This is a genomic window from Rubrivivax gelatinosus IL144, from assembly GCF_000284255.1.
GTDB classification, from domain to species: domain Bacteria; phylum Pseudomonadota; class Gammaproteobacteria; order Burkholderiales; family Burkholderiaceae_C; genus Rubrivivax; species Rubrivivax gelatinosus_A.
On record NC_017075.1, the window covers coordinates 3687965 to 4139143 of the forward strand.

The following is a 451179-nucleotide window of genomic DNA, read 5'->3' on the forward strand; positions in this document are numbered from 1 at the left end:
CCGTCGCCCACCTGCTGGCGCTGTTCCCGGAGAGCTTCTCCGCCGCCTCGCCGGCGCTGCACGAGGTGCGTGGCCTGCTCGCCTGGGCGCGCTGGGACTTCCCGGCGATGCTGCAGGCCATGCGCGCCGCCGAACGCGGCTGGACCGAACGCGGCGAGGCCGACCGCGCGCGCGCCGCGGTCGCGCACCAGTCGCTGGCGCTGAACGCGCTCGGCCGCCACGTCGAGAGCGCGGCGCGGCTGGGGCCGCTGCGGCGCGAAGCGATGTCGCGCGACACACGCGTCGTGGTGCTCGTCGCCTGCACCTGGCACGCGCTGGACCTGGGTTCGCTGCACCGGCTGGGGCCGCTGCTCGACGAGCTGGTCGCGCTGCTGGAGAGCTGCGACGACGCCTCGCTCTGGTACCGCGCCCACCCGCTGCCGCGGCTCAACGGCCTGCCCGGCACCGAGGCCGCGCTGCAGCGCTACGTGCGCGGCGCGCTGCGCGTCGCCGCCGACCGGCCGCTGCCGCTGCGCGCGCTGGCGCGTGTGCAGGCCGGCTGGCACCACGCCTGGCAGCGCGGCGACCTCGACGCCGCCGAGAGCGAACTCGCCGCGGTGCTGGAAGACTGCCGCTGGCTCGGCGAGCCGGCCAACGTCGCCGGCAGCGCGCAGCTGCTGGCGGCTTTCGTGCACGCTCTGCGCGGCGAACGCGGGCCGGCGCTGGCCGCTGCCGAGCGCATGGTCGACGAACACCCCACGGCGCGCGGCCCGGCCTCGCTGTGGGTGCAGCGGCTGCACGCGGCGCGGGTCGCCGCACGCTTCGACGACCGCGAACGCCTCGCGCGCCACCTCGACTGGCTGCAGGGCCATCCGTCGGCCGACGGCTTCGCCGCCGCCGCCCAGGCGAGCCAGATCGAGGCCCTGGCCGGCCACGCCGAGCGGCTGCTGGGCCGGCGCGACGCGGCTGTCGCCTGCTGGAGCCGCGCGCTCGAATGCGAAGAGGCCGTCGACCGCCTGGGCCACGCCGTCGAGGTGCGGCTGTACCGCGCCGCGGCGCTGCTGGCCCAGGGCCGGCGCGAATCGGCCGCCGCCGAGGTCACGACCGCGGTGCGCCGCGTGGCCGGTGGTGCAGGCGTCGGCGCGGCGCTCTTCGCCCGCCCGGCGATCGAGGCCCTCGCCGCGGCCGACTGGGCCGGCACCCTGTCCGACGAAGCCCTCAGCGTGCTCGGCGGCTGGCTGGGCCGCGCCTTCGCAGCGCCGGCCGCCGCACCGGCCGCGCTGCCCGGCGGCCTCAGCGGCCGCGAATGGGAGGTGCTGGAACGCATCGCCGCCGGCGACAGCAACAAGCTGATCGCCCGCGCGCTGGACCTGAGCCCGCACACCGTCAAGCGCCACGTCGCCAACATCCTCGACAAGCTGGGCGCCGCCTCGCGCGGCCAGGCGGCGGCCTGGTACGCCGTGCAGCGCGGCTGACCCGCCGCCGATGGCCCGTCGTGGCCATCACGATGGCTCCTGCGGGCGATGGCGGCGCGGGGGCCGATCTCCAGACTTCGGTTCCACGCCGGCCGCAGGGCGCCGGCGACAAAGAGGAACCCCGATGCACACCGTCTCCGCCCTGCCGGGCAACACCTACGCCGCCGCCGCCGCGCCGGCACCGCGCTTCGACATCTACGTCTTCATCCACAAGGCGCTGCGCGAGTTCATGCACCACACCGTCGCCGCCGTCGGCGCGATGGACGTCGACGACGCCGGCGAACGTGCCGACGTCTGCGACCAGGTCGAACTGCTGCTGGCCACGCTGCGCGGCCACGTGCAACACGAGAACGATTTCATCCACACCGCGATCGAGGCGCGCCGCGCCGGCGGCGCCGCCGAGACCGCCGGCGACCACGTCGAGCACCTGGAGGCCATCGCCAACCTCGAGGACGAGACGCACGCGCTGCGTTGCGCCGCGCCGGCGCAGCGCACGATGCTGGCGCTGCGGCTGTACCGGCACCTGGCCGCCTTCGTCGGCGAGAACCTGCTGCACATGCAGGTCGAGGAGACGCGCAACAACGCCTCGCTGTGGGCGCTGTACCGCGACGACGAGCTGGTCGAGCTGCACGGCCGGCTGATGGCGACGATCCCGCCGCAGGAGATGGCGATGACGGTGCGCTGGCTGGCGGTGGCGCTCAGCGTGCCCGAGCTGGCGATTCTCTTCGCGGACCTGCGCGCCAAGGCGCCGCCGCCCGCGGTCGAGGCCCTGCTGGGCGTGGTGCGCGAGCAGGTGTCGGCACCGCGCTGGGCGCGGCTGGCGCAGGCGATCGGGCGCCAGCCCTGATCAGTCGGCCGCGGCGGTGCCGCCGAGCTGGCGCACGACCCGCTGCGGGAACGGGATCTCCACGCCTTCGGCGTTCAGCGTGCGCAGCACGGCCAGGTTGACCGCCGAGCGCACGTTGCCGGTGCCGTTGTGCGGGTCCTCGATCCAGAAGCCGATCGTCAGCTCCAGGCCGTCGGCGGCGAAGGCCGACAGCGTGACGCCCGGTGCCGGCTGCTGCAGCACGCGCGGCACCGCGGCCACCACCGCAGCCAGCTTGGGCATCAGCGCCTCGACGTCGGTGTCGTAGCCGACCTGCACGACGGTGCTCAGCGCCACGCGCGCGTCGGCCAGCGAGGAGTTCTCGACGCGCTGCACGATCATCATCTCGTTGGGCACGATGGACTCGCGGCCGTCGAGCGCGCGGATCACCGTGTAGCGCGTGTTGATGTCGGTGATGCGGCCGGCGAAACCGTCGACGGTGACCATGTCGCCGATGCGCACGCTGCGCTCGGCCAGGATGACGAAGCCGCTGACGTAGTTGGCCGCCAGCTTCTGCAGGCCGAAACCCAGGCCGACGCCGATCGCGCCGCCGAGCACGCTGAGCGCCGTGAGGTCGATGCCGGCCGCCGACAGCGCCATCATCAGGCCGACGAACAGCAGCACCGAGCGCAGCAGGTTCGACGCCATCTTGCGCACCGACAGGTTGTCGCCCGCGCCCTTGAGCAGGCGCTGCTCGAGCACCTGCGAGATCCACAGCGTCAGCACCAGCACGATCGAGGTGTTGAACACCGCCTCGATGACGCTGCCCACCGACAGCCGCACGCTGCCGACCTTCCACTGGATCTGGTAGAGCTCGGCCATCAGCAGCGGCAGCACGCCGGTGATCCACAGCACCGCGCCGATCCAGGCGACCCAGGAGACGCTGCGCTCGACGACACGCATCACGCCCGACTGCGGGAAGGCCTGCTGCAGCACGCGCACCGTCAGCCGGATCAGCAGCAGCGACAGCAGCACCGGCACCGCGAGCTGGAACACCGCGCGCGGCACCGCGTCGCCGAGGATCCACTCGCCGGCGACGGCGAAACACAGCGCCAGCAGCGGGAACAGCACGCCGTCGACGCCGCGGTTGCCGAGCCAGATCGAGCCCTTGTGCTCGATGCGCGCGGCGATCTGCCGCACCAGCGCCCAGGCCAGCGCCAGGCACAGCGCGACGATGCCCAGCTCGATGAGCGCGCCCGGCGCCCGCAGCGAATCGAGGATCTGGCCGAGGCGCTCGACCGTCGTAGCGCGCACCATCAGACGTCGGCCAGCACCCGGATGTGAGCGGCCACGCTGCGCGCCAGCGCGCTCAGGTTGTAGCCGCCTTCGAGCACCGAGACGACGCGGCCCTGCGCGCAGCGGTCGGCGACCTCGACGACCTGGCGCGTGATCCACTCGAAATCGGCCTCGACCAGGCCGAGCTGGCCCATGTCGTCCTCGCGGTGGGCGTCGAAGCCCGCGGAAATGAAGACCATCTGCGGCGAGAACTCCTCCAGCCGCGGCATCCACATCGCCATCAGCGTCTCGCGCAGCTCGCCGCCGCGCGTGTACGGCGGGATCGGCACGTTGACCATGTTCTCGCCCTTGGGCACCGCACCGCTGTACGGGTACAGCGGGTGCTGGAAGAAGCTGCACATCAGGATGCGCTCGTCGCCGGCGACGATGTCCTCGGTGCCGTTGCCGTGGTGCACGTCGAAGTCGATGATCGCCACGCGCTTCAAGCCACGCACGTCGAGCGCGTGGCGCGCCGCGATGGCGACGTTGTTGAAGAAGCAGAAACCCATCGTCTCGTCGCGCGTCGCGTGGTGGCCCGGCGGGCGCACGGCGCAGAAGGCGTTGCGCGCACGGCCGTCGAGCACGTCGTCGGTGGCGGCGACGCAGGCCCCGGCGGCGCGCAGCGCGGCGCGCCAGGTGTCGGGGCAGGCGAAGGTGTCGGGGTCCAGCGCGCGCGCCTGGCCGCTTTCCTGGATCTGCACAAGCGCGTCCTGCAGCTGGAGGACGTAGCCGGCGCTGTGCGCCCGTTCGATCTGCTCCAGCGTGGCTTGCGGCGCGTCGCGGAAATCGAGCGCCACGTCCAGCCCGGTGGCCAGCAGATGGTCGGAGATCGCGTCCAGCCGCTGCGGACACTCGGGGTGCCCCGGCCCCATGTCGTGCAATCGGCACTCCGCATGGCTGTAGAACGCGGTCGTCATGGGTCGTCGTTATGGTTTCGGGGTATGGTCCCGCGCATGGATTCGATCCTTGCGCGCCAGATCTCCAGGCTGGTCGACCAGATTAGCACGATCATCGTCGGCAAACGCCCGCAGATCGAAGACAGCGTGGCCTGCCTGCTGGCCGGCGGCCATCTGCTGATCGAGGACGTGCCCGGCGTCGGCAAGACCACGCTGGCGCATGCGCTGGCGGTGTCGCTGGGGCTCTCCTTCTCGCGCGCGCAGTTCACCGCCGACCTGATGCCCGGCGACCTGGTCGGCGTCAGCGTCTTCGACCGCCAGCGCGACGCCTTCGTCTTCCACCCCGGCCCGGTGTTCGCGCAGGTGCTGCTGGCCGACGAGATCAACCGCGCCGGGCCCAAGACCCAGAGCGCGCTGCTCGAGGCGATGGAAGAGCACCAGGTCTCGATCGACGGCGAGACGCATGCGCTGCCGCAGCCCTTCTTCGTCATCGCGACGCAGAACCCCAGCGACCAGCTCGGCACCTACCCGCTGCCCGAGAGCCAGCTCGACCGTTTCCTGCTGCGCATCACGCTGGGCTACCCCGACCGCGCCAGCGAACGTGCGCTGCTCTCAGGCGAGGACCGGCGCGAACTGGCGACGCGGCTGGCGCCGGTGATGGGCCCGGCCGAACTGCTCGCCGCGCAGCAGGCGGTGCAGCGCATCAAGGCCAGCGAGCCGCTGCTCGACTACCTGCAGGCGCTGATCGCGGCCACGCGTTCCGGGCGCTGGTTCGTGCAGGGCCTGTCGCCGCGCGCCGGCATCGCGGTACTGCGCGTGGCGCGCGCGCGGGCGCTGATGGCCGGGCGCGACTGGGTCGCGCCGGAAGACCTGCAGGCGCTGCTGCCGCAGGCCATCGCCCACCGCGTGCAGCCGGTGCCGGGCGCCGGGCGCGGCGCCGTCGAGCAGGTGCGCGCGCTGGTCGAGGCGACTCCGGTTCCGTGATCGCCGCCCCGCGTGCCGCCTTCGAGCGCTGGCTCGAGCGCCGGCTGCCGGCCGCCGACAGCTGGGCGCTGACCCAGCGCAGCGTCTACATCCTGCCGACACGCGCCGGCCTGGCCTTCGCCGCGACGCTGCTGGCGATGCTGCTGGCCTCGGTCAACTACCAGCTCAACCTGGGCTACGTGCTGACCTTCCTGCTCGCCGGCGCGGGCGTCGTCTCGATGCACCAGACGCACGGCACGCTGCGCGGCCTGGTGCTGCACCTGAAGCCGCCGCGCCCCGGCCACGCCGGCGAGGCCGCGACGGTGGAGATCGTGCTCACCAACCCCGGCCGGCGCACGCGCCACGGCATCGCGCTGCGCTGGCGCCAGCGCGTCGGCAGCGGCGGCTTCGCCTGGTGCGACGTCGCCGCCGGCGCCCAGAGCACGGTGCAGCTGGCCTTCGTGCCGCCGCAGCGCGGCTGGCATGCGCTGCCGACGGTCGTCGCCGAGACCGTGTTCCCGCTCGGCCTGTTCCGCGCCTGGACGGTCTGGCGGCCGGCCTCGCGCGTGCTCGCCTGGCCGCGGCCGGAGACGCCGACGCCGCCGCTGCCGGCCGCGGCCGCGAAGCCCGGCGAGCCCCGCGCGGCGGCCACCGAGCAGGCCGGCGACGAGTTCGACGGCGTGCGCCACTACCGCCGCGGCGACAGCCTGCGCCACATCGTCTGGAAGAAGGTCGCGCAGACCGGCGAGCTGATCAGCCGCGACGCCCGCGGCGAGGGCCGGCGCGAACTCTGGCTGGACTGGGCCGACACCGGCGGCGACGTCGAACGCCGGCTCGCGCGCCTGGCCGCCTGGGTGCTGGCCTGCGAACGTGCCGACCGGCCCTGGGGCCTGCGCCTGCCGGGCCATGAACTGGCGCCGGGCCGCGGCGACGAACGCCGCCGCGCCGCGCTGGATCTGCTGGCGACCTGGCCCGGATGAAGCCCGCGGCCCGGATGACGCGCGAGGCGCGCGACACGCTGTTCCTGCTGGCCGTCATCGGCTGGACGCTGCTGCCGCACGCCGGCCACGTGCCCGTCTGGTGCAGCGGGCTGGCCGCCGCCATCCTGGGCTGGCGCGCCTGGCTGGCCGTCGGCAACCGGCCGCTGCCGGGGCGCTGGGTGCTGGTCGCGCTGCTGCTGGCCGCCGGCGGACTCACCTTCTGGAGCGAACGCACGCTGCTGGGCAAGGAGGCCGGCGTCACGCTGATCGTCGTGCTGATGACGCTGAAGACGCTGGAGCTGCGCGCGCGGCGCGACGCGCTCGTCGTCTTCTTCCTCGGCTTCTTCGTCGTGCTGACGAACTTCCTCTATTCGCAAAGCCTGCTGGTCGCGGCCTCGATGCTGCTGTCGGTCTGGGGGCTGCTGGCGGCGCTGGTGCTGGCGCACATGCCGGTGGGCCGGCCGCCGCTGGCCGCCGCCGGCACGCTGGCCGCACGCGCGGCGCTGCTGGGCGCGCCGGTGATGGTCGTGCTCTTCCTGCTGTTCCCGCGTTTCGGCCCGCTCTGGGGCGTGCCCGAAGACGCCGCCGGGCGCACCGGGCTGTCGGGCACGATGCGCCTGGGCGGCGTCGCCAGCGTCGCCAACGACGAAACCATCGCGCTGCGCGTGCGTTTCGACGGCGCGCCGCCGCCGCCCGAGGCGATGTACTTCCGCGGCCCGGTGCTGGGCCGCTTCGACGGTGTCGACTGGACCCGTTTGCCCGACGTGCCGGCCGGCGCGCGCGTGCAGGTGCTGGGCACGCCGCGGCACTACGAGATGACGCTGGAGCCCAGCCGGCTGGCGATGCTGCCGCTGCTGGAGCTGACGCCGGCCACCGCCGGCCCGCAGCTCGACGGCTGGAGCCTGCGCCTGCGCCAGGACCTGCAGTGGCAGCTCGACCGCCCGCTGTCCGACCGCATCCGCCTGCAGGCCTCGGCCTGGACCGATTACCGCCACGGCCCGCGCCGCACGACGCCGGAACTCGACGACTGGCGCCGCCTGCCGCCGGGCTACAACCCGCGCACGCTGGCCTGGGCGCAGGCGCTGCAGGCGCGGCCCGAGCTCGCCGGCGCCGACGCACGCACGCTGGCCGCGGCGCTGCTGCGCCACGTCGCCGACGGCGGCTACGGCTACACGCTGGAGCCCGGCGCCTACGGCCGCGACGCAATCGACGAGTTCTGGCTGGACCGCAAGCTGGGCTTTTGCGAGCACTTCGCCGCCGCCTTCGTCGTCGCGATGCGCGCGATGGGCGTGCCGGCGCGCATCGTCACCGGCTACCAGGGCACCGACCCGGCACCGGTGGACGGCTGGTGGATCGTGCGCCAGAGCAACGCCCACGCCTGGGCCGAATACTGGCAGCCGGGCGTGGGCTGGCAACGTGCCGATCCGACCGCCGCCGTCGCGCCCGAGCGTGTGCAGCGCGGCCGCAGCCTGCCGCCGACGCCGGGCCTCGTCGCCGGCACGATCGGCGCGGTCAACCCGGCGCTCGCGGCGCGGCTGCGCGAAGCCTGGGAGACGATCAACAACCGCTGGAACCAGGCTGTGCTGAACTACTCGCGCCAGCGCCAGTTCGACCTGCTGCGTGCGCTAGGCGTCGAGTCGCCCGACTGGGAGGACCTGGCACGCGCGCTGATCGTGCTCGCGGCGCTGGCCTCGGCCACCGGGGCCGGCTGGGCGCTCTGGGACCGCCACCGGCAGGACCCCTGGCAGCGCCTGCAGGCGCGTGTGCAGCGCGCGCTGGCGGCACGCGGCGTCGAGGTCGGCCCGCAGCACGCACCGCGCGCGCGCGCCGAACGCGTGCGCGCCGCGCTGGGCGCGGCAGGCGAGCCGCTGGCCGTGGAACTGGAGGCGCTGGACCGGCTGCGCTACGGCGAGGGCCTGGAGCGGCCGGCACGGCGCTGGTGGCCGGGCTTCGCGAAGGCCCTGCGCCAGGTGGGCCGCCCATAATCGGCCGATGCCCGCCCCGAAGTCCGCCCTCGCGAGCATCGCGCTGATCGTCCTGGCCCTGGCCGCACCGTCCGTGGTGCACGCCGCCGACAAGCCCGCCCGCAAAGCCACCGCCGCGAAACACGCCGCGGCGAAGAAGAAACCCAAGGCCAAGGCCGTGGCCGCCGCGCCGCTCTACGGCGAACGCGAGGACCTGCGCCGCTTCGCCGCCGAGGTCGCCGAGCGCCGCGGCCTGGACGCCGACTGGGTGGCCGCCCAGCTCGCCCAGGCGCGCCGGCTGGACAGCGTGCAGCGCCTGGTGATGCCGCCGCCGGCCGGCACGGCCAAGGACTGGGCGGCCTACCGCGCGCGTTTCGTCGAACCGCGGCGCATCGCAGCCGGACTGGCCTTCTGGCAGGACCACGAGGACGCGCTGGCGCGCGCCCAGGCGCGCTGGGGCGTGCCGCCGGAGATCGTCGTCGGCATCATCGGCGTCGAGACCTTCTACGGCCGCATCACCGGGCGCTATCGCATCGTCGACGCGCTGGCGACGCTGGCCTTCGACTTCCCGACCGGCCGCAGCGACCGCAGCCCCTTCTTCCGCCGCGAGCTGGAGGAGTTCCTGGTCTGGAGCGAGCGCGAGGGCCGCGACCCGCAGGAGGTGCGCGGCTCCTTCGCCGGCGCCATCGGCCTGCCGCAGTTCATGCCCAGCAACCTGAACCGGCTGGCCGTCGACTTCGACGGCGACGGCCACGTCGACCTGGGCGGCAACGGCGTCGACGCGGTCGGCAGCGTCGCCAACTTCCTGTCGGCGCACGGCTGGCAGCCGGGGCAGGCGACGACGCACGCAGTGGCGCCGCCGGTGGACACCGCGGCGCGCGCGCGGCTGCTGGCGCCGGACATCGAACCCAGCTTCACGCCGGCCGAGTTCGCCGCCGCCGGCGCCGAGCTCGACGCCGCCGGCCGTGCCGAGGCCGGCAAGCTGGCGCTGGTGGAGCTGCAGAACGGCGCCGCGGCGCCGAGCTACGTCGCCGGCACGGCCAACTTCCGCGTGCTGACGCGCTACAACGCCTCGGCCTATTACGCGATGGCGGTCATCACGCTCGGCGACGCGGTGGCGCAGGCGCGTGCCGCGACGCGCGCCGCGGCGGCCGCCGACCCGGCGGCCAGCAGCGCGTCGGCGCCGCGCTGAATCAGGCCGCCACCGGCACCAGGAAGTCGCGCCCGATGCCGGCGCCGAGGTCGTTGACGCGGTCCAGGAACTGCGTCAGGTAGGCGTGCAGCCCGGTGGCCAGGATCTCGTCGATGCGGCCGTACTGCAGGTCGGCCTGCAGCCGCCCGGCGCGGCGCAGGGTCTCGGCGCTCTGCTGGTTGGCCACCGGCTTCAGGTTGGCGACGACCTCGTTCATGCAGGCGGCCAGCGAACGCGGCATGTCCGGCCGCAGGATCAGCAGCTCGGCGACGAGTTCCGGGCGGATCACGTTGCGGTAGACCTTGCGGTAGATCTCGAAGCCGGAGACCGAACGCAGGATCGCGCTCCAGTGATAGAAGTCGACCTCCTGGGTCTCCTTGACGTTGCCGTTGCCGAAGTACTCCGACGACAGCGCGTGGAACTTCACGTCGAGCAGCCGCGCGGTGTTGTCGGCGCGTTCGAGGAAGGTGCCGACCCGCAGGAAGTGCATCGCCTCGTCCTGCAGCATCGTGCCGACGGTGACGCCGCGCGACAGGTGCGAGCGGTACTTGACCCACTCGAAGACCATGCCGGGGTCGCGCTCGAAACGGCCTTCCTTCAGCAGGCGGTTGAACTCCAGCCAGGTCTGGTTCTGCGTCTCCCAGACCTCGGTGGTCAGCGCGCCGCGCACCGCACGCGCGTTCTCGCGCGCCGCGCGCAGGCAGCACAGGATGCTCGACGGGTTGGTCTCGTCGCGCACCATGAAGTCCATGACGTTGCGCGGCGTCAGCTCGCTGTACTTGCGCTGGAAGCTCCAGCTCAGCTCGCTGATCGACAGCAGCCCCTGCCAGCCCTGCTCCGCCATGTCCGCCGACTGCGGCAGCAGCGAGGTCTGGTAGTTGACGTCCAGCATGCGGGCGGTGTTTTCGGCCCGCTCCATGTAACGGGCCATCCAGAACAGATGATCCGCAGTCCTAGACAGCATGGTGGTCCTCCATCAGGCCGAAAACCCCGCCGCGCGCTGCCGCGCGCCGCGGTATTTTGGCTTCGCCGCAGGCGCTTCGCGCCTGAACGGCGCGCTCCATGTAGCGGGCCATCCAGAACAGGTGGTCGGCGGTTCTCGACAGCATCGTGCTCCCTCCTGCGTGTCAGTCTTCGAGGACCCAGGTGTCTTTGGTGCCGCCGCCCTGCGACGAGTTGACGACCAGCGAGCCCTGCTTCAGCGCCACGCGCGTCAGCCCGCCGGGCACCATCTGCACCGTCTTGCCCGACAGCACGAAGGGCCGCAGGTCGATGTGGCGCGGCGCGATGCCCTGCTCGACGTAGGTCGGGCAGGTCGACAGCGCCAGCGTCGGCTGGGCGATGTAGTTCGACGGGTTGGCCAGCAGCTGCTGGCGGAAGGCCTCGATCTCGGCCTTGCTGGCGGCCGGGCCGACGAGCATGCCGTAGCCGCCAGCGCCGTGCACCTCCTTGACGACCAGCTCGCCCAGGTTCGCCAGCACGTGGTCCAGGTCGCCCGGCTCGCGGCAGACCCAGGTCGGCACGTTGTGCAGGATCGGTTTTTCGCCGAGGTAGAACTCGATCATCTTCGGCACGTAGGGATAGACGCTCTTGTCGTCGGCGATGCCGGTGCCGATGGCGTTGGCCAGCGTCACGTTGCCGGCGCGGTAGACGTCCAGCAGCCCGGCGCAGCCCAGCGTCGAGTCGGGACGGAAGGCACGCGGGTCGAGGAAGTCGTCGTCGACGCGGCGGTAGATGACGTCCACGCGCTTGGGGCCCTGCGTCGTGCGCATGTAGACGAAGCCGTCGCGCACGAAGAGGTCCTGGCCTTCGACCAGCTCGACGCCCATCTGCTGGGCGAGGAAGGCGTGCTCGAAGTAGGCGCTGTTGTACATGCCGGGCGTCAGCACGACGACGGTCGGATCGTCGGCGGCGGTGGGCCGCACCTCGCGCAGCGTCTCCAGCAGCAGGTCGGGGTAGTGCGCGACCGGCTCGATGCGGTGGCTGGCGAACAGCTCGGGGAACAGCCGCATCATCATCTTGCGGTTCTCGAGCATGTAGCTGACGCCGCTGGGCACGCGCAGGTTGTCCTCCAGCACGTAGTAGCAACCGCTGCCGTCGGGCTGCGCGGCACGCACGATGTCGATGCCGGCGATCAGCGAATAGACCTGGCCGGGCACGTCCACGCCCATCATCTCGGGGCGGAACTGGCTGTTGCGCAGGATGAGGTCGGCCGGCACGACGCCGGCCTTCAGGATCTCCTGCTCGTGGTAGACGTCGTGCAGGAAGCGGTTCAGCGCGGTGACGCGCTGGGCGAGGCCGGCTTCGAGCTCGCGCCACTCGGCGCCGGGGATCACGCGCGGGATGACGTCGAAGGGGATCAGGCGCTCGGTGCCGGCGCCGTCCTCGTCCTTGGCGCCGTAGACGGCGAAGGTGATGCCGACGCGGCGGAAGATCATCTCCGCCTCGCTGCGTGCCGACTGCATCGCGTCGGCCGGCTGCTGGCGCAGCCAGCGTTCGTAGGTCCGGTAGTGGGACCGCACGGCGCCTTCGGCGGCGCTCATCTCGTCGAAGCTGGGCTTCATCGTCGGAATCGCTCCTCTTCAACCGGGGTTAGCAACAACCGGACCCACCACCCGTGTCGTGACGCCGACGGCCAGCGTGTGCTGTCCTCCGCCGCGGATCACGCCACGCAGCGGCGTCACGTCGCCGAAGTCGCGGCCGACGGCGACACGCACGTGGCCGCTGCCGGGCACCAGGTCGTTGGTCGGGTCCAGGTCCAGCCAGTCGCCGTCGACACCCGGCGTGTCGGGGCACCAGGCCTGGACCCAGGCGTGCGAGGCGTCGGCGCCGACCATCGCCGCGCCGTCCTCGGGGCCGCGCGTCAGCAGGTAGCCGCTGACATAACGCGCCGGCAGGCCGTGCATGCGCAAGGCGCCGGCCAGCAGGTGGGCGAAGTCCTGGCAGACGCCGCGGCGCTGCGCGAAGGCCTGGGCCAGCGGCGTGTCGACCTCGGTGCTGCGGCTCTCGTACTCGAACTCGCGGTGCAGCCGGCGCATCAGTTCGATCGCCAGCTCGGCGACCGGCCGGCCCGGCGCACACGAGGGCGCGGCCCAGGCGCGCAGCGGCTCCAGCCGCGGCACGTAGGGCGAAGGCAGCACGAACTCCACCGCCGGCTCGAACGGCGCACGCGCGACGTAGCGCAGCCGCGCCGCCAACGCATCCCAGGCCGGCGAACGCGCCGCCTGCAGCGCGCCGAAACGCGCCGCGACCCGCACCCGGCTCGTCGCGCGCACGAGCAGCGCACGGTGCGGGCGCAGCAGCGTGAAGTGGCTCTGCCGGTTGCCGAAGGCGTCGCCGTCGTCGCGGCGCTGCTGCGGCCCGGGCTCGACCTCCAGCTCGTGCGCCAGCAGGCGCTGGCCGGCGTCGTCCAGCGGCCGCAGATGCGCCAGGTGGTGCGCCAGCGTCACCGGCGCGGCGTAGTCGTAGCGTGTCTCGTGGACGACCTCGAGCTCGGTCACACGCGTTGGTCCTGTCCGTGCGCCAGCGTGAAGAAACGCGTGCCGACGTCGTCGGCCAGCGCCATCGCCGCCGCGCGCAGCGACACCGACAGCGCCAGCAGGCGCTCGACGATCGCCGCGTCGCTGGCGCCGCGCAGCGACTCCAGCGTCAGCCCGACACCGTCGGCCGGCAGCCGCGCCAGCAGCGTCTCGACGCCGGCATCGTCCAGCGGCAGCTTGCGCAGCTCGGTGCGCAGCCGGCGCAGCACGCCGGCGTAGCCGCGCGGGTTGGAGTCGTCGAAGACCAGCAGGTCGGCCAGCGCCAGCAGGTCTTCGTGGCGCTGGTAGCGCGCGCGGAAGGTGATCGCGCTGTCGAACAGCTCCAGCAGCAGGTCGACGCCGGCGGCGCTGGCCAGCGCGCCGGCCTGCAGCAGCGCTTCCAGCCGCGAGGTCAGGCCGATCAGGCGCTCCAGCAGCCGGCCGACGGCCAGCAGCCGCCAGCCGTGATCGCGTGTCATGCGGTCGGTCTGCACGCCGGTCACCGCGGCCAGGCGCAGCGCCAGGCGGTCGAGCGCCGGCAGCACCTCGGGCAGCGGCGGCGGGCGCGTCGGGCCGCCGGTGAAGCTGGCCTGGAAGGCCTCGCGCATCGAGCGGATCAGCCCCCATTGTTCGGAGGACAGGCGCTCGCGCAGCGCCTGCGAAGCCTGCTCCAGCGCGCGCAGGTTGAAGGCCACGCTCCAGGCGCCTTCGGCGTCGCCCAGCGCGCCCAGCAGCGCACGCTCGAAACGCGAGGCCGACTGCTCCAGCGTCGGCACGCCCGGCGGCGTCAGGCCGCCGCTCACGGCCATCGCCGACAGCGCACGCTGCACCGCGAGGTCGGCGTCGCTCTCGGCGTCGATCTGCAGCAGCGTCGCACGCGCCAGGCGCACCAGCTGCTCGGTGCGCTCGGTGTAGCGGCCGAGCCAGAACAGGTTCTCGCCGGTGCGGCTGGACACCGGCCGGCGCCGCGCGGCGATGTCGTCGACCTCCAGCCGGCGCGGCAGCATCGAGAAGGTGTCGACCGGGCCGTCGGTCAGCACCCAGGTGTCCAGGCTGGAGCCGCCGCGCTGCATCGACACCGAGGCGTCCTCGCGGCGCGAGACACGCGTCATGCCGCCGGGCAGCACGTGCCAGCGGCCGCCGCCTTCGGCGATCGCGTAGACACGCACCATCGCCGGGCGCGGGTTCAGCGCGCCGCCGCCCCAGATCGGCGCACGCGAGAAACGCAGCCGGCCCTGGATCGTCCAGGCGTCGGGGTCTTCGTCGACACGCAGCTGGTGCGCCTCGTGCACCTGCGACGTGCGCCCGGCGCGCGGGAAGGTGCTGCGCACGAACTTGCCGTCGAGCTTGTCGCGCACGTCGCGCCAGGCGGCGGCTTCGCCGCACCACCAGGTCGGCAGCGCCGGCATGCGCAGCGGCTCGCCGGTCAGGCGCTCGCAGATGCCGGGCAGGAAGCCCTGCACCGCCGGCGATTCGAGGAAGGCGCTGCCCAGCGCGTTGGCCATCACGACGCTGCCGGCGCGTGCGGCCTGCAGCAGCCCGGGCACGCCCAGCGTCGAGTCGGGGCGCAGTTCCAGCGGGTCGCACCAGTCGTCGTCCAGGCGGCGCAGCAGCGCGTGCACCGGCTCCAGGCCTTCGACGGTCTTCAGGAAGACCCGCTCGTCGCGCACCGTCAGGTCGCCGCCTTCGACCAGCGGCAGGCCAAGGTAGCGCGCGAGGTAGGCGTGTTCGTAATAGGTCTCGCTGTAAGGCCCCGGCGTCAGCAGCGCGACACGCGGCGTGGCGCCGCCGGCGACTTCGTGCGCCGCGGCCTCCACCGTGTCGAGCAGGCGCCGGTAGCTGGCCGCCAGATGCTGCACACGCAGCTCGCGGAAGGCGTCGGGGAACTGGCGCGAGACCAGCAGCCGGTTGTGCAGCACGTAGCCCAGGCCCGAAGGCCCTTGCGTGCGCTGGGCGACGACCCACCAGCGGCCGTCGGGGCCGCGCGCGAGGTCGAAGGCGACGATGTGCAGGCGCAGGCCGCCCGGCACACGCGCGCCGATCATCGGCCGCAGGTAGCCCGGATGGCGCAGCGCCAGCGCCGGCGGCAGCAGGCCTTCGGCGAGCAGGCGGCGTGCGCCGTAGAGGTCGTCGAGCACACGCTCCAGAAGCGCCGCGCGCTGCGTCACGCCGGCCTCGATCTCGGCCCAGTCGGCGGGCTCGATCAACAGCGGCAGCAGCTCCAGCGACCAGGGCCGCATCGGCGCGCCCTGGTCGTCGAAGACGTTGTGCGTGACGCCGTCCAGGCGGATCTGCTGCGCGATCTGCAGCAGGCGCCGGTCGAGGTCGGCGGCCAGGTCGGCGCCGGCGGGCTCGGGCATCCAGTCGGCGAACTGCCGCCAGGCCGGCCGCACGCTGCCGTCGCCGGCACGCAGTTCGTCCCAGACGCCGGGCTCGGCCGGCAGGGCACGCTCGACGAACAGGCCGAGCGCACCGCCGGCGGCGGCGTCGGGGTCGAATGGCAGCGTGCTCTGCGAGGCGTTCACCGGCGCGATCCTGCCACGGCGTTCAGCCGCGGCGCAGGTCCAGCGTGAACGGGAACTCCAGGCTGGGCGCCGCCGGCTCGACCTTCAGCGTGCCGGGCGTGTGGCCGAAGCGGAAGAAACGCGCCAGGCGCCGGCTCTCGGCCTCGTAGGCGTTGACCGGGAAGGTCTCGTAGTTGCGCCCGCCCGGGTGCGCGACGTGGTAGCGGCAGCCGCCCAGCGAGCGCTCCAGCCAGCGGTCGACGAGGTCCACCGTCAGCGGCGCATGCTGCGGGATCGTCGGGTGCAGCGCCGACGGCGGCGCCCAGGCGCGGTAGCGCACGCCGCAGACGTACTCGCCGCTGCGCCCGGTGGGCTGCAGCGGCGCCGCGCGGCCGTTGACGGTGACGACGTGGCGGTTGTCGTTGAGGCCAGTGACCTTCAGCTCCAGCCGCTCCAGCGACGAGTCGACGTAGCGCACCGTGCCGCCGACCGCGCCCTCCTCGCCCATCACGTGCCAGGGTTCGAGCGCGGTGCGCAGCGTCAGGTTGACGCCCAGCGCCGCGACCTCGCCGATCAGCGGGAAGCGGAACTCGAAGTGCGGCGCGAACCAGGCGGCGTCGAAATCGAAGCCGGCGCGGTTCAGCTCGGCGATGACGTCGTCGAAGTCCAGCTGAACGAAGGTCGGCAGCAGGAAACGGTCGTGCAGCGCGGTGCCCCAGCGCGTCAGCCGCGTCGCGCCGCGGCCGGTGTAGGGCTCGCGCCAGAACCAGGCGACGAGCGCACGCAGCAGCAGCTGCTGCGCCAGGCTCATGCGCGCATGCGGCGGCATCTCGAAGGCACGCAGCTCCAGCAGCCCCAGGCGGCCGGTCGGGCCGTCGGGCGAATACAGCTTGTCGATGCAGAACTCGCTGCGGTGGGTGTTGCCGGTGACGTCGATCAGCAGGTTGCGCAAGCTGCGGTCGACGAGCCACGGCGGCACTTCGCCGCCTTCTTCGGCGATGCGGCGCTCCAGCTCGGCCAGCGCGATCTCCAGCTCGTAGACCTGGTCGTTGCGTGCCTCGTCGATGCGCGGCGCCTGGCTGGTCGGGCCGATGAACAGGCCGCTGAACAGGTAGCTGAGGCTGGGGTGGTTGTGCCAGTAGGCCAGCAGGCTGGCCAGCAGGTCGGGCCGGCGCAGAAAGGGGCTGTCGGCCGGCGTCGCGCCGCCGAGCACGAAGTGGTTGCCGCCGCCGGTGCCGGTGTGGCGGCCGTCGAGCATGAACTTCTCGGTCGACAGCCGCGTGCGGTGCGCGGCGTCGTAGAGGAACTCGGTGTGCTCGACGAGCTCGGCCCAGTCGCGTGCCGGGTGGATGTTGACCTCGATGACGCCGGGGTCGGGCGTCACCGCCAGCGTCTTCAGGCGCGCGTCGCGCGGCGGCGGGTAGCCTTCGAGCACGATCTTGACGCCCAGCTCGGCGCAGGTCGCTTCGACCGCGGCCAGCAGGTCCAGGTAGTCCTCCAGGTGCTGCAGCGGCGGCATGAAGACGTAGAGCACGCCGCTCTGGCCACCATGCTCGGCCTCGGCCCTGGGGCCGTTGGCGCGCTGCGGGTCGCGCACCTCGACACACAGCGCGGTGCGCGTGATCCAGCCGGCCGACTCGCGGCGCTCGGGGCGGCTGTCCAGCGGGCGATCGGGCGCCGGCACCGGCAGGTGCGGCACCTGGGCGACGAAGCCGGTGTCGACCGGGCCGCCGTCGAGCGCGCGCCAGGCGACCGCGCCGCCTTCGGCGAAACCGCCGCCTTCGCGGTGCGCGTCCCAGCCGCGCGGCTGGGCGCGCACGCTGGCCGGCACCGGCAGCGGCGCCTGCGGCGCGAACGGGTCGGGCGCGAACGAGGCCGGCTGGTCGCCGGCCTCCGCCCAGGGCAGCGAATCGAGCGGCAGGCGCCAGCCCATCGGCGAGTCGCCGGGGATGAGGTACAGGCGCTCGTCGCGCAGGAACCACGGGCCGCTGATCCATTCCGGCCCCGCGGCGCCGGCGAACCACTCGCGGCGCAACGGCAAGGCGTAGCCGGTGACGGCGTCCAGCCCGGCGCTGAAGACACGGCGCAGGCGTGCACGCTCCAGCTCGTCGTCCAGGCGCGAGTCGAAGGGGTCGACGTTGGTCGGCAGCCGGCGCTCGCGCCAGAGGTAGTACCAGGCGTCTTCGTGGCCGGGCATCAGCCACTTCGGGTCCAGGCCCAGCCGGCGCGCCAGCGCGGCGCCGAAACGTTCGGCGTCGGCCACCGTATAGGCGTGCGTGTCGCGTTCGTCGGCGAACAGCGAGGCGTCGTGCCAGCAGGGCTGGCCGTCGGCGCGCCAGGCGATCGTCAGCGCCCAGCGCGGCAGCTGCTCGCCGGGATACCACTTGCCCTGGCCGAAGTGCAGGAAACCGCCTTCGCCGTAGTGCGCGCGCAGCCGGTGCACGAGTTCGGTCGCCAGGCCGCGTTTGGTGGGGCCCAGCGCGTCGGTGTTCCATTCGGCACCGTCGCGGTCGTCGACCGAGACGAAGGTCGGTTCGCCGCCCATCGTCAATCGCACGTCGCCGCTTTCGAGTTCGCGGTCCACCGCCTCGCCGAGCGCCAGCACGTCCTGCCACTGGTCCTCGGTGTAGGGCTTGGTGACACGCGGCGACTCGTGCACGCGCGTGACCTGCATCGTGTGGCCGAACTCGACCTCGCAGGGGTCGACCGCGCCCGAGACCGGCGCCGCGGTCGAGGGTTCGGGCGTGCAGGCCACCGGGATGTGGCCTTCGCCGGCCAGCAGGCCCGAGGTCGGGTCCAGGCCGATCCAGCCGGCGCCCGGCAGGTAGACCTCGCACCAGGCGTGCAGGTCGGTGAAGTCGGTCTCGGCGCCGCTCGGGCCGTCGAGCGACTTCACGTCGGGCTTCAGCTGGATCAGGTAGCCGGAGACGAAACGCGCCGCCAGGCCGCAGTGGCGCAGCGCCTGCACCAGCAGCCAGCCGGTGTCGCGGCAGGAGCCGGACTTCTTCGCCAGCGTCTCCTCGGGCGTCTGCACGCCGGGCTCCAGGCGGATCAGGTAGCCGATGTCGCGCTGCAGCCGGCGGTTGATCTCGACCAAGAAGTCGATCGTGCGCACGCGTTCGCGCGGGATGCTGGCGACGAACTCGGCGAACAGCGGCGTCGCCTCGTCGCGCGCCAGGTAGGGCGCGAGGTCGTGTGCCAGCTCGGGCGCGTAGGCGAACGGGAAGTTCTCGGCCTCGGGTTCGAGGAAGAAGTCGAACGGGTTGTAGACCGACATCTCGGCCACCAGGTCGACGGTAACCTTGAACTCGGTCGTCTTCTCCGGGAACACCAGCCGCGCCAGGTGGTTGGCGAACGGGTCCTGCTGCCAGTTGACGAAGTGCTCGCCGGGCTCGATGCGCAGCGAGTACGAGACGATGGGCGTGCGGCAGTGCGGCGCCGGGCGCAGACGCACGACCTGCGGCGAGAGCCCGACGCGGCGGTCGTAGCGGTAGTGCGTGACGTGGTTCAGCGCGACGTGGATGGACACGGACGGAGCTCCTGCGGCGGGATGCCACGGTGTTGCAAGTGCCGGGCCACGGGACGCAGCGCGGGCTGCGGCGATGATGCCAGCGCGCCGGTGACGCTCAGCCCAGCGCCGCTTCGAGTTCGGCCCGCAGCTCGGCCACCGCGTCGTCCCAGCGACCGACGGCCGGGCGGCGGAAGAGCCGCATCACGCCCGGGTACCAGGGCGTGTCGGCGCGGCCTTCGAGCCAGCGCCAGTCGACGTTGAAGTCGGGCAGCAGCAACGCGCAGGGCGTGCCCAGCGCGCCGGCCAGGTGCGCGACGGCGGTGTCGACGCTGACGACGAGGTCCAGGTTCTCGACGAGGGCCGCGGTGTCGGCCAGGTCGGCGACGGCGGGCATCGGGTTCAGCAGCTCGAACGGCGGCGCGGCGGCCTCGTCTTCGCCGGCACCCTTCTGCAGGCTGACGAGCTGCACGCCGGGCAGCGCAGCCAGCGGCGCCAGCGTGGCCAGCGAGGGCAGCGAACGCCAGGCGTCGGTCTCGAAGCCGGCGCTGCCGCGCCAGACCAGACCGATGCGGCGGCGGCCGCCGGCGTCGCCGAGCACGGCGCGCCAGTGTGCGACCAAGGCCGGGTCGGGCCGCAGGTAGGGCAGCATCGCCGGCACCTTGTCGACCCGCGTGCCGAAGTGCAGCGGCAGGCTCATCGGCGGCGCCCAGAGGTCCCAGTCGCCCGGCGCGACCTCCGCCGACAGCGGCACGACCTCGTCGACGCCGTCGGCGCCGGCGAACAGCCGCGCCAGCGGCGGATAGGCGAGCACGCCGACACGCCCGGCGCCGGCGGCCTTGGCGATGGCGGCATAACGCACGAACTGGATCATGTCGCCCAGGCCGGCCTCGACGCCGATCAGCAGCGAACGCCCGGCCAGCGGCTCGCCGCCCCAGCGCGGCATCGGCAGCCGGGCGGCCAGCGCGGCGTACCAGCCGCGGCGCTCGAACAGCGGCCAGCCTTCGTCCCAGCGGCCCTGGCGCAGCAGCAGCGTCGCCAGGTTCAGCGTCGCGTCGGCGTGGCCGGGGTCGAGTTCGAGCGCACGGCGGTGGCAGCCCTCGGCCAGGCGGGCGACGCCGCCCAGGGCATGCAGCAGGCCGAGGTGCGTCCAGGCGGCGGGCGACTGCGGGTCCAGCGCCACCGCGCGCGTCAGCGCAGCTTCGGCGTCGAGCCGGCGCCGGCGCATCAGCTGCAGCGTGCCCAGCAAGCCCCAGATCGGCGCGGCCTGCGGCGCGATCGCCAGCGCTTCGCGGTAGGCAGCTTCGGCCTCGTCGGGCCGGCCGGCGCGTTCGAGCGCCAGCCCCAGGTTGGCGTGGGCCTCGGCCAGCAGCGGCTGCAGCACGATCGCCTCGCGCAGCGCGGTCTCCGCGGCGGCCAGGTCGCCGCGCGCGAGCGCATCGGTGCCTTGGGCGAACAGCGACTCGGCGGTGGCGGACACGGTGCAGGCAGGATCAGGGCGGCGACGGCCGATGATGCCAGTAGCGGCGCGAGCGCTCACGTTCGCACTGCGCCTGGCCGTCGGCGGCCAGCGTCCAGGCGCCGCAGGCGTCGCTGCGCACGAGTTCGATGCCGCGCCCGACGAAGCGCGCGCTCACCTCCGGCGCAGGATGGCCGAAGCGGTTCAGGTAGCCGGCTTGCACGACGGCGACGCGCGGAGAGACCGCGTCGATGAAGCCGTCGCTCGATGAACTGCGGCTGCCGTGGTGCGGCACGACCAGCACCTCGGCCGTCAGCGACGCGCCGGCGGCGACCAGCGCCAGCTCCTGTGCCGCCGGCAGGTCGCCGGGCAGCAGCACACTGACGGTGGCACCGCGCACACGCAGAACGCAGCTCGTCGCGTTGGACGCCGCGTCGGCGATCACCATGCCGGCCGGCGGGTGCAGGATCTCGAAGTCGACGCCGTCCCAGGTCCAGCGCTCGCCGGCCGTGCAGCGCCGGTGCGGCACGGCACCGAGCAGCGGGTGGCCGTCGGGCAAGGAGCCGACGAGCTCGCCGACCGGCAGCGCCGCCAGCAGCGCGGCGGCACCGCCGACGTGGTCGCTGTCGCGGTGACTGAGCATCAGCACATCGATGCGGCGCTCGCCGCGCGCACGCAGCAGCGGCACGAGCACACGCGAGCCGGCATCGGCCTCGGGCCCCCAGCGCGGGCCGGCGTCGAAGACCAGCAGATGGCGCGCGGTGCGCAAGAGCAGCGCGCTGCCCTGGCCGACGTCGGCGGCGACGAGTTCGAAACGCCCCTCGGCCGGCCGCGGCACCGGCGGCGCCAGCAGCGGCAGCATCAGCGGCACGGCCAGCCAGCGCAGCCGCCAGGGCAGCGGCAGCACCGCGAGCAGGCCGCCCAGCAGCCCGCAGGCGACCGCCCAGGGCGGCGCCGCGGCCGCCGTCCACGAGGCCCCCGGCCACGCCGCCATCGCCGCCAGCAGCGCACGCAGCGCGTCGACCAGCAGCGCCGCCAGGCTCCACAGCGGCGGCAGCAGCACGCCGGCCAGCGCCAGCGGCGTGACGACCAGCGTCACCAGCGGGATCGCGACCAGGTTGGCAGCGAAACCGACCGCCGAGAGCTGCTGGAAGAACAGCATCGACAGCGGCGCCAGGCCGACGGTCGCCACCGCCTGGGTGCGCAGCCCGCCGCGCGCGGCCTGGCGCAGCGCGGCCCAGCGGCGCTGCCAGGGGCGCGGATCGTCGACCGCCGCCGGCCTTGCGGTGTGAGCCGGTTCGGACACCGCCAGCAGCGCCACCGCGACGAAGGACAGCCAGAAGCCCGGCTGCAGCGGCGCCCAGGGGTCGAGCATCACGACGGCCAGCGCCGCGGCCAGCAGCACCGCCGGCAGCGGCCAGCGCCGGCCCAGGCTGCGCAGCACGACGACGGTGGCCAGCATGCCGACCGTGCGCTGCGCCGGCACGCCCCAGCCGGCGGCCAGCGCGTAGGCCGCAGCGCAGGCCAGCCCGCCCCAGCGCGCCGCCTGCGGCGCCGGCAGCACGAGCAGGCCGCGTCCGCTGAGCCGCCACAGCCGCCCCAGCAGCGCGCCGGCCAGCCAGGCGAACATCGTCACGTGCAATCCGGAGATGCTCATCAGATGGGCGACGCCGGTCAGGCGGAAGACGTCCCAGTCCTCGCGATCGATGGCGGCCTGGTCGCCGATCGCCAACGCCGCCAGCACGCCGGCGGCGGCGGGGTCGGCGACCTGCCGGAAGATCGCGTCGCGCACCCGCTGGCGCCAGCGCTCCAGCGGCGCGGCGGCGTCCACCGCCAGCCGCTGCGGCGGCGGCGAGCCGCGCACGCTGCCGGTGGCGCCGACGCCCTGGAGGAACCAGGCCAGCTCGGCGTCGAAGCCGTGCGGGTTGAGCACGCCGTGCGGCGGCTTGAGCTTCACGCCCCAGTGCCAGCGTTCGCCGACCTGCGGCAGCGGCGGGCGCGCGTCGCCGTCGGCGTACCAGCCGAGCACGATGCGCGGCGGGACCGTGACCGACCGGCCGTCGGGCGTGGCGGCGCGCTCGGTGTCGACGACGAAACGCACGCCGCCGGCGTGCACCGCCGGCAGGCGCACGACGACGCCGGTCAGCACGAGTTCGGCGCCGGCGAGCGGCGGCGCCAGGCGCTCGTCGAGCCGCCGGGCGGCACGCCAGTCGGTGGCGGCGAACGCCAGGGCCGCGGCAGCGAGCGCCCAGCCGGCGTGGCGCCAGCCCGGCCGCCGGCAGCGCCAGGCGAGCATCAGGACGACGGCCGCGGCGGCCGCCAGCAGCGCCCGGTGGGCCTCGGAGGCCAGCGCCGCCTGCTGCAGCTGCGCCAGCGTGCCGGCCAGCCAGCCGGCTGCCGGCGCCCACCACCCTCGTGCCGCAGGCTCGTCACGGCCCATATCGGCCCAGTGTAGGATGGCCCGTTCCCACGACGGGCACCCCCGAAGGCGTGCCCTCCGAGCCCACCATGAGCATTCAAGACCGCCTCAACCAGCTGGGCATCACGCTGCCCGCCGTCGCCGTGCCTGCCGCCGCCTACGTGCCTTTCGTGCAGACCGGCAAGCTCGTCTTCATCTCCGGCCACATCGCCAAGCGCGACGCCAAGCCCTGGGTCGGCCAGCTCGGCCTGACGATGACGACCGCCGAAGGCCAGTCCGCGGCGCGCGCCATCGCCATCGACCTGCTGGGCACGCTGGCCGTCGCCGCCAACGGGCTCGAGAACGTGGCCCGCATCGTCAAGGTGATGAGCCTGGTGAACAGCACCCCGACCTACACCGAGCAGCACCTGGTGACCAACGGCGCCAGCGAGCTCTTCGTCGAGGTCTTCGGCGCCGAGATCGGCGCCCATGCACGCAGCGCCTTCGGCGTCGCCCAGATCCCGCTGGGCGCCTGCGTCGAGATCGAGCTCATCGCCGAGCTGAAGTGATCCCCCCCGTAGCGCCTGCGGCGCTCCCCCCCGGGGGGGCAACGCCAGCGGCCCGGCAGAGCCGGTTCCGCGGCGTTTGCTTGACGCGCTCGCGAATCCATTCATGGTCGACCGCGGGGAGCCAGCTATGAAGCGCGCCGATCTGGTGCTGGGCGCGATCGCACTCGGCGGCCCCGCGGCCGTCGGGGCGGCGTACTACACCCAGCACGCCTGGAACATGCAGCCCTGCCCCTGGTGCGTGCTGCAGCGCCTGATCTTCCTGGCGCTGGCCGCCGCGGCGGCGCTGGCGCTGGTCTGGCACTCGCCGTTGGGCCGGCGCATCGGGGCGCTGCTGGTGCTGGGCTTCGCCGGCTGCGGCATCGGCGCGGCGCTGTGGCAGCACTTCGTCGCCGCCAGCCAGGCCTCCTGCGACCTGTCGCTGGCCGAGAAGATCATCGGCGCGCTCGGGCTGGACGCACGCTACCCCGACCTCTTCATGGCGATGACCAGCTGCGCCGACGCAGCGACCAAGCTCTTCGGTCTGCCTTACGAGTTCTGGAGCCTGGCGATGTTCACGCTGTCGGCGCTGGGCGCCATCACCGTGATGGCGCAGCCGAAGCGCTGAGGCAGGACGTGCGAGGCCGGCAGGCCTCGCGCGCCCGAACCGCGATCGTCGTCTTCAGGCCTTGCGGCGGCGCAGGCCGGCGCCGGCGGCGCCCAGCGCCAGCAGCGCTAGCGCGGCGGTGCCGGGTTCCGGCACGTTGGAGCCGCTGCCGCCGCCGCTGTCCTTCAGCGACACCAGCAGAAGGTCCTGCACGCCCCTGGCGCTGAGCGCGTAGACGTCGTAGATCGAATCGGTCAGCTTCGACGCCCCGGTCAGGATGATGTTCGCGCCGCGGGCGTAGGCGTTGTTGTTGTCGGTGGCGAAGGCGCCCTTGGTGACGCTCAGATCGGTGTCGTAGACGACGTTCCAGATCGCCAGCTGCAGCGCGCCGACCATGCCCCAGCCGTTCAGGCCGCCGGAATAACCGTCCGGGTTCAGCTTCGCGTAGGTCATCACCCGGCCGAGCAGGTCGGCCTTCGCGGCGCCGAAGTAGCTCGTGCCGGAGACGATGTCGTACTGGTAGGTCTTGCCGAAGGAGACGGCCTCGGACAGCTGGATGCAGTAGGTGACGAAGTCGTCGGTCGAGAACGCGCCGGCGTTGCTCAGCGTGCCGGCGAACGCGCCGGCGCGGCCGTCGTACATCGACGTGTGCACGGTCGGCGAGCGGTCGTAGGCAAAGCCGTCGAGCGTCACGGTGGCGGCCTGGGCACTGCCGCAGGCGGCGGCGAAAGCGACGGCGCCGAGGGTGGCGCGGAGAGCAGCTTGGAACATCGTCGAGTCCTTGGGGATGGAGCTTCCCGTTAGGGATTGACGATACTTTTGCTTACGAGCGGCGGCATCCCCGCGCTCCGGGGACCCGCGTCCGGAAACGGCGTCACGGCGTGACGAAGGTCACGCCGGCCACCCTCCCCGCCCCCTCAGGCTGCGGGGGTGCGCAGCGCCGCGACCTTCTGGAAGCCGTCCAGCTTGCGGCCCTTGCGCGCGCGTTTGCCGATGCAGCTGGTGAAGGCGCTGTTGCGGATCTCCTCGTCGCGCGCCTTGCCGCCGCGGCCGCTGCCGACGACCAGCACCGACTGCGCGCAGGCCGCCACCGCGACCAGCGGCGTCGCCGCGTCGACGTCCATCAGCGTCAGGCCGCGGCCGCCGTTGGGCTGGTGCTTGAGTTCGTCGAGCGGATAGACCAGCAGCCGGCCGTCGGCCGCCAGGCAGGCGGCGTTGACCTGGCCGGCGGCCACGGCCCAGGGCTCGAGCGGACGTTCGCCGGCTTCCAGCGTCAGGAAGCTCTTGCCGGCGCGCTGGCGGCCGTGCAGGTCGCCGGCCTTGGCCAGCAGGCCGAAGCCGCCGCTGTTGGCCAGCAGCAGCGTCGTGTCGGCAGCGCCGGCCCAGTAGTGGGCGATGGCGGTGCCGGCTTCGAGCTCGATCAGCGTCGTGATCGGCACGCCGTCGCCGCGGCCGCCCGGCAGCGCCGAGACGGCGACGCTGTAGACCCGGCCACGGTCGCCGAAGACCAGCAGCGTGTCGACGCTGCGACAGGCGAAGGTGGCGTAGAGCGCGTCGCCGGCCTTGAAGCCCAGCGTCGAACGCTCCACCTCGTGGCCTTTCAGCGCCCGCACCCAGCCCTTCTGGCTGACGACCACCGTCACCGGCTCGTCGACGACGCGGATCTCGGCGACCGCGCGGCGCTCTTCCTGGATCAGCGTGCGGCGCTCGTCGCCGAAGGCCTTGGCGTCGGCCTCGATCTCGCGGATCAGCGTGCGCTTGAGCACCGCCGGGCTGCCCAGGATCTCCTCGAGCTTGGCCTGCTGCTCGCGCAGGTCCTTCAGCTCCTGCTCGATCTTGATCGCCTCCAGCCGCGCCAGCTGGCGCAGCCGCAGGTCGAGGATGTCGTCGGCCTGGCGCTCGCTGAGATTGAAGCGCGCGATCAGCGCCGCGCGCGGCTCGTCGCTCTCGCGGATGATGCGGATCACCTCGTCGATGTTCAGCAGCACCAGCTGCCGGCCTTCGAGCACGTGGATGCGCTCCAGCACCTTGGCCAGGCGATGGCGCGTGCGCCGCTGCACCGTCTGCTGGCGGAAGCCGATCCACTCCTCCAGCATCTGGCGCAGGCTCTTCTGCGTCGGCCGGCCGTCGGCGCCGACCATCGTCAGGTTGACCGGCGAGTTGCACTCCAGGCTGGTGTTGGCCAAGAGCGTCGTGATCAGGTCCTGCTGCGAGACGGTGCGGCTCTTGGGCTCGAAGACCAGGCGCACCGGCGCGTCCTTGCTGGACTCGTCGCGCACCGCGTCCAGCACCGACAGCACGGTCTGCTTGAGCTGCTGCTGCTCCTGCGTCAGCGCCTTCTTGCCGGGGCGCAGCTTGGGGTTGGTCAGCTCCTCGATCTCCTCGAGCACACGCTGGGCGCTGGTGCCCGGCGGCAGCTCGTTGACGACGAGCTGCCACTGGCCGCGCGCCAGGTCCTCGATCGTCCAGCGCGCGCGCACCTTCAGGCTGCCGCGGCCGCCGGCGTAGGCGGCGCGGATCTCGGCGGCGCTGCTGATGATCTGGCCGCCGCCGGGGAAGTCGGGGCCGGGCAGCGTGGCGTAGAGCGCCTCGTCGGCCAGCGCCGGGTCGCGGATCAGCTCGACCGCGGCGGCCGCGACCTCGCGCAGGTTGTGGCTGGGGATCTCGGTGGCCAGGCCGACGGCGATGCCCGAGGCGCCGTTGAGCAGCACGAAAGGCAGGCGCGCCGGCAGCTGGCGCGGCTCCTCGGTCGAGCCGTCGTAGTTGGGCTGGAAGTCGACCGTGCCTTCGTCGATCTCCTCGAGCAGCAGGCGCGCGATCGGCGCCAGCCGAGCTTCGGTGTAGCGCATCGCCGCGGCGCCGTCGCCGTCGCGGCTGCCGAAGTTGCCCTGGCCGTCGACCAGCGGGTAGCGCTGGCTGAAGTCCTGGGCCATGCGCACCATCGCGTCGTAGGCCGCGGTGTCGCCGTGCGGGTGGTAGCGGCCGAGCACGTCGCCGACGACGCGTGCGCTCTTCACCGGCTTGGCGCCGACGTTGCCGTTGTAGCCCAGCCCCATGCGGTGCATCGCGTAGAGGATGCGCCGCTGCACCGGCTTCTGGCCGTCGCAGACGTCGGGCAGCGCGCGGCCCTTGACGACCGACAGCGCGTACTCGAGGTAGGCGCGTTCGGCGTAGTCGGCCAGCGTGATGGTGTCGGCGGGTTCGGCCGCCGTGAAGTCGAAGAGATCTCGCATGCAGTGCGGGCGGCGCTCGCGGCCGCTCGGCTTCGAAAGGCGGCGATTCTCGCAAACGCCGCCGGGTGGCGCCGGCGCGGCGCCGATCAGCCCAGCGCCAGCCGCGTCGCGCGCGCCGTCTGGCTGCGCTGCAGCAGCGCCCAGTACAGCTCGAGCACCAGGTGCACGTGGGCGCGGGTCTCGGCCAGCCGCGGCAGGCCGCCGGCGCGGCGCACCGTGCCTTCGCCGGCGTTCCAGGCGGCCAGCGCGAGATCGATGCGGCCGTAGCGCCGCGTCAGGTCGGCGAGCATGCGCGCGCCGGTGTGGATGTTGGTGCGCGCGTCGCGCAGGCGTTCGGCCGCGGGCTGGCGGCGCTCGGCCGGCGTCGCGTAGCGGTCGCCGGTGACGGCGGTGATCTGCATCAGCCCGATCGCGCCGCGCGGCGACACGGCGTCACGGCGGAAGCCCGACTCGACGGCGATGATGGCCGTCAGCAGTTCGGCGTCGACACCGTGCGTGCGCGCCGCCTCGCGCACCCAGGGCACCAGCGCCTTGACCTCCGGCGCGATCTCCATCCAGGTCAGCAGCGCATCGGCACCGTCGCGTTTGCCCGGCACACGCGGGCCGCTGGCGGCTTCGTCGGCATGCACCAGGCGGTAGCGCGCATCGACGGCCCGCGGCGCGAAGTGCGCGACGCCGTAGGCATCGACGAAGCCCCAGAGTTCGGCGTGGGCGGCCGGGCCCCAGGCCAGCATCAAGGACAGGGCGACGGGGCGCAGATGAAGAAGACGGGAGCCGGGACGGGACACGATCGCCCCATCGTAGGCCGGCCGGTACGCCGCGATCGTGCGAACACCGCCGTGTCGACGGTGCAGTTCGGCGCCGTGCAAAAGAAAACCGCCGGACATGGCCGGCGGTTCTGGAACTCAGCCCTCGCGCGTGAAATCGCGCTCGGGCCTGAGCCTGGCGCGAGAGGCCTTCCGGCCTCTCACGTCCCGGCTCAGTTGCCGCAGCCCATCGCGGTGATGCGGTCGATCGCGGCCTTGGCCTGCACGAGGCCGGCGCCGGTCTTGTCGTCACGGCCGGCGTCGCCGATGTCCAGCGCGCTGTTGATCAGCGTCGTGCGGATCTGCTGCGCCGTGCAGCTCGGGAAGTAGCTCCACACCAGGCCGGCGACGGCCGAGACGTGCGGCGTGGCCATCGAGGTGCCGTTGAACGACGCGTACTTGGCCGGATCCGGCTCGATCGCGACGTAGGTCGAGGTGCCGAGCTGGCCCATCAGCGTGGCGCCGTCGGCCTGGGTGATGCCGACCGACGGGATCGTCGTGACGGTGTCGCCCATCGTGCCGGCCAGTTCGCCGCTGGTGTTGTTGTAGATGACCGCGCCGATGCCGCCGCTGGTCTGGCAGTTGACGACCTTGTCGGCGAACGAGATGTTGCCGCGCGAGATCAGGCAGATCTTGCCGGTCATCGAGCCGGCCACCGGCGCGTCGCCGAAGCCGAAGTCGGCCAGCGGGCCGGTGGCGCCCTTGACCGGCGCGCCTTCCATCGACAGCGACGGCACGGTGGCGCCGCCGACCTTCAGCACGCCCATCGTCAGCACGTTGGGCGGCACGGTCGAGACGACGGCCACGCCCGGGCCGGCGATGTCGACGGTCGAGTTGTATTGCGAGAACGAGGCCCAGGCCTTGTTCTCGTCGACCGCGGCCACCGACATCACGTTGTCGAAGCCCGCCGGGTAGGACACGGCCGTCGTGCCGTCGTTGCCGGCGGCGGCGACGAACAGGATGCCCTTCTTGGCCAGGCGGTCGATGGCGCGCTTCTCGGTCTTGCTGGCGCTGTTGGCACCCAGCGACATCGAGATGATGTTGGCCTTGGCACGGCCGCAGGCGTTCATGGCCTTGGTGATCGTCGACGAGCTGGCGCTGCCGGTCGAATCGAACACCTTGCTGATGTACAGCGAGACCTGCTTCTTGCCGTTGACGCCGACGACGCCCAGGCCGTTGTCCAGCGCGGCGATGGTGCCGGCGACGTGCGTGCCGTGCGCGTTCTCGTCGGTGTTCCAGCTGCCGGAGCCGGAGAAGTTCTGGCCCGCGAGCTTGTTGCCCGCCAGGTCTTCGTGCGTCGCGTCGATGCCGGAGTCGACGATGCAGATCTTCGGCGTCCACTTCGGCGTGCCGGTGACCTGGTCGGCCTGCACCAGCGTGATGCCGTAGGGCACGGTCTGGGTGGAGGCCGCCGCGGCGGCGACCTTGCGGCTCTTGATCGAGTTGCTGCGCGTGCCCAGGATGTGGTGGACGACGTCTTCCTCGACGTAGTCCACGCCGGCCAGCGCCTTCAGCTTGGCGAGCTTGGCCTTGGGCACGCTGATGGCGATCGCGTTGTCGTCCGACAGATCGTCACGCACCTTGCCGCCGAGCGCGACGAGGCCGTTGCGGATCTTGGCGGCGGCACCGGCCTTGTACGCGACGATGACGCGCACGCTGCCCGAGTCGGCACTGGCCGCGGCCATGGCCGCGCTGCACACGAACGCCGAGACAGCCAGCACGACGGCGGTGCGCAGCGGCTTGAAAACCTGGGTCATGGATTCACTCCGGCAAAGAAAAGCCACAAACAGATGAAGTAAATGACTTTTCCGGCCGGTGCCGGGAGCGTCAACCCCCGATCCCGGCGTCCGGGGAACGCTCGATGGCGCCGGATCAGACGTCGATCTCGACCGCGTCGGCGCGCAGTTCCATCAGATCTCGTCGCGCCTGCGCCTCGCCCTTGCCCATCAGCCGCGTGAAGAGCTCGACGGTGGCGTCGAAACCCGGCGCGCCGAAGGCCACCGGCAGCAGTCGGCGCGTCTCGGGGTTCAGCGTCGTGTCCCAGAGCTGCTCGGCGTTCATCTCGCCCAGGCCCTTGAAGCGGCTGATGGTCCAGGAACCTTCGCGTGCGCCTTCCTTGCGCAGCTTGTCCAGCGCCGCCTCGAGCTCGCCGTCGTCCAGCGCATAGAGCTTGGCCGCCGGGCGCTTGCCGCGCGCCGGGGCGTCGATGCGGTACAGCGGCGGCCGCGCGACGTAGACGTGACCGCGTTCGATCAGCTTCGGGAAGTGGCGGAAGAACAGCGTCAGCAGCAGCACCTGGATGTGCGAGCCGTCGACGTCGGCGTCCGACAGGATGCAGACCTTGCCGTAGCGCAGCCCGGACAGGTCGGGCTCGTCGGCCGGGCCGTGCGGGTCGACGCCCAGCGCTACCGAGATGTCGTGGATCTCGTTGTTCTTGAACAGCAGGTCGCGCTCGACCTCCCAGGCGTTGAGCACCTTGCCGCGCAGCGGCAGGATGGCCTGGGTCTCCTTGTCGCGGCCCATCTTGGCGCTGCCGCCGGCGGAGTCGCCTTCGACGAGGAAGACCTCGTTCAAGCTCAGGTCGCGGCTCTCGCAGTCGGTCAGCTTGCCGGGCAGCACGGCGACGCCCGAGCCCTTCTTCTTCTCGACCTTCTGGCCGGCACGCTGGCGAGTCTGCGCCTGGCGGATCACCAGTTCCGCGAGCTTCTTGCCGAACTCGACGTGCTGGTTGAGCCAGATCTCCAGCGCCGGGCGCACGAAGCTGGCGACGAGCTTCAGCGCGTCGCGGCTGTTCAGCCGCTCCTTGATCTGGCCCTGGAACTGCGGGTCCAGCACCTTGGCCGAGAGCACGAAGCTGGCGCGCGAGAACACGTCCTCGGGCATCAGCTTGACGCCCTTGGGCATCAGCGCGTGCAGCTCGATGAAACCCTTGACCGCCTGGAACAGGCCGTCCTTCAGGCCCGACTCGTGCGTGCCGCCGGCCACCGTCGGGATCAGGTTGACGTAGCTCTCGCGCAGCGTCGTGCCTTCGTCGGTGAAGGCCACGCACCAGGCCGCGCCCTCGCCTTCGGCGAAGCTCTCGGTCTCGTTGGCGGCGGCGTACTGCGCGCCCTCGAACAGCGGGATCAGCGGCTCGGCGGCCAGGCTCTGCATCAGGTAGTCGCGCAGGCCCGACTCGTAGCGCCAGGTCTGGGTCTCGCCGCTCTTCTCGGTCGTCAGCGTGACGGTCACGCCGGGCATCAGCACGGCCTTGCTGCGCAGCAGGTGCAGCAGCTCGCCGCGCGGCAGCTCGGGGCTCTCGAAATACTTGGCGTCGGGCCAGACGCGCACCCGCGTGCCGTGGCGGCGCTCGCCGGACGTCGCCTTGCGCACCACCAGCGGCTCGACGACGTCGCCGCCGTTGCCGAAGGCCAGCGTCGCGCACTGGCCTTCGCGCCAGACCGTCACTTCCAGCCGCGTCGCCAGCGCGTTGGTCACGCTGACGCCGACGCCGTGCAGGCCGCCGGAGAAGCTGTAGGCGCCGCCCGAGCCCTTGTCGAACTTGCCGCCGGCGTGCAGCCGCGTGTAGACGATCTCCAGCACCGGCACCTGCTCCTCGGGGTGCAGGCCGAAGGGGATGCCGCGGCCGTCGTCCTCGACGGCCACCGAGCCGTCGGCGTGCAGCGTCACCGCGATGCGCTTGCCGAACCCCGCCAGCGCCTCGTCGGCGGCGTTGTCGATGACTTCCTGGACGACGTGCAGCGGGTTGTCCGTGCGCGTGTACATGCCCGGCCGCTGCTTGACGGGCTCCAGGCCCTTGAGCACGCGGATCGAGGCTTCGGCGTAACTGCCCTGCTTGATTGCCATGGGCGCGGATTCTAGGGAGCGGCCCGCGGCCGCCCCGGCGCGGGGGCGATCAGCGGTAGCGCGCGATGTTCAGCGGCCGCACGTCGATCTCGGGCTGTCGGCCCGAGACGATGTCGGCGATGACGCGCCCGGTGCCGGCGGCCATCGTCCAGCCCAGCGTGCCGTGGCCGGTGGCCAGCAGCAGGTCGCGCACCGGCGTCTCGCCGACGATCGGCGTGCCGTCGGGCGTCATCGGGCGCAGACCGCACCAGAACTCGGCGCGCGAGACGTCGCCGCCGCGCGGGAACAGGTCGGTGACGACGTGCTCCAGCGTGCGCCGGCGGCCGCCGCGCAGCGTCAGGTCGAAGCCGCCGAGCTCGGCCGTGCCGCCGACGCGGATGCGGTCGCCCAGGCGCGTGACCGCCACCTTGTGCGTCTCGTCCATGATCGTCGACTCCGGCGCGCCGGCGGTGTCGGTGATCGGCACCGTGATCGAGTAGCCCTTGACCGGGTAGATCGGCAGGCTGAGGCCCAGCGGCTTCATCCACTGCGGCGAGAAGCTGCCGAGCGCGACGACGACGCGGTCGGCGGTCAGCGTGCCGGCCGTCGTGCGCACCGCCGAGACGCGGCCGCCGCTGACTTCGACACCCTGCACCGTCGTGTCGAAGCGGAAGCGCACGCCCAGCGCACGCGCCATCTCGGCCAGGCGGTTGGTGAACTTGAAGCAGTCGCCGGTCTCGTCGTTGGGCAGGCGCAGCGCACCGACGAACTTGTCCTTCGTCAGCGCCAGCGCCGGCTCGACCTTGACGAAACCCTCGCGGTCCAGCACCTCGAAGGGCACGCCGTACTGGCGCAGCACCTCGACGTCGCCGCCGATGCCGTCGAGCTGCTTCTGGGTGCGAAACAGCTGCAGCGTGCCCTGGGCGCGGTCGTCGTACTCGATGCCGGTCTCGGCGCGCAGCGCCTTCAGGCAGTCGCGGCTGTACTCGGCGATCGGCACCATGCGGCTCTTGTTGAGCGCATAGGCGCGGGCGTTGCAGTTGGCCAGCATCGCCATGCCCCAGCGCCACATCTTCGGGTCGAGCAGCGCGCTGACGACCAGCGGCGAGTGCTGCATCAGCATCCACTTGATGGCCTTCACCGGCACGCCCGGGCCGGCCCAGGGCGAGGAGTAGCCCGGCGAGATCTCGCCGGCGTTGCCGAAGCTCGTTTCCAGCGCCGGGCCGCTCTGGCGGTCGACGACCTCGACCTCGTGCCCCGACTTCGCGAGGTAGTAAGCCACCGAGGTGCCGATGACACCGCTGCCGAGGACCAGGACCTTCATTCGTCGCTGCCGTTGCCGTTGAAGTGGCGCACTGTACCCAGCGCCAAGGCGTCGGTTTCACCATAGTTTTCCCGACATCGCCAAACAACTCGCCATTCAAAGCACGATGCACCGAATCGCCTACAACTGAACCGCCGAAGTGCACGAAGGAACCACGGCGGAGCACGCTCCCCGCCGCGCCGACCGCGACGCCGACATGCCCGGGGCGCTTTGGATACATTGCGCCCCCATGACCACCGCCACGACCGCCCCGCGCCTGTCGATGACGCAGGTGCTGCTCTGCGGCGCCGCCATCGTCACCCTCAGCATGGGCATCCGCCACGGCTTCGGCCTGTGGCTGCAGCCGATCACGATGGACCGCGGCTGGACCCGCGAGACCTTCGCCTTCGCGCTGGCGGTGCAGAACCTGGCCTGGGGCCTGGCCGGGCCGGTGGCCGGCATGCTGGCCGACCGCTGGGGCGCCTTCCGCGTGCTGATCGTCGGCGCGGTGCTCTACGCGCTGGGCCTCGTGTCGATGGCGCTGGCGACCTCGGGGCTGGCTTTCACCGGCGGCGCCGGGCTGCTGATCGGCATCGCGCAGTCGGGCACGACCTACGCGGTGATCTACGGCGTCATCGCGCGCAACGTCGCGCCCGAGAAGCGCTCCTGGGCGATGGGTGTGGCCGCCGCCGCGGGCTCGTTCGGTCAGTTCCTGATGGTGCCGGTGGAGAACTGGCTGATCGGCGGCGTCGGCTGGCAGAACGCGCTGTTCCTGCTCGGCTGCGCGGCGCTGGCCATCGTGCCGCTGGCCTTCGGCCTGAAGGAGCCGGCCGGCGCCGGCGTGCACACCGGCCCGGCGCAGAGCGTCGGCGCGGCGCTGCGCGAGGCGCTGGGCTACCGCAGCTTCCTGCTGCTGACCGCCGGCTACTTCGTCTGCGGCTTCCAGGTCGTGTTCATCGGCGTGCACATGCCGGCCTACCTGAAGGACCAGGGCCTGGGCCCCGAGGTCGCGACCACCGCGCTGGCGCTGATCGGCCTGTTCAACGTCTTCGGCACCTACGCCGCCGGCGTGCTGGGCCAGAAGCTCGCCAAGCGCCACATCCTGGCGGTGATCTACCTGCTGCGCGCCATCGTCATCACGGTCTTCGTGCTGTCGCCGATCACGACCTGGGGCGTGTACCTGTTCGCCGCGACGATGGGCGTGCTGTGGCTGTCGACGGTGCCGCCGACCAACGCCATCGTGGCCCAGATCTTCGGCGTGCGTTACATGTCGATGCTCGGTGGCATCGTCTTCCTCAGCCACCAGGTCGGCTCCTTCCTCGGCGTCTGGCTGGGCGGCCGGCTCTACGACGCGACCGGCAGCTACCAGATCGTCTGGTGGATCGCGGTGGCGCTGGGCGTGTTCGCGGCGATCGTCAACCTGCCGGTGCGCGAGACGGCGATCCCGCGCGAGGCGCGCCCGGTGGCGGCATGAAGCTCGGCCGCGTGCTCGCCTGGCTGGTGGCGATCGTCGTGCTCGCCGCGGTCTTCCTCGCCTACCGCCAGCCCGACACGGTGGTCGACTTCGCGACCCGGCTCTGGTCCTGCTTCTGATGCCCGCGAGCGCGCCGCCGTCGGACTGGCTGCAACGCTGGGCGCAGTTGCTGCCCGCCGGGGCCCGCGTGCTGGACCTCGCCTGCGGCAGCGGCCGCCACATTCGCTGGCTGGCAGCTCGCGGTTGCGTGGTCACCGGCGTCGACCGCGACGTGCAGGCGCTGGCGCCGCTGTCGGCCATCGCCGAGACCGTCGTCGCCGACCTCGAGGCCGGCCCCTGGCCGCTGCCCGGGCGGCGCTTCGACGCCGTGCTGGTGACGAACTACCTCTGGCGGCCGCTGTGGCCGGCGCTGCGCGCGGCGCTCGCCGACGGCGGCGTGCTGATCTACGAAACCTTCGCCCAGGGCCAGGAAGCCTACGGCCGGCCGTCGCGGCCGGAGTTCCTGCTGGCGCCCGGCGAACTGCTGTCTGCCACCGCAGGCCTGCACGTGCTGGCCTATGAAGACGGCCTGCTCGACGGGCCGCTGCGGCGCGTGCAACGAATCGTCGCCATCGCGCCGCCCAGCGGCGCGCTCGCCCTCGCCGGAGCGTGCCCGTCTGGCAGCTAAAATCCGGCATTTACCGCGGCTACGGCTTAAGCGCATGAAGGCAATTGTTGGCAGCATCGTCGCGCTCGTCACGCCGATGCACCCGGACGGCAGCGTCGACTACGACGCCCTGGGCCGGCTCATCGACTGGCACATCGCCGAAGGCACCGACTGCATCGGCGTCGTCGGCACCACCGGCGAATCGGCGACGCTCACGGTGCCCGAGCACTGCGAGGTGATCCGCTTCTCGGTCGAACGCGCCCAGGGCCGCGTGCCCATCATGGCCGGCGCCGGCGGCAACTCGACCGCCGAGGCGATCGAGCTGACGCGCTTCGCCAAGGAGGTCGGCGCCGACTGCACGCTGCAGGTCGTGCCCTACTACAACAAACCGTCGCAGGAAGGCATCTACCGCCACTTCCGCGCGATCGCCGAAGCGGTCGACCTGCCGGTGATGCTCTACAACGTGCCCGGCCGCACGGTCGCGGACATGCTGCCCGAGACCACGCTGCGCGTGGCCCAGGTGCCCGGCATCTTCGGCATCAAGGAAGCCACCGGCAACATCGAGCGCGCGGCCTGGCTGATCAAGCACGCGCCCGAAGGCTTCTCCATCTATTCCGGCGACGACGGCACCGCCGTCGCGCTGATGCTGCTGGGCGGCAAGGGCAACGTCAGCGTCACCGCCAACGTCGCGCCCCGGCTGATGCACGAGATGTGCATTGCGGCCGTCGAAGGCGACGCGCGCCGCGCGACGGCGATCCACCTGCAGCTGCTGGAACTGCACCGCGCGCTGTTCTGCGAATCCAACCCGGCGCCCACCAAGTGGGCGCTGCACCGGCTCGGCCGCTGCGGCAACGTGCTGCGGCTGCCGCTGCTGCCCGTCACCGAGGCCGGCCAGGCCACGGTCGACGCCGCGCTCGCCGCCAGCGGCGTGCTCTGATCCGTCCATCACCCCGATACGCGCGGCCCCGTCGGGCCGCGCCGGAGACTGCCACCGTGAATCGTTTTCCCGTCGTTCCCGCAGCCCGGACCACCGCGCTCGCCCTTGCCGTCGCGCTGGCCGGCTGCTCGTCGATCGGCGACATGCTCTCGGGCGACAAGGTGGACTACCGCAGCACCAAGGTGCGCGAGCAGCCGCTGGACGTGCCGCCCGACCTGACCCAGCTCTCCAAGGACAGCCGCTACCAGAGCCAGGGCGGCGTCGTCAGCGCCGCCAACTCGACCGGCGTGCCCTCGGCCATCGGCGCGCCCGTGGCGGGCGGGCCGGCCGTGGCGCCGACCGCTCGCGGCGACACGCACATCGAGCGCCTGGGCAACGAACGCTGGCTGGTCGTGCCGATCGCGCCGGAACAGCTGTGGCCGCAGCTCAAGGCCTTCTGGCAGGAGCGCGGCTTCGTCGTCGCCAGCGAAGACCCGCAGACCGGGATCATGGAGACCGACTGGGCCGAGAACCAGGCCAAGCTGCCGCACGACTTCATCCGCAGCACGATCGGCAAGGTGTTCGGCAACCTGTACGACACCGGCGAACGCGACCGCTTCCGCATCCGTGTCGAGCGCACCGCCACCGGCAGCGAGGTCTACATCGCACACCGCGGGCTGGAAGAGGTCTACGTCGGCGAGCGCAAGGAATCGACCGAATGGCGCCCGCGCGCCAGCGACCCCGATCTCGAAGCCGAGATGCTGGCCCGCCTGATGGTCAAGCTGGGCACGCCGGAGACGCAGGCGCGTGCCGCCATCGCCAACCCGGTGGTGCCGCAATCGCGCGCCCACCTCGTCGACGGCACGCCGGCGACGCTGGAGATCGCCGAAGGCTTCGACCGCGCGTGGCGCCGTGTCGGCCTGGTGCTCGACCGCACCGGCTTCACCGTCGAGGACCGCGACCGCAGCGCCGGCCTGTACTTCGTGCGCTACATCGACCCGAAGGACATCGGCAAGGAAGAACCGGGCTTCTTCTCCAAGCTCTTCGGCAGCAAGGACGCGCCCAAGGGCCCGCAGCGCTACCGCGTGCTGGTCAAGGGCAGCGGCGACAAGACGACGGTCACCGTGCAGCCGGCCAGCGGCACCGGCTCGGCCGGCGAAGCCGGCGACCGCATCGCCAGCATCCTGGCCACCGAACTGCACTGAGCCGCTCCCGGCACGAAAGAAAGGCCGCCCTCGGGCGGCCTTTTTGTTGCCCGCGCGTCGGCCGCGCGGGCATGAAAAAGCCGCCCGAAGGCGGCTTGTGAGCGTTCGAGTCGCTCGGTCTCGCGATTATTGCGAGGCGGCTTCCGAAGCCGGGGCAGCGGCTTCCGACGCGGCTTCGGCCGGGGCCGAGGCAGCTTCCGAAGCAGCCGGAGCCGGTTCAGCGGCCGGCGGCGGCGGCGGGGGGGTTTCTTCCTTCTTGCCGCAGGCGGCCAGCGCCATCGCGGCGACCAGCGAAGCCAGAACGATCGACTTGTTCATGCGTGTGTCCTCAGGGAATTGTGGGTCGACGGAACCTCAAGGGATGGGGGGTGACCCGACCCGGATCTCGAAACCCACCACCCCCGAAGACAAGGACGGCTTTCCTGCCTCTCCCATGCCTAGCCCAAAAGTATAGCGCCGAATAGGTGCATTCCCCTACAGGCCCAGAGGACGCAGGAAAAAAGCGGGTTGCGCACGCTCAAGACGACCGTCGAGCGCGTCGCGCCAGCGCTGCGCTTCGACGGCGTCGCGGCCGGCACGGCCACGCCAATGTTCGGCGTCGCGCAGGTGCACGAAGACGTCGCCGTCGTCGACCAGGACACGCGGCAGCTCGGCCTCGTCGCCCTCGGCCGGCGCCCAGCCCTCGACCGCGTGCGCCCAGGGCGTGCGCCAGGCGACGAAACGCGGATGGCGGCGCGGCAGCACGCTCCAGTCGGCGGCCAGCAGCAGCAGGCGGCGCTGCGGCAGCTTGAGCCAGGGCAGCAGGCGCTCGTGCAGCGAGGCGTCGTCCAGCGGCCATTCGGCGAAGTCGGGGTCCGCGCAGACGATGCGGCGCGCGCCGCGCGCGATCGCCGCGTCGAAGGCGCCCAGGACGGCGCCCTGGAACGCGGCGCGCGAGTCGAGCAAGGCCGAGCCGGCGTTCATTGCCCGCCGCGGCGCACCCAGCCGCTCTCGATCCAGCCGGCGACCGTCTCGCGTGCGCCTTCGCTCAAGCCGGAGCAGTCGCGCGCCGACAGCGCGCGCGTGTCGGCCAGGCGGCGCATCAGGCGCGCATCGCGGCCGCCGGCGACGAAGGACTCGCCGTTGAGGAAGACGTGGCGCTCGTCGTAGAGCATGCGGCTCTTGGGATCGAGCGCGACGCCGGCGGCCAGGGCCTCGTCGCCCTCGGCGTGCTCGCCCTCGAACCAGACGCGCGGCTTGGGCTCGCTGAGGATCTCGCCGAGCGCGCGGTCGAGCGCGCCGCGGCGCGACAGCAGGCGCTCGACGGCGCGGCCGGCGAACTCGCGCAGGCCCGGCGGGATCTCGCCCGGCGCGGCGGTGGCCGGCTGGCGCGGGTCGCGATACAGCGCGCCGTCGCCCAGTTCGTCGTCTTCGGCCAGGCGCTGCAGCAGCTCGCGCGCGAGGCCGGTCTGCAGCGGCACGCGGAACCCCGCCGACGCCGTCATGCACTCGCCTTCGGCGATGCCGTCGTGGCCCCAGCGCGGCGGCAGGTAGAGCATGTCGCCGGGCTCGAGCACCCATTCCTCGGCCGGCTCGAAGTTCTGCAGCAGCCGCACCGGCATGTCGGGCACCAGCGTCTCGTCAGCCACCGGGCCGATGCGCCAGCGGCGACGGCCGTGCACCTGGATCAGGAACACATCGTAGGAATCGAGGTGCGGGCCGACGCCGCCGCCGTCGCTGGCCCAGGACAGCATCAGGTCGTCCAGCCGCGCCTCGGGGATGAAGGCAAAGCGGCGCAGCAGCTCGTGCGCGGCGGGAACGTGCAGGTCCAGGCCCTGCACCAGCAGCGTCCAGCCGGGGCGCGAGGCCGGCGGCAGCGTGCGGCGCGCGAACGGCCCCTGGCGCAGCGACCAGCGGCTGCCGTCACGCTGCACCAGGCGCGACTCGACGTCTTCGCTGCCGGCCAGGTCGAACAGCGCGGCGCGCGCCAGCGGCGGCGTCACGCCCGGCAGCGCCTGGCGCACGAGCAAGGGCTTCTTCTGCCAGTGGCGCCGCATGAAGGCCTGCGGCGAGAGCCCGCCCAGCAGGGCGGTCGGTGCGTTGAGATCCATGCCCCATTGTCTCGCGGGCGCTGTGCGATCATCGCCCGATGAACATCGCAGCTCCCTGCGTCGTGAGCCTCACCTGGCTGCTGACCGACGCACAGAACCACGCCATCGACGAACTGAAGGAACCGGTCGAGTTCTTCTACGGTGGTGACGACCTGCTCGCCCCGGTCGAGGAAGCGCTGGCCGGCCACGTCGAAGGCGACGAGGTGCGCGTGCAGCTCGAGCCCGAACAGGCTTTCGGCGACTACAAGAGCGAACTCGTCTGCTTCGAGGACCGCAAGCTCTTCCCCGAGGGCCTGGAGCCCGGCATGGCCTTCGAAGGCCTGCCGCCGGGCGCGGCGACGCCGGACATGCCGGCCGACACGATCTACGTCGTCACCGAGATCTACCCGTCGCACGTCGTGCTCGACGGCAACCATCCGCTGGCCGGCATGGCGCTGCGGCTGACGATCCGCGTGCGCACGGTGCGCGAAGCGAGCGAAGAGGAGATCGAGGCCAGCAGCGTCGGCAACAACGCCTTCACGGTGCTGGACGCGGCGGCACCGGAGCAGCCGCTGCACTGACGGGCTGGAGCCCGGCGCTTCGAAGACGGCGGCCTGCGGGCCGCCGTCGGCGTTTCAGCGTGTGCCGGTCGAGCCGAAGCCGCCCGCGCCGCGCTCCGACGCGTCGAAGTCCTCGACGACGCGGAAAGTCGCCTGCACCACCGGCACGACGACGAGCTGGGCGATGCGCTCGAAGGGCTGCAGCGTGTAGGCCGCGCTGCCGCGGTTCCAGACGCTGACCATCAGCGGGCCCTGGTAGTCGCTGTCGATCAGGCCGACGAGGTTGCCGAGCACGATGCCGTGTTTGTGGCCCAGGCCCGAGCGCGGCAGGATCACCGCCGCCAGCGACGGGTCGGCGACGTGGATGGCGATGCCGGTGGACACCAGCGCGCTGGCGCCGGGCGCCAGCTCCAGCGGCGCGTCCAGGCAGGCGCGCAGGTCCAGGCCGGCGCTGCCGGGCGTCGCGTAGCGGGGCAGCTGGTCCGCCATGCGCGGGTCCAGCACCTTCAGGTCGATCGTCGTCATCAGGTCGGGAATCGGGTGATGCGGGAGGCGATCTCGCGCACGAGATCGCGCGCCAGGCTCAGCTTGTCGCCGTGGGGCAGCTCGCGTTCGCCGGCGGCGTCGACGAGCAGCAGCGTGTTGTCGTCGCGGCCGAAGGTCGCGGGCCCCAGGTTGCCGACGATCAGCGGCACGCCCTTGCGCTGCAGCTTCTCGCGTGCGTGGCGCACGAGGTCGTGGCTCTCGGCGGCGAAGCCGACGCACCACGGCCGCGTCTGCGCAGGCAGGCGCGCGACGGCAGCCAGGATGTCGGGGTTCTCGGCCAGCTCGAAGGTCGGCGCGACCTTCTTGCCGTCCTTCTTGATCTTTTGCTCGTTGAACTGCGAGGGCCGCCAGTCGGCCACCGCCGCGGTGGCGACGAAGACGTCGTGCGTCGGCGCCTGGGGCAGCACCGCGTCGTGCATCTGCTGGGCGCTGCAGACGTCGATGCGGCGCACGCCCAGCGGCGTCGGCAGGTGCACCGGGCCGGCGACCAGCGTCACCTCGGCGCCGGCCTCGGCGGCCGCACGCGCGACGGCAAAACCCATCTTGCCGCTCGAATGGTTGGTGATGCCGCGCACCGGGTCGATGGCCTCGAAGGTCGGCCCGGCAGTGATCAGCACGCGCCGGCCGGCCAGCACCTTGGGCTGGAAGTGCGCGACGAGCGCGTCGCGCAGCTCGACGGCCTCGAGCATGCGGCCGTCGCCGGTCTCGCCGCAGGCCTGGGAGCCGCTGGCGGGCCCGAGCACCGTGGCGCCGTCGGCAGCCACCTGGGCGACGTTGCGCTGCGTCGCCGGATGGGCCCACATCTCGCGGTTCATCGCCGGGGCGACGAACAGCGGCACACGTTCGGCCGGCCGCGCCAGGCAGGCCAGCGCCAGCAGCTCGCCGGCGCGGCCCTGGGCGAGCTGGGCGATGAAGTCGGCGCTCGCCGGCGCGACGACGATCGCGTCGGCCTCGCGCGAGAGCTCGATGTGGGCCATCGAGTTGGCCGGGCGCGCGTCCCACTGGCTGGTGAACACCGGGCGGCCCGACAGCGCCTGCATCGTCACCGGGGTGATGAACTGCAGCGCGGCCTCGGTCATCACCACCTGCACGGTGGCGCCGGCGCGCACCAGCTCGCGCGTCAGTTCGGCGGCCTTGTAGCAGGCGACACCGCCGGTCAGGCCGAGCAGGACGTGGCGGCCGAGGAGGTCTTGGCGATCGGACATGGGGCGGGACTGTAAGCGCGAGCCGGCTTCAGGCCGCCGCACCATGGCATTTCTTGTATTTCAGGCCGCTGCCGCAGGGGCAAGGGTCGTTGCGGCCGGGCGTCTTCTCGACGCGCCGGGTCTCGGGCTTGGGCGCATGGTCCACCCACCACATGCGCAGGTCCTGCACGGCATAGCAGGCTTCGTCGATCAGGCGGTCGCGGTCGGCGCCTTCGTCGCCGTAGACGGCCTGGATGTGTTCGATCAGCTCCTCGCTGCCTTCGGCCAGGCGCAGCGCGTGCACCTGGGCCAGCAGCTCCTCGAACGCGGCCATCGAGTCTTCGCCGGCGTCGGCGCGCCAGTCGGCGCTGAAGGCTTGCAGCGCGGCGAAGAAACCGTCGGCCCATTCGGCGCCGGTCACGAGGCCCGCGGCCTCCTCGGGCTTCAGGCCGTCGACCTCGACGGCTTCCTGGCGGCCGGCTTCGTCCCAGACGTACATCAGCGGCGCCAGGCGCAGCGCGTCGGGGTCCTCGTCGATGGACTCGGCGTCGAGCTGCACCGCCAGCGCCGCGGCGCGCGTGGCGAGCGCCTGCTCGGCGGCGGCTTGGTCCTCGGGGTCGGCGAAAGCGCGTTCGTAGGCCTCGCCGGCCATCGCCGGCAGCCACTGCGCGATCGGCAGCGGCTTCGGGCCGGCGGCAAGCGCCGCGAGGAAGCCGTCGCACCATTCGGCGGACAGGCGGCCGTCGAAGCCGCCCAGGCGCTGGCAGACGGTGCTGAAGGCCTCGATCTCGGCCTCGGTGTTCTGGCGTGCGGGTTTCATCGTGTGCTGCCGGCCGCGGCCGGCGTGTTCAGCCGGCGGCCGGCGGCAGCCGCGGCGGGTTCGGGTGAAAGCGGGCCATCGCCAGCACGTCCACGTACTGGCCGTCGCGCAGGCCGTAGGCGCGCAGCCGCCCTTCGACCTCGAAGCCGAAGCGACGGTACAGCGCGATCGCGCGTTCGTTGTCGACGAAGACCGTGAGCTCGATGCGCAGCAGCTGCGCCCAGCGGTCGGCCCAGTCGCACAGCGCGGCCATCAGCGCGCGGCCGACGCCCTGCCCCTGGGCCTCGGACGCCACCGAGATGCCGAGCATCGCGACGTGGCGGCGGCGCAGCTGCGGCTGCGGATGCAGGCCGGCCGTGCCGACGACGACGCCGTCGCGTTCGGCCACCAGCAGCAGGTCGGGCTTGCCCGGCGCGAGGCTGTCGGCGAGGCGGTTGCGCCACAGGTCCTCGCTCGGATACGGCACCTGCAGCGTCCCGGGCAGGACCTGCGGATCGGCCAGGATGCGCGCGTAGGCGGCCGCGTCGTGCACGGTCGCCCGGCGCAGCAGCAGCGTCGGGGAAGCGTCCATCGCCACCTCGCGCTGCCCGGCGCCTCAGGCGCGCTCGCCGACCCAGCCGGCCACCGAGGCCAGCGCCTGGGGCAGCGCGGCGGCGTCGGTGCCGCCGGCCATCGCCAGGTCGGGCTTGCCGCCGCCCTTGCCGCCGACCTGGCCGGCGACGAAGTTGACCAGCTCGCCGGCCTTGAGCTTGCCGCCGGCCACGAGGTCGGCGGTGACGCCCGCGGCGAGCTGCACCTTGGCGCCGTCGACGGCGGCCAGCACGATGGCCGCGCTCTTCAACTTGTCCTTGAGCTTGTCCATCGTCTCGCGCAGCGCCTTGGCGTCGGCACCGGCCAGCGTCGCCGCCAGCACCTTGATGCCCTTGACGTCGACGGCGCTGGCCAGCAGCTCGTCGCCCTGGGCCGAGGCCAGCCGGCCCTTCAGCGCGGTGATCTCCTTCTCCAGCGCACGCAGCTGCTCGAGCACCGCGTCTACACGCGCCGGCACCTCGGCCGGCGTCACCTTCAGCGTCGCGGCGACGCCGCCCAGCGAGCCTTCGAGCTGCTGCAGATAGGCCAGCGCGTTGTCGCCGGTGACGGCCTCGACACGGCGGATGCCGGCGGCGACGCCGCCTTCGGCGACGATCTTGAACAGGCCGATGTCGCCGGTGCGCTGCACGTGCGTGCCGCCGCAGAGCTCGCGGCTGCCGCCGATTTCGAGCACGCGCACGGTCTCGCCGTACTTCTCGCCGAACAGCATCATCGCGCCGAGCTTCTGCGCCTCGTCGATGGCCATCGTGCGCGCGGCCGTCGCGTGGTTCTGCAGGATCTCGGCGTTGACCAGCGCCTCGACCTCGGCGATCTGGGCCTCGGTCACCGGCGCGTTGTGGGCGAAGTCGAAGCGCGTGCGCTCCGGCGTCACCAGCGAGCCCTTCTGCTGGACATGGCCGCCCAGCACCTCGCGCAGGGCCTTGTGCATCAGGTGGGTGGCGCTGTGGTTGCGGATGGTCTTGGCGCGCAGCTCGGCGTCGACACGCGCGACCAGCTCGTCGCCGATCTCGATCTCGCCTTCGACGATGCGCGCCTGGTGGCCGTGCACCTGGGCCTGGATCTTCACCGTGTCCTCGACGACCAGGCGGGCGCGGCCGTTGCGCAGCTCGCCGCGGTCGCCGACCTGGCCGCCGCTCTCGGCGTAGAACGGCGTGTGGTCGAGCACGACGACGACGTCGTCGCCGGCCTTGGCCTTCGTCACCGGCGTGCCGTCGACGTAGATCGCGGTGACCTTGGCGTGTTCGCAGACCAGGTGCTCGTAGCCGTGGAAGGTGGTGGCCTCGCCGTCGTAGGCCAGGCCCTGGGCCATCTTGAACTTGGCCTTGCTGCGCGCCTGCTCGCGCTGGCGCTGCATCGCGGCGTCGAAGCCGGCGGCGTCGACGCTGACGCCACGCTCGCGGCAGACGTCGGCCGTCAGGTCCAGCGGGAAACCGAAGGTGTCGTGCAGCTTGAAGGCGGTCTCGCCGTCGATGACGGTGGCGCCGCTGGCCAGCGCGCCTTCGAGGATCTCCATGCCGTGGGCGATGGTCTGGAAGAAACGCTCTTCCTCGGCCTTCAGCACTTCGGTGATGCGCAGCTTGTCGCGGCGCAGCTCGGGGTAGGCCTCGCCCATCTCGGTGGCCAGCGCCTCGACCAGCGTGTGGAAGAAGGGCTTGCGCGCGCCGAGCTTGTAGCCGTGGCGGATCGCGCGGCGGGCGATGCGGCGCAGCACGTAGCCGCGGCCTTCGTTGCCGGGGATGATGCCGTCGGCCACCGTGAAGGCGCAGGCGCGGATGTGGTCGGCGATGACCTTCAGGCTGGGACTCTCGGCGTCGACCTCGCTGCCGCCGGCGGCCTCGACGGCCGACTTGGCCGCCGCCAGCAGGTTCACGAACAGGTCGATCTCGTAGTTGCTGTGCACGTGCTGCAGCACCGCGGCCAGGCGCTCGAGACCCATGCCGGTGTCGACGCTGGGCTTGGGCAGCCGGTGCATCACGCCGTCTTCGGTGCGGTTGAACTGCATGAAGACGTTGTTCCAGATCTCGATGTAGCGGTCGCCGTCCTGCTCGGGGCTGCCCGGAGGGCCGCCGGCGACGTCCGGGCCGTGGTCGTAGAAGATCTCCGAGCACGGGCCGCAGGGGCCGGTGTCGCCCATCATCCAGAAGTTGTCGCTGGCGTAGCGCGCGCCCTTGTTGTCGCCGATGCGCACGATGCGCTCGGCCGGCAGGCCGATGACGTTCGCCCAGATGTCGTAGGCCTCGTCGTCCTCGGCGTAGACCGTCGCCCAGAGCTTGTCCTTCGGGAGCTTGAAGTGCTCGGTCAGCAGTTCCCAGGCGAAGCTGATCGCGTCCTTCTTGAAGTAGTCGCCGAAGCTGAAGTTGCCCAGCATCTCGAAGAAGGTGTGGTGGCGCGCGGTGTAGCCGACGTTCTCCAGGTCGTTGTGCTTGCCGCCGGCGCGGATGCACTTCTGGCTGGTCGTCGCACGCGTGTACGGCCGCTTGTCGAAGCCGAGGAACACGTCCTTGAACTGGTTCATCCCGGCGTTGGTGAACAGCAGCGTCGGGTCGTCGCCCGGCACGACCGGCGAGCTCGGAACGATCGTGTGTCCCTTCGATTCGAAGAACTTCAGGAACGTGGAGCGGATCTCGGAGGCTTTCATACCGCGGATTCTAAGGTTGGGGCTTCGTCCAGAATGGGCTCCAAGGAGGTCCGTGATGGCAGACAACACGCGTTCCGTGGGGCTGGTGGCCGCGCTCGTCGTGGCGGCGGGGCTGGCCGCGGGGGGTTACGGCGTCGGCAAGGGGCTGGAGCGCTTCCGCGCCGCCGACCGTTCGGTGACGGTCAAGGGGCTGGCCGAGAAGGACGTCGAGGCCGATTACGCGGCCTGGCCGCTGGGGTTCCGCCGCGGCGGCGCCGACTTCGGCGCGGTGCAGCGCCAGCTCGCCGAGGACCGCGACCGCGTCGTCGCCTTCCTCAAGGCCCAGGGCTTCACCGAAGCCGAGATCGAGGTCCGCCCGCTGCAGGTGCAGGACCTGTGGGCGCGCGAATACGGCGGCAACAACCAGCCGCTGCGTTTCCAGGGCACCGGCCAGGTGCTGGTGAAGTCGGCGCGGCCGAAGTCCGTGGAGGCCGCGGCGCTGGCCGTCGACCCGCTGATCCAGGCCGGCGTGCAGCTCGGCGGCGGCAACGGCCCCGCCGGCCCGCACTACCAGCTGCGCGGCTTCAACGAGGCCAAGGCGCCGCTGCTGGCCGAAGCCACGCGCAACGCGCGCGATCAGGCCGAGAAGTTCGCCGCCGAAGCCGGCGCGACGCTGGGCCGGCTGCGCAACGCCAACCAGGGCGTGATCCAGATCGGCGCGGCCGGCGGCGAAGGCTTCGACGACGGCAGCGCACGCGTCAAGCGGCTGCGCGTCGTCAGCACCTTCGAGTACACGCTGGACTGAGCGGCCTCAGTCGCCCGCCGCCGAGCGCAGGCGGGCGTCGATCTGCTCGCCGAGGAAGCGCCACAGCCGCTCGTCGTTGCTGAAGGCGACGTTGAAGCGCATCCAGCCGGTGGGCCGGCGGTCGACGAGGAACAGCTCGCCCGGGCCGAGCATGATGCCGTGCGCCGCCGCGGCACGCGACAGCTCGGCGCCGTCGAGCAGGTCGGGGTGCCGCGCCCAGAGGTAGAGCCCGGCCTTGGGTTCGCTGAAGAGCTCGAAGCCCAGCTGCAGCAGGCGCTGGCCGACGACGCCGTGCGCCGCCGCCAGCCGGTCGCGCAGCGACTTCAGGTGCTTGCGCCAGCGGCCTTCGACCAGCGCGCCGAAAGCCAGGCGCTCGGTGAGGTCGGAGCTGGTGAGCCCGGCGATCATCTTCAGCCCGGCCAGGTCGCGCAGCAGGTCCTCGCCGCCGAGCAGGAAGCCGACGCGGATGTTCGGCGAGATCGTCTTCGAGTAGCTGCCGACGTGGATCACGCGGCGCAGCTGGTCGAGGCTGGCCAGCGAGGGCCGCGGCTCGGGGTCGAGGTCGGCGTAGATGTCGTTCTCGACGATCGTCAGCCCGTGGGCCTCGGCCAGCTGCAGCACGCGGTGCAACTGGGCCAGCGGCGCGATCGAGTTCGTCGGGCTCTGCAGCCGCGGCTGGGTGAAGAAGGCCTTCGGCGCGTGCGCGGCGATCGCCGCCTCCAGCGCCGGCAGGTCGTAGCCGCCGGGCGTGCGCGGCACCGGCACCAGGCGCACCCCGAGGATGCGCAGCATGTACATCAGGTTCGGGTAGCCGGGGTCGTCGACCAGCGCGGCGTCGCCGGGCTTCAGCAGGTGGCGCGCGGCCAGGTCCAGCGCCTGGCTGGAGCCCTGGGTCAGCAGCACGTTCTGCGCGCCGGCGACGATCTGGCGCTCGGCCATGGTCTCGGCCAGCATCACGCGCAGCGCCAGATGGCCGTGCGGAAGGCCGTAGCCGCCGAGTTCGGCGCCGTCGCTGGCCAGCTGGCGCAGGCTGCGGCGCACGCCGTCCTCGAACAGCCAGTCGTTGGGCAGCCAGCCGCAGCCGGCTTTCACCACCAGGGTGCGGCTCTCGAAGATCTGCTGCAGGTACCAGCGGTGGTCGAAGCTGAGGTCGGTGCTCGGCCCTTCCAGCGGCGCGGCGTCGGCACGGCGCTTGACGAAGAAGCCTTCGTTGGAGCGCGACACCAGCCAGCCCTGGGCCACGAGCCGGTCGTAGGCCTCGACGACGGTGAAGACGCTGACCGAGTGCATCGCCGCGAAGGCGCGGATCGACGGCAGCTTGGCGCCGGGTTTGAGCACCTGCTCGGCGATCAGGCGACGGAAGCCCTCGACGATCTGCGTGACCAGCGGCGTGGACGACTCGGGTTGGATCGCGAACATGGGGCAGCGGCGCACCGTATCGGGGAATCCCTGTACAGGACGGGCGGCCTGCACAGTCCGCCGGAATGCGGCGCGGGTATGTACATGGTATCGCGGCGACTTGCCACCTAAATTGGCAGCAGTCCACACCCCGAGAGGCCTGCCATGTCACGCGAAACCCCGACCACCAACACCGCTCTGATGGCCCGCCGCCAGGCCGCCGTGCCGCGTGGCGTCGGGCAGGCGCACCCGGTGTTCATCGCCCGCGGCGCCAACGCCGAGATCTGGGACGTCGAAGGGCGGCGCTACATCGACTTCGCCGGCGGCATCGCGGTGCTCAACACCGGCCACTGCCACCCGGCGGTGATCGACGCGGTGCGCGAGCAGCTCGAGCTCTACACCCACACCTGCTTCCAGGTCGTCGCCTACGAGCCCTATGTCGAACTGGCCGAGCGCCTGAACGCGCTGGCCCCGGGCCAGGCGCCGAAGAAGACGCTGTTCCTGACCACCGGCGCCGAGGCGGTGGAGAACGCGGTGAAGATCGCGCGTTCGTACACCAGGCGCGGCGGCATCATCGCCTTCACCGGCGGCTACCATGGCCGCACGCTGATGACGCTGGGCCTGACCGGCAAGGTCGCGCCGTACAAGAGCGGTTTCGGCCCGTTCCCGGCCGAGGTCTTCCACGCCGCGTTCCCGAACCCGCTGCACGGCGTCAGCGTCGAGGACGCGCTGGCCTCGGTGCGCACGATCCTGAAGAACGACATCGAACCCGACCGTGTCGCCGCGTTCATCGTCGAGCCGGTGCAGGGCGAAGGCGGCTTCTACGTCGCGCCGCCGGAATTCATCGCCGGGCTGAAGGCGATCGCCGACGAACACGGCATCCTGCTGATCGCCGACGAGGTGCAGACCGGCGCCGGCCGCACCGGCACCTGGTACGCCTGCGAGCAGTGGCCGGTGGCGCCGGACCTGATCACCACCGCCAAGTCGCTGGCCGGCGGTTTCCCGCTGTCGGCCGTCACCGGCCGCGCCGACGTGATGGACGCGCCCGGCCCCGGCGGTCTGGGCGGCACCTACGCCGGCTCGCCGATCGCCTGCGCCGCGGCGCTGGCGGTACTGAAGGCTTTCGAGGACCAGAAGCTGCTGGAGCGCTCGCGCACGATGGGCCAGCGCCTGGTCAAGGGCCTGAAGGAGATCGCCGCCGGGGAGCCGGCGATCGGCGACGTGCGCGGCCTGGGCGCGATGGTCGCGATCGAGCTCTTCGAAGGCGGCGACCCGCATCGCCCGGCCGCCGACCTGACGCGCCGCGTCGTCGCCGAGGCCGCGGCGCGCGGGCTGATCCTGCTGTCCTGCGGCAGCTACGGCAACGTCGTGCGCATCCTGGTGCCGCTGACGGCCAGCGACGCGCTGCTCGACGAAGGCCTGGCGATCATCGCCGACAGCTTCGCCGCGCTGCGCTGAGCCCGGACCCACGATGTCGACCGCCACCGTGGCCCACTTCCCGAGCGGCTCCGCCACCCGACCGGCGCAGAGCACCCCGCTGGTGCGCTTCGCCGGGGTGCAGAAGACCTACGACGGCGTGCACCTCGTGGTGCGCGGCCTGGACCTGGACATCCGCCGCGGCGAGTTCCTGACGCTGCTGGGCCCCTCGGGCAGCGGCAAGACGACGACGCTGATGATGCTGGCCGGCTTCGAGTCGCCGACCGCCGGCGAGATCCAGCTCGACGGCAAGCCGATCACGCGCACGCCGCCGCACAAGCGCAACTTCGGCATGGTGTTCCAGAACTACGCGCTGTTCCCGCACATGACGGTGGGCGACAACGTCGCCTACCCGCTGAGCGTGCGCAGGGTGCCGTCGGCCGAACGCGCCAAACGCGTCGCGCAGGCGCTGGACATGGTGCGCCTGGGCGGCATGGCCGGGCGCTACCCCGGCCAGCTCTCGGGCGGCCAGCAGCAGCGTGTGGCGCTGGCGCGCGCGCTCGTGTTCAACCCGCAGCTGGTGCTGATGGACGAGCCGCTGGGCGCGCTGGACAAGCAGCTGCGCGAGCACATGCAGATCGAGCTGAAGGAACTGCACCGCCAGCTCGGCGTGAGCTTCGTCTACGTCACCCACGACCAGGGCGAGGCGCTGACGATGAGCGACCGCGTCGCGGTCTTCAACGACGGCGACATCCAGCAGCTCGCGCCGGTGACCGAGATGTACGAGACGCCGGTCAACCGCTTCGTCGCCGGTTTCATCGGCGACAGCACCGACTTCAAGGGCACGGTGCGTGCCACCGAAGGCGGCCGCTGCGGCATCGTGCTGGCCGACGGCCGCGTCGTCACCGGCCTGAACGTCAACGGCGCCGTGGTCGGCGACAGCGTGCAGGCCAGCATCCGCCCCGAACGCATCGTGCTGCACCGCGACTTGGCGGCCGCCGGCCACCCCAACCGGCTGCAGGCGCGCGTCATCGACCTCATCTACTTCGGCGACCACTTGCGCGCGCTGTGCGAGCCGGGCACCGGCCAGCCCGAGGCCGTCGTCAAGCTGCCGCTGGGCGGCCAGCCGCCGCAGCCCGGCGACGAGGTCGTGCTCGAGCTGCCGAGCGAGCTGACGCGCATCTACCTCTGATCCTTCCCCGTTCCCTTCCCCCACCCCGGAGACCGCCCGAACCATGAAGAAGATCGCCCTCGTCGCCGCCCTCGCGCTGGCCCTGCCGGCCTTCGCGCAGCAGATCACCGTCGTGAACTTCGGCGGCGCCAACGCCAACGCGCAGAAGAAGGCCTTCTACGAGCCCTTCGAGAAGAAGGGCAACAAGCTGGTCACCGTCGAATACAACGGCGAGCAGGCCAAGGTGAAGGCCATGGTCGAGGCCAAGAACGTCACCTGGGACCTGGTGGAAGTCGAGTCGCCCGACGTCGCGCGCGGCTGCGACGAAGGCCTGTTCGAGCCCCTGGACTGGAGCAAGGTCGGGCCCAAGAGCGACTTCGTGCCGGCGGCCGTCACCGAGTGCGGCGTCGGCATCTTCGTCTGGTCGACGGTGATGGCCTACGACGGCGACAAGCTGAAGACCGCGCCGACGACCTGGGCCGATTTCTGGGACACGAAGAAGTTCCCGGGCAAACGCGGCCTGCGCAAGGGCGCGCGCTACAACCTCGAGTTCGCGCTGATGGCCGACGGCGTCAAGCCAGCCGAGGTCTACAAGGTGCTGGCGACCAAGGAAGGCGCCGACCGCGCGTTCAAGAAGCTCGCCGAGCTGAAGCCGGCGATCCAGTGGTGGGAAGCCGGCGCGCAGCCGCCGCAGTTCCTGGTCGCCGGCGACGTCGTGATGAGCACCGCGTTCAACGGCCGCATCGACGCCGCCAACCGCGAAGGCCGCAAGCTGAAGATCACCTGGACCGGCGGCATCTACGACCTGGACTACTGGGTGATCCCCAAGGGCGCACCGAACAAGGCCAAGGCCATGGAGTTCATCGCCTTCGCCAGCAGCCCCGAGCAGCAGGCCCAGTACGCGAAGAACATCGCCTACGGCCCGACCAACAATAAGGCCCTGGCCAAGCTCGACGCCAAGACGCTGGCCGACCTGCCCACCGCGCCGGCCAACGCCAAGGACGCGCTGCAGTTCAACGTCAAGTTCTGGGCCGACCAGGGCGAAGCCCTCGAGAAGCGCTTCGCCTCCTGGGCGGCTCAATGACGGCACCGCGATGAGCGCCACCCTCGCCTTGCCCGCCACCCCCGGCGCGTCGCTGGCGCGCCAGCTCGCGCGCGCCAACCGGCGGCGCAAGCTGGGGGCGTTCGCGCTGACGCTGCCGCTGCTGCTGTTCCTGCTGCTGACCTTCCTGGTGCCGATCGCCGCGCTGCTGCTGCGGGCGGTCGAGAACCCGGAGGTCGCGGGCGCGCTGCCGCGCACCGTGGCGGCGCTGGACGAGTGGGACCGCCAGAGCGAACCCGGCCCCGGCGCCTTCGCGGCGCTGGCGGCCGACCTCGCCGCCCTGCCCGACCGCGCCGACGCCGGCGCGCTGGCGCGGCGGCTCAACACCGAGGCCGCCGGCGCGCGTTCGCTGGTGCTCTCGACCTACAAGGCGCTGCCGCTGGACGGCGCGACGACGCCCGAGGCCGTCAAGGCGCGGCTGCTGGAACTGGACGCGCGCTGGTCCGAGCCGGTGTACTGGCAGGCGATCGCCAAGAACGGTTCGCGCTGGACGCCCGACTACCTGCTCGCCGCCGTCGACCTGCGCCGCGACGCGCACGGCAGCATCGAGCGCATGCCCGAGGAGCAGCGCGCCTTCGGCCGCATCCTGCTGCGCACCTTCGAAATCAGCGCCCTGGTCACGGTCTGGGCGCTGCTCGCCGCCTACCCGCTGGCCTACTGGCTGGCGACGCTGCCGCCGCGGCGCGCCAACCTGCTGATGATCCTGGTGCTGGTGCCGTTCTGGACCTCGGTGCTGGTGCGCGTGGCCGCCTGGATCGTGCTGCTGCAGAACGAGGGCCTGGTCAACGGCGCGATCACCGGCCTGGGCCTGTGGAGCGAGCCGCTGCCGCTGCTGTTCAACCGCACCGGCGTCGTCATCGCGATGGTGCACATCCTGCTGCCGTTCATGATCCTGCCGCTGTACAGCGTGATGAAGAGCGTGCCGCCGACCTATCTGCGCGCCGCGGTGTCGCTGGGCAGCAGCCCGCTGGCGGCCTTCTTCCGCGTCTACGTGCCGCAGACCTACCCGGGCATCGGCGCCGGCGCGCTGCTCGTCTTCATCCTCGCGATCGGCTACTACGTGACGCCGGCGCTGCTCGGCGGCGCCGACGACCAGATGCTGAGCTACTACGTCGCCCACTACACCAACGTCGACATCAACTGGGGCATGGCCTGCGCGCTGGGCGCCCTGCTGCTGACGGCGACGCTGCTGCTCTACGGCGTGTACCGCCAGGTCGTGCGCAGCGAACTGAGCCTGGGGTGAAACGATGAGACTCGCCCTGCCCCAGTTCCCCGCCTACGCGACGCCGCTGGACAAGGCCGGCTGGTGGGCGCTGCGCCTGGCCGGCGTCGGCACGCTGCTGTTCCTGCTGCTGCCGATCCTGGCGATCGTGCCGCTGTCCTTCAGCGACAGCTCCTTCCTCGTCTACCCGATCCAGGGCTGGTCGCTGAAGTGGTACCGCAACCTGTTCGAGTCCTCGGAATGGACACGTGCGGCGCGCAACAGCTTCATCGTCGCGCCCGGCGCCACGGTGCTGGCGACGGTGCTGGGCACGATGGCCGCGGTCGGCCTGTCGCGCGCCGACTTTCCGTTCAAGGGCACGCTGATGAGCCTGCTGATCGCGCCGATGGTCGTGCCCATCGTCGTCGTCGGCGTCGGCACCTACCTGTTCTTCGCCAGGCTCGGCCTCAACGACAGCTACCTCGGGCTGATCGTCGTGCACGCCGCGCTCGGCGCGCCCTTCGTGCTGACGACGGTGCTGGCGACGCTGCAGGGTTTCAACCACAACCTGGTGCGCGCCAGCCTGGGGCTGGGCGCCGGGCCGCTCGAGACCTTCCTGCGCGTCACGCTGCCGGTCATCGCGCCGGGCGTGATCTCGGGCGCGCTGTTCGCGTTCGCGACCTCGTTCGACGAGGTCGTCGTGACGCTGTTCCTGGCCGGCCCCGAGCAGGTGACGCTGCCGCGGCAGATGTTCACCGGCATCCGCGAGAACATCTCGCCGACGATCGCCGCGGTGGCGACGCTGCTGATCCTGTTCACGACCTCGCTGCTGCTGGCGCTGGAGTGGATCCGCGGCCGGCGCACCTCCTGACACGAAGGGCTGTGCGCGGGCGATCAAAATGCCCGCCAAGAGCCGCGGAGCGCCCGGCGCTCCGACCCGACCCCGAAACCTGCTGAGGAACACGACATGACGTCCCCGCTGGCGCAACTGAAGGACCCCTCGCTGCTGAAGAGCGGCGGCCTCGTCGACGGCGAATGGATCGCCGGCAGCACGAGCTTCGCCGTGCACGACCCGGCCACCGGCGCCGAGCTGGCGCAGGTCGCCAACCTCGGCGCGACCGACTGCGCCGCCGCCATCGCCGCCGCCGAACGCGCCTGGCCCGTCTGGCGCGCCAAGACCGCCAAGGAACGCGGCGCGGTGCTGATGCGCTGGTTCGCGCTGCTGCACCAGAACGCCGACGACCTGGCGCGGCTGATGACCGCCGAACAGGGCAAGCCGCTGGCCGAAGCGCGTGGCGAAGTGACCTACGGCGCCAGCTTCATCGAGTGGTTCGCCGAGGAGGCGCGCCGCGTCTACGGCGAGACCATCCCGACCACCGACGGCAACAAGCGCTATCTGGTGATCCGCCAGCCGGTCGGCGTCTGCGCGGCGATCACGCCCTGGAACTTCCCCATCGCGATGATCACGCGCAAGGTCGCGCCGGCGCTGGCCGCCGGCTGCCCGGTGATCGTCAAGCCGGCCGAGCAGACGCCGCTGTCGGCGCTGGCCGTGGCCGAGCTGGCGCAGCGCGCCGGCATGCCCGCCGGCGTCTTCAACGTGCTGCCGGCCGACGCCGCGAACTCGATCGAGATCGGCAACGTGCTGTGCTCCAGCGACGTCGTGCGCCACCTGTCCTTCACCGGCAGCACCGAGGTCGGCCGCATCCTGATGAAGCAGTGCGCGCCGACGATCAAGAAGCTGTCGCTGGAACTCGGCGGCAACGCGCCGTTCATCGTCTTCGACGACGCCGACCTGGACAGCGCCGTCGAAGGCGCGCTGGTCAGCAAGTACCGCAACGCCGGCCAGACCTGCGTCTGCGCCAACCGCCTGTACGCCCAGGCCGGCATCCACGACGCCTTCGTCGAGAAGCTGGCGGCGCGTGCGCGCCAGATCGCCGTCGGCAACGGTTTCGACGCCGGCGTGCAGCTGGGGCCGCTGATCGACGATCAGGCGATGGCCAAGGTCGAGGCCCATGTCGCCGACGCGCTGGCGCAGGGCGCGCGCTTGGTGACCGGCGGCGAACGTGTCGGCGACCGCTTCTATGCGCCGACGGTGCTGGCCGACGTGACGCCGGCGATGCGCTGCTCGAAGGAAGAGACCTTCGGCCCGATCGCGCCGGTCATCAGGTTCGAGACCGAGGCCGAGGCCGTCGAGCTGGCCAACGCCACCGAGTTCGGCCTGGCGAGCTATTTCTACAGCCGCGACATCGGCCGCATCTGGCGCGTCTCGGAGGCGCTGGAGTACGGCATGGTGGGCGTCAACACCGGCCTGATCTCGACCGCCGAGGTGCCGTTCGGCGGCGTCAAGCAGTCGGGCCTGGGCCGCGAAGGCGCGCGCCAGGGCATCGACGACTATCTCGAGAGCAAGTACGTCTGCCTGGGCGACATCCTGAAGTAAGGCTTCAGGCTTCCTCGTCGTTGGCCGCCGCGGCCGGGCCGCGGTCGGCCGGCAGCGCCGCGTCGCGGCCCACCGGCGTGAACTGCAGCGCCGTGCCCAGCGCGCGGCGCAGCAGCGCCTCGGCGCTCTTGCCGTGCTCGGGGTACGAAGCCAGCCCGGCATGCGGCAGCAGGCGCTGCGCGCGCCCGGCGACGCTGAAGGGCTGCGAGAGGATCGCCGCCAGCTTGTCCATCACGCGCTCGCCGTCGGCCGGCGAGTCGATCCAGGCCAGCAGCACGGCGAAGGCGTCGTGGCCGATCGAGGCGACGACGTCGCTGGCGCGGAGCGCCGCGCGCAGCCGCACCGCGGCCTTGCGGCGCAGCACGTCGGCCGACTCCTGGCCCAGGGTCTCGGCGACCGCGGCCAGGCCGTCGACGCGCAGCACGATCATCGCCATCGGCGCCGGCTCGCGCTCGCGCAGCGCCAGCAGGTGGGTCATGTGCTCCAGCAGCTGGGCGTGGTTGGGCAGCCCGGTCGGCAGATCGGTCGAATAGCCCTTGCGCGCGGCGGCCTGTTCGCGCCGGCGCTCGATCGCCAGGCGCAGCGCCCGCGGCGCGTCGGCCGCATCGGCGACCACGTCCTGGACGCCATACTGCAGCAGCGCCACCGCATCGGCCGGGCGCGCCGAGGGCGCGACGACCACGACCGCGGTGTCCAGCACCGCCTGCGCCAGCGCCGGCCAGTCCGCCAGCGCCGCCGGCGACGCGCTGAACAGCAGCAGTGCGTCGTGCGCGGCTTCACGCAGCCGCGCGGCCACGTCGTCGAGCGAGCCGCAGCCCTCGACCACGAACGAGCCGTAGTCGGAGCCGACGAGGTCGGGGGCGTTCTCGCCCAGGCACAGCACACGGAAGACTGGATCCATCACGCATCTCGTCGTCGGAAGGAGCCGCCTGTCGCCTGCGCGACCGCCGCGGCGGCGGCCCCCGGGAACGCGGGGCCGCTCGCGCGGGGCGGCGTCGGCCCCACTGTACCCGCGGCCGGCGGCCGACCCGCAGGCTTTGACGAGCCGGTCCCCGGAGTCCAGGAGAACCCTTGTGGCGACGGTGCGACGCTGGTGTTTGCCGCGATGTCGGCCCACATGACGTTTACGTAACGTGTTTGAGGTTCCGCTGTCCCGAGGGTCGGTCCGTTGCCGGCCAAAGCTCACAACGAAGTGCAAACCAGGAGACACACTTGACTCGGAAACTCCACGGCCTGACGGCCGTCGCCCTGGCCGCCGCGGCGGCATTCGCCGGCAGCGCCGTGCAGGCGCAGGACGGCAGCGTGCAGGTCTACGGCACGCTGGACCTGAGCGCCGACCGGATCGACAAGTCCGAAGGCAACGTCACCGGCACCGTGCAAGGGCTGGCCGGCCCGAACTCGGTCGTCTCGCCCGAGCAGAAGCAGACCCGTCTGGCGCCGAGCATGACGCGCCAGTCGCACCTGGGCCTGCGCGGCACCGAGCCGCTGGGCGGCGGCTGGGAGGCCAAGTTCACGCTCGAAGGCTCGGTCATCGCCGACAACGGCACGATGGGCAACGACGGCCGCATGTGGGGCCGCCAGGCCTGGGTCGCGCTGACCACGCCGGGCGGCGAGATCCGCCTGGGCCGCCAGGTCTCGCCGATGCTGGCCGCCTATTTCCTCGGCACGCTCGACGGCATCGGCGGCACCGACCTGTTCGCCACCGGCGTCGCGCTGAACAACCTGCAGACCTACCAGGACAACGTCATCAGCTACGGCCTGCGCCAGGGCGCCTGGGCCGGCCGGGTCTCGTACTCGCCGAATGCCGGCGCCGCCGCGCGCATCAGCCCGGTGCGCTCGACCGCGACCACGACGCCGACCGGCACGGTGCCCTCGTCGGGCTCGGCGCCGCAGCTCGGCCAGATTCTCGGCGGCCTGACCGCCGGCGCCGAGAGCGGTGACGGCCGCGGCAAGACCTGGGGCGCGATGCTCGCCTACCTGGGCGACGACCTGAAGGCCGTGGCCGCCTTCAACCGCAACGACCTGTCGAACGTGCAGCTCGGCCTGCCGTTCCGCGTGACGCCGTTGACGCCCGACGGCTTCCTGCCGCTGTTCAACACCGACAGCTTCACGAGCTACATGCTGGCCGCAAAGTACAAGTTCGCCTTCGGCACCGAGCTCGGCGGCAGCTTCTACCAGGGCCAGCTGAAGGAGACCGGCGACACCGACCCGAAGATGCGCGTGCTGGCGATCGCGGCCAAGCACACGATCGGCTCGCTGGACCTGATCGGCCAGGTGATGCAGGCGAAGTTCACCAACTTCACCAAGGGCAAGGACACCGGCTTCATGCTCGGCGCCGACTACAACCTGTCCAAGCGCACCGCGATCTTCGCGCGCGCCGGCCAGGTCAAGGACGACCGCGGCAACATCTCCAACGCCAACCCGGCGCTCGGCGGCGCCGGCCTGGCCGGCGGCCCGGTCGCGCTGCTGGTGCCGCTGGGTTCGACCGAGGTGCCGCTGTTCTCGGGCGCCGGCATGAACATCGACGCCAAGACGAAGATGATCGGCGCCGGCATCCGCCACTCGTTCTGAGAGGCCGCCTCCCGACCGCAACGCCCCGGCCCGCCGGGGCGTTTTTCATCCTGCGGCGGACAAAGAAAAAGCGCCTGTCCGGGGGACAGGCGCTTCGTCGTGTTCTGGAGCGGGTGAAGGGAATCGAACCCTCGTATGAAGCTTGGGAAGCTGCCGTTCTACCATTGAACTACACCCGCGCTGGGGCGGCATTCTAGCGTCGCCGCGAGCCTGCGGTGCGATGTCCCCGGCCGGAGGCCGCCGGCGCTCGCTACACTGCGCGCCCTCATGGACGACAACCCTTCTCCGCAACGCCCGATCCGCAGCTACGTGCTGCGTGGCGGCCGCATGGGCACCGGCCAGCAGCGTGCGCTGGCCGAACTCGGGCCGCGCTACGTGCTGCCCTACACGGCGCAGCCGATGGACTTCGCCGCCACGTTCGGCCGCGCCGCACCGGTGGTGCTGGAGATCGGCTTCGGCATGGGCGACGCGACGGCCCAGGTGGCGGCCGCGGCGCCCGAACGCGACCTGATCGGCGTCGAGGTGCACGAAGCGGGCGTCGGCGCGCTGCTGCGCCACATCGGCGAACGCGGCCTGGAGAACGTGCGCATCGTTCGCCACGACGCCGTCGAGGTGCTGCGCGAGATGATCGCCCCGGCCTCGCTGGCCGGCGTGCACGTCTGGTTCCCCGACCCCTGGCACAAGAAGCGGCACCACAAGCGCCGGCTGATCCAGCCGGCCTTCGTCGAGCTCGTCGCCAGCCGGCTTGCGCCGGGCGGCTACCTGCACTGCGCCACCGACTGGCAGCCTTACGCCGAGCAGATGCTGGAAGTACTGTCGGCCAGCACGCTGGCCAACACCGCCGCGGCTTACGCCGAACGTCCGGCCTGGCGGCCGCTGACGAAGTTCGAGGCCCGCGGCCTGCGCCTGGGCCACGGCGTCTGGGATCTGGTCTTCACTCGGCCCAGGTGACGGCGCCCGTCCAGGCGGTCAGCAGCACCAGGCCGCCGAAGACGATGCGATACCAGGCGAAGACCGTGAAGTCGTGCGTCGACACGTAGCGGATCAGCCAGCGGATGCACAACAGCGCGCTGAAGAAGGCGAAGGCCGAGCCGACGAGGAACAGCGGCGCGTCGCCCCAGTGCAGCGCGTCGCGCTGCTTGAGCACCGAGTAGGCGCCGGCGCCGACCAGCGTCGGGATGCCGAGGTAGAAGCTGAACTCGGTGGCGCAGCGGCGCGAGAAGCCGAACAGCATCGAGCCGATGATCGTCGAGCCCGAACGGCTGGTGCCGGGGATCAGCGCCAGGCACTGCACGAGGCCGACCTTCAGCGCGTCCAGCGGCGTCATGTCGTCGACGCTCTCGACGCGCGCCCGGCGCACGCCTTCGAGGTCACGCTCGCCGAAGGCCCGGCGATGCCGGCGCTCGACGAGCAGGATGATGATGCCGCCGACGATGAAGGCGGTGGCCACCGGCACCGGGTGGAACAGGTGCGCCTTGACCATCTTGCCGAAGGCCAGCCCCAGCACGACGGCCGGGATGAAGGCGATCAGCACGTTGAGCGCGAAGCGCCGCGCCACCGGGTCGTGGCCGATGCCGCTGACCGTGCGCCCCAGGCGCTGGCGGTACTCCCAGACGACGGCCAGCATCGCGCCGGTCTGGATCGCGATCTCGAAGACCTTGGCGGTCTCGCCGGTGAAGTCCAGCAGCGAGCCGGCGAGGATCAGGTGTCCGGTGGAGGAAATCGGCAGGAACTCGGTGAGCCCTTCGACGAGGCCCATGATCGCGGCCTTGGCCAGCAGCATCAGATCCAAACCCATCCCCCCGGTGCGGCAAAGCCGCGGATCATAGAGGCGCCGGCTGACGCCACGAAGTCACTTCGGGGCGTCGGTGAAGCGCACGACCAGCGCGTCGGTCTCGATCTCGATGCGTTCGGGCGTCAGGCCGGCACGGCGCAGGCGCTCGGCACGTTCGGGCGGCAGGCGCCAGACCACCAGGCCCTCGAGCGCACGCTCGGCGGCCAGGCCCGCCAGGCGCTCGGCCGGCAAGGGCGCGCGGCCACCGTGAGAGTCCAGCTCCAGGCGCTGGACGCGCACGTCGGCCAGGCGCAGGGTCTGGTCGGCCGCGGCCCAGCGCAGCACGGCGTCGAAGTCCAGGCGGCCGTCGGCGCGGGCGTCGAAGACCCGCTCGCGCGCACTCAGCTCGACGCTGGCGGCGATGCGCTGGCGCTCGGGCAGCAGACCCAGGCGCGGCGCGGAGACCTCGAGGTCGATGACCTCGAGCACGCGCCGGCGCAGCGGGAACTCGCGCGCCGCCATGCGCTGGAGTTCGGCGGCGTCGATGCGCAGCGTGCGGCCCGCACCCAGGCCGGTGCAGCCCGGCAACACGGCCACCGCGGCGGCGGCGAGAACCAGGCCGCGGCGCGTGGCGACGAAACGGCGATGCATGCGAGGATTTTAGGAACGGCCGCTTGCAGACCCGGGCCCCGGCTGGGTAAAGTGTGTTAATGACCAACAAGTCATTAGATGTCGACGCCCGCCCGCGTCGCCAGCGCCGCAAACAGGAGCGTCCGCAGGAACTGCTCGACGCCGCGCTGGAGCTGTTCGTGCAGAAAGGCTACGCGGCGACGCACTCCGAGGAGGTCGCGCGTCGCGCCGGCGTCTCCAAGGGCACGCTCTACCTCTACTACCCGAGCAAGGAAGAGCTGTTCAAGGCGGTCGTGCGTTCGAACCTGTCGAACCTGATCGCCGAAGGCGCCGATCTCGCCGACCACTACGAGGGGCCGACACGCGAGCTGCTGATGGACATCGCGCGCATCTGGTGGGAGCGCATCGGCAGCCGCCCGGCCGCCGGCCTGCACCGCGTGCTGCTGGCCGAGCTGCAGCACGTGCCCGAACTGCAGCGCTTCTATGCCGAAGAGGTGGTGGCGCCGGCCGACGCGCTGTTCAAGAAGGCGCTGCAGCGCGGCATCGAGCGCGGCGAGTTCCGCACGATGCCGATCGAGGAAGCCTGCTACGCGCTGATCGCGCCGCTGCTGTTTCGCGCGCTCGACGGCGGCACGCTGTGGGCGCCGCCGCCGCGCCCGATCGAGGAGCTGCTGGAGCTGCAGTTCGACATCCTGCTGCGCGGCATCGAGCGGCGCGACGGTGCCGCGCCGGTGCCAATTCCCGGCTCGGCGCACCCGCCGAACGCCGCCTAGAATCCGGACAGCCCGGACTTTGATACCCTACACGGTATATAGCGATGAACACCGAACTCGCCCGCTTCAACATGATCGAGCAGCAGATCCGTCCGTGGGAAGTGCTCGACGAGAACGTGCTGTCGCTGCTGGCGACGGTCAAGCGCGAGGATTTCGTGCCGCCGGCGCTGAAGTCGCTGGCTTTCGCCGACCTGCAGGTGCCGCTGATCACCGACGAGCCCAACGGCCCGGTGATGCTGGAGCCCAAGATCCAGGCCAAGCTGCTGCAGGATCTGCAGGTGCAGCGCCACGAGAAGGTGCTCGAGATCGGCACCGGCTCGGGTTTCATGGCCGCTCTGCTGGCGCACCGCGCGCAGCAGGTGTGGACGCTGGAATGCCGCCCCGCGCTGGTCGCCCAGGCGCGCGAGAACCTGCGCCGGGCCAGCGTGACGACGGCGCGCGTCGTCGAGGTGACGCCCGAGGAAGGCGCACGCGGCCTGCCCGCCGAAGCGCCGTTCGACGCCATCGTGCTGTCGGGCTCGGTCGCCGAGGTGCCGCGCGCGCTGCTCGAACAACTCAAGGTCGGCGGCCGCCTGGCGGCGATCGTCGGCGAACTGCCGATCATGCAGGCGCGCATCTACACCCGCGTCGGCCCCGAGGCCTGGTCCGAGGTCGACCTGTTCGAGACCGTCGCGCCGCGGCTGCAGGGCTTCGCCGAACGCTCGCGTTTCGCGTTCTGATCCCGGGGATGAGCTCCGGCCGGCCTGCCGTCCATCGCCGCTGGCGGCACGTCGGCCCCCTTTCCGCCGCCGCCCGTCGCATGACGGCGGCGCCGGCGACACGACGGCGCTAGAAACGCGGCTTGCCCGCCGATACACGAAGAACCGAGGGAACCCGCTCCATGCGTCCGTTGCGCCCGATCCTCTCCCGCCTGGCCCTGGCCAGCGCCGTTGCGCTGGCGCTGCCGACCGCCGTGCACGCGCAAAGCCTGTCCGAGCTGTACCAGGCCGCCCGCGCCTACGACGCGACCTATCTCGCCGCCCGCGCCCAGGCCGAGTCGGCCGAGTACCAGGTGGCGCAGACCCGGGCGCTGAACCGCCCGGTCGCGGCGCTGAACGCCAGCGCGACCGGCAGCGACTACCGCCCCGACCGCGTCGAGCGCGGCACCTACAACACCGCCAAGGCGTCTATCGACGCCAGCATGCCGATCTTCAACCGCGCCAATTCGGTGGCCATCGAGCAGGCCGAACGTTCGCTGGCCTCGTCGCAGGCGGCATTCGAAGCCGCCGAGCAGGACCTGATCGTGCGTGTCGCGCAGGCCTATTTCGACGTGCTCGCCGCCCAGGACGCGCTGGGCACGACGCGCGCGAGCAAGACCGCGATCACCGAGCAGCTGGCCTCGGCCAAGCGCAACTTCGAGGTCGGCACCGCGACGATCACCGACACGCGTGAAGCCCAGGCCCGCTACGACCTCGTGCTGGCCGAGGAGATCGCCGCCGAGAACCTGCTGCGCACGCGCCGCACCGCGCTGGACACGCTGGTCGGCCGCCTCGGCACCGACCCCAAGCCGCTGGCCGCGCCGGTGGTGCTGCCCGAACCCAAGCCGTCCGATCCCGAGCAGCTGATCCGCAGCGCCGAAGGCAACCACCCGGCGATCCGCCGCGCCCAGGTCGCCTACGACATCGCCCACCTGGAGATCGACCGCGCCCGTGCCGGCCACCTGCCGACGCTGGACCTCGTCGCCTCGGCCGAGCGCCAGCGTGTGGGCGGCAGCTCGGTGGCCATCGCCAGCTCCAGCGGCAGCACCAACGCCTACACGATGGGCGTGCAGTTCAAGCTGCCGCTGTACACCGGCAACGCGACGCAGAACCGGGTGCGCGAAACCCTGCTGCTCGAAGAGAGCGCGCGCAACGACCTCGAATCGGCGCGCCGCAACGTCGCGCTGAACGCGCGCACCGCGCTGTTCGCGGTGCAGTCCGGCATCGCCCAGGTCAAGGCCTACGAGGCCGCCGAAGCCTCGAGCAAGCTGTCGCTGGACGCGACGCAGCTCGGTTATCGCGTCGGCGTGCGCGTCAACCTCGACGTGCTCAACGCCCAGACCCAGCTCTACGCGACCCAGCGCGACCTGGCGCGGGCGCGTTACGACGTGCTGGTCAACACGCTGAAGCTGCGCCAGGCGGTCGGCGAACTCGGCGCGACCGACGTCGAGTCGGTCAACGCGCTGCTGGCGCGCTAAAGGCCCGCCGGCAGCAGCTCGACGATCGCGCGCGCCATGCGTTCGGCGGCGCCGCGGTGCTGGGCCGAGAAGGCCAGCGCCGCCGCCACGCGCTCGCCGCGCGCCGCGTCCAGGGCCAGCGCCACCGCACGCCCGACGCCGTCGTCGATGTCGGCCGCACGCAGCGCGGCGCCGGCGGCCAGCGACATCTCGGCGGCCTGCTCGAAGTTGAAGGTGTAAGGCCCCATCACCAGCGGGCAGCCGCAGGCCGCGGCCTCGATCAGGTTCTGCCCGCCCAAGGGCGCGAAGCTGCCGCCCAGCAGCGCCGAGTCGGCGGCGGCGTAATACAGCGGCATCTCGCCGATCGAGTCGCCGAGCCAGACCTCGGCGGCGGCCGCGTCGGCCGGCGGCGTCTCGCCCCAGGCGCTGCGGCGTAGCACCGACAGCCCGGCCGCAGCCGCCATCTGCGCCACGGCGTCGAAACGCTGCGGATGGCGCGGCACCAGCAGCAGCAGCGGCCGGGGCGCGGCAAGCCGCTTCCAGGCCGCCAGCAGCGGCTCTTCCTCGCCTTCGCGCGTCGACGCGGCCAGCACCACCGGCCGGCCCAGCGCGGCACGCCAGGCGCGGCCACGTTCGACCAGCACCGGGTTCGGCGAGACGTCGAACTTCAGGTTGCCCATCACCTGCGGCGACGGCGCGCCGCTGGCTTGGAGCCGCCGGGCGTCGTCGGCGGTCTGCGCCAGCACGCGCGAGAAGCTCGCCGCCGCCGGGCGCAGCAGCGCCTGCAGGCGCTGGCCCTTGGCGAAGCTGCGTTCGGACAGGCGCGCGTTGGCCAGCACCATCGGCACGCCGGCTTCGTGCGCGGCGTCGAGCAGGTTGGGCCAGATCTCGGTTTCCATCAGCACGCCGACCGCCGGCTTGTGGCGGCGCAGGAACCGCCGCACCGCGCCCGGCGTGTCGTAAGGCAGCCAGACCTGGGCGTCGCCGGGCTGCAGCAGCGCCGCGCCGGCTTCGCGGCCGGTGGCAGTGCCGTGCGTCAGCAGCAGGCCGCGGCCCGGAGCCAGGCGGCGCAGCGCTTGCAGCAGCGGCTCGCTGGCGCGCGTCTCGCCCAGCGAGACGGCGTGCACCCAGATGCGGCCCTGGCGGCCGTCGCCGCCGCCGGTGGCGAAACGTTCGTGCCAGGCGCTGCGGTACGGCGGCTCGTCGCGGCCGCGCCACCACAGCTTGCCCATGTACAGCGGCGCGGCCAGGCGCAGGCCGGTCGAGTAGACCCAGCGGGCGAAAGCGCCGTCGGCAGCCATGTCGGGTTTCGCGGCGGGTGCCAGGCCCGCCATGCGCTCAATGCGCGGCGGCCTCCACGCGGGCGTCGGCCTTCACGGCGCGCAGCGCGGCCATGAAGTCGCCCTGGATGCGCTCCAGCGCTTCGGGCGTGTGGCCCTCGAAACGCCGCACCAGCACCGGCGTCGTGTTCGACGCGCGGATCAGGCCGAAGCCGTCGGCGAAGTCGATGCGCAGGCCGTCGACGGTGCCGACGTCGCCGCCGGCCAGCGCCAGGCGGCCGTCGGCGGCGCGTGCCAGCAGCTCGGCGACGACGCGGTGGTTCTCGCCTTCGGCGCAGGGCACGTTGAGTTCGGGCGTGCTGAAGCTGGTCGGCAGCGCGTCGAGGAAGGCGCTCGGGTCGGCCTCGCGCGACAGGATCTCGAGCAGCCGCGCCGCGGTGTACATCGCGTCGTCGAAGCCGTACCAGCGTTCGCTGAAGAACAGGTGGCCGCTCATCTCGCCGGCGAAGGGCGCGCCCGACTCCTTGAGCTTGGCCTTGATCAGCGAATGCCCGGTCTTCCACAGCACCGGCACGCCGCCGGCGGCGCGGATCGCCTCGGGCAGGCGCTGCGAGCACTTGACGTCGAAGATGATCTCGGCGCCCGGGCGGCGCGCGAGGATGTCGCGTGCGAACAGCATCACCTGGCGGTCGGGATAGATGATGTTGCCGCCGGCGGTGACCACGCCCAGGCGGTCGCCGTCGCCGTCGAAAGCCAGGCCCAGCTCGGCGCCGGTGGCATGCACGACCTTGATCAGGTCGGCCAGGTTCTCGGGCTTGGACGGGTCCGGGTGGTGGTTGGGGAAGTCGCCGTCGACCTTGCTGTACAGGTCGATGACCTCGCAGCCCAGGGCCTTCAGGATCCCCGGCGCGCTGGCGCCGGGGATGCCGTTGCCCGAGTCGACGACGATCTTCATCGGCCGCGCGAGCTGACAGTCGGAGACGATGCGCCCGGTGTACTCGGGCAGGATGTCCATCGCCGCGCTGCGGCCCGGGGCCTGCGCGTAGTCCTCGGCCTCGATGCGGCGCTTCAGGCGCTGGATGTCCTCGCCGTAGATGGCCCGGCCGCCGAGCACCATCTTGAAGCCGTTGTAGTCCTTCGGGTTGTGGCTGCCGGTGACCTGGATGCCCGAGCGGCAGCCGTGTTCGCCGCGCGTCGCGGCGACGTAGTAGAGCATCGGCGTGGTCACGGCGCCGAGGTCGACGACGTCCAGCCCGGTCGAGACCAGGCCGCGCACCAGCGCCGCCGCCAGGCCCGGGCCCGAGAGCCGGCCGTCGCGGCCGACGGCCACGGCGCGCTCGCCGGCGGCCAGCGCTTCGGTGCCGAAGGCCCGCCCGAGGTGTTCGGCGAAGGTCTCGTCGATCGTCTTGCCGACGATGCCGCGAATGTCGTATGCCTTGAACACCGAGGAATGGACTTGCATGGAGGGCGGGCCGGAGGCCGGGTTGAAGTCGCGGGCGATTGTAGGCAGCCGCAGGTGACACGCGGTTGCGCCGCGTCGCCCGGGCGCTCAGAACGGGAAGAGCAGCGGCAGCAGCGCCACGCAGACCACGCCGACGATCACCGTGAACGGCACGCCGATCTTGACGAAGTCGGCGAAGCGGTAGCGCCCCGGCCCGAGCACCAGCGTGTTGACCGGCGAGGACACCGGCGTCATGAAGGCCGCCGACGCGGCCAGCGCGACCATCATCGCGAAGGGCTCGGGCGCGCAGCCCAGGCGATCGGCCAGGCCCAGGCCGATCGGCGCCATCAGCACCGCGGTCGCGGTGTTCGACACGAAGAGCCCGACCACCGCCGTCAGCACGAACAGCCCCGCCAGCGCGGCGCGCGGCGAGGCCTCGCCGGTGGCCGCGAGCATCGCGCCGACCAGCCAGTCGATGCCGCCGGTCTTCTGCAGCGCGACGGCGAACGGCAGCATGCCGACGATCAGCATCAGGCTCTGCCAGTGGATCGAGCGGTAGGCCGACTCGGCGTCGATGCAGCGCACCGCGCCCATCGCCAGGCAGCCCAACAGCGCCGCGACGACGTTGGGCACCAGCCCCGAGACCATCAGCGCGACGGTGGCCGCCAGCACCGCCAGCGCCAGCGGCGCACGCGACGCGGCCGGGGCGACGTCGTCGAACTCCGCGGGCAGCGTCAGCACGACGAAGTCGCGCGCCGCGCCGGCCAGGCCGCGGATGTCCTTCCAGGCGCCGGCCACGAGCAGCGTGTCGCCCATCTTCAGCTTCGCATGCAGCGGGTCCTCGTCGACCAGGCGGCCGCCGCGGCGCAGGCCGATGACGTTGATGCCGCGCTGCGAACGCATGCGCAGCTCGAGGATGGACTGGCCGATGACCGCCGCGCCCGGCGGCACCAGCAGCTCGGCCAGGCCGATCTCGCGCGACAGGCGCGAGAAATAGTCGCGGCGGAACGGCAGTTCGGTGAAGCCCATCTGCTCGGCCAGGCGCTGCGCCTGGGCGCGGCCGTCGGGCGCGGCGAAGTCGGCCAGCAGCACGTCGCCGGGCAGGATCTGCTGGTGCGCCGAGGTGTCGACCACCGTCGGCCCGAGACCACGCTCGCGTTCGATGGCGATGACGTTGGCGCCGTGGCGCGCGCGCAGCTCCAGCTCGCCCAGCGTGCGGCCGACCACCGGCGAAGCCGCCGGCACGCGAAAGCGCCGCGTCCGGTCGAGCAGGCCGTAGTCGGAGGCCAGGTCGCGCAGCCGGCGGCGGCGGCCTTCGGCCACGCTCAGCGGCGCCTCGCGCGCGACCAGCCAGCGTCGGGCCACCAGCATGTAGCCGATGCCCAGCACCAGCAGCACCAGCCCCATCGGCGTGAAGTCGAAGAAGCCGAAGCCGGCATGGCCGCGGCGCTGCAGCTCGGCCTGCACGACGAGGTTGGGCGGCGTGCCGACCAGCGTCAGCATGCCGCTCAGCAGCCCGGCGAAGGCCAGCGGCATCATCAGCCGGCCCGGCGCGCTGCCGACACGTGCCGCCACGCGCAGCGCCACCGGCACGAAGATCGCCACCACCGCGGTCGAGCTCATCACCGACCCCAGCCCGGCAGTCGCGGCCATCAGCAGCGCCAGCAGCCGCGCCTCGCGCCCGCCGGCACGCTCCACCAGCCAGTCGCCGACCCGCTGCGCGACGCCGGCGCGTGCCAGCGCCTCGCCGATGACGAAGAACAGCGCGATCAGGATCACGCCCGGCTCGCTGAAGCCCGACAGCGCCTCGGCGAGCGTCAGCGTGCCGCCCAGCACCAGCAGCGTCAGCGCCGCCAACGCGACGACGTCCATGCGCGGGCGGTTGAGCACGAAGCAGACGACGCAGCCGCCAAGCAGCGCCAGCACCCAGAGGGTTTCGGGATTCATCGAAGGAACGCCCCGGGTGGGCGTGCGCGCAAAAGCGCGCGATCTTCTCCTGCGCCGGGCGCGGCACGCGCGTGTCCCCAGACCGGCCTAGGAAATGGGCGCCCGGAGGGACATGTCCGGAAACGGCGAGTCCGCGCCGGGCCGCCACCTATCATGGGCCGCATGTTCCCCGATGCCGACGCCGCCTACCTCGCGCTCGCCGCCCGCGACGCGCGTTTCGACGGCCGCTTCTTCGTCGGCGTCACCAGCACCGGCATCTACTGCCGCCCGGTGTGCCGCGTGCGCACGCCGCGGCGCGAGAACTGCCGCTTCTTCGCCAGCCCGGCGCAGGCCGAGGCCGCCGCCTTCCGCCCCTGCCTGAAGTGCCGCCCCGAGATCGCGCCCGGGCTGTCGGCGATGGACTCGTCGGACGCGCTGGCCGACTGCGCCGCGCGCGCAATCGAAGCCGCGGTGCAGGCCGGCGAGCCGGTGGCGCTGCCGGCGCTGGCCGCGCGCCTGGGCGTGGGCGAGCGCCATCTGCGCCGCATCTTCGCCGCCGCGCACGGTGTCGCGCCGCGTGAATACCTCGCCACCCAGCGCCTGCTGCTGGCCAAGCAGCTGCTGACCGACACGACGATGCCGGTGGCCCAGGTCGCGCTGGCCAGCGGCTTCGAGAGCCTGCGCCGTTTCAACGCCGCCTTCCTGGAGCGTTACCGCCTGGCGCCCACCGCGCTGCGGCGCGCGCGCGGCAACGCCCCGGCCGACCCCGTGCTGCGCCTGGCCTGGCGGCCGCCCTACGACGTCCAGACGATGCTGGGCTTTGCTGCGCGCCGCGCGCTGGCCGGCGTCGAGCAGGTCGAGGGCCTGGCCTGGCGGCGCACGCTGGCCTGGCCGCATCGCGGCGCCGTGCTCGACGGCTGGATCGAGGCGCGTTTCGTGCCCGAGCGCCACGAAGTGCATCTGCGCAGCGCGCCGTCGCTGGCGCCGGTGCTGGGCGCCGTGCTGCGCCGCGTGCGCGAGGCACTGGACCTGGACGCCGACCCGGCGCCGATCGCCGCGGCCCTGGCCGCCGGCGGCCTGGCGGCCGAGGGTCAGCGCCTGCCGGGCGCTTTCGACGGCTTCGAGACCGCGGTGCGCATCGTGCTCGGCCAGCAGGTCACGGTGGCCGCCGCCGGCACGCTGGCGGCGCGCCTGGTGCGGCGCTACGGCCGCCCGGTCGAGACGCCGTTCGCGGCGCTGACGCACGCCTTCCCCGACGCGGCGACGCTGGCCGCCGCCGACCCCGAGGAACTCGGCCGCCTGGGCATCGTGCGCCAGCGCGTGCGCGCGCTGCAGGCGCTGGCCGCGGCGGTGGCCGAGGGTTCGCTGAAGCTCGAACGCGGCGCAGCACTGGCGCCGACGCTGGCGACGCTGGCCGCCCTGCCCGGCTTCGGCCCCTGGACCCTGCAGCTCGTCGCGCTGCGCGTGCTCGGCTGGCCCGACGCCTGGCCCGCCGGCGACGCCGGCCTCGCCGGCGCGCTGGGCACGCGCGACCCGCGTGAACACGAACGTGCCGCCGAGGCCTGGCGGCCCTGGCGCGCCTATGCCGCGATGGCGCTCTGGCGCCCTGGAGACACCCGATGAGACACCCCCGACTCCAGGCGCAATCGCGCCTGGACACGCCGCTGGGCCCGGTAACGCTGGCCGCCAGCGCCACCGGCCTGGCCGGCCTGTGGTTCGACGCCCAGCGCCACCACCCCGGCCCGCTGGAGCTGCCGCTCGACCCGGCGCACCCGCTGCTCGCCCAGGCCGCCGCCGAGTTGGCGGCCTACTTCCGCGGCGAGGCCACCGGCTTCTCGGTGCCGCTGGACGCCGAGGGCACGCCGTTCCAGCGTGCCGTCTGGGACCAGCTGCGCGCCATCGCCGCCGGCACGACGACGAGCTACGGCGAGATCGCGCGCCGCGTCGGCCGGCCCAGCGCGGTGCGCGCCGTCGGCGCCGCGGTCGGCCGCAACCCGGTGTCCATCGTCGTGCCCTGCCACCGCGTGATCGGCGGCGGCGGCGCGCTGACCGGCTACGCCGGCGGGCTGGACCGCAAGCAGGCTCTGCTGGCGCTGGAGCACGGGGCCGCGCGGTGACGCGGCGCGACCTGGGCGAGCTGTTCCTGCTCGCGTCGCTGTGGGGCGGCTCCTTCCTCTTCATGCGCCTGGGCGCGGCCGACTTCGGCCCGGCGGCGCTGGTCTTCGTGCGGGTCGCCGGGGCGGCGCTGATGCTCGTGCCGCTGGTGCTGCTGCGCGGCGAAGGCGCGGCGCTGGCCCGCCACTGGCGGCCGATCGCCGTCGTCGGGCTGCTGAACTCGGCGCTGCCCTTCGCCTGCTACATGGTCGCGGCGCTGGTGCTGAGCGCCGGGCTGTCGTCGATCTTCAACGCGACGACGCCACTGTGGGCGGCGCTGATCGCCTGGGCCTGGCTCGGCGACCGGCCGACCCGGCCGCGCCTGCTGGGGCTGGCGATCGGTTTCGCCGGCGTGCTCGCCGTGGGCCTGCACAACGCCAGCTTCAAACCCGGCGAACACGGCGTCAGCCCGGCCGCCGGCATCGTGCTGTGCCTGGTGGCGACGCTGTGTTATGGCCTCGCCGCCAGCTACACCAAGAAGCGCCTGGCCGGCGTGCCGCCGATGGCGGTGGCCGGCGGCAGCCAGCTCGCCGCGGCGGTGTTCACGCTGGGCCCGGCGCTGTGGTGGTGGCCGGCGCAGACGCCGGGTGCGGCGGCTTGGGGCGGCGCGGCGGTGCTGGCCTTCGCCTGCACCGGCTTTGCCTACTGGCTGTTCTTCCGCCTGATCGCCCACGCCGGGCCGGCCAACGCGGTGTCGGTGACCTTTCTGGTGCCGGCCTTCGCGGTGCTCTGGGGCTGGCTGTTCCTCGGCGAACGGCTGTCGGTGGCCACAGTGGCCGGCTGCGCCGTCGTGCTGCTGGGCACGGCGCTGGCGACCGGGGTGCTGCCGCGGCGGCGGGCTTGAATTCGGCGGCGCACGCCCCAGCTTCGGAGCATGCCCACCGAAACCGTCCGCCTCCCCGCCCGGCTGCATGCGCTGGCCGCGATGGCCGCGCTGCTCGAACGCCTGGAACGCCAGCCGCGTTCGGCCAGCGCCGAGCAGTTCCGCGGTGTCGTGCAGCAGATCCGCGAGCTGCTCGTCCAGGCCGAAGGCGACGAGTCGCTGCCGGCGCTGCTGGCCATCGCCCCGGCGACCGCCGAGCTCTACGAGAACCTGCACTACGAGCACGCGGGGCTGTGCCGCTCGCCGCTGGAAGACGCGCTGAACGCCGAACTCGCGGCTTCGGCGGCGATCACCGCGGCCCGCGGCCGCTGAAGCCGCCCCCGGCCGCACCAAGGCCGGGGCCGGGCGCGGACAATGGCGGGTTGCCCCGACATCGCCCGCATGGCCGACCTGCACCTCGACGACCTCGAAGCCGCCATCAACTGGTGGCGTGAACGTTCCCCCTCGCCCGACGGCGTGACCGCCTGCGCCGAGGTGCGTGCGCTGGCCGAGGTCTACGCGCCGCTGGTGCGCGAGCGCCGCAGCACGATAGACGAGGACACGCTGCCGCCGGCCGCCCGCGCCGCCTGGCTGGCCTGGTACGCCAGCACGCCCGACGCGCCCTGCATCGCGATCTGCTCGACGACGCAGGGCGACGCGGTCTGCAAAGGCTGCGGCCGGACCTTCGACGAGATCCAGCACTGGCCGGTCCTGACGCCGGCCGAAAAACGCGCCGTCTGGCGCCGCATCACCGCCGAAGGCACGGCCTGGCGCTTCAACCGTTATGCCGAACGCGCGGCGCGGGGGGTGAGTTGAGCGCGCTGGGGCCGTCGGCCGGGCGCGACGAGCCGGTTCCCGAACCCTTCCCCGCACCGCCCCCGGGCCGCGCCGCACGCCTGGCCGACAGCGGCCGGCGCATCGCCAAGCTGGCCTGGCCGGTGTTCGTCGGCCAGCTCTCGGTGCTGGCCTTCAGCACGGTGGACACGCTGCTGGTGGCGCGCCACTCGGCCGCCGACCTGGCGGCGCTGGCCGTCGGCAGCGCCGCCTACATCACGACCTTCGTCGGCTTCATGGGCGTGGTGATGGCGCTGGCGCCGATCGTCGGCCAGCTCTTCGGCGCCGGCCGCCCGGCCGACGCCGGGCGCCAGCTGCACCAGGCGGTGTGGATCGCGCTCGTGTTCTCGGCCATCGGCTGCGCGCTGCTGCTGTTCCCGACGCCCTTCCTGGCGCTGGCCAAGGCGACGCCCGAGCAGGCCGACAAGGTGCGCGGCTATCTCGCGGCGCTGGCGGTGGCGCTACCGGCCTCGCTGCTGTTCACCGCCTACCGGGCGTTCAACGTCGCGGTGTCGAGGCCCAAGGCGGTGATGGCGCTGCAGCTCGGCGCGCTGGCCTTCAAGGTCCCGTTGTCGACGGCGCTGGTGTTCGGCGTGCCGGCGCTCGGCCTGCCGTCGCTGGGCGTGCTGGGCTGCGGCATCGCCACCGCGGTGGCGATGTGGGCGCAGACGCTCGGCGCCTTCGTGCTGCTGCGCCGCGACCCGTTCTACGCCGGCTTCCAGCTGCGCGGCCGCGGGCTGGATGCGCCCGACCGCCCGGCGATCGGCGCCCAGCTGCGGCTGGGGCTGCCTTCGGGGGCGGCGGTGCTGGTCGAGGTCTCGGGCTTCACCTTCATGGCGATCTTCATCGCCCGGCTGGGCGAGACGCCGGTGGCCGGGCACCAGATCGCGGCCAACCTGGTGTCGCTGCTGTTCATGCTGCCGCTGGCCATCGCCAACGGCGCCTCGACGCTGGTCGCGCAGCGCATCGGCGCCCGCGACCTGCCGGCCGCGCGCCGGCTGGGCTGGCACGGCGTGATCATCGGCGCCGGGCTGGCGGTGTTCAACGGCGGCGCGCTGTACCTGCTGCGCGAGCCGGTGATCGGGCTGTACACGCGCGACCTGGCGGTGGCCGCCGCGGCGCTGCCGCTGCTGGCCTTCGTCGCCCTGTTCCACGTCGCCGACGCGACGCAGACCGTAGCCGCCTTCGTGCTGCGCGCCTGGCGCATCGCCACCGTGCCGCTGGTCATCAACGCCACCGCGCTGTGGGGCGTGGGCCTGGCCGGCGGCTACCTGCTGGCCTTCGACCCGCTGGGCGTGGTGCCGGCCGCGCTGCACGGCGCACGCGGCTTCTGGATCGCGTCGACCGCCGGGCTGGTGCTGACCGCCGCGGCCTTGTCGGGCTTTCTCGCCTGGACGCTGCGGCGGCAGCGCCGCGCCGCCGCCTGAATCAGGCCGTACGCGGCAGCGACAGCGTGAAGCAGCTGCCGCCGCCTTCGCGCGGCGTGCAGCGCACGCTGCCGCCGTGGCGCTCGGCGATCTGGCGCACCAGCGCCAGCCCGAGGCCGACGCCGCCTTCACGTTCGGCGTGGCCGGGCAGGCGGAAGAAGGGCTCGAAGATGCGCTCGCGGTAGGCCTCGGGCACGCCGGGGCCGCGGTCGGCGACCCGCACCTCGACGCGGTCGCCGACGGCCAGCACCTGGGCCTCGACCTCGGCGCCGCCGTAGCGGCGCGCGTTCTCCAGCAGGTTGCGGATCGCGCGGCGCAGCAGGCGCTCGTCGCCGGCCACGCGCAGGTCCTCGCCGTGGGCCGAGGCCTGCACGCGCGCGGCCTCCTCGGCGGCCACGGGCAGCAGGTCCACCGGGTCGCGGCGGTCGATCGTCATCGCCGCGTCCAGGCGGCTGGCCAGCAACACCTCCTCGACCAGCGCGTCGAGCTCGGCGATGTTGGTGTCGATCTCGCGGCGCAGCGCCTCGCGCTGCTCGGGCGACGCGTCGTCGGCCATCGACACCGCCATCTTCAGCCGCGCCAGCGGCGAACGCAGCTCGTGGCTGGCGTTGGCCAGCAGGCTCTGGTGCGAACGCAGCAGGGCCTCGATGCGCGCCGCGGCCTGGTTGAAGCTGGCGCCCAGCGCCGCGACCTCGTCGCGGCCGTCTTCGGCGACACGCTGCTGCAGGTCGCCGGCGCCGAAAGCCTCGACGCCGCGTTTGAGCGCCTCCAGCCGGCGCGTCAGCCGGCGCACGACCGGATACGCCCCGCCGGTCACCGCGGCGAACAGCACGACCAGCAGCGCCGCCAGCCCCAGGCCGTCGAAAGCCGGGCCGGGCGGCAGCCAGGGGCTGCGCGGCGGCAGGCCGCCGAAGCGCTGGCCCCCCTCGCCGACCGGGCCGGCGTCCAGCGGACCGCCCGGCCCCGCGGGGCCGCCGCCCTCGCCCTGCTCGCCGTCGGGCCGCGGCAGCGCGCCGCGCATCAGCTGCGGCCGCAGCACCCACAGCGTGCGGCCGTCGTTCAGCCGGATCGGGTAGGCGCGCCCGGCCCCCGGGCCGGTGCCCTGGCGGCGCACGAAGGACTCGGACGCGCCGAGCCGGCGGCCGTGCGCGTCGTCCAGCGCCATCGGCAGGCGCAGGCGCTCGGACCACTCGCGCAGCGCCTCGGCCTGCACCTCGGCCGGCGCGTCGGCGCGCGGCAGCGAGCGCTGCAGCAGCTCGCCCCAGGCGGCGACGCGCTCCTGCAGCGTGCTCTGGGCACGCGCACGCTCCTGCTCGAGGTGGTTCTGCAGCAGCCACACCGACACCAGCGCGAACAGCGCCAGCGCCGCCACCACCGTCAGGTAGATGCGGATGTACAGCGATCGCATCTCAGCTCCGCCCGGCCGCAACGACGCTCATTCGGCGTCCTGCTTCTTCGCGAACACGTAGCCCGCGCCGCGCACGGTCAGCACGCGCTTGGGGTTCTTCGGGTCGTCCTCGATGAGCGCGCGGATGCGCGAGACGTGCACGTCGATGCTGCGGTCGAAGGCCTCCAGCGGATGGCCCTTGAGCGCATCCATGATCTGGTCGCGCGACAGCACCCGGCCCGGGCTCTGCGCCAGCACGACGAGCAGGTCGAACTGGTGGCTGGTCAGGTCGCAGGGCTGACCGTCCAGGCGTGCCTGGCGCGCGCCGAGGTCGACCTCGAGGCGGCCGAAGCGCAGCACCTCGTCGCCGGTCGGCTCGGGCGCGGCGCGGCGCAGCAGCGCCTTCACGCGCGCCAGCAGCTCGCGCGGCTCGAAGGGCTTGGGCAGGTAGTCGTCGGCACCGAGCTCCAGGCCGACGATGCGGTCCATCGGCTCGCCGCGCGCCGTCAGCATCAGCAGCGGCAGGCGGCGCGTGCGCGGGTCCGAGCGCAGCTCGCGCGTCAGGTCCAGGCCGTCGCCGTCGGGCAGCATCAGGTCCAGCAGCAGCGCGTCGTAGCCGCGCAGCCGCAGCTGCTCGCGGCCGGCCGCCAGCGAGCCCGCGGTGTCGACCTCGAAACCGTTGCGGCGCAGGTAGTCGCCGACCATCGTGGTCAGGCGCGAGTCGTCGTCGATCAGCAGCAGTCGGCTCGTCACGGGGGCACTCTCAAACGAAAAGAGCCCCGGGGCGGGGGCCCCGGGGCGAAGGCTTCATGTCAAAGCCACAGGAGGAAAAGGATAACGACGGCAGGGTCCGGTGTCAGCGTCGCGGGTGATCGCCGGGGCCGCGGCGGGCGTCCAGGGCCTCGCGGCGGGCCTTCATCTCCGCGGCGATCTTCTGGCGCTGCTCGGGCGTCAGCACGCGGCTGACGTCGAGCATCGCCTGGGTCATGCGCCGGCTGCTCTTGTCGTGCTCGGCCAGCATCTTCTGGCGCAGCGCCTCGACGGCCTTGGCGTCGACGCTGGGCTGGGCGAAGAGCTCGGCCATCTGCTCGGCCAGGCGGCGGTGTTCGTCGCGCTGCTCGCGCAGGTCGTCCTGGGCGTCGCCGACGATCTCGCGGATCTGCTTGCGCTGCGCCTTGCTTGCGTCGACGTCGTCGAGCAGGCGCGGCAGCATGAACGGATGGCCCAGCCAGGGCATCGCGTCGGCACGGCCGGCCACCGGGCCGCCCATCGGCATGCCGGGGTGAGCCGGCATCGCGTGCGCCGGCGGCGGCGGCGGAGCAGCGGGCGCGTCGGCGGCGACGACGGCCAGGCTCGTCGCGGCGAGCATGGCGGCGGTGGCAAGGCTGCGGAAGGAGGGCGGGAACGGCAGGCGGTTCGTGAGCTTCATCGCGGCACCAGGTGACTGGGGGACGGTATGGCGCTCACTGTGCCGGCAGCCGGTGTCGGCGCCGTGCCAGCCGGGTCAAGAACTTTGTCGGCCCGGCGACGGCCTCAGGGCCGGGCGGGCTGCACGCCGACCAGGCGTCGTTCGAGGCGGAAACCCGGCGTCGCGCTGCTGATGTCCAGGCGGACCAGCAGCCCGCTGGCGCGGTCGACGACGATCGCGCCCTCCAGCCGCGAGCTGACCTCGCCGTTCTGCGCCTCGCCGAAGAGCTCGATGACGGCGACGTCGAAGCTGCGCCCGGCGATCTTCTGCTGGCCGGTGGCGACGACCTGGCCGCGCACCAGCGCCCGCGCGTACGGGTCGCCGGCGATGCGCAGCTCGCCGTTGAGCACGTCGCCCAGCGCGAGCCCCGGGCGGAACAGGCGCTGCCACTCGAGCTGGCCGGCCGGCGCGGCGACGACGTTGCCCAGACGGTCCTGGCGCCAGGGCGTCGGCGCGGCGTCGACGCGGAACTCGAAGGCGTCGCGGCGCAGCGAGAGCACCTGCAGCGTCCACTCGCCGGAGACGGCACGCGTGGCGCTGCGCTCCTCGTAGACCAGGCGGTCGCCCGGGGCGATCGGCAGCGCGGCGAGGTGCTCGGGCGTGAGCTCCATCGTCTGCGGGCAGCCGCGTTCGCCGGAGGCGGCCTTCAGCGCCTCGTAGCGGCCCTTGAGCTGGGCCAGCTCCTGCGCCTCATGGCCGTTCGGGCGCAGCGCGAACAGCGCCGGCCAGAAGATGCTGACGCTGACGCCCAGCGCGACGATGTTGCGCCCGGCGATGTCGTCGACGGTGTAGGCGAGATCGGCCGCGCGCTGCTGCACGGCGTCGGTCTCGTCGGCCAGACGGCCGCAGTCCCAGACGGCGAACTCCGCCGGGTCGGCCGCCAGCGGGCGCACGTCGCCGGAACGCATGGCGCATCCGGCGACGGCAAGACCGACGAGGCAGGTGGCGAAGCGGCTCGGCAAGCGCATCATGAAGCCGGGTATTGTGCCCGCCCGGGACGTCGCCGCAAGCCGCAAGCCCGCGCGACGGCCTCAGGAGCCCGAGGCTGCGGGGGCCGGCGCCGGCGCGGCGTGGCCACCGCGGCGTTCGGCCAGGCGCTTCTTGGCCGCCTCGCGCTGCTCCGGCGTCATGTTCTCCCAGCGCTGGCGCATCTTCTCGCGCGCCTGCGCCTGCTGCTCGGGGGTCATCGACTCCCACTTCTGCTTCATCGCCTCGCGGCGATCGGGGTTCGCCGCCTGCGCGAAGGCGGTGGCGGACAGCGTGGCGGCGACAGCCAGCGCGAGGGCCGGCACGAACTTGTTCATCGGGCACTCCTTGGATGACGGTGGCAGCGGCGCCGCCTGCGACTCCAATGCGGCAAGCGGCGGCGCCGTTGACGACAGCATGCCTCGCCGCTGCAAAGAAACGTGTCCGGGGCGCTAGCATGGGGTCAAACACCACCGTCGCGACGCCCCGTGCCCCGCAAGCTCGTGTCCCTCCTCGTGCTGGCCCTGGCCTGCGGCGGCGCCGCGGCCGGCGACTGCACGCTGGTCTTCGGCCAGGGCCGCGGTGTCGCCGCAGCCGACGCCGCGGAAGTCGAGCGCTGGGACGGCGTGAACTTCGCGTTCAACCGGCGTGTCGCCGAGGTGCTGGGCGAACGCGGCGAGGCCGTCGTGCCGCTGGTCGCACGCGCGGCCGACGACGACGTCCCGGCCACCGTGCGTGCGGTGCTCTCGCGCGCCGCGGCCGACGGCTGCGCGCGCATCGTCGAGACCACGCTCTTCGCCGACGCCGAAGCCGGCGTGCTGGTGGCCCGGCTGCGCGAGTACCCGCTGGCGCACGACGCCGCCGGCGCCTTGCGCATCCAGCCGCCGCGCCTGACCGTCGAGCGCCAGTTCGACCTGTCGCCGACGACGCTGGACCGGGTGCGCCCGGCGGTGCTGGGCGCGACGATGGCCGCCGAACTGGCCGAACAGCGCGCCGCCGCGGCCGGGCGATGAGCACCGCCGAACTGGACGACGCGGCGCAGGCGCGCATCGTCGAACGCCTGCACGCCCTGCTGGCCGCCGCCGGCCCGGTGCAGGCCTTCGAGACCCACGCCTCGCGGGTGCTGGTCACCACGCAGCACGCCTACAAGTTCAAGAAGCCGATCGCGCCGGGCTTCCTGGACTACTCGACGCGCGAACTCAGGCGCCACTTCTGCGAAGCCGAGCTGCGGCTGAACCGGCGCCTGGCGCCGGCGCTGTACGAGAAGGTGCTGCCGCTGGCCGGCCCGCGCGAGGCGCCGCAGTTGGGCGGCGACGGCGAGCCGCTGGACTGGGTGCTGCAGATGCGCGCCTTCGACCAGGCGGGCCTGTGGGACCGGCTGGCCGCCAGCGGGGCGCTCGGCGCGGCGCAGATCGACGCCCTGGTCGGCGTCGTCGCGCCCTTCCACGCCGCGGCGGCCGTCGCGCCGGCCGACGGCGAACTGGGCAGCCCGGCGCAGGTGCGCGCGCCGATGGTCGAGAACCTGGACGTGCTGCAGCCGCTGCTGGCCGAGGGCCCGGCGGCGCCCGCGCTGGCCCGGCTGCGCGCCTGGGAGACGCGGCGTTTTGCCGCGCTGGCGCCGGTGTTCGCCGCGCGCCTGGCCGCCGGCCGCGTGCGCGAGTGCCACGGCGACCTGCACCTGGGCAACGTCGTCGAGATCGGCGGCCGCACGACGGTCTTCGACTGCATCGAGTTCAACGAAGGTTTCCGCTGGATCGACGTGGCCAGCGAGATCGCCTTCATGGCGATGGACCTGCACGCGCACGCGCTGCCGGCGCTGGCCCACCGCTTCGTCGACGGCTGGATGGCCGCCACCGGCGACTACGAGGCGGCACGCGTGCTGCGCTACTACGAGGCCCACCGCGCGCTGGTGCGCGCCAAGGTGGCGGCGCTGCGCGCCGCGCAGCCCGGCGCGCCGGCCGCCGCGGCCGCGGAGGCCGGGCGTTATGTCGCGCTGGCCGAAGCGGCGACGCGCACGCGCGCTCCGGTGCTCTTCGTCACGCGCGGCGTCTCGGGCAGCGGCAAGACGACGCTGACGCAGGCCCTGGTCGAGCGCGGCGCGCTGCGCGTGCGCGCCGACCTGGAGAGAAAGCGCCTGTTCGGCCTGGCGCCGCTGCAGCGCTCCGACGCGGCGCTGGCGGCGCGGCTGTACGGCCCCGAGGCCGGCACCGCGACCTACGCCCGGCTGCTGGCCGCCGCCGGCGCCGTGCTCGACGGCGGCTGGCCCGTGGTGCTGGACGCGACCTTTCTGCACCGCAGCGCGCGCGAGGCGGCGCGGCAGTTCGCCGCCGCCCGCGGCGCCCGCTTCGTGCTGCTGGACTGCGTCGCCGACGAGGCGACGCTGCGCCGGCGTGTCGCCGAACGCAGCCGGCGCGGCGACGACGCGTCCGACGCCGACCTCGCGGTGCTCGAAGCCCAGTTGCGAGCCGGCGACCCGCTGGGCGCCGACGAGGCCGCCGCGGCGGTGCCGATCGGCGCCGGGGCCCTGCCCGACTGGGACGCGCTGCTGGCCGGTTCGTGAGCTTCATGACGGATTCGGCGTCGGCGTGAGGGCCGGCGCGCGGCCGCTTGCCGCGCATCAACCTGCGGCCCGGCCCGAGTCGCGAGGATCGCGCCCGGCACGGCCGCAGCCCAGACGGCCGGCCGCTCCCGCGATGTGCGCCCTGCGAATCACCGACCCCTTCGACCCCGAGCCCGCCGCGCCGCCGGTGCCGCAACTGGCCTGGCCGCAGCGCCATGCGCCGGCCGCCGAGTCGTCGCGCGCGGAGAACCCGGCCGGCGCAGCCGAGCCCCACGGCGACCGAAGCTGGCGCCGCTATGCCCGGCCGGCGCCGCAGCGCGCCTGAGGCGCTCCTTGGGCGCTCCTTGAGCGCTCCTTAGGCGCCGCTTGAGGCGGCGCATTGACACCGCCGCGGCCGGGGCAGAGCATGGCCTGCAACCCCCTACCCGTCACCCCGGGGCGGGCGGCCCGCCACCCGGGGCAGGAGCGCACGATGAAGAGCATCCTCGTCCACCTCGACGCCTCCCCGCGCTCGGCCCGGCGCCTGGCGCTGGCGCACCGGCTGGCGCGCGAACACGGTGCCGAGCTGACCGTCGTCTTCGCGGTGCTGCCGGCGATGCTCGCCGTGCCTTTCGCCGCCGCCGAAGGCGCTTACGCCGCGGCGACGCTGCTGGAAGAGACCGACCGCGACCTGCGCCTGCGCGCCCGCGAGATGTTCGAACGCGAGGCCGTCGCCGGCGTGCCGATGCACTGGGTCGAGATCCGCCACGACACGCTGGAAGTGGCGATGACCGAACACGCGCTGTTCGCCGACCTGCTGGTGCTCGGCCAGCACGACGCCGACGACCGCGAGACCGGCCCGGTGCCGCGCGGCCTGGTCGCTTCGCTGGTGCACGACAGCGGCAAGCCGGCGCTGGTCGTGCCGGCGACGGGCGAGGTGGCGATGCCCGGCCGGCGCGTGCTGATCGCCTGGAAGCCGACGCCCGAGGCGGCGCGTGCGGTGGCCGCCGCGCGGCCCTGGCTGCTGGCCGCCGACGAGGTGCACCTCGCCTGCTCGCTGGCCCGCCGCGACGACGAGCGCACCGGCACCGCGGCGCTGGAGCGCTGGCTGCGGCGCAGCGGCGTCACGGCGCCGATCCGCAGCCACGGCCTGGCCGGCACCGGCATCGGCGAGGCGCTGCTGTCGCTGGCCGCCGACACCGACGCCGACCTGCTGGTGATGGGCTGCTACGGCCACAGCCGCGCACGCGAGCTGGTGCTGGGCGGCGTCACGCGCACCGTGCTGCGCACGATGACGCTGCCGGTGCTGATGGCGCACTGAGCCGGTTCTGGAGAGCGCACTCTAGGAAAAGCGCGCCGTCCTGGGGTGTCCTCTCTAGGCACAGCGCCGAGACTGGGTGGTGTGAGGAACTCCACACACCATTCACGGAGGCCGGACATGTCCACCCAAGACCTTGCAAGCGTCACGCTGAAGACGATCGAGAACTACCGCACTGCGGCCGAGAAGACGGTCGCGGCCTACCGCTTCGGCGGCCACCGCCTCGTCGGCCTGGTCGACGTCGCCATCGAGAAGGGCGTCTACGCGCGCACCGCACGCTTCGCGCCGCGCACCACCGACAAGATGAACGCGCTGCGCGGCACCGTCGCCGGCACCGTCGACAAGAGCATCGACGAAGTTGCCGACCGCGCCGCCAAGCTCGTCGACCTGGGCGGCGACACCGCCGCCGCGCAGATCACGAAGATGGCCGACCTGGCGGCCGGCGTCGACAACACGATGCTCGCCAACGGCCTGCACACCGCGGCCAAGGTGACGCTGCCGGGCGCGATGATCGCGCTGAAGCTGTCGACGACCGTCGTGCGCGGCGCCGAACGCCTGGTCGATGCGGCCGGCGCGCCGAAGAAGGCGCGCAAGCCGGCGACCCGCGCGGCCGTCGGCAAGAAGCGCACGAAGGCCGTGGCCGAAGCCGTGAAGCCGGCGGCACGCCGCGTGCGCAAGGCCGCCGCCCCGGTGGTCGAAGCCGTCGTCGAAGCGGTGCCGGCGAAGAAGCCGCGCCGCGCCCGCCCGGCCAAGCCGGCGGCCGAAGCGCCCGCCGCCTGAACACGCCGCGGCCCGGCGCCGCGACATCCCCAGGGGCCTCAGGGCCCCTTTTTCATGCCGGTACGGCGCCAAAGATTGCACAGACGGAGAACGAAAAAATCACTTCTCGTCTGCAAAATTGATATCATTACTAGCGAGTCGAGCTTCTACGCCGACTCACCGGTCTGACGGCGCCGCGCACCTGCGCGGCGGACTTCGCCGGTCGGGGTGCCTCCGACATCCCGACCGGCTTTTCTTTTTCCGCCGCGCCGCCGCAGTGGCGGCGCCCCCGTCAGGGCATGACCTCGACGTACTGGTAGACCTCGCTGTCCAGCAGCACGCGCCGCTGCGGCAGCGGCAGTTGCTCGAACCAGGCGGTGACGTCGTGGCGGTCGATCTCGCGGCCAAGGTGACGCACGAGTTCGCAGATCGGGTCGGTGACCTTGCTGCGCCAGTCGCCGTCCTCGCGCACGTAGCCGAGGTACAGGTTCTTCATGCAGTTGCCGCGGCACCAGCTCTGCGCTTCGCAGGTATGGCAGGGCATCTTCGGGTCGGGCTGCAGCGGGCTGCGGCGCAGCCAGTTGCCGACAACGTCGCCGGTCTGCATCTCCGGCAGGTGCATCAGGTCGGGGCAGGCGAAGATGCGGCCGTCGGGCATCACGTTGAGGATGTGCGTCGACACGCGGCAGGCCGTGCCGCCGCCGCACTGCTCGATGGCGCGCGACGGGAACAGCTTGTTGCGCACCGCGCCCATCAGCGGGATGAAGGGGTAGACGCGATCGGTGTCGGCGAAGAAGCGCTCGACCAGCTTCGTCAGCACCGCCTTGCGGCGCTCGACCGACTGGCCGGCGTAGGCGTCGCCGGCGACGAACTGGAAGTAGACGAAGTCGAAGGCCTTCGTCAGCTGGTCCAGCTCCTCGAAGCTGATGTTCTCGTCGGACCAGGTCACGCGCGCGGTCAGCGTGCCGCCCAGGCTGTCGCGCACGACGCCGACGTTGCGCAGGATCTGCTTGTAGATGCCCTTGCCGCGGTAGCCGTCGGTCACTTCCTGGCCGCCGTCGATCGACACGAGCACGTTGGACAGGCGCTGCAGCACGTGGTGGCTGAGGTCGTCGAGCAGCGTGCCGTTGGTCTGCAGCTGGAAGCGGAACAGCGGGTGGCGCTGCATCACGGCCTCGATGAAGGGCCGGTTCAGCGTCGGCTCGCCGCCGTAGAACGTGACGTAGACCTCCTTGCCGGCGAGCTGCTGGGCGATGAACGCGTCGAGCTGGTCCATCGTGTAGGCCACGTGGCCCTGCGAATCGCGCACGTCGCCTTCGGCGATCGAGCAGTAGCTGCACTTCAGGTTGCAGCGCAGCGTGGTCAGCAGCTGCAGCTCGACACGCTGGCCGACGATGGCCGGCTGGGAGTCGGTGGCGGCAGTGCCGGCTCGCGGATGGAGGACGATGGCTTGTTCGGACATGATCGGGTCGGTCGACTCCTCGGGAAATCGATTCGGTTGGGAGCGCGTGGAGCGCGAGGGGTGAAGCCGGGGCCGGGCCGCGCGGCGGGGGCGCAGTGTCCCCGCCCCCGGTTCACGCGTCCCGCCGTCAGATCAAGGTTGCGGCAGATCAAGCGGCGCCCGGGCCTGCGATTGCATGGCCGGCGGCAGCCGCCCGGCTCCCTCGGAACGCCGGGCGGCGTTAGTCTTGGCACCCGGCGGCCCCGTCACGGCCGCGAGCGGACGCCCGATGGAGATCGACCTGCGCGACGAGTGGCTGGAGAACACCACCTTCGACGAACTCGCCGTCGGCCAGAGCGCGACGATGCGGCGCGCCCTGACCGACGCGGACATCGCCGGCTTCGCGGCGATCTCCGGTGACCTGAATCCCACCCACCTGGACGACCGCTTCGCGCGCGAGGAAGGCCTGGCCGGCCGCACCGCGCACGGCATGTGGAGCGGCGCGCTGGTGTCGACCGTGCTCGGCACCGTCTTCCCCGGCCCGGGCACACGCTACGTCTCGCAGCGCATGGACTTCCACGGCACGGCACGCGCCGGCGACGTGCTGGAGGTGCGAGTCGCGGTGCGCGCCAAGGACGCCGCCAGCGGCCGCGTGACGCTGGACTGCAGCGTGCGCCGCCAGGACGGCACGCTGCTGATGGACGGGCTGGCCATCGTCGAGGCGCCGCGACACAAGGAGCGCGTGCGCAAGGCCACCGGGCTGCGCTGGCACGTCTTCGACGCCGCCGCCGGCGTGCGCTCGCTGATCGAGCAGGCCGCGCGCCACGCCGGGCTGCGCTGCGCCGTCGTGCACCCCTGCGACGCCGAGTCGCTGCGCGGCGCGCTCGACGCCGCGCACCACGGGCTGTTCACGCCGGTGCTGGTGGCGCCGCGCGAGCGCCTGGTCGCCACGGCCGAAGCCGCCGGGCTGGACCTCGCCGGCGTCGAAATCGAGGACGTGCGCCACAGCCACGCCGCCGCCGAACGCGCCGCCGAGATGGCCGCCGAAGGCGCGGTGCAGGCGCTGATGAAGGGCAGCCTGCACACCGACGAGGTGATGAAGGCCGTGCTCTCGCGCGCCGAACTGCGCACCGAACGCCGCATCTCGCACGTCTTCCGCTTCGACGCGCCGGCGTACCACAAGCCGCTGCTCGTCACCGACGCGGCGATGAACATCGCGCCGACGCTCAACGAGAAGGCGCACATCGTGCAGAACGCGATCGACCTGGCGCGGGTGCTCGGCGTCGATCTGCCCAAGGTGGCGATCCTGGCGGCGGTCGAAGGCGTCAACCCGAAGATGGCCTGCACGCTGGACGCCGCGGCGCTGTGCAAGATGGCCGACCGCGGCCAGATCCGCGGCGGCATCGTCGACGGCCCGCTGGCCTTCGACAACGCGATCTCGGCCGAGGCCGCGCGCACCAAGGGCATCGTCTCGCCGGTGGCCGGCGACCCCGACATCCTGATGGTGCCCGACCTGGTGTCCGGGAACATCCTCGCCAAGCAGCTGGAATACCTGGGTGGCGCGGTCGGCAGCGGCATCGTGCTCGGCGCGCGTGTGCCGATCGCGCTGACCAGCCGCGCCGACGGCGCCACCGCACGCCTGGCCTCGGCGGCGCTGGCGGTGCTGGTGGCGCAGGCTGGCACGAGCTGACCCCGATCGCCAAAATAGGGAAAGGCAATCGAAAGACATTCGGCAATTGATTAGATTCATGCCTCGTCACCCAGACGTGATCCTAGGAGATTGCCGATGTCCACCGAAGCCCGCTGCCCCTTCCATGCCGAACACGGCGCCCGCACCACGACGCAGGCACGCACCAACGCCGACTGGTGGCCCAAGCGGCTGAACCTGAAGATCCTGCACCAGCACTCGGCGAAGTCCGACCCGATGGGCGCGGGCTTCGACTACGCCGCCGAGTTCCGGAAGCTCGACTACGCCGCCGTCAAACACGACCTGCAGGCGCTGATGACCGACTCGCAGGACTGGTGGCCGGCCGACTGGGGCCACTACGGCGGGCTGATGATCCGCATGGCCTGGCACAGCGCCGGCACCTACCGCGTCGCCGACGGCCGCGGCGGCGGCGGCCACGGCAACCAGCGTTTCGCCCCGCTGAACAGCTGGCCCGACAACGGCAACCTGGACAAGGCGCGGCGCCTGCTCTGGCCGATCAAGAAGAAGTACGGCAACAAGCTGAGCTGGGCCGACCTGATGATCCTGGCCGGCAACGTCGCGCTGGAATCGATGGGCTTCAAGACCTTCGGCTTCGGCGGCGGCCGCCCCGACATCTGGGAACCCGAGGAAGACGTCAACTGGGGCGCCGAGACCGAATGGCTGGCCACCAGCGACCAGCCCAACAGCCGCTACAGCCGCTACAGCGGCGAGCGTGAACTCGCCAACCCGCTGGCCGCGGTGCAGATGGGCCTGATCTACGTGAACCCGGAAGGCCCGGACGGCAAGCCCGACCCGGTGGCCTCGGGCCGCGACGTGCGCGAGACCTTCGCCCGCATGGCGATGAACGACGAAGAGACCGTCGCGCTGGTCGCCGGCGGCCACACCTTCGGCAAGGCGCACGGCGCCGGCGACACGCGCCAGGTCGGCCCCGAGCCCGAGGCCGCGGCCTTCGAGGAGATGGGCCTGGGCTGGAAGAACGCCTTCGGCAGCGGCAAGGGCGTGCACACCATCACCAGCGGCATCGAAGGCGCCTGGAAGCCCAACCCGACGCGCTGGGACATGGGCTACTTCGACATGCTCTTCGGCTACGAGTGGGAACTGGTCAAGAGCCCGGCCGGTGCCTGGCAGTGGCTCGCCAAGGACGTCAAGCCCGAGCACCTGATCCCCGACGCCCACGACCCGAGCCGCAAGCACCGGCCGATGATGACGACGGCCGACCTGTCGCTGCGCTTCGACCCGATCTACGAGCCGATCTCGCGCCGATTCCACCAGAACCCGGAACTCTTCGCCGACGCCTTCGCGCGCGCCTGGTTCAAGCTGACGCACCGCGACATGGGGCCGCGTTCGCGTTACCTGGGCCCGGAAGTGCCGGCCGAAGAACTGATCTGGCAGGACCCGGTGCCCGCCGTCGACCACGCGCTGGTCGACGCCGCCGACGTCGAGCAACTGAAGGCCGAGGTGCTGGCCTCGGGGCTGACGATCGCCGAACTGGTGAAGACCGCCTGGGCCTCGGCCTCGAGCTTCCGCGGCTCGGACAAACGTGGCGGCGCCAACGGCGCACGCATCCGCCTGGCGCCGCAGAAGGACTGGGCCGTCAACGAGACGGCCGAGCTGGCGCGGGTGCTCGAGGTGCTGGAAGGCGTGCGCGGGCGCTTCAACGCCGCGCAGACCGGCGGAAAGCGGATCTCGATCGCCGACCTGATCGTGCTCGCCGGCGGCGCCGCCGTCGAGGAGGCCGCGCGCCGCGCCGGGCATCCGGTGACGGTGGCCTTCGCGCCGGGCCGCACGGACGCCAGCCAGGAGCAGACCGACGTCGAGTCCTTCGCGGCGATGGAGCCGCGTGCCGACGGCTTCCGCAACTTCCAGCGCGCCGACAGCCAGGCGCCGGCCGAGGAACTGCTGCTCGACCGCGCCCAGCTGCTGACGCTGACGGCGCCGGAGATGACGGTGCTCGTCGGCGGCCTGCGCGTGCTGGGCGCCAACACCGGCCGCAGCACGCACGGCCAGCTGACGCAGCGCCCGGGCACGCTGTCGACCGACTTCTTCGTCAACCTGCTGGACATGGGCACGAAGTGGGGCCCGGCGGCCGAACCCGGCGTCTACGAAGGCCGCGACCGCGCCAGCGGCGCGCTGAAGTGGACGGCCACGCGGGCCGATCTGGTCTTCGGCTCGAACTCCGAGCTGCGCGCGCTGCTGGAGGTCTACGCCAGCGACGACAACGCCGGCAAGTTCGTGCAGGACTTCGCCGCCGCCTGGACCAAGGTGATGAACCTCGACCGCTTCGACCTCGCCGCCTGAGCGAAGGCCGGATCCGGCCGAGCACGACGGGCCCCGCGGGGCCCGTTTTTCTTGGCGAGACTCAGCGCAGCCAGAAGTCCACCGGCTGCAGCGGCGGCGGGATGTGCTCGTCGCCCAGGCTCTCGCGCAGGCCGATCTCGATCGTGCGGCAGATCGCGTCCAGCGGCAGGTCGTTGTAGCCGTGGCCGAAGGGGTTCTCGATCTCGTCGCCGACGGCGTCCAGGCCGAAGAAGGTGTAGGCGACGAAGGCCACGACCAGCGGCGTGACGAAGCCCAGCGCGTCGATCAGGCCGAAAGGCAGCAGGAAGCAGTAGAGGTAGGCCGTGCGGTGCAGCAGCAGCGAGTAGGCGAACGGGATCGGCGTGCCCTTGATGCGCTCGCAGCCGGCGAAGGCGGCGGCGAAGGCGGCCAGCGTCTGGTCCATCTCGCAGGCGACGATGGAGTCGATGGCGCCGTCGTCCAGGCCGCGGCGCAGGTCGTCGCCCAGGCGCTGCAGCAGGTACTCCGGGCCGTTGGACGCGGCCTGCAGCCCGGCCCATTCGGCCGGGGTCAGGTAGCGCGCGAGTTCGAGCTCGGGCCGGGTGTCGCGCAGATGGTGGCGCAGCGCATGCGCCAGCGCGACGGTGCGCCAGACGATGCGCACGCGCAGGTCCCCAAGCCCCAGCGCGGCCTGCGCCGGCACCGCGCCGCGCACCAGGCAGCGCGCCTGGCGCGCCAGGCTGCGGCTGCGGTGCACGACGTCGCCCCAGAGCTTGCGCGCCTCCCAGTAGCGGTCGTAGGCGGCGCTGTTGCGAAAGCCCAGGAAGATCGCCAGCGCGATGCCGATCAGCGAGAACGGGATCGTCGTGACGTTGATCTTGTGGTGCAGCAGCTCGCCGTGCAGCAGCGTGACGACGACCGCGGTCAGCGTCGTGCCGGTGAGCGGCACCAGGATGCGGTTGAGGATCGAGCCGCGCAGCACGAAGAACAGGCGCGGGCCGACCGGGCGTTCGCGGATGATCATGCGGGCGTCGGAGAGCGGATCGGCAGGCCCGGCGAGCGGGCCAGAAAGAAAAATCCCTCACGGCCGGAGGCGGTGAGGGACTGTTCTGGCGGAAAGGGAGGGATTCGAACCCTCGTCACGGTAGAAACCGTGAACCGGATTTCGAGTCCGGCGCATTCGACCACTCTGCCACCTTTCCTGGTATTCGCGTGGTCTCGCTGGGGTCAGCGAAGCCGCGCATTCTAGCGCAGGATTTCGGCGCCGCCTAGATAAGGCCGCAAAGCCGCCGGCACACGGATCGAACCGTCGGCCTGCTGATGGTTTTCCAGCACCGCCACCAGCGCGCGCCCGACCGCCAGGCCCGAGCCGTTGAGTGTGTGCACGAACTCGGTCTTGCCCTGCGCGTTGCGGAAGCGCGCCTGCATGCGCCGCGCCTGGAAGGCCTCGCAGTTGCTGCACGAGCTGATCTCGCGGTAGGTGCCCTGCGCCGGCAGCCAGACCTCCAGGTCGTAGGTCTTGGCCGAGCCGAAGCCCATGTCGCCGGTGCACAGCGTGATCACACGGTACGGCAGCTCCAGCTTCTGCAGGATGGCCTCGGCATGGCCGACCATCTGCTCCAGCGCGGCGTCGCTGTCTTCGGGGCGCACGATCTGCACCATCTCGACCTTGTCGAACTGGTGCTGGCGGATCATGCCGCGCGTGTCGCGCCCGGCGCTGCCGGCTTCCGAGCGGAAGCAGGGGCTGTGCGCCGTCAGCTTGATCGGCAGCGCCGCGGCGTCGAGGATCTGCTCGCGCACGGTGTTCGTCAGCGGGATCTCCGAGGTCGAGATCAGATACTGCTCGCGCTGCTCCTCGTCACCGCCGCGCAGCACCCAGAACATGTCCTCCTTGAACTTGGGCAGCTGCCCGGTGCCTTCGAGCACCTCGCGGTTGACGATGTACGGCGTCCAGCACTCGGTGTAGCCGTGCTCCTGGGTCTGCGTGTCCAGCATGAACTGGGCGAGCGCGCGGTGCAGGCGCGCGGCCGGGCCGCGCAGGAAGGTGAAGCGCGAGCCGGCGAGCTTGGCGCCGGTGTCGAAGTCCAGGCCCAGCGCCTGGCCGACGTCGACGTGGTCCTTGGGCGTGAACTCGAACGTGCGCGGCGTGCCCCAGCGGCGCACCTCGACGTTGCCGCTCTCGTCGGCACCGACCGGCACGCTGTCCTGCGGCAGGTTCGGAATCGACATCAGCATCTGCTGCAGCTCGGCCTGGATGGCTTCCAGGCGCTCGGCGCCGGCCTTCTGCTCGTCGCCGATGCCGCCGACCTCGGCCATCAGCGCCGAGGCGTCCTCGCCGCGGCCCTTGGCCTGGCCGATCTGCTTGGACAGCTGGTTGCGCCGCGACTGCAGCTCCTCGGTGCGCGTCTGGATGCGCTTGCGTTCGGCTTCGAGCGCGGTGAAGCGTTCGACGTCGAGGAAAGGTTGCGGCGCACGGCGCTTTTCGAGACGGGCGACGACGCTCGCGAGGTCGCGGCGCAGCAGGGTGATGTCGAGCATGGGTCCTCCGGAGAGGGTGATTCTAGAAAGGCGAACGGCGCCGTCGAGGGCGCCGTCGTCGAAGGTGGCGGCGGCGGCGTTCAGCCGGAGGCGGACTCCGTCTCGGCCATGCTGCGGTCGCCCAGGCCGCGCGGCAGCGGGAAACGCACCGCTTCCTTGACGCCGTCCATGTTGCGCACGCTGAGCACGCCCAGCTCGCGCAGCCGGGCGATGACCTGCTGCACCAGGATGTCCGGCGCCGAGGCGCCGGCGGTCAGGCCGACGCGGCGGCGGCCTTCGAACCACTCGGGCAACAGATCGTCGGCGCTGTCGACCATGTGCGCCGGCGTGCCCAGGCGCTCGGCCAGCTCGCGCAGGCGGTTGCTGTTGCTGCTGGTCGGGCTGCCGACGACGATGACGACGTCGACCGCCGGGGCCATCACCTTGACGGCGTCCTGGCGGTTCTGCGTCGCGTAGCAGATGTCCTGCTTCTTGGGCTCGCGCACGTGCGGGAAGCGCTGCTTCACGGCGGCCAGGATCTCGGCGGCGTCGTCCACCGACAGCGTGGTCTGGGTGACGACGGCCAGCTTGTCGCCGCGCGGCTGCACGTGCTGCACGTCCTCGGCGTCCTCGACGAGGTAGATGCCTTCGGAGAGCTGGCCCATCGTGCCCTCGACCTCGGGGTGCCCCTTGTGGCCGATCATGATGAACTCGTAGCCCTCGCGCGCCAGCTTGGCGACCTCGACGTGGACCTTGGTCACCAGCGGGCAGGTGGCGTCGAAGACCTTGAAGCCGCGGCGCTCGGCCTCCTCGCGCACCGCCTGGCTGACGCCGTGGGCGCTGAAGACCAGCGTCGCGCCACGCGGCACCTCGGCCAGTTCCTCGATGAAGATCGCACCCTTGGCGCGCAGGTCGTTGACGACGTAGGTGTTGTGCACGATCTCGTGGCGCACGTAGATCGGCGCACCGAACTTGGCGAGCGCACGCTCCACGATCTCGATCGCGCGGTCGACGCCGGCGCAGAAGCCGCGCGGTTCGGCCAGGACCAGTTCCTCGATCGCCGCCATCACAGCACTCCCAGGATGCGCACCTCGAAGTGCACGGACTGGCCGGCCAACGGGTGGTTGAAGTCGAACAGCAGCCAGTCCTCGCCGACCTCGCGCACCATGCCGGCGTAGCTGCCCTGGCCGTCGGGGGTCGGGAACTGGACGACGTCGCCGACGGTGTAGACGGTGTCCTCGTCGCCCAGCTCGCGCATCAGCGACATCTTCACGCGCTGCATCAGCTGCGGGTTGCGCTCGCCGAAGGCGGCGCCCGGCGGCAGCTCGAAACGCGCCTCGGCGCCGTCTTCCAGGCCCAGCAGCGCCTGTTCCAGCCCCGGCGACAAGTCGCCCGCGCCCAGCGTCAGCGTGGCGGGCGTGCCGCCGAAGGTGTTGACGATGTCGCCGCCGTCAGGCCCGGCAAGCCGGTAGTGCAAGGTCAGGAAGGAGCCGGGCTGGACGGTGGTCACTGGGGGTACGTCGCTGACGATAGACTGGTTGCGGCCATTGTAAGAGCCGCCCCATGCCCCTCCTGAAGGACCTTCCCGTCGACCAGCGCCCGCGCGAGAAGCTGCTCGCCCGCGGCGCCGGCGCGCTCGCCGACGGCGAACTGCTGGCGCTGCTGCTGCGCACCGGGCCGGCCGGCGACGGCGTTTTCGAGCTCGCGCAGCGCGTGCTCGCGGCCTGCGGCGGCGTCGCCGGGCTGCTGGCCGCGACACCCGCCACCCTCGTAGGCATCAAGGGTCTGGGCCCCGCCAAGCAGGCCGAACTGCTGGCGGTGATGGAGCTGGCGCGGCGTGCGCTCGCCGCCCCGCTGCGGGCCGCGCCGGTGTTCGATTCGCCGGACAAGGTCAAGGACTACGTCGCGCTGCGGCTGGCCGGACGCGAGCAGGAGGTCTTCGCCGTGCTCTTTCTCGACAGCCAGCACCGCCTCATCTCGATGGAGGACATGTTCCAGGGCACGCTGTCGCAGACCAGCGTCTACCCGCGCGAAGTGGCGCGACGCGCGCTGGCGCTCAACGCCGGCGCGGTGATCCTGGCGCACAACCATCCGTCGGGTGTCGCCGAGCCCTCGCGCGCCGACGAGTTCCTGACGCAGACGCTGCGCCAGTCGCTGCAACTGCTGGAGGTGCGCGTGCTGGACCACCTCGTCGTCGGCCGCGGCCAGGTGGTGTCGATGGCCGAGCGGGGGCTGGTGTGAAAATCTCCAGCCTGAAGGAACTGCAGGCGCTGCGCGAGGCGATCGCGCGGCGCGAACGCGAAGCCGCCGAACGCGCCGAGCGCGAGCGCCGCGAGGCGGCCGAAGCCGAGGCCGCGCGGCGCGTCTTCGCCCACGCCGTCGGCCCGGTGCACGCGCTGCGGCCGCACGGCCGGGCCCACGTGCACCGCGCCCGCCCGGCACCGCTGCCGCGCCAGCGCGAGGCCGACGAGCGCGAGGCGCTGCGCGCGACGCTGTCCGACGAGGTCGACGTCGAGTCGCTGCTGCTGACCGACGACGGCCTGTCCTTCCGCCGCTTCGGCGTCGGCCCGGACGTCGTCACTAAGCTGCGCCGCGGCCACTGGGCGATCCAGGCCGAGGTCGACCTGCACGGCCTGCGCCGCGACGAGGCGCGCGACGCGCTGGTGCGCTTCGTACGCGAGGCGCTGCAGCGCGGCCAGCGCTGCGTGCGCGTGGTGCACGGCAAGGGCCACGGCTCGCCGGGACGCAAGCCGGTGCTCAAGGTCAAGGCCCAGCGCTGGCTGGCGCAGTGCGAGGAAGTCATCGCCTTCGCCCAGGCCACCGGGCCGCAGGGCGGCGCCGGGGCGCTGATCGTGCTGCTGGGCTGAGGCGGCGCGATGGGCGAGATCACCGCCTTGCTGCACCGTGCGCGCGACGGCGAACGCGCCGCGCTGGACGCCCTCTTCGAACGCCTGTATCCCGAGCTGCGCCGGCTGGCGCGCGCCCGGCTGGCCGGCTCGCGCCGCGGGCCGGAGATGGGCACGACGGTGCTGGTGCACGAGTGCTACCTGAAGCTCGTCGCCACCGGCGAGCTGGCCGCCGGCGAACGCGCGCACTTCATGGCTTACGCGGCGCACGTGATGCGCTCGGTGATCGTCGACGCGGTGCGCGCCGCGCAGCGCGAGCGACGCGGCGGCGACGCCGTGCACGTCACGCTGGACACCGCGCTGCACGACAGCGTGCCAGCGCCGGAACACGAGATCCTCGACGTCGACGCCGCGCTGGCCGAACTGGCGCGGCTGGACCCGCGCCTGGTGCAGGTCGTCGAGATGCGCTACTTCGGCGGCCTGAAGGAGACCGAGATCGCCGCCGCGCTCGGCGTCACCGAGCGCACCGTGCGCCGCGACTGGGACAAGGCGCGGCTGCTGCTGGCCAGCGCGCTGCGCGGCTGACCCCCTGAACGCGTGGCCCGCCCGGATGTCCGGTCCGGCGGGGCGGCGACGTATTCCCTGTCGAGGCCGGCGTCGCGCGCGGCCGTCGACCGGGGGGACGACGATGGAATGGGCGTGCAAGGCGCTGCTGACCGCCGCGGCGGTGGCCGCGGTGATGCTGGCCGCGGGACGCATGGACCGCCGCCTGGCCGGCCTGCTGGCCGGGCTGCCGGTGGTCAGCGCGCCGGCACTGCTGTGGCTGGCGCACGAGCAGGGGGCGATGTTCGCGGCCGGCACCGCCGCCGGCAGCGTCGCGGCCTGCGCGGCGTCGGCGCTGTATGCGCGGGTCGCCGTCGCGCTGCTGGCGCGGCGCGGCGCGGTGCTCGCCCTGCTCGGCGCGCTGGCGGCCAGCGCGCTGGTGGTGGCGCTGCTGCACGGGCTGCAGACGCGGCCGCTGGCGGTGCTGGCGGCCTGCGCGCTGGTCTGCGCCCTGCTGCGGCCCACGCTGCGCCTGGACGCACCGGCCGGCGCGGTGCGCCCGCTGCGCGGCGAGCCCTGGCTCAGCGCCGGCCTGTCGGGGCTGGTGGCCGCTGCGGTGTCGCAGAGCCCGGCGACGCTGGGCGCTTACGGCGCCGGGCTGCTGGCCTCGCTGCCGGTCATCACCAGCTTCGCGCTGTGGCATCTGCACCGCGGCGGCACCACAGCCGACCAGCATCGCTTCCTGCTCGGCTATCTGCACGGCACCTGGGGCAAGGCGGTGTTCGCCACGGTCTTCGCGCTCGCCGCCCCCCTCTGGGGCAGCGGCTGGGCGCTGACCCTGGCCGCGGCCGGCGGCGTCGCGGCGATGGCGGTGGTGCTCGGCACCCCGACGCGCCGACCGCGCCCGCGACGTGGGGATGCCGGCGACGGCGCGCCCGCCCCTACGATCCTGCGGTGCCCCGACCCTCCGCCGACATGACGCCGCTGGCCGCCCTGTCCGCCGACTGGCCGACGCTGGACCGGCTGCTCGACGAGGCGCTGGCGCTCGCCGCGCCGCAGCGCGCCGTCTGGCTCGAGCGCCTGGACGGCGAGGCCGCGCCCTTGCGCGAGACGCTGCGCCGCCTGCTCGCGCTGCACCACGAGGCCGAGACCGAGGACTTCCTCGCCACGCTGCCGGCGCTGGACCTGCGGCCCGAGGTCGGCGTCGACCACGAACCCGGGCCCGGCGACCGGGTCGGCCCGTGGCGGCTCGTCGGCCTGCTCGGCGAAGGCGGCATGGGCAGCGTCTGGCGCGCCGAACGGGCCGACGGCGCCTACCGGCGCGAGGTGGCGCTGAAGCTGCCGCGCATCGGCTGGGGGCGCGGCCTGGCCGAGCGGCTGGCGCGCGAACGCGACATCCTCGCCTCGCTGGAGCACCGCCACATCGCCCGGCTCTACGACGCCGGCGTCGACGCGCTGGGCCGGCCCTGGCTGGCGCTGGAGATCGTGCAGGGCGAGCCGATCGACGCCTGGTGCGCGGCGCGCGGCAGCAGCCTGCACGAGCGCCTGGCGCTGCTGGCGCAGGCCTGCGACGCGGTGGCCTACGCCCATTCGCGCCTGGTGATCCACCGCGACCTCAAACCCGCCAACATCCTCGTCACCGCCGACGGCGAGGTGCGGCTGCTGGACTTCGGCATCGCCCGGCTGCTCGACCCCGGCGGCGACGGCGCCGACACCGAGGTCGGCCAGCGCGCGCTGACGCCCGACTACGCCAGCCCCGAGCAGGTGCTGGCGCGGCCGCTGGGCACGGCCAGCGACGTCTACGGCCTGGGCGTCGTCGGCTTCGAGCTGTGCACCGGCCAGCGCCCGCACCGGCGCCCCCGGAGCGCGGCCGAACTCGCGCGCGCCGTCGCCGACGAAGAGCTGCCGCTGGCCAGCCGCGTCGCGGCGGACCCGCAGCGTGCGAAGGCGCTGCGCGGCGATCTCGACGCGGTGCTGGCCACCGCGCTGGCCCGCGAGCCGGCGCGGCGCTACGCCAGCGCCGGCGCCCTGGCCGAGGACCTGCGCCGCTGGCAGGTCGGCGAAGCCGTGTCGGCGCGGGTGCCGCCACGCGCCGAGCGCCTGCGCCGCCTGCTGCGCCGGCACCGCACGCCGGTGGCGGCGGCGGCACTCGCCGCGACGGCGCTGCTCGCCGGCTCGGCCGTCGCGCTGGTGCAGGCGCGCCGGGCGCAGGAGCTGGCCCGTGCCGCGACCGCCGCCAGCGCCGAGGCCCGCCAGGCCGCCGAGCGCGCGACCGCGGTGCAGGACTTCCTGGTCGGCATCTTCAACGCCAGCTCGGCGCGCCAGGACGACCCGCAGAAGGCGCGCCAGGTCAGCGCGCGCGAGCTGCTCGACCTGGGCGCGCAGCGCCTGGACGAGGCCCTGGCCGACCAGCCCGCGGCGCGCCAGCAGCTGGCCGGCACGCTGAGCGCGCTGTACGCCGAGCTCGACCTCGACGAACGCAGCCTGCCGCTGGCCGAACGCGCCGAGCAGGAGGCGGCACGGCTGTACGGCAGCGGCTCCGAGCCGCATCTGCAGGCGCTGGCGCGGCTGCTGGGGCGCAGCCACGAGAGCGGCAAGGTGGCGCCGGCCGCCGCACGCGCGCTGTCCGAACGCGCGCTGGCGGTGGCCGAAGCGGCCAGCACGCCCTCGGCCGGGCGCAGCGCGCTGTGGCAGTCGCTGGCGATGGTGCGCGAGGCGAGCGACCTGCGGGACGCCGAGGCGCTCGCACGGCGCGCGCTGGCCGACGCCCAGGCCGCGCACGACGAGGACCAGATCGCCGCCGCGATGGGCGTGCTCGGCACCGTGCTGTACCGCCAGCAGCGCCCGGCCGAGGCCGAGCCGCTGCTGGCCGAGAGCATCCGCCGCGCGCGCCGCGAAGCCACCGCATGGGACCTGGGCGTGCGCCGCGCCTACCTGGCCGAGGTGCAGGCCCAGCGCCTGCGTTACGGCGCCGCCGTGCAGACGCTGCAGACGGCGCTGGACGAGGCCCGGCGCCGCTACGGCGAGGACCATCTCGACACCCAGCAGCTGCGCCTGCGGCTGGGCTCGCTGGCGGCGGCGACCGGCCGTTTCGATGCCGCGCTGCCCTTGCTGGAAGAAGCGCGGCGGCGCTGGGCGGCACAGGGCGAGGCGCGCCGGCTGCAGACGAGCCTGGTGCTCTTCGAGCTGGGCACCGTGCTGCGCGAGCAAGGCCGCCTCGCCGAGGCCGAACGGCGGCTGAACGAAGCGCTGACGCTGCGCCAGCTGCTGCGCCCGGACAGCGTGGCCGCCGAGAACGTGCGCCAGGACCTGGCGCTGACGCTGGCGATGCAGGGCCGCGGCGATGCGGCCAGGCGCCTGCTCGACGAGGTCGACTCGCGCCTGGGCGACGGTCGCGCCGCGCCGGCGCTGGCCGAACGCCAGCGCCTGATGCGTGCCCGCATCGAAGGCCTTCAAGGCCACGCCGCGGCCGCGCGCACGCTGCTGGCGCCCTTGCGCGACACCGGCCTGGAGCGCCCGCCGGCGCGCGGGCTGGAACTGCAGGCCGCGTTCCAGCTCACGGCGCTGGACCTCGCGCAAGACGACGGCGCGACCGCGGCGCGCCGCCTGGGCGGCCTGGCCGCGGCGCTCACCGGCGCCGGCCTGTGGGAGACGGCGCCCGGCCTCGCGGCGCGCTGGCATCTGCTGTGCGCGCGCCTGGCGCACGCCGGCGGGCCGGTGCTGGCCGCCGATGCGGCGGATCACGAGAACCAGGCGCAGCGCCTGCTGGCGGGGAACCAGTCGGCCGAGAGCACGCTGTCGCGCGAGTTGAAGGCGGTGCGCGCCCTGCCCGTCGGCCCGGCGGCCGGCCCGGCGCCGGCCTGCGCGCGGCGCTGAATCAGCCGCCCTGGTTGCGCATCCAGTCGGCGGTGCCGAACAGCGACTCGGCGAGCTTGTCGGCCAGCGCCGGCTCGATCTCGCGCTCGGCCAGCGCCTGGATCATGCAGGCCATCCACTGGTCGCGCTCGGCGATGCCGATCGCATACGGCAGGTGGCGGGCGCGCAGCCGCGGGTGGCCGAAACGCTGCACGTAGTGGTCGGGGCCGCCCAGCCAGCCGCAGAGGAACCAGAACAGCTTGTCGCGCGAGCCGTCCAGGCTCTGCGGATGCAGCGCGCGCAGGCCGGCGTAGGCCGGTTCGAGCTCCATCAGGTCGTAGAAGCGGTCGACCAGCGCACGCACGCCGGTCTCGCCGTCCAGGCGCTCGAACGGCGTCGGGGCCGTGGCCTCGCTCACCTGACGCCGTCGGTGGAAGCCAGCAGCCGCGTCGCGACGCCGACCATCGCGATGGCGGCCGGCGCACCGGGCAGGCTTTCGAGCAGCAGCTGGCGGCGCAGCACGGCTTCGCGCACCGAGGGATCGGCCGGCAGTTCGCCGAGCAGGTCCAGGCGCACCGGGCCGTCCAGCGAGGGCACGACGTAGCGGTCGACGACGGCCTGCAGCTGCTGGCGCACGGCACGGCCTTCGCCGGGGCGGCGGGCCTGGTTGACCAGCACGTGCATCTGGCGCCGGCCCTGGGTGGTCGCCAGGACCTTGATCGTCGCGTAGGCGTCGGTGAGCGAGGTCGGCTCGGGCGTCGCGACGACGAACACGTCGTCGGCCAGAGAGACGGCGTAGAGCACGACGTCGGAGATGCCGGCGCCGGTGTCCAGGATGACGTGGTCGAAACGCGGCGCGACCTCGGAGATCACGCGCTGCAGCTGGTCGCGCACTTCGGGCGTCATGCGCGAGTACTCGACCATGCCCGAGCCGGCGAGCAGCACCGTGAAGCCGCCCGGCGCCGGCAACAGCGCGTCCTCGAGCGAGCACTTGCCGGTGAAGACGTCGTGCAGCGTCAGCTTGGGATACAGGTTGAGCACGACGTCCAGGTTCGCCAGCCCCAGGTCGGCGTCGAGCACGAGCACGCGCCGGCCCTGGCGGGCGAGTGCGGCGGCCAGATTGGCGGCGACGAAGGTCTTGCCGACCCCGCCCTTGCCGCTGGTGATCGCGCTGATGCGCGCACGCGGCCGCGCGGCGCGCGGGGCGTCGTCTCGGGAGCTTGGCACGGCGGCCGGCGGGATACCGTCGGTCATATGAAGTCCTGGAAGCTCGTGGAGTCGAACAACAGTCGCTTTTCCTCGTGGCTGACGTGCGAGTCCGCCGTCGGCTCGAGAAGCACGCGGTTGCGGCCGGCGGCCTTGGCCGCGTAGAGCTGCAGGTCGGCACGTTCCAGCCACAGCGCCGGCGTGGAACGCACCCATTGCGGCGCGAACGCACCGCCGACACTGATGCTGACGGCCAGTTCGCGGCCGTTGGCACAGGGTACGCGCAGGCGCTCGACCTGCTGGCGGATCCTTTCGGCCACGGTCTGGCCGAAAGTGTGCGGACAGTTGGGCAGGATGATCGCGAACTCCTCGCCACCCACACGGGCGACCAGGTCCATCGGCCTCACGCTGTCGGCGAGCACGCCGGCGACGGCGCGGATGACCTCGTCTCCGGCGGCGTGGCCGAAGCGATCGTTGACGAGCTTGAAGTGGTCGATGTCGGCGACCAGCATCAACGCCGGCTCGCCGCTGCGTGCGACGCGATCGATCTCGCGTTCGAGCGCGAGCTGGAAGGCGCGGCGGTTGGACAGGCCGGTCAGCGCGTCACGGCTGGACAGTTCGACGAGCGCGTCGATCAGCTGCTGCATCCAGGCGGTGCTGCCGCGCTCGCCGTGCGGCTCCGGCACGCCGGAATGGGCGAGCAACTGCAGCGCCTGGTCCAGGCGCAGCGGCAGGGTCTCGTCGGCGGGAATCGGGTGACAGGGACGATCCACGGGATGCGGTCTTGGGGCGCCGATCGGTCCGACACCCCCGGGAAAGCACCAGTCTAGCCGGGGTTACGCCCCTCGCAAATGGGATCTGAGAGGAAAACGCCTCACAACTCCAGCCCACGGCAACGGCGCGTGACGCGACACTGGCGGCCGGAATCATCATCCTCGGCTTGGCGCTGCGTGCCCGGCCCCGTCCCGCCATGAACGCTGCCCTGCCCGTGCTGGCCAATGTTGCCGAACAGGAGTTCACGCTCTCGGCGGCCGACTTCGAACGCATCCGCCAGCTGATCTACCAGCGCGCCGGCATCAGCCTGCACGCGGGCAAGCAGGCGATGGTCTACAGCCGGCTGTCGCGCCGGCTGCGCGAGACCGGCTACCGCGACTTCTCGAGTTATCTGCAGGCGCTCGAACGCGGCGGCTCCGACCAGGAGTGGCAGGAGTTCATCAACTGCCTGACCACCAACCTGACGGCCTTCTTCCGCGAGGAGCACCACTTCCACGCACTGGTGGAGGACCTGCGTGCGCGCGCCTCCAAGCCGATCCGCATCTGGTGCAACGCCGCGTCGACCGGCGAGGAACCGTACTCGCTGGCGATGACCGTGGCCGAGACGCTGGGCGCCTCGGCGCAGGTGAAGATCCTGTGCAGCGACATCGACACCAAGGTGCTGGCCACCGCCAGCCGCGGCGTCTACGGCGCCGACGCGCGCGGCCTGTCGCCCGAGCGGCTCAAGCGCCACTTCATGCGCGGCACGGCCAAGAACGAAGGCTTCATCCGGGTCAAACCCGAGCTGTCGCGGCTGATCGAGTTCCGTACCTTCAACCTGATGAGCACGAGCTGGTCGGCGCTGGGCGACCCGTTCGACATCGTGTTCTGCCGCAACGTGATGATCTATTTCGACAACCCGACGCAGCGCAAGGTGCTCGAGCGCACGCACGCGGCGATGAAGCCCGGCGGCCTGCTCTACGTCGGCCACTCGGAGAACTTCACCGACTCGCGCGATCTGTTCAGATTGCGCGGAAAAACGATCTACGAGCGTGTCTGAGTCGACCTGCGAGATTGTCCTGACTCAAGAACGTATCCGAACCGGACGATAAGACGACCATGTCAATCGCCTCCCTGTCCGCGGCGCCTGCCGCGCGTGCGCCCTCCGGGCCCTCGCGCCTGGAGCGTCTGAAGAGCGCATCGCGTCGCCCGGGCGAGGCCTCGTTCTTCTTCTACGACTCGCACTTCCGCAACGAAGCGGTGAAGGTGCTGCCCGGCGAGTTCTTCGTGCACGACGAGGACATCCTCATCATGACGACGCTGGGCTCGTGCATCGCCGCCTGCCTGTGGGACCGCGAGAAGAAGATCGGTGGCATGAACCACTTCATGCTGCCCGACGCCGGCGGCTCGGCCGACTGCGGCCGCTACGGCTCGTTCGCGATGGAACTGCTGATCAACGAGATGATCAAGCGCGGCGCCACGCGTTCGACGATGGAAGCCAAGGTCTTCGGCGGCGGCGCGGTCATCAGCGGCATGAACAGCATCAACGTCGGCGAGCGCAACACGACCTTCGTGATGGACTATCTGCGCACCGAGCGCATCACGGTGGTCAGCAAGGACGTGCTGGACATCTATCCGCGCAAAGTGTGTTTCCTGCCGCACAGCGGCAAGGCGATGGTCAAGAAACTGGCTTCGGCCAACACCGAGGCCCTGGTGGCGCAGGAACGCGCCGCCGCGACCCAGCGCGTTCCCGCCGGCAGCAGCGGCGGCAGCGTCGACCTGTTCTGAACTCGGCGCCACGGACGCAGGAGAACAAGAGGATGAGCAAGACCCGCGTCGTCGTCGTCGACGATTCCGCTCTCGTACGCGGCCTGCTGGCCGAGATCATCAACCGCCAGCCGGACATGACCTGCATCGGCGCCGCCGCCGACCCGCTGGTGGCGCGCGAGATGATCCGCAACCTGAACCCCGACGTCATCACGCTGGACGTCGAGATGCCGCGCATGGACGGCATCGACTTCCTGTCGCGCCTGATGCGGCTGCGGCCGATGCCGGTGGTGATGGTCTCGACGCTGACCGAACGCGGCGCCGAGGTGACGATGAAGGCGCTGGAACTGGGCGCCGTCGACTTCGTCGCCAAGCCCAAGATCGGCGTCGCCGACGGCCTGCGCCAGCTGGGCGACGACATCACCGAGAAGATCCGCGCCGCGACCAAGGCCCGCGTGCACCGCCTGGCGCCGGCTCCGGCCGCCGCCGGCGGCGGCGCCGCCAAGCCGGTGTCGGTGAGCCCGCTGGGCCGGCTGTCGACCGAGAAGATCATCTTCATCGGCGCCTCCACCGGCGGCACCGAAGCGACGCGCGAAGGCATCACCCAGCTGCCGCCGGACTCGCCGGCGGTGATGATCACCCAGCACATGCCGCCGGGCTTCACGAAGAGCTACGCCGCGCGGCTGAACGGGCTGGCGCGCATCCGCGTCGCCGAGGCCGTGGACGGCGAGCGCGTGCTGCCGGGCCACGCCTACATCGCCCCGGGCGGCCTGCATTTGTCGGTGGAGCGTTCGGGCGCCAACTACATCGCCCGCGTGCGCGACGGCGACCCGGTGAACCGCCACAAGCCCTCGGTCGAGGTGCTGTTCCAGTCGGCGGCGCGGGTGGTCGGCCAGAACGCGCTGGGCGTGATGCTCACCGGCATGGGCGCCGACGGCGCGCGCGCGATGCGCGAGATGCGCGACGCCGGCAGCTGGAACGTGGCCCAGGACGAAGCGACCTGCGTCGTCTTCGGCATGCCGCGCGAAGCGATCGCCCACGGCGCGGCGCACGAGGTGCTGCCGCTGCAGCGCATCGCCCCGGCGCTGATCGAGCGCCTGCGCAGCACCGCCGGCCTGGCCACCACGCGGGTCTGACCCCGGGAATGCGGGCCGCACGCCGGCCCGGAGCTTGCTGACCCCGCAGCCACGGGCCTGCAGCGGCACGCCTTCATGCGTGCGACTAGCATCGGCGGCGGATCAGCAGCGAGGAACGAATTTGGACGCGTCGTGGGTGAATGCCGTGGCCGGCTTCGGAGTCGGCACTATCGTCGGCATCACCGGCGTCGGCGGCGGGGCGCTGATGACGCCGATCCTGGTGCTGCTGTTCGGCGTCGCGCCGGCTTCGGCGATCGGCACCGACCTCTGGTTCGCCGCGATCACCAAGTCGGTCGGCGGCTTCGTGCACCACTCCAAGGGCACCGTCGACCGCGAGGTGCTCAAGCTGCTGTGCCTGGGCAGCCTGCCGACCTCGATCGCGACGCTGGCCTGGCTGCACCTGACCAACGCCTCGCAGCTCAAGAGCGCTCTGCTGATGGACGCTCTGGGCGCAGTGCTGCTGCTGACCGCGGTGGCGATGCTGTTCAAGAAGCGCGTGCAGGCCGTGGGCCTGAAGCTGCGCACCGTGTCGCCGGTCGACTTCAAGCGCTGGCAGCCGGCGCTGACGGTGCTGGCCGGCGCCATCCTCGGCCTGCTGGTGACGCTGACCTCGATCGGCGCCGGCGCGCTCGGCGCGGTGATGCTGGTCTACCTGTACCCGTTCCGGATGACGCCGTCACGGCTGGTGGGCACCGACATCGTGCACGCGATCCCGCTGACCATCGTCGCCGGCACCGGCCACTTGATGCTGGGCAACGTCGACCTGCTGCTGCTGGGCACGCTGCTGATCGGTTCGATCCCCGGAATCATCCTCGGCTCGCATCTGGGCACCCGCCTGCCCGAAGGCGTGCTGCGGCCGGCGATCGCGACGCTGCTCGTCGTCGCCGGCGCCAAGCTCATCCACTGAGCGCCGGGCCGCTCAGGCGGCCAGGAACAGCTGCTGCAGGTCGGACAGGAAGTCGAAGCCGCGTGCGGTGGGCACCAGGCGCGCGCCCTGGCGTTCCAGCAGGCCACGCTCCAGCGCCTTCGTCAGCCCCGGCTCCAGCGTCGTCGGCGACAGGCCGGTGCGTTCGGCGAACAGGCCCAGCTCGAAGCCCTCGCGCAGGCGCAAGGCGTTGAGCATGAACTCGAACGGCAGCTCGGCCGCGCCGACCTCGTGCTCGTTGGACACCGCGTGGCCGGCCAGCGCCTGCTCGACGTAGGCTTGCGGCTCGCGCCAGCGCACCTGGCGCACGACTCGTTCGGCGAACGACAGCTTGCCGTGCGCGCCGGCGCCCAGGCCCAGGTAGTCGCCGAAGTGCCAGTAGTTCTGGTTGTGCACGCAGCGGTGCCCGGGCCGCGCGAAGGCCGAGACCTCGTAGCGCGCCAGCCCGCCGGCGGCGGTGCGTTCGGCGATCAGGTCCAGCATGTCGCTGGCCAGGTCGTCGTCGGGCAGGCCTTCGGGCGGACGCGAGGCGAAGCGTGTGTTCGGCTCCAGGCTCAGGTGGTAGATCGACAGATGCGGCGGCGAGAACGACAACGCCGTGGCCAGGTCGCGCGCCAGCGCCGCCAGGTCCTGGCCGGGCAGCGCGTACATCAGGTCGAGGTTGAAGGTGTCGAAGGCACGCGCCGCCTCCTCGAGCGCGGCCCGCGCCTGGGCGCCGTCGTGCACGCGGCCGATGGCGGCCAGCGCGGCGTCGTCGAAGCTCTGCACGCCGACCGACAGCCGCGTGACGCCGGCGGCGCGGAAGGCGGCGAAACGCTCGCGCTCGAAGGTGCCGGGGTTGGCTTCCAGCGTGATCTCGCAGCCGGGCTCCAGCGGCAGGCGCGCCCGCACGGCGGCCAGCAGCCGGTCGACCTGCCCGGGCTCCAGCAGGCTGGGCGTGCCGCCGCCGATGAAGACGCTGATCACCGGCCGGCCCCAGATGAGCGGCAGCGAGGCTTCGAGGTCGGCGACCAGTGCGTCGACATACCGCGCTTGCAGCGCCGCGTCGGGCCGGCCGCCGCCCAGTTCGTGCGAGTTGAAGTCGCAGTACGGGCACTTGCGCAGGCACCAGGGCACGTGCAGGTACAGCGACAGCGGCGGCAGCGCGTCCAGACGCACGGCGCCGGGTTTCAGCCAGCGCAGCGTCGCTTCGGCGCGGGGCTCAGCCAAGGTGCCAGGCGTTGCGCATCAACGCCGTCATCTGCGCCGCGGCACGGGCGCGGTGGCTGTGCGCGTTCTTCGTCGCGGCGTCGAGCTCGGCCGCCGTCGCGCCGAGTTCGGGCACGTAGACCAGCGGGTCGTAGCCGAAGCCGCCGCTGCCGCGGCGTTCGGCCAGCAGTTCGGCGTTCCAGCGTCCGGCGGCGACCAGCGGCTCGGGGTCGTCGGCGTGGCGCAGCGCGACGATGACGCTGACGAAAGCCACGCGGCGGTCGGCGACGCCGGCCATGCGCTCCAGCAGCAGCGCATTGTTGGCCGCGTCCTGCGCGGCGCGGCGCGCCTCGCGGTCGGCCAGAGCGGCGGCCTCGGCCGGCAGCGCTGCGTAGTGCGCCGAGATCACGCCCGGCGCGCCGCCGAGCGCGTCGACGCACAGCCCGGAGTCGTCGGCGATCGCCGCGCCGCCGACGGCGCGAGCGGCATGGCGCGCCTTGGCCAGCGCGTTCTCGACGAAGGTGTGGTGCGGCTCGTCGGCTTCCGAGACGCCGAGTTCGCCCTGCGGCACCAGCTCGATCGGCAGCGTGCCGAACAGCGCCCGCAGTTCCTTGAGCTTCTTCGCGTTGTTGGAGGCCAGCACGAGACGCATCGCCGCGCTCCCGTCAGGCGGCCAGCGCCGCGCGCTGGGCGGCCGCCAGCTCGGTGATGCCCTTGCCGGCCAGCGCCAGCAGCGCGTCCATCTCGGCGCGCGTGAACGGCACGCCTTCGGCCGTGCCCTGGATCTCGACGAAGCCGCCGGAGCCGGTCATCACGACGTTCATGTCGGTGTCGCAGGCCGAGTCCTCGATGTATTCGAGGTCCAGCAGCGGCGTGCCTTCGACGATGCCGACCGAGATCGCGGCGACCTGGTCGCGGATCGGCGTCGCGGCGATCTTGCCTTGGCCGAGCAGCCAGTTCACCGCGTCCTGCGCGGCGACGAAGGCGCCGGTGATCGCCGCGGTGCGCGTGCCGCCGTCGGCCTGCAGCACGTCGCAGTCGATCAGGATGCTGCGTTCGCCCAGGGCAGCGAGGTCGAAGACGCTGCGCAGCGAGCGCCCGATCAGGCGCTGGATCTCCTGCGTGCGACCGCTCTGCTTGCCGCGTGCGGCCTCGCGGTCGCCACGCGTGTGCGTGGCGCGCGGCAGCATGCCGTACTCGGCCGTCACCCAACCCTCGCCGCTGCCGCGCTTGTGCGGCGGCACCTTCTCCTCGACCGAGGCGGTGCACAACACCTGCGTGTCGCCGAAGCAGACCAGCACCGAGCCTTCGGCGTGCTTGGTGAAGTGGCGGGTGATCGTGACGGGCCGCAGCGCATCGTGCGCACGGCCGCTGGAGCGGACGAAGGTCATGGCGGGAGGATGGGAGACGAAGCCCTCATTGTCGCCGCCCCGCTCCATCCTCCACGTTCATCGAACTGGAACCCCTCCTGAGGGGGCTCGGGGAGCCAACGCCAAACTGGAGCCCCCTCGCGGAGGGGGCCGGGGGAGCCCAAGGGACAGCGTCAGCTATCCGGCGCTCATCGCTTCTGCGATGAGCGCCGGATAGCCTCGTTGATCTCGCGTATCGAGCGCTCGATCTCCGCTTCGTCCAGCTCGTCCGCCGGCTCGCCGGCCATGCTGGCCTGGATGGTGGACGCGAAGACCTCGTCGCCCAGCGACAGCGTCGAGACCCCGGTCGTCTCGCCGTCCTCGGCGCACTCCCACTCGACGGCGATCGCGGTGACGTTGTCGCTGCGCGCGCCGCCCAGGCGCAGCGCCTGCTCGACGAGTTCGGGCACGGCGTCGGAGATCGGCCGGTGCGCGAGCTGCTCGGTGATGACGGCGTCGCTGAGGTGGCCCCACAGGCCGTCGGAGCACAGCAGGATGCGGTCGCCGGTCTGCAGGAGCAGCGGCCCGGTGGTGTCGACCACCGGCTTGCCGGGGCTGCCCAGGCAGGTGAACAGCACGTTGCGGTTCATGCGCTCGCCCATCGGCACGACCTGGGCCAGCGTGTCCTGCAGTTCCGAATACGAGTGGTCGCGGGTGCGCGCGATCAGCTTGTCGCCGCGCACCAGGTACAGCCGCGAGTCGCCGCAGTGCGCCCAGTAGGCCGAGTTGCCCTGCAGCACGCAGGCGACGACCGTGGTGCGCGGCGTGTCGCCGAGCGAGCGTTCGCTGGCATAACGCAGCAACTGGTGGTGCGCGGCGAGGATCGCGTCGTGCAGCACGCGCATCGGCTCGCGCAGCGAGGGCCGCGCCTCGCGCTGGAAGATCGCCGCCAGCGTCTGCAGCGCCAGCTGCGCCGCGACCTCGCCTTCCGGGTGCCCGCCCATGCCGTCGGCCAGCGCGAAGAGCCCCGCGTCCCGCGTGTAGCAATAGCCCATGCGGTCTTCGTTCTTCTCGCGGCCGCCTTTGCGGCTGACCTGGTAGACGGCGAAGCGCATCGTGCGTCAGGCCTTCTGGCCGGTCTTGATGGTCTCGATCTGCAGCTTCAGGCGTTCGCTGAAGGAGAGCTTGGTGTAGCGGCGCTCGGTCTCGCGCGAGAGCTCCTTCTGCAGCGCGAACACGCTCTGCGGGCGCGACAGCGGGTCCAGCGACATGCACCACTCGGTGACCTCGATGAGGTTGTCCGAGTAGACGTTGCGCAGCCGCGAGAGCGACAGCGCCAGGCGGTCCTTCTCCAGGCGCTGCGGCGCGTCGTTGGGCGGGTAGCCCTGCATGCAGGCGTAGATGCAGGCGCCGATGGCGTAGATGTCGGTCCAGGGGCCCAGCGAGCCGTCACGGCGGTACATCTCCGGCGCGGCAAAACCGGGCGTGTACATCGGCCGGATGAAGTTGCCTTCCTTGGACAGCACCTCGCGCGCGGCGCCGAAGTCCAGCAGCACCGCCTTGTTGTCGTTGGTGATGAAGACGTTGGCCGGCTTGATGTCCAGGTGCAGCATCTTGTGCTGGTGCACGATGCGCAGGCCGCGCAGGATCTCGTCGAAGAGGCTGCGGATCGTGCTCTCGCGGAACACCTTGTCGCGCTTGAGGTCGCGCGCGGTGACGATGAAGTCCTGCAGCGTGTCGCCCTGCAGGTAGTTCATCACCATGTAGACGGTCTCGTTCTCGCGGAAGAAGTTCAGCACCGAGACGACGCTCGGGTGGCTGATCTGCGCGAGCGAACGGCCTTCTTCGAAGAAGCTCTTCAGACCGAGGCGATACAGCGGCTGCTTGTCGGGCTTGACGCGCGGCGTCAGCTCACCCGGCGAGCGCTCGGCCAGCGACGACGGCAGGTATTCCTTGATCGCGACGAGCTGCTTGTCCTGGCCCTCGGCGAGGTAGACGACGCCGAAGCCACCAGCCGCCAGCTTCTTGACGATCTGGTAGCCCCCCACCACGGTGCCCGAAGGCAGTGGAGCGGGTTTGGGCTTTGACATAATCGCCGGCTTTTCGAGGGGTGGAATCGATGGCGGTTTATAGCATGACGGGGTATGCCAACGCCGCTTCGGCCCCGGCTGCCGAGGGGGGCGCGAACTCCTCCGTGACCGTGGAGGCACGCTCGGTCAACGGGCGCTTCCTGGACCTCGCGTTCCGCATGCCCGACGACCTGCGCGGGCTGGAACCGGCGCTGCGCGACCTGCTCGGCGCGGCCTTCCGGCGCGGCAAGATCGAGGTGCGCATCTCGACCCAGCGCGACGCCGATTCGGCCTGGCCCAACCCCAACCCCGAACAGCTCAACCGCCTGCTGCGCCTGGAGAGCTCGGTGCAGGGCTGGCTGCCGCAGGCGCGAGGCCTGTCGGTCAACGAGGTGCTGCAGTGGTGCCGCAACGGCGCCGGCGGCGAACGCCTGGACGAAGCGGCGCTGGAAGCCGCGCGCCAGTGCGTCGAAGGCCTGAAGGACGCCCGCGCCCGCGAAGGCAAGCGCCTGGTGGCGATGCTGATGGACCGCCTGGGCAAGCTGCGCGAACTGGCCGACAAGGCCGAGCCGCTGGTGCCGCAGGTGGTGCAGCGCCAGCAGCAGCGTTTCCTGGAGCGCTGGAACGAGGCGCTGGCCGGCGCCAACGCGGGCAACAGCGTGCCGGCCGCGACGCTGCAGGAGCGCGCGCTGGCCGAAGCGGCGGCCTTCGCGATCCGCATCGACGTCGCCGAAGAGCTGACCCGGCTGCGCTCGCACCTCGACGAGATCGAGCGCCTGCTCAAGAAGGGCGGCGAACTCGGCAAGCGCCTGGACTTCCTGATCCAAGAACTGCAGCGCGAAGCGAACACGCTGGGCTCCAAGTCGCCGGCGATCGAGCTGACGGCCATCTCGGTGGAGATGAAGGTGCTCGTGGAGCAGATGCGCGAGCAGGTGCAAAACATCGAGTAAGCCGCAGCCGCAGCCGCAGCCGCGGCCGCCCGCTACACCCCCGCCTGCCGCCGCAATTCCTCGCGCCAGAGCCGGTAACCCTCGTCGCTCGGATGCAGCCCGTCCGCCGCGTTCAGCCGCTTCGGCTGCTGGGCGAACGGGTCGTCGCGGCGCTCCTTGAACAGGTCGACGTAGGTGGCGTCGTGCCGCGTGGCCGCGCTGCGCACGACGCGGTGCAGCTCGCGCGAGCGCTGGGTCATCCACCACGACCACGGCGGAAAGAAGAACGGCGCGTTGCCGACGTTGCCCGAGGGCATGACGATGACGCGCGGCGCCAGCACGCGGGCCCGGCCCAGCGCCTCGTCGACCGACGAGCGCAAGCTCTCGGCGCCGGTCAGCCGCACGACGTCGTTGCCGCCGGCCAGCAGCAGCACGGTGTCGAAGCGCTCGCTGCCGCCGAGCTGGCCGACGACGTCGCCGAACTTCGCGCCGTCCCGCGCCCGGTTGACGATCGCCCAGTCGGCATGCTCCGCGGCGATCAGCCCCGCCAGCGAGGCCCGCGGCGAACTCGCTCCGGTGCCCACCGCGGTGCTGTCGCCGACGATCAGCAGACGATGCGCAGGCGCCTCGGGCGAGGCCTGGAACGGCTCGCTCTCACGGGCCAGGTCGGCCGAGGCCTGGATGCGCGACGCGGCGCAGCCGGCTCCGAGCAGCAGGCCCAGCGCGGCCACGGCCAGCGCGACACGCAGCGGGCGTGGCGAGGTGTGAGGTGGGCGGGGGGATCGCATGCGCGCGCCACCCGGGCATTCGGCGTGCCCGGGGCGGAGCGCCCTACTCCACCGCCTCCGAATACGCCTTCGGCCACACCGGCGCCGGCCGGTCGCAGCACTCCTGCCAGCCGCGCCCGCGCGGCGTGTGGCCGATGCCGGGGTTGAAGGTGTTGGTCGGGTCCAGCCGGCGGTAGTGGTCCACCAGCGCCGGCTTGGCGACGTAGAGGTGGCCCACGTTGTGCTCGGCCGGGTACTCGGCGCGGCGCGCGTCCAGCAGTTCCCACATGCGGTGCTCCATCGCCACCGGGTCGACGCCCGGCTTGACGATGTAGTCCTGGTGGAAGACGTGGCAGAAGAAGTGGCCGTAGTAGAGCTTGTGCACGACGTCGCGCTCGATCTCGTCGGGCAGTTGCTCCACCCAGGCGCGGTCGTTGCGGCGCAGCGCGACGTCCAGCGCGACGATGTCGCCAACCTGGCCGCGGTGCGCCTCGCGGTAGCGGATCGCCGCGCCGGCGATCGCGAAGCGGTGCAGAAAGGCCTTGCGCCCTTCCTCGGCGTCGCATTCGAACCAGGCGCCGGTGGTGCTGGCCTCGAACTGGCGCTGCAGGTACTCGCGCGTCGCCTCGGCCTGGTCGTTGGAGACGCGGATCAGGAGGTGGTGCTCGTAGCGGTCGCGCCACGCGCGCATGCGTGCCGGCAGATGGCTGGGCAGCCGGTCGGTGATCGCCTGCACCACGCGGTCGGTCACGCCGCGGCAGCCGAAACGCTCGAAGAAGCCGTCGATGCGGCTCTTCAGCGCGAAGGCCTTGGGCACACGCGCGGTGCCGAAGCGGTCGATCAGCAGGAAGGTGTCCTTGCCGTAGCGCTCGCCGATGTCGAAGGCCGTGCGGTGGATGTACTCGCCGGCGATCGGCAGCCGCGGCAGCGCGGTCAGCAGGTGGCGGCGCACGGCGGTCAGCTCGTCGGGCTCGTTTGTGCCGAGGTAGAAGACGGTGCTGGCTTCTTTCGGGAAGGTGTCCAGCCGCACCGCGAACAGGCAGAGTTTGCCGGCCGAACCCGAGGCCTCGAACAGCCGCGACGGGTCGGCGTTGAAGCGTGCCGGCGTGTCGGCGTCGACGGCGCGCACGTGCTCGGCATAACGCGGATCCGACGCAGCGCGGCCGCTGTCGTGGACGATGTCGGCCTCGCCGTACTCGCCGCGCTCCAGCCGCGTCAGGATCTCTTCGGGCGTGTCGCCGAGCGCGATGCCCAGGTGGTTGACCAGCTCCACGCGGCCGTCGTCGGCCACGCGCGCGTACAGCGCCAGCTCGGTGTAGGCCGGCCCTCGGCGCACCAGCGCGCCACCCGAGTTGTTGCAGATGCCGCCCAGCACCGAGGCGCCGATGCACGACGAGCCGATCACCGAATGCGGCTCGCGGCCCAGCGGCGCCAGCTGGCGCTCCAGCTGGTCCAGCGTCGCGCCGGGCAGGCAGACGACCTGCTCGCCGCCGGCGATGACCTGCACGCCGGTGATGCGCAGCGTGTTGACGAGCACGATCTCGCGGTCGTAGCCGCTGCCGTCGGGCGTCGAGCCGCCGGTCAGCCCGGTGTTGGCGGCCTGCATGATGACGATGCGCCCGGCCGCCACCGTCGCCTGCAGCACGCGCCACAGCTCCAGCAGGCTGCCGGGCCGCACGACGGCCAGCACCGGGCCTTCGCCGGTGCGGTGGCCCTTGCGGAAGCGGCGTGTGGCCTGGTCGTCGGTGAGCACGTGAGCGCCACCGACGGCGGCGCGCAGCTGCTCCAGCAGAGCGTCGCGGGAGCTCATGCGTCGCGCACCAGCAGGTCGGGGCCGATGTCGGCGACGCGTGCGACGCTGGTCAGCGTCATCGCCACGCGCATCTCCTTTTCCATCAGCGCCAGCAGGTGGCGCACGCCGGCTTCGCCGGCGGCGGCCAGCGCGTAGATGTAGGCGCGGCCGATCATCGTCGCGTCGGCGCCCAGCGCCAGCATGCGCACCACGTCCAGGCCGTTGCGCACGCCCGAGTCGGCGACGATCTTGATCTGGCCCTTCACCGCGTCGGCGATCGCCGGCAGCGCCCGCGCCGAGGACAGCACGCCGTCGAGCTGCCGCCCGCCGTGGTTGGAGACGATGATGCCGTCGGCGCCGAAACGCACCGCGTCCTTGGCGTCCTCGGGGTCGAGGATGCCCTTGATCAGCATCGGCCCGCGCCAGAACTCGCGGATCCACTCCAGGTCCTTCCACGAGATCGACGGGTCGAAGTTGGCGCCCAGGTAGCCCATGTAGTCCTGCAGCCCGACCTGCTGGCCGCGGTAGGTGGAGATGTTGCCCAGGTCGTGCGGCTTGCCCATCAGGCCCACGTCCCAGGCCCAGCGCGGGTGCGTCAGGCCCTGCCAGTAGCGGCGCAGCGGCGCGTTCGGGCCGCTCATGCCCGAGTGCATGTCGCGGTAGCGTGCGCCGGGCACCGGCATGTCGACGGTGAACACCAGCGCCGAGCAGCCGGCGGCCTGGGCGCGTTCGAGCGCGTTGCGCATGAAGCCGCGGTCCTTCAGCACGTAGAGCTGGAACCACATCGGCCGCTTGATCTGGGGCGCCACCTCCTCGATCGCGCAGACCGAGACGCTGGACATCGTGAACGGGATGCCCTGGGCTTCGGCGGCGCGGGCCGCCTGCACCTCGCCGCGGCGCGCGTACATGCCGGTGAGGCCGACCGGGGCCAGCGTCACGGGGATGGAGAGCTTCTCGCCGAAGAGCTCGATGGACGTGTCGAGCTGACTCATGTCCTTGAGCACACGCTGGCGCAGCGCGACCTCGGCCAGGTCGTCGACGTTGCGGCGCAGCGTCTGCTCGGCGTAGGCGCCGCCGTCGATGTAATGGAACAGGAAGGGCGGCAGCCGCCGGCGGGCCGCCTCGCGGTAATCCGCGGTGGAGGAGATGATCATCGTCAGGGAATCGGAGAAGTCTGGGAAGGCGGCAGCAGCGGCGCGACGGCATCGGCCGGCAGGCGCAGCAGCCGCTCGCGGCGGGCGTGGTCCTCGGCTTCGCGCTGGATCGTCTGGCGCACGTGCTCGAGGTGCTCGACCATGCTGGTGCGCGCACGCGGCGCGTCGCCTTCGACGATGGCCAGCATCACCGCCTGGTGTTCGGCGCTCAGCCGACGCAGCGTCTCGGGCGCGCTGAAGCGGAACATGTCTTCGCGGTTGCGCGTCACCGTCGACAGCACGACGCTGAACAGGCCGTGCATCAGCTGCTTGAGCACGAGGTTGTGCGAAGCCTCGGCGATGGCGAGATGGAACTGGGCGTCCGAACGTGCCGCCAGCTCGGTGTGGCCGCTCTGCTGGTGCTCGATCATCACGTCGAAGGCGCGGCGGATGCGGTCCTTGTCCTCGGCGGTGGCGCGCTGCGCCGCCAGCTCGGCGGTGGCCGTCTCCAGCGCATGGCGCGTCTCGATGACGTCGAAGCGGTAGCCGGGGTCGGTGTCGAGCAGGTTCACCAGCGGCGCCACCGCCTCCTGCAGCCAGTCGGCGCGGGCCGTGGACTGCAGGTAGGTGCCGTCGCCCTGGCGCGCGCTGAGCACGCCCTGGCTGACGAGCTTCTGGATCGCCTCGCGCAGCGAGCTGCGCGAGACGCCCAGCTCGGCGGCCAGCGCACGCTCGGCCGGCAGGCGCTGGCCGGGTTGCAGGCTTCGCGCCTGCACCAGGGCCAGCAGTTTCTCGACGACGTGGTCGACCAGTCTCATCGCGGTGTCCGGGAGTTCAGTGACCCGGAATCATCCACGGCAGCAGGTAGGCCTGGATCGTCGTCATCGTGCCGATGATCGCGGCGAAGACCAGGCTGTGCTTGACGGTGAAGCGGAACAGGTCCGACTCGCGCCCGGCCAGGCCGACCGCGGCGCAGGCGATGGCGATCGACTGCGGCGAGATCATCTTGCCGGTGACGCCGCCGGTGGTGTTGGCGGCGACGGTCAGCACCTGCGGCAGGCCGAGCTGCTGCGCGGTGGTGGCCTGCAGCGCCGCGAACAAGGCGTTGGCCGAGGTGTCCGAGCCGGTCAGGAAGACGCCGATCCAGCCCAGGAAGGGCGAGAAGAAGGTGAAGGCGTGGCCGGTGTGCGCCAGCGCCAGCGCCAGCGTCGCCGACAGGCCCGAGTAGTTGGCGACGAAGGCGAAGGCCAGCACCATGCCGATCGAGTAGATCGGGATCATCAGCTCCTTCAGCGTCTCGCCCAGCGTCACCGCCGCCTTGGCCGGCGCCAGGCGCGAGAACAGGATCGTCAGCAGCGCGGCGAAGAGGATCGCGGTGCCGGTGGCCGACAGCCAGTTGAAGCTGTAGACCGCGGCATAGGGCGTGGCCGCGGTCACCACCGGCGGCATCTTCTCGACCAGCTTGTCCAGCAGCGGCACCGGGATGCTGACCACGGTGGAGGCCAGCGGGCCGCCGGCGGCGAACAGCGCCTTGAAGGGCTTGACGCTCCACACCGTCACCATCGCGGTGAGGATGATGAACGGCGACCAGGCCATGACGATCTTGCCCAGCGACAGCGTCGCCGCGGGCGGCGGCGGCGCCACCGGCTTGCCGGCGGCGTCGTCGTGCTCGAAGCGGAAGATGCGCTTGGGCTGCCAGACCTTCAGGAAGGCCGTCAGCGCGACCATCGAGACGATCGCCGAGGTGATGTCCGGCAGCTCGGGGCCGACGAAGTTGGCGGTCAGGAACTGCACGACAGCGAACGAGCCGCCGCCGACCAGCACCGCCGGCCAGGTCTCCTTGATGCCGCGCCAGCCGTCCATGATGGCCATCAGCCAGAACAGCACGATCATCGTCATGAACGGCAGCTGGCGGCCGGCCATCTGGCCGATCGCGAAGGCGTCGACACCCGACACCTGGCCGGCGACGATGACCGGGATGCCCATCGCGCCGAAGGCCACCGGCGCGGTGTTGGCGATCAGGCACAGGCCCGCGGCGTACAGCGGCTTGAAACCCAGGCCGACCAGCAGCGCCGCGGTGATCGCCACCGGCGCGCCGAAGCCGGCCGCGCCTTCGAGGAAGGCGCCGAAGCAGAAGCCGACCAGGATCAGCTGCAGCCGCTGATCAGGCGTCACCGACAGGATCGACGAGCGGATGACGTCGAAGTGCCCGGTCTTCACCGAGATCTTGTAGAGGAAGACCGCGGCCACGATGATCCAGGCGATCGGCCACAGGCCGTAGAAGAAGCCGTAGGCCCCCGAGGCCAGCGCCGCCGACAGCGGCATGCGATAGAACAGCAGCGCCACGCCCAGCGCCAGCAGCACGGTGATCGTGCCGGCCTGGTAGCCCTTGAGGCGCAGCTTCGTCAGCGCGATGAAGAAGAAGATGATCGGAATCAGCGCGATCAGCGCCGACAGCCAGACGTTGCCGGCGGGGTCGTAGTTCTGTTGCCAGATGGGTTGCATGGCCGTGTGACGAGCGGTCGGAAGGACCCAGGGGGACGACATGGGCCGCGAACGGCCCGGCTTGGTCTCAGTCGCCGCTGACGCCCCCGCTGCACGCGCGAGACGGGCTCCAGGAAGCACGCAGCACGGGTCTCGCGACCGTCACGCCGGCTGGCTCCGCAAGGCTGACTTCAACACTTCACGGGCGCCGATTTCGACCGGAGTCGAATCCGAATTGGTCCGACCAATTGACGAGAGGCGCCCGGAAGCGGAGCGGATTCTGCGGATTTTCCCGAGCAATTGACTCAGGGTATTCCTGTACCGACCCCGTAACCACCGGGTGACGCCGGGGAAACGCCAGCCGTGGCCCGCTCAAATTGGTCCGACCATTAACCTCAGCCCTGATCACCCCCGGAAGGCGCTGTGCGCAGCCCCTCGACCGGCACGTAGAACTCGCCGCCGGCGGCCTTGAACTCGGCGCTCTTGTCGGCCAGGCCACGCTTCAGCGCCTCGCTCTCGTCCAGCCCCTGGGCCTGGGCGTACTCGCGCAGCTCGCGCGTGATCTTCATGCTGCAGAAACGCGGCCCGCACATCGAGCAGAAGTGCGCTTCCTTCGACGAGTCCTTGGGCAGGGTCTCGTCGTGGAAGGCTTCGGCGGTCTGCGGGTCCAGGCCCAGCGCGAACTGGTCGCGCCAGCGGAACTCGAAACGCGCCTTGCTCATCGCGTCGTCGTGGGCGCGTGCGCCGGGGTGGCCCTTGGCGATGTCGGCGGCGTGCGCGGCGATGCGGTAGGCGACGATGCCCTGGCGCACGTCGTCGCGGTCGGGCAGGCCCAGGTGCTCCTTGGGCGTCACGTAGCAGAGCATCGCCGTGCCCATCCAGCCGATCATCGCCGCGCCGATCGCGCTGGCGATGTGGTCGTAGCCCGGGGCGATGTCCACCGTCAGCGGCCCCAGCGTGTAGAACGGCGCTTCGTGGCAGTGGCGCAGCTGCTCGTCCATGTTGGCCCGCACCAGGTGCATCGGCACGTGGCCGGGGCCTTCGATCATCGTCTGCACCTCGTGCCGCCACGTGACCTGGGTCAGCTCGCCCAGCGTGCGCAGCTCGGCGAACTGGGCCTCGTCGTTGGCGTCGGCGGCCGAGCCCGGGCGCAGGCCGTCGCCGAGCGAGAAGGCGACGTCGTAGGCCTTCATGATTTCGCAGATCTCCTCGAAGTGCGTGTAGAGGAAGTTCTCCTGGTGATGGGCGACGCACCACTTGGCGAGGATCGAGCCGCCGCGCGAGACGATGCCGGTGCGCCGCCCTGCGGTCAGCGGCACGAAGGGCAGGCGCAGCCCGGCGTGCAAGGTGAAGTAGTCGACGCCCTGCTCCGCCTGCTCGATCAGCGTGTCGCGCAGCAGCGGCCAGCTCAGGTCCTCGGCGACGCCGCCGACCTTCTCCAGCGCCTGGTAGATCGGCACCGTGCCCACCGGCACCGGCGAGTTGCGCACGATCCAGTCGCGCGTGGTGTGGATGTGGCGGCCGGTCGACAGGTCCATCACCGTGTCGGCGCCCCAGCGGATCGCCCAGACCAGCTTCTCGACCTCTTCCTCGATCGACGAGGTCACCGGCGAGTTGCCGATGTTGGCGTTGACCTTCACGCGGAAGTTGCGGCCGATGATCATCGGCTCGATCTCCGGGTGGTTGACGTTGGCCGGGATCACCGCGCGGCCGCGCGCCACCTCGTCGCGCACGAACTCGGGCGTGATCGTTTCCGGGATGCAGGCGCCCAGCGGGTTGCCGCGCAGCCGGGCCTCGCGCGCGGCGTCGCCGAGGTACTCGCGCATCCACTCGCGGCGGCCGTTCTCGCGCAGCGCGACGTACTCCATCTCCGGCGTGACGATGCCGCGGCGCGCGTAGTGCATCTGCGTCACGCTGGCGCCGGCCGCAGCGCGGCGCGGGCGGCGCTGCAGGGCGGCGGCCTGGCGGCGCAGTTCGTCCAGGCGGGCATCGGCGGCGTCGCCGTGGCGGCCGCCGTCGTCCTGCGCAGCGGGCGGGCGGCCGTCGTAGGCCACGGTGTCGGCGCGGGCGTCCAGCCAGGCGGCGCGCAGCGGCGGCAGGCCCTGACGAACGTCGAGCGCCACCGCCGGGTCGGTGTAGGGGCCGGAGGTGTCGTAGAGCGTGACGGTCTCGCCGTTGCTCAGCGCGATCTCGCGCATCGCCACCTGCACCGCGGGCGAAGCGCCGGGCACGTGGACCTTGCGGGACTGGGGAAAGGGTTCGCGGCTCAGGGACAGCCGCTGCTGCAGTTCGCCGGGAGCGTTCATCGGGCAATCTCCATCTCGGTTGGATGAATGCCCCGCCATCGGCGCCGGGGGACCAGCGCGTGCGCCCGCCCCAAAAGGACGGACCCACGCGCCTCGGCGCTGCAGCTCTTCTTACGCTGGGACTAACCAGATCAAGTTCGCGGTTCCGGCGGTCAGGTCCGCCATCTCAGCACGCCATACGTGCACCCCGGAGCAGGGCCGAGTGTAGCCCCGCGCCGCCGCGTCACTCGCGCGGCCCGATGCTGACCTCGGCGTTGATCAGCGCGCCCATCGCCAGCACCAGGTTGTCGCAGCGCACCTGGCCGTCGACCCGCGCGCTGGCGCCGACGTTCAGCTCGCGGCACTGCAGGCGGCCGTCGAAGTGGCCGTCCAGGGTGGCGCGATCGCAGGCCATCTGGCCGCGGATCGAGCCTTCGGCGCCCAGCGTCACCTGCGGCGCCTCGACGGTGCCTTCGATGTCGCCCTGGAAGTGCAGCGGCCCGGGCGAGCCGATGTAGCCGCGCACCAGCACCCCGGGGCCCAGCACCGACGGCCGCGCGTCCTCGGGGCGAGCGGACTTGCGGCGCACCGCGTCGTCGAGCACCGGCAGCACCGCACCGGGCGCCGGCGCGGCCGGCGGCGTCTCGGAATCCGCGGCGTCGCCGCGCTCGGACTTCGGCTTATTGAACAGCATGGCTCACCCGGAAGACTTTGAGGGGGTCGATCGGCCGCGAGCCGCGGCGGACCTCGAAGTGAACGTGCTCGCCGGTCGACGAGCCGGTACTGCCCATGACACCCAGGACCGCGCCGATCGGCACGCTGGCACCGGCCTCGACCTGGATCTGCGACAGGTGCGCGTACCAGCTCTCGAAACCCAGCGCGTGACCGACGATGACGAGGTTGCCGTAACCCGAGCGCCAGCCGGCGAACAGCACCTCGCCGGCGGCCGCGGCACGCACGCGCTTGTCGCCCGCGGTGACGAAGTCCACGCCCTGGTGCGTATCCAGCCGCCGCGAGATCGGGTGCAGGCGCAGGCCGAAGTCGGAGGTCATGCGCGGGTCGGCCAGCGGCGGCGCCGCCGGCAGGTCCGACAACAGCTTGCGCAGGCCGGCGTTGGCCAGCAGCACGTCCTGCTGCGGCGCCGAGATGAAACGCTCGAGCTCGGCCTGGACCTCGCTGTCCAGTGCCGCGCCGACGCCCGGCTCGGGCGCCGCGTCGGTCAGCCGGCGCAGCGCCGACGCCACCTCGGTGGGCCCGGCGCCCAGCGCACGCAGCGAGTCGCCGATGCGGCCGTTCTCGGCCGCCGCCAGCCGCGCGGTGACCGCGACGTAGGCGCGGAAGGCCTCGTCGCGGCGCTTGAGCCGCTGCACCATCTCGCGCATGCGCTCGGGCGTCATCGACTCGAGGTCGGCGACCTCGAAGGTCTCGGCACCCAGCTTCTGCAGCGTCGCGACGGTCTGCGACAGCGAGTCGCGCTCGCTCTCGCTGCTCTGCAGCCGCAGCACCAGCGCCGCGAAGCAGAGCACCGCGACGAGGGTGGCCAGCGCCAGCCACAGCGCCAGCGTCTTGAAGCGTGCGATGGTGCTTTCGATCGCGTCGCGGCGCAGCTCGATGTAGCGCACGCCGCGGTCGTCGGTGACGATGACGGAGGCGACGCCGGTGTCCGGCAGGCTGCGCCGGACGTCGTCCAGCCAGCGGATCGGCGTCTCAGACAGCGCCTTGATCCGCATCGCCGGGCTCGACTGCAGGGGCCGGGGCGGGCGGCGGCGCGGCGGTGTCGGAACGCCGCAGATGGCCGTCGATGCGGGCGCCGCCTTCGATCTGGATCGTCTGGTAGGTCACCGTGCCGGTGACGACCGCGGTCGAGCGGATGACGATCTGCTCGCGTGCGACGATGGTCTCGCCGACCTCGCCGCGGATGTCGACGTTGCGCGCGCTGAGGCTGCCCTCGACGCGCCCGGTCTTGCCGACGGCGATGTCGTCGGCTTCGATCTCCCCCTTCACGGTACCGAAGACCTGGACGCGGCCGGCCGCGTTGATCTTGCCGCTGATCGTGACGCCTTCGCCCAGCGTCAGGGTGCCGGCAGTGACTTGTTGTTCGCTCATGCTCGATTCAGGCTGAGGTCGCACCACGGACCGGGCCCGGCCGCCGGACGCCCGCTCGGGCGTTCGCGGGGCAGACCCCCACACCACACTGCATCAGCACGATCGTGGCGAATCGCGCTTCATGCCGCCAGACATGATCCTAACTGATAGAAATGCTTTTACTGCTTTTTGAAACAGCTTCGGCGGCGATTCGTGCACGCTGCGCGGGGACACCCAACTTCTGGACACACGCCCCACGCGGCAAGGACGAAACAATTCTGCATGACGCAAAGCACGCCACGCCATCCGTCGCGCGCCCGATGGCGCCCTGCCGCGACAGCGGTTCTCGCTTCGATCTTGGGGCTTGCGGGATGCCAGACAACGCCCCCTAACGCGCCGTCGCCGTCGTCGCGTGTCGCGCCGCCCAGCACGCCGGCGCTGGTCGTGGAGCGCCAATGGCTGCAGAGCTGGTTCGACGGCACCCCGGTCGTCATCGCCCAGCAAGGCAGCGGGCCGGTCGCGGTGAACGTGCCGCTGGAGTTCTCGTTCGACGCCGGCAAACGCGGCGTCAAGCCGCCGCTGGCGGCGGTGCTGGACAAGCTCGCCGAGGCGCTGCGGCGCCAGCCGCAGATGACGCTGGCGCTCGCCGCGCCGGGCGACGCCGGCGGCGACGAGACGCTGGCCGCCCAGCGAGCCGCCGCGCTGCGCAGCTATCTGCTGGGCCGCGGCGCGAGCTCGGCGCAACTCGGGGCGCCGCAGGCGGCGGCGGGGCGCGCCGTCCGGCTGCGGCTGGAGGCGCGCTGACGGCGCCTCCCGGGCTTCAGAAGAAGCCCAGCGCGTGCGGCGAGTAGCTCACCAGCAGGTTCTTGGTCTGCTGGTAGTGGTCGAGCATCATCTTGTGCGTCTCGCGCCCGATGCCCGATTCCTTGTAGCCGCCGAAGGTCGCGTGCGCCGGGTAGGCGTGGTAGCAGTTGGTCCAGACGCGGCCGGCCTTGATCGCGCGGCCGGCGCGGTAGGCGGCGGTGCCGTCGCGGCTCCAGACACCGGCGCCCAGGCCGTAAGGCGTGTCGTTGGCGATGTCCAGCGCCTCCTGCTCGGTCTTGAAGGTCGTCACCGCCAGCACCGGGCCGAAGATCTCCTCGCGGAACACGCGCATGCCGTTGTGGCCCTTGAACAGCGTCGGCTGGATGTAGTAGCCGCCCGACAGCTCGCCGCCGAGGTCGGCACGGCCGCCGCCGATCAGGCATTCGGCGCCTTCCTGGCGGCCGATCTCGAGATAGCCGAGGATCTTGTCCATCTGCATCGCCGAGGCCTGCGCGCCCATCATCGTCTCGGTGTCCAGCGGGCTGCCCTGCTTGATCTGCTTCACGCGTTCCAGCGCGCGCGCCATGAACTTGTCGTAGATCTTCTCGTGGATCAGCGCGCGCGACGGGCAGGTGCAGACCTCGCCCTGGTTGAAGGCGAACAGCACCAGGCCTTCGATCGCCTTGTTGAAGAACTCGTCGTCGGCGTCGGCGACGTCCTCGAAGAAGATGTTCGGGCTCTTGCCGCCGAGCTCCAGCGTCGCCGGGATCAGGTTGCCGGCCGCCGCCTGGGCGATGACGCGGCCGGTGGCGGTGCTGCCGGTGAAGGCGATCTTGGCGATGCGCTTGCTCGACGCCAGCGGCATGCCGGCTTCGCGGCCATAGCCGTTGACGATGTTCAGCACGCCCGGCGGCAGCAGATCGGCGATCAGCTCGGCGAAGACCATGATGCTGACCGGCGTCGATTCGGCGGGCTTCAGCACCACGCAGTTGCCCGCGCCCAGCGCCGGCGCCAGCTTCCAGGCGGCCATCAGCAGCGGGAAGTTCCACGGGATGATCTGGCCGACGACGCCCAGCGGCTCGTGGAAGTGGTAGGCGATGGTGTGCTCGTCGATCTCGCTGATCGAGCCTTCCTGCGAACGCAGGCAGCCGGCGAAGTAGCGGAAGTGGTCGACGGCCAGCGGCACGTCGGCGGCCAGCGTCTCGCGCATCGGCTTGCCGTTGTCCACCGTCTCGGCGTAGGCCAGCAGCTCGAGGTTCTGCTCGATGCGATCGGCGATCTTCAGCAGGATGTTCGAGCGATCGGCCGGCGGCGTGCGGCCCCAGGCATCGGCCGCGGCGTGCGCGGCGTCGAGCGCACGCTCGACGTCGGCGGCGCCGGAGCGCGCGGCACGCGTGTAGGGCTTGCCGGTGATCGGCGTGATGACGTCGAAGTACTGGCCGTCGGCCGGCGGCACGAACTTGCCGCCGATGAAGTTGTCGTACTGGGCCTTGAACTGGACCTTGGCGCCAGGCGTGTTGGGCAGTGCGTACAGCATCGTTGTCTCCTTGGGTTGTCGTGCTCGCGTCGTCCGGTGCGAAGCGGGGCGCCGGATCGCGCGTCGCCGGCCTTCGCACGGCGCGTGCCAGCCGGGTTTCGCGCCCGAAGGCCGCCGCTTCTGCCCGAACCGCCACCATTTCGTGCGAAAACCGCCCCAGGCTGCGCAAGGCCGCGGCACAGCTGTCCCGTTTCGTGACAGCCGGCGCCGCACCCCGGGTCGATCCGCTACGCGGCGCGGAAGGCATGCGCTAGGCTGATCCACGCACCGACACGAGCGCCCGTCAGAGGCCCCGCTGGAGACAAGACGATGCCCAGTTCCCTGCTCGCCGCGCGCACGCCGCCGGCCCGGCTGCGCGAAGCGCGCCGCCGCCTGCTCGACACCGGCGACCTCGCCGACGACGCGCTGGCGCCGGCGCTGACGCGCAGCTGGCGCCGCAGCCGCGACTTCGGCCTCGCGCCCACCGGGCGCTTCGCCGGCGCGCCGCACGCCTCGTCGGCGCAGCTCGCGCGTGCGCTGGACCATCAGCACGAGTTCGTCGCCCACGCGCGGCCGGTGATGGAGTTCCTGTTCGACCAGACGCGCGACACCGACAGCATGGTCATCCTCGCCGACGCCCAGGGCATGGTGCTGCACGCGCTGGGCGACGCCGGCTTCGTCGACCGCGCCCAGCGGGTCGCGCTGCGCCCCGGCGCGAGCTGGCACGAGCAGTGGCGCGGCACCAATGCCATCGGCACCGCGATCGCCGAAGCCGCGCCGGTCGTCGTGCACGGCAGCGAGCACTACCTGGAGCGCAACGCCTTCCTGACCTGCACCGCGGCGCCGATCGCCGACCCGGCCGGCCGGCTGCTGGGCGTGCTCGACATCTCGGGCGACCACCGCGGCTACCACCGCCACACGCTGGCGCTGGTGCGTTCGGCGGCGCGCATCATCGAGCACCGCCTGTTCGACACGCGCCACGCCGCCGGCCTGCGGCTGCGGCTGCACGCCCAGCCCGAGGGCCTGGGCACCGTCACCGAAGGGCTGCTGGCGCTGTCCGAGGACGGCTGGATCGTCGGTGCCAACGGCGTCGCGCTGGCGATGCTGGGGCTGCCGCCGGGTTCGATCGGCGCGCTGACGCTGGAACGCGTGCTGCCGCTGGACATCGCCACGCTGGCCGCCTGGAGCCGCGGCAGCGCCGCGCATGCGCTGAAGCGCGCCGACGGCAGCACGTTGTGGCTGCGTGTCGAAGGCGGCCGCAGTCTCGGCGTGCGCCCGGCCGCGCCGGCGGCGCCGGCCGTCGCCGACGCGCTGGCGCGGCTGGACACCGGCGACAGCGCGATGCAGGCCGCGATCGGCCGCGCCCGGCGCGTGCTCGACAAGCCGATCGCGCTGCTGCTGCAGGGCGAGTCGGGCGTCGGCAAGGAGCTGTTCGCGCGCGCGGTGCACCGCAGCAGCGCGCGCCGCGACGCGCCCTTCGTCGCCGTCAACTGCGCCGCGCTGCCCGAGACGCTGATCGAGGCCGAGCTCTTCGGCTACCGCCCCGGCGCCTTCACCGGCGCGGCGCGCGACGGCGCGCCGGGGCGCATCCGCGAGGCCCACGGCGGCACGCTGTTCCTCGACGAGATCGGCGACATGCCCTCGGCGCTGCAGACGCGGCTGCTGCGCGTGCTGCAGGAGCGCGAGGTCGTGCCGCTGGGCGGCGGCCGCGCCCAGGCGGTGGACTTCCGCCTGATCTGCGCCACCCACCGCAACCTGCGCGAGGCGATCGACGCCGGGCGCTTCCGCGAGGACCTGTACTACCGGCTCAACGGCCTGGCGCTGCAGCTGCCGCCGCTGCGCCAGCGCGGCGACCAGGCGGCGCTGGTCGCCGGCATGCTGCGCGAGCTGCTGCCCGGACGTGACGTTCGGCTGGCACCCGAGGTCGCGCACGCCTTCGCCCGCCACCGCTGGCCGGGCAACCTGCGCCAGCTGCACAACGCGCTGGCCACCGCCTGCGCGCTGCTCGACGAGCACGAAGACGAGATCGGCTGGGGCCACTTGAGCGACGACCTCGCCGAAGACCTGCGCGAACGCCCGGCGCCGGCGGCGCCGGTGGCCGACGCGGTCGACCTGCGTGCGCAGTCCGAACGCACGGTGCGCCAGGTGATCGAGGCCTGCGCCGGCAACCTGTCGGAGGCCGCGCGCCGGCTGGGCATCAGCCGCAACACGCTGTACCGCAAGCTGCGCGAGCTGCGGCTGCGCTGAAGGAGCCCGAAGCCACCGCCGGTAGAATCCGGCGATGGAAACGCCCGGCAACCTCTTCGTCGTCGCCGCGCCCAGCGGCGCCGGCAAATCCAGCCTCGTCAAGGCCCTGCTCGAGCTCGACTCGCACCTGTCGGTGTCGATCTCGCACACCACGCGCAAGCCGCGCGGCCAGGAGCAGAACGGGCGCGAGTACTGGTTCGTCCCCGAGCCCGAGTTCCGCTCGATGATCGAGCGCGGCGATTTCTTCGAGTGGGCGCAGGTGCACGGCAATCTCTACGGCACCTCGCGCAAGGCGATCGAGGAGCGGCTGATGCGCGGCGAGGACGTCGTGCTCGAGATCGACTACCAGGGCGCGCTGCAGATCAAGAAGCTCTTCGCCTACGCGGTGCTGATCTTCATCCTGCCGCCGAGCTGGGACGAACTGCGCCAGCGCCTGCTGCGCCGCGGCGAGGACGGCGCCGAGGTCATCGAGGTGCGCATGCAGAACGCACGCGACGAGGTGGCCCAGGCCCGCCACTTCGACTACGTTATAATCAACCAGTTGTTCGAGACGGCGCTCTTCGACCTCAAGACGGTCGTGCACTCGCAGCGCCTCAAGTACGTGACGCAGTGCCGCAACCGTTCCCAGGTCTTCGCCGCACTCGACCTGCTCTGACTCGACCCCTCTCTCTCCACGGAAAGCTCCGCACATGGCCCGCATCACCGTCGAAGACTGCCTGCACAAGATCCCGAACCGCTTCCAACTCGTGCTGGCGGCCACGTACCGCGCGCGGATGCTGAGCCAGGGCCACGCACCGAAGATCGAGACCAAGAACAAGCCCGGCGTGACCGCGCTGCGCGAGATCGCCGCCGGCGAAGTCGGCCTGGAGATGCTGCGCAAGGTTCCGGTCTGATCGCCGCGACCCACGGACAAAGGCACCTTCGGGTGCCTTTTTTCATGCCTGGACACGGCGCAGAGCTTCCGAGTGCCCGGGCAACACGCGCTTACCTCCGGGGGGGCGACGGCCACCGGAGCGAGGGATGACGCTGCGCCGGCCCCGGCGCACAGGATGCATCAACGCCGTCATCGGAGCCTACGATGCAAACCTCCCGCATGCTCGCCGCCGTGGCGCTGGGCGCCTGCTCGCTGCAGGCCCAGGCGCTGTCCTCGGTTTTCGAAGGCACGATCTCGACGACCGACGAGGTCGTGCTGCTGGATCTGACGCTGCCCGAGGCCACGACCGAGCTCTGGCTGTGGACCGACTCGTTCGACAACGGGGCGAACTTCGACCCGATGGTCGGCATCTGGCGCGCGTTCGGCAGCGACTGGCAACTGATCGATTTCAACGACGATCGGGCCAACCTGGCCCCCCGCAGACGTATTTCGACTCGGGGCTCGTGGTCGACCAACTGGCTGCCGGCACCTACAAGCTCAGCATCTCGCGCTTCTCGAACTTTCCGGTCGGATCGCTGCTGAGCCAGGGTTTCGAAGAGACGAGCGGGGTCCCGCTGCTCTCGGGCAACTTCTACTCGCTGCACGTCAGCGACGTCGCCGTCTCGCCGGTGCCGGAACCCGCGGTCTGGGCCTTGATGCTCGGCGGCCTGACGCTGATGTCCACGGGTGCACGCCGGCGCCGCAGGCCGGCCGGTTGACCCTCTTTCGAACGCCGCGCCGCCGACGATCAAACGGCGTGGCCTTCCTCGGGGATTGGGTGCCCCGATCGGGTAGATTACCCCGATGGGGATCCGATCTTTGGCTGCCGAATTGCTGCCTGCCGCGCTGCAGGGGCGTTCGCGCACGCCTGAACCCGAGCAGACGCCCGCCGAGGCGGCCTCGTTCGCCGGCCTGACCGACAAGCTCGCCTACCTGTCCAAGGGCGACCTGAAGCTCGTGCGCGAGGCCTACAAGTTCGCCGACGAGGCGCACCTGGGCCAGTTCCGTGCCAGCGGCCTGCCGTACATCACGCACCCGCTGGCCGTCGCCGGCCTGTGCGCCGACTGGCGGCTGGACGTGCAGGCCGTGATGGCCGCGCTGCTGCACGACACGATCGAGGACCAGGGCGTCACGAAGACCGAGCTGATCGAGCGTTTCGGCGCGCCGACCGCCGACTTGGTCGACGGCCTCACCAAGCTCGACAAGCTGCAGTTCAGCACGCGCGAGGAGAGCCAGGCCGAGTCCTTCCGCAAGATGCTGCTGGCGATGGCGCGCGACGTGCGCGTCATCCTCGTCAAGCTCGCCGACCGTCTGCACAACATGCGCATGATGGACGCGATGGCGGCGAACAAACGCTCGCGCATCGCCCGCGAGACGCTGGAGATCTACGCCCCGATCGCCCACCGCCTGGGCCTGAACCAGACCTACCGCGAGCTGCAGGAGCTGTCGTTCCAGTACCTGCATCCCTGGCGCCACGGCGCGCTGGCCAAGGCCATCAAACGCGCGCGCGGCTACCGCCGCGACATCGTCGAGCGCGTGCAGCGCGACGTCGAACGCGCCTTCGGCGCGCAGAAGATGAAGGTCGAGGTCACCGGCCGCGAGAAGACCGTCTACTCGATCTACCGCAAGATGCGCGAGAAGCACGCCGGCTTCGCGCAGGTCAACGACATCTTCGGCTTTCGCATCGTCGTCGCGACGCTGCCCGAGTGTTATCTGGCGATCGGCGTGCTGCACCAGCTCTACAAGCCGGTGCCCGGGCGCTTCAAGGACTACATCGCGATCCCCAAGGCCAACGGCTATCAGTCGCTGCACACGACGCTGGTCAGCCCGCTGGGCACCGCCGTCGAGTTCCAGGTCCGCACCGACGAGATGCACGCGGTGGCCGAACGCGGCATCGCCGCGCACTGGATCTACAAGACCAACGGCAAGAGCGATTCGCAGGAAGCGCAGCGCATGGGCGCGCTGTGGCTGCAGAGCCTGATCGACATCCAGGACGAGACGCGCGACTCGGCGGAGTTCCTCGAACACGTCAAGATCGACCTCTACCCCGACGCGGTCTACGTCTTCACGCCGCGCAGCAAGATCCTCGCGCTGCCGCGCGGCGCGACGCCGGTGGACTTCGCCTACGCGATCCACTCCGACGTCGGCGACCACGTCGTCGCCGCCAAGGTCAACGGCGAGCCGGTGGCGCTGCACACCGAGCTGCGCAGCGGCGACGTCGTCGAAGTCATCACCGCGCCGGGCGCGCGCCCCAGCCCGGGCTGGCTGCACATGGTGCGCACCGGGCGCGCACGCTCGAAGATCCGCCACTACCTGAAGAACCTCGAGGCCGAGGAATCGCAGTCGCTGGGCGAGAAGCTGCTCGGCCAGGCGCTGCGCGCCGAAGGCCTGCAGGCGCCGTCGTCCGACCCCGACGACGCCGACGCCGCGGCCGTGTGGCAGCAGCTCACGCGCTGGAGCGGCAACCGCAACCGCGGCGAACTGCTCACCGACATCGGCCTGGGCAAGAAGATCGCGACCATCGTCGCCAAGCGTCTGGCCGGCCTGCTGGCCGAACGCGGCATCCGCCCCGACGCGGTGATGCTGACGATGGGCCGCTACGCCAGCGACGACACCACGCCGACGCAGGGCGTGGTCTTCGTCGACGGCAGCGAAGGCGCGTCGGTGCAGATGGCGCACTGCTGCCGCCCGATCCCCGGCGACCAGATCGCCGGCTACCTGGGCCGCGGCGAAGGCCTGGTCGTGCACACCAGCGAATGCCAGGTCGGCCGCCGGCTGTTCGAGCGCGACAGCGAACGCTGGATGCGCGTCGAATGGGCCGAGGAGCTGACGCGCAGCTTCCCGACGACGGTCGTCGCGCTGGTCCACAACGGCAAGGGCGTGCTGGCACAGATCGCCTCGGCGGTGGCCGCGGCCGAAGCCGACATCACCCACCTCGACATGGACCAGGAGCCGGCCGCCGAAACGACCGAGCTGCGCCTGCTGGTCAGCGTGCGCGACCGCGTGCACCTGGCCGAGGTGCTGCGCACGCTGCGGCGCGCACCGGCGGTGCTGCGCGTCTGGCGCTACAAGCCCGGTCAGGCCTGAGGCGTCGCGCCCGGCGGCGCCGGGTAGCGCACTTCGATCACCTCGATCGTCTCCAGGCCGCCGGGCGTCATCAGCTGCACCTCGTCGCCTTCGCGCGCCTTCAGCAGCGCGCGCGCGATCGGCGCCACCCAGCTGACCTCGCCCTTCAGGTTGTCGGCCTCGTCGATGCCCTTGATCGTGATCGTGCGCTCCTCGCCCTTCGCGTTGGCGTAGGTGACGGTGGCGCCGAAGAAGACCTGGTCGCTGCCGTGGTGCGCCGACGGATCGGCGACCTCGGCGATGTCCAGGCGCTTGGTCAGGAAGCGGATGCGGCGGTCGATCTCGCGCAGCCGCTTCTTGCCGTAGAGGTAGTCGCCGTTCTCGCTGCGGTCGCCGTTCTTGGCCGCCCAGGAGACGGTCTCGACGATCTTCGGCCGCTCGACGTCGAGCAGCGACATCAGCTCCTCGCGCAACATGCGATAGCCCTGCGGCGTCATGTAGTTGCGCGTGCCGGCCGGCAGCGGCGGCAGGCCGGGCAGATCGTCGTCGCCGTCGTCGGCGGCGTCGTTTTCCTTGGTGAAGGCCTTGTTCATCGGCTCGTCGGCCGGCGCGGCGCCGGCAGCCTCAGCGCACCGGCACCCAGGCCTGCAGGCGCGGCAGCATCGCGCGGTACGGCGCCAGCAGCAGCGCGGCCATCAGCCACTTGATGCCCAGGTCGCCGGTGGCGAGCTGCAGCCAGGGCACGTCGGTGCCGGCGAAAGCGAGGAAGAAGAACACCGAGGTGTCGATGACCGAGGCGATGGCCGAGCCGATCAGCGGCGCCTTCCACCAGCTCTGCTGGCGCCAGCGGTTGAAGACCGCGATGTCCATCAGCTGCGAGAAGATGAAGGCGCAGCCCGAGGCCACCGCGATGCGCCACGGCGCCAGCACCGCCGACACCGCCACGGCGATCGCGAAGCCGATCCAGGCCACGCGCCGCGCCTCGGAGACGCCGACCGCGCGGTTGGTCAGGTCGCAGACCAGGAACACCAGCGGATAGCTGAACGCGCCCCAGGTCAGCCAGTCGCCGGCCGGGAACTGCACGAGCACGTTGGACAGGACGATGACGCAGGCCATGGCCGCGATCGGGCGCGACAGGCTGGCAAGCGGGAGACGGTTCATGGGCACGATCCTCGAGACAACCCCGTATTGTCGCCGCTAGGGATGGGCCGTGTGCGCGGCCGCTCGATAGCCTGCCCTTCTTTCGATGTGAACGATGGAGGGATCCATGGCCCAACGTGCACTGTGCGTCGGCATCAACCAGTTCCGGCGCTACCCGCAGTTCCAGCTCAACGGCTGCGTCCACGACGCCCAGGACATGGCGGCGCTGCTCACCGGCACGCTGGGCTGGCGCAAGAGCGAGATCACGCTGCTGCTGGACAAGAAGGCGACGAAGGCGGCGATCCTCGCCAGGCTGGCCAAGTTCGTCGACCAGGCCAAGGCCGGCAAGCTGCAGCGCATCGTCTTCAGCTGGTCCTCGCATGGCACCCAGGTCGCCGACACCAGCGGCGACGAGCCCGACGGCGTCGACGAGGCCTTCGTGCCCTACGACGTCGCCGAGAAGGACGGCGACTGGGACCCGGAGCACATCATCGTCGACGACGAGCTGCACGACCTGTTCGCCGCGCTGCCGCCGGCCGTCGAGCTGGAGGTCTTCCTCGACACCTGCCACAGCGGCACCGGGCTGCGCGGCGCCGAGTTCTCGCTGCACGCGCCGCGGCCGCGTTTCGTCGCCCCGCCCAGCCGCCAGGGCACGCTGCGCCAGCGCGAGGCCACCGGCTTCGTGCTCGGCCGCGACGCCGAGCAGCCCGGTGAGCACCACGTGCTGTGGACCGGCTGCAAGGCCAACCAGACCAGCGCCGACGCGTACTTCGACGGCCGCTACAACGGCGCCTTCACCTACTACCTCGTCAAGGCGACGAAAGACGGCGGCGGCCGGCGCACGCGCGACGAGGTGCTGCAGGCCATGCGTCAGGCGATGAAGGGCAAGTTCAGCCAGGTGCCGCAGCTGGAGACGCGCGCCACCAACCGCGCCGCCGCCGTCGCGCATTGAGGCCGGCGAGCCGCTAGAGTCGGCGGCGATGACCGACCGCCGCACCCCCGCCCTCGCCGTCGCCGCCCTCGTGCTGATCGCCCTGCTCGCCTGGTCGGGCTGGCAGCCCTACGAACGAGAGACCTGGGTGCTGGAGACCGTGCCGGTGATGGTCGTGCTGCCGCTGCTGGCCGCCACCCACCGCCGCTATCCGCTGACGACGCTGCTCTACGCGCTGGTCTTCGTGCACTGCACGGTGCTGATGCTGGGCGGCGCCTACACCTACGCGCGTGTGCCGCTGGGCTTCCAGATCCAGGAATGGTTGCAGCTGTCGCGCAACCCGTACGACAAGATCGGCCACTTCATGCAGGGCTTCGTGCCGGCGATCGCGGCACGCGAGATCCTGCTGCGCGGCGGCGTGGTGCGCGGCCGGCGCATGCTGGCCTTTCTCGTCGGCTGCGTGGTGCTGGCGATCAGCGCCAGCTACGAGCTGATCGAATGGGGCGTCGCGCTGGCCATCGGCCAGGACGCCGACGCCTTCCTCGGCACCCAGGGCGATCCCTGGGACACGCAGTCGGACATGTTCATGGCCCTGGTCGGCGCAGTCTGCGCGCTGACGCTGCTGTCGCGCCGGCACGACGCCGAAATCGCGCGCCTGCCCGCCGCCGGCTGAGCGCCGCCGGCCAGCGGCAACTCACTGGCCGGCAGCACTGGCGAAGCGGCAGCGCCGCTGCCAGCCCCAGCGTTCCAGCTTTAGGCAGCGCGCCAAAAGCGCTGAAAAACGCTGTTTCAAATCAATGACTTGGAACGGCCGATCGGGGGTTTCCCTAGATCAAGGAAAAGCGGGCACGCATCGTGGGTGTGAGCTAGGTCAAAGACCGAACCCACGCGAGGAGCCCGATCCGATGGAGACCTTCTACGAAGTCATGCGCCGCCAGGGCATCTCGCGGCGCAGCTTCCTCAAGTACTGCTCGCTGACGGCCACCTCGCTCGGGCTCGCGCCGTCCTTCGTGCCGCAGATCGCGCACGCGATGGAGACCAAGCCGCGCACCCCGGTGCTCTGGCTGCACGGCCTGGAATGCACCTGCTGCAGCGAGAGCTTCATCCGCAGCGCGCACCCGCTGGCCAAGGACGCCGTGCTGTCGATGATCTCGCTGGACTACGACGACACGCTGATGGCCGCCGCCGGCCACCAGGCCGAGGCCATCCTCGACGAGATCATGGCCAAGTACAAGGGCAACTACATCCTGGCCGTCGAGGGCAACCCGCCGCTCAACGAGGACGGGATGTTCTGCATCCAGTCGGGCAAGCCCTTCCTGGAGAAGCTCAAGCGTGTCGCCGCCGACTGCAAGGCCGTCATCGCCTGGGGCTCCTGCGCCTCCTGGGGCTGCGTGCAGGCCGCCAAGCCGAATCCGACGCAGGCCACGCCGATCCACAAGGTGATCACCGACAAGCCGATCATCAAGGTGCCCGGCTGCCCGCCGATCGCCGAGGTGATGACCGGCGTCATCACCTACATGCTGACCTTCGACCGCATCCCCGAGCTCGACCGCCAGGGCCGGCCGAAGATGTTCTACAGCCAGCGCATCCACGACAAGTGCTACCGCCGGCCGCACTTCGACGCCGGCCAGTTCGTCGAGAGCTTCGACGACGAGAACGCGCGCAAGGGCTTCTGCCTCTACAAGGTCGGCTGCAAGGGCCCGACGACCTACAACGCCTGCTCCACGGTGATGTGGAACGAAGGCACGAGCTTCCCGATCAAGGCCGGCCACGGCTGCATCGGCTGCTCCGAGGACGGCTTCTGGGACAAGGGCTCGTTCTACGACCGCCTGACCAACATCCACCAGTTCGGCATCGAGGCCAACGCCGACAAGGTCGGCGGCACCGCGGCCGGCGTCGTCGGTGCGGCCATCGCCGCGCACGCCGCCGCCTCGGTGATCAAGCGCCTGTCGCACGACCCGGACGCCGCCGCGCGTGCCGAGTCGCGCAGCTGACCCCACACCCGAACGAGAACACCGGAGCACCCATGGGCGCCATCGAAACCCAAGGCTTCAAGCTCGACGACAGCGGCCGCCGCATCGTCGTCGACCCCGTCACCCGCATCGAAGGGCACATGCGCTGCGAGGTGAACGTCGACTCGAACAACGTCATCCGCAACGCCGTTTCCACCGGCACGATGTGGCGCGGGCTGGAGGTCATCCTCAAGGGCCGCGACCCGCGCGACGCCTGGGCCTTCGTCGAGCGCATCTGCGGCGTCTGCACCGGCTGCCACGCGCTGACCAGCGTGCGTGCCGTCGAGGACGCGCTGGGCATCAAGATCCCGAAGAACGCGCACCTCATCCGCGAGATGATGGCCAAGACGCTGCAGGTGCACGACCACGCGGTGCACTTCTACCACCTGCACGCGCTGGACTGGGTGGACGTCGTCTCGGCGCTGAAGGCCGACCCGAAGAAGACCAGTGAGCTGCAGCACCTGGTGTCGCCCTCGCATCCGCTGTCCTCGCCGGGCTACTTCCGCGACGTGCAGAACCGGCTGAAGAAGTTCGTCGAGAGCGGCCAGCTCGGCCCCTTCATGAACGGCTACTGGGGCAGCAAGGCCTACGTGCTGCCGCCCGAGGCCAACCTGATGGCCGTCACCCACTACCTGGAGGCGCTGGACCTGCAGAAGGAATGGGTGAAGGTGCACGCCATCTTCGGCGGCAAGAACCCGCACCCGAACTACCTCGTCGGCGGCGTGCCCTGCGCGATCAACCTCGACGGCAACGGCGCCGCCGGGGCGCCGATCAACATGGAGCGGCTGAACTTCGTCAAGGCTCGCATCGACGAGATGATCGAGTTCAACAAGAACGTCTACCTGCCCGACGTGCTGGCCATCGGCACGATCTACAAGCAGGCGGGCTGGCTGCACGGCGGCGGCCTCTCGGCGCTGAACGTCGCCGACTACGGCACTTACGACAAGGTGGCCTACGACCACGCGACGCACCAGCTGCCCGGCGGCGTCATCCTCAACGGCAACTGGGACGAGATCCACGCCATCGACCCGCGCGACCCCGAGCAGGTGCAGGAGTTCGTCGCCCACAGCTGGTACCAGTACGCCGACGAGAGCAAGGGCCTGCACCCCTGGGACGGCGTCACCGAGCCGAAGTTCGAGCTCGGCGCCAAGACCAAGGGCACGCGCACCGCGATCGAGAACATCGACGAGAGCGCCAAGTACTCGTGGATCAAGTCGCCGCGCTGGCGCGGCCACGCCGTCGAGGTCGGCCCGCTGTCGCGCTACATCCTCGGCTACGCCCATGCGCTCAAGGGCAACAAGTACTGCCAGCGCGTCAAGGAGCAGGTGGACTTCGCCGCCGAGGCGATCAACCACGCCATCCCCAAGGCCCTGGGCCTGCCGGAAACGCAGTACACCCTGAAGCAGCTGCTGCCGACGACCATCGGCCGCACGCTGGCGCGCTGCCTCGAAGGCCAGTACTGCGGCGAGATGATGCTCGCCGACTACCACGAGCTGGTGGCCAACATCCGCGCCGGCGACACCGCCACCGCCAACGTCGAGAAGTGGGACCCGGCGACCTGGCCCAAGGAGGCCAAGGGCGTCGGCACCGTCGCCGCGCCGCGCGGCATGCTGGGCCACTGGATCCGCATCAAGGACGGCAAGATCGAGAACTACCAGTGCGTCGTGCCGACCACCTGGAACGGCAGCCCGCGCGACGCCAAGGGCCAGATCGGCGCCTTCGAGGCCAGCCTGCTGGGCACGCCGATGGTCAACCCGGAACAGCCGGTCGAGATCCTGCGCACGCTGCACTCCTTCGACCCCTGCCTGGCCTGCTCGACCCACGTGATGAGCGAAGACGGCCGCGAACTGACGACCGTGAAGGTGCGCTGAAAGCGCCGCGCCCGACCTGGAAGGACAACCCGATGAAGAAGCTCGTCCCCGCCGTCCTGCTCGCCGCCGCCGCGGCGCCCGCGTTCGCCCACCCGGGCCACGACACCACGACGCTGACCGCCGGCCTCGTGCACCCGCTGGGTCTGGACCACCTGCTGGCGATGGTCGCCGTCGGCCTCTGGTCGGCCGCGGCCTTCAGCGGCGTGCGCCGCCTCGCCGGCCCGGCGCTGTTCATGACCGCGCTGCTGGCCGGCGCCGTCGCCGGTGCCGCCGGCTGGGGCCATGCGCTCGTGGAACCGGCGATCGCCGCCAGCGTCGTCGTGCTCGGCGTGATGCTGGCCTTCGCGCGCCGCCTGCCGGCCGCCGCCGGCCTGGTGCTGGTCGCCGTCGCCGGCTCGCTGCACGGCCTGGCGCACGGCGCCGAGCTGCCGGCCGCCGGCGGCTTCGCCGCTTACGCCGCCGGTTTCCTGGCCGCCACCGCGCTGCTGCACGGCGCGGGCCTGGCCGCCGCGCCGCGCCTGCTGGCGCTGCCGGCCGTCGTCTGGCGGGCCCTGTCCGGCGGCGTCGCGCTGGCCGGGCTGATGCTGCTCGCCCGCGCCTGAACCGACAGCCAGAAGAACCGAGGAGACCGAGCATGGACATCGAATCCGGCGTCACCCGCCTGAGCCCCAGCGACGCGGAAGAAGTCGCGCAGCGCGCGGTCGTCCGGCGTGCGGTCTACGTCTACGAGGCGCCTATCCGCGCCTGGCACTGGATCAACGCGCTGGCGGTCTTCGTGCTGATGGCCACCGGCTACCTGATCGGCAAGCCGCTGCCCTCGGTCGGCGGCGAGGCCAGCGCAAGCTACGTGATGGGCTACATCCGCTTCGCGCACTTCGCCGCAGCCTACGTGTTCGCGGTCGGTTTCCTCGGCCGCCTGTACTGGGCCTTCGCCGGCAACCACCACTCGCACGAGCTGTTCACGCTGCCGCTGTTCAAGCGCGGCTACTGGCGCGGCGTGATGGGCATGGTGCGCTGGTACCTGTTCATCGACCCGCGCCCGGGCCAGTACGTCGGCCACAACCCGCTGGCGCGCCTGGGCATGGTCACCGGCTTCCTGGCGATCACGGTCTTCATGTTCGTCACCGGCTTCGCGCTCTACAGCGAAGGCCTGGGCCGCGGCTCCTGGGCCGACGTCATGTTCGGCTGGGTGATCCCGCTGTTCGGCCAGTCGCAGGACGTGCACACCTGGCACCGGCTGGGCATGTGGGGCATGGTGATCTTCGTGCTGATGCACGTCTACGCCGCGATCCGCGAAGACATCATGGGCCGCCAGAGCATGGTCAGCACGATGATCTCCGGCTTCCGCACCTTCAAAGACTGATGGCCCCCCCCCGAAGCGCCTTCGGCGCTCCCCCCCAGGGGGGCGACGCCAGCGGCCCGGCAGAGCCGGTTCCGCGGCGTCCGCTTGACGCATTAGCAGCCCGCTCGTTGTTGTCGCCCGCCGGCGTGCCGACGCGTGCGCCGGTGCATCCGGGGCGCTTCCTGCAGCGCCAGGTGCTGGGGCCGCTGGCGATGTCGCAGTCGCAGGCGGCACGGGTGCTCGGCGTCTCGCGCCGGCGCCTGCACGAGCTGGTGCAGGGCCAGCGTGCGATGTCTGCCGACACCGCGATCCGCTGCGCGCTCGCCTTCGGGCTGCCGGCCAGCCACTGGCTGGCGCTGCAGTCGCGCTACGACAGCTTCCACGCCTGGAAGCAGCTGCGCCGCGGCCAGGCCGCGCGCTGAACTCCCTTCGACGAGACGACGCCCCATGGATTCACTCATGCCTGAAAGCGCCTGCCACCCCTCGGGTGACAGCTCCGAGACCATCGTCGTGCTCGGCATCGGCAACGTGCTCTGGGCCGACGAAGGCTTCGGCGTGCGCTGCGTCGAGGCGCTGGACGCACGCTGGACCTTCGCCCCGCACGTCAGCCTGGTCGACGGCGGCACCCAGGGCCTGTACCTCGTGCACTACGTGCAGCAGGCGACACGGCTCCTGATCTTCGACGCCATCGACTACGGCCTCGAGCCCGGCACGCTGAAGCTGATCGAGAACGAGGACGTGCCGCGTTTCATGGGCGCCAAGAAGATGAGCCTGCACCAGACCGGCTTCCAGGAGGTGCTGTCGCTGGCGACGCTGACCGGCCGCTACCCGCAGTCGGTGCTGCTGATCGGCTGCCAGCCCGAGGAGCTGGAGGACTACGGCGGCAGCCTGCGCCCGCGCATCAAGCTGGCGCTCGAAGACGCGCTGGCGCTCGGCGTCGACACGCTGCGCCTGTGGGGCGCCGACCCGAAACCGCGGCTGGCGCCGCCCTCGGACGACGACGCCGTCAGCCAGGCGACGATCGCGCTGGCCGCCTACGAGGCCGGCCGCCCGTCCGAAGACGAGGCCTGCCGCGTCGGCGACGCGCGTTTCATGCCGGAGGCCGGCTGATGTGCCTCGGTGTGGCTATGCAGGTGCTGTCGGTGACGCCGGGCCGCGCGATCGTCGCCGGCCGCGGCCGCACGCAGCCGGTCGAGACCGCGCTGGTCGGCGAGGTCGCGCCCGGCGACTGGCTGCTCGTATTCCTGGACAGCGCGCGCGAGCGCATCGACGCCGCACGCGCCGCCGAGGTCGACGCGACGCTGGACCTGCTCGAACAGGCCCTGGGCGGCGGCCACGCCGACGCCGCCGCCGGCTTCGTGCTGCCGTCGGCGATGGACGCCGGCCAGCTCGCCGCCCTGACCGGCGGCGCTTCCCCCACCCCTCCCAGCGCCGACGGCGCCGACACCCGATGAGCCACTCCTCCCCTGCCGACGGCGCCGCGCCGCTCGTCGCCCGCCTCGTCGAGCGCCACGGCGCGACCTGGGTCGGTGCCGACTCGGTCGATGCCTTCCTCGCCGGCGACGGCGACCGCGTGCTGTTCTTCCACGGCGACCCGGTGCGTTTCCCCGAAGGCGTCGACGTCGCCGTCGTGCTGCCCGAGCTGCAAGCGGCCTTCCCCGGCCGCTTCACCGTCGGCGTCACGACGCGCGCCGACGAAGACCGCCTGGCGGCGCGTTTCGGCGCCCAGCGCTGGCCCTCGCTCGTCTTCCTGCGCGACGGCCGCTACGTGACGACGATCGCCGGCATGCTGGACTGGACCGACTTCGTCGCGCGCGTCGCCGCCGCGCTGGCGATGCCGACGAGCCGCGCGCCGATCGTGCTGGCCGCCGCCGACGCCGGCCCCGGTTGCCATTGAAAGCCGCTCGATGAACGCCCCGATCAGCCCCCGCCCCTTCCCGATCCCGCTCGTGGCCGCCGGCCCCGGCAGCCACGAGGACGACGGCCTGGACTACCTGGAGATGCCGCAGGGCATGGCCACCTACCAGGCGCCGCGCCTGCCCGAGCCCGAGCAGCTGGGCGGCCACGACGCCGCCGTCGCCGTGCTGCGCCAGGCGCTGGCCGCGGTGCAGGCCTGCACCCGCGGCGAGACGCCGGCGCCGGTGTCGCTGGCCGGCCTGTCGCCCGACGACCTGGCGCTGGTGCACCAGGTGCTCGGCGAAGGCGAGGTCAGCGCCCAGGTGCTGGGCGACGACGGCCGGCCGCAGGTGCAGGTGCAGGAATCGGTCTTCGCCGGCGTCTGGCGCGTCGTCGAGCTGCTGGCCGACGGCCAGGTCGCCGACACAATCGAATGCGGCCCGGTGCCCGCCGTGCTGCTGCGCGCGGCGCAGGAAGACGGCCACAGCCCGGCCGCCGAAGCGATGGCGCCGCCGCCGGGCGTGATGAACGCGCCGGCCATCCTCACCGAGCTCGCCGAACAGCGCCACCAGTGGCGCGCCGGGCAGCCGGCGCACGTCGTCAACCTGACGCTGCTGCCGCTGTCGCCCGAGGACATCGGCTTCATGGACCACCAGATCGGCACCGGCCGCGTCGTCGTGCTGTCGCGCGGCTACGGCAACTGTCGCATCACCGACACGCGGGTGCCCAACACCTGGCGCGTCGTCTACTACAACTCGCAGGACAAGGTGATCCTGAACTCGGTCGAGGTCTGTGCGATCCCCGAGGTCGTTTGCGCCGCGCCCGAAGACCTGGCCGACTCGGCCGAGCGCCTGGACGAGGTGCTGCAGTGGGTGGCGCAGGGATGAACACCGAGGCGCGTTTCGAGGGCAGCTACCTCGGCGACCGCAGCCGCCTGCCGGCCGGCGCGCGGCTGGAATGCAAGATCTGCTGGTGGGTCTACGACCCGGCCGAAGGCGACGCCACCTGGCAGATCCCGCCCGGCGTGCCCTTCGCCGAGCTGCCGGCGCACTGGCGCTGCCCGCAGTGCGACGGCGACGCCGAGCAGTTCATGGTGCTGGCCGACGACGGAGCGGCCGGGTGACACCGATGGCGCGTGTGCCCGCGCTCGAAGCCGCGTTCGGCGAGATCGCGGCGACACGCATGCGCGGCCTGCCCTTCCTGAACCCGCGGCTGGCGGTGCAGGCCGTCGGCTTCGCGCCGCACACGGGAGAGGACGGCGAAGCCGCCGTCGGCGTGCTGCTGACGCCCTGGTTCATGAACCTCGTGCGGCTGCCGGCCGGCGCGGCGCTGGCCGTCGGTGCCAAGGCCGATCGCGAGTTCGGCGGCCGGGTCTTCGAGTTCATCGGCGCGCATGAACCCCGCTGTGGCGGCTACGAAGCCTGCTCGCTGTTCTCGCCGGTCACGGAGTTCGCCGACCAGGCCGCGGCGGTGGCAACCGCACGCGAGCTGCTGACGCTGCTGCGGCCGGCCGCGGTGCCGCCCCCGCCGGCGCGCGAGCCGGTGCCGTCGCGGCGCGGTTTCCTCTTCGGGCGCGGCGCATGACGGTCGATCTCGCCGGCCACGTCGAGCTGCGCCCCGGGCGCCGGCCGGCGGTGGTCAGCACGCGCGCCGAACTCGCGCCGCGGCTCTTGAACGGCGTGGCGGTGCAGGAGGCGCCGCGCCGCGCCGCCGCGCTGTTCACGCTGTGCGCCCCGGCGCATGCGCTGGCCGCGCACGAGGCGATCGGCGCCGCCGGGGCTGGCGAGGCGCTGGCGCCGGCGACGGTCTCGCTGTTCGGCTCCACGGTACGCGAGCACCTGCTGCGCCTGTGCCACGACTGGCCGCGCCGCCACGCCCCCGCGGCCGCGCTGGACCTCGCCGCGCTGGCCGCCGCGGCGCCGCTGTGGGCGCCGGGCGACGACGCCGGCCGCGGCGCCTTGCTGGCCGGCTGGCTGCGGCGCTGGCTGGACCTGCCGGCCGGGTGGTTCACTCAGGGCGTCGACGCCGACGCGGTGGCCGACTGGTGCCGCAGCGCCGCTTCGCCGACGGCGCTGGCGCTGCGCACGATGCACGCGCGCGCCACCACGCTGGCGACGCCGGCCGTCGCGCCGCTGGCGCTGGCCGCGCTGCCCGAGATCGGCCGCCGCCTCGGCGACGAAGCCGGCTGGGCGCTGCGCCCGCGGCTGGACGCCGGCGTGCCCGACACGGGGCCCTGGTCGCGCGCCGCCGATGGCGCCGCGGCGCCGCGCCACGCCTGGGACCGCATCGCTTCGCGCCTGGTCGACCTCGTGCGCCTGGCCGCCGATCCCGCGCGCCTGGCGCACGGCGCCCTGTCGCCGGCGCCCGGCGTCGGCCTGGCCTGGGCCGAGACCGCACGCGGGCTGCTGGTGCACCGCGTGCGCGTCGAGCGCGACGCCGCCGGCTGGCGCGTCGCCGACTACCGCGTGCTTGCGCCGACCGAATGGAACTTCCACCCCGAGGGCGTGCTGGCGCGCACGCTGCAGGCACTGGCGCCCGATGACGCCGGTGGGGCCGAACTGCTGGCCGACGCCTTCGACCCCTGCGTGCCGGTACGCTGCCGGCCGATGAACGAGGAAACCGCCGATGCATGAGATGAGCCTGGCCGGCGGCATCGTGCGCATCGTCGAGGACTGCGCCGAACGCGAGGCTTTCGAACGTGTCACCGTGCTGCGCCTGTCGGCGCCGGCGCTGGCCGGAGTCGAGGTGCGTGCGCTGCGTTTCGCGCTCGAAGCGATGGCGCCGGGCACCAGGCTGGCCGGCGCACGCATCGAGATCGACGAGCCGCCCGGCCAGGCCTGGTGCCTGGACTGCGGCACCGGCGTCGAGATCGCCGCACGCGGCGACGCCTGCCCGCTGTGCGGCGGCTACAAGCTGCAAGTCACCGGAGGCACCGAGTTGAAGGTCGTGGACCTCATCGTGGCCTGAACCAACGAAGGAGAGACGGATGTGTGTCGTGTGTGGCTGCTCGGGCGAGCATCCTGAAGGCCGGACGGCCGCCGCCGCGCCGAACGGCGACCTGGACTTCGGCGCCAACGCCGCGCGTGTCTCGGTGCCGGGGCTGAGCGCCGAACGTGCGATCAAGCTGGAAGCCGACGTGCTCGGCGCCAACGACCGCGTCGCGGCGCAGAACCGCGCGCACTTCGTCGCCCACGGCGTCACGGCGCTGAACCTGGTGTCCAGCCCGGGCTCGGGCAAGACGACGCTGCTGTGCGCGACGATCGAGGCGCTGCGCCGCCGCGCGCCCGGCGTCGAGCTCGCGGTCATCGAAGGCGACCAGCAGACCTCGAACGACGCCGACCGCATCCGCGCCACCGGCGCGCCGGCGGTGCAGGTCAACACCGGCAAGGGCTGCCACCTCGACGCACCGATGGTCGCCGCGGCCTTCGAGCGACTGCCGCTGCACCACCATCACGACCATCACGAGCACGGTCACCACCATCACGACGACGATCACGGCCACGCCCACGCCGAGCGCCTGCTGTTCATCGAGAACGTCGGCAACCTCGTCTGCCCGGCGCTGTGGGACCTGGGCGAAGCGGCCAAGGTGGCGATCCTCTCGGTCACCGAAGGCGAGGACAAGCCGCTGAAGTACCCCGACATGTTCGCCGCCGCGCGGCTGATGGTGCTCAACAAGATCGACCTGCTGCCGCACCTTGACTTCGATGTGCAGCGCTGCATCGATTACGCGCGCCGCGTGAACCCGGCGATCGAGGTGCTGCAGGTCTCGGCGCGCAGCGGCGAAGGGCTGGACGCCTGGCTGTCCTGGCTGCTGCACCTGGCGCCGCAGCCGGCGCTGCCGGCCGCGGCCGACGGCGAGACGGCGCTGAAGGAACGCATCGCGGCGCTGGAAGCCCAGGTGCGCGCGCTGGGCGGGCAGCCGGGATGAGCTGCGTCCTGGCCACAGGGGCGTTCCTGAAGAACGTCGCCGGGCTCTCGGTCGACGGCCGCTTCACGGCCTCGGCGATGCACGGCGACCTGGGCACGCCCGAGGCCTGCGTGGCGCTCGAGAACTCGGTCAGTGCGCTGCTGGACGGCGTGCACGGCCGCATCGACGCCGTCGCGCACGACCTGCACCCCGACTTCCACAGCACGCGCCTCGCGCTGGCACTGGCCGCCGAACTGGGCGTGCCGGCGATCGGCGTGCAGCACCACGTCGCGCACGTCGCCGCGGTGATGGCCGAACACGGCCTGGACGCGCCGGTGATCGGTCTCGCGCTCGACGGTTTCGGCCTCGGCGACGACGGCGGCGCCTGGGGCGGCGAAGTGCTGTTGCTGGACGGCGCGCGCCACCGCCTCCTCGGCCGGCTGCTGCCGCTGGCCCTGCCCGGCGGCGACCGCGCGGCGCAGGAGCCCTGGCGCATGGCCGCCGCGGCGCTGCATGCGCTGGGCCGGGGCGCCGAGATCGAAGAGCGCCTGGGCCCGGTCGTCGGCGAGACCGCCGCACGCGCCGTTTTCGGCCTGCTCAAACGCGGCCTGAACTGCCCGCCGACGACGAGCGCCGGCCGCTGGTTCGACGCCGCCGCCGGGCTGCTGGGCGTGTCGGTGCGCCAGGCGCACGAAGCCGAGGCCGCGATCGCGCTCGAAGGCCTGGCCGCCGTCTACGGCGACGACGGCGAGACCGTCGCTGCCGTCGTCAAGGATGGCGTGGTCGACCTGCGCCCGGTCGCCGCGCGCCTGGTCGAGCTCGGCGCCGAAGGCCAGGCCGCACGCGGCGCGGCGCTGTTCCACCGCGCGCTGGCCGACGGCCTGGTCGAGGCCGCCGCCGCGGCCTGCGCCGCCCACGGCGTGCGCCGTGTCGCGCTGGCCGGCGGCTGCTTCTTCAACCGCGTGCTGTCGGCCCGGATCCACGCCGGGCTGGCCGCACGCGACCTCGAACCGCTGCGCCCCGCCGCGCTCGCCGACTGCGGCGACGCCGGCCTGGCGCGTGGCCAGTGCCGCATCGCCGAACACCGGCTGGCCGAACTCCCGGAGACCGCCTGATGTGCCTCGCCCTGCCCGCCCTCGTCGTCGAACGCCGTGACGGCGACGAGGCCCTCGTCGAGCTCGGCGGCGTGCGCAAGAGCGTCTCGCTGGCGCTGGTGCCCGCCGCCGCCGTCGGCGACTACGTCGTCGTGCACGTCGGTTTCGCGATCGGCCTGCTCGACCCCGAGGAAGCCGCACGCACACTGGCGCTGTTCGCCGAAGCCGCGGAGGCCGCCCGATGAAATACGTCGACGAGTTCCGCGACGGCGACACCGCGCGCCACCTGGCCGAACGCATCGCCGCCGAGGCCGACCCGGCGCGGCGCTACGCCTTCATGGAGTTCTGCGGCGGCCACACGCACGCCATCGCACGCTACGGCGTCGCGTCGCTGCTGCCGGCCAACGTGCGCATGATCCACGGCCCCGGCTGCCCGGTCTGCGTGCTGCCGATCGGCCGTGTCGACCAGGCGATCGCGCTGGCGCTGCAGCACGGCGCCATCGTCTGCACCTACGGCGACACGATGCGTGTGCCGGCCTCCGGCGGTCTGTCGCTGTTGAAGGCCAAGGCGCGCGGCGGCGACATCCGCATGGTCTATTCGGCCGCCGACGCGCTGAAAGTGGCGCGCCAGAACCCGGCGCGCGAGGTCGTGTTCTTCGCCATCGGCTTCGAGACGACGACGCCGCCGACGGCGCTGGTGCTGCGACAGGCCGCGGCCGAGGACCTGGCCAACTTCAGCGTGCTCTGCTGCCACGTGCTGACGCCGGCGGCGATCACCCACGTGCTGAACTCGCCCGAGGTCGCGCAATGGGGCACGGTGCCGCTGGACGGCTTCGTCGGCCCGGCGCACGTCAGCATCGTCATCGGCTCGGCGCCCTACGAGCCCTTCGCCGCGGCCTACCGCAAGCCGGTGGTCATCGCCGGCTTCGAGCCGCTGGACATGATGCAGGCCATCCTGATGCTGGTGCGCCAGGTCAACGACGGCCGAGCCGAGGTCGAGAACGAGTTCGTGCGCGCCGTCGGCCGCGAAGGCAACGCCGCGGCGATCGCGGCGATGGCCGAGGTCTTCGAGCATCGCGAGTCCTTCGAGTGGCGCGGCCTGGGCACGGTGCCCGACAGCGCGCTGCGACTGCGCCCGGCCTACGCACGTTTCGACGCCGAGCAGCGCTTCTCGTTGACCTACCAGCCGGTGCCCGACCACAAACGCTGCGAATGCGGCGCCATCCTGCGCGGCGTGAAGACGCCGTCGGACTGCTCGCTGTTCGGCACCGTCTGCACGCCCGACAACCCGATGGGCTCGTGCATGGTGTCCTCGGAAGGCGCATGCGCCGCGCACTACGCCTACGGCCGTTTCAAGGACATCCCCGTCGTCGCCGCATGAAGACCGACTACCAACGCCCGATCGACTGGCGCCAGGGCCGCGTCGACCTCAACCACGGCGCCGGCGGGCGTGCCGCCGCGCAACTCGTCGACGAACTTTTCGCACGCGCCTTCGACAACGAATGGCTGCGCCAGGGCGACGACGGCGCGGCGCTGCCGGCGCCGCCGCCCGGTCACCGCCTGGTGATGGCAACCGACGGCCACGTCATCTCGCCGCTGTTCTTCCCCGGTGGCGACATCGGCGGCCTGGCGGTGCACGGCACCGTCAACGACGTCGCGATGCTGGGCGCCACGCCGCTGTACCTGGCGGCCAGCTTCATCCTCGAAGAAGGTTTTGCGCTCGCCGAGCTGAAGACCATCGTCGAGTCGATGGCCGCCGCGGCGCGCGAAGCCGGCGTCGCCATCGTCACCGGCGACACCAAGGTCGTCGAACGCGGCAAGGGCGACGGCGTCTTCATCACGACGACCGGCGTCGGCGCCCTGCCGCCCGGGCGCGCGATCGGCGGCGCCAACGCGCGGCCGGGCGACGTGGTGCTGCTGTCGGGCACGATCGGCGAACACGGCGTCGCGGTGCTGTCGCAGCGCGAGTCGCTGGAGTTCGAGACGCGCATCGTCTCCGACACCGCGGCGCTGAACGGCCTGGTCGCGGCGATGCTGGCCGCGGTGCCCGAAGGCGCGGTGCGCACGCTGCGCGACCCGACACGCGGCGGCGTCGCGACGACGCTCAACGAGATCGCGCGCCAGTCGGGTGTCGGCCTGCACCTGGACGAAGCGGCGATCCCGATGCAGGCGCAGGTGGCCGCGGCCTGCGAGCTGCTGGGGCTGGACCCGCTGTACGTCGCCAACGAAGGCAAGCTGCTGGCCGTCGCCGCGTCCGAGCACGCCGAGGCGCTGCTGGCGGCGATGCGCGCCCACCCGCGCGGCCGCGACGCCGCGATCATCGGCCGCGTCGTCGCCGACGAACGCCGCTTCGTGCAGATGACGACGCGGCTGGGCGGGCGGCGCATCGTCGACTGGCTGTCGGGCGAACAGCTGCCGCGCATCTGCTGATCGGCATCGACGCCACGTTGGCCGGCCGCAGCTCCCGCGACCGCGGGGATGGCGGCCGTCTCATCGTTCCATGACGGTACGACACGGCATTTGACGGCGTGAGTGACCGCTAGCATCGGTTCGTCCCGCGTCCGACGGCGGACATCGCACCCCAGCCGGCCGGTGGCGGCTCGCCACCGAGCAGACCCACCGTCAGAAGGATGCCGATGTTCACCACTCCGTCGCGCGCATGGACGCGCCTGTTCTGCTGCGTGGCCGCCGCCGCGGCCCTGAGCGCCTGCGGTGGTGGCGGTGGTGGTGCCAGCGACGGCGATCTGGAGGTCACGTTCAGCTACCAGAACGCCGACCAGAGCTTCCCGGTGATGACCGCACCGAAGTTGACGCCGGTGCTGCAGGGTCTGAAAGGCAACACCCCGCACTGCAGCCTGAGGCCCGAGAGCACGCTGCCCGACGGCGTCACCCTCGGCGAAGACTGCCGGCTTCGGGGCATCGCGACGACGACCGGGGTCTACAACGGCTGGGTGGACCTGAGCGTCAGCGGCCACGCAGGCACGGCTTCCGCGCTCTACGTCTTCTCGATCACTGCACCATTTATCGCGCCGACAGGCGCGGGCCCGCAGCTCACGCTCGAAGTCGGCGTCCCGCTGGACGCGGCCTCGCCGACGGCGCGGGTCGCGCAGATCTTTGGCTACGCCGACGGGGTCCCCGGCGACCGCCATTCTCTGAACCTGACCCAAGGCAGCCTGCCGCCCGGCATGGCGCTGCGGCTCGACGAGCAGGGCAACGTGCTGCTGAGCGGAACCCCGACCCAGACCAGCCGCTACGACCTGGTGATGCGCTACACGCTGGAGCGCAGCGGGCGCTCGTTCCCGTCGACGCTGGAGTTCAGCGTCCAGGTCGACGCGAAGCCGCTGGCGCTGCACTACGACGGCTGCTGTCAGGCCTTCACCGGCGTGCCGATGAGCTTCACGCCGACGACCGACATCGTCGTCGGCGACGGCCAGACGCTGCGTTTCTCGCTCGGCGGCGCTGGCGCTCTGCCGGCAGGCCTTCAGCTCGACCCGGCGACTGGCACGATCTTCGGCACGCCGCAGACCGGCGGACGCGATAGCCTCGTCGGCTTCAGCGTCGTGGCGCAGGTGCTGCAGGACGGCGGCGTCGTCGCCCAGGTGGAGCGTTTCCTGGCGTTCTGGCCGGTCGGCGTCTTCGGCACCTACCCGGTGTCCTCGCAAGGCACGACGGCCTACTACGACGAAGTGCCGAACTCGCCGCCGTATCGGGTGACGTACCGGCTGAGCGCCGGCGTGCCGTTCACGATCGCGCCCGGGCCGATGTATGCCGCCCGCGACGGCGACGACTACCGCTTCCGCCTCATCGGCTCGAGCGCCCAGAGCTCCGTCCCGGCCTGGCTCACGATCGATCCCGTCACCGGCGTGATCTCCGGCACGCGGCCAGACGCCACGGGCTCGGCGCTCTTCATGGTCGAGCTGACGCTGACGCGTGGCGGCGCCAGCTATCGGGTGAACCAGTCCTGGGCCATCGACTGAGCCGGCGGCCACTCGCCCGAGCACGGCGCTCGGCTGCGGAAAACGCGTAAAGCGCCACGCCCGCATCGCGGCTAGCATGGCCCCTGGCCGCCGAACCGGGCGGATGACCGCCCGCCGATGAACGCCCCCGACTCCGATTTCGCCGCGGCCCGCGCCCTGGGTTCCGCCGGCCGTGAACTGCCCTGGGTGCTGGTCGTCGACGACGAGCAGCGCTCGCAGGAGGCGATGCGGCGCACGCTGGACGAGGAGTTCCGCGTGCTCACCGCGCCCGACGCCGAAGCCGCACGCGGCATGCTCGAGCGCCACGCGATCCAGGTCGTGCTCTGCGACCAGCGCATGCCGGGGCTGACCGGCGTCGAGTTCTTCAAGCAGATCCGCGAGACCTGGCCCGACGTCGTGCGCATCCTCGTGTCGGGCTACACCGACAGCCACGACATCATCGCCGGCGTCAACGAGGCGGGCATCTTCCAGTACGTGCTCAAGCCCTGGACGCCCGACCATCTGCTGGGCACCGTGCGCAGCGCCGTCGAGGCCAGCCGGCTGCAGCACGGCCTGCAGCGCCTGGAACTCGACCTGCGCGCCGGCCCGCGTGCGCTGCAGCAGCGCCGCGACGCCACGCTGCGCGAGGTGCGCCGCGCCTACGACTTCGACCGCATCGTGCGCGCCCCGGGCAGCCCGCTGGACGGCGTCTGCGCGATGGCCGAACGTGTCGCACGCTACGACCTGTCGGCGCTGATCCTCGGCGAGTCGGGCACCGGCAAGGAGCTGCTGGCGCGGGCGATCCACTGCGCCTCGCCGCGCATGGCCGGGCCTTTCGTCGTCGTCAACTGCGGCGCCGTGCCCGACACGCTGCTGGAGACCGAGCTCTTCGGCCACAAGCGCGGCTCGTTCACCGGCGCCGTCGAAGACCGCATCGGCCTGTTCCAGCAGGCCGACGGCGGCACGATCTTCCTCGACGAGGTCGGCGACACCTCGGCGGCGTTCCAGGTCAAGCTGCTGCGTGTGCTGCAGGAAGGCGAGGTGCGGCCGGTGGGCTCGTCGCGCACGCTGCCGGTGGACGTGCGCGTAATCGCCGCGACCCACCGCGACCTCGAAGCCGCGGTGCGCGCCGGCAGCTTCCGCGAGGACCTGTACTACCGCATCGCCGGCGTCTCGCTGGAAGTGCCGCCGCTGCGCGAGCGCCCGGGCGACGTCATCGCCATCGCCGAGCAGTTGCTGGCCGACGTCTCGGCCGAGCTCGGCCGCCCGGCCAGCGGCCTGGACGACGACTGCCGCGCCGTGCTGATGGGCTACCCCTGGCCGGGCAACGTGCGCGAGCTGCGCAACGAGCTGGCGCGCGCCTTGGCGCTCAGCGACGAGCTGCGCCTGCCGGCGCGGGCGCTGTCGCGCCGGCTGCTGCAGGGCCAGACCGGCGCCGCGGCGTCGACCACCGCCGCCGCGCTGCCGGCCGCCGGGCGGCTGCAGGACCGGCTCGACGCCGTCGAGGCGATGATCCTGCGCGAGACCATGCTGCGCCTGCAGTGGAACAAGACCCAGGCCGCCGCCGAGTTGGGCCTGTCGCGCATGGGCCTGCGCGCCAAGCTGCAGCGCTTCGGCCTGGAGTCGCCGCCGTGAACGCGCCGCTGGACGTGCTCTGGCTGCAGAGCGGCGGCTGCGGCGGCTGCAGCATGTCGCTGCTGTGCGCCGACACGCCCGACTTCCCGGCGCTGCTGGCCGACGCCGGCCTGCGCCTGCTGTGGCACCCCTCGCTGTCGCGCGCCAGCGGCGACGAGGTCACGGCGCTGCTCGACGAGATCGCCAACGGCCGCCGGCCGCTGGACGTGCTGGTCGTCGAAGGCGCGCTGCTGCGCGGCCCCAACGGCAGCGGGCGCTTCCACCTGCTGGCCGGCACCGGCGTGCCGATGATCTCCTGGGTGCGCCGGCTGGCCGCGCAGGCGCGCCACGTCGTCGCGGTCGGCAGCTGCGCCGCCTGGGGCGGCGTGACCGCCGGCGGCGCCAACCCCACCGAAGCCTGCGGCCTGCAGTACGAGGACGAACTGGCCGGCGGCCTGCTCGGCGCCGGGTTCCGCGCCGCCGGCGGGCTGCCGGTGGTCAACATCGCCGGCTGCCCGACACACCCGGGCTGGGTGCTGGAGACGCTGATGGCGCTGGCCGACGGCTCGCTGGCCGCCGCCGACCTCGACGCGCTGCAGCGCCCGCGTTTCTACGCCGACCAGCTGGTGCACCACGGCTGCACGCGCAACGAGTACTACGAGTTCAAGGCCAGCGCCGAACGGCCGTCCGACCTGGGCTGCATGATGGAACACCTGGGCTGCAAAGGCACTCAGGCGCACGCCGACTGCAACACCCGGCTGTGGAACGGCGAAGGTTCGTGCACACGCGGCGGCTACGCCTGCATCAGCTGCACCGAACCCGGTTTCCAGGAGCCGGGCCACGCCTTCGACAGCACGCCCAAGCTGGCCGGCATCCCGATCGGGCTGCCGACCGACATGCCCAAGGCCTGGTTCGTCGCGCTGTCCTCGCTGGCCAAGAGCGCGACGCCGCGGCGCGTGAAGCAGAACGCGGTGGCCGACCACGTCGTCGTGCCGCCGGCGATCCGGCGCACGCGCAAGTGAGGCCGCCGGCCAGAATCGCCGCATGAGTCGTTTGATCGTCGGCCCCTTCAACCGCGTGGAGGGCGACCTGGAAGTGCGGCTGGACGTCGCCGACGGCCGCGTCGCCTCGGCCGAGGTGGTGTCGCCGATGTACCGCGGTTTCGAACAGATGCTGGTCGGCCGCCCGGCGATGGACGCGCTGGTCGTCGTGCCGCGCATCTGCGGCATCTGCTCGGTGTCGCAGTCGGTCGCCGCGGCCCGGGCGCTGGCCGCGGCGGCCGGCGTGACGCCGCCGCCCAACGGCGTGCACACCACCAACCTGATGCTGGGCACCGAGAACGCGGCCGACCACCTGTCGCACTTCTATCTGTTCTTCATGCCCGACTTCACCCGGCCGGCCTACGCCGCTCGGCCGTGGTTCGCCGAAGCCGAACGGCGTTTCGCCGCGCTCGCCGGCGTGCAGGCACGCAAGGCGCTGGCCGCGCGCCAGCGCTGGTTCGAGCTGCTGGGCACGCTGGGCGGCAAGTGGCCGCACACGCAGAGCATCCAGCCGGGCGGCAGCTCGCGTGCGATCGAAGCCGCCGAACGCCTGCGGCTGCTGGCGCGCGTGCGCGAGTTCCGCGCCTTCCTGGAGCAGGAACTCGTCGGTGCGCCGCTGGAAGAGCTGCTGGCGCTGCACGACGAGGCGGCGCTGGAGCGCTGGCGTGCCGCGGCGCCGGGGCGTGGCGACTTGCGGCTCTGGCTGGACATCGCGGCTGACCTCGGCCTGGCGACGCTGGGCCCCGGCCCCGGCCGGCTGCTGGGCTACGGCGGCTTCGTGCAGCCCGACGGCGGCCACGCCTTCCCGCCCGGCGTCTGGGAGGACGGCCGCATCGTGCCGCTGGACCTGGCGACGATCACCGAGGACGCGACCCACGCCTGGCTGGCCGACGCGCCCGAAGGCGCGCTGCATCCCAGCGTCGGCCTGACGCGCCCCGACGCCGACAAACCCGGCGGCTACACCTGGAACAAGGCGCCGCGCCTGGCCGGCCGGGTCGTCGAGACCGGCGCGCTGGCGCGGCAGCTGCTGGCCGGCCAGCCGCTGGTGACGGACTTCGTCGCGCGCCACGGCTGCGGCGTCGCGGCGCGTGTGCTGGCGAGGCTGGTCGAGCTGGCGCGGCTGCCGGGGCTGATGGAGCAGGCGCTGGCGGCGATCGTGCCGCGCGAGCCGTTCCACGTCGCGACGCGGCTGCCCGACGAAGCCGAAGGCTGCGGTCTCACCGAAGCCGCACGCGGCGCGCTCGGCCACTGGCTGCGGCTGGAGCGCGGGCGCATCGCCAGCTGGCAGATCGTCGCGCCGACGAGCTGGAACTTCTCGCCGCGCGACGCGGCCGGCGTGCCCGGCGCGCTGGAAGCGGCGCTGGTCGGCGCGCCGGTCTCAGCCGGCGAGACGACGCCGGTCGCGGTTCAGCACGTCGTGCGTTCGTTCGATCCGTGCATGGTCTGCACGGTCCATTGAACAGGAAGGCTCAGGCCGCGGCCGCGCTGCCCTGCACCGCCTTCGCGTGCCAGTCGCGCAGCTGCTGCAGGCGCACGCCTTCGAGGCTGGGCAGGTCGCCGACGGTGCCGGGGATCGTCGCGGTGCCGGTGTAGCGGCTGCGCACCAGCAGCACCGGCACGCCGGCGGCCGCCGCGGCTTCGACGCCCATGCGCGAATCCTCGACCGCCAGGCATTCGTGCGGTTCCAGGCGCATGCGCTCCAGCACCCAGCGGTAGATGTCCGGTGCCGGTTTCTTGTTCGGCACCGCGTCGCCGGCGCCGACGATCTCGAACAGCCGGTGGCCGCGGCCGCCCAGCGTGACGTCGATCAGCTGGGTGACGTTGGCCGGCGTCGTCGTCGTCGCGATCGCCTGGCGCAAGCCGGCGGCCTGGGCGTCGTCGAGCAGGCGAGAGACGCCCGGGCGCAGCCCGACCGCGCGGCGCGCCAGCAGGTCGACGTAGATCGCGGTCTTGCGTTCGTGCAGCCGAGCCATGCGCGCGGCGGCTTCGGGCGCGGCGGCGGCCTGCGGGTCCACGCGTTCGAGCCAGGCCATCAGCCGCTCCTTGCCGCCGGTGACCTTGAGCAGGTCGCCGTAGAGCTCGCTGTCCCAGCGCCAGCGCAGGCCGGCTTCCTTGAACGCGAGGTTGAAGGCGACCCGGTGCCCATGGTCTTCGGTTTCGGCCAGAGTGCCGTCGACGTCCCAGAGCAGCGCCTTCAAGGTCATGGTGGTTTCCCCGTTCGCGTCAGCCGCGCCCACGACCCAACCGGGAGGCCTGCCCGGCGCAGCCGAAGGCCTCGAAGCGGTCCCGGCAGATGTCGCGCGCGGCCGCGGTTGCAGCCTTCAAAAACGCGCGAGGATCGAACTCTTCCGGTTTTTCCGCCATGACTTTTCTCATGGCACCGGTCATCGCGAGCCGGATGTCGGTGTCGATGTTGATCTTGCGCACACCATGGCGGATGCCGCGCACGATTTCTTCGACCGGCACGCCGTAGGTCTCGCGGATCGCGCCGCCGTGCTGGCGGATGATCGCCAGCCACTCCTGCGGCACGCTGGAGCTGCCGTGCATCACGAGGTGGGTGTTCGGGATCTTCGCGTGGATCGCGGCGATGCGGTCGATGGCCAGGATGTCGCCGGTGGGCTGGCGGGTGAACTTGTAGGCGCCGTGGCTGGTGCCGATGGCGATCGCCAGCGCGTCGACGCCGGTGCGCGCGACGAAGTCGGCGGCCTGCTCGGGGTCGGTCAGCAGCTGGGCGTGGTCGAGCGTGCCTTCGGCGCCGACACCGTCTTCCTCGCCGGCGGTGCCGGTCTCCAGCGAGCCCAGGCAGCCGAGTTCGCCTTCGACGCTGACGCCGACGGCACGCGCGATCTCGACGACGCGGCGCGTGACCTCGACGTTGTAGTCGTAGCTGGCCGGCGTCTTCTGGTCCTCGCGCAGCGAGCCGTCCATCATCACGCTGGTGAAGCCCGAGCGGATGGCCTGCACGCAGACCGCCGGCGAGGCGCCGTGGTCCTGGTGCAGGCAGATCGGCGTCGCCGGGTACTGCTCGACGGCGGCCTCGACCAGCTTGCGCAGGAAAGGCTCGCCGGCGTATTTGCGCGCCCCGGCACTGGCCTGCAGGATCACCGGCGCGTCGCAGGCCTGGGCGGCCTGCAGGATCGCCTGGATCTGCTCCATGTTGTTGACGTTGAAGGCCGGCACGCCGTAGTCGTGTTCGGCGGCGTGGTCGAGCAGCGGGCGCAGCGCGATGAGAGGCATGGCAACTCCTGCGTCACGGACGGACGTGACGTCTTCGTGTGGGAACGGGAACGGCGCCGCGGCCGGCGCCGGGCGGGATCAGTGGATCGGACGCCGGGCTTCGCCGCCGGCGAGCGAACGCGGGTCGAACTCGGCCAGCGAGCCGACGAAGGCATCGGGACGGTCGGCGCCGGCGAACTCGCCGGCCGGGTAGCCGTGGCCCACGATCCAGGCACGCAGGCCGGCGGCGCGCGCGGTGCGCACGTCGGTGACCGAGTCGCCGAGCAGCGCGGCCTCCTCGGCCGGCACGTCCAGCGCGGCCAGCGCGTGGCCGGCGACCGCCGGGTCGGGCTTGCGCACCGTCAGCGAGTCGCCGGCGACGAGCAGGTCGAACAGGTCGGCGATGTCGTGGCGCGCCAGCAGGCGGTGGGCGAAGGCGGCTTCCTTGTTGGTCAGCACCGCCAGGCGCACGCCGTCGCCGGCCAGGCGCTGCAGCAGCTCGCGCGCGCCGGGGAACAGCGTGCTGTGCAGCCCGCAGACCTCGCTGTAGACCAGCGAGAAGTGCTGCCACACGGCTTCGTCCACCGGCCCGCCGAAGGCCTTCTCCACGAGCGCGCGCGCGCCGTCGCCGATCCAGCCGCGCACCGTCTCCTCGTCCACCGTCTCGCGCTGCCAGGCGCGCAAGGTGGCGTTGAGCGCCAGCGCCAGCTCGGGCGCGGTGTCGACGAGGGTGCCGTCGAGGTCGATCAGCAGGGCGCGCAGCATCGTGGTCTCCTTCGGGAGGAAGGTCAGCCGAGGAGGCCGCGCACGGCCTCGGCGACACGTTCGGCGGTGATGCCGAAGTACTGGTAGAGCGTCGGCGCCGGCGCCGATTCGCCGAAGCTGGCGATGCCGACGACCGCACCGCGGCGGCCGACGTACTTGCGCCAGAAGTCCGGGTGCGCGGCCTCGACCGCCACCGCCGGCAGCTCCGGCGGCAGCACGGCGTCGACGTAGGCCGCGTCCTGGCGGTCGAAGACCGAGCTGCTGGGCATCGACACGACCCGCACCGGGATGCCCTCGGCGGCCAGCGCCGCCTGCGCCTGCAAGGCCAGGTGCAGCTCGGAGCCGGTGCCGATGATCACCGCGCGCGCGCCTTCGGCGTCGGCCAGCACGTAGCCGCCGCGCGCGATGTCGGCCGCACGTTCGGCGCCGGCCAGCGGCGGCAGGTTCTGGCGCGACAGCGCCAGCGCGCTGGGGCCGTCGTGGCGCGCGATCGCGCTGGCCCAGGCGACGGCGGTCTCGGCGGTGTCGGCCGGGCGCCAGACGTCCAGGTTCGGGATCAGGCGCAGCGAGGGCACGTGCTCGACGCTCTGGTGCGTCGGGCCGTCTTCGCCCAGGCCGATCGAGTCGTGGGTGAAGACGTGGATCACACGCTGCTTCATCAGCGCGGCCATGCGCACCGCGTTGCGGCTGTAGTCGCTGAAGGTCAGGAAGGTGCCGCCGTAGGGGATGAAGCCGCCGTGCAGCGCCATGCCGTTGAGCGCGGCGGCCATGCCGAACTCGCGCACGCCCCAGCTCAGGTGGTTGCCCGGCCGGTCACGGCCGGCGACGACGCAGCCCTTGAAGTTGGTCAGGTTGGAGCCGGTCAAGTCGGCCGAGCCGCCGAAAAGCTCGGGCAGGCCCGGGGCCAGCGCGTCCAGCGCGAGCTGGCTGGCCTTGCGCGTGGCGACGGTGCCGGCCGACGCGGCCAGCCTGGCGACGGCTTCGGCGGTGCGTTCGGCGTGGCCGGCCGGCAGGACGCCCGCCATGCGGCGCTCGAACTCGGCGGCGAGTTGCGGGTGCTCGGCGCGGTAGGCGGCGAAACGTGCCGTCCAGTCGGCGTGCGTCGCGGCGCCGCGTTCACGCTGGTCCCAGGCGGCGCGCAGCTCGTCGGGGATCTCGAACGGACCCCAGGGCCAGTCCAGCGCCTGGCGCATCGCCGCGACCTCGGCGGCGCCCAGCGGCGCGCCGTGCACGTCGTGGCCGCCGGCCTTGTTCGGCGCGCCCTTGCCGATCGTCGTCTTGCAGACGATCAGCGTCGGCTTACCGTCGGCGGCGTCGCCCTGGGCGCGCGCCGCGGTCATCGCGGCGTCGAGCGCGGCAGCGTCGTGGCCGTCTATCGGGCCGATGACGTTCCAGCCGTAGGCGCGGAAACGCGCCGGCGTGTCGTCGGTGAACCAGCCGTCGACGTGACCGTCGATCGAGATGCCGTTGTCGTCGTAGAGCGCGACCAGCTTGGACAGGCGCAGCGTGCCGGCCAGCGAGCAGGCCTCGTGGCTGATGCCTTCCATCAGGCAGCCGTCGCCGTGGAAGACCCAGGTGCGGTGGTCGACGACGGTGTGGCCCGGGCGGTTGAACTCGGCGGCCAGCAGCTTCTCGGCCAGCGCCATGCCGACGGCGTTGGCCAGGCCCTGGCCCAGCGGGCCGGTCGTCGTCTCGACGCCCGGCGTGATGCCGACCTCGGGGTGGCCGGCAGTCTTGCTGTGCAGCTGGCGGAAGCGCTTCAGCTCGTCGAGCGGGAGCTCGTAGCCGCTGAGGTGCAGCAGGCCGTAGATCAGCATCGAGGCGTGGCCGTTGCTGAGCACGAAACGGTCGCGGTCGGCCCAGGCGGGTGCGGCCGGGTCGTGGCGCAGGTGGCGCGTCCACAGCACGGTGGCCATCTCGGCCATGCCCATCGGCGCGCCGGGGTGGCCGCTCTTGGCGGCCTCGACGGCGTCGACGGCCAGCACGCGCAGCGCGTCGGCCAGGCGGGTGGTGGTGGGCGCGCTCATCACAGGGCCCCCAGCGCGCGCTTGCGCCGTTCCATCATGCGCCAGATGAAGGGCGTGAAGATCAGCTGCATCGCCAGTTCCATCTTGCCGCCGGGCACGACGATGGTGTTCGCACGCGACATCCACGAGTCGTTGATCATGTTCAGCAGGTAGGGGAAGTCGATGCCCTTCGGGTTGGCGAAGCGGATCACGCACAGGCTCTCGTCGGGCTGCGGGATGTCGCGCGCGATGAAGGGGTTGGAGGTGTCGACGACCGGCACACGCTGGAAGTTCACGTGGGTGTGCGTGAACTGCGGGACGATGTAGTGCACGTAGTCCGGCATGCGGCGCAGGATGGTGTCGGTCACCGCCTCGGTCGAATAGCCGCGCACGTTCTTGTCGCGGTAGAGCTTCTGGATCCACTCCAGGTTGATCACCGGGACGACGCCGATCAGCAGGTCGGGGTAGCGCGCGATGTCGACCTCGGGCGTCACGACGGCGCCGTGCAGGCCTTCGTAGAACATCAGGTCCGTGCCGGCCTCGATGTCTTCCCAGGGCGTGAAGGTGCCGGGCTCCTGGCCGTAGGGCGCGGCCTCGACCGGGTCGTGCAGGTACTTGCGGCTGCGGCCGATGCCGGTTTCGCCGTAGCTGCGGAACAGCTGTTCCAGCTCGGGGAAGAGGTTGTTCTCGGGGCCGAAGTGGCTGAAGTGCTTGTTGCCGACTTTCTCGGCTTCCAGCATCTTGAGCCGCATCTCGTTGCGGTCGTAGCGGTGGAAGCTGTCGCCTTCGACGATGGCGGCCTTGATGTTCTCGCGGCGGAAGATGTTGCTGAACGTGCGCGTCACCGACGTGGTGCCGGCACCCGACGATCCGGTGATCGCGATGATGGGGTGGCGTTCGGACATGCTTGTCTTTCTCTTCAGTCTCTGAACAGGCTGCGTTCGGCGAACAGCGGGTTGCACGGTTCGCGCTCGGCGGGTTCGTGGTGGTAGCGCTCGATGCGCTCCACTTCGTTCTTGGAGCCGAACACCAGGCCGATGCGCTGGTGCAGCGAGCTCGGCTTGACGCCCAGCACCGGCTGCCGGCCGGTGGAGGCGCGGCCGCCGGCCTGCTCCATCACGAAGCCGATCGGGTTGGCCTCGTAGAGCAGGCGCAGGCGGCCGCTCTTGCTCGGGTCCTTGGTGTCGCGCGGGTACATGAAGACGCCGCCGCGCATCAGGATGCGGTGCGCCTCGGCGACCATGCTGGCGATCCAGCGCATGTTGAAGTCGCGCCCGCGCGGGCCGGTCTTGCCGGCCAGGCATTCGTCGACGTAGCGCTTGACCGGCGGCTCCCAGAAGCGGCTGTTGGAGCTGTTGATCGCGAACTCGTGCGTGTCCGCCGGCACGCGCAGGTTCGGGTGCGTCAGCACGAACTCGCCGAGGTTGTGGTTCAGCGTGAAGCCGACGACGCCGTTGCCGACGGTCAGCACCAGCATCGTCACCGGGCCGTAGATCGCGTAGCCGGCGGCCACCTGCTCGGTGCCGGGCTGCAGGAAGTCGTCGACGGTGACCTCGCGGCCCGAGTCGAGCACCGCCTGCGGCGCACGCAGGATCGAGAAGATGCTGCCGACCGAGACGTTGACGTCGATGTTGCTGGAGCCGTCCAGCGGGTCGAAGGTCAGCAGGTACTTGCCGCGCGGGTAGTTGCCCGGAATCTGGTGCGGCGTCTCCATCTCCTCGGAGGCCATGCCGGCGAGATGACCGTTCCACTCGTTCATGCGCAGGAAGATCTCGTTGGACAGCACGTCCAGCGGCTTCTGCACCTCGCCCTGCACGTTGACGGCGCCACCCGCGGCCGTGACCTCCGGCGCCAGCGAATCGCCCAGCACGCCGAAGGAGACGATGCGGCCGATGGCCTTGCAGGCCAGCGAGATGTCGAGGATCAGCGCGTTGAGGTCGCCGCTGGCGTTCGGGAAGCGGCGACGCTCCTCGATCAGGTAGCGGGTCAGCGTCCAGCGTTGGGACAAGGGCATGGTGGGCTTTCTGACGGGAGAGTAGGAAAGCAGGTCTAGCGCTCGGCGGTCTGGAACAGACGGCTGGCGAGGATGTCCTCCGGGGCCAGCGTCGTCAGGTCGGCTTCGGTGAGCGCGCGGTCGCGCTCGGCGAACAGCCTCGAGGCCTGGCGCAGGCGCATGCGGTCGAGCGCGTTGCGCACGCTGCGCGCGTTGGCGAAGTTGGGCTGCGCCAGGCGCAGCTCCAGGTATTCGGCGAAGGCCTCGCGCGTGCCCGGGCCGAAGCGGTAGTTCATGCCGCTGGTCATGCGGTCGGCGATCTGCAGCAGTTCCTCGCCCGAATAGTCCGGGAAGTCGAGGTGGTGCGCGATGCGCGAGCTCATGCCGGGGTTGGACTTGAAGAAGGTGTCCATGCGGTCCTTGTAGCCTGCGAGGATCACGACGAGGTCGTCGCGCTGGTTCTCCATCACCTGCAGCAGGATCTCGATGGCTTCCTGGCCGTAGTCGCGTTCGTTCTCGGGGCGGTACAGGTAGTAGGCCTCGTCGATGAACAGCACGCCGCCCATCGCCTTCTTCAGCACTTCCTTGGTCTTGGGCGCGGTGTGGCCGATGTACTGGCCGACGAGGTCGTCGCGCGTCACGGCGACGAGGTGGCCCTTTCGCACGTAGCCCAGGCGGTGGAGGATCTCGGCCATGCGCAGCGCCACCGTCGTCTTGCCGGTGCCGGGGTTGCCGGTGAAGCACATGTGCAGGCTGGGCATTTGCGCCGCCAGGCCCAGGTTCAGCCGCAGCTTGTCGATGACCAGCAGTGCGGCGATGTCGCGGATGCGCTGCTTGACCGGCGCCAGGCCGACGAGGTCGTGCTCGAGCTCGTCCATCACCGCCTCGACCTGGCTTTGCGCCAGCACCTCGCCGACGGTGCGCGGCACCGGCTTGGCCTCGTCCTGCGCCGGCGCGGCCGGCGCGCTGATCGCGGCGCCGGGGATCGAATACAGCGGCGCGCCCATCAGACGAACTCCTTCTGGTCGCGGCGCGCCAGCTCGGCGCGCATCGCGGCGATGACCGCGGCGTAGTCCGGCTGGCTGAAGATCGCGCTGCCGGCGACGAAGGTGTCGGCCCCGGCATCGGCCACGCGCCGGATGTTGTCGACCTTGATGCCGCCGTCGACTTCCAGCCGGATGTCGCGGCCGCTGGCGTCGATGATCTGGCGCGCCTTCTCGATCTTGCGCAGCGCGCTGTCGATGAACGACTGCCCGCCGAAGCCCGGGTTGACGCTCATGATCAGCACCAGATCGACCTTGTCGATCACCCACTCCAGCACATCCAGCGGCTCGGCGGGGTTGAACACCAGGCCCGCCTGGCAGCCTTCGGCCTTGATCAGCTGCAGCGTGCGGTCGACGTGCGTGCTGGCGTCGGGATGGAAGCTCACGAGATCCGCGCCGGCCTTGGCGAAGGCCGTGGCCAGCGCGTCCACCGGCTGCACCATCAGGTGCACGTCGATCGGCGCCTCGGTGTGCCGGCGCAATGCCTGGCAGACCATCGGCCCGAAAGTCAGGTTTGGGACGTAATGGTTGTCCATCACGTCGAAGTGGATCCAGTCGGCGCCGGCGGCGACCACCGCTCGCACCTCCTCGCCCAAGCGGGCGAAGTCGGCCGACAGGATCGAGGGTGCGATGCGGTACACGGCGCCTCCGGGGTCAGTAGCGTTGCGCTTCCGGCTTGTCGGTCGCGTAGCTGTGGACCGTGTAGCGCATCGAGCGGCCGTTGACCTCCTGGCGCACGACGCCGAAGCCGGGCTCGGTCGGCGGCCGGTTGACGAGGAAGCTCATCGCGATCGACTCGATGCCCCGGGTCGAATCGAAGGCCATCAGGCGGATGTAGTGGTTGGGGAAGGTCTTGCGGCAGGCGTTCAGCTCCATCAGCACGCCGGCGGCGTCCTGCAGGTCGAACATCGGCATGCCGTACATCTCCCAGTACGTATTGCGCGGGTGCGGGTCATCGGTGTATTCGATGCTCCAGGCGTAGCCCTTCTTCAGGCCGTACTCGATCTGCAGCGTGATCTCCTCGTCGGTCAGGTCCGGGAGGAAGCTGAACTGGCCTTGCGTGAGCCGGCCGGTGGGGTTGGTCATCATGGTGCGGGTGCTCCTTCGGGCGGCGTCAGGCAGAGGTGGCCGGGGTGACGGCGTAGTCGGACTGGTCGGTGCTGGCGTAGTTGAACGACACGTCCTTCCAGGTGTCCAGCGCCTGCTTTAGCGGAGTGCAGAACTGAGCCGCCTTCTGCAGGATCTCGGGGCCTTCGTTCTTGATGTCGCGGCCTTCGTTGCGCGCCTTGACCATCGCTTCGAGCGCGACGCGGTTGGCGACCGCACCGGCCTGGATGCCCGCCGGGTGGCCGATGGTGCCGCCGCCGAACTGCAGGATCACGTCGTCGCCGAACAGGTCGATCAGCTGGTGCATCTGGCCGGCGTGGATGCCGCCCGAGGCCACCGGCATGACCTTGCGCAGGTCGGCCCAGTCCTGGTCGAAGAACAGGCCGCGCGGCAGGTCCTGCTTGGTGTAGGCGTCGCGGCAGACGTTGTAGTAGCCCTGCACGGTCAGCGGGTCGCCTTCGAGCTTGCCGACCGCGGTGCCGGTGTGCAGGTGGTCGACACCCGCCAGGCGCAGCCACTTGGCCATCACACGGAAGCTGACGCCGTGGTTCTTCTGGCGCGTGTAGGTGCCGTGGCCGGCGCGGTGCATGTGAACGATCATGTCGTTCTTGCGCGCCCAGTTGGCGATCGACTGGATGGCGCTCCAGCCGATGATCAGGTCGACCATGATCACGACGCTGCCCAGTTCCTTGGCGAACTCGGCACGCTCGTAGATGTCTTCCATCGTCGCGCCGGTGACGTTCAAGTACGAGCCCTTGACCTCGCCGGTCGCGGCGCTGGCCTTGTTGACGCCGTCCATCACGTAGAGGAAGCGGTCACGCCAGTGCATGAAGGGCTGCGAGTTGATGTTCTCGTCGTCCTTCATGAAGTCCAGGCCGCCCTTCAGGCCTTCGTAGATCACGCGGCCGTAGTTGCGGCCCGACAGGCCCAGCTTGGGCTTGGTCGTCGCACCCAGCAGCGGGCGGCCGAACTTGTCCAGGCGCTCGCGCTCGACGATCAGGCCGGTCGGCGGGCCCTTGAAGGTCTTGACGTAGGCCACCGGGATCTGGATGTCCTCCAGCCGCGCGGCCTTCAGCGGCTTGAAGCTGAAGACGTTGCCGATCAGGCTCGCGGTCATGTTCGCGATCGAGCCTTCTTCGAACAGGATCAGGTCGTAGGCCACCCAGGCGAAGTACTCGCCGGGCCGGCCCGGCACCGGCTCGACCTTGTAGGCCTTGGCGCGGTAGCTGTCGCAGGCGGTCAGGCGGTCGGTCCAGACCACGGTCCAGGTCGCGGTGCTGGACTCGCCGGCCACGGCGGCGGCGGCTTCGATCGGGTCCACGCCTTCCTGCGGCGTGATGCGGAACAGGCAGACCACGTCGGTGGCCTTGGGCACGTAGTCGCTGTCCCAGTAGCCCATCTGACGGTACTTCAGGACGCCGGCGCTGTAGCGCTGCTTCTTGTCCAGGATCTGGTCGCCGGTGGCGCCGGGTTCATGCGGCTTGTTCATGCGGGTGGTCTCCGAACGGGGTGTAGGCAGACTCTAAGAACCTGAACGAATAAAGAACAGTTAGACTTTCCAAACTGTTCCTTAAGTGAAACCTTAATTGAACGTCACCTTCCGCCAGCTGAGGGTCTTCGTCGAGGTCGCACGCCAGGGCAGCGTGCAAGGCGCGGCCGAGGTGCTGCACCTGACGCCGCCCGCGGTCTCGCTGCAGATCAAGGAAATCGAGTCGCAGGTCGGCCACAGGCTGTTCGAGCGAACGCACCGCCGCATGTCGCTGTCGACCGCCGGCGAGTACTTCCTGGTCTACGCGCGCCGCCTGCTGGGCACGCTGAAGGAAGCCGAGGACGCGATGGCGCGTTTCGCCCGGCTGGAGAGCGGCCGGCTGACGATCGGCATGGTCAGCAGCGCCAAGTACTTCCTGCCGCAGCTGCTGGCCAAGTTCCACACCGAGCACCCGGCGATCGACGTGCGCCTGCGCCTGGGCAACCGCGAGGCGCTGGTGGCGATGATGGCGGCCAACGAGGTCGACCTCTGCGTGATGGGCCGTCCGCCGGTGGACTTCGCCAGCCGCGCCGAGCCCTTCGCCAAACACCCGCACGTGCTGGTCACCGCGCCGGACCACCGCTTCGCGCACGCCGAGAGCGTGCCCGCCTCGGCGCTGGCCAACGAGCCCTTCATCGTGCGCGAGCCGGCTTCGGGCACGCGCACCGCACTGCAGGAGTACCTGGACCAGTTCCGCCTGAAGCCGACCTTCGTGATGGAGATGCCCAGCAACGAGGCCATCAAACAGGCGGTGATGGCCGGCATGGGCGTGAGCCTGCTGTCGCTGCACACGATCGGCCTGGAATGGTCGGCCGGGCTGATCGCCGCGCCGCACGTCGAAGGCCTGCCGCTGATGCGGCGCTGGAACATCGTCAACACCGCGGCCAAGCAGCTGTCGCCGGCCGCCGAGGCCTTCCGCTACTTCATACTCGACCGCGGCGAGGCCCATCTGGCGGCGATGTTCAGCCGCGCGGACCAGTAGCCCGCCGCCGCCATGTCGCCGACGCCCCGCCCCCGCCCCGACCTGCCCGCCGACAGCGCCGCCCGCCCCGAAGGGCTGGACGAGTCGGCCTGGGTCGACGTGATCCACAAGATGGACGAGGTGTACTCGCAGCTGATCGCCGACGAGGTGGCGCTGGAGGAGAAGAACGCCGCGCTGGAGCAGAGCCAGCAGTTCATCTTCGGCCTGCTGGCCTCGATGAGCGACGTGCTGGTGGCCTGCAACCGCGCCGGCGAGATCGAGGAGACCAACCCGGCGCTGTGCGCGCTGGTCGGCCGGAGCGACGACGCGCTGCGCGGCACGCCGGTGGCCACGCTGCTGGCCGACGACGGCGAGCGCCGGCGCATGGACGAGCTCGTCGCCCAGTCGCGCCGCGCGCCGGCCAGCGCCGAGCTGCAGCTGCTCGACGCCGCCGGCCAGCGCGTGCCGGTGGACTTCAACTGCTCGGAGCGCCTGGACGCCGCCGGCCGGCTGCTGGGCCACGTCTTCGTCGGCCGGCCGATGGGCGAGCTGAAACGCGCCTATCACGAGCTGCGCCAGACCCACGAGGCGCTGAAGCAGACGCAGCAGCAGCTGCTGCACTCCGAGAAGATGGCTTCGCTCGGGCGCCTGGTGGCCGGCGTCGCGCACGAGCTGAACAACCCGATCAGCTTCGTGCTCGGCAACATGGCCGCGCTGCGGCGTTATGCCGAACGCCTGCAGCAGTACCTGGACACGGTGCACGCCCAGCCGCAGCCGGCGGCGGTGCAGGCCGCGCGCGAGCGCCTGCGCATCGAGCCGCTGCTGGCCGACCTGCCCTCGCTGATCGACGGCATGGCCGAAGGCGCGCAGCGCACCGCCGACATCGTCGCCGGGCTGCGCCGCTTCTCGGTCGTCGACCGCGAGGAACGCACGCGTGTCGGCCTGGCCGGCGTCGTCGAACGGGCGATCCACTGGGTGCGCAAAGGCACGGCGCCCGACTTCGACGTTCGCTTCACGCCGCCGCCGGGCGACCCGGCGGTGCTGGGCAGCCCGGGCCAGCTGCTGCAGGTGGCGATGAACCTGATCCAGAACGCCGCCGACGCCTGCGCCGGGCTGCCGGGGCGGCATCTGCAGATCACGATCGCCCCGGCCCACGACGGCCGCGCCTGGGCCATCGCCTTCGCCGACGACGGCCCGGGCATCGCGCCCGAGCACCTGTCGCGCATCTTCGACCCCTTCTTCACCACCAAGGCCGTCGGCAAGGGCACCGGGCTGGGGCTGTCGATCAGCTACGGCATCGTCGAGCGCCATGGCGGCACGCTGAGCGCGACGAGCACGCCGGGCACCGGCGCGTGTTTCGTCGTGACGCTGCCGCAGCCGGTCTAGGGCGAATCGACGCGCGCAGCCCGCGGCTGCTCGAGCACCAGATCGGTCAGCGGCTCGGCGACGCAGGGCAGCACCCAGCCGTCGCGGCGCTCGTCGGCGTCCAGCCCCGGCCAGGCGATCGTGTGGCGCACCTCGCCTTCGAGCACCCGGCAGCGGCACTCGCGGCAGGTCCCGTTGCGGCACGAACTGGGGAGACGCACCCCGGCCGCCAGCGCTGCGGCCAGCAGCGTGAGGCCAGCTGGCACAACGATTGCCAGTCCGGCCGGCACGACGAGAACACGGCGGTGAAGCGTCATCGCCGGATGCTAACCACGCTCCGTCGCCCCTAGCCGAGCATCGAAATCCGCGCCATCCCCCCTAAGTTGGCCGGCGCCTACTTCGGAGAGAGGATGCAGGCATGCGGGATTTCGAGTCTTCGACCTTGTGGCGCATCAGCGCCTTCCAGCGCCAGCGCGACGCGCACGGGCCGCTGCCGTTCTCGCGCGGCGAAGGGCCCTCGCTGCTGTCGACGACGCTGCTGGCCGACCTGCGCCGGCTCGAGCTGGACCCGGCCGCCGGCGACGCGCTGGAGGTGGTCGCCGCCTGCGTGCGCCACCGCGAGGCGGCGCTGGTCTGCCTGGAGTGCCCGCCCTGGGTCTGGCCGCTGACGCTGTTCCCGCAGCAGCAGCTCTACCACGCGCCGCGCGACCTGCCCGAGATGCAGCCGCCGCCGCGGCTCGCGGTGCTGCGCGTGCTGGGCGTCGAACGCCCGGGCATTCGCACGCCCGGGCACTGGCTGCAGGAACGCGGCGCGCCGGGCGCCGGGCGCTACCGGCCGATCGAGCCGCTGCTGTGGCGGCTGGCGATGGAAGGCCCGCGGCGGCGGCCGCTGAGCGAGATCGGCGGCCGCGCCGCCTACCGGCTGGCCGCCGGGGCGCTGGAGACCCTGCCCGAGGCCGGCGGCGCGCTGCGCATGGTGATCTCGCGGCTGAAGCAGGAGACGGCGGCGCTGAAGTCGATCGCCGTCTGGCCCGGCATGAGCCTGGAACGCGCCAGCCGGCTGCTGAACGCGCTGTACCTCGTCGGCGCGCTGCGCGTCTCGCGCAGCCACCCGGCGGCGCGCGACGAACCGCTGCCGCGCTGGTGGCAGCCCTGAATCAGGCCGCGTCGCGGATCGCTTCGGGCTGGCCCAGCAGTTCGTCGATCAGGCGGTCCTTCTCGGCCCACTGCTGTTCGACCCAGGCCGTCAGGCGGCGGCGGTAGCTGCGGTCGAGCATGTGGTCGGCCTGCTCGACGAGTTCGGTCGGGATCTCGAGCTCGCGCACGCGCACGGCGATGTCGCCGACGCGGCCGCAGAGCAGGTCCCAGAAGGTCGGTGCGCCGCTGCGGTAGACGATGGTCACGTCCAGCAGCGCCTGGAACTGCTCGCCCATCGTCGCCAGCGCGACGCCCAGGCTGCCGATCTTGGGCTTGAGCAGGTGGCGGTAGGGGCTGCCCATCTCGTCGTGCTTGGCCTGCGTGTAGCGCGTGCCTTCGAAGAAGCTGATCACCGAGGTCGGGATGCGCTTGAACTTCTCGCAGGCTTCGCGCGCCGACTTCAGGTCGGACTCGCGCGAGTTGCGGCCCTTGCCGCGCTTCAAGAACGGGAAGTCCAGCGCCCACCAGGCCAGGCCGATGACCGGCACCCAGATCAGCTCGGCCTTCAGGAAGAACTTCAGGAACGGGATGCGGCCGTGGAACACACGCTGCAGCACCAGGATGTCGACCCAGCTCTGGTGGTTGCACGACACCAGGTACCAGCCGCGGCGGTCCAGGCCGTCGACGCCCTGCACGTCCCAGCGCGCCCGCGAGGACGCGGCGATCCAGGCGTTGTTGTTGCCGACCCAGCGGCCGGCCAGCGCATTGAGCAGGCGGTCGCAGGCCTGGCGGACCGGGCCGCCGCGGAAGACCAGCTTCAGCAGCGCCGGCGGCATCATCAGCGAGAAGACAGCGACGGTGTTCAGGCCGACGGCCAGGGCGTTGAAGACGCCACGCAGGGAAGACATCGCTGGGATTACCCCGGGGGGAGAGTGACGGGAACCCGCGATTGTCGGGGCAGACACCCGCCCGCGCATGACCGGTCGCAAGTCGCGGGGCGTGACGATCGGCTTCAGCCGGCGTCCACACGCTGCTTCAGCAGCGGCAGCACGCGCCGGAACGCCGGGTCGCGGCAGTCGTGCAGCCACTCGAAGGCGACCATTTCCACCGAGACGATCACCGCGCCGGCCTGGCGCAAGCGCGCCATCGCCAGCACCTTGTCCTCGGCCGCGCGCGAGCCGCAGGCCGGCTCGACGACGAAGACCTCGTAACCCGCACGGCACAGCCCGAGCGCGGTCTGCAGCAGGCAGACGTGGGCCTCGCAGCCGGCGACGACGATCTGCCGCGGCGCGCGCGGCAGCGCCCGCAGCGCCTCGACCAGGCCGTCGGCGCAGGCGTCGAAGTGCGTCTTGGCCAGCGTCGTGTCGCACAGCGCGCGCAGCGCCTCGTCGTTGGGGCCCAGCTTCGCCGGGTTCTGCTCGGTGCCCAGCACCGGCACGGCGAGTTCGCGCGCGATCTCGGCCAGACGCTGCGCCCAGGCCAGCACATGCGCGCCGTCGTCGATCGCTGGCATCAGCCGGCCCTGGTAGTCGACGAGCACCAGCGCCGAAGACGCGCGGTCCATCGCTTGCATCGGGGAACCTCCGGTCACGGGGGAATCGGTCGGCGGTGGCCGCCGCCGCGGCGATCATACGGAGTGCCCACCCGCCTCCGGAGCGCCCGCGATGCCCGATCCCGCCACGACCCCGGCCGAAACCGCCCTGATCACCGGCGCCTCCTCGGGCATCGGCGAAGCGCTGGCGCGCCGGCTGGCTTATGAAGGTTTCGCGCTGGTGCTGGTCGCGCGGCGCCAGGCCCGGCTGGACGAACTCGCCGCCGGCCTGCGCAGCGAGCATGGCGTGCGGGTCGATGCGATCGCCGCCGACCTGTCGGCGCCGGGTGCGGCCGAGGCGCTGGCGGCCACGCTGGCGCGCAAGCGTCGCCGCATCGACCTGCTGATCAACAACGCCGGCGTGCTGGAGCACGGCCAGTTCATCGACACGCCGACGGCACGCCATCGCGAACTGGTGGCGCTGAACATCGGCGCGCTGATGGAGATGCTGTCGGCCTTCGTGCCGGCGATGGTGTCGCGCGGCCGCGGGCGCGTGCTCAACGTCGCGTCGACCGCGGCTTTCCAGCCGGTGCCGGGCCTGGCGACCTACGCCGCGACCAAGGCTTTCGTGCTGTCGCTGACCGAGTCGCTGGCCGAAGAGCTGCGCGGCAGCGGCGTCACCGCCACGGCGCTGTGCCCCGGCATCACCGCGACCTCGATGCTGGAGACCGCCGCCGCGCGCAACCCGCGGCTGGCCCGGCTGCCGCAGGCCCTGGTCGGCGACGCCGACGCGGTGGCCGCCGAAGCGGTGCGCGCCTGCCTCGCGGGCGACGTCGTCTGCGTGCCGGGCTGGATCAACCGCGCGACGACGATGGCCGTTGGCGCGACCCCGCGCGCCTTGATGCGGCGCATCGCCGGCGTGCTCGGCCGGGCGACGCTGTGAGGCGAAAACGCGGCCCGCGAAAAAAGTGCTTGCAAGTTTTCGCAACCGCGCTATAGTAGCGGGCTCGGTCAGCAATCAAACGCAAGTCGATTGCAGACCACTGGAGTGGTAGTTCAGTTGGTTAGAATACCGGCCTGTCACGCCGGGGGTCGCGGGTTCGAGCCCCGTCCACTCCGCCAACGATTCGAGCCCCAGAGGGAAACCTCTGGGGCTTTTGTCGTTCTGGCGCGCGCATTTCGCCCGGCTCTTGGGCGCCCCTCCCAATCGCTGCCTTGGGATCACAAGTCGGCGAAGCGCGGCAGCAAGTCCTGGTCGACCAGCCGAATCTCGATGGCGTTGGCGATCCTGACGTGCTCGGGGTTCTCGTCCGAGAACGGCTCGTCAGTGACGCTGACGATGATCGTGCCGAGTTGCTTGTCTCTGCCCTTCCCGCAGTCGCCCAGGACGGGCACGAGAGCACGAGCCTCCGGCACCTGCCGAGGGTTCAGCACTCGGGGCAGGTAGAGCATCCAACTCGCTCCGAGCCTGTCTTCAAACACCTTGTGGTCGCTGTACCAGAAGGGCCCGAACGTCGCGGCGTTCGGATGCCAGATCGATACCGCCTTCTTCAGCCAGGAGACGGGTGTCTGCCAATCCGTCACCTCTGGCTCGAGCCTCAGCGAAAACTCGATGGCATCCGGCCGCCCCACGGCATTCGCCCGAGACGAGAGGGTGGCATTTTCGGATGCCGATTCGGCGCCGTTCCACAAGGAGATCGCGCGGAAATCGAGGACACCCTGGCTTCGCTGTTCCAGTACCGTCAACGCCGAAGCGGTCGGGCCATCGGCATTGAATGCCTCGTACAACAGCGCATCCGCCCTGTCCCTGTCCGAGGAAATCAGCCAACGCCGGAAGAGAGGAGAAAAGTCCTCGACGGCACGTGAGAACTCATACAACTCCTGCAGTTGAGTCGGCACGTCGATCAAGGCCGGCTGCGCTCGGCGGAGGAACAACTCCATTGCGGGGGTCGATTTCATGGCAGAAACACCACCTCAAGATCAGGGTACGCGGCCTTGATGACTCGCGAGAAGTAACGGTAGCTGATCGGCTCCATGAAATGCCATCGAAGCTGGACAGGAGGACGCGGACGAGCGGCCGTTGCCTGGCGGTAAGCCTCCGCGATGAGAGTTTCCGCCCCAGCGGCCCACCAGCCGCGAACCTGCCTGAACTCATCGAAAAACTGGTCATACCTCGCCTTGGCTTCCTTCAACAGACATCGAGCTGAATCGAAACCATCGAAGTTGACGCCGCCGAAAAGCCACTCGGTAATGAAACCGGGGCCTGCAGACATGCCCCCGATGCGCGCCTGGTAAGCAATCGAGATCTCCGACCAACCCACCGTCGAGCGGTTGAACGGCTCACCTCGGTCCGGCGCGCAGTCGGGACACTTCTCGCGGGACTGCGTGAGCGCATCGCCGCGTGCGACCGGCGTGGATGACACCCCGTCCGCTTGCTCCCGGCGCTTTCGCGCCTGCTCCTTCGCCATCTCGCCGGCCGCGTCACCAACGACCACCACACCGAGTGCCGCCAGCACCCGGACCCCACGGCTTCGATCAGCGGAATCGCCAAGGCCGCCATCACCCCCCTCCGTCGAGCTTGTGCTTCATGACGGCGTCGAGGTCGTCGAGCCGCTGTTCCGGCGTCGCGCCGGGCTTTCGCAGGTAGCGGTCGACCAGCGGATCGTCGTGGATGCGGGGCGCATCCGCCGCCAGGACCATCAGCCTCACGATGTGCGGCGTGCTGTTGAAGCCTGCCCGGGCGGCGTAGTCGTAGGCCTGCTGCATGCGCACCAGGATCGTCTGGCGGCCCGGGTGCTCCTGGGCGTCAGGCCGGTTGGCCAGGAACCCGTCGCACACGGCTGCGACGAAGCGCTTTGCTTCGTCCCTGTTCAAAGCCAGCCACTGCAGCTCAGTGAGCTTCAGCACGATGCCTCCCGATCACGACGCGCCGCCCTTCGTGCAGCAGGTGCCACTCATGGACGTGGCCGAAGAGCTCTCCGTGCTGTCGGGCGTCGAGCGTTTGCGCGAGGTCGACCAGCACCCGCGGGTCCCAGAAACGGAGCAGAGCTCGGCGTCCGTCCGGCAGACCCAGGTCGAGCCGCAGTTGCGGCAACTGCCCCAAACCTTCGAGGTCCTGCGCCGCGATCAGCCAGCTCAGCGCCGGCCCATCGTGCTCGAGCCTGAGGAGGTCACGGACCATGCCGTCAGCCACGAGGCCGGTATCACCAGCCAAGGGCCAGCGTGAGCCAGCGCGGCGTCCGGCGTGCCGTCGAACAGCGCGAACAGCCCCGGTCCGGGCCGCAGCCGCTTGCAGAAATGGCTCTGGTACTGCACGCCGTCGACGAGCGCATACAGCCGCAATGCCGGCCAGGTTTCGTGCAGCGACTGCCACCGGACTCGCACGTCGGACATCGTCAGTCCCGGATGACGATGGCACTGCCGAAGTGCGCTGCCTTGCGCAGGCAATCGAGGCAGATGCCCGAGTCGGTGGGCGCCGCCAGCTCGGATGCCACGGCCAAGGCCTCGGCATGGCCCGCAGCGTCGCCCCGCGAGGACTCGTCGGCCCAGGTGGTCGTCGCTTGGTTGGAGAGGAGGCGGGCGCCACAGTCCGTGGTGTCCAGATGGCGGGCGTAGCCGCGCCCTGCGGCGTCCAACACGTCCGGCGCTCCCGAGCGGATCGCGAACACGTCTTTGCACCGGGGGCAAACCACCCGATCGCCGACCCGCGCCATCGCCTTGCCGTGCACGACGCTGCCGAGGTCGGCGTTGATGACCGTGCCACCGTGGCTGGTCTTGTCGCCCAGGACGATGAAGGGCCTTGTCATGCGTGGCCCCGCCCGGGCCGGCTCGCACTGCGCCAGAAAACGGACTCGCCCATCGGTTGACCTCGTCGGATAAGGAGAGATGCGATTCGCAACGAGCTCCGCGCACTCGCAAGGCATCGGCAGGCTCGCGCCAGGACATTGCACGTTGGGTGCGGCGCGTCCCGCAATGCCCCAAGAGCGGCCTCCCTCCACGGGGCGAGGCGGGTGGCCGCGCGTCGTGTCATGACGTGGACGGGGAACGCCGCCCTGGGCACTTCCGACAGCCCCGCGCTTGACCTTGCCATCATGGCAAGGTCGACGATGGCTCCGGTCCACAATGCCGATCGGAGCCGACGATGAGCACCGCCACCCCCACCCGAGACGCCGAGCCGCTGACCCTGCAGGTTACCGGCATGAGCTGCGCGTCCTGCGTCGCGCGTGTCGAACGCACGCTGAAGAAGGTGCCCGGCGTGCACGAGGCCAGCGTCAACCTGGCGACCGAGCATGCCGCGGTGCGCGCCGAACGCGGCGTCGGCGCCCAGGTGCTGGCCGATGCGGTGCGGCGCGCGGGCTTCGGCGTCGCCACGGTCGAGACGCGGCTGAAGGTCGAGGGCATGACTTGCGCGTCGTGCAGCGGCCGGGTCGAACGTGCACTGTCGCGGCTGCCCGGCGTGATCTCGGCCAGCGTCAACCTGGCGACCGAGACCGCGACAGTGCAGGCGCTGTCGACGCTGCCGGTGCCGGCGCTGGTGGCGGCGGTCGAAAAAGCCGGCTACGGCGCCCGCCCCGCCGACGAAGGGCGGCCTGCCGCCGCGCCGCGCTGGCCCGAGTGGGCCCCGGCGGCCGCCAGCGCGGCGCTGACGCTGCCGCTGGTGGCGCCGATGGTCGCGGCGCTGGCCGGGCGCGACGCGATGCTGCCCGGGCTCTGGCAGCTGCTGCTGGCCAGCGTCGTGCAGTTCGTCTTCGGCGCGCGCTTCTACCGCGCCGGCTGGAAGGCGCTGCGTGCCGGCAGCGGCAACATGGATCTGCTGGTCGCGCTCGGCACCTCGGCCGCCTGGGGGCTGTCGACCTGGCTGCTGGCCACGCACGGCGGCGGGCACGCCATGCCGCACCTGTATTACGAAGCCTCGGCCGCGGTCATCACGCTGGTGCTGCTGGGCAAGTGGCTGGAGACACGCGCCAAGCGCCAGACCGGCGAGGCGATCCGCGCGCTGCAGGCGCTGCGCCCGGCGACGGCGCGCGTGCGCCGCGACGGTGTCGAGCAGGACGTCCCGGTCGAGGCGGTTCGTGTCGGCGAGCTCGTCGTCGTACGCCCGGGCGAACGCCTGCCGGTCGACGGCGAGATCGTCGAAGGCCGCAGCCATCTCGACGAATCGCTGATCACCGGCGAGAGCCTGCCGGTGGCGCGCGGCCCCGGCGAACGTGCGACCGGCGGCTCGGTCAATGCCGACGGCCTGCTGGTCCTGAAGACGCTGGCCGTCGGCACCGAGACGACGCTGGCGCGCATCATCCGCCTCGTCGAGTCGGCGCAGGCGGCCAAGGCGCCGATCCAGCGCCAGGTCGACCGCGTCAGCGCGGTCTTCGTACCGGTCGTGCTGGGCCTGGCGACGCTGACCTTCGCCGGCTGGTCGCTGGCCGGTGCCGGCGTGGAGACGGCGCTGATCAACGCCGTCGCGGTGCTGGTCATCGCCTGCCCGTGTGCACTGGGCCTGGCGACGCCGACCGCGATCATGGTCGGCACCGGCGTCGCCGCGCGCCACGGCATCCTGATCCGCGACGCCGAGGCGCTGGAGACCGCGCACGCCGTGCAGGTCGTCGCCTTCGACAAGACCGGCACGCTGACCGAAGGCCGGCCGGCGCTGGCGGCCATCGAACCGGCGCCCGGTGTCGACACGGCCGACGTGCTGCGTGCTGCCGCGGCCTTGCAGCAGGCCAGCGAACACCCGCTGGCGCGTGCCGTGATGGAACGCGCCGCGGCCGACGGCCTGCAGCCGCCGCCGGTGCAGGACGCGCGCGCCCAGCCCGGCCGCGGCGTCGAAGGCCGGGTCGACGGCGCCGAACTGCGGCTGGGCAGCACACGCTGGATGACCGAACTGGGCCTCGAGGCGGGAGCGCTGTCGCCCTCCGCCACGGCGCACGAGCAAGCCGGCCGCAGCGTCTCGTGGCTGGCACGCACGGCCGCCGACGGCCACCTCGAAGCGCTGGCGCTGCTGGCCTTCGGCGACATCGTGAAGCCCGCGGCGCACGACGCCGTCGCGCGGCTCAAGGCCGCCGGGCTGCGCACCGTGATGCTGACCGGCGACAACCGCGGCAGCGCCGAAGCCGTGGCCACCGCGCTCGGCATCGACGAGGTGCGCGCCGAGGTGCTGCCGGGTGACAAGGCCGCCGCCGTGCAGGCGCTGCGCGCTGGCGGCCTGCGCGTCGCGATGGTCGGCGACGGCCTCAACGACGCGCCGGCGCTGGCCGCCGCCGACGTCGGCATCGCGATGGCCACCGGCACCGACGTCGCGATGGAGACCGCGGCCGTGACGCTGATGCGTGGCGACCCGCGCCTGGTGGCCGACGCGATCGACATCTCGCGCCGCACGACGGCCAAGATCCGCCAGGGCCTGTTCTGGGCCTTCGCCTACAACGTGCTCGGCATCCCGCTGGCGGCCTTCGGCCTGCTGAGCCCGGTGGTCGCCGGTGCGGCGATGGCGGCGTCCAGCGTCAGCGTCGTCACCAACGCCTTGCTGCTGCGCCGCTGGCGGCCGGCCGGAGAGTCGCGATGAACATCGGCGAAGCGTCGGCAGCCTCGGGCGTCAGCGCCAAGATGATCCGCCACTACGAACGCATCGGCCTGCTGCCCGAGGCGGCGCGCAGCGCGGCCGGCTACCGGCGTTACGACGAACGCGACGTGCACACGCTGCGTTTCGTGCGCCACGCACGCGACCTCGGCTTCCCGCTGGAGCGCATTCGCGAACTGATCGGCCTGTGGCACGACCGCGAGCGCCCCAGCCGCCAGGTCAAGGCGCTGGCGCGCGAACACCTGGCGGCGATCGACGCCAAGCTCGCCGAGCTGCAGGCGGTGAAGGCGACACTCGAACGCCTGGTGCAGTGCTGCCACGGCGACGAGCGGCCGGATTGCCCGATCCTCGACAGCCTGGCCGGCGAGCGCCCGGCCGCCTGAGCCGGCACGGTGCTACGCTCGCCGCCATGAAGGCCTTGCGCGTCTGGATGTTCGTGCTGCTGGCCGCGCTGCTGCCGCTGCGCGGCTGGGCCGCGTCCGGGCTGCCGACGCCGGCATCGCCGTGCGCACCGGCTGCGATGTCGCACGACATGATGGCCATGGCCGATGAAGCGCCGGCCGATCCTTGCTGCAGCGATGCGCAAGGCGACGGCTGCGGCCACGACGCCGGCACGCTGTGCGCCGCGCACTGCGCCGCGGTGCCGCTGGCCGGCACCGCCGCGGCGCTCGTCGTCGCCACGCCCGGGCCGGCAGCCGCCGTCTTCCCGCCGGCGCCCGCACCGCGCGACGGCCACGTGCCCGACGGCCTGGAACGACCTCCAAGAGCGGCCTGAGGCCGCCACGGGCCCTGCCCGTCCCGCTCGTCCACGCCGCGCGTGGACCCCGCACGATCTCTTGGAGTCCCTCTTGAAGAACCGAATCCTCCAGCCGGCGCTGCTGTGCGCCGCCGCCCTTTTCGCCATGGCCGCCCAGGCCGACGCCGGCCACGAACACGGCGGCGCCCATGCCACCGCCCACGCCCACGACGCCGACACCCCGTACGGCCGCCCCGGCGACGCCGCCAGGGCCCAGCGCACGGTGCGCATCGTGATGAGCGACACGATGCGTTTCGACCCGGCGACGATCACCGTGCGCCGTGGCGAGACGGTGCGTTTCGTCGCCGCCAACGGCGGCCGCGTCGAGCACGAGTTCGTGCTCGGCAGCGCCGCCTCGCTGAAGGCCCATGCCGAAGAAATGCGCGCGATGCCCGACATGCAGCACGCCGACCCCGGCGCGGTGCGCGTCGCCGCCGGCGCCAGCGGCGAAATCGTCTGGCAGTTCACGAAGGCCGGCAGCTTCGAGTTCGCCTGCCTGATCCCCGGCCACTTCGAGGCCGGCATGGTCGGCAAGGTGGTGGTGCGATGAAGCGGCGCGAACTGTTCGTGGCGGCGCTGGCGGCCGCCGTGCCGGCGCTGGCCTCGGCCGCGGCGCCGGCGCTGCCGCCGGTGCAGGTCTGGAAGAGCCCGACCTGCGGCTGCTGCGGCGCCTGGGTGACGCACATGCGCCAGGCCGGCTTCGCCGTCGAGGTGCACGAGGTGCAGGACATCGACGCCTCGCGCCGCCAGCTCGGCATGCCCGCGGTCTACGGCAGCTGCCACACGGCGCGCGTCGGCGGCTACCTGCTCGAAGGCCACGTGCCGGCCGCCGAGGTCAAGCGCCTGCTGGCGATGAAGCCGCTGGCGGTCGGCCTGGCGGTGCCGGGCATGCCGGCCGGTTCGCCGGGCATGGAGATGGGCGCGCAGCGCGATGCCTACGAGGTGCTGCTGGTCGAAAAAGGCGGCGCAGCGCGCGTGTTCGCCCGCTACAACGGCGCCTGATCGGGTGGCGCGGCGGCGGCGAAGCCTTCGCGCCGCCGCCGCTTCGGTGGTGTAATCGCCAAAAGTCCAAGCGCCTCCGCGACCGACCGATGAACGATTCGCCGCTGCCTGTCCGCGAAACTGCCGGCCCCGACGCGCCGGCCGGAACGCCGCTGCGCGCCGTCCGTCGCCGGCCTGGCTGACGCCGATGGACAGGCCGGCCTCGTACGAACTGGCGCTGCTGGAGTTCCTCTATCGAGCGCCGGTCGCGATGCTGCAGACCGATGCAGACGGCCGCGTCCAGCTTCTGACACCGCGCGCCGCGCAGCTGCTGCTGCCGCTGGCCGGCGCAGACCGGCTGGACAACCTGTTCGACGTGCTGGAGCCGACGCTGCCGTCGCTGCGCGCCGAGGTCACCGCGTTCGACGCCCCGCACGGCACGGTCTTCGAAGGCCGCCGCGTGACGCTGCGCCTGCCCGGCACGCCGCCGCGCGACCAGGTGCTGGCTCTGGGCCTGCTGAAGATCGACGAAGACCGCCTGGCCGCCTGGCTGGTCGACGTGACCAGCGACGAGCACGAGCGGCTCGCGCTCGCCGAACACCTGGCCCTGGCCACCGAAGCCGCCGGCATCGGCACTTTCGAGCTGCGTTTCGACGGCGCGGCGCCGCTGCACTTCAACGCCCAGAGCTTCCGCCTGTTCGGCCATCCGGACCTTGGCGACGCACGCGCCGTGGTGCGCGAGACGATGTCGTCGGCGGAGATCCGCCGCCTGGCGGCCTGGCTGGAGCCCTTGCGCGACGGCCGGGAGTCGGAGACGGTCGAGTTCGGCATCCAGCTGCCCGATGGCCAGCCCCGGCGCCTGGCGGCCAAGGGGCGGCTGCGGCGCGGCTGTGCCGGTGGCGGCAAGGCCGTGGTCGGCGTCATCTGGGACGTCACCGGCCAACGCCAGGCCGAGGCCGCCGACGAAGCGCGACGTGTCGCCGAGCGCGCCAGCCGCGCCAAGAGCGAGTTCCTGTCGCGGCTGGGGCACGAGATCCGCACGCCGCTCAACGCCATCGTCGGCTTCGCGCAGATGCTGCAGCGCGGCGCGGTCGTGCCGCTGGCGCCCGAGCATCGCCAGGCCGTGGCTCACATCGCCGACGCCGGGCGCCACCTCGAACGCCTGATCGCCGACCTCACCGACCTGTCGCTGATCGAGGCAGGCACGGTGCGGCTGAACAGCACCGCGATCGACCTGCGCTCGGTCGTCGACGAGGTCCTGCACGAGGCCCAGAGCACGGCCTCGGCACGCCGCGTGCAACTGCGCTGCGAGCTGCCCGACGGCCGGCTGCAGGTGCTGGCCGACGGCACACGGCTGCGCCAGGTGCTCGCCAACCTGGTGTCCAACGCGATCAAGTACAACCGGCTCGACGGCGAGGTCGCCGTCGCCGTGCGGCTCGAAGCCGGCCACTGGCGCATCGCCGTCGCCGACACCGGGCTGGGCATGTCCGAGGCCCAGCGGGCGGCGCTGTTCGAACCGTTCAACCGGCTGGGGCGCGAAGCCAGCGGCATCCCCGGCACCGGGATCGGCCTGGTGCTGACGCGCGAACTGGTCGAGGCAATGGGCGGCACGCTGGAAGTCGACAGCGAACCGGGCCGCGGCAGCGAGTTCTGGTTCGCCCTGCCCGCCGCCGCCGGCGCCGTGGCGCCGCCTGCGCCGCCCCGGGCCCTGGTCTCGCGTCCCGACTTGCGCGGGCGCGTGCTGGCCGTCGAGGACAACCCGGTCAACGCGGTGCTGCTGCAGAGCTTCTTCGCCTGGCGGCCGGGAGTCGAGCTGGTGATCGCGGTGAGTGCCGCCGAGGCCTTGGCGCTGGCCCGCGAGACGCCGCCCGACCTGCTGCTGCTGGACCTGTTCCTGCCGGACCGGCCCGGGCTGGACCTGCTGCGCGAACTGCGCGACAGCGAAGGGCTGTCGACGCCGTGCATCGTCGTCTCCGCCAGCGCGATGCCGGCCGACGTCGAGGCCGCGCGCGACGCCGGCATCGACCTGTACCTCACCAAGCCGCTGGACGTCGACCGGCTGCTGCACGCGGTCGACACGCTGCTGGGCGCGATCGCCTGATTCAGCCGATCGTGTCGATGCGGCGATGCAGCGCCGCCAGCACCGCCGGCAGCGGTGCGCCGGCCGGCGGCTGCGGCAGCACCTCGCCGTCGAACTGCTGCTCGTAGGCGCCGCGCCAGACACGCGCGCGCCAGCGCATGACGCCGGCACCGGCCGGGGCGGCTTCGCCTTCGTAGCAGTACTCGTCGGTCGTCAGGGCATGTATATGGCGGCCCTGGAATCGGGTGAGATTGTCCACGCGGCCCCAGGGGCAAGCGTCATGCCGGGCACCCGGTTTGCCGCCCCGGCGCACACCCAATCCTCGGCCCCCGCGGCCGCACGCCGCGATGGCTTCCACGCCCCGTCCACCGGTCTTCACCGGCACCCTGGTCCTGCTGGTCGGCATCGTGCTGCTCGGCGGCGGCGGCTGGTTGCTGGTGCTGGGCGGCTCGCCTTATTACGCCGTCGTCGGCGCCGGGCTGCTGCTGACCGGCGTGCTGCTGATGCGCGGCCAGGCGGCGGCGCTGGGTGTCTACGCGCTCGTCGTCGCCGGCACGCTGGCCTGGTCGCTCTGGGAGGTCGGGCTGGACTGGTGGCCGCTGGCGGCGCGCGGCGACGTGCTCTTCGTGCTCGGGCTCTGGCTGCTGATGCCCTGGGTGCAGCGCGGCCTGTCGGGCGAGGACGACTGGCGACGGCGAGCACGCCCGCGTGTGCCGGCGGCGCTGCTCGGCCTGGCGCTCGTCGCCTTCGCGCTGGTGGCGCTGGCCTCGGCGGTGCACGACCCGCACACGCTGGCCGGCAACGCCCCGCCGGCGCTGTCGCGCAGCAGCGTCGAGCGCTCGGTGCCCGATGGCGAATGGCACGCCTGGGGACGCACCAACGCCGGCCGGCGCTACTCGCCGCTGACCCAGCTGACGCCCGAGAACGTCTCGCGCCTGAGCGTGGCCTGGCATTACCGCACCGGCGAACAGCGCGGCCGCCCGGGCGAACCGGTGGAGACGACCTACGAGGTGACGCCGCTGAAGATCGGCAACCGGCTGCTGCTGTGCACGCCGTTCCAGACCGTCATCGCCCTCGACGCCACCACCGGCAGCGCGCTGTGGCGGCGCCAGATGCCGATCGCCAACCCGGGCAAGCTGGCGCTTCAGCACCAGACCTGCCGCGGCCTGTCGTACCGTCCGCCGCCCGAGGGCCGCGCGGCCGGCGACTTCTGCGCCGCGCGACTGTTCATGCCGACGATCGACGGCCGCGTGCACGCGCTGGACCTGGCCAGCGGCCGGCCCTGCGAGAGCTTCGGCAGCGGTGGCTCGATCGACCTCTGGGACCGCATGCCCGAGCGCCGGCCGGGCGCGTACTACTCGACCTCGCCGGTGGCGGTGGCCGGCAACCGCCTGATCGTCGGCGGCACGGTGCTGGACAACGTCTCGGTGCACGAGACCTCGGGCGTGATCCGCGCCTTCGACGCCGAGACCGGCGCCTTGCTGTGGAACTGGGACCCGGGCCGGCCGGACGTCACCACGCCGCTGCCGCCCGGCGAGACCTACACGCCGAGTTCGCCGAACAGCTGGTCGGTGGCCGCGGTCGACGAGACCATGGGCCTGGTCTTCCTGCCGATGGGCAACCAGCCGCCCGACCAGTGGGGCGCCCAACGGGGCCCGGCCACCGAACGCTTCTCGTCGTCGGTGGTGGCGCTGGAACTGGCCACCGGCAAGCTCAGCTGGGTGTTCCAGACCGTGCACCACGACCTCTGGGACTACGACGTGCCGGCCCAGCCCAGCCTGCTGGAACTGCAGGTCGGCCGCGAGACGGTGCCGGCGCTGGTGCAGCCGACCAAACAAGGCGAGCTCTTCGTGCTCGACCGGCGCAGCGGCCGGCCCTTGCTGCCGGTGAGCGAGCAGCGTGCGCCGCAGGGCGCGGCGCCGGGCGACCGCACGGCCCCGACCCAGCCGGTGTCGGCGCTGTCGTTGGCGCCACCGCCGCTCGCCGAACACGACATGTGGGGCGCGACGATGTTCGACCAGCTCGCCTGCCGCATCGCCTTCAAGCGCCTGCGCTACGAAGGCCGCTTCACGCCGCCGTCGCTGCAGGGCACGCTGGTCTACCCCGGCAACTTCGGCGTCTTCAACTGGGGCGGCATCGCCGTCGACCCGGTGCGCCAGACCGCGTTCACGACGCCGACCTACCTGGCCTTCGTCTCGCGCCTGGTGCCGCGGCCCGACGACCATTCGCTCGTCGTTCAACAATCGGCCCGCCCGCAGGACAGCCTGCCCGCGCTGAACGAGAACTTCGGCGCCCCGTACGCGGTGCAGCTGTCGGCCTTCACCTCGCCGCTGGGCATCCCCTGCCAGGCACCGCCCTGGGGCTATGTCGCCGGCGTCGACCTGGTCAGCGGCCAGCGCATCTGGCAGCACCCCAACGGCACGGTGGAAGACCTCGCGCCGGTGCCGCTGCCGTTGCGCATGGGCGTGCCCAACCTCGGCGGGCCCATCCTCACCGCCGGCAGCCTGGCCTTTCTGTCGGGCACGCTGGACGACTACGTTCGCGCCTACGACGCCGCCACCGGCGAGGAGATCTGGCGCTCGCGCCTGCCGGCGGGCGGCCAGGCGACGCCGATGAGCTACCTCGGCGAGGACGGCCGGCAGTACCTCGTCGTCGTCGCCGGTGGCCACGGCTCCTTGGGCACACGCGCCGGCGACCACGTGATCGCCTACGCGCTGCCACGCTGAGTCAGCGCCGCGCAGGCACGCGGCGCGGCACCGGCTGGCTGCGGTCACCCGGCAGCAACTGCTGCGGCAACTGGGCGAAGGTCCAGCTCGGCCCGTCACGCGAGATCAGCCAGACCAGATCGAAACGTTCGTCCGGCCAGCGGCGCGGCACGTCCGGGCGTTGCAGCAGTTCGTCGGCCAGCACCGGCAAGGCCTCGTGGCGCCAGCAGACCAGCACCGGCCCTTCGAGCGCGCGCAGCGCGGCGGCCACCTGCGCCGGATCGTCCTCGGTCGACCAGCGTTCGTCCACCGTGACGCCGAGCGCCTGCGCCAGCGGCGTGACGGTGGCATAGGGGCGCACCGAAGCGCCGGGCGGCGTGCTCCGCGCCGCGATGACGTGCTGCGGGCGCCGGATCGCCGGCAGCCAGGGTGCGGCGAAGAAACGCACCAGCGCGCCGGCGCGCTGCCAGCCGACGACCGACAGCGAGGCCGGGTCGGCCGTACCGTCGGCGGCGACGCCGGTTTCGGCTTCACGCGGGTTCTCGGCGTGGCGGATCAGCATGATCAGGGGCGAATCGGTCATCGTCGGGCGGCAGCGGCAGAATGGTCCGGAACCGGGCAAGCGCGATGCCGCGACGACAGATGAACGAGATACGGGTCGGACTGATCGGCTGGGGCAGCGCCGCCGCCACCTTCCACGCGCCGCTGCTGCGCGCGACGCCGGGGCTGCGGCTGGCGGCCGTGGCGACACGCTCGCCGGACGCCGCGCGGGCATCGGTGCACGCGGCCTGCGGGGCGGACGTCGCCGTCGTCACGCCGCAGACGCTGATCGCCGATCCGTCGCTGGCGCTGGTCGTCGTCGCGACGCCGAACGACAGCCACCACGCGCTGGCCGATGCCGCGCTGGCGGCCGGGCATCACGTCGTCGTCGACAAGCCGTTCACGCTGGCGCTCGGCCAGGCGCAGGCGCTGGCCGAGCGTGCCGCGGCGCTGGGGCGGCAGCTCTGCGTCTTCCACAACCGACGCTGGGACGGCGACTTCATGACGCTGCGCGCCTTGCTCGCGGACGGCGTGATCGGCCGCCCGGTCGAGTTCGTCTCTCACTTCGACCGCTTCCGCCCGCAGGTGCGTGAGCGCTGGCGCGAGCGTGCCGGCCCGGGTGCGGGGCTGTGGTTCGACCTCGGGCCGCATCTGCTGGACCAGGCGCTGCAGCTCTTCGGCATGCCGGCGGCGATCGATCTGGATCAGGCTCGCCAGCGCGACGGCGCGCAGGTCGACGACTGGTTCTGCTGCCGCTTGCGCTGGGACCACGGCCCCTTCGGGGGACTGCGGGCGCGGCTCCAGGCCGGCATGCTGGCGGCGAAGCCGGGGCCGAGGTTCCTGGTGCACGGGACCGAGGGCAGCCTCGCGATCGAAGGCCTGGACCCGCAGGAGGCAGCGCTCAAGCAGGGAGACGATCCCGCTGCCGCCGGCTGGTGCCACGACGACACGCGCTGCGCCAGGCTGTGGCGCGGGGCCGACGATGTCCAGACGCTGCCGCTGCAGGCCGGTGCCTACCCGCTCTTCTACGCCGCCGTGCGCGACGCAGTACAGGGCGGCAGCGCGCTGCCGGTGGCGCTGGACGAAGCCTTGGCGGTACAGCGGCTGCTCGACGCCGGGCTGGAAAGCGCGGCCCGCGGCCAGCCGCAGCACCTGGCCTGAACGGGGATCGGCGTGGCGTAGCATCGCCCGCCACGAGGACCACGATGTCGACGAGCCCTGAGCACCTGCTGATCATCGACCCGCAGAACGACTTCTGCGACCTGCCGGCTGCGTGGTGCGGCCGCGATCCGGCGAGCGGCGCCACGTTGTCCCCCGCACTGCCGGTGGCCGGTGCGCACGAGGACATGCTCCGGCTGGCCGACTACATCGACCACCACGCCGAGCGCATCGACGCGATCACCGTGACGCTCGATTCACACCACCGCATCGACGTCGCGCATCCGCCGTTCTGGCGCCGTGCCGACGGTGGCGACGTCGCCGCATTCACCGCGATCAGCGCCCAGCAGCTGCGCGACGGCGTCTACCTGCCGCGCGACCCCGAAGCGCTGCCGCGTGTGCTGGCCTATCTGGAGGCGCTGGATGCCCGCGGGCGCTACGCGCTGATGGTCTGGCCCGAGCACTGCCGCATCGGCAGCTGGGGCCATCTGGTCCATCCTGCCGTGCAGGCGGCCTGCGAACGCTGGGAGGCCCGGCGTCTGCGCCCGGTGCACTACGTGTTCAAAGGCGACAACCCGTGGACCGAGCACTACAGCGCGTTCGAGGCCGAGGTGCCGGATCCGGACGACGCCGGCACGCGCCTGAACACCGCACTGCTCGACCGGCTCGACCGGGCCGCTGCGCTCGTCGTCGCCGGCGAGGCCGGCAGCCACTGCGTCCGCGCGAGCGTCGAGGACCTGGTCGAACACCTGCCCGGCGCGCGCCCCGAACGCATCGTGCTGCTCACCGACTGCATGAGCCCGGTGGCCGGGTTCGAAGCGCAGCAGGCCGATTTCTTACATCGCATGTCAGCACGCGGCGTGGCGCTGCAGACCAGCACCGACCGCCGAGGCCCGACGTGACCCCTGTTTTCACCAGCCTGCTCGAGACCGATCTCTACAAGTTCTCGATGTGGCAGGCGATGCTGCATCGCCATCCGGCCACCCAGACGCAGTACCGATTCCTCTGCCGCAACCAGACCGCTTTCCCGCTGGCCGAACTGGCCAGCGAGGTCGAGCGCGAGGTCGAGGCGCTCTGCACGCTGTCCTTCCGCCCCGACGAGCTGGCCTATCTGCGCACGCTGCGCTACCTCAGCTCGGACTTCATCGACTTCCTGCGCATCTTCCGCTTCCAGCGGGACTTCATCCGCATCGGCAGCGACGGCCCGAACCTGGCGATCAGCGTCGACGGTCCGCAGGTCCACGTGATGGCCTTCGAGATCTTCGTGCTGGCCATCGTCAACGAGCTGTACTTCCGCCGTGTCGCCGGGCCGGACGCGTTGGTGGAAGGGCGGCAACGGCTGGCCGCCAAGATCGAGCGCCTGCGTGAGTTCGCGGCAGAGCCGCCGCGGCGGCACCCGTTCCGTTTTTTCGATTTCGGCCTGCGCCGGCGTTTCTCCGGGGCCTGGCATCGCGAGGTGCTGGCGACGCTGAAACAGGAGTTGCCGGAGTTCTTCACCGGAACGTCCAACGTGCTGTTGGCGCGGGAACTCGATCTGGTGCCGATCGGCACGATGGCGCACGAGTATCTGCAGACCTTCCAGGGCCTGGGGGTGCGCCTGCGCGACCACCAGAAGGCGGCGCTCGAGTCCTGGGTCCAGGAGTACCGGGGCGACCTCGGCACGGCGCTCACCGACGTGGTCGGCATGGACGCCTTCCTGTCCGACTTCGACCTCTATTTCGCCAAGCTCTTCGATGGGCTGCGCCACGATTCGGGCGACCCGTACGTCTGGGGAGAAAAAGCGCTGGCGCACTACGCCAAGCTCCGCATCGACCCGGCGAGCAAACGCCTGGTGTTTTCCGACGCGCTGGACATTGACCGCTGCCTGAACCTGTACCGGCACTTCGCCGATCGCACCCAGTGCGGTTTCGGCATCGGCACGCACCTGACCAACGACACCGGGCTGCGCACGCTGAACATCGTGATGAAACTCGTCAGCGTCAACGGCCAGCCGGTGGCCAAGATCTCCGACGCACCGGGCAAGACGATGTGCGACGACCCGGGCTTCCTGGCCTATCTGCGCCAGGTGTTCGGGATGCACAGCCACTGAACTGCTGCAAGCGGCCGCGATAGGCGAGTCCTGAGGGGCGCGCCTTGCGCGCTGCTGGGTTTCCAGCTGCTTGCGGTTAGCCGCCCTTGGGAGCACGGCAGCCGTGCACGACTTGCCGTCCGGAGCGATAGTCCGAAATCGATCGCAAAATACAAAAAGGCCCGGTTCGTGAGAACCGGGCCTTCGAATAAATAGCCTGACGATGTCCTACTTTCACACGGGAACCCGCACTATCATCGGCGCAAAGGCGTTTCACTTTCCTGTTCGGGATGGGAAGGAGTGGGACCACCTCGCTATGGTCATCAGGCTTGACTTGTCGCCTCGCTGCTTCTTGCTGGGCAGCTAGGCCAATTCATAGAGCTTTGAAAATCAGCTTGTTCGATTGCGCTACTGGCATAACCCGTTTGACTCACCGTCAAAGTTATAGGGTCAAGCCGCACGAGCAATTAGTACCGGTTAGCTCAACGCATTACTGCGCTTCCACACCCGGCCTATCAACGTCCTGGTCTCGAACGACTCTTCAGGGGGCTCAAGGCCCCGGCAAGACTCATCTTGGAACGAGTTTCCCGCTTAGATGCTTTCAGCGGTTATCTCTTCCGCACTTAGCTACTCGGCAATGCCACTGGCGTGACAACCGATACACCAGAGGTGCGTCCACTCCGGTCCTCTCGTACTAGGAGCAGGCTTCCTCAATCTTGCAGCGCCCACGGAAGATAGGGACCAAACTGTCTCACGACGTTTTAAACCCAGCTCACGTACCTCTTTAAATGGCGAACAGCCATACCCTTGGGACCGGCTACAGCCCCAGGATGAGATGAGCCGACATCGAGGTGCCAAACACCGCCGTCGATATGAACTCTTGGGCGGTATCAGCCTGTTATCCCCAGAGTACCTTTTATCCGTTGAGCGATGGCCCTTCCATACAGAACCACCGGATCACTTAGTCCTACTTTCGTACCTGCTCGACTTGTCAGTCTCGCAGTCAAGCACGCTTATGCCTATGCACTATTAGCACGATTTCCGACCGTGCCTAGCGTACCTTCGAACTCCTCCGTTACGCTTTGGGAGGAGACCGCCCCAGTCAAACTGCCTACCATACACTGTCCCCAACCCGGATAACGGGCCAAGGTTAGAACCTCAAACACACCAGGGTGGTATTTCAACGTCGGCTCCACGATACCTAGCGGCACCGCTTCAAAGCCTCCCACCTATCCTACACAGATCTGTTCAAAGTCCAATGTAAAGCTACAGTAAAGGTTCATGGGGTCTTTCCGTCTTTCCGCGGGGAGATTGCATCATCACAAACATTTCAACTTCGCTGAGTCTCTGGAGGAGACAGTGTGGCCATCGTTACGCCATTCGTGCAGGTCGGAACTTACCCGACAAGGAATTTCGCTACCTTAGGACCGTTATAGTTACGGCCGCCGTTTACTGGGACTTCAATCAAGAGCTTGCACCCCATCATTTAATCTTCCAGCACCGGGCAGGCGTCACACCCTATACGTCGACTTTCGTCTTTGCAGAGTGCTGTGTTTTTAATAAACAGTCGCAGCCACCGATTCTCTGCGGCCTCATTGGGCTCCCCAAGTAAATGGTTCACCTACTAAAGGCACACCTTCTTCCGAAGTTACGGTGTCAATTTGCCGAGTTCCTTCTCCAGAGTTCTCTCAAGCGCCTTAGAATACTCATCTCGCGCACCAGTGTCGGTTTGCGGTACGGTCGTCTATAGCTGAAGCTTAGTGGCTTTTCCTGGAAGCAGGGTATCACTCGCTTCGGCGGCAAGCCGCCTCGTTATCACCCCTCATCTAAGACCCCCGGATTTGCCTAAGGGCCACGACTACAGGCTTGAACCGGGACATCCAACACCCGGCCGAGCTAACCTTCTCCGTCCCCACATCGCACTATAGATCGGTACAGGAATATTGACCTGTTTCCCATCAGCTACGCATCTCTGCCTCGCCTTAGGGGCCGACTCACCCTACGCCGATGAACGTTGCGTAGGAAACCTTGCGCTTTCGGCGAGGGGGCTTTTCACCCCCTTTAACGCTACTCATGTCAGCATTCGCACTTCCGATACCTCCAGCAGACCTCACGATCCACCTTCGCAGGCGTACGGAACGCTCTCCTACCACTTGCACTTGCGTGCAAATCCGCAGCTTCGGTAACTGGCTTAGCCCCGTTACATCTTCCGCGCAGGACGACTCGATCAGTGAGCTATTACGCTTTCTTTAAATGGTGGCTGCTTCTAAGCCAACATCCTGACTGTTTTAGCCTTCCCACTTCGTTTCCCACTTAGCCAATTTTGGGGACCTTAGCTGGCGGTCTGGGTTGTTTCCCTCTTGTGTCCGGACGTTAGCACCCGGTGCACTGTCTCCCAAGCTGTACTCATCGGTATTCGGAGTTTGCAATGGTTTGGTAAGTCGCCATGACCCCCTAGCCATAACAGTGCTCTACCCCCGACGGTAATACTTGAGGCACTACCTAAATAGTTTTCGGAGAGAACCAGCTATCTCCAAGTTTGTTTAGCCTTTCACCCCTATCCACAGCTCATCCGCTAGTTTTGCAACACTAGTCGGTTCGGACCTCCAGCAGGTGTTACCCTACCTTCATCCTGGCCATGGATAGATCACTTGGTTTCGGGTCTACACCCAGCGACTAGACGCCCTATTCGGACTCGGTTTCCCTTCGCCTTCCCTATTCGGTTAAGCTTGCCACTGAATGTAAGTCGCTGACCCATTATACAAAAGGTACGCCGTCACCCTTGCGGGCTCCGACTTTTTGTATGCATGCGGTTTCAGGATCTATTTCACTCCCCTCCCGGGGTTCTTTTCGCCTTTCCCTCACGGTACTAGTTCGCTATCGGTCGATTACGAGTATTTAGCCTTGGAGGATGGTCCCCCCATGTTCAGACAGGGTTTCACGTGCCCCGCCCTACTTGTCGTACGCTTAGTTCCACAGAAGACTTTTCTCATACAGGGCTATCACCTGCTATGGCCGGACTTTCCAGACCGTTCTGATAAATCGACTGCTAAAACGTACAGGCTCCTCCGATTTCGCTCGCCACTACTTTCGGAATCTCGGTTGATGTCTTTTCCTCGAGCTACTGAGATGTTTCAGTTCACCCGGTTCGCTTCGCCACCCTATGTATTCAGATGACGATACCCTTGCGGGTGGGTTTCCCCATTCGGAAATCCCCGGATCAAAGCTTGCTTGCCAGCTCCCCGAGGCTTATCGCAGACTGCCACGTCCTTCATCGCCTGTAATCGCCAAGGCATCCACCACATGCACTTAGTCACTTGACCCTATAACTTTGACGCCGAAGCTCTCGCTTCAGACATCCGGTCAATGACAGATTTGAGTATTCACGCGTTATGCCGAACTTCAATTCTCGCGAATCAAAGTTTGTATTGACGCAATCAAACTGTCGCTGATGGCACGGCGCATCCCGAAAGATGCTTTCCATCAGCAACGCTGATTTTCGACTCTATGAATTGTTAAAGAACGACAGCCGATCTAAACGATCGAACCGCAAAACACTCAGACAAGTGCTTTGCGCTTCAAACGCTACGTGGGATTCTTGGTGGAGGTGAACGGGATCGAACCGATGACCCCCTGCTTGCAAAGCAGGTGCTCTCCCAGCTGAGCTACACCCCCAAGATGATGGTGGGTCTGGTTGGATTCGAACCAACGACCCCCGCCTTATCAAGACGGTGCTCTAACCGACTGAGCTACAGACCCGCACGCTCGGGAAAGTCTGTCGTCAACAACAGCCGATAAGTGTGAGCGCTTGAACTTGAGTGCTTTTTTCCAGAAAGGAGGTGATCCAGCCGCACCTTCCGATACGGCTACCTTGTTACGACTTCACCCCAGTCACGAACCCTGCCGTGGTAATCGCCCTCCTTGCGGTTAGGCTAACTACTTCTGGCAGAACCCGCTCCCATGGTGTGACGGGCGGTGTGTACAAGACCCGGGAACGTATTCACCGCGGCAAGCTGATCCGCGATTACTAGCGATTCCGACTTCACGCAGTCGAGTTGCAGACTGCGATCCGGACTACGACCGGTTTTCTGGGATTGGCTCCCCCTCGCGGGTTGGCAGCCCTCTGTACCGGCCATTGTATGACGTGTGTAGCCCTACCCATAAGGGCCATGATGACCTGACGTCATCCCCACCTTCCTCCGGTTTGTCACCGGCAGTCTCATTAGAGTGCCCTTACGTAGCAACTAATGACAAGGGTTGCGCTCGTTGCGGGACTTAACCCAACATCTCACGACACGAGCTGACGACGGCCATGCAGCACCTGTGTCCAGGTTCTCTTTCGAGCACTCCCACATCTCTGCAGGATCCCTGGCATGTCAAGGGTAGGTAAGGTTTTTCGCGTTGCGTCGAATTAAACCACATCATCCACCGCTTGTGCGGGTCCCCGTCAATTCCTTTGAGTTTCAACCTTGCGGCCGTACTCCCCAGGCGGTCAACTTCACGCGTTAGCTACGTTACTGAGAAGAAACCCTCCCAACAACCAGTTGACATCGTTTAGGGCGTGGACTACCAGGGTATCTAATCCTGTTTGCTCCCCACGCTTTCGTGCATGAGCGTCAGTGCAGGCCCAGGGGATTGCCTTCGCCATCGGTGTTCCTCCGCATATCTACGCATTTCACTGCTACACGCGGAATTCCATCCCCCTCTGCCGCACTCAAGCTATGCAGTCACAAATGCAGTTCCCAGGTTAAGCCCGGGGATTTCACATCTGTCTTACATAACCGCCTGCGCACGCTTTACGCCCAGTAATTCCGATTAACGCTTGCACCCTACGTATTACCGCGGCTGCTGGCACGTAGTTAGCCGGTGCTTATTCTTCAGGTACCGTCATCCTCCCGAGGTATTAACCCAGAAGATTTCTTCCCTGACAAAAGCGGTTTACAACCCGAAGGCCTTCTTCCCGCACGCGGCATGGCTGGATCAGGCTTGCGCCCATTGTCCAAAATTCCCCACTGCTGCCTCCCGTAGGAGTCTGGGCCGTGTCTCAGTCCCAGTGTGGCTGGTCGTCCTCTCAGACCAGCTACAGATCGTAGGCTTGGTAGGCCTTTACCCCACCAACTACCTAATCTGACATCGGCCGCTCCAATAGCGCGAGGCCTTTCGGTCCCCCGCTTTCACCCATAGGTCGTATGCGGTATTAATCCGGCTTTCGCCGGGCTATCCCCCACTACTGGGCACGTTCCGATGCATTACTCACCCGTTCGCCACTCGTCAGCACCTTGCGGCCTGTTACCGTTCGACTTGCATGTGTAAGGCATGCCGCCAGCGTTCAATCTGAGCCAGGATCAAACTCTTCAGTTCGATCTTGAATTTGCTCAATAGGAATTGAAGTGAACTTCACTTCAGTTTCCATGAGCGTTTAAAGTCACTAGGACCTCGAAGTCTTGCGACTTCTTGGCACTCGCCTTCAAACGCCCACGCTTATCGGCTGTATGTTGTTAAAGAACTTCGCCGCTTTCGCGGCGTCGCTGATCGTTACCAGCGTATATCTACAGAGACGGAAAGACCCGGTTCGCAAGAACCGGGTCTTCGAATAAATAGCCTGACGATGTCCTACTTTCACACGGGAACCCGCACTATCATCGGCGCAAAGGCGTTTCACTTTCCTGTTCGGGATGGGAAGGAGTGGGACCACCTCGCTATGGTCATCAGGCTTGACTTGTCGCCTCGCTGCTTCTTGCTGGGCAGCTAGGCCAATTCATAGAGCTTTGAAAATCAGCTTGTTCGATTGCGCTACTGGCATAACCCGTTTGACTCACCGTCAAAGTTATAGGGTCAAGCCGCACGAGCAATTAGTACCGGTTAGCTCAACGCATTACTGCGCTTCCACACCCGGCCTATCAACGTCCTGGTCTCGAACGACTCTTCAGGGGGCTCAAGGCCCCGGCAAGACTCATCTTGGAACGAGTTTCCCGCTTAGATGCTTTCAGCGGTTATCTCTTCCGCACTTAGCTACTCGGCAATGCCACTGGCGTGACAACCGATACACCAGAGGTGCGTCCACTCCGGTCCTCTCGTACTAGGAGCAGGCTTCCTCAATCTTGCAGCGCCCACGGAAGATAGGGACCAAACTGTCTCACGACGTTTTAAACCCAGCTCACGTACCTCTTTAAATGGCGAACAGCCATACCCTTGGGACCGGCTACAGCCCCAGGATGAGATGAGCCGACATCGAGGTGCCAAACACCGCCGTCGATATGAACTCTTGGGCGGTATCAGCCTGTTATCCCCAGAGTACCTTTTATCCGTTGAGCGATGGCCCTTCCATACAGAACCACCGGATCACTTAGTCCTACTTTCGTACCTGCTCGACTTGTCAGTCTCGCAGTCAAGCACGCTTATGCCTATGCACTATTAGCACGATTTCCGACCGTGCCTAGCGTACCTTCGAACTCCTCCGTTACGCTTTGGGAGGAGACCGCCCCAGTCAAACTGCCTACCATACACTGTCCCCAACCCGGATAACGGGCCAAGGTTAGAACCTCAAACACACCAGGGTGGTATTTCAACGTCGGCTCCACGATACCTAGCGGCACCGCTTCAAAGCCTCCCACCTATCCTACACAGATCTGTTCAAAGTCCAATGTAAAGCTACAGTAAAGGTTCATGGGGTCTTTCCGTCTTTCCGCGGGGAGATTGCATCATCACAAACATTTCAACTTCGCTGAGTCTCTGGAGGAGACAGTGTGGCCATCGTTACGCCATTCGTGCAGGTCGGAACTTACCCGACAAGGAATTTCGCTACCTTAGGACCGTTATAGTTACGGCCGCCGTTTACTGGGACTTCAATCAAGAGCTTGCACCCCATCATTTAATCTTCCAGCACCGGGCAGGCGTCACACCCTATACGTCGACTTTCGTCTTTGCAGAGTGCTGTGTTTTTAATAAACAGTCGCAGCCACCGATTCTCTGCGGCCTCATTGGGCTCCCCAAGTAAATGGTTCACCTACTAAAGGCACACCTTCTTCCGAAGTTACGGTGTCAATTTGCCGAGTTCCTTCTCCAGAGTTCTCTCAAGCGCCTTAGAATACTCATCTCGCGCACCAGTGTCGGTTTGCGGTACGGTCGTCTATAGCTGAAGCTTAGTGGCTTTTCCTGGAAGCAGGGTATCACTCGCTTCGGCGGCAAGCCGCCTCGTTATCACCCCTCATCTAAGACCCCCGGATTTGCCTAAGGGCCACGACTACAGGCTTGAACCGGGACATCCAACACCCGGCCGAGCTAACCTTCTCCGTCCCCACATCGCACTATAGATCGGTACAGGAATATTGACCTGTTTCCCATCAGCTACGCATCTCTGCCTCGCCTTAGGGGCCGACTCACCCTACGCCGATGAACGTTGCGTAGGAAACCTTGCGCTTTCGGCGAGGGGGCTTTTCACCCCCTTTAACGCTACTCATGTCAGCATTCGCACTTCCGATACCTCCAGCAGACCTCACGATCCACCTTCGCAGGCGTACGGAACGCTCTCCTACCACTTGCACTTGCGTGCAAATCCGCAGCTTCGGTAACTGGCTTAGCCCCGTTACATCTTCCGCGCAGGACGACTCGATCAGTGAGCTATTACGCTTTCTTTAAATGGTGGCTGCTTCTAAGCCAACATCCTGACTGTTTTAGCCTTCCCACTTCGTTTCCCACTTAGCCAATTTTGGGGACCTTAGCTGGCGGTCTGGGTTGTTTCCCTCTTGTGTCCGGACGTTAGCACCCGGTGCACTGTCTCCCAAGCTGTACTCATCGGTATTCGGAGTTTGCAATGGTTTGGTAAGTCGCCATGACCCCCTAGCCATAACAGTGCTCTACCCCCGACGGTAATACTTGAGGCACTACCTAAATAGTTTTCGGAGAGAACCAGCTATCTCCAAGTTTGTTTAGCCTTTCACCCCTATCCACAGCTCATCCGCTAGTTTTGCAACACTAGTCGGTTCGGACCTCCAGCAGGTGTTACCCTACCTTCATCCTGGCCATGGATAGATCACTTGGTTTCGGGTCTACACCCAGCGACTAGACGCCCTATTCGGACTCGGTTTCCCTTCGCCTTCCCTATTCGGTTAAGCTTGCCACTGAATGTAAGTCGCTGACCCATTATACAAAAGGTACGCCGTCACCCTTGCGGGCTCCGACTTTTTGTATGCATGCGGTTTCAGGATCTATTTCACTCCCCTCCCGGGGTTCTTTTCGCCTTTCCCTCACGGTACTAGTTCGCTATCGGTCGATTACGAGTATTTAGCCTTGGAGGATGGTCCCCCCATGTTCAGACAGGGTTTCACGTGCCCCGCCCTACTTGTCGTACGCTTAGTTCCACAGAAGACTTTTCTCATACAGGGCTATCACCTGCTATGGCCGGACTTTCCAGACCGTTCTGATAAATCGACTGCTAAAACGTACAGGCTCCTCCGATTTCGCTCGCCACTACTTTCGGAATCTCGGTTGATGTCTTTTCCTCGAGCTACTGAGATGTTTCAGTTCACCCGGTTCGCTTCGCCACCCTATGTATTCAGATGACGATACCCTTGCGGGTGGGTTTCCCCATTCGGAAATCCCCGGATCAAAGCTTGCTTGCCAGCTCCCCGAGGCTTATCGCAGACTGCCACGTCCTTCATCGCCTGTAATCGCCAAGGCATCCACCACATGCACTTAGTCACTTGACCCTATAACTTTGACGCCGAAGCTCTCGCTTCAGACATCCGGTCAATGACAGATTTGAGTATTCACGCGTTATGCCGAACTTCAATTCTCGCGAATCAAAGTTTGTATTGACGCAATCAAACTGTCGCTGATGGCACGGCGCATCCCGAAAGATGCTTTCCATCAGCAACGCTGATTTTCGACTCTATGAATTGTTAAAGAACGACAGCCGATCTAAACGATCGAACCGCAAAACACTCAGACAAGTGCTTTGCGCTTCAAACGCTACGTGGGATTCTTGGTGGAGGTGAACGGGATCGAACCGATGACCCCCTGCTTGCAAAGCAGGTGCTCTCCCAGCTGAGCTACACCCCCAAGATGATGGTGGGTCTGGTTGGATTCGAACCAACGACCCCCGCCTTATCAAGACGGTGCTCTAACCGACTGAGCTACAGACCCGCACGCTCGGGAAAGTCTGTCGTCAACAACAGCCGATAAGTGTGAGCGCTTGAACTTGAGTGCTTTTTTCCAGAAAGGAGGTGATCCAGCCGCACCTTCCGATACGGCTACCTTGTTACGACTTCACCCCAGTCACGAACCCTGCCGTGGTAATCGCCCTCCTTGCGGTTAGGCTAACTACTTCTGGCAGAACCCGCTCCCATGGTGTGACGGGCGGTGTGTACAAGACCCGGGAACGTATTCACCGCGGCAAGCTGATCCGCGATTACTAGCGATTCCGACTTCACGCAGTCGAGTTGCAGACTGCGATCCGGACTACGACCGGTTTTCTGGGATTGGCTCCCCCTCGCGGGTTGGCAGCCCTCTGTACCGGCCATTGTATGACGTGTGTAGCCCTACCCATAAGGGCCATGATGACCTGACGTCATCCCCACCTTCCTCCGGTTTGTCACCGGCAGTCTCATTAGAGTGCCCTTACGTAGCAACTAATGACAAGGGTTGCGCTCGTTGCGGGACTTAACCCAACATCTCACGACACGAGCTGACGACGGCCATGCAGCACCTGTGTCCAGGTTCTCTTTCGAGCACTCCCACATCTCTGCAGGATCCCTGGCATGTCAAGGGTAGGTAAGGTTTTTCGCGTTGCGTCGAATTAAACCACATCATCCACCGCTTGTGCGGGTCCCCGTCAATTCCTTTGAGTTTCAACCTTGCGGCCGTACTCCCCAGGCGGTCAACTTCACGCGTTAGCTACGTTACTGAGAAGAAACCCTCCCAACAACCAGTTGACATCGTTTAGGGCGTGGACTACCAGGGTATCTAATCCTGTTTGCTCCCCACGCTTTCGTGCATGAGCGTCAGTGCAGGCCCAGGGGATTGCCTTCGCCATCGGTGTTCCTCCGCATATCTACGCATTTCACTGCTACACGCGGAATTCCATCCCCCTCTGCCGCACTCAAGCTATGCAGTCACAAATGCAGTTCCCAGGTTAAGCCCGGGGATTTCACATCTGTCTTACATAACCGCCTGCGCACGCTTTACGCCCAGTAATTCCGATTAACGCTTGCACCCTACGTATTACCGCGGCTGCTGGCACGTAGTTAGCCGGTGCTTATTCTTCAGGTACCGTCATCCTCCCGAGGTATTAACCCAGAAGATTTCTTCCCTGACAAAAGCGGTTTACAACCCGAAGGCCTTCTTCCCGCACGCGGCATGGCTGGATCAGGCTTGCGCCCATTGTCCAAAATTCCCCACTGCTGCCTCCCGTAGGAGTCTGGGCCGTGTCTCAGTCCCAGTGTGGCTGGTCGTCCTCTCAGACCAGCTACAGATCGTAGGCTTGGTAGGCCTTTACCCCACCAACTACCTAATCTGACATCGGCCGCTCCAATAGCGCGAGGCCTTTCGGTCCCCCGCTTTCACCCATAGGTCGTATGCGGTATTAATCCGGCTTTCGCCGGGCTATCCCCCACTACTGGGCACGTTCCGATGCATTACTCACCCGTTCGCCACTCGTCAGCACCTTGCGGCCTGTTACCGTTCGACTTGCATGTGTAAGGCATGCCGCCAGCGTTCAATCTGAGCCAGGATCAAACTCTTCAGTTCGATCTTGAATTTGCTCAATAGGAATTGAAGTGAACTTCACTTCAGTTTCCATGAGCGTTTAAAGTCACTAGGACCTCGAAGTCTTGCGACTTCTTGGCACTCGCCTTCAAACGCCCACGCTTATCGGCTGTATGTTGTTAAAGAACTTCGCCGCTTTCGCGGCGTCGCTGATTGGTTATCAGCGAAGACCGAGATTCTGACATTTTTTAAAAACTCTGTCAAGCACTCGGCTTTTCTGCTTTTCGCTGAAACCCTTTCGGGATTTCTCGGCAACCGCTTCTTTCGAAGCACCGCCGTCGATCAGCAGAGCCTGCGACTGTAGCACGGGTTCCAAACGGCTTGCAAGAGGGGTGATGGAAGAAGTTCGAAGAACGTGCTTCCAGAGACCCGCCATCTGGTGTGGGGCCTAGGTGGACCGCCGCTCACAGTGCCGTTCGGGAGGCTTGCGAGCCAAGGCGACAAACGCGTCCCCTCTCTGTCCGTGAAGACGTGCGCCTTGGGGACGCCCGTTGAACGTCCAGCCTCCGGGCGGCCCTAGATCAGCGCTGCGGCCATCAAGGGGTGCGCTCGGCCAGTCATCACCAAGCCAGCCTCAGCCTCAGCCTCAGCCGTAGTACGCGCGGGATCGAGCCGGCGGGCTTGCGGACGCTGTGCCGGGACTCCGCCGTTTACCGCTGCGCTTGTTCCGCTCGCTTCGATTCCAAGGTGAACGGAACGATTCTGCTTATGGAGCAGTGCCCATCGTCGATGACACGTCGCCAGCCCGAACGCCGGCCTGCCGAGCCATTAGCCGCTGATTAGGAAGACCGGCCTCGGCCCAGGGCCAGCCTTTCCAGAGGATCAGTCCAGGCGCGGCAAGGCCAGGAAGAACCGGGCCATCTCCGCAGACGCATCCGGACCGTTGGCCTCGGTGTACGAGCCCGACAGGTCGCCGCCCGACCAGGCGTGCCCCGCCCCATGGAGCGACCAGAACTCGATCCGGGGCGTGCCGGCAGGCTCCCGATAGGTGGTACGGGTGTAGCGGCGGCCACCGGCAGCGGTGCCCTCCTCGATCACGGTCTGGAGTTGCGGGCCGCCGGCCTGCGCCTGATGCGCTTCGACGGTCTGCCTGACGATCTCCTGAGCGTTGGTCTCGCGGACCGTGTGGTCGCGGTCGCCGTGGAAGACGATGGTGGGCACCGCTCTCTTCGCCGCCCCGGACACCGCCGCGGCACCGACGCGCGGGGACGCCGCGCGGGACAGCCCACCGCGGCCGCCCTTCATCGCGGCCATCGCGCTCGGGATGTCGTGGGCGCTGGCATACGGCAAACCGGAATGCACGCCGACACCCGCGAACAGCTCCGGGTAGCTCTCGCCCAGGACGACCGCCATCGCGCCGCCGGCGGACAGCCCGGCGACGTAGATGCGGCCCGGGTCGACGTCGTGGCGCTGCGCCACCTCGCGCACGATGCCTGCGATCAGCGAAGGCTCGCCGGCGTCGCGCCGCTGGTCCTGGGCCTGGAACCAGTTCCAGCAGCGCGACGGGTTCGCCTGCGCCGCCTGCTCGGGGTAGACGACGATGAAGCCGTGCTCGTCGGCCAGGCGGTTCATGCGTGTGCCGGCGGCGAAGTCCTCGGGCGTCTGCGTGCAGCCGTGCATCATCACGAGCATCGGCCGCGGAGCGGATGCGGCCGCGGCAGGCAGGTGAACGCGGTAGGCACGCACGCCGGCCGCGTTGCGGTATTCGTGCGACAGCCAGCCTCCGGCCGCTGGCGGCAGCGTGGCGGCGGCCGTCTCGCCGTCGACGACACGCGCCGGCACGTCGATCACCTCCCCGCCCGACGCCGGCGGCACCGCCAGGGCCCGACGGATGGTGTCGCTCACCTCGCGCATCGGGCCGCTCGTGGTGTCGAGGCGGGCGCCGGCGAGCGCGCGTTCGATCGTGTCGTGGATCGCCTGCGCGTCGTAGGGCGGGATGCGCGTGAACGGGTACTGCATGAGTTCTTTCGTGGGGTGGAAGAGCGGATCAGCGGGTGCGGTCCGCGAGAGCCTGGCGCACGGCCGGGCTGGCCTGGAAAGCGCCCAGCACCTGGATGGACTCGATCGCGGCACGCGCCAGTTCGGGCGTGACGTCCTTGGCGATGCGCACCAGGCCGACGACCTGGACCTGCAGCCGTTCGCCGCGCGCGACGGCTTGTTCAAGCTCGGTGCGGCCGAGCTGCTGCAGGCCCAGCGTCAGCGTGCGCCGGGCGACGGTCTGGCGCAGAACCTCGGCGTGCAGGGCCAACTGGTTGCGCACCGCGGTGCGCACCAGGTCCGAGCGGTTGGAATAGAAGCCTTCCTGGACCAGCAGGTCGACCTGGCCGAGATCGACGACACCGAGGTTGACGGTCATCTTCTCGGTCTCGCCGGCACGCTGGCGCGTGTCCCAGACACTGTTTCGGAGCTCCACGCCATCCTCCTGGATTCCAATTGGAATCTCAGTGGAACACGCTGCCGATGCCCCCGGGCGCGCAAGGCCGTCCGTCGGACGTGGTGCGGCGAGCAGCTCGCGGCCTGGAGACCCGGCGCCACGGCTCGGCGCCGCAGGCTTCAGCCAGGCGCGGCGTGAGGCAGCAGCCGGTCGTACTCCTTCTTGACGACGCCGTAGCACTCGCAGGTGCGGGCTTCGAGCCCGGGCCGGTCCAGCACCGTGATGCGGCCGCGCGCGTAGCGGATCAGGCCGGCGGCCTGGAGCCGGCCCGCGGCCTCGGTGACGCCTTCGCGGCGCACGCCGAGCATGTTGCCGATCAGCTCCTGCGTCATCACCAGTTCGTTGCCTGGCAGGCGGTCCAGGCTCAGCAGCAGCCAGCGGCACAGTTGCTGGTCCAACGAGTGGTGGCGGTTGCACACCGCCGTCTGCGCCATCTGGGTGATCAGCGCCTGGGTGTAGCGCAGCAGCAGGTGCATCGCCGGGCCGGCGCGCTGGAACTCCTCCTGCAGCGCCGGCGCCGGCAGCCGGAAGCCCTGCCCGGCGCTCTGCACCACGGCGCGGCTGGGCGTGCTGCCGCCGCCCATGAACAGCGTGACGCCGACCAGGCCCTCCAAGCCGACGACGGCGATCTCGGCGGTGCCGCCATCAGCCAGCACGTACAGCAGCGACACCAGGGCCGAGGTGGGGAAGTAGACGTGCTCCAGCGCTCCGCCGGACTCGTGCAGCACCTTGCCCAGCGGCAGGTCCACCGGCTCCAGCAGCGCTTGCCAGCGCCCCCATTCGGCATCGGGCAAGGCCGCCAGCAGGCGGTTGGTGCGGGGGTCGTTCGGGGATGGCATTCAGCCTTTCCTGTCACAGGGCCCGGCCGACGGTACCGCGAACACCCCGCGGCGTACAGCGCGGCGCCGCTGCGTGGGCCAGCGCACCGACAGCCTGGCGGCGTGCCGGCCATGCTCGGCATCCCCAACCCCACCGCGAGGCACACGATGACCAAGAGCCGGCACGGCAACAAGGAAACGAAGAAGCCCAAGCAGGTGCGGGCCGCGGCGCCACCGCCGGCCGCCACCACGCCACCGTCTGCACCCGCCGCACCGCCACCGCGCCAGCGCAAGTGAGCATGGGAATGGCGGCCGCCTGCGGGCCAGGCCGCGCACGAGGCGCCCGGCCGCGTCGCCCGACTCAGCGTGGCAGGCAGCGATGCGGCTGCGCCCCGGCGGCCGGGCCGCGGCCGTCGGCCGCACGCGCCGTGGGGCCCGAGGTGGACAAGGCCTCGCGGCAATGGTGTGGAGCGACCGCGCCGTCTCCGGTGCAGCAGCGATGCGGCTGCGCCCCGGCGGCCGGGCCGCGGCCGTCGGCCGCACGCGCCGTGGGGCCCGAGGTGGACAAGGCCTCGCGGCAATGGTGTGGAGCGACCGCGCCGTCTCCGGTGCAGGCGCGCGCGCTGATGCGCGGGGCTTCGGCCCGCACGCGGCCGAACAGCGTGGCGAACGCCACGTCGGCGGCGTCGCGCCCGGTGCCCAGGCGCACGAAGCCCATCGGGATGCCGGTGCCCGAAGGGTCGAACAGGTACCAGCGGTCGCCGAGATAGACCTCGGCATAGGCATGGAAGTCCGGCGGCCCGAGGGTCGCGGCGGCGCCGAAGTCGGTGCCCGAGACGATGCGCGCCGGCATGTTCAGCGCCCGGCACAGCGCGATCATCAGATGCGCGAAGTCGCGGCACACGCCGACGCGTTCGATCAAGGTGTCCACCGCCGAGGTCGTCGAGTCGCTCGAGTTGGACAGAAAGCGCACCTGGGCCTGCACCCAGTGCTGCACCGCCAGCACCCGGCTGTAGCCGGGCACCAGGCTGCCGAACTCGTGCGCCGCCAGCGCGAGCAGACGGTCGGACTGGCAATAGCGGCTGGGATACAGGTAGGGCATCACCTCCAGCGGCAACTCGCGCACCGGCACTTCCTCGAGGCTGTCGGGCTCGGCGAGGTGGTGGTGGATGTCGACCAGCGCTTCGTAGTTCACGCGCAACTCGCCCGGGCCGGCGTGCACGCGCACGAAGCGCGAGGCGGTCGCCGGGTCGGTGGCCTGCGCCGGCTCGACGGCCTGGCTGAGCTGCAGGCGCTCGCGCGCGACGCTCTGGCAGGCCGTCTGCGCCGCCTGGATGTTGAAGACGAAGTCGGCGCCGGCCGGGTCGTCGATCTCATAGCCGAGCTCGACCGCCAGTTCGAGGCGGATCACACCGGGGTCAGCGTCCAGCGGCCACGGCGGAAGCGGCGCAGCATCGCCACCGGCGCCTGCGGGCCCGGCGGCGCCGGGACGGCGGCCTCGGCGCGCTCGGGGGCCGCGGACGGACGGGCGACCGGGTCTTTCGGCGGACGCGGGTTGGGGCTGGGACGGTAAGGCATCAGATGGGTCTCCTGCGGCTCGCGGCACCGCGACCCACGCGGCCTGCCGGACCCGACCTCGCAGCCTGGGGCAGGCGGCGTGCCGGGTCTGTGCGCTGGCGCACGCTCAGGCCGGCCGCGGCGCTTCGTCGCGCTCGTCGGCCAGCACCAGCTGGAAGCCCGGCGACAGCGGATCGGGCGCCAGCTGCGCCGTCACCGGCCGCTGTGGTGCGTGGCGCGGCGCCAGCATCAGCGGGCAGGCGGTGCGCCGCGGGCCGACGCCCAGCCGCGCGATCGCCGCACGCAGACGCTGCAGCGAATCGCCGGCGACGAAGCCGCCCAGCGGCAGGCCGACGGCCTGCGTGCGATCCAGGCCGAGCATGCGCGCGGCGGTTTCGTTGAGTTCCAGCACGAGCAGCCGCTCGTCCAGCCGCAAGCAGCCCACCGGCAGGCGGTCGTAGCGCTCGCCCTGCCGGCGCAGCGTTTCCTCCAGCTCGTTGCGCGCCTCACGCAGCTCCTGGGCCTGCAGGTCCAGCTCGACCTGGTGCACCTGCAGCTCGTGCAGCAGCGCCAGCGCCTGCGCCGCGGTGGCCGGCGACGAGGCGAGGCCGTGCAGCACGGTGAGCGCCTGGGATGCGGCCACAGCTTCGTCATGCGAGGCGGCATCGGGCACGCGGTCGGCGGCGCGCCGGCGCAGTTCGCTCAGCCGTACGAGGTCGACCGCCGGGGGCGGCACAGGGATCGGCTGGGACATGGGGAACCTCCGGCGCCGGAGCGCTGATGCCCCACTCTACGCCTTGCGCAGCCGGGCCTCGAGTTCCTTGGCGACGGTGATGTCGACGAAGGTGATCACCACGCCCTGGATGACGTTGGCCAGGGTGCGGTACGGCATGATGCGCACGTTGTACCAATGGCCGTCGCGGGTGGCGATCTGCTTCTCGCTGAAGGCCAGCGTGCGCAGCGTCTCCTTCACGTCGGCGTGCAGCTCCGGATAGAGCAGCGTGCTGGCCAGCTCGCTCAAGGGCCGGCCGATGTCGCTCTCGCGCAGGTGGATGACCCGCGCGATCTGCTCGGTGTAGCGGCGCACGTTGCCGTCGTTGTCGAGGAACAGCGTCGCGATGTCGGTGCTGTTGAGCAGGTTCTGCATGTCGCTCTGCGCCAGCGCCAGGTCGTCGAGCTTGGATTGCAGCTCGCCGTTGATCGTCTGCAGCTCCTCGATCATCGACTGCGCCTCCTCCTTGGAGGTCATCAGCTCCTCGTTGGCGGCCTGCAGTTCCTCGTTCGTCGACTGCAGTTCCTCGTTGGCCGCCTGCAGTTCCTCCTGCGAGACGCGCATCGCGTGGCGCAGCGCCTGCATCTCCTGGCGCGAGCGCAGCAGTTCCTCGGCCACCGCCGGGTCCGGCGTTTCCGAGGGCCGGGCGCGGCGACGCCTGCGCGGCGTGGCCGACGGCACGTCGCGGAAGACGATCATCGCCAGGCCCTCGAGCGACTTGGGCCGCAGCACGGCCTGCACGGTGACGTCCACCAGCGCCACGCCTTCGTCGTCCAGCGGCAGGCCGCGCAGCTCCAGCGTGGTCTTGGCCTGCAGCGCCTGGCGCAGTGCCACGCCCAGCTCGGTGCGCAGCGAGGGCTGCGCCATCACGTGCACGTTCCAGTTGGCCTTGCCCGCGGCCGGCTCCAGGTAGCGCCCGGTGCGGCCGCTGATGTAGAGGATGTCGCCGGCTTCGTTGACCAGCACCGCCGGCGGCGCGAAGGTCTGCAGCAGCAGCTGGTCGGCGAGCGGCTGGAGGTTGGCCGGCGAGGCATCGAGTGGCGGCAGGGTGGTCTCCCAGGAGGTGGCACGGGCCGCCGGCCGCCGCGCGGTCGGGAAGACCACGGGGCCGGGGCTGCTGCCATTGTCGCCGCGGCGGTACAGCCGGGACTTGGGCTCCAGCGGCCGGAACAGCGCCGGCACGCGGCCCACGGTCTCCGAGCTGCCCAGCAGCAGCACGCCGCCAGGGCGCATCGCGAAATGCAGCAGCGGGATCAGCCGCTTCTGCAGCGCGGCGTCGAAGTAGATCAGCAGGTTGCGGCAGGACACGAGGTCCAGCCGCGTGAACGGCGGGTCCTGCGTCAGGTCGTGCTGGGCGAACAGCACGCGGTCGCGCAGGCGCTGGTCGACGCGGTAGCCGCCGCCGGGACGCTCGGCGAAGAAGCGCGCCAGCCGCTGCGGCCCGAGGTCGCGTGCGGCTGCCGCCGGGTAGCAGCCGGTGCGCGCCGCCGCGATGGCGTCGGCGTTGAGGTCGGTGGCGAAGACCTGCAGCTCGCAGCGCGCGTCCGCCGGCAGCGTCTCGACGACCTCGGTGAAGGCCATCGCCAGCGTGTAGGCCTCCTCGCCGGTCGAGCAGCCCGCCACCCAGGCGCGCAAGGGCCCGCCCTGCGCCGCCTGCCGGGCGATCAGCTCGGGCAGCACGCGCTGCTGCAGCACCTGCCAGACCTCCGGGTCGCGGAAGAAGGCGGTGACGCCGATCAGCAGTTCCTTGAACAGCAGGTCCAGTTCCTGGACGTTGGCGCGCAGGAACTCGGCATAGGCCGCCATCGAGGCCAGGCCGTGCACGGCGACGCGCCGCGCCACGCGCCGCGTCAGCGTGTTCGACTTGTACTGCGTCAGGTCGTGCCGGGTGTGCTCGCGCAGCAGCGCGAGGATGCGGCGCAGCGCCGCGTGGTCCGCGACCGGCTCGCCCCCCGGCGCCGGGCCGCCCGCGGCGGCGACGATGCGCGCCGGCATCTCGGCCGGCAGCGCGACGATGTCCACGCCGCCGGTGGCGATCGCGCTCTTGGGCATGGCGTCGAAGGACGCCGACTCGGGCGTTTGCGCCAGCGTCAGACCGCCTTGCGCCTGGATCGCCTGCAGGCCCTGCGCGCCGTCGGAGCCCATGCCCGAGAGCACGACGCCGACCGCACGCGCGCCGAAGGCCTGGGCCAGCGAGCGCAGCAGCGCGTCGATCGGCCAGCGGTGGCCACGCGGCTCGGCCGGCCGGGCGACGCGCAGCGCGCCGGCGTTCACGGTGAGTTCGGCATCGGGCGGGATGACGTAGACGGTGTCGGCCTCGATGCGCTGGCCGTCGACGGCCAGCAGCACCGGCATCGGGCAGGCCCGCGCCAGGAGCTCGTGCAGCAGCGTTTCGCGCGTCGGGTCCAGGTGCTGGACGACGAGATAGGCCAGGCCGCTGTCGGCGGGCACGGCCGCCAGGAACTGCTCCAGCGGCTCCAGGCCGCCGGCCGAAGCGCCCAGGCCGACGACGCCCAGGTCGCGCGGCTTGTGGGACGGGGAAAGAGACGGTGCGTCGGCCATGAGCCCAGTATGAGTGCTGTCACGACGGCGGCGCCGCGCAAGGTGCGCAGGCGCACAGACGCAGCGCGCTGACGCCGGCCACGATGGTCGTCTTAGCCCGAAAGCCTGCCGCCGCAGCGCGTCGAAAGCCCGCCATGTACAGCCGAACGACCACCGTGTGCCGCGCCCCGCAACCTGCCGCGACGCCCCGACGACGACCGTCGGGGCCCCCGCCCCCGAGCGCTGCGGACCCGCGGCAGGTCCGCCCGGACGGTTGCTGGCTCTACGACCCGCGGGCCGGGCGCTTCCTCTATCTGGACCCGGCGTTCCGCATGCGCTGGGTCTCGCGCGCGCCGTCCCCGCGCGCCCTGCCGCAACGCTGGCTGGGCAGGGCGCGTGCCAGCGACCGCGCCGCGCTGCGGACTGCCCTGCGCGGCCTGGCCCATGGCGCCCCCGGCACGATCGAGTACCGGGGTGTCGACGGCCACGGCAGCAGCCGCTGGATCGCCGAAGACACGCAGCTGGCAGGCCGGTCGATCAGTAGCCTGCACGGGCCGCACGGCGGTTCGGGCGACATCGCCGGATGCCGGCGCACGGTGCGTGAGCTGCAGGAGACGAACCGACGCAAGGACGAGTTCCTGGCCGTCCTGATGCACGAGTTGCGCACGCCGCTGCAGTCGCTGCGCGCGGCCAGCGATGCCCTCGCAGACAGCGGTTCGGCGCAGGCTGCGGTCATCGCGCGTCAGGTGCAGCATCTGAGTCGGCTCGTCGACGACCTCGGCGAGTCCACCCGCCTGACCCACCGCAAGGCGCATCTGCGGCTGCAGAACGTCGGTCTGTGCAGCCTGCTGCGGGACGCCATCGGCGATCTGGACGCCGAAGCCGAGGCCCGACGGCAGACGCTGGAGCTGATCGCGCCGCCGGCGGAATGCTGGGTGCTCGCCGATCCGGCACGGCTGACGCAGGTGTTCAACAACCTTCTGCACAACGCCGCCAAGTTCAGCGCCGCGGACGGCCGCGTGCGCGTGACGGTCGAGCCCGCCGAGGCGTCGCAGGAGGTCACGGTGTCGGTGTGCGACGAAGGCATCGGCATCGCCGCCGAGGCACTCGGCTCGGTGTTCGAGCTGTTTGCGCAGGACGGCGCGGCGACGGCACGCGTGCGCGAGGGCCTGGGCATCGGCCTGGCAGTGGTGCGCGGTCTCGTGGAACTGCACGGCGGCCGTGTCGTCGCGCACAGCGAGGGCCCGGGGACCGGCAGCCGCTTCGAGGTGACGCTCCCGCTCGTCGCGGCGCCGGCCGAGGCGGCGGCGGCACGGCGCATCCTCGTCGTCGAGGACAACGCCGACGTCGCCGCCGGCCTGCAGCAACTGCTGGAGCAGGAAGGCCACGCGGTGGCGGTGGCGCCCGACGGTCGCAGCGCGCTGCAGCAGTCGGCCCGCTGGCGGCCGGACACCGTGATCCTGGACCTCGAACTGCCCGACCTCGACGGACGCGAGGTGGCACGTGGCATTCGGCGGGGGGCGGCCAGACCGCGTCCGCGCCTCATCGCGCTGTCAGGCTCGGGCGAGTTGGACCCCAGGGCGATGCGGGCGGCCGGTTTCGATCACTGCCTGATCAAGCCGGCCGGCCTGGCCGAACTGACGGCGGCGATCTGTGCCTAGCCCCTGCGCCGGGACAAAGAAAAACGGGCTAGCTCTTTCGAGCTAACCCGTTTATCTAGAACTAAGTTCTGGTGCGGCTGGCAGGAATCGAACCCACGACCCCTTGGTTCGTAGCCAAGTACTCTATCCAGCTGAGCTACAGCCGCCAAGAAAGAAACTATAGCACGTTTTTTCGTTTAGTCCAGCCCCGCAGCGAAATTTTCGCAATCTCGTGCGCGATCCTCGTCGGACTCCTCGCGCGCCAGGCGTGCCAGCAGGCGCCAGCAGCGACGACGCACCAGGCTCGACAGCGCCGGAGCGGCGGCCGCCAGCTCCAGCAGACGGCGCGCCTTGCCCCAGAGCTGGCGCTCGGCGTAGGCCATGCCGACGGCCGCGACGACGGCCGGCTCGTGTGCATGGCTGGACGCGGTCTCTTCGAGGCGCGGCAGCCAGTCGCTGCCGATGCCGGCGACGCAGTCCATCAGCGCCAGTGCCAGCTCCTCGCGCTCTTCGCGAGACAGCTCGCCGGCGCGTTCCCAGAACGGGCGGAGCCAGTCGCGCCCCACCTCGCACGCCCCGAGCACCGCCGCACGCCGCGCTGCGCGCGCGACGACCATCGGATCGCGCCGGTCCGCCGGATCGAGCTCGTCCCACAACAGACGCAGCTGCTGCAGGTCGTGAACCGTCTCCAGCGCCTCGAAGGCCAGCGAGCGCAGCAGCCCCTGCGCGGCGACCGGGGAGAAGCCCTGGTGCTTGGCCAGCAGGCGGGCCGTGTGCAGCGCCTCGAGCGGGCGCCGTGCCTGGCGGCAGGCCTGCAGCTTCAGGCGCAGGGCCTGCGTGCGGCGGGCGACGCCCGGCGGCAGCTCGGCCAGCAGTTCCAGCGCCTTGGACGCGTCGCGATCGTCGAGCGCCCATTCGGCGGCCAGAAGACGCGCGCCGTCGTCGGCGCTGCGGCCGCTGCCGACGCCGCCCTTGCGGCCCGCGCTCGGCAGGCGCTTGAGCAGTTCGTCGCGCCGCGTGCGGTCCTGCAGGCGATGCAGGCTGCCGGCCGCCAGCAGATGCGCCAGCACCGAGAACTCGGCATCGGACGTGAGTCCGTTGGAGTCCTGCTGGATCGCGATGGCGCGCGTCGCCGCCTTGTGCGCGCGGCTGTAGCGGGCGCTGAAGTACTCGGACAGCGCCTCGCGCAGCGCCGCCTGGGCGGCGCGCTCGCGGCGCAGCGCACGCCACTCGCCGGCGCGCTTGGGCAGCGTGACCAGCGCGTTGATCGCCTGCACCGCCGAGGTGATCGCGAAGGCGCCGGCGACGACGATCAGCACGAACAGGTTCAGCGACAGGTCGGTGCGCCAGCCGCGCCAGTAGATCGTGACGATGCCGTCGTTGCTGCCCAGCGTGGTCGCGGCGACGACCGCCACCACGCACAGCAGGATCAACCAGATGACGATGCGCATCGCGGCCGCCCCGCCTCAGCGTCCGGCCGACACCGTGGCGATGGCCGCCAGGGTGGCGTCGGGACGCGGCACGGTGGCCACGCGCGCCTGCGACTGCACCTGGCGCACCAGCTCGATGGCCGTGGTCACGCGCCGCGACTGCGGGTCGAAGTAGCGGTCCAGCACCGACAGCGCGTCGCGCAGATCGGACTGCGCGGTGTCGAACTGGCGCGACATCAGCGCCAGCCGTGCGTTCAGCAGACGCAGCTTCAGGTTCTCGCGCAGGAACCAGGCCTGCTCGGGCGCCACCAGCATCGCCTCGGGCTGCTCGATGCGCGTCACGCGCACCAGCGAGCGCACTTCCTGCCAGACGGCGCCGGCGACGAGCTTCCAGCGTTCACTCCACGGCACCGAGGCGTCACCGACGTCGACCGACGAGGCCGAAGAAGCCGGAGCCGCCTGAGCCGCCGCAGCAGCGGCCGGCTTGGACGCCGCGCCGCGGCGGCGTTCGACCGACGCCAGCAGCGGCAGTTCGTCGACCGCACGCACCGCCTCGTCCAGGCGGATCGCCAGCAGCGCCAGGTCGGCGACGCCGGCGGCGCGCGTGCGGTCCAGATCCTGGGCCAGCGCACGGCGCACGCGCTCCAGGCGCGGCTCCTTGTAGCGCGCCAGGCGCTCGTCGGCCTGCTTCAGCGTGATGAGCAGCGGCTCGGCGCTGCCGGTGATCGCCGTCTGCTGCATCGCGACGCGCAGCGAGTTCTCGACGTCGGCGAGCACGTTCTCGTCGCGCGAACGCGCGATCGACTGGATGACTTCCTCGAACTGGCTGCGCTGGATCGTCGACTCGGCGACCCGCGCTTCGAGCACCGCGAGCTTGGCCGCCGCGTCGCGCGCGACGTCCTGCGCGGCCCGTGCGGCGACGCGCGCCTCGGCGGCTTCGGCACCGGCGTCCTGCTGGCGCTTGACGAGTTCGGTCTCCAGCGCCTTGACGCGCTGCTGGGTGTTCCAGGCCAGCACGCCGGCGGCGGTGGCGGCGGCCGCGAGCACGGCGGCGCCGGTCGCGATCCAGCGCGCCGGCAACAGCGGCGCGGCGGCGACAGCGGGGGGGGCCGCGGGCACCGGCGACGGGGCCGGGGGCGCGGGCTCTGGCAGCGGGGGCGAGACGGGCTCGGTCACAGAGACGCCGATTCTATCGGCGGGTCGCGACGGGCCCATTCGGCCACCACCTCGACCGAGGGCGGCAGCTCGGCGACCTCGGCAAAACCGAGCGCCCGTGCCGCAGCCGCGATGCGCGGATGCGAGGCCACGGCCCGCGAGCGCGACCAGTCGGCGCCGGGCGCGAGCGCCCGCAGATGGCCCACCGCTTCGCTGCTGCTGAAATGCCACAGGTGCTCGCCCGGGAAGGCGAGCGAGGCCTCGAGCAGCGCGCGGCCGGCTTCGTCGGGCTGCGGTGGCCGGCGGCGGTAGGCGGCGACGAACTCGACGAAGGCGCCGCGCCCGCGCAGCGTCTCGGCCAGCCATTCGCGGCCGTCCTCGCCACGCACGACGAGCACGCGGCGGCCGGCCCAGTCGCGGTCGCAGAGCTGCGCCCACAGCGCTTCGGAATCGAAGGCCCGGGCATCGGCTGCCGGCTCGACGACGCGCTCGCCGACGCCGGCCTCGCGCAGCGCCGCCGACGAGCCCGGGCCGACCGAGCCGGCCAGCGTCGTCGCCGGCCACTCGCAGCCGGCGGGCCGCAGCGCGAAGAAATGGGCCACGGCGTTGGGGCTGACGAACATCACCAGCGCGTAATCGGCCAGCGACTGCCAGGCCGCACGCAGCGGCGCCGGGTCCTCGGCGGGTTCGATGCCGATCAGCGGCAGGGCCGCGGCGTCGGCCCCGAGGGCTTGCAGGCGCGCCACCCAGGCGGCCGCCTGATCCGCCGGCCGGGTGACGATGATGCGCACCGTCAGCAGGCCGGCAGGTAGTCGCCGGCGCCGGCTTCGCGCAGCAGCGCGGCGGCGTGTTCGCCCAGCGCACGCGCGCTGGCCTCGTCGGTCGGCGTGCCGGTGACCCGCACCTTGATCAGCGGGCGCGTCAGCTCGGTGCTGTGGCCCAGCGCGGCGTCGATCGTCAGCACGCCGTCGTTCCAGTGACCGAACGCGGCCAGCGGCATCGAGCAGCTGCCGCCCAGCGAACGCGAGACGGCGCGCTCGGCGTGGCAGGCGAGGAAGGTCGGCTGGTGGATGGTCTGCGCCAGCAGTTCGCGCAGGCGGGCGTCGTCCTCGCGGATCTCGATGCCCAGCGCGCCCTGGCCGGCGGCCGGGATCATCAGCGCGGTGTCGAACAGCGAGCGGATGCGCGCGCCCAGGCCCAGGCGCTTCAGGCCCGCGGCGGCTAGCACGATGGCGTCGTAGCCGCCTTCGTCGAGCTTGCGCAAACGCGTGTCGAGGTTGCCGCGCAGCGGCTCGATCTTCAGGTCGGGGCGGTGCGCCAGCAGCTGCACGACGCGGCGCAGGCTGGAGGTGCCGACGCAGGCGCCCTGCGGCAGCGCGTCGAGGTTCTCGTACTTGTTGGACACCCAGGCGTCGCGCGGGTCCTCGCGCTCCCAGATCGCGGCCAGCGCGAAGCCGGACGGCAGGTCCATCGGCACGTCCTTCAGCGAGTGCACGGCGAGATGGGCGCGGCCTTCTTCGAGCGCGGTCTCGAGCTCCTTCACGAACAGGCCCTTGCCGCCGACCTTGGACAGCGCGCGGTCGAGGATCTGGTCGCCCTTGGTGGTCATGCCCAGCAGTTCGACGGCGAGGCCGAAGCGAGCGGTCAGCACGTCGCGGACGTGTTCGGCCTGCCAGAGGGCCAGGCGGCTTTCGCGGGTGGCGATGATGGTGTTGGAGCTCATACCTCAATTATCGACAACGCGCAGGACATGCCAGAATCGGTAATCCGGTTACGCCTTCTGGGAGCCCCGATGCCGCGACGCCCCTCGACCGCCGCCGCCCCGCGCAAGACCTCGCCGCACCAGAGTGCAGCCGATGCCGCGGAGAAGAACCGTCCTCTCGTCGAGGATATCCGGTTACTTGGCCGCATCCTCGGCGACGTCATCCGCGAGCAGGAAGGCACCGAAGCCTACGAGCTGATCGAGCGTGTGCGCCAGCTCTCGGTGGCCTACAGGCTCAAGGCCGACGCCTCGGCCGGTCGCGTGCTCGACCGGCTGCTGAAGAACCTGTCGGCCGACCAGACGGTCAGCGTCATCCGCGCCTTCAGCTACTTCTCGCACCTGGCCAACATCGCCGAGGACCGCCACCACGTGCGCCGCCGCCGCGTGCACGAGCGCGAGGGCCATTTGCAGGAAGGCTCGCTGGCGATGGCCATCGACCGGCTGCACGCCGCCGACCACCACAACGCCGACATCGCGCGCATGCTCGACGGCGCCTACCTCTCGCCGGTGCTGACCGCCCACCCGACCGAGGTGCAGCGAAAGAGCATCCTGGACGCCGAGCGCGCCGTCGCCGAGCTGATCGGCCAGCGCGACGAGCAGCTCACCGAGGACCAGCGGCGCGAGAACGAGGAGCTGCTGCGCGCCCGCGTCACCCAGCTCTGGCAGACGCGCATGCTGCGCACCGCCAAGCTGACCGTCGCCGACGAGATCGAGAACGCGCTCGGCTACTACCCCAGCACCTTTCTGCGCGAGATCCCGCGCCTGTACCGCGAGCTCGAACGCGCCCTGCCCGGCCATCCGGTGGCGCCCTTCCTGCGCATGGGCCACTGGATCGGCGGCGACCGCGACGGCAACCCCAACGTCGACGCCTCGACGATGCGCCGCGCGCTCGCCCGCCAGGGCGAGACCGCGCTGCGCTTCTATCTCGACGAGGTGCACGCGCTGGGCGTCGAGCTGTCCACGAGCGCGATGCTGGCGCCGGTGACGCCGGCGATGCAGGCCCTGGCCGAACGTTCGCCCGACCGCAGCGTGCACCGCGAGGACGAGCCCTACCGGCGCGCGCTGATCGGCCTGTACGCCCGCCTGGCGGCGACGCTGCAGGCGCTGACCGGCGCCGCCGCGCCGCGCACCGCGGTGGCGCCGCAGCCGCCGTATGCCGACGCCGCCGAGTTCCTCGCCGACCTGCGCATCATCGAAGCCTCGCTGCGCCACCACCACGCCCAGGCGCTGATCGCGCCGCGGCTGGCGCCGCTGATGCGCGCGGTGCAGGTCTTCGGCTTCCACCTCGCGACGCTGGACCTGCGCCAGAGCAGCGACAAGCACGAGGCCGTCGTTGCCGAGCTGCTGCGCGTCGCGCGGCTGGAGCCGGACTACGCGGCGCTGGACGAACCGGCGCGGCGCGCGCTGCTGCTGCGCCTGCTCGACGACGCGCGGCCGCTGCGCGTGCGCGGCGCCGAGTATTCGGCGCTGGCGACCAGCGAGCTGGAGGTCTTCGAGACCGCGCGCGAAGGCCGCGAGCGCTACGGCCGCGAGGCGCTGCGCCACTACATCATCTCGCACACCGAGGACGTCTCCGACCTGTTCGAGGTGCTGCTGCTGCAGAAGGAAGCCGGGCTGCTGCGCGGCACGCTGGACCGCGACGCGACGGCCGACCTGATCGTCGTGCCGCTGTTCGAGACCATCGGCGATCTGCGCCAGGCCGCGGCCATCATGCGCGCCTACTACGCGCTGCCGGGCATCACGGCGATGGTCGTGCGCAGCGGCGCCGAGCAGGACGTGATGCTGGGCTACAGCGACAGCAACAAGGACGGCGGCTTCTTCACCAGCAACTGGGAGCTCTACCGCACCGAGGTCGCGCTGGGCGAGTTCTTCGCCACGCTGCACCGCGAGCACGGCATCCGCATGCGCCTGTTCCACGGCCGCGGCGGCACCGTCGGCCGCGGCGGCGGCCCCAGCTACCAGGCCATCCTGGCGCAGCCGCCGGGCACGGTGAACGGCCAGATCCGCCTCACCGAGCAGGGCGAGGTCATCGGCTCCAAGTACGCCAACCCCGAGATCGGCCGGCGCAACCTGGAGACCCTGGTCGCGGCGACGCTGGAAGCGACGCTGCTGCACCCGACCAAGAGCGCGCCCAAGACCTTCCTCGACGCCGCGGCGCGGCTCAGCGACGCCAGCTTCGCCGCCTACCGGGCGTTGGTCTACGAGACCCCGGGTTTCGTCGACTGGTTCTTCGCCGCGACGCCGATCCGCGAGATCGCCGAGCTGAACATCGGCTCGCGCCCGGCCTCGCGCAAGGCGACGCGTGCGATCGAGGACCTGCGCGCCATCCCCTGGAGCTTCTCCTGGGGCCAGTGCCGGCTGGCGCTGCCGGGCTGGTACGGCTTCGGTTCGGCGGTCGAGGCCTTCCTCGGCGACGAGACGACGCAGCCGGCGCGGCTGGAGCTGCTGCAGCGCATGTACCGCCAGTGGCCGTTCTTCCGCACGCTGCTGTCCAACCTGGACATGGTGCTGGCCAAGACCGACCTGCGCATCGCCGCGCGTTACGTCGAGCTGGTCGAGGACAAGCGTGCCGCCAAGCGGGTCTTCACGACGATCCGCGCCGAGTGGGAGCGCGTCGGGCGCGCGCTCGAGCAGATCACCGGCGAAGCCTCGCGCCTGCAGTCCAACCCGACGCTGGCGCGTTCGATCGAGCACCGCTTCCCCTACCTGGACCCGCTGAACCACCTGCAGGTCGAGCTGATGCGGCGCTTCCGCCAGCGCAAGCCCGACGCCGCGGCCGACGATCCGGCGGTCGCCCGGCTGCAGCGCGGCATCCACATCTCGATCAACGGCGTCGCGGCCGGGCTGCGCAACACCGGCTGAGCCGGCTTCAGCTTTCGCCCAGCGCCTCGCGCACCGCGGCGAGCTGGCGGCGCGACACCGCCAGCCATTCGTCGCCGGGCGCGATGCGCACCGCCCAGCCTTCGTCGTCGTCGCGCGGCTCCAGCGCGCGTACGGCGGCGCGCGCGACGATGGCGTTGCGGTGGATGCGCAGGAAACCCGCGCCCAGGCGCTGCTCCAGCTCGGCAAGGGTCTCGTCCAGCGAGATCGTCTCGGCCAGCGTGCGCAGCAGCACCGCCTTGGCCTCGGCGCGCAGGTACAGCACCTCGGCCAGAGGCACGCGCCGCAGCCGGCCGCGTTCGCTGACGACGAGCAATGGCCCGCTGGCGGGCGGCGGCGCCCGGCGCGCGGCGACACGCGCCAGCGCCGCCTGCAGCCGCTCCAGCCGCACCGGCTTGGTCAGGTAGTCGACGGCCTCGACGTCGAAGGCTTCGAGCGCGTGCTCGCCGTGGGCGCTGACGAAGACCACCGCGGGCCGGCGCGGCAGCTCGTGCAGCGCGGCGGCCAGCGCCAGCCCGCCGCGGCCGGGCATGCGCACGTCCAGCAGCAGCAGGTCCGGCGGCTCGCGGAGCACCAGGGCCATCGCCTGCTCGGCACTGCCGGCCTCGCCGGCGATGACCAGCGCCGGCTGCGTCACCGCGCCCAGCAGCGTGCGCAGCCGCAGCCGGGCCAGCGGTTCGTCGTCGACGATCAGCACGGACAGCGGCGCGGCCATCGTCAGTCCTGCAGCGGCAGCACGAGCCGGGCGTGGAACTCGCGCCCCTCGCGCCAGACCTCGAAATCGGCGGCCACGTCGTGCAGCAGGCGCAGGCGCTCGCGCACGTTGTCCAGCGCCATGCCGTGGCCGGGCGCCGACGGCCGCTCGGGCACGGTGTTGCTGACCGTGACCACCGCCTGGCCGCGGCGCTGGCTGGTCACGATGCGGATGTGCCCGCCTTCGGCCGCCGGCTCGACGCCGTGGCGCACCGCGTTCTCGACCAGCGGCTGCAGCACCAGCGGCGGCACACGCGCCGCGCCGGCGCCGGCGTCGAGCTCCCAGTCGACGCTGATGCGCTCGCCGTAACGCGCCTGCTCGATGGCGAGATAGGCGCGCGCCAGCTCGATCTCCTCGGCCAGCGCCACCGACTCGCCGACCTCGGCCAGCGCGACGCGGAACAGTTCGGCCAGGTCTTCCAGCACCCGTTCGGCGCGCGCCGGGTCGACGCGCACCAGCGCCAGCGCGGTGTTCAGCGCGTTGAACAGGAAATGCGGGCGGATGCGCGACTGCAGCTCGACCAGGCGCGCGCTGGTGTCGGCCGGCACGGCGCTGCGCGCTCGCAGGTCCAGCCACAGCCACAGCAGCGCGGCGAAGCCGGCGCCGGCCAGCGCGATGCCGGCCAGCCGCAGGCCGCCGGCGGTGTCGGCCAGTCCGATGCCGACCAGCGGCGCCCAGGCGACGAGCGCGCAGAAGGCGCCGCCCAGCAGCACGGCGCCGGCGCGTGCGCCCGGCGACAGCCGCGCCAGCAGCCGGCGCGACGAACACAGCATCACCAGCCACAGCAGCGTGCCGGTGGCGCCGGCGAAGGCCGAGGCCGCGGCGCGCGCCAGCCAGTCGGCGGCGTCGCCGGCCTGGGCCAGCGCGGCGACGCTCAGCACCGCCAGCACCAGCAGCCCGGCACGCAGCGCCAGCGCCGGGTGGCAGACGTCGAAGGCAGCGGCGACGCGGGCCTCGTCGCGCGCACGCTCGTCGGCCAGGCGCTCGAAGCGGCTCGGCGCGAACGGCAGGCTGCGCCCGGCGGGCCAGGTGTCGTGCCAGACACCCTGGGCCGGCGCGCCGTCGCGGGAGGAGTCGGCGTCGTCCATCGGCGCCCGATAATACGGAGTCCCGCCGCGCTCGCGGCTGCCAGCCTCCCCCCGCATGTCAGCGAATCCTCTCGACAACAAGTCCCAGGCCTGGTCGGCACTCTTCAGCGAGCCGATGAGCGAGCTGGTCAAGCGCTACACCGCCAGCGTCGACTTCGACCAGCGCCTGTGGCGCGCCGACATCCAGGGCAGCCTGGCGCACGCCGAGATGCTGGCCGCGCAAGGCATCATCGCCGCCGCCGACCTGGACGCCATCCGCCGCGGCATGGCGCAGATCGTCGAGGAGATCGAGGGCGGCCGCTTCGAGTGGAAGCTGGAACTGGAAGACGTGCACCTGAACGTCGAGGCGCGGCTGACGCAACTCGTCGGCGACGCCGGCAAACGATTGCACACCGGCCGCAGCCGCAACGACCAGGTCGCGACCGACGTGCGCCTGTGGCTGCGCGACGAGATCGACGGCCTGGCCACGCTGTTCGTCGAGCTGCAGCGCGCGCTGGTCGAGCTGGCCGCGGGCCACACCGAGACCGTGATGCCGGGCTTCACCCACATGCAGGTGGCGCAGCCGGTCAGCTTCGCCCACCACCTGCTGGCCTACGTCGAGATGTTCGCGCGCGACGCCGAACGCCTGGCCGACGTGCGCAAACGCACCAACCGCCTGCCGCTGGGCGCCGCGGCGCTGGCCGGCACCAGCTACCCGCTGGATCGCGAGCGCGTCGCGCGCACGCTGGGCTTCGACGGCGTCTGCCAGAACAGCCTGGACGCGGTCAGCGACCGCGACTTCGCGCTCGAGTTCTGCGCCTTCGCCTCGATCGCGATGGTGCACGTCTCGCGCCTGTCCGAGGAACTGGTGCTATGGATGAGCCAGAACTTCGGCTTCATCGACCTGGCCGACCGCTATTGCACCGGCTCGTCGATCATGCCGCAGAAGCGCAACCCCGACGTCGCCGAGCTGGCGCGGGGAAAAAGCGGTCGCGTCGTCGGCCACCTGATGGGGCTGATCACGCTGATGAAGGGCCAGCCGCTCACCTACAACAAGGACAACCAGGAAGACAAGGAACCGCTGTTCGACACCGTCGACACGCTGCGCGACACCTTGCGCATCCTGGCCGAGATGGTCGGCGGCATCCGCGTCAAGCCCGAAGCGTTGGAACGCGCGGCGCGCCGCGGCTACGCCACCGCCACCGACCTCGCCGACTACCTCGTCAAGAAGGGCCTGCCGTTCCGCGACGCGCACGAGGTCGTCGCCCACGCGGTGAAGGTGGCGCTGGGGCGCGGCGTCGACCTGTCGGAGCTGACGCTGGCCGAGCTGCAGGGCTTCAACGCCGCCGTCGGCGAAGACGTCTTCGAGGTGCTGACGCTGGCCGGCTCGCTGAACGCGCGCAACGTCGTCGGCGGCACCGCCCCGGCCCAGGTGCGCGCGCAGATCGAACGCCACCGCGCCCGCCTGGGCGCCTGACCGGCGCGGCGCCGCAGCGCCGATGAGCCCGCGCACGCGCTGGATCGCGCATCTCGACATGGACGCGTTCTACGCGTCGGTCGAGATGCTGCGCTACCCCGAGCTGCGCGGCCAGCCGGTGGTCGTCGGCGGCGGCCGGCGCCACCAGCCCGAGACGCTGCCCGACGGCAGCCGCAAGTTCGCGACGCTGGCCGGCTACGCCGGACGCGGCGTCGTCACCACCGCCACCTACGCCGCACGCGACTACGGCGTGCACTCGGGCATGGGGCTGATGAAAGCCGCCCAGCGCTGCCCGCAGGCGGTGCTGCTGCCCACCGACTTCGACGAATACCGGCGCTACTCGCGGCTGTTCAAGGCTGCGGTCGCCGAGATCGCCCCGGTCATCGAGGACCGCGGCATCGACGAGATCTACATCGACCTCACCGAGGTGCCCGGGGCCCAGGACGCGGTCGGCCACGACCCGGCCGGCGGCGTGCGCGCGGTGGCCCAGGAGATCCGCAACAACGTGCGGCGCACGACCGGCCTCGTCTGCTCGATCGGCGTCACGCCGAACAAGCTGCTGGCCAAGATCGCCTCCGAGCTGGACAAGCCCGACGGCCTGAGCGTCGTCACCGCCGCCGAGCTGCCGACACGCATCTGGCCGCTGCCGGTGCGGCGCATCAACGGCATCGGCCCGAAAGCCGGCGCCAGGCTGGCGGCGCTGGGCGTGGCGACGATCGGCGACCTGGCGATGCGCGAACGCGCCTGGCTGCAGGAGCATTTCGGCCGCAGCTACGGCGCCTGGCTGCACGAGGCCGCGCACGGCCAGGACGACCGGCCGGTGGTGACGCACAGCGAGCCGGTATCGGTGAGCCGCGAGACCACCTTCGAGCGCGACCTGCACGCGGTGCAGGACCGGGCGCAGCTCACCGCGGTCTTCACCCACCTAGCCGAACGGGTCGCCGCCGACCTGCAGCGCAAGGGCTACGCCGCGCGCACCATCGGCATCAAGCTGCGCTACGACGATTTCCGCACCGTGACGCGCGACCTGACGCTGCCCGGGCCGGTGGTCGACGCCGCCGCCATCCGCCGCGCCGCCGGTCAATGCCTCAAGCGCGTGGACCTGTCGCGCCGGCTGCGGCTGCTGGGCGTGCGCGCCGGCACGTTGGTGCGCGCCGAAAGCGCCGCCGCGACGGCCCCCGGCCGTCGCGCGAGAGCCACGGATCGGCGCGCCGCCGCCGAGGCCGAACCGGAGCTGCCGTTCCTCGTCGCCGCCCCTGGACCGGAGGGCCCGGAACGTGGTGAAGATCCCGATCGACACCCCCCGGAAAAGTCGGATTAGCCGCACGGACGCTTGAGGCAACGCAAAAATTCGATACAAACGCGCCCCTAGTCTGGGTCCGTCATCAAGAGAAAGCGTCGCTGCCATGTCCACCCTCGCCTGGTCCGAATCGCTGGCGCTGCACCAGCCCCAGATGGACGCGACGCATCACGAGTTCGTCGACCTGCTGCTCGGCCTGGAAGCGGCGCTGGATGCCGACGACGGCTCGCTCGACCCGGCGCTCGACGCGGTGATCGAACACACCGAGGCCCACTTCGCCCAGGAAGAGCACTGGATGCTGGGCATGGGCTTCGCGCCGCAGAACTGCCACTCCTACCAGCACGCCCAGGTGCTGAAGGCGATGCACGAGGTGCAGGACCGGCTGCGCCACGACGCCGACGTCGCGATCGTTCGCCAGCTCGCCGAGGAACTGGTCGAGTGGTTCCCGGCGCACTCGCGCTCGATGGACGCCAGCCTCGCGCAGTGCATGGCCTCGATGGGCTACGTGCCGGCCGACCCGGCGCTGGCCCCGCCGCCGCAGCGCCTGCAGCAAGCCGCCGTCTACGCCTCCTGAGCCGGCGCCCGGCACGCCGGGCAGCGCGGCGTCGCCGCGTCCCTCGTTAGCATAGTCTGCGAGGAGAGCGCCGATGCCCGTCATCACCCACATCGAAGACCTGCGCGTGCTCGCGAAGAAGCGCGTGCCGCGCATGTTCTACGACTACGCCGACTCCGGTTCCTGGACCGAGAGCACCTACCGCGCCAACGAACAGGACTTCCAGGCGATCAAGCTGCGCCAGCGCGTGGCCGTCGACATGGACGGCCGCAGCACCGCGACGACGATGGTCGGCGTGCCGGTGGCGATGCCGGTGGCGATCGCGCCGACCGGCCTGACCGGCATGCAGCACGCCGACGGCGAGATCCTGGCCGCGCGCGCCGCCGAACGTTTCGGCATCCCGTTCACGCTGTCGACGATGAGCATCTGCTCGATCGAGGACGTCGCCGCGCACACGAAGGCGCCGTTCTGGTTCCAGCTCTACGTGATGCGCGACCGCGACTTCATCGAGCGGCTCATCGACCGCGCCAAGGCCGCCGGCTGCGGCGCGCTGGTGCTGACGCTGGACCTGCAGATCCTCGGCCAGCGCCACAAGGACCTGAAGAACGGCCTGTCGGCACCGCCCAAGCTGACGCTGCCCAACCTGCTGAACCTGGCGACCAAGCCGCGCTGGTGCCTGGGCATGCTGGGCACGCAGCGACGCGGCTTCGGCAACATCGTCGGCCACGTGCGCGGCGTCGCCGACATGAGCAGCCTGGGCGCCTGGACGGCGCAGCAGTTCGACCCGCGGCTGAACTGGAACGACGTCGAGTGGATCAAGAAACGCTGGGGCGGCAAGCTGATCCTCAAAGGCATCCAGGACGTCGAGGACGCGCGCCTGGCCGTCGAGACCGGCGCCGACGCGCTGATCGTCAGCAACCACGGCGGCCGCCAGCTCGACGGCGCCGAGTCCAGCATCCGCGCGCTGCCGGCGATCGCCGCCGAGGTCGGCTCGCGCATCGAGGTCCACATGGATGGCGGCATCCGCTCGGGCCAGGACGTGCTGAAGGCGGTGGCGCTGGGCGCACGCGGCACCTACATCGGCCGCGCCTTCCTCTACGGCCTCGGCGCGATGGGCGAAGCCGGCGTCAGCAAGGCGCTGGAGATCATCCACAAGGAACTCGACCTGACGATGGCCTTCTGCGGCCGCAAGCGCATCGCCGACGTCGGCCCGGACATCCTGCTGCCGGGCACCGCGCCGTCCTGCTGAGACCGCACGGTCGTTGCATTTGCAACGCCGTTCGACGCTTTCCAGACTGATCCGGCTCAGGTCGATCGGATAGACTGGGGTTTACCCTGAGTCAAGATCAAGATCGCCCGGAGTCCCGCATGAACGTGAGCCAGATGTCCCGCATCAAGCGCTGGCAGCTCGAGCACCGCCGCGAAGCGCCGCTCGAGTACCACGCCTGGGACATGATGCTGACGCTGTGGGTGCTGGGCTGGATGGGCGTCGCGCCGGCGCTGCTGCTGCACTGGACCTGGATGGTCGCGCTGTGCGTGCCGGCGTTCTTCGCGCCCTCGATGTACGTGCGGCTGCGCGAGCGCCTGCACGACAGCGGCCGGCTGCGCTGCGACTGGCTGCCGGCGCTGGCCTGAATCAGGTCTTGGGCAGCGTGACGCCGACCTGCCCCTGGTACTTGCCGCCGCGGTCGCGGTAGCTGGTCTCGCAGACCTCGTCGCTCTCGAAGAACAGCACCTGGGCGCAGCCCTCGCCGGCGTAGATCTTGGCCGGCAGCGGCGTCGTGTTGCTGAACTCCAGCGTCACGTAGCCTTCCCACTCGGGCTCGAACGGCGTCACGTTGACGATGATGCCGCAGCGCGCGTAGGTGCTCTTGCCCAGGCAGATCGTCAGCACGTTGCGCGGGATGCGGAAGTACTCGACGGTGCGCGCCAGCGCGAAGCTGTTGGGCGGGATGATGCAGACGTCGGCCTCGATGTCGACGAAGCTCTTCTCGTCGAAGTTCTTCGGGTCGACGACCGTGCTGTGCACGTTGGTGAAGACCTTGAACTCGGGCGCGCAGCGGATGTCGTAGCCGTAGCTGCTGGTGCCGTAGCTGACGATGCGCTGGCCGTCCGCCGACTGCCGCACCTGGCCCGGCTCGAACGGCTCGATCATGCCGTGCTGCTCGGCCATGCGGCGGATCCACTTGTCGCTCTTGATGCTCACTTCAAACCTCGGGACGGCCCGGCCGCGTCGAAAAGGCGCGATTGTGCGTGAAATGCCGCCACCGGCACGTGGGTCAACTCAAGCCGCGTGGCAGCTTTGCCGATCTGCGGGCTAACATGGCTCGCGTAGGAGACGCTGTCCGATGTCAAGCCCGTTTCGCCCCGCGATCGATCTGCTGGCCCAGTACGCCCGCTACCACCGGGACGAACGCAACATCGCGACGCACGTCGTCGGGGTGCCGCTGATCGTCTTCTCCATCGGCGTGCTGCTCGGCCGGCACGGCGTGCGCCTGGGCGGCCACGAACTCGCGGCGTCCTGGCTGCTGTTCGCCCCGGCGGCGCTCTGGTACCTGACCCGCGGCGAGTTCGCGCTCGGGCTCGCCGTCTCGGCGGCGATCGCCGCGCTGCTGGCGCTGGCCCAGCCGCTGGCCGACGCCGGCACGCTGACCTGGCTGGTGCTGGGCGCCGGCGGCTTCTTCGTCGGCTGGACGATCCAGTTCCTCGGCCACTACTACGAAGGCCGCAAGCCGGCCTTCGGCGACGACCTCGTCGGCCTGCTCGTCGGGCCGATGTTCGTGGCGATGGAAGTGCTGGCGATGGCCGGCTGGTTCAAGCCGCTGGTCGCACGCGTCGAGAGCCGCGTCGGCCCGACCTTCGTGCGCGACCTGGCGCATCCGGCCACCTGAGCTGCCGCGCTCAGGCGCCCAGCAGCTCGCGCAGCACCACCGCCGCCTGTTCGGCCTGCGCGGCGCTGACGTCCAGGTGCGTCACCGCCCGCACGGTGCGCGGGCCGAAGGCGACGATCAGCACGCCGCGTTCACGCGCCCGGGCGACCAGCGTCGCGGCATCCGGCGCGCCGGGCGCGAGTCGGAAGACGACGATGTTCGTCTGCACCGTCGCCAGGTCGAGCTCGACACCGGGACAGCCGGCCAGCGCCTCGCCGAGGCGGCGGGCGTGGTGGTGGTCCTCGGCCAGGCGCTCGCGGTGGCGGTCCAGCGCGTGCAGCGCGGCGGCGGCGAAGATGCCGTTCTGGCGCATCGCGCCACCCAGCATGCGGCGGTGGCGGTCGGCGGCGGCGATCAGCGCGCGCGGCCCGGCCAGCAGCGAGCCGCCCGGTGCGCCCAGGCCCTTGGAGAACGCGACGCCGACCAGGTCGAACGGCGCCGCCAGTTCGGCCTCGGGCCGGCCGCTGGCGACCGCGGCGTTCCACAGCCGCGCGCCGTCGAGATAGGTCTTCAGGCCGCGCTCGCGGGCGCGCGCGCAGACGCGTTCGACGACGGCCTGCGGCACGACGACGCCGCCGGCGCGGTTGTGCGTGTTCTCGATCTGCAGCAGCGTGGTCGGCGGAAACACCGGCAAGCCGCTGGGCTTGATCGCCGCGTCCAGCTCGTCGACGTCGAAGACGCCGCCCGAGCCGACCTCGACGATCTGCACGCCGGCGTTGGCCGCCGAGCCGCCGGCCTCGTGCCAGGCGGCATGGCATTCGCGCGCCGCGACGACCTCGTCGCCCGGGCGCGTCAGCACACGCAGCGCGACCTGGTTGGCCATCGTGCCCGAGGGCAGCCAGATCGCCGCTTCCTTGCCCAGCAGCTCGGCGCAGCGGCGCTGCAGCGCGTTCGTCGTCGGGTCCTCGCCGTACTGGTCGTCGCCGACCTCGGCGGCGGCCATCGCGGCGCGCATCGCCGCGGTCGGGCGGGTGACGGTGTCGGAACGCAGGTCGATGAGGCTCATTCGGTCCAGTCCTTCCAGATGTCGCGGGCGGCGGCCTTGGCCGCGCGCGTGGACGGCGCGCGCGCCGGCGTGCCCAGCGCGATCCAGCCGACCAGCGTCTCGCCCGGGCCGCAGAACGCGGCCTGCAGGCCGGCGTCGCGTACCTTGGCGCCCGACAGCATCTTGCCGCCGAAACCCAGCGCATGCGCCGCGTTGAGGTAGTTGGCCAGCGCGCCGCCGACCGCGACCCACTGCTCGTGCGCCGGCACCTGCGGGTGGCCCAGGTCCAGCCGCGCCAGCACGACCACCGTCACCGGCGGGCGTACGGCGCGCTCGGCGTCCATCGCGACGCCGGCCTCGTCCTTGCCGGCGCGGCGCGCCGCGTCGGCGAAGGCGGCGCCCAGGCGCTCGCGCGCGGCGCCGCGCACGACGACGAAGCGGTAGGGCACGAGTTCGCCGTGATCCGGCGCATGCAGCGCGGCTTCGGCCATCAGATCGAGCGCGGCATCGTCCGGGCCGGGCTCCACGAGGTGCTTGGCGCCGAGCGAATGGCGGCTCAGCAGCAGGTGCAACGAGGTGTTCATCGGCGCGAGCGTACGCGATGCGTGAATTCCGACCGGCGGCACCGCTGGCCCGAAATCTCTTTGATCTCGGATAAGTTTAGGAACATTGTTTTTATCAATTTCAGCATCGCGCTCCCGATACCCGGCCTGAGGCCGCATGGCGCGGCCGGCAGAGGTTGAGATGTCCCTGTTCCGCAGACTGTCCATCGGCGCCCGCATGGCCGCCGGTTTTGCCGCCGTCGTCGCGCTCGCCGTCGGCATGGCGCTGTTCGCCCGTGCCGAGCTCGGCCACGCCAGCGACGAGCTGACGCTGGTCGTCAGCGACCGGATGGTCAAGGTCCAGCAGCTGCTGAAGCTGAAGGACAACGCCCAGCTCGGCGCGCAGGCGGTGCGCAACGCGGTGCTGCTGGACGAGCGCCAAGCCTCGGCCGCCGAGAAGGCGCGCATCGAATCGATGTCGGTGAGCAACGTCGAGACGCTGCAGGCACTGGACCGCTCGATCCAGATCGGCCGCGCACGCGAGATGCTGGCGGAACTGAACGCCGCCCGCGCGCCGTATCTCGACACGATGAAGCGCGTGCTCGCGCTGGCGCTGGAGAACCACGACGACGAGGCGCGCGACCTGCTGATGGGCACGCTGACGCCGCAGCAGCAGCGCTACTTCGACGCCATCGACGCGCTCGTCGCCTTCCAGCGCACGCTGATGGTCGACGGCGCCGAGGCGGTGCGCGAGGAGGCGGCCAGGACCGGCTTGCTGATGTTCGCGCTGGCCGGCCTGGCCGCGCTGCTCGGCGGGCTGATCGCCTGGGGCGTCGGGCGCTCGGTCGTGCGGCCGCTGAAGGCGGCGGTGGCGGTGGCCGAGACCGTCGCCGAGGGCGACCTGCGCTCGCACATCGACACCCAAGGAAGCGACGAGACGGCGCAGCTGCTGAAGGCGCTGCAGCGCATGAACGACAACCTCGCCGACCTCATCGGCAACGTGCGCAGCGGCTGCGAGAGCATCGCCGCCGGTTCCAGCCAGATCGCCGGCGGCACCGCCGACCTGAGCCGGCGCACCGAGTCGCAGGCCAGCAGCCTGCAGCAGACCGCGGCGTCGATGGAGGAACTGGCCAGCACCGTGGCCCAGAACGCCGCGACGGCGCAGCAGGCCAGCCAGGCGGCGGCGACCGCCGGCAGCACCGCCAGCCGCGGCGGCGAGGCCGTGGCGCGGGCGGTCAGCACGATGGAAGAGGTGGCGGCCAGCTCGCGCCGCATCGCCGACATCATCGGCACCATCGACGGCATCGCCTTCCAGACCAACATCCTGGCGCTCAACGCCGCGGTCGAGGCCGCGCGCGCCGGCGAGCAGGGCCGCGGTTTCGCGGTCGTGGCCGGCGAGGTACGCAGCCTGGCCCAGCGCTGCGCCCAGGCCGCACGCGAGATCAAGAGCCTGATCGGCGCCAGCGTCGAGACCGTCGACTCAGGCGTGCGCCTGGTCGGCGAGGCCGGCGGCACGATGCAGGAAGTCGTCGCCGAGGTGCAGAACGTCGCCCGGCTGATGAGCCAGATCAGCGCCGCCAGCGCCGAACAGAACCAGGGCATCGACCAGGTCAACGACGCCGTCACCGACCTGGACCGCACGACGCAGGAGAACTCGGCGCTGGTCGAGGAGAGCGCCGCGGCCACCGACAGCCTGCGCCAGCAGGCCAGCCGGCTGGTCGAGGTGGCGGGACGGTTCAGGCTGGCCACCCATTGAGCGCTCGAGCTGTGACATATGACCGCAGGCACGGGTTTACCCTCGATGCTTTGATCGACCTCAGTTACGTTTTCATTGTTTCGCTCACTTTCTTCGACCCCAGGCCGTTAGTTCGGGCGTTCGCCGTCGTCGCGGCAAGTGGGAGAACAAGAAATGAAGGGGTTCAAGGACTGGTCGATCGGCAGCCGTCTGGCGCTGGGCTTCGCGCTGGTGGGCGTGCTGGCGGTCGGGATGGCGCTGTTCGCGCGCCATGAGCTGAGCGTCGCCAACCAGGCGCTGACCAGCGTCGTCGACGAGCGCATGCTCAACATCAAGAAGCTGAACCTGCTGAAGCACAACGCCATGGCCGGCGCTCAGGCGCTGCGTGATGCACTGCTCCAGCACGAAGACCTCGCCGCGGCGATCGCCGATCTCGAGCGCCTGTCCGGCATGGCCAAGCAGAACGCCGAGACGCTGAGCTCGCTGGACGCGAAGATCGTCGGCCATGACCGCGCGCTCTTCGACGCGCTGACCGCGGCACGCAACCCTTACATGGAGACGCTGAACAAGGTCGCCGAGCTGACCCGCGCGGGACAGCCCGAGCCGGCGCGGGCGCTGCTTCGCGGCGAGCTCGCGGCACGCCAGAAGAGCTACTTCGCGGCACTCGACGCCCTCGTCGACTACCAGCGCCAGCAGATGACCGACGGCGCCCAGGCGGTGCGCGAGCAGACCGCCCGTGACGGCTGGGTGATGCTGGGTCTGGCCGGGCTGGGCGCACTGCTCGGCGGTGCCGTGGCCGTGGTCGTCGGCCGCTCGGTCGTCATGCCGCTGCGCGAGGCGGTGGCCTTTGCCGAGACGGTCGCCTCGGGCGACCTCAGCAGCCGCATTGCCGCCCGCCGCGGCGACGAGACCGGCCAGCTGCTGGCCGCGCTGCAGCGCATGAACGACAACCTCGCCGGCCTGGTGGGCCACGTGCGCGAGGGCTGCGAGAGCATCGCTTCCGGCTCCACGCAGATCGCCGGCGGCACCGCCGACCTGAGCCGGCGCACCGAGTCGCAGGCCAGCAGCCTGCAGCAGACCGCCGCGTCGATGGAGCAGCTCGCCGGCACCGTGGCGCAGAACGCCGCCACGGCGCGCCAGGCCAGCGAAGCCGCGGCCACCGCCGGCAGCACCGCCGGGCGCGGCGGCGAAGCCATCGAACGCGCGGTGCGCACGATGGAAGACGTGAGCACCAGCTCGCGCCGCATCGCCGAGATCATCAGCGTCATCGACGGCATCGCCTTCCAGACCAACATCCTGGCGCTCAACGCCGCGGTCGAAGCCGCGCGCGCCGGCGAGCAAGGCCGCGGCTTCGCCGTCGTGGCCGGCGAGGTGCGCAGCCTGGCCCAGCGCTGCGCCCAGGCCGCACGCGAGATCAAGAGCCTGATCGGCGCCAGCGTCGAGACCGTCGACGCCGGCGTGCGCCTGGTCGGCGAGGCCGGCGACGCGATGCACGAGGTCGTCGCCGAGGTCCAGAACGTTGCCCGGCTGATGGCCCAGATCAGCGCCGCCAGCGCCGAGCAGACGCAGGGCATCGGCCAAGTCAACGACGCCGTCTCCGACCTCGACCGCTCGACGCAGGAGAACTCCGCGCTGGTCGAGGAGAACGCCGCCGCCACCGACAGCCTGCGCCAGCAGGCCGGCCGGCTGGTGGAAGTCGCCGGCCGATTCAAGCTCGCCGTCGGCTGAGTGCGCCGGTGCCTGACGGCGACTCCCTAGAATTAGGGAGTTTCACCGTCAGGTCACAAAATCATGTTCGAGGCATCGCCCCGCGGCGGCCGCTGGCTCGCCGTCTGGTGGCCGCTTGCCGCCACCGTCGCAGCCATCCTGTTCTGGCTGCTGCTCAGTCCCGAGAACCTGCGCTGGCTGAAGGCCGAGAACGGCCCGATCGAGGGCACGAACGCGGCGCTCTACTTCGTCTGCGCGCTCGTGTTCCTGCTCTCGCGCCGCATCGAGCCGCTCACCCGGCTGGCGCTGGCGGTGCTCTTCTGCGGCTTCGGCGCGCGCGAGATGGACTGGCACAAGGCCTTCACCGGCAAGAGCGTGCTGAAGGTCAGCTACTACCTCGGCGACGCGCCGTGGCAGCAGCGGCTGGTGGCGCTGGCGGCCGTGGCCGCGGTGGCGCTGGCGCTGCTGACGCTGCTGCTGCGCCAGGCCGGGCCGCTGCTGCACTACTGGCAGCGGCGTGACCCGGTGGCCACCAGCGTCGTCGTCTTCGCCGTGACGATGGCCGTCAGCAAGGTCATCGACCGCATCGAGAACCTGCTCGCCGAGTCCTGGGGCATCGTGTTCTCGCCCGAGACCGGGCTGCTGATCGGCTCGCTGGAGGAGACGATCGAGCTGTCGCTGCCGCTGATCGCGCTGGTCGCCTGGCTGCAGTACCGCGCGATGCGGCGCTGACGCGCGCTCAGGCGCGCACGGCGACCTGCTCCCAGGCCTCCAGCACCAGCGGGTGCAGCGCCGCCGTGTCGCCGCTGCCGATCAGCGCCCCGAGCTGCTCGCGCATGCGCGGCTCCCAGAACTTGCGGATGTGGCCGGCGACGCCGTCCACCGCCTCGGCGTGCTCGGGCATCGCCGCGAAGAACGCGGCGATGCGGTTGGCCATCTGGACGAGCTGTTCGCTGTTCATCGTCGTCTCCCCTGCCCTCACTTGGCCGCCGCGGCGGCGGTCTCGCGCTCGGCGTGGGCGCGCAGCTGCGCTTCGTTGAAGCTGCGGTAACGGCGCTGCCACTCGCTGGGCTGCGTCACCTTGGTCACCTCGACCGCCGTCACCTTGTACTCGGGGCAGTTGGTCGCCCAGTCGGAGCTGTCGGTGGTGATGACGTTGGCGCCCGACTCGGGGAAGTGGAAGGTGGTGTAGACCACGCCCGGCGCCACGCGCTCGGTGACCCGCGCGCGCAGCACGGTCTCGCCGGCGCGGCTGGTGATGCCGACCCAGTCGCCGTCGACGACGCCGCGAAGCTCGGCATCGCTGGGGTGCAGTTCCAGCCGGTCCTCGTCGTGCCAGGCGGTGTTGGCCGTGCGCCGCGTCTGCGCGCCGACGTTGTACTGGCTGAGCACGCGCCCGGTGGTCAGCAGCAGCGGGAAGCGCCGGTTGGCGCGTTCGTCGCTCGGCTGGTAGGCGGTGATGACGAAACGCCCCTTGCCGCGCACGAAGCCGCCGACGTGCATCACCGAGGTGCCGGCTTCGTCGGTGCCGGCGTGGCAAGGCCACTGCACGCTGCCCAGGCGCTCGATCTTCTCGTAGCTGACGCCGGCAAAACTCGGCGTCAGCGCCGCGATCTCCTGCATCACCGCCTCGGGGTGGGCGTAGTCCATCGGGTAGCCCAGCGCCTGGGCCAGCCGCACCGTCACCTCCCAGTCGGCCAGGCCGGCCAACGGCGGCATCACGCGGCGCACGCGGCTGACGCGCCGTTCGGCGTTGGTGAAGGTGCCGTCCTTCTCGAGGAAGCTCGAGCCGGGCAGGAAGACGTGGGCGTACTTGGCCGTCTCGTTGAGGAAGATGTCCTGCACGACCAGGCACTCCAGCGCCTCGAGCGCAGCGCCGACGTGCTGGGTGTTGGGGTCGGACTGCACGATGTCCTCGCCCTGCACGTACAGGCCCTTGAAGCTGCCGCCGAGCGCGGCGTCGAACATGTTCGGGATGCGCAGCCCCGGCTCCGGGTCCAGCGTCACGCCCCAGGCGGCGTCGAACTCGGCGCGCACCGTGCTGTCGCTGATGTGGCGGTAGCCCGGCAGCTCGTGCGGGAAGCTGCCCATGTCGCAGGAGCCCTGCACGTTGTTCTGGCCACGCAGCGGGTTGACGCCGACCCCTTCGCGGCCGACGTTGCCGGTGGCCATCGCCAGGTTGGCGATCGCCATCACCGCGGTCGAGCCTTGCGCGTGTTCGGTGACGCCGAGGCCGTAATAGATCGCGGCGTTGAGCCCGCGTGTCGCGTACAGCCGCGCGGCGCCACGCACCGCGGCCGCCGGCACGCCGCTGACGGCTTCCAGCGCCTCGGGCGAGTTCTCCGGCCGGGCGACGAAGTCGCGCCACTGGCCGAAGCTGCGCGCATCGCAGCGCTCGGCGACGAAGGCCTCGTCGACCAGGCCTTCGGTGACGATGACGTGGGCCAGCGCGTCGAGCACGGCGACGTTGGTGCCGGGTTTGAGCTGCAGATGGTGTTCGGCCTTGACGTGCGGCGAGGCGACGAGGTCGATGCGCCGCGGGTCGACGACGATCAGCTTGGCGCCCTGGCGCAGCCGGCGCTTCAGCCGCGAGGCGAAGACCGGGTGCGCGTCGCTGGGGTTGGCGCCGATGACGAGCACGACGTCCGAATGCGCGACCGACTTGAAGGTCTGGGTGCCGGCCGAGGTGCCGAAGGTCTGGCCCAGACCGTAGCCGGTGGGCGAATGGCAAACGCGCGCGCAGGTGTCGACGTTGTTGTTGCCGAAGGCCGCGCGCACCAGCTTCTGCACGAGGTAGGCCTCCTCGTTGGTGCAGCGCGAGGAGGTGATGCCGCCGACCGCGCCGCGGCCGTGTTCGGTCTGCAGGCGGCGGAACTCGCCGGCGGCGTAGGCGATGGCCTCGTCCCAGCTGACCTCGCGCCAGGGGTCGGTGATCTTCGCGCGGATCATCGGCTTGGTGACGCGGTCCTTGTGCGTCGCGTAGCCCCAGGCGAAGCGGCCCTTGACGCAGGCGTGGCCCTCGTTGGCGCGGCCGTCCTTCCACGGCGTCATGCGCACGACGCGGTTGCCCTGCATCTCGGCCTTGAAGCCGCAGCCGACGCCGCAGTAGGCGCAGGTCGTCACCACCGCGTGCTCGGGCAGGCCCATCTCGATGACGCTCTTTTCCTGCAGCGTCGCGGTCGGGCAGGCCTGCACGCAGGCGCCGCAGCTGACGCATTCGCTTTCGAGGAAAGGCTCGTCCATGCCGGCGGCCACGCGCGAGGCGAACCCGCGGCCGGAGATCGTCAGCGCGAAGGTGCCCTGCACTTCCTCGCAGGCGCGCACGCAGCGGTTGCAGACGATGCACTTGCTCGGGTCGTAGGCGAAGTACGGGTTGGACTCGTCCTTGGCCGCCTTCAGGTGGTTGGCACCGTCCCAGCCGTAGCGCACCTGGCGCAGGCCGACGACACCGGCCTGGGTCTGCAGCTCGCAGTCGCCGTTGGCGGCGCAGGTCAGGCAGTCCAGCGGGTGGTCGCTGATGTAGAGCTCCATGACGCCGCGGCGCAGCTCGGCGAGCTTCGGCGTCTGGGTGCGCACGTTCATGCCGGCCTCGGCCGGCGTCGTGCACGAGGACGGGTAGCCGCGGCGGCCGTCGATCTCGCAGATGCACAGCCGGCACGAGCCGAAGGCTTCCAGGCCTTCGGTCGCGCACAGGCGCGGGATCTCGATGCCGGCTTCGGAGGCGGCGCGCATCACCGAGGTGCCCGCGGGCACGCTGACGGCGCGGCCGTCGATGGTCAGCGTGACGGTGGTGGCGCTGTCGCGCGCCGGGGTGCCGCGGTCGGGTGTCTCGATCGTGTTCATCGCCGGAAATCCTCCGGGTAGTGGTTCAGGGCCGACAGCACGGGCAGCGGCGTCATGCTGCCCATCGCGCACAGGCTGGCGTGTTTCATCGTGTCGCACAGGTCGCGCAGCAGCGATTCCTGGCGCTCGTCGCCGGCGAGCAGCTTGTCGATGACCTCGACGCCGCGCGTCGAGCCGATGCGGCAGGGCGTGCACTTGCCGCAGCTCTCCTGGGCGCAGAAGGCCATCGCGTAGCGCGCCAGGCGCGCCATGTCGGCCGTGTCGTCGTGCACGACCAGGCCGCCGTGGCCCAGCACCGCGCCGACGACGGCATAAGCCTCGTAGTCCAGCGGCACGTCCCAGTGTTCCTCGGGCACGTAGCTGCCCAGCGGGCCACCGACCTGCACCGCCTTGACCGGCCGGCCGCTGGCGGTGCCGCCGCCGAAGTCGAACAGCAGCTCGCGCAGCGTGACGCCGAAGGCGCGTTCGACGAGGCCGGGGAAACGCAGGTTGCCGGCGAGCTGGAACGGCATCGTGCCGGTCGAGCGGCCGACGCCGAAGTCGCGGTAGTAGGCCGGGCCTTCGGCGAGGATCGTCGGCACCGCGGCCAGCGTCAGCAGGTTGTTGATGACCGTCGGCCGGCCGAACAGCCCGGCAATCGCCGGCAGCGGCGGCTTGGCGCGCACGACGCCGCGCCGGCCTTCCAGGCTCTCCAGCATCGCCGTCTCTTCGCCGCAGACGTAGCTGCCGGCGCCCATGCGCACTTCCATGTCGAAGCCGTCGAGCCAGCCGGCGGCGCGTGCGACCTCGATCGCGCGGCCGAAGATCTCGACCGAACGCGGGTACTCCGAACGCACGTAGACGTAGCCGCGCGAGGCGCCGACGGCGCGCGCGGCGATGGCCATGCCTTCGATCAGCAGGAAGGGGTCGCCTTCGAGCAGCATGCGGTCGGCGTAGGTGCCCGAGTCGCCTTCGTCGCCGTTGCAGACCACGTACTTCAGCTCGCCCGCCGCCTGGGCCACGGTGCGCCACTTGATGCCGGCCGGGAAGGCGGCGCCGCCGCGGCCGCGCAGGCCGCTGTCGACGATGGCCTGGATGATGGCCTCGGGCGCCATCGCACGCGCGGCGCGCAGCCCGGCGCCGCCGCCGTGGGCCTCGTAGTCGGCGATCGACAGCGGCCGCGTCAGCCCGGCGCGTGCGAAGGTCAGGCGCTGCTGGCGCTGCAGATAGGGCAGCGTGTCCATCGGCCCCAGCGCTTTCGGATGGTCGGGCGTGCCGGCGACGATGGCCGCGACGTCGGCCGGCGTGCAGGGGCCGTAGCCGACGCGGCCTTCGGCGCTGTCGACCTCGACCAGCGGCTCCAGCCAGAACAGCCCGCGCGAGCTGGTGCGCCAGACCTCGGCACCGGCGGCTTCGGCCGCACGCGCGACGGCGTCGGCGCCGACGGCCAGCGCGCCGCTGTCTTCGGGGACGTAGAGGCGGCGGTTCAACCCAGCACCTCGTCGAGCTTCTCGGGCGTCAGCCGGCCCAGCGGCTCCTCGCCCAGCATCGCCGCCGGCGACGAGGCGCACAGCCCCAGGCAGTAGACCGCCTCGACCTGGCAGCCGCCGTGCGCCTGGGCGTGGTCCCAGAGCCGGTCGGCGCCCATCGCCTGGCAGGACTCGGCGCGGCAGACCTGCAGCACCGGCGCCGTCGGCTTCTCGGTGCGGAAGTGGTGGTAGTAGCTGACGACGCCGTGGACCTCGGCGCGCGACAGGTTCAGCGCCTGCGCGATCTGCGGCAGCGCCTCGCGCGGGATGTAGCCCAGCGTGTGCTGGAGTTCGTGCAGGATCGGCAGCAGCGGGCCTTCCTGACCCTGGTGGCGCGCGATCGTGGAGGAAACAATGTCCTGGGTCATGCGCCATGATCTGGCGCAAATTCAGGCCGCGTCCAATCGAAAACACGAACCGCGCGATTCGCCCGCCGAATCGATGGCCGAGGCGATCGCCGCTTCACGAGGGAGAACGGCGAAACGCGCCGATCGCGGCCCGTGCACGACCTAGGGAAAGTCCCGAGTCCGGCGATGCCCGCCGGCGGGGCTCAGGCCGAGGCCCGGCGCAGCCGCGCGGCGGCTTCGAGCGTGCCGCTGTGGCCGCGCACGTGCTCCAGCCAGACGAGGTCGCGCGCCAGCTCCAGCGCCGCCTCCAGCGCGCGCGAGCGCCGCACGCCGCCGGCGACCATCAGGCCGATCGGCGTCAGCACCTCGGGCGCGACCAGCGGCCGCGCCTCCAGTTCGCCGTGTGCGGTCAGCGTGCTGACCAGCGCGCCGGGCAGCACCGCGGCGACGCCGCCGGCCTGCACCGCGACCAGGAGCGCGAGCACCGAGTTGGTCTCGATCGCCGGCTTCGGCATGCGGCCGAGTTCGCGGAACACGCCGTCGAGGATGGCGCGGTTGTGCATCTCCGGCGACAGCAGCGCCAGCGGCTGCGTCGCCGCCTCGGCCCAGGGCATCGGCGAGCCGAAGCCCATCACCATGCCGGTGCGCGGCGCTCGCTGCAGCAGGTAGTAGCGCTCGACGTACTGCGGCACCGTCTCCAGCCGCGCCGGGGCGCGTTCGACATAGCCCAGGCCGAGGTCGATGGCCAGCGTCTCCAGGCCGAGCTCGATCTCCTGCGAGGCCAGCGAGCGGATCTGCGTCTGCACGCCCGGGTGGCGCTCGAACAGCTTGACCGCCAGGCGCGAGGCCACCGGCAGCGCGGTGGGCACGGCGCCGATCACCAGCCGTCCCTGCGCCCCGCCGGCGCCGGCACGCAGATCCTGCTGCAGCAGCTCCTGCTCGTGCAGCAGCCGGTGCGCGGTGGCCAGCACACGTTCGCCTTCGGGCGTCAGGCCTTCGTACTGGCGGCCGCGGCGCACGATCGCGACCTCGAAATGCTGCTCCAGCGCGCGCAGCGCGTTCGACAGCGCCGGCTGCGTGATGTGGCAGGCCGCGGCGGCACGGCCGAAGTGGCGGTGCTGCTCCAGCGAAACGAGGTAGCGATAGGCGTCCAGCAGGTTCATCGGCGGGCGGGCGCGCTCAGTGGAAGAAACGCGCGACGCTGAGGCCCGTACGGTACACGCCCCAGGCCAGCGGCAGGCCCACGGCCGCCCAGGCCAGCAGCACCCACACGACCGGGCTGCGGTGAAAGCTCATCGTGCCCGGGCCGCTCTCGGCGGCCTGGGCGCGGTCCTGCGCCAGCCGGCGTTCGGCGGCGAGTTCGGCCTCGCCCATGAAGTGCTTGGGGTTCACCGGCCGCACCAGCAGGTTGCAGACCAGGCCGACGAGCAGCATGCCGGCGAGGATGACCATGGTCTGGTTGTAGACCTGCTCGCGCGGCAGGCCCTGCGCCAGCTGCCAGTCGCGCATGTAGTTGACGACCACCGGCCCGAGGATGCCGGCGGTGGCCCAGGCGGTCAGCAGCCGGCCGTGGATGGCGCCGACCATCTGCGTGCCGAACAGGTCGGCCAGATAGGCCGGCACGGTGGCGAAGCCGCCGCCGTACATGCTGAGGATGACGCAGAAAGCGGCGACGAAGAGCAGCAGGCTGCCGGCGCCGGCGCTGTAGGGCACGCTGAGGTAGAGCGCCGCGCCGAGCACGAAGAACACGACGTAGGTCGCCTTGCGGCCGATGCGGTCCGAGAGGCTCGCCCAGAAGAAGCGCCCGCCGATGTTGAACAGCGACAAGAGCGCGGTGAAGCCGGCGGCGACGCCGGCGATCGCCGCCAGCTGCGCCGTGTCCAGCTCGCCGAAGCGTGCCTCGACGCCGACCAGACGGCCGCCGAACACCTCCTGCAGCATCGGGCTGGCCATGCCGATGACGCCGATGCCGGCCGAGACGTTCATGCACAGCACCATCCACACCAGCCAGAACTGCGGGATGCGCCAGACGCGGCGCGCGTGCACATGGCCGTGGGTGACCATCGCCGCCGTGCCCGGCTGGGCCTTGGGCGGCGGCTGCCAGCCGGCCGGAGCCCAGTCGGACGCCGGGATGCGGTAGGCCAGCGCACCGCCCATCATGAAGACGAAATAGATCGCGGCCATGACGACGAAGGTCGCGGCGACGCCGACGTCGGTGGGCGTGGCGAAGGCCTTCATCAGCTCGGCGGCCAGCGGCGAGCCGATCATCGCGCCGCCGCCGAAGCCCATGATCGCCATGCCGGTGGCCATGCCGCGGCGGTCGGGGAACCACTTGATCAGCGTGCTGACCGGCGAGATGTAGCCCAGCCCCAGGCCGATGCCGCCGATGACGCCCGAGCCGAGCAGCATCAGCCAGAACTGGTGCCAGTGCACGCCGGCCGCCGACAGCAGCATGCCGCCGCACCAGCACAGCGCGCTGACGACGCCCGCCTTGCGCGGGCCGACACGTTCCAGCCAGCCGCCCCACAGCGCCGCCGAGCTGCCCAGCAGCACGAAGAACAGCGTGTACATCCAGCCCAGCGTGCTGATCTTCCAGTCGCAGTGGCTGACGAACAGCTCCTGCCAGAAGCCGACCTCGGGCCCGCAGACCAGCGGCTGGGTGACGCCGATCGCCTTGGACAGCGGCAGCCAGAAGACCGAGAAGCCGTAGGCCATGCCGATGCACAGATGGATGGCCAGCGCCGCCGGCGGCACCAGCCAGCGGTTGAAGCCCGGGGGCGCGACGGTGCGCTGCTTGTCCAGCCAGCCGCGGCCGGCGTTCAGGGAGTCGGTCGACATCGGGGAACGGGGAAAGCAAGGCGCGCGCCTCGGCACGCGGGACGGCCCGGCCGGCGGCCGGGCGGCGGACGACGCGCCCCTGGGGAACCGGCCGGGGCGGACCGGGACGGATCAGGTGTTCTTGGACACCGTGATCGTCGGGAACTTGGCCGAGAAGTCCTTGGCCTTCTGCGCGACACGCACCGCGACGTGGCGGGCCATCTGCTTGTACAGGCCGGCGAGTTCGCCGTCGGGCTCGGCGACGACCGTCGGGCGGCCGCCGTCGGCCTGCTCGCGGATCGACATCGCCAGCGGCAGCGCGCCGAGGTAGTCGACGCCGTACTGCGCCGCCATGCGCTTGCCGCCTTCGGCGCCGAAGATGTGTTCGGTGTGGCCGCAGTTCGGGCAGCAGTAGACGGCCATGTTCTCGACGATGCCCAGGATCGGCACGCCGACCTTCTCGAACATCGTCAGGCCCTTCTTGGCGTCGAGCAGCGCGATGTCCTGCGGCGTCGTGACGATCACCGCGCCGGTGACCGGCACACGCTGCGCCAGCGTCAGCGCGATGTCGCCGGTGCCCGGGGGCATGTCGACGACGAGGTAGTCCAGGTCCTTCCAGTTGGTCTGGCGCAGCAGCTGCTCCAGTGCCTGGGTGGCCATCGGGCCGCGCCAGATCATCGCCTGGTCGGGGTCGACGAGAAAGCCGATCGACATCACCTGGATGCCGTGGCCGATCAGCGGGTCCATGGTCTTGCCGTCGACGCTGGCCGGCTGGCCGTCGGCCACGCCCAGCATCGTCGGCTGGCTGGGGCCGTAGATGTCGGCGTCGAGGATGCCGACCGAAGCGCCTTCGGCGGCCAGCGCCAGCGCCAGGTTGACGCTGGTGGTGCTCTTGCCGACGCCGCCCTTGCCCGAGGCCACCGCGATGACGTTCTTCACGCCCGGCAGCAGCTGCACGCCGCGCTGCACGGCGTGGGCGACGATCTTCGTCGACACCGCGGCCTGGGCGCGTTCGACGCCCGGCACGCTGCGCGCCGCCGCCTCCAGCGCCGCCGTCAGCCCTGCGACCTGGCTCTTCGCCGGGTAGCCGAGCTCGGCGTCGAAGGCGACCTCGCCACCGGCGATGCGCAGGTTGCGGATCTGTTTCGTCGAGACCAGGTCGCGGCCGGTGTTCGGGTCGACGACGGTCTTCAGCGCTTCGAGCAGCGCGGCTTCGGTGACGGTGGCCATGGCGGGGGGCAGGCGGGAGGGCTGGGAGGACAAAGGCGCGGCAGTCTAGCGCCCGCGGCGCATCCGCGCGGCCGGCGCGGGCAAGCGGCGGGCCGGCGGCCGGGCCGGTCCTTAGAATTCCCGTTTTGCCTGCCCCCAGCGCGCGCCCACCGGCACGCCCGCTCCCGATGACCCGCAAGCTCTTCGTCACCACCGCGCTGCCCTACGCCAACGGCCCGTTCCACATCGGCCACGTGATGGAGTACATCCAGGCCGACATCTGGGTGCGCCTGCAGCGCATGCGCGGCGCCGAGGTGCGCTTCGTCTGCGCCGACGACGCCCACGGCGCGCCGATCATGATCGCCGCCGAGAAGGCCGGGAAGACGCCGCAGCAGTTCGTCGCCGACATCGCCGCCGGCCGCAAGCAGTACCTCGACGGTTTCCACATCCAGTTCGACAACTGGCACTCGACCGACGGCCCGGAGAACCACGAGCTCGCGCAATCGATCTACCTCGCGCTGAAGGCCAACGACCTGATCGAGGTGCGCACGATCGAGCAGTTCTTCGACCCGGACAAGGGCATGTTCCTGCCCGACCGCTTCATCAAGGGCGAGTGCCCGAAGTGCGGCGCCAAGGACCAGTACGGCGACAACTGCGAGGTCTGCGGCGCCGTCTACGCGCCGACCGACCTGAAGAACCCGTATTCGGCGCTGTCCGGCGCGACGCCGGTGCTCAGGACCAGCGAGCACTTCTTCTTCAAGCTGTCGGACCCGCGCTGCGTCGAGTACCTGGAGAGCTGGACCCAGGACGGCCGCCTGCAACCCGAGGTCGCGAACAAGGTGCGCGAGTGGTTCGGCCGCGACGAGGCCGGCCAGGTCAGCCTGGGCGACTGGGACATCAGCCGCGACGCGCCCTACTTCGGCATCGAGATCCCCGGCGCGCCGGGCAAGTACTTCTACGTCTGGCTGGACGCCCCGGTGGGCTACCTGGCCTCGCTGAAGAACTGGTTCGTGAAGAACGTGCCGGGCGATGCCGGCGCCGCCTTCGACGCCTACCTCGCCCAGCCCGAGCTGGAGCAGGTGCACTTCATCGGCAAGGACATCGTCACCTTCCACACGCTGTTCTGGCCGGCGATGCTGAAGTTCAGCGGCCGCAAGACGCCCGACCGCGTCTACGTGCACGGCCACCTGACGGTCAGCGGCGAGAAGATGAGCAAGAGCCGCGGCACCGGCATCAGCCCGCTGCGCTACCTGGAGCTCGGCATGGACGCCGAGTGGCTGCGCTACTACATCGCCGCCAAGCTCAACGCCCGTGTCGAGGACCTGGACTTCAACCCCGAGGACTTCGTCGCCCGCGTCAACAGCGATCTGGTCGGCAAGTACGTCAACATCGCCAGCCGCGCCGCCGGTTTCCTGGCCAAGCGCTTCGGCGGCCGCCTGTCGGCCGACGTCGGCGTCGAGGGCCGCGCGCTGCTCGACGGCCTGCGCGCCCACGCCGGCGTCGTGCTCGAGCACTACGAGACGCGCGAGTACGGCAAGGCGCTGCGCGAGGTGATGCTGCTGGCCGACCGCGTCAACGAGTACGTCGACCAGAACAAGCCCTGGGAGCTGGCCAAGCAGGATGGCGCCGAGGCGAGGCTGCACGACGTCTGCACGGTCTGCATCGAGGCCTTCCGCCTGCTGACGCTGTACCTGAAGCCGGTGCTGCCGGCGACCGCCGCACGTGTCGAGGCCTTCCTCGGCATCGCGCCGCTGGCCTGGGACGACGCCGGCCGCGCGCTGGGCGGCCACACGATCGGCGCCTTCAGCCATCTGCTGCAGCGGGTCGACCCGAAGAAGCTCGACGCGCTGTTCGAGCCGCCGCCGGCCCCGGCCGCGCCGGTGCCCGGCGGCGAGCCGCTGGCCGCCGAGATCGCCATCGACGACTTCGTCAAGGTCGACCTGCGCATCGCGCGCATCGTCGCCGCCGAGGCGGTGGAAGGCAGCACCAAGCTGCTGCGCCTGACGCTGGACGTCGGCGAGGGCCGCATGCGCAACGTCTTCAGCGGCATCGCCGCGGCCTACAAGCCCGAGCAGCTGGCCGGCAAGCTGACGGTGGTCGTCGCCAACCTGGCGCCGCGCAAGATGAAGTTCGGCGTCAGCGAAGGCATGGTGCTGGCCGCCAGCCACGCCGACGAGAAGGCCCAGCCGGGCGTCTTCGTGCTCGAACCCTGGCCCGGCGCGCAGCCGGGCATGCGCATCCGCTGATCAGGCCAGCGGCAGGCGCACGCTGAAGCAGGAGCCGCGGTCGGGCTCGGATTCGAGCTCGATCGCGCCACCGTGCGCCTCGACGATCTGGCGCGCCAGCGCCAGGCCCAGGCCGGTGCCGTCGTAGCGCCGGCGCAGGTTCAGGCGGCGGAAGGGCTGGAACAGCTTGTCCTGGTCGGCCGGCGCAATGCCGATGCCGTTGTCGACGATGCTGATCCAGGCGACGCCGGCGTCGACGTCGGCGCTGACGCGCACCCGCGGCGTGCGCTCCGGCGGCACGAACTTCAGCGCGTTGGACAGCAGGTTCTGGAACAGCAGCGACAGCAGCGCCCGGTTGCCGTGCACCGTCGGCAAGTCGGCGACGTGCACGTCGGCACCGCGCTCGCGGATGCTCGCGGCCAGCGCCAGCAGCACCTCGTCGAGCAGCGGCCCCAGCGCCACCGGCTGCGTCGCCGGCGGTTCGCCGCGCTGCATGCGCACGTACTGCAGCACGTCGTCGAGCAGCGTGCGCATGCGCCGCGTCGCCTGCAGCATCAGGCCGAGGTAGCGCCGGCCGGGCTCGCTCAGGTGCTCGGCCTCGTCGTGTTCGAGCAGGCTGCCGAACTGCACGACGGTGTTCAGCGGCTCGCGCAGGTCGTGCGAGGCGATGCGCACGAACTGCTCCAGCCCGTCGTTGGCGCGGCGCAGCTCCTGCGAACGGGCCTCCAGGCGCTCGCGGGCGTCGTGCAGGTCGGCCTGGGCCGCCGCCAGCAACTGCGGCGGCACCAGCGCCGCGGCATACGCCAGGTAGACGTAGACCGTCTGCCAGGCCGCCAGCCGCGGCGGCGGCACGAAGACCCCGGTGCCCAAGGCCAGCGCGACCGTCAGCGACACCACCAGCGTCAGCGCCAGCAGCGCGGTGAACGACAGCACGAAGGCGCCCAGCAGCAGCGGCAGCGTCAGGTAGATGAACGGGAACGGCACCTGCGCCAGCGCCAGCAGCGTCAGGCCCACCGACAGCGGCAGCAGCACGACGAGCCGCGTGTCGTCCCAGCCGGCGGTCAGCGTCGCCGGGCCGTCGCGGCAGACGATGAACGCCAGCGGCAGCACCGACATCGCGCCGATCACGCTGCCTTCGTACCAGGGCAGCCAGACGCCTTCGACTGCGTCCAGCCCCTGCGGCGCCAGCATCGCCGTGCCGAGCGTCGCGCCGGCGAGCTGCGGCAGCAGCCCGCCGACGACCAGCAGCGTCGCCAGCGCCGGGGCCGAGCGCAGGCCGCGCTCGGGCAGGCGGGCACGCTGCACGCCCCAGGCACCCAGCGCCATCTCCAGCAGGTTGGGAGGCACGAAGCTCAGCGCCATCAGCGGCGCGTCGCCCTGCAGCAGGTTGGCCACGGCGTTGGCCGCGCCGGCCGCGGCCAGCAGCAGCGGCCAGCGCCGCCGCGGCTGGTGGGCCAGCGCCGCGACGCCGATCGCGTTGGCGAACCAGATGGTCGCGATGCTGCCGGGCTGGCGCGCGATGACCATCGACACCGTCGCCGAGACCAGCACCGCCAGCGCCAGCCAGGCGGCCAGACCCCAGGGCGAATCGCCTTCGCTCGCCGCCGATGACGGCTCGCGGCCGTTCACGGCTGGGGCGGGCGGCCGCGGGGCCGCGGCCGTGCCGGCTTGACACGCACGCGCCGCGCGTAGAGCACGATGCCGACCAGCGCCGCGAAGAAGACCAGCAGCACGCCCAGGCGCGTGGCCAGCGGCGCGCGGGCCGCCATCTCGTCGGACTGCAGCGGCTCCAGCCAGCGCCGCAGGACCGCCGCACGCTCGGGTTCGGGCACGGCGACGATGCCGGCGTCGAGGATGGCGCGCAGCTCGGGCCAGTCCGAGCGCACCGCGAAGCTGAGTTCGTAGTCGAAGCCGACCTCGCCGGCACTGGCCAGCCCGGCGAGCGAGTGCCGGCGGGCGACGAAGGCCGCGCTGGCGGCATCGACGACCGCGGCGTCGGCGCGGCCGTCGAGGACCGAACGCAGCGCCTGCAGGTCGTCGCTGACCGCCAGCCAGGCGACGCCGGGATACGAGCTGCGCACGAAGGGCTCGACGGCGTAGCCGGCGCCGACGGCGACCGGACGCCCCCGCATCGACGCCAGCGTCTTGCCCGCCTGGCCCTCGCGCACGACGAGCAGCGCCGGCACCTTGACGTAAGGCCGGGTGAACAGCAGGAAGGCCGAACGTTCGGGATTGGGCCGCAGCGAGGTCAGCAGGTCGGCCTCGCGCCGGCGCGCGCGCTCGAGCTGCTGCGACAGCGGCTGCGGAGGCAGCCAGCGCAGCTCGACGCCGGTGCGCTTTTGCACCAGCTGCAGCATTTCCACCGACAGGCCGGCGACGCGGCCGTCGTCCTCCACGTAGACGAAGGGGCCGTAGTCGCGTTCGGGCGCGGCGCGCAGCGTGCCGTGTTCGTTGAGCCAGGCCTGCTGCGCCGCGGTGATGACCGGCTGGGCCGCCGCCGCCAGCGGCAGCAGCAGCGCGGCCACCCAGGCCCGGAGCGCCGCGGCGCTCAAGCCGGCACCTGCCGGCGCAGCTGCACCGCCGCCGCGATGTCCAGCGGCTTGGTGACGTAGCCGGCGACGCAGCCGTAGCCCAGCGCACGTTCGCGGTCGGCCGGGTCGGCCGAAGAGCTGAGCATGACGATCGCCGAGCCGTTGCGCTGGGCGCGCGACAGCGCCTGGTAGGCGTCGAGGAACTCGAAGCCGTTCATGCCGGGCATGTTGATGTCCAGCAGGATCAGCTCGACGTGCGTGCCGCCGCCGCGAAGATGGTCCAGCGCGGCGCTGGCTTCCTCGAAGGCGATGACCTCGAAGTCCTCGCCGGCACGCTCCAGCACGATCCGCGTAAACAGCAGATCGGCTTCGCTGTCGTCGACGAGCATCACTCGACACACCACGGTCACCTCCCCTTCGCGGCGCCGGGTCGAGGTGCCCGGCGTCCTATCGTCGGCGCGAAGTGCGGAAATTGCACCTCAACCCGGACAAACCGGCAAGCCTGATGCCCGGGTGAATCAGGGCTGGTGGCATGATGTGCGTCATGCACCCAGCCGACGCCACGCCCGCCGACTCCCCGGTCGCGCTGCCGTCGCGCCGTCGGCGCTTCATCGCGCGCATGCATCACAGCGGCCCTCCGGGACCGGGATCCGTCCCCGTTCCTCGTTTCCCGGAGTCCGCATGTCCCCTTCCCGACTACACCGCTTCCGTCCGCGCCTGCTCGACGCGCTGACGACTTACGACCGACGCCGCTTCGCGGCCGACCTCGGCGCCGGCATCACCGTCGGCATCGTTGCCCTGCCGCTGGCGATGGCCTTCGCGATCGCCTCCGGCGTCAAGCCCGAGCAGGGCCTGTTCACGGCGATCATCGCCGGTTTCCTGATCGCCGCGCTCGGCGGCTCGCAGGTCCAGATCGGCGGCCCGGCCGGGGCCTTCATCGTCATCGTCTACGGCATCGTCGAGCGCTACGGCCTGGCGAACCTGCTGATCGCGACCTCGCTGGCCGGGGTGCTGATGTTCGTGATGGGGCTGTTCAAGCTCGGCGCGCTGGTGCGCTACGTGCCGGTGCCCATCGTCATCGGCTTCACCAACGGCATCGCGGTGCTGATCGGGCTGTCGCAGGTGAAGGACTTCCTCGGCCTGGAGACGCCCAAGCTGCCGGCCGACTTCTTCTCGCAGATCGCGGTGCTGGCGCGGCACGCGCACACGCTGAACCCGGCTGCGCTGGCGCTGGCCGCGGCGAGCCTGGCGATCGTCGTGCTCTGGCCCAAGTCCTACAAGATGCCGACGGCGCCCAGTGGCCTGCTGGCGCGGCTGCGGCGGCTGTCGGCGCACCTGCCGGGCACGATCGTCGCGCTGGTCGTGGCCACCGTCGCCACGGTGCTGCTGGACCTGCCGGTCGAGACCATCGGCAGCCGCTTCGGCGGCATCCCGCAGGCGCTGCCGGCCTTCGACCTGCCCGAGTTCAGCTGGACCACCGTCAAGCAGCTGCTGATCCCGACGGTGACGATCGCGCTGCTCGGCGCGATCGAGTCGCTGCTCTGCGCCCGCGTGGCCGACAACATGGCGCCGATCGCGCGCCACGACCCGAACCAGGAGCTGATGGCCCAGGGCGTGGCGAACTTCGTCACGCCGCTGTTCGGCGGCATCCCGGCCACCGGCACGATCGCGCGCACCGTGACCAACGTGCGTGCCGGCGCGCAGACGCCGGTGGCCGGCATCGTGCACGCCGCCACCGTGCTCGCCGTCGTGCTGCTGGCCGCGCCGCTGGCGCTGCACGTGCCGCTGGCGGCACTCGCCGGCATCCTGGCCTTCGTCGCCTGGAACATGGGCGAGTGGCGCGAGTTCGTTCGCCTGCGCCACTTCAGCGTCCAGTACCGCACGATCCTCGTCGGCACCTTCGCGCTGACGGTGATCTTCGACCTCACGGTCGCCGTCGAGGTCGGGCTGATCCTGGCCTGCGTGTTCTTCATCTACCGCATGAGCACGCTGTTCCGCGCCGAGCCGGTGGCCGACACGAGCGCGCCCGACGGCGTGAAGGTCGTCGAGGTCTTCGGCGCGCTGTTCTTCGGCGCCGTCGGCAAGATCGAGGCGCTGACGGCGCAGCCGCCGGGCACGCGCGCGCTGGTGCTGGACATGCACCGGCTGATCTCGATGGACACCTCGGGCCTGGAGGCGCTGGCGCAGCTGCACCGCGAACTGGAGCGCCGCGGCGTGCGCCTGGTGCTGGCCGCCGTCAACGAGCAGCCGCGTTCGCTGATCCGGCGCGCCGGCTTCGAAGACGAGATCGGCGCCGCCAACGTCACGGCGACGCTGGCCGAGGCCTACGCGGCGGCGCTGGCACCGGCGCCGACGGTGTCCGAGGCCGGCTGATCAGTCGTCGCCGGGATCGCCGTGCTCGTCGTCGCGGCGGTCCATGACGAGGGCGTAGATCCAGACGATGGCCAGGTAGACGATCGGCGCGCCCTGGGCCGCGACCCAGAAGCCGAACGGCGAGCCGAAGACGCTGAAGTCGAGTTCGCGCGCAAAGAACGCGACGACGAAGGTGACGACGAACCAGGCCGCCAGCAGCGCGCCGGTCAGGCGCCGGTTGCGCCGCCAGTCGCGGCGCCGGCGCTCGGCGCGGCGGCGCTGCGGGCTGTGGTTCATCGCCAGAAGCGCCGGACCTCGTCCAGCGGCGCCAGCGCGGCGGCGGCTTCGGCGCGCACGGCGTCCTCGCGCCCGGTGAGCCAGCCCAGCGCGAACGCCAGCCCGGGGTCCGACGGATCGGCGGCGGCCCGCGCGGCCAGCGTGGCGCGGGCGACGGCGTGGTCGTTGGCCTGGCCGAGGCCGTCGAGCGCCACGCGCAGCGCCTTCAGCGCTTGGCGGGCACGCCGCGGGCGCAGCGCCGGTTGCAGGAACTCGATCGCGTAGCGCAGGCGCTTGAGCCGCTTGCGCAGCCGGTGGCGCTGCTCGGTGTCCAGCCGGGCGAAGCGGCGGGCGTCGCGGCGCGCCTCGCGCCAGTCGGCCGCCAGGCGCGCCGCGGCGGCACGCTCCAGATGGCCGCCCGGCGTCTGCAGCGCCACCAGCGCCAGCGCCATCGTGCGCAGCATCAGCCGGGTGTAGCCCGGGGCAGCGACGACGGCGGCCGGCAGCGGGGCGTCGTCGGCGCCGGGCAAGGCCAGCGGCGGCGCGCCGGCCTCGGCCAGCGGCGCCAGCAGCGCGGCGGCGACCTCGGCGTCGCGGCTGGCGCCCAGCGCGGCGAAGGGCGCGGCCAGCGCCTCGTCGAGCGCCAGCGCGGCGGCCTCGTCGGGCGACCAGGCGGCGAAGACCTTCAGCGCGCTGCGCAGCCGGCGCAGGCCGACGCGCAGCTGGTGCAGCGTCTCGGCCTCGCCGGTGGCCGAGGCGATCTCGGCGCCGTTGGGCAGCACCTGGCGCAGCGCCGAATGCAGCATCGCGCCGAACGCCTGCGCCGTGCCGGCCGCGCTTGGCAGCTCGGGCGCCGTGGCGCGCACCGCCGGCACACGCTCCAGGCCGCGCGCCAGGCGCGTGCCGCGTTCGGCCTTGGTGCGAACGTCCAGCCACAGGCCGTGGCGCGCCACCCACTGCTCGGCCAGCGCCAGCAGCGCCGCCGGCGGGCCGGACAGCAGCTCGAACTCGATCTCGCAGACCGCGGCGCTGCGTTCGCCGGCGACGATGCGACCTTCGTCGAGCGCGATCTCGATCACCGCGCCGCCGGAACGCACGCGGCGCAGCTGGCGCACGATCTCGGTGCGGTAACGCTCGATCAGCGGCGCGCCGTCGGCCAGCAGCCGGGCCAGCGCGTCGCCGGCCGGGGTGCCGGCGTGGCGCGCCGGGTCCAGCACCGGGGCGGCAGCGGTGTCGGGCAGCTCGACCTCGTGCTCCAGGCGGTCCATCAGGCCGTCGCCGCGGCCCTTGAGCGTCTGCACCCAGCGCGTGCCCTCGCGCCGCAGACGCAGCGCGAAGCCGGCGCGCGCCAGGCGCTCGTCGGCGGTGTCGGCGTAGGCGGCGGCCAGCGGCAGCACACGCGCGGTCTTCGTCGCGACGGCGCGCTGCACCCGGTCGCGCGCAGCGGCCGGAATCTGGAACTTCAGCTCGATTTCCCTCATGCCTGTCCTTGGGGCGAAGCGGGCGCGCGGGCGGCCCGGCCGGTAAACTCGTGAGTCGCCCGAATTGTCGCTTCCGCGCCGCTTATGCCCCCGTTCTTCCGCAAGCCCTACACCTCCGACGTCACCGACTTCATCGCCAAGCTGAAGGAACAGCGTCCGTCGCTCGAAGACGAACAGCGCGCCGGCCGCGCGCTGCTGTGGGACAAGGCGGTCGACCGCGAGGCGCTGCAGGCCTGGCGCCAGGCGCGCGTGCCGCAGCAGCCCTACGTCTACCAGCCCAAGGGCCGCTGAAGCGCCCTTGGACTCGCCCGCCCTGCCCGAGGCGCTGCCGACCGCGGAAGCGGCAGCCGAACCGGCCGCACAGGACGTCGTGGACCAGGTCGCCGTCGCCCGCCTGTACGGCGAGCCGCTGTTCAGGCTGCCGCAGGACCTCTACATCCCGCCGGATGCGCTGGAGGTCTTCCTCGAGGCCTTCGAAGGCCCGCTGGACCTGCTGCTCTACCTGATCCGCAAGCAGAACTTCAACATCCTCGACATCCCGCTGGCTGACGTCACGCGCCAGTACCTGGACTACGTCGAGCAGCTGCGGCGGCGCAATCTCGAGCTCGCCAGCGAGTACCTGCTGATGGCGGCGATGCTCATCGAGATCAAGTCGCGCATGCTGCTGCCGCCCAAGAAGAACCCGGACGGCAGCGAACCCGAGGACCCGCGCGCCGAGCTCGTGCGCCGGCTCATCGAGTACGAGCAGATCAAGCTCGCCGCCGCGCGCCTGGACGCGCTGCCGGTGATGGGCCGCGACTTCCTGCGCGCCCAGGTCTACGTCGAACAGTCGCTGGCGCCGCGTTTCCCCGACGTCGACCCCGACGACCTGCGCGCCGCCTGGGCCGACATCCTCAAGCGCGCCCGGCTCAACCAGCACCACACGATCTCGCGCGAGCAGCTCTCGGTGCGCGAGTTCATGACCGTCGTGCTGCGCCGGCTGCAGGGGCGGCGCTTCGTCGAGTTCCAGGAGCTGTTCGACGTGGCACGCGGCGCGCCGGTGCTGGTCGTCACCTTCATCGCGATGCTGGAGCTGGCGCGCGAGCACCTCGTCGAGGTGACCCAGGCCGAGGCCTTCGCGCCGATCTACGTGCGCCTGGCCTACCAGCCGGCCTGATCAGACCTTCTCGGTCTGCTCGGGCAGGGCCGCGCCCTGGCGCAGCGGCAGCGACAGCGAGAACACCGAGCCGCGGCCGGGCCGCGAGCAGACGCGCACCTCGCTGCCGATCAGCACGCCCAGCCGGCGCACGATGGCCAGCCCCAGGCCGAGGCCGCGCCGCTGAAGCGCCGGGACCATGCCGCGCACCTGGAAGAACTCGTCGAACACGCGCGGCAGGTGCTGCGCGTCGATGCCGACGCCGGTGTCCCAGACCTGCAGCAGCAGCCGCCCGCCGCGGCGGCGGCAGGCGACCAGCACGCCGCCGTGCTCGGTGTAGCGGATCGCGTTGCCGAGCAGGTTGTGCAGCACGCGCTCGACCAGCACCGGGTCGGCGAAGGCCGCGTGCTGCGCGCCGTGGAAACGCAGCACCAGGCGCTTGTGTTCGGCCAGCGGCTCGAAGTGCAGGCGCAGCCGGGCGAACAGGGGCTGCATCGCCAGCGGCCGCGGGCGCGGCTCGATGCCGCCGGAGTCCAGCCGCGTCAGGTCCAGCAGCTCGCCGAACAGCTCGTCGAGCGCACGCACCGAGGCGTCGACGCCCTGCACCAGCGCCGCGACCTCGGGCTCGTGCGGGCGCTGCTGCAAGGCCTCGACGTACAGCGACATCGCGTGCAGCGGCTGGCGCAGGTCGTGACTGGCAGCGGCGAAGAACTGGGTCTTGGCGCGCGACGCCGCCTCGGCCGCGCGCCGCGCCGCCTCGGCTTCGGCCTTCTCGACCCGCAGCTGGCCGGCCAGCTCGTCGGTGCGGGCCTTGAGCCGGATCGCCTCGTGCAGCGCGCTGCCGTGGGCGCGCGCCATCACCCAGGTGACGACGAACAGGCTGGCGACGACGGCCGCCAGTTCCAGATGGCCGTCGAGCGAGTCGTCGCTGGCCACACGCAGCACGGTGGCACCGAGCACCAGCCCGTTGTAGGCCAGGAACAGGCCGCGCTGCGAGGCCAGGAGCTGCACCGACGCCAGGCAGAAGCTGTAGAGCACGAGCAGCAGCACCGTCGTGTGCGCCAAGGGCCCGCGGCCCCAGAACAGCCAGACCGCGGCGGCCCAGAGCGCGCCGTGCACCAGCACCAGCAGGCCCCAGCTGCGGCGCCAGGCGTGCAGGCGCTGCTCGTCGGCCGGGCCGCGCCGTGTCCAGCGCAGGTAGTGCAGCAGGCGCAGCGCCCAGACGATGGAGAAGGCGCCGACCCAGGCGAGCAGCACGCGGCGGGAGGAGTACCCGCCGAAGGCCATCAGCACCAGGCCCAGGCCGAAGGCGTCGCCGACCAGCATCGCCGGCGCCTGGCGGTACAGCGCCCGCAAGGCGTCGGCCGGCGATCCGGCGGGCAGAGACTGCGGCGCCCCGGACCGGGGACAGGCCGCGGGAGCGAGCGTCACGGCCGCGGCGGCGTCCAGCCGTTCTGACGCTGCATCATCTGGCTGACCGCCAGCACGGCCTGCGTGCGCGTGCTGACGCCCAGCGCGCGCAGCACCGCGGCGACGTGGTCCTTGACGGTTTCCACCGACAGGTCGAGTTCGCGCGCGATCAGCTTGTTCGGCAGGCCCTTGAGCAGCAGGCCCAGCACCTCGCCCTGGCGCGGCGTCAGGCCGATGCGCGCCAGCGACGGCGCCTCCTGGTGCGGCTCGGGCTGGGCGCGTTCGCCCAGCGGTGCGTCGGGCACCATGTACAGCGCGCTGGGCACGGTCTCGGCGGGGTCGGCCGGCGGCCGCGCGTCCAGGCCGAGCATGTTGGGCGGCACGTACAGGCCGCCGGACATCACCATGCGCAGCGCCTCGCACAGCGCCTTGTTCGAGGTGCGCTTGGGCACGAAGCCCATCGCGCCGAGATCGATCGCGCGGATGACGTCGCTGGCGCGGTCGGACGCCGAGACGACGACCACCGGCAGCTCGGGGTAGGCGGCGCGGAACTCGGCCAGCACCTGGAAGCCGTCGGCGTCGCCCAGCGCCAGGTCGAGCAGCACGAGGTCGTGGGCGGCGTCGAGCTTCAGGGCCTCGCGGGCGGCTTCGGCGCTGGCCACACCGAGCACGGCGACGTCGTCGCCCATGCCGCGGATGACCGCCTGAAGGGCCGAGAGGATCAGCGGATGGTCGTCGACCAGCAGGACTTTCATGGTCCCTCCCCACGCCGTCGCGGATGCGTTCGGGGGATTCTGGGCTCGACCTCCTCGCGCCGGTTCACCCCCCGTTTGGGGAACGTCGTCCGGGAGAACGACGCGGCCTCAGCGCGTGATCCACTCCAGCAGCGGCGCCCATTGCGCGAGGTCGCGCTCGACACGGCCGGGCGCGACGTCCCACAGCGTCAGCCCGCGCGCGGCCAGCTGCACGTAGTTCTGCGTGTCGCGCAGCGAGGCGAGCACCGGCACCGGCAGCGTGCGCAGGTACTGCTGCAGCTGCTCGTGGGCCAGCGTGTGCTCGCGCACGCGCATCGCCACCAGGCCGATCGCCAGATCGGCGCCGCGCTTGTGCTCGCGCAGCGCCTGCACGAAGGCGTGCGTGGCCTGGATGTCGAACAGGCTCGCCTGCAGCGGGATCAGCATGCGGTCGGCAATCTTCAGCACCGCGTCCAGGCGCTTGCCGTGCAGGCCGGCCGGCGTGTCCAGCACGACGTGCGTCGTGCCCTTGGGCGGGCGCACGATCTCGCCCGGCTCGACGTCCCAGCCGCGGATCGGCGGCAGCGCCGCCGGGCGCTGCGCCAGCCACTGGCGCGCGGACTGCTGCCGGTCGACGTCGCCCAGCATCACGGCGCAACCGTGCGCGGCCAGGCAGCCGGCGACGTTGGTCGCCAGCGTGCTCTTGCCGACGCCGCCCTTGGGGTTGGCGATGACGATGACCGGCATCCGGAGGTCTCCTGCTCGCTTCAGACGCGGGCGATGGTAGCGGCCCCGGCGCCGGGGCCGCCATTCAGTGCAGCCCGTCCCAGAGCAGCTTGATGCCGGTGAGCAGCATGCCCAGCTCGAACAGCCGGTAGAAGGCCGCCGGCGACACGCGCTGGGCCAGCTTCAGCCCCAGCCAGACGCCCAGCGGCGCGAACGGCACCAGCACCGCCGAGGTGACGAGGTTGCGCACGTCGATCAGCCCGAGCCAGGCGTACGGGATCCACTTCGCCATGTTGACGACCGCGAACACCACCGCCAGCGTCGCCGTGAAGACGATGGGCTTCAACTTCAGCGGCAGCACGTAGAAGCCCATCGGCGGCCCGCCGGCGTGGGCGACGAAGCTGGTGAAGCCCGAGACCACGCCGTAGACGAAGCCCAGCCAGCGCGGCGGCGGCGGCGCGTCGGCCTTGGCCGGGAAGAACTTGCGCATCGCCAGGAACACCAGCGTCAGCGCGCCGACGACGCCGGACACCGCCGCCGCCGACAGCCAGCCGAAGAGCAGCGTGCCGATGACGATGCCGACCAGGCTGGCCGGCACCAGCAGCCGCACCAGCGTGCGGTCGCACTGGCGCACCAGCGCGGCCAGGCCGAGCACGTCCATCACGACGAGCAGCGGCAGCATGATCGCCGCGGCCTGCGGCACCGGCACCGCCAGCGCCATCAGCGGCACGCCCAGGGCGCCGAAGCCGGCGCCGAAACCGCTCTTGGAGATGCCGACGAGCAGCACCGCCGGGATCGCCACGGCGTAGAACCAGGGGTCGGTGATCACCGAGCCCCCGGCCAGCGACGCGAACATCAGACCAGGCGGCAGGCCTCGGCGAAGGAGAGCCGCGGCAGGCGCGGGTGGACCTTCGTCGGGTCACCGTGGCCCAGCGTGCAGATGAAGTTGGTGCGTACCGCGGTGCCGGCCCAGTACTCGGCGTCGGCCTTGGCGGTGTCGAAGCCGCTCATCGGGCCGCAGTCCAGGCCGAGCGCGCGCGCCGCGAGGATCAGGTAGGCGCCCTGCAGCGAGGAGTTGCGCAGCGCGGTCTCGGCGATCAGCGTCTCGTTGCCGGCGAACCAGGCGCGTGCGTCGGCGTGCGGGAAGAGCTGCGGCAGCTTGTCGTGGAACGCCAGGTCCATGCCGATGATCGCCGTCACCGGCGCTTCCAGCACCTTCTGGCGGTTGCCGGGGCTGACGATCTCGGCCAGGCGTGCACGCGCCTCGGGCGTGCGCACGAAGACGAAACGCGCGGGGCCGCCGTTGACGGCGGTCGGGCCCCACTTCAGCAGTTCGTAGAGCTGTTCGAGCGTGGCGTCGGCCACGGGCTCCGGGCGGTAGCCGTTCTGGGTACGCGCCGCGGTGAAGAGTTGTTCGGTGGTGATGTTCATCGACGTATCGGAAACCGGGTCAAGGGCGCCCGGCGACAATGCGACGATGTTCCAACCGAATCAGGCCGACGTCAGGCGCTTCTTCTGCGGTGCTTATGCGAAATTCCGCGAAGGCGCTCCGGTCGATGCGATGGAGGCGATCGCGACACGCTGGATCGCCGAGCACCCCGAGTATCACGCCGAACTCGCCGACGTGACGGCTGCCCTGGCGGCCGACTACGCCATAGACGCCGGGCGCACCAACCCGTTCCTGCATCTGTCAATGCACCTTTCGATCGAGGAGCAGTGCAGCATCGACCAGCCGACCGGCATCCGCCAGGCCGTCGCGCTGCTGGCGGCACGGCGCAACTCGCTGCACGCCGCGCACCACGAGGTCATGGACTGCCTGGGCGAGATGCTCTGGACCTCGCAGAGGAGCGGCCTGCCGCCCGACGGCCAGGCCTATCTCGAAGCCGTTCGCCGCCGCGCGACCACCTGAGGCGGCCGCGCGGGCCGGGTCACTTCACCGTGACCCAGGAGTACTCGAACCAGTTGTCGGCGCGGTGCACGACCTCGACGTTCGTGCGCTCGGCCCAGGGGATCACCTGGCGGTGCAGCGGGATCAGGTGCACCTGCTGCGTGTACTCGCGCAAGGCGGCCTTGACCAGGTCCTCGCGCTTCTTCGGGTCGGCTTCCGCACTGGAGGCCTTGGCGAGTTCCTCGAACTTGTCGTTCTTCACGCGGCCGTAGTTGAAGGCGCCGACGCCCTTCTCGCCAGGCGCACGCATCACCGGCGTGATCGCGACCTCGGCGTCGGTGATCGCGCCGCCCCAGCCGAGCATGTACAGGCTGGTGTCGTACTTCTCCAGCTTGGGGAAGTAGACCGCACGCGGCATCGCGTTGACGCGCAGCTTGACGCCGATCTTGGCCCACATCTGCGCCAGCGCGAGGCAGATCTCCTCGTCGTTGACGTAGCGGTTGTTCGGGCAGTCCAGCGTCACCTCGAAGCCGTTGGCGTAGCCGGCCTCGGCCAGCAGCGCACGCGCACGGGCCAGGTCGAAGGGCAGCCGGGCCTCGAGCGCCGGGTCGTTGTAGGCGCCCAGCGGCGACGGCGTGATGCCGCCGGTGGGCAGGCTCTGGCCGTTCATCAGCTTGGTCTTCAGCGTCTCGATGTCGATCGCCTGGTACAGCGCGCGGCGCACGCGAACGTCCTTGAACGGGTTCTTGCCCTTGACGCTGGAGTACAGCAGCTCGTCGCGCGACTGGTCCATGCCGATGAACAGCACGCGGTTCTCCGGGCCGTCGACGATCTTCACGCCCGCGGTCGAGCGCAGCCGCGGCACGTCGCGCGGCGCCGGGTCGAGCACGAAGTCGATCTCGCCGGAGACCAGCGCCGCCAGCCGCGTCGCGTCGTTGGCGACCGGCGTATAGACGACCTGCTGCACGTTGCCTTCGAAGCGCCCCCACCAGTTCGGGTTGCGCTTGTAGACCGTCTTGATGCCCGGCGCGCGGCTCACGACCATGTACGGGCCGGTGCCGTTGGCGTTGAAGGAGGCGTAGCTCTCCTCCTTGTTCTTGAAGTCCAGCGGCTTGGCGACCTTGTTTTTCTCGGACCACGACTTGCTCATGATCCACAGCGGCGCCGCGATGTGCTGCAGGAAGATCGGGTTGACCTGCTGCAGCCGGAACTCCACCGTCAGCGGGTCGATCGCCACCGGCGTGCCGACCGCGTTGGCGTAGACGCTGATCTGCGAGGTCGGCTCCTTGGCGCGGTTCATCGAGAACACGACGTCGTCGGCGGTGAACGGCGAGCCGTCGTGGAACCTGACGTTGGGCCGCAGCTTGAAGCGCCAGGTCAGCGGCCCGGTCTGCTTCCACTCGGTGGCCAGCGCCGGCACCAGGCCGAGCTGGCGGTCGCGCCCGACCAGGCCTTCGTAGACCTGGCCGTTCATCGAGTTGGTCAGCATCTCGTTCTGCGAGTGCGGGTCCAGGGTCTGCAGGTCGCCCTGGCTGGCCCAGCGCAGCGTCTGGGCGCCGGCACTGCCGGCGGCCAGGCCGGCGGCGAGCACGGCGCACGTGATCCACGATCTCATCGTCTCTCCCGGTGAGTGGCAAAGCGGTCGCAGGGGGGCGCGCCGTGCGCGCCCGGGGAGGCTCAGGCGGCATCGAAGCCTTCTTCGGCCAGCGCGGCGGCGAAGGTCTCGGCCGGCTGCGAGGACTCGATGCGCACGAGGTGCGTCGGCAGGTCGATGGCCACGCGCGCGGCGGCGTCGATGCGCTGCACCGTCTCGGTGACGGTCTTCACGCAATGGCCGCAGGTCATCGTCGGCAGGGTGAGTTCGATCATGGGGGCGAGCCTCCTGGAGCTGTTGTCGCCCCGAAGGGTAACGCGAGCGGCAGGCCGCCGGCGCGCGGGGTCAACGCCGGGCGCGGGCGAGCTCGGGCGGCAGCCAGAGCTCGTCGAGCGAGCGGCCGGCCCAGTTCTGCGCCGGCTCGCGGCCGACGATGCGGTCGTTGGCGGACTGCGCCAGATCCAGCCGCTGCGGCGGGATCGGCATCGACGACTTGGTCGAGTAGAAGAGGTTGATCACCGGCGCCGCCGGCTTTCCGGCGTTCTGCTCGACGACGATGCCGATGCGGCCGGACTCCATGCGCACCAGCGAGCCGGTCGGGTAGATGCCGACGCTGCGCACGAAGGCGGCGAGGATGGTCTCGTCGAAGTGGCCCTTCCACGAGACCATGCGGGCGATCGACTCGGCCGGGTCCCAGCCCGACTTGTACGGACGGTTGGAGGTGACGGCGTCGTAGACGTCGCAGACCGCGCCCATGCGCGCCAGCCGGGTCAGCGACTCGCCGGAGCGCTTGTGCGGGTAACCGGTGCCGTCGACGCGCTCGTGGTGGTGCAGGCAGACCTCGAGCGCATCCTCGCTGGCGCCGCGCGCCTCCTGCAGCAGGTCGTGGCCGCGCTCGGGGTGCGAGCGCATGACGTCGAACTCCTGGTCGGTCAGCTTGCCGGGCTTGTTCAGCACGTCCGACGGCATCAGCGCCTTGCCGATGTCGTGCAGCAGCCCGGCCAGGCCCAGGCGGCGGCATTCGGCGTCGGTGGCGCCGAGCTGGCGGCCGAGCGCGACCATCAGCGCGCAGACCGCCACCGAATGCATGTAGGTGTAGTCGTCGTGGGTCTTCAGCCGCGCCAGGCTGACCAGCGCGCCGGGGTTGCGGAACACCGACTCGGTGACCTCCTCGACCAGCGGCATGCAGGCCTCGCCGTCGATCGCGCGGCCAAGCCGGGCGTCGCTGAACATCGAGACGACGGCCTCGCGGCCTCGTTTGCAGACCGAGGCCGCGGCCTGCAGCTCCTCGGCCATCGAGGTGGAGGCCGGGCGCGGCGCCGGGGCGGGCGTGGGCGCCGTCGTTACCGGCGGCGCGGGTGCACGCGGGCGCACGTCGAGCGCCGGTGCCGGCACGTCGAGGCCGAGTTCGGTGTCGATCCAGCACTCGCGCACGCCGCTGTCTTGCACCTGGGCCAGCGTCTTCGCATCCTCGATGACGAATCGGGTGCGCCAGAACGGATGGTCCATCCACGAACCTTCGAAGGCGTGGAGGTGCATTCCCAGACGGAGTTCGGTGACCGGAATCTTCTTCAGCATGGACGCAGGCAGAACGCTCTCCGCGCCGAATCGATGACGGCCGGCGTCGGACGTTTGCATGATGCGTCAGAACACATCGCGCTCCGGCGAAATCAAGGCCGGGAGCGCCGCGCAAATCAGCGGAAACGGGATTCGGGCACGGTGCGCACGTCGCCCGGCAGCGACGCGACGTAGTCGGCGATCGTCTGCAGCTCGGCCACCGTGAACGGCTTGACCTGGGCGCTCATGATCGGGTTGGCGCGGCCGATCTGCGGATGGCGCTCGGTGCCGTAGGCACGCAGCGCGGCCAGCAGGTAGTCGCGGTGCTGGCCGGCGAGCTTGGGATAGGCCGGCGCGATCGGGCGGTTGAAGTCGGCGCCGTGGCAGGAACTGCAGGCACCGCGCTCGAGCAGCGGCGCCACCGCGGCCGGTGCCGCAGCGGCCGTGGCCGCCGCAGCCGCCGGAGCCAGACCGGCGTAGAACGCCGCGAGGTCGGCGATGTCGCGGTCGTTCAGCGAAGCGGCCACGGCGCGCATCGTCGGATGCTTGCGCTCGCCCTTGCGGTAGGCCGTCAGCGCGGCGACGAGGTAGTCGGGGTTCTGGCCGGCGATCTTCGGCACCTTGTGCACCAGCGGAAAGCTGGCCTGGTAGCCGGGGATGTTGTGGCAGCCCATGCACATCGCGGCCTTGGCCCGGCCGGCCGACGCGTCCTGCGCCTGCACCGCAGACGCCATGCCGGCGAGCGCCAGCAGCACGGTCGCAGCCTTGATCATGATCAAGCCTCGTGGTGTGATGGCGCAGTATAGGCGCCGCGTATACTGGCCCGTTCCCCCCTCCAATTCCCTCGCGGACACGATGAAATTCCAGGGTTCGGACCAGTACGTCGCGACGCAGGACCTGATGCTCGCCGTCAACGCCGCCGTGACGCTGCAGCGGCCGCTGCTGGTCAAGGGCGAGCCCGGCACCGGCAAGACGATGCTCGCCGAGGAGGTGGCCCGCGCGCTGGGCCTGCCGCTGCTGCAGTGGCACGTGAAGAGCACGACCAAGGCGCAGCAGGGCCTGTACGAGTACGACGCCGTCAGCCGGCTGCGCGACAGCCAGCTCGCCGGCGAGGAAGAGTCGGCGCGCGTGCGCGACATCCGCAACTACATCGTCAAGGGCGTGCTCTGGCAGGCCTTCACCTCGGAGACGCCGGTGGCGCTGTTGATCGACGAGATCGACAAGGCCGACATCGAGTTCCCGAACGACCTGCTGCGCGAACTCGACCGCATGGAGTTCCACGTCTACGAGACGCGCGAGCTGGTGCGCGCGAAGCACCGGCCGCTGGTCTTCATCACCTCGAACAACGAGAAGGAGCTGCCCGACGCCTTCCTGCGCCGCTGCTTCTTCCACTACATCAAGTTCCCGGACGCCGAGACGATGAAGCGCATCGTCGAGGTGCACTTCCCCGACCTCAAGCGCGAGCTGCTGGCCGCGGCGCTGAAGACCTTCTACGACGTGCGCAACCTGCCCGGCCTGAAGAAGAAGCCGTCGACCAGCGAGCTGCTGGACTGGCTGAAGCTGCTCGTCGCCGAGGACATCCCGCCCGAGGCGCTGCACAGCCGCGACGAACAGGTGGCCGTGCCGCCGCTCGTCGGCGCGCTGCTGAAGAACGAGCAGGACGTCTCGCTGTTCGAGAAGCTGGTCTTCATGCAGCGCCACAACCGCTGAGCCCGACGCCCCCGATGAGCTGGCCCGATCCCGTCACGCTGCGCGGCCGGCTCGCCGCGCTCGTCCCGCTGCAGCCCGAACACGCCCCGGCCCTGGCCGACGCCGCCCGCGACGGCGAACTCTGGAAGCTCTGGTACACCGCGGTGCCCGCGCCCGAGCGCATGGCCGCCGAGATCGAGCGCCGCCTGGGCCTGCAGGCCTCCGGCAGCATGCTGCCCTTCGCCGTCTTCGACGCCGCCGGCCGCGCCGTCGGCATGACGAGCTACATGCACGTCGACGCCGTGAACCGCCGTGTCGAGATCGGCAGCACCTGGACCGCGCGCTCGGCGCAGCGCACCGGGCTCAACACCGAGTGCAAGAAGATGCTGCTCACGCACGCGTTCGAGCGCCTGGACTGCATCGCCGTCGAGTTCCGCACCCACCGCCTGAACACGCAGAGCCGGCGCGCCATCGAACGCCTGGGCGCCCAGCTCGACGGCATCCTGCGTGCGCACCAGCGCAGCGCCGACGGTTCGCTGCGCGACACCGCGGTCTACAGCATCACGGCGGCCGAATGGCCGACGATCCGCACCCACCTCGAATGGCTGCTCGCCAAACCCCGATGAAGACCAAGCCGATCACCGTCGACGATCTCTGGAAGCTCGAGCGCATCGGCGCGCCCAGCCTCTCGCCCGACGGCGCGCAGGCCGTCGCCACGGTCACGCGCTACTCGATGGAGGACAACAAGTCCGCCAGCTCGCTGTGGCTGTTCTCGACGCTGGGCGGCGCCGCGCGGGCGCTCACCGCCTGCGGCGAGAAGGACGGCCAGCCGCAGTGGAGCCCCAAGGGCGAGCTGGTCGCCTTCGTCGCCAAGCGCGAGCAGCAGGGCCAGAAGGACGAGACGGCGCAGCTCTACGTCATCGCGCCCGACGGAGGCGAAGCGCGCCGCGCGGCGACGGTGACCACCGGCGTCGAGGCCTTCCGCTGGTGCCCCGACGGCCGCCGGCTGCTGTTCGTCTCCTGGGTCTGGCCGGATGCCAAGGGCACCAAGGAGCAGGCCAAGCGCGCCAAGGCCTTCAAGGAACGCAAGGAGACCGGCTACGCCACCGGCGAAGCCCAGTACCGCTTCTGGGACCACCATCTGCCGCAGGACCGCGTGCCGCACCTGCACCTGCTGGAGCTGGGCCGTGACGCTGGCGACGCCAAGCTGCGCGACCTGTTCGAAGGCACGCCTTACGAACTGCGCCGCCACGACCCGGACGCCGACTGCTTCGACGTCTCGCCGGACGGCAAGCGCGTGGTCTTCGCCTTCGACCCGGCGCCCGAGAAGCGCATCGACAACCGCTTCGCGCTGGCCGAGATCGAGCTGAAGACCGGCCGCGTCAGCGTCATCGTGCAGGACGCCGACTGGGACTGCTCGGCGCCGCGCTACAGCCCCGAGGGCGACCGCGTCGCCTTCATCGCCAGCCACCAGGGCCGCAAGCACACGATGCCCGGCCAGGTCGCCGTCTGGTACCGCGACGAAGCGCGCTGGGAGGTGCTGTCCGAGGCCTGGGACCACGACGTGCAGGCGCCGCTGGCCTGGGAGGAAGACGGCCAGGCGCTCTTGCTGCGCGCCGAGCAGCGCGGCCGCCAGCACCTGTGGCGCTTCGACCTGCCCGACCGCCGCGCCGAGGTCGTCGTCGAAGGCGGCACGGTGCAGGCCTTCGACAAGGCCGCCGGCACGCTGGTGACGCTGGCCGACAGCGCCACCCACCCGGCGCGGCTGCAGGCCTGCCTGCCGGGCGAGGCGCCGCGGCGCATCGAGACGATCAACGACGCGCTGCTGGCACGCCTGCAGAGCGGCCGCGTCGAGGAGGTCTGGATCAAGGGCGCCGCCAGCGTCGAGGGCGGCGAGCCCGACGACGTGCAGATGTGGCTGGTCTACCCGCCGGGCTTCGACCCGAAGAAGAAGACGCCGATCCTGCACCTGATCCACGGCGGCCCGCACACCGCCTTCGGCGACGCCTGGCACTACCGCTGGAACACCCAGGTCTTCGCCGCCCAGGGCTATGTCGTCGCCTGCGTCAACTACCACGGCTCGTCGAGCTTCGGCACCGCCTTCCTCGACAGCATCACCCACCGCTGGGGCCAGCTCGAGACGATCGACGTCGAGGCCGCCACCGACTGGCTGCTGAAGAAGCCCTGGGCCGACAAGCGCCGCGTCTTCGCCTCGGGCGGCAGCTACGGCGGCTTCATGGTCGCCTGGATGAACGGCCACGTGCCGGCCGGGCGTTACGCCGCCTACGTCTGCCACGCCGGCTGCTTCGACTGGACGGCGATGTTCGCCGACGATGCCTACAGCTGGCACGCCAAGGAGCTGGGCGCCTGGTACTGGGACGACATGGCGCGCGTGCACGCGCAGAGCCCGCACGCCGCCGCCGGCGCGATGACGACGCCGACGCTGGTGATCCACGGCGCACTCGACTACCGCGTGCCCGACGCCCAGGGCCTGGCCTACTACAACACGCTGAAGGCCCGCGGCGTCGACGCCCGGCTGCTCTGGTACCCCGACGAGAACCACTGGGTGCTCAAGCCGCGCAACTCGAAGCAGTGGTACGGCGAGTTCTTCGGCTGGCTGGCTCGCCACGATCCGGGCCCGGCCAAGACGCGCAAGCGCTGAGCGTTTCGTCACGCCGGCCGCGCGCGCCGGCGCGACAATCCGGGCACTGGCCGCCTCCCGCCGATGCTGATCGACTTCTTCTACACGCTGCGCGCCGCCAAGCTGCCGGTCTCGGTAAAGGAGTTCCTCACCCTGCTGGAGGCGCTCCAGGCCGGCGTCGTCGACGGCTCGGTCGACGACTTCTATTACCTCGCCCGCGCGACGCTGGTGAAGGACGAGGCGCACTACGACAAGTTCGACCGCGCTTTCGGCGCCTACTTCAAGGGCGTCGAGCTGCTGACCGACTTCACGCGCGAGGTGCCGCTGGACTGGCTGCGCAAGACGCTGGAGCTGGAGCTGACACCCGAGCAGAAGGCGGCCATCGAGAAGCTGGGCTGGGACGAGCTGATGGAGACGCTGAAGAAGCGTTTCGAGGAGCAGAACGAGCGCCACGAAGGCGGCAGCAGGTGGATCGGCACCGGCGGCACCAGCCCGTTCGGCGCCTGGGGCCACAACCCGCAGGGCGTGCGCATCGGCCAGGACAAGGGGCGCAACCGCAACGCGGTCAAGGTCTGGGACCAGCGCGCCTACCAGGACTACGACGACGCCCGCGAGCTCGGCACGCGCACGATCAAGGTCGCGCTGCGCCGGCTGCGGCGCTTCGCGCGCGAAGGCGCGGCCGAGGAGCTGGACCTGGACGCGACGATCCACGGCACCGCCGCCAACGCCGGGCTGCTGGACATCCGCATGGTCCCCGAGCGCCACAACCGCGTGAAGGTGCTGCTGCTGATGGATGTCGGCGGCACGATGGACGAACACGTTCATCGCGTGGAGGAGCTGTTCAGCGCCGCCAAGAGCGAGTTCAAGCACCTCGAGTTCTATTACTTCCACAACTGCGTCTACGACTTCGTCTGGAAGAACAACCGGCGCCGCTATTCAGAAAAGACGCCCACTTGGGACCTGATCCGCACCTACAACAAGGACTACAAGCTGGTCTTCGTCGGCGACGCGACGATGAGCCCGTACGAGATCCTGCAGCCCGGCGGCAGCGTCGAATACAACAACGAGGAACCCGGCGCCGAATGGCTGCGCCGGCTGACCGAAGCCTTCCCCCGGTTCGCGTGGATCAACCCCGAGCCGCAGGGCGTCTGGGCCTATCGTCAGAGCATCTCGATCGTGCAGCAGCTGATGAACCAGCGCATGTTCCCGCTGACCCTCTCCGGACTCGAAGGCGCGATGCGGCTGCTGAGCAAATGAAGCGTGTGCTGACGGGCCTCGTCGCGGCACTGGCCGCGGGGGCCGCCCTGGCGGCTGGCGAACCCGAAGCGGCGCCGCCCCCCGACGCTGCGGCATCGGCCGCCGAAGCGCCGGCCGCGCCGCCGGCCAGCGTCGAGGTCGACGCGCCTGCAGCGCTGAAGGCGCTGCTCGAGCAGCACCTGGACATCGCGCGCGTGGCGACGCTGGCGCCGGGCAGCACGCTGGACGACAGCGAATGGGCGCGCCTGATCGACGGCGCGCCGGCACAGGTGCGCGAGCTGCTGCAGACCGAGGGCTATTTCGACCCGACGGTGATCATGGTGCGCTCGGTCGGCAACGTCGGCGAACGCCACGTGCGGCTGGAGCTGCAACCCGGCCCGCGCACCCGCGTCGAGCGCGTGACGATCGAGGTCGAAGGGGCGCTGGGCAGCGCCGCCGAGGCCGGCGACAAACAGGCCCGCGACACGGTGGCCGACCTGCGCCGCGCCTGGGCGCTGCCGGCCGGCGAGGCCTTCCGCAACCCCGACTGGACGGCCGCCAAGGCCGCGGCGCTGGCGCGGCTGCGTGCCGCCGGTTATGCCGGCGCCAGCTGGAAAGCCACCGCCGCCGAAGTCGAGACCGCCGACCACGCCGCACGCCTGTTCCTGGTGGCCGACAGCGGGCCGCTGTTCCGCTTCGGCGAGCTGGTCGTCGACGGCCTCGTCGTGCACGAGCGCGAGACCGTCGAGCATCTGGCGGCCTTGCAGCCCGGCGCGCCGCTGACCGAGGCCGTGCTGCTGGACTACCAGGAACGGCTGCAGAAGGCCGGGCTCTTCGACAGCGCCGCCGTCACGCTGGACCCGGACGTCGCGCAGGCCGACCACGCCCGCGTGCTGGTGCACGTGAAGGAGGCGCCGCTGCAGGTCTACACCTTCGGCATCGGCGTCAGCGCCAACACCGGGCCGCGGGCCTCGCTGGAGCACGCCTACCGGCGCGTCTTCGGCTACCCGCTGACGGCCAGCAACACCTTCTCGCTGGCGCAGAAGAAGCAGACCTGGACCGGCGAAGTCAGCACCCACCCGGGCGAGAACCTGTATCGCGAGCTGGTCGGCGGCGCCGTCGACCGCGAGGAAGGCAAAGAGGACGTCGTGCTGTCGCAGCGGCTGCGCCTGGGCCGCACCAAGGACACGCAGCGCCTGGAGCGGCTTTACTTCGTCGAGGCCGAGCGTTCGGCGCGCTGGACGAACACCGGCGAGCACATCCACACCAACACGATCGCCTACTCGATCAACCACCACGGCGTCTGGCGCGAGCTCGACAGCGTCGTGCTGCCGACCGAAGGCTTCTCGGTGTCGCTGCAGACCGGCCTGGGCCATGCCCACGGCAGTGCCGGCGAGACCGGCCCGTTCTCGCGCCTGTACGGCCGCTTCACCGGCTATCTGCCGATCGGCAAGACCTGGTACGGCAGCGCGCGGGTGGAACTGGGCCAGGTCGTCAAACGCGACGCCGTCGCGGTGCCGGATTCGCAGCTCTTCCGTGCCGGCGGCGACGACTCGGTGCGCGGTTACGCCTATCGCAGCCTGACGCCGACGGTCAACGGCGCCGAGTCGGGCGGCACCTCGCTGTTCACCACCAGCCTGGAGCTGGCCCGGCCGCTCTCGGCGTCCATGCCCTCGGTCTGGGGCGCGGTCTTCGTCGACGCCGGGCGCGCGGCCAACGGCTTCACGAGCCTGAACCCGGCGATCGGCACCGGCATCGGCGTGCGCTGGCGCAGCCCGGTGGGGCCGCTGAAGGTGGACCTGGCGTGGGGCGAGGAGACGCGGTCCGTTCGTTTGCACTTCAGTGTCGGGATCGCGTATTGATGCCCCCAAGCTCGCTATCGCTCGCTACCCCCCGAGGGGGCCGTCCGCCAGCGGACCGGCAAAGCCGGTCCGCGGCGGGAAGCTTGATCGCGTGGTGCTTGCTCGTTTGCACGGGCTCGCTGACCGCCACCTTTGCGCCGGGTTCACGGGATGACTGAGCAGGGTCGGGAGACGCCGCAGGAAGCGCCGGTGCCCGTGCGGCGGCGGCGCTGGTGGCCTTGGCTGATCGCGGTGCCGGTGGTGCTGGCGGCCGGGGCGGTGGGCGGTGTCTGGGGGCTGCTGCACAGCGACGCGGGCACGCGCTGGCTGGGCACGCGGCTGCCGTTCGTCACGGCGGAGGGCACGCGCGGGGCGCTGTTCGACGAGGTGTTCGAGGCCGACAAGGTCGTCGTGCGCTGGGACCAGGGGCGGCAGTCGGTGACGGTGACCGGGTTCCGCGGCGAAGGGCTGCGCTGGTCGTGGCGGCCGCATGCACGCGCCTGGTTCGGCATCGACGCGACCAAGGCCGTGGCGCGCGAGGTCATCGTCGACACCGGGCCGCCCAGCGGCCACGGCGCGCACCTGCCCTCGGGCATCGGCATCCCGCTGCAGATCCGCGCCGAGCGCGCCGAACTCGAGACGCTGGACGTCGACGGCTTCCAGCTGCACCGGCTGCGCGCCCGGGCCTGGGTCGGCGAGCCCAACCTGCTGTACCGCGTCGAAGACGCCGAACTCGACTGGGGCAAAGCCCGCCTGGCCGGCCACGCGCAGCTCGGCTTCGACGTCCCGTTCGCGCTCGGCGGCCAAGCCGAGGCGCGGCCGATCGACGCCGACACGCCGCTGGACGCGACGATCCGCGCCAGCGGCACGCTGGATCGCATCGTGCTGGCCGGCACGCTGCGTGGCACGCCGCAGCCGGGCAAGGCGACGCCGTCGGCCGAGGTGTCGACGACGCTGCTGCCCTTCGCGCCCTGGGTGCTGGCGCAGCTGGACGCGAAGACCACGGCGCTGGACCTCGGCGCCTTCGTTGCCGGCGCGCCCGAAACGCGGCTCAGCGGCCACGCCAAGCTGGACGCGCCGCCGGCCGGCGAGCGCCCGATGCTGGCCGACGTCGCGCTGGACAACGCCCTGCCCGGCCGCTGGGATGCCGGTCGGCTGCCGCTGTCGCGCATCGAAGCCGACCTGCAGGGGTCGAGCAAGAGCCGGCGCCAGGTCGACATCCGCCGCCTGGCGCTGCAGTTCGCCGGCGACGGCCGCCCGGCCGGACGCTGGAGCGCCCACGGCCGCTGGGACGGCCCGGCGCTGACGCTGGAGTCGGCGCTGGACGCCGTGACGCCGCAGCGCCTGGACCGCCGCGCGCCGGCGATGACGCTGTCCGGCCCGGTGACGCTGGAGCTCGGCGGCCTGCCGTCGCCGGACGACTGGACCGGCCCGCGCCCGGCGTCTTCCGCTGCGCTGCGCGCGACGCTGGACGGACGTGTCGAGGGCGCCGCCCAGGCGGTGCACCTGCGCCTGGACGGCCGCGCCGCGCCCGACCAAGTCGAGCTGAAGGAGTTCGACGCCAGCGCCGGCGCCGCCGTCGCCCGGCTGACGCTGGACGCGCGACGCGGCGACGCCGGCTGGCAGCTCGCCACGCGCGGCACCCTGGCCGGGTTCGACCCGCTGCCCTGGTGGCCGGGTGAACCCGGTTCGGCCTGGCGCCAGGGCCCGCACCGCGTCAGCGGCGGCTGGGAGCTCGACCTGGCGCTGCCGCCCGAACCGCGCAGCCTGCCGCTGCCGGCGCTGCTGCAGCGCACCGCCGGCCACGGCACGCTGAAAGTCGACGACTCGATGCTGGCCGGCGTGCCGCTGACGCTGGACCTGGCGCTCGAACAATCGGGCGGCCGTGGCGGCAGCAGCCGCGTGCGCCTGGAAGCCGCCGCCGCCGGCAACAAGCTCGTCGCCAGCGGCCAGGGCCGGCCGTCGGCCAACGGCGCCGACGACCGCTGGACGCTGAACCTGGACGCCGGCACGCTGGCCGCGCTGGCGCCGCTGGTGCGCCTGCTGCCCGACGGCGCCGGCTGGGCGCCGCAAGGCGGCAGCGCGCGGGGCGAGCTGAGCGCCAGCGGGCGCTGGCCCGACCTGCAGACCCAGGGCCATCTGGAGCTGCGCCAGTTCGGCTCGCGTGAACTCGAGGTCGCCGCCGCCAGCGCCGACTGGCGGCTGTCCACCGGCGGGCTGGCGCAGCAGCCGCTGGAGCTGCAGGCCGACGTCTCCGGGCTGCGCTGGGGACGCCAGAGCGCGCGCCAGCTGCGCGCCGAGCTGCACGGCACCTGGCAGGAACACCATCTGCTGGTCGCCGGCGCCTTGCCGCTGGCGCCGCCACCGCTGCTGGAGCGCTGGTTCGGCCTGCGCTCGATGTCCGGCACGCGTGCCCAGTTGCAGGCCACCGGCGCCTGGACCGCCGCCCCTGGCGGCGGCGGGCGCTGGGCCGGGCGCATCGAACGCCTGGGCATCGGCGCCTGGGACGGCGGCGCCATCGCGCCGCCGGGCAGCGACTGGCGCACAGACTGGGTCGACGCCCGCGATCTCGGCGCCGAGTTGCAGTTCGGCCGCGGCGGCACGCTCGAACGCCTGCAGGCCGCACCCGGGCGCATCCGCTTCGCCCGCGCCGTCGACCTGCGCTGGGACGCCGTGCAGGCCGACTGGGCCGGCAGCGCCGCGCCGCGTTTCGCGCTGCGCATGGACGTCGACCCGGTGGCCGTGGCACCGCTGCTCGAACGCGTGCAGCCGACGATGGGCTGGGGCGGCGACCTGCGCGCCGGCGCGCACGTCGACATCCGCGCCGGCGACCGCTTCGACGCCGAGGTCGTCGTCGAGCGCCACGACGGCGACCTCGACATCACCGACGAGAACACGACCCAGTCGCTGGGGCTGAGCGCGGCGCGCCTGGCGCTGTCGGCGCACGACGGCCAGTGGCGCTTCAGCCAGGCGCTGGCCGGCAGCAACATCGGCCGCATGGCGGCCTCGCTGGGCGTGCGCACCAGCAGCGCCAGCCGCTGGCCCGAGCCCGAGGCGCCGCTGGACGGCACGCTGGAGCTGGAAGTCGCCAACCTCGGCGTCTGGGCGGCCTGGGTGCCGCCGGGCTGGAGGCTGTCGGGGCGGCTGCACACCAACGCCGCGATCGGCGGCAAGTTCGGCGCGCCCGAGTACACCGGCATGATCGAAGGCCGCGACCTCGGCGTGCGCAACCTGCTGCAGGGCGTCAACGTCGGCCCGGGCACGGTGGCGATCCGCCTCGAAGGCACCGACGCACGCATCGAGACCTTGCGCTTCAAGGGCGGCGACGGCCAGCTCGAACTGAGCGGCGGCGCGACCTTCGGCGCCACGCCCAACGCCCAGCTCAAGGCCGTCGCCGAACGCTTCCGCGTGCTCGGCCGCATCGACCGCCAGCTCGTCGCCAGCGGCAACGCCACGCTGGCGCTGGACGCGCAGAAGTTCGCGCTGAACGGCCGCGTCGTGGTCGACGAAGGCCTGTTCGACGCGACCCGCGCCGACGCGCCCTCGCTGGACGCCGACGTCACGGTGCGCCGCCCCGGCGAGGCGCCGCCGCCCGAGGACGACGCCGCCGTGCCGCACGCCCGGCGCGACGTCGACATCGCGCTGGACGTCGACCTCGGCCACAAGCTGCGCGTGCGCGGGCGCGGCCTGGACACCGAGCTGCGCGGCCAGCTGCGGCTGACGACGCCGGGCGGCAAACCCGCCGTCAACGGCAGCGTCAGCACCGAGAACGGCACCTACGCCGCCTACGCCCAGAAGCTGGAGATCGACCGCGGCATCCTGGCCTTCACCGGTGCGATGGACAACCCGCGGCTGGACATCCTGGCGCTGCGGCCGAACATCGACGTGCAGGTCGGCGTGCTGATCAGCGGCACGGCGCAGAGCCCGCGTGCGCGGCTGTATTCCGAGACCGAGATGACCGACACCGACCGGCTGTCCTGGCTGGTGCTGGGCCGCGCCTCCGACGGCCTGGGCCGCGCCGACGCCGCGCTGCTGCAGCGTGCCGCCGTCGCGCTGATGGCCGGCGAAGGCGAGGCGCCGACCGACACGCTGATGCGCAACCTCGGCATCGACGAACTGAGCGTGCACCAGAGCGAAACGACCAGCGCCACCACCGGCGCCGAAGTGCGCGACACCGTCATCTCGCTGGGCAAGCAGCTCTCGCGGCGCTGGTACGTCGGCTACGAACGCGGCGTCAACGCCACCACCGGCACCTGGCAGCTCGTCTACCGCATCGCCCAGCGCTTCACGCTGCGGGCGCAGAGCGGCGCCGACAACGCGCTCGACCTGATCTGGGTCTGGCGTCTGGACGACGAACAGCTGCCCGGCACCCGGCCGCTGATCGGCGCCGGCCGCCGCCTCGGCCAGGCCACCGGGCTGGTGCCGTCGGCCGCCTCCGCACCGTCGTCGCCCGCGGCCTCCGCGCCGCGCTGAACCCGGCGGCCGGCGATGGCAGAATCGCCCCCGCCGCGCCGCCGTAGTTCAATGGATAGAACGGGGACCTCCTAAGTCTCAGATGCAGGTTCGATTCCTGCCGGGGGCGCCAGCCGATGGCGGTGCACGCCGTCGAACAGCTCGGCCCGCCAGCTGGCATCGATCCACGACAGCTCGATGCGCGCCTTGTCCGGCAGCCGCCACCAGTAGATCCACTGGCCACGATCGCAGTCGATGCTGTCGGTGGGCCGGCCGATCGCGTGCTCGATGCGCTCCAGCGTCCAGCCGTCCAGCGGCTGGGTCTCGAAGAAGTGGCGCAGCAGGTCAGGCGGCGCACGCGGCGGCATGTGGTCGACGATGACGCCCTGGGCGTCGCACTCCAGGTACATCGGGTCTTCGGGCGCGTCCCAGGTGTAGCGTGTTCGGCCCGACGACCCGCCCGATATCGATGCCGCGCGCCGCAGCGGCTCCGGCAGGTCGACGTAGCGCAGCCCGCGGTAGTAGCCGTTGGCTTCCATCAGCTGGCGGCGCGTGCGCCGCGCCGGCCGCTCGATCCGGTCGGAGATCCCGACGACACACGCACCGATGGCCAGGACGCCGAGGGCCAGTCCGGCCAACATCATTACCGCGGCCAGGATGTAGGCGATCAGCGTCGCCAGGGAGATCAGGCAGCTCATCGCCTCGATTGGCGCGCGGCGACGCGGGCGCCGCCATCGCTCCGGCGGCCGCCCCCGCTTTCAGGGGACGACATCCCCCGGCGGGCCGGGACAGCGCGGCTCGGCCAGTGGAGCCGCCCGGCACCCGCCCCACAATCCGGCCCCGGGGAGGAAGACGACGATGCGATACGGGATCACGGCCTTCGTGGCGTTGCTGGCCGGCGCCGCATCGGCCCAGACCGTCTACCGCTGCGAAGGCCCGGGCGGCCAGGCGGTGTTCCAGCAGCAGCCCTGCGCCAACGGCGGCCGCGCCGTCGACGCCAGGCCGGCGAACTCGCCGATGTCGAGCGACCCCGACGTCGCGCGCCGCCTGGCGCGCGAGCGCGAGGGCACGATGACCGAGGACGAGATGTTCCAGCGCTACGGCCAGCCGGCGCTGACCAACACCGACCGCTTCGGCAACAGCGTCTCGCGCCAGCACATTTACCGTTATGCCGACGGCAGCTCGCGCTACATCTACACGCGCGACGGCATCGTCGTCGGCATGCAGGAGCGCCCGGCCGAAGCGCCGGGCCCCGGCAGGGCAGTCGGCCCCGGCTCCGGCTCCGAGCCCTGCTACAGCGAGCAGCAGATCCGCGCCGAACGGGTGTCGGCGAGCTCGATCACCTTGAGCGAGCGCCAGCGCCAGGAGCGCGAACGCCGCATCAGCGAGATGGAACGCTGCCGGCGCTGAGACGCGCCGTCGGCCCCGTGAGACCACGATCCGGCGAGCGGCCTACGGCCCCGAAATGCCGCACGAAGCGCCGCCCGCCGGCGTCTTCGAAGACCAGCGAGACCGGGATGACGTCGCCGTCGCGCACCTGCCAGCGCAGGCCGACGAGGCGCAGCGCGGCGCCACCGGGTTGCAGCCGCGTCGTGCGCCCGGCGGCCAGCCTCAGCACGCCGCCCGGGGCGGCGACCTGCACCTCGGCAGCCCAGGGCGAGCGCGCGCCGACCAGGCGCAGCGGCTCGTCGGCGGTGATCGCCACGTAAGCCTCGGTCGCCGTTTCCGCCGGGCCGCTGCTGCGCGCCCAGCCGTCAACGAGCCGCACGACGGGCGGCTCGGCGGCGGACGCGGCCGTGACCATCACCAGGGCGGCCGTCGCGGCCAGGGTCTTCAGGGTCGTCATCGTCGGCCCGATGCTGCGCAGGCGCCGGCGGGCGCGCTTGATGCGCCGCAGCCGGGGCCGGGCGCTTCAGCCGGCCTTAAGCCGAGACCGGGAAAGCCCTGCCCGCCTCGCCGCCGCCGTGTCGTCCTTTGGACAGACGCCGCCGCCCGCGCGCCGCAGACTGCGGCCCGATGTCCTCCTCCCGCTGCCTCGTCGTCGGCGCCGGCCCCGCCGGGCTGGCCACCACGCTCGGCCTGCTCGACGCCGGCCATGCCGTCACGCTGCTCGAACGCGCCGCCGCGCCCGGCGGCCTGGGGCTGCACGCCTTCGGCGGCATGGCGCTCTGCGGCACGCCGCTGCAGCGCCGCGCCGGCATCCCCGACAGCCCGGCGGTGGCGCTGGCCGACTGGCTGTCCTTCGCCGGTTTCGGGCCCGAGGACGAATGGCCGCGGCGCTGGGCCGAGCACTATGTCGAACGCTGCGTGCCCGAGGTCTACGAGGCGCTGCGCGCACGCCGCCTGCGTTTCATCCCGGCGGTGCAGTGGGTCGAACGCGGCTGGACGACGCCCGGCAACAGCCTGCCGCGTTACCACGTGCTCTGGGGCACCGCGCGCCACCTCGTGAACAGCCAGCTCGTGGCACTGCGCGCACACCGCCACGCGGCGCGGCTGGACTGGCGGCTGCAGCACCGCGTCGACGACTTCGAACACGCCGACGGCCGCATCAGCGGCGTGCGCGGCGTCGACGAGACCAACGGCCGCGAGTTCAGCCTGGCCGCCGACGCGGTCATCGTCGCCGCCGGCGGCCTGACCGGCGACCTGGCGCGCGTGCGTTCGTTGTGGTCGGCGGGCCCGGCGCCGGCCGAGCTGCTGAACGGCTCGCACCCGCACGCCGACGGCCGGCTGCACGACGCCGCCGCGCGCCACGGCGCGCGCCTCACGCACCTGGACCGCATGTGGCACTACGCCGCCGGCGTCGCCCACCCGAACCCGCAGTTCGACGGCCACGGGCTGAGCCTGATCCCGACCCGCTCGGCGCTGTGGCTGGGCCCGGACGGCCGGCGCATCGGCCCCGAGCCTTTCGTCACCGGCTACGACACCGCGGCGATGGTCGAACGCGTCGCGCGCGAAGCCTGGCCCTGGACCTGGCAGCTGCTGAACCGCCGCATCGCCGACAAGGAGCTCGCTGCCTCGGGCGCCGAGCACAACCCGCAGATCCGCGAGCGCCGCGTGCTCGGCTTCGCGCGCCAGCTGCTGCGTGGCCAGCCCGAGCTGGTCGACGAGCTGCTCGCCCGCTGCCCCGACGTCGTGCAAGGCGCGACGCTGGGCGAACTGGCGCAGCGCATGAATGCGCTGACCGGCGACGAGCGCATCGACGCCGCGACGCTGCAGGCCCAGATCGCGCCTTACGACGCCCAGATCGCACGCGGCCCGGCACTGCACGACGACGACCAGCTGCGCCGCATCGAACACCTGCGGCGCTGGCGCGGCGACCGCGTGCGCACCTGCCGCTACCAGCGCATCCTCGACCCCGCCGCCGGGCCGCTGATCGCCATCCGCTGCCGGCTGCTGACACGCAAGTCGATGGGCGGGCTGCAGACCGATCTGGCCAGCCGGGTGCTGGACACCAGAGGCACGCCGATCGCCGGGCTGTACGCGGTCGGCGAGGCCGCGGGTTTCGGCGGCGGCAACGCCAGCGGGCGCAAGTCGCTCGAAGGCACCTTCCTGCCCGGCTGCCTGCTGACCGCCAACGCCGCCGTGCGCCACCTCGGCGCCTGACCCCAGGAGAGCACGATGAAAAAGACCGCCGCCGAACTGGTGCGCCACGCGCTGGAGCAGCTGGGCGTGCGCCACACCTTCGGCATCCCCGGCGTGCACAACACCGAGACCTACGACGCGCTCGCGGGCTCGGCCATCGTCACGCCGATCCGCGTCACGCACGAAGGCAACGCCGCCTTCATGGCCGACGCGGTGAGCCGCACCAACGACCACGTCGGCGCGCTGCTGATCGTGCCGGCCGCCGGCACCGCGCTGGCGATGGCCGGCATCGGCGAGGCGTATCTGGACGGCATTCCGATGCTGGTGATCTCCGGCGGCACGCACGGCGGCCACGGTTTCCGCTACCAGCTGCACGAGCTGGACCAACTCGCCTGGGTGAAGCCGGTGACCAAGGGCGCCTGGCGCATCACGCGCCACCGCGACGTCGTGCCGACGCTGTACGAAGCCTGGCGCACCGCGACCCGTGGCGAGCCCGGCCCGGTCTTCGTCGAGATCCCGGTCGACCTGCAGATGCTGCCCGGCGAGGTCGACGAACTGCCGGCCTTCGTGCCCGACGCACCGCCGGCCGCACCCGACGACGCGCTGATCGAACGCGCCGCGCGCGCGCTGCTGGCCGCCGAACGCCCCGGGCTCTTCGTCGGCTGGGGCGCGGTCGATGCGGGTGACGCGGTGGCGCGCATAGCCGAGGCGCTGGGCGCGCCGGTGGCGACGACGCTGCAAGGGCTGAGCGCCTTCCCCGGCACGCACCGGCTGCACGCCGGCATGGGCATCGGCCCGGCGGCGGTGCCGGCGGCCGAGCAGGCGTTTGCCGACTGCGACGTGCTGCTGGCCGTCGGCACCCGTTTCGGCGAGATCGCCACCGGCAGCTACGGCCTGCGCGCGACCTGGAAGCTCGTGCACGTCGACATCAACCCGGAAGTCTTCGGCGCCAACTACCCGGCCGAGATCACGATCGAAGGCGACGCGCGCCAGGTGCTGCCGGCGCTGGCGGCGAAGATCGCCGCGCTGGGCGCCGAGGGTGCGGCCACGCGTGCGGCACGCGCCGAGGCCATGGCCAGCCGCATCGCCGCCGCCAAGCAGGCCTACCGCGCCGAATGGCTGGCGCACGACGGCGGCGGGCGCGTCAACCCGCAGCGCTTCTTCGACGCCTTGCGCGCCACGCTGCCCGACGACGGCTTCGTCGTCACCGACGACGGCAACCACACCTTCCTGACCGCCGAACTCTTCCAGAGCCGGCGCGCGCGCCACCTCGTCACGCCGACCGACTTCAACTGCATGGGCTACGGCGTGCCGGCGGCGGTGGCGATCCAGCTGACGCACCCGCGCCAGCCGGTGGTCGCCGTCGTCGGCGACGGCGCCTTGCTGATGACCGGCATCGAGCTCAGCACCGCCGCCGAACACGGCCTGGGCGTCGTCGTCTGCGTCTTCAACGACGGCGAGCTGTCGCAGATCTCGCAGGCCCAGCAACTGCCCTACAACCGCAAGGCCTGCACCGTGCTGCCCGAGATCCGCATCGAAGGCATCGCGATGGCCGCGGGCGCCGCCTACCTGCGCATGGACTCCGACGCCGACATCGAGCGTGTGCTGCAGGCCGCGCGCGAGCAGGCTGCCGCCGGCCGGCCGGTGGTCGTCGACGTGCACGTCGACTACTCGAAGCAGACCCGATTCACGCGCGGCATCGTCAAGACCAACCTAGCGCGCATGAGTGTCGGCAACAAGCTGCGCCTGGTGGCGCGTGCCGCCTGGCGGCGCGTCGTCGCGCCGGCCTGATCAGCGCACCGCGAGCATACGCCCGGGGTCGACGATCTCGATCGTCGCGCGGCCGCGGCGGATGGCGCCGGCCGCTTCCAGCTCCTTCAGCGCCTGGTTCACCGTCTGACGCGACAGCGCCAGCATCTGGCCCAGCTGCTCCTGCGAGACCTCGAGCACACGCTTGCTGCGTCCTTCCCAGGCACCGTAGCCGCCGGCCATCGCCGCCAGCCGGCGCGCCAGCCGCGGCGTCGGCGGCAACAGCGCCAGTTCCTCGACGGCGGCGAAGGTCAGCCGCAGCTTGTTCGTCAGCAGCCGGCCGAAGCTCTGCCAGTGCTGCGGGCGCGCGGCCAGCAGCCGCGCGAGATCGGCCTGGGCGACGCGCAGCAGCAGGCAGTCGCTCTCGGCCCAGGCGTCGTGGGTGCGCGGCGCGCCGTCGAACAGTGCGATCTCGCCGAACCACTGCGGCGGCTCCAGCATCGCCAGCAGCGACTCGCGTGCGCCCTCGCCCACCGCGCCGATGCGCACGACGCCGCGCACCACCGCGTACAGCCCGTCGGGCGCGTCGCCGCGTGCGAACAGCCGCGTGCCGGCGTCCAGCACCAGCACCCGGGCGTGCGCCAAAAGGTGGTCGGCCAGGTCGTCGGGCAGCGCGGCGAACCAGGCCCCGGCGCGCAGCGTCGGCGCCCAGTCGGCGGCGGTGGTGGGCTCGGACATGGTCGGCGCACGGTACACGAGGCGGCACGCGGCACCGGGCGCGTGGGCGACATCCGGGACAATCGCCGCACCGCCTCCGCCCCGAGCCCGATGTCCGACACCGCTGCCCCGCTGGGACTCGTCGCCGCCCTGAAACGCGAGCTGCGCGACCTGCTGGCCGCGATGCCCGACGCACGGCTGCGCACGATCGGCGGCCGCGAGTTCTGGCACGGCACGCTCGAAGGCCACGAGGTCGTCGCGGTGCAGTCGCGTGTCGGCAAGGTGGCCGCGGCGGCGACGACCGCGGCGCTGATCTCGCACTACCGCGTCGGCGCCGTCGTGCTGACCGGCATCGCCGGCGGGCTGGCGCCCGGTGTCGCGGTCGGCGACGTCGTCGTCTCGGCCGAGCTGCTGCAGCACGACCTGGACGGCTCGCCCTTCTTCCCGCGCTGGGAGGTGCCGCTGACCGGCGTCTCGCGTTTCCCGGCCGACGCGGTGCTCGCCGAACGCGCCGCCGCCGCCGCACGCGCCGCGCTGGCCGACCCGCTGGCGCTGTTCGGCGAGGCGCTGGTGCAGGAGTTCTCGCTGCACGCGCCGACGGTGCACACCGGGCTCATCGTCAGCGGCGACCGTTTCGTGCGCACCCGCGAAGACCGCGACACGCTCTGCGCCGCCTTGCCCGACGCGCTGGCCGTCGAGATGGAAGGCGCGGCCGTCGCCCAGGTCTGCCACGAATGGGGCCTGCCCTTCGTCGCGATCCGCGCGATCTCCGACCGCGCCGACGAGGCCGCGCACGGCGACTTCTCGCGCTTTCTGTCCGCCGTCTGCGCGCACTACGGCGCGGCGGTGGTGAGGCGGCTGCTGGCCGAGATGCCCCGGACGCTCAGGGCGCCAGCCTAGACGGCGAGACCCGCCCGAACAGCAGCACGTCTTCGTAGACGCCGCCGATCTCGAGGTGGCGCACCATGCAGCCTTCGGGCCGCAGGCCGGCTTTCTGCATCACGCGCGCCGAAGCCGGGTTGCGCGCCAGGCAGCGGCCGGCGATACGCGTCAGCCCCAGTTCGTTCTCGGCGAAATCGAGCAGCGCACGCGTCGCTTCGGTGGCGAGGCCCTGGCCCCAGTAATCGTGGCCGATCCAGTAGCCGACCTCGGCGTGCGCATGCGCGGCGCTGACGTTGAGCAGCGCGATCGCGCCGACCAGCGCGGCGTCGCGCCGGCGTTCGATCGCGTAGGTGATCTCGCGGCCGGCCAGCCAGCCGACCGGATGCGTCGCGATCCAGGCCTCGGCGGCGCCGTCGGGATAGGGGTGCGGGATCGCCAGCGTCGTCTCGGCGACGCGGCGGTCGCCGGCCAGGCGCTGCACCTCGGGCGCGTCGGCGGCGACGAAAGGCCGCAGCCGCAGCTGGCGGGCCTCGATGACGGGCTGGGGCGGCATCGGCAGGTTCATCGCGGGGCTCCCGGTTCGGCGTCGAGCGCATGGCCGATCTCGCGCACCAGCGTGTCGACCATCGCCTTCGTGACGGTCAGCGGCGGCATGAAACGCAGGCTGGCGCCGCGCTGGCCGACGACCTGGCCGCGCTCGAACAGCCGGCGCGCGACGCGCTGCGCCAGCGCCTCGTCGGCCAGTTGCAGCGCCAGCATCAGGCCGCGGCCGCGCACCTCCAGCACCTGCTGCGGCCGGTGCTGCCGCAGCGCGGCCAGCCGGGCGGCAAAGTGTTCGCCGACGGCCGCTCCACGCGCCACCCAGTCGCCGGCTTCCAGCGCCTCGATCACCGCATTGGCCGCGGCGCAGCCGCCGGGGTCGTTCTGGTGCGACTGGGCATAACGCAGCGGTTGCGCGTCGAGCGCCGCCGCCACCTCGGCGTCGACCGTCAGCGCGCTGACCGGGTAGCCGTTGCCCAGCGCCTTGCCGCAGGCCACGAGCTGCGGCAGCAGGCCGTAGTGCTGGTAGCCGAACCAGCGCCCGGTGCGGCCGAAACCGGTCGTCACCTCGTTGCAGACGAGCCGGGCGCCGGCGCGGCGTGCGGCCTCGACGGCGCGCGCGACGAAGTCCTCGTGCGGGAAACGCACCACCTCCAGCGACGCGCCGCCGACCTCCAGCACCAGTGCCGCCGCCTCGTGCCAGGGCACGGCGTCGACGGCGGCGAGGTCGTCGCAGCGCAGGTCGATGCGCTGGTCGTTGTCGGCCGCCAGGCGGCCGTAGCCGAAGGCCGACAGATAGCTGCTGTCCAGGCGCACGAAGCGCCGCCGGCCCGACAGCTGCATCGCGATCTGCAGCCCCAGGTTGACGGCCTCCGAGCCCGAAGACAGGAAGACGCTGCGCGCTCCCGGCAGGCCGTGCAGCCGCGCCAGCTGCGCGGCCAGCGTCTCGGCCTCGGCGCTGCGGAAGGCGTAGCCCTGGTGCATCACCGTCGTCAGCGAACGCCGGATCGCCCGGTTCACCGCCGGATGCGCATGGCCCAGGTTGGCGGCCCAGACGCCGGACTCGAAATCGACGTAACGCCGCCCCTGCGCATCGACGAGGCGGCAGCCGCGGGCGCGCGCCAGCACCCGCTCGGGCTGGCCGTACAGCGGCAGGATGCCGTGGGCGTGGTCGGCGGGCTCGGAGATCATCGGGCTATTCTCCCGCCCGCACGAATGCCGAACTTGATGGATCCCAGCGCTCTCGCCCACGCCGCCGACCTGATCGACCAGGCCGACGCGGTGATCGTCGCCGCCGGCGCCGGCATCGGCGTCGATTCGGGCCTGCCCGACTTCCGCGGCGACGCCGGCTTCTGGACCGCCTACCCGGCGCTGGGCGCCGCCGGGCTGCACTTCACCGAGATCGCCTGCCCCGACAGCTTCGAGCGCGACCCGGCGCTGGCCTGGGGCTTCTACGGCCACCGGCTGGATCTGTACCGGCGCACCGTGCCGCACGCCGGCTTCGCGATCCTGGAACGCTGGATGGCGCGTGCCCCGGCCGGCGGCTTCGTCTTCACGAGCAACGTCGACGGCCAGTTCCAGCGCGCCGGCATCGCTGGCGAACGTGTCGCCGAATGCCACGGCTCGATCCACTGGCTGCAGTGCACGCGCCCTTGCAGCGACACGTTGTGGCCGGCCGACGATCTGGCCGTCGACGTCGACACCGCCGCCTGCCGCTGGCGCGGCGAGCTGCCGCGCTGCCCGCGCTGCGGCGCACTGGCGCGGCCCAACATCCTGATGTTCGGCGACGCGCAGTGGCTGGCGGCGCGCACCGAGGCCCATATCGGCACGCTGATGCAGTGGCTGAATAGCGTGCGCCGCCCGGTCGTCGTCGAGATCGGCGCCGGCACCGCGGTGCCCTCGGTGCGGCGCTTCGGCCAGCATCTGCTGCACGCCCACGACGCCCGGCTGCTGCGGCTGAACCCGCGAGAGCCCGCGGTGCCCAGCCCGCTGCACGTCGGCCTGGCCTGCGGCGCGCTCGAAGGGCTGGCGGCGATCCACGCCACGCTGGCCGCCGGCTGAGCATGGACTGGTTCAGCCGCCTGACCGGCTTCGCCGAGCCCGCCGCCGACGAGCTGCGACAGCGCCTGCACTGGCGCGACGGCCGGCTGCACGCGCCCGAAGCCGGCCGCAGCTGGGCCGTCGGCGAGCTGGAACTCGTCACGCTTGGCACGCTGCGTGAACGCGCCGAGGCCTTGCCGCCGGCGCCGCCACCCCGCTGCCGCGTCGTGCAGGGCGACGTGCGTGCACTGCACCGCGACCCGGCGCTGGCCGGCGCGCTGTTCCAGGTGGCGTCGCAGTTCAACCTGCTGGAGATGATCGGCCCGGACGTCACGCCCGACGAAGGCGTCACGCGCTACGAACACGACCGCACGCAAGGCCCGGCCTGCGCGATGGCCTGTGGCGCGGCGACCATCGTGCGCCACTACTTCGTGCCGGTCGACGGCCGCCCCGGCCAGACCGCCACGCGCCAGCTCGACACGCTGGCCGGCCTGGGCGAGGCGCTGGCGGCGGCCACCGGCCGGCCGCGCGAGTCGCTCTGGGCGATGCGCAACGGCTACGCGCTGCCCAGCGCCGACGGCCTGGCCGCGATCGACGCCCATCTGGCCGAACTGGACGAGCCCGGGCTCGACGCGCTGCGCACGCGGCTGGCGATCGGCGTGCACCGCGAGGTCGAGGTGACCGACGTCGCCGCGCCGCCGGGGCCGGTGGTGTCGCAGGCTTTCTGCTCGGCGCTGCCGGTCGCCTACTCGCGCCACCGCGGCGCGCGCTGGGCACGTTTCGCGACGCTGGTGCTCGAAGCGGCCTACGAGGCGACGCTCTGGGAGGCGCGCCTGGCCGCCGCCGCCGGCAAACCGCCGCTGGTGCTGCTGACGCAGCTGGGCGGCGGCGCCTTCGGCAACGACGAGGCCTGGATCACTGCGGCGATGCGCCGCGCCTTCGCCTCGCCCGCCGCAGCCGGGCTGGAGCTGCGCCTGGTCAGCTACGGACCGCCGTCGAAGGCGCTGCTGGATCTGGCGGACGAGGTCGGCTGAAGCTCAGCTGACGACCAGATCGAGTTCCTTGCCGATCGCCGAGAAGGCGCGCCCGATCGTGTCGATCTTGGTCGCGTGCGACAGGTCCAGCAGGCGCGTCACCTCCTGTGGGCGCACACCCATCGCACGCGCCAGCTCGGCGGGGCGCAGCTGCTGCCGGCACAGTTCGTTGAGCAGCGCCACCTTGGCCACCACCGACAAAGGCAGCGTGACCCCGTCTTCGCCCTCCTGCAGCGCGCTGGGCGGCGGCACCGGGCGCTGGTCCTCGAAGTAGAAGTCCATCGCGGTCAGCAAGGCATCGGCGGCCGCCTGCTGCGCTTCGGCCAGCGTGTCGCCTTGGGTGATCGCCTCCGGGATATCGCGAAAGGTGACGACGTAACCGCCGTCGGCGTCAGGGCTGAAGAGTGCGGGGTACTTCGACATGGGGGCCCCCAATGTAAACAATATTGTTTACATCAACAAGCTCCGCCGGAGCTAACCCACGGCTGAAGCTTCAGGCCGAGGCCATCGCCGAACACGCCTCGGCGCAGCGCCGGCAGGCGTCGGCGCAGCGGCGGCAGTGGTCGTGGTCGTGGCGCTCGCATTCGGCAGCGCAGCGGCGGCAGACGTCGGCACACAGCGCGGCGGCCGGGGCCAGGTAGTCGCTGCCGCGCATCAGGTAGGCCGCCACCAGGCGGCAGGCGGCGGCGCAGTCGAGGTCCAGCGCGATGCAGCGCGCCATCAGCGCGACGTCGCGCTCCTTCAGGCAGGCGGCGGTGCAACGTTCGCAGGCCTCGATGCAGGCGAGGCAGACGTCGAGGCCATAACGGCCGGAGTCGGGGGACATGGGCGGCTTTCGGCCCGCGGCGGCGGGCTGGGGTGGAGGGCAGGCGCCAGGCGCGCAGGGCCGTCCCCGGGCAAACGCCGCGCCCCGCCGGTGGCGGGCACGCCGGCCGCGATCAGGCTGGCGGCCGCAGGCGGTCGAAGACCTGTTCCTGCTCGCCCGGCGGCAGCTCGTCGCAGCGTGCGCCGGCCAGCGGGTCTTCGCCCGCCCACCAGGCGGCGGCCGGGCCGGGGTGGTCCAGCGCCGTGACCAGCGCCTCGTTGAACTCGTAGACGCCCCAGGCCAGCCCGGCGTCGCGCAGCGAGGACTGCAGCGCACCTTGCACCAGCGCCCGCACCTGGCGGTGGCCGGCGCTGGCCGGCACCTCGCTGCGGCGGCCGGCGGCGGCTTCGGCGCAAGCGCGCGCGTCGGTCGACGCGTGGCCGCGGCAGGCCAGCGGGCGCACCGGGTAGATGACGCAGACGCCTTGCGCCAGGAAGGGGCAGCGCACCGGCTCGGCGACACGTTCGGCTTCGCTGCGGCGGTGCGTCCTGGCTTCGGCGGCACGCAAGGCGCCGACGAGGTCGATGCCGCGGTCGGCCAGCGGCGGCGCCACGCGGGCGAGGAAGTGCGCGGCCAGCAGCACCTCGGGCATGGTCGCGACGACGCGCAGATGGCAGCAGGTCGCACAGGCCTTGCGGCAGGCGACCGGCGGCTCGTCGGCGCAGCGCAGACGCACGTTGCCGTCGAAGGTGTCGAGCGCCTGCGCCATCAGGCGCTCGACGCCGGCGGTGCTGCCGCGGCCCGCGGCCAGCGTGGCGGCCAGGGCACGGTGCAGCGCGCGGTAGAAGTCCAGGTCGTCGCCGGCGGGCAGATCGGCGTGGGCGGCGGAGGCGGTGTCGACGGTCATCGGCAGGTCTCGGCGCCGGCGGCGCGGCGGAGTCGGCACCTTAACCATGGCGCACGACGCCGGCTTTGCATCGGCGCAAGATCGCCGTGCCACTGGACGAAAATACAGCCGTGACCGACACGCCCGACGCCACCCCCGCCTACACCGTGCCGGTGCGCGCGCTGTGTGCGTTCGCGGCCAAGACCGGCGACCTGGACCTGCGCTTCACGCCAGCGCCCAGCGCCGCCGAAGGCGTGGCCGGCCACCGCCGCGTCGCCGCGCGCCGCGGCCCCGGGCACGAGAGCGAGGTCGCGCTGGAAGGCCGCTGGCAGCAGCTGCGCGTGCGCGGCCGCGCCGACGGCGTCGACCTGGGCCGGGCGCTGGTCGAGGAGGTCAAGACGCACCGCGGCCCGGTCGATCGCATCCCCGAGCACCACCGCGCGCTGCACCGCGCCCAGGCGCGGGTCTACGCCGCGCTGCTGGCCGCCGCGCACGCGCTGCCGCGTGTGACGGTGCGCGTGCTCTACTGGGACGTCGACCGCGAGAGCGAGACCACCTTCGACGAGACGCTGACCGCGGCCGAGCTGCAGGCCCACTTCGAGGCGCTGTGCAGCCGCTTCGCCGCCTGGGCCGACGCCGAGATCGCGCACCGCGCCGCACGCGACGCCGCGCTCGCGGCGCTGGCCTGGCCGCACGACGCTTTCCGCGCCGGCCAGCGTGAACTGGCGACCGCGGTCTACAACGCCGCGCGCGCCGGCCGGCCGCTGCTGGCCCAGGCGCCCACCGGCATCGGCAAGACGATGGCGACGTTGTTCCCGACGCTGAAGGCCCTGCCCGGCCAGCGCCTGGACCGCGTCTTCTTCCTCGCCGCCAAGACGCCCGGCCGGCGCCTGGCGCTGGACGCGCTGGCCGCGCTGCGCGCCGGCGGCGCACGCCCGCTGCGTGTGCTGCAGCTCGTCGCGCGCGACAAGGCCTGCGCCGAACCCGGCCGCGCCTGCCACGGCGACGACTGCCGGCTGGCGCGCGGCTTCTACGACCGCCTGCCGGCGGCGCGCCAGGCGGCGCTGGGCGCGCTGGAGCACGACCCCGAGGCGCTGCCCGCCGTCGCCGCCGACCACGCCGTCTGCCCCTACTACCTGGCGCAGGAGATGGCGCGCTGGGCCGACGTCGTCGTCGGCGACTTCAACTACGTCTTCGACTCCGGCGCGCTGCTGCACGCCTTGCTGCAGGAGAACGGCTGGCGCGCGGTGGCGCTGGTCGACGAGGCGCACAACCTCGTCTCGCGGGCACGCGAGATGTACAGCGCGACGCTGGACGCCGCCGCCGTGCGCGCCGCCAAACGCAACGCGCCGGCCGCGCTGAAGCGCCCCGTCGAACGCGTGGCGCGTGCGCTGGGCGCGCTGGCGAAAGCCGGCGACGCGCCGTTCGAGGTCGCCGACGCCGCGCCCGACAAGCTGCTCGACGCGCTGCGCAACTACATCTCGGCGGCCAGCGAGCTGGCGGTGCAGCAGCCCACCGCGCTGGCCGGCGACGCGCTGCAGCTGCACTTCGACGCGCTGCGTTTCGCCGAACTGGCCGAGCTGCTGGACCCGGCGACCAGCCAGTTCGACCTGACGCGCCGCCCCAGCGCGCGCGGCCATCCCGAGGCCGTGGCCTGCGTGCGCTGCGTCGTGCCGGCGCCGTTCATCAAGCCGCGTTTCGAGGCCCTGCACACCGCGGTGCTGTTCTCGGCGACGCTGGCGCCGGCGCCCTACCAGCGCGACCTGCTCGGCCTGGGCGAAGGCGCGGCCTGGCTGGACTGCGAGTCGCCGTTCGACGCCGCGCAGCTGGCGGTGCGCATCGCGCCGCTGTCCACGCGTTATGCCGACCGCGAGGCTTCGCTGGCGCCGCTGGCGGCGCTAATCGCGCGCCAGTACGCCGAGATGCCGGGCAACTACCTCGCCTTCTTCAGCAGCTTCGACTACCTGGAACGCACCGCCACCGCGCTGCAGGCCGCCGCGCCCGAGCTGCCGCTGCGCTGCCAGCAGCGTCGCATGGACGAAGCCGAACGCCGCGCCTTCATCGATTCCTTCGCCGAAGGCGGGCGCCAGGTCGGCCTGGCGGTGCTGGGCGGCGCCTTCGGCGAAGGCATCGACCTGCCGGGCTCGCGCCTCGTGGGCGCCTTCGTCGCGACGCTGGGCCTGCCGCCGGTGGACGCCGTGCAGGAGGCGATGAAAGCGCGGCTGGAAGCGCGCTTCGGCGCCGGCTGGGCCTACACCTACCTCGTGCCCGGGCTGCAGAAGGTGGTGCAGGCCGCCGGGCGCGTGATCCGCACACCGGAGGACCGCGGCGTGCTGCACCTCGTCGACGACCGTTTCGGCCGCGCCGAGGTCCGGGCGCTGCTGCCCGGGTGGTGGCGGGTGCGGCGGGGCGGCTGAGACAACAGGACGTCGTGCAGGCGCGAACGCCGGGCCGGCCGTTGCTGGTGATCCCGGCGTCGGGCACCTGAGCCAACCACGGCGATGCGCCTATCGCCCAAAACCGATATTGTCACGATATCTGCACGTCGCCGTCTGGCAACGCCCGCGCAACGGCGGCCACCGCCTGAGCTAGGAAAGCGCGTAGCTTGCTTCGCCGAGAGCGCGGCCGCTGTCGCTGTCGCTGCCGATCACGCCCGATCGGGTCGTCGCCGGGCCTGTCGTCGGCCACTTCTTCGACAACCTGCTGCCCGACGACGAGCGCATCCGGCGGCGCATCGGGGCCCGTTTTCGTGTCGGCTCGACCGAAGCGTTCGAGCTGCTCCAGGCGATCGGGCGCGACTGCGTCGGCGCCGGTCGCTCAGGTCGAGCCGGCGATCGCGGCCGTCGAGGCGGAGTTGCAGGCAGGCTTCCCGCCACGCACCGCCGACTCCATCTTCGCCGGCCTGCGGCAGCAGGTCGTGGCCTGGGAACGAGGGCTGGCCGAGGTCGGCTGAACCTCGGGCGCCGGCCGCCGATGCTCAGCGGATGAACGCGTCGTACCCGGTCTTCAGGATCAGCGCCGCGACGACGACGATGAACACGTGGCGCACGAAGCCGGCGCCGTGTTTGAGCGCAAGCCGCGAGCCGATCAGGCTGCCGGCGACGTTGGCCACCGCCATCGTCAGGCCGATGTGCCACCAGACGTGGCCCTTGGCGGCGAAGAGGCCGATCGCGGCCAGGTTCGTCGCCACGTTCAGCAGCTTGGCCGAGGCCGAGGCGTTGAGGAAGTCGTAGCCCAGGAGGCGCACGAACAGGAAGATGAAGAAGCTGCCGGTGCCCGGGCCGAAGAAGCCGTCGTAGAAGCCGATGACCAGGCCGATGGCCGAGGCGCCGGCGATCTCGGCGCTGCGCGAGGCGATCGGCGCGTGGTGCTGGCCCAGGTCCTTGCGCGCCACGGTGTAGAGCAGCACGGCCAGCAGGATCAGCGGCAGCGCCTTGCGCAGGAAAGCCGGGTCGACCAGCGTCACCGCCCAGGCGCCGAGCAGCCCGCCGACGAGCGCCGCGCCCGCCGCCGGCCCGAGTACCGCCCAGCGCAGGTCCACACGCCGCGCGTACTGCCAGCAGGCGAACGAGGTGCCCCAGACCGACGCACTCTTGTTGGTGCCGAACAGCGTGGCCGCCGGCGCCTGCGGGTAGGCGGCGAACAGCGCCGGCACGAGGATCAGCCCGCCGCCGCCGACGATGGAGTCGACGAGGCCGGCGAAGAACGAAGCGAAGGTGACGAGAGCGAGGTCCATCGGGAAGCGGCGGCCCCGCAGGCGGGGCGAACAGTCGGATCGAAGAGGCGCGGCCGCGCGCGCCGGCCGTCGGGCGACGGCGGGCGCGCATTGTCTCAGGGCGCCACAGGGGACAATCGGCACGATGGACACGACCGACTTCGCCCTGCGCGGCGACTACATCACGCTGGACGCGCTGCTCAAGGCCACCGGCTGGGCTTCCAGCGGCGGCGACGCCAAGGCCGCCATCGCCGACGGCCGCGCCGTGGTCAACGGCGAAGCCGAAACGCGCCGCGGGCGCAAGCTGCGCGCCGGCGACGTCGTCGAGTTCGACGGCCACCGCGCGGCGATCCAGGCCGCCGCCTGAAGGAGCCGCCGATGGCGCTGGACCTCACCGCCCTGCTGGCCGAGCCGCTGCCCGCCACGACCAAAGGCCTGGCCGCCCGCGCGGTGGGCCGGCCGCTGGCCGATCTCGGCTCGCTGCGCCTGACGCTGACGGGCGGCGAGCTGCCGTGGCCGGTGGCCGTGCTGAAAGACTCGGCACTGGCGCACAACAGCGCCTGGATGCGCGACTTCTGCGCCCGCGCCGGCGTCAGCCTCTGCCCGCACGGCAAGACGACGATGGCGCCGCAGCTCTTCGAGCGCCAGCTCGCCGACGGCGCCTGGGGCCTGACCGCCGCCACCGCGGCCCACGTGCGCAGCTACCGCCGCTTCGGCGTGCCGCGCGTGCTGCTGGCCAACCAGCTGGTCGGCGCGGCCAACGTCGACCTCGTGCTGGCCGAACTGGCCGCCGACCCGGGTTTCGACTGCTACACGCTGGTCGACTCCGAAGCCGCGCTGGCCGAGCTGCTGGCCGGGCTGGCGCGCCGGCCGATCGGCCGGCCGCTGCAGGTGCTGCTGGAACTGGGCGCGCCGGGCGCACGCACCGGCGTGCGCGGGCGCGACGCCGCGCTGGCGCTGGGCCGTGCGATCCGCGCCGCCGCGCCGGCCGTCGTGCTGCGCGGCATCGAAGCCTACGAAGGCGTCGTGCCGGGCGACGGCGAAGCCGCAGTCGAACTGGCGGCGCTGATGCTGATCGAGCGGATCGGCGACACCGCCGCGGCCGGCGTCGCCGAGGGCTGGTTCGCGCCCGGCGAGCTGATCGTCTCGGCCGGCGGCTCGCAGTTCTTCGACCTGGCGGCCCAGGTGCTGGCGGCGGTGGCCGCGCGCCCCGGCGGCCCGGCGGTGCGCCCGGTGCTGCGCAGCGGCTGCTACCTGTCGCACGATGCGCTGCACTACGAACGTATGCAGGCCCGGCTGCGCCAGCGCGCCGGCGCGGCCTGGGGCCGCGGCCCGGGGCTGCGCAACGCGCTGGAGGTCTGGACCGTCGTGCAGTCGGTGCCCGAACCCGGCCGCGCGATCTGCGCCGCCGGCAAACGCGACCTGTCGCACGACCTGATGCTGCCGCAGCCGGTGGGATGGTGGCCGGCCGGCGAAGCGGCGCCGCGGTCGGTTCCCTCGGGGATCAAGACCGTGGCGCTGTCGGATCAGCACGCCTGGGTGGACGCGGCCGACGGCGCGATGCCCTGGCGCGTCGGCGACCTGGTCGGTTTCGGCGTCGGCCATCCGTGCACGACCTTCGACCGCTGGGGGCTGCTCTACACGGTCGACGACGGGTATCGGGTGACGGGCGGGGTGAGGACGTTCTTCTGAACTTCCTCGGCACCGAGGCGGATCCACGGCGACACCGATGCCTCGGTTGAGAGATTCGTTGGAGTGAGCCGATGCCGATCGAAACCGCACGCTTGAATCTGCTGACGCCGGAGAAAGTGTCCGCCGAGGCGGTGCAGCGCTACTTCGTCGCCAACCGGGCGTTCCTGGCTCACTGGGAGCCGAGACGGCCGGACGATTACTACGATCTGCCGACGATTTCGAAGATGGTCGAGACGCAGCAGGAACAGTTCCGCGCGCGCACCGGCGTCAACTTCTACCTCACGCGGCAGGGGAGCGCGGAGGTCATCGGCACCATCGGGTTCTCGAACATCGTCTACGGCTGCTTCCTGTCGTGCTTCCTGGGTTATCGCTCGAGCCAGGGCAACGAGGGCCAGGGACTGATGCAGGAAGCGCTGAGGGCGGCGATCCAGTGGGTATTCGACTCAATCGCGCTGCATCGCATCGAAGCGAACGTGATGCCGCGAAATCTGGCGTCGAAGCGGGTGCTGGAACGGCTCGGTTTCGAGCTGGAAGGCAGTAGCCGGAGATATCTGAAGATCAACGACGTCTGGGAAGATCATCAGCATTACGTGCTGTTGAACGAGGGCGTCGAGTAGCGGGGTTCCCAGGGCAGAATCAAACAGGCGCCTGCGCGGCACCGTCGACAAGGTCCAGGCGCAAAGTACGGAGGATCCGTGAGCGATTTCGAAGCCAAGCGTGAGACAGCACTTCGCCTTCTCAAGGCGACAGGAATCACCGAATCCAACTACCGCCCGCCGCTTCTGCGCCTCTTGTGGCGCCTGGGGTTTCAGGTTCGTCCACCGCACTTCGCCAGTTTCGGCGCCACGGCCGTATTCGCCGGTTCGTTTTTCGCCATCGGCTGGGGAGCCCTGATGTGGCTGCTGGTGTGGCACAGCGCAGGCATGCCCCCGATGGCCGCCTTGGGTTCGAGCGCCATCGCGGGTGTCGTCTTCGGTCTGGTGATGAGCGCGTACTACGCCTACGGTCGCAAGAAGCACCGCTTGCCGGACTGGGACAGCCTTGGCATCACCAGACTCCGGCAGACAGCCAATACCCACAGCGGCTGAAGCCGCCGGAGCCGCCCTTAGCCCTTCTGGACTTCGTTGACGGCTGTACCGCCGCGCGTGCCACCGCAGTAGCGTGCCGCGGTCACCGGGTGGCCGCGGCAGGAGGCAGGGGCGGCTCGCTCGGCATGGCTGCCCTCCCCTCGAAGGCGGGTTACGGGCTTGGCGGGGGCAGTCGGGCGGCTCAGAATCATCTGTAACGGACGCCGCTTTGGGCCTCATTTTTACGCCTGCGGAACAGCCGGCTCGACGACGGAAACTCAAATACAGCAAAGACTTGAGTCGCTAGTCGAGCGCCTGTTACGCGAGCGTTGGGCGTGATAAACAGCATCGCACGCCGCATACAACACGTTAGGTTCCACAGTCATCGCGAGGAGACACGTGAGCACGCAGAAGACAGTTTGGGCGGACTGCAGAGAGTGCTGCAGAAGTACTCGCCATGAGATCCTGTGCAGCCACACCGAGGAGAGTGATCCAGAGGGGTATCACGAATCACACTCTTGGCAAGTGATCCGATGCCTTGGGTGCCACACCTGCGGCTTCAGGCTTCGACACGATGACTATGAGATGGTGATGGAAGAGGAGGATGGCAAACTAATCCACGACATCACGATCACGCAGCATCCTAGCGTATTGTCCGACCACAAGGCGTTGCGTGAGACATACCTCCTTCCGCCGCTTATCCAGAAGGTATACAAGCAGACGCTCAAGGCCCTGAGCGATAGCTCCTTCGTTCTTGCAGGCATTGGTCTCCGCGCCTGCATCGAGGCAGTGTGCAATGAACTGAAGGTGTCAGGCACCAACCTTGAACGCAGAATCGATCAGTTGTTCAAGGCGGGGCATGTCTCGAACGGAGACAAGCGTCGCCTGCACGCGATCCGATTCCTTGGCAACGACGCAGCACATGAAATCAAGGAACCCAAAGACTCAGACATTCGGGTGGCACTGGACATTGTTGAGCACCTACTGAATTCCGTCTTTCTTCTCGAGAATAAGGCCAAGGTACTAGACACCGTAGCCGAGAACTACGACGACTTCCTAAAGCTTCTGAACAACTGCGCATTGCACTTCAATCAGGCTGCAGCGGTCAGCCTCGCAAGCCTACTTGGCCGAAAGCGTCGGTTGGTAAGCCAAGGCTTTGATGACTTCGAACAGAAGGCCAAGCAAGACGTGGCTGACGGAAAGATCCCTTACCTGAAGCTCGGCCAGGTCTCGAACGCCGGGGGCAAGGATGTCCAATTGTACGAATTTGACCCCGCAAAGGCGAAGCCGGATGATGATGACATTCCGTTCTAACGCTGCGGTGGAACCTAACCCCTCATTCGAGCCGACGCGCTACGGCAGCCAATGCCTGGCCGCTCCAGGCCAAGGTGTTCATCGCCCTTGCGCGGCCAGTCATCGTCTGCCTCCGCGCGCGCCTCAACTCGATTGGACCTTGCACCCCGCCCCAATCGGCTATGGCATCAGTTGCTCGCTCTCGTCTATCAATTCGCTTCTTCGGCGAGGAACTTGTTCCCGCCGAACTGACAGCCATGCTCGGCGCGACGCCCACGACCCAGTACCGCAAAGGTGACGAGCGAACTTCAGCGTCGGGCAAGGTCTACGCGCGCAAGTACGGCGCGTGGATCATTGCGACTGGAAATATGACGCCGGAGGCGATCGACGACCAGCTTGCGGAACTCTTCTGTCAGTTGACTCAGGATCTTTCGGTCTGGTCATTGCTTACCACTCGGTACGACGCCGACGTCTTCTGCGGCCTTTTCATGGAAGAGAGCAACGAGGGCTTCTCCTTGAAACTTTCGACGCTTCTGGCGCTCGCGAGCCGAGGCCTTGAGATCGGCTTCGACATCTACGATCCATGCGACGAAGAAGATGGCCATTCGCCCACCCCGCAAGGCGAGATCTAACCCCTCGGTCGAGGCGAGGCCCAACGGCAAGCCCCCGCCCGCATCCAACTTGTGCGTATCATCCTTCCTGCGGACGGCTCGCCTTGCCATCTCGCCCGCCTCCGCTTGAAGGTTGAGGCTGTAGCAAAACCCTGTTTTGCAGCCCCAAACACAAAACGGCGCCTCTTCAGGCGCCGTTTCTGTTGGCGAAGCCGTTCCCTCCGATCGAGCTGCCGAAATCGACTCCGAGCCCCGTTATCGCGGCGGTCGCCGCCCGTGAGCCCGGAGAAGGGCCTCGCTTCGGGCCTTCACCCCGTCCCGTACCCCGCCTTGGCCAGCTTCTCGATGTTGTGCACCAGGCAGAAGAGCTTGAACTGGGCGTCGACCTTGGTCTGCCCGCGCAGCGTGAAGCGCCGCAGCCCCTTGTTGTGGCGCAGGTTGGCGAAGACCGGCTCCACCGTGCCCATGCGCCGGTCGTACAGCTCGCGCCCGGCCTCGCTGTCGATGAGCGCGCGCATGCGCTGGGTGTACGGGTGCGCGCTGCCGGTATTGGCCTGGAAGAACGCCACCTGCCGCGCTGCGGTCGTCTCGGGTTTCCTCAGACACTGGCCGCGCAGCGCACACGGCCCGCACTGCGCGGCCTGGAAGCGGTAGCGCAGCGAGACATAGCCCCGCTGCATCGCCTCGTGGCCGCCTTGCACCGTGTGGCCGACCGGGCAGGTACAGCAGCGCCGCAGCGCATCGTGCCGGAAGTCCTCGGGCCCGAAGAGTACGGTCTTGCCCGGCTTGCGCGTCTTGTCGTGCAGCGGGTCGGGCCCCGCGCGGTGCTTGGCCTGGTCGGCCAGCCGCGGGTCGCGCTGGCGGCGCTGGTTGTCGGCGATGACGGCGTCGACGCCCATCTCGGCCAGCGCCTTCAGGTTGCTCTCCGAGTGGTAGCCCGCGTCGGCGGTGACGACGGTGTCCTCGCTCATGTGCGCCTGCACCGCGCGCACCGCCGGCAGCAGCAGCGCCTGCTCCGAGCCCGTGCCGTGGGCCTGCGCGTCGACGATGACCTGGTGCTCGGCGTCCACCGTCGCCACGCCGCAGTAGCCCTGGATGACGCCCTTGTCGGTGGCCATCTTGGCCGAGTCGTTGTCGGTGACGTTGCTCTTGCGCACGGCGCCTCGGGCGCCGGTCTTGTCGTGGCGGTGCTCGGCCAGGAAGCGCGTGATGCGCTGGGCCTCGTGCGCCAGCGTCTCGATGTGGCGTTGCTCGCGCACCGGCAGCGTCGGCTCCGGGGCGCCGTCCGCGGCCTGATGGCGGCGCAGCATCGCCTGCGCTGCGTCCAGCATCTTGGCCGCGCGCTGGGCCAGTTCCGAGCGCGTGCCGCTGTGGCGCTTGCTGGCGTTGCCGGGCAGCTTGACGCCGTCGATGGCAAACATCTGCCGGCCGATGAGCCCTTGCGCGTCGCAGACCAGCAGCACGCGCTGAAAGACCTCGGCAATGGGCTCGGCCAGGCGCGAGACGAAACGCGCGATGGTCGTGAAGTGCGGCGCATCGGTGCCGCACAGCGCGATGAAGGTGACGTGGCGCTCGCAGGCCGAGGCGATGGCGCGGCTGGAGACCAGGCCGCGGGAATAACCCAGCAATACGACCTTGAGCAGCACGGCCGGCGAAACCGCAGGCGCTCCGGTCTCGTCGTTGCGATAGAAGGCGTCGAACGCGTCCAGCGGCACCGCGCCGGAGTCGACCAGATGATTGAGCGCGAACTCGAAGGAGCCGGGCAGCAACTGCTCGGCCAGCACCACCGGCAGGAAACACGGCTGGTTGTCGACGGGGCGGTAACGGGCCATCGCGGTGACGGTCGGGAGGATGACGGCAGAGCTTGCAAGCCTCATGCCCCGTCGATAGGCTGCGGCGAACACAGGACGCCGAGGGGGCGCATGAAGGAACGGATCAACAGCGCTGGTGCGGCATGCCGTGCCGGTCGGACCGGCAGCCGCCGCGGTCGAGTTTTTCTACAGCTTCGTTAGCCGCAATATCGTAACGCTCGTTCGCATCGCAATCCTGATTGCCGTCTCCGCAACTGGATTCTCCGCCATTGGCGCAGAGTGCACACCGCAGCAAGAAATTGCCGCCGAAAGGACTGTTTCGACGTTACGCAACTGGAAAGACGTGCATTCAGCCTTTGTCCGTTTTCGTCGCTGCGACGATGGCGCTATTGGGGAAGGCTTTTCCGATTCCGTCTCCATTCTATTTGCCGAGCACTGGGACCAACTCGGCGCACTTCTGAGACTCGCTGCACGGGACCGCTCTTTCCGGCAGTTCGTTCTTCGCCATCTAGACGAAACAGTCCCCGCCGATCGCTGGTCCGCAATTGAGGAAAACGCAAAGAGTCGATGCCCATCGAACGCACGCTTTCTTTGCAGGAGCATTCTGTCCCGTGGCCGAGAAATCGCGACCAACCCCGCGGTCAACATGGACCTGGCGCCTAAGGCCTCGCAAGGACGGCTACCTTCACGTTAGCCCCCTCAGGAACAACAGCGTGCCGAGGCGTGACCCGGCGACAGCCCCCCGCCGGTCCTGCAGCCAATGCCGTCGTTCATCCAAGCGGTCCCCAACGGCGACATCGAGCCCGACTCTCTCATCAGTCCCGCCCCGTCATGGACTGGAAGCTGATCCACCACGGCCCCCCGAACGCAATCCTTGCTGATCGCCGACACGGATCTGTGGTCCCGGCCGTGGAAGACACGAGGCGAAGAGGCTCTGGTGGTCGATGATCCGGTGACAGGCCGCCAGCGCCTGACGCCGTACTTCGTCGAGCCCCACGGCAAGGCCCACGAGTTCGCGGCGACCGAAACTGCGCCGGGCATCTGGTTGATCTATCGGCCGACCGGCCACCGCCACCGATGGCTCGCCCTGCGGCTGGCCGGGTACGTCTTCGGCTTCGCCGGGACGTTCATCTTCGTGCACGGGTTCGAGACGTCGCCGAAAGCGGCGCTGATCGGCGGTGTTCTGCTCGGCCTGGCAGTGGCTGCCGATCGGTATGCGGCGGCCCGCCTGAACGGCGCCAACGCATCAAATCGTTGATCGACAGGCCGTAAGTCCCCGAGCCAGCCGGTTCAGGCCTTCAACCCCCGCAATTCCGCACTCTTCGCCCCCAGCGCCCCCCGATCCGGCTTGCCCGCCGCCGTGACCGGCAGCGCATCGACCCAGACCACCGCCCGCGGCCGCTTGTGGCGTGCCAGGTGCGCGGCCAGGTGGGCGACGATCGTCGCGTCGGGCGGCGGCGTGCCGTCGGCCACCAGCGCCGCGGCGACGGTCTGGCCCCAGGTTTCGTCGGGCACGCCGAAGACCGCCGCGGCGGCGATGCCGGGCAGCGCTTCCAGCACGCGCTCCACCTCGGCCGGGTAGACGTTCTCGCCGCCGGTGACGATCAGGTCGTGGCGGCGGCCGAAGAGTTCGACATGGCCGTCGGCGTGGATGCGGCCGTGGTCGCCGGTGTCGAACCAGGCCTCGGGGTCCAGCGCCGGCTCGCCCAGGTAGCCGTGCATGCGCATCGCGCCACGCACCTGCAGGTGCTCGCCGTCGGCACGCAGTTCGGCGCCGGGCAGCACGGTGCCGCAGCCCCAGGGTTCGGCGTCGAAACGCGCCTCGTACGGCGTGGCGACGATCTGCGAGCAGGTCTCGGTGCAGCCGTAGGTCACGACGACCGGCAGCCGCGCCGCACGCGAGCGGGCAAAGAGCCGCGGCGACGCCGCCGAGCCGCCCAGCAGCAGCGTGCGGAAATACGGCGGCGCCACCCAGCCCGGGTGCGCGTCCAGCGTCAGCGCCAGCATCGTCGGCACCAGCGAGGCCAGCGTGATGCGTTCGTGTTCGATCAAGCCCGGCAGCCGCGCGGCGTCGAAACGCGGCGCCAGCACCAGCGTCGCGCGGGCCGCCAGGCAGCGCGTCAGGATCGACAGCCCGCCGACCCGCGCCAGCGGCATCGCCAGCAGCCAGCGGTCGCCGGCCTGCCAGCCGACGTTGGCCGCGTGCGCAGCGGCCGACGCGCGGAAGGCGGCGCGTGTCAGCACCGCGCCGCGCGAGCGGCCGGTGGTGCCCGAGGTGAAGATCACCGCCGCGGCGTCGGCCGGCAAGGCGCCGGCGGCTTCGCAGGCGGCGATCTCGGCCGCGTGTTCGGCGGCCGTGGCACGCGGGTGCAGCAGCAGCGCCGGCACGCCGGCTTCCAGCAAGGCCAGCAGTTCGACGACGGTGGCCAGCGCGTTGTGGCCGACCACCGGCACGGCCTCGTGCCGGCCGCTCAGCGCGGCGAAACGCGGCTCGGCGGCGGCGGCCAGTTCGGCCCAGGTCCAGGTGCGGCCGTCCTCGGCGACGACGGCCGGCGCGGCGCCGGCCTCGTGTGCCGCGGCGCGGACGGACAGCGCGCCGTCGTCGCCGCCGCTCACGGCAGGCGCGGGAACTTGCGGAAGTCCGGCTTGCGCTTTTCCAGGAAGGCGTTCTTGCCTTCCTTGCCTTCTTCGGAGAGGTAGTACAGCAGCGTGGCGTTGCCAGCCAGCTCCTGCAGCCCGGCCTGGCCGTCGCAGTCGGCGTTCAGCGCCGCCTTCAGGCAGCGCAGCGCGATCGGGCTGTTGGCCAGCATCTCGCGGCACCACTGCACGGTCTCTGCTTCCAGCCGCTCGTAAGGCACGACGCAGTTGACGAGGCCCATGTCCAGCGCCTCCTGCGCGCCGTACTGGCGGCACAGGAACCAGATCTCGCGCGCCTTCTTCTGGCCGACGATGCGCGCCATGTAGCTGGCGCCGTAGCCGCCGTCGAAGCTGCCGACACGCGGGCCGGTCTGGCCGAAACGTGCGTTGTCGGCGGCGATCGTCAGGTCGCAGATCATGTGCAGCACGTGGCCGCCGCCGATCGCGTAACCGGCGACCATCGCCACGACGGGCTTGGGCAGCGTGCGGATCTGGCGCTGCAGGTCCAGCACGTTCAGGCGCGGCACGCCGTCGCCGCCGACATATCCGCCGTGGCCGCGCACACGCTGGTCGCCGCCCGAGCAGAAGGCGTCCTTGCCGGCGCCGGTGAGGATGATGACGCCGACGTTCTCGTCGTCGCGCGCATCGGCGAAAGCGCGTTCCATCTCCTGCACCGTCTCCGGGCGGAAGGCGTTGCGCACCTCGGGGCGGTTGATCGTGATCTTGGCGATGCCCTCTTCGCTCTTTTCGTAGACGATGTCGCCATAGCCGGCGACGGCGGTCCAGGCGGGGACGGGCGGCAGTTCGGTCGTGCTCATGCGCTCTCGGAGTCGGACGAAAGCGCCGACTCTAGCTTGAGCAAGGTCATGCGCGCCCCGGGTTGGCGCAAACCGGAGGCAGGACGCTCAGACCTCTGTGTCGGCTTCCCGTCGGAGCGCAGCCTCGATCTCCGACCGACGGGCGTGCTCGCCTTCGATGCGGTGCCGCAGCATCAGCGGCTCGAAGTGCTGCGGCGCCTCGTCGCAGGCGAGGTTCTGCGACTTCATCTGCGAGATTCCAGGTGAACGGGTTCACCTATGAGTTTCGGCACTCCTTTGCGACTCCCTTTGCGAGATTTGAAGCTGGATCCTGGAGGACCGAGGGGGCCTCAGCCAGCAGCTTCAGTCCCGCGCCGTCGACACCAGCACGTCGCTGCTGCCTTCGGCCAGCACGTGGCGCGTCGTGCTGCCCAGCAGCAGGTCGACGCCGGCGGCGCGGCCGTGTTTGCCGAGCACGACGAGGTCGCAGCCGAGTTCGGCTTCCTGCTCGACGATGCGCAGCGAGGCGTCGCCTTCGACGACTCGTGCCGTCCACTGCGCGGCGCGCAGCCCGCAGGCTTCGGCCAGGGCGTGCACGCGGCGCGTGGCCTCCAGCCGGGCGGCTTCGCGGTAACGCTCGACGGTGGCTTCGTCGACGTCGGCGTAGCGCAGCTTCTCGCCAAAGGGCACCTCGTAGGCGGCCAGCAGCACCAGCTGCGCATGCGGCGCGACGCGGTGCGCCAGCGCCAGCGCCGGTGCCGACCAGGGCGAGAAGTCGACCGCGACCAGCGCCCGCCGGTAAGCCTCGTGCGGCGCCTGGCGCACGACGAGCAGCGGGCGGGCGCTGCGCCGCATCAGCCGCTCGGCGGTGCTGCCCAGCACCAGCCGGCGCAGAAAGCCGTTGCCGCGGGCGCCCAGCACCAGCAGGCCGGCGTCGCGTGCTTCGGCTTCGCGCAGGATCTCGTCGAGCACCGGGCCGGTGGCACAGACGGCGGCCGGCTCGACGCGGCGCCTCGCCTTCAGCTCGGCCACCTGGGCAGCCAGCGCGGCGTCGGCTTCGTCGCGCATCGCCTGCACCGGCGCGGTGTCGCTGCCCAGCCAGGCACGCAGCGCCTCCAGCGCGTCGCCGGGCAGCACGTGCACCAGCGCCAGCGGCGCGCCGGTCTCGTGCGCCAGGCGGGCGGCACGTTCGGCGGCCTGGCGGGCCTGCGGCGAGAAGTCGGTGGCGGCGATCACGGGGGCGGTCGGGTGCATGCGCGCGTCCTCGGCAACGTCCCGCTCAAGGCGGCGGGGCCGGGTCCATTCTGGGAAGACAGGCCGCGATTCCGCCGCCGGTGGGGGCTTGGCCCTGCGTCGCATCAACGCCGCGCGGGTTTCACGCAAAATCACGGAACTTCTCGCAAGTCCTTGAATCACCGGCGTTTTTCGGCGTCGACCGCGGGCTGCGGGCGTTTCGCCCCTAGACTCGGGCTCCGATGTCCCTCCTGATCCTGCTCGTATTGCCGCTCGTCGGCAGCGCGGTGGCCGCGCTGTTGCCGACGAACGCGCGCAACCTCGATTCGGTCTGGGCCGCGCTGGTCGCTCTGGCCGTCGCGCTGCCGCTGGCGCTGCTGTATCCCGAAGTCGCCGCCGGCGGCGTGGTCGTCGAACGCCTCGCCTGGCTGCCCAGCCTGGGGCTGGACCTCGTCGTGCGCCTGGACGGCTTCGCCTGGATGTTCGCGATGCTGGTCGCGGGCATGGGACTGCTGGTCATCCTCTACGCGCGCTACTACCTCTCGGCCGAGGACCCGGCGGCACGTTTCTATTCGCTGCTGCTGGGCTTCATGGGCGCGATGCTGGGTGTCGTCGTCTCGGGCAACCTGCTGCAGATGGTGGTGTTCTGGGAGCTGACCAGCGTCTTCTCCTTCCTGCTGATCGGCTACTGGACGCACCGCCGCGACGCCCGCCGCGGCGCGCGCATGGCCTTCACCGTCACCGCCACCGGCGGGCTTGCGCTGCTGGCCGGCGTGCTGCTGCTGGGCCACGTGGTCGGCAGCTACGAGCTCGACGAGGTGCTGGCCGCCGGCGACGTCGTGCGCCAGCACGCGCTGTACCCCTGGATCCTGGTGCTGGTGCTGGCCGGGGCGCTGACCAAGAGCGCGCAGTTCCCGTTCCACTTCTGGCTGCCGCACGCGATGGCGGCGCCGACGCCGGTGTCGGCCTATCTGCACTCGGCGACGATGGTCAAGGCCGGCGTCTTCCTGCTGGCGCGGATGTGGCCGGTGCTGTCGGGCACCGAACCCTGGTTCTGGATCGTCGGCGGCGCCGGGCTGGCGACGCTGCTGCTGGGCGCCTGGGCGGCAATGTTCCAGAACGACCTGAAGGCGCTGCTGGCCTATTCGACGATCAGCCACCTGGGGCTGATCACGCTGCTGCTCGGGCTGGACAGCCCGGTGGCGGCGGTCGCGGCGGTGTTCCACATGATGAACCACGCGACCTTCAAGGCCTCGCTGTTCATGTCGGTGGGCATCATCGACCACGAGACCGGCACACGCGACATGCGCCGCCTGGACGGCCTGTACCGCTGCATGCCGGTGACCGGCACGCTGGCCATCGTGGCCTGCGCGGCGATGGCCGGGGTGCCGCTGCTCAACGGCTTCCTGTCCAAGGAGATGTTCTTCGCCGAGACGGTGTTCGTCGGCGCCAACCCGGCGGTGCGCATCGGCCTGCCGGTGGCGGCGACGCTGGCCGGCATCTTCGCCGTCGTCTATTCGCTGCGTTTCGGCCACGACGTGTTCTTCGGCCCCGAGCCGCGCGACCTGCCGCGCGAGCCGCACGAGCCGGTGCGCTGGATGCGCGTGCCGGTGGAGCTGCTGGTCGCCGCCTGCATCGCGGTCGGCACGCTGCCGGCGCTGGTCATCGGCCCGCTGCTGGAAACGGCCGCACGCCCGGTCGTCGGCGGCACGCTGCCCCCATACAGCCTGGCGATCTGGCACGGCCTGAACACGCCGCTGGTCATGAGCGCGGTGGCGCTGGCCGGCGGGCTGATCATTTATCTGTCCTATGCCGAGGCCTTCAAACGCCGGCCGCGGCGCGGCGCGCCGCTGGTCGGGCGCTACGACGGCCGCGTGGTCTTCGAACGCACGCTGGCCTGGACGACGGGGCTGGCGCGCAATGCGCTGCGCGTGGCCGGCACGCGCCGGATGCAGCCGCAGTTGCTGGCGATGGTCGGCGCCGCCGGGCTTACCGGGCTGGCGTCGGCGCTGGTCGTGCCGCTGGAATGGGGCGACCGCGCGCGCATCCCGGCAGCGCCGGGCTTCGTGCTGTTGTGGGCGGTGGGCTGCGCCTGCGCCGTCGGCGCAGCTTTCCAGGCCAAGTACCACCGGCTGGCGGCGCTGACGATGCTGGGCGTCGTCGGCCTGGCGCTGTGCATCACCTTCGCCTGGTTCTCGGCGCCCGACCTGGCGCTGACGCAGCTGGCGGTGGAGGTCGTCACCGTCGTGCTCTTCCTGCTCGGCCTGCGCTGGCTGCCCAAGCGCCTGCAGGACGAGGCCCCGGGCACCGGCGCCCGCGCGCGCTGGCGCCGGCGGCGCGACTTCGTCATCGCGCTGGCCATCGGCACCGGGCTGGCGGCGCTGTCCTTCGCGCTGCTGACGCGCCACGCCCCGCTCAGCATCTCGCCGTACTACCTGGAGAACGCCAAGCCGCTGGGCGGCGGCACCAACGTCGTCAACGTGATGCTGGTCGACTTCCGCGCCTTCGACACGCTGGGCGAGATCACGGTGCTGGGCATCGTCGGCATCACGGTCTACGCGCTGCTCAGGCGCTTCCGCCCGCCGCGCGAGGTGATCCACCGGCCGACGCAGCAGCAGCTCGTCGCGCCCGACGGCCCCAGCGACCTGGCCGAAGACAGCGACGGCGGCGTCGCCGCGCAGCGCTACCTGGAAGTGCCGGCGGTGCTGGTGCGGCTGCTGCTGCCGGTGGCCGGGGTCTTCGCCGTGCACCTGTTCCTGCGCGGCCACGACGAACCCGGCGGCGGTTTCGTCGCCGGGCTGGTGGTGTCGATCGCCTTCATCGCCCAGTACATGGTCTCGGGCACGCGCTGGGTGGAAGAGCGCATGGCGCTGCAGCCCCCGCGATGGATCGCCGTCGGCCTGCTCGTGGCGCTGGCCACCGGGCTGGGCTCGCTGTGGTTCGGCTACCCCTTCCTGACGACGCACACCGCGCATCTGGCGCTGCCCGGGCTGGGCACGCTGCACCTGCCCAGCGCGACGCTGTTCGACCTCGGCGTCTTCGCCGTCGTCGTCGGCTCGACGCTGCTGCTGCTGACGGCGCTGGCCCACCAGTCGCTGCGCGCGCAGCGCCGCCCCGGTGCGGCGCGGGAGGAGGCCTGATGGAAGTCGTCGTCTCGATCGCCATCGGCGTGCTCGGCGGCGCCGGCGTCTGGCTGCTGCTCAGGCCGCGGACCTTCCAGGTGCTGATCGGCCTGTCGCTGCTGTCCTACGCGGTGAACCTGTTCATCTTCAGCGTCGGCAGCCTGGCCGTGAACCGCGAGCCCATCGTCGTGCCCGGCGTCGTGCCCGACCTGCTGAACTACACCGACCCGTTGCCGCAGTCGCTGGTGCTCACCGCCATCGTCATCGGCTTCGCGACGACGGCGCTGTTCCTCGTCGTGCTGCTGGCGCTGCGCGGCCTGTCGGGCGGCGACCACGTCGACGGCCAGGAGGAAGGCTGATGACGGCCGCCGACCTGATCGTCGCCCCGGTGCTGCTGCCGCTGGCCACCGCCGCCGGCATGCTGCTGCTGGGCGAGCAGCGCCGCGGCATCAAGTCCGTGGTCAACACGCTGTCCACCGCCGCCGGCCTGGCCATCGCGATCTTCCTGCTGCTGCAGGTGCACGGCCAGGACGCGCCTTCGGCCTACGCCGTCTACCTGCCGGGCAACTGGCCGGTGCCCTACGGCATCGTGCTCGTCGTCGACCGGCTCTCGGCGCTGATGATGGTGCTGGCCGGCAGCGTGGCCCTGGCCTCGCTGCTGTTCGCGCTGGCGCGCTGGCACCGCGCGGGGGTGTATTTCCACGTGCTCTTCCAGCTGCAGCTGATGGGGCTGTACGGCGCCTTCCTGACGGCCGACCTGTTCAACCTCTTCGTCTTCTTCGAGGTGCTGCTGGCCGCCAGCTACGCGCTGCTGCTGCACGGCGGCGGCCCCGAGCGCGTGCGTGCCGGGCTGCACTACATCGCGATCAACCTGTTCGCCTCACTGCTGTTCCTGATCGGCGTGGCCGTGCTCTACGGCGTCACCGGCACGCTGAACATGGCCGACATCGCGCGCAAGCTGCCGCTGGTGGCCGAGTCCGACCGCGGCCTGCTGCTGGCCGGCGCCTCGCTGCTGGGCGTGGCCTTCCTCGCCAAGGCGGCGCTGTGGCCGCTGAACTTCTGGCTGCCCCCGGCCTACGCCGCGGCCGGCGCGCCGTCGGCGGCGGTGTTCGCGATCCTCACCAAGGTCGGCGTCTACGCCGTGCTGCGGCTGTGGACGCTGTGTTTCCCCGAGAGCGCCGGCCCCTCGGCCTTCTACGGCGCCGAGCTGCTGGCCTGGGGCGGCATCGCGACGCTGGCCTACGGCTCGGTGGGCATGCTGGCCTCGCAGCAGCCGGCGCGGCTGGCCGGCTACAGCGTCATCGCCTCGTCGGGCACGCTGATCGCGGCCATCGGCCTGCACGAGCCGACGCTGGCCGCCGGCGCGCTGTACTACCTGGCGAGCTCGACGCTGGCCGGCGCGGCGATGTTCCTGCTCGTCGAGCTGCTCGAACGTGCACGCGAGGTCGAGACCGCGCCACCGCAGGCCGACTCCGGCGACGAGGAACTGCCCGACTTCATCGACACCGCGCCGCCGGCCATCGTCAACCTCGACGACGACGAGGAGGCGCTGATCGGCCGCGCGATCCCGGCCGCGCTGGCCTTCATCGGCGTGGCCTTCGGCATCTGCGGCCTGGCGCTGTCGGGGCTGCCGCCGCTGTCGGGCTTCGTCGGCAAGCTGGCGATGCTGTCGGCGCTGCTGCCGCGCCGCGACCTCGCGGCCTGGGTGTTCTTCGCCATGCTGATCCTCTCCGGGCTGATGGCCGCCACGGCGCTGGTGCGCATCGGCATCCGCCACTTCTGGACCTCGGGCGACCGGCCGGCGCCGACGCTGCGCATCGTCGAAGGCCTGCCGGTGGCCGGGCTGCTGGCGGCGCTGGTGACGCTGGTCGTGCTCGGCGAGCCGATGCTCGAGTACACCCGCGCGACGACCGAGGCGCTGCAGTCGCCCACGCTCTACATCGACGCCGTGCTGCGCGCCGAGCCGCTGCCGGCCCCGACGCTGGAGGCCGCACGATGAAGCGCCTGCTGCCCGCGCCGCTGCTGTCGGCCGGCCTGTTCGTCATGTGGCTGATGCTGCGGCCCACGTTCACGCCCGGCTCGCTGCTGCTGGGCGCGCTGCTGGCGCTGGTGATGCCGCCGCTGATGTCGCCGCTGCGCCCGGCCGCCGGCCCGGTGCGCCGGCCGCTGGCGGTGGCGCGCCTGGTGGCCAACGTCGGCGTCGACGTCGTGCTGTCGGCGCTGGACGTCGCGCGCGGCGTGCTGTCGGCGCGCCGCCGGCCGCCGCACGGGAGCTTCGTCGTCGTGCCGCTGGAACTGCGCGACGTGCACGCGCTGGCGGCGCTGGCGATGATCACCACCGTCGTGCCGGGCACGATCTGGTGCGAACTCGCGCCCGACCGCAGCGCGCTGCGCCTGCACGTGTTCGACCTCGTCGGCGAAGCCGAGTTCGTGGCGCACTTCAAGCAGCGTTACGAACGCCCGCTCAAGGAGATCTTCGAATGACGCCGCTGCTCGCCTGGTCCATCGCCGGGACGCTGGCGCTGTACGCGCTGGCGATGGCCATCGGCCTGGCGCGCCTGATGCGCGGGCCGAGCGCGCAGGACCGCGTGCTCGCGCTGGACTTCATCTACGTCGTCGGCATGCTGATGATGCTGGCGCTGGCCGTGCTCTACGACAGCCGCATGTACTTCGAAGGCGCGCTGCTGATGGTGCTGTTCGGCTTCGTCGGCTCGGTGGCGATGGCCAAGTTCCTGCTGCGCGGGGAGGCCATCGAATGAACATCGTCTGGACCGAAGTCGTCGTCGCGGCGCTGCTGCTGGCCTCCGGCGGCATCGTGCTGACCGCGGCGCTGGGGCTGTGGCGGCTGCCGGACTTCTTCGCCCGCATGCACGCGCCGGCGCTGGCCTCGACGCTGGCCACCTGGCTGGTCGGCGCGGCGACCATCGTGCACTTCAGCATCCGCGAGGGGCAGCTGTCGCTGCACGTCTGGCTGGCGGTGGTGCTGCTGTCGATCACCGCGCCGGTGACGACGATGGTGCTGGCGCGCGCGGCGCTGTTCCGCCGCCGCCATGCCGGCGACGACCTGCCGCCGCCGCTGGCCGGCGAGCGGCCGCGCCAGCCCCGCGACCTTGATGCAGCCGACGACTAGGAGTCTGCGCGGCAGAAGCCGAGCAGACTCCTAGCCTTCGGCTTTACGTACGGCTCCCCCGAGCCCCCTCCGCGAGGGTGCTCCCGCTCGTTCGACGGCTCCCTCCAGCCTCCCTCCACGAGGGAGGCTCCGGTCAGTCCGACGAGCGGTTCTGCGCCGTGGAGCCGCACAGACTCCTAGCGAATGTCGTCGGGCAGCTCGATCTTCACTTCCAGGATCTCGAAGTTGTCCTGGCGCTCGACGCTGACCTTCACGTCCTCGGGCGAGATCTTCACGTACTTGGCGATCACCGCCATCAGCTCCTGCTGCATCTGCGGCAGGTAGTCGGCGCGCGTGCCGCGGCCCGAGCGCTCGTGGGCAAGGATGATCTGCAGCCGCTCCTTGGCGACGGTCGCCGTCTGCTTCTTCTCTCCGAGGAAAAACGAGAGGAAGGACATCGCGGTTACCTCCCGCCGAACAGGCGCTTGAAGAAGCCGGGCTTCTGGAAGTCGGTGAAACGCATCGGGCGCTCCTCGCCGAGGAAACGCGCGACCACGTCCTTGTAGGCCTCGGCGACGTCGGTGTCCTTCAGGTGGATCGCCGGCAGGCCCTGGTTGCTGGCGTCGAGCACGGCCTGGCTCTCGGGCACCACGCCGATCAGCGGAATGCGCAGGATCTCCTGCACGTCCTTGAGCGACAGCATCTGGCCGCCTTCGACACGCTCGGGGTCGTAGCGCGTGATCAGCAGGTGCTCCTTGACCGGCTCCTTGCCTTCGACCGCGCGCCGGGTCTTGGACGACAGCATGCCCAGGATGCGGTCGCTGTCGCGCACCGACGAGACCTCGGGGTTGGTGACGACCAGCGCCTCGTCGGCGAAGTGCATCGCCATCAGCGCGCCGGTCTCGATGCCGGCCGGGGAGTCGCAGACGACGTAGTCGAAGCCCATCTCGGCGAGCTCGGCGAGCACGCGCTCGACGCCGTCCTGCACCAGCGCGTCCTTGTCGCGCGTCTGGCTGGCGGCGAGCACGAACAGGTTCTCGCAGTTCTTGTCCTTGATGAGCGCCTGCTGCAGCTTGGCCTCGCCATGGATCACGTTGATCAGGTCGTAGACCACGCGGCGTTCGCAGCCCATGATCAGGTCGAGGTTGCGCAGGCCGACGTCGAAGTCGATCACCGCGGTCTTGTGGCCGCGCAGCGCGAGGCCCGAGGCGAAGCTGGCGCTGGTCGTGGTCTTGCCCACGCCGCCCTTGCCGGACGTGACGACAATGATTTTGGTCATCGCTGGGGGGTTCCTCTGGGGTGGCAGGCGCTCGCGCGCCCTCTCAATTCACGGCCAGCGGCTCGACGACGAGCCGCTCGCCTTCCAATCGGACCTGCGCCGGCTTGCCGACGATGTCGTCGGCCAGCGGCGTCTCGGTCGTGCGGTACATGCCGGCCACCGAGACGAGCTGCGGCTCCATGCAGGTACTGAAGATGCGGGCGTTGACGTCGCCGCGCGCGCCGGCGATGGCGCGGCCGCGCAGCGGCGCGTAGACGTGGATGCTGCCGTCGGCGATGACCTCGGCGCCGAAGCTGACGACCGACAGCACGACCAGGTCGCCGCCGCGCGCGTAGACGCGCTGGCCCGAACGCAGCGGCTTGTCGACGATCAGCGTCGTCGCGGCCGCGGCCGCAGCCGGGACTTCGACCTCGCGGATCACCTCGACCTCGCGCACGACTTCCCGCACGACCTCGCGCACCTCGGGCTCCGGGCGCGGCTCGTGGCGCTCGGGCTCGGTCGCCGGCGGCAGGCCGGCTTCGCGCGCCGCGGCCATCTGCGCCTCGCTGCCGCCCTGCGCCGCGACCGCGTGCATGCGGTGGCGCGCCAGGTGCGCCAGCAGCGCGGCGAAGTCGGGCACCGCCTCGCCGTCGCGCAGCGGGCTCAGGTCCAGCACCAGCGGCTCGTCGTCGAACAGCCCGGGGCTGTCGGCGAAACGCTCGTCCAGCGCGGCGCCCAGCGCAGCGGCGTCGGCGACGTGCAGGCGCAGTGCGGTGAGCCACCAGGCGGTGCTCTTGAGGTCGAACAGGGGGGAAGCCGGCGAAACGGACATGGACACGGGAACGGACGACGACGCGGCGGGCGCGCTGCCGGACGACGCGCAAGGTGGAAACCGCGCCAAAGTCTACTATGGGGCCCGCCTTCGGCCCGGTGCGGGCACGCAAGCGTTACACCGCCCCCCCGAAAACGCCGACGCCCCGGCACCCTCGCGGGCCCGGGGCGTCGGGAAGCCGGCTTCAGCCGCCGGCGCGGGCCGTGCCGCCGAGCTGGAACACCGCCACGGCCTGGGTCAGCGCCGCGGCCTGCTGGCGCATGCTGGCCGCCGCGGCAGCGCTCTGCTCGACGAGCGCGGCGTTCTGCTGCGTCATCTTGTCGAGCTCGGCGACGGCCTGGTTGACCTGGCCGATGCCGCCGGACTGCTCGCTGCTGGCGGCGCTGATCTCGCCGATGATCGCGCTGACCCGCTGCACGCCGTCGACGATCTGCTGCATCGCCGCGCCGGCCTCCTGCACGAGGCGGGTGCCGCCGTCGAGCTTCTCGCTGGAGGCGGTGATCAGCGACTTGATCTCGCGCGCGGCCTGGGCCGAACGCTGCGCCAGGCTGCGCACCTCGCCGGCGACGACGGCGAAGCCGCGGCCCTGCTCACCGGCGCGCGCCGCCTCGACCGCGGCGTTGAGCGCCAGGATGTTGGTCTGGAAGGCGATGCCGTCGATGACGCCGATGATGTCGCTCATGCGCCGCGACGCGGCGTTGATCTCGTCCATGCTGGCGACGACCTGCGAGACGACGCCGCCGCCCGAGCGTGCGGCCTCGGCCGCCTCGTGGGCCAGGCGGTCGGCCTGCTGCGCCGCGGTCGCGCTCTGGTGCACGCTGCCGGTCAGCTGCTCGACCGACGAGGCCGTGGCCTGCAGGTTCGAGGCCGTCGTCTCGGTGCGATGGCTCAGGTCCTGGTTGCCGGTGGCGATCTCGTCGGACGCGGTGGCGATCGAGTCGGTGGCCACGCGGATCGTGCCCACCGTGTCGCGCAGCCGCACGGCCATCGCCGCCAGGTCGGCGTTCAGCGAGCTGGTGTCGCCCGGGGCGACGACCGGCTGCACGCGCAGGTCGCCGTCGGCGATGTGGCGCGCCAGGCGCTTCAGCTCGGTGGGCTCCTCGCCGAGGTCGCGCCACACAGAGCGCACGACCACCGCCGAGACGCCGCCGAGCACGCCCAGCACGACGAGCCCGGTGACGAGGTTGAGCCACACCGCGTTCTGCGTGCCCCGCGCGGCCTCGTCCTGGCGCGCCGTCGTCGCCGCACGGGCGGCGTCGGTGCGCGCCTTCAGCGCCTTGTCGAGCGCGGCCTGGGCGGTCTGCATGCGCGAGACCTGGTCGCCCATCTGGCCCTGGCCGAGCATCGCCCGCGTCGCGCCCAGCGCCGCCGCCTGGTAGGCGTCGAACGAGCCCTTCAGCTCGCCGGCGACGGCCGACTGGCCGGCCAGCGCGCCGAGCTGGCCGAGCTCGGCCTGCACCTTGGCGACGATCGCCTCGACGTCCTTCAACTTGTCGGCGTCGCCTTCGGCGGCCGCCGACTGCAGCGTCATGCGGAACTGCTCGACGCCACGGTCGACGGCGAGCACGTGCTCCAGCGCCGGGCCGTCGACGTCGCGCAGCTGCATCAGCGAGCCCGAGGTCGTGGTGCCGACCCACCAGCTCAGCAGCAGCCCGACGGCGAACACCGCGGCGGCGCTCATCGGCAGCGCCCAGATCTTGGTCCTGAACTTCATCGCAGCCCTCCGGCGATGGGTCAGTCGAGCGTCAGCACGGCCTTGACGCTGCCGTCGACGGCCGATTTCTCGACGTAGCCGACACCCTTGGGATCGGCGGCGACGGCCTTGCGCACCGCCACCGAGTCGGGCAGCTGCCTGGGCGCCTGGCCCTTGCCGGAGAAGACGATGCGCGACCAGGTCGACTTCACCTGGGCGACGTCGCGGCCGGTGGCCTTCTTGTAGAACTCGGCGTACTGCGGCGACGCGTCGGGCAGGTCCACCGGGTTGTGCGCGCTGCTCTTGCCGAGGAACAGGTCGGCGACCTGCTCCTTGCTCAGCGGCCCGACGGCCGGGTTGGCGATGACGACGAGTTCGGCGCGAGCGGCGAAGGCCGCGAACAGCAGGCCGGCGACGAGCGGAAGATGACGGTTCTTCATCGTGGGCTCCTGCTCAGAACACGAAGTCCACGGCGACCGAGAACAGGTCGACCTTGGCGCCGGGTTCGAAGCCGGGCTGGTAGTTGGTGAAACGGCCGTAGGAGCCCTTGTCGACGTTCGTGCGGTCCCACTGGAGCTTGAGCGCCGTGTTGCGCATGAAGTCCCAGCGCAGGCCGACGGTGGCCGTCTTCTGCGAGCCGTTGAGCACCTGCAGCGTGCGGTTGATGCCGCCGACGACGGCCGCCGCCGCGCCATCCAGCGGCGCCGAGCCGGTGGCCGCGAACGCCGCTTCCTCGTTAACGTCGGCCTTGATGCGGGCGTAGCCGAGGTAAGGCGTCAGCGTGCCGAAGCGCCAGCCGCCGACGAGCTGCCAGCCGGTGGTGTCGGCGAGCACGCTCTCGGTGTCGAAGCGCATCGCCTCGCCGCTGACGAACCACTGGCCCGGGTCGTAGCTGAAGCCCAGCGCCAGCACGCGCGTGGCCATGTCCTCGGTGCGGTAGCGGTCGGCGAGCACCGTGGCCCGCGCGGCGACGCTGGGGATCGGCGCCGCCGCGCTGCCGAAGGCGGCGATGCCGGCGTTCAGCGTGTTGACGCCGTCGGCGTCGATCTTGACGTTGAACGAGCTGTAGCCCAGGCGCAGCGACAGGTCGCCGATCTCGACGGTGTCGGCCAGGCCCCAGCTGCGGTCGCTCTCGATCGTGCCGGTCGGCAGGTCGGCCTTGGTGCGGCCGGCGAAGGCCTGCACGGTGTTCCTGAAGCTGCCGAAGTCACGGCGCCAGGCGAGGTCGGCACCGTCGTTGCTCGTCACCGGCAGGATGCGGTAGATCTCGGGCGCCGGGCGCACCATCGTGTTGGCGTAGCCGACGAGGCGGGTCTCACTGAGCTGGAACACCGGCAGCGCGGTGCGGCCGACACGCAGCGCCAGTTCGGGCGTGGCCTGCCACTTCAGGTTGGCCCACTCGACGTGCGGGCGCCAGCTGTTGTCGTGGTTCTGTTGCGAGACCAGCTGCACCACCGCCGACCAGCTCGGGCTGAACACCGCCGAGAGCTGGCCGCCCAGCTTGGTGTCGGGCGCGAAGGACCAGTCGTCGCTGACGCCGGCGCCCTTGGGCTGGAAGGCCGAGCCGACGAAGTCGGCCTGGTCCTCGCTGGAATGCACGGCGGCAACGGTGCCGAAGCCGCTGAACTTGAATTCCGGCGCGCTCTGCGCCTGAGCGACGGACAGCAGGCCGCAGGCGGACAAGGCGACGGCGAGTCGGGTGATCGTGGGTTGCATGGTCTCGTTGTCGTGGACGCGCCACCATGCCCACCCCTCGTGGGCGGGCCGCCGGACCGGGCTCGGCGCGCCAGGGTCCCTGCGCTGGATGTCGGCATACCGGGCGGGGTCTTGTGTCCCCGTCATGCATGACGCGCCACGCGAACAAGAAAAACGTGCAATACCGCACTCACGCCACCGCGAGCTGGCAGGAATCCTGCGGTCAGAGAACGCGTTTTCAGCGTTTTTGGCGTTTTCTGGTGGCCGGAGCCGGATCAGCCGGCGCTCGCCCATGCCGGGCGACGCCTTCGACGATGTCCTCGATGACCCATTCGCGCAGGCGCACCGGGTCGGCGATCGGGTAGCGGCGAAGCACCAGCACGGTGTGCAGATAACCGACGCCCTTGGTGAAGATCTGCTCGCCCAGCGTCAGCACGGCGGCGTCGTTCGCGTTCGCGCCGATCACCGCGGCGACCCGCTGGCGTCCCAGCTCCAGCATCTCGGCATACACGGGCTCGGCGCGCGCCATCTCCGGCGTCGTCTGGAAGCTCAGCGCCGGGTTGTAGACGATGCGGTAGAGGTCGGGCTGCTGCTCCCAGTAGCGCAGAAAGGTCTCCACGTGGGCACGCAGCACCTCGCGCGGCGAGGCATCCGGCGCCGGGGCCGTCAGCAAAGCATCCTGGAGTTCGCCGATGCACTCGGTCCAGACGGCGCGCAGCAGCTCGGTGCGGCTCTCGAAGTAGGTATAGAACGCCATCTGCGAGACGCCCAGCGGCTCGGTGACGGCGCGGATCGTCACCGCCTCGGAGCCCGCGCTGCGCATCAGCGCCTGGGCCTGCGCGATGAGCGCCTGGCGGAAAGAAGCGCGTGCGGCCGCGCTGCGGCGACGCTTGGGAGCCGGGGACTTTCTGGGGGCCATGCTGCGCTCCGGGGTTGGACAGACCGGCAGCCTGAAGGAGCACCGGTCGCGGCACAAAACCGTCACGCTCCGTCATCAAGGCGCACATGGGCTTACGTCGAATCAAGCCGCGGCGACGATTTCGCGCGCGACTTGATCCAGTCCAACAGAACGTTCGACGGCCCCGCGTCGAACCGCCTCCTTGGGCATTCCATAGACAACACAGCTCGCTTCGTCCTGCGCAAGCGTGTGCGCGCCGGCCTGGCGCATCTCCAGCAGCCCCGCGGCGCCGTCGTCGCCCATGCCGGTCATGATGATCCCGGTGGCGTTGGCGCCGGCCGCGCGGGCCACCGATCGGAACAGCACGTCCACCGACGGCCGGTGGCGGTTGACCGGCGGGCCGTCGACGACGTCGACGTGGTAGTAGGCGCCGCTGCGGCGCAGCACGAGGTGGCGGCCGCCCGGGGCGATCAGCACCCGGCCCGGGATCACGCGGTCCTGGTGGCGCGCCTCGCGCACCTCGACCTGGCAGATCCTGTCCAGCCGCTCGGCGAAAGCGGCGGTGAAACGCTCGGGCATGTGCTGCACGAGCACGATGCCCGGGCACACCCGCGGCAGCGCCGTCAGCACCTGCTCCAGCGCCTGCGTGCCGCCGGTGGAGGTGCCCAGCGCGACGATGCGTTCGGTGGTCTGCGACATCGCCCGCGTGGTGCCGGGCGGCAACACGGCGTCGGCGCTGAGCTTGGCGACCACCGCCGGCGGCTCCGCTGCCGCACGGCGCGGCAGCACGCGCGCCTGGGCGGCGCCGCGCACCGTGGCGGCCAGTTCGGCCGCCGCCTCGCCGAGGAACTGCTTGAGGCCGAGCTTGGGCTTGGTGACGATGGCCACGGCGCCGGCGGCCATCGCCTCCATCGTCGTGCGCGCGCCCTTCTCGGTCAGCGTCGAGCAGATGACGACCGGCGTCGGCCGCTCGTGCATCAGCTTGCGCAGAAAGGTCAGCCCGTCCATGCGCGGCATCTCGACGTCGAGCACGATGACGTCGGGCCAGGCGCGCTGCATGCGCTCCATCGCGATCAGCGGGTCGGAGGCCGTCGTGACCTCGAAGTCGGGCACTTCGCCGAGCAGGGCGCCCAGCACCTGGCGCACGACCGCGGAATCGTCGACGACGAGCACACTGAGCTTCTTCATCGGCAACGGCGCTTCAGCGCTTGACGTAGGTGGACGGTGCGATCTGGCGCACCGCGTCGCTGACGCCGTGCAGCGTCTCGGAGTGGCCGATCATCAGGTGGCCGCCCGGCTCCAGCTGGCCGAGCACGCGCGCGACGATCTGGCTCTTGGTGCCGGCGTCGAAGTAGATCATCACGTTGCGCAGGAAGACGACGTCGAAGCGCCCGATCGCCGGCAGCGGCCGGTTGAGGTTGACCTGGGCGAAACGCACGCGCTCGCGCAGCGCGCGGCTGACCAGCAGCGTGCCCTCGGCCTTGCCGGTGCCGCGCAGGCAGTGGCGCTTGAGCAGCGCCGGCGGGATGCCCTCGGTGCGCTCCAGCGGATACAGGCCGCGGCGGGCGCGTTCCAGCACCCGGGTGCTGATGTCGGTGCCCAGCACCTCCCAGGGCGTCGAGCCCATCGCCTCGGCGAGCACCATCGCGATCGTGTAGCACTCCTCGCCGCTGGAGCAGGCAGCGCTCCAGACGCGCAGCGGCCGCGCCGCGGCGGCGGCCTCGCGCGCCAGGCGCTCGAGCAGCTCGAAGTGGCGCGGCTCGCGGAAGAAGTAGGTCTCGTTGGTCGTCAGCAGGTCGATCGCGGTCTGCACCTCGCCCGGCTGCTCGCCGCTGGTGAGCAGCCGGTAGTACTCGTCGTAGCTGCCGAGCGCGTGCTCGCGCAGCCGGCGCGAGAGCCGGCCGCTGACCAGCGCCTTCTTCGCCGGCGACAGGCGGATGCCCGCGGCTTCGTGGATGAAGCGCTGGAAACGTTCGAACTCGCGTTCGCTGATCACGGGATCGTGCATCGGGTTCAGGCCGCGTCGGGCCGCGTCGGGGCGCGCAAGCGCGCCAATTGGGTCTGATGGGTCTTGAGCCACGGAAGCAAGGCCTCGGCGGCCATCGGCCGCGCGACCAGGTAGCCCTGGGCGACGTCGCAGCCCAGCGTCTGCAGCAGCCGCCAGTCGGCGATGCCCTCCACGCCTTCGGCCACGCAGACCAGGCCGAAACGGCGCGCCGTCTCCAGCGCCGACTCCAGCAGCATGCGCTGGGCGTGGCGCACCGACGAGCCGTGCACGAACTGGCGGTCGATCTTCAGCTCGCTGAACGGGATGCGCGCCAGCTGGCTCATCGACGCGTAGCCGGTGCCGTAGTCGTCGATCGACAGCCCGAAGCCCTTGAGCCGCAGCCGCGTCAGCACGCCGATGCCGCCGTCGTAGGCGGCGACGACCGAGCTCTCGGTCAGCTCGAGCACCACCTGCGAGGGCTCGAGCGCGTGATCGCGCACGCGCGCGAGCAGTTCGCCGACGAGGTCGGGAACGGTCAGCAGCCGCGGCGACAGGTTCAGCGCCAGCGACAGGCGCAGCCCGCGCGAGCACCAGTGCGCCAGCGTGGCCAGGGCGGTCTCGGTGACCGAGAAGCTGAGGTCGCGGATCAGCCCGCTGGCTTCGGCCAGTTCGACGAAGCCTCCCGCCGGCACGTCGCCCGCGCGCGGGTGGTGCCAGCGCGCGAGCGCCTCGACGCCGCGCAGCAGCCCGGTGCGCAGACAGATCTTGGGCTGGTAATGCACCGCGATCTGCCCGTGCACGATCGCACGCGCGAGGTCCTCGGCCGGTGGCAGCGCGATCGGCGCCCTGCGGGCCGGCGGTGGCCGCGAACTGCGGCGCAGCACCTCCGCCAGCACCTCGGCCGACAGCGGTTTCTGCAGGGCGGCGAGCACCGGCATGCCCATCTCGCGCGCCAGCGCCTCGACGGTGTGCACCAGCGCGCCTTCGTGCGCCGAGACGACGACCAGCGGCAGCATCAGGCCGCGCCGGTGCATCGCCTCGATCAGTTCGACGCCGTCCATGCCCGGCATCTCGAGGTCGACGATGACGGCCTGCGGCAGCGTGCTCTGCGCAAGGATCTCCAGCGCCTGCTCGCCGCTGGCGGCTTCGTCGACCGCCGCGACGCCGAGCTCGCGGCACATCGCCGCCATGTGCTGGCGCTGAACCTCGCTGTCGTCGACAACGAGGATCGAGGCGACAAGGTCGCGCAGCGTCGGCATCGGCTCTGCCCTCGGGCGTATCAGGACACGGCGGCCAGCGCCTCGGCGGACACGCCGATCGCGAGCACGCGCGCGACGTCCAGCAGGATGACGAAACGCCCGCGGACCTTGCCCATGCCGGCGATGAACTCGGCGGCCACGCGCGCGCCGAAGCTCGGCGGCGGCTCGACGTCCTCGGACGGGATCTCCAGCACCTCGCTGACCGCGTCGACGACGATGCCGACAGTCAGCGACTCATCGCCGTCACCGATCTCGACGATGACGATGCAGGTGCGCCGGCCGATCACCGCCGCAGGACGCCCCAGGCGGGCCTGGAGATCCATCACCGGCACGACGGCGCCGCGCAGGTTGATGACCCCCAGCACCGCGGCCGGCATCGCCGGCACTTCGGTCGGCTGGCGGTACTCGATGATCTCCTTGATCGTGCGGATCGTGATGCCGAAGAGCTCGCCGCCGAGCAGGAAGGTGAGCACCAGGCTGGGCTCGGTCTTCGCCTCGACCGGCGGGGCGCGGCGCACGGCCGCGCTGCCCGGGTTTGCCAGAGCAGTCATGGCCTGCACCTCAGAACTGCACGAACTGCGACTCGTCGACCGACTCGGCCGTCGCGCGCGCCACCGGGCCGCCGGTGGCGGCACGGCGGATCGCCGCCGCCGCCTTGCGCTTGTGGCCGTCGCCGGCGGCGGGACGCGCACGCGAGGCGGGGGCCGCGCCGCCGGGCAGCTTGAAGAAGGCCATCGCCTGCTGCAGCTGCTCGGCCTGGCTGCTCATCTCCTCGGCCGTGGCGGCCAGTTCCTCGGAGCTGGAGGCGTTCTGCTGCGTCGTCTGGCTGAGCTGCGTCACCGCGGCGTTGATCTGGCCGACGCCGGTGGACTGCTCCTGCGACGCGGCGGCGATCTCCTGCACCAGGTCGGAGGTCTTCTGGATGTTCGGCACGATCTGGTCGAGCAGATGGCCGGCACGTTCGGCCAGCTCGACGCTGGAGCCGGCGACGTCGCCGATCTCCTGCGCCGCGACCTGGCTGCGTTCGGCCAGCTTGCGCACCTCGGCGGCGACGACCGCGAAACCCTTGCCGTGTTCGCCGGCACGCGCGGCCTCGATCGCGGCGTTGAGCGCCAGCAGGTTGGTCTGGTAGGCGATGTCGTCGATGATCGAGATCTTCTGCGCGATCTGCTTCATCGCCGAGACGGTGGACTTGACCGCATCGCCGCCTTCCTGGGCCTCGGTGGCGGCCTTGGTCGCCATGCCGTCGGTGACCTTGGCGTTCTCGGTGTTCTGCGAGATCGACGCCGTCATCTGCTCCATCGACGCGCTGGTTTCCTCGACACCGGCGGCCTGCTCGCTGGCGGCCTGCGACAGCGATTGCGCGGTGGCGCTCACTTCCTCGGACGCCCCGGCCAGCGCCTCGGCGCTCTGGTTCACCTCGGTCACCACCTGCGACAGGCGGCCGACCATGGTCTTCACCGCGGCCAGGATGCTCGTCGTGTCGCCTTGGCGGACACGGATGTCCGGCGTCAGGTCGCCCTGGGCGACGCTGTTGGCGATGTCGACCACGTAAGCCGGCTCGCCGCCGACCTGACGCGTGATCGAACGCGTGATGATCAGCGCCATGCCCAGCGCCAGCAGCGAGCAGCCGGCGATGATGCCGATGGTCCACAGGCGCGCGTTCTCGTAGGTCGTGGTGGCGAGCGCGGAGGCCTCGGCTGCGCCGGCGACGTTGATCTCGGCGAGCTTGTCGGCGGTGGCGCGCATCGTGTTGTAGTGCGTGCGGCTCTCGGCGTTGAGCACCGCCCGGGCCTCGTTCTGTGCGTTCTTCAGTGCCAGCTCGGCGATGCGGCCGTGCTGCATGACGTAGCCGTCGAACGCGGTCGTGAACACCTCGTAGGCTTTTTTCTCCTCCGGGTTGGACACCAGCTTGCCGTAATGGGTCAGCGTCTTCTTCAGCAGTTCGAGGTTGTCGGCGTACTCCTTCTCCGTCTGTTCGACCTCCTGCCGTTCCTCGGCGAGGATGGCGCGGTACTCGAGCACGCGGGCGCGGTTGACCTGCGCCTTGGCGGTCATCGCCAGCTGCACGCTGGGCAACCAGTTGTCGGCCAGATCGTCCGTCGAGCCGTTGACCACGGCCAGACGGGAGATCGAGAAGACTCCGAGCGCTGCCATCAGCAGCAGCACGACGACGAACGAGCCGAAGAGCTTCGTCGCCAGCTTCATGTTCTTGAACACGTTCATTCCCTTCGAACAGGTGGTAATGGCCGTAAACGGTCAGACAGTTGCGACGAGCCGTTGGCGGTCGTAATCGTTGGACGGGGCACGGGAGGCGTGCCGCGCCAGCGCGAGCTTCGCGATGGCGGGCACATCGAGGATCAGGGCGACGTCGCCGGAGCCCAGCAGCGCCGAGCCGCTGATGCCGCGCACGTCCTGGAACATGCGCGACAGCGGCTTGATGACGGTCTGGCTCTCGCCGAGCAGCGCGTCGACGACCAGGCCGCAGCGTGCGCCGCCGCACTGCACGACGACGATGTTCTGGCGCGCCGGCGCCACGCCGCCGAGACCGAACAGATCGCGCAGCCGCACCAGCGGCAGCACGCCGCCGCGCAGGTCGGTGTAGTCGTGGCCGTCGGCGCAGCTGTAGGCCACGCATTCGTCGACCATCTCCATCGGCACGACGAACATCGAGCGGCCGACGGCGACCTGGAAGCCGTTGATGATCGCCAGCGTCAGCGGCAGCCTGACGGTGACCGTCGTGCCTTCGCCGGGCCGGCTGGCGAGCGCGACGCTGCCGCGCAGCGCGGTGATGTTCTGCTTGACGACGTCCATGCCGACGCCGCGGCCGGACAGGTTGGTCACCTTCTCCGCCGTCGAGAAGCCGGCCTCGAAGATGAGCTGGTCGATCTCGTGGTCGGCCGGCACCTGGTCGGGCGCGACCAGGCCGCGCTCGCGCGCCTTGGCCAGGATGCGCTCTCGGTTCAGGCCGCCGCCGTCGTCGCTGACCTCGATGACGATGGCGCCCGAGTCGTGGAAGGCGTTGAGGCCGACGACACCGCGCGCGGGCTTGCCGCGTGCGGCGCGCTGCTCGGGCGAGTCGATGCCGTGGTCGATGGCGTTGCGCACCAGGTGCATCAGCGGGTCGCCGAGCTTCTCGACGACGGTCTTGTCGAGTTCGGTGTCCTCGCCGCTGACGACGAGCTCGATGTCCTTGCCGAGCTCGTGCGCGACGTCGTGCACGACACGCTTGAAGCGCGAGAAGGTGGCGCCGATGCGCACCATGCGCAGGTTCAGCGCGCTGTCGCGCACGTCCTGCACGAGGGCGTCCAGCGTCGCGTGCGCCTCCTGCAGTTCCAGGTCGCGCACGCGGCGCCCGGCCTGGCGCGCGCCGGCGGCGGCGATGACGAGTTCGCCGACCAGCGTGATCAGCCGGTCGAGCTTGGCGGCGTCGACGCGGATCGTCGAGGCTTCGCTCGAACGCGTCTCGCGCACCTGGCGCTGGCGGTCCAGCGCCGCTTCGACGACCTCGGGCGCGACCCGGCCCTGCTCGGCCAGCAGCGCGCCCAGGCGCGGCGCCGGGTCGGCCTCGCGCTGCACGCCCAGGGCCTCGACCAGTTCGCGCTCGGTGATGCTGCCGCAGCGCACGAGGATCTCGCCGATGCGCTCGGGCTGCTCGGGCAGCGCGCGGATCAGATCGATGTACTCGGCGACACGGCTGCGCGGCGGCACCAGGCGCAGCTCGCAGTCGTCGATGACGAACTCGAAGACGCTCTCGATCGTCGCCCGGTCGGCGGCGGTGACGAGCGCGATCTCGAAGCCCAGGCAGCAGCCTTCGGGGTCCAGGTCCTCCAGCGTCGGCACCGCGTCGGGCAGCGTGACGATGCGCTCGACGCGGCCGATCGAAGACAGGTAGCGCACGAAGGCCAGCGGGTCCATGCCGTTGCGCAGCACGTCGGCGCCGAAGCGGATCGACAGATGCCACTGGCCTTCGGCGGCCGGCGCAGGCTCGGCGGCGGCCGCTTCGGGCGCCGCGGCCGGGGCGTCGAGGAAGGCGCGCAGCTGCACCAGCAGCGTGTCTTCGACGGCACGGTGCGCGGGCCCGGGCTCGGCGCCCGACTCCAGCGCGTCGACCCAGGCGCCGACGTGGTCGCAGCAGCGCAGCAGCAGCGGCAGCAGCGGCCCGCGGATCGCCACGCTGCCGGCGCGCACCTCGTCGAGCACGCTTTCCAGCACGTGCGTGAAGCGCACGACACCGTCCAGACCGAACAGGCCGGCCGAGCCCTTGATCGTGTGCGCGGCACGGAAGATCGCGTTGACGTCGAGCTCGGCCGTCGGGCTCTCGTCGGCGCCGAGCAGCGCGGTCTCCATGTCGGCGAGCAGTTCGCGCGCCTCGCTGAAGAAGGTCTTCAGCGCGTCGTCCATGTCCACGTTCTGTTCTCCCTGCAAGCCGGCGTCAGTGCGATGCCGGCGGGGTCAGCGGGTCGCCGAAGTGGCCGGCGAGGTCCAGCACCGCGAAGGCGTCGCGCACCGACGGGGCATGCCCGACGAGGCGCAGCGCGCGGCCGCGCGCGGCGGCACTCTTCTTCGCGGCGATCAGCAGTTGCACGCCGGCGCTGTCGAACTCGGTGACGGCGGCCAGGTCGATCTCGAAGTCGCCGTCGGCGCCGTCGCCCAGCGCTGCGAGCAGCGCCTGGCGCAGCTCGGCCGCGCGGTAGATCGTGAGTTCGCCTTCGATGGCGAAAGAGGTGGTGCTCATCGTCGGTCCCTGCGCTCTAGGGCAGCACGAGCTTCTGCACCACCGCCAGCAGCTGCGGCGGGCTGAAGGGCTTGACCACCCAGGCCTTGGCGCCGGCGGCCTGGCCTTCGGCCTTCTTGTTCGCCGCCGACTCGGTGGTCAGCATCACGATCGGCGTGAAGCGGTAGGCCGCGAGCTGCTTGACCGCCTTGACGAAACCGATGCCGTCGAGGTTGGGCATGTTCACGTCGCTGACGATCAGGTGGATCTTGGCGCCGGTGAGCTTGCGCAGCGCGTCGGCGCCGTCGCAGGCTTCGAGCACGTCGTAGCCGGCGCCCCTGAGGGCGATGGCGACGACCTGGCGCAGCGAAGCCGAGTCGTCGACGATCATGATGGTCTTGGCCATGTCGGCGGTCCTGTGATGCCGGGTGATCAGAAGAAGGTGACGGCCTCTTCGGCCGGCGCCGGTGCGGCGGGCGCCGCGGCTGCCGAGCGTCCCGTCTCGGCAGCGTGTTCGTCGGCCATCGCGTAGCTGCGGCGCAGCTCGTCGAGCAGCACGGCGGTGTCCAGCGGCCTGGCGTCGCCTTCGCGCGCCAGATGGTCCAGGTGCTGCAGGCTGTCGCGCACGTGGCTCAGGCGCTGGCTGACGCGGTCCTGGAACTGCAGCTGCACCAGCGACTCGACGACCTCGGTCTGGATGCCCTGGCTGTCGGCCTGCAGCCGCGCGGCGGCGTCCTCCAGCGAACGCGTCACGCCCTCGAAGTCGGCGAGCACGCGCTGGATCGCCTGGCCCGAGGCGGCGAGCATCTCGGCCTCGGTGGCTTCGGAGTCGCGGGCGTCGCCGCAGGCTTTCAGGATGGCGCCGGAGATCGAGTCGACGTCGCGCGCCATGCGCTCGCCGGTCGAGGCCGACTGCGCCGAAAGCTTGCGCACCTCCTGCGCCAGCACGCCGAAGCCGCGGCCTTCGGGGCCGGCATGCGCGGCCTCGATGGCGGCGTTGATCGCCAGCAGATTCGTCTTGGACGCGATCGCCGAGACCTCGTTGGCCATCTCGCGCAGTTCGGCGACGAAAGGCACGAGTTCCTGCACCGCCTGGCGCAGCTCGCTGTTGCCGCCGGTGGCGCGACGCAGCGAGTCGAGAATGCCTTCGAGGTCGTGGCGGCTGCGCACCTGCACCTCGCCGGCGCCGTGGTCGCCACCGCTGCCGGCCGCGGCCAGCGCCGTGTCCAGGCGCGAGACGATGCCGCCGAAACGTTCGGTCAGCGCACAGACGGCGGCCTCGGTCTGCGAACGCGCGCCTTCGACGTGGGTGGCCCACAGCGGCGCGAGTTCGGTGCCGAGAGCACGCTGCGCGGCAGCCCACTCGGCGACCAGGCGATCACGCTCGCGGCGAGCCCGCTGCACGCGGCGGTCGCCGATGCCGGCCACCAGCACCAGCGCGGCGGCGCCGACGCAGGCCCAGGCCTCGCCGCCCGAGGCCCAGGCGAGCAGCGCCGCGGCCGGCAGGGCGATCGCCGTCGCCGGCCAGCGCGAGCTCGCCAGCGGGAACCGCGGCTTGGATTCGGCCGGCAAGGTCGGCAAGGAGAGTTCGGTCATGGACGTGGTGTTCGGTGCGGCAGATGTCGGCGGCGGACCGTGTCGGTACGTTTGCCGTATGCATACGCCTATCGTCCCTGGGCGACCGGAATGAAGCGCGACTCAAACAGGTATGAACACGCCCACGACATCCTTCACGAACGCGAGTGGTAACTAGCAAAATCGATATCGGCACAGTGATTCAAGGCGCAAAACTGCGTCGATCGAGCCCCTCCTGCGCATGTCCTGCGCCTGCAGGGACTCCCCCCATGCCCAGCCCCTGCGCCCGCCCCTAGACTGCCGGCAACCCTTGGGAGAGAGCCAACGATGAGATCGACCGTGCGCCTCGTGTTCGGCCCCGACGAACTGACGGTGAACCTGCCGGACCACGACAAACCCTGGGCCGCCGACGAAGCCCGACGCTGGCTGGACGACCAGTTCGTCGCCAACGACTGCGAGCCGCTGCGCGCGCTGGGCAAGGTGCTGGTGGCCGACAAGCTGGCGGCGATCGCGCGCGCGGTCGGCCTGCAGGGCTTCCACGACGACGAGGCCTTCCGCACGGACTTCGCACGCGCCGCCTCGGCCGCGCTGGCGCGCGACCTGATCAAGGTCGACGCCGAGACCGGCAAGGTCACGTTCTGATACGCCGCGGCCGCCGGCGGCAGGGTCTTGGGCTTGCCGCCTATGGACGGCGGCGCGAGCATGCAGGCGCCGCGGGCGCCGCCTGCGATGCGGAGATCCCGATGAGATTCGCCCCCCGCGCCGGCGTCGCAGCGCTGGCCGTGCTGCTGCTCAGCCCGCCGGCATTCGCACGCGACACCTCCCAACCGGCCCCGCGCCTGGCCGCCGTCGCCGAGGCGGCCAAGGTCCAGGGGCTCAAACGCGGCGTCGTCTCCACCGCCAACCCCTACGCCGCCGAAGCCGGCGCGCGTGTGCTGGGCTGGGGCGGCAACGCGGTCGACGCCGCGGTCGCGATCGCCTACGCGCTCAACGTCGTCGAACCGCAGTCGGCGGGCATCGGCGGCGGCGGCTTCATGATGGTCCACCTCGTCGAGACCGGCGAGACCTTCGTGCTCGACAGCCGCGAGACGGCACCGGCCGGCGCGACGCCGGACATGTTCGTCGGCGTGCCCAACCCGTCGCTGCAAGGCGTGGCCGTCGGCGTGCCGGGCATGGTGCGCGGCACCGCCTGGGCACTCGAACACTGGGGCCGGCTCAAGCTCGGCCAGGTGATGCTGCCGGCGATCCGGCTCGCCTCACAGGGCTTCGAGGCGACGCCGCGCTACGTCAGCGCCAGCTGCAACAGCCGCGCCCGCAACTCGCCCGAGGCCGAGGCCTTCTTCTGCCCCGGCGGCGTGCCGCCGGCGGTGGGCCAGCTGATCCGCAACGAGCCGCTGGCCGAGACGCTGCGCCTGATCGCCACGCGCGGCCCCGACTGCTTCTACGTCCTGAAGCCCGAACTCGGCTGCGACATCGCCAAGGGCATCGTCGAAGGCCAGAAGTTCACGCGCAGCGAAGCCGGCAGCAAGGGCGGCAGCATGTCCTACGCCGACCTGCAGGGCTACCAGCCGGCGCTGCGTGTGCCGGTCGAAGGCCGCTACCGCGGCTGGAAGCTGAAGTCGATGCCGCCGCCGTCCTCCGGCGGGCTGACCATCCTGCAGATGCTGGCGATGATCGAGCGTTTCCCGATCGGCGACGCCAGCCAGGGCTGGGGCTTCGGCGAGCCGAAGACTGTGCAGACCATGGTCGAGACGATGCGTGTCGCTTTCGCCGACCGCGCCGTCTGGGCCGGCGACGAGGACTTCGTGCACGTGCCGGCGGCCGGGCTGCTGGACCCGGAGTACGTCGCCCAGCGCAGCGCGCTGATCGTGCCCGGCGTGCGCGCCCAGCCCGACCCGACGGCCGGCGATCCGCGCCCCTACGACACCAAGCCGCTGCGCCGCAGCCGGCCGCTGGCGGTGGCCGCGCCGATCGACGGCCCGGGCGAGACGACGACGCATTTCTCGGTCGTCGACCGCTGGGGCAACATGGTGTCCTATACCAACACCATCGAGTCTTCGCACGGCATCGGCGTCTTCGCCGGCTACACGCGCGAAGACGGCAGCTTCCGCAACTTCGGCTTCCTGCTGAACAACGAGCTGACCGACTTCAACCTGGCGCCGACCGTCAACCCGTACACCGGCGCCGCCGGCAGCAACGACGTGCAGCCGGGCAAGCGCCCGCGCAGCAGCATGGCGCCGACGATGATCTTCACGCCCGAAGGCCAGCCGGTCGTCGCCTACGGCTCGCCGGGCGGGGCGACGATCATCAACTCGGTGTTCAACGTGACGCTGAACCTCGTCGACCACGGCATGGGGCTGCAGCAGGCGATCGACGCACCGCGGGTCTCGGTCGCCAGCGCCGGCAGCAACGTCGCCACCGAGACGACGATGCCGCAGGCCACCGTCGACGCACTGAAGGCGCTGGGCTACGCGGTGTCGATCACCGACATCGGCTCGGTGCAGGCGGTGCTCGTCGACCCGGCGACCGGGCGCCAGTACGGCGCCGCCGACTCGCGCCGCGAAGGCACCGTCATCGCCTTGCCGCGGCGCCAGCCCTGATCAGGCGCTGACGCGGAAGATCTGCACCGCGCGCACCAGCGTCGCGGCGCGGGCTTCCAGGGACACGCAGGCCGCGGCGGCCTGCTCGGCCAGCGCCGCGTTCTGCTGCGTCGACTGGTCGATCGTCGAGATCGCGCCGTTGACCTCGGCGATGCCTTGCGACTGCTCGCCGGTCGCGTGGGTGATCTCGGCGACCAGCGTGCCGACGCGGTGCACCGACTCGACGACCTCGGCGATCACGCCTTCGGCGGTCTGCACGCGGCGGGCGCCGTCGGTCACCTGCTGGACCGAACTGCCGATCAGCTCGCGGATCTCCTTGGCCGCCTGGCTGCTGCGCTGGGCCAGCGCGCGCACCTCGCTGGCGACGACGGCGAAGCCGCGGCCCTGTTCGCCGGCACGTGCGGCTTCGACCGCGGCGTTCAGCGACAGGATGTTGGTCTGGAAGGCGATGCCTTCGATGACCTGGATGACCTCGGCGACACGCTTGGACGAAGACTCGATCGCGTCCATCGTCTTCACCAGCTCGACGACGGCGTCGCCGCCGCGGCTGGCGACGCCGCGTGCGTCCTCGCTGACGCGAGCGACCTGCTGCGCGGTGTCGGCCGTGGCCTTGACGGTGCCGGTGATCTCTTCCATCACCGACGCCGTGCGCTGGACTTCGGAGGACTGCGTCTCGGTGCGCTGCGACAAGTCGTTGCTGCCCTGCGCGATCTCCTTGGACGCCGAGGTCATGCCCGAGACCTCGGCGCGCACGTCGGCGACGATGGCCTGCATGTTCAGGTTGGCCAGCCAGATGTTGCGCGTCAGCTTGCCCAGCGGGTGGCGCGGGTCGTAGTCGATGTGGCCGGTGAGGTTGCAGCCGGCGATCTGGGCGGCCGTCGCCGTGCATTCGTCCAGGCGCTTGCCGACCGAGAGGTGGAACCAGCTGCCGATGACGGCGCAACCGACCGCGCTGGCCAGCATGTAGGCCCACAAGGCCTGGAAGTACCAGCCGGCCAGCGACGCGCCGAAGAACAGCGCGAACAAGGCGCCGACCACGCGCACCGTCAGCGACATCCGGAAGACGCGGTACGGCAGGTCGCGCAGCCCGTGGTAGCGCACGCCGCCGGCGTGCAGCCGGATCGTGTGGCGGCCCGACTCGCGTTCGGCCTTGAGCTGGGCGTACAGCGCCTCGGCGCCGCGGATCTGCTCGCGCGTGGGCTTCTGCCGCACCGACATGTAGCCGATCGGCTTGCCGTTCTCCAGCACCGGGGTGACGTTGGCGACGACCCAGTAGTGGTCGCCGTTCTTGCAGCGGTTCTTGACCACCGCCGACCACGGCCGGCCGTGGCCGATGGTCTGCCACATGTCCTTGAACGCTTCCGGCGGCATGTCCGGGTGGCGCACGAGGTTGTGCGGCTGGCCGATCAGTTCGTCGTAGTCGAAGCCGCTGATGCGAACGAACGCGTTGTTGCAGTGGGTGATGCGGCCTTGCGCGTCGGTGGTCGAGACCAGCACGCTGCCATCGTCCATCTCAACCTCGCGCTGGGTCACGGGTTCGTTCACTCGCATGCCGGGAGCCTTTCCATTCAACGGCCTCTGCGGGCCGCATCGACGGAATTTCGGCTGGACCGTGTCTGAACTTGAATCAATCCGGCGCCGACGACGAACAATAGTTCTCATCCTGGGCGACGGCACAAGCTCAAGCCATGAGCCTGACGCGGCTCAGACTGGCGGCGGATGCCCCCGGTGGCGCCCCCGCCACGCTCTAGACTCCCCGCGCCGATGCTGTCGCTGCACTTCTCCAACCGTTTCGAAGCCCTGGCCGCGCTGCTGGGCGCGCGCCTGGCCGTGCCACGCGAGGACCTGTTCGTCGCCGACGAGATCGTCGTGCCCAGTGCCGCGCTGCGCCGCCGGCTGACGCTGGAGTTCGCCCAGGTCGAAGGCGTCTGCGCGCACCTGCGTTTCGACTACCTGGCGCAATGGCTGTGGCGGCAGATCGCCGCCGTCGTGCCCGGCATCGACGCCGAACGTTCGCCATTCGCGCCCGAGGTGCTGGCCTGGCGCGTCTGGCGCGCCTTGGGCGACCGCGACTGGGTCGGCGCCCACCCGCGCCTGGCCGGTTACCTGGCGCAGGCCGACGAGGTGATGCGCTGGGAGCTGGCCGAACGCATCGCCGCCACCGTCGAGCAGTACGTCACCTACCGCCCCGAATGGCTGGCCGAGTGGCTGGCCGGGCGGCCGGTGGCCTTCCCCGGCGGCGCGGCGCCGGCCGACGCCGCCTGGCAGGCCGATCTGTGGCGGCGCGTCGTCGCCGAGACCGGGGTCTCCGGCCGCCACCCGATCGAAGGTTTCATCGACACGCTGTCCGGCCCTGGCGGCGCGGCGCGGGCGCGCGAAGCCGGGCTGCCCGAGCGTGTGCACGTCGTCGCGCTGCCGACCATGCCCCCGCTGCACGCGCGCCTGCTGGCGGCGCTGGGGCGGGCGATCGAGGTCGAGGTCTATCTGCTCAACCCCTGCCGCGAGTACTGGTTCGAGCTCGTCGACCCGCGCCGCCTGGCCTGGCTGCAGGCCGCCGGACGCGACGCCGGCCACGAGGTCGGCAACCGGCTGCTCGCCGGCTGGGGCAAGCAGACCCAGGCCCAGATCGACGGACTGCTCGACGCCGCCGGCGACGCCGTCGTCGACGAGCACCTGTTCGTCCGGCCGCCCGAGCACACGCTGCTCGGCCGGCTGCAAGGCGCGATCCTCGATTCGGTCGAACTCGAGCCGGGCTCGGCCGCCGACCTGGCCGGCGAACGCAGCGTCGAGTTCCACGTCGCGCACTCGCGCACCCGCGAGCTGGAAGCGCTGCACGACCGGCTGCTGGCCTTGTTCGCCGCCGACCCCACGCTGACGCCCGGCGACGTGCTCGTCGTCACGCCCGACCTGGAAGCCACCGCGCCGCTGGTCGACGCCGTCTTCGGCACCGTGCCGGCCGAGCGCCGCATCCCCTACGCCGTCACCGGCCGCGCGCGCAGCGGCCAGGACCCGGCGGCGCGCGCGCTGCTCGCGCTGCTGTCGCTGGCCGCCTCGCGGGTCGCGGCCAGCGAGCTGTTCGCGCTGCTGCAGCAGCCGGCGGTCGCGCGGCGTTTCGGCCTCGACGAAGCGGCACTGGAGCGGCTGCACGGCTGGCTGCTCGCCAGCGGCCTGCACTGGGGCCTGGACGCCACGCACCGCGCCGGTTTCGACCTGCCGGCCGAAGCCCGCCACACGCTGGCCGATGCGCTGGACCGACTGTTCCTCGGCCACGCCTTGCCGGCCGGCGCCGAGTCGCCGTTGCCCGGGCTGCTGCCGGCCGGCGACGCCGAAGGTTCGGCCGCGGCGACGCTGGGCGCCTTCTGGCGTTATGCCGAGGCGCTGCGCTGGCTGCAGGCCGAGAGCGCCCGCCCGCGCCCGGCCGCCGCCTGGGCGCGGCTGCTGCACGCCGCGCTGGACCGTTTCGTCGCCCCGGCCGGCGACGAGCTGCCGGCGCTGCGTGAACTGCGCGGGACGATCGCACGCCTGGCCGACGACGTCGCATCCGGCGCCGGCGCCACGACGGCGCTGCCGCTGGCCGTGCTGCGCCGAGCGCTCGAAGCCCGGCTGGACGACCCGGCGCGCGGCGGCGTGCCGTCGGGCACGGTCAGCTTCTCGGCGATGAGCAGCCTGCGCGGCCTGCCCTACCGCGTCGTCTGCGCCGTCGGCCTGGACGACGGCGCCTTCCCGACGACCGCCCGCCCGCCCGAGTTCGACCTGATCGCGCTGGCGCCGCGGCGCGGCGACCGCCAGCGCCGCCACGACGAGCGCAACGTCTTCCTCGACCTGCTGCTGGCCGCGCGCGAACACCTGCACCTGAGCTGGCGCGGCCGCAGCGTGCGCGACAACGCGCCGCTGCCGCCGTCGGTGCTGGTCGCCGAACTGCTGGAGCTGCTGGCCGCGGCCACGGCCGAGGATCCGGAGGACCCGGGCTCGGTGGCGGCGGCGCGCCAGCGCCTGGTCGTCGAACACCCGCTGCAGTCCTTCGCGCCCGAACTCTTCGACGCCGAAGCCGACACCCGCCGGCGCAGCCACGACGCCGAACTCGCCGCCGCGCTGCGCGCCGGCGCGACGGCCGCGGCGCTGCCGCCGGTCGCCGAGGCCGAGGTCGGCGACGACGAAAACGAGGAAGCCGACGCCACGCCCGACCCGGCCCTGCCCTTCTTCACCACGCCGCTGCCACCGCCCGGCCCCGAGTGGCGCACGCCGACGCTGGCGCAGCTGGTCGAGTTCTTCCGCCAGCCGGTGCGCCACCTGCTGCGCCGGCGGCTGCAGATCGCGCTGCAGTTCGACGAGGCCGCGCTGGAGGACGACGAGCCGCTGGTCGCCGATGCGCTGGCGCGCCGCGCCTTCGCCGAACGCCTGCTGCCGCCGCTGCTGGCGGGTCTCGACACCGAGGCCGCGCTGCGCCGCGCCGAAGCCGGCATCGAGCTGCCGTCGGGCACGCTGGGCCGCTGCCAGCGCGACGCCGAGTTCGCGCGTGTCGCCGGCTTCGCCGAACGCGTGCGCGCGGCGCTGGCCGAGCCGGTGCTCGACGCCCAGGGCGCCGAGCTGGACTTCGATCTCGACGGCGAACGCTGGACCGTCGCCGCCGGCTTCGCCGACTTGCGCGCCAGCGGCCTGGTGCGCTGGCGCTGGGGCGTGCTGCGGGGCGCCGACCTGCTCGAAGCCTGGCTGCACCACCTGGTGCTGGCCGCCGCCACGCCGCCCGGCGTCGCGCCGCGCACGCGCTGGCTGCTGACGAATGGCGAGCTGCTGCTGCGTGCGCCCGAGGCGCCACGCGAGCAGCTGGCGACGCTGCTGCGCCTGTACCGGCGCGGCCTGGCCGAGCCGCTGCGGCTGTATCCCAAGACCTCGCTGGCGCTGGTGCGCGACGGCGCCGCCGCGGCGCTGAAGTGCTGGACGCCGGGTGAACGCACGCCGTATGCCGAAGGCGGCGAAGAAGCGATGCGCCTGGCCTGGCGCGGCCGCGAGGCCGAGGCGCTGGCCGGCGACTTCGAGCAGCTCGCGCACACGGTCTTCGGCCCGCTGCTGGCGCATGCCGAGGGGAGCGCGCTCGAATGACCGCCGTCACCGCGCGTCCGCTGGACGTCTTCGCCTGCCCGCTGGACGGCATCGCGCTGGTCGAGGCTTCGGCCGGCACCGGCAAGACCTGGAACCTCTGCGGCCTGTTCCTGCGCCTGCTGCTCGAACGCCGGCTCGAGGTACAGCAGGTGCTGGTCGTCACCTTCACCAACGCCGCCACCGCCGAGCTGCGCGAGCGCATCCGCGCCCGTCTGGTCGACGTGCTGGCCGCGCTCGACGGCCGCCCGGCGGCGCTGGCCGACCCCTTCGTCGCCGGGCTGCTGGACGCGCTGCGCCGGCCCGAGCTCGGGCTGGACGACGCCGAGATGCGCGCCCGCGTAGCCCGCGCGCTGCAGACCTTCGACGAAGCGGCGATCTTCACGATCCACGGCTTCTGCCAGCGTGCGCTGGCCGACGCGCCCTTCGCCTCGGCGATGCCGCTGCGCCAGGAACTGGCCGACGACGGCGCGCTGGTGCGCGAGATCGTCTTCGACTTCTGGCGCCGCCACGTCGCCGCCGACACGCTGCCGGCGGGTGTCGCCGAGCTGCTGCTCTCGCGCGGCGACACGCCCGAAGCCTGGGTCGAACTGGTGCGCCGGCGCATCGCCAAACCGCTGGCGCGCCTGGTGTGGCCGGCGGTGCTGGACGAACCGGTGGCCGCCGACACGACGGCGCTGGAACGCGCCTTCGACGAGGCCCGCCGGCTCTGGCGCACCGAGCGCGAGACCGTGCTCGCCGCCGTGCACGAGGCGCTGCCGCGGCTGCCCGCCAACCGCTACAAGCCCGACAGCGTCGCCACCGCGGCGCGCTGCTGGGACGAGATCGCCGCCGCGCCGTCGGCGCTGCTGGCGCCGTCCGACAAGCTGCTGGACAAAGGCAAGGCCGCGCTGCTGGGCGCCGCGAAGCTGCAACCGAAAAAAGGCCTGGCGCCGCCGGCGCCGCACGCCTTCTTCGAAGCCGCCGACGCGCTGCTCGAAGCGCTGGCCGCGGCGCGCGCCGCGCTGGAAGTCGAACGCCTGCGCCTGGTGCGCCGGCTGCTCGAAGACGCGCCCGAACGGCTGCGCGCGCTGAAGCGTGAACGCCGCGTGCTGGCCTTCGACGACATGCTGCAGAACCTGCACGAGCGCCTGACCGGCGGCGCCTGCCCGCAGCTGGCCGCGGCGCTGAAGGCGCGTTTCCCGGCGGCGCTGATCGACGAGTTCCAGGACACCGACCCGCTGCAGTGGGCGATCTTCGAAGCCGTCTACGGCGCCGGCGACGCGCCACTGTTCCTGATCGGCGACCCCAAGCAGGCGATCTACAGCTTCCGCAACGCCGACCTGAACACCTATCTCGCGGCGCGGCGCAGCGCCACCGCGAGCTGGACGCTGGCGCAGAACCAGCGTTCGTCCGAGCCGCTGCTGGCGGCGCTGAACGGCCTCTTCGGCCACCAGCCGCGCGCCTTCATGCTCGACGGGCTGGACTACCAGCCGGTCGGCTACGGCGCCAAGCCGCGCGCGGCCTTCGCCGACCGCGGCGCCGAGCGCGCCGCGCTCGAACTCTGGTCGCTGCCGCGCGACGACGAAGGCCAGCCGCTGGCCAAGAGCGTGGCGATGGCGCGTGCCGCCGAGGCCTGCGCCGCCGAGATCGCGCGCCTGGTCGACGCCGGCCGGCGCGGCGAAGCGACGCTGGCCGGCCGTGGCCTGGCCGCCGGCGACATCGCCGTGCTGGTGCGCAGCCACCGCCAGGGCGCGCGCATGCGCCAGGCACTGGCGGCGCTGGGCGTGGCCAGCGTCGAGCTGTCGCAGGCCAGCGTCTTCGCCAGCCGCGACGCCGAAGACCTGGAACGCCTGCTCGGTGCGGTGCTGGAGCCGGCCAACGCCGCGCGCCTGCGCGCCGCGCTGGCCACCGAGGCGATGGGCTTCGACGCCGCACGCATCGCCGCGCTGGCCGACGACGAGGCGGCGCTGGCCGAGCTCGTGCAGCGTTTCGCCGCCTACCGCGAGACCTGGTTCACGCGCGGCGTCGCGGTGATGCTGCGGCGCTGGACGCAGGACGAAGGCGTCGCCGCGCGGCTGCTGTCGCGCGCCGACGGCGAACGCCGCATGACCAACTGGCTGCACCTCGCCGAATGCCTGCAGCGCGCCGCCGAGACCACCACCTCGCCCGAGGCCTTGCAACGCTGGCTGCACGACGAGCGCCGCGCGCCCGGCGGCGACGAAGAGGCGCAGCTGCGCCTGGAGTCCGACCGCAACCTGGTGCAGATCGTCACCATCCACAAGAGCAAGGGCCTGGAGTACCCGGTCGTCTTCTGCCCCTTCGTCTTCGACGGCCACGCCGGGCCGACCGGCGGCGGCGAGAGCCGCGAGCTGCACGACGCCGCCGGCCGGCAGCTCTGGGTCTTCGGCGACGCCGAGGTCGAGCCCGGCAGCGACGAACGCGCCAAGGTCGAGCAGGCCGCCGAGACGCTGCGCCTGCTCTACGTCGCGCTGACGCGTGCGGTGCACCGTTTGGTGCTGGTGGTCGGGCCTTACGCGGTGCGCCAGTCGGCCGCAGAGAGCACGAAGGCGTTGCTGAACTGGTTCGTCGCCGACGGCCAGGAAGAGCCCGCCGACTGGCTGAAAGGCAAGCGCACGCCCGAGGGGCTGGACGCCGCCTGGTCGGCCTTTGCCGCCACGCACGCGCAGACCGTCGCGCTGCGTGAACTGCCCGCCGCGCCGGGCACGCCGCTGACGGCCGAGGCCGCCGACCCCGAGGCCATCGTCGCGCTGCCGGCGCCGGCCGTGCCGCCGGCCTGGTGGATCGGCAGCTACAGCAGCCTGACCCAGGGCCTGCGCCACGAAGGCGCCGCCCAGGACCGCGACGAGGCCCAGCGCCCGGCGCGCCGTGCCGCGCCGGCGGCGCTGGCGGCCGACGACGTGCTGCGTTTCCCGCGGGGCGCGGTGGCCGGCGAATGCCTGCACGCGCTGTTCGAGCACGCCGACTTCGCCGACGCCGCACGCTGGCCCGAGGCCGCGGCGCGTGCGCTGGCCGCGCACCCGCCCGAAGCCGAGGCCGACGCCGGCCGGCTGGCGCCGATGCTGGAGACGCTGCTCGCCGACGTGCTGGCGACGCGGCTGCCGGGCGGCGTCGTGCTCGGCGACGTGCCGCCGGGCAGACGCCTGGCCGAGCTGGAGTTCACGCTGCCGGCGCCCGCGCTGGCCGCCGACGCGCTGGCGGCCGTGCTGCGCGAAGCCGGCCTGCCGGTGCCGCCGTTGGCTTTCGGCACGCTGCGCGGTTATCTGCGCGGCTTCATCGACCTGGTCTTCGAGCACCGCGGCCGCTGCCACGTGCTCGACTGGAAGTCCAACCACCTGGGCTGGACCGCCGCCGACTACGGCCCCGAGCCGGTGGCACGCGAGGTCGCCGCGCACGGCTACCAGCTGCAGGCGCTGCTCTACCTGGTCGCGCTGCACCGCTGGCAGCGTGCGCGCCGCGCCGGCTACGACCCCGAGCGCCACCTCGGCGGCGCGATGGTGCTGTTCGTGCGCGGCCTGCGCCCGGGCTGGCGCAACGCCGACGGCAGCCCTGCCGGCGTCTGGGCCTACAAACCCAGCGTCGCGCTGATCGAGCGCCTGTCGGCGCTGTTCGACGCCGTGGAGAACGCCTGATGAGCCGCCGCCGCCCCCGCGACGAGAGCACGCTGCCGCTGTTCGCCGACGAACCGGCGCCGCCGCCGGTCGTGGCCCCGCCGCCCGAACCGGCGCCCGACGCCGGCTGGGTCGAAGACCTGCCCGCCGACGCCCTGCCCGACCTCGACGTCTTCTTCGACGAAGACGGCGGCGTGATCGACGTCGTGCCGGAGCCCGAGACGCCCGAAACGGCGGACGAGACGCCGGCCCGCCCCGAAACACCGGCCGAAGCGCTGGCCGCCGGGTTGGCAGCACACGTCGAGGCCTGGTCGCGCCGCCTCGGCGCCGAGGCCGACGATGCCCACGCCGCCGGCCGCGCCGCCGAAGCGCTGTCGCGTGCCACCGCGGCCGGCCACGTCTGCCTGATGCTGGACGAACTCGACGGCGAGCCCGGCGACTGGCGCGCCCGGCTCGAAGCTTCGTGTGTCGTCGGCCCGGCGCACGCGCCCGGCGCCGCGCCGCTGGTGCTCGACGCCGACGGCCGGCTCTACCTGCAGCGCGACTTCGACCACGAGCGCCGCCTCGCCGCACGGCTGAAGGCCGCGGCGCGGCCGGTGCCCGGCGCGCTGGACGCCGGCGCGCGTGCGCGGCTGGCCGAACTCTTCGCCGCCAACACCAGCACGGAGGAGGCGCCCGACTGGCAGCGGGCCGCCGCCGCGCTGGCGCTGCGCCAGCGTCTGGCGGTCATCAGCGGCGGCCCGGGCACCGGCAAGACGACGACCGTCGTCGCGCTGCTGGCCTGCCTGCTGGCCGACGACCCCGAGGCACGCATCGCGCTGGCCGCGCCCACCGGCAAGGCCGCGGCGCGCATGACCGAGGCGATCCGAGGGCGCGCCGCGCAGCTCCCCGAGGCGATCCGCGCGCGGCTGCCGCAGGAAGCGAGCACCGTGCACCGGCTGCTGCGCGCCGGCCCCGACGGCTTCTTCCACGGCGCCGAGCGTCCGCTGGCGATCGACGCGCTGGTCGTCGACGAAGCCTCGATGCTGGACCTGGCGCTGGCGCGCCGGCTGCTCGACGCGGTGCCGGCGCACGCGCGCATCGTGCTGCTCGGCGACAAGGACCAGCTCGCCGCGGTCGAGAGCGGCGCGGTCTTCGCCGAACTGAGCGCCGACACGACGCTGACGCCCGGCTGCCGGGCCGAGCTCGCCGCGGCTTGCGGCGTCAGCCCCCAGGCGCTGCGGCCGCCGCCGGCCGCCGCGCCGGCGCTCGCCGACAGCGTGGTCTGGTTCCGCCGCACCTTCCGTTTCGCCGCCGACTCGGGCATCGGCCGGCTGGCCACGCTGGTCAACGGCGGCCGCGCCGACGAGGCGCTGGCCTGGCTGGGCGCCGGCGGCGACGCTTCGGTGCAGTGGCTGGACGACCGCGGCGCCGAACCCGGCGCGGCGGTGCGCAACGCAATCGCCGCCGGCTTCGCGCCCTACGTCGACGCGCTGCGCCGCGACCCGCAGGACGCCGCCGCGGCGATGCGCGCCTTCGATGGCTTTCGTGTGCTCTGCGCGACACGCGACGGCGCACGCGGTGTCGCCGGCGTCAACGCGCTGGCCGCGGCCCAGCTGCGCCGCGCGCTCGGCGCCGCACCCGGCGCCTGGTACCCGGGCCGGCCGGTGATGGTGCGCCGCAACGACTACGTGCTGCGGCTGTTCAACGGCGACATCGGCCTGGCGCTGCCCGACGCCCAGGGCCGGCTGGAAGTCGTGTTCCCGGCGCCCGGCGGCGGCTGGCGCCGCGTCGCGCCGGCGCGGCTGCCGCCGCACGACACGGCGTTCGGCATGACGGTGCACCAGTCGCAAGGCTCGGAGTTCACCGACCTGCTGCTGCTGATGCCCGATCGCCCGCTGCGCGCGCTGACGCGCGAACTGCTCTACACCGGCATCACACGCGCCCGCCAGCGTGTCACGCTGGCCGGCCCGGCCGCGGCGCTGTCGGCCGCGGTGCGTTCGCCGACGCGGCGCCGCTCGGGCCTGGCCGCCCGCCTGCACGAACTCGACATCCCATGACCACGCTGATCCACACCGCCGACTGGCAGATCGGCCGCCAGTACGGCGGCTTCGAACCCGAGGACGCCGCGGCGCTGGCCGACGCACGTTTCGCCGCCGTCGAGCGCATCGCGCGCCTGGCCGCCGACGAGCAGGCCGACGCGGTGCTCGTCGCCGGCGACGTCTTCGACGCGCAAGGCGTCTCGGCACGCACGATCCGCCGCCTGTTCAACGCGATGGAGCCCTTCGCCGGCCGCTGGGTGCTGATCCCCGGCAACCACGACGCCGCGCTGGCCGAAGGCGTGTGGCGCCACGCACTGCGCCTGGGTGTCGTGCCGGCGAACGTGAAGCTGGCGCTGGAGCCCGGCGTCGTCGAACTGCCCGAGCAGCGCGCCGCGGTGCTGTGCGCGCCGCTGACCCAGCGCCACACCTACACCGACCTCACCGAGCCCTTCGACGGCTGGACCACGCCCGAAGGCTGGCTGCGCCTGGGGCTGGCGCACGGCGCGGTGCAAGGCCTGCTGGCCGAGGACATCGACTCGGCCAACCCGATCGCGCCGGATCGCGCCGAACGTGCGCGCCTGGACTACCTGGCGCTGGGCGACTGGCACGGCGCCAAACGCATCGGCGAACGCTGCTGGTACGCCGGCACGCCCGAGCAGGACCGTTTCAAGGACAACGGCGCCGGCCAGGTGCTGCGTGTGCGCATCGCCGGCCCCGGCGCCGTGCCCGAGGTCGAGGCGCTGCCGCTGGGCCGCCACCGCTGGCGCACGCTGGAGCGCCGGCTGGCCGTGCCGTCCGACGTCGAGGCGCTGGTCGCCGAACTCGCCGCCTGCGGCGCCGACGAGGTGCTGCAGCTGACACTCGCCGGCACGCTGGACCTGGCCGGCCGCGCCCGCCTGGACGAAGCGATTGCTGCCGCCGAAGCGCGGGTGCGTGCGCTGCGCTGCGAGCGCAGCGGCCTGCGTCTGGCGCCGACCGCCGAAGACCTGGCCGCGCTGCACGCCGACGGTTATCTCGGCGAGGTGCTGGCCGAGCTGCGCGAGGCCGACGGCCCGGTCGAGCAGGAGGCGCTGGCCGTGCTCGCCGGCCTGCTGGCCGGGCGCGAGGAGGCCGCGGCATGAAGCTCACCCGGCTGCGTGTCGCCGAGCTGCGGCGTTTCCGCGACCCCTTCGAGATCACCGGCTTCGCACCCGGCCTGAACGTATTCGCCGCACCCAACGAGAGCGGCAAGAGCACGCTGGTGCGCGCCATCCGCGCCGCCTTCTTCGAGCGCCACCGCTCCAGCGGCGCCGAAGACCTGCGGCCCTGGGGCGACTCGGCCGCGGCGCCGACCGTCGAACTGGACTTCACGCTCGGCGGCACCGACTACCGCCTGACGAAGAGCTTTCTGCAGAAGAAACGCTGCGAACTGGTCGCCGGGGCGCGGCGCTGGGAAGGCGCCGAGGCCGAGGACCACCTGGCCGAGCTGCTGGGTTTCGAGTTCGCCTCGCGCGGCGCGAGCGACGAGAAGCACTGGGGCATCCCCGGGCTGCTGTGGGTGGAACAGGGCACGACGCAGACCATCGAAGGGCCGGTGGAACACGCCGCGGCGCATCTGCAGCGGGCACTGAACGCCTCGCTCGGCGAGGTCGCGGCGACCGGCGGCGACGAGGTGCTGGACCGTGTGCGCCTGCTGCGCCGCGAGCTGCTGACCGCCACCGGCCGGCCGACCGGCGCGCTGGCCGAGGCCCAGCGCGCCGCCGAAGAGAGCGCCGAGCGTGTCGCCGAGACCGAAGCCGCGGTGCACCGCCACGCCGAGCAGGTCGACCGGCTCAAGCGCCTGCGCGACGAACACGAGGCCGAGACACGCGAGGCGCCGTGGAAGGCCTTGCGTCAGCAGCTCGCCCAGGCCGAAGAGGCGCTGGCCGCCGCCGACGGCCTGCAGCGCGAGCACGAAGCCGCCGCCGCGACGCTGCGCCAGGCCGACGGTCTGGCCGGGCTGCTGCGCCAGCAGATCGCCGACGAAGCCCGGCGCCAGCAGGAACTGGCGACCCGCGAGAACACACGCGCCCAGGCCCGGCACCGCCACGAAGCCGCGGCCGGCGCCGAAGCCGTCGCCCGCCAGGCGCTGGCCGCCGCCGAGACCCGCTTCGCCGCCGCGCGCGCGGCGCTGGCGCTGGCACGCCAGGAGCAGACCCGCGCCCAGCTCGGCCGCGACCTCGCCGCCGCCCGCCAGGCCGCCGACAGCGCCGCCGCGACACTCGAACGCGCGCGCGCCGAAGCTCAGCGCGCCGCCGCGCTGCGCCGCGAGGCCGAGGCGCTGGCCGTGCCGCCCGCCGAGCTGAAGACGCTGCGCCAGCAGAGCCAGCGCCTGCACGAACTCGGCATCCGCCAGGACGCGGTCGCCACCCGGCTGGCCTTCGAGCTGCAGGCCGACGCCGGCGTTGCGCTCGACGGCGCGCCGCTCGTGGGCCAGGGCGAACGCCGGCTGACCCAGGCCGCGACGCTGTCGCTGCCCGGCGGCACGATCACCGTCGTGCCCGGCGGCGAAGACCTGGCGGCGCTGGTGCGTGAACACGCCCGCCTAGCCGACGAACGTGCCGCCTTGCTGCAGCGCCTGGGGCTGGCCTCGGCCGACGAGGCCGAAGCGCGCGCCGCGGCGCATGCGCTGAAGTCGCAGGAAGCCGCCGGCGCCAGCCAGGCGCTGGCGCTGCTGGCGCCGCACGGGCTGGACGCGCTGGAAGCCGAGCTGTCGCGCGCCCAGGCGCGCCGCGCCGAAGCCGAACAGGCGCTGGCCGCGCTACCGCCGGCGCCCGCGGCCGCAGCGCCGGCCGTCGCCAGCGCCGAGGCCGAAGCCACGGCGGCCGAACAGGCGCGTGCCGAGGCCGCGCGCCAGGCCGAGGCGCGCCAGCGCGAACGTGCCACCGCCGAAGCCGAGCACCAGGCCGCCGAACGTGAGCACCAGGCGCTGGCCGCGGCGCTGGCCGACCCGGCGCGCGCCGAAGCCCAGCGCCGCCAGCAGCTCGCGCTGGCCGACGCCCAGGCCCAGCAGGCCGCGGCGCAGGCGCGGCTGGAAGCAGTGCAGACACGCATCGCCGCCGCGCGCCCGGACATCCTGCGCCAGGACGTCGAGCGCCTGCGCCGCAGCGCCGACGAGGCCGAACGCGCCCACCGCGCCCGCGAACTCGAAGTCGCGCGCCTGGCCGCCGAGCTCGCCGCCGTCGGCGCGCAAGGCCTGGACGAACAGCTGGCCGGTGAACGCGCCGCCGCCGGACACGCCGCGCGCCGCCGCGACGAGCTGCAGCGCCGCGCCGACGCACTGGACCTGCTGGCCACCAAGCTCGAAGCCCGCCGCCAGGCGCTGACGCGCCGGTTGCAGGCACCGCTGCAGAAACACCTGGACCACTACGCCTCGCTGCTGTTCCCGGCCGGGCGGCTGGAAGTCGGCGAGAGCCTGCGCCCCGAGGTGCTGGCGCGGCCCGGATTACGCGGCGAGGAGCGCGGCGCCTTCGAGACGCTGTCCTTCGGCGCGCGCGAGCAGCTCGGCCTGGTCTGCCGGCTGGCCTACGCCGACCTGCTGCGCGAAGCCGGGCGGCCGACGCTGGTGATCCTCGACGACGCGCTGGTGCACACCGACGCCGAGCGCCTGGAGCGCATGAAACGCATCGTCTTCGACGCCGCGCAGCGCCACCAGCTGCTGGTCTTCAGCTGCCACCCGGCGCAGTGGCGCGACCTGGGCGTGCCGGTGCGGCGGCTGGACACGGCGGGCTGAGACGATGTCCCTGCCCCCGCTGTCGCACCACGAGATCCTGGCGCTGGTCGCGCCGCTGTCGCGCCGCGGCTGCCGCGTCGATCTGGCGGCCAGCGACCGCCTCGCGCGCCGCCTGGTCTTCCGCGCTGCCGAGCACGCGGCCACCGAGTCGCTGCCGGCGATCCACGACCAGCTCGAACTCGATTGCAGCGCCGAAGGCCGCTTCAGGTTGGCGCGCGTGCTGACGATGGCCGGCGCACGCGCCCGGCTCGAAGCCGCCGGCGCCGACGCCGGCGAGCTGCACGACCGGCTGATGGCCGTCGCGCCGCAGCGCGCCTTCAGCGCCGGCGAGGGCTGGACCGTGGCGCGCGACTACGCGGTCGACGGCGACGGCGAAGACGGCCTGGTGCTGCAACGCGGCGTCGCGCGCATCGCCGGCGTGCTGACGCTGACGCTGGCGCTGCCGGCGGTGCGCCGCATGTCGGCCGAGCTGACGCTGGCGGCCACCGGCGGCCACGAGCTGGAGCTGCCCGAAGACCTGCTCGCGGTGCTGGGCTGGAACTGGGCGCCGCTGGCGCGCAAGCCCGGCGGCTGGGAGAGCCGGCTGCGCGTGCCGGGCAGCATCGCCCAGCGTTGCCGGCGCGCCGAGGCCGAGCTGGACCGCGCCGCCGCCCACCTGGCGCAGACGCTGGCCGAGCCGCCGGCGCGATATCACGAACGCCTGGCCGCAGCGCGCTGGGTCGCGGCCTTCCGGCGCGCGATCCCGTCGCTGACCGCGGTGGCGCTGGTCGCCACCGTCGCGCTGATGCCGCACGGCGGCGACGACCGGCGCGAGCCGGGGCTGTGGTTCGTGCTCTACCACCTGCCGACGCTGGTGCTGGCGCTCAGCTTCTGCGTGCAGGAGATGCCGCGTTTCGAGATCCCGCCGCTGCCGCGGCGTTCGGCGGCGGCCGACTGGCGGCGCGCGCCGCGGCCGGCGCGCGCCTGAATCAGCGCCCGGTCGTCGGCGCCGACGCCGCCGAACCGCGGCCGCGAGGCGTCATCGCCTTGTCGGCCGGGCTGCCGACCCCCGGCGGCTGGCCGGGCGTCGAGCCGGTCGAGGGGTCGGCCGGCATCGTCGACATGTCGCCGGGCTGGGTCCCCGGCACGCCGCTGGCCGGCACCGCGGCCTTGTTGCCGTCGCTGGAGGTGGCGCCGGGCGGCAGCGTCGACGGCGTCGTCTCGCTGCCCTGGCGCTGGCCGGTGGCGGCAGGGTCGGTGGCGTCGCCGGCCGGGGCCTGGGCGGCGGCCAGCGACGTGGCGGTGGCCAAAGCGGCCAGCAGGGCGGCTGCATGAAGTCGGGTCATCGTCGTCTCCTCGTGTCCGCGGTCGAGCGCGGGGCCCCGGCGCGGCAACCCGCGTTCCGCCCTCGGGCACGCCGCCTGCCGGCGGCCGCCATGTCCGCGCGCCCGATCGCCTCGCTGTCGCTGGGATTCGGTCTCGTCAGCATCCCGGTGCAGCTGTTCTCCGCCGCCGAGCCCTCGGCCGGCGTGCGCCTGCACCTGCTGGCGCCCGACGGCACGCGCGTGCGCCAGCAGTACGTCTCGGAGAAGAGCGGCAAGCGCGTCGAGCGCCGCGAGATGGTCAAGGGCTACGAGTTCGAGAAGGACCGCTACGTCGTCTTCACGCCCGACGAACTGCACGAACTCGACGAGCACGACGACCCGGCGATCGACATCGTCGCCTTCGTGCCGGCCGACGCGGTGGACCCGCTGTACGTCGACAAGGCCTGGCTGCTGGCACCCGACAAACGCGGCGGCAAGCCTTATGCGCTGCTGCGCGAGGCGATGCGCGAGACCGGCCGCTGCGCGCTGGCGCGCTGGACCTTCCGCGGCAAGCAGTCGGTGGTGCTGGTGCGGCCGCTGGACGAAGGCCTGGTGCTGCACACCCTGCTCTACGCCGACGAGGTGCGCCGCCCGGCCGACCTGGGCATCGCGCCGCTGGCGGTATCCAAGGCCGAGCTGCAGCTCGCGCGCCAGCTGATCGGCCAGATCTCGCAGGACCGTTACGACCCGGCGCAGTTCCACGACGAGGAGCGCCAGCGCATCCAGGCGGCGATCGAACGCAAGATCGCCGGCCGCCAGGTCGTCGAGCAGGCACCGCACGAGGAGCGCAGCGGCGCCCAGGTCATCGACCTGATGGACGCGCTGCGCGCAAGCCTGGGGCCGCGCGGCGCCAAGGCCGCGCCCGCGTCGAAGACGGCGGCCGGGCCGCGGCCTCAGGCGCGCAAGGCGCGCGACAGCAGCAGCACCGGCAGCAGGCCGACGGCGACGATGGCCAGCGAGGGCAAGGCCGCCTCGGCCAGGCGCTCGTCGCGCGCGAAGTTGTAGGCGACGACGGCCAGCGTGTCGCGGCCGAAGGGGCGCAGCACCAGCGTCGCCGGCAGTTCCTTCATCGCGTCGACGAAGACCAGCAGCGCCGCAGCCAGCGCCGAACGCCGCAACAGCGGCAGGTGCAGCTCGCGCCACAGCCGCCAGCCGCCGCCGCCGAGCAGGCGCGCGCTCTCGTCGACCGAGGCCGGCACGCGTGCGTAACCCGACTCCACCGACTGCAGCGCCACCGCCGAGAACCGCACCAAGTAGGCATAGACCAGGCCGAAAGCGGTGCCGGTGAACAGCGCGCCCAGCGGCGCCTCGGGCCAGACCCGCTGGACCCAGGCCACCGGCAGCAGCAGGCCGACGGCGATCACCGCGCCGGGCACCGCGTAACCCAGCGACAGCACACGCGCAGCCACCGGCAGCGGCCCGCCGCCGCCACGGCGCAGCGCGAAGCCCAGCGCCAGCGCCAGCGTGGTGGCCGCCAGCGCCGCCAGCCCGGCGAGCTCGAAGCTGTTGCGCGCCCACTCGGCGAAACGCGGCAGCGGCAGGCCGAACTCCGACACCGTCGCCTCCTGCCAGACCAGCCAGCCCAGCCAGCCGACCGGCAGCACGAAGCCCAGCAGCACCGGCAGCGCGCACAGCACGAACGCGGCCGCCGCCGCGGCGCCGCGCAGCTGCAGCGGTCGGGCCTCGGCCGAGCCGGCGCCGCCCGGGCGCGAAGCCGTGAAACGCAGCCGCTTCTGCGCCCGGCGCTCGACGACCAGCAGCAGCGCGACGACGGCCAGCAGCATCGCCGCCAGCTGCGCCGCGGCGATGCGGTCGTCCATCACCAGCCAGGCCTTGTAGATGCCGGTGCTGAAGGTCGTCAGCCCGAAATAGCTGCCGACGCCGTAGTCGGCCAGCGTCTCCATCAGCGCCAGCGCGATGCCGGCGGCGATCGCCGGGCGCGCCAGCGGCAGCGCCACTTCCAGCACGCGCCGGCGCAGCCCGGCGCCGAGCAGGCGCGCGGCTTCGAGCATCGGCGCCGCACGTTCGCCGAGCGCGGTGCGCGCCAGCAGGTAGACGTAGGGATAGAGGCAGAGCACGAACAGCAGCACCGCGCCCCAGAGGCTGCGAACGTCGGGCCACAAGGCGCCTTGCACGCCGGTCAGCTTCCGCAGGCCGACCTGCACCGGGCCGCTGAACTGCAGCGCGTCGGTCCAGGCGTAGGCCAGCACGTAGGCCGGCATCGCCAGCGGCAGCAGCAGCGCCCACTCCAGCACGCGCCGGCCCGGGAAGTCGAACAGCGTCACCGCCGCCGCCGCGCCGGTGCCGACCAGGGCGACGCCGACGCCGACGCCCGCCACCAGCAGCAGCGACTGCGCGGCGTAGCCGGCCATCACGGTCGAGGCCTGGTGGCGCAGGACTTCCAGCGCAGCGGCGTCCAGCGTCGTCCAGGCGCCGAGCACGCCGAGCACCGGCAGGGCCAGCGCCACGCACAACAGGGTCAGCAGCAATCGCATCGCGTCGCGGGCCCAGGAGCCGCCGGCGACGCGCGGCGCTCGCACCGGGGAATCCGGCGGGGCACAGTGGAAATGCGAACAATTATCATCGTCCGATGTTCCTGAACGTCGAATCCGTGTCCGTTCGCTACGGGCATCGCACGGCCCGCGCCGCCGTCGACGCGGTGTCGATCGGCCTGGCCGCTGGCGAGATCGGCGTGCTGCTCGGCCCGTCGGGCTGCGGCAAGACCTCGCTGCTGCGCGCCGTCGCCGGGCTGGAGCGCGCGGCCGCCGGCCGCATCACGATGGCCGGGCGCACGCTGTCGGACGCCGCCGCCGGCCTGCACCTGGCGCCCGAGACGCGCCGTGTCGGCATGGTGTTCCAGGACTACGCGCTGTTCCCGCACCTGACGGTGGCCGAGAACGTCGGCTTCGGGCTGAAGGCGCTGCCGCGCGCCGAACGCGAGGCGCGCATCGCGGCGATGCTGGCCCTCGTCGGCCTGGGCCACGCGGCACGGCGGGCGCCGCACCAGCTGTCGGGCGGCCAGCAGCAGCGCATCGCGCTGGCCCGCGCGCTGGCGCCGCGGCCCGAGCTGCTGCTGCTCGACGAGCCCTTCTCCAGCCTGGACGCCGACCTGCGCGAGTCGCTGGCCCAGGAGCTGCGCACGATCCTCAAGGACAGCGGCACGACGGCGCTGCTGGTGACGCACGACCAGCTCGAAGCCTTCGCGCTCGGCGACGTCGTCGGCGTGATGCACGACGGCCGGCTGGAGCAGTGGGCCGACCCGTACACGCTGTACCACCGGCCGGCGAGCCGTTTCGTCGCCGGCTTCATCGGCCACGGCGTGTTCGCGCCGGCGCGCGTCGCCGCCGACGGCGGCCGGCCGGCGCTGCAGACGCCGCTGGGCGCGCTGGCCGGCACGGCCGAATGCCCGCTGCCCGGCGCCTTCCCGGGCGACGACTGCGAGCTGCTGCTGCGCGCCGACGACGTCGTGCACGACGACACCAGCCCGGTGAAGGCCTGCATCGAACGCAAAGCCTTCCGCGGCGCCGAGTTCCTCTACACGCTGCGCCTGGCCGGCGGCGAACGCCTGCTGGCGCACGTGCCTTCGCACCACGATCACGCGATCGGCGAGTGGATCGGCATCCGCGCCGAGGTCGACCACCTCGTGACCTTCCCGCGCGAAGCGGCCCGCTGAGCCCCCACGCCCGAGGCCCGCCCGGGAGCGGGGTTTGCTCACCGGCGCCGGCGGTGCCGGGGTGGCGCCGGGGGAAACGCCGCCTTGAACACAAGACGACTTCGCATCTCGGCCGCGCTGCTGGCCGCCGTCTGCACCGGCACGCTGCAGGCGGCGCCCTATGCCCGCAGCCATGCCTCTTTCGAGGACTTCCAGGTGACGCTCGTGGACCTGGACCCGTCGGACGCGATCACGCCGTCCCTCGAATCTCGGCCGACCACCGCCTACGCGGGTTACTACGACTACGTGAACGGCACGAGGACGTACGACAGCTTCTGGCCGACGGCCCGCTTCGACGCGTCGAGCGGCAGCACGGTGATGATCGTCGAGGCGACGCCCGACCGCCTGGAGACCTGGGCCGAGGTGGGCGCCGCAGGCGATGCGGTCACGGATACCTTCACGATGTCCGGTTTCACGCTGAGCCCGCACACCGAGGTGGACTTCAGCGGCCTGCTGACCGCGCAGGCGCTGTGCTACCGCTGCGCGCAGCTGCGCGCCTATGCCGTGTTCAACGTCATCGGCGACCAAGGCCGCGCCTACGTGGTCGACATCCCGTCGGGCACGCGCAGCATGAGCTTCGAGCACCGCTACACCAACGACACCGACGCCCCGCTGACGTTCCAGCTGCTGGCGGCGACCTATTCGCTGGCGTCGATGTCGCCGGTGCCCGAGCCGCCGACCTGGCTGCTCGGCCTGGCGGGCCTGGCGTTCGTCGGCGGGGCGCACCGGCGGGCCCGAGGCGGCGGGCCGGCGTGCAGCACGCACGCTCCCGCTGGTTGACGGGCATCACCCTGAGCCCGGGAAGCGGAACCTCGCACCCTATACTGCGTCGCAGTTGAAGGTCAGGCTTCGGAGCAGGACGTCATGGGTGCAAAACTGAAGGTTGCCGGGCTGCTGGCAGTGGGAGCCCTCGCGGGCGCGATGACGACGCTGCAGCTGCAGGCCAATGCGCGCGAGTCGCTCGCGCCGCTGCCGCTGGAAGAGCTGCAGCAGCTCGCCGCGGTGTTCGGCATGATCAAGAGCGACTACGTCGAGCCGGTCGACGAGAAGAAGCTGATCTCCGACGCCATCGGCGGCATGGTCGCGGGCCTGGACCCGCACTCGCAGTACTTCGACAAGAAGAGCTTCAAGGAATTCCGCGAGAGCACCGGCGGCAAGTTCGTCGGTATCGGCATCGAGATGGGCATGGAAGACGGCCTGGTGAAGGTCGTCTCGCCGATCGAAGGCTCGCCGGCCTTCCGCGCCGGCCTCAAGCCCGGTGACCTGATCACGCGCATCGACGACACCGCGGTCAAGGGCCTGTCGGTCGACCAGGCCGTCAAGCGCATGCGCGGCGAGCCCAACACCAAGGTCAGCCTGACGGTGCTGCGCAAGAGCGAGAACCGCACGTTCCCGGTGACGATCACGCGCGAGGAGATCCGCGTGCAGAGCGTGCGCGCGAAGATGTTCGAGCCGGGTTACGCCTGGATCCGCGTCAGCCAGTTCCAGGACCGCACCGTCGACGACTTCGCCCGCAAGGTCGAGGACCTGTACAAGCAGGACCCGAACATCAAGGGCATCGTGCTCGACCTGCGCAACGACCCGGGCGGCCTGCTCGACGGCGCGGTGGCCATCGCCTCGGCCTTCCTGGCGCCGGACGTCGTCGTCGTCTCGACCAACGGCCAGATCGCCGACTCCAAGGCGACCTTCAAGGCCGCGCCCGAGTACTACCTGCGCCGCAGCGGCTCCGACCCGCTGAAGAAGCTGCCGGCAGCGCTGAAGACGGTGCCGCTGGTGGTGCTGGTCAACGAAGGTTCGGCCTCGGCCAGCGAGATCGTCGCCGGCGCGCTGCAGGACCACAAGCGCGCGACCGTGATGGGCGCGCAGACCTTCGGCAAGGGCTCGGTGCAGACCGTGCGCCCGCTGTCGGCCGACACCGCGCTGAAGATCACGACCGCGCGCTACTACACGCCGTCGGGCCGCTCGATCCAGGCCAAGGGCATCGTGCCCGACGTCTGGCTCGACGAGACCGCCGAGGGCAACGTCTTCGCCGCGCTGCGCATGCGCGAGGCCGACCTCGAGAAGCACCTGCAGGGCGCCGACGAGAAGAAGGACGAGGCGCGCGAGAAGGCCCGCGAGGAAGCGCGCCAGAAGCTCGAGGAGCAGTTCGCCAAGAGCAAGGAAACGCCCAAGCCGCTGCCCGAGTTCGGCAGCGCCGAGGACTTCCCGCTGGTGCAGGCCTTCAACCAGCTGCGTGGCAAGCCGGTGATCGTCAGCAAGACCGCCGTCGAGCGCCAGGCCGAGGCGCCCGAAGACAAGCAGTGAGTGCCGGCGCCGGAGCGGGCCCAGGCGTCCGCGCCGGCCGCCGTTCAGGACGGGCGACGCCGCCGCGCCGCCCCGCCCAGCAGCGCCAGGCCGAGCGCGAAGCTGGCCCAGGTGGCCGGCTCGGGCACCGCCGAGATCGCCACGTTGTCCAGCGCGACGTAGCCGCCGCCCAGCGAGGGCACGTCGAGCGCGAAATGCAGCGCCGTGATGCCGATCCCGGGCGTCAGGCGCTGGAAGTCGCGTGTCAGCGCCAGCGTCTGGCTGCTGCTGCCGCCGCCGGCCAGATCGTAGGTGACGGTGATGGCGGCGGTGGGCTGGGTCGTGAACCAGCTCTGGCCGATGTCGAAGCCGTCCAGCCGGAAGGCCTGGCCGTCGCTGCGCGCCACGCTCAGCGTGCCGCGCGAGTCGATCAGATAGGGCGTGCCGTTGAAGGCGCCGACATTGGGCGCCGTCAGCTCGACGCCCAGGTAGCCCGAGTCGGAGCTGAAGACCAGCGGCCCGGAGACGAGGCTGGCGACGGCTTCGACGCGTTCGCCGAACTCGTCGAAGTCGACGATCTCGGTGGCCTGGGCCGCGCCGGCCAGCGCCACGGAAACGGCGGCCACACAATGCTGAAACCTCGGCAAGGCAGTCTCCCGCGGATGGCGATGCGCGCAGCCTGCCCAAGCCGGGCCGCTCGCCCCACCCCGCGTCCCGAGCGCCAAAGGGCTGTTTGACGAAAGAACTGTTGCCGGACGTGAGAGACGACCAGCTGCTGCGCTACTCGCGCCACATCCTGCTCGACGCCCTGGGCATCGAAGGCCAGCAACGCCTGCTGGCCGCGCACGCGCTGGTCATCGGCGCCGGCGGCCTGGGCTCGCCGGTCGGGCTGTACCTGGGCAGCGCCGGCGTCGGCCGCATCACCGTCGTCGACGACGACCGTGTCGACGCCACCAACCTGCAGCGCCAGATCGCCCACCGGCTGGACCGCATCGGCACGCCGAAAGCCGAGTCGCTGGCAGCCAGCATCGCGGCGCTGAACCCCGACGTGCAGGTGACGGCGCTGGTGCGCCGCGCCGACGCCGCGCTGCTCGACGAACTCGTGCCGCAGGCCGATCTGGTGCTCGACTGCAGCGACAACTTCCGCACCCGCCACGCCGTCAACGCCGCCTGCGTGCACCACCGCCGGCCGCTGGTCTCGGGCGCCGCGATCGGCTTCGACGGCCAGGTCTCGGTGTTCGATGCACGCCGCGACGACGCGCCGTGTTACGCCTGCCTGTTCCCGCCCGACGCCGGCCACCAGGACGCGGCCTGCGCGACGATGGGCGTCTTCGCTCCGCTCGTCGGCCTGGTCGGCAGCACCCAGGCGGCGGAGGCACTGAAGTTGCTGGCCGGCATCGGCGAGCCGCTCGCCGGGCGGCTGCTGCTGGTCGACGCGATGGGCATGCGCTTCGACGAGATCCGCGTCATGCGCGCCGAGTCCTGCCCGGTCTGCCAATCAAGCTCGAAAACATGAACGATCCTCGACTTCCGAACCTCACGTCCCGCAACTTCCCGACCGCCGAAGAAGACGCGCGCACGCTGGAGTCCCAGCGCTACGCCGGCCCCGAGAGCGCCTACCGGCTGGCGTTCACCGACACCAACTTCCTGCTGCGCGAGGAGCTGCGCACGGTGCGCATGCAGCTCGAGCTGCTCAAGCCCGAGATGCTGCAGCGCGAGCTGGGCATCGAGTCGACGATCGTCATCTTCGGCAGCGCGCGCATCCTGCCCGAGGACCAGGCGCGCGAGCGGCTCGAGGCGGCACGCTCGACCGGCGACGCCACCGCCGTCGCGCGCGCCGAGGCGGCGCTGGCGATGAGCGCCTACTACGAGCAGGCGCGGCGCTTCGCGGCCATCGTCACCGAACGCTCGGCGAAGCTGGCCTCGCCGATCTACGTCGTGACCGGCGGCGGCCCGGGCATCATGGAAGCGGGCAACCGCGGCGCGTACGAGGTCGGCGGCAAGAGCATCGGCCTGAACATCGTGCTGCCGCACGAGCAGGCGCCCAACCCGTACATCACGCCGGAGCTGTGTTTCCAGTTCCACTACTTCGCGCTGCGCAAGATGCACTTCCTGATGCGCAGCAAGGCGCTGGTGTGCTTCCCCGGTGGCTTCGGCACGCTCGACGAACTCTTCGAGACGATGACGCTGATCCAGACCGGCAAGAGCCGGCCGCGGCCCATCCTGCTGTTCGGGCGCGCGTTCTGGGAGAAGCTGATCGACTTCGAGCACCTGGTGGCCACCGGCATGATCGGCGCCGGCGACCTGAACCTGTTCCGCTTCGTCGAGACCGCCGAGGAGGCCTGGGACCACCTGGCCTCGTTCTACGGCTTCGACGCCATCCCGAACGAGGAGACGAACAATGTCTGACCCCGTCCGCCGCGTCAGCCTGATCGGCGCGCCCACCGACATCGGCGCCGGCGCGCGTGGCGCCAGCATGGGCCCCGAGGCGATGCGTGTCGCCAACCTGCAGAGCACGCTGGAGTCGCACGGCGTCGAGGTGCTGGACCGCGGCAACCTCGCCGGCCCGTCCAACCCCTGGCAGCCGCCGGTCGAGGGCTACCGCCACCTCGACCAGGTCGTCGCCTGGAACGTCGCCGTGCACGACGCGGTGCACGCCGAACTCGACCAGGGCCGCATGCCGATCCTGCTCGGCGGCGACCACTGCCTGGCGATCGGCTCGATCAGCGCCGTGGCGCGCCACTGCCGCGAAGCCGGCAAGCGCCTGCGTGTGCTCTGGCTCGACGCCCACGCCGACTTCAACACCAGCCTGCTGACGCCCAGCGGCAACATCCACGGCATGCCGGTGGCCTGCCTGTGCGGCCACGGCCCGAAGGAACTGGTCGAGATCGGCGGCCAGGTGCCGGCGCTGAACGCCAAGTGGGTGCGCCAGATCGGCATCCGCAGCGTCGACCCGGGCGAGAAGCGCTTCGTGCACGAGGTCGGACTCGAGGTCTTCGACATGCGCTATATCGACGAGATGGGCATGCGCCACACGATGGAGCTGGCGCTGGCGACGCTGGACGCCGGCACCCATCTGCACGTCAGCTTCGACGTCGACTTCCTCGATCCCGAGATCGCGCCCGGCGTCGGCACGACGATCCCCGGCGGCCCGACCTACCGCGAAGCCCAGCTCTGCATGGAGATGATCGCCGACACCGGCCGCCTGGCCAGCCTCGACGTGATGGAGCTGAACCCGGCGCTGGACGTGCGCAACAAGACCGCGACGCTGGCCGTCGACCTGATCGAGAGCCTGTTCGGCAAGAGCACGCTGATGCGCGCGCCGCGCTGAGCCTCGCGGCCGCGCCCTTCCCTTCCTGAGCACCGTCCGGCGCCCGGCGCCGGCCTCGGTACGCCATCGCACCGACAGGCGGGCGCGCAGCGCCCATGCTGCGGACAACGGCTCCTGGCCGGTGCCGCATCACGCCGCACAGCCGGCGGGCCCGGTCCCAGGAAGGGAACACGATGAACACCCGAACGAACCGCCGGTGGCTGCCCGCCGTGGGCGTGCTGCTGGCGCTGGCCGCATGCGCCAGCACGCCGCCGCCGCCCGAGATGGCCCTGGCCGACGCCGCGCTGGCGCGTGCCGTCGCCGCCGGCGCCCCCGAACTGGCCGCCGTCGAGATGGCTGCGGCACGCGACAAGATGAGCCGCGCCAACCGGGCGCTGGCCGCCGACGAGCCCGAAGGCGCGCGGGCGCTGGCGCAGCAGGCCCAGCTCGACGCCCAGCTCGCCCAGGCCCGCGCCGAAAGCGAACGCGCCCGCCGCGCCGAACTCGCCGTGCAGGACGCCGCCGGCGCGCTGCGCGACGAGATGGCCCGCCCGTCGCGCTGATCCACCGAACCGGACACTCCATGAACACTCTCCGACACTTCACGCTTGCCGTGCTGGCCGCGGCCGCCCTCGCCGCCTGCAGCACCACGCCGCCCGTCAACGCCACGCTGGCCCAGGCCCGCAGCGACTACCGCAGCCTGCAGGGCGACGTCCAGACCCAGCGCCTGGCGCCGCTCGAATCCAGGCAGGCCGGCGACGCGATCGCCCAGGCCGAGGCGGCGCAGGCGCGCCGCGACGACGCCGCCCAGGTCGAGCAGCTGAGCTACCTCGCCAAGCAGCGTGTCGCGCTGGCGCGCGAGGCCGGCCGCCGCAAGGCCTCCGAAGAAGCGGTGGCCGGGGCCGCCGCCGCGCGCGACCAGCAGCGCCTGGCCGCCCGCACCCGCGAAGCCGACGCCTCGGCGCAGGCGGCCGCGGTGGCGCAGCGCCAGGCCGGCGACGCCGAAAGCCGCAACGCCCAGCTGCGCACCCAGCTCAGCGAGCTGGAAGCGAAGAAGACCGAACGCGGCCTGGTGCTGACGCTGGGCGACGTGCTCTTCGACACCGGCCGCGCCGAGCTGCGCGCCGGCGGCCTGCGCAAGCTGCAGCAGCTGGGCGACGTGCTCAAGCAGGAGCCGCAGCGCAAGGCCGCGATCGAGGGCTACACCGACAGCACCGGCAGCGACTCGGGCAACCTGGCGCTGTCGCGCCGGCGCGCCGACGCGGTGCTGGGCGCGCTGCTGGGCATGGGCGTGGGCCGCGAGCAGCTCACCGCCCAGGGCTTCGGCGCGACGCAGCCGGTGGCCGCCAACGACAACCCGGGCGGCCGGCAGATGAACCGCCGCGTCGAGATCGTGCTGTCCGACGAGGGCAGCGCCGCCACGCCGCGCTGAAAGCCGGGCCGCGCGGGCCTTCAGCGGCCCGGCGGCAGCGGCACGACGAGCGCGTGCTCGCCGACCCGCCCGGCCCACTCGAAGGCCGCGCCCGCCGGCAGCTCGTGCACCACCACCCCGGCGCCCCAGGCGCCGTTTTCACAGCCGGCGCGCTGCAGCCGCAGGTGCAGCACCAGAGCGCCGCGGCGCAGCGTCAGCGCCGCCTGCGGCCAGTGGCCGGGCAGCGCCGGGCGCAGGCTCAGCCAGCGGCCGTCGAGCACCAGGCCGAAGATCGACTCCAGCGCCGCACGCTGCATCCAGGCCGCCGAACCCGTGTACCAGCTCCAGCCGCCGCGCCCGGTCCACGGCGGCGCGGCGTAGACGTCGCCGGCCATCACGTAGGGCTCGGCCTCGTAGGCCTCGGCCTGCGCCGGGTCGGCGGCGCGGTGCGCCGGGCTCAGCCACTGCCACCAGCGCCAGGCGCGGTCGGCTTCGGCCTGCGGGTCGGCGGCGGCCGGCGCGTGCTGCAGCAGCGCCATCAGCGCCCAGACGGCGGCGTGCGAGTACTGGCCGCCGTTCTCGCGCACGCCGGGCGGATAGGTCTGGATGTAGCCGGCGCTGGGCACGGCCTGCGCCAGCGGCGGGTGCAGCAGCCGGATCAGCCCGGCCTCGGCGTCGACCAGCTCGGTCTGCACCGCCGCCAGCGCCTGGCCGCAGCGCTCGGCTGGCGCGACGCCGCTCAGCACCGCCCAGGCCTGGGCGACGAGGTCGATGCGGGCCTCGGTGTTGGCCGCCGAGCCCAGCACCGAGCCGTCGTCGAAGAAGGCGCGCCGGTACCAGCGGCCGTCCCAGGCCGGCCCCAGCAGCGCCGCGCGCCAGCCTTCGGCGGCTTCGTCCCAGCGCCCGGCGCGTTCGGCCTCGCCGCGGGCGCACGCCAGCGGGCCGAAGTCGGCGACCACGCGGCACAGGAACCAGGCCAGCCAGACCGACTCGCCGCGGCCTTCGTGGCCGACGCGGTTCATGCCGTCGTTCCAGTCGCCGCTGCCCATCAGCGGCAGGCCGTGGGCGCCGACGCGCAGGCTGCGGTCGATGGCCCGCGCGGCGTGTTCGTAGACGCTGGCCACGGCGGCACCGACGGTGGGCGTGCCGTAAATGTCCTCGGCACCGGGCGGGATCTCCAGGCCCTCGATGAAGGCCACCGTCTCGTCGAGCAGCGCGGCGTCGCCGCCGCGCGCCAGGTGCTGCGAGACGGCGTAGGGCAGCCACAGCAGGTCGTCGCTGAAATGCGTGCGCACGCCGGCGCCGCCGGGCGCGTGCCACCAGTGCTGCACGTCGCCCTCGGCGAACTGGCGCGCCGCGCAGCGCAGGATCTGCTCGCGCAGCAGCTGCGGCGCGGCCCAGGCCAGCGCCACCGCGTCCTGCAGCTGGTCGCGAAAGCCCGTCGCCCCGCCGGCCTGGTAGAAGCCGGCGCGGGCCCAGAGCCGGCAGGCCAGGGTCTGGTAGGGCAGCCAGCGGTTGACCATGACGTCGAACAGCGGGTCGGGTGTCGCCACGCTGACCGCGCCCAGCAGCGTCTCCCAGCGCGCCAGCGCCGTCTGCAGCCGCACCACCGGCGGCAGCGCCGCGGCGCGGCGCGCCAGGGCCAGCGCGGCCTCGGCGTCGGGGGCCCAGCCCAGCAGCAGCGTGCGGCCGGCTTCCTCACCCGGCGCCAGTTCCAGGCGCAGGCCCAGCGCGGCGCAGGGATCCAGGCCGGCGCCGGCGCGCCCGCCCAGGTGGTCGGGCAGCACCGGGCGGCCGCGGGCGTCGAACAGCTCGCGGCGCTGGCAGGTCCAGTCGTCGCCGAGCTCGCCCTCGGCCCAGGCGAGGAAGGCGGTGCCGCCGCCGAAGCCGCCGCCCTGCTCGGGCTGGGTGGCCAGCAGCACGCCGGGGTGGTGGGCGCTGCGCACCGTGGCGCGCTCGCCCAGGCGGGCGCCGAGCTGCCATTCGCAGACGCCCACCAGGCGCAGCGCCAGCGGGCGCGGGCCGGTGTTGCGCAGCCGCAGCTGCACCTGGCGCAGCGCGGCGTCGGCGTCCACGCACCAGCGGGCCTCGACTTCCAGCGCGCCGCGGCGGTGGCTGATGCGCGTGAAGCCCGGCGCGTGCTCGACGCGGTAGGCGATGCCGGGTTCGGCCGCCGCCGAAGGCGTGACGCTCCAGACGCGGCGTGTCGCCAGGTCCTGCAGCAGCAGCTGTTCGCCGCAGGGGTCGGCGACGGCGTCGTTGGACCAGGGCGTGAGCTGGTTCATCCGGCTGTTGACGGCCCAGGTGCAGCCGCCGCCGGCCTCGGTGAGCACGCTGCCGAAGCCTTCGTTGGCGAGCACGTTGCTCCAGGGCCGCGGCGGGCGCCGCGCGCTGCCGGCCTCGAAGGCGTAGGCGCCGCCGGCGCCGAAGCGCCCGCGGCTCGCCGGCACGGCGGCCGCGGCATGCGGCGCCGCGGCCAGCGGCGTGCTCGATCCGTCCTGCTGGCGGCGCAGGTCCTCGTCCAGGCGCTGCACCCAGTCGTCGAGCTGGGCGGCCAGCGCCCGGCCGTCGGCACGCAGGCGGATGCGCGCCAGCACCTGCAGCGTCGAGCGTTCGTCGGCCGACAGGTCGGCGGCGGCCAGCAGGTGCCAGCCGCTGGCCGCCTGCTGCGGCCTGGCCGCGGCGTCGGCGTCGTGGCGGTCGCGCAGCGCCGCCAGCGCGTGCTGCAGCGGCATCGCGTACGACGGCGCCTCGGCGTTGATGACCACCAGGTCGCAGGACAGCCCGGCCCAGGACCACAGAGAGAGCGCCTGGCTCAGCGTGCGCACCAGGCCCAGGCCGGGCAGCGTGGCCGCGGCCACCAGCACCAGCGGCCGCTCGCCGGACAGGCCGAAGCGCCACAGCAGCCGCCGGTCGACGACGCCGGCCTCGGCCACGCCCGGGCGCGTCAGCGTCAGCAGCAGCGCGGTGGCCAGCGACTGCAGCCGGGTGAAGCCGTCGGCGCCCATCTGCAGCGCGCCCAGGCGCACGCCGGCCAGCGTGGCCGACAGCCGCGAGGCGCGTTCGACGTGGCTGGGTTCGAGGTACTTGTCGAGCATCGAGCGCAGCGTCGGCGCGTCGTCGGCGGCGGCGGTGGCGAAGGTCAGCCGCAGCCGGGCGCCCGGCGCCAGCGTCAGGCGAACGCCCAGCACGCAGACCGGGTCCAGCCCGGTGTCCAGCTCCTGCGGGTCGGCGCCGGGCGGCGTGTCCTCCAGCAGCCCCAGCGGCTGCCAGGCGCCGCGGTTGCGGCCCAGCCAGCGCCGCCGGTCGACCTGGTGGCGCAGCACGCCGACGCCGGGCGCGGACTCGGCGAGGAAGTGCGCCATGTGCAGCGCCGGCTCGCCGGCCAGCCGCGGCCGGCGCTCGAAGACCAGCGCCCGCTGCGCGGCGTGGCGCCGAGCGCTGACGAAGAGCTTGGCGAAGGCCGGGTGGGCCTCGTCGGCCGCGGCCTCGGCCAGCGTCACCTCGAAGGCGCTGAGCAGTTCCAGCGACAGCGGCTCGTCGCCGCCCTGGCTCAGCTCGACCTGGCGGAACTCGATGTCGTCCTCGGGGCTGACCCAGACCGTGACGCGGGCCTGCAGGTCGGGCCACTCGGCCTCGAAGACGACGCGGTCGGCGTGGAACACGCTGCGGTACTCGGCGGCGTCGTCGGGCGCCGGGTGCTGGGTCAGCGAGACCAGCGGCGCGGTGTCGGCGCGGCGCAGGTAGAGGAACTGGCCGCAGGCGTCGCGCAGCGCGTCGTCGCGGCAGCGGTGGATGTCGTGGCGGCCGCGGCGGCTGCGCCCGGCGCCGTTGGCGCGCAGGGCGACGCCGTAGCGGCCGTTGGCCAGCAACTGCGTCGGCTCGACGGCGTGCGCGCCGGGCAGCACCTCGCGCCGCAGCGCCGGAGCGCCGCGGCGCGGCAGCGGCTGCGGCAGCGCCGAGGGCGTCGCCAGGCGCGAGACCTCGCGCGGCGCACGCTCGTGCAGCAGCGAGGCCACCGCCTCCAGGTGCGGGTCGGCCATGCCCCAGCGCTGCGGCGCGCCGTCGAGCAGCACGTTGGCCAGCGCGACCAGGCTCATGCCCTGGTGGTGGGCCATCACGGTGTGCACCAGCACCGGGGTCTCGCCGCCGGTCTGGCGCGCCGGGCTGAAGTCCAGGGCCTCGACGAAACCCATCGTGCCGCGCGCGCCCAGCGCCTGCAGCACGGCGAAGTTGCGCGCGGCGCGCTGCGGCCGCAGCAGCGCCGCCAGCGCCGTGGCGTAAGGCGCGATGACCAGCTCGTCGGGCGGCGTGCGGCGCAGCGCCAGGCGCGGCACGCCCTGCGGTGCGTACTGGTAGGCCAGCGTGTGGTCGCAGCCGGCGTAGGCCGATTCCGAGATGCCCCAGGGCACGCCGCGCGCCGCGGCGTAGTCGCGCTGCTCGCGCAGCGCCGCGACGCCGGCCTCGTGCAGCACGCTGCCGTGCGGCTCGGCCAGGATCAGCGAGGGCATCAGGTACTCGAACATCGAGCCCGACCACGAGCGCAACCCGGCGGTCGTGCCGACGGCGTAGAACGGCCGCGCCAGCGCCGCCCAGTGGCGCACCGGCACGTCGCCCTTGGCGATGGCCAGCAGGCTGGCCAGCCGCGACTCCGAGGCCAGCAGGTCGTAGAAGCCGGCGTCGGCCTGCATCTCGGCGACGCGCCAGCCGATGTGCAGCAGGTGGCGGCGCGGGTCGTAGAGAAATCGGTAGTCGGGCGCCCAGGCCAGCTGGCGGCAGCGCGCGGCGACGGCGGCCAGGCGCCGGCCCTCGGGCTCGGCGGCCACACGCGCCCGCTCCAGGCAGGCCTGGGCCACGGCGAGCAGGTGGCCGCCGAGGTTGCCGCTGTCGGCCGTCGACACGTACAGCGGCGGCAGCGGCTCGCCGCTGCGCGTGTCGTACCAGTTCAGGAAGTGGCCGCGGTGGCGCGCCAGGCCATCCAGCGTGTCCAGCGTCGCCTCCAGACGGCGCAGCAGCTCCGCGTCGCCGATCCAGCCGAAGCGCCGGGCGCAGGCGGTGGCCAGCAGGTACAGGCCGATGTTGGTCGGCGAGCTGCGGTGCGCCAGCATCTCGTGCGGCTGGCTCTGCAGGTTGTCGGGCGGCAGGTGGCGGTCGGCGGGGCCGACGCAGCGCTCGAAGAAGTGCCAGGTGTCGCGTGCGATGCCGTGCAGATAGACCAGGTCCGCCTCCGGACAGGCCTGCGGCTGGCGCGTGAAGCCGGTGCGGCTGACGGCCCAGCTCCACAGCGGCGCGCCGGCCCACAGCGCGCACAGCAGCGCGGCGGCCACCGGATGCGGCGTGGGCAGCGCCCAGGCCGCCGCGGCGATCGCCGCCGCCGCCAGCATCACCCCCCAGTGGCGGCGCAGCGCGACGCCGAGCTCGTCGCGCGCCGCGGCCTGGGCGGCGGCAGCGGTGGTCCATTGCAGCAGCAGGCGCTGGCTGACGAGCAGCCGCCAGAGTGCGCGGCCGATCGCGTCGGCGGCCAGCAGCGTGTGCTGCAGCAGCATCGCGACGAACCAGGCCGTGCCGCCGGCCGATCGCGCCAGGTCGCGGCCGACCCCGGCGTAGAAATGGCGCCGCGCGACCTGCTCGCGCGCCGGCACCATGCCGGCCAGCGCCCCGAGCAGCGGGCCGGCGCCGAAGGCCGCGGCCACCAGCGCCAGCGCCGCCGCCGGCGTCGCGGCGAAGCCGGCGAGCGCGGCCAGCAGCAGCGCCAGCGCCCCCGGCGCGACCAGCGAGCGGCGCAGGTTGTCGGCCAGCTTCCAGCGGTTGACGGCGCCCAGCGGCAGCTGCGCCGGGTGGCGCAGCGAACGCAGCAGGATCGGCAGCAGCTGCCAGTCGCCGCGTGTCCAGCGGTGCACGCGCGAGGCCGCGACCTCGGCGTGGAAAGGCGCGTCCTCGACCAGCGTGACGTCGGTGACGACGGCACAGCGCGCCAGCGCGCCTTCGAGCAGGTCGTGGCTGAGCACCCGGTCCTCGGGCAGGCGGCCGGCGAGCACGGCGTGCACCGCCTGCACGTCGAGCAGGCCCTTGCCGCTGAAGCTGCCTTCGCCGAACAGGTCCTGGTAGACCTCGGAGCTGGCGGCGTCGTAGGGGTCCACGCCCGACTGGCCGGCGAACAGGCGGTGGAAGAAGGTGTCTTCGTGCGGCAGCGGCAGCGGCGTGACCAGGCGCGGCTGCAGGATCGCGTAGCCGGCGACGACGCGGCGGCCGTCGGCCGCCAGCACCGGCCGGTTGGACGGGTGCGCGGCGATGCCGACCAGCTCGCGCAGCCGCCCCGGCGGCAGCTGGGTGTCGCCGTCGAGCGTGACGAGGTGGCGCGTCAGCGGCGCCGGCCGCGACAGCCGCCCGAGGTCGACGAAAGCCGGCATGCGGCCGTCGGCCGGGCCGCCGTGCTCGGCGAGTTCGGCGACCAGTTGTTCGAGCTTGCCGCGCTTGCGCTCCCAGCCGATCCAGCGCGTTTCGCTGCGGCTGTAGCGGCGCGCGCGGTGCAGCAGCAGGAAACGCTGCGGCCCGCCGGGGTCGCCGTATTCGTGTTCGAGCGCCGCGACCGCCGCCTGCGCGTGCGCCAGCAGTTCGGCGTCGCCGGCGGCGCCGGCGGCGTCGGCATCGGCCCAGTCGCTGAGCAGCGCGAACTGCGCGTGGGCCTCCGGGTTGGCCAGGCGGTGCAGCAGCAGCCGGTGCACCAGCGTGTCGATCGTGGCGCGGTCGGCGAGCATCGCCGGCACGACGACCAGCACACGCTGGTCGGCCGGGATGCCGGCGGCCAGCGCCAGGCGGGGCAGATGGCGCGGGCGCAGCGACTCGCCGACCAGCCGGTGCAGCAGCGCGATCGCCAGCTCCGACGCCGGCCAGGCCGCCAGCAGCGCCCAGGCCCACGAGGCGTCGGCGGCACGCACCGCGGCCAGCGCCGCCAGGCTGCCCAGGCCGACGGCGGCCAGGTAGGCCGGCAGCGCGAGCCGCGGCGCGACACGCCGCCAGGCCGCGGCCAGCGGCTCGTGCAGGCCCAGCGCCCGGGCCAGCGCCGGCCGCCCCGGGCCGTCCAGCCAGTGGCCGGCGGCGGCGCTGGCGCCCTGGCCGCCGCGCATCAGCGCCAGCAGCTCGGCGGCGACCCGCATCTCGCCGTGGCCGCTGCGCCGCGCCAGCGCCTCGACGGCGTGCAGCGTGGCGTCGCGCGTGCGGTGGTGCTCGGCGGCGAACAGCGGGTCGCCGAGCAGGCGCTGCATCAGCGGGCTGCAGCGCGCGACGATCTCCGGCCAGTCGGCCTCGCCCAGCGTGCGCAGCGTGTGCACGGCGTTGCCGACGCTCAGGTTGTCGGCGGCCTGGTCGGCGGCCAGCTGGCGCTGCAGCGCCGCGAGGTTGGGCAGGCGCGCCGCCAGCCAGGCGTGCGTGGCCTCGTCGGCCGGCTCGTCCTGCAGGCGCTCGGCCAGGCGGGCGAGGAAGACCTCGCCGGCGCCGTGCGCCGCCAGCCGCCGGTGCAGCGGCTCCAGCGCCGTCGCCCGGCCCTGGGCCAGACGTTCGGCGCAGCGGTCGGCGAGCTCGCCGGCGGCCTTGTGTATGGCCAGCCGCTCGGCCAGCCGGCGCAGGTTCTCGACCAGCACCACGCGCAGCACCGTCGGCAGCGCCCAGGTCTCGGCCAGCGCCAGCTCGCGCGTCTCCTGGTAGGCGCCCAGGTAGGCGACGAGCAGGGCCTCGTCGAAGGCGCTGTCGGTGTGCGCGACGAAAGCCCAGGCGACGCCGTAGACCCGCGGCAGCCCGGCCAGCGGCTCGGCGCGCAGCACCGGCAGGCGGCGGAAGAAGCCGCGCGGCAGGCCGTCGTGGATGGCCTCGAGCTGGGCGTCGATCAGGTAGAAGTTGTCCAGCAGCCACAGCGCCGCCGGGCCGGGCTCGTCGCCGGCGGCGGCCTGCGCGGCGATCGCCGCATAGGCCCGGCGCAGCACCGCGATGTTGTCGCGCAGCCGCGGGAAGAAGCCGGCGGCGCCCCAGGCCGGCGGCTCGGCTTCGTGCGTCGCCGCCAGGCTGCGGCCGTGCTGGGCGAAACGCTGGGCGCCGAAGATCTCCGAGCGCACCGGCGGCAGCGGCGGCGCGCGCCCGGGCGCCAACAGGCCCTGCAGCGCCGCCGGCAGGGCGGGTTCGTCCGGGGGGCGGCGCGGCACCTAGAGCAGCAACAGCGCCGCCGCGGCCGCGGCCGCCAGCGCCAGCGTCGTCACCAGATGCGAGTTGACCAGCGCCAGCAGGCGCAGCCCGCCGCAGCGCAGCGCCGCCAGGCGCGGGTCGCGCGCGCTGCACTGGCCCAGGTGCTGGCGCAGCGCCTCGAGCTCGGCCGGGCGGGTGTCGGCGCTGTCGCCGTAGGACGAGGTCGCCCAGCGCGTGGCGCCGCCGGCGGGGCCGCAGGGACGGTCCGGTTCGAACGAAGACGAGCGCATGCCACTCCCGCGTCGGCCGCGGCGGTGCCGCGAACGCGGGCCGCCGGCCTGCGGCCACTGTGGGACCGCGGTCCGGCGGGGTCTGTGCGCTGGCGAACATACGCGCCGCCGCCGCCGGCATAGAGTGCCGCGGCATGGCGCGTGCCTCCGCGCCGCCGGCCGCGCCCCATGCCCCATCGCACCCTCGCGCAGGACAACCGCCTGCTCGCCGCCCTGCCCGCCGAGGACCTGCAGCGCTGGCTGCCGCAGCTCGAATGGGTGGCCCTGCCGCTGGGTCAGGTGGTCTACGAGTCGAGCCGGCCACTGGGCCACGTCTACTTCCCGACCACCGCCATCGTCTCGCTGCTGTACGTGATGGAAGACGGCGCCTCGGCCGAGATCGCCGTCGTCGGCCACGAGGGCCTGGTCGGCATCGCGCTGTTCATGGGCGGCGAGACCACGCCCAGCCGCGCCGTCGTGCAGAGCGCCGGCGAAGGCTGGCGGCTGCCGGCCGCGGCGGTGAAGGATGCCTTCACCCGGCCCGGGCCGGTGATGCACCTGCTGCTGCGCTACACCCAGGCGCTGATCACGCAGATGGCGCAGACCGCGGTGTGCAACCGCCACCATTCGCTGGACCAGCAGCTGTGCCGCTGGCTGCTTCTGAGCCTGGACCGGCTGCCCGGCAACGAACTGGTGATGACCCAGGAGCTGATCGCCAACATGCTGGGCGTGCGCCGCGAGGGCGTCACCGAGGCGGCGATGCGGCTGCAGCGCCGCGGCCTGATCCGCTACGCGCGCGGGCGCATCACGGTGCTCGACCGCGCCGGCCTGGAAACCTCCACCTGCGAGTGCTACGCCGTCGTCAAACGCGAGTACGACCGCCTGCTGCCCGAGCACGGCGCCGGCTGAGCGCCTGCCGCGGGCGGCGTTACCTGCCGTGACAACGGTTCGTGCGCCAGCGCACAGACGCTGGCCGGCGGCCAAATCGATGCTGGCCCCGTGCGCTGCCGTTCACCGCAAGCGCAGGAGCCGCCCATGATCCCGTCCCAGCGCCAGCCGGCCGACACCGGGCGAGCGCCCGTCGCCGAGGCCGCCGACCTGGAGATGCTGCTGGCCGCCGTCGCCTGGCGGCTGCAGACCGGGGCCACCGACGTCAGCGCCTCGGCCCACGCCCAGCGGGCGCTGGCGCGCGAGTGCGCTCGCGACCTGCTGCGCCTGGGCCGCGACGCGGCAGCGCTGCGCCGGGCGCTCAAGCTCGCCCGCGACCAGGAGCGCCGGGCCTGCCGCGACGCCGAGCACGACAGCCTGACCGAGCTGCCCAACCGCCGCCGCTTCGACCTGCAGCTGCAGCAGGCGCTGGCCCGCCGGACCTCGGAACAGCGCACGCTGGCGGTGCTGTTCCTGGACCTGGACGATTTCAAGCGCGTCAACGACCTGCACGGCCACGCCGTCGGCGACGAGCTGCTGCGCATCGTCGCGCGACGGCTGCGCGGCGCGCTGCGCAGCAGCGACATGGTCTGCCGCCTCGGCGGCGACGAGTTCGCCTGCCTGGTGTCCGGGGCGCCGGGTCGGCCCGAGCTGAAGCGGCTGGCCGGCGCGCTGATCACCGCGGTGTCGGCGCCGCTGCAGCTCGGCGAGCTGCAGCTCAGCGTGCGGCCCAGCGTCGGCATCGCCATCTGCCCGGACGACGGCGTCGACGCCGAGGCGCTGCTGCAGCGCGCCGACGCGGCGATGTTCCGCGCCAAGCGCCAGCGCCGCGGCGTGGCCTTCTTCGAGCCGCACACCGACCTGCCGGCACCCAGCCTCGAACCGGTGAAGGCCGCCTGAAGCGTCGGCGCGGCGGACAGCGTCTGCCGGGCAGCGCAGGCCGGCAGCGGCGGCGCACAATCGCGGCGCCGCACGTCCGCACGCCACCATGACCACCGACACCGCCTTCGATTTCGCCATCGTCGGCGCCGGCATCGCCGGCGTCTCGCTCGCTGCGCGTCTGGCCGGCCACGGCCGCGTGCTGCTGCTCGAACGCGAGAGCCAGCCGGGCACGCAGTCCAGCGGCCGCAGCGCGGCGATGTTCATGGAGAGCTACGGCCCGCCACAGGCGCGCGCGCTGACGCGTGCCAGCCGCGCCAGCTACGCCGCGCCGTCGATCGTGCCCATCCTGTCGCCGCGCGGCGTGCTCTACGTCGCCTGGCAGGGCCAGGAAGCGCTGCTGGACGCGCTGGCCGCCGGCCCGGGCGTCGAACGCCTGGACGCCGCGCAGACGCTGGCGCGCGTGCCGGTGCTGCGTGCCGAAGGCCTGATCGGCTCGGTCGCCGAACCCGACGCGATGGACATCGACGTGCACGCCGCGCTGCAGGGCTGGCTGGCGGTGGCGCGCTCGCACGGCGCCACCGTCTGGACCGAGGCCGAACTCGCCGCCGCGCGCCGCGAGGGCCAGGTCTGGTCGATCACGCTGGCCGACGGCCGGCAGGCCGCGGCGACGGTGCTCGTCGACGCCGCCGGCGCCTGGGCCGACGTCGTCGCCCGGCGCGCCGGACTGGCGCCGCTGGGGTTGCAGCCCAGGCGCCGCAGCGCCTTCAGCTTCGACCCGCCGCCGGGCGTGGACCACCGCCACTGGCCCACCGTCTGCGCCGCCGACGACGGCTGGTACCTCAAGCCCGACGCCGGCCAGCTGCTCGGCTCGCCGGCCAACGCCGACCCGGTCGAGCCGCACGACGTCGTCGCCGAGGAGCTGGACATCGCGATCGCGATCGACCGCATCCAGGCCTGCACGACGATGAGCATCCGCCGCCCGCGCCACACCTGGGCCGGGCTGCGCACCTTCGCGCCCGACGGCGAGCTGGTGATCGGCTTCGACCCGACGGCCGCCGGTTTCTTCTGGCTCGCCGGCCAGGGCGGCTACGGCATCCAGAGCGCCGCCGGCGCCGCGCTGCTGGCCGAATCGCTGATCCTGAAGGCGCCGCTGCCCGAGGCGCTGGCGCGCGAAGGCGTCGAACCGCGTGCAATGTCACCGGCACGGCTGCGCGGTTGACCCCCTAATCTGGTGGTCATGACGGCTTGCCATGTAACAATGTGTTGAGCTAGCCGCCGACTCGGGTATCGCCCCTGCGGCCGGCCGTGCCCGCGCCTGCGGCTCCGACGGAGCCCGCGCCGGGTTCATTCGCAGTCGCCAGGAAGTCTTGCCATGCATGCCGCTGAACGCCAGCCGCGCCGCGCGCGCGGTTTCACGTTGATCGAGCTGATGGTCGCCCTGGTGGTGCTCGCCGTCCTGGCCGCCGTCGCCTTCCCGAGCTACCGCCAGTACATCGCCCGCCAGCGTGTCGCCTCCGCCCAGGCCGACCTCGTCGCGCTCGGCCTGAACCTCGACGGTCATCTGCTGAACAACACCACCTACCCCGCCGCGGTGGCCGGCAACACGCAGCTGAAGGCGTTGCTGCCCGGCTGGAAGCCGGTGAGCGCCGAGGACTTCGACTTCGAGCTCGTCTCGGTGGACAACGCCAGCTTCCCGCCGGCTTACGAGGTCAAGGCCAGCGGCAGCTCGTCGATGGTCTCGGGCTGCGAGATCGTGCTGACGAGCGCCGGCAGCCGCACGAAGTCGGGCTGCCCCGGCGGCGCGTCGACGTGGTGAGTCGGGCCGCGTCGCGCCACCCGCGTGGTTTCACGCTGGTGGAGATGATGATCGTGCTGGTGCTGATGGTCGTGATGGCGCTGCTCGTGGCCCAGCTCGGCTCGCAGTGGAGCGACAACGCGCGGCTCGCGCGCGTGCAGGCCCAGCTGCAGCACGCCTACGACAGCACCAAGTCGGCCGCGCTGCAGAACCCGACGGCCGCCACGCGCGGCGAAGGCGCGGCCACGCTGTGCGTGCTGGACGGGGCCTTCGCGGTGGTGCTGGGCGACGACTGTGGCGCCCAGCCGGTGTGGAGCTTCGCCCACGAAGGCGGCGTCAGCGTCTCGCTGGCCGAGCCCGACAGCCGCTGCATCGCGCTGGACAGCGCCGGGGTCGTGGTCGCCGCGGCCGGCTGCAGCACCGATCTGCGCTTCTCGATCACCACGGGTTCGGCCCATGTCCAAGGCAAGAGCTTCTAGCCGGCGCCGCCAGCGCGGCATGGCGCTGCTCGAGTCCTTGGTCGGCATGCTGGTGCTGAGCATCGCCGTGCTCGGCTCGCTGTTGCTGCTGGCCCAGGGCACGCGCCAGCAGCACGTCAACAACGGCCGCGCCCAGGTCATCGACCAGCTGCGCGGCCAGATCGCCAGCCAGGGGCTGGACCTGTGCGGCAGCGGCCCGACGCTGAACGTGAACACGAGCCGCGTCACCGGCACGACGGTGCAGTGCCGCAGCCTGGGCAACGTCACCGTGACGCTGCCGGGCGACAGCGCGCGCGCCGTCGCGGTGCCCGACGACGCGGCGCGGGTCATCGACGTCCAGGTCGACTCGCCGCTGGTCGGCGGCAGCCTGTCGCTGGGAGCCTCGCATTGAAGCCCGGCGCACGCGGCGTCTCGCTGGTGTCGCTGCTGGTGGCGATGGCGCTGTCGCTGATCTGCCTGGTGACGGCGCTGCAGGCCTATCGCGCGGTCGTGCTCGGCTCGCGCGGCACCGGCACGGCGGCGCGTGTCACCGGCACCGCCTCGGCCCTGGAGATCCAGCTCGCCCGGCTGCTGCCGGCCGCCGGCTGGGGCATCGGCGGCGGCAGCGCCACCCCGGGCGGCACGCTGAACCAGCACCTGGTGCTGCTGGCCAACGCCACGCTCAGCGGCAGCAACAGCCTGTCGGGCAGCACGCAGACGCTGTCGGCGACGGCACATGCCGGCAACGCCATCGTCTGGGCGACGGCGATCGACGGCTCGCTCGCGTGCTCGGCGCTGATCAGCCGCGCCGCGCAAGGCCTGCAGCTGCTCGGCCCCAAGCCCTGCAGCACGGCGCAGTCGGCACTCAATTCGAACTGGGACGAGGTGGTCACGCTGGTGCCCCAGGGCGTGTTCCCGGACCTGGGTTTCACCGTCGGCACCGCCCAGTGCTGGCCTTACGGCGGGCCGCTCAAGCGCGCCAGCGCCAGCGTGCAGCTGAGCGGCGTGCGCGCCACGCTGCCCGCCGTCTGCCTGCCCAACATCCGCGGCTGACGATGCGATCGCACCTGAGCGCCCTTTCCCCGGCCCGCCGCCAGCGCGGCATCGCGACGTTGCTGATGATCGTGCTGATCACGCTCGGGCTGGCCGCCGCCTCGGCGATGGCCGCCTGGGCGATGCAGGGTTCGATGCGGCTGCAGCTGGCCGAGCACACCGCCACCCAGGCCGAGATGAAGGCCTGGACCGGCGTCATGCTGTTGTCCAAGGCGGTGGCCGCGATGCCGAGCACGGCCGCGCTGACGGCCGGCCGCGCGGTGGGCTTCGGCGCCGGGGCGCCGGCGGGCGTCAGCGCGACGCTGGTCGAGAAGAACGCCGACGGCCTCTACGTCTTCGACGTCGTCGGCGCCAGCGCCGGCGCACGCAGCGTGCTGCGCGTGGCGATCCGGCCGCCGCAGAACGGCCCCGGCGGCGAGACCACGCTGCCCGCCGGCGCCACCTTCCACGGCAACACCCGGCTCGACGGCTCGGTGAGCTACACCGGCACCGATGCGCGCAACCTCTACGTGCTCGACGGCTCGCTGACACTCAGCGGCTCGGTCACCGGGCTGCAGCAGGTGTGCGCCACCGGCGACATCACGGTCAACGCCGCGATCTCGGTCGACGAGCTGTGCAGCAACGGCAACGTCACGCTCAACGGCGCGGCCAAGGTCAACAAGATCTCGGCCAAGGGCAACGTCACGCTGGCCGGCGGCTCGGCCTCGACGATCGGCACGATCCAGAGCAACGGCGACGTGACGCTGAACGGCGGCTCGGCCAGCGCCGGCAGCATCCAGGCCAGCGGCAAGGTGACGGTCAGCGGCGGCGCGGCGCGTGCCAACGAGATCTACACCGAGAGCAGCATCGACTGGACCTCAAGCGCCACCGCGACGACGCTGGCGGCCAACGGCAGCGTCAACTACCGGCCCTCGGGCACCGGTGTCGCCACGGCGATCACCGCGATCGGCAACGTCACGCTGACCTCGGCCGGCACGGTGCGCAGCGGCGGCTCGACGACGCTGGTCGGCTACTGGGGCCAGGGCATCTCCAGCCGGCTCGACGGCGCCGGGCTGCTGAGCGGCACCTCCTGGGGCGCCAACGGCGGCGCCGTCGTCGCCGCCGGCACGGTGGGCAGCGCCGTCACGCCCTTCCCGGCCACGGTCAAGGTGAAGGTCCTGGCCGGCTACAACGTCGCGATCACGCCGGTGACGGTGGCCGCCGTCGCCAGCTTCGAGCGCCCGCGCATCACCGTCGACGCCTACGCGCTGAAGAGCCAGGCCAACTTCGCCTTCAGCGGCGTCGACGCCAGCGGCAACCCGCGCCTGGAGGCCAGCGGCGTCAACGGCCTGGAGGACGGCAGCTACTACGTCGCGGCGAACGCCAGCGGCGGCCGCAACTACCTGTGCAAGGCGGTCACCGGCACGACCTGCGTGACGCCGCTGATGAAGCTCTGCCAGGGCTACTCCGACTACAACGCCTGCCTCAGCTACGCCTCGGGCAGCTGGACGCTGCAGGGCACGACGATGCTGCCCGGCGTGCTCTGGTTCGACGGCAACCTGACGATCAGCAACGGCGTCTGGGTCAACACCTTCCTGGCCACCGGCGACATCACGACCGCCGGCGGCGTGAAGGTCTACGCGCCCAACTACGTCGGCTCCGACTACACCTGCCTGGGGCGGGCCAACAGCGCCTTCGGCCTCAACGCGTGGAGCAGCTACGGCTTCGCGAGCAGCGCCTACGCCACGCCGCTGTGCAAAGGCACGCCGCCGGCGCTGGGCGGCGCGAGCATCGCCAACATCGCGCTGCTGTCGGGCGGGCTCAAGAGCAACGGCCAGTTCGTCGGCGGCAACGTGCTGCTCGGCTCGTCCAACGAGATCTACGGCTCGGTGCTCGCCGGCCAGTACCTCAACACCTCGGGCAGCACGGTGGTCGCGGGCTCCACCTATTCCGCCGCCCAGGGCGGCTCGACGACGCGCAACTCCAACCAGCAAGGCGGCTCGACGACGATCAAGGTCCCGGCCGGCTCCGGCGCCTACGACCCGGGCACGACGCCTTGCATGAGCGGCTGCAGCACGCCGAGCGCCGACAACGTCGTCTGGGCCGCCCCGCGCTGAGCGCGTTCAGGCCGGCGGCCCCGGCATGCGCGTGCACTCCTCGTACAGGCGCACGCGGCAGCCGGCGCAGACCGCCGGGTCCAGGCGCGGCACGATGGCGGCCAGCGCGCTGCGTTTGTCGGCGAAGACGTGGTCCTCGCCCAGCCGCGCCAGGAACTGGCGCCGCTGCCAGGTCTGCAGCACCTCGGGGCGCGGACGGTGGAAGTACAGGTCGCCGCCGATCGCGAGCCGCCGCGTGTGCTCCTGCTCCCAGAGCGCGGCGCCGGCGTGGTCGATGAAGTTCATGCTCTTGGCCATCACCAGCAGGTGCTTCGGCGCGCCGGGCGCGGCGCGCAGCGCCTGCAGGCGCTCGCCGACGTGGGCGACGGCGCCGAACCAGACCGAGCCTTCCATGCGCAGCATCTTCAGCTGCGGGCACTCGGCGCCGGGCGCGTCGTCGACGACGACCATCGCGCGCTCGGGCGGCGGCCGGTCGAAGCCCATCGTGCGCAGCGCCGGGCGCGAGGTGCGGTAGAGGTAGACGACGAGCGACAGCCCGACGCCGCCGACGATCGCCTGCTCCAGCGGCAGCGCCAGCGTCGCCGCCAGCGTCGCCGCGGCGACCGCGGCTTCGGTGCGGTCCTCGCGAAGGCGCTCGCGCCACTGCTCGCGGTCGATCAGCGTGCCGGCCACCCACAGCAGCAGGCCGGCGATCGCCGCCATCGGAATCCAGGCGATCGCAGGGGCCGCCAGCAGCGCCAGCAGCAGCACGAACAGGCCCGAGAACACCGAGGCCAGCGGCGTGCGCGCGCCGGCCTCCAGGTTGGGCATCGACCGGTTCAGCGACCCGCTGGCGACGAACCCGGAGCTGCAGGCGCCGGCCAGGTTGGCCAGGCCCTGGCCCAGGCACTCGCGGTTGACGTCCAGCGGCTGGTCGGTGCGTGCCGCCAGCGCCTTGGCGATGGCGATGCTCTGGCCGGTCGCGACGACGGTCAGCGCCAGCGAGACGCCGGCCAGCCGCGGCAGGTCGGCCCAGGCCAGCGCCGGCGGGCCCCAGGAGAGGTGGTCGATGCGCTGCTCGCCGACGAAGTCCAGCACCACGCCTTCGCGCATCGCCAGCCAGGCGGCCAGCGCGGCCAGGGCCAGCGTCGCCAGCAGGAAGGGCCCGCGCCGCCAGACCTGGCGCAGCACCCAGGCGACGATCAGCGTGCCGCAGGCGAGCACGACGCCGGGCAGGTCGCCGACGACCGAGGCCAGCGCATGCCAGGCGATCAGCAGCGCCGCGCCGCTGGTGAAACCTAGCAGCACCGACGGCGAGATGAAGTGCGCCAGCGAGCCCAGCCGCAGCAGCGCGATCGCGGTCTGCATCAGCCCGACGCCCAGCGTCGCGACCAGCGCCAGGCGCAGGTACTCGGGGCTGCCCGGCAGGGCCAGCGGCGCCAGCATCGCCGCCAGCGCCAGCGACACGGCGTTCGTCGGCCCGGAGGCCACCAGCCGGCTGGAGCCGGCCAGCGCGGCGACGATGCAGGGCACGATCGCGGTGTACAGGCCCCAGGTCGGCGGCAGCCCGGCCAGCGCCGCGTAGGCGATGGCCTGCGGCAGCGCCAGCACCGCGCCCAGCAGCCCGGCGGCGGCATCGGCACGCAGGCTCGTGCGGTTCACGTCCTCCACCCACGGCCCCAGCCAGCGGGCCCACGGCGCCCGCGCACTCCTTCGCAACGTCATCCGCCGAGCGTATCAGCGCCCTGCAGCGCCGGGGGGAACCGTTCTTGCATAGCATGGACACCATGGCAGGACAGTCCCCGCTGCTGATCGGCTTCTCGGCCCGCATCTACACGCCCGGCACGCCGGGCATCCACGTCGACGGCGTCTGGACGCGCACGCTGCACTACCTGGAGCAGTCGGTCGCCAACTGGGTGCTCGGCGGCGGTGCGGTGGCGCTGATGATCCCGGCCGTCACCGCCGACAGCGTCGTCACGCGCCGCGACCTGAACCTGCGCCACTACGCCGACGCGCTCGACGGCCTGGTCCTGCAGGGCGGCAACGACGTCGCGCCCGAGACCTACGGCCAGACGCCGCTGCACCCCGACTGGCACGGCGACCGCGTGCGCGACCTCTACGAGATCGAGCTCGTCGACGCCTTCGTCTCGGCCGGCAAGCCGGTGTTCGGCATCTGCCGCGGGCTGCAGCTGCTCAACGTGATGTACGGCGGCACGCTGGTGCAGGACATCCCGACGCAGCGCCCGACGGCGCGCGCGCACCGCGACAGCTCCAACTACGAGCGCCACTTCCACGACGTCGAGATCCTGCCTGGGACCCGCCTGGCGCAGCTCTACGGCGGGCTGGCGCGCGCCACCGTCAACAGCATCCACCACCAGGCGATCGAGAAGCTGGCGCCGGCTTTCGTCGTCGAGGCGCGCTGTCCCGACGACGGCACCGTCGAAGCGGTGCGCCACAGCGGCGACGCCTGGATCTCGGCGGTGCAGTGGCACCCCGAGTTCCACGTGCCGGGCGACCCGGCGACCTTCGACGACTCGCGCCTTCTGGCCGACTTCCTGGCCGCGGCGCGCGAACGCAAGCGCTGATCAGCAGGGGCCGTGCTGGCGGCGGAAGTCCGCCGGCCGCTGCGCCCCGTGCACCGCGTGCAGCCCGCGCTGCAGCGCCTGCGCCAGACGCTCCTCCTTGACGAAGGGGCCGCGGTCCCACTTCACGCGCGTGCTCCAGGCATGGCCTTCGGACACCATGCGGCGCGCCAGGTCCTGGCCGTCGAGCATCAGCGCGCCGGTGACGACGCCGTCGCGCCCGAGCTGCGGCTGGGCGACCGTCACCGCGTGGCCCTGGGCCCAGTCGGCGAGCGCACGGCGCGACTCGACGCCCCAGTCCTGGCAGGCCAGCGGCGCCTCGACGCCGGCCAGACGCACACGCACCGGCGCGCCCTCGGCGGGGGTGACGACGACGGTGTTGCCGTCGACGACCTGGGTGACACGGCCCTCGACGGGCGGCGGATGTTTCGGCGGCGCGGCGAGCGCGGCGCCGGCCAGCAGCGCGAGCGCCAGGCCGGGCAAGGTCTTCATCGGATGCGGGATAGGTTCAGAACGCGAGCGCGATGATCCCCGCGACGAAGCCGGCCAGCAACAAAAGCCAGAGTGCGACGACCAGCACCGCGCCCCAGACCAGGCGCGGCAGCTGCTCGCGCCCGGCCTCGGCTTCGCGCAGCCGCGCCTGCCAGAGTTCGGGCGGCGTCAGCTTGACGACCAGCGCGATGCCCAGCGGCACCAGGATCAAGTCGTCCAGCATGCCCAGCACCGGGATGAAGTCGGGGATCAGGTCGATCGGCGACAGCGCGTAAGCCAGCACCGCGACGGCGATCCAGCGCACCGCACGCGGCGTGTCCGGGTGCTTGAACAGCTTCCACAGCGCGAGCAGGTAGATGCCCAGGCGCGCGGCGTTGCCGGCGGCGAAGAGGCGGCGAACGCGCTTCATGGCGCCGCACGGCGGCGCTTGGGCGCCGGCTTGTCGAGCGCCGCGTTCGACGCGGCGAGCAGGCGTTCGAGCCGGTCCTTCATCTGCTCGGTCGACAGGCGCTCGCGCAGCCGTTCGACGAGCAGCGGCAGCGCGAAGGGGCTGGCGGCCTTCAGCTCGACGATCTCCAGGTCCATCGTGTCCATCGCCTGCAAGGTGGTGGCGAGGCGGCCGATTTCCAGTTCCTGCGCCAGCACCTCGCGTTCGGCCTGCTCGAGCAGGCGGTTGCCGGCGTCGTAGCGCCGGAACACGCCCCAGAACAAGGAGCTGGACGCCTGCAGCTGGCGCAGGCTCTTCGGCGCACCCGGATAACCGCCGAACACCAGCCCGGCGATGCGTGCGATCTCGCGGAAGCGCCGCTGCGCCAGTTCGCCCGAGTTCAGGCTGGCCAGCACGTCGGCCAGCAGCGTGTCGGTGGCGAACAGGCGCTTGTCCTCCAGCGCCGCGAGGTCCGGCAGCTCGGCGGCCAGGATCTCCAGGCCGTAGTCGTTGACGCACAGCGAGAAGGTGTTGGGCCGCGCCTGCGCCAGCCGCCAGGCCAGCAGCTGCGCCAGGCCGACGTGCACGTTGCGCCCGGCGAAGGGGTAGAGGAAGAGGTGCCAGCCTTCGCGCGTGCGCAGCCGCTCGACGAGCAGCCGGCCGCGCCGCGGCAGCCGCGACAGCCGCGCCTGGGCCTCCAGCATCGGCCGCGCGGCTTCGAGTTCGGGCTCGGCGAAGCCGCCGGCCGCGACCTCGTCGAGCAGCACCTGCACCGCGTCGGCCAGTTCCGAGGACAGCGGCATGCGGCTGCCGTTCCAGGCCGGCACCAGACCCTTGGGCTTCGTCGCCTTGCGCACATAAGCCGCCAGGTCCTGGGTGCGCACGTATTCCAGCAGCCGGCCGGCGAAGACGAAGACGTCGCCGGGTTTGAGTCGGGCGATGAAACCTTCCTCGACGCTGCCGATCGTGCCGCCCGACAGCCATTTCACCTGCATCGTCGCGTCGGCGACGATGGTGCCGACCTGCATCCGGTGGCGGCGCGCGATGCCGCGGTCGACGACGCGCCAGACGCCGTCGATGCATTGCACACGGTGGTACTCGGGGTAGGCGCCCAGGCTGTCGCCACCGCGTTCGACGAAGGCCAGCGCCCAGTCGAACTCGGCGCGGCTCAGCCCGCGGTAGGCGGGCGCGGTGAGCAGCTCGTCGTACAGCGCGTCGGCCTCGAAACCGCCGCCCAGCGCCACCGTCACCAGGTGCTGCACCAGCACGTCCAGCGGCTTGTCGGGCGTGCGCCGCGACTCGACGCGCCCGGCCAGCGCCGCACGCCGCGCCGCGGCGGCCTCGACGAGTTCCAGCGTGTTCGTCGGCACCAGCGTCACGCGGCTGGCGCGGCCGGGCGCGTGGCCGCTGCGGCCGGCGCGCTGCAGCAGGCGCGCGATGCCCTTGGCGCTGCCGATCTGCAGCACACGTTCGACCGGCAGGAAGTCGACGCCCAGGTCCAGGCTGGAGGTGGCGACCACCGCCTTCAGCCGCCCGTCCTTCAGCCCGGCCTCGACCCAGTCGCGCACGCTGCGGTCCAGCGAGCCGTGGTGCAGCGCGACCAGGCCCGCCCAGTCGGGCCGCGCGTCGAGGATCAGCCGGTACCAGATCTCGGCCTGCGAGCGCACGTTGGTGAAGACCAGCGCCGTCGACGAGGACTCGATCTCGTCGACCACCGGCTGCAGCATCTGCGCACCGAGGTGGCCGCCCCAGGAGAAACGCCCCGGCTCGTGCGGCAGCAGCGTGTCGACGACCAGGCGCTTCTCGATGCGGCCCTGGACCAGCCTGCCGTGTTCGTGGCCGACCAGCGTCGCCATCGCCTCGGCCAGGTTGCCGATCGTCGCCGACAGGCCCCAGACGGCGAGCTGCGGGTTCCAGCGCTTGAGGCGCGCCAGCGCCAACTGCACCTGCACGCCGCGTTTGCTGCCGATCAGCTCGTGCCATTCGTCGACGATGACGGTCTGCACGCCGGCCAGCTGGGCGCGTGCCGATTCGCGCGTCAGCAGCAGCGACAGCGACTCGGGCGTCGTCACCAGCGTCTCGGGCAGGCGCCGGTCCTGGCGCGCACGTTCGGCGCTGCCGGTGTCGCCGGTGCGCTGGGCGACGTCCCAGCCCGGCGGCGCGGCGGCCTGCAGCGCGCGCGTCGTGTCGGCGGCCAGCGCACGCATCGGCGTCAGCCACAGCACCTGCAGCCCGCGCCGCGGCGCCGCACGCGCCAGCGCGCCGAACCAGACGGCGTAGGTCTTGCCGCTGCCGGTGGTGGCGTGCAGCAGGCCGCTGTCGCCGCCGGCCATCGCCGCCCAGACGGCGCGCTGGAACTCGAACGGCGACCAGCCGCGTGCGCCGAACCAGGATTCGGCGTGCACGAGGCCGGCCACCTCGTTCATGCGGTGACGATCCAGCCCTCGACCGGGTCGACGTCGGCCGGGATGCCGGCGTCGTCGCGCAAGCTGGCCCAGCCGGCCTGCAGCAGGCACAGCGCGGCGTCGAGGCGGTCGCCCGAAGCGTCGGCGACCAGCGCGTCGCGCTGGGCGTGCGTCAGCTTGAGCCGCAGCCCCAGCCGCGTGCGGCCCTGCTCCAGCGCGTCGACCAGGTCCTTGCGTGCGATGAGCCGGTCGGCGGCCTCGCTGTTCTTGTACGAACGCCGGCCGAGGATCTCGGCGGCCAGCAGGCCGGGATAGGCCTCGACCGCACGGCGTTCGCTGTCGCCGGCCACCAGCCCCGGCACCTGCACGCCGGCGGCGACCAGGCGCGAAAAACCTTCGTAGTACATGAAGCCGACCGGCACGTAACGCGTCTGCAGCGGGCTGGAACTGGTCGTGCCGGGCAGCGAGACGTCGGTGCGGCGGTGCACCAGGCGCTGGCCGGGCGGGCGGCCGTTGCCCCAGGCGTCGACCAGCGCGCGGAAGTCCATGCGCGCCGGGCAGCGCCGGCGCAGCTCGGCGACGACCTCGGCGGCGCTGCTGCCCAGGCCCTGGTCGTCGACGAAGGCCCGCGGCAGGCCGAACGGGAAGTCGAAGCCGCCGAACCAGGGGCGCTCGGCGAGCACGGCCTCGAAGCCGGCCAGCGTCGGCAGCTCGTCCACACGTTCGAGGCGCAGCACGGCGCCGTGCAGCGTGCCGCGTGCGACGGTGATCGGCTTGCGCCGCGACGGTGCGCAGCTGAAGTCCACGCCGAGCAGCGGCAGCAAAGAGGCGGTCGAGGTCATCGAGTCGATTGTCGCGGGGCCGCCGCTAAAGTCGCGGCATGACTGCCAATCCGACCCTCGTCGAGGCGCTGCGCGGCAGCGCCGTCGAATCCACCCACCGCGGCGCCTGGGCCGTCGTCGACGCCGACGGCGACGTCGTCGCCTCGGCCGGCGACATCGACCGGCCGATCTTCCCGCGTTCGGCGGTCAAGCTGCTGCAGGCGCTGCCGCTCGTCGAAAGCGGCGCCGCCGAACGCTACGGCCTGAACGACGAACAGCTCGCGATCGCCTGCGCCTCGCACAACGGCGAGCCGCGCCACGTCGCCGTCGCGGCCTCGATGCTGGCCGCCGCCGGGGTCGACGACGCGGCGCTGGAGTGCGGCGCGCACTGGCCCTACCGCGACGTCGTGCAGCGCGAGATGGCCGCCGCCGGCCGCACGCCCACGGCGCTGCACAACAACTGCTCGGGCAAACACGCCGGCTTCGTCTGCCTGGGCTGCGTGCTGGCCGGCGACGCCGACAAACGCGCCTTCCTCAGCGGCTACGTCAAGCCCGAGCACCCGGTGATGCGCGAGGTCGGCGACGCGATCGAAGCCACGACCGGCTGGCGCCTGGCCGACACGCCGCGCGGCACCGACGGCTGCTCGATCCCGACCTACGCGATCCCGCTGCGCCACCTGGCGCTGGCCTTCGCGCGCGCCGGCAGCGGCATCGGCCTGCGCGAAGGCCGCGCACGCGCCGCGAAGCGGCTGATGGCCGCGGTCACCGCCGAACCCTTCATGGTCGCCGGCAGCGGGCGCTTCGACACCCGCATCATCGAGCGCCTGGGCGAACGTGTGTTCTGCAAGGTCGGCGCCGAAGGCGTGTTCTGCGCCGCGTTCCCGAAGGCCGGGCTGGGCGTCGCGCTGAAGATGGACGACGGCGCCTCGCGCGCCTGCGAAGTCGTGATGGCGGCGCTGATCGAACGTTTCGTGCGCCTGGACGAAGCCGAACGCGGCTTCGTGCACGCCTTCGCCGACCAGCCGCTGGTCAACTGGAACGGCCTCGACGTCGGTCGCCTGCGCTGGGCCGCCTGACCGGCCGGAACGCTGTTTGCCGTCAGGGCTGACGGCGAGCCGCCCGCACGAGGCGGCCGCCGGCCCGGCGGCAGGTCCGTCGGGATGCAAAACCGACGGAGACAACGGATGGCCTGCGCCCGAGGGCTCGCCGTGGTCGCAGCGGCCTGGCTCGCCGGCGCCGCGGGCGCCCACGCGGCGACGCTGACGATCGCCTGCGGCTCCAACGCCGCCGATGCCCAGTTCTGCGCCCGCTACGCGCAGGACTGGGGGCGCAAGAACGGCCACGAGGTGCGCATCTATTCGGCACCGGCCAGCGCCACCGACAACCTCGCGCTGCTGCGCCAGCAGTTCGCGGCCAAGTCCGACAAGCTCGACGTGCTGACGATCGACGTCGTCTGGCCCGGCGTGCTGAAGGACCACCTCGTCGACCTGAAGCCCTACAGCCAGGGCGCCGAGAGCCAGCACTTCCCGGCGATCGTCGCCAACAACACGATCGGCGGCAAGCTGCTCGGCATGCCCTGGTACACCGACGCCGGGCTGCTCTTCTACCGCAAGGACCTGCTGGAGAAGTACGGCCTGGCCCTGCCGAAGACCTGGCACGAGATGGCCGAGGCGGCGCGCCGCATCCAGGACGGCGAACGCGCTGCCGGCGCACGCGACTTCCACGGCTACGTCTTCCAGGGCCGGGCCTACGAGGGCCTGACCTGCAATGCGCTCGAATGGGTCGCCAGCTACGGCGGCGGCACGATCGTCGACGCCAGCGGCAAGGTGACGATCCACAACGCCCAGGCCGCGCGCGCGCTGGACGAGGCGGCGTCGTGGATCGGCACGATCGCGCCGCGCGGCGTGCTGAACTACGGCGAGGAAGAAGCCCGCGGCGTCTGGCAGAACGGCCAGGCGGCCTTCATGCGCAACTGGCCTTACGCCTGGGCGATGAGCCAGGCCGAGGACAGCGTGATCCGCGGCAAGGTCGGCGTCGCGCCGCTGCCCGCCGGCGACGGCGAAGGCGCGCGCCCGGCGGCGACGCTGGGCGGCTGGCAGCTCGCGGTGTCCAAGTACTCGCGCCACGTCGAGGCCGCCGCGGCGCTGGTGATGTACCTGACCAGCGCCGAGATCCAGAAGCAGCGTGCGATCGGCGGCGCCTACAACCCGACGATCCCGGCGCTGTACCGCGACCCCGAGCTGCTCGCCGCCAACCCCTTCATGGGCGACCTGCTCGACGTCTTCGAGAACGCCGTCGCACGCCCGGCGACACCCACCGGGCTCAAGTACCCGGCCGTCAGCCGCGCGTTCTGGGACGCGACGCACGACGTGCTGTCCGGCCGGGTCGACGGCGCCGCGGCGGTGCGCCGCCTCGAAGGCCGGCTGCTGCAGACGCGGCGCGCGAAGTGGTGAGCCGCTGATGCAGCGCACCCGCACCGCCTGGCTGTTCCTCGCGCCGATGCTCGTCGCGATGCTGCTCGTCGCCGGCTGGCCGCTGGCGCGCACGCTGTGGTTCAGCGTCACCGACACCAACCTCAACGACCTGGCCGCCGGGCGTTTCGTCGGCTGGCAGAACTACTTCGGCGCCTACGGCCTGTTCGGCAACGCCGGCTACACCGAAGGCTTCTGGGCCGGCGACTGGGGCATCTCGATCGCCAACACCTTCAAGTTCGCCGTCGTCTCGGTGCTGCTGGAGACGGCGATCGGCCTGGGCGTGGCGCTGCTGCTGAACCAGGAGTTCCGCGGCCGCGCGCTGGTGCGCACCGCGGTGCTGGTGCCCTGGGCGATCCCGACCATCGTCTCGGCCAAGATGTGGGGCTGGATGCTCAACGACCAGTACGGGGTCGTGAACCAGTGGCTCGTCGACTGGGGCGTCGTGGCGCAGAAGATCGCCTTCACCGCCGAGCCGGCCTACGCGCTGTGGACCGTCGTCGCGGTCGACGTCTGGAAGACGATCCCGTTCATGGCGCTGTTGATCCTGGCCGCGCTGCAGACGCTGCCGCGCGACATCTACGAGGCCGCACGCGTCGACGGCGTGCACCCGCTGCGCGTGTTCTGGCGCATCACGCTGCCGCTGATCCGGCTGCCGCTGATGGTCGCCGTCGTCTTCCGACTGCTCGATGCGCTGCGCGTCTTCGACCTGATCTTCGTGCTGACCTCCAACAGCAGCGCGACGATCAGCATGTCGGGCTTCGTGCGCCGCGAGATGATCGACAACGGCGACCTGGGTTTCGGCTCGGCGGCGGCGCTGTCGCTGACGGCGATCATCTTCATCACCGCGGTGCTGTTCCTGCGCGCGGCACGCGTGCGGCTGGCGGAGGACACCCGATGAGCCAGCGCTCCACCGCGGCCACGGTCGCGCTGTACGCGGCGGCGGCGCTGGTCGTCGCGGTCTCGGTCTACCCCTTTCTCTACGCGCTGGCGACCTCGTTCAAGACCGGCACCGCGCTGTTCGACGCCCGGCTGTGGCCGGCCGAGGTGACGCTGCGCAACTACCGCCAGTTGTTCGAAGGCGGCGGCCAGCCCTTCGGCCGCCACCTGCTGAACTCGATCGTCGTCGCGACGCTGACCGTCGTCGTCTCGATGCTGCTGGCGATCAGCGCCTCGTACGCGCTGGGCCGCATCCCGTTCCGCGGCAAGGGCGCGCTGCTGCTGGCCATCCTCGCGGTGTCGATGTTCCCGCAGGTCGCGGTGCTGTCGGGGCTGTTCGAGCTGATGCAGGCGCTGGGCCTTTACGACCGCGCGCCGGGCCTCGTGCTGCCCTACCTGATCTTCACGCTGCCGTTCACGGTCTGGGTGCTGACGACCTTCATGCGCGGCCTGCCGGTCGAGCTGGAGGAGGCGGCGATCATGGATGGCTGCGGCCCGGTCCGCATCGTCTTCCAGGTCTTCATGCCGCTGCTGGTGCCGGCGCTGGTGTCCACCGGGCTGCTGGCCTTCATCGGCGCCTGGAACGAGTTCCTGTTCGCGCTGACCTTCGTCTCCGACACCGAGCAGCGCACGGTGCCGGTGAGCATCTCGCTGATCACCGGCGCCACCGCCTGGGAGGTGCCGTGGGGCAGCATCATGGCCGCGTCGGTGATCGTCACCGTGCCGCTGGTCGCGCTGGTGCTGCTGTTCCAGCAGCGCATCGTCTCGGGCCTGACCGCCGGTGCGGTGAAGGGCTGAAAGGACGCCATGGCCCGCATCGACTTCCTCCAGGTCGGCAAACGCTTCGCGCCGTCGGCCCCGACGACGATCCAGGACGCGACGCTGGCCATCGACGACGGCCAGTTCTGCGTCTTCGTCGGGCCCTCGGGCTGCGGCAAGTCGACGCTGCTGCGCATGGTCGCCGGGCTGGAGACCATCACCACCGGCGAGATCCAGATCGGCGGCCGGCGCGTCAACGAGGTGCCGCCGGCGCAGCGCGGCGTGGCGATGGTCTTCCAGAGCTACGCGCTGTACCCGCACATGACGGTGGCCGAGAACATGGCCTTCGGCCTGCGCGTGCGCGGCGCCGACAAGGCCGACATCGAGCGCCGCGTGAAGAAGGCGGCCGGGATCCTGCAGCTCGAGACCCTGCTCGATAGGCTGCCCAAGGCGCTGTCGGGCGGCCAGCGCCAGCGGGTGGCGATCGGGCGCGCGATCGTCAAGGAGCCGCAGGTCTTCCTCTTCGACGAGCCGCTGTCCAACCTCGACGCCGCGCTGCGCGTGCAGACGCGGCTGGAGATCGCCAAGCTGCACCGCGACGTCGGCCGCGCGAGCACGATCTACGTCACGCACGACCAGGTCGAGGCGATGACGCTGGCCGACCGCATCGTGCTGCTGCGCGCCGGCCCGGCGGTGCAGGAGCACGGCAGCGTGGCGCAGGTCGGCACGCCGATGGAGCTGTACCACCGCCCGCGCAACCTCTTCGTCGCGCAGTTCATCGGCAGCCCGAAGATGAACGTGCTGCCCGGCCGGCTGCTGGCCGCCGCGCCGACGCACGCGACGGTCGACGTCGCCGGCATCGCCGTCACCGCCGCGGTCGACGCGCGCGGCGCGGCGCCGGGCGCGGCGGTGTCGCTGGGCGTGCGGCCGGAGCATCTGGTCGTCGGCGACGACGCCCGCGCCGGCACACCGATGCCGCTGGTGCTGCGCCAGCTCGAACGCCTGGGCGACAGCTCGCTGCTGTACCTGGAGGCCGGCGCCGGCGCGCCGCTGGTCACGCTGCGCGTCGACGGCGCGGCCAGCGTGCCGCCGGGCACGCGCGTGCCGCTGCAGATCCCGGCCGAGGCCTGCCACCTGTTCGACGCCAGCGGCCAGGCCTTCCCGCGCAGCGTCGAACTCCCCGCCTGAACCCGGCCCACCGGCGGGCAGGCATCATCGGGGGGCTTCCCCCCATGACCCTGACCGCTCCCTCCCCCGCCCGGGCGCTGCGCCCGGCCCGTATCGCCGTCCGTTCCCTGTTCTTCGCCTTCGGCACCGTCACCGGCGCCTGGGGCGCGCACGTGCCCAGCGCCAAGGCGCGCTACGGGCTGGACGAAGCCCAACTCTCGCTGGCCCTGCTGGCCGCGGCCGTCGGCGCCGTCGGCGCGCTGCTCGTGGCCGGGCGCATCATCGGCCGCCACGGCCCGCGCCAGGTGGTGCCGGTGGCCGCGGTGGTCATCGCCGCGGCGCTGGGCACGCTGCTGCTGCACGGCGGCTTCGCCGCGCTGGTGGCGACGATGGTCGTGTTCGGCGCCGCCGGCGCGTTCTACGACGTCTCGATCAACGCCGAAGGCACGCTGCTGGAGGAACGCAGCGGCTTCAAGGTCGTCAGCGGCTTCCACGGCATGTGGAGCCTGGGCGCGATGACCGGCGCCGGCGGCTGCTCGGCGCTGCTGGCCGCCGGCGTGCCGGCCGCCTGGCAGCTGGGCGCGCTGGCGATCGTGGTGCTGGCGCTGTCGCTCGTGGCCGCGCGTTCGCTGCTGCCCGACCACCCGCCGGTGCCCGAGGGCCCGCGCGGCTGGCGGTTGCCGCCGCCGCGCCTGCTGCTGCTCGGCGGCCTGGCGGCGCTGGGCCTGCTGGCCGAAGGCGTGATCTACGACTGGAGCGTGCTCTGGTTCACCGATTCGCTGGGCCAGACCCAGGCCGTCGGCGGCCTGGGCTACGCGGCCTTCGCCGCGGCGATGGCCGCTTCGCGTTTCGGCGGCGATGCGCTGCGCAGCCGCTTTCACGCCGCCACGCTGCTGGCCGCCAGCGCCGGGCTGGCGGCGCTGGCGATGAGCGCCGCGCTGCTGCTGCACCACCCGGTGGTCGGCGTCGTCGCGATGGCGCTGGTCGGCGCCGGGCTCGCCAACGTCGTGCCCATCCTCTTCGTCGCCGGCGGCCGCCAGCCGGGCGTGACGCCGGCCGACGGCATCGCCGCGGTGTCCTCGCTGGGCTACTTCGGCCTGCTCGCCGGGCCGCCGCTGGTCGGCGCCATCGCCCATGCGAGCTCGCTGAACCTGGCGATGGCGACGCTGGTCGCCGCGGCGCTGGCGCTGGCCGCCGGGGCGCGGCTGCTGCGCTGACGCGGGTGCATCAGCGCTGGGTCGGCAGCCGATAGGCCAGCAGGCGACCGGTGCTCTCGGTGCAGCCTTCGTTGATCGTCAGCGTGCCGCGCGCCGACAGCGCCAGTTCGCCGGCCACCGGCACCGACCAGACCGAACGCCGCGTCGCCAGGTCGATCGCGTGCACCGCACGGTCGGTGCTGACGAAGACGTGGTTCAGCGTGACGACGATGTTGCGGCACAGACGTGTCGAGCCGTCCTCGGGAGTCCAGGTCCAGTCGACGACGCCGGTCGTCTCGTCGAGCACCGCCAGGCGCGCCGGCAACTGGCCGCCTGCGAAGACGCGGCCTTGGGCGAGCGCGGGCCGGGTGACGTAGCGCTCGGCGCTGCGCCACTCCAGCACGCCGGCGGCGATGTCGAAGCTGACCAGGCTGCGTTCGTAGTGGCCGGCGGTGCTTGCCGACGCGCGGCCGCTGAAATCGTCGCCGCTCGGCGCGACGACGCGCTGTCGTTCGAGCGAGACCATCGGCGCGCCGATGTACGAGCCGCAGCAGTCGCTGTCCGGCGCCGGGTCGGCGATGACGCGTTTGGCGAAGGTCTTGCGGTCGATGACGTTGAGCTGCCCGTGCGTGTAGGCGTAGATCGACTTGTCGTCCAGCGCCGGAGAGAACATGTCGATCATCGGCAGATCGGTGCGGCTGCCGACGACGGCACCGCTGCTGCGGTCGAAGCCGTAGACGCCGCCGTAGTAGCCACCGCCATTGGCGACGAGGCGACCATCGATCGCCGGCGACAGGTAGTGCGGCCACTGCGCCGGGAACGGCGTCTTCCACAGCAGCGTGCCCGAGGCCACGTCGAAGGCATGCATGAAGGTTTCTTCGTGCCCGCTGGTGGCCACGAACACCGTCCCCTTGAAGATCGCCGGCGGGTTCAGCGCCGGGGTACTCGCCGGGAACTCGTAGGTCTGCAGGGTCTCGCCGCTGCGTTCGTCGAGCAGGTACAGCGCCTGCGGCGCGAAGTAGTCGTCGTCGGTGACGGCGACGACACCGTCGGAGATGGCCACCGGGTTGATGTAGGCCGTCACGCCGTCGGCGGCATGCGGGCTGCGCCACTCCCAGGCCTTGCGCGCCGACTGCGGACGCAGCGCGATCGGCACGTAGCCGGTGTGCTGGGCGTTGCCCTGGTACTGGCTCCATTGCGGCGTGGCTGCGGCGGCCACCGCGAAGGTCGCGGTGGAAGACAGGCATGCGGCGGCCAGCGTGCCGGCCAGGCATCGAAGCTTCATGGATTCCCCCTGAGGGCCCCCGGGCGGAGGCGTTCTTATTGGCCTACGCACTCTAAGGTTTTACCCGCGCCGCCGCCCCCCCGGTTCGGTGGGGCGGTGGCCCGGCGTCAGCGGCCGGCAGGGCGCAGGCGCAGCACCAGCGCGGCCAGCGAAGCGGCGCTCGCCAGCGCGACCATGCCCAGCCAGCCGCCGTGCGTCAGCGCCAGGCCGCCGAGCGCCGAGCCGGCCGCCATGCCGACGAAGATCGTCGTGAACAGCAGCGCGTTGAGCCGGCTGCGCGCCTCGGGCTCCAGGCCGTAGACCAGGGTCTGGTGCGAGACCAGCGAGGCCTGGATCGCGAAGTCGAAACCGACCGCGGCGACGGCGATCAGCGCCAGCGCGGCAGCCGTCGGCAGCAGCGGTTCGGCAGCCAGCACGGCGAACGAGACCACCGCCAGCGCCGCCGCCAGCCGGGTGACGAAGACCGGCCCGCGACGGTCGGCCAGGCGGCCGGCCAGCGGCGCGGCCAGCGCACCGGCGGCACCGGCCAGGCCGAAGGCCCCAGCCGCCGCCGCACCCAGGCCGTGCCGCGCCTGCAGCGCCAGCGCCAGCGTCGACCAGAAGGCGCTGAAGCCCACCGACAGCAACGCCTGCACCGCGGCCGCGCGGCGCAGCGCCGGATGGCGCCGCCACAGCGAGACCATCGAGGCCAGCAGCGCGCCGTAGGCCAGGCGCGTCGTCGGCGCGATGTGCGGCAGGCCGCGCCAGACGGCCAGGCCGATCACCGCCACCGCCGCCGCGGCGGCGAAGAACACGCTGCGCCAGCCCCATTGCGCCGCCAGCAGGCCGCTGGCGACCCGCGACAGCAGGATGCCCAGCAGCAGGCCGGTCATGACGCTGCCGACCGTCGCCCCACGTCGTTCAGGAGCCGACAACGCGGCGGCGGCCGGCACCAGGTCCTGGGCCATCGTCGCCGCCAGGCCGATGACCAGGCTGGCCAGCAGCAGCGCCGGCAGCCCGGGCGCGAAGCCGGCGGCCAGCAGCGCCAGCGTCAGCAGCGCGGCCTTGGCGGTGATCAGCGTGCGCCGGTCGCTGCGGTCGCCCAGCGGCGCCAGCAGCAGCAGGCCGGCGGCGTAGCCGAACTGGGTCAGCGTCGGCACCAGGCCGACGCCGGTGGCGCCGGCGCCGAGGTCGCTGCCGAGCGCGGCCAGCAGCGGCTGGGCGTAATAGATCGAGGCGACGGCGAAACCGGCACCGGCGGCCATCAGCACGACGGGCGGCGAGGCGGGGCGGGCGGCCGCGGGCAGCGGCGACAGCGGAGCGGGAGCGGGAAGGGCGGACATCGTGGACTCCAGCGGGGATTCGATGGCTGCAATTCTTCTCGCGCATCACCTATCGTTGTAGTAGCGCCGGATTCACATCTGCCATACGCTATACGCATGACCAAGCCGTTTGCCGGTGCCGACCGCCTGGAACTCTTGCAGACCTTCGTGCGCATCGTCGATGCCGGCAGCCTGTCGGCGGCCGCGGTGGCGCTGGGCACGACGCAGCCGACGATCAGCCGCCGGCTGCAGCAGCTCGAACGTTCGCTGGGTCTGAACCTGCTGCAGCGCTCGACGCACTCGATGAAACCCACCGAGGACGGCCAGCGCTGCTACGAGCACGCGCGTTCGCTGCTCGAACGCTGGGACGCCGCCGAAGCCGACCTGCGCGGCGTGCAGGACGTGCCGCGCGGCCGCCTGCGCGTCGTCGTGCCGCACGCCTTCGGCCAGCAGCAGCTGGTGCTGCCGCTGCTGGACTTCCTGCGCCGCCACCCGGAGGTCTCGGTCGAATGGCTGCTGCACGACCGGCTGCCCGACTTCATCGCCCAGGGCGTGGACTGCGCGATCCGCGTCGGCGCGGTCGACGAGCCGGGGCTGGTGGCGGTGCGGCTGGCCGAGGTGCCGCGTTTCGTCGTCGCCGCGCCGGGCGTCTGGGGCGAGGGCCCGCCGCCGGCCGAGCCCGAGGCGCTGGCCGCCCTGCCCTGGCTGGCCGCCGGCAGCTTCTACCGCGACGAGGTGGAACTGCAGGACCGCCGCAGCGGCGGCTGGCGCCGGCTGGCGATCCGCCCGCGGCTGACGACCGACAGCCTGTACGCGCTGCGCGAGGCGGCCCGCGGCGGTGCCGGCGCGGCCATCATCTCCACCTGGCTGGTGGCCGAGGACCTGGCCGCCGGCCGTCTGGTGCAGTTGGCGCCCGACTGGAGCGCGGCGCCGCTGCCGGTGTACCTGCTGCACCCGCCGACGCGGCTGCAGCCGGCACGGCTGCGGGCCTTCATCGCGGCGATGCGTGCGGCGATGCCGACGCTGTCGGGCATGGTGCCGGCGACCCGCGCCAGCGCCTGAGGCTCAGGCCGGCACGGTGTCGGCCACTGGCGGCGTCGGCAGCAGCGTCACCGGCTCGGCGACGCCGCACAGCCGGCCCACGGCGCGGTGGCGGCCGGCGCTCTTGGCGCGGTAGAGCAGCGTGTCGACGTCGGCCAGCGTGCGGTCGAGGTCGAAACCTTCGCCCAGCCCGACCGAGGCGAAACCGATCGACGCCGTCACCGACTTGCGCACGCCGTCGAACTCGATCGGCGTGGCGCCGACCGCGTCGAGCAGGCGCAGCACGAAGCCGCGTTCGGCCTCGGCACCGGCCGGGTCGTCGATGACGAGCAGGAACTCCTCGCCGCCCCAGCGCACGATGCAGTCGTCGCTGCGCACGCAGTCGGCCAGGCGCCGGCTGGTCTCCTGCAGCGCGCGGTCGCCGCAGGCGTGGCCGTGGCGGTCGTTGATCGCCTTGAAGTGGTCGATGTCCAGCAGCACCAGCAGCACGCGGCCGCCCTCGGCCTGGCGGCGGGCGAAGAAGCGGTCGAAATGGCGCCGGTTGTAGGCGCCGGTCAGCGGGTCGTGCGTGCTCTCGTAGTCGAGCGCGGCGTTGGCGTCGCGCAGCTGGCGGTTCACGCGCCGGGTGCGCAGGTGCACGAACAGCAGCGAGGCCGTCGACAGCAGCACCGCGGCGGCCACGGCGAAGGTCGTGCGCCGGTTCAGGCGCTCGGTCTGCAACTGCAGCTCGGCGGTCTGGCCCTGGTGGCGCAGGCGCTCGATGTCCAGGTCCTTGCGGCTGCTCTCCAGCACCGCGGCGAGGAAGCTGGCGTTCTTCTCGCGCGCCTCGCGCTGGGTGCGCTCGCGCAGCTCGTCGGCACGTTCGGCGGCGCGGTAGGCCTGCTCCCAGCGGCCGGCACGCGCCATCATCTGCGCCCAGTCGCGCAGCGCACGGGCGACCTCGCCGACCTGGCCGCCGTTCTCGAACCAGACGCGGCCACGGTCGAAGGCCTCGGTGCCGGCCGGGATCTGGCCGGCGGCAGCGAGCGCGAAACCGCGCACCAGCCAGGCGTAGGCCTTCAGGTACTCGAAATCCTGGCGCTCGGCTTCGGCGACGACGTCGGCCGACAAGGCCAGCGCCTGCGGCAGCCGCCGCGTGTGGTTGTAGACGTCGACGAGGTTGATGCGGATCGCCAGCCGCGTCTCCTGGTCGTCCTGGCGCTCGGCCAGTTCCAGCCCGCGGCGCAGCGTGGCCAGCGCCTCGTCGTACTGCCTGGCGGCGATCTGCAGCGCGCTGCGCGCCAGCAGTTTCTCGTCGCTGCGCGAGAGCTCGGGGTCCAGACGCAGCGCGCGGTCGCTGTTGCGCAGCGCGTCCTCGTGCTGGCCCAGATCGGACTGGATCATCGCCAGCGTCGTCAGCGCGTCGGCCTCGCGCCGCGGATCGCCGGCGGTGCGCGCGATCTCCAGCGCGCGGTCGATGGCCGTCAGCGCCTCGTCGATGGCGCCGGCGTAGGTCGCTTCGTCGGCGTAGTTGCGGGCGACGCGGAAGGCCAGCGTCGGCATGCCGACCTGCCCGATCAGCCGCCAGGCCTCGCGCGCGTAGCGGTAGTTCTCGCTCGGGTTGCCGGCGTGGTCGGCGGCCCACTGGCGGCACTTCAGCGCCGCGATCTGCAGGTAGACGTCGCCGCTGGCGCCCGAGCGCGCTTCGAGCGCGGCCAGCACCCCGGCGCTGTCGCCCGGGGCGACGGCGCAGCGTTCGACGGCCAGCAGCGCCTGCCAGGCCGGCGCCGCCCAGCGCGGGTCGGCTCGCAGCGCGTCCAGGTGCGCGACCCGCTGCTCGGGAGGGCGTCGGGCGTCGGCGCTCAGCAACTGGTCGAGCGCGCGTTCTTCGGGGCCGATCTGGCCCGCGGGCAGCATCCTCGGTTCGGCGGACGCCGCGACGCCGCCCAGCCCGAGCAAGGCGGCGCACGCCCACACGGCCCAGCCGCACGGCGTCTTCACGAGCGCGGCCCTGCCGCGCACAACATCACGACCTCTTGTCATTGGCGGTTCCGCGGCCCCCCCGGCGCGGACCGTCGCCGGACCCGGGGCGTCGTCCGCGGGCGGCTGGCTCCGCCCGCGGCGCGCGCAGCATAGCCTGCCGCGGCGCGCGCGGACACGCGCCGGATCACTTCGACGCCGACGCCGCGCCGCCGTAGACTGGCCGCGCACCGGGCGACGGCCGCGACGACGCGCCGCGCCGAACGGGAGGGACCGCGTGGACGAGCGCTCTGCACCCGAGCCGGCACGGCCGGCAGCACGATCGGCCTGGCACCGCGCCGCGGCCGGCCTGGCCGCCCTGCTTCTCGTGGCGGCCGCGGCCGCCGCGCAGGCCCAGACACCGGCCGCAGACGCGGCGACGGTGGAACTCGACCACCGCCGCATCGTCGAGCTGCGGGCGACGCTGTTCGGCGACCCGCCGGCCGAACGCGCGGCGATGGCGCAATCGGTGCTTGCCGAAGCCGCGATGCGCGGCCCGGGCGTCGTCACGCGCACGCGCATCGGCGACACCGTGCGCTTCGACGTCGACGGCGTGACGGTCTTCTTCCTCGCCGCCGACGACCTGCCCGGGCGGCTGCCCGAGCCGCTGCTCGACGGCGCCGCGCTGAAGGTCGAGCGGCGCCTGGTGCTGGCGCTGCAGGAATCGAAAGAGGCGCGCGACCCGCGCCGGCTGGGCATCGCCGCGGCCTGGAGCGCCGCCGCCAGCGTGGCGCTGCTGCTGGCGCTGCGCGGGCTGTGGCGGCTGCGGCGCTGGTCGAGCCGGCGCCTGGGCCATCGGCTGGACACCTGGCTGGACGTCGACACCCGGCGCGGCGTGCTCGCGACCTATCTGCCGCACGTGCGCCGCGCCAGCGGCCTGGCCGGCGATGTGTTCGTCTGGGGCACCGGGCTGCTGCTGGTGAACCTCTGGGCCGGCTTCGTGCTGCGCGCCTTCGCCTACACGCGGCCCTGGGGCGAGAGCGCCACCGGCTGGCTGCTGGGCGTGCTCGGCGACTTCGCGATCGGCGTCGTGCACGCGGTGCCGGGGCTGCTGGTCGTGCTGCTGATCGCCGTCTTCGGCCGGCTGCTGACCCGCGCGCTGACGCTGCTGCTGCGGCGGGTCGAAAGCGGCGAGCTGCAGCTCGGCTGGCTGGATGCCGACACCGCGGCGCCGACGCGGCGCATCGGCAACTTCGTCGTCTGGCTGTTCGCGCTGGCGCTGGCCTACCCCTACCTGCCGGGCGCGTCCAGCGAGTCGTTCAAGGGCGTCACCGTGCTCGCCGGGCTGATGCTGTCGCTGGGGGCCTCGGGCGTCGTCGGTCAGGCGATGGCCGGCGTCGGGCTGATGTACTCGCGCTCGCTGCGCATCGGCGAGTACGTGCGCATCGGCGAGACCGAGGGCACGGTCGCGGCGATCGGCATGTTCGCCACCAAGCTGCACACCGGGCTGGGCGAGGAGGTCAGCCTGCCCAACACGGTGGTCGTCGGCCAGCCGGTGCGCAACTTCTCGCGCCTGGTCGCCGACGGCCGCTTCGTGCTGCACACCGCGGTGACGATCGGCTACGCGACGCCCTGGCGCCAGGTGCACGCGATGCTGCTCGAAGCGGCGCGGCGCACGCCGGGCGTCGCCGCCGAGCCCGCCCCCTACGTCGTGCAGACGGCGCTGTCGGACTTCTACGTCGAGTACCGCCTCGTCGCCCAGGCCGACCGCAGTGCGCCGCACAGCCGCGCCGAGGCGATGAACCGGCTGCTCGCCGACATCCAGGACGTGTTCAACGAGAACGGCGTGCAGATCATGTCGCCGCACTACCTGGCCGACCCGCCGGCGCCGCAGGTCGTGCCGCCGGGCGAGTGGTTCGGCGGCGGCGCGCCGCTGAAGCCGCCGCCCGCGGCCTGATCAGCCCGGCGGCGGCGCGGCGAACAGCGTCGCCACCCAGTCGGCGAAGGCGCGCACGCGCCGCGGCAGGTGGCGCCGGTGCGGCAGCAGCAGCGTCACCGGCATCGGCGGCGGCACGAGCTCCGGCAGCAGCGTCACCAGCCGGCCGGCCTCGACGCCGGCGCGGGCGCTGGCCTCGGGGATCTGGATGATGCCCAGCCCGGCCTCGCAGGCGGCGAGGTAGGCGTCGGTGGCGTTGACGGTGACGACGCCGGCCATCGCCACGCTGCGCAGCGTGCCCTCGGCGTCGAGGTACTCGAAGCCCGCCGGCCGGTCGCCGAGGTTGGGCTGGTAGTGCACCAGCCGGTGCGCGGCCAGGTCCTCGAGCGAACGCGGTTCGCCGTGGCGCGCGAGGTAGCCGGGGCTGGCGACGTTGACCATCGTGTAGGCGCCCAGCGGCCGGCCGACGAGCTGCTCGGCGACGACCGCGCCGACGCGGATCACCGCGTCGTAGCCTTCGCGCACCGGGTCGACGCGGCGATCGGCGGCGCCGACCTCGACCGTGAGCCCCGGGTGCCGGTCCAGGAACTCGGGCAGGCGCGGCAGCAACAGCGAACGGGCGATCGCCAGCGGCATGTCCACACGCAGCCGTCCGGTCAGCGCCTGCGGCTGCTGCTGGAACATCGTGCGCAGCTCGTCGAGGTCGGCGAGCACGTCCTGGCAGCGTTCGACGAACAGCCGGCCGTCGTCGGTGAGGCTGACGCGCCGCGTCGTGCGCTGCAGCAGTCGCGCACCCAGGCGCTCCTCGAGCCGGCGCACCGCGGTCGACACGGTGGCGCGCGGCAGGCCCAGGCGCTGGGCGGCTTCGGTGAAGCTGCCGAGCTCGGCGACACGCAAGACGATGCGCAGGTCTTCGGGCGACATGGCGGCTCGATTGGTCGATTGTTTCGACCAGTGTTGCCGATTCAACGCCATTTATCCAGCCGGAGCGAACACCTAAAGTGGATTCACCGCGGCGCCACGCCGCCTCCCACCGACAGGACGCCCACGATGAACACGCTCTCCACTCCCCGCACCGCGCTCGTCACCGGCGGCAGCCGCGGCCTCGGCCGCGACGCCGTGCTGCAGCTGGCCCGCGCCGGCTGGGACCTCGTCTTCACCTTCCACAGCCGCGCCGACGAAGCCGAGGCCGTGGCCGCCGAGGTGCGTGCGCTGGGCCGGCGCGCGGCGGCGCTGCAGTTCGACGCCGGCGACGTCGCCCGCTTCCCGGCCTTCGTCGAGGCGCTGCGCGGTGCACTGGCCGACGGCATCGGCCGCCCGACGCTGGACGCCGTCGTGCACAACGCCGGTTTCGGCGTGCACGCGAGCTTCGCCGAGACGCGCAAGGCCGATTTCGACGCGCTGATGAACGTGCACCTGAAGGGCCCGTTCTTCCTGACCCAGGCGCTGCTGCCGCTGCTGGCCGACGGCGCGCGCATCCTGCACGTCTCCAGCGGCCTGACGCGTTTCGCGCTGCCCGGTTACGCCGCCTACGCGACGATGAAGGGCGCGGTCGAGGTGCTGACGCGTTATCTGGCCAAGGAACTGGGCGCCCGCGGCATCCGCGTCAACACGCTGGCGCCGGGCGCGATCGAGACCGACTTCGGCGGCGGCGCGGTGCGCGACAACGCCCAGCTCAACGCCTACGTCGCGTCGCAGACCGCGCTCGGCCGTGTCGGCCGGCCCGAAGACATCGGCGGCGCGATCAGCGCGCTGCTGGCCGACGAGTCGGGCTGGATCACCGGCCAGCGCATCGAGGCCTCGGGCGGCATGTTCATCTGAAGTCGGAGTCCGCACTCGCCCGGGCGGCGTCGTGCCGCCGGGCGTCGAGCAGGTAGTCCAGGCAGTCCTCGGCCGGCAGCGCCCGGCTGTGCAGATAGCCCTGGAAGACGCTGCAGCCCAGCGCGGCCAGGCGGTCGCGCTGCTCGCGCGTCTCGACGAACTCGGCGATGACGCGCGCGCCGCTGGTGTGGCCCAGCGCGGCGATGGCGCGGATGATGTCGGCGCTGACCGGGTGCGCCATCACGTCGCGGCTCAGCGAGCCGTCGATCTTGATCGCCGAGACGCGAAAGCGCCGCAGGTGCAGCAGCGAGGCGTGGCCCATGCCGAAGTCGTCCATCGCCAGGCGCACGCCCAGCGCCTCCAGCCCGGCGAGGTTGTCGTCGGCGACCCGGCTGACCGGGATGCCGCTGCTCTCGGTGATCTCGATCTCGAGTTCGCCGGGCCGCAGGCCGTGGCGATGCAGCACCCGGGCCACGGTGTCGGCCAACCCCGGCTCGCCGAGCTGCTGCGGCGAGACGTTGACCGACATCGTCAGCGCCTCGAGCCCGCGTTCGTTCCAGCGCGCCTTGCAGGCGCAGGCTTCGTCGAGCACACGTTCGCCCAGGCGCGAGATCAGCCCGCCCTGCTCGGCCAGCGCGATCGCGACGTCGGTGCGCACCGCGCCGTAGCCCGGGTGCGTCCAGCGCAGCAGCGCCTCGACGCCGATCGCCCGGCCGTCCAGCGCATGCTGCGGCTGGTAGGCCAGCCACAGCCCCGGCGTGCCGATCGAACGTTCCAGGTCCTGCAACAGCCCGCGGGCGATGACGCCGACGTGGTCGGCGCGGCGCAGTGGCGAGTCGGCGCGCTGGCCGTCGGCGACGATCGCCGACGAGGCGTCGTGGAACTCCAGCACGCGCCGGGCCTGGCGCTCGGCCTCGTTGCGGCGCACGAACGGCAGGTAGACGAGGGTCGAGATCACCAGCCCCAGCAACTGCAGCGCCACGCCGACCCAGGAGCCGGTGAGCAGCCAGCCCGACACCAGCACCGGCGTCGTCCACGGGATCTGCACCGGCAGCAGCGTCAGCCAGCCGGCGTGCAACGCGATCAGCGGCGGCAGGGTCAGCAGCACCGGCAGCAGCAGGAAGGGCAGCACGAAGCGCGGGTTGAGCACCAGCGGCAGCCCGAACAGCAGCAGCTCGTTGACGTTGAACAGCGCCGGCAGCCACGAGAGCTGCGCCAGCCGCCGCGTCGGCCCGTCGCGCACGGCGATGGCCATCGCGATCAGCAGGCCCATCGTCGCCCCGGAACCGCCGAGGTGCACGAAGCCGGTGAGCAGCGGCAGCAGCACGTGGTCGTGCGACGGCGGCGTGCCCGCGTTCGTCAGCCAGGCCGGGAAATGGGTGTTGACGACCTTGCCGCCCGGCACGCCGAACAGCCACAGCACCTGGTGCAGCAAGGTCAGCGCCGGGGTCATGATCCAGTCGGCGTCCAGGCGCGAGCCGAGCCAGCGCTGGATCGCTTCGGGCCAGCCGGCCACCGACAGCGGGAAGCGCCAGGCGAAGTCGGCGGCCAGCTTGACGGCCACGCCGAGCACGGCGATCGGCAGCGTCAGCCGGATCGCATGGAAGAAGACCGGGTTGCTGTCGTAGCCGACGGCCAGCCGCGCCAGCGGCCGCCACCGGGCCAGCGGCCACAGCAGCGTCGGCGTCGCCAGGCCGACGGCGATGCCGGTCAGGATCGAAGCCGAGCCCAGCGCCTGCGTCGTCAGCGGGCCGGCCGGGCCGACGCAGAGCATGAAGTTCACGAGGGCCGAGATCGCCACCCAGATCGGCGGCAGCGGCTCGCGGCCGGGGTGGCGCGGCGCCCGCTGCGCGAGCATCGCAGCGACGGTGATCGCCAGCGCCAGCCCGAGTACGCCCCAGGTCGAACGCACGATGTCTTCGGCCGCCGAGGCCCAGCCGGGGCCGAAGCTCTGCGCCATCCACGCCCGGCCGATCGGCCACGGGAACTGCACGATGACCGTCGCGACGACGCCGAACAGCGTCAGCGGCAGCAGCACGACGAAGGCGTCGCGGATCGCCTCGATCCAGGCGGTGCAGAGCTTGTGGGCGGGAGGTCGGTCTACGGGCATCGGCAGGCGGCGCAGCATCGTGCTGGACGGCCCGCCGAAGTCGATTGTTGCTTCTAGTTACAACATCCCGGGCGGCAAACCGTGACTTGGTTCACGGCTTTCGCGCTGCGGCGAGTCGGTCTCGGCCCGGTCGCACGCCCAGCTGCGCTGCAGATGCGCCAGGCAGGCGTCGGCCGGCAGCGCCGGGCTGTACAGATAACCCTGGAAGACGTCGCAGCCCAGCGCCGCCAGGCGGTCGCGCTGCTCGCGCGTCTCGACGAACTCGGCGATGACGCGCGCGCCGCCGGTGTGGCCCAGCGTCGCGATGGCGCGGATGATGTCGGCGCTGACCGGGTGCGCCATCACGTCGCGGCTGAGCGAGCCGTCGACCTTGATCGCCGCGACGCGGAAGCGCTTGAGGTGCAGCAGCGACGCGTGGCCCATGCCGAAGTCGTCCATCGCCAGGCCGACGCCCAGCGCGTCCAGGCGCGCGAGGTTCTCGTCGGCGACGTCGCCCACCGGGATGCCGCGGCTCTCGGTGATCTCCAGCTCGAGTTCACCCGGCCGCAGGCGGTGGCGCTTCAGCGCCTCGGCCACCGTGCGGTGCAGCCCCGGCTGCGACAGCTGCAGCGGCGAGACGTTGACCGACATCGTCAGCGCCTGCAGGCCGAGCGCGTTCCACTGCGCCTTGCGGGCGCAGGCCTCGTCGATGACCCAGGCGCCCAGCGGGCCGATGACCGCGCCCTGCTCGGCCAGCGCGATCGCGACGTCGGTGCGCACCGCGCCGTAGCCCGGGTGCTGCCAGCGCAGCAGCGCCTCGACGCCGACCACCGTGCCGTCGAGCCGGTGCTGCGGCTGGTAGACCAGCGACAGCGCCGGCGTGCCGATCGCGCGCTCCAGGTCGTGCAGCAGGCCGCGCGCGATGACGCCGACGTGGTCGCTGCGGCGCAGCGGCGCGTCCGCGCGCGGCACGTCGCTGGCGATGACCGCGCTGGCGTGCTGGAAGGCGTCCAGGCGCTCGGCCAGTCGCTCGGCCTCGTTGCGGCGGACGAAGGGCAGGTAGATCGCCGTCGACAGCGCCAGGCCCAGCGCCTGCAGCGCGACGCCGACCCAGGAGCCGGTGAGCCACCAGCCCGACAGCAGCAGCGGCGTCGTCCACGGGATCTGCACCGGCAGCAGCTCGATCCAGCCGGCGTGCAGCGCGACCAGCGGCGGCAGCGTCAGCGCCAGCGGCGCGGCCAGGAAGGGCAGGACGAAACGCGGGTTCAGCACCAGCGGCAGGCCGAACATCAGCAGCTCGTTGACGTTGAAGACGGCCGGCAGCCACGACAGCTGCACCAGGCGCCGGTTCTGGCCGTCGCGCGCGACGACCGCCAGCGCCAGCAGCAGCCCCAGCGTCGCGCCCGAGCCGCCGAGGTGCACGAAGTTGTCGATCAGCACGCGCGGCACGCGGTCGTGCACGACCGGCTCGCCGGCCAGCGTGAACAGGAAGCCCAGGTGCGACTCCAGCACCTTGCCGCCGTGCACGCCGAAGAACCACAGCAGCTGGTTGGCCGCGACGGCCAGCGGCGTCAGCACCCAGTCGGCGTCCAGGCGCGCGGCGAGTTCGGGCAGCCAGCGCAGGTCAGGCCGCGGCAGGTGCCACACGAGTTCGGCCAGGGCCTTGGCCAGCAGGCCCAGCGCAGCCATCGGCAGCGTCAGCCGGGTCGCGTGATAGAAGACCGGGTTGCTGTCGTAGCCGATCGCCAGGCGGCGCATCGGGGTCCAGTCGGCCAGCGGGCGCAGCAGCGCCGGCGTCGCCAGGCCGACGATGATGCCGGTCAGCATCGAGCCCTGGCCGAAGGACTGCAGCGTCACCGGGCCGGTGGCGCTGGCGCAGAGCGTGAAGTTGACGAGCGCGCTGATCGCCACCCAGATCGACGGCAGCGGCTCTCGCGAGCGACCGCGGGGCGCGCGCTGCGCGACCATCGCGGCGATGGTCACCGCCAGCGCCAGGCCGAGCACGCCCCAGGTCGATTGCACGACCGCGTCGGCGGTGTCGGTCCAGCCGCGGCCCGGCCGGCTCTCGAGCCAGGCGCGCACGGCCGGGATCGGGAAGTGACCGAGCAGCGTGGCCACGACGCCGAACAGCGAGATCGGCAGCAGCACGACGTAGGCGTCGCGTACCGCGACGAGCGCGCCGGCGCGGTACGTCGTGTGGCAAGGGGGCTCGGCGGGCATCTGGGGCGTCGGCGTTCCCGGCGCGTCGGACGCCGTCCAACGTGATTTCGACCCAGGCTCCGGGGGCTTCAACGCAGCGGCGTGAATTGCGTCACGCCCCGGCACCCGCGACCGGCGCGCTGCGCCCGGGGACGCGGCGCGGCAACAGTCGGACCACGCGCGGCAGGCAGGTGTGCGACAATGCGCGGTGCGCCTCGCCCCAACGTGTCCCCGCTGCCTGCCAGCCGACACGCTGCGCCGAGACCGAGGCCTGATCCCCCTCCCCTCGCCGAGTCCCTTCTCGGACCGCGCCGGGCCCGCAGCGAATACCCCTGCAGGCTCCACCCCGATCGTTCGTCGTCGCGCCCTCGCGCGGCTTTTGCAATACCGGGCCGGCCCGCTCCGGCCCACCGAAGGACCTTCATCCACACACCGATCCAGGTCGGGCGATACACGGTTTCGCCCCTGACCCGACACGACACCGACGGCTATGCCGCCTCGGTGTCCATCCGCAGCGGCAGCGGCCGCGCCACGCATGACCGCGTGCTGCGCCTGCTGCCCCGATTCACCACACGCGACGCCGCCGCCCACCACGCGACCACCGAAGGCCTGGCCTGGGTGGCCCGGACCCAGGACCGGGACGCCGCCATCGACACGGAACAGGAGCACCCATGGCCAAGGAAGAACTGATCGAGATGCGCGGCGTGGTCGACGAGATCCTCCCGGACTCGCGATTCCGCGTGACGCTGGACAACGGGCACCAGCTCGTCGCCTACACCGGCGGCAAGATGCGCAAGCATCACATCCGCATCCTGGCGGGAGACAGCGTGTCGCTGGAACTCTCGCCTTACGACCTCAGCAAGGGCCGCATCACGTTCCGCCACCTCGAGCGGCGTGCGGGGCCGGCCCCCGCCCCGACTCACGGATCGCGTCGCTGAGAGCGATCCACCCCGTACTGACCAACCGAAAGGAAAGAAGACATGACGACCGAAACCGGAACCGTGAAGTGGTTCAACGAAAGCAAGGGCTACGGCTTCATCACGCCGGACGCCGGACGCCGGCGGCAAGGACCTGTTCGCCCACTTCAAGGAAATCCAGGGCACGGGCTTCAAGACCCTGGCCGAGAACCAGCGCGTCGAGTTCGAAGTGACGCAAGGCCAGAAGGGCCCGCAAGCTTCGCGCATCCGCGCGATCTGAGGCCTTCGAGCGCCGCCGTTCGGCGGCCTCACCAGCGCAGCGTGCGTGCGCCGAGCAGCGCACCCAGCGCGGCGCTGGCTGCCATGCCCAGCGTGTACCAGAGCGCCGAGAACGAAATCGCCGGCTCGGTGCACGACAGCGCATAACCGAACGCGCCCGCGGCTCCGGCCGCGAGGCCGGCCGCAGCGCCTGCCGCACGCGGCCGCGTCGGCGCCAGCCCGCGCAAGGCCCACAAGGTGGCGCCCAGCGCCGGCAGCGACAGCAACAGCACCACCACCGGACACGACCACGACGAGTGGCCGAACAGCGCCGGCAGGCGCGCCGCCGCGGGGGTCTGCCACCAGTCCGCGAACCCGATCACCGACGCCAGCACCACGACCGAGGCCACGGCCAGGGCCGGTGGCCAAGCGCCGGCGACCAGCGGCCGAGCCAGTTTCGACGCCAGCCAGGCCGCCGCCGCCACCAGCGCGCCGGCGTAGGCCAGCTTGAACCACGGCGTCGGCGTCGCGTACATCGCGCCGGGAACCGCCCCCAGGCCCAGCACCGCGACACCGATGCTGGCCGCCAGGCCCGCGGCCAGCGCCGACGACAGCCGCCAGGCGGCAACACCGCGCGGCGCCGGTCCGGCGCCGCTGGCCAGCAGTTCGATCCACTGCTCGGTCTTCATCCCGTTCTCCTCACCAGCGCCGCGAGCCGCTTGAGCCCGCGGTGCACCTGAACCTTGATCGCCGACTCGCTGGCGCCGGTGCGTTGTGCCGCCTCGATCACCGACAGGCCCTCCAGCCGCGTCAGCACGATGGCCGCCCGCTGCGCCTCGGGCAAAGCCTGGAGCAGCCGCTCCAGGTCGCGCCCCGTGCCGGGCTCGGCCTCGGGGGCCGCGAGCTCGTCGCCGACCTCGTCCAGCGGATCGTGCAGCGCCTCGCGACGGCCGTGGCGGCGCAGGTGGTCGATCAGCTTGTGGCGCGCGATCGCCAGCATCCAGCCCGCCACCGGCAACGACGGATCCCAGGTGCCGCGGTACAGGTGCAGCGCCAGCAGCGTCTCCTGCACCAGGTCCTCGACCTCGTCGGGCCGCGCCGCCAGCCGCCGGCGCAGATAGGCGCGCAGCCGCGCCGCGGCCAGCGTCAGCGCCTCGCGGTAGGCGGCCTCGTCGCCGTCGTGCGCCCGCCGCCACGGCGGCGCGATGCGGCGCTCGAACTCGTCGTCGGGCGGCGGGGCGGGCGGGGCGGCGGGCGGCAGCACGCGCCGATTCTCGGTGCCGGCCCAGCCGGGGCGCATCAGGTCCGTCGCGCTCATGTGTTCACCGCGCGCCGGCGCACGATCAGCGCGTCCAGCGATGCGGGACCGGCGCCACGCAACACCAGCCAGGCCAGCGCCGCGGCCCAGGTGCCGTGCGTCGGCCAGGCGCCGGGGTAGACGAAGAACTGGATCACGGCGGTCATGCCCAGCAGGCCCGCTGCCGCGCCGCGGGTGCCCAGCCCGAGCACGAGCAGCAGCGGCAGCAGGTGTTCTGCGCCGGCGGCCAGTACCGCGGCCGCCTCGGGCGGCAGCAGCGGCAGCCGGTACTCGTCGCGGAACAGGTCGACGGCCTGCGGCGCGAGCCGCGGCCAGCCGGGCTCGAACCGACCCTCGGCCAGGTCGAGCACGAAACCCTCCACCTTGGTCTGGCCCGAGCGCCAGAACAGGCCGGCGAGCGCCACGCGCGCCAGCAGTTGCACGACGGCCTCGACGGCTTCAGGCGCTTTCATGCCGCCTCCCGGGCGTCTTGCCAGCCGACCACGGCTGCGTGGCGCAGCAGCAGCGCCAGCGCCGCCACCAGGTCCAGCCCGGCGCCGGCTTCGGCCGCCGCCTGGCCCAGCGGCCGCCCCTCGGCCAGTGCAGCGCAGAAAACGGCGGTCGCCGCGTCGACGGCCAGCGTCAGCACGGCGTCGGCGGTATCGCGCAGCACCAATGCGGCCTCGGGGCCGTCGGTGGCCATGGACTCGGGCAGCTCGCCCTGGTGCGCCGCCCAGATCGACAGCGCCGCGTAATCGAAACGCAGCACGGCCAGCGACGGATGCAGCTGCAGTCGGGCGTCGGGCAGCGCCTGCGGCCGCTCCAGCCAGGCCTGCACGGCAGGCGCGGGCAGCGGCGCGGCGTCGGCGGCCAGCGCGGCGCGCACACGCGCGCGCTCCAGCCTCGCGACCTCGGCCAGCCAGGGCAGCCCGCGCGCCGGCCCGTAGGCCTCGATCGCCGCGGCGAAGCCGTCGCCCCAGTCGCCCAGCACCGGGCCGCGCGGCGGCTCGCGGCGCGCGAAATCCAGCGCCATGGCGTCGAAGAAGGGCTCGCCGACCAGGCGGCGCACGACCGGGAACCCGTCGGCCAGCGCCCGCACCCAGGCGGCGGCGACGTTGTGGCGGTGCACGGCCAGGCGCACGCCGGGGTCCGAGCCGTTCCAGGCGCGCAGGCCGGCCGGCGGCGCCGCGGCCGGGTCCAGCAGCGCGGCGGCCAGCGCCGGCTGCGGCTCGACGGCGGGCGCGCGTCTCGGCACACGGCCCGCGGCGGCGCCCACGGCGGCCGCCGGCGCGACCTCGGCCAGCAGGCGCCGGGCCTGCGCCGCCTCGGCGGCCAGCACGGCCAGCGGCGGCACCTCGTGGTCGCGTTCGATCAGCGTCGGCACCGGCCCCAGGTGCGCCAGCGTGCGCCGGTACAGCGCCCAGACCGGGTCGGCGACGGGCGAACCGTGGTCGTCGATCAGCAGCGGCGCGCCGGCGGCGTCCTGCTGCACGGCGCAGCCGGCCAGATGGATCTCGCCGACGGCCGACGGTGGCAGCGCGGCCACCAGCGCCCACGCGTCGCGGCCGTGGTTGACCGCGCTCACCCAGGCGTTGTTCAGGTCCAGCAGCAGGCCGCAGCCGGTGCGCCGCACGAGCTCGGCGAGGAACTCGCCTTCTGCGATGACGCTGGCGTCGAACTCCAGGTAGGTGCTGGGGTTCTCGATCAGCACCTGCCGCCCCAGCGCCTGCTGCAGCCGGTCGACGTGCGCGGCGACCCGCGCCAGCGCGGCCTCGTCGTAGACCAGCGGCAGCAGGTCGGGAAAACAGACGCCGCCGTGCGCCGACCAGGCCAGGTGCTCGGACACCCAGCGCGGCTCGAAGCGCCGCACCATCGCGGCCAGCCGCGCCAGGTGCGCCGCATCGGGCGGCTTCAGCCCGCCCAGCGACAGCCCGACGCCATGGATCGACAGCGGCCAGCGCTCGCGCAGGCGCTCGAGCAGGCGCAGCCGCGGGCCGCCGTCGACCATGTAGTTCTCGGCGTGCACTTCGAGGAAGTCGACCACGGCCTCGCCGGCCAGCAGCGCGCCAGCGTGCTGGGGCTTGAAGCCGAGGCCGGCCAGGCGGGCGTGCATGGCGCTCACATTTCCTTGCCCATCTCCTTGGCCTTCTCCTTGAACGGCATGGTCTGGCCGAAGCCGGTCGGCGAGGTCTTGGACATCGTCTTCTCGCAGGTGCCGGCGGGCACGTAGGACCAGGCGTTGCCCTGGTGCTCGGTGCGCGAGGTGCCGGCGCAGGTGGTGCCGGGGCCGGCGGCGCAGTCGTTGTGGCCCTTCATCGCGACGCCGTAGCACTTCTCCTTGGCGCCGGCCTCGGCGGCCTGGGCCGGTGCGGCGGCGAGGTTCAGCGCGGCGCCCAGCGCGAGGGCCAGCGTGGCGGCGGGAAGCGAAACGTGGGTGTTCATCGGGAATCCTTCGTCGGTGGTGGCAGACACGCCGAAGCGGCGCTCCCTGCCATACGAACGAAGTCGCCCGGCGGTTACACCCGGTCCGCGGGGGGCGTGCGCAGCGTGCCGCCGTCGAGCAGCGCCTCGAAGCGCTCCCGCGGCAGCGCCGGCGCGAACAGCCAGCCCTGGAACTCGGCGACGCCGAGTTCCTCCAGCCAGTGCCGCTGGGCCTCGGTCTCGACGCCCTCGGCCACCGGGTGAAGCTTCATCGCCCGGCACAGACCGACGATGGCCTCGGCCACCGGCCGCTCCTGCGGCGGTGCCTGCACGAAACGGCGGTCGATCTTCAGCGACGTGAACGGCAGACGCTGCAGATAGGCCAGGTGCGAATAGCCGATGCCGAAGTCGTCCAGCGCGACCGACAGCCCGAGCGCGCGCAGGCCCTCCACCACGCGCGTCGTGCGTTCGCCCTCGGCGACCAGCATCGACTCGGTGATCTCGATCTCCAGCGCCTGCGGCGGGCAGCCGGTGTCGCGCAGCACGGACTGGATCTCCTCCAGCAGCCACGGGTCCTCGAACTCGCAGGGCGAGAGGTTGACCGACAGCTTCAGCCGTCGCCCTGCCGCCCACCAGCCGGCCTGCTGGCGCGCCGCCATCTCGAAGGCGCGGCGGCCCAGCTCGCGCATCAGCCCGGTGGCTTCGCAGACCGGGATGAACTCGTCGGGCATGACCCAGCCGCGCTGCGGATGGCGCCAGCGCAGCAGCGCCTCGGCGCCGACGATGCGCGCCGTGCCGGCGCTGACACGCGGCTGGTAGAACAGCTCGAACTCGTGGCGCTCCAGCGCCGGGCGCAGCTCCTGCTCGAGCCGCGTGCGCGCCTGCAGCGTGACGCTCATGTCGGCCTCGTAGAAGGCCAGCGCGTCGCGGCCCTCGGCCTTGCCGCGGTACATCGCCAGGTCGGCGTGCTGCAGCAGGCGCTCGAAGTCCTCGCCGTCGTCGGGGAAGACGCTGGCGCCGACGGTGGCCGCGACACGCGCCTGCACGCTGCCCAGCTCGAACGGCCGCGCCAGCCGTTCGCGCAGCCGGGCGTGGATGCGCGCCACCTCGCGCCGCGGCTCGGGCGCGGCGAGCAGGATCAGGAACTCGTCGCCGCCGAACCGTGCGACGAGGTCGTCGCGGCGCACGGCGCCGGCCAGGCGTGCGGCCACCTGCACCAGCAGCTCGTCGCCGGCGGCGTGGCCCCAGGAGTCGTTGACGTCCTTGAAGTGGTCCAGGTCGATCAGCACGACCGCGGCTTTCAGCGGCCGCTCGGCCGGCGCGCCGCGCACCATGTCGACGAGACGGCGGAAGTGCGCCTGCGCCGCGGCACGGTTGGGCAGCTGCGTCAGGCCGTCGTGCTCGGACATGAAACGCGCCTGGGCCTCGCTCTGCTTGAGCGGCGTGACGTCGGTCTCGCCGAGCAGCAGCACCTCGGCGCCGGTGACGGCGTCGCGGCGGCGGCGCGCCGAGACCTCGTGCCAGCGCGGTCCGGCCGCGGTGTGCACGGCCATCGTCAGCGTCGCCTCGCCTTCGTCTTCGAGCCGGCGCTGCAGCGCCGCCAGCGCCTCGGCGTCGGCGAAGCGCTCGCACAGGCTCTCGTCGGCGCGGCGCACCGAGGCACGCGCCGCCGGGTTGCGGTACAGCGCGCGCCCGTCCAGCGCGTGCAGCGAGATCATCATCGGCGTGTGCAGCAGCGCGTCGACGGCGCGCAGCGACTCCGGCGTCGTGTGCTCGATCGGCCGGCCTTCGCAGAGCATCGCCATGCGGCCGTCGTCGAGCCGCCAGCCGCTGAGCTGCACCTGCAGCGCCACCGGCTCGCCTTGCGGGAACAGCGTCCACTGCTCGTTGAAGACCGCACCGTGCGACTCGAAGTCGGCCTGGTACTGCGCCAGGCGCGCCGCCACCGTGGTCGACATGTCGCGGCCCAGATCGCGTTCGGCCAGCGCCTCGCGGCTGTCGGCACGCCAGATCTCCAGCGCCGCGAGATTGGCCCAGACCACACGCCGGCGGTCGATGTCGAAGATCCAGACCGGCGTGTGCAGCAGGTCCAGCGGCTCCAGCGTGGCCGGCGCGCAGGGCGTGTCCGGGTACGGACAACCCGGGGAACGCTGGCGCCGCGTCCCGGCGGGACGCAACGGCAGCGAGAGGCGGCGTGCAGTGGACACGGGTAGGTCTCCGGCGCGCCCGCCGCCGCGGGGGGCACGCCGCCACCCGCCGGGCAGCCGGCGCCAGACCGGTTAATCGGCCCGCCGCCGCGATCCTTTAGGCCTCAGGCCGGCGTCCACAGCGGCGGCAGGCCGCGCAGCGTGTGCAGGATGCGGCCCAAAGCGCCGTCGGCGACCAGCGCGCTGGCGTGCTCGATGTCGGGCGCCAGGTAGCGGTCGACGTCGATCGCCGGGCTGCCCGCGCGCAGCAGCGCGTGCGCGGCCTCCAGCGGCTCGGAGCTCGCCAGCGGGCGCAGGAACTCGATGCCCTGCGCCGCAGCCAGCCACTCGATGCCGAGGATGCGCGCGACGTTGGCGATCATCGGCTGCAGCCGGCGCGCCGCGAAGGTGGCCATCGAGACGTGGTCCTCCTGGTTGGCGCTGGTCGGCAGGCTGTCGACGCTGGCCGGGTGCGCCAGCGACTTGTTCTCCGAAGCCAGCGCCGCCGCGGTGACGTGGGCGATCATGAAGCCGCTGTTGAGCCCCGGCTCGCGCGCCAGAAAAGGCGGCAGGCGCGAGACGTTCGCGTCGATCAGCATCGCGATGCGGCGCTCGGCGATCGCACCGACCTCGGCGATCGCGGTGGCCATCGCGTCGGCGGCCAGGGCCACCGGCTCGGCGTGGAAGTTGCCGCCCGAGACCAGCGCGCCGTCTTCGGCGAACACCAGCGGGTTGTCGGTCACGGCATTGGCCTCGCGCAGCAGCACCAGCGCGGCGTGGCGCAGCTGGTCCAGGCAGGCGCCGACGACCTGCGGCTGGCAGCGCAGGCAGTACGGGTCCTGCACGCGATCATCGCCGTCGACATGGCTGGCGCGGATGCCGCTGCCGGCCAGCAGCCGGCGGTAGACCTCGGCGACGTCGATCTGGCCCGGCTGGCCACGCAGCGCGTGGATGCGCGGGTCGAACGGGCCGTCGCTGCCGCGTGCGGCGTCGACCGTCAGCGCGCCGATCACCAGCGCCGACTCCAGCACCGGCTCGAACGAGAACAGCGCGTGCAGCGCCAGCGCGGTGCTGGTCTGCGTGCCGTTGATCAGCGCCAGGCCTTCCTTGGCGGCCAGCGTCAGCGGCGTGATGCCGGCGGCGGCCAGAACCTCAGCGGCCGGGCGGCGCAGGGCGCGCCCGCCTTCGTCGACGAGGAACTCGCCTTCGCCGAGCAGCGCCAGCGTCATGTGCGCCAGCGGCGCCAGGTCGCCCGAGGCGCCGACCGAGCCTTGCGCCGGCACCCAGGGCACGAGGCCCGCGTCGTGCACCGCCAGCAGCGTGTCGACGACCACCGGGCGCACGCCCGAGAAGCCGCGCGCCAGGCTGGCGGCCTTCAGCGCCAGCATCAGCCGCACGACCGGCGCCGGCAGCGGCTCGCCGACGCCGACGCTGTGCGAGCGGATCAGGTTGCGCTGCAGCGTGTCGAGGTCGGCCTCGCCGATGCGCGTGCTGGCCAGCTTGCCGAAGCCGGTGTTGACGCCGTAGACCGGCGCCTCGCCGGTGGCCGCGGCGTGCACGACGGCGGCGCTGGCGCGCAGCCCGGGCAGCGCCTGCGGGTCGATCATCAGCTTGTGGCCGCCGGCGTGGATCGCCTGCAGCTGGTCGAGCGAGAGTTCTCCGGGTCGCAGCAGCATCGTCAGACTCCTTGGGCCAGCATCGGCAGGTCCAGACCTTGTTCACGGGCGCAGGCCTGGGCGTCTTCGTAACCGGCGTCGGCGTGGCGCATCACGCCGGTGGCCGGGTCGTTCCAGAGCACACGCGCCAGGCGGCGGTCGGCGGCTTGGCTGCCGTCGCAGACGATGACCACGCCCGAATGCTGCGAATAGCCCATGCCGACGCCGCCGCCGTGGTGCAGGCTGACCCAGGTGGCGCCGCCGGCGGTGTTGAGCAGCGCGTTGAGCAGCGGCCAGTCGCTGACGGCGTCGCTGCCGTCCTTCATCGCCTCGGTCTCGCGGTTGGGGCTGGCGACCGAGCCGCTGTCCAGGTGGTCGCGGCCGATGACGATCGGCGCCTTGAGTTCGCCGCTGCGCACCATCTCGTTGAAGGCCAGGCCGGCGCGGTGGCGCTCGCCCAGGCCCAGCCAGCAGATGCGGGCCGGCAGGCCCTGGAAGGCGATGCGCTGGCCGGCCATGTCCAGCCAGCGGTGCAGGTGCGCGTCCTCGGGGAACAGTTCCTTCAGCTTGGCGTCGGTGCGGCGGATGTCCTCCGGGTCGCCCGACAGCGCCGCCCAGCGGAACGGCCCCTTGCCGCGGCAGAACAGCGGCCGCACGTAGGCCGGCACGAAACCGGGGAAGGCGAAGGCGTCGGCGACACCTTGATCGAGCGCGACCTGGCGGATGTTGTTGCCGTAGTCGACCGTCGGCACGCCCATCGTGTGGAAGGCGAGCATCGCCTTGACGTGCTCGGCGCAGCCGGCGGCTGCCGCGGCGCGCAGTTCGGCGTGCTGTGCCGGGTCGGCCTGCGCGGCGCGCCAGCGCTCGACCGTCCAGCCGGCCGGCAGGTAGCCGTTGACGAGGTCGTGGGCGCTGGTCTGGTCGGTGACGAGGTCGGGGCGCACGCCGCGGCGCACGAGCTCGGGCAGCACTTCGGCGGCGTTGCCCAGCAGACCGATCGACACCGCGCGGCCTTCGGCCGTGTAGCGCGCGATGCGCGCCAGCGCATCGTCGAGGTCGGCGGCCTGCTCGTCGAGGTAGCGGCTGCGCAGGCGGAAGTCGATGCGGCTCTGCTGGCATTCGACGGTCAGCGAGGTGGCGCCGGCGAAGCTGGCCGCCAGCGGCTGCGCGCCGCCCATGCCGCCCAGGCCGGCGGTGAGGATCCAGCGCCCGGCCAGGCTGCCGCCGTAGTGCTTGCGGCCGGCTTCGGCGAAGGTCTCGTAGGTGCCTTGCACGATGCCCTGGCTGCCGATGTAGATCCAGGAGCCGGCGGTCATCTGGCCGTACATCATCAGCCCGGCGCGGTCGAGGCGGTCGAAATGCTCCCAGGTCGCCCAGCGCGGCACGAGGTTGGAGTTGGCGATCAGCACCCGCGGCGCGTCTTCATGGGTGCGGAACACGCCCGCCGGCTGGCCCGACTGCACGAGCAGCGTCTCGTCGGGCTTCAGCCGCTCCAGCGTCGAGATCAGCGTCTCGAACGCACGCCAGTTGCGCGCCGCCTTGCCGATGCCGCCGTAGACGACGAGCGCGTCGGGGTTCTCGGCCACCTCGGGGTCGAGGTTGTTCTGCAGCATGCGGTAGGCGGCTTCGATCAGCCAGTTGGCGCAGTGCAGCGTGGTGCCGCGCGGCGAGCGCACCGGGCGCGGGCCGGCGGGATGGGCGGAAGACTCGGACATGGGCGACTCCTGGGCGACTCGGGAGGGTCGGATCAGGGTTGCACTGTACTTGTCTAGACAAGTCGTCGCAACTACCATCCGGCCATGGTTTCCCCGGACACCGCCGAGGCCCCGTACGCGCGGGTCAAGCGCTTCCTGAAAGACGGTCTCGAACGCGGCGAGTGGCCGCCGGGCGCGCTGATGCCGTCCGAAGCCGAACTCGTCGCGCGTTTCGGCGTCAGCCGCATGACGGTCAACCGCGCGCTGCGCGAGCTGCAGGGCGAAGGCCTGGTCGAACGTTCGCAGGGTGTCGGCACCTTCGCCGCGCAGCGCCACCGGCTGGCGTCGACGCTGACGATCCGCGACCTGCACGAGGAGCTGGCGGCGCGCGGCCAGCAGCACGAGGCCGAAGTCCTGCTGAAGGCCGAGGAAGCGGCGCCGCCGGCGCTGGCCGAACGCCTGGGGCTGGCGCCGGGCGCGCCGGTGTTCCACACCGTCATCGTGCACCGCGCCGACGGCCTGCCGCTGCAGCTGGAAGACCGCTACGTCAACCCGGCCGCCGCGCCCGGCTATCTGGACGTCGATTTCGCGACGACGACGCCGACGCACTACCTGCTGCAGGTGGCGCCGCTGTGGGAGGCCGAGTACAGCGTCGAAGCCAGCGCCGCCAGCGCCGAGGAGGCCCGGCGCCTGGCGATCGCCGAAGGCGATCCCTGCCTCGTCGTCGTGCGCCGCACACGCCGCCTCGACGGCCCGATCACGATCGCCCGCCTGGTGCACCCCGGCGCGCGCTACCACCTCGAAGGCGGGTTCCGGCCGTGATCACCGTGCACGCCACCGACGTCGCGCCGCGGCCCTGGGCCAACGGCGGCGGGCGCACGCGCGAGCTGGTCGCCGGCCCGCGAGGTGGCCACTGGCGCTGGCGGCTGAGCCTGGCCGAGCTGGAGGCCGACGGGCCGTTCTCATCGCTGCCCGGCGTGTGGCGCTGGTTGGCGCTGGTCGAAGGCGATGCGGTCGAGCTGGAGTTCGACGACCGTGTGCTGGCGCTGCGGCCCGGCGACCCGCCGCTGGCCTTCGACGGCGCGTTGCCGCCGCGCTGCCGCTTGCACGGCGGCCGGGCGCGTGCGCTGAACCTGATGCTGCGCGACCTGGACGGCAGCCTGGCGCTGGAGCGCGGCACCGCGCCGCTGCAGGCGCTGTACGAGCCCGCCACGCGCACGCTGTTCTGGGACCTGGACGACACGCCGGCGGCGCAGGCCGGCATCTGGGTCGGCATCGAACCGGGAGAACTGAGATGGCGCTGACCTTGTGGCGCGACGCGCGCCTGGTGACGCTGGCCGGCGACACCGGCTGGGGCCTGATCGAGCACGGCGCGCTGCTCGCCGACGGCGACACGATCGCCTGGGCCGGCCCCGAGGCCGAGCTGCCCGCCGGGCTGGCGCCCGAGGCCGAGCACCGCCTGGGCGGCGCACTCGTAACGCCGGGCCTGATCGACGGCCACACCCACCTGGTCTACGGCGGCGACCGCGCGCGCGAGTTCGAGCTGCGGCTGCAGGGCGCGAGCTACGAGGACATCGCGCGTGCCGGCGGCGGCATCCGCTCGACGGTGGCGGCGACGCGTGCCGCCGACGAGCCGGCGCTGTTCGCCGCCGCGCTGCCCCGCGCCCGCGCGCTGGCCGCCGACGGCGTGACGACGCTGGAGATCAAGTCCGGCTACGGCCTGGAGCTGGAAGCCGAGGCGCGCTGCCTGCGCGTCGCGCGCCGGCTCGGCGCCGAGACCGGGCTGACGGTGCGCACCAGCTTCCTGGGCCTGCACGCGCTGCCGCCCGAACACGAAGGCCGCGCCGACGACTACGTCACGGCCGCTATCGGCTGGCTGCCGGCGCTGCACGCCCAAGGCCTGGTCGACGCCGTCGACGCCTTCTGCGAGACGATCGCCTTCACGCCGGCGCAGGTCGAACGTTTCTTCGCCGCCGCGCGCACGCTGGGCCTGCCGGTCAAGCTGCACGCCGAACAGCTCAGCGACCAGGGCGGCGCGGCGCTGGCGGCGCGCCACGGCGCGCTGTCCTGCGACCACCTGGAGTGGCTGTCGCCGGCCGGCGTGCGTGCGATGGCCGCCGCCGGCAGCGTCGCGATGCTGCTGCCCGGCGCCTTCTACTGCCTGCGCGAAACCAAGCTGCCGCCGCTGGCCGCGCTGCGCGAGGCCGGCGTGCCCGTCGCGCTGGCCACCGACCACAACCCGGGCACCTCGCCGATCCTGTCGCCGACGCTGGTGATGAACCAGGCCTGCACGCTGTTCCGCATGACGCCCGAAGAGGCGCTGCGCGGCTTCACCGTCAACGCCGCACGCGCGCTGGGCCTGGCCGAGCGCGGCCGGCTCGTGGCCGGCCAGCGCGCCGACCTCGCCGTCTGGGACCTGGGCCACCCGGCCGAACTGGCCTACTGGATCGGCCGCGCGCCCTGCCGCGGCACCGTCCTCGGAGGCATCGCACGATGAACGAGACCTACACCCTGCACCGCGGCACGCGCCCGCTGGTCATCAGCGTGCCGCACGCCGGCACCGAGATCGCCCCCGAAGTCGCCGCCACGCTGCTGCCGCGCGCGCTGGCCGTCGAGGACTGCGACTGGCACCTGGATCGGCTCTACGACTTCGCGGCCGAACTCGGCGCCAGCCTGATCGTGCCGCGTTACGCGCGCTACGTCGTCGACCTGAACCGCCCGCCCGAGAACACGCCGATGTATCCGGGCCAGAACAACACCGAGCTCTGCCCGACACGCTTCTTCAGCGGCGAGCCGCTGTACCGCGAGGGCCGGGCGCCCGACGAGGCCGAGGTGCAGCGCCGCGTCGCCAGCTACTGGCGCCCGTACCACGAGGCGCTGCAGGGCGAGCTGGCGCGGCTGAAGGCCGAACACGGCCACGTCGTGCTCTTCGACGGCCACAGCATCGCCGCCGAGCTGCCCTGGCTGTTCGAAGGCCGGCTGCCCGACCTGAACCTCGGCACGGCCGCCGGCAGCGCCTGCGCGCCGGCGCTGCGCGAGCGCCTGGCCGCGGTGCTGGCGGCGCAGAGCCGTTTCGGCCACGTCGTCGACGGCCGCTTCAAGGGCGGCTACATCACGCGCCACTACGGCCGCCCGCAGCACGGCGTGCACGCGGTGCAGATGGAGATGACCTGGCCGAGCTACCTGGCCGAGGCGATGCCGCCGGTCTGGGACGCGGCGCGCGCCGCCGACGCACGCGCCGTGCTGCGCACGCTGGCCGAAACGATGCTCGCATGGCGGCCGTGAACCGCGAGTTCTGGGCGCCACGCGCCTGGGTCGGCGGGCGCTGGCGCGAGCAGGTGCGGCTGGCCGCCGGCGCCGACGGCTGCTGGGCCGCCATCGACTGCGGCGTCGCGCCGCCCCCCGGTGCCGAACGCCTGGCCGGCGACGCGCTGCCGGCGCTGGTCGACGCCCACAGCCACGCCTTCCAGCGCGCTTTCGTCGGCCTGTCCGAACGCCGCGACGACGCGCACGACGACTTCTGGTCCTGGCGCGACCGCATGTACGGCGTGGCGCTGAAGCTGAAGCCCGAGCAGCTGCGCGCCATCGCCGCCCATCTCTACGCCGAGCTGCTGGCCGGCGGCTACAGCCAAGTCTGCGAGTTCCACTACCTGCACCACGACCTGGACGGCAGCGCCTACGCCGACCCGGCGGCGATGTCGCACGCGCTGGCCGACGCGGCGCAAGACGCCGGCATCGGCCTGACGCTGCTGCCGGTGCTGTACGAACGTGCCGGCTTCCAGGCCGAGGCGCTGCGCCCCGACCAGCGCCGTTTCGCGACGACGCCGCGCCAGGTGCGCGAGATCGCCGACGCGCTGCGCGGCCGGCCCGGCGTGACGGTCGGCGCCGCGGTGCATTCGCTGCGCGCCGCGCGGCCGGCGTCGATCGCCGAACTCGCCGCGGCCTGCGACGGCCCGCTGCACGTGCACGTCGCCGAGCAGACCGCCGAGGTCGACGACTGCCTGGCCGCCACCGGCTGCCGGCCGATCGAATGGCTGGCGCGCCATGCCGGTCTGGACGCGCGCTGGCAGCTGGTGCACGCGACGCACGCGACACCCGCGGAGATCGCCGCGGTCGCCGCCAGCGGCGCCGGCGTCGTCATCTGCCCGGCGACCGAAGCCGACCTGGGCGACGGCTTGTGCGACCTGCCGCGCTGGCTGGACGCCGGCGTGCCGCTGGCGGTCGGCTCGGACAGCCAGGTCGTGCGCGCCTGGCCCGAGGAGCTGCGCTGGCTGGAATGGGGCCAGCGGCTGCTGCACCGGCGGCGCAACGTCTCGGCCGCCCCCGGCGTCGAGCCATCGAGCGCGGCGGGGCTCTTCGAACGCGTGCGCGCCGGCGGCGGCACGGCGGCGGGATTCACGCACTGGGGGCTGGAAGTCGGCGCCCGGGCCGACCTCGTCGAACTCGACCCGGCCGAGCCGGCGCTGGCCGGCCTGCCGCCGAGCCATCGGCTCGACGGGCTGGTGTTCGGTGCGCCCGCGGCGCCATTCAAGCGCACGCTGGTGGCCGGGCGCTGGGCGGCGGCGGATCGCGGGGCGCTCCGGGCGCGGTTCGAGGCGGTGATGCGGGACCTCTGGCCCGCCGTCTGACGCCCTGAGGCGCCGGGCCGACACGGCACCCACTGCCGGTGTGACGGATGTCTCGCCGCGGCCGCACGCGGCAGACACGCGCTGATAACATGGCCGCAACATCGGGTGACACACGATCGCGGCCCCGTTCGGAAGGACGCGACGCATCCGGCACTGAGGAGACGAGCTTGACGCCCGCAGAGCAGCGTTTCCATTTCATTTCCGGATTGCCGCGCTCGGGCTCGACGCTTCTGGCCGCACTGCTGCGACAGAACCCGCGTTTCCACGCCGGCATGACCAGCCCCGTCGGCGCGCTGTTCTCCGGCATGCTGAACCAGTTCAGCGCCGGCAGCGAGTTCGGCCCGGTGATCAGCGACGAACAGCGCCAGCGCCTGCTGGCCGGGCTGTTCACCAGCTATTACGCCGACCTCCAGGACAAGCGCGTGGTGTTCGACACCAACCGCCTGTGGTGCGCCAGGCTGCCCGCGCTGAAGCATCTGTTCCCCCAGGCCAAGGTCATCGCCTGCGTGCGCAACGTCGCCTGGGTGATGGACAGCATCGAACGCCTGTACCGCGCCAACCCGTACGAGAACACCAAGCTCTTCGGCGACGACGCCGAACGCAGCACCGTCTACAGCCGCGTCGAGACGCTCGCCCAGCGCAACCGCCTCGTCGGCTTCGCCTGGTCGGCGCTGAAGGACGCCTATTACGGCGAGCACGCCAGCTCGATGCTGGTCGTCGAATACGAGCTGCTGGCCCAGGCGCCTGAGAAGGTGCTGCGCCTGGTCTACGAGTTCATCGGCGAGCCGTGGTTCGAACACGACTTCGAGCACATCGAGTACGACGCGCCTGAGTTCGACCAGGCGCTGGGCGTGCGCGGGCTGCACAAGGTGCGGCCCCGGGTCGGCGTCGAACGGCGGCAGACCGTGCTGCCGCCCGATCTGTTCGAGCAGTACGCCAGCCTGAACTTCTGGCAGAACTCGCACAGCCAGGCTCACGTCATCCGCAGCGCGGCATCGGCGCCATCGAGCGCAAGCGCCCGCGCCATCACGCCGGCGAGCGGCATCGCCGGCTGAACCCTTCGAGGAATCGCGTCATGTGGTGGAACAAGGACCGACAAGCCCGGCCGGAAACGACCCGCCGGCCGGAACGCAAGGCGATGCCGACGCTGATGCGGGCGCTGGAGCCGCGCGTGATGTTCGACGGCGCTGCCGTCGCGACGGCGGCCGCCGCGCACCACGCCGATCCGGCACCGGACGTGCATGCCGCCGCCGAGCCGGCGCCGCACGACACGCCGGCCGCGGTGCAGCCGGCGCACGCGAGCGATGCGCGCAAGGAAATCGTCTTCGTCGACACCCGCACGCCGGACTACCAGTCGCTGCTGCAGGGCATCTCGCCCGACGCCGAGGTGGTGCTGCTCAGAACCGACCGCGACGGCGTGCAGCAGATCGCCGACGCGCTGGCCGGCCGCAGCGGCATCGACGCCGTGCACCTGATCTCGCACGGTGACGCCGGCGTGCTGCTGCTGGGCAACGGGCCGCTGTTCGAAGGCAATCTGGCACAGCACCGCGACCAGCTCCAGGCCATCGGCAAGGCGCTGAGCGCCGACGGCGACATCCTGCTGTACGGCTGCGACATCGGCGCCGGCAGCGAGGGCCGGGCCTTCCTGTCGCATCTGGCGGCCCTGACCGGCGCGGACGTCGCGGCATCGGACGACGGCACCGGCGGCGCGGCCAAGGGCGGCAACTGGGAGCTGGAAGTCACGACCGGAGCGGTGGCCGCCAGCCACGCGCTGGACCTGGCCGCCCTCGGGAGCTACGACCACCTGCTGGAGACCACGTCGGTCAGCACCCTCGCCCAGTTGAAGAGCGCCATCGCCACGGGTGTTGGCGACAACGTCGACGACGTGATCACGCTCACCGGCAACATCACCTTCACCGGCTTCAGCGACACCATCTCCATCAACGTCACCGACGGCCACACCCTGCAGATCGTCGGCGGTGGCTTCGCCATCGACGGGGCCAACAAGGCCCGGGTCCTGAACGTCAACACCACGGGCGCCAACTCCCAGGTCGCGCTGGACAACATCACCATCCGCAATGGCCTGATCGTCGGCAACGGTGGCAACGAGAACTCGGCCGCATCCGATAGCGTGGGTGCCGGTATCTACAACGCGGGCATCCTGACCATCACCAACAGCACCATTACCGGCAACAAGGCGTCCGGTGGCGGTGGTGGTGGTGGCGACTCCGGTGGCTACTACGGTGGCGGCGGTGGCGGCGGCGGCGGTTTCGGGAGCACCTCCGGCGGCTCCGGCGGTAGCAGTGCTGGTGCCGGCGTCTCACCCACGCCCGCTTCCGGCATCAACGGGGGCAATGGCGCGGGCGGTACCAGCTCCTTCGGTGGGCGTGGCGGCGGCGCGGCCGGCGGCGCGGGGGGCAGCTACAGCGGTGACGGCAACAGCACCACCGGTTACACCGCAGGGGGCGGGGGTGGGTCGGCCAACAACGGCAGCACCAGCATTGGCGGCGGCGGCGGCGGCGGTGGTGTCGCTGCGGTCGGCGGCAAGGGGGGCGCCGCTGCAGGGGGCATCTTCAACGCCAGCAGCGGCATCCTGACCATCGTCAACAGCAGCCTGACCAACAACCTGGGGGCTGGTGGTGGTGGCGGTGGCGGTGTCTCCAGCGACGCGGCCACAGGTCCTGGCAACAGGGTGGGCAATGGCGGGGCGGGCGGTGCCGGGGTCGGTGCCATCTGGAACTCCGGCGGCACGGTGCGGATGGACAGCACCAGTTTCAACACCCTCGTCATCGGCAACGCCGGTGCGGGCGGCCTGGGCGGCAAGGCGGCCGGCGGCACGAACGTCAACGGTGCCGACGGCGCGTCCACCTCGACCATCTACACCACCAACGGCGGCACCACCGATACCAGCTACAACCCCAACGCCACGCCGACCGTCGGCAACCTCAACGGCGACAGCATCGCCTGGGGTGGCGTGGGCAATACCGTGCGCCTGGACGCGGGCGGCAACGCCAGCCTGGCCGATGCCGAGCTGGGGGCGCTGAACAGCGGCAACGGCAACTGGTCCGGCGCCAGCCTGGTGATCCAGCGCAACGGCACGGCGGTGGGCACGGACGTGCTGGGATTCGACACCTCCGGTGCGCTGTTCACCGTCAGCGGCAGCAACCTGCAGTCGGGCGGGCTGACCTTCGCCACCTTCACCAACACCGGCGGCGTGCTGACCGTCAGCTTCACCAGCAGCGGCACCGCGGCCACCACCGCACTGGTCAACGACGTGGCGCAGCGCATCACCTACCGCAGCGACACGCCGGCCGGCGACGCCAACGTCAAGTTCACCGTCAACGACGGTGCCGGCGCCAGCGCCACCGCCAACGTCACGGTGGCCAGCGACACCATCTACGTCACCAACACCACCGACACCGCGACCATCGACGCCAGCAACGGCACGAGCTTCAGCGAGGCCGTGGCCATCGCCGCGGCCGACAGCACCGGTACCCAGACCATCGTCTTCGCCAGCAGCCTGGCCGGGCAGACGCTGAACCTCAACGCCGTGTCGATCAACGAGAGCCTGACGCTCGACATGGACCAGGCCAGCGGCCTGACCCTCACCAGCGGCACCATCACGCTGGGCGGGGGCACCACGCAGACCTTCAGCCACGGTGCCGGCGACACCGCGACCATATCCAGCGTCATTGCCGGCAGCGGCGCCCTGACCAAGGCCGGTGCCGGCACCCTGACCCTCTCCGGTGCCGGCAACACCTTCACCGGTGCCACCACCCTCAGTGCCGGCACCCTGACGGTGAGCGCCGGGGATGCGCTCTCCAGCAACACCAGCGTGTCGATCGCGGCGGGTGCCACCCTGGCCCTGGCCAGCAACGAAACGTTGGGCAACCTCTCCGGTGCCGGCTCGGTGACGCTCGGCAGTTTCAGCCTCACCAGCACCCAGAGCGCGGACACCACCTTCTCCGGCTCCATCAGCGGCACCGGCGGGGTGACCATCAACCAGGCCGGTGCCGCCACCTACTCGACGACCTTCTCCGGCACCAACACCTACACCGGGTCCACCATCCTGGCGAACTACGGTTGGCTGAAGCTCAGTGGCGACGCCTCCATGTCCAACAGCAGCGCCGTGCGGGTCAACGGCAGCAGCGTCCTGACACTGCAGTCGGACCAGACCATCGGCAGCCTGGCGAGCAACAACGCCAACGCCAGCATCCAGTTGGGCAGCTACACCCTGACCGCCGGGGGCGACAACACGGCCACCACCGTCACCGGGGTGATCTCCGGCACCGGCTCGCTGGTCAAGCAGGGCAGCGGCACCCTGACCCTCTCCGGCAGCAACACCTACGGCGGCACCACCACCGTCTCCACCGGCACCCTGTCGATCGCCAGTGACGGCAACCTGGGCAGCGGGACCGTCAACCTGGCGGGGGGAAGCGTGCTCAACGTCTCGGGCGCCACCACCATCGACAACGCCATCGTCCTGACCGGCAACAGCAGCATCGGCAACAGCAGCGCCGTCACCCTGAGTGGTGCCATCAGCGGTGCCTACGACCTGACGAAAACCGGCAGCGGCAACCTGACCCTGTCCGGCAGCAACAGCTATGGCTCCACCTACGTGAGTGCCGGCACGCTGAGCGTGAGCAGCGACGGCAACCTGGGCTCGGGCGCGGTCAACCTGGCCGCCGGCACCACCCTGGCACTCACCGGCGCCACCACCGTCGACAACGCCATCGTCCTCGGTGGTGATGCCACGGTCAGTGCAGCGGCCAACGCCACCCTGTCCGGGGTGATCAGCGGTGCCTACACCCTGACCAAGGCGGGCGCCTCGACGCTGACCCTGTCCGGTGCCAACACCTATGGCGCCACCACCGTCAGCGCCGGCACCCTGAGCGTCGCCAGCGACGCCAACCTGGGCAGCGGGACCCTGACCCTGGGCTCCGGTTCGACCCTGGCGGTGACCAGCGCCGGGACCCTCGACAACGCCATCGCCCTCGGCGGCAACGCCACGGTGGACACCGCCGCCGACACGACGCTCTCCGGCGTCATCAGCGGCAGCAACAGCCTGAGCAAGACCGGCAGCGCCGTGCTGACCCTCACCGGCAGCAACACCTACAGCGGCAGCACCAGCATCAACGCCGGCACCCTGAGCGTCGCCAGCGACGCCAACCTCGGCGCCGGGGCTCTCAACCTGGCCAACGGCAGCACGCTGCAGATCACCGGCAGCACCACCATCGACAACGCTCTGGCGCTGACCGGCCTGGTCACGATCAATGCCGGCGCCGCCTCGACCCTGTCCGGCGTCATCAGCGGCACCGGCAACCTGACCAAGACCGGCTCCAGCAGCCTGACCCTGTCCGGCAGCAACACCAACTCCGGCGCCACCACGGTGTCCGCCGGCAGCCTGGTGGTCAACGGCAGCACCAGCAGCGCCACCACCGTGGCCAGCGGCGCCACGCTGGCCGGCGGCGGCACCCTGGGCGGCGACGTCACCGTGCAGAGCGGCGGCACGCTGTCGCCGGGCAGCGCGGGCGCCGGCACGCTCACCGTCAACGGCAACCTGACCCTGGCCTCGGGCAGCACGCTGGCCCTGGACATCAATGGCAGCACCGCCGGCACCGGCTACGACCGCGTGGTGGTCAACGGCAACGTCGACGTCTCCGGTGCCACACTGGCGGTGACCCACGGCTACGCGGCCGCCAGCGGCGACAGCTACACGGTGATCGTCAACGACGCCGCCGACAGCGTCGTCGGGACCTTCGCCGGCATCAGCGAGGGCGGCAAGTTCAACGCGGCGGGCGACGGCACCGAGCTGACCACCAGCTACATCGGCGGCAGCGGCAACGACCTGACGCTCACCGCGCCGATCGCCCCGACCGTGACCAGCGTCTCGTCGAGCAGCGCCAATGGCAGCTACAAGATCGGCGACGTCATCACCATCACCGTGCGCTTCGACAGCGCGGTGAACGTGACCGGCACGCCGACGCTGACGCTGGAGACCGGCGCCACGGACCGGGTGCTGAACTACGTCTCGGGCTCGGGCACCGACACGCTGAGCTTCAGCTACACCGTGCAGGCCGGCGACAGCTCCGCCGACCTCGACGTCGTCTCCAGCTCGGCCCTGAGCCTCAACGGCGGCAGCATCCGGGACGGCGCCAACCAGGCGGCCATCCTGACGCTGCCGACCCCGGGCGCCGCCGGCTCCCTGGGCGCCAACAAGGCGCTGGTGGTCGACGGCGTGCGCCCGCTCGCCAGCAGCATCACCGTCAGCGACACGGCGCTGCGCATCGGCGAGACGGCGACCGTCACCATCAGCTTCAGCGAGGCGGTCATCGGCCTGGACATCGCCGACTTCAGCGTGGCCAACGGCAGCCTCGCCGGCCTCAGCAGCAGCGATGGCGGCCTGACCTGGACGGCGACCTTCACCCCAGGCACCAACGTCAGCGATGCCAGCAATCTGATCACCCTCGACAACACCGGGGTGATGGACCAGGCGGGCAACGCCGGCAGCGGCAGCACCGACTCGGGCAACTACGCCATCGACACCCAGCGGCCGACGGCCAGCATCGTGGTCGCCGACAACGCGCTGAAGGTCGGCGAGACCAGCACCGTCACCATCACCTTCAACGAGGCGGTGACCGGGCTGACGACGGCGGACTTCCTGGTCGACAACGGCAGCCTCAGCGGCCTCGCGACCAGCGACGGCGGCGTCACCTGGACCGCGACGCTGACGCCGAGCGCCAGTGTCACCGACACCAGCAACCTGGTGACGCTGGACAACACCGGTGTGCAGGACCTGGCGGGCAACGCCGGCCTCGGCACCACCGACTCCAACAACTACGCCATCGACACCCAGCGCCCGACGGCCAGCATCGTGGTCGCCGACAGCGCGCTGAAGGCCGGGCAGACCACGACGGTCACCATCAGCTTCAGCGAAGCCGTGACCGGGCTGAGCACGGCCGACTTCAGCGTCGCCAACGGCACGCTCACCGACCTCGCCAGCAGCGACGGCGGCCTGACCTGGACCGCGACCCTGACGCCGGCGGCCGAGGTCGTCGACAGCACCAACCTCGTCACCCTGGACAACACCGGCGTGACCGACCTGGCCGGCAACGCCGGCCAGGGCAGCACCGACTCCAACAACTACGCGCTCGAGACCACGCGGCCGACGGCCAGCATCGCCATCGCCGACAGCGCGCTGAAGATCGGCGAGACGACGACCGTCACGATCAGCTTCAGCGAAGCCGTCAGCGGCCTGACGACGGCGGACTTCACGGTGGCCAACGGCACGCTGAGCGACCTGGCCACCGCCGACGGCGGCCGCACCTGGACCGCCACGCTGACGCCCACCGCCGACGCCCAGGCCGGCAGCAACGTCATCACGCTCGACAACACCGGTTACGCCGACGCAGCCGGCAACACCGGCAGCGGCACGACGACGTCCGCCGGCTACGCCGTCGACACGCTGCGCCCGACGGCCAGCATCACGATCGCCGACAGCGCGCTGAAGGCCGGCGAGACGAGCACCGTCACGATCAGCTTCAGCGAGGCGGTGAGCGGCCTGACGACCGCCGACTTCACGGTGGCCAACGGCACGCTGAGCGGCCTGGCCTCCAGCGACGGCGGCATCACCTGGACGGCGACGCTGACGCCCGGCGCCGACTTGAGCGATGCGAGCAACGTCATCACGCTGGACAACACCGGCGTCGCCGACGCCGCCGGCAACAGCGGCTCAGGCACGACGAACTCGGCGAACTACACGATCGACACGCAGCGGCCGACGGCCGGCATCGCCATCGCCGACACGGCGCTGAAGGCCGGCGAGACGACGACCGTGACGATCAGCTTCAGCGAAGCCGTGAGCGGCCTGACGACGGCCGACTTCACGGTCGCCAACGGCACGCTGAGCAACCTCGCCTCCAACGACGGCGGCCTCACCTGGACCGCGACGCTGACGCCCGGCGCCGACTTGAGCGACGCCAGCAACGTCATCACGCTGGACAACACCGGGTACACCGACGCAGCCGGCAACACCGGCACCGGCACGACGAGCTCGGCCAACTACGCGGTCGACACGCAGCGGCCGACGGCCAGCATCGTCGTCGCCGACACCACGCTGACGGCCGGCGAGACGACGACCGTGACGATCAGCTTCGACGAGGCCGTCAGCGGCCTGACGACGGCGGACTTCACCGTCGCCAACGGCACGCTGAGCAACCTCGTCTCCAACGATGGCGGCCTGACCTGGACCGCCACGCTGACGCCCACCGCCGGCGCCCAGGCCGGCAGCAACCTCGTCACGCTGGACAACACCGGCTACACGGACGCCGCCGGCAACACCGGCACCGGCAGCACGCGCTCCAACGGCTACGCCGTCGACACGCTGGCACCGGCTGCGACAGGCCTCGTGCGCGCCGATCCCTCGCCCAGCAACGCCGACTCGCTGCGCTTCACGATCAGCTTCAGCGAAGCGGTCGCCGGCGTCGACGCCGCCGACTTCGCGCTCGTCGCCACCGGCTCGGCGGGTGGCCGCATCGCCTCGGTCATCCAGGTCGACGCCAGCACCTACACGGTGCTCGTGGCCGACGTCAGCGGCGCCGGCAGCCTGAGCCTGGAGCTGCAGGGCGGCCCCGGCATCCGCGACGCCGCCGGCAATGCGCTCGTCGCCGGACTGCGTGGCGAGGCCTATGTCGTCGACCGCGTCGCGCCGACGGTCGGTTCGGTGGGCCTGCCGTCCGACGGCCTCTACGGCAGCGGCCAGAAGCTGGACTTCAGCCTGCGCTTCAGCGAGGCCGTCGAGATCGACACGAGCCAGGGCTCGCCGCGGCTGGCGATCACGCTGCAGAGCGGCGCCACCGTGTACGCCGAGTACCAGGGCCTCACCGGCGGCGACACGCTGAGCTTCCGCTACACCGTGCAGCAGGGCCAGATGGCGCAGTCGGGCATCACGATCGCCGGGCTGCAGGCCAACGGCGCCGTCGTGCGCGATCTGCTCGGCAACCCGATGAACTCGGCCGCACTGCCGCCGGTGGACACCAGCGGCATCCGCGTCAGCGCGCCGGTGGTGCCGCAGCCGCCGGTGCCGACCCCACCCGAGGCCGAGACCGAACCGCCGGCACCGCCGCCGCCGGTCAGCCTGCCGTCCTACACCTATGGCAGTTCGACCACCGAAACCGGCGCCGGCCTTCCCGCCGACGCCGGTCTGCACACGCTGGCCACCAACCCGGCGAGCACTGCCGGCCTGCCGACGACGCTGGCCGCCGGCCTGTCCGTCGGGCCCTCGGCCCCGCGCAACGACGGCTCGCCCGGCACGGCGCCGGGTGGACTCGCGGGCGACGGCAGCGACAGCCGCTACGCCAACCCGCTGCCGCCGGCCCCAGGCCTGAACGCTCTGCCCGACCTGGGCAGCCGCAGCTTCGTCGCCGGCCAGCCTTTCAGCTACACGCTGCCGCGCGACACCTTCTTCAGCGCCGACCCCGGCGCCGCGCTGACGCTCAGCGCGCGCATGAGCGACGGCCGGCCGCTGCCCGACTGGCTGCGTTTCGACCCGGTGACCGGCACGCTGTCGGGCGAGCCGCCGCGCGGCTGGCAGGGCCGGATCGAAGTCGAGGTCATCGCCCGCGACGCCAAGGGCAACCAGGCGGTGACGCGCGTGCGGCTCGACGATGCCGCACGCGGCGACACCGCCCCGCGCGACAAGACCGTGCCGCAGCGCAGCGGCCAGGCCGAGCCCGGTGCCGACGCCGCCGCCCTGGCGGCGCTGGCCGGACTGCCGGCCCCCGAGCCCGAGGCCCCGCCGCTGGGCAAGCCCTCGCTGTCCAGCCAGTTCGAGCGTTTCGGCCGCCACGCCCGCCAGGCCGAAGCGGCGCAGCTGCTGCACCACCTTCAGAAGCAAACCGCGGCCGCCCCCGCGCGCGAAGCCCACCATGTCTGACGACCAAACCCTCCGGATGACCGCCCCAGCCACGGCCGCCCCGCGCCGCCGCCCGCGCCTGCCGGCGCGCACGCTGACCGCCCTGGCCGCCGGCAGCGTGCTGGCCGGCTGTGCCGTGCAACCGGTGCCGATGACCAGCGACGAAGCGCGCGCGGCGCTGGCCGAACAGCGCAGCGTCATGTTCGCCGACCAGCCGGCGCTGGAAGCGCCGCTGACGCTGGAAGAAGCCGCCGCCCGCACGCTCAAGTACAACCTGGACCACCGCGTCAAGCTGATGGAGCAGGCGCTGTCGCAGCGCCAGCTCGACCTCGCGAGCTTCGACCTGCTGCCCAAGCTGGCGGCCGACGCCGGCTACTCGTGGCGCAGCAACGAACGCGCCTCGTCCTCGCGTGACCTGGTCACCGGCGAGCAGTCGCTGGTGCCCTCGACCTCATCCGAACGCGTGCACGACACCGCCGGCCTGACGCTCAGCTGGAACGTGCTCGATTTCGGCGTCAGCTACTACGGCGCCAAGCAGCAGGCCGACCGCGTGCTGGTCATGCGGGAGCGCCGCCGCAAGGTGGTGCACCAGCTGATGCAGCAGCTGCGCCAGGCCTACTGGCAGGCCGTCGGCGCGCAGCAGGTCGAAGGCAAGATCCAGCCGCTGCTGGAGATGACACGCAGCGCGCTGGCCGACTCGCGCCGCATCGAGCGCGAGAAGCTGCTGCCGCCGCTGGAGGCGCTGAACTACCAGCGCCAGCTGCTGGAGCTGGTGCGCCAGCTCGAGGCCGTGCGCGACGAGCTCGCCCAGGCCAAGCCGCGGCTGGCGGCGATGATGAACGTCGCACCCAGCCTGCCGTTCACGCTGGCCGCGCCCGAGGCGCTGCCGCTGCCGCGCCTGGCCGTCGAGCCCGCGGCGATGGAAGAGACCGCGCTGCTGCAGCGCCCGGAGATGGTCGAGGCCGGCTACCAGGAACGCATCAGCCTGCTCGAGACGAAGAAGGCGCTGGCGCGCGTGCTGCCGGGCGTCAGCATCGAGCTCGGCGCGCAGTACGACAACGACAGCTACCTCGTGAACAACAGCTGGCGCGAGACCGGCCTGCGCGTCAGCTGGAACCTGCTGAACCTGCTCAACTACGGCAACATCCGCGACGCCGCGCAGGCCCAGCACGAGATCGCACGCCAGCAGCGCCTGGCGCTCTCGATGGCGGTGCTGACCCAGGTGCACATCGCCTACCGCGACCTGCAGGGCCGGCAGCGCCAGTACGAGCTCGCCGACGAGCTGAACCAGGTCGACCAGGGCATCCTGGAGCACACGCGCAACGCCGCCGCCGCCAGCGCGCAAGGCCAGCTCGCGGCGATCCGCGCGCAGGCCGGCGCCGTGATGTCCGAGCTGCGCCTGTACCAGAGCTACGGCGCGCTGCAGAACGCCTACGGCCAGATGCTGATGACGCTGGGCCAGGATCCGCTGCCCGACACCCTGCCCGCGCACGACCTGGCGACGCTGCGCGCGGCGTTCGCCGAACGTGAACGGCAAGCGCAGCCCGCCCAGAAACAGCCTTGATGCCGATGATCCCCTGCCGTACCGCCGCCGTCGTGCTGGCGTTGTGCACCGGCGCTGCCGCCCAGGCCCAGGGCGGCGGCAAGAACTTCGCCGAACCCGACCGCGACGGCCGCATCCGCACCCAGCTCGCCGCACGCGAGACGGCGGTCGTCTCCAGCGAGCTGAACGCCAGGATCGCGCGCCTGCCGCTGAAGGAAGGCGACGCGTTCCGCGCCGGCCAGACGCTGGTCGCCTTCGACTGCTCGCTGTTCGAGTCGCAGTTGCGCAAGGCCGAGGCCAGCCACGAGGCGGCGCGCAAGCTGCTGGCCGTCAACCAGCGCCTGGCCGAGCTGAACTCGGCCGGCCGGCTGGAAGTCGAGCAGGCCGAGGCCAAGGTCAAGGAGAGCGCCGCCGAGGCCGCCTACGTGCGCGCCACGGTCGCCAAGTGCAGCATCGGCGCGCCGTTCGCCGGCCGCGTGGCCAGGCGCCTGGCCACCGCCTCCGAGTTCGCGACGCCGGGCAAGCCGCTGCTGGAGATCGTCGACAGCGGCCCGCCCGAGCTGCAGCTCATCGTGCCCTCGCGCTGGCTGGCCAAGCTGAAGGTCGGCAGCGCCTTCAGCGTCAGCGTCGACGAACTCGGCCAGAGCTTCCCGGCCAAGGTCGTGCGCCTGGGCGCGCGCATCGACCCGGTGAGCCAGTCGGTGGCGATCACCGGGCAGATCGTCGGCCAGCATCCGGGCCTGCTGCCGGGCATGAGCGGCTGGGCCAGCTTCACCGGGCTGCAGTGAACCAGGATCCGGCCGTCCAGGCCTTGCTGGGCCTGCTGCAGCTCGCACGCCGCGCCCGCGAGGCGGCCAGCGTCGAGGCCCTGGGCTTCGTCGTCGTCAACGAGACGCTGAACCTGCTGCCCTACCGCCAGGCCGCGCTGTGGAGCGAGGCCGGTCTGGGCCGCGTCGTCGCCGTCTCCGGGCTGCCGCAGGTGGACCCGAACGCGCCCTATCTGCAGTGGCTCGGCCGGCTGTGCCGGGCCCTGGCCAAGACCCGGGAGCCGGCCGCGCTGGACGCCGCGACCGCACCCGCGGGCTGCGGCGCCGACTGGGCCGAATGGCTGCCGCCGCACGCGCTGTGGCTGCCGCTGTCGGGCCACGGCGAGCAGCTCGACGGCGGCCTGCTGCTGGCGCGCGAGACGCCGTTCGGCGAGCACGAGCGCGCGACGCTGACCGAGCTCGCCCACGCCTACGGCCACGCGCTGGCGAGCTTCCGCCCGCGCGAGCATCTGGGCGCGCGGCTGAAGACCGTGCTGCGCCCGGGCAGGACCCAGCGCCGCGTGCTCGTCGGCCTGGCGCTGGCGAGCCTGATCCCGGTACGGCTGACGGTGCTGGCGCCGGCCGAGGTCGCCTCGCGCGAACCCTTCCTGGTGCGGGCGCCGCTGGACGGCGTCATCGAGCGTTTCCACGTCCGCCCCGACCAGGCGGTGCAGGCCGGCAGCCCGCTGTTCGACCTGGACACCGCGGCGCTGCAGACACGCCGCGCGGTGGCCCAGCGTGCGCACGACACGGCGCTGGAGGAGTACCGCCAGTCGGCGCAGCTCGCCGTCACCGACGACAAGGGCCGGCTCAAGCTCGGCCAGGCGCGCGGCGAGCTCGACCAGCGGGCGCTGGAGCTGCGCTACCTGTCGGAACAGCTGGAGCGTGTGCAGGTCAAGGCCGAGCGTGCCGGCGTCGCGGTGTTCGGCGACGTCAACGACTGGCAGGGCAAGACGGTGGCGATCGGCGAGAAGGTGATGCTGCTGGCCGACCCGGCCAAGGTCGAACTCGTCGCCCGGATGCCGGCGGCCGAGCAGATCCTGCTGGCCCCCGGCGAGACCGTCACGCTCTACCCCGACGCCAGCCCGACCGAGGCCTACGACGCACGCATCGTCGGCGTGTCCTACAGCGCCGAGCCCACCGAGCAGGGCGTGCTGGCCTACCGCGTGCGCGCCGAGTTCGCCGCCGGCCAGCCGCTGCCGCGGCTGGGGCTGCGCGGCACGGCGCGGCTGTCGGGCCCTTGGGTGCCGTTCGCCTACTACGCGCTGCGCCGGCCGATCGCCGCCACGCGCCAGTGGCTGGGCTGGTGAAGCCGGCGATGCTGCCGCCGCTGCGCCAGGACCTCGGCCTGCACCCGGGGCCGACGGCCGACGACGGCACGCCGACCTGGACGCTGCACGACCCGGCCGCGCACCGCTTCTACGAACTCTCCTGGCCGGCCTTCGAGCTGCTGTCGCGCTGGCCGCTGGGCAGCGCCGACGCCGTGCTGCAGGCCGTCGAGCGCGAGACCACGCTGCGCCTGGGCCCCGAAGACCTGCAAGCGCTGCTGCAGTTCCTCGCCAGCCACCACCTGCTGCTGGCGCACAGTGTCGAACACAGCGCCCGGCTGGCGCACGCTGCCGCAGCCGGCCGCAGCAGCCACACGATGTGGCTGCTCAAGCACTACCTGTTCTTCCGCGTGCCGCTGCTGCGGCCCGAGCCGCTGCTGGCCTGGCTGGCGCGCCACACCGGCTGGCTGTACCGCCCGGCGTTCTGGTGGGCCGTCGGCGGCGCGGCGCTGCTCGGGCTGTTCCTCGCCTCGCGGCGCTGGGACGAGTTCACGCACACCTTCGCGGCCTACGGCAGCTGGTCGGGGCTGCTGGCCATCGGCGTCGCGCTCAGCGTCGCCAAGGTGCTGCACGAGTTCGGCCACGCCGTCACCGCCTACCGCTACGGCTGCCGCGTGCCGACGATGGGCGTGGCCTTCCTCGTGCTGTGGCCGGTGCTCTACACCGACACCAACGAGGCCTGGAAGCTCACGCGCCGCGGCCAGCGGCTGCGCATCGCCGCCGCCGGCATGCTGGCCGAGCTGGCGCTGGCCGCCGTCGCCACGCTGGCCTGGAGCTTCCTGCCCGACGGGCCGCTGCGCTCAGGCGTCTTCCTGCTGGCCACCAGCAGCTGGCTGGTCACGCTGGGCGTCAACGCCAGCCCCTTCATGCGTTTCGACGGCTACTTCCTGCTCGCCGACGCGCTGAACACGCCCAATCTGCACGAACGCTCGTTCGCGCTCGGCCGCTGGTGGCTGCGCGAACGCCTCTGGGGCCTGGGCGACCCGGTGCCCGAGCTGCTGCCGCCGGCGCGGCAGCGGCTGCTGGTCGCTTTCGCCTTCGCGACCTGGCTGTACCGGCTGGTGCTGTTCTTCGGCATCGCGCTGCTCGTCTACCACCTGTTCTTCAAGGCGCTGGGCCTGGTGATGATGGCCGTCGAGCTGGGCTGGTTCATCGTGCTGCCGGTCTGGCGCGAGCTGCGCGTGTGGTGGGCGCGGCGCGCCGAGCTGCACTGGAACCGCAGCACGCGGCGCAGCGCCGCGCTGGCCGGCGCACTGCTGCTGGTGCTGCTGCTGCCCTGGCGCGGCGGCGTGCAGGCGCCGGCGGTGCTGAGCCACGGCGAGCAGCAGGCGCTGTACGCCGCCGAGACCGCGCGCCAGCGGGGCGCGGCGGTGGCCGAAGGCAGCCGCGTCGCCGCCGGTCAGTTGCTGATGCGGCTGCAGTCGCCCGAACTGGAACAGCGGCTCGAAGCCGCGGCGCTGCAGGAGGCGCTGCTGCGCTGGCAGGTCGAGCAGCAGCCGCTGGACAGCCGGCTGCAGCAGGAAGGCCAGGCGCTGCACCAGCGCTGGCAGGCCGCACGCGAGGAGGTCGCCGGACTGAGGCGCCAGCGCGAACAGCTCGCCGTGCGCGCGCCCTTCGCCGGCACCGTCGTCACGGCGCACCCGATGCTGGCCGACGGCACCTGGTTCACACGCGGCGAGAAGCTGTTCCAGATCGTCGGCGACGGCGACACGCTGAAGGTCGAGGCTTTCGTCGGCGAATCCGACTACGCCCGGCTGCGGCGCGAGGGCCCGCAGCGCGCCGGCGCCCGTTTCGTCGCCGACCTGCCCGAGTTCGGCAGCGTGCGCTGCACGGCGCTGCAGCTCGAGTCGGTCAACCTGCGCAGCCTGCCGCAGCCCTACCTGGCCAGCGTCTACGGCGGCCCGATCAACAGCGTGCGCGACGGGGCCGAACTGCGCCCGCTGGGCGCCACCTACCGCGCGCGGCTGACGCAGTGCGAAGCACGGCCGCTGGCCCGCGAACTGCCCGGCCGCGTGCGCCTGGAAGGCGCGGCGCGCAGCCTGGCCGGCGAAGGCTGGGACTGGCTGCTGGCGCTGTGGCGGCGCGAAGGCGGGCTCTGACACGGCGGTCGCGGCCGGCACGGAACGCTGCGCGTGCCCGTCTGGCGGCCCGCTCGAAGGAATCGGGCGCCAACTTGCTCGGCCATCAAGGCTCGCCGTGCAAGACTTTGATCATCTGCAGAACGGGAAGTCCCGGCCGCCAGAGCCCGGCAAACACCTCCAGCTCCTCATAGCCCAGGGCCTTGTAGAAGGAACGTGTCTCGGCGTACTCGGGGCTCGGATGCCCGGCGGCCACCGTCTTGACCTGCAGGTGGCGCGCACCCTGCGCGAGCAGCCAGTGCTCGGCGTGCCGGTGCAGCTGCCGCCCGACGCCTGTCAAGCGACATCGAGAACTGACCCCCCGGCGACATCCAGAAGTGACCCCCGGGTGGTGGTTCAGTTGGTTGTTGCGGGGTTCGCTCCGGCCTGGTTAACCAGGCCGGAGCGGCGCTTGGTCCGCAGCCGGTAGCTGTCGCCGCGGATGGTGAGGACGTGGCTGTGGTGCAGCAGCCGGTCGAGGATGGCGGTGGCGACGACGGCGTCGCCGAAGACGCCGCCCCACTCGGCCACCGAGCGGTTGCTGGTCACGAGCATCGAGCCGCGCTCGTAGCGGCGGCTTACGAGCTGGAAGAACAGGTGTGCGGCGTTGGCCTCGAACGGCAGGTAGCCGAGTTCGTCGACGACCAGCAGCTTGGGCTTGGCGAAGTGCACGAGCTTCTCCTCCAGCCGGCCTTCGACGTGCGCCCGCACCAGCTGCGTCACCAGGCTCGTCGCTGGCACGAAGAGCGTGCTGTAGCCGCGCACGATGGCCTCGCGCCCGAGAGCGACAGCCAGGTGCGTCTTGCCGACGCCGGGCGGCCCGAGCAGCAGCACGCTGTCGCCGTTGGCAACCCAGCGCGAGGTGGCCAGCTCGCGGATCTGCTTGGGGTCCACCGACGGCTGCGCGTCGTACTCGAAGCCCTCCAGCGTGCGCACGCAGGGGAACTTGGCGATGGACATGCCCATCTGGATGCGCCGCTCGTCCTTGCGGGCGACCTCGGCCGCGCACAGCATCGACAGCGCCTCGCGCAGGTTCAGCTCGGCCCGCGCGGCCTGGTCCAACAGCGTGTCGAGCTGGTCTCGGATGGCGGTGAGCTTGAGCCGCGTAAGCATGGGCTCGAGCGCGTCGAGTTCCTCGGTCTTCTTCGACGCGGCCATCACCAGCTTCCTCCGGCGACGGCCTCGTACTGATCGAGCGGGCGCTGCAACTCGCCAGGCACCGGGGCTATCGGCGGCGGCATCTTCGGTAGCCACGTCATCCCGGCCAACTGGCCGCCGACGATGCCCACCAGGTGGCTGCGCTCGATGACGCTGCAGCGCCGCAGCGCGCTCTGCGCGTGGCAGGCCACTTCCTGGCCGGCGTAGAGCACTCGCACCTGACGCTCGGCGACGACGACGGTGACCGTCTCGCCGATGAGCCGCCACGGCACGCTGTAGCGGTTGGTGTCCAGCTCGATACAGGCGTCGGTGTGCACGCGCCGCGTGACCTCGCGCACCTGCAGGAACGGCGCCTTGGACGGCAGCGGCCGCAACGCGGCGCGCTCGTGCCGCTCGAAGCGCTGCAGCGGCGGCTCGCCGGTGCTGCCGTGGATGCGCACGTCGGCGACTTCGCGCACCCAGCGCTCCAGGTGCGCCTGCAGTTCCTCGACGCTGGCGAAGCGGTGCCCGGCGATGGCGTTGCGCTTGACGTAGCCGACGCCACGCTCGTCCTTGCCCTTGGTCCGCGCGCGATACGGCGCGCAGGCCCGCGGCGTGAAGTCCCAGTAACGGCAGAACGCGTGGAAGCGGTCGTTGAAGCGCACCTCGCGCGTCTGCGCGTTGTGCTCGGTGACCAGCGGCTTGGCGTTGTCCAGCAGGACTTCGTGCGGCACGCCGCCGAAGCGCCGGAAGGCGCCTTCCAGGCCGTGCAGCCACGACGACTGGCGCTCATGCAGGAAGACGGCGACGTGACAGCGCCGGCTGTAGCCGAGCGTGGCGACGAACAGGTGGATGCGCAGCGGCTCGCCGTCCACGATGACTGACGTGCTGCCGAAGTCGATTTGCAGTTGCTGGCCGGGCGCGGTCTCGTAGCGCACTGTGGCCACGCTCTCGGCCCGCAACTCCCGACGCAGCGGCTCGACGGCACGCTGGACGGTGCGCAGGCTCACGCGGATGCCCAGCTCTCGCTGCAGGTCCTGGCGCACGACGTCGGCGTTGCCGCGGTGCTGCCGCAGCCGCTCGGCCAGCCACTGCCGGTGCGGCTCCAGGACGCTCTCGCGGTGCGTCGTGCGCATCGGCCGCCAGCCGCCTTGCCGCAGGTACTCGCGCACCGTGTTGCGGCTGCAGCCCAGTTCCCGGCTGATGCGCTTGGCTCCCCATCCCAGCGCCTGCAGCGCCAGCATCTTCTGCACCTCCTGTGGCGCCAGCATCGTGTCGCTCCCCGGGCCTCGTTGGACCGGCTGAGCTTGGAACACTTCCTCCATCGACCTCTCCTTCGTCAGCGAAGGGGGTCAGTTCTCAATGACGCCAGGGGGGCAGTTTTGCGTGTCGCCCAACAACGCCTTTCGCGCGTGCGTCGGCTTGCACCGCCATGCAATGGACCTCCCATGACGCCGGGAAATGCTCCCGCAATGTCATGAAGGCGATCGCGCAGCCGCGCTCGGCAGCCCAGAAGGTGGGGAATCGCTGCGTGTCCTGCGCGTACCGGAGGAGAGCCGAGTCGACGCCGAACCAGCGCGGCAGGCTTCGCAGGATCCTCTGTGCATCGGCCACGGTGCCTGGCACCGGGCCATCCAGCTCCAAAGAGGTCTGATCTGTCATGGGCGGAGAGCTTATGCCGCTGGCCGTGGCGCTCCGACGGCTCCGCCGAAGCCGCGCGCAGCCCGTGCCCTGGCCCGCGGCGGCGACAGGCTGCCAGGCGATGCCCGCCGCACGCTTCGGCATCGGCCGAAGCATCTCGCCCGTCACCCGCCCGAGACTCCAGGCTCTTGTTCCGAACCCGAGAGCGACACCATGGCCATCACCTGCTTCATCCGTTATCAGATCGACCCCTTCCAGCGCGAAGCCTTCGAGCAGTACGCCCAGGCCTGGGGCCGGATCATTCCGCGCTGCGGCGGCAACCTGATCGGTTATTTCCTGCCGCACGAAGGCAGCAACGACGAGGCCTGCGGCCTGGTCGGCTTCGATTCGCTGGCAGCCTACGAACGCTACCGTGCGACGCTTCGGACCGATGCCGAAGGACATGCCAACTTCGAGTTCGCGCGGTCGCGGCGATTCATCGTCCGGGAACAGCGCAGCTGGCTGCAGGACGTCGATTCGACGCGCGATCTGGCAAGGCTGGTGGCGCCGTGATCGCGGTGATCTTCGAAGTCGAGCCCAGGGCCGGCGAGGCGGGCCGCTATCTGGGGCTGGCCGCCGCGCTGAAGTCCGAACTGGAGAGCATCGACGGCTTCATCTCGGTCGAACGGTTCGAGAGCCTGGTCCGGCCCGGGCGATACTTGTCGCTGAGCTTCTGGCGCGACGAGGCCTCGGTCCGGAGCTGGCGCTGCCACGGCATACACCGCCGCGCTCAGCAGGAGGGCCGCAGCCGCGTGCTCGCCGGCTACCGGCTGCGGGTTGCGGCGGTGGTCCGCGACTATGGATTGCACGAACGCGACGAAGCCCCGGCGGACTCGCTCGGCACGCTGATCTGAAAGCGATGAACACTCCGCACGAACCGCGTATGGCGCGCGTGGCGGCCGTCGTGGCCGACCCGGCGCGCTCGCGCATGCTGGCCTATCTGCTGGCCGGCGAATACGCCAGTGCCAGCGAGCTGGCCAAGGCGGCTTCCGTGACGCCTGCGACCGCCAGCGGCCACCTGGGCAAGCTGATGGACGCGAGGTTCGTGGTCTGCGAACCCAGAGGCCGTCACCGCTACTACCGCCTGGCCGACGCCGAAGTGGCGCATGCGCTCGAAGCGCTGGCGCTGATCGCCGAGCGTGACGAGCACGACCGCGCCTGGGCACCGCCGGAACGCACGCGCCTGCGGCTGGCACGCTGCTGCTACGGACACCTGGCCGGCAAGCTGGGCGTCTCGCTCTTCGACGCGCTGCAGCGGCAGCACGGGCTCGAATCGACGCCCAGCGGCTTCGAACTCACGGCCGCAGGCCGGGCATGGCTGGAAGGACTGGGCATGAATCCCGGCGCGCCCAGCAGCCGGCGGCGCTTCGCGTACCGCTGCCTGGACTGGTCCGAGCGCCGCGATCACCTCGCGGGCCAGCTCGCCGACGAGCTTTATCAGCATTTCACCGCCAAGGGCTGGCTGCGTCGCACGTCCGGCCGGGCGGTGGAGATCACCGTCAGCGGTCAACGAGAGCTGCTGCCCAGCCTCGGCGAAGCTGTCTGCTGAACGCGGCGGGCACAGGCATGCGCAGGTCACCGGGCCAACCCGGGATGACCCGTAGCGCCCCACCCCGCCGCGGACATGACACTTGTCAAGCCGGCTGCCGGCGCGACAAGGATCCCGATGCTGTTTTGCCCCCTTGCGCACCGCGTGCGCCGCCCGGCATGAAGACCGGCCTGCACACCCAGCTGCGCCAGCGCGCCACCGAAGGCCGGCCGATCCGCGTCGGCCTGATCGGCGCCGGCAAGTTCGGCTCGATGTACCTGGCCCAGGTGCCGAACACGCCCGGCGTGCACCTGGCCGGCGTCGCCGACCTGTCGCCGGCCGCCGCGCGCCGCAACCTCGAACGGGTCGGCTGGCACCACGAACGTGCCGCCGCCCCCAGCCTGGACGCTGCGCTGGCCGACGGCCGCACCCACGTCGGCGAGGACTGGCAGGCGCTGGTGCGGCACCCGGCGATCGACGTCATCGTCGAATGCACCGGCCACCCGGTGGCCGCGGTCGAGCACTGCCTGGCGGCGATCGCCGAGGGCAAACACGTCGTCAACGTGACCGTCGAGGCCGACGCCTTCTGCGGCCCGCTGCTGGCGCGGCGCGCGGCCGAGGCCGGTGTCGTCTACTCGCTGGCCTTCGGCGACCAGCCGGCGCTGATCTGCGACCTGGTCGACTGGGCGCGCACCTGCGGCTTCCCGGTCGTCGCCGCCGGGCGCGGCCACAAGTGGCTGCCGCACTTCGCGCAGTCGACGCCGGAGACGGTCTGGGGCTTCTACGGCCTGACGCCCGAGCAGGCCGAACGCGGCGGGCTGAACCCGAAGATGTTCAACAGCTTCCTCGACGGCTCCAAGCCGGCGATCGAATGCACCGCGGTCGCCAACGCCACCGGGCTGGCGGTGCCGTCGGGCGGCCTGCTGTACCCGCCGGCGGCGATCGACGAGATCCCCGGCGTCACGCGGCCGCAGGCCGAAGGCGGGGTGCTCGAACGCAAGGGCATGGTCGAGGTCATCTCCTCGCTGCGCCGCGACGGCACGACCATCCCCTACGACATCCGCATGGGGGTCTGGGTCACCGTCGAAGGCGAGGCCGACTACGTGCGCCACTGCTTCGAGGAGTACGGCGCCAAGACCGACCCCAGCGGGCGCTACTTCACGCTCTACAAACGCTGGCACCTGATCGGGCTGGAGGTCGGTTATTCGGTGGCCAGCGTCGCGCTGCGCGGCGAGGCGACCGGCGCGGCCACCGCCTGGGTGGCCGACGTCGTGGCCACCGCCAAGCGCGACCTGCGCGCCGGCGAGACGCTCGACGGCGAAGGCGGCTACACGGTGGTCGGCCGGCTGCAGCCGGCCGAGGCCTCGCGCGCCCACGGCGGCCTGCCGCTGGGGCTGGCGCACGACCTGGTGCTGCAGCGCCCGGTCGCCGCCGGGCAGATGCTGTGCTGGGACGACGTCGTCGCCCGGCCGGAACTGCCGGCGTGGCGCTTGCGGCGGGAGATGGAGGCGCTGGCCTAGCCGGTATAGCACTCGTAGACGAAGCGCCGCACGCGGCCGTCGCGCAGTTCGACGTGCACCGAGTCGGTCTCGCCGGCCACAAGCCAGATGCCGTCGCGCTGGTGCCCCAGGCCGAGCGCAGCGAATGGCGGCGGGACGGGCCGGCCGACACGCAGCGCGCCCAGCGACCATGCCCTCCCGGTCACGTCGGCAGCGGCCAGGAGGTAGCGCTCCGCGTCGTTGCTGAAGGCCACCAGTTGGACGCCGAGCCCGGCAAAGTAGATCACCTGCTCGGCGGTCTCGTAACCGTCCCAGTGCTGCCGGGACACGGTCTTCTGCGAGCGGATCGTCCCCAGGGCTCGCAACTCCGACAGCCGGGCTGGGAGGCGGATCCCCAGCACCTTGTCGCCGCAGGAGAAGCTGGGCACCTCGACCTCGGACTCGTCGGCTCGCGCGGCCGCGGGCGACACGATCATCAGCAGGCACAGCAGGCCGGGCCAGCACGCCCGCGGGCACGAGCGCCTCATGCCACGCCCCCGGCGACGCCCCACAGGCGCTTGTCGCCCAGCCATCGGCACGCACCGAATCCCTGGGCGCGCAGCAGGCTCTCGACTTCGGCCTCGGACATCGCCGTCGTCGTGAACGAGTGCCACCAGCGGCTGCCGTCCAATTCGTAGCGCAGGCGCATCGAGACCTCGGCACCGCGGCGCTCGATCTGCTCGGCGTGATAGGCGACGCCGTGCGCGGCGCCGATGAAGCCGGCTTGAACCGTCTGCAGCCACCTCGTGTCATGGCGCTTGACGAAGAAGCAGCCGCCCGGCGTCAGGTGCCGCCAGGCCGCTGCGGCAAAGACCTCGCGCACGGCCGGCTCCGGGTGGTTGACGAGGTGGCTGGCCAGCAGCACCGCCGGCCAGCGGCGGCCCAGGGCCAGCGCCTCGATCTTCGAACAGACGGCCTCGACTCCGGCAGGCAGGTGGGCCAGCATCTCGGTCGACTCGTCGACGCCGGTGACACGCAGCCCCAGCGCCACCATCCTCGCGCACAGCCGGCCGGTGCCGCAGCCGAGTTCGAGCACCGCAGGATGCTCGATCAACACCGGCTCGATGGCCTCGAGTTCACCCATGTAGGGCAAGCGGCGATAGAGCTCCACCGAGCAGCCGTCGGGCGTCTGCGGGCCCTCTCCGGCACCCGAGAAACCGTGGCTCATGCCGGCCGGACGGAAGCTCGGCGGGCCATCGCGATCGGGCCAGATGTACGAACGATCATCGGTCGGTCCCCCTGTGAACATGCTCCGCCAGCGTAGCGGCATCCGGGGCGGTTCGCGCGCGGCGGCAGCCCGATCGCCCCACCGCCCAGCCGCCCTCCCCATCCTGCCCACAATGGCTCGGTCCACGCCACCGGAGGAACCGCATGCCCCGCAACGCCGCCGCCCACCCGTTCGCCGAGACGATCCGCCGCTTCGAGGCCGCGTCCGGCGAAGAGGGACGCCTGTTCTCGCTGCCGGCGCTGGCCGAGCGCTTCCCGGGCGTCGCGCGCCTGCCGGTGTCGCTGCGCATCGTGCTGGAGAGCGTGCTGCGCCACTGCGACGGCCGCAAGGTCACGGCCGAGCACGTGGCGCAGCTCGCCGGCTGGGCGCCGAAGGCGCCGCGCAGCGAGGAGATTCCCTTCGTCGTCGCGCGCGTCGTGCTGCAGGACTTCACCGGCGTGCCGCTGCTCGCCGACCTGGCGGCGATGCGCAACGTCGCCGAGCGCCTGGGGCGCGACCCGAAGACCATCGAGCCGCTGGTGCCGGTGGACCTGGTCGTCGACCACAGCGTGATGGTCGACCACTACGGCAGCCCCCAGGCGCTGGACCTGAACATGCAGCTGGAGTTCAGGCGCAACCGCGAGCGCTACCAGTTCATGAAGTGGGGCATGGGCGCGTTCAGCACCTTCGGCGTCGTGCCGCCGGGCTTCGGCATCGTGCACCAGGTGAACCTGGAGTACCTGGCGCGCGGCGTGCACCGCGGCGCCGACGGCGTCGTCTACCCCGACACGCTGGTCGGCACCGACAGCCACACGACGATGATCAACGGCGTCGGCGTCGTCGGCTGGGGCGTCGGCGGCATCGAGGCCGAGGCGGCGATGCTCGACCAGCCGGTCTACCTGCTGACGCCCGACGTCGTCGGCTTCGAGCTTTCGGGCCGGCTGCGCGAAGGCGTCACCGCCACCGACCTGGTGCTGACGATCACCGAGATCCTGCGGCGCGAGAAGGTGGTCGGCAAGTTCGTCGAGTTCTGCGGTGAAGGCACGCGCTCGCTGTCGGTGCCCGACCGCGCGACGATCGCCAACATGGCGCCCGAGTACGGCGCGACGATGGGCTTCTTCCCGGTCGACGAGAAGACCGTCGAGTACTTCGCCGGCACCGGGCGCACCGCCGCCGAGATCGAGGCCTTCGAAGCCTATTTCCGCGCCCAGGGCCTGTTCGGCGTGCCGGCGGCCGGCGCGATCGAATACAGCTCGCTGATCCGGCTGGACCTGTCCACCGTCGCGCCCAGCCTGGCCGGGCCGAAGCGGCCGCAGGACCGCATCGAGATCGGCGACGTCAAGCGCCGCTTCGCCGAGCTGTTCTCGGCACCGGTGGCGGCCAACGGCTTCGGCCAGCCGGCCTCGCGCCTGGGCCGCCCCGTGAAGGCGGGCGACGGGCCGGAACTGCGCAACGGCGACGTGCTCATCGCCGCGATCACGAGTTGCACCAACACCAGCAACCCGGGCGTGATGCTGGCCGCCGGGCTGCTGGCCAAGAAGGCGGTCGAGGCCGGGCTGACGGTCAAGCCGCACGTCAAGACCTCGCTGGCGCCGGGCTCGCGCATCGTCACCGAGTACCTGACGAAGACCGGGCTGCTGCCCTACCTGGAGCGGCTGGGTTTCGCCGTCGCCGCCTACGGCTGCACGACCTGCATCGGCAACGCCGGCGATCTGGCGCCGGAGCTCAACGACGCGATCACGGCGAACGATCTGGTCTGCGCCGCGGTGCTCTCGGGCAACCGCAACTTCGAGGCACGCATCCACCCCAACCTGAAGGCCAACTTCCTCGCCAGCCCGCCGCTGGTCGTCGCCTACGCGATCGCCGGCACGGTGCAGCGCGACCTGATGACCGAGCCGGTGGGCACCGCCCACGACGGGCGCGAGATCTGGCTGGGCGACATCTGGCCCACGAGCGACGAGGTCGCGGCGCTGATGCGCAGCGCGATGGACGGCCCGGCCTATCGCCGCAACTACGCCCGCGTGCAGGCCGAGCCGGGCGCGCTGTGGCAGCAGATCGCCGGTGCCGGCGGCGAGGTCTACAGCTGGCCCAAGAGCACCTACATCGCCGAGCCGCCGTTCTTCCGCGACTTCCAGCTCGCGCCGCCGCCGGTGCAGCCGGGCGTGCGCGGCGCGCGCATCATCGGCCTGTTCGGCGACTCGATCACCACCGACCACATCTCGCCGGCCGGCAGCTTCCGCGAGACGACGCCCGCCGGCCGCTACCTGCTCGAACAAGGCGTGCTGCCGGCGGACTTCAACAGCTACGGCGCGCGGCGCGGCCACCACGAGGTGATGATGCGCGGCACCTTCGCCAACGTGCGCATCAAGAACCTGATGATCCCGCCGCGCGAGGACGGCTCACGTGTCGAAGGCGGCTACACGCTGTACCGCGACGGCACCGGCAAGCCGGAGCTGCTGCCGATCTACGACGCCGCGATGCGCTACGTCGCCACCGGCGTGCCGACCGTCGTGTTCGCCGGCGAGGAGTACGGCACCGGCTCCAGCCGCGACTGGGCGGCCAAGGGCACGATGCTGCTGGGCATCCAGGCCGTCGTCGCGCGCAGCTTCGAGCGCATCCACCGCAGCAACCTGATCGGCATGGGCGTGCTGCCGCTGCAGTTCAAGCCCGGCGAGTCCTGGCAGAGCCTGGGACTCGCCGGCGACGAGACGGTCGACGTGCGGCTGGACTTGCCGGTGCGGCCGCTGTCCGACGCGACGCTGGTCCTCAGCGCCGCCGACGGCACGCGGCGCGAGGTGGCGGTCACGCTGCGCATCGACACCCCGATCGAGGTCGAGTACTGGCGCCACGGCGGCATCCTGCCGTACGTGCTGCGCCAGTTGCTCGCCGGCTGAAGCCCGCTCAGCCCGCGCCGTTCTCGATGCGGTAGCCGCCGCGTTTGTCGACGATGGCCACCAGCCGCACGATGCAGCCGTCGCCGTCCTTCCAGCGCCAGGGGAAGGCGGCGAATGTGACGCGCTTGCCGGTGACCTTGTCGATCTCGCCGCCGACGTTCTCGATGCCGCAGATGCCGGCCTTCAGGATCGCCTGGTGGCAGGGCTCCCATTCCGGGAAGTCCTCGATGACCTTGCGGCCGGTCTCGCGCTCGTACTCGTGGTTGACCTGGGGCAGCAGGCCGTTGGGCCAGCCGGGGCCGTGCGGGCCGATCGCGGTGCCCAGCGGGTGGTCCAGCGCCTGGGTGTCGGTGCCGATCATCTTCACCTTCTTCTTCGCGAACCACTCGCCGGCTTCCTTGTAGAAGCCCGGCGAGTAGGCGTAGTACTGGCGGTTGTCGCCGTAGTGTTTGTGCCAGCCGGTGTTGACGATGACGATGTCGCCCTCGCGGATCTGCGGCGACGCGCGCTCCAGGTCCTCGGCGGTGATGACTTCCCACTTGCCCTTGGGAATCGAGACGACGACACCGGTGCCGAAGAAGTACGGCAGCGGCACCTCGTCCATGAACGGCGTGCCTTCGACGACGTGCGCCGGGGCGTCGATGTGCGTGCCCGAGTGCATCACCGTCGTGATGCGCTGCGTCAGCACGCCGCTGCGCGCCATCGTGTGCAGGCGCTCGATCTTCACATCCTCGAAGTACGGCCAGCAGGGCTGCCCCAGGCCCCACGGATGGCTGAGGTCGTAGAACTCCAGCCCCATGTCGTTGTCGAGGTTCTCTTGATAGGTGATGCCGCGGACCGTGATCGTCATGCCGTGCTCCGGATGAAAGAAGTTTGATGTACCGCCCTTCGGTACATGTGTACCGTTTTGCGATGCATCAGGACTATCCTGATCGCGTTGGAGTAAAGGAATAGGGTTAACCCGAGGCCGCCGACGAACCCGACCTGCACTGACAACGAATGGCAAACTCGCGCCCGCCATGAAGCAGAGCAAAGACGGGATGGCCGCAGACGAGGCCGGCGGCGGCGAACGCGCCGGCGGCGTGCAGGTCATCGCACGCGCGGCCGCGGTGCTGCGCGCGCTGCGCGATCACCCCGACGGCTTGTCGCTCGGCGAACTGGCGCGCCTGCTGGGCCTGGCCCGCTCGACGGTGCAGCGCATCGTCGAGGCGCTCGACCGCGAACAGCTCGTCATCGCCGCCAGCCCGACACGCGGCGTGCGCCTGGGGCCGGCGCTGCTGGCACTGGCCGCCGCGGCGCGTTTCGACGTCGCCGAGTTCGCCCGGCCGGTGCTGCAGGCGCTGGCGCGCGACAGCGGCGAGACGGTGGACCTGTCGCTGCTGGACGGCGAGCGCCTGGTCTTCGTCGAGCAGGTGACCGGGGCGCAGCGGCTGCGGGCCGAGTCGGGCGTCGGCGTGGCCTTCCCGCTGCACGCCAGCGCACCGGGCAAGGCGATGCTGGCCGCGCTGAGCGCCGCGGAACTGGCGACGCTGCGCCCCCGGCTGCGGCTGACGGCGCTGACGCCGAACACGATCACCGGCTGGCCGGCGCTGCAAGCCGACCTGGACGCCGTGCGCACGCGCGGCTGGGCCGTCGACCAGGAGGAGAACGCCGCCGGCATCTGCGCGCTGGCGGCGGCACTGCGGCTGCCTGGTGGCGAAGTCGCGGCGATCTCGATCCCGGTGCCGGCATCGCGTTTCGACGCCGTGCGCGACGAACTCGCGCAGCGCCTGCTCGACCGCTGCAGCGCGCTGCGCGGCACGCTGCGCGAGCGCTGAAGCGCCACGGCGTCGCCGCCGCGGCGCCCCAGGTTCAGCGGCCGGCGTCCACCCGCACGACGGTCGAGGCCGAGGCGCCGGCTTCGGTCTGCGCGGTGACGACGACGTTCAGCGTCGCCGGCGCACCGGCCGGCGGCACGCCGCTGAGCACGCCGGTGGCGGTGTCCAGCGACATCCACGCCGGCAGCGGCGACCCGTCGGCCAGACGCGCGCTGTAGCTGAGCCGCGTGTCGGCCGGCTTGTCGAAGCTGGTGCTGGTGTCGAAGCGGAAGCCTCCCGCGGCCGACAGCGTCACCTGGCTCTGCGGCTCGACGACGACCAGCGAGGACGGGGACCCGGCGGCCGGCGTCCCGCCGGTGGCGCCGGTGGACGAATCCGAGGTGCCCGTGCTGCCCGTGCTGCCCGTGGAGCCCGTGGAGCCCGAGGAACTCGGCGACCCGGTCGCCCCGGTGGCGCCGTCGGCCGCAGCACCGGTCGTTCCACCAGTTGCTCCACCAGTTGCTCCACCAGTCGTCCCACCGCTCGTGGCGCCCGAGGTACCCCCCGTCTGCCCGCCGGTGGTACCGGCCATGGCGCCGGCATCGCTGCCACCCGAGACGCCGCCGCCGACGACGACCATCGAGCCCGGCTGTCCGATCGCCGGGGCCGGCGCACCGCCCGCCGGCGGCACCGTCACCACCGGGGCGGCGCCGGCGCCCGTCTCGGGCGTGATCTGGTTGGCCAGCTTCTCGGAGTTGACGTTGGACGAGGGCTTGACCGTCAGCGTGCCGTCGACGTACTGCAGGGCGTAGTTGTCCGCAGTGCCGCCGGAGGCGACGATGGCGTACTGCCCCGGCGCGAGCCCGCTGCCGCCCGGCGCGTTCAGCTGCACCCCGCTGACCACGGCTTCCGTGTCGGCGTAGAAGAGCTGGCGGGTGTCGACGTGATAGCTCAGCGCCGGGTCGCGCTCGCCGGCGATCTTGGACTTGTCGTCGGCGTTGACCGTCAGCTGCGCCTTGGCCACCGTCAGCGTGCCGTCGTGCAGCACCAGCTCATAGTTGGCCGCGCTGCCACCGCTGGCGGCGATGACGTGCGTGCCGGCCGTCGCCGCCGCGCCGGTGGCCGTCGTCAGCGAGACACCGCTGACGACCGCGGCCGTGTCGGCGTACTTCAGGTCGCTCGCATCGACCGCGAAGCCGAGTGTCGGGTCGGCCGCGCCGTAGACCTTGCTGCGGTCGGCCGCCGTCACGTCCAGCTGCGCCTTGCTCACCGTCAGCGTGCCGCCGACGTACTGCAGCTCGTAGTTGGCCGCGCTGCCGCCGCCGGCGGCGATGGCGTGCGTGCCCGCCGTCGCCGCGGCGCCGGTGGCCGTGCTCAGCGAAACGCCGCTGACCACCGCCGCCGTGTCGCTGTACTTCAGGCCGTTGGTGTCGACCGTGTAGCCCAGCGTCGGATCGGCCGCGCCGTAGACCTTGCTGGCGTCGTTGGCGGAGACCGCCAGCTGCGCCTTGGTCACCGTCAGCGTGCCGTCGTGCAGCACGATGTCGTAGTTGGCCGCCGTGCCGCCGCTGGCCGCGATGGCGTGCGTGCCCGCCGTCGCCGCCGCGCCGGTCGCCGTCGCCAGCGAGACGCCGCTGACGACCGCCGCGGTGTCGCTGTACTTCAGGTCGCCGGCGTCGACCGTGTAGGCCAGCGTCGGGTCGGCCGCGCCGTAGACCTTGCTGCGGTCGGCGGCCGTCACGTCCAGCTGCGCCTTGGCCACCGTCAACGTGCCGTCGTGCAGCACGATGTCGTAGTTGGCCGCGGCGCCGCCGCTGGCGGCGATGACGTGCGTGCCGGCCGTCGCCGCCGCGCCGGTGGCCGTGCTCAGCGAGACGCCGCTGACCACCGCGGCCGTGTCGGCGTACTTCAGGTCGCTCGCATCGACCGCGAAGCCCAGTGTCGGCTCGGCCGCGCCGTAGACCTTGCTGCGGTCGGCCGCCGTCACGTCCAGCTGCGCCTTGCTCACCGTCAGCGTGCCGCCGACGTACTGCAGCTCGTAGTTGGACGCGCTGCCGCCGCCGGCGGCGATGGCGTGCGTGCCCGCCGTCGCCGCGGCGCCGGTGGCCGTCGTCAGCGAAACGCCGCTGACCACCGCCGCGGTGTCGCTGTACTTCAGGCCGCTGGTGTCCACCGTGTAGCCCAGCGCCGGGTCGGCCGCGCCGTAGACCTTGCTCGCGTCGTTGGCGCTCACCGCCAGCTGCGCCTTGGCCACCGTCAGCGTGCCGTCGTGCAGCACGATGTCGTAGTTGGCCGCCGTGCCGCCGCTGGCCGCGATGGCGTGCGTGCCCGCCGTCGCGGTCGCGCCGGTGACCGTCGCCAGCGAGACGCCGCTGACCACCGCCGCGGTGTCGCTGTACTTCAGGTCGCCGGCGTCGACCGTGTAGGCCAGCGTCGGGTCGGCCGCGCCGTAGACCTTGCTGCGGTCGGCCGCCGTCACGTCCAGCTGCGCCTTGGCCACCGTCAGCGTGCCGGCGCTGAACGTGCCGAGCTGGTAGTTGCCATCGGCCACCGCCAGCGTGCCCTGGGTGATCGCATGCGTACCCGCGGTCGCCGAGGCGCCAGTGACGGTGTTCAGCAGACCGGAGAAGACGTCGGCCGCGCTGTCGCCGCCGACCAGGCCCAGGCCGCCGACGCTGAAGCCCAGCGTCGGGTCGGCACCGCCGTAGGTCTTGGAACGGTCGAGCGCGCTGACGTTCAGCGTGCGCGGCGTGATGTCGGCCTGCGCCGTCAGCGCCGTCAGCGAGTAGTTGCCGGCCGCCACGCCGGTGAGCGTGAGGCCGCTCGTCGTGATGCTCTTGTTCGTGCCCGCGTCGGCCGTGCCGAAGCTGGCCGCCAGCGTGCCGGTGAGCGACACCGCGTCGCTGCCGACGACGCCCGACAGCGCCGCCGTGCCGCCGAACGTGGCGGTCGTCGTCGCGTCGTAGACCTTGTTCTGCGCCGTCAGGCCGGTGACGTTCAGCGCCTTGGGCGTGATCGTCGCCGCCTGGCTGCCCAGCGACAGCACGTAGTCGCCCGCCTGCGCGCCGCTCAGCGTCAGGCCGCCGAAGCTGACGGTGTTGGCGCCGGCGACGCTGGCGGCGTTGTAGCTGCCGGTGGCCGTGCCGGTGAGCGCGATCGTGTCGCCGCTGTAGGGCTTGCCGTCGCTGCTGCTGCCGCTGCCGGGCGCCTGGGCGGACAGCAGGCTGCCGCTGCCGACGACGGTGGCCGAGAGCGAACCGTCGTAGACCTTGCTCGACGCCACGCCGAGGCCGCTGACGGTCAGCGTCTTGGCCGTGATGTCGGCCGTCACCGAGTTCGTGCTGATCGTGTAGTTGCCGGCGTCGGCGCCGCCCAGCGTCAGGCCGGAGAGCGTGACCGACTTGCCGGTTCCGGCGTGGCGGTCGGCGAAGGCGCCGGCAGCGGTGCCGGAGATGAAGACGTCGTCGCCGTTCAAGGCCTTGCCGTCGTTGTCGACGCTGCCGCCGCCGCTGATCGAGGCCGCGCCGTTGACCTGGGCGGTGGTCGTGCCGTCATAGACCTTGCTGCCCGCGGTCAGACCGGCCACGTTGATGGCCTTGGGGTTGACGACGAAGCTGCTGCTGCCGGTGTTGACGGTGATCTGGTAGCCCAGCGAGCTGGCAAAGGTCCCCTGGCCGATCAGGTTGACCGTGTAGGTGCCGGCCGGCATGAAGCCGGCGCTCGAAGGCGCGTAGCCGCTGCTGGTGAAGTTCAGGCTGCCGGTGGTGGCCGAGCCCTGGGTGTCGCCGTCGATGAAACCGGTGATGTTCACGCCCGGCGCCGCGCCGGCGTCGCCGTAGGTGATGCTCGAGCCGGCGCCGACCGAGACGGTCAGCGTGGGCGCCGTGCTGTAGAGGAACCAGTTGCCACTGGCCGCGTAGCCCGGCGCGCTGCCGCTGTAGCTCTCGGCGTAGTGCTTGGCGTAGCCGGTCATGCCCTCGGTCGAACCCGAGGGGCTGCTGGAATAGACCAGGTAGCGCCCGCTGCCCACGCTCAGCCCGGTGTCGGTGGCGAGGTTGTTGACGAAGTTGCGCCCCGCGGCGACGACCAGGGTGCCCGAACCGGTGCTGAGCGTCTGGTCGAGCACGACGTCGCTGCTGGCGCCCGCGGCCTGCAGCGTTCCGCCGCTGGTGAAGGCCAGGCCATCGACGCCGTCCACGCTGCCGACCGTCAGGCTGCTGACGGCGTTCTTCAGCGTCGCCGTGCCGATCTGGCCGGCCACCGTGCCCACGGCATTGCCGCTGCCGGTCAGCGTGGCCGAGCCCGTGCCGCTGAACAGTAGCTGGCTGGCACTGACAGTGCCCGAGGCACCCTGGGTGATGCTGCCGCCGGTGCCGCTGGCCAGTTCCAGCACACCGGTGCTGGCCGTGACGGTGTTGTTGCCCAGCGCCAGCGTACCGCCGTTGGCCTGCAGCGCCAGGCGCCGGCCGGCGGCTTCGCCGGAGGCGAGGGTGCCGGCCAGCGTCACGCCGCCCGATCCGCCCAGCAGGCTGACATCGGCGTCCAGCGTGGCGGCGCCACGCCGCATGCTGGCCTGAGTGAAGTCCAGCGCGCCGATGGTCGTGGCGCCGCTCTGGTCGGTACGGCCGAACATCAGGTTGGTAAACCCGTTGGACTGATGGATCACGGCCCCGATCTCGGTGGACAGGATGCCGAAGCCGTTGTTGGAAGCGCCGAGCGACGCCGTCAGCGTCGGATCCGCGGCCGCGACCTGCAAGCTGGCGCCGCTGGCGCCGACGAGCTGGGTGTCGCCCGCCAGCAGCAGGCCGCCCCCCTGAGCGGTGTGGCCGCCGACGCGGAAGATCAGCGACTGCGTGCCGGCGTTGCCGACCACCGCGCCGCTCTGGAAGCGCACGCCGCGCCCTTGGCTGCTCGCATTGAGGCCGGCGTTGGTGACGGTGATGTCCGCGCCGCGCACGTTGGCCAGCACGATGTCGCCTGCCGCGTTGCTGGTCTTGTCGGTGGACTTCTTCAGCGTGATGGCGACCTGGCCGGTGCCGGCATCCAGCGTGGTCCCGGCGCGCTGCACGATCTCGCTCACGCAGCTGCTGCAGGCCGAGTCCACCACGCCCTGGGCCACGCCCTGGTTGGCGATGAGGCTGAGGTTGCCGTTGTCGGTCGTGATGCTGGCGTCGAGATAGACGCTGCGCCCGGCTTCCAGCGTGAGGCTGCCTCCGGTGCCGCCGGCCGAGCTGGTGATGTCGCGGGCGATGCGGATGTCGTTGTTGGCCTGCAGGGTCACGCCGGTGCCGGCGTTGAGCATGTTCGTGATCGTCGTCGGCGTGATGACGATGTCGGTCGACGCGTTGGCCGAGAAGCCCAGCAGTCCCGTCGAGGTGCTGCCGCCGCTGGCGGTGTAGGCGCTGCCGTCGGGCGCGAAGCGGCTGCCGTCCCAGTTGGCGCCGCCCGCGTTGTGGATGGGGTCCACGATGGCGCCGCCGGAGGCGCTCTCGTCGACCAGCGTCGCGGCGTACAGCTGGCTGCTGTTCTTGCCGCTCGTGCCGTTGGGGGTGGCCCAGATCAGCGGCCGGTAGGCCACGCGCTCGGCACTGGTGACGGCCGTCGGCAGCATCGCCACCCGGATGTCGCTGGACAGCGTGCCCGAGGCGACCGTGGAGGTGTTCTGGCCCAGGCTGGACTGCGCCAGGCCGAGCACGCTGTTGCGCCAGCCGATCTCGCCGGCCGCGCCCTGGGCGCCGGACAGCAGCGTGACGGCGCCGTAGCCGTCGATGCCGCAGTAGTCCAGCGCGCTGAAGAACATCAGGTCGCCGGTGGCGCTGCCGTTGTGGGTCAGCGCCACGAAGTTGGCGCCGACGCCGTCGCCGGCGGCGTTGCCCACCAGGCTGTTGCGCGAGCTGACGCCGGCACCGACGGACGACTCGCCGTAGGCCCGGCCCGTCGTGCCATCGACCCAGGTCACGGCCCCGGCGCCGGCACCGCCGCCGCTGCGGTCGGCCGTGTTCGTCCAATGGCCCGAGCGCACCACGTAGTTCGTCTGGCCGTTGGCGGTTACGGCCGTGACGCCGCTGACCACCGAGCTGATGTAGGTGTTCGGGTCGTACAGCGACGTGGCGATGCCGACTTGGTCACCGGCCGTGGTGCCGACGAGGCTGTTGCTGGCCGAGACGGTGCCGGCCACGCCCCCCACGTCGCCAAAGGTCACGGCCCCCGCGCCGCTGGCCGAGCCGTTCGACCACCACGGGCTGGCGACGGCATAACGGCCACCGCCCAGCACCGTGACGCCGCCGAAGGCGAAATGCTGCGCCGAACTGGGATCGATGAACGCCGAGTAGCCGACGGCATCGCCTGCAACGGCGCCCACCAGCGAGTTCGTCGCATCGACGGCCGCGCCCGTGCTGCCGTCCTTGAGGTGGCCGTTGCTGCCGTTGATCCAGGTCACCGCTCCCTTGGACGCGGGAGCGGAGTACTGGTCCCAGGCCGCCGCGGAGCCCCAGAACGGCGACGCGACGACGGCACTGCCGTCGGCCAGCGCCTTGACGCCACCGTAGCCCACGCGGTCGCCGTCCATCGTCGTGACGCGGTCGGGCCAGTCGTAGTTGAAGCCCTTGCCCTCGATGTAGCGGTTGATGTAGTCGCTGGAGTCGCTCATGCCCGGCAGCTTCTGGTAGCTCGTCGGCTCCTGCACGCTGGCGGAGGGCGTCGAGCCGACCAGGCTGTTGCTGGCCGAGATGGTGCCGGCCACGCCGGCCGTGCCGCTGCCCCAGGTGACTGCGCCACGCTCGCTGTACCACTGCGAGTTGGACAGCACGAAGTTGCCGTTGCTCAGTTCGGTCACGCCGTCGATGGGCAGACGGAAGCCGATGTAGTCGCCCGCGTGGCTGCCCACCAGGCTGTTGCTGGCCGAGAGCACGCCGCCGCTGGCACCGCCGACCAGCTGGCCGTTGCTGCCGTTGATCCAGGTCACCGCACCGGCCTGGGCGGCGCCGGTGTTGTTCCAGTTCGGGCTGGCCACCAGCACGTTGCCGTTGGACAGCTGCTGGTAGATCGGCGTCACGTTGAGCACGAAGCCCGTGTAGACGCCGCCGTAGCCGTCAGGCGCGACCGTCAGCGACTGCGGCTGGATCACCGAATAGTTGCTGCCATACGTGGAGCTGCCGACCGTGGCGACGTACGGCCCCACGGGGCGGGTCGTGGTGGTGCTGGCCGCCTGGCCGCTGACCGTGCCGGAGGACACCGTCGGCGTCGCCCAGGCCGAGGTGGCCAGCGTGCCGAGGCGGTCACCCACCGCGGTGATCGCGGTGTGGTTGGCGTTGTTGAAGGTGTCGGCCGTGTTGCCGACCAGGCTGTTGCCGCTGCCCACCGTGCCGGTGCTGTTGCCGCTGCCCAGCCAGGTGACGGCTCCCTTGCCCGAACCCCAGAACGGGCTGATGACCAGATAGCTGCCGCCATCCAGCGCCCCGCCCAGCAGGCCGACGTGGTCGCCGGTGGTCGTCAGGTAGGTGGTGACGTCGGTCCAGCTGACGCCGCCGCGTGTCTGGTTGGTCGTGGAGACGCTGGTCACGTCCGACACGGCGCCCACCAGGCTGTTGCTGGCACTGATGGCACCGGCCAGGCCGGTGCCTCCAGCGCCCAGCGTGGCCGCACCCTTGCCGCTGTCCCAGTTCGGGCTGCGGACGACATAGTTGCCGTCCGACAGCACGCTGACCGACGCCGTCAGCATCGCGTCCCAGCCACCGAGCGAGGTGTAATAGGTGCCGTTGGCATTGTTGTTGTAACTGCCGCTGCGCGAGTCGCCGTAGTGCACGCTGCCGACATAGTCGCCGGCATGGTCGCCGACGAGGCTGTTGGACGAGGACAGCGCCGCGCCGGTGCTGCCCGCAGCGAAGGGCTGGCCATTGCTGCCGTCCACCCAGGTCACCGCGCCATAGGCCACGGTGCTCTGCGCATTGCCGCCCCGGTTGCCCCATTTCGGGCTGAGCACGATGTAGTTGCTGCGCAGCCCGTTGGCGCCCTGCGCGCCCACGGGCTGCACACCGCCGGAGCCGACCGCGTCGTAGGCACCCGAGCCCACGAGGCTGTTGCCGCCGCCGACCGCGCCGGTACGTCCGGACGTGCCGCTGCCCCAGGTCACCGCGCCGGCATTGGCCGCGCCACCGTTGTCCCAGTCGGGCGAGACCACCACGTAGTTGCTGCCGGCGAGCTCGACGACGAACTGGCCGACCTGGTCGGAAGCCGTGGACCCCACCAGGCTGTTGGACGCCGAAACGAGGCCCGCGAGGCCCGTGCCGCCGTCGCCGAAGCTGACGGCCCCCGCGCTGCCGCTCCAGGTGGTGGCGTCGACGAGGTAATTGCCGTTACGCAACTGGAGCACGCCGCCGGTGAGGGCGCCCTGCTTGCGGGTGGAACTCGTCGACGAGTTGCTGCCGGAGCTGCTGTTGTACTCGTAGCTGGTGTAGGGCAAGCCGTTGCCCAGCGAGTAGGCGCCGACGCCGTCGCCCGCAGCGCCGATCAGGCTGTTGGACGAGCCGACGGCCGCACCGGTGCTGCCGGCCGAGAACGGTTGCCCGTTGCTGCCGTCCACCCAGGTGACCGCGCCATTGGGGCTGTTCTCCAGGTAGCGCCCGGCGGCGGCGTTGCCGTTGCCGCTCCAGAACGGGCTGACGACGACGTAGTTCTGGCCGCTGCCGCCCACCGTCTTGACGCCGCCGCTGCCGACGAAGTCGTAGGAGCTGCTGCCGACCAGGCTGTTGCCGCTGCCGATCGTGCCGACGGCGCCGCCCGATGCTGCCCAGGTCACGGCGCCGGCATAGCTCGCACTGCCATTGGTCCACAGCGGCGAGTCGATGACGTAGGCGCCGCCAGGCAGCGGCACGACGATCTGGCCCACCAGGTCGCCGGCGGCACCCGGCGGCGTCGTGCGCCGGTTCACGCCGCCGTCGGTGTACTGCTGCGGCAGCGATGCGGTACCGAAGCGGTCCAGGTCGATCGGGTTGTACAGCGGATTGTTCGGCGTGCGCTGCCCCAGCACATAGAGCTTCTTGCTGCTGTCGCTGACGGCCGCTTCCAGCGGCGCGAGCGTACGGTTGGGCGTGCTGCCCACGAATGCCGTGCCGGACGAGATCACGCCACCGGCTGCGCCGGTGGCCAGGTGGCCGTTGCTGGCGTCCATCCAGACCACGGCGCCGCGGCCGTTGAACCATGTCGGCACGCCGATGGCCAGGTTGCCGTCGGTGAGCTCAGTGATGGTGGTGCCCGGACGCACGACATTGCCGTTGTTGTCCAGAACGTCGGCGCCGCCGACGCGGTCATTGGCCGTGACGGTGACAGCACCGGCGTTGTTGACCGTCAGGCCGCTGTACGTGTAGCGGGTCAGGCTGTCGACATTGGCCGTGCTGCCGACCAGGCTGTTGCCGCTGCTGACGGTCGCCGAACCGCTGCCCACCTTGTTCTGCCAGGTGATGGCGCCGGCCGAGGCGGTCGTGTTGTCCACCAGCGCATAGGACCGGCTGGCCGAAGGCGACAGGGCGGAGCCCGCCGTGTCCTGCGTGTCGTAGGAGGTGACGGTCTTGGACGCCGCCGTCGTGCCGTAGTCGGGGCTCAGCACCAGATAGTGGCCGCTGCTCAGCACGCGGACGCCGCCGCTGCCGATCTTGTCGCCCGCGCTGGCACCGCGCAGGTTGGCCAGCAGCGCGCCGGTCTGGCTGTTGAAGAGGTAAGTGGCACCGGTGGCGGTAGTCGCGCCGGTGCTGGCGTTGGGCGCGGTGACGACGACGTTGCCGTTGCCCAGCACGCTGACGGTGCTGCCGAACCCGTTGGTGTTGCCGGGCGTCGGGTCGCTCATCTCCAAGGTGGCGAGCGCAGCCGAAGCGTTGTCCACCAGGATGTTGCGCGGATCCAGCAGCAACCGGCCGGCACGTCCCTTGGGCGCGGCGAGGTCGGCGTTGCCGCCGAAGACGAGGTCCTGCTTGCCCGAGACTTCGGCGCTGCCGCCGTTGCCGCCCGAGCCGCCGCCGCGGGCGCTCAGCCGCCCGCCGAAGGTGGTGCGTTCGTCGGACCAGAGCACGACCTGGCCGCCGTCGCCGCTGCGTGTGGCGTCGGCACGCAGCACGGTCGTGCCGTTGACGCCCAGCTCGCGGGCATTCGCCAGGTCGGCGTCGCCGCCCTGGAAGCCGCCGCCCACACGCACGCGGCCGCCGCCGTCGCGGCCGCTGGAGTCCAGCGTCGCGGCGCGCAGCTGCACGCTGTCGGCCGTCACCGCGACGTCGCCGCCGCGGCCGGCGCGGCCCAGCGCGCTGAACGTGGCCGAGCTGTAGACGCGGTCGTCGGCGCCGAGGCGGATGTCGCCGCCGCTGCTGCCGTCGGCCTTCAGCGCCGCCGAGGCGGTCTGCACGACGCTGCCGGCGTCGACCGTGATGCGGCCGCCGCGGCCGCTGGCGGCGCTGGCGTCGAGCACGCCGCCCTGGCCCAGATAGTCGGCCTGGACGTCGATGCGGCCGCCGGCGGCGGCCACCTGGCCGTCGACCTCGACCCTCGAGCCTTCGATCTGCACGCGGCCGGTGCCGGCATCGATGCGGCCGCCGGCCGTCACCAGACGCAGCGTGCCGCCGTCGTCGACCAGCGCGTCGGCGCCGGCGCTGCCGGCCACCGCCTGTTCGCGCAGGCGCTGCGCGGCGCCGACGCTGAGGATCACGCGGCCGCCTTCGGCCTGCACGAGCTGGCGGTTCTCGACCAGCGCGGCCACCGTCGCCGGGTCGACCTTGACGCCCAGCAGCTCGCTGCCGGCGACGTCCAGCGTCACCGCGTCGCCGGCGGCCAGCGCCACCGTGCCCAGGCGCGCGCTGACCACGCCTTCGTTGAGCACCTCGGGCGCCAGCAGCGCGACGTAACCGCCGTTGGCGGCGTTGATCGTGCCCTGGTTGACGACGCTGCCGGTGGCCGTGCCGCGGCTGAACTTCAGTCGCCCGGCGGCGAAATCGGCGTCGGCGATGTCCAGCGTGCTGGCGACCAGGCCGCCGACGTCGACGCGCGAACCGCGGCCGAAGACGATGCCGTTCGGGTTGACCAGCAGCACCTGGCCGTTGGCGTCGAGCCGGCCGTAGATCGCCGACGGGTCGGCGCCGGTGACGCGGTTGAGCAGCACCGACTGCGCGTTGGGCTGCTGGATCTGCACCTGCGCCTGGCTGCCGACGTCGAAGCTCAGCCAGTTGATCGCCGCGCGCTGGCTGGTCTGCGAGATGTCCAGCCGGCTGCCCTGCTGGCGCGTCGTCGCCTGGCCGCTGACCAGTTGCCCGCCCTGCGGCAGCGCACCGGCGGCCGGCGGGCCGGCCCAGGCGGCGCCGGTGCCCAGCACCAGCCCGGCGCCCAGCACGAAGCCCGCCACGCCGCTGCTGCGCTTGCCGCGCGAGCGCGTGCCTTCGGCGACCGCGACGCAGGCGCCGGTGCTGTCGTTCCAGACGAGACGATAGATGCGGTTCAGGGCGCCAGGACCGTGGTTCATGGAGGTACTCCGGAAATGAGGCGGGGCGGCGGGCGCGGAGCCCGCACGCGGGTCGACAGGCTCAGAAGGCCTTGACGAGCGAGACGAAGAGGCGCGGGTCGCGCTGGGTGCCGTCGCTGTCGTCGCCGGTGGCGGTGCGCACCGGGTTGCGGCCGGCGCGCCAGGACAGCGCGGCGCGGGCCAGCAGCTGGCCGGGGCCGCTCCAGGTCGCGCCCAGGCCGTGGCCGGCCAGCGTGTAGCGGTTGGGGTCCAGCGTCGCGCTGTTGCGCTCGTGGTCGCGGCGCAGCCAGGCGTGGTCGTGGAACAGCGACAGCGTCAGCTCGGGCGTGAGCTGGTGGCGCCACTCGATGCTGGCCAGCGTGCCGTCGTCGCCGCTGGGCTCCGAGCTGGAGTACGCGCGCACGGCCGACGGGCCGGTGACGTTGAACTTCTGCGACGAGTCGAGGTTGCGGTTGGCGCGCTGGCCCGACCACGACAGCTGCAGCGTGTCGGCCGCGCTCAGGCGCTGCAGCCGCGTCAGCGACCAGCCGAGGCTGCGGAAGCTGCCCTCGCGGTCGGGGCCGCCGGCGCCCTGGTCGGCGGCGAGGTCGGCGGCGTTGCCGCCCAGGTCCAGCCGGCCGAAGGCCAGCGACAGCGAGAACTGCGTGACGCCGCCGCCCAGCCAGGCATCGGCGGCGTCGCCGCCCAGCGCCAGCGTGCGCGTGGCCACCGTCTTGTCGTTGATCTGGAGGCCGGCGATGGCGTTGTCGAAGGCCTTGTGGTCGTAGGCCAGGCTCAGGCTCAGCGATGCGCCGGCACGGCGCAGCAGCGCATAGCTGGCAGTCGCCGCCCAGGAGGTGGCGCCGCCGCTGTAGCGCGTGGAGTTCAGGTCGTAGCCGTAGGCCAGGCGCGACAGCGTCGCGCTGGCGCGCCAGCCGTCGTAGCCGACGGGCAGGCTGTAGCCGGCGCTGCCATAGTCCGAGCCGGCGCTGTGGCTGCCGAAGAACTGGAGCTGGTCGCCGAAACGCAGCGGGCTGTTGACCTCGAAGGAGCCGGTGCTGCGCCACTCGCCGCTGGCGCGGGTGCCGGCGTTGTCCAGCTGCAGATGGCCGCCGAACATCGGCTCGTCGAGCACCGCGACGACGAGGCGCGTCTCGCCGGGCTGCTCGCCGGGCTCGAGCACCGAACTCGCCTGCACGCCGGGCAGCGAATCGAGCAGGCCCACGGCACGCTGCACGTCGTCGGCACGCACCGGCGCGCCGACCTTCTGGCGCGCGGTCATCGTCTCGACGACACGGCGCTCGCCGACGTTGCGCCCCGGCGGCGCCTGCTCGACACGCACGCCGGAGAGCCGGCCTTCGAGCACCTCGATGGTGACGATGCCCTCGCTCAGCGTCTGCTCCGGCAGGAAGGCGCGCACCAGATAGCCGGCTTCCTCATAGGCGCGGGCGACGGTGTCGGCGGCGCGGCGCAGGTCGGCCAGGCTCGCCGGCTGGCCGACGAACGGCGCCAGGCGCACCTGCAGCTCGGCTTCGGACAGCAGCGTCACGCCGCGCAGCCGGAAGCCGACGACCTGCACGCGCGCGCCGGGCGCCGCGTCGGGCGACGCGGCCGGGGCGGTGGTGGTCGGCGGCGGGGGCGGTGGCACCGGAACGCCTCGTTCGGTGTCGCGCAACAGCTTGCCTGCGTCGGGGGGGGTCTGCGCGTGAAGCGGGCCGCAGACCAGCAGCGTGGCGGCGGCCACGGCACCCAGGGACTTCTTGTGCATTGATTCGGCTCCCTGAACCAGAAGAACCGGGATCGCCAGCGACGGATGCTGTCAAGCCCGGAAGTCAGGAAAGCTTAGGTCCAAGGCCCGAGGCACGCCACGAGAATTGACACCAGAAAACGCAGCTTTAGCAGAAATACCTAGTTCATCCGACGGAAGCGCCGGGCCGAAACGGCCGCGCCCCCCCAAGGTGCACGATGGCCTACAGTCACGGCCGCATCGCCATGAACCGACTCCAGACCGAACTCCGCCGCCTCTATCTGTGCCCGTCCGACGGCGACGGCACCTGGACCGACGCCACGGGCCGGGTGCGCGCGGCGGTGGTCGAACTCGTCGCGCCGGTCGACGCCACGCTGCTGGGCGCGGTCTGGGCCGGCGTGCAGAACGAACTGGCGCTGCCGGCGCCGGCGATCGTGCTGTCCGGTCGCGACGGGCTGCAGCTCTGGTTCTCGCTGCAGCAGCCGGTGGAGGCCGCTTCGGCGCGCGCGCTGGCCGAAGGGCTGTGCCGGCGCTGGCTGGACGAACTGCCGCCCGCCCGGCGGCGCTGCTGGCCGGCGCCCGAGGCCGCGCCGCCGGCCCTGCCCGGCAGCGAACTCGGCGCCGAGCGCTGGGCGGCGCTGGTCTCGCCCGACCTGGCGCCGCTGTTCACCGAAACGCCGTGGCTGGAACTGCCGCCCGGCGACGACGCCCAGGCGTCGCTGCTGGCGCCGCTGCGGCCGATCACGCCCGACGAACTGGCCGCGACGCTGCCTCAGCTGGCGCCGCCGGACACGGCCGCGGCAGCGGCTGCGCCGGAGCCGCGCACGGCGCCCGAACGCGAAGCCGAACGTTTCCTGCTCGCGGTGATGCGCGACGCCGCGGCGCCGCTGGCACAGCGCATCGAGGCCGCCAAGGCGCTGCTGCGCCGCAGCTGATCAGGCCCCGCGCACGGCCGCTTCGCGCAGCTTGTCCTTGCGGCTCTTGCGCCGGCCCTTGACGCCGCCGTTGCCGGCGGGCGCTTCCGGCGCGGTCTCGGTGGGCTCGAAACCCTCGACACGCTCACGTTCGACACGCCGGCCCTGGCGCTTCTCGATGAGGCGGAAATGCGCCTCGCTGGCCGCGGTGACGAAGCTCCAGGCTTCGCCGGTGGCGCCGGCGCGCGCCGTGCGGCCGATGCGGTGCGTGTAGTCGGCGGCCGAGCGCGGCAGGTCGTAGTTGATGACCGCGGCCAACGCCGGGATGTGCAGCCCGCGCGCCGCGAGGTCGGTGGCGAGCACGACGCGCAGCCTGCCGTGCGCCAGCTCGGCCAGCACACGCGAGCGCGCGCCCTGGCTCAGGTCGCCGTGCAGGGCCGCGGCGGCGATGCCGGCGCGCTGCAGCTTGGCCGCCACCATCTCGCTGGCGTGGCGCGTGGCGACGAAGACCAGCACGCGCGGCCAGTCGTGCGTGGCCAGCAGCCGGCGCAGCAGCGGCGTGCGCTGCGCGGTGTCGACCTCGACCGCGTGCTGCTCGATCGCCGGGCCGCCGGCCTCGGGCGCGGCGTCGACCGCGACCTGCACCGGCGCGTGCAGCAATCGGGTCGCCAGCGCCTGCACGGCGGGCGGGAAGGTCGCCGAGAACAGCAGCTGCTGGCGTTCGGCCGGCAACAGTGCGAGCACACGCTCCAGCTCGTCGGCGAAACCGTCGTCGAGCAGGCGGTCGGCTTCGTCGAGCACCAGCAGCTGCACCTCGCCGAGCTGCAGCGCGTTGCGTTCGACCAGGTCCAGCAGCCGGCCCGGCGTCGCGACGACGACTTCGGCGCCGCCACGCAGGCCCATCATCTGCGGGTTCACCGAGACGCCGCCGAACACCACCGCCACTTTCACCGGCTCGGCCATCTCGCGCGCCATCGCGCGCAGCGTCTGGCCGGCCTGCACCGCGAGCTCGCGTGTCGGCACCAGCAGCAGCGCGCGCGTGACGCGCCGGCCTTCGCGCGGCGTGATGTCGAAGCGGTGCAGCATCGCCAGCGCGTAGGCCGCGGTCTTGCCCGAGCCGGTGGGCGCGCGCGCGACGAGGTCCTGGCCGTCGAGCGCCGGCGGGATGGCCTGCTGCTGCACCGGCGTCGGCACGGCAAAGCCGAGCTCGGCACAGGCACGCTGCAGCGCCGGCGTGAGCCCGAGGACGGCAAAGCCCGCGCTCACAGCCGCCGCGCCTTGACGGTGCGGCCCTTGACCTTGCCGCGCGCCAGGCCGCGCAGCGCCTGATCGGCGAGGTCGCGGCGCACCGAGACGTAGGTCGAGAAGTCGTTGACGTCGATCTTGCCGACCGCGGCGGCGTCCAGCCCCAGGTCCTTGGTCAGCGCGCCCAGCACGTCGCCGCGGCGGATCTTCTCCTTGCGCCCGCCGAGGATCTGCAGCGTCACCATCGGCGGCAGCAGCGGCGGCTGCGGCCCGGCCTTGGCCAGCTCGGCTTCCAACTCGGCCAGCGGGTGCCAGACGCTCTGCCGGCCCTGCATCTCGTCGATGCGGCCGACACGGCCCATCTCGTCGAGGCTGGCGAGGTTGAACACCAGCCCGCTCTCGCCGGCGCGCCCGGTGCGGCCGATGCGGTGGGTGTGGACCTCGGGCTCGGGCGTGATGTCGACGTTGATCACCGCTTCGAGTTTGGCGATGTCCAGCCCGCGCGCGGCGACGTCGGTGGCCACCAGCACGCTGGCGCTGCGGTGGGCGAAACGCACCAGCACCTGGTCGCGGTCGCGCTGCTCCAGGTCGCCGTGCAGTTCGAGCGCGACGATGCCCTGGGCCTGCAGCACCGCCACCAGGTCGCGGCACTGCTGCTTGGTGTTGCAGAAGGCCAGCGTGCTCTCGGGGCGGAAACGCTGCAGCAGCAGGCCGACGGCGTGCAGGCGCTGGCTCTCGGTCACCTCGTAGAAGCGCTCGACGATCTGGCCCGCGGCATGGGTCTCGGCCAGGCGCACCTCCTGCGGGTCGCGCAGGTAGCGCGCGGCGAGCTTGGCGACGTCTTCGGGATAGGTGGCCGAGAACAGCAGCGTCTGGCGCTTGCTGGTCGGCGGGCAGTGGCGCGCGACGGCGGCGATGTCCTCGGCGAAGCCCATGTCGAGCATGCGGTCGGCTTCGTCGAGCACGAAGGTGGTCAGCGCCTCCAGCGCCAGCGAGCCGCGCTCCAGGTGGTCGAGCACACGCCCCGGCGTGCCGACGACGACGTGCGCGCCGTGCTCCAGGCTGGCGAGCTGCGGCCGGATCGCGGCGCCGCCGCACAGCGTCAGCACCTTGACGTTGTCCTCGGCGCGCGCCAGGCGGCGGATCTCCTGCGAGACCTGCTCGGCCAGTTCACGCGTCGGACAGAGCACCAGCGCCTGCGTGGCGAAGCGCTTCGCGTCCAGCTTGGCCAGCAATGGCAGCGAGAAGGCCGCGGTCTTGCCGCTGCCGGTCTTGGCCTGGGCGATCAGGTCGCGGCCGGCCAGCGCCGGCGGCAGCGCCGCGGCCTGGATCGGCGTCATGCGCTCGTAGCCCAGCTGCTGCAGGTTGGCGAGCACGGGCGCCGCGAGCGGCAGCGTGGAGAAAGCGGGGCCGGCGGGCGCGGCGGGAGATTCGGTCATGCCCCGATTGTCGAGGCTGGCGCGTCACCGGCGATCAGAGTTCGCGTGCCGTCAGCCACAGCCGCAGCTCGAACTCCAGCGTCGGGTAGTCCGGCTCCATGTGCCGGCACAGCGCGTAGAAGGCCTTGTCGTGCTCGCGCTCCTTCAGGTGCGCCAGTTCGTGCACGGCGATCGTGCGCAGGAAGTCGGCCGGCGCCTCCTTGAACAGCGCGGCGATGCGGATCTCGCGTTTGGCCTGCAGCCGCCCGCCCTGCACGCGCGAGACCGCGGTGTGCGTGCCCAGCGCGTTCTTCAGCACGTGCAGCTTGGGGTCGAAGACGACCTTGGCCAGCGGCGGCGCGCTCTTCATGTAACGCGACTTCAGCGCGCAGACGTAATCGTAGAGCTCACGCTCGTTGCGCACCGGCGAAGGCTCGGGGTGGCGGCGCGCGACGTAGTCGGCGAGCCGGCCTTCGTCGAGCAGCATCTGGACCTGCGCCAGCAGCTCGGGCGCGTAACCCTGCAGGTACTTGAGCGAGGACACCGGCTCAGCAGCGGCCCGAGCGGCGGCTGCGCGGCTGCAGCTTGTCCAGCTCGGCGAACTGCTGCTTGAGCAGCAGCATCAGCGCCCGCGCCTGGTCGACCGGCAGGCTGAGGCAGGAGCCGGCGGCGCCTTCGTCGCGCGCCGGGCGCGGCAGCACCAGCGCGTCGACGCCGATCTCGATCAGGCCCTTGTCGTGACGCAGGGACTTCAGGCGCTGCACTTCGATGTCGTAGGTCTTCACGCTGATTCGCAGAGGAAACGGAGACGCGATTGTCGACGCTAGCGTCTTCCCTGGTCGCGGCTTTGTACCCTCGATGAAATTGATTCCAGTCAATTGCGAATTCTTGGATTCGCCCGAGAGTTCGGCCGCTTTCCTTTCACCCGTGGAGCCCGGACATGGCCACTTCCACCTTCTACATTCCCTCGGTCAACCTGATGGGCGCCGGCTGCCTGCGCGACGCCGTCAAGGCCATCCAGTCGCACGGCTGGCGCAAGGCGCTGATCGTCACCGACCTGCCGCTGGTGCGCGCCGGGCTCGCCGGACAGGTCGTCGAGCGCCTGGGCGAACAAGGCATCGGCGCCGCCGTCTTCGACGGCGTGAAGCCCAACCCCAACGTCGCCAACGTCGAGGCCGGCCTGGCGCTGCTGCGCGCCGAAGGCTGCGACTTCGTGATCTCGCTGGGTGGCGGCTCGCCGCACGACTGCGCCAAGGGCATCGCGCTGGTCGCGGCCAACGGCGGCACGATCGCCGACTACGAAGGCGTGGACCGCTCGGCACGGCCGCAGCTGCCGCTGGTGGCGATCAACACCACCGCCGGCACGGCCAGCGAGATGACGCGCTTCTGCATCATCACCGACGAGACCCGGCACGTGAAGATGGCCATCGTCGACAAGAACGTGACGCCGGTGCTGTCGGTCAACGACCCCGAGATGATGGCCGGCATGCCGCCGGGGCTGACCGCGGCCACCGGCATGGACGCGCTGACGCACGCTGTCGAAGCCTATGTCTCGACCGCGGCGACGCCGATCACCGACGCCTGCGCGCTGCAGGCGGTGACGCTGGTCTCGCGCCACCTGCGCGCCGCGGTGGCCGACGGCCGCGACATGGCCGCGCGCGAGCAGATGGCCTACGCCGAGTTCCTCGCCGGCATGGCCTTCAACAACGCTTCGCTGGGCTACGTGCACGCGATGGCGCACCAGCTCGGCGGCTTCTACGACCTGCCGCACGGCGTCTGCAACGCGATCCTGCTGCCGCACGTGCAGGCCTTCAACGCCAGCGTCGCCGCGGCGCGCCTGGGCGAGGTCGCGCGTGCGATGGGCGTGCACACCGCCGGCCTGGACGACGCGGCCGCCGCCGAGGCCTGCGTGCAGGCCATCCGCCGTCTGGCCGCCGACGTCGGCATCCCGGCCGGCGTCGGCCCGCTGGGCGCGAAGGAAGAAGACATCCCGACGCTGGCGGCCAACGCGATGAAGGACGCCTGCGGCCTGACCAACCCGCGCAAGCCGAGCTTCGAGGAGGTCTGCGCGCTGTTCAAGGCGGCGCTGTAAGCCCGGCGGCGCCCGCCAGCTCGCGCGCCACGTCGACGAAGGCGCGCAGCTTGGGCGCCAGCGCGGCGCGCTGCGGGAAGTAGAGGAACAGGCCGTCTTCGGCCAGCGCCGTTTCCGGCAGCACCTGTTGCAGCCGGCCGGCCTGGACGTCGGCGGCGACCAGCGGCTCGAACAGGTAGGCGATGCCGACACCGGCCAGCGCCAGCTCGCGTGCGACGCTGGCGTCGGTGACGACCGCCGTACCCTGCGTCGGCACCGCCACCGTGCGGCCGCCGAGGTTCAACTCCCATTCGTAGAGCCGGCCGCTGGCGAGCTGGCGAAAGCCGATGCAGTTGTGCGCGCCCAGCTCGTCGGGCGTGCGCGGCGTGCCACGCGCCGCCAGATAGGCCGGCGACGCCGCCATCACGGCGCGAAACGGCGGCGTCAGCCGCACGCCGACCATGTCCTGCTGCAGCGCGACACCCAGGCGCACGCCGGCGTCGAAGCCGGCGGCGACGATGTCGACGAAGGCGTCGTTGCTGTGCAGCTCGACGACCAGGCGCGGGTGGCGGCGCGCCAGCTCGGCGAGAACAGGCGCCAGCGCCATCGGCGCCGCCAGCCGCGGCGCGTTCAGGCGCAGCACGCCGGCGAGTTCGCCGCGCCGGTCGGCCAGGCTCTCGGCGGCGCGGCCGATGTCTTCCAGCGCCGGCGCGACGGCGGCGATGAAACGTTCGCCGGCTTCGGTCAGCGCGACGCTGCGTGTCGTGCGCGCGAACAGCGGTTCGCCCAGGCGCTCCTCGACGGCCCGCACCGCGTGGCTCACCGCCGAGGCGCTGAGGTTCAGCGCCGCCGCCGCGGCGGCGAAACCGCCGCGCCGTGCGACCTCGACGACGACCGGCAGGTGCAGCAGCAGATCACGATGCATTCATGCAGCGTATCGCATGCCGAATGCGATCCGAACCCCATTAACGCAGGCCTCGATTGAATCGAGACTGGGCGCATCGCTTCAGCTTCCACGGGAGATCCACGATGTCGACGTCCACCTGGCTCATCACCGGCGCATCCTCCGGCTTCGGCTTGGCGTTCGCGCGGCACGCGCTGGCGCAGGGCCACCACGTCGTCGCCACCGCGCGCCGGCCCGAAGCGCTGGCCGAACTTGCCGCCAGCGCGCCCGAACGCGTGCTGGTGCACGCGCTCGACGTCACCGTGGCGGGCGACGCCGAACGCGCGGTCGCCGCCGCGCTGGCGCGTTTCGGCCGCCTCGACGTGCTGGTCAACAACGCCGGCTACGGCATCGTCGGCGCGGTCGAGGAGACACCCGACGCCGAGCTGCGCGCGCAGATGGAGACCAACTTCTTCGGCGCCGCGGCGATGATCCGCGCCGTGCTGCCGGCGATGCGTGCGCAGCGTTCGGGCGCCATCGTCAACATCTCCAGCCTGGGCGGGCAGCTGTCGTTCGGTGGCTTCGGCGCCTACTCGGCGTCGAAGTTCGCGCTCGAAGGCCTGTCCGAGGCGCTGGCGCAGGAGCTCGCGCCCTTCGGCATCAAGGTCCTGATCGTCGAGCCCGGCGCCTTCCGCACCGGCTTCGCGCGCGAGGCGCTGCGCCACATGCCGGCGCTGCCGGCCTATGCCGAGACCGTCGGCGCGACGCGCGAGTTCGCGCACGGCATGGACGGCACCCAGCCCGGCGACCCGATGAAGGCCGCGGCGGCCGTCGAGCGGGCGCTCGCCGCCGAGACCACGCCGCTGCGCCTGCAGCTCGGCGACGACGCCGTCGACAGCGTGCGCGGCCACGCCGAGCAACTGCTGCATGAGCTGGCGGCCTGGGAGCCGGTGGCGCGGGCGACGAGGATCGGGGACGTAGGCTGAGCGGCGAGTTCAGGCCAGACCTTCGGCCCAGGCCGCGAACTCGGCGAGTTCGACGAGCAGGCGCTCTGCATCGGCGAGCGGGGTGCTGCGGGCGCCGTAGTTCACCTCGTCCTTGCGGCCCAGCAGCTTTCGCAGGATCTTCTCCTGCCGGTCTGGCAAGTGGCTGCCGAGCACCTCGCGCAGCAGGCGTGGCGCGTTCCGATGGTCCTGCTGGTTGACGACGCCTCGTGCCTTGGCGGTGACGGCATCGCTGTAAGCGATGGCCGCATGAACCATCAGCGTGACCGCCCCGTTGTAGCTCTGGCTCTGCGCGAGGATGACGAGGCTGCGGGCAGACTCGTGGAACTCGCGGGCATGCAGCAATCGCGCCCGCGCATGAGCATCGTCGACCGTTTTGCGCGGCCCCTTGCCCGTCATGGCGTCGCCGACCCCAGACGTCGCCTGGCCTGATCCGGAGCTGCGCCCTTGAGAACCCGGCCATCGCGCACGACCTCGGTCCACCAGCGGTCGCCCTCAGGCAAGGCCAGCAGTTCCTGCTTCGTCAGAGCGGTGAGCGAGATGCGGATCTGCTGGGCGTCTTCCAGGGGCATCAGCGCTTCGCGAACGCGGTCCGCCACGCCATGCGTCTCGACGAGGAGCGCCAAGTCGAGGTCGCTGTCGGGCGAGTCATGACCTCGCGCCACGCTGCCATAGAGCCACGCTGCCGTGATGGCGTCGTCGTGCACCAGGGCCCCGCGGATCGACTCGACCAGCTCTTCCCAACGACGGCGCTCCCCCTGGAACAAGTCAACCAGCGATGACGCGAGCGGATGTCGGGTGTCGAGTTCGTAGAGCTGCGCCCGCCCCGAACCGTGGACCTTGACCAGACGTTGGCGCACCAGAGGTTCCAGCACGCCTCTCGTGCCCGGCGGCGTGAGACCTGCCATCGCCGCCAGCCGCGGCGCCGACTGCGGAGCCCCGTCGGTGCACAGGGCGCGCAGGACGCGCACGTTGCCGGGGCTGCCGAGCACCCCCGTCAAAGGATGCCTGAGGTGGCTGTGAGGTTGGGACGGAATCGGCACCGGAAGAAAATACGACTTTCCCTATGGAAAATCAACTATTCGTCACACGGGCCGCCGACCCAGCGCACGGGGTGCGCTCCACGGTCAGCGCGGCATCGCCAGGAAGGACGCAGCCGAGAGGTGGCAGCTTTGGCCGATGGCGCCAGGCAACGTGTAGAGCCGGGGCGCCTGCCTGAACCCGTACAGCCGGTACAGGTGGTATAGCGTCGGACGGCGTTCGGAAGTCCAGACCTCGTTGCGGCTGACGAAGAACGGCGTCTCCGCTCCGTACTTGGTGGTCTTGACCTCGATGAGACGTTCCTGCCCGGTTTCCTCGAACGACAGGATGTCGTAGCCCTCGTGATCCCCGCGCACTTTGGACGTGTGCTCGATGCGCGCGGCCAGACTCTCCCTGCCGGCATGCAGCAGCCGCGCACGCTCGTAGTTCAGCACGAAGAGTTCACCGGCAGCACCCAGCGACCGGTTGCGCGCCTCGCGCTCGATGTAGTTCGTCGAGAGGCGCACGACAGGTGGCGAAGCTTCGGCAGCCTTGCGCGGGCCGGCGGCAGCCTTCGGCGCCGCAGTCAGCACCGCGAGGATGTCGTCGACCTCGGGCACGACCATTGGCCGGTCGGCGTCGGCAGCGGCCACCTCCTGCAGCTGGTCGGCACAGGCCATGCGCTCGGCGACAACGTCCGCGAGCAGCGCCTGATAGTTCGAACGGGGCTTGTAGCCGGCGATGTAAGGGAAGCCGGCGTCGAGCAGGACGGCGCTGATGTTGGCGTGCTTGAACTCGATGGACTGCTCGGTACGGCCGCCGAGCACCGGCCTCAGGGCGCGTCGATGCGCGGCCTTGTTGTACGGCGTGCCAGCGAGTTCGGAGGCCAGCATCGACAGGTAGTCGTCGACGATGGCTTCGACTTCCCGCCGAGACCAGTCGCCGCCACTCATGCGTGCATCAACGCTTTGTCCACCTCGAGCGACCGCCCTACATCAGCACGATGTCGTACTGCTCCGGATTCATCGTCGCCTCGGCCGACAGCGAGATCGGCTTGCCGATGAACTCCGACAGCCCGGCGATGTGGCCGCTCTCCTCGTCGAGCAGCATCTCGACGACGGCGGCGCTGGCGATGACGCGGAACTCCTTGGGGTTGAACTGGCGCGCCTCGCGCAGGATCTCGCGCAGGATGTCGTAGCAGACACTGCGCGCGGTCTTCACCTGACCGCGGCCCTGGCAGGTCGGGCAGGGCTCGCAGAGCATGTGGGCCAGGCTCTCGCGCGTGCGCTTCCTCGTCATCTCCACCAGGCCCAGCTGCGTGAAGCCGCTGACCGTGGTGCGCGTGCGGTCGCGCGCGAGCTGCTTGCGCAGCTCGGCCAGCACCGCCTGCTGGTGCTCGTCGCGCGTCATGTCGATGAAGTCGGCGATGATGATGCCGCCCAGGTTGCGCAGCCTGAGCTGGCGCGCGATGGCGCCGGCCGCTTCGAGATTGGTCTTGAAGATCGTGTCCTCGAAGTTGCGCGCACCGACGAAGCCGCCGGTGTTGACGTCGATGGTCGTCAGCGCCTCGGTCTGGTCGATGATCAGGTAGCCGCCGCTCTTCAGGTCGACGCGCCGCGCCAGCGCCTTGGCGATCTCCTCCTCGATGTTGAAGAGGTCGAAGATCGGCCGCTCGCCGCGGTAGAGCTCGAGCTTGCGCACCGCCCCCGGCGTGTAGCTCTCGCCGAAGGCGCGCAGCGCCTCGTACTGCAGCTTGGAGTCGATGCGCAGGGTCTGCGTCGCGTCGCTGGTCAGGTCGCGCAGCACGCGTTCGGCCAGGCTCAGGTCCTGGTGCAGCAGCGTGCCCGGCGGCTTGCTCTGCGCGCGCTGGCGGATCGCCGCCCAGGCCTTGCGCAGGTAGGCGATGTCGTCGGCGAGCTCGGCGTCGCTCGCCTCTTCGGCATTGGTGCGCAGGATGAAGCCGCCGCCTTCGCTGCCGGCCAGCGCCTGCATGCGCGTGCGCAGTTGCTCGCGCAGTTCGGGGCCGCCGATCTTCTGCGAGATGCCGATGTGGTCGTCGTGCGGCAGGAAGACCAGCATGCGCCCGGCGATCGAGATCTGCGTCGACAGCCGCGCGCCCTTGGTGCCGATGGCGTCCTTGATGACCTGCACGGTCAGCGTCTGGCCTTCGAAGACGTGGCGCTCGATCGGCGGCAGCGGCGCGTCGCCGCGCGTCGTCGGGTGGCCGAACAGGTCGGCGACGTGCAGGAAGGCCGCACGCTCCAGGCCGATGTCGACGAACGCGCTCTGCATGCCCGGCAGCACGCGCGCGACCTTGCCGAGGTAGACGTTGCCGACCAGCCCCCTCTCGAGCGTGCGCTCGACGTGCAGCTCCTGCACCGCGCCGTTCTCGACGATGGCCACCCGCGTTTCCTGCGGTGCCCAGTTGATGAGGATGTCCTGCGTCGCCATGGGGCGCAGTCTAACGAGGCGCGGGGGGCGCCGCGTGTACGGGGCTACGCGTAGCGCGCGCCGCCCGTCACGCTCAGGGCGCGGCAGCGATGCCGGCCTGGGCCAGCAGCACGCGTGTCTCGAACAGCGGCAGCCCCATGATCCCGGTGTAGCTGCCGTCGATGCGCTCGATCCAGGCCGAGATCGGCCCCTGGATCGCGTACGAGCCGGCCTTGCCGAAGGGCTCGCCGCTGGCGACGTAGCGTTCGATCGCCAGCTCGGGCAGCACCGCGAAGCGCACCACGGAGTCCGACAGCGCCAGCTCCCGCCGTGCGCCGTGCGCCACCGCGACGGCGGTGTAGACGTGATGTTCGCCGCCCGACAGCGCACGCAGCGTGGCCGCGGCGTCGGCGGCGTCGCGCGGCTTGCCGAGGATGCGCATCCCCAGTGCCACCGTCGTGTCGGCGCAGAGGACGGGCGCCGGCGGCAGCGCGCGCGCGTGCAGCCGCGCGACGGCGGCGTCGAGCTTGGCCAGCGTCACGCGCTGCACGTAGTCGGCCGGCGCTTCGCCGTCGCGCTCGGCTTCCAGCGCCTCGGCGTCCTCGTCGGGCGCCGGCAGCAGCGGGCGGTGGGCGACGCCGAGCTGGTCGAGCAGCTGCGCGCGGCGCGGGCTTTGCGAAGCGAGGTAGACGAAAGCCGGCTTCATTCGCGGTGGTAGGGGTGGCCGGTGGCCAGCGTCCAGGCGCGGTACAGCGCCTCGGCGAGCAGTACGCGCGCGAAGGCGTGCGGCAGCGTCAGGTCCGACAGGCGCAGCGTCTCGTCGGCGCTGGCTTTCAGCGCCGGGTCCAGGCCGTCGGGGCCGCCGATCAGCAAGGCCACGTCGCGGCCTTCGCCGCGCCAGTGGGTGACACGTTCGGCGAGCTTGACCGTGTCCAGCCGCGTGCCGCGCTCGTCGAGGATCACGCGGCGCACGCCACGCGGCAGCGCGGCCTCGAAGCGTGCGGCCTCGGCGGCCATGCACTGCGCAGCGGTCTTGCCGCCGGCGCGTGGTTCGGCCTTCAGCGCCTTCAGCTCCAGCCGCATCTCGGGCGGGAAGCGCTTGGCGAAATCGGCCCAGGCCTCGTCGGCCCAGGCCGGCTGGCGCTGGCCCACGGCCACGACCAGCAGCTTCACCTCAGCGCGCGGTCTTGCGGGCGGCGGTCTTGCGCGCCGGGGCCTTGGCGGCCGGCCTGGCAGCCGGCTTGCGCGGCGCCGCGGCCTTCTTCGCCGCCGGCTTCTTCGGCACGCCGACCTTGACGGTGGACACCGGCAGGCCGGCGTCGGCATCGCGGCGCGCGGTCTTGCGCGCCGGCGACTTGGCCGCGGCCTTCTTGGCGGCCGGACGCGCCGCCTGGCGCGCCGCCACCTTGTCGGCGGCCTTCTTCTTCGCCGCCTTCTTGGCGGCGGGCTTCTTCGGCTCCTCGTCCATCGGCTCGGACGCCTTGACGAGGCCGCCGCCGGTGGCGCCCAGCTTCACGCGCACCGCCTTGCCGCCCCAGATCTCC

The 451179-nt window shown here is 71.9% G+C and carries 386 protein-coding genes, 9 tRNA genes, 6 rRNA genes, 6 pseudogenes and 1 riboswitch (2 of these 408 only partly in view); of the genes and pseudogenes, 199 read left to right on the plus strand and 208 right to left on the minus strand.

The genetic code is table 11. The features are described 5' to 3' along the window. Both RGE_RS16840 and RGE_RS16845 read left to right on the plus strand, forming a co-directional pair. Nucleotides 1-1454, plus strand: partial view of a LuxR C-terminal-related transcriptional regulator gene (locus RGE_RS16840; protein WP_014429651.1) — the 3' portion only. 1153 nt of this gene lie to the left of the window's left edge; 1454 of the gene's 2607 nt are visible here — the last part of the coding sequence; its start codon lies off the left edge, out of view; the stop codon is at nt 1452-1454. A gap of 124 nt (nt 1455-1578) precedes the next feature. Continuing rightward, nucleotides 1579-2301: a hemerythrin domain-containing protein gene (locus RGE_RS16845; protein WP_014429652.1), complete on the plus strand. Its 723-nt coding sequence runs from the start codon at nt 1579-1581 to the stop codon at nt 2299-2301. On the opposite strand, the gene RGE_RS16850 is transcribed toward RGE_RS16845, so the two are convergent. Next, nucleotides 2302-3576 (minus strand): mechanosensitive ion channel family protein, encoded by a 1275-nt coding sequence (locus tag RGE_RS16850; RefSeq protein ID WP_014429653.1) that lies wholly within the window; start codon nt 3574-3576, stop codon nt 2302-2304. Beyond that, nucleotides 3576-4511: a histone deacetylase family protein gene (locus RGE_RS16855; protein ID WP_014429654.1), complete on the minus strand. Its 936-nt coding sequence runs from the start codon at nt 4509-4511 to the stop codon at nt 3576-3578. The genes RGE_RS16850 and RGE_RS16855 overlap by 1 nt, the downstream gene beginning before the upstream one ends. Nucleotides 4512-4547: 36 nt before the next feature. Between RGE_RS16855 and RGE_RS16860 the strand changes: the two genes are divergently transcribed. From RGE_RS16860 to mltB, 4 genes are read left to right on the plus strand one after another with little or no spacing between them, the layout of a single operon-like run. Continuing rightward, complete coding sequence (locus RGE_RS16860) at nt 4548-5474, plus strand: AAA family ATPase (RefSeq protein WP_014429655.1); 927 nt, start codon at nt 4548-4550, stop codon at nt 5472-5474. After that, nucleotides 5471-6433 (plus strand): DUF58 domain-containing protein, encoded by a 963-nt coding sequence (locus RGE_RS16865; RefSeq protein ID WP_014429656.1) that lies wholly within the window; start codon nt 5471-5473, stop codon nt 6431-6433. Before RGE_RS16860 ends, RGE_RS16865 begins: the two co-directional genes overlap by 4 nt. After that, entirely contained in the window at nt 6430-8418 is a 1989-nt protein-coding gene (locus tag RGE_RS16870) for a transglutaminase family protein (protein ID WP_043784228.1), read from the plus strand. The genes RGE_RS16865 and RGE_RS16870 overlap by 4 nt, the downstream gene beginning before the upstream one ends. 7 nt (nt 8419-8425) lie before the next feature. Then, nucleotides 8426-9589, plus strand: coding sequence for a lytic murein transglycosylase B (mltB, locus tag RGE_RS16875; protein WP_014429658.1), 1164 nt, complete (start codon nt 8426-8428; stop codon nt 9587-9589). 1 nt (nt 9590) lies between these two features. On the opposite strand, the gene RGE_RS16880 is transcribed toward mltB, so the two are convergent. The 8 genes from RGE_RS16880 to RGE_RS16910 form a co-directional block, all read right to left on the minus strand. After that, nucleotides 9591-10553, minus strand: a complete 963-nt coding sequence (locus RGE_RS16880; RefSeq protein ID WP_014429659.1) for an alpha-E domain-containing protein — start codon at nt 10551-10553, stop codon at nt 9591-9593. After that, the gene (locus tag RGE_RS23765) at nt 10543-10698 is read right to left on the minus strand and encodes an alpha-E domain-containing protein (RefSeq protein ID WP_014429660.1); all 156 of its coding nucleotides are present in this window, start codon (nt 10696-10698) and stop codon (nt 10543-10545) included. Before RGE_RS23765 ends, RGE_RS16880 begins: the two co-directional genes overlap by 11 nt. Nucleotides 10699-10716: 18 nt before the next feature. Then, entirely contained in the window at nt 10717-12153 is a 1437-nt protein-coding gene (locus tag RGE_RS16885) for a circularly permuted type 2 ATP-grasp protein (protein WP_014429661.1), read from the minus strand. 18 nt (nt 12154-12171) lie between these two features. Then, complete coding sequence (locus RGE_RS16890; RefSeq protein ID WP_014429662.1) at nt 12172-13089, minus strand: transglutaminase family protein; 918 nt, start codon at nt 13087-13089, stop codon at nt 12172-12174. Then, nucleotides 13086-15632, minus strand: a complete 2547-nt coding sequence (locus RGE_RS16895; protein ID WP_014429663.1) for a circularly permuted type 2 ATP-grasp protein — start codon at nt 15630-15632, stop codon at nt 13086-13088. Before RGE_RS16895 ends, RGE_RS16890 begins: the two co-directional genes overlap by 4 nt. Before the next feature lie 22 nt (nt 15633-15654). Then, nucleotides 15655-19140 carry a transglutaminase family protein gene (locus RGE_RS16900; RefSeq protein ID WP_014429664.1) on the minus strand — a complete coding sequence of 1162 codons (3486 nt, stop codon included), beginning with the start codon at nt 19138-19140 and terminating at the stop codon, nt 15655-15657. 97 nt (nt 19141-19237) lie between these two features. Continuing rightward, a complete protein-coding gene (locus RGE_RS16905) occupies nt 19238-20599 on the minus strand; it encodes a tetratricopeptide repeat protein (protein ID WP_014429665.1) in 1362 nt (453 codons plus the stop codon). A gap of 13 nt (nt 20600-20612) precedes the next feature. Then, nucleotides 20613-23018: a DNA internalization-related competence protein ComEC/Rec2 gene (locus tag RGE_RS16910; protein WP_014429666.1), complete on the minus strand. Its 2406-nt coding sequence runs from the start codon at nt 23016-23018 to the stop codon at nt 20613-20615. A gap of 68 nt (nt 23019-23086) precedes the next feature. Here RGE_RS16910 and RGE_RS16915 point away from each other — a divergent pair, with 68 nt between their 5' ends. Together RGE_RS16915 and RGE_RS16920 are read left to right on the plus strand one after the other, a co-directional pair. After that, nucleotides 23087-23545: a RidA family protein gene (locus RGE_RS16915; protein WP_014429667.1), complete on the plus strand. Its 459-nt coding sequence runs from the start codon at nt 23087-23089 to the stop codon at nt 23543-23545. A 127-nt stretch (nt 23546-23672) separates the two neighbouring features. After that, entirely contained in the window at nt 23673-24149 is a 477-nt protein-coding gene (locus RGE_RS16920; protein ID WP_014429668.1) for a disulfide bond formation protein B, read from the plus strand. A 54-nt stretch (nt 24150-24203) separates the two neighbouring features. On the opposite strand, the gene RGE_RS24425 is transcribed toward RGE_RS16920, so the two are convergent. The 6 genes from RGE_RS24425 to RGE_RS16950 form a co-directional block, all read right to left on the minus strand. Further along, nucleotides 24204-24899 (minus strand): PEP-CTERM sorting domain-containing protein, encoded by a 696-nt coding sequence (locus RGE_RS24425; protein WP_014429669.1) that lies wholly within the window; start codon nt 24897-24899, stop codon nt 24204-24206. 146 nt (nt 24900-25045) lie between these two features. Then, nucleotides 25046-27361 (minus strand): DNA topoisomerase IV subunit A, encoded by a 2316-nt coding sequence (gene parC / locus RGE_RS16930; RefSeq protein ID WP_014429670.1) that lies wholly within the window; start codon nt 27359-27361, stop codon nt 25046-25048. A gap of 86 nt (nt 27362-27447) precedes the next feature. Continuing rightward, nucleotides 27448-28149, minus strand: coding sequence for a lytic transglycosylase domain-containing protein (locus tag RGE_RS16935; protein WP_232504946.1), 702 nt, complete (start codon nt 28147-28149; stop codon nt 27448-27450). Between the two features lie 191 nt (nt 28150-28340). After that, entirely contained in the window at nt 28341-29924 is a 1584-nt protein-coding gene (locus RGE_RS16940) for a S8 family serine peptidase (RefSeq protein WP_014429672.1), read from the minus strand. A gap of 115 nt (nt 29925-30039) precedes the next feature. Next, entirely contained in the window at nt 30040-32013 is a 1974-nt protein-coding gene (locus RGE_RS16945; RefSeq protein WP_014429673.1) for a DNA topoisomerase IV subunit B, read from the minus strand. Nucleotides 32014-32062: 49 nt separating this feature from the next. Then, entirely contained in the window at nt 32063-33316 is a 1254-nt protein-coding gene (locus RGE_RS16950) for a D-amino acid dehydrogenase (RefSeq protein ID WP_014429674.1), read from the minus strand. Between the two features lie 229 nt (nt 33317-33545). Between RGE_RS16950 and RGE_RS16955 the strand changes: the two genes are divergently transcribed. From RGE_RS16955 to bamC, 5 genes are read left to right on the plus strand one after another with little or no spacing between them, the layout of a single operon-like run. Further along, nucleotides 33546-34769: an MFS transporter gene (locus tag RGE_RS16955; RefSeq protein WP_014429675.1), complete on the plus strand. Its 1224-nt coding sequence runs from the start codon at nt 33546-33548 to the stop codon at nt 34767-34769. Next, nucleotides 34766-34888: a hypothetical protein gene (locus RGE_RS24855; protein ID WP_014429676.1), complete on the plus strand. Its 123-nt coding sequence runs from the start codon at nt 34766-34768 to the stop codon at nt 34886-34888. The genes RGE_RS16955 and RGE_RS24855 overlap by 4 nt, the downstream gene beginning before the upstream one ends. Continuing rightward, on the plus strand, nt 34888-35436 hold the full coding sequence (locus RGE_RS16960; protein ID WP_014429677.1) for a class I SAM-dependent methyltransferase: 549 nt from the start codon (nt 34888-34890) through the stop codon (nt 35434-35436). The genes RGE_RS24855 and RGE_RS16960 overlap by 1 nt, the downstream gene beginning before the upstream one ends. A gap of 34 nt (nt 35437-35470) precedes the next feature. Beyond that, on the plus strand, nt 35471-36352 hold the full coding sequence (gene dapA / locus RGE_RS16965) for a 4-hydroxy-tetrahydrodipicolinate synthase (protein WP_014429678.1): 882 nt from the start codon (nt 35471-35473) through the stop codon (nt 36350-36352). A 56-nt stretch (nt 36353-36408) separates the two neighbouring features. Continuing rightward, on the plus strand, nt 36409-37536 hold the full coding sequence (bamC, locus tag RGE_RS16970; protein ID WP_014429679.1) for an outer membrane protein assembly factor BamC: 1128 nt from the start codon (nt 36409-36411) through the stop codon (nt 37534-37536). A gap of 126 nt (nt 37537-37662) precedes the next feature. Here bamC and RGE_RS16975 read toward each other — a convergent pair whose 3' ends face one another. The 3 genes from RGE_RS16975 to RGE_RS16985 form a co-directional block, all read right to left on the minus strand. After that, the gene (locus tag RGE_RS16975) at nt 37663-37854 is read right to left on the minus strand and encodes a hypothetical protein (RefSeq protein ID WP_014429680.1); all 192 of its coding nucleotides are present in this window, start codon (nt 37852-37854) and stop codon (nt 37663-37665) included. Nucleotides 37855-38010: 156 nt separating this feature from the next. Continuing rightward, a complete protein-coding gene (locus RGE_RS16980; RefSeq protein ID WP_014429681.1) occupies nt 38011-38499 on the minus strand; it encodes a hypothetical protein in 489 nt (162 codons plus the stop codon). Beyond that, a complete protein-coding gene (locus RGE_RS16985) occupies nt 38496-39626 on the minus strand; it encodes a JmjC domain-containing protein (RefSeq protein ID WP_014429682.1) in 1131 nt (376 codons plus the stop codon). Before RGE_RS16985 ends, RGE_RS16980 begins: the two co-directional genes overlap by 4 nt. 38 nt (nt 39627-39664) lie before the next feature. Here RGE_RS16985 and RGE_RS16990 point away from each other — a divergent pair, with 38 nt between their 5' ends. Next, nucleotides 39665-40186: an FKBP-type peptidyl-prolyl cis-trans isomerase gene (locus RGE_RS16990; protein ID WP_014429683.1), complete on the plus strand. Its 522-nt coding sequence runs from the start codon at nt 39665-39667 to the stop codon at nt 40184-40186. Between the two features lie 54 nt (nt 40187-40240). Here RGE_RS16990 and dut read toward each other — a convergent pair whose 3' ends face one another. Genes dut through alaS form a run of 5 tightly spaced genes read right to left on the minus strand, consistent with a single transcriptional unit; the run spans nt 40241 to nt 45944 of the window. Then, nucleotides 40241-40690 (minus strand): dUTP diphosphatase, encoded by a 450-nt coding sequence (gene dut, locus RGE_RS16995; RefSeq protein WP_014429684.1) that lies wholly within the window; start codon nt 40688-40690, stop codon nt 40241-40243. Continuing rightward, entirely contained in the window at nt 40690-41916 is a 1227-nt protein-coding gene (gene coaBC / locus RGE_RS17000; protein ID WP_014429685.1) for a bifunctional phosphopantothenoylcysteine decarboxylase/phosphopantothenate--cysteine ligase CoaBC, read from the minus strand. The genes dut and coaBC overlap by 1 nt, the downstream gene beginning before the upstream one ends. A 28-nt stretch (nt 41917-41944) precedes the next feature. Next, nucleotides 41945-42715, minus strand: a complete 771-nt coding sequence (locus tag RGE_RS17005) for a UPF0149 family protein (RefSeq protein ID WP_014429686.1) — start codon at nt 42713-42715, stop codon at nt 41945-41947. A gap of 28 nt (nt 42716-42743) precedes the next feature. After that, a complete protein-coding gene (locus tag RGE_RS17010) occupies nt 42744-43286 on the minus strand; it encodes a GNAT family N-acetyltransferase (protein WP_014429687.1) in 543 nt (180 codons plus the stop codon). Nucleotides 43287-43310: 24 nt separating this feature from the next. Beyond that, the gene (gene alaS, locus RGE_RS17015; protein ID WP_014429688.1) at nt 43311-45944 is read right to left on the minus strand and encodes an alanine--tRNA ligase; all 2634 of its coding nucleotides are present in this window, start codon (nt 45942-45944) and stop codon (nt 43311-43313) included. A 55-nt stretch (nt 45945-45999) separates the two neighbouring features. On the opposite strand from alaS, the gene RGE_RS17020 reads away from it, so the two are divergent. Next, nucleotides 46000-46728, plus strand: coding sequence for an SIMPL domain-containing protein (locus RGE_RS17020; RefSeq protein ID WP_014429689.1), 729 nt, complete (start codon nt 46000-46002; stop codon nt 46726-46728). A 6-nt stretch (nt 46729-46734) separates the two neighbouring features. Here the strand turns inward: RGE_RS17020 and RGE_RS17025 are convergent, their stop codons facing one another. Continuing rightward, nucleotides 46735-48147, minus strand: a complete 1413-nt coding sequence (locus RGE_RS17025; protein WP_014429690.1) for an aminotransferase-like domain-containing protein — start codon at nt 48145-48147, stop codon at nt 46735-46737. A 144-nt stretch (nt 48148-48291) separates the two neighbouring features. On the opposite strand from RGE_RS17025, the gene gabT reads away from it, so the two are divergent. The 6 genes from gabT (at nt 48292) to RGE_RS17055 (ending at nt 55453) form a co-directional block, all read left to right on the plus strand. Beyond that, nucleotides 48292-49584, plus strand: a complete 1293-nt coding sequence (gene gabT, locus RGE_RS17030) for a 4-aminobutyrate--2-oxoglutarate transaminase (RefSeq protein ID WP_014429691.1) — start codon at nt 48292-48294, stop codon at nt 49582-49584. A 13-nt stretch (nt 49585-49597) separates the two neighbouring features. After that, nucleotides 49598-50734, plus strand: a complete 1137-nt coding sequence (locus tag RGE_RS17035) for an ABC transporter ATP-binding protein (protein WP_014429692.1) — start codon at nt 49598-49600, stop codon at nt 50732-50734. A 43-nt stretch (nt 50735-50777) separates the two neighbouring features. Next, nucleotides 50778-51797 carry an ABC transporter substrate-binding protein gene (locus RGE_RS17040; protein WP_014429693.1) on the plus strand — a complete coding sequence of 340 codons (1020 nt, stop codon included), beginning with the start codon at nt 50778-50780 and terminating at the stop codon, nt 51795-51797. Nucleotides 51798-51807: 10 nt separating this feature from the next. After that, nucleotides 51808-53058 carry an ABC transporter permease gene (locus RGE_RS17045; protein WP_014429694.1) on the plus strand — a complete coding sequence of 417 codons (1251 nt, stop codon included), beginning with the start codon at nt 51808-51810 and terminating at the stop codon, nt 53056-53058. A gap of 4 nt (nt 53059-53062) precedes the next feature. Then, the gene (locus RGE_RS17050; RefSeq protein ID WP_014429695.1) at nt 53063-53887 is read left to right on the plus strand and encodes an ABC transporter permease; all 825 of its coding nucleotides are present in this window, start codon (nt 53063-53065) and stop codon (nt 53885-53887) included. 96 nt (nt 53888-53983) lie between these two features. Then, on the plus strand, nt 53984-55453 hold the full coding sequence (locus RGE_RS17055) for an NAD-dependent succinate-semialdehyde dehydrogenase (protein WP_014429696.1): 1470 nt from the start codon (nt 53984-53986) through the stop codon (nt 55451-55453). A gap of 4 nt (nt 55454-55457) precedes the next feature. Here the strand turns inward: RGE_RS17055 and RGE_RS17060 are convergent, their stop codons facing one another. Further along, nucleotides 55458-56354 carry a GGDEF domain-containing protein gene (locus RGE_RS17060; RefSeq protein WP_070099457.1) on the minus strand — a complete coding sequence of 299 codons (897 nt, stop codon included), beginning with the start codon at nt 56352-56354 and terminating at the stop codon, nt 55458-55460. A gap of 311 nt (nt 56355-56665) precedes the next feature. Here RGE_RS17060 and RGE_RS17065 point away from each other — a divergent pair, with 311 nt between their 5' ends. Further along, nucleotides 56666-58024 carry a porin gene (locus RGE_RS17065; protein WP_014429698.1) on the plus strand — a complete coding sequence of 453 codons (1359 nt, stop codon included), beginning with the start codon at nt 56666-56668 and terminating at the stop codon, nt 58022-58024. Between the two features lie 105 nt (nt 58025-58129). Here the strand turns inward: RGE_RS17065 and RGE_RS17070 are convergent. Then, nucleotides 58130-58203, minus strand: a tRNA-Gly gene (locus RGE_RS17070). Nucleotides 58204-58291: 88 nt separating this feature from the next. On the opposite strand from RGE_RS17070, the gene trmB reads away from it, so the two are divergent. Beyond that, entirely contained in the window at nt 58292-58975 is a 684-nt protein-coding gene (gene trmB, locus RGE_RS17075) for a tRNA (guanosine(46)-N7)-methyltransferase TrmB (protein WP_014429699.1), read from the plus strand. Here trmB and RGE_RS17080 read toward each other — a convergent pair. Then, complete coding sequence (locus tag RGE_RS17080) at nt 58959-59816, minus strand: undecaprenyl-diphosphate phosphatase (protein ID WP_014429700.1); 858 nt, start codon at nt 59814-59816, stop codon at nt 58959-58961. The genes trmB and RGE_RS17080 overlap by 17 nt on opposite strands. Before the next feature lie 60 nt (nt 59817-59876). Continuing rightward, complete coding sequence (locus tag RGE_RS17085) at nt 59877-60449, minus strand: hypothetical protein (protein ID WP_014429701.1); 573 nt, start codon at nt 60447-60449, stop codon at nt 59877-59879. Between the two features lie 59 nt (nt 60450-60508). Between RGE_RS17085 and RGE_RS17090 the strand changes: the two genes are divergently transcribed. From RGE_RS17090 to RGE_RS17100, 3 genes are all read left to right on the plus strand, one after another. Beyond that, a complete protein-coding gene (locus tag RGE_RS17090; RefSeq protein ID WP_014429702.1) occupies nt 60509-61201 on the plus strand; it encodes a TetR/AcrR family transcriptional regulator in 693 nt (230 codons plus the stop codon). Between the two features lie 44 nt (nt 61202-61245). After that, nucleotides 61246-61920 (plus strand): protein-L-isoaspartate O-methyltransferase family protein, encoded by a 675-nt coding sequence (locus RGE_RS17095; protein WP_014429703.1) that lies wholly within the window; start codon nt 61246-61248, stop codon nt 61918-61920. A gap of 161 nt (nt 61921-62081) precedes the next feature. Beyond that, entirely contained in the window at nt 62082-63416 is a 1335-nt protein-coding gene (locus RGE_RS17100; RefSeq protein ID WP_014429704.1) for a TolC family outer membrane protein, read from the plus strand. Here RGE_RS17100 and RGE_RS17105 read toward each other — a convergent pair. From RGE_RS17105 to RGE_RS17115, 3 genes are all read right to left on the minus strand, one after another. Then, the gene (locus tag RGE_RS17105) at nt 63413-64696 is read right to left on the minus strand and encodes a 3-deoxy-D-manno-octulosonic acid transferase (protein ID WP_043784235.1); all 1284 of its coding nucleotides are present in this window, start codon (nt 64694-64696) and stop codon (nt 63413-63415) included. The genes RGE_RS17100 and RGE_RS17105 overlap by 4 nt on opposite strands. A gap of 37 nt (nt 64697-64733) precedes the next feature. Continuing rightward, nucleotides 64734-66137 carry a phosphomannomutase/phosphoglucomutase gene (locus RGE_RS17110; protein ID WP_014429706.1) on the minus strand — a complete coding sequence of 468 codons (1404 nt, stop codon included), beginning with the start codon at nt 66135-66137 and terminating at the stop codon, nt 64734-64736. 87 nt (nt 66138-66224) lie between these two features. After that, the gene (locus tag RGE_RS17115) at nt 66225-68144 is read right to left on the minus strand and encodes an SLC13 family permease (RefSeq protein WP_259376283.1); all 1920 of its coding nucleotides are present in this window, start codon (nt 68142-68144) and stop codon (nt 66225-66227) included. Between the two features lie 72 nt (nt 68145-68216). Here RGE_RS17115 and RGE_RS17120 point away from each other — a divergent pair, with 72 nt between their 5' ends. The 6 genes from RGE_RS17120 (at nt 68217) to RGE_RS17145 (ending at nt 73319) form a co-directional block, all read left to right on the plus strand. Continuing rightward, the gene (locus RGE_RS17120) at nt 68217-69665 is read left to right on the plus strand and encodes a DNA-3-methyladenine glycosylase 2 family protein (protein ID WP_014429708.1); all 1449 of its coding nucleotides are present in this window, start codon (nt 68217-68219) and stop codon (nt 69663-69665) included. Further along, entirely contained in the window at nt 69662-70159 is a 498-nt protein-coding gene (locus RGE_RS17125; protein WP_014429709.1) for a methylated-DNA--[protein]-cysteine S-methyltransferase, read from the plus strand. Before RGE_RS17120 ends, RGE_RS17125 begins: the two co-directional genes overlap by 4 nt. After that, nucleotides 70156-71040, plus strand: a complete 885-nt coding sequence (locus tag RGE_RS17130; RefSeq protein WP_014429710.1) for a DMT family transporter — start codon at nt 70156-70158, stop codon at nt 71038-71040. Before RGE_RS17125 ends, RGE_RS17130 begins: the two co-directional genes overlap by 4 nt. A 30-nt stretch (nt 71041-71070) precedes the next feature. Beyond that, the gene (locus RGE_RS17135) at nt 71071-71391 is read left to right on the plus strand and encodes a hypothetical protein (RefSeq protein ID WP_014429711.1); all 321 of its coding nucleotides are present in this window, start codon (nt 71071-71073) and stop codon (nt 71389-71391) included. Between the two features lie 69 nt (nt 71392-71460). Next, complete coding sequence (locus RGE_RS17140) at nt 71461-71874, plus strand: DUF3717 domain-containing protein (RefSeq protein WP_014429712.1); 414 nt, start codon at nt 71461-71463, stop codon at nt 71872-71874. After that, a complete protein-coding gene (locus tag RGE_RS17145; protein WP_014429713.1) occupies nt 71871-73319 on the plus strand; it encodes an MATE family efflux transporter in 1449 nt (482 codons plus the stop codon). Before RGE_RS17140 ends, RGE_RS17145 begins: the two co-directional genes overlap by 4 nt. A 1-nt stretch (nt 73320) precedes the next feature. Here RGE_RS17145 and RGE_RS17150 read toward each other — a convergent pair whose 3' ends face one another. The 5 genes from RGE_RS17150 to RGE_RS17170 form a co-directional block, all read right to left on the minus strand. Beyond that, a complete protein-coding gene (locus tag RGE_RS17150; protein WP_014429714.1) occupies nt 73321-74727 on the minus strand; it encodes a sensor histidine kinase in 1407 nt (468 codons plus the stop codon). Nucleotides 74728-74754: 27 nt separating this feature from the next. Then, nucleotides 74755-75459, minus strand: coding sequence for a response regulator (locus RGE_RS17155; RefSeq protein WP_014429715.1), 705 nt, complete (start codon nt 75457-75459; stop codon nt 74755-74757). Nucleotides 75460-75562: 103 nt separating this feature from the next. Next, complete coding sequence (locus RGE_RS17160; protein ID WP_014429716.1) at nt 75563-76135, minus strand: Spy/CpxP family protein refolding chaperone; 573 nt, start codon at nt 76133-76135, stop codon at nt 75563-75565. Nucleotides 76136-76239: 104 nt separating this feature from the next. After that, nucleotides 76240-77082, minus strand: a complete 843-nt coding sequence (locus RGE_RS17165) for a hypothetical protein (RefSeq protein ID WP_232504947.1) — start codon at nt 77080-77082, stop codon at nt 76240-76242. 123 nt (nt 77083-77205) lie between these two features. Beyond that, nucleotides 77206-77478 carry a DUF3106 domain-containing protein gene (locus RGE_RS17170; protein WP_014429718.1) on the minus strand — a complete coding sequence of 91 codons (273 nt, stop codon included), beginning with the start codon at nt 77476-77478 and terminating at the stop codon, nt 77206-77208. A 150-nt stretch (nt 77479-77628) separates the two neighbouring features. Here RGE_RS17170 and RGE_RS17175 point away from each other — a divergent pair, with 150 nt between their 5' ends. The 5 genes from RGE_RS17175 to RGE_RS17195 all read left to right on the plus strand — a co-directional run bounded on the left by RGE_RS17175 (nt 77629) and on the right by RGE_RS17195 (nt 81777). Further along, nucleotides 77629-78153, plus strand: coding sequence for a hypothetical protein (locus tag RGE_RS17175; protein ID WP_232504948.1), 525 nt, complete (start codon nt 77629-77631; stop codon nt 78151-78153). After that, on the plus strand, nt 78150-79700 hold the full coding sequence (locus RGE_RS17180) for a bifunctional aminoglycoside phosphotransferase/ATP-binding protein (RefSeq protein ID WP_014429720.1): 1551 nt from the start codon (nt 78150-78152) through the stop codon (nt 79698-79700). Before RGE_RS17175 ends, RGE_RS17180 begins: the two co-directional genes overlap by 4 nt. Nucleotides 79701-79833: 133 nt before the next feature. Then, the gene (locus RGE_RS17185; protein ID WP_014429721.1) at nt 79834-80025 is read left to right on the plus strand and encodes a hypothetical protein; all 192 of its coding nucleotides are present in this window, start codon (nt 79834-79836) and stop codon (nt 80023-80025) included. A 147-nt stretch (nt 80026-80172) separates the two neighbouring features. Beyond that, complete coding sequence (locus RGE_RS17190) at nt 80173-81000, plus strand: universal stress protein (protein ID WP_014429722.1); 828 nt, start codon at nt 80173-80175, stop codon at nt 80998-81000. A gap of 117 nt (nt 81001-81117) precedes the next feature. Further along, a complete protein-coding gene (locus RGE_RS17195) occupies nt 81118-81777 on the plus strand; it encodes a hypothetical protein (RefSeq protein WP_014429723.1) in 660 nt (219 codons plus the stop codon). A gap of 271 nt (nt 81778-82048) precedes the next feature. On the opposite strand, the gene RGE_RS17200 is transcribed toward RGE_RS17195, so the two are convergent. Further along, nucleotides 82049-83218: a radical SAM/SPASM domain-containing protein gene (locus RGE_RS17200; protein WP_014429724.1), complete on the minus strand. Its 1170-nt coding sequence runs from the start codon at nt 83216-83218 to the stop codon at nt 82049-82051. A gap of 268 nt (nt 83219-83486) precedes the next feature. On the opposite strand from RGE_RS17200, the gene RGE_RS17205 reads away from it, so the two are divergent. Further along, nucleotides 83487-84887 carry a bifunctional enoyl-CoA hydratase/phosphate acetyltransferase gene (locus RGE_RS17205; protein WP_014429725.1) on the plus strand — a complete coding sequence of 467 codons (1401 nt, stop codon included), beginning with the start codon at nt 83487-83489 and terminating at the stop codon, nt 84885-84887. A 96-nt stretch (nt 84888-84983) separates the two neighbouring features. Beyond that, nucleotides 84984-87203, plus strand: coding sequence for a catalase/peroxidase HPI (gene katG, locus RGE_RS17210; RefSeq protein ID WP_014429726.1), 2220 nt, complete (start codon nt 84984-84986; stop codon nt 87201-87203). Nucleotides 87204-87264: 61 nt separating this feature from the next. Here the strand turns inward: katG and RGE_RS17215 are convergent, their stop codons facing one another. The 5 genes from RGE_RS17215 to RGE_RS17235 form a co-directional block, all read right to left on the minus strand. After that, nucleotides 87265-88206, minus strand: a complete 942-nt coding sequence (locus tag RGE_RS17215; RefSeq protein WP_014429727.1) for a bestrophin family protein — start codon at nt 88204-88206, stop codon at nt 87265-87267. An 86-nt stretch (nt 88207-88292) separates the two neighbouring features. Beyond that, nucleotides 88293-88384, minus strand: a tRNA-Ser gene (locus RGE_RS17220). Between the two features lie 43 nt (nt 88385-88427). Continuing rightward, complete coding sequence (gene serS / locus RGE_RS17225; protein WP_014429728.1) at nt 88428-89720, minus strand: serine--tRNA ligase; 1293 nt, start codon at nt 89718-89720, stop codon at nt 88428-88430. 80 nt (nt 89721-89800) lie between these two features. Next, on the minus strand, nt 89801-90766 hold the full coding sequence (ispH, locus tag RGE_RS17230) for a 4-hydroxy-3-methylbut-2-enyl diphosphate reductase (RefSeq protein WP_014429729.1): 966 nt from the start codon (nt 90764-90766) through the stop codon (nt 89801-89803). Continuing rightward, entirely contained in the window at nt 90766-91209 is a 444-nt protein-coding gene (locus RGE_RS17235) for an FKBP-type peptidyl-prolyl cis-trans isomerase (protein WP_014429730.1), read from the minus strand. The genes ispH and RGE_RS17235 overlap by 1 nt, the downstream gene beginning before the upstream one ends. A gap of 53 nt (nt 91210-91262) precedes the next feature. Here RGE_RS17235 and radC point away from each other — a divergent pair, with 53 nt between their 5' ends. The 5 genes from radC (at nt 91263) to RGE_RS23355 (ending at nt 96964) form a co-directional block, all read left to right on the plus strand. After that, nucleotides 91263-91940 carry a RadC family protein gene (gene radC / locus RGE_RS17240; RefSeq protein WP_014429731.1) on the plus strand — a complete coding sequence of 226 codons (678 nt, stop codon included), beginning with the start codon at nt 91263-91265 and terminating at the stop codon, nt 91938-91940. After that, complete coding sequence (locus tag RGE_RS17245; RefSeq protein WP_014429732.1) at nt 91937-92566, plus strand: Smr/MutS family protein; 630 nt, start codon at nt 91937-91939, stop codon at nt 92564-92566. The genes radC and RGE_RS17245 overlap by 4 nt, the downstream gene beginning before the upstream one ends. 9 nt (nt 92567-92575) lie before the next feature. Beyond that, nucleotides 92576-93130 carry an ECF-type sigma factor gene (locus tag RGE_RS17250; RefSeq protein ID WP_014429733.1) on the plus strand — a complete coding sequence of 185 codons (555 nt, stop codon included), beginning with the start codon at nt 92576-92578 and terminating at the stop codon, nt 93128-93130. Nucleotides 93131-93233: 103 nt separating this feature from the next. Next, entirely contained in the window at nt 93234-94067 is an 834-nt protein-coding gene (locus RGE_RS17255) for a hypothetical protein (RefSeq protein WP_014429734.1), read from the plus strand. After that, entirely contained in the window at nt 94043-96964 is a 2922-nt protein-coding gene (locus RGE_RS23355) for a protein kinase domain-containing protein (protein ID WP_014429735.1), read from the plus strand. Before RGE_RS17255 ends, RGE_RS23355 begins: the two co-directional genes overlap by 25 nt. Before the next feature lies 1 nt (nt 96965). On the opposite strand, the gene RGE_RS17265 is transcribed toward RGE_RS23355, so the two are convergent. Genes RGE_RS17265 through RGE_RS17275 form a run of 3 tightly spaced genes read right to left on the minus strand, consistent with a single transcriptional unit; the run spans nt 96966 to nt 98922 of the window. Beyond that, nucleotides 96966-97361, minus strand: coding sequence for a group II truncated hemoglobin (locus RGE_RS17265; protein ID WP_014429736.1), 396 nt, complete (start codon nt 97359-97361; stop codon nt 96966-96968). After that, a complete protein-coding gene (locus tag RGE_RS17270; RefSeq protein WP_014429737.1) occupies nt 97358-98197 on the minus strand; it encodes a MinD/ParA family protein in 840 nt (279 codons plus the stop codon). The genes RGE_RS17265 and RGE_RS17270 overlap by 4 nt, the downstream gene beginning before the upstream one ends. Continuing rightward, nucleotides 98194-98922 (minus strand): GGDEF domain-containing protein, encoded by a 729-nt coding sequence (locus RGE_RS17275; RefSeq protein ID WP_014429738.1) that lies wholly within the window; start codon nt 98920-98922, stop codon nt 98194-98196. Before RGE_RS17275 ends, RGE_RS17270 begins: the two co-directional genes overlap by 4 nt. A 197-nt stretch (nt 98923-99119) precedes the next feature. Here RGE_RS17275 and RGE_RS17280 point away from each other — a divergent pair, with 197 nt between their 5' ends. The 4 genes from RGE_RS17280 to RGE_RS17295 all read left to right on the plus strand — a co-directional run bounded on the left by RGE_RS17280 (nt 99120) and on the right by RGE_RS17295 (nt 102712). After that, complete coding sequence (locus RGE_RS17280; RefSeq protein WP_014429739.1) at nt 99120-99962, plus strand: CheR family methyltransferase; 843 nt, start codon at nt 99120-99122, stop codon at nt 99960-99962. Between the two features lie 59 nt (nt 99963-100021). Then, entirely contained in the window at nt 100022-100690 is a 669-nt protein-coding gene (gene cheD / locus RGE_RS17285; protein WP_014429740.1) for a chemoreceptor glutamine deamidase CheD, read from the plus strand. A gap of 32 nt (nt 100691-100722) precedes the next feature. After that, complete coding sequence (locus RGE_RS17290; RefSeq protein ID WP_014429741.1) at nt 100723-101805, plus strand: protein-glutamate methylesterase/protein-glutamine glutaminase; 1083 nt, start codon at nt 100723-100725, stop codon at nt 101803-101805. A 136-nt stretch (nt 101806-101941) separates the two neighbouring features. Further along, on the plus strand, nt 101942-102712 hold the full coding sequence (locus RGE_RS17295) for a sulfite exporter TauE/SafE family protein (RefSeq protein WP_148280219.1): 771 nt from the start codon (nt 101942-101944) through the stop codon (nt 102710-102712). Nucleotides 102713-102724: 12 nt separating this feature from the next. On the opposite strand, the gene hemW is transcribed toward RGE_RS17295, so the two are convergent. The 5 genes from hemW to RGE_RS17320 form a co-directional block, all read right to left on the minus strand. Further along, a complete protein-coding gene (gene hemW, locus RGE_RS17300; RefSeq protein WP_014429743.1) occupies nt 102725-103939 on the minus strand; it encodes a radical SAM family heme chaperone HemW in 1215 nt (404 codons plus the stop codon). Then, nucleotides 103932-104570, minus strand: coding sequence for a non-canonical purine NTP pyrophosphatase (locus RGE_RS17305; protein WP_014429744.1), 639 nt, complete (start codon nt 104568-104570; stop codon nt 103932-103934). The genes hemW and RGE_RS17305 overlap by 8 nt, the downstream gene beginning before the upstream one ends. A 13-nt stretch (nt 104571-104583) precedes the next feature. Then, nucleotides 104584-105309: a ribonuclease PH gene (gene rph / locus RGE_RS17310; protein WP_043784242.1), complete on the minus strand. Its 726-nt coding sequence runs from the start codon at nt 105307-105309 to the stop codon at nt 104584-104586. A gap of 167 nt (nt 105310-105476) precedes the next feature. After that, nucleotides 105477-106382, minus strand: coding sequence for a PP2C family protein-serine/threonine phosphatase (locus tag RGE_RS17315; RefSeq protein WP_014429746.1), 906 nt, complete (start codon nt 106380-106382; stop codon nt 105477-105479). A gap of 6 nt (nt 106383-106388) precedes the next feature. Beyond that, nucleotides 106389-107357 carry a serine/threonine protein kinase gene (locus tag RGE_RS17320; protein WP_014429747.1) on the minus strand — a complete coding sequence of 323 codons (969 nt, stop codon included), beginning with the start codon at nt 107355-107357 and terminating at the stop codon, nt 106389-106391. Between the two features lie 29 nt (nt 107358-107386). Between RGE_RS17320 and RGE_RS17325 the strand changes: the two genes are divergently transcribed. Continuing rightward, nucleotides 107387-108286 (plus strand): YicC/YloC family endoribonuclease, encoded by a 900-nt coding sequence (locus RGE_RS17325; RefSeq protein ID WP_081528293.1) that lies wholly within the window; start codon nt 107387-107389, stop codon nt 108284-108286. 32 nt (nt 108287-108318) lie between these two features. Here the strand turns inward: RGE_RS17325 and RGE_RS17330 are convergent, their stop codons facing one another. The 9 genes from RGE_RS17330 to RGE_RS17370 all read right to left on the minus strand — a co-directional run bounded on the left by RGE_RS17330 (nt 108319) and on the right by RGE_RS17370 (nt 118832). Continuing rightward, entirely contained in the window at nt 108319-109053 is a 735-nt protein-coding gene (locus RGE_RS17330; RefSeq protein WP_014429749.1) for an SGNH/GDSL hydrolase family protein, read from the minus strand. A gap of 43 nt (nt 109054-109096) precedes the next feature. Further along, on the minus strand, nt 109097-110842 hold the full coding sequence (gene dld, locus RGE_RS17335; RefSeq protein ID WP_014429750.1) for a D-lactate dehydrogenase: 1746 nt from the start codon (nt 110840-110842) through the stop codon (nt 109097-109099). Next, a complete protein-coding gene (gene lldD, locus RGE_RS17340; RefSeq protein ID WP_014429751.1) occupies nt 110839-111978 on the minus strand; it encodes an FMN-dependent L-lactate dehydrogenase LldD in 1140 nt (379 codons plus the stop codon). The genes dld and lldD overlap by 4 nt, the downstream gene beginning before the upstream one ends. A 2-nt stretch (nt 111979-111980) precedes the next feature. After that, nucleotides 111981-112775, minus strand: coding sequence for a transcriptional regulator LldR (gene lldR, locus RGE_RS17345; RefSeq protein WP_014429752.1), 795 nt, complete (start codon nt 112773-112775; stop codon nt 111981-111983). Between the two features lie 16 nt (nt 112776-112791). After that, on the minus strand, nt 112792-114462 hold the full coding sequence (gene lldP, locus RGE_RS17350) for an L-lactate permease (protein ID WP_014429753.1): 1671 nt from the start codon (nt 114460-114462) through the stop codon (nt 112792-112794). 374 nt (nt 114463-114836) lie between these two features. Next, nucleotides 114837-116747 (minus strand): phosphomethylpyrimidine synthase ThiC, encoded by a 1911-nt coding sequence (gene thiC / locus RGE_RS17355; RefSeq protein ID WP_014429754.1) that lies wholly within the window; start codon nt 116745-116747, stop codon nt 114837-114839. 91 nt (nt 116748-116838) lie between these two features. Beyond that, a riboswitch (TPP riboswitch) is annotated at nt 116839-116947 on the minus strand. Nucleotides 116948-116970: 23 nt separating this feature from the next. Then, nucleotides 116971-117420 carry a bactofilin family protein gene (locus RGE_RS17360; protein ID WP_014429755.1) on the minus strand — a complete coding sequence of 150 codons (450 nt, stop codon included), beginning with the start codon at nt 117418-117420 and terminating at the stop codon, nt 116971-116973. Beyond that, a complete protein-coding gene (locus tag RGE_RS23360; protein ID WP_014429756.1) occupies nt 117407-118456 on the minus strand; it encodes a M23 family metallopeptidase in 1050 nt (349 codons plus the stop codon). The genes RGE_RS17360 and RGE_RS23360 overlap by 14 nt, the downstream gene beginning before the upstream one ends. After that, nucleotides 118434-118832, minus strand: a complete 399-nt coding sequence (locus RGE_RS17370; protein ID WP_014429757.1) for a bactofilin family protein — start codon at nt 118830-118832, stop codon at nt 118434-118436. Before RGE_RS17370 ends, RGE_RS23360 begins: the two co-directional genes overlap by 23 nt. 423 nt (nt 118833-119255) lie before the next feature. On the opposite strand from RGE_RS17370, the gene RGE_RS17375 reads away from it, so the two are divergent. Next, complete coding sequence (locus RGE_RS17375; RefSeq protein WP_014429759.1) at nt 119256-119615, plus strand: hypothetical protein; 360 nt, start codon at nt 119256-119258, stop codon at nt 119613-119615. A 16-nt stretch (nt 119616-119631) separates the two neighbouring features. Here the strand turns inward: RGE_RS17375 and exaC are convergent, their stop codons facing one another. Continuing rightward, nucleotides 119632-121152, minus strand: a complete 1521-nt coding sequence (gene exaC, locus RGE_RS17380; RefSeq protein WP_014429760.1) for an acetaldehyde dehydrogenase ExaC — start codon at nt 121150-121152, stop codon at nt 119632-119634. Nucleotides 121153-121461: 309 nt separating this feature from the next. Between exaC and RGE_RS17385 the strand changes: the two genes are divergently transcribed. The 6 genes and pseudogenes from RGE_RS17385 (at nt 121462) to RGE_RS17410 (ending at nt 127378) form a co-directional block, all read left to right on the plus strand. Then, nucleotides 121462-123378, plus strand: coding sequence for a sigma-54-dependent Fis family transcriptional regulator (locus RGE_RS17385; protein ID WP_014429762.1), 1917 nt, complete (start codon nt 121462-121464; stop codon nt 123376-123378). Nucleotides 123379-123412: 34 nt separating this feature from the next. Next, a complete protein-coding gene (gene gmk, locus RGE_RS17390; protein ID WP_014429763.1) occupies nt 123413-124033 on the plus strand; it encodes a guanylate kinase in 621 nt (206 codons plus the stop codon). A gap of 34 nt (nt 124034-124067) precedes the next feature. Continuing rightward, nucleotides 124068-124271, plus strand: a complete 204-nt coding sequence (gene rpoZ, locus RGE_RS17395; protein WP_009858930.1) for a DNA-directed RNA polymerase subunit omega — start codon at nt 124068-124070, stop codon at nt 124269-124271. Between the two features lie 200 nt (nt 124272-124471). After that, nucleotides 124472-124842 (plus strand): annotated as a pseudogene (locus tag RGE_RS24445) (DVUA0089 family protein); the annotation flags it as partial. A 78-nt stretch (nt 124843-124920) separates the two neighbouring features. Next, nucleotides 124921-125010 (plus strand): PEP-CTERM sorting domain-containing protein, encoded by a 90-nt coding sequence (locus RGE_RS25005; protein ID WP_409077219.1) that lies wholly within the window; start codon nt 124921-124923, stop codon nt 125008-125010. 85 nt (nt 125011-125095) lie between these two features. Beyond that, on the plus strand, nt 125096-127378 hold the full coding sequence (locus tag RGE_RS17410) for a RelA/SpoT family protein (RefSeq protein ID WP_014429766.1): 2283 nt from the start codon (nt 125096-125098) through the stop codon (nt 127376-127378). Here the strand turns inward: RGE_RS17410 and greB are convergent. Both greB and RGE_RS17420 read right to left on the minus strand, forming a co-directional pair. Beyond that, nucleotides 127369-127950 carry a transcription elongation factor GreB gene (greB, locus tag RGE_RS17415; RefSeq protein WP_014429767.1) on the minus strand — a complete coding sequence of 194 codons (582 nt, stop codon included), beginning with the start codon at nt 127948-127950 and terminating at the stop codon, nt 127369-127371. The two genes, RGE_RS17410 and greB, sit on opposite strands and share 10 nt — an antisense overlap. 31 nt (nt 127951-127981) lie before the next feature. Continuing rightward, nucleotides 127982-128518, minus strand: coding sequence for a queuosine precursor transporter (locus tag RGE_RS17420; protein WP_014429768.1), 537 nt, complete (start codon nt 128516-128518; stop codon nt 127982-127984). A 106-nt stretch (nt 128519-128624) separates the two neighbouring features. Here RGE_RS17420 and RGE_RS17425 point away from each other — a divergent pair, with 106 nt between their 5' ends. From RGE_RS17425 to RGE_RS17540, 24 genes are all read left to right on the plus strand, one after another. Beyond that, nucleotides 128625-129449 (plus strand): caspase family protein, encoded by an 825-nt coding sequence (locus RGE_RS17425; protein WP_014429769.1) that lies wholly within the window; start codon nt 128625-128627, stop codon nt 129447-129449. 28 nt (nt 129450-129477) lie between these two features. Continuing rightward, nucleotides 129478-130101, plus strand: coding sequence for a DUF2238 domain-containing protein (locus tag RGE_RS17430; RefSeq protein ID WP_014429770.1), 624 nt, complete (start codon nt 129478-129480; stop codon nt 130099-130101). A 232-nt stretch (nt 130102-130333) separates the two neighbouring features. Continuing rightward, entirely contained in the window at nt 130334-131422 is a 1089-nt protein-coding gene (locus RGE_RS17435) for a hydrogenase small subunit (protein WP_043784250.1), read from the plus strand. A 32-nt stretch (nt 131423-131454) separates the two neighbouring features. Next, entirely contained in the window at nt 131455-133311 is a 1857-nt protein-coding gene (locus RGE_RS17440; protein ID WP_014429772.1) for a nickel-dependent hydrogenase large subunit, read from the plus strand. Nucleotides 133312-133343: 32 nt separating this feature from the next. Continuing rightward, complete coding sequence (locus RGE_RS17445; RefSeq protein ID WP_014429773.1) at nt 133344-133913, plus strand: HupE/UreJ family protein; 570 nt, start codon at nt 133344-133346, stop codon at nt 133911-133913. A 32-nt stretch (nt 133914-133945) separates the two neighbouring features. Continuing rightward, on the plus strand, nt 133946-134674 hold the full coding sequence (cybH, locus tag RGE_RS17450) for a Ni/Fe-hydrogenase, b-type cytochrome subunit (protein WP_014429774.1): 729 nt from the start codon (nt 133946-133948) through the stop codon (nt 134672-134674). Between the two features lie 107 nt (nt 134675-134781). Next, nucleotides 134782-135075: a HigA family addiction module antitoxin gene (locus RGE_RS23775; RefSeq protein WP_014429775.1), complete on the plus strand. Its 294-nt coding sequence runs from the start codon at nt 134782-134784 to the stop codon at nt 135073-135075. 37 nt (nt 135076-135112) lie between these two features. Further along, complete coding sequence (locus RGE_RS17460; protein WP_232504949.1) at nt 135113-135763, plus strand: HyaD/HybD family hydrogenase maturation endopeptidase; 651 nt, start codon at nt 135113-135115, stop codon at nt 135761-135763. Then, the gene (locus RGE_RS17465) at nt 135763-136107 is read left to right on the plus strand and encodes a HypC/HybG/HupF family hydrogenase formation chaperone (RefSeq protein WP_014429777.1); all 345 of its coding nucleotides are present in this window, start codon (nt 135763-135765) and stop codon (nt 136105-136107) included. The genes RGE_RS17460 and RGE_RS17465 overlap by 1 nt, the downstream gene beginning before the upstream one ends. Further along, nucleotides 136104-136550, plus strand: coding sequence for a thioredoxin domain-containing protein (locus RGE_RS17470; RefSeq protein WP_014429778.1), 447 nt, complete (start codon nt 136104-136106; stop codon nt 136548-136550). Before RGE_RS17465 ends, RGE_RS17470 begins: the two co-directional genes overlap by 4 nt. Nucleotides 136551-136560: 10 nt before the next feature. Beyond that, on the plus strand, nt 136561-137436 hold the full coding sequence (locus tag RGE_RS17475) for a hydrogenase expression/formation protein (protein WP_014429779.1): 876 nt from the start codon (nt 136561-136563) through the stop codon (nt 137434-137436). Continuing rightward, nucleotides 137433-137672 carry a rubredoxin gene (locus RGE_RS17480; RefSeq protein ID WP_014429780.1) on the plus strand — a complete coding sequence of 80 codons (240 nt, stop codon included), beginning with the start codon at nt 137433-137435 and terminating at the stop codon, nt 137670-137672. Before RGE_RS17475 ends, RGE_RS17480 begins: the two co-directional genes overlap by 4 nt. A gap of 5 nt (nt 137673-137677) precedes the next feature. Next, nucleotides 137678-138133 (plus strand): [NiFe]-hydrogenase assembly chaperone HybE, encoded by a 456-nt coding sequence (hybE, locus tag RGE_RS17485; protein WP_043784252.1) that lies wholly within the window; start codon nt 137678-137680, stop codon nt 138131-138133. Next, entirely contained in the window at nt 138130-139182 is a 1053-nt protein-coding gene (locus tag RGE_RS17490; protein WP_014429782.1) for a putative hydrogenase expression/formation protein, read from the plus strand. Before hybE ends, RGE_RS17490 begins: the two co-directional genes overlap by 4 nt. Continuing rightward, the gene (locus RGE_RS17495; protein ID WP_014429783.1) at nt 139175-139516 is read left to right on the plus strand and encodes a hydrogenase maturation nickel metallochaperone HypA/HybF; all 342 of its coding nucleotides are present in this window, start codon (nt 139175-139177) and stop codon (nt 139514-139516) included. Before RGE_RS17490 ends, RGE_RS17495 begins: the two co-directional genes overlap by 8 nt. A gap of 19 nt (nt 139517-139535) precedes the next feature. After that, nucleotides 139536-140477 (plus strand): hydrogenase nickel incorporation protein HypB, encoded by a 942-nt coding sequence (hypB, locus tag RGE_RS17500; RefSeq protein ID WP_014429784.1) that lies wholly within the window; start codon nt 139536-139538, stop codon nt 140475-140477. Beyond that, complete coding sequence (locus tag RGE_RS17505; protein ID WP_014429785.1) at nt 140474-141571, plus strand: Kae1-like domain-containing protein; 1098 nt, start codon at nt 140474-140476, stop codon at nt 141569-141571. The genes hypB and RGE_RS17505 overlap by 4 nt, the downstream gene beginning before the upstream one ends. Next, entirely contained in the window at nt 141571-141795 is a 225-nt protein-coding gene (locus RGE_RS17510; RefSeq protein ID WP_014429786.1) for a HypC/HybG/HupF family hydrogenase formation chaperone, read from the plus strand. Before RGE_RS17505 ends, RGE_RS17510 begins: the two co-directional genes overlap by 1 nt. Then, nucleotides 141792-142931 carry a hydrogenase formation protein HypD gene (gene hypD / locus RGE_RS17515; RefSeq protein WP_014429787.1) on the plus strand — a complete coding sequence of 380 codons (1140 nt, stop codon included), beginning with the start codon at nt 141792-141794 and terminating at the stop codon, nt 142929-142931. The genes RGE_RS17510 and hypD overlap by 4 nt, the downstream gene beginning before the upstream one ends. Beyond that, nucleotides 142928-143980, plus strand: coding sequence for a hydrogenase expression/formation protein HypE (gene hypE, locus RGE_RS17520; RefSeq protein WP_014429788.1), 1053 nt, complete (start codon nt 142928-142930; stop codon nt 143978-143980). The genes hypD and hypE overlap by 4 nt, the downstream gene beginning before the upstream one ends. Nucleotides 143981-144186: 206 nt before the next feature. Beyond that, nucleotides 144187-145527 (plus strand): putative Ig domain-containing protein, encoded by a 1341-nt coding sequence (locus RGE_RS17525; RefSeq protein ID WP_014429789.1) that lies wholly within the window; start codon nt 144187-144189, stop codon nt 145525-145527. A 117-nt stretch (nt 145528-145644) separates the two neighbouring features. Next, complete coding sequence (locus RGE_RS17530; RefSeq protein ID WP_014429790.1) at nt 145645-147141, plus strand: sigma-54-dependent transcriptional regulator; 1497 nt, start codon at nt 145645-145647, stop codon at nt 147139-147141. Then, a complete protein-coding gene (locus RGE_RS17535) occupies nt 147138-148142 on the plus strand; it encodes an NADH-quinone oxidoreductase subunit B family protein (RefSeq protein ID WP_014429791.1) in 1005 nt (334 codons plus the stop codon). The genes RGE_RS17530 and RGE_RS17535 overlap by 4 nt, the downstream gene beginning before the upstream one ends. 22 nt (nt 148143-148164) lie before the next feature. Further along, nucleotides 148165-149619, plus strand: a complete 1455-nt coding sequence (locus RGE_RS17540; protein ID WP_014429792.1) for a nickel-dependent hydrogenase large subunit — start codon at nt 148165-148167, stop codon at nt 149617-149619. 10 nt (nt 149620-149629) lie between these two features. Here the strand turns inward: RGE_RS17540 and RGE_RS17545 are convergent, their stop codons facing one another. From RGE_RS17545 to RGE_RS17590, 10 genes are all read right to left on the minus strand, one after another. After that, a complete protein-coding gene (locus RGE_RS17545) occupies nt 149630-150364 on the minus strand; it encodes an HAD-IA family hydrolase (protein WP_014429793.1) in 735 nt (244 codons plus the stop codon). Between the two features lie 19 nt (nt 150365-150383). Continuing rightward, nucleotides 150384-151397 (minus strand): class II fructose-bisphosphate aldolase, encoded by a 1014-nt coding sequence (gene fba, locus RGE_RS17550; protein WP_014429794.1) that lies wholly within the window; start codon nt 151395-151397, stop codon nt 150384-150386. 78 nt (nt 151398-151475) lie between these two features. Beyond that, entirely contained in the window at nt 151476-152141 is a 666-nt protein-coding gene (locus RGE_RS17555) for an HAD-IA family hydrolase (RefSeq protein WP_014429795.1), read from the minus strand. 23 nt (nt 152142-152164) lie between these two features. Beyond that, nucleotides 152165-154168: a transketolase gene (gene tkt, locus RGE_RS17560; protein ID WP_014429796.1), complete on the minus strand. Its 2004-nt coding sequence runs from the start codon at nt 154166-154168 to the stop codon at nt 152165-152167. Further along, nucleotides 154168-155052 (minus strand): phosphoribulokinase, encoded by an 885-nt coding sequence (locus tag RGE_RS17565; protein ID WP_014429797.1) that lies wholly within the window; start codon nt 155050-155052, stop codon nt 154168-154170. The genes tkt and RGE_RS17565 overlap by 1 nt, the downstream gene beginning before the upstream one ends. 14 nt (nt 155053-155066) lie before the next feature. Continuing rightward, nucleotides 155067-156161: a class 1 fructose-bisphosphatase gene (locus RGE_RS17570; RefSeq protein WP_014429798.1), complete on the minus strand. Its 1095-nt coding sequence runs from the start codon at nt 156159-156161 to the stop codon at nt 155067-155069. Nucleotides 156162-156196: 35 nt separating this feature from the next. Beyond that, complete coding sequence (cbbX, locus tag RGE_RS17575) at nt 156197-157147, minus strand: CbbX protein (protein WP_014429799.1); 951 nt, start codon at nt 157145-157147, stop codon at nt 156197-156199. Continuing rightward, complete coding sequence (gene rpe, locus RGE_RS17580) at nt 157147-157824, minus strand: ribulose-phosphate 3-epimerase (protein ID WP_014429800.1); 678 nt, start codon at nt 157822-157824, stop codon at nt 157147-157149. Before rpe ends, cbbX begins: the two co-directional genes overlap by 1 nt. A gap of 13 nt (nt 157825-157837) precedes the next feature. Then, a complete protein-coding gene (locus tag RGE_RS17585) occupies nt 157838-158272 on the minus strand; it encodes a ribulose bisphosphate carboxylase small subunit (RefSeq protein ID WP_014429801.1) in 435 nt (144 codons plus the stop codon). Nucleotides 158273-158297: 25 nt separating this feature from the next. Next, nucleotides 158298-159779: a form I ribulose bisphosphate carboxylase large subunit gene (locus RGE_RS17590; protein WP_014429802.1), complete on the minus strand. Its 1482-nt coding sequence runs from the start codon at nt 159777-159779 to the stop codon at nt 158298-158300. Between the two features lie 97 nt (nt 159780-159876). On the opposite strand from RGE_RS17590, the gene RGE_RS17595 reads away from it, so the two are divergent. Next, nucleotides 159877-160800, plus strand: a complete 924-nt coding sequence (locus RGE_RS17595; RefSeq protein ID WP_014429803.1) for a LysR family transcriptional regulator — start codon at nt 159877-159879, stop codon at nt 160798-160800. Between the two features lie 12 nt (nt 160801-160812). Continuing rightward, nucleotides 160813-162165, plus strand: a complete 1353-nt coding sequence (locus RGE_RS24940; protein ID WP_014429804.1) for a sensor histidine kinase — start codon at nt 160813-160815, stop codon at nt 162163-162165. Here RGE_RS24940 and RGE_RS17605 read toward each other — a convergent pair. After that, nucleotides 162162-162461, minus strand: a complete 300-nt coding sequence (locus RGE_RS17605; RefSeq protein WP_014429805.1) for a 2Fe-2S iron-sulfur cluster-binding protein — start codon at nt 162459-162461, stop codon at nt 162162-162164. The two genes, RGE_RS24940 and RGE_RS17605, sit on opposite strands and share 4 nt — an antisense overlap. 101 nt (nt 162462-162562) lie before the next feature. Between RGE_RS17605 and RGE_RS17610 the strand changes: the two genes are divergently transcribed. Further along, a complete protein-coding gene (locus RGE_RS17610; RefSeq protein ID WP_014429806.1) occupies nt 162563-163300 on the plus strand; it encodes a hypothetical protein in 738 nt (245 codons plus the stop codon). 1 nt (nt 163301) lies between these two features. Here RGE_RS17610 and RGE_RS17615 read toward each other — a convergent pair whose 3' ends face one another. Further along, the gene (locus tag RGE_RS17615) at nt 163302-164189 is read right to left on the minus strand and encodes an acyltransferase (RefSeq protein ID WP_014429807.1); all 888 of its coding nucleotides are present in this window, start codon (nt 164187-164189) and stop codon (nt 163302-163304) included. A 104-nt stretch (nt 164190-164293) separates the two neighbouring features. After that, nucleotides 164294-164854, minus strand: a complete 561-nt coding sequence (locus RGE_RS17620; protein WP_014429808.1) for an isochorismatase family protein — start codon at nt 164852-164854, stop codon at nt 164294-164296. Nucleotides 164855-164945: 91 nt separating this feature from the next. Here RGE_RS17620 and RGE_RS17625 point away from each other — a divergent pair, with 91 nt between their 5' ends. Both RGE_RS17625 and RGE_RS17630 read left to right on the plus strand, forming a co-directional pair. Next, nucleotides 164946-165755: an SDR family NAD(P)-dependent oxidoreductase gene (locus tag RGE_RS17625; protein WP_014429809.1), complete on the plus strand. Its 810-nt coding sequence runs from the start codon at nt 164946-164948 to the stop codon at nt 165753-165755. Between the two features lie 102 nt (nt 165756-165857). Then, a tRNA-Asp gene (locus RGE_RS17630) sits at nt 165858-165934 on the plus strand. 99 nt (nt 165935-166033) lie between these two features. On the opposite strand, the gene RGE_RS17635 is transcribed toward RGE_RS17630, so the two are convergent. The 6 genes from RGE_RS17635 to RGE_RS17655 are packed head-to-tail and all read right to left on the minus strand — an operon-like array spanning nt 166034 to nt 168618. After that, nucleotides 166034-166771, minus strand: a complete 738-nt coding sequence (locus RGE_RS17635) for an immunity 52 family protein (RefSeq protein ID WP_014429810.1) — start codon at nt 166769-166771, stop codon at nt 166034-166036. Then, the gene (locus RGE_RS17640; RefSeq protein WP_014429811.1) at nt 166768-167328 is read right to left on the minus strand and encodes a restriction endonuclease fold toxin 5 domain-containing protein; all 561 of its coding nucleotides are present in this window, start codon (nt 167326-167328) and stop codon (nt 166768-166770) included. The genes RGE_RS17635 and RGE_RS17640 overlap by 4 nt, the downstream gene beginning before the upstream one ends. A 43-nt stretch (nt 167329-167371) precedes the next feature. Next, the gene (locus RGE_RS17645) at nt 167372-167719 is read right to left on the minus strand and encodes a hypothetical protein (RefSeq protein ID WP_014429812.1); all 348 of its coding nucleotides are present in this window, start codon (nt 167717-167719) and stop codon (nt 167372-167374) included. Beyond that, nucleotides 167703-167993, minus strand: a complete 291-nt coding sequence (locus RGE_RS24700) for a DUF4123 domain-containing protein (RefSeq protein WP_232504950.1) — start codon at nt 167991-167993, stop codon at nt 167703-167705. The genes RGE_RS17645 and RGE_RS24700 overlap by 17 nt, the downstream gene beginning before the upstream one ends. After that, the gene (locus RGE_RS24705) at nt 167948-168205 is read right to left on the minus strand and encodes a DUF4123 domain-containing protein (protein WP_232504951.1); all 258 of its coding nucleotides are present in this window, start codon (nt 168203-168205) and stop codon (nt 167948-167950) included. Before RGE_RS24705 ends, RGE_RS24700 begins: the two co-directional genes overlap by 46 nt. A 2-nt stretch (nt 168206-168207) precedes the next feature. Then, nucleotides 168208-168618 (minus strand): PAAR domain-containing protein, encoded by a 411-nt coding sequence (locus tag RGE_RS17655; protein ID WP_014429814.1) that lies wholly within the window; start codon nt 168616-168618, stop codon nt 168208-168210. A gap of 335 nt (nt 168619-168953) precedes the next feature. Between RGE_RS17655 and RGE_RS17660 the strand changes: the two genes are divergently transcribed. The 6 genes from RGE_RS17660 to RGE_RS17685 all read left to right on the plus strand — a co-directional run bounded on the left by RGE_RS17660 (nt 168954) and on the right by RGE_RS17685 (nt 175261). Next, nucleotides 168954-171368, plus strand: a complete 2415-nt coding sequence (locus RGE_RS17660) for a heavy metal translocating P-type ATPase (protein ID WP_014429816.1) — start codon at nt 168954-168956, stop codon at nt 171366-171368. Continuing rightward, on the plus strand, nt 171365-171766 hold the full coding sequence (cueR, locus tag RGE_RS17665) for a Cu(I)-responsive transcriptional regulator (RefSeq protein ID WP_014429817.1): 402 nt from the start codon (nt 171365-171367) through the stop codon (nt 171764-171766). The genes RGE_RS17660 and cueR overlap by 4 nt, the downstream gene beginning before the upstream one ends. 26 nt (nt 171767-171792) lie before the next feature. Then, entirely contained in the window at nt 171793-172158 is a 366-nt protein-coding gene (locus RGE_RS17670; protein ID WP_014429818.1) for a hypothetical protein, read from the plus strand. A gap of 73 nt (nt 172159-172231) precedes the next feature. Further along, nucleotides 172232-172729 (plus strand): copper-resistant cuproprotein CopI, encoded by a 498-nt coding sequence (gene copI, locus RGE_RS17675; RefSeq protein ID WP_014429819.1) that lies wholly within the window; start codon nt 172232-172234, stop codon nt 172727-172729. Next, nucleotides 172726-173181: a DUF411 domain-containing protein gene (locus RGE_RS17680; protein ID WP_014429820.1), complete on the plus strand. Its 456-nt coding sequence runs from the start codon at nt 172726-172728 to the stop codon at nt 173179-173181. Before copI ends, RGE_RS17680 begins: the two co-directional genes overlap by 4 nt. A 187-nt stretch (nt 173182-173368) precedes the next feature. Then, nucleotides 173369-175261, plus strand: coding sequence for a hybrid sensor histidine kinase/response regulator (locus tag RGE_RS17685; RefSeq protein ID WP_014429821.1), 1893 nt, complete (start codon nt 173369-173371; stop codon nt 175259-175261). A gap of 1 nt (nt 175262) precedes the next feature. Here the strand turns inward: RGE_RS17685 and RGE_RS24140 are convergent, their stop codons facing one another. Continuing rightward, complete coding sequence (locus RGE_RS24140) at nt 175263-175499, minus strand: hypothetical protein (RefSeq protein ID WP_148280221.1); 237 nt, start codon at nt 175497-175499, stop codon at nt 175263-175265. An 88-nt stretch (nt 175500-175587) separates the two neighbouring features. On the opposite strand from RGE_RS24140, the gene RGE_RS17690 reads away from it, so the two are divergent. Then, nucleotides 175588-177966, plus strand: coding sequence for a membrane-bound PQQ-dependent dehydrogenase, glucose/quinate/shikimate family (locus RGE_RS17690; RefSeq protein ID WP_014429823.1), 2379 nt, complete (start codon nt 175588-175590; stop codon nt 177964-177966). Between the two features lies 1 nt (nt 177967). Here the strand turns inward: RGE_RS17690 and RGE_RS17695 are convergent, their stop codons facing one another. Further along, nucleotides 177968-178528: a hypothetical protein gene (locus RGE_RS17695; RefSeq protein ID WP_014429824.1), complete on the minus strand. Its 561-nt coding sequence runs from the start codon at nt 178526-178528 to the stop codon at nt 177968-177970. A 59-nt stretch (nt 178529-178587) separates the two neighbouring features. Here RGE_RS17695 and RGE_RS17700 point away from each other — a divergent pair, with 59 nt between their 5' ends. Genes RGE_RS17700 through pncB form a run of 3 tightly spaced genes read left to right on the plus strand, consistent with a single transcriptional unit; the run spans nt 178588 to nt 181732 of the window. Further along, nucleotides 178588-179646 carry an oxidoreductase gene (locus RGE_RS17700; protein ID WP_014429825.1) on the plus strand — a complete coding sequence of 353 codons (1059 nt, stop codon included), beginning with the start codon at nt 178588-178590 and terminating at the stop codon, nt 179644-179646. Nucleotides 179647-179690: 44 nt separating this feature from the next. After that, nucleotides 179691-180545, plus strand: a complete 855-nt coding sequence (locus tag RGE_RS17705; protein ID WP_014429826.1) for a cysteine hydrolase family protein — start codon at nt 179691-179693, stop codon at nt 180543-180545. Next, nucleotides 180542-181732 (plus strand): nicotinate phosphoribosyltransferase, encoded by a 1191-nt coding sequence (gene pncB / locus RGE_RS17710; protein ID WP_014429827.1) that lies wholly within the window; start codon nt 180542-180544, stop codon nt 181730-181732. Before RGE_RS17705 ends, pncB begins: the two co-directional genes overlap by 4 nt. A 194-nt stretch (nt 181733-181926) precedes the next feature. On the opposite strand, the gene rrf (RGE_RS17715) is transcribed toward pncB, so the two are convergent. The 13 genes from rrf (RGE_RS17715) to RGE_RS17775 form a co-directional block, all read right to left on the minus strand. Further along, nucleotides 181927-182039: ribosomal RNA gene (rrf, locus tag RGE_RS17715) — 5S ribosomal RNA — on the minus strand. Nucleotides 182040-182157: 118 nt separating this feature from the next. After that, nucleotides 182158-185034: ribosomal RNA gene (locus RGE_RS17720) — 23S ribosomal RNA — on the minus strand. A gap of 276 nt (nt 185035-185310) precedes the next feature. Continuing rightward, nucleotides 185311-185386: transfer RNA gene (locus RGE_RS17725), tRNA-Ala, on the minus strand. Between the two features lie 7 nt (nt 185387-185393). Then, a tRNA-Ile gene (locus RGE_RS17730) sits at nt 185394-185470 on the minus strand. A 73-nt stretch (nt 185471-185543) separates the two neighbouring features. Beyond that, nucleotides 185544-187072 (minus strand): 16S ribosomal RNA (locus RGE_RS17735). 239 nt (nt 187073-187311) lie between these two features. Next, nucleotides 187312-187424, minus strand: a 5S ribosomal RNA gene (gene rrf / locus RGE_RS17740). Between the two features lie 118 nt (nt 187425-187542). Continuing rightward, nucleotides 187543-190419 (minus strand): 23S ribosomal RNA (locus RGE_RS17745). Between the two features lie 276 nt (nt 190420-190695). Then, nucleotides 190696-190771 (minus strand) — tRNA-Ala (locus RGE_RS17750). 7 nt (nt 190772-190778) lie between these two features. Continuing rightward, nucleotides 190779-190855, minus strand: a tRNA-Ile gene (locus RGE_RS17755). A 73-nt stretch (nt 190856-190928) separates the two neighbouring features. Then, nucleotides 190929-192457, minus strand: a 16S ribosomal RNA gene (locus RGE_RS17760). Together the 16S, 23S and 5S rRNA genes with 4 tRNA genes alongside form the textbook arrangement of a ribosomal RNA operon. An 840-nt stretch (nt 192458-193297) precedes the next feature. After that, entirely contained in the window at nt 193298-194434 is a 1137-nt protein-coding gene (locus RGE_RS17765; protein ID WP_014429830.1) for an extracellular catalytic domain type 1 short-chain-length polyhydroxyalkanoate depolymerase, read from the minus strand. Between the two features lie 28 nt (nt 194435-194462). Continuing rightward, nucleotides 194463-194831, minus strand: coding sequence for a CopG family transcriptional regulator (locus RGE_RS17770; RefSeq protein ID WP_050985703.1), 369 nt, complete (start codon nt 194829-194831; stop codon nt 194463-194465). A gap of 197 nt (nt 194832-195028) precedes the next feature. Continuing rightward, complete coding sequence (locus RGE_RS17775) at nt 195029-195748, minus strand: Crp/Fnr family transcriptional regulator (protein WP_014429832.1); 720 nt, start codon at nt 195746-195748, stop codon at nt 195029-195031. Nucleotides 195749-195895: 147 nt separating this feature from the next. On the opposite strand from RGE_RS17775, the gene RGE_RS24865 reads away from it, so the two are divergent. Beyond that, on the plus strand, nt 195896-196024 hold the full coding sequence (locus RGE_RS24865) for a hypothetical protein (protein ID WP_259371785.1): 129 nt from the start codon (nt 195896-195898) through the stop codon (nt 196022-196024). A gap of 64 nt (nt 196025-196088) precedes the next feature. On the opposite strand, the gene RGE_RS17780 is transcribed toward RGE_RS24865, so the two are convergent. The 4 genes from RGE_RS17780 to RGE_RS17790 form a co-directional block, all read right to left on the minus strand. Beyond that, entirely contained in the window at nt 196089-197138 is a 1050-nt protein-coding gene (locus tag RGE_RS17780; RefSeq protein ID WP_014429834.1) for a transglutaminase-like domain-containing protein, read from the minus strand. Beyond that, nucleotides 197135-197305 carry a hypothetical protein gene (locus RGE_RS24335; RefSeq protein WP_014429835.1) on the minus strand — a complete coding sequence of 57 codons (171 nt, stop codon included), beginning with the start codon at nt 197303-197305 and terminating at the stop codon, nt 197135-197137. Before RGE_RS24335 ends, RGE_RS17780 begins: the two co-directional genes overlap by 4 nt. Nucleotides 197306-197411: 106 nt before the next feature. Then, entirely contained in the window at nt 197412-198038 is a 627-nt protein-coding gene (locus RGE_RS23365; protein ID WP_014429836.1) for a PAS domain-containing protein, read from the minus strand. Between the two features lie 36 nt (nt 198039-198074). Next, a complete protein-coding gene (locus RGE_RS17790) occupies nt 198075-200618 on the minus strand; it encodes a chemotaxis protein CheB (RefSeq protein WP_014429837.1) in 2544 nt (847 codons plus the stop codon). A gap of 311 nt (nt 200619-200929) precedes the next feature. Between RGE_RS17790 and RGE_RS17795 the strand changes: the two genes are divergently transcribed. After that, on the plus strand, nt 200930-202258 hold the full coding sequence (locus RGE_RS17795) for a hybrid sensor histidine kinase/response regulator (protein WP_014429838.1): 1329 nt from the start codon (nt 200930-200932) through the stop codon (nt 202256-202258). 69 nt (nt 202259-202327) lie between these two features. On the opposite strand, the gene RGE_RS17800 is transcribed toward RGE_RS17795, so the two are convergent. From RGE_RS17800 to hemC, 5 genes are all read right to left on the minus strand, one after another. Continuing rightward, nucleotides 202328-202404, minus strand: a tRNA-Arg gene (locus RGE_RS17800). A 30-nt stretch (nt 202405-202434) separates the two neighbouring features. After that, entirely contained in the window at nt 202435-203688 is a 1254-nt protein-coding gene (locus RGE_RS17805) for a heme biosynthesis HemY N-terminal domain-containing protein (RefSeq protein ID WP_014429839.1), read from the minus strand. A gap of 15 nt (nt 203689-203703) precedes the next feature. Further along, complete coding sequence (locus tag RGE_RS17810) at nt 203704-204786, minus strand: uroporphyrinogen-III C-methyltransferase (RefSeq protein ID WP_232504952.1); 1083 nt, start codon at nt 204784-204786, stop codon at nt 203704-203706. Nucleotides 204787-204839: 53 nt separating this feature from the next. Next, entirely contained in the window at nt 204840-205613 is a 774-nt protein-coding gene (locus tag RGE_RS17815) for a uroporphyrinogen-III synthase (RefSeq protein WP_014429841.1), read from the minus strand. Nucleotides 205614-205615: 2 nt separating this feature from the next. After that, on the minus strand, nt 205616-206545 hold the full coding sequence (gene hemC / locus RGE_RS17820; protein WP_014429842.1) for a hydroxymethylbilane synthase: 930 nt from the start codon (nt 206543-206545) through the stop codon (nt 205616-205618). A gap of 69 nt (nt 206546-206614) precedes the next feature. Here hemC and ppc point away from each other — a divergent pair, with 69 nt between their 5' ends. Continuing rightward, entirely contained in the window at nt 206615-209446 is a 2832-nt protein-coding gene (ppc, locus tag RGE_RS17825; RefSeq protein WP_014429843.1) for a phosphoenolpyruvate carboxylase, read from the plus strand. A gap of 7 nt (nt 209447-209453) precedes the next feature. Here the strand turns inward: ppc and RGE_RS17830 are convergent, their stop codons facing one another. Both RGE_RS17830 and RGE_RS17835 read right to left on the minus strand, forming a co-directional pair. Beyond that, a complete protein-coding gene (locus tag RGE_RS17830) occupies nt 209454-210179 on the minus strand; it encodes a LytR/AlgR family response regulator transcription factor (RefSeq protein ID WP_014429844.1) in 726 nt (241 codons plus the stop codon). 2 nt (nt 210180-210181) lie between these two features. Then, nucleotides 210182-211306: a sensor histidine kinase gene (locus RGE_RS17835; protein ID WP_014429845.1), complete on the minus strand. Its 1125-nt coding sequence runs from the start codon at nt 211304-211306 to the stop codon at nt 210182-210184. 55 nt (nt 211307-211361) lie between these two features. On the opposite strand from RGE_RS17835, the gene argH reads away from it, so the two are divergent. The 5 genes from argH to RGE_RS17860 all read left to right on the plus strand — a co-directional run bounded on the left by argH (nt 211362) and on the right by RGE_RS17860 (nt 216250). Further along, complete coding sequence (argH, locus tag RGE_RS17840; RefSeq protein ID WP_014429846.1) at nt 211362-212762, plus strand: argininosuccinate lyase; 1401 nt, start codon at nt 211362-211364, stop codon at nt 212760-212762. Between the two features lie 22 nt (nt 212763-212784). Next, nucleotides 212785-214083, plus strand: coding sequence for a DNA polymerase IV (gene dinB, locus RGE_RS17845; protein WP_014429847.1), 1299 nt, complete (start codon nt 212785-212787; stop codon nt 214081-214083). Nucleotides 214084-214168: 85 nt separating this feature from the next. Beyond that, on the plus strand, nt 214169-214636 hold the full coding sequence (locus tag RGE_RS17850; protein WP_014429848.1) for a hemerythrin domain-containing protein: 468 nt from the start codon (nt 214169-214171) through the stop codon (nt 214634-214636). A gap of 73 nt (nt 214637-214709) precedes the next feature. Continuing rightward, complete coding sequence (locus RGE_RS17855; protein WP_014429849.1) at nt 214710-215864, plus strand: alpha-hydroxy acid oxidase; 1155 nt, start codon at nt 214710-214712, stop codon at nt 215862-215864. Between the two features lie 119 nt (nt 215865-215983). Beyond that, nucleotides 215984-216250, plus strand: a complete 267-nt coding sequence (locus RGE_RS17860; RefSeq protein ID WP_014429850.1) for a hypothetical protein — start codon at nt 215984-215986, stop codon at nt 216248-216250. A gap of 1 nt (nt 216251) precedes the next feature. Here RGE_RS17860 and dcd read toward each other — a convergent pair whose 3' ends face one another. Beyond that, nucleotides 216252-216821, minus strand: coding sequence for a dCTP deaminase (dcd, locus tag RGE_RS17865; protein ID WP_014429851.1), 570 nt, complete (start codon nt 216819-216821; stop codon nt 216252-216254). Between the two features lie 142 nt (nt 216822-216963). Here dcd and RGE_RS17870 point away from each other — a divergent pair, with 142 nt between their 5' ends. After that, entirely contained in the window at nt 216964-217506 is a 543-nt protein-coding gene (locus tag RGE_RS17870) for an Mpo1 family 2-hydroxy fatty acid dioxygenase (protein WP_014429852.1), read from the plus strand. A 10-nt stretch (nt 217507-217516) separates the two neighbouring features. On the opposite strand, the gene RGE_RS17875 is transcribed toward RGE_RS17870, so the two are convergent. Further along, the gene (locus RGE_RS17875; protein WP_014429853.1) at nt 217517-218551 is read right to left on the minus strand and encodes a threonine aldolase family protein; all 1035 of its coding nucleotides are present in this window, start codon (nt 218549-218551) and stop codon (nt 217517-217519) included. Next, nucleotides 218548-219114 carry a nitroreductase family protein gene (locus RGE_RS17880; protein ID WP_014429854.1) on the minus strand — a complete coding sequence of 189 codons (567 nt, stop codon included), beginning with the start codon at nt 219112-219114 and terminating at the stop codon, nt 218548-218550. Before RGE_RS17880 ends, RGE_RS17875 begins: the two co-directional genes overlap by 4 nt. Before the next feature lie 160 nt (nt 219115-219274). On the opposite strand from RGE_RS17880, the gene RGE_RS17885 reads away from it, so the two are divergent. The 3 genes from RGE_RS17885 (at nt 219275) to RGE_RS17895 (ending at nt 223246) form a co-directional block, all read left to right on the plus strand. Then, on the plus strand, nt 219275-220828 hold the full coding sequence (locus RGE_RS17885; protein ID WP_014429855.1) for a methyl-accepting chemotaxis protein: 1554 nt from the start codon (nt 219275-219277) through the stop codon (nt 220826-220828). Nucleotides 220829-220981: 153 nt separating this feature from the next. Beyond that, nucleotides 220982-222535, plus strand: coding sequence for a methyl-accepting chemotaxis protein (locus RGE_RS17890; RefSeq protein WP_014429856.1), 1554 nt, complete (start codon nt 220982-220984; stop codon nt 222533-222535). Between the two features lie 63 nt (nt 222536-222598). Continuing rightward, a complete protein-coding gene (locus RGE_RS17895; protein WP_014429857.1) occupies nt 222599-223246 on the plus strand; it encodes a hypothetical protein in 648 nt (215 codons plus the stop codon). Nucleotides 223247-223253: 7 nt separating this feature from the next. On the opposite strand, the gene RGE_RS17900 is transcribed toward RGE_RS17895, so the two are convergent. From RGE_RS17900 to apbC, 7 genes are all read right to left on the minus strand, one after another. Then, nucleotides 223254-223475 carry a formate dehydrogenase subunit delta gene (locus RGE_RS17900; protein ID WP_014429858.1) on the minus strand — a complete coding sequence of 74 codons (222 nt, stop codon included), beginning with the start codon at nt 223473-223475 and terminating at the stop codon, nt 223254-223256. Between the two features lie 17 nt (nt 223476-223492). Continuing rightward, a complete protein-coding gene (fdhF, locus tag RGE_RS17905) occupies nt 223493-226357 on the minus strand; it encodes a formate dehydrogenase subunit alpha (protein WP_014429859.1) in 2865 nt (954 codons plus the stop codon). After that, nucleotides 226354-227826 carry an NADH-ubiquinone oxidoreductase-F iron-sulfur binding region domain-containing protein gene (locus tag RGE_RS17910; RefSeq protein WP_014429860.1) on the minus strand — a complete coding sequence of 491 codons (1473 nt, stop codon included), beginning with the start codon at nt 227824-227826 and terminating at the stop codon, nt 226354-226356. The genes fdhF and RGE_RS17910 overlap by 4 nt, the downstream gene beginning before the upstream one ends. Continuing rightward, nucleotides 227823-228233, minus strand: a complete 411-nt coding sequence (locus RGE_RS17915; RefSeq protein WP_014429861.1) for an NAD(P)H-dependent oxidoreductase subunit E — start codon at nt 228231-228233, stop codon at nt 227823-227825. The genes RGE_RS17910 and RGE_RS17915 overlap by 4 nt, the downstream gene beginning before the upstream one ends. Before the next feature lie 182 nt (nt 228234-228415). After that, entirely contained in the window at nt 228416-229375 is a 960-nt protein-coding gene (locus RGE_RS17920) for a LysR family transcriptional regulator (RefSeq protein ID WP_014429863.1), read from the minus strand. A 16-nt stretch (nt 229376-229391) separates the two neighbouring features. Beyond that, nucleotides 229392-231050: an OFA family MFS transporter gene (locus RGE_RS17925; RefSeq protein WP_014429864.1), complete on the minus strand. Its 1659-nt coding sequence runs from the start codon at nt 231048-231050 to the stop codon at nt 229392-229394. 111 nt (nt 231051-231161) lie between these two features. Beyond that, entirely contained in the window at nt 231162-232259 is a 1098-nt protein-coding gene (apbC, locus tag RGE_RS17930) for an iron-sulfur cluster carrier protein ApbC (RefSeq protein WP_014429865.1), read from the minus strand. A gap of 167 nt (nt 232260-232426) precedes the next feature. Between apbC and metG the strand changes: the two genes are divergently transcribed. Further along, nucleotides 232427-234484, plus strand: coding sequence for a methionine--tRNA ligase (gene metG / locus RGE_RS17935; RefSeq protein WP_014429866.1), 2058 nt, complete (start codon nt 232427-232429; stop codon nt 234482-234484). On the opposite strand, the gene RGE_RS17940 is transcribed toward metG, so the two are convergent. The 3 genes from RGE_RS17940 to RGE_RS17950 are packed head-to-tail and all read right to left on the minus strand — an operon-like array spanning nt 234485 to nt 237398. After that, on the minus strand, nt 234485-236092 hold the full coding sequence (locus tag RGE_RS17940) for a sensor histidine kinase (protein WP_014429867.1): 1608 nt from the start codon (nt 236090-236092) through the stop codon (nt 234485-234487). It lies immediately after the preceding gene. Further along, a complete protein-coding gene (locus RGE_RS17945) occupies nt 236089-237015 on the minus strand; it encodes a transporter substrate-binding domain-containing protein (protein ID WP_148280223.1) in 927 nt (308 codons plus the stop codon). Before RGE_RS17945 ends, RGE_RS17940 begins: the two co-directional genes overlap by 4 nt. Beyond that, a complete protein-coding gene (locus RGE_RS17950) occupies nt 237012-237398 on the minus strand; it encodes a response regulator (protein ID WP_232504953.1) in 387 nt (128 codons plus the stop codon). The genes RGE_RS17945 and RGE_RS17950 overlap by 4 nt, the downstream gene beginning before the upstream one ends. Nucleotides 237399-237675: 277 nt before the next feature. Here RGE_RS17950 and RGE_RS17955 point away from each other — a divergent pair, with 277 nt between their 5' ends. Further along, nucleotides 237676-239367 carry a SulP family inorganic anion transporter gene (locus tag RGE_RS17955; RefSeq protein ID WP_014429870.1) on the plus strand — a complete coding sequence of 564 codons (1692 nt, stop codon included), beginning with the start codon at nt 237676-237678 and terminating at the stop codon, nt 239365-239367. On the opposite strand, the gene RGE_RS17960 is transcribed toward RGE_RS17955, so the two are convergent. Continuing rightward, nucleotides 239368-239643 (minus strand): DUF4212 domain-containing protein, encoded by a 276-nt coding sequence (locus tag RGE_RS17960; protein ID WP_014429871.1) that lies wholly within the window; start codon nt 239641-239643, stop codon nt 239368-239370. Then, complete coding sequence (locus tag RGE_RS23370) at nt 239640-241103, minus strand: CHAD domain-containing protein (protein ID WP_014429872.1); 1464 nt, start codon at nt 241101-241103, stop codon at nt 239640-239642. Before RGE_RS23370 ends, RGE_RS17960 begins: the two co-directional genes overlap by 4 nt. Nucleotides 241104-241187: 84 nt before the next feature. On the opposite strand from RGE_RS23370, the gene RGE_RS17970 reads away from it, so the two are divergent. Both RGE_RS17970 and RGE_RS17975 read left to right on the plus strand, forming a co-directional pair. Further along, nucleotides 241188-241394 carry a DUF3460 family protein gene (locus tag RGE_RS17970; RefSeq protein ID WP_014429873.1) on the plus strand — a complete coding sequence of 69 codons (207 nt, stop codon included), beginning with the start codon at nt 241188-241190 and terminating at the stop codon, nt 241392-241394. A gap of 7 nt (nt 241395-241401) precedes the next feature. Continuing rightward, entirely contained in the window at nt 241402-242259 is an 858-nt protein-coding gene (locus RGE_RS17975; protein WP_014429874.1) for a segregation and condensation protein A, read from the plus strand. On the opposite strand, the gene RGE_RS17980 is transcribed toward RGE_RS17975, so the two are convergent. The 5 genes from RGE_RS17980 to RGE_RS18000 all read right to left on the minus strand — a co-directional run bounded on the left by RGE_RS17980 (nt 242260) and on the right by RGE_RS18000 (nt 246539). Next, nucleotides 242260-243669: a sensor histidine kinase gene (locus tag RGE_RS17980; protein WP_232504954.1), complete on the minus strand. Its 1410-nt coding sequence runs from the start codon at nt 243667-243669 to the stop codon at nt 242260-242262. Then, a complete protein-coding gene (locus tag RGE_RS17985) occupies nt 243666-244403 on the minus strand; it encodes a response regulator (RefSeq protein ID WP_014429876.1) in 738 nt (245 codons plus the stop codon). The genes RGE_RS17980 and RGE_RS17985 overlap by 4 nt, the downstream gene beginning before the upstream one ends. 108 nt (nt 244404-244511) lie before the next feature. Then, nucleotides 244512-245129, minus strand: coding sequence for a ParA family protein (locus tag RGE_RS17990; RefSeq protein ID WP_014429877.1), 618 nt, complete (start codon nt 245127-245129; stop codon nt 244512-244514). A gap of 64 nt (nt 245130-245193) precedes the next feature. Next, the gene (locus RGE_RS17995) at nt 245194-245964 is read right to left on the minus strand and encodes a sulfite exporter TauE/SafE family protein (protein ID WP_014429878.1); all 771 of its coding nucleotides are present in this window, start codon (nt 245962-245964) and stop codon (nt 245194-245196) included. Continuing rightward, nucleotides 245964-246539, minus strand: a complete 576-nt coding sequence (locus tag RGE_RS18000; protein ID WP_014429879.1) for a malonic semialdehyde reductase — start codon at nt 246537-246539, stop codon at nt 245964-245966. Before RGE_RS18000 ends, RGE_RS17995 begins: the two co-directional genes overlap by 1 nt. A gap of 46 nt (nt 246540-246585) precedes the next feature. Here RGE_RS18000 and RGE_RS18005 point away from each other — a divergent pair, with 46 nt between their 5' ends. Then, nucleotides 246586-247017: a DUF1841 family protein gene (locus RGE_RS18005; protein WP_014429880.1), complete on the plus strand. Its 432-nt coding sequence runs from the start codon at nt 246586-246588 to the stop codon at nt 247015-247017. 19 nt (nt 247018-247036) lie between these two features. On the opposite strand, the gene RGE_RS18010 is transcribed toward RGE_RS18005, so the two are convergent. From RGE_RS18010 to RGE_RS18025, 4 genes are all read right to left on the minus strand, one after another. Next, the gene (locus RGE_RS18010) at nt 247037-248611 is read right to left on the minus strand and encodes an ABC transporter substrate-binding protein (RefSeq protein ID WP_014429881.1); all 1575 of its coding nucleotides are present in this window, start codon (nt 248609-248611) and stop codon (nt 247037-247039) included. Between the two features lie 62 nt (nt 248612-248673). Then, nucleotides 248674-248865 (minus strand): heavy-metal-associated domain-containing protein, encoded by a 192-nt coding sequence (locus RGE_RS18015; protein WP_014429882.1) that lies wholly within the window; start codon nt 248863-248865, stop codon nt 248674-248676. A 70-nt stretch (nt 248866-248935) separates the two neighbouring features. After that, nucleotides 248936-250168, minus strand: a complete 1233-nt coding sequence (locus RGE_RS18020; protein ID WP_014429883.1) for an HD-GYP domain-containing protein — start codon at nt 250166-250168, stop codon at nt 248936-248938. Between the two features lie 116 nt (nt 250169-250284). Then, nucleotides 250285-250920 carry a c-type cytochrome gene (locus RGE_RS18025; RefSeq protein WP_014429884.1) on the minus strand — a complete coding sequence of 212 codons (636 nt, stop codon included), beginning with the start codon at nt 250918-250920 and terminating at the stop codon, nt 250285-250287. Nucleotides 250921-251002: 82 nt separating this feature from the next. Here RGE_RS18025 and RGE_RS18030 point away from each other — a divergent pair, with 82 nt between their 5' ends. From RGE_RS18030 to RGE_RS18070, 8 genes are all read left to right on the plus strand, one after another. After that, a complete protein-coding gene (locus RGE_RS18030) occupies nt 251003-251857 on the plus strand; it encodes an AAA family ATPase (RefSeq protein WP_014429885.1) in 855 nt (284 codons plus the stop codon). A gap of 14 nt (nt 251858-251871) precedes the next feature. Beyond that, nucleotides 251872-252462, plus strand: coding sequence for a GNAT family N-acetyltransferase (locus RGE_RS18035; RefSeq protein WP_014429886.1), 591 nt, complete (start codon nt 251872-251874; stop codon nt 252460-252462). Beyond that, entirely contained in the window at nt 252459-254498 is a 2040-nt protein-coding gene (locus RGE_RS18040) for a S9 family peptidase (RefSeq protein WP_043784263.1), read from the plus strand. The genes RGE_RS18035 and RGE_RS18040 overlap by 4 nt, the downstream gene beginning before the upstream one ends. 63 nt (nt 254499-254561) lie before the next feature. Next, nucleotides 254562-255734, plus strand: a complete 1173-nt coding sequence (locus RGE_RS18045) for a vWA domain-containing protein (RefSeq protein ID WP_014429888.1) — start codon at nt 254562-254564, stop codon at nt 255732-255734. Beyond that, nucleotides 255731-257575: an autotransporter assembly complex protein TamA gene (locus RGE_RS18050; protein ID WP_014429889.1), complete on the plus strand. Its 1845-nt coding sequence runs from the start codon at nt 255731-255733 to the stop codon at nt 257573-257575. Before RGE_RS18045 ends, RGE_RS18050 begins: the two co-directional genes overlap by 4 nt. 150 nt (nt 257576-257725) lie before the next feature. Next, a complete protein-coding gene (locus RGE_RS18055; protein ID WP_014429891.1) occupies nt 257726-262027 on the plus strand; it encodes a translocation/assembly module TamB domain-containing protein in 4302 nt (1433 codons plus the stop codon). Nucleotides 262028-262064: 37 nt separating this feature from the next. After that, nucleotides 262065-262139, plus strand: a tRNA-Arg gene (locus tag RGE_RS18060). Nucleotides 262140-262864: 725 nt separating this feature from the next. Next, nucleotides 262865-263416, plus strand: coding sequence for a DUF4124 domain-containing protein (locus tag RGE_RS18070; RefSeq protein WP_014429892.1), 552 nt, complete (start codon nt 262865-262867; stop codon nt 263414-263416). On the opposite strand, the gene RGE_RS18075 is transcribed toward RGE_RS18070, so the two are convergent. Then, a complete protein-coding gene (locus tag RGE_RS18075; RefSeq protein ID WP_014429893.1) occupies nt 263388-263852 on the minus strand; it encodes a copper chaperone PCu(A)C in 465 nt (154 codons plus the stop codon). The genes RGE_RS18070 and RGE_RS18075 overlap by 29 nt on opposite strands. A gap of 170 nt (nt 263853-264022) precedes the next feature. Here RGE_RS18075 and RGE_RS18080 point away from each other — a divergent pair, with 170 nt between their 5' ends. Together RGE_RS18080 and RGE_RS18085 are read left to right on the plus strand one after the other, a co-directional pair. Further along, entirely contained in the window at nt 264023-265609 is a 1587-nt protein-coding gene (locus RGE_RS18080) for an FAD-dependent oxidoreductase (protein ID WP_014429894.1), read from the plus strand. Nucleotides 265610-265624: 15 nt separating this feature from the next. Next, nucleotides 265625-267379, plus strand: coding sequence for a thiamine pyrophosphate-binding protein (locus RGE_RS18085; RefSeq protein ID WP_014429895.1), 1755 nt, complete (start codon nt 265625-265627; stop codon nt 267377-267379). On the opposite strand, the gene RGE_RS18090 is transcribed toward RGE_RS18085, so the two are convergent. After that, nucleotides 267380-268075 carry a Crp/Fnr family transcriptional regulator gene (locus tag RGE_RS18090; RefSeq protein ID WP_014429896.1) on the minus strand — a complete coding sequence of 232 codons (696 nt, stop codon included), beginning with the start codon at nt 268073-268075 and terminating at the stop codon, nt 267380-267382. Between the two features lie 90 nt (nt 268076-268165). On the opposite strand from RGE_RS18090, the gene RGE_RS18095 reads away from it, so the two are divergent. Next, the gene (locus RGE_RS18095) at nt 268166-268954 is read left to right on the plus strand and encodes a 5'-methylthioadenosine/adenosylhomocysteine nucleosidase (protein ID WP_014429897.1); all 789 of its coding nucleotides are present in this window, start codon (nt 268166-268168) and stop codon (nt 268952-268954) included. On the opposite strand, the gene RGE_RS18100 is transcribed toward RGE_RS18095, so the two are convergent. Together RGE_RS18100 and RGE_RS18105 are read right to left on the minus strand one after the other, a co-directional pair. Beyond that, entirely contained in the window at nt 268938-269501 is a 564-nt protein-coding gene (locus RGE_RS18100) for a GNAT family N-acetyltransferase (protein WP_014429898.1), read from the minus strand. The two genes, RGE_RS18095 and RGE_RS18100, sit on opposite strands and share 17 nt — an antisense overlap. After that, nucleotides 269498-270667: an aminotransferase class III-fold pyridoxal phosphate-dependent enzyme gene (locus RGE_RS18105; protein ID WP_014429899.1), complete on the minus strand. Its 1170-nt coding sequence runs from the start codon at nt 270665-270667 to the stop codon at nt 269498-269500. The genes RGE_RS18100 and RGE_RS18105 overlap by 4 nt, the downstream gene beginning before the upstream one ends. 36 nt (nt 270668-270703) lie before the next feature. On the opposite strand from RGE_RS18105, the gene RGE_RS18110 reads away from it, so the two are divergent. Next, entirely contained in the window at nt 270704-271537 is an 834-nt protein-coding gene (locus RGE_RS18110; protein WP_014429900.1) for an SIR2 family NAD-dependent protein deacylase, read from the plus strand. A 2-nt stretch (nt 271538-271539) separates the two neighbouring features. Further along, nucleotides 271540-272550: a hypothetical protein gene (locus RGE_RS18115; RefSeq protein ID WP_014429901.1), complete on the plus strand. Its 1011-nt coding sequence runs from the start codon at nt 271540-271542 to the stop codon at nt 272548-272550. 3 nt (nt 272551-272553) lie between these two features. Here RGE_RS18115 and RGE_RS18120 read toward each other — a convergent pair whose 3' ends face one another. The 3 genes from RGE_RS18120 to RGE_RS18130 form a co-directional block, all read right to left on the minus strand. Continuing rightward, the gene (locus RGE_RS18120) at nt 272554-272973 is read right to left on the minus strand and encodes a type II toxin-antitoxin system HicB family antitoxin (RefSeq protein ID WP_014429902.1); all 420 of its coding nucleotides are present in this window, start codon (nt 272971-272973) and stop codon (nt 272554-272556) included. A 70-nt stretch (nt 272974-273043) separates the two neighbouring features. Next, a complete protein-coding gene (locus RGE_RS18125; protein WP_014429903.1) occupies nt 273044-273376 on the minus strand; it encodes a four-helix bundle copper-binding protein in 333 nt (110 codons plus the stop codon). A gap of 112 nt (nt 273377-273488) precedes the next feature. Beyond that, on the minus strand, nt 273489-274262 hold the full coding sequence (locus RGE_RS18130) for a YkgJ family cysteine cluster protein (RefSeq protein WP_014429904.1): 774 nt from the start codon (nt 274260-274262) through the stop codon (nt 273489-273491). Nucleotides 274263-274372: 110 nt separating this feature from the next. Between RGE_RS18130 and RGE_RS18135 the strand changes: the two genes are divergently transcribed. Both RGE_RS18135 and RGE_RS25010 read left to right on the plus strand, forming a co-directional pair. Then, nucleotides 274373-276658, plus strand: a complete 2286-nt coding sequence (locus RGE_RS18135; RefSeq protein ID WP_014429905.1) for an ATP-dependent DNA helicase — start codon at nt 274373-274375, stop codon at nt 276656-276658. A 187-nt stretch (nt 276659-276845) separates the two neighbouring features. Beyond that, nucleotides 276846-277052, plus strand: a pseudogene (locus RGE_RS25010) (HipA N-terminal domain-containing protein); the annotation flags it as partial. Nucleotides 277053-277218: 166 nt separating this feature from the next. Here RGE_RS25010 and RGE_RS18140 read toward each other — a convergent pair. After that, nucleotides 277219-277977, minus strand: a complete 759-nt coding sequence (locus RGE_RS18140; protein ID WP_014429907.1) for a sulfite exporter TauE/SafE family protein — start codon at nt 277975-277977, stop codon at nt 277219-277221. Between the two features lie 124 nt (nt 277978-278101). On the opposite strand from RGE_RS18140, the gene RGE_RS18145 reads away from it, so the two are divergent. From RGE_RS18145 to RGE_RS18170, 6 genes are all read left to right on the plus strand, one after another. Beyond that, on the plus strand, nt 278102-278323 hold the full coding sequence (locus RGE_RS18145; RefSeq protein WP_014429908.1) for an RNA-binding S4 domain-containing protein: 222 nt from the start codon (nt 278102-278104) through the stop codon (nt 278321-278323). A gap of 11 nt (nt 278324-278334) precedes the next feature. Continuing rightward, nucleotides 278335-279648, plus strand: coding sequence for a type III PLP-dependent enzyme domain-containing protein (locus RGE_RS18150; RefSeq protein ID WP_014429909.1), 1314 nt, complete (start codon nt 278335-278337; stop codon nt 279646-279648). A gap of 71 nt (nt 279649-279719) precedes the next feature. Continuing rightward, on the plus strand, nt 279720-280265 hold the full coding sequence (locus RGE_RS18155) for a GNAT family N-acetyltransferase (protein WP_014429910.1): 546 nt from the start codon (nt 279720-279722) through the stop codon (nt 280263-280265). A gap of 78 nt (nt 280266-280343) precedes the next feature. Further along, a complete protein-coding gene (locus RGE_RS18160) occupies nt 280344-280736 on the plus strand; it encodes a DUF6404 family protein (protein ID WP_014429911.1) in 393 nt (130 codons plus the stop codon). A gap of 570 nt (nt 280737-281306) precedes the next feature. Continuing rightward, on the plus strand, nt 281307-282029 hold the full coding sequence (locus tag RGE_RS18165) for a DUF4145 domain-containing protein (protein WP_158443101.1): 723 nt from the start codon (nt 281307-281309) through the stop codon (nt 282027-282029). A 74-nt stretch (nt 282030-282103) separates the two neighbouring features. After that, complete coding sequence (locus RGE_RS18170) at nt 282104-282640, plus strand: DUF4279 domain-containing protein (RefSeq protein WP_232504955.1); 537 nt, start codon at nt 282104-282106, stop codon at nt 282638-282640. A 287-nt stretch (nt 282641-282927) separates the two neighbouring features. On the opposite strand, the gene RGE_RS18175 is transcribed toward RGE_RS18170, so the two are convergent. Beyond that, nucleotides 282928-284451, minus strand: coding sequence for an IS1182 family transposase (locus RGE_RS18175; protein ID WP_043784266.1), 1524 nt, complete (start codon nt 284449-284451; stop codon nt 282928-282930). 115 nt (nt 284452-284566) lie between these two features. On the opposite strand from RGE_RS18175, the gene RGE_RS24145 reads away from it, so the two are divergent. Together RGE_RS24145 and RGE_RS18180 are read left to right on the plus strand one after the other, a co-directional pair. Continuing rightward, the gene (locus RGE_RS24145; RefSeq protein ID WP_148280224.1) at nt 284567-285124 is read left to right on the plus strand and encodes a hypothetical protein; all 558 of its coding nucleotides are present in this window, start codon (nt 284567-284569) and stop codon (nt 285122-285124) included. Nucleotides 285125-285304: 180 nt separating this feature from the next. Then, nucleotides 285305-285688: a hypothetical protein gene (locus RGE_RS18180; RefSeq protein ID WP_148280225.1), complete on the plus strand. Its 384-nt coding sequence runs from the start codon at nt 285305-285307 to the stop codon at nt 285686-285688. Between the two features lie 32 nt (nt 285689-285720). Here RGE_RS18180 and RGE_RS18185 read toward each other — a convergent pair whose 3' ends face one another. The 4 genes from RGE_RS18185 to RGE_RS18195 all read right to left on the minus strand — a co-directional run bounded on the left by RGE_RS18185 (nt 285721) and on the right by RGE_RS18195 (nt 289118). Next, nucleotides 285721-287046: a class I adenylate-forming enzyme family protein gene (locus tag RGE_RS18185; protein ID WP_014429917.1), complete on the minus strand. Its 1326-nt coding sequence runs from the start codon at nt 287044-287046 to the stop codon at nt 285721-285723. Beyond that, on the minus strand, nt 287043-287885 hold the full coding sequence (menB, locus tag RGE_RS18190; RefSeq protein ID WP_014429918.1) for a 1,4-dihydroxy-2-naphthoyl-CoA synthase: 843 nt from the start codon (nt 287883-287885) through the stop codon (nt 287043-287045). The genes RGE_RS18185 and menB overlap by 4 nt, the downstream gene beginning before the upstream one ends. 87 nt (nt 287886-287972) lie before the next feature. Next, nucleotides 287973-288113 carry a hypothetical protein gene (locus tag RGE_RS24400; protein WP_014429919.1) on the minus strand — a complete coding sequence of 47 codons (141 nt, stop codon included), beginning with the start codon at nt 288111-288113 and terminating at the stop codon, nt 287973-287975. Between the two features lie 114 nt (nt 288114-288227). Continuing rightward, entirely contained in the window at nt 288228-289118 is an 891-nt protein-coding gene (locus tag RGE_RS18195) for a universal stress protein (protein WP_014429920.1), read from the minus strand. A gap of 221 nt (nt 289119-289339) precedes the next feature. Between RGE_RS18195 and RGE_RS18200 the strand changes: the two genes are divergently transcribed. From RGE_RS18200 to mnhG, 6 genes are read left to right on the plus strand one after another with little or no spacing between them, the layout of a single operon-like run. Beyond that, complete coding sequence (locus tag RGE_RS18200; RefSeq protein ID WP_014429921.1) at nt 289340-292237, plus strand: monovalent cation/H+ antiporter subunit A; 2898 nt, start codon at nt 289340-289342, stop codon at nt 292235-292237. After that, nucleotides 292237-292578 (plus strand): Na+/H+ antiporter subunit C, encoded by a 342-nt coding sequence (locus RGE_RS18205; protein WP_014429922.1) that lies wholly within the window; start codon nt 292237-292239, stop codon nt 292576-292578. Before RGE_RS18200 ends, RGE_RS18205 begins: the two co-directional genes overlap by 1 nt. Beyond that, nucleotides 292578-294218 carry a monovalent cation/H+ antiporter subunit D gene (locus RGE_RS18210; RefSeq protein ID WP_014429923.1) on the plus strand — a complete coding sequence of 547 codons (1641 nt, stop codon included), beginning with the start codon at nt 292578-292580 and terminating at the stop codon, nt 294216-294218. Before RGE_RS18205 ends, RGE_RS18210 begins: the two co-directional genes overlap by 1 nt. Then, complete coding sequence (locus RGE_RS18215; RefSeq protein WP_014429924.1) at nt 294215-294703, plus strand: Na+/H+ antiporter subunit E; 489 nt, start codon at nt 294215-294217, stop codon at nt 294701-294703. The genes RGE_RS18210 and RGE_RS18215 overlap by 4 nt, the downstream gene beginning before the upstream one ends. Continuing rightward, on the plus strand, nt 294700-294978 hold the full coding sequence (locus RGE_RS18220; protein WP_014429925.1) for a K+/H+ antiporter subunit F: 279 nt from the start codon (nt 294700-294702) through the stop codon (nt 294976-294978). Before RGE_RS18215 ends, RGE_RS18220 begins: the two co-directional genes overlap by 4 nt. Further along, complete coding sequence (gene mnhG, locus RGE_RS18225) at nt 294975-295349, plus strand: monovalent cation/H(+) antiporter subunit G (protein WP_014429926.1); 375 nt, start codon at nt 294975-294977, stop codon at nt 295347-295349. Before RGE_RS18220 ends, mnhG begins: the two co-directional genes overlap by 4 nt. A 176-nt stretch (nt 295350-295525) precedes the next feature. Here the strand turns inward: mnhG and minE are convergent, their stop codons facing one another. From minE to RGE_RS18305, 17 genes and pseudogenes are all read right to left on the minus strand, one after another. Then, a complete protein-coding gene (minE, locus tag RGE_RS18230) occupies nt 295526-295786 on the minus strand; it encodes a cell division topological specificity factor MinE (RefSeq protein ID WP_014429927.1) in 261 nt (86 codons plus the stop codon). Between the two features lie 5 nt (nt 295787-295791). Next, nucleotides 295792-296607 carry a septum site-determining protein MinD gene (minD, locus tag RGE_RS18235; protein WP_014429928.1) on the minus strand — a complete coding sequence of 272 codons (816 nt, stop codon included), beginning with the start codon at nt 296605-296607 and terminating at the stop codon, nt 295792-295794. A 43-nt stretch (nt 296608-296650) separates the two neighbouring features. Next, a complete protein-coding gene (gene minC, locus RGE_RS18240) occupies nt 296651-297418 on the minus strand; it encodes a septum site-determining protein MinC (RefSeq protein ID WP_014429929.1) in 768 nt (255 codons plus the stop codon). Nucleotides 297419-297602: 184 nt separating this feature from the next. After that, on the minus strand, nt 297603-299132 hold the full coding sequence (locus RGE_RS24945) for a methyl-accepting chemotaxis protein (RefSeq protein ID WP_014429930.1): 1530 nt from the start codon (nt 299130-299132) through the stop codon (nt 297603-297605). A gap of 20 nt (nt 299133-299152) precedes the next feature. After that, a complete protein-coding gene (locus RGE_RS18250) occupies nt 299153-299551 on the minus strand; it encodes a type 2 periplasmic-binding domain-containing protein (protein WP_014429931.1) in 399 nt (132 codons plus the stop codon). 13 nt (nt 299552-299564) lie between these two features. Beyond that, complete coding sequence (locus tag RGE_RS18255; protein ID WP_014429932.1) at nt 299565-300827, minus strand: porin family protein; 1263 nt, start codon at nt 300825-300827, stop codon at nt 299565-299567. Nucleotides 300828-301044: 217 nt separating this feature from the next. Beyond that, complete coding sequence (locus RGE_RS18260; protein WP_014429933.1) at nt 301045-301725, minus strand: TetR/AcrR family transcriptional regulator; 681 nt, start codon at nt 301723-301725, stop codon at nt 301045-301047. A 102-nt stretch (nt 301726-301827) separates the two neighbouring features. Beyond that, the gene (locus RGE_RS18265; RefSeq protein ID WP_014429934.1) at nt 301828-302892 is read right to left on the minus strand and encodes a protein-glutamate methylesterase/protein-glutamine glutaminase; all 1065 of its coding nucleotides are present in this window, start codon (nt 302890-302892) and stop codon (nt 301828-301830) included. A 13-nt stretch (nt 302893-302905) separates the two neighbouring features. Further along, nucleotides 302906-303712: a CheR family methyltransferase gene (locus tag RGE_RS18270; protein ID WP_014429935.1), complete on the minus strand. Its 807-nt coding sequence runs from the start codon at nt 303710-303712 to the stop codon at nt 302906-302908. A 5-nt stretch (nt 303713-303717) separates the two neighbouring features. After that, entirely contained in the window at nt 303718-304950 is a 1233-nt protein-coding gene (locus tag RGE_RS18275; RefSeq protein WP_014429936.1) for an EAL domain-containing response regulator, read from the minus strand. A gap of 20 nt (nt 304951-304970) precedes the next feature. Further along, on the minus strand, nt 304971-305501 hold the full coding sequence (locus tag RGE_RS18280; RefSeq protein ID WP_043785668.1) for a chemotaxis protein CheW: 531 nt from the start codon (nt 305499-305501) through the stop codon (nt 304971-304973). A 10-nt stretch (nt 305502-305511) separates the two neighbouring features. Further along, nucleotides 305512-306390 (minus strand): annotated as a pseudogene (locus RGE_RS25030) (methyl-accepting chemotaxis protein); the annotation flags it as partial. 291 nt (nt 306391-306681) lie between these two features. Then, nucleotides 306682-307176: pseudogene (locus RGE_RS25035) on the minus strand (MCP four helix bundle domain-containing protein); the annotation flags it as partial. Nucleotides 307177-307209: 33 nt separating this feature from the next. Next, a complete protein-coding gene (locus RGE_RS18290; RefSeq protein ID WP_081528265.1) occupies nt 307210-309354 on the minus strand; it encodes a chemotaxis protein CheA in 2145 nt (714 codons plus the stop codon). A 31-nt stretch (nt 309355-309385) separates the two neighbouring features. Then, nucleotides 309386-309688, minus strand: a complete 303-nt coding sequence (locus tag RGE_RS18295) for an STAS domain-containing protein (RefSeq protein WP_014429940.1) — start codon at nt 309686-309688, stop codon at nt 309386-309388. A gap of 16 nt (nt 309689-309704) precedes the next feature. Further along, nucleotides 309705-310073, minus strand: a complete 369-nt coding sequence (locus tag RGE_RS18300) for a response regulator (RefSeq protein ID WP_009858027.1) — start codon at nt 310071-310073, stop codon at nt 309705-309707. 26 nt (nt 310074-310099) lie between these two features. Beyond that, entirely contained in the window at nt 310100-311263 is a 1164-nt protein-coding gene (locus tag RGE_RS18305; protein WP_014429941.1) for a methyl-accepting chemotaxis protein, read from the minus strand. 306 nt (nt 311264-311569) lie between these two features. On the opposite strand from RGE_RS18305, the gene RGE_RS18310 reads away from it, so the two are divergent. Both RGE_RS18310 and ggt read left to right on the plus strand, forming a co-directional pair. Continuing rightward, the gene (locus RGE_RS18310) at nt 311570-311884 is read left to right on the plus strand and encodes a hypothetical protein (RefSeq protein WP_043784269.1); all 315 of its coding nucleotides are present in this window, start codon (nt 311570-311572) and stop codon (nt 311882-311884) included. A gap of 101 nt (nt 311885-311985) precedes the next feature. Beyond that, on the plus strand, nt 311986-313842 hold the full coding sequence (gene ggt / locus RGE_RS18315) for a gamma-glutamyltransferase (RefSeq protein ID WP_014429943.1): 1857 nt from the start codon (nt 311986-311988) through the stop codon (nt 313840-313842). On the opposite strand, the gene RGE_RS18320 is transcribed toward ggt, so the two are convergent. Continuing rightward, on the minus strand, nt 313843-315393 hold the full coding sequence (locus RGE_RS18320) for a methyl-accepting chemotaxis protein (protein ID WP_014429944.1): 1551 nt from the start codon (nt 315391-315393) through the stop codon (nt 313843-313845). Between the two features lie 213 nt (nt 315394-315606). Here RGE_RS18320 and recC point away from each other — a divergent pair, with 213 nt between their 5' ends. Genes recC through RGE_RS18350 form a run of 6 tightly spaced genes read left to right on the plus strand, consistent with a single transcriptional unit; the run spans nt 315607 to nt 329289 of the window. Further along, on the plus strand, nt 315607-318942 hold the full coding sequence (gene recC / locus RGE_RS18325; RefSeq protein ID WP_014429945.1) for an exodeoxyribonuclease V subunit gamma: 3336 nt from the start codon (nt 315607-315609) through the stop codon (nt 318940-318942). Beyond that, nucleotides 318939-322571: an exodeoxyribonuclease V subunit beta gene (gene recB / locus RGE_RS18330; protein ID WP_014429946.1), complete on the plus strand. Its 3633-nt coding sequence runs from the start codon at nt 318939-318941 to the stop codon at nt 322569-322571. The genes recC and recB overlap by 4 nt, the downstream gene beginning before the upstream one ends. Beyond that, a complete protein-coding gene (gene recD / locus RGE_RS18335; RefSeq protein ID WP_014429947.1) occupies nt 322571-324589 on the plus strand; it encodes an exodeoxyribonuclease V subunit alpha in 2019 nt (672 codons plus the stop codon). The genes recB and recD overlap by 1 nt, the downstream gene beginning before the upstream one ends. Beyond that, a complete protein-coding gene (locus RGE_RS18340) occupies nt 324586-325692 on the plus strand; it encodes a metallophosphoesterase family protein (protein ID WP_014429948.1) in 1107 nt (368 codons plus the stop codon). The genes recD and RGE_RS18340 overlap by 4 nt, the downstream gene beginning before the upstream one ends. Further along, nucleotides 325689-328322 carry an AAA family ATPase gene (locus RGE_RS18345; RefSeq protein WP_014429949.1) on the plus strand — a complete coding sequence of 878 codons (2634 nt, stop codon included), beginning with the start codon at nt 325689-325691 and terminating at the stop codon, nt 328320-328322. The genes RGE_RS18340 and RGE_RS18345 overlap by 4 nt, the downstream gene beginning before the upstream one ends. A 4-nt stretch (nt 328323-328326) precedes the next feature. Beyond that, nucleotides 328327-329289 carry a hypothetical protein gene (locus RGE_RS18350; RefSeq protein WP_014429950.1) on the plus strand — a complete coding sequence of 321 codons (963 nt, stop codon included), beginning with the start codon at nt 328327-328329 and terminating at the stop codon, nt 329287-329289. 1 nt (nt 329290) lies between these two features. Here the strand turns inward: RGE_RS18350 and RGE_RS18355 are convergent, their stop codons facing one another. Beyond that, nucleotides 329291-329647, minus strand: a complete 357-nt coding sequence (locus RGE_RS18355) for a hypothetical protein (protein ID WP_014429951.1) — start codon at nt 329645-329647, stop codon at nt 329291-329293. A 90-nt stretch (nt 329648-329737) separates the two neighbouring features. On the opposite strand from RGE_RS18355, the gene ku reads away from it, so the two are divergent. Next, the gene (ku, locus tag RGE_RS18360) at nt 329738-330670 is read left to right on the plus strand and encodes a non-homologous end joining protein Ku (RefSeq protein ID WP_014429952.1); all 933 of its coding nucleotides are present in this window, start codon (nt 329738-329740) and stop codon (nt 330668-330670) included. Here ku and RGE_RS18365 read toward each other — a convergent pair. Beyond that, entirely contained in the window at nt 330559-332160 is a 1602-nt protein-coding gene (locus RGE_RS18365) for an ABC transporter permease (protein ID WP_043785675.1), read from the minus strand. The genes ku and RGE_RS18365 overlap by 112 nt on opposite strands. 95 nt (nt 332161-332255) lie before the next feature. Between RGE_RS18365 and RGE_RS18370 the strand changes: the two genes are divergently transcribed. From RGE_RS18370 to RGE_RS18380, 3 genes are all read left to right on the plus strand, one after another. Further along, nucleotides 332256-333338, plus strand: a complete 1083-nt coding sequence (locus tag RGE_RS18370; RefSeq protein WP_014429954.1) for an ABC transporter ATP-binding protein — start codon at nt 332256-332258, stop codon at nt 333336-333338. Nucleotides 333339-333422: 84 nt separating this feature from the next. Further along, nucleotides 333423-334157 (plus strand): PEP-CTERM sorting domain-containing protein, encoded by a 735-nt coding sequence (locus RGE_RS18375; protein WP_014429955.1) that lies wholly within the window; start codon nt 333423-333425, stop codon nt 334155-334157. 84 nt (nt 334158-334241) lie between these two features. Continuing rightward, complete coding sequence (locus RGE_RS18380) at nt 334242-335681, plus strand: S41 family peptidase (protein WP_014429956.1); 1440 nt, start codon at nt 334242-334244, stop codon at nt 335679-335681. A gap of 44 nt (nt 335682-335725) precedes the next feature. Here the strand turns inward: RGE_RS18380 and RGE_RS18385 are convergent, their stop codons facing one another. Then, entirely contained in the window at nt 335726-336286 is a 561-nt protein-coding gene (locus RGE_RS18385; protein WP_232504956.1) for a PEP-CTERM sorting domain-containing protein, read from the minus strand. A 131-nt stretch (nt 336287-336417) separates the two neighbouring features. Between RGE_RS18385 and RGE_RS18390 the strand changes: the two genes are divergently transcribed. From RGE_RS18390 to RGE_RS18410, 5 genes are all read left to right on the plus strand, one after another. After that, entirely contained in the window at nt 336418-337176 is a 759-nt protein-coding gene (locus RGE_RS18390) for a HesA/MoeB/ThiF family protein (protein WP_014429958.1), read from the plus strand. Then, nucleotides 337173-338069, plus strand: coding sequence for an LOG family protein (locus RGE_RS18395; RefSeq protein ID WP_014429959.1), 897 nt, complete (start codon nt 337173-337175; stop codon nt 338067-338069). Before RGE_RS18390 ends, RGE_RS18395 begins: the two co-directional genes overlap by 4 nt. Next, a complete protein-coding gene (gene rocF, locus RGE_RS18400) occupies nt 338062-338991 on the plus strand; it encodes an arginase (protein WP_014429960.1) in 930 nt (309 codons plus the stop codon). Before RGE_RS18395 ends, rocF begins: the two co-directional genes overlap by 8 nt. 173 nt (nt 338992-339164) lie before the next feature. After that, nucleotides 339165-339533: a DUF4398 domain-containing protein gene (locus RGE_RS18405; protein WP_043784274.1), complete on the plus strand. Its 369-nt coding sequence runs from the start codon at nt 339165-339167 to the stop codon at nt 339531-339533. Between the two features lie 20 nt (nt 339534-339553). Beyond that, complete coding sequence (locus tag RGE_RS18410) at nt 339554-340402, plus strand: OmpA family protein (RefSeq protein WP_014429962.1); 849 nt, start codon at nt 339554-339556, stop codon at nt 340400-340402. A 20-nt stretch (nt 340403-340422) separates the two neighbouring features. Here the strand turns inward: RGE_RS18410 and RGE_RS18415 are convergent, their stop codons facing one another. Both RGE_RS18415 and RGE_RS18420 read right to left on the minus strand, forming a co-directional pair. Further along, on the minus strand, nt 340423-348576 hold the full coding sequence (locus RGE_RS18415; RefSeq protein ID WP_014429963.1) for a GH36-type glycosyl hydrolase domain-containing protein: 8154 nt from the start codon (nt 348574-348576) through the stop codon (nt 340423-340425). Next, a complete protein-coding gene (locus tag RGE_RS18420) occupies nt 348577-348846 on the minus strand; it encodes a hypothetical protein (protein ID WP_014429964.1) in 270 nt (89 codons plus the stop codon). It lies immediately after the preceding gene. Nucleotides 348847-349014: 168 nt separating this feature from the next. On the opposite strand from RGE_RS18420, the gene RGE_RS18425 reads away from it, so the two are divergent. The 8 genes from RGE_RS18425 (at nt 349015) to RGE_RS24345 (ending at nt 356036) form a co-directional block, all read left to right on the plus strand. Beyond that, nucleotides 349015-349734, plus strand: coding sequence for a Crp/Fnr family transcriptional regulator (locus RGE_RS18425; RefSeq protein ID WP_014429965.1), 720 nt, complete (start codon nt 349015-349017; stop codon nt 349732-349734). Between the two features lie 126 nt (nt 349735-349860). Continuing rightward, nucleotides 349861-350652, plus strand: coding sequence for a GGDEF domain-containing protein (locus RGE_RS23375; RefSeq protein ID WP_014429966.1), 792 nt, complete (start codon nt 349861-349863; stop codon nt 350650-350652). An 88-nt stretch (nt 350653-350740) separates the two neighbouring features. Continuing rightward, a complete protein-coding gene (locus tag RGE_RS18435; protein WP_014429967.1) occupies nt 350741-351853 on the plus strand; it encodes an NAD(P)/FAD-dependent oxidoreductase in 1113 nt (370 codons plus the stop codon). 153 nt (nt 351854-352006) lie between these two features. Next, nucleotides 352007-352450, plus strand: coding sequence for a type IV pilin protein (locus RGE_RS18440; RefSeq protein WP_014429968.1), 444 nt, complete (start codon nt 352007-352009; stop codon nt 352448-352450). Then, complete coding sequence (locus RGE_RS18445; protein WP_043813593.1) at nt 352447-352908, plus strand: pilus assembly FimT family protein; 462 nt, start codon at nt 352447-352449, stop codon at nt 352906-352908. Before RGE_RS18440 ends, RGE_RS18445 begins: the two co-directional genes overlap by 4 nt. Continuing rightward, on the plus strand, nt 352886-353299 hold the full coding sequence (locus RGE_RS24340; protein ID WP_158443102.1) for a type IV pilus modification PilV family protein: 414 nt from the start codon (nt 352886-352888) through the stop codon (nt 353297-353299). The genes RGE_RS18445 and RGE_RS24340 overlap by 23 nt, the downstream gene beginning before the upstream one ends. Further along, the gene (locus RGE_RS18455; protein WP_014429971.1) at nt 353296-353940 is read left to right on the plus strand and encodes a hypothetical protein; all 645 of its coding nucleotides are present in this window, start codon (nt 353296-353298) and stop codon (nt 353938-353940) included. Before RGE_RS24340 ends, RGE_RS18455 begins: the two co-directional genes overlap by 4 nt. Before the next feature lie 2 nt (nt 353941-353942). Beyond that, nucleotides 353943-356036: a hypothetical protein gene (locus RGE_RS24345; protein WP_043784279.1), complete on the plus strand. Its 2094-nt coding sequence runs from the start codon at nt 353943-353945 to the stop codon at nt 356034-356036. Nucleotides 356037-356042: 6 nt separating this feature from the next. On the opposite strand, the gene RGE_RS18465 is transcribed toward RGE_RS24345, so the two are convergent. Then, nucleotides 356043-357740 carry a SulP family inorganic anion transporter gene (locus tag RGE_RS18465; protein WP_173391626.1) on the minus strand — a complete coding sequence of 566 codons (1698 nt, stop codon included), beginning with the start codon at nt 357738-357740 and terminating at the stop codon, nt 356043-356045. 62 nt (nt 357741-357802) lie between these two features. On the opposite strand from RGE_RS18465, the gene RGE_RS18470 reads away from it, so the two are divergent. Further along, complete coding sequence (locus RGE_RS18470) at nt 357803-358600, plus strand: gamma-glutamyl-gamma-aminobutyrate hydrolase family protein (RefSeq protein ID WP_014429974.1); 798 nt, start codon at nt 357803-357805, stop codon at nt 358598-358600. Here the strand turns inward: RGE_RS18470 and RGE_RS18475 are convergent, their stop codons facing one another. The 4 genes and pseudogenes from RGE_RS18475 to RGE_RS18490 all read right to left on the minus strand — a co-directional run bounded on the left by RGE_RS18475 (nt 358601) and on the right by RGE_RS18490 (nt 362763). Next, a complete protein-coding gene (locus tag RGE_RS18475; protein ID WP_014429975.1) occupies nt 358601-359089 on the minus strand; it encodes a thermonuclease family protein in 489 nt (162 codons plus the stop codon). 177 nt (nt 359090-359266) lie between these two features. After that, nucleotides 359267-359372: pseudogene (locus RGE_RS25015) on the minus strand (YkvA family protein); the annotation flags it as partial. Nucleotides 359373-359494: 122 nt separating this feature from the next. Continuing rightward, nucleotides 359495-361942 carry a ligase-associated DNA damage response DEXH box helicase gene (locus RGE_RS18485; protein ID WP_014429977.1) on the minus strand — a complete coding sequence of 816 codons (2448 nt, stop codon included), beginning with the start codon at nt 361940-361942 and terminating at the stop codon, nt 359495-359497. Further along, nucleotides 361939-362763 carry a DUF429 domain-containing protein gene (locus RGE_RS18490; protein ID WP_014429978.1) on the minus strand — a complete coding sequence of 275 codons (825 nt, stop codon included), beginning with the start codon at nt 362761-362763 and terminating at the stop codon, nt 361939-361941. Before RGE_RS18490 ends, RGE_RS18485 begins: the two co-directional genes overlap by 4 nt. Before the next feature lie 38 nt (nt 362764-362801). Here RGE_RS18490 and RGE_RS18495 point away from each other — a divergent pair, with 38 nt between their 5' ends. From RGE_RS18495 to RGE_RS18520, 6 genes are all read left to right on the plus strand, one after another. Then, nucleotides 362802-363818 carry an asparaginase gene (locus RGE_RS18495; protein WP_014429979.1) on the plus strand — a complete coding sequence of 339 codons (1017 nt, stop codon included), beginning with the start codon at nt 362802-362804 and terminating at the stop codon, nt 363816-363818. A gap of 108 nt (nt 363819-363926) precedes the next feature. Next, entirely contained in the window at nt 363927-365195 is a 1269-nt protein-coding gene (locus tag RGE_RS18500) for an ABC transporter substrate-binding protein (protein WP_014429980.1), read from the plus strand. Nucleotides 365196-365202: 7 nt separating this feature from the next. Then, entirely contained in the window at nt 365203-366114 is a 912-nt protein-coding gene (locus tag RGE_RS18505; protein WP_014429981.1) for a carbohydrate ABC transporter permease, read from the plus strand. After that, nucleotides 366111-366950 (plus strand): carbohydrate ABC transporter permease, encoded by an 840-nt coding sequence (locus RGE_RS18510; RefSeq protein ID WP_014429982.1) that lies wholly within the window; start codon nt 366111-366113, stop codon nt 366948-366950. The genes RGE_RS18505 and RGE_RS18510 overlap by 4 nt, the downstream gene beginning before the upstream one ends. Nucleotides 366951-366959: 9 nt before the next feature. Then, the gene (locus RGE_RS18515; RefSeq protein ID WP_014429983.1) at nt 366960-368099 is read left to right on the plus strand and encodes an ABC transporter ATP-binding protein; all 1140 of its coding nucleotides are present in this window, start codon (nt 366960-366962) and stop codon (nt 368097-368099) included. Between the two features lie 44 nt (nt 368100-368143). After that, nucleotides 368144-369295, plus strand: a complete 1152-nt coding sequence (locus RGE_RS18520) for an MFS transporter (protein ID WP_014429984.1) — start codon at nt 368144-368146, stop codon at nt 369293-369295. A 10-nt stretch (nt 369296-369305) separates the two neighbouring features. Here the strand turns inward: RGE_RS18520 and RGE_RS18525 are convergent, their stop codons facing one another. Continuing rightward, on the minus strand, nt 369306-370559 hold the full coding sequence (locus RGE_RS18525) for an outer membrane protein assembly factor BamB family protein (RefSeq protein WP_014429985.1): 1254 nt from the start codon (nt 370557-370559) through the stop codon (nt 369306-369308). A gap of 107 nt (nt 370560-370666) precedes the next feature. Then, nucleotides 370667-371881: an MFS transporter gene (locus RGE_RS18530; RefSeq protein WP_014429986.1), complete on the minus strand. Its 1215-nt coding sequence runs from the start codon at nt 371879-371881 to the stop codon at nt 370667-370669. A gap of 96 nt (nt 371882-371977) precedes the next feature. On the opposite strand from RGE_RS18530, the gene RGE_RS18535 reads away from it, so the two are divergent. After that, nucleotides 371978-372922 carry a LysR family transcriptional regulator gene (locus RGE_RS18535; protein WP_014429987.1) on the plus strand — a complete coding sequence of 315 codons (945 nt, stop codon included), beginning with the start codon at nt 371978-371980 and terminating at the stop codon, nt 372920-372922. A 3-nt stretch (nt 372923-372925) separates the two neighbouring features. Here RGE_RS18535 and RGE_RS18540 read toward each other — a convergent pair whose 3' ends face one another. Further along, nucleotides 372926-374797 (minus strand): GGDEF domain-containing protein, encoded by a 1872-nt coding sequence (locus RGE_RS18540; protein ID WP_014429988.1) that lies wholly within the window; start codon nt 374795-374797, stop codon nt 372926-372928. 340 nt (nt 374798-375137) lie between these two features. On the opposite strand from RGE_RS18540, the gene RGE_RS18545 reads away from it, so the two are divergent. Next, complete coding sequence (locus tag RGE_RS18545; protein WP_014429989.1) at nt 375138-376796, plus strand: mechanosensitive ion channel family protein; 1659 nt, start codon at nt 375138-375140, stop codon at nt 376794-376796. Here RGE_RS18545 and RGE_RS18550 read toward each other — a convergent pair whose 3' ends face one another. Beyond that, nucleotides 376797-377699, minus strand: a complete 903-nt coding sequence (locus tag RGE_RS18550) for a LysR family transcriptional regulator (RefSeq protein WP_014429990.1) — start codon at nt 377697-377699, stop codon at nt 376797-376799. Between the two features lie 126 nt (nt 377700-377825). On the opposite strand from RGE_RS18550, the gene RGE_RS18555 reads away from it, so the two are divergent. Beyond that, on the plus strand, nt 377826-378596 hold the full coding sequence (locus RGE_RS18555) for an SDR family NAD(P)-dependent oxidoreductase (RefSeq protein ID WP_014429991.1): 771 nt from the start codon (nt 377826-377828) through the stop codon (nt 378594-378596). On the opposite strand, the gene RGE_RS18560 is transcribed toward RGE_RS18555, so the two are convergent. Both RGE_RS18560 and RGE_RS18565 read right to left on the minus strand, forming a co-directional pair. Beyond that, entirely contained in the window at nt 378589-380706 is a 2118-nt protein-coding gene (locus tag RGE_RS18560) for an EAL domain-containing protein (RefSeq protein ID WP_148280230.1), read from the minus strand. The two genes, RGE_RS18555 and RGE_RS18560, sit on opposite strands and share 8 nt — an antisense overlap. A 57-nt stretch (nt 380707-380763) precedes the next feature. Continuing rightward, nucleotides 380764-382905, minus strand: coding sequence for an EAL domain-containing protein (locus RGE_RS18565; RefSeq protein ID WP_014429993.1), 2142 nt, complete (start codon nt 382903-382905; stop codon nt 380764-380766). 480 nt (nt 382906-383385) lie between these two features. On the opposite strand from RGE_RS18565, the gene RGE_RS23795 reads away from it, so the two are divergent. The 3 genes and pseudogenes from RGE_RS23795 to RGE_RS23800 all read left to right on the plus strand — a co-directional run bounded on the left by RGE_RS23795 (nt 383386) and on the right by RGE_RS23800 (nt 384081). Then, nucleotides 383386-383574: a hypothetical protein gene (locus RGE_RS23795; RefSeq protein WP_014429994.1), complete on the plus strand. Its 189-nt coding sequence runs from the start codon at nt 383386-383388 to the stop codon at nt 383572-383574. After that, nucleotides 383556-383822 carry a translation initiation factor IF-1 gene (gene infA / locus RGE_RS18570; RefSeq protein WP_014429995.1) on the plus strand — a complete coding sequence of 89 codons (267 nt, stop codon included), beginning with the start codon at nt 383556-383558 and terminating at the stop codon, nt 383820-383822. The genes RGE_RS23795 and infA overlap by 19 nt, the downstream gene beginning before the upstream one ends. 42 nt (nt 383823-383864) lie before the next feature. Continuing rightward, a pseudogene (locus RGE_RS23800) lies at nt 383865-384081 on the plus strand (cold-shock protein). 28 nt (nt 384082-384109) lie between these two features. On the opposite strand, the gene RGE_RS18575 reads toward RGE_RS23800, so the two are convergent. From RGE_RS18575 to hutU, 8 genes are all read right to left on the minus strand, one after another. Then, nucleotides 384110-384748 (minus strand): NrsF family protein, encoded by a 639-nt coding sequence (locus RGE_RS18575; protein ID WP_014429996.1) that lies wholly within the window; start codon nt 384746-384748, stop codon nt 384110-384112. Next, nucleotides 384745-385377, minus strand: a complete 633-nt coding sequence (locus RGE_RS18580; RefSeq protein WP_014429997.1) for a sigma-70 family RNA polymerase sigma factor — start codon at nt 385375-385377, stop codon at nt 384745-384747. The genes RGE_RS18575 and RGE_RS18580 overlap by 4 nt, the downstream gene beginning before the upstream one ends. Further along, nucleotides 385374-385829 carry a DoxX family protein gene (locus RGE_RS18585; RefSeq protein ID WP_014429998.1) on the minus strand — a complete coding sequence of 152 codons (456 nt, stop codon included), beginning with the start codon at nt 385827-385829 and terminating at the stop codon, nt 385374-385376. The genes RGE_RS18580 and RGE_RS18585 overlap by 4 nt, the downstream gene beginning before the upstream one ends. Continuing rightward, on the minus strand, nt 385826-387469 hold the full coding sequence (gene bufB / locus RGE_RS23495) for an MNIO family bufferin maturase (RefSeq protein ID WP_014429999.1): 1644 nt from the start codon (nt 387467-387469) through the stop codon (nt 385826-385828). Before bufB ends, RGE_RS18585 begins: the two co-directional genes overlap by 4 nt. Before the next feature lie 5 nt (nt 387470-387474). Next, nucleotides 387475-387798: a BufA1 family periplasmic bufferin-type metallophore gene (locus RGE_RS18595; protein WP_014430000.1), complete on the minus strand. Its 324-nt coding sequence runs from the start codon at nt 387796-387798 to the stop codon at nt 387475-387477. Nucleotides 387799-387872: 74 nt separating this feature from the next. After that, a complete protein-coding gene (locus RGE_RS18600) occupies nt 387873-389984 on the minus strand; it encodes a putative bifunctional diguanylate cyclase/phosphodiesterase (RefSeq protein WP_014430001.1) in 2112 nt (703 codons plus the stop codon). 104 nt (nt 389985-390088) lie between these two features. Further along, nucleotides 390089-391639 (minus strand): histidine ammonia-lyase, encoded by a 1551-nt coding sequence (gene hutH / locus RGE_RS18605; RefSeq protein WP_014430002.1) that lies wholly within the window; start codon nt 391637-391639, stop codon nt 390089-390091. Nucleotides 391640-391641: 2 nt separating this feature from the next. Then, nucleotides 391642-393333, minus strand: a complete 1692-nt coding sequence (gene hutU, locus RGE_RS18610) for a urocanate hydratase (protein WP_014430003.1) — start codon at nt 393331-393333, stop codon at nt 391642-391644. Between the two features lie 84 nt (nt 393334-393417). Between hutU and hutC the strand changes: the two genes are divergently transcribed. From hutC to RGE_RS18665, 11 genes are all read left to right on the plus strand, one after another. After that, nucleotides 393418-394134, plus strand: coding sequence for a histidine utilization repressor (hutC, locus tag RGE_RS18615; protein WP_014430004.1), 717 nt, complete (start codon nt 393418-393420; stop codon nt 394132-394134). After that, the gene (locus tag RGE_RS18620) at nt 394131-394616 is read left to right on the plus strand and encodes a HutD/Ves family protein (protein WP_014430005.1); all 486 of its coding nucleotides are present in this window, start codon (nt 394131-394133) and stop codon (nt 394614-394616) included. The genes hutC and RGE_RS18620 overlap by 4 nt, the downstream gene beginning before the upstream one ends. Further along, on the plus strand, nt 394607-395809 hold the full coding sequence (hutI, locus tag RGE_RS18625) for an imidazolonepropionase (protein WP_014430006.1): 1203 nt from the start codon (nt 394607-394609) through the stop codon (nt 395807-395809). Before RGE_RS18620 ends, hutI begins: the two co-directional genes overlap by 10 nt. Further along, nucleotides 395806-396597: an N-formylglutamate deformylase gene (gene hutG / locus RGE_RS18630; RefSeq protein ID WP_014430007.1), complete on the plus strand. Its 792-nt coding sequence runs from the start codon at nt 395806-395808 to the stop codon at nt 396595-396597. The genes hutI and hutG overlap by 4 nt, the downstream gene beginning before the upstream one ends. Then, the gene (gene hutF / locus RGE_RS18635) at nt 396585-397940 is read left to right on the plus strand and encodes a formimidoylglutamate deiminase (protein ID WP_014430008.1); all 1356 of its coding nucleotides are present in this window, start codon (nt 396585-396587) and stop codon (nt 397938-397940) included. The genes hutG and hutF overlap by 13 nt, the downstream gene beginning before the upstream one ends. A gap of 167 nt (nt 397941-398107) precedes the next feature. Then, on the plus strand, nt 398108-398995 hold the full coding sequence (locus RGE_RS18640) for a sulfotransferase family protein (RefSeq protein WP_014430009.1): 888 nt from the start codon (nt 398108-398110) through the stop codon (nt 398993-398995). A gap of 20 nt (nt 398996-399015) precedes the next feature. Beyond that, nucleotides 399016-407874 carry an Ig-like domain-containing protein gene (locus RGE_RS18645; RefSeq protein WP_014430010.1) on the plus strand — a complete coding sequence of 2953 codons (8859 nt, stop codon included), beginning with the start codon at nt 399016-399018 and terminating at the stop codon, nt 407872-407874. A 16-nt stretch (nt 407875-407890) separates the two neighbouring features. Then, nucleotides 407891-409417 (plus strand): TolC family protein, encoded by a 1527-nt coding sequence (locus RGE_RS18650; RefSeq protein ID WP_014430011.1) that lies wholly within the window; start codon nt 407891-407893, stop codon nt 409415-409417. A 5-nt stretch (nt 409418-409422) separates the two neighbouring features. Continuing rightward, complete coding sequence (locus RGE_RS18655; protein WP_231384570.1) at nt 409423-410184, plus strand: efflux RND transporter periplasmic adaptor subunit; 762 nt, start codon at nt 409423-409425, stop codon at nt 410182-410184. Further along, nucleotides 410181-411512 carry an efflux RND transporter periplasmic adaptor subunit gene (locus tag RGE_RS18660; RefSeq protein WP_014430013.1) on the plus strand — a complete coding sequence of 444 codons (1332 nt, stop codon included), beginning with the start codon at nt 410181-410183 and terminating at the stop codon, nt 411510-411512. Before RGE_RS18655 ends, RGE_RS18660 begins: the two co-directional genes overlap by 4 nt. 8 nt (nt 411513-411520) lie before the next feature. Beyond that, nucleotides 411521-413629 (plus strand): site-2 protease family protein, encoded by a 2109-nt coding sequence (locus RGE_RS18665; RefSeq protein WP_052311074.1) that lies wholly within the window; start codon nt 411521-411523, stop codon nt 413627-413629. An 85-nt stretch (nt 413630-413714) separates the two neighbouring features. Here the strand turns inward: RGE_RS18665 and RGE_RS18670 are convergent, their stop codons facing one another. The 4 genes from RGE_RS18670 to RGE_RS23385 form a co-directional block, all read right to left on the minus strand. After that, nucleotides 413715-414008 (minus strand): GNAT family N-acetyltransferase, encoded by a 294-nt coding sequence (locus RGE_RS18670; RefSeq protein WP_409077220.1) that lies wholly within the window; start codon nt 414006-414008, stop codon nt 413715-413717. Then, on the minus strand, nt 414005-414805 hold the full coding sequence (gene istB, locus RGE_RS18675) for an IS21-like element helper ATPase IstB (RefSeq protein ID WP_014426902.1): 801 nt from the start codon (nt 414803-414805) through the stop codon (nt 414005-414007). Before istB ends, RGE_RS18670 begins: the two co-directional genes overlap by 4 nt. Then, nucleotides 414805-416055, minus strand: a complete 1251-nt coding sequence (istA, locus tag RGE_RS18680) for an IS21 family transposase (protein WP_014426901.1) — start codon at nt 416053-416055, stop codon at nt 414805-414807. Before istA ends, istB begins: the two co-directional genes overlap by 1 nt. A gap of 88 nt (nt 416056-416143) precedes the next feature. Then, nucleotides 416144-416446, minus strand: a complete 303-nt coding sequence (locus tag RGE_RS23385; RefSeq protein ID WP_148280231.1) for a hypothetical protein — start codon at nt 416444-416446, stop codon at nt 416144-416146. 192 nt (nt 416447-416638) lie between these two features. On the opposite strand from RGE_RS23385, the gene RGE_RS18690 reads away from it, so the two are divergent. From RGE_RS18690 to RGE_RS18705, 4 genes are all read left to right on the plus strand, one after another. Next, entirely contained in the window at nt 416639-416977 is a 339-nt protein-coding gene (locus RGE_RS18690; RefSeq protein ID WP_014430016.1) for an NIPSNAP family protein, read from the plus strand. Beyond that, nucleotides 416974-417318, plus strand: coding sequence for an antibiotic biosynthesis monooxygenase family protein (locus RGE_RS18695; protein WP_014430017.1), 345 nt, complete (start codon nt 416974-416976; stop codon nt 417316-417318). Before RGE_RS18690 ends, RGE_RS18695 begins: the two co-directional genes overlap by 4 nt. Nucleotides 417319-417323: 5 nt before the next feature. Then, a complete protein-coding gene (locus RGE_RS18700) occupies nt 417324-418013 on the plus strand; it encodes an ArsR/SmtB family transcription factor (protein ID WP_014430018.1) in 690 nt (229 codons plus the stop codon). A gap of 158 nt (nt 418014-418171) precedes the next feature. Next, complete coding sequence (locus RGE_RS18705; protein ID WP_014430019.1) at nt 418172-419512, plus strand: NAD(P)H-dependent oxidoreductase; 1341 nt, start codon at nt 418172-418174, stop codon at nt 419510-419512. Here the strand turns inward: RGE_RS18705 and RGE_RS18710 are convergent. Both RGE_RS18710 and RGE_RS23390 read right to left on the minus strand, forming a co-directional pair. Beyond that, entirely contained in the window at nt 419509-419967 is a 459-nt protein-coding gene (locus RGE_RS18710; protein WP_148280232.1) for a hypothetical protein, read from the minus strand. The two genes, RGE_RS18705 and RGE_RS18710, sit on opposite strands and share 4 nt — an antisense overlap. 47 nt (nt 419968-420014) lie before the next feature. Continuing rightward, a complete protein-coding gene (locus tag RGE_RS23390; RefSeq protein ID WP_014430021.1) occupies nt 420015-420698 on the minus strand; it encodes a class I SAM-dependent DNA methyltransferase in 684 nt (227 codons plus the stop codon). Between the two features lie 203 nt (nt 420699-420901). Between RGE_RS23390 and acnA the strand changes: the two genes are divergently transcribed. After that, nucleotides 420902-423631 (plus strand): aconitate hydratase AcnA, encoded by a 2730-nt coding sequence (gene acnA / locus RGE_RS18720; protein ID WP_014430022.1) that lies wholly within the window; start codon nt 420902-420904, stop codon nt 423629-423631. Nucleotides 423632-423638: 7 nt separating this feature from the next. Here acnA and RGE_RS18725 read toward each other — a convergent pair whose 3' ends face one another. Beyond that, nucleotides 423639-424481 (minus strand): cyclase family protein, encoded by an 843-nt coding sequence (locus tag RGE_RS18725; RefSeq protein ID WP_014430023.1) that lies wholly within the window; start codon nt 424479-424481, stop codon nt 423639-423641. Nucleotides 424482-424650: 169 nt separating this feature from the next. Here RGE_RS18725 and RGE_RS18730 point away from each other — a divergent pair, with 169 nt between their 5' ends. Then, the gene (locus RGE_RS18730) at nt 424651-425448 is read left to right on the plus strand and encodes an IclR family transcriptional regulator (protein WP_052311021.1); all 798 of its coding nucleotides are present in this window, start codon (nt 424651-424653) and stop codon (nt 425446-425448) included. Between the two features lie 34 nt (nt 425449-425482). Here the strand turns inward: RGE_RS18730 and RGE_RS18735 are convergent, their stop codons facing one another. Beyond that, nucleotides 425483-436924 (minus strand): MBG domain-containing protein, encoded by an 11442-nt coding sequence (locus RGE_RS18735; RefSeq protein WP_014430025.1) that lies wholly within the window; start codon nt 436922-436924, stop codon nt 425483-425485. 61 nt (nt 436925-436985) lie between these two features. Next, complete coding sequence (locus RGE_RS18740; RefSeq protein WP_014430026.1) at nt 436986-438671, minus strand: ShlB/FhaC/HecB family hemolysin secretion/activation protein; 1686 nt, start codon at nt 438669-438671, stop codon at nt 436986-436988. Between the two features lie 224 nt (nt 438672-438895). On the opposite strand from RGE_RS18740, the gene RGE_RS18745 reads away from it, so the two are divergent. Continuing rightward, a complete protein-coding gene (locus tag RGE_RS18745) occupies nt 438896-439585 on the plus strand; it encodes a hypothetical protein (RefSeq protein WP_148280234.1) in 690 nt (229 codons plus the stop codon). On the opposite strand, the gene RGE_RS18750 is transcribed toward RGE_RS18745, so the two are convergent. The 4 genes from RGE_RS18750 to RGE_RS18765 are packed head-to-tail and all read right to left on the minus strand — an operon-like array spanning nt 439586 to nt 443012. Continuing rightward, the gene (locus tag RGE_RS18750; protein WP_014430028.1) at nt 439586-440830 is read right to left on the minus strand and encodes a DEAD/DEAH box helicase; all 1245 of its coding nucleotides are present in this window, start codon (nt 440828-440830) and stop codon (nt 439586-439588) included. After that, nucleotides 440827-442248, minus strand: coding sequence for an ATP-dependent RNA helicase DbpA (gene dbpA, locus RGE_RS18755; RefSeq protein WP_014430029.1), 1422 nt, complete (start codon nt 442246-442248; stop codon nt 440827-440829). The genes RGE_RS18750 and dbpA overlap by 4 nt, the downstream gene beginning before the upstream one ends. A 34-nt stretch (nt 442249-442282) precedes the next feature. Further along, entirely contained in the window at nt 442283-442771 is a 489-nt protein-coding gene (locus RGE_RS18760) for a YgjP-like metallopeptidase domain-containing protein (protein ID WP_014430030.1), read from the minus strand. A 4-nt stretch (nt 442772-442775) separates the two neighbouring features. Then, the gene (locus RGE_RS18765) at nt 442776-443012 is read right to left on the minus strand and encodes a hypothetical protein (protein ID WP_009856494.1); all 237 of its coding nucleotides are present in this window, start codon (nt 443010-443012) and stop codon (nt 442776-442778) included. Between the two features lie 155 nt (nt 443013-443167). On the opposite strand from RGE_RS18765, the gene yiaY reads away from it, so the two are divergent. After that, complete coding sequence (yiaY, locus tag RGE_RS18770; RefSeq protein ID WP_014430031.1) at nt 443168-444319, plus strand: L-threonine dehydrogenase; 1152 nt, start codon at nt 443168-443170, stop codon at nt 444317-444319. On the opposite strand, the gene RGE_RS18775 is transcribed toward yiaY, so the two are convergent. Continuing rightward, nucleotides 444303-445223: a LysR substrate-binding domain-containing protein gene (locus tag RGE_RS18775; protein WP_014430032.1), complete on the minus strand. Its 921-nt coding sequence runs from the start codon at nt 445221-445223 to the stop codon at nt 444303-444305. The two genes, yiaY and RGE_RS18775, sit on opposite strands and share 17 nt — an antisense overlap. A gap of 104 nt (nt 445224-445327) precedes the next feature. On the opposite strand from RGE_RS18775, the gene RGE_RS18780 reads away from it, so the two are divergent. Then, the gene (locus RGE_RS18780) at nt 445328-446167 is read left to right on the plus strand and encodes an oxidoreductase (protein ID WP_014430033.1); all 840 of its coding nucleotides are present in this window, start codon (nt 445328-445330) and stop codon (nt 446165-446167) included. 9 nt (nt 446168-446176) lie between these two features. Here RGE_RS18780 and RGE_RS18785 read toward each other — a convergent pair whose 3' ends face one another. The 7 genes from RGE_RS18785 to rsfS form a co-directional block, all read right to left on the minus strand. Continuing rightward, nucleotides 446177-446584: a hypothetical protein gene (locus tag RGE_RS18785; protein WP_070099458.1), complete on the minus strand. Its 408-nt coding sequence runs from the start codon at nt 446582-446584 to the stop codon at nt 446177-446179. Then, nucleotides 446581-447228: a nucleotidyltransferase domain-containing protein gene (locus RGE_RS18790; protein ID WP_148280235.1), complete on the minus strand. Its 648-nt coding sequence runs from the start codon at nt 447226-447228 to the stop codon at nt 446581-446583. The genes RGE_RS18785 and RGE_RS18790 overlap by 4 nt, the downstream gene beginning before the upstream one ends. 84 nt (nt 447229-447312) lie before the next feature. After that, entirely contained in the window at nt 447313-448158 is an 846-nt protein-coding gene (locus RGE_RS18795) for a DUF3883 domain-containing protein (protein ID WP_014430036.1), read from the minus strand. Nucleotides 448159-448195: 37 nt separating this feature from the next. After that, nucleotides 448196-449656: a ribonuclease G gene (rng, locus tag RGE_RS18800; protein ID WP_014430037.1), complete on the minus strand. Its 1461-nt coding sequence runs from the start codon at nt 449654-449656 to the stop codon at nt 448196-448198. 73 nt (nt 449657-449729) lie between these two features. Further along, entirely contained in the window at nt 449730-450341 is a 612-nt protein-coding gene (locus tag RGE_RS18805) for a Maf family protein (RefSeq protein ID WP_014430038.1), read from the minus strand. Continuing rightward, complete coding sequence (gene rlmH / locus RGE_RS18810; protein ID WP_014430039.1) at nt 450338-450808, minus strand: 23S rRNA (pseudouridine(1915)-N(3))-methyltransferase RlmH; 471 nt, start codon at nt 450806-450808, stop codon at nt 450338-450340. The genes RGE_RS18805 and rlmH overlap by 4 nt, the downstream gene beginning before the upstream one ends. A gap of 1 nt (nt 450809) precedes the next feature. Then, nucleotides 450810-451179: the 3' portion of a ribosome silencing factor gene (gene rsfS, locus RGE_RS18815; RefSeq protein WP_014430040.1), read on the minus strand. Its footprint extends 302 nt past the window's final position; the window shows 370 of its 672 coding nt (coding positions 303-672); its start codon lies off the right edge, out of view; it ends in the stop codon at nt 450810-450812.

What these genes read in the sequence shown, in the direction of transcription:
- RGE_RS16845 (WP_014429652.1), top strand. Translation starts at nt 1,579, where the DNA reads ATGCACACCGTCTCCGCCCTGCCGGGCAACACCTACGCCGCCGCCGCC.
- RGE_RS16850 (WP_014429653.1), bottom strand. Translation starts at nt 3,576, where the DNA reads ATGGTGCGCGCTACGACGGTCGAGCGCCTCGGCCAGATCCTCGATTCG.
- RGE_RS16855 (WP_014429654.1), bottom strand. Translation starts at nt 4,511, where the DNA reads ATGACGACCGCGTTCTACAGCCATGCGGAGTGCCGATTGCACGACATG.
- RGE_RS16860 (WP_014429655.1), top strand. Translation starts at nt 4,548, where the DNA reads ATGGATTCGATCCTTGCGCGCCAGATCTCCAGGCTGGTCGACCAGATT.
- RGE_RS16870 (WP_043784228.1), top strand. Translation starts at nt 6,430, where the DNA reads ATGAAGCCCGCGGCCCGGATGACGCGCGAGGCGCGCGACACGCTGTTC.
- mltB (WP_014429658.1), top strand. Translation starts at nt 8,426, where the DNA reads ATGCCCGCCCCGAAGTCCGCCCTCGCGAGCATCGCGCTGATCGTCCTG.
- RGE_RS16880 (WP_014429659.1), bottom strand. Translation starts at nt 10,553, where the DNA reads ATGCTGTCTAGGACTGCGGATCATCTGTTCTGGATGGCCCGTTACATG.
- RGE_RS23765 (WP_014429660.1), bottom strand. Translation starts at nt 10,698, where the DNA reads ATGCTGTCGAGAACCGCCGACCACCTGTTCTGGATGGCCCGCTACATG.
- RGE_RS16885 (WP_014429661.1), bottom strand. Translation starts at nt 12,153, where the DNA reads ATGAAGCCCAGCTTCGACGAGATGAGCGCCGCCGAAGGCGCCGTGCGG.
- RGE_RS16910 (WP_014429666.1), bottom strand. Translation starts at nt 23,018, where the DNA reads ATGGGCCGTGACGAGCCTGCGGCACGAGGGTGGTGGGCGCCGGCAGCC.
- RGE_RS16915 (WP_014429667.1), top strand. Translation starts at nt 23,087, where the DNA reads ATGAGCATTCAAGACCGCCTCAACCAGCTGGGCATCACGCTGCCCGCC.
- RGE_RS16920 (WP_014429668.1), top strand. Translation starts at nt 23,673, where the DNA reads ATGAAGCGCGCCGATCTGGTGCTGGGCGCGATCGCACTCGGCGGCCCC.
- RGE_RS24425 (WP_014429669.1), bottom strand. Translation starts at nt 24,899, where the DNA reads ATGTTCCAAGCTGCTCTCCGCGCCACCCTCGGCGCCGTCGCTTTCGCC.
- parC (WP_014429670.1), bottom strand. Translation starts at nt 27,361, where the DNA reads ATGCGAGATCTCTTCGACTTCACGGCGGCCGAACCCGCCGACACCATC.
- RGE_RS16940 (WP_014429672.1), bottom strand. Translation starts at nt 29,924, where the DNA reads ATGACCCAGGTTTTCAAGCCGCTGCGCACCGCCGTCGTGCTGGCTGTC.
- RGE_RS16945 (WP_014429673.1), bottom strand. Translation starts at nt 32,013, where the DNA reads ATGGCAATCAAGCAGGGCAGTTACGCCGAAGCCTCGATCCGCGTGCTC.
- RGE_RS16950 (WP_014429674.1), bottom strand. Translation starts at nt 33,316, where the DNA reads ATGAAGGTCCTGGTCCTCGGCAGCGGTGTCATCGGCACCTCGGTGGCT.
- RGE_RS16955 (WP_014429675.1), top strand. Translation starts at nt 33,546, where the DNA reads ATGACCACCGCCACGACCGCCCCGCGCCTGTCGATGACGCAGGTGCTG.
- RGE_RS24855 (WP_014429676.1), top strand. Translation starts at nt 34,766, where the DNA reads ATGAAGCTCGGCCGCGTGCTCGCCTGGCTGGTGGCGATCGTCGTGCTC.
- RGE_RS16960 (WP_014429677.1), top strand. Translation starts at nt 34,888, where the DNA reads ATGCCCGCGAGCGCGCCGCCGTCGGACTGGCTGCAACGCTGGGCGCAG.
- dapA (WP_014429678.1), top strand. Translation starts at nt 35,471, where the DNA reads ATGAAGGCAATTGTTGGCAGCATCGTCGCGCTCGTCACGCCGATGCAC.
- RGE_RS16975 (WP_014429680.1), bottom strand. Translation starts at nt 37,854, where the DNA reads ATGAACAAGTCGATCGTTCTGGCTTCGCTGGTCGCCGCGATGGCGCTG.
- RGE_RS16980 (WP_014429681.1), bottom strand. Translation starts at nt 38,499, where the DNA reads ATGAACGCCGGCTCGGCCTTGCTCGACTCGCGCGCCGCGTTCCAGGGC.
- RGE_RS16985 (WP_014429682.1), bottom strand. Translation starts at nt 39,626, where the DNA reads ATGGATCTCAACGCACCGACCGCCCTGCTGGGCGGGCTCTCGCCGCAG.
- RGE_RS16990 (WP_014429683.1), top strand. Translation starts at nt 39,665, where the DNA reads ATGAACATCGCAGCTCCCTGCGTCGTGAGCCTCACCTGGCTGCTGACC.
- dut (WP_014429684.1), bottom strand. Translation starts at nt 40,690, where the DNA reads ATGACGACGATCGACCTGAAGGTGCTGGACCCGCGCATGGCGGACCAG.
- coaBC (WP_014429685.1), bottom strand. Translation starts at nt 41,916, where the DNA reads ATGTCCGATCGCCAAGACCTCCTCGGCCGCCACGTCCTGCTCGGCCTG.
- RGE_RS17005 (WP_014429686.1), bottom strand. Translation starts at nt 42,715, where the DNA reads ATGAAACCCGCACGCCAGAACACCGAGGCCGAGATCGAGGCCTTCAGC.
- RGE_RS17010 (WP_014429687.1), bottom strand. Translation starts at nt 43,286, where the DNA reads ATGGACGCTTCCCCGACGCTGCTGCTGCGCCGGGCGACCGTGCACGAC.
- alaS (WP_014429688.1), bottom strand. Translation starts at nt 45,944, where the DNA reads ATGAAAGCCTCCGAGATCCGCTCCACGTTCCTGAAGTTCTTCGAATCG.
- RGE_RS17020 (WP_014429689.1), top strand. Translation starts at nt 46,000, where the DNA reads ATGGCAGACAACACGCGTTCCGTGGGGCTGGTGGCCGCGCTCGTCGTG.
- RGE_RS17025 (WP_014429690.1), bottom strand. Translation starts at nt 48,147, where the DNA reads ATGTTCGCGATCCAACCCGAGTCGTCCACGCCGCTGGTCACGCAGATC.
- gabT (WP_014429691.1), top strand. Translation starts at nt 48,292, where the DNA reads ATGTCACGCGAAACCCCGACCACCAACACCGCTCTGATGGCCCGCCGC.
- RGE_RS17035 (WP_014429692.1), top strand. Translation starts at nt 49,598, where the DNA reads ATGTCGACCGCCACCGTGGCCCACTTCCCGAGCGGCTCCGCCACCCGA.
- RGE_RS17040 (WP_014429693.1), top strand. Translation starts at nt 50,778, where the DNA reads ATGAAGAAGATCGCCCTCGTCGCCGCCCTCGCGCTGGCCCTGCCGGCC.
- RGE_RS17045 (WP_014429694.1), top strand. Translation starts at nt 51,808, where the DNA reads ATGAGCGCCACCCTCGCCTTGCCCGCCACCCCCGGCGCGTCGCTGGCG.
- RGE_RS17050 (WP_014429695.1), top strand. Translation starts at nt 53,063, where the DNA reads ATGAGACTCGCCCTGCCCCAGTTCCCCGCCTACGCGACGCCGCTGGAC.
- RGE_RS17055 (WP_014429696.1), top strand. Translation starts at nt 53,984, where the DNA reads ATGACGTCCCCGCTGGCGCAACTGAAGGACCCCTCGCTGCTGAAGAGC.
- RGE_RS17060 (WP_070099457.1), bottom strand. Translation starts at nt 56,354, where the DNA reads ATGGATCCAGTCTTCCGTGTGCTGTGCCTGGGCGAGAACGCCCCCGAC.
- trmB (WP_014429699.1), top strand. Translation starts at nt 58,292, where the DNA reads ATGGACGACAACCCTTCTCCGCAACGCCCGATCCGCAGCTACGTGCTG.
- RGE_RS17085 (WP_014429701.1), bottom strand. Translation starts at nt 60,449, where the DNA reads ATGCATCGCCGTTTCGTCGCCACGCGCCGCGGCCTGGTTCTCGCCGCC.
- RGE_RS17090 (WP_014429702.1), top strand. Translation starts at nt 60,509, where the DNA reads ATGACCAACAAGTCATTAGATGTCGACGCCCGCCCGCGTCGCCAGCGC.
- RGE_RS17095 (WP_014429703.1), top strand. Translation starts at nt 61,246, where the DNA reads ATGAACACCGAACTCGCCCGCTTCAACATGATCGAGCAGCAGATCCGT.
- RGE_RS17100 (WP_014429704.1), top strand. Translation starts at nt 62,082, where the DNA reads ATGCGTCCGTTGCGCCCGATCCTCTCCCGCCTGGCCCTGGCCAGCGCC.
- RGE_RS17105 (WP_043784235.1), bottom strand. Translation starts at nt 64,696, where the DNA reads ATGGCTGCCGACGGCGCTTTCGCCCGCTGGGTCTACTCGACCGGCCTG.
- RGE_RS17110 (WP_014429706.1), bottom strand. Translation starts at nt 66,137, where the DNA reads ATGCAAGTCCATTCCTCGGTGTTCAAGGCATACGACATTCGCGGCATC.
- RGE_RS17120 (WP_014429708.1), top strand. Translation starts at nt 68,217, where the DNA reads ATGGGCCGCATGTTCCCCGATGCCGACGCCGCCTACCTCGCGCTCGCC.
- RGE_RS17125 (WP_014429709.1), top strand. Translation starts at nt 69,662, where the DNA reads ATGAGACACCCCCGACTCCAGGCGCAATCGCGCCTGGACACGCCGCTG.
- RGE_RS17135 (WP_014429711.1), top strand. Translation starts at nt 71,071, where the DNA reads ATGCCCACCGAAACCGTCCGCCTCCCCGCCCGGCTGCATGCGCTGGCC.
- RGE_RS17140 (WP_014429712.1), top strand. Translation starts at nt 71,461, where the DNA reads ATGGCCGACCTGCACCTCGACGACCTCGAAGCCGCCATCAACTGGTGG.
- RGE_RS17150 (WP_014429714.1), bottom strand. Translation starts at nt 74,727, where the DNA reads ATGCGATCGCTGTACATCCGCATCTACCTGACGGTGGTGGCGGCGCTG.
- RGE_RS17160 (WP_014429716.1), bottom strand. Translation starts at nt 76,135, where the DNA reads ATGAAGCTCACGAACCGCCTGCCGTTCCCGCCCTCCTTCCGCAGCCTT.
- RGE_RS17165 (WP_232504947.1), bottom strand. Translation starts at nt 77,082, where the DNA reads ATGCGTTCCGGCGACGTGCGCCCGCTGGCGGCCGACCCGGCGGAGTTC.
- RGE_RS17170 (WP_014429718.1), bottom strand. Translation starts at nt 77,478, where the DNA reads ATGAACAAGTTCGTGCCGGCCCTCGCGCTGGCTGTCGCCGCCACGCTG.
- RGE_RS17180 (WP_014429720.1), top strand. Translation starts at nt 78,150, where the DNA reads ATGAGCACCGCCGAACTGGACGACGCGGCGCAGGCGCGCATCGTCGAA.
- RGE_RS17185 (WP_014429721.1), top strand. Translation starts at nt 79,834, where the DNA reads ATGTGCGCCCTGCGAATCACCGACCCCTTCGACCCCGAGCCCGCCGCG.
- RGE_RS17190 (WP_014429722.1), top strand. Translation starts at nt 80,173, where the DNA reads ATGAAGAGCATCCTCGTCCACCTCGACGCCTCCCCGCGCTCGGCCCGG.
- RGE_RS17195 (WP_014429723.1), top strand. Translation starts at nt 81,118, where the DNA reads ATGTCCACCCAAGACCTTGCAAGCGTCACGCTGAAGACGATCGAGAAC.
- RGE_RS17200 (WP_014429724.1), bottom strand. Translation starts at nt 83,218, where the DNA reads ATGTCCGAACAAGCCATCGTCCTCCATCCGCGAGCCGGCACTGCCGCC.
- RGE_RS17205 (WP_014429725.1), top strand. Translation starts at nt 83,487, where the DNA reads ATGGAGATCGACCTGCGCGACGAGTGGCTGGAGAACACCACCTTCGAC.
- katG (WP_014429726.1), top strand. Translation starts at nt 84,984, where the DNA reads ATGTCCACCGAAGCCCGCTGCCCCTTCCATGCCGAACACGGCGCCCGC.
- RGE_RS17215 (WP_014429727.1), bottom strand. Translation starts at nt 88,206, where the DNA reads ATGATCATCCGCGAACGCCCGGTCGGCCCGCGCCTGTTCTTCGTGCTG.
- serS (WP_014429728.1), bottom strand. Translation starts at nt 89,720, where the DNA reads ATGCTCGACATCACCCTGCTGCGCCGCGACCTCGCGAGCGTCGTCGCC.
- ispH (WP_014429729.1), bottom strand. Translation starts at nt 90,766, where the DNA reads ATGGCGGCGATCGAGGAACTGGTCCTGGCCGAACCGCGCGGCTTCTGC.
- radC (WP_014429731.1), top strand. Translation starts at nt 91,263, where the DNA reads ATGCCCCTCCTGAAGGACCTTCCCGTCGACCAGCGCCCGCGCGAGAAG.
- RGE_RS17250 (WP_014429733.1), top strand. Translation starts at nt 92,576, where the DNA reads ATGGGCGAGATCACCGCCTTGCTGCACCGTGCGCGCGACGGCGAACGC.
- RGE_RS17255 (WP_014429734.1), top strand. Translation starts at nt 93,234, where the DNA reads ATGGAATGGGCGTGCAAGGCGCTGCTGACCGCCGCGGCGGTGGCCGCG.
- RGE_RS17270 (WP_014429737.1), bottom strand. Translation starts at nt 98,197, where the DNA reads ATGACCGACGGTATCCCGCCGGCCGCCGTGCCAAGCTCCCGAGACGAC.
- RGE_RS17280 (WP_014429739.1), top strand. Translation starts at nt 99,120, where the DNA reads ATGAACGCTGCCCTGCCCGTGCTGGCCAATGTTGCCGAACAGGAGTTC.
- cheD (WP_014429740.1), top strand. Translation starts at nt 100,022, where the DNA reads ATGTCAATCGCCTCCCTGTCCGCGGCGCCTGCCGCGCGTGCGCCCTCC.
- RGE_RS17290 (WP_014429741.1), top strand. Translation starts at nt 100,723, where the DNA reads ATGAGCAAGACCCGCGTCGTCGTCGTCGACGATTCCGCTCTCGTACGC.
- RGE_RS17305 (WP_014429744.1), bottom strand. Translation starts at nt 104,570, where the DNA reads ATGCGTCTCGTGCTGGCCTCCAACAACGCGAAGAAGCTCAAGGAACTG.
- rph (WP_043784242.1), bottom strand. Translation starts at nt 105,309, where the DNA reads ATGACCTTCGTCCGCTCCAGCGGCCGTGCGCACGATGCGCTGCGGCCC.
- RGE_RS17315 (WP_014429746.1), bottom strand. Translation starts at nt 106,382, where the DNA reads ATGCGCTTCGCCGTCTACCAGGTCAGCCGCAAAGGCGGCCGCGAGAAG.
- RGE_RS17320 (WP_014429747.1), bottom strand. Translation starts at nt 107,357, where the DNA reads ATGTCAAAGCCCAAACCCGCTCCACTGCCTTCGGGCACCGTGGTGGGG.
- RGE_RS17325 (WP_081528293.1), top strand. Translation starts at nt 107,387, where the DNA reads ATGGCGGTTTATAGCATGACGGGGTATGCCAACGCCGCTTCGGCCCCG.
- RGE_RS17330 (WP_014429749.1), bottom strand. Translation starts at nt 109,053, where the DNA reads ATGCGATCCCCCCGCCCACCTCACACCTCGCCACGCCCGCTGCGTGTC.
- dld (WP_014429750.1), bottom strand. Translation starts at nt 110,842, where the DNA reads ATGAGCTCCCGCGACGCTCTGCTGGAGCAGCTGCGCGCCGCCGTCGGT.
- lldD (WP_014429751.1), bottom strand. Translation starts at nt 111,978, where the DNA reads ATGATCATCTCCTCCACCGCGGATTACCGCGAGGCGGCCCGCCGGCGG.
- lldR (WP_014429752.1), bottom strand. Translation starts at nt 112,775, where the DNA reads ATGAGACTGGTCGACCACGTCGTCGAGAAACTGCTGGCCCTGGTGCAG.
- lldP (WP_014429753.1), bottom strand. Translation starts at nt 114,462, where the DNA reads ATGCAACCCATCTGGCAACAGAACTACGACCCCGCCGGCAACGTCTGG.
- thiC (WP_014429754.1), bottom strand. Translation starts at nt 116,747, where the DNA reads ATGAACGCTCCCGGCGAACTGCAGCAGCGGCTGTCCCTGAGCCGCGAA.
- RGE_RS17360 (WP_014429755.1), bottom strand. Translation starts at nt 117,420, where the DNA reads ATGCTGTTCAATAAGCCGAAGTCCGAGCGCGGCGACGCCGCGGATTCC.
- RGE_RS23360 (WP_014429756.1), bottom strand. Translation starts at nt 118,456, where the DNA reads ATGCGGATCAAGGCGCTGTCTGAGACGCCGATCCGCTGGCTGGACGAC.
- RGE_RS17370 (WP_014429757.1), bottom strand. Translation starts at nt 118,832, where the DNA reads ATGAGCGAACAACAAGTCACTGCCGGCACCCTGACGCTGGGCGAAGGC.
- exaC (WP_014429760.1), bottom strand. Translation starts at nt 121,152, where the DNA reads ATGCTGTACGCACTGCCCAACACGCCTGGCGCCAAGGTCCAGTTCAAG.
- RGE_RS17385 (WP_014429762.1), top strand. Translation starts at nt 121,462, where the DNA reads ATGCCCAGTTCCCTGCTCGCCGCGCGCACGCCGCCGGCCCGGCTGCGC.
- gmk (WP_014429763.1), top strand. Translation starts at nt 123,413, where the DNA reads ATGGAAACGCCCGGCAACCTCTTCGTCGTCGCCGCGCCCAGCGGCGCC.
- rpoZ (WP_009858930.1), top strand. Translation starts at nt 124,068, where the DNA reads ATGGCCCGCATCACCGTCGAAGACTGCCTGCACAAGATCCCGAACCGC.
- RGE_RS17410 (WP_014429766.1), top strand. Translation starts at nt 125,096, where the DNA reads ATGGGGATCCGATCTTTGGCTGCCGAATTGCTGCCTGCCGCGCTGCAG.
- greB (WP_014429767.1), bottom strand. Translation starts at nt 127,950, where the DNA reads ATGAACAAGGCCTTCACCAAGGAAAACGACGCCGCCGACGACGGCGAC.
- RGE_RS17420 (WP_014429768.1), bottom strand. Translation starts at nt 128,518, where the DNA reads ATGAACCGTCTCCCGCTTGCCAGCCTGTCGCGCCCGATCGCGGCCATG.
- RGE_RS17425 (WP_014429769.1), top strand. Translation starts at nt 128,625, where the DNA reads ATGGCCCAACGTGCACTGTGCGTCGGCATCAACCAGTTCCGGCGCTAC.
- RGE_RS17430 (WP_014429770.1), top strand. Translation starts at nt 129,478, where the DNA reads ATGACCGACCGCCGCACCCCCGCCCTCGCCGTCGCCGCCCTCGTGCTG.
- RGE_RS17435 (WP_043784250.1), top strand. Translation starts at nt 130,334, where the DNA reads ATGGAGACCTTCTACGAAGTCATGCGCCGCCAGGGCATCTCGCGGCGC.
- RGE_RS17440 (WP_014429772.1), top strand. Translation starts at nt 131,455, where the DNA reads ATGGGCGCCATCGAAACCCAAGGCTTCAAGCTCGACGACAGCGGCCGC.
- RGE_RS17445 (WP_014429773.1), top strand. Translation starts at nt 133,344, where the DNA reads ATGAAGAAGCTCGTCCCCGCCGTCCTGCTCGCCGCCGCCGCGGCGCCC.
- cybH (WP_014429774.1), top strand. Translation starts at nt 133,946, where the DNA reads ATGGACATCGAATCCGGCGTCACCCGCCTGAGCCCCAGCGACGCGGAA.
- RGE_RS17460 (WP_232504949.1), top strand. Translation starts at nt 135,113, where the DNA reads ATGCCTGAAAGCGCCTGCCACCCCTCGGGTGACAGCTCCGAGACCATC.
- RGE_RS17465 (WP_014429777.1), top strand. Translation starts at nt 135,763, where the DNA reads ATGTGCCTCGGTGTGGCTATGCAGGTGCTGTCGGTGACGCCGGGCCGC.
- RGE_RS17470 (WP_014429778.1), top strand. Translation starts at nt 136,104, where the DNA reads ATGAGCCACTCCTCCCCTGCCGACGGCGCCGCGCCGCTCGTCGCCCGC.
- RGE_RS17475 (WP_014429779.1), top strand. Translation starts at nt 136,561, where the DNA reads ATGAACGCCCCGATCAGCCCCCGCCCCTTCCCGATCCCGCTCGTGGCC.
- RGE_RS17480 (WP_014429780.1), top strand. Translation starts at nt 137,433, where the DNA reads ATGAACACCGAGGCGCGTTTCGAGGGCAGCTACCTCGGCGACCGCAGC.
- hybE (WP_043784252.1), top strand. Translation starts at nt 137,678, where the DNA reads ATGGCGCGTGTGCCCGCGCTCGAAGCCGCGTTCGGCGAGATCGCGGCG.
- RGE_RS17490 (WP_014429782.1), top strand. Translation starts at nt 138,130, where the DNA reads ATGACGGTCGATCTCGCCGGCCACGTCGAGCTGCGCCCCGGGCGCCGG.
- RGE_RS17495 (WP_014429783.1), top strand. Translation starts at nt 139,175, where the DNA reads ATGCATGAGATGAGCCTGGCCGGCGGCATCGTGCGCATCGTCGAGGAC.
- hypB (WP_014429784.1), top strand. Translation starts at nt 139,536, where the DNA reads ATGTGTGTCGTGTGTGGCTGCTCGGGCGAGCATCCTGAAGGCCGGACG.
- RGE_RS17505 (WP_014429785.1), top strand. Translation starts at nt 140,474, where the DNA reads ATGAGCTGCGTCCTGGCCACAGGGGCGTTCCTGAAGAACGTCGCCGGG.
- RGE_RS17510 (WP_014429786.1), top strand. Translation starts at nt 141,571, where the DNA reads ATGTGCCTCGCCCTGCCCGCCCTCGTCGTCGAACGCCGTGACGGCGAC.
- hypD (WP_014429787.1), top strand. Translation starts at nt 141,792, where the DNA reads ATGAAATACGTCGACGAGTTCCGCGACGGCGACACCGCGCGCCACCTG.
- hypE (WP_014429788.1), top strand. Translation starts at nt 142,928, where the DNA reads ATGAAGACCGACTACCAACGCCCGATCGACTGGCGCCAGGGCCGCGTC.
- RGE_RS17525 (WP_014429789.1), top strand. Translation starts at nt 144,187, where the DNA reads ATGTTCACCACTCCGTCGCGCGCATGGACGCGCCTGTTCTGCTGCGTG.
- RGE_RS17530 (WP_014429790.1), top strand. Translation starts at nt 145,645, where the DNA reads ATGAACGCCCCCGACTCCGATTTCGCCGCGGCCCGCGCCCTGGGTTCC.
- RGE_RS17540 (WP_014429792.1), top strand. Translation starts at nt 148,165, where the DNA reads ATGAGTCGTTTGATCGTCGGCCCCTTCAACCGCGTGGAGGGCGACCTG.
- RGE_RS17545 (WP_014429793.1), bottom strand. Translation starts at nt 150,364, where the DNA reads ATGACCTTGAAGGCGCTGCTCTGGGACGTCGACGGCACTCTGGCCGAA.
- fba (WP_014429794.1), bottom strand. Translation starts at nt 151,397, where the DNA reads ATGCCTCTCATCGCGCTGCGCCCGCTGCTCGACCACGCCGCCGAACAC.
- RGE_RS17555 (WP_014429795.1), bottom strand. Translation starts at nt 152,141, where the DNA reads ATGCTGCGCGCCCTGCTGATCGACCTCGACGGCACCCTCGTCGACACC.
- tkt (WP_014429796.1), bottom strand. Translation starts at nt 154,168, where the DNA reads ATGAGCGCGCCCACCACCACCCGCCTGGCCGACGCGCTGCGCGTGCTG.
- RGE_RS17565 (WP_014429797.1), bottom strand. Translation starts at nt 155,052, where the DNA reads ATGTCCGAACGCCACCCCATCATCGCGATCACCGGATCGTCGGGTGCC.
- RGE_RS17570 (WP_014429798.1), bottom strand. Translation starts at nt 156,161, where the DNA reads ATGCCCTTGTCCCAACGCTGGACGCTGACCCGCTACCTGATCGAGGAG.
- cbbX (WP_014429799.1), bottom strand. Translation starts at nt 157,147, where the DNA reads ATGGGCGCGCCGCTGTATTCGATCCCCGGCGCCGCGATCAGCGCGCCG.
- RGE_RS17585 (WP_014429801.1), bottom strand. Translation starts at nt 158,272, where the DNA reads ATGATGACCAACCCCACCGGCCGGCTCACGCAAGGCCAGTTCAGCTTC.
- RGE_RS17590 (WP_014429802.1), bottom strand. Translation starts at nt 159,779, where the DNA reads ATGAACAAGCCGCATGAACCCGGCGCCACCGGCGACCAGATCCTGGAC.
- RGE_RS24940 (WP_014429804.1), top strand. Translation starts at nt 160,813, where the DNA reads ATGTCGCCGACGCCCCGCCCCCGCCCCGACCTGCCCGCCGACAGCGCC.
- RGE_RS17605 (WP_014429805.1), bottom strand. Translation starts at nt 162,461, where the DNA reads ATGACGCTTCACCGCCGTGTTCTCGTCGTGCCGGCCGGACTGGCAATC.
- RGE_RS17610 (WP_014429806.1), top strand. Translation starts at nt 162,563, where the DNA reads ATGCGGGATTTCGAGTCTTCGACCTTGTGGCGCATCAGCGCCTTCCAG.
- RGE_RS17615 (WP_014429807.1), bottom strand. Translation starts at nt 164,189, where the DNA reads ATGTCTTCCCTGCGTGGCGTCTTCAACGCCCTGGCCGTCGGCCTGAAC.
- RGE_RS17620 (WP_014429808.1), bottom strand. Translation starts at nt 164,854, where the DNA reads ATGCAAGCGATGGACCGCGCGTCTTCGGCGCTGGTGCTCGTCGACTAC.
- RGE_RS17625 (WP_014429809.1), top strand. Translation starts at nt 164,946, where the DNA reads ATGCCCGATCCCGCCACGACCCCGGCCGAAACCGCCCTGATCACCGGC.
- RGE_RS17635 (WP_014429810.1), bottom strand. Translation starts at nt 166,771, where the DNA reads ATGAAATCGACCCCCGCAATGGAGTTGTTCCTCCGCCGAGCGCAGCCG.
- RGE_RS24700 (WP_232504950.1), bottom strand. Translation starts at nt 167,993, where the DNA reads ATGGTCCGTGACCTCCTCAGGCTCGAGCACGATGGGCCGGCGCTGAGC.
- RGE_RS24705 (WP_232504951.1), bottom strand. Translation starts at nt 168,205, where the DNA reads ATGTCCGACGTGCGAGTCCGGTGGCAGTCGCTGCACGAAACCTGGCCG.
- RGE_RS17655 (WP_014429814.1), bottom strand. Translation starts at nt 168,618, where the DNA reads ATGACAAGGCCCTTCATCGTCCTGGGCGACAAGACCAGCCACGGTGGC.
- RGE_RS17660 (WP_014429816.1), top strand. Translation starts at nt 168,954, where the DNA reads ATGAGCACCGCCACCCCCACCCGAGACGCCGAGCCGCTGACCCTGCAG.
- cueR (WP_014429817.1), top strand. Translation starts at nt 171,365, where the DNA reads ATGAACATCGGCGAAGCGTCGGCAGCCTCGGGCGTCAGCGCCAAGATG.
- RGE_RS17670 (WP_014429818.1), top strand. Translation starts at nt 171,793, where the DNA reads ATGAAGGCCTTGCGCGTCTGGATGTTCGTGCTGCTGGCCGCGCTGCTG.
- RGE_RS17680 (WP_014429820.1), top strand. Translation starts at nt 172,726, where the DNA reads ATGAAGCGGCGCGAACTGTTCGTGGCGGCGCTGGCGGCCGCCGTGCCG.
- RGE_RS17685 (WP_014429821.1), top strand. Translation starts at nt 173,369, where the DNA reads ATGGACAGGCCGGCCTCGTACGAACTGGCGCTGCTGGAGTTCCTCTAT.
- RGE_RS17690 (WP_014429823.1), top strand. Translation starts at nt 175,588, where the DNA reads ATGGCTTCCACGCCCCGTCCACCGGTCTTCACCGGCACCCTGGTCCTG.
- RGE_RS17695 (WP_014429824.1), bottom strand. Translation starts at nt 178,528, where the DNA reads ATGACCGATTCGCCCCTGATCATGCTGATCCGCCACGCCGAGAACCCG.
- RGE_RS17700 (WP_014429825.1), top strand. Translation starts at nt 178,588, where the DNA reads ATGAACGAGATACGGGTCGGACTGATCGGCTGGGGCAGCGCCGCCGCC.
- RGE_RS17705 (WP_014429826.1), top strand. Translation starts at nt 179,691, where the DNA reads ATGTCGACGAGCCCTGAGCACCTGCTGATCATCGACCCGCAGAACGAC.
- RGE_RS17765 (WP_014429830.1), bottom strand. Translation starts at nt 194,434, where the DNA reads ATGCAGTACCCGTTCACGCGCATCCCGCCCTACGACGCGCAGGCGATC.
- RGE_RS17770 (WP_050985703.1), bottom strand. Translation starts at nt 194,831, where the DNA reads ATGACCGTCAACCTCGGTGTCGTCGATCTCGGCCAGGTCGACCTGCTG.
- RGE_RS17775 (WP_014429832.1), bottom strand. Translation starts at nt 195,748, where the DNA reads ATGCCATCCCCGAACGACCCCCGCACCAACCGCCTGCTGGCGGCCTTG.
- RGE_RS24865 (WP_259371785.1), top strand. Translation starts at nt 195,896, where the DNA reads ATGACCAAGAGCCGGCACGGCAACAAGGAAACGAAGAAGCCCAAGCAG.
- RGE_RS24335 (WP_014429835.1), bottom strand. Translation starts at nt 197,305, where the DNA reads ATGCCTTACCGTCCCAGCCCCAACCCGCGTCCGCCGAAAGACCCGGTC.
- RGE_RS23365 (WP_014429836.1), bottom strand. Translation starts at nt 198,038, where the DNA reads ATGTCCCAGCCGATCCCTGTGCCGCCCCCGGCGGTCGACCTCGTACGG.
- RGE_RS17790 (WP_014429837.1), bottom strand. Translation starts at nt 200,618, where the DNA reads ATGGCCGACGCACCGTCTCTTTCCCCGTCCCACAAGCCGCGCGACCTG.
- RGE_RS17795 (WP_014429838.1), top strand. Translation starts at nt 200,930, where the DNA reads ATGCGCTGGGTCTCGCGCGCGCCGTCCCCGCGCGCCCTGCCGCAACGC.
- RGE_RS17805 (WP_014429839.1), bottom strand. Translation starts at nt 203,688, where the DNA reads ATGCGCATCGTCATCTGGTTGATCCTGCTGTGCGTGGTGGCGGTCGTC.
- hemC (WP_014429842.1), bottom strand. Translation starts at nt 206,545, where the DNA reads ATGAGCTCCAACACCATCATCGCCACCCGCGAAAGCCGCCTGGCCCTC.
- ppc (WP_014429843.1), top strand. Translation starts at nt 206,615, where the DNA reads ATGCCGCGACGCCCCTCGACCGCCGCCGCCCCGCGCAAGACCTCGCCG.
- RGE_RS17830 (WP_014429844.1), bottom strand. Translation starts at nt 210,179, where the DNA reads ATGGCCGCGCCGCTGTCCGTGCTGATCGTCGACGACGAACCGCTGGCC.
- RGE_RS17835 (WP_014429845.1), bottom strand. Translation starts at nt 211,306, where the DNA reads ATGGACGACGCCGACTCCTCCCGCGACGGCGCGCCGGCCCAGGGTGTC.
- argH (WP_014429846.1), top strand. Translation starts at nt 211,362, where the DNA reads ATGTCAGCGAATCCTCTCGACAACAAGTCCCAGGCCTGGTCGGCACTC.
- dinB (WP_014429847.1), top strand. Translation starts at nt 212,785, where the DNA reads ATGAGCCCGCGCACGCGCTGGATCGCGCATCTCGACATGGACGCGTTC.
- RGE_RS17850 (WP_014429848.1), top strand. Translation starts at nt 214,169, where the DNA reads ATGTCCACCCTCGCCTGGTCCGAATCGCTGGCGCTGCACCAGCCCCAG.
- RGE_RS17855 (WP_014429849.1), top strand. Translation starts at nt 214,710, where the DNA reads ATGCCCGTCATCACCCACATCGAAGACCTGCGCGTGCTCGCGAAGAAG.
- RGE_RS17860 (WP_014429850.1), top strand. Translation starts at nt 215,984, where the DNA reads ATGAACGTGAGCCAGATGTCCCGCATCAAGCGCTGGCAGCTCGAGCAC.
- RGE_RS17870 (WP_014429852.1), top strand. Translation starts at nt 216,964, where the DNA reads ATGTCAAGCCCGTTTCGCCCCGCGATCGATCTGCTGGCCCAGTACGCC.
- RGE_RS17875 (WP_014429853.1), bottom strand. Translation starts at nt 218,551, where the DNA reads ATGAGCCTCATCGACCTGCGTTCCGACACCGTCACCCGCCCGACCGCG.
- RGE_RS17880 (WP_014429854.1), bottom strand. Translation starts at nt 219,114, where the DNA reads ATGAACACCTCGTTGCACCTGCTGCTGAGCCGCCATTCGCTCGGCGCC.
- RGE_RS17885 (WP_014429855.1), top strand. Translation starts at nt 219,275, where the DNA reads ATGTCCCTGTTCCGCAGACTGTCCATCGGCGCCCGCATGGCCGCCGGT.
- RGE_RS17890 (WP_014429856.1), top strand. Translation starts at nt 220,982, where the DNA reads ATGAAGGGGTTCAAGGACTGGTCGATCGGCAGCCGTCTGGCGCTGGGC.
- RGE_RS17895 (WP_014429857.1), top strand. Translation starts at nt 222,599, where the DNA reads ATGTTCGAGGCATCGCCCCGCGGCGGCCGCTGGCTCGCCGTCTGGTGG.
- RGE_RS17900 (WP_014429858.1), bottom strand. Translation starts at nt 223,475, where the DNA reads ATGAACAGCGAACAGCTCGTCCAGATGGCCAACCGCATCGCCGCGTTC.
- fdhF (WP_014429859.1), bottom strand. Translation starts at nt 226,357, where the DNA reads ATGAACACGATCGAGACACCCGACCGCGGCACCCCGGCGCGCGACAGC.
- RGE_RS17915 (WP_014429861.1), bottom strand. Translation starts at nt 228,233, where the DNA reads ATGACCCAGGACATTGTTTCCTCCACGATCGCGCGCCACCAGGGTCAG.
- RGE_RS17920 (WP_014429863.1), bottom strand. Translation starts at nt 229,375, where the DNA reads ATGAACCTGCTGGACGCCTATCGCTACCTCGTTTCGCTGGAGCAGCAC.
- RGE_RS17925 (WP_014429864.1), bottom strand. Translation starts at nt 231,050, where the DNA reads ATGTCGACCGACTCCCTGAACGCCGGCCGCGGCTGGCTGGACAAGCAG.
- apbC (WP_014429865.1), bottom strand. Translation starts at nt 232,259, where the DNA reads ATGGCCACCGTCACCGAAGCCGCGCTGCTCGAAGCGCTGAAGACCGTC.
- metG (WP_014429866.1), top strand. Translation starts at nt 232,427, where the DNA reads ATGACCCGCAAGCTCTTCGTCACCACCGCGCTGCCCTACGCCAACGGC.
- RGE_RS17955 (WP_014429870.1), top strand. Translation starts at nt 237,676, where the DNA reads ATGTCCCCTTCCCGACTACACCGCTTCCGTCCGCGCCTGCTCGACGCG.
- RGE_RS17960 (WP_014429871.1), bottom strand. Translation starts at nt 239,643, where the DNA reads ATGAACCACAGCCCGCAGCGCCGCCGCGCCGAGCGCCGGCGCCGCGAC.
- RGE_RS23370 (WP_014429872.1), bottom strand. Translation starts at nt 241,103, where the DNA reads ATGAGGGAAATCGAGCTGAAGTTCCAGATTCCGGCCGCTGCGCGCGAC.
- RGE_RS17970 (WP_014429873.1), top strand. Translation starts at nt 241,188, where the DNA reads ATGCCCCCGTTCTTCCGCAAGCCCTACACCTCCGACGTCACCGACTTC.
- RGE_RS17985 (WP_014429876.1), bottom strand. Translation starts at nt 244,403, where the DNA reads ATGAAAGTCCTGCTGGTCGACGACCATCCGCTGATCCTCTCGGCCCTT.
- RGE_RS17990 (WP_014429877.1), bottom strand. Translation starts at nt 245,129, where the DNA reads ATGCCGGTCATCGTCATCGCCAACCCCAAGGGCGGCGTCGGCAAGAGC.
- RGE_RS17995 (WP_014429878.1), bottom strand. Translation starts at nt 245,964, where the DNA reads ATGTTCGCGTCGCTGGCCGGGGGCTCGGTGATCACCGACCCCTGGTTC.
- RGE_RS18000 (WP_014429879.1), bottom strand. Translation starts at nt 246,539, where the DNA reads ATGAACATCACCACCGAACAACTCTTCACCGCGGCGCGTACCCAGAAC.
- RGE_RS18005 (WP_014429880.1), top strand. Translation starts at nt 246,586, where the DNA reads ATGTTCCAACCGAATCAGGCCGACGTCAGGCGCTTCTTCTGCGGTGCT.
- RGE_RS18010 (WP_014429881.1), bottom strand. Translation starts at nt 248,611, where the DNA reads ATGAGATCGTGGATCACGTGCGCCGTGCTCGCCGCCGGCCTGGCCGCC.
- RGE_RS18015 (WP_014429882.1), bottom strand. Translation starts at nt 248,865, where the DNA reads ATGATCGAACTCACCCTGCCGACGATGACCTGCGGCCATTGCGTGAAG.
- RGE_RS18020 (WP_014429883.1), bottom strand. Translation starts at nt 250,168, where the DNA reads ATGCTGAAGAAGATTCCGGTCACCGAACTCCGTCTGGGAATGCACCTC.
- RGE_RS18025 (WP_014429884.1), bottom strand. Translation starts at nt 250,920, where the DNA reads ATGATCAAGGCTGCGACCGTGCTGCTGGCGCTCGCCGGCATGGCGTCT.
- RGE_RS18030 (WP_014429885.1), top strand. Translation starts at nt 251,003, where the DNA reads ATGAAATTCCAGGGTTCGGACCAGTACGTCGCGACGCAGGACCTGATG.
- RGE_RS18035 (WP_014429886.1), top strand. Translation starts at nt 251,872, where the DNA reads ATGAGCTGGCCCGATCCCGTCACGCTGCGCGGCCGGCTCGCCGCGCTC.
- RGE_RS18040 (WP_043784263.1), top strand. Translation starts at nt 252,459, where the DNA reads ATGAAGACCAAGCCGATCACCGTCGACGATCTCTGGAAGCTCGAGCGC.
- RGE_RS18045 (WP_014429888.1), top strand. Translation starts at nt 254,562, where the DNA reads ATGCTGATCGACTTCTTCTACACGCTGCGCGCCGCCAAGCTGCCGGTC.
- RGE_RS18050 (WP_014429889.1), top strand. Translation starts at nt 255,731, where the DNA reads ATGAAGCGTGTGCTGACGGGCCTCGTCGCGGCACTGGCCGCGGGGGCC.
- RGE_RS18055 (WP_014429891.1), top strand. Translation starts at nt 257,726, where the DNA reads ATGACTGAGCAGGGTCGGGAGACGCCGCAGGAAGCGCCGGTGCCCGTG.
- RGE_RS18070 (WP_014429892.1), top strand. Translation starts at nt 262,865, where the DNA reads ATGCGATACGGGATCACGGCCTTCGTGGCGTTGCTGGCCGGCGCCGCA.
- RGE_RS18075 (WP_014429893.1), bottom strand. Translation starts at nt 263,852, where the DNA reads ATGACGACCCTGAAGACCCTGGCCGCGACGGCCGCCCTGGTGATGGTC.
- RGE_RS18080 (WP_014429894.1), top strand. Translation starts at nt 264,023, where the DNA reads ATGTCCTCCTCCCGCTGCCTCGTCGTCGGCGCCGGCCCCGCCGGGCTG.
- RGE_RS18085 (WP_014429895.1), top strand. Translation starts at nt 265,625, where the DNA reads ATGAAAAAGACCGCCGCCGAACTGGTGCGCCACGCGCTGGAGCAGCTG.
- RGE_RS18090 (WP_014429896.1), bottom strand. Translation starts at nt 268,075, where the DNA reads ATGTCCGAGCCCACCACCGCCGCCGACTGGGCGCCGACGCTGCGCGCC.
- RGE_RS18095 (WP_014429897.1), top strand. Translation starts at nt 268,166, where the DNA reads ATGTCCGACACCGCTGCCCCGCTGGGACTCGTCGCCGCCCTGAAACGC.
- RGE_RS18100 (WP_014429898.1), bottom strand. Translation starts at nt 269,501, where the DNA reads ATGAACCTGCCGATGCCGCCCCAGCCCGTCATCGAGGCCCGCCAGCTG.
- RGE_RS18105 (WP_014429899.1), bottom strand. Translation starts at nt 270,667, where the DNA reads ATGATCTCCGAGCCCGCCGACCACGCCCACGGCATCCTGCCGCTGTAC.
- RGE_RS18110 (WP_014429900.1), top strand. Translation starts at nt 270,704, where the DNA reads ATGGATCCCAGCGCTCTCGCCCACGCCGCCGACCTGATCGACCAGGCC.
- RGE_RS18115 (WP_014429901.1), top strand. Translation starts at nt 271,540, where the DNA reads ATGGACTGGTTCAGCCGCCTGACCGGCTTCGCCGAGCCCGCCGCCGAC.
- RGE_RS18120 (WP_014429902.1), bottom strand. Translation starts at nt 272,973, where the DNA reads ATGTCGAAGTACCCCGCACTCTTCAGCCCTGACGCCGACGGCGGTTAC.
- RGE_RS18125 (WP_014429903.1), bottom strand. Translation starts at nt 273,376, where the DNA reads ATGTCCCCCGACTCCGGCCGTTATGGCCTCGACGTCTGCCTCGCCTGC.
- RGE_RS18130 (WP_014429904.1), bottom strand. Translation starts at nt 274,262, where the DNA reads ATGACCGTCGACACCGCCTCCGCCGCCCACGCCGATCTGCCCGCCGGC.
- RGE_RS18140 (WP_014429907.1), bottom strand. Translation starts at nt 277,977, where the DNA reads ATGGACCTCGCTCTCGTCACCTTCGCTTCGTTCTTCGCCGGCCTCGTC.
- RGE_RS18145 (WP_014429908.1), top strand. Translation starts at nt 278,102, where the DNA reads ATGGACACGACCGACTTCGCCCTGCGCGGCGACTACATCACGCTGGAC.
- RGE_RS18150 (WP_014429909.1), top strand. Translation starts at nt 278,335, where the DNA reads ATGGCGCTGGACCTCACCGCCCTGCTGGCCGAGCCGCTGCCCGCCACG.
- RGE_RS18155 (WP_014429910.1), top strand. Translation starts at nt 279,720, where the DNA reads ATGCCGATCGAAACCGCACGCTTGAATCTGCTGACGCCGGAGAAAGTG.
- RGE_RS18165 (WP_158443101.1), top strand. Translation starts at nt 281,307, where the DNA reads ATGGAAGAGGAGGATGGCAAACTAATCCACGACATCACGATCACGCAG.
- RGE_RS18175 (WP_043784266.1), bottom strand. Translation starts at nt 284,451, where the DNA reads ATGGCCCGTTACCGCCCCGTCGACAACCAGCCGTGTTTCCTGCCGGTG.
- menB (WP_014429918.1), bottom strand. Translation starts at nt 287,885, where the DNA reads ATGAGCACGACCGAACTGCCGCCCGTCCCCGCCTGGACCGCCGTCGCC.
- RGE_RS24400 (WP_014429919.1), bottom strand. Translation starts at nt 288,113, where the DNA reads ATGAAGTCGCAGAACCTCGCCTGCGACGAGGCGCCGCAGCACTTCGAG.
- RGE_RS18195 (WP_014429920.1), bottom strand. Translation starts at nt 289,118, where the DNA reads ATGCACCCGACCGCCCCCGTGATCGCCGCCACCGACTTCTCGCCGCAG.
- RGE_RS18200 (WP_014429921.1), top strand. Translation starts at nt 289,340, where the DNA reads ATGTCCCTCCTGATCCTGCTCGTATTGCCGCTCGTCGGCAGCGCGGTG.
- RGE_RS18205 (WP_014429922.1), top strand. Translation starts at nt 292,237, where the DNA reads ATGGAAGTCGTCGTCTCGATCGCCATCGGCGTGCTCGGCGGCGCCGGC.
- RGE_RS18210 (WP_014429923.1), top strand. Translation starts at nt 292,578, where the DNA reads ATGACGGCCGCCGACCTGATCGTCGCCCCGGTGCTGCTGCCGCTGGCC.
- RGE_RS18215 (WP_014429924.1), top strand. Translation starts at nt 294,215, where the DNA reads ATGAAGCGCCTGCTGCCCGCGCCGCTGCTGTCGGCCGGCCTGTTCGTC.
- RGE_RS18220 (WP_014429925.1), top strand. Translation starts at nt 294,700, where the DNA reads ATGACGCCGCTGCTCGCCTGGTCCATCGCCGGGACGCTGGCGCTGTAC.
- mnhG (WP_014429926.1), top strand. Translation starts at nt 294,975, where the DNA reads ATGAACATCGTCTGGACCGAAGTCGTCGTCGCGGCGCTGCTGCTGGCC.
- minE (WP_014429927.1), bottom strand. Translation starts at nt 295,786, where the DNA reads ATGTCCTTCCTCTCGTTTTTCCTCGGAGAGAAGAAGCAGACGGCGACC.
- minD (WP_014429928.1), bottom strand. Translation starts at nt 296,607, where the DNA reads ATGACCAAAATCATTGTCGTCACGTCCGGCAAGGGCGGCGTGGGCAAG.
- minC (WP_014429929.1), bottom strand. Translation starts at nt 297,418, where the DNA reads ATGTCCGTTTCGCCGGCTTCCCCCCTGTTCGACCTCAAGAGCACCGCC.
- RGE_RS24945 (WP_014429930.1), bottom strand. Translation starts at nt 299,132, where the DNA reads ATGAAGTTCAGGACCAAGATCTGGGCGCTGCCGATGAGCGCCGCCGCG.
- RGE_RS18250 (WP_014429931.1), bottom strand. Translation starts at nt 299,551, where the DNA reads ATGAAGAACCGTCATCTTCCGCTCGTCGCCGGCCTGCTGTTCGCGGCC.
- RGE_RS18255 (WP_014429932.1), bottom strand. Translation starts at nt 300,827, where the DNA reads ATGCAACCCACGATCACCCGACTCGCCGTCGCCTTGTCCGCCTGCGGC.
- RGE_RS18260 (WP_014429933.1), bottom strand. Translation starts at nt 301,725, where the DNA reads ATGGCCCCCAGAAAGTCCCCGGCTCCCAAGCGTCGCCGCAGCGCGGCC.
- RGE_RS18265 (WP_014429934.1), bottom strand. Translation starts at nt 302,892, where the DNA reads ATGAAGAAGCTCAGTGTGCTCGTCGTCGACGATTCCGCGGTCGTGCGC.
- RGE_RS18270 (WP_014429935.1), bottom strand. Translation starts at nt 303,712, where the DNA reads ATGCACGATCCCGTGATCAGCGAACGCGAGTTCGAACGTTTCCAGCGC.
- RGE_RS18275 (WP_014429936.1), bottom strand. Translation starts at nt 304,950, where the DNA reads ATGCCGACGCTGCGCGACCTTGTCGCCTCGATCCTCGTTGTCGACGAC.
- RGE_RS18280 (WP_043785668.1), bottom strand. Translation starts at nt 305,501, where the DNA reads ATGACTGCTCTGGCAAACCCGGGCAGCGCGGCCGTGCGCCGCGCCCCG.
- RGE_RS18290 (WP_081528265.1), bottom strand. Translation starts at nt 309,354, where the DNA reads ATGGACGACGCGCTGAAGACCTTCTTCAGCGAGGCGCGCGAACTGCTC.
- RGE_RS18295 (WP_014429940.1), bottom strand. Translation starts at nt 309,688, where the DNA reads ATGAGCACCACCTCTTTCGCCATCGAAGGCGAACTCACGATCTACCGC.
- RGE_RS18300 (WP_009858027.1), bottom strand. Translation starts at nt 310,073, where the DNA reads ATGGCCAAGACCATCATGATCGTCGACGACTCGGCTTCGCTGCGCCAG.
- RGE_RS18305 (WP_014429941.1), bottom strand. Translation starts at nt 311,263, where the DNA reads ATGACCGAACTCTCCTTGCCGACCTTGCCGGCCGAATCCAAGCCGCGG.
- RGE_RS18310 (WP_043784269.1), top strand. Translation starts at nt 311,570, where the DNA reads ATGAGATCGACCGTGCGCCTCGTGTTCGGCCCCGACGAACTGACGGTG.
- ggt (WP_014429943.1), top strand. Translation starts at nt 311,986, where the DNA reads ATGAGATTCGCCCCCCGCGCCGGCGTCGCAGCGCTGGCCGTGCTGCTG.
- RGE_RS18320 (WP_014429944.1), bottom strand. Translation starts at nt 315,393, where the DNA reads ATGCGAGTGAACGAACCCGTGACCCAGCGCGAGGTTGAGATGGACGAT.
- recC (WP_014429945.1), top strand. Translation starts at nt 315,607, where the DNA reads ATGCTGTCGCTGCACTTCTCCAACCGTTTCGAAGCCCTGGCCGCGCTG.
- recB (WP_014429946.1), top strand. Translation starts at nt 318,939, where the DNA reads ATGACCGCCGTCACCGCGCGTCCGCTGGACGTCTTCGCCTGCCCGCTG.
- recD (WP_014429947.1), top strand. Translation starts at nt 322,571, where the DNA reads ATGAGCCGCCGCCGCCCCCGCGACGAGAGCACGCTGCCGCTGTTCGCC.
- RGE_RS18340 (WP_014429948.1), top strand. Translation starts at nt 324,586, where the DNA reads ATGACCACGCTGATCCACACCGCCGACTGGCAGATCGGCCGCCAGTAC.
- RGE_RS18345 (WP_014429949.1), top strand. Translation starts at nt 325,689, where the DNA reads ATGAAGCTCACCCGGCTGCGTGTCGCCGAGCTGCGGCGTTTCCGCGAC.
- RGE_RS18350 (WP_014429950.1), top strand. Translation starts at nt 328,327, where the DNA reads ATGTCCCTGCCCCCGCTGTCGCACCACGAGATCCTGGCGCTGGTCGCG.
- RGE_RS18355 (WP_014429951.1), bottom strand. Translation starts at nt 329,647, where the DNA reads ATGACCCGACTTCATGCAGCCGCCCTGCTGGCCGCTTTGGCCACCGCC.
- ku (WP_014429952.1), top strand. Translation starts at nt 329,738, where the DNA reads ATGTCCGCGCGCCCGATCGCCTCGCTGTCGCTGGGATTCGGTCTCGTC.
- RGE_RS18365 (WP_043785675.1), bottom strand. Translation starts at nt 332,160, where the DNA reads ATGCGATTGCTGCTGACCCTGTTGTGCGTGGCGCTGGCCCTGCCGGTG.
- RGE_RS18370 (WP_014429954.1), top strand. Translation starts at nt 332,256, where the DNA reads ATGTTCCTGAACGTCGAATCCGTGTCCGTTCGCTACGGGCATCGCACG.
- RGE_RS18380 (WP_014429956.1), top strand. Translation starts at nt 334,242, where the DNA reads ATGGGTGCAAAACTGAAGGTTGCCGGGCTGCTGGCAGTGGGAGCCCTC.
- RGE_RS18395 (WP_014429959.1), top strand. Translation starts at nt 337,173, where the DNA reads ATGAACGATCCTCGACTTCCGAACCTCACGTCCCGCAACTTCCCGACC.
- rocF (WP_014429960.1), top strand. Translation starts at nt 338,062, where the DNA reads ATGTCTGACCCCGTCCGCCGCGTCAGCCTGATCGGCGCGCCCACCGAC.
- RGE_RS18405 (WP_043784274.1), top strand. Translation starts at nt 339,165, where the DNA reads ATGAACACCCGAACGAACCGCCGGTGGCTGCCCGCCGTGGGCGTGCTG.
- RGE_RS18410 (WP_014429962.1), top strand. Translation starts at nt 339,554, where the DNA reads ATGAACACTCTCCGACACTTCACGCTTGCCGTGCTGGCCGCGGCCGCC.
- RGE_RS18420 (WP_014429964.1), bottom strand. Translation starts at nt 348,846, where the DNA reads ATGCGCTCGTCTTCGTTCGAACCGGACCGTCCCTGCGGCCCCGCCGGC.
- RGE_RS18425 (WP_014429965.1), top strand. Translation starts at nt 349,015, where the DNA reads ATGCCCCATCGCACCCTCGCGCAGGACAACCGCCTGCTCGCCGCCCTG.
- RGE_RS23375 (WP_014429966.1), top strand. Translation starts at nt 349,861, where the DNA reads ATGATCCCGTCCCAGCGCCAGCCGGCCGACACCGGGCGAGCGCCCGTC.
- RGE_RS18435 (WP_014429967.1), top strand. Translation starts at nt 350,741, where the DNA reads ATGACCACCGACACCGCCTTCGATTTCGCCATCGTCGGCGCCGGCATC.
- RGE_RS18440 (WP_014429968.1), top strand. Translation starts at nt 352,007, where the DNA reads ATGCATGCCGCTGAACGCCAGCCGCGCCGCGCGCGCGGTTTCACGTTG.
- RGE_RS24340 (WP_158443102.1), top strand. Translation starts at nt 352,886, where the DNA reads ATGTCCAAGGCAAGAGCTTCTAGCCGGCGCCGCCAGCGCGGCATGGCG.
- RGE_RS24345 (WP_043784279.1), top strand. Translation starts at nt 353,943, where the DNA reads ATGCGATCGCACCTGAGCGCCCTTTCCCCGGCCCGCCGCCAGCGCGGC.
- RGE_RS18465 (WP_173391626.1), bottom strand. Translation starts at nt 357,740, where the DNA reads ATGACGTTGCGAAGGAGTGCGCGGGCGCCGTGGGCCCGCTGGCTGGGG.
- RGE_RS18470 (WP_014429974.1), top strand. Translation starts at nt 357,803, where the DNA reads ATGGCAGGACAGTCCCCGCTGCTGATCGGCTTCTCGGCCCGCATCTAC.
- RGE_RS18475 (WP_014429975.1), bottom strand. Translation starts at nt 359,089, where the DNA reads ATGAAGACCTTGCCCGGCCTGGCGCTCGCGCTGCTGGCCGGCGCCGCG.
- RGE_RS18485 (WP_014429977.1), bottom strand. Translation starts at nt 361,942, where the DNA reads ATGAACGAGGTGGCCGGCCTCGTGCACGCCGAATCCTGGTTCGGCGCA.
- RGE_RS18490 (WP_014429978.1), bottom strand. Translation starts at nt 362,763, where the DNA reads ATGACCTCGACCGCCTCTTTGCTGCCGCTGCTCGGCGTGGACTTCAGC.
- RGE_RS18495 (WP_014429979.1), top strand. Translation starts at nt 362,802, where the DNA reads ATGACTGCCAATCCGACCCTCGTCGAGGCGCTGCGCGGCAGCGCCGTC.
- RGE_RS18500 (WP_014429980.1), top strand. Translation starts at nt 363,927, where the DNA reads ATGGCCTGCGCCCGAGGGCTCGCCGTGGTCGCAGCGGCCTGGCTCGCC.
- RGE_RS18505 (WP_014429981.1), top strand. Translation starts at nt 365,203, where the DNA reads ATGCAGCGCACCCGCACCGCCTGGCTGTTCCTCGCGCCGATGCTCGTC.
- RGE_RS18510 (WP_014429982.1), top strand. Translation starts at nt 366,111, where the DNA reads ATGAGCCAGCGCTCCACCGCGGCCACGGTCGCGCTGTACGCGGCGGCG.
- RGE_RS18515 (WP_014429983.1), top strand. Translation starts at nt 366,960, where the DNA reads ATGGCCCGCATCGACTTCCTCCAGGTCGGCAAACGCTTCGCGCCGTCG.
- RGE_RS18520 (WP_014429984.1), top strand. Translation starts at nt 368,144, where the DNA reads ATGACCCTGACCGCTCCCTCCCCCGCCCGGGCGCTGCGCCCGGCCCGT.
- RGE_RS18525 (WP_014429985.1), bottom strand. Translation starts at nt 370,559, where the DNA reads ATGAAGCTTCGATGCCTGGCCGGCACGCTGGCCGCCGCATGCCTGTCT.
- RGE_RS18530 (WP_014429986.1), bottom strand. Translation starts at nt 371,881, where the DNA reads ATGTCCGCCCTTCCCGCTCCCGCTCCGCTGTCGCCGCTGCCCGCGGCC.
- RGE_RS18535 (WP_014429987.1), top strand. Translation starts at nt 371,978, where the DNA reads ATGACCAAGCCGTTTGCCGGTGCCGACCGCCTGGAACTCTTGCAGACC.
- RGE_RS18540 (WP_014429988.1), bottom strand. Translation starts at nt 374,797, where the DNA reads ATGCTGCCCGCGGGCCAGATCGGCCCCGAAGAACGCGCGCTCGACCAG.
- RGE_RS18550 (WP_014429990.1), bottom strand. Translation starts at nt 377,699, where the DNA reads ATGTCGCCCGAAGACCTGCGCATCGTCTTGCGTGTCGCCGAGCTCGGC.
- RGE_RS18555 (WP_014429991.1), top strand. Translation starts at nt 377,826, where the DNA reads ATGAACACGCTCTCCACTCCCCGCACCGCGCTCGTCACCGGCGGCAGC.
- RGE_RS18560 (WP_148280230.1), bottom strand. Translation starts at nt 380,706, where the DNA reads ATGCCCGTAGACCGACCTCCCGCCCACAAGCTCTGCACCGCCTGGATC.
- RGE_RS18565 (WP_014429993.1), bottom strand. Translation starts at nt 382,905, where the DNA reads ATGCCCGCCGAGCCCCCTTGCCACACGACGTACCGCGCCGGCGCGCTC.
- infA (WP_014429995.1), top strand. Translation starts at nt 383,556, where the DNA reads ATGGCCAAGGAAGAACTGATCGAGATGCGCGGCGTGGTCGACGAGATC.
- RGE_RS18575 (WP_014429996.1), bottom strand. Translation starts at nt 384,748, where the DNA reads ATGAAGACCGAGCAGTGGATCGAACTGCTGGCCAGCGGCGCCGGACCG.
- RGE_RS18580 (WP_014429997.1), bottom strand. Translation starts at nt 385,377, where the DNA reads ATGAGCGCGACGGACCTGATGCGCCCCGGCTGGGCCGGCACCGAGAAT.
- RGE_RS18585 (WP_014429998.1), bottom strand. Translation starts at nt 385,829, where the DNA reads ATGAAAGCGCCTGAAGCCGTCGAGGCCGTCGTGCAACTGCTGGCGCGC.
- bufB (WP_014429999.1), bottom strand. Translation starts at nt 387,469, where the DNA reads ATGCACGCCCGCCTGGCCGGCCTCGGCTTCAAGCCCCAGCACGCTGGC.
- RGE_RS18595 (WP_014430000.1), bottom strand. Translation starts at nt 387,798, where the DNA reads ATGAACACCCACGTTTCGCTTCCCGCCGCCACGCTGGCCCTCGCGCTG.
- hutH (WP_014430002.1), bottom strand. Translation starts at nt 391,639, where the DNA reads ATGCTGCTGCGACCCGGAGAACTCTCGCTCGACCAGCTGCAGGCGATC.
- hutU (WP_014430003.1), bottom strand. Translation starts at nt 393,333, where the DNA reads ATGTCCGAGTCTTCCGCCCATCCCGCCGGCCCGCGCCCGGTGCGCTCG.
- hutC (WP_014430004.1), top strand. Translation starts at nt 393,418, where the DNA reads ATGGTTTCCCCGGACACCGCCGAGGCCCCGTACGCGCGGGTCAAGCGC.
- hutI (WP_014430006.1), top strand. Translation starts at nt 394,607, where the DNA reads ATGGCGCTGACCTTGTGGCGCGACGCGCGCCTGGTGACGCTGGCCGGC.
- hutG (WP_014430007.1), top strand. Translation starts at nt 395,806, where the DNA reads ATGAACGAGACCTACACCCTGCACCGCGGCACGCGCCCGCTGGTCATC.
- hutF (WP_014430008.1), top strand. Translation starts at nt 396,585, where the DNA reads ATGGCGGCCGTGAACCGCGAGTTCTGGGCGCCACGCGCCTGGGTCGGC.
- RGE_RS18645 (WP_014430010.1), top strand. Translation starts at nt 399,016, where the DNA reads ATGTGGTGGAACAAGGACCGACAAGCCCGGCCGGAAACGACCCGCCGG.
- RGE_RS18650 (WP_014430011.1), top strand. Translation starts at nt 407,891, where the DNA reads ATGACCGCCCCAGCCACGGCCGCCCCGCGCCGCCGCCCGCGCCTGCCG.
- RGE_RS18655 (WP_231384570.1), top strand. Translation starts at nt 409,423, where the DNA reads ATGATCCCCTGCCGTACCGCCGCCGTCGTGCTGGCGTTGTGCACCGGC.
- RGE_RS18665 (WP_052311074.1), top strand. Translation starts at nt 411,521, where the DNA reads ATGCTGCCGCCGCTGCGCCAGGACCTCGGCCTGCACCCGGGGCCGACG.
- istB (WP_014426902.1), bottom strand. Translation starts at nt 414,805, where the DNA reads ATGGCCGCGTCGAAGAAGACCGAGGAACTCGACGCGCTCGAGCCCATG.
- istA (WP_014426901.1), bottom strand. Translation starts at nt 416,055, where the DNA reads ATGCTGGCGCCACAGGAGGTGCAGAAGATGCTGGCGCTGCAGGCGCTG.
- RGE_RS23385 (WP_148280231.1), bottom strand. Translation starts at nt 416,446, where the DNA reads ATGACAGATCAGACCTCTTTGGAGCTGGATGGCCCGGTGCCAGGCACC.
- RGE_RS18690 (WP_014430016.1), top strand. Translation starts at nt 416,639, where the DNA reads ATGGCCATCACCTGCTTCATCCGTTATCAGATCGACCCCTTCCAGCGC.
- RGE_RS18700 (WP_014430018.1), top strand. Translation starts at nt 417,324, where the DNA reads ATGAACACTCCGCACGAACCGCGTATGGCGCGCGTGGCGGCCGTCGTG.
- RGE_RS18705 (WP_014430019.1), top strand. Translation starts at nt 418,172, where the DNA reads ATGAAGACCGGCCTGCACACCCAGCTGCGCCAGCGCGCCACCGAAGGC.
- RGE_RS18710 (WP_148280232.1), bottom strand. Translation starts at nt 419,967, where the DNA reads ATGATCGTGTCGCCCGCGGCCGCGCGAGCCGACGAGTCCGAGGTCGAG.
- RGE_RS23390 (WP_014430021.1), bottom strand. Translation starts at nt 420,698, where the DNA reads ATGAGCCACGGTTTCTCGGGTGCCGGAGAGGGCCCGCAGACGCCCGAC.
- acnA (WP_014430022.1), top strand. Translation starts at nt 420,902, where the DNA reads ATGCCCCGCAACGCCGCCGCCCACCCGTTCGCCGAGACGATCCGCCGC.
- RGE_RS18725 (WP_014430023.1), bottom strand. Translation starts at nt 424,481, where the DNA reads ATGACGATCACGGTCCGCGGCATCACCTATCAAGAGAACCTCGACAAC.
- RGE_RS18730 (WP_052311021.1), top strand. Translation starts at nt 424,651, where the DNA reads ATGAAGCAGAGCAAAGACGGGATGGCCGCAGACGAGGCCGGCGGCGGC.
- RGE_RS18735 (WP_014430025.1), bottom strand. Translation starts at nt 436,924, where the DNA reads ATGAACCACGGTCCTGGCGCCCTGAACCGCATCTATCGTCTCGTCTGG.
- RGE_RS18740 (WP_014430026.1), bottom strand. Translation starts at nt 438,671, where the DNA reads ATGCACAAGAAGTCCCTGGGTGCCGTGGCCGCCGCCACGCTGCTGGTC.
- RGE_RS18745 (WP_148280234.1), top strand. Translation starts at nt 438,896, where the DNA reads ATGAACCGACTCCAGACCGAACTCCGCCGCCTCTATCTGTGCCCGTCC.
- dbpA (WP_014430029.1), bottom strand. Translation starts at nt 442,248, where the DNA reads ATGACCGAATCTCCCGCCGCGCCCGCCGGCCCCGCTTTCTCCACGCTG.
- yiaY (WP_014430031.1), top strand. Translation starts at nt 443,168, where the DNA reads ATGGCCACTTCCACCTTCTACATTCCCTCGGTCAACCTGATGGGCGCC.
- RGE_RS18775 (WP_014430032.1), bottom strand. Translation starts at nt 445,223, where the DNA reads ATGCATCGTGATCTGCTGCTGCACCTGCCGGTCGTCGTCGAGGTCGCA.
- RGE_RS18780 (WP_014430033.1), top strand. Translation starts at nt 445,328, where the DNA reads ATGTCGACGTCCACCTGGCTCATCACCGGCGCATCCTCCGGCTTCGGC.
- RGE_RS18785 (WP_070099458.1), bottom strand. Translation starts at nt 446,584, where the DNA reads ATGACGGGCAAGGGGCCGCGCAAAACGGTCGACGATGCTCATGCGCGG.
- RGE_RS18795 (WP_014430036.1), bottom strand. Translation starts at nt 448,158, where the DNA reads ATGAGTGGCGGCGACTGGTCTCGGCGGGAAGTCGAAGCCATCGTCGAC.
- rng (WP_014430037.1), bottom strand. Translation starts at nt 449,656, where the DNA reads ATGGCGACGCAGGACATCCTCATCAACTGGGCACCGCAGGAAACGCGG.
- RGE_RS18805 (WP_014430038.1), bottom strand. Translation starts at nt 450,341, where the DNA reads ATGAAGCCGGCTTTCGTCTACCTCGCTTCGCAAAGCCCGCGCCGCGCG.